This is a genomic window from Nonomuraea africana, assembly GCF_014873535.1.
GTDB classification, from domain to species: domain Bacteria; phylum Actinomycetota; class Actinomycetes; order Streptosporangiales; family Streptosporangiaceae; genus Nonomuraea; species Nonomuraea africana.
Window position 1 is genome coordinate 1,706,544 of the sequence record NZ_JADBEF010000001.1, and the last position, 445,022, is coordinate 2,151,565.

At 70.0% G+C, this 445,022-nt stretch carries 433 protein-coding genes, 2 tRNA genes, 13 pseudogenes and 4 riboswitches (2 of these 452 cut by a window edge); of the genes and pseudogenes, 242 read left to right on the plus strand and 206 right to left on the minus strand.

From position 1 onward, the window contains the following. The 7 genes from H4W81_RS07815 to H4W81_RS07845 all read left to right on the plus strand — a co-directional run. On the plus strand, positions 1-236 hold the final stretch of the coding sequence (locus H4W81_RS07815) for an ArsR/SmtB family transcription factor (protein ID WP_192774168.1). 340 nt of this gene lie to the left of the window's left edge; 236 of the gene's 576 nt are visible here — the last part of the coding sequence; its start codon lies beyond the left edge, outside the window; its stop codon occupies positions 234-236. Between the two features lie 54 nt (positions 237-290). Next, positions 291-680: a DUF4180 domain-containing protein gene (locus tag H4W81_RS07820; RefSeq protein WP_225958503.1), complete on the plus strand. Its 390-nt coding sequence runs from the start codon at positions 291-293 to the stop codon at positions 678-680. A gap of 10 nt (positions 681-690) precedes the next feature. Next, on the plus strand, positions 691-1,359 hold the full coding sequence (locus H4W81_RS07825) for a formylglycine-generating enzyme family protein (RefSeq protein ID WP_225958504.1): 669 nt from the start codon (positions 691-693) through the stop codon (positions 1,357-1,359). Positions 1,360-1,495: 136 nt separating this feature from the next. Then, positions 1,496-2,404 carry a Bug family tripartite tricarboxylate transporter substrate binding protein gene (locus tag H4W81_RS07830; RefSeq protein ID WP_192774169.1) on the plus strand — a complete coding sequence of 303 codons (909 nt, stop codon included), beginning with the start codon at positions 1,496-1,498 and terminating at the stop codon, positions 2,402-2,404. Between the two features lie 4 nt (positions 2,405-2,408). Further along, a riboswitch (cobalamin riboswitch) is annotated at positions 2,409-2,592 on the plus strand. Between the two features lie 85 nt (positions 2,593-2,677). Next, a complete protein-coding gene (locus tag H4W81_RS07835) occupies positions 2,678-4,846 on the plus strand; it encodes a ribonucleoside-diphosphate reductase subunit alpha (RefSeq protein WP_318781595.1) in 2,169 nt (722 codons plus the stop codon). Beyond that, the gene (locus H4W81_RS07840) at positions 4,846-5,841 is read left to right on the plus strand and encodes a ribonucleotide-diphosphate reductase subunit beta (protein ID WP_192774171.1); all 996 of its coding nucleotides are present in this window, start codon (positions 4,846-4,848) and stop codon (positions 5,839-5,841) included. Before H4W81_RS07835 ends, H4W81_RS07840 begins: the two co-directional genes overlap by 1 nt. Before the next feature lie 13 nt (positions 5,842-5,854). Then, positions 5,855-6,967 carry a mechanosensitive ion channel family protein gene (locus tag H4W81_RS07845; protein WP_192774172.1) on the plus strand — a complete coding sequence of 371 codons (1,113 nt, stop codon included), beginning with the start codon at positions 5,855-5,857 and terminating at the stop codon, positions 6,965-6,967. Here the strand turns inward: H4W81_RS07845 and H4W81_RS07850 are convergent. The 5 genes from H4W81_RS07850 to glgC form a co-directional block, all read right to left on the minus strand. Then, on the minus strand, positions 6,896-8,419 hold the full coding sequence (locus H4W81_RS07850; protein ID WP_192774173.1) for a pentapeptide repeat-containing protein: 1,524 nt from the start codon (positions 8,417-8,419) through the stop codon (positions 6,896-6,898). The two genes, H4W81_RS07845 and H4W81_RS07850, sit on opposite strands and share 72 nt — an antisense overlap. Before the next feature lie 172 nt (positions 8,420-8,591). Further along, complete coding sequence (locus H4W81_RS07855) at positions 8,592-9,728, minus strand: DegT/DnrJ/EryC1/StrS family aminotransferase (RefSeq protein ID WP_192774174.1); 1,137 nt, start codon at positions 9,726-9,728, stop codon at positions 8,592-8,594. Further along, the gene (locus H4W81_RS07860; RefSeq protein ID WP_192774175.1) at positions 9,725-10,822 is read right to left on the minus strand and encodes a GNAT family N-acetyltransferase; all 1,098 of its coding nucleotides are present in this window, start codon (positions 10,820-10,822) and stop codon (positions 9,725-9,727) included. Before H4W81_RS07860 ends, H4W81_RS07855 begins: the two co-directional genes overlap by 4 nt. 11 nt (positions 10,823-10,833) lie before the next feature. Then, entirely contained in the window at positions 10,834-12,132 is a 1,299-nt protein-coding gene (locus H4W81_RS07865; protein ID WP_192774176.1) for a lipopolysaccharide biosynthesis protein, read from the minus strand. 177 nt (positions 12,133-12,309) lie between these two features. Beyond that, complete coding sequence (gene glgC, locus H4W81_RS07870) at positions 12,310-13,545, minus strand: glucose-1-phosphate adenylyltransferase (protein ID WP_192774177.1); 1,236 nt, start codon at positions 13,543-13,545, stop codon at positions 12,310-12,312. A gap of 56 nt (positions 13,546-13,601) precedes the next feature. Here glgC and glgA point away from each other — a divergent pair, with 56 nt between their 5' ends. The 3 genes from glgA (at position 13,602) to pgeF (ending at position 15,916) form a co-directional block, all read left to right on the plus strand. Further along, complete coding sequence (glgA, locus tag H4W81_RS07875) at positions 13,602-14,774, plus strand: glycogen synthase (protein ID WP_192774178.1); 1,173 nt, start codon at positions 13,602-13,604, stop codon at positions 14,772-14,774. A 68-nt stretch (positions 14,775-14,842) separates the two neighbouring features. After that, positions 14,843-15,157 carry a CU044_2847 family protein gene (locus H4W81_RS07880; protein ID WP_192774179.1) on the plus strand — a complete coding sequence of 105 codons (315 nt, stop codon included), beginning with the start codon at positions 14,843-14,845 and terminating at the stop codon, positions 15,155-15,157. 51 nt (positions 15,158-15,208) lie between these two features. Beyond that, positions 15,209-15,916, plus strand: coding sequence for a peptidoglycan editing factor PgeF (gene pgeF, locus H4W81_RS07885; protein WP_192774180.1), 708 nt, complete (start codon positions 15,209-15,211; stop codon positions 15,914-15,916). A gap of 102 nt (positions 15,917-16,018) precedes the next feature. On the opposite strand, the gene H4W81_RS07890 is transcribed toward pgeF, so the two are convergent. Continuing rightward, positions 16,019-16,339 (minus strand): hypothetical protein, encoded by a 321-nt coding sequence (locus H4W81_RS07890; RefSeq protein WP_192774181.1) that lies wholly within the window; start codon positions 16,337-16,339, stop codon positions 16,019-16,021. 45 nt (positions 16,340-16,384) lie between these two features. Here H4W81_RS07890 and H4W81_RS07895 point away from each other — a divergent pair, with 45 nt between their 5' ends. Both H4W81_RS07895 and H4W81_RS07900 read left to right on the plus strand, forming a co-directional pair. Then, on the plus strand, positions 16,385-17,878 hold the full coding sequence (locus H4W81_RS07895) for an Nramp family divalent metal transporter (RefSeq protein ID WP_192774182.1): 1,494 nt from the start codon (positions 16,385-16,387) through the stop codon (positions 17,876-17,878). Position 17,879: 1 nt separating this feature from the next. After that, positions 17,880-18,461, plus strand: a complete 582-nt coding sequence (locus H4W81_RS07900) for a GNAT family N-acetyltransferase (RefSeq protein WP_192774183.1) — start codon at positions 17,880-17,882, stop codon at positions 18,459-18,461. On the opposite strand, the gene H4W81_RS07905 is transcribed toward H4W81_RS07900, so the two are convergent. Beyond that, a complete protein-coding gene (locus H4W81_RS07905) occupies positions 18,454-18,858 on the minus strand; it encodes a nitroreductase family deazaflavin-dependent oxidoreductase (RefSeq protein WP_192774184.1) in 405 nt (134 codons plus the stop codon). The two genes, H4W81_RS07900 and H4W81_RS07905, sit on opposite strands and share 8 nt — an antisense overlap. 194 nt (positions 18,859-19,052) lie before the next feature. Between H4W81_RS07905 and H4W81_RS07910 the strand changes: the two genes are divergently transcribed. Further along, positions 19,053-20,243 (plus strand): MFS transporter, encoded by a 1,191-nt coding sequence (locus tag H4W81_RS07910; RefSeq protein WP_192774185.1) that lies wholly within the window; start codon positions 19,053-19,055, stop codon positions 20,241-20,243. Positions 20,244-20,434: 191 nt separating this feature from the next. On the opposite strand, the gene H4W81_RS07915 is transcribed toward H4W81_RS07910, so the two are convergent. Then, the gene (locus H4W81_RS07915) at positions 20,435-20,884 is read right to left on the minus strand and encodes a hypothetical protein (RefSeq protein WP_192774186.1); all 450 of its coding nucleotides are present in this window, start codon (positions 20,882-20,884) and stop codon (positions 20,435-20,437) included. A 75-nt stretch (positions 20,885-20,959) separates the two neighbouring features. Between H4W81_RS07915 and H4W81_RS07920 the strand changes: the two genes are divergently transcribed. After that, positions 20,960-21,286, plus strand: a complete 327-nt coding sequence (locus H4W81_RS07920; protein WP_192774187.1) for a hypothetical protein — start codon at positions 20,960-20,962, stop codon at positions 21,284-21,286. Positions 21,287-21,369: 83 nt separating this feature from the next. Here H4W81_RS07920 and H4W81_RS07925 read toward each other — a convergent pair whose 3' ends face one another. Then, the gene (locus H4W81_RS07925; RefSeq protein ID WP_192774188.1) at positions 21,370-21,792 is read right to left on the minus strand and encodes a DUF6223 family protein; all 423 of its coding nucleotides are present in this window, start codon (positions 21,790-21,792) and stop codon (positions 21,370-21,372) included. A gap of 218 nt (positions 21,793-22,010) precedes the next feature. Here H4W81_RS07925 and H4W81_RS07930 point away from each other — a divergent pair, with 218 nt between their 5' ends. The 4 genes and pseudogenes from H4W81_RS07930 (at position 22,011) to H4W81_RS07945 (ending at position 24,791) form a co-directional block, all read left to right on the plus strand. After that, entirely contained in the window at positions 22,011-23,138 is a 1,128-nt protein-coding gene (locus tag H4W81_RS07930) for a sensor histidine kinase (protein WP_192774189.1), read from the plus strand. Next, positions 23,135-23,797, plus strand: coding sequence for a response regulator (locus tag H4W81_RS07935; protein ID WP_192774190.1), 663 nt, complete (start codon positions 23,135-23,137; stop codon positions 23,795-23,797). The genes H4W81_RS07930 and H4W81_RS07935 overlap by 4 nt, the downstream gene beginning before the upstream one ends. A gap of 273 nt (positions 23,798-24,070) precedes the next feature. Next, positions 24,071-24,340 (plus strand): annotated as a pseudogene (locus H4W81_RS07940) (VOC family protein); the annotation flags it as partial. 196 nt (positions 24,341-24,536) lie between these two features. Beyond that, positions 24,537-24,791: a hypothetical protein gene (locus tag H4W81_RS07945; protein ID WP_192781460.1), complete on the plus strand. Its 255-nt coding sequence runs from the start codon at positions 24,537-24,539 to the stop codon at positions 24,789-24,791. Positions 24,792-24,882: 91 nt separating this feature from the next. On the opposite strand, the gene H4W81_RS07950 is transcribed toward H4W81_RS07945, so the two are convergent. Next, positions 24,883-26,193, minus strand: coding sequence for an alpha/beta fold hydrolase (locus tag H4W81_RS07950; RefSeq protein ID WP_192774191.1), 1,311 nt, complete (start codon positions 26,191-26,193; stop codon positions 24,883-24,885). Positions 26,194-26,608: 415 nt separating this feature from the next. On the opposite strand from H4W81_RS07950, the pseudogene H4W81_RS49930 reads away from it, so the two are divergent. The 3 genes and pseudogenes from H4W81_RS49930 to H4W81_RS07965 all read left to right on the plus strand — a co-directional run. After that, a pseudogene (locus tag H4W81_RS49930) lies at positions 26,609-27,004 on the plus strand (sensor domain-containing protein); the annotation flags it as partial. Between the two features lie 34 nt (positions 27,005-27,038). After that, positions 27,039-27,779 carry a sensor histidine kinase gene (locus H4W81_RS07960; protein WP_318781596.1) on the plus strand — a complete coding sequence of 247 codons (741 nt, stop codon included), beginning with the start codon at positions 27,039-27,041 and terminating at the stop codon, positions 27,777-27,779. Positions 27,780-27,790: 11 nt separating this feature from the next. Beyond that, positions 27,791-28,435 (plus strand): response regulator, encoded by a 645-nt coding sequence (locus tag H4W81_RS07965; protein WP_192774194.1) that lies wholly within the window; start codon positions 27,791-27,793, stop codon positions 28,433-28,435. Between the two features lie 203 nt (positions 28,436-28,638). Here H4W81_RS07965 and H4W81_RS07970 read toward each other — a convergent pair whose 3' ends face one another. Next, positions 28,639-29,433 carry a YwqG family protein gene (locus tag H4W81_RS07970; RefSeq protein WP_192774195.1) on the minus strand — a complete coding sequence of 265 codons (795 nt, stop codon included), beginning with the start codon at positions 29,431-29,433 and terminating at the stop codon, positions 28,639-28,641. A gap of 331 nt (positions 29,434-29,764) precedes the next feature. Here H4W81_RS07970 and H4W81_RS49935 point away from each other — a divergent pair, with 331 nt between their 5' ends. The 3 genes from H4W81_RS49935 (at position 29,765) to H4W81_RS07985 (ending at position 32,914) form a co-directional block, all read left to right on the plus strand. Continuing rightward, positions 29,765-29,953, plus strand: coding sequence for a transposase family protein (locus tag H4W81_RS49935; protein ID WP_420538747.1), 189 nt, complete (start codon positions 29,765-29,767; stop codon positions 29,951-29,953). An 86-nt stretch (positions 29,954-30,039) separates the two neighbouring features. Beyond that, a complete protein-coding gene (locus H4W81_RS07980) occupies positions 30,040-30,312 on the plus strand; it encodes a transposase (protein WP_192774197.1) in 273 nt (90 codons plus the stop codon). A gap of 862 nt (positions 30,313-31,174) precedes the next feature. After that, positions 31,175-32,914 carry a LamG domain-containing protein gene (locus H4W81_RS07985; protein WP_192774198.1) on the plus strand — a complete coding sequence of 580 codons (1,740 nt, stop codon included), beginning with the start codon at positions 31,175-31,177 and terminating at the stop codon, positions 32,912-32,914. Here the strand turns inward: H4W81_RS07985 and H4W81_RS07990 are convergent. Continuing rightward, positions 32,890-34,080, minus strand: a complete 1,191-nt coding sequence (locus H4W81_RS07990) for an ISAs1 family transposase (RefSeq protein WP_192774199.1) — start codon at positions 34,078-34,080, stop codon at positions 32,890-32,892. The two genes, H4W81_RS07985 and H4W81_RS07990, sit on opposite strands and share 25 nt — an antisense overlap. A gap of 19 nt (positions 34,081-34,099) precedes the next feature. Between H4W81_RS07990 and H4W81_RS07995 the strand changes: the two genes are divergently transcribed. The 8 genes from H4W81_RS07995 to H4W81_RS08030 all read left to right on the plus strand — a co-directional run bounded on the left by H4W81_RS07995 (position 34,100) and on the right by H4W81_RS08030 (position 40,727). Then, positions 34,100-34,513 carry a hypothetical protein gene (locus H4W81_RS07995; RefSeq protein ID WP_192774200.1) on the plus strand — a complete coding sequence of 138 codons (414 nt, stop codon included), beginning with the start codon at positions 34,100-34,102 and terminating at the stop codon, positions 34,511-34,513. A 576-nt stretch (positions 34,514-35,089) separates the two neighbouring features. Further along, complete coding sequence (locus H4W81_RS46820) at positions 35,090-35,545, plus strand: DUF6461 domain-containing protein (protein WP_420538748.1); 456 nt, start codon at positions 35,090-35,092, stop codon at positions 35,543-35,545. 257 nt (positions 35,546-35,802) lie between these two features. Continuing rightward, a complete protein-coding gene (locus H4W81_RS08005; protein ID WP_192781461.1) occupies positions 35,803-36,123 on the plus strand; it encodes an imine reductase family protein in 321 nt (106 codons plus the stop codon). Further along, a complete protein-coding gene (locus H4W81_RS08010) occupies positions 36,110-36,796 on the plus strand; it encodes an outer membrane protein assembly factor BamB family protein (protein WP_192774202.1) in 687 nt (228 codons plus the stop codon). Before H4W81_RS08005 ends, H4W81_RS08010 begins: the two co-directional genes overlap by 14 nt. 406 nt (positions 36,797-37,202) lie before the next feature. Continuing rightward, a complete protein-coding gene (locus tag H4W81_RS08015) occupies positions 37,203-38,087 on the plus strand; it encodes a DUF2268 domain-containing putative Zn-dependent protease (protein WP_192774203.1) in 885 nt (294 codons plus the stop codon). Between the two features lie 10 nt (positions 38,088-38,097). After that, positions 38,098-38,856 (plus strand): MerR family transcriptional regulator, encoded by a 759-nt coding sequence (locus H4W81_RS08020; RefSeq protein ID WP_192774204.1) that lies wholly within the window; start codon positions 38,098-38,100, stop codon positions 38,854-38,856. A gap of 309 nt (positions 38,857-39,165) precedes the next feature. After that, positions 39,166-39,906: a VOC family protein gene (locus H4W81_RS08025; protein WP_192774205.1), complete on the plus strand. Its 741-nt coding sequence runs from the start codon at positions 39,166-39,168 to the stop codon at positions 39,904-39,906. A gap of 311 nt (positions 39,907-40,217) precedes the next feature. Further along, positions 40,218-40,727: an STM3941 family protein gene (locus tag H4W81_RS08030; protein ID WP_192774206.1), complete on the plus strand. Its 510-nt coding sequence runs from the start codon at positions 40,218-40,220 to the stop codon at positions 40,725-40,727. Between the two features lie 121 nt (positions 40,728-40,848). Here the strand turns inward: H4W81_RS08030 and H4W81_RS08035 are convergent, their stop codons facing one another. Then, the gene (locus H4W81_RS08035) at positions 40,849-41,226 is read right to left on the minus strand and encodes a winged helix-turn-helix transcriptional regulator (protein ID WP_192774207.1); all 378 of its coding nucleotides are present in this window, start codon (positions 41,224-41,226) and stop codon (positions 40,849-40,851) included. Positions 41,227-41,345: 119 nt separating this feature from the next. Between H4W81_RS08035 and H4W81_RS08040 the strand changes: the two genes are divergently transcribed. The 3 genes from H4W81_RS08040 to H4W81_RS08050 all read left to right on the plus strand — a co-directional run bounded on the left by H4W81_RS08040 (position 41,346) and on the right by H4W81_RS08050 (position 44,235). Beyond that, the gene (locus H4W81_RS08040; protein WP_192774208.1) at positions 41,346-42,221 is read left to right on the plus strand and encodes an NAD(P)-dependent oxidoreductase; all 876 of its coding nucleotides are present in this window, start codon (positions 41,346-41,348) and stop codon (positions 42,219-42,221) included. Positions 42,222-42,793: 572 nt separating this feature from the next. Continuing rightward, complete coding sequence (locus tag H4W81_RS49940; protein WP_358530429.1) at positions 42,794-43,675, plus strand: hypothetical protein; 882 nt, start codon at positions 42,794-42,796, stop codon at positions 43,673-43,675. Then, the gene (locus tag H4W81_RS08050; RefSeq protein WP_192774209.1) at positions 43,672-44,235 is read left to right on the plus strand and encodes a hypothetical protein; all 564 of its coding nucleotides are present in this window, start codon (positions 43,672-43,674) and stop codon (positions 44,233-44,235) included. The genes H4W81_RS49940 and H4W81_RS08050 overlap by 4 nt, the downstream gene beginning before the upstream one ends. Before the next feature lie 268 nt (positions 44,236-44,503). Here H4W81_RS08050 and H4W81_RS08055 read toward each other — a convergent pair whose 3' ends face one another. Beyond that, the gene (locus H4W81_RS08055; RefSeq protein ID WP_264083138.1) at positions 44,504-44,854 is read right to left on the minus strand and encodes a single-stranded DNA-binding protein; all 351 of its coding nucleotides are present in this window, start codon (positions 44,852-44,854) and stop codon (positions 44,504-44,506) included. A 68-nt stretch (positions 44,855-44,922) separates the two neighbouring features. Next, positions 44,923-44,997: pseudogene (locus H4W81_RS49945) on the minus strand (single-stranded DNA-binding protein); the annotation flags it as partial. Between H4W81_RS49945 and H4W81_RS49950 the strand changes: the two are divergent. The 4 genes and pseudogenes from H4W81_RS49950 to H4W81_RS08070 all read left to right on the plus strand — a co-directional run bounded on the left by H4W81_RS49950 (position 44,990) and on the right by H4W81_RS08070 (position 46,694). Beyond that, positions 44,990-45,151, plus strand: coding sequence for a hypothetical protein (locus H4W81_RS49950; protein WP_358530426.1), 162 nt, complete (start codon positions 44,990-44,992; stop codon positions 45,149-45,151). The pseudogene H4W81_RS49945 and the gene H4W81_RS49950 overlap by 8 nt on opposite strands. Positions 45,152-45,272: 121 nt before the next feature. Continuing rightward, positions 45,273-45,410 (plus strand): annotated as a pseudogene (locus H4W81_RS46830) (IS5/IS1182 family transposase); the annotation flags it as partial. A gap of 259 nt (positions 45,411-45,669) precedes the next feature. Continuing rightward, positions 45,670-46,236, plus strand: coding sequence for a hypothetical protein (locus tag H4W81_RS08065; RefSeq protein WP_192774210.1), 567 nt, complete (start codon positions 45,670-45,672; stop codon positions 46,234-46,236). Between the two features lie 53 nt (positions 46,237-46,289). Beyond that, entirely contained in the window at positions 46,290-46,694 is a 405-nt protein-coding gene (locus H4W81_RS08070; protein WP_192774211.1) for a hypothetical protein, read from the plus strand. 293 nt (positions 46,695-46,987) lie between these two features. On the opposite strand, the gene H4W81_RS08075 is transcribed toward H4W81_RS08070, so the two are convergent. The 5 genes from H4W81_RS08075 to H4W81_RS08100 form a co-directional block, all read right to left on the minus strand. Beyond that, entirely contained in the window at positions 46,988-48,538 is a 1,551-nt protein-coding gene (locus tag H4W81_RS08075; RefSeq protein WP_192774212.1) for an alpha/beta fold hydrolase, read from the minus strand. A 427-nt stretch (positions 48,539-48,965) separates the two neighbouring features. Next, entirely contained in the window at positions 48,966-49,289 is a 324-nt protein-coding gene (locus H4W81_RS08085) for a hypothetical protein (RefSeq protein ID WP_192774213.1), read from the minus strand. Between the two features lie 586 nt (positions 49,290-49,875). After that, positions 49,876-50,328 (minus strand): hypothetical protein, encoded by a 453-nt coding sequence (locus H4W81_RS08090; RefSeq protein WP_192774214.1) that lies wholly within the window; start codon positions 50,326-50,328, stop codon positions 49,876-49,878. A gap of 590 nt (positions 50,329-50,918) precedes the next feature. Beyond that, positions 50,919-51,476, minus strand: coding sequence for a GNAT family N-acetyltransferase (locus tag H4W81_RS08095; protein WP_192774215.1), 558 nt, complete (start codon positions 51,474-51,476; stop codon positions 50,919-50,921). 42 nt (positions 51,477-51,518) lie between these two features. Continuing rightward, positions 51,519-52,286, minus strand: a complete 768-nt coding sequence (locus H4W81_RS08100; protein ID WP_318781598.1) for a sirohydrochlorin chelatase — start codon at positions 52,284-52,286, stop codon at positions 51,519-51,521. A 213-nt stretch (positions 52,287-52,499) separates the two neighbouring features. Here H4W81_RS08100 and H4W81_RS08105 point away from each other — a divergent pair, with 213 nt between their 5' ends. From H4W81_RS08105 to rbsD, 7 genes are all read left to right on the plus strand, one after another. Further along, positions 52,500-53,789, plus strand: coding sequence for an MFS transporter (locus H4W81_RS08105; protein ID WP_192774216.1), 1,290 nt, complete (start codon positions 52,500-52,502; stop codon positions 53,787-53,789). Between the two features lie 97 nt (positions 53,790-53,886). After that, a complete protein-coding gene (locus H4W81_RS08110; RefSeq protein ID WP_192774217.1) occupies positions 53,887-54,885 on the plus strand; it encodes a LacI family DNA-binding transcriptional regulator in 999 nt (332 codons plus the stop codon). A gap of 1 nt (position 54,886) precedes the next feature. Beyond that, positions 54,887-56,389 (plus strand): sugar ABC transporter ATP-binding protein, encoded by a 1,503-nt coding sequence (locus H4W81_RS08115; protein ID WP_192774218.1) that lies wholly within the window; start codon positions 54,887-54,889, stop codon positions 56,387-56,389. Beyond that, positions 56,379-57,320 carry an ABC transporter permease gene (locus H4W81_RS49190; protein ID WP_318781599.1) on the plus strand — a complete coding sequence of 314 codons (942 nt, stop codon included), beginning with the start codon at positions 56,379-56,381 and terminating at the stop codon, positions 57,318-57,320. The genes H4W81_RS08115 and H4W81_RS49190 overlap by 11 nt, the downstream gene beginning before the upstream one ends. A gap of 15 nt (positions 57,321-57,335) precedes the next feature. Then, positions 57,336-58,277, plus strand: a complete 942-nt coding sequence (locus tag H4W81_RS49195) for a D-ribose ABC transporter substrate-binding protein (RefSeq protein ID WP_318781600.1) — start codon at positions 57,336-57,338, stop codon at positions 58,275-58,277. 2 nt (positions 58,278-58,279) lie between these two features. Continuing rightward, positions 58,280-59,308 carry a ribokinase gene (locus H4W81_RS08125; RefSeq protein WP_225958507.1) on the plus strand — a complete coding sequence of 343 codons (1,029 nt, stop codon included), beginning with the start codon at positions 58,280-58,282 and terminating at the stop codon, positions 59,306-59,308. Beyond that, a complete protein-coding gene (rbsD, locus tag H4W81_RS08130; protein WP_192774219.1) occupies positions 59,305-59,694 on the plus strand; it encodes a D-ribose pyranase in 390 nt (129 codons plus the stop codon). Before H4W81_RS08125 ends, rbsD begins: the two co-directional genes overlap by 4 nt. Before the next feature lie 76 nt (positions 59,695-59,770). Here the strand turns inward: rbsD and H4W81_RS08135 are convergent, their stop codons facing one another. Together H4W81_RS08135 and H4W81_RS08140 are read right to left on the minus strand one after the other, a co-directional pair. Continuing rightward, positions 59,771-60,691, minus strand: a complete 921-nt coding sequence (locus H4W81_RS08135; RefSeq protein ID WP_192774220.1) for an SPFH domain-containing protein — start codon at positions 60,689-60,691, stop codon at positions 59,771-59,773. Between the two features lie 52 nt (positions 60,692-60,743). Continuing rightward, positions 60,744-62,027: an MFS transporter gene (locus H4W81_RS08140; RefSeq protein ID WP_192774221.1), complete on the minus strand. Its 1,284-nt coding sequence runs from the start codon at positions 62,025-62,027 to the stop codon at positions 60,744-60,746. A gap of 107 nt (positions 62,028-62,134) precedes the next feature. Here H4W81_RS08140 and H4W81_RS08145 point away from each other — a divergent pair, with 107 nt between their 5' ends. The 4 genes from H4W81_RS08145 (at position 62,135) to H4W81_RS08160 (ending at position 65,808) form a co-directional block, all read left to right on the plus strand. Next, positions 62,135-62,809, plus strand: coding sequence for a GntR family transcriptional regulator (locus tag H4W81_RS08145; protein ID WP_318781601.1), 675 nt, complete (start codon positions 62,135-62,137; stop codon positions 62,807-62,809). Positions 62,810-62,971: 162 nt separating this feature from the next. Further along, positions 62,972-64,000, plus strand: coding sequence for a hypothetical protein (locus H4W81_RS08150; RefSeq protein WP_192774223.1), 1,029 nt, complete (start codon positions 62,972-62,974; stop codon positions 63,998-64,000). 4 nt (positions 64,001-64,004) lie between these two features. After that, complete coding sequence (locus tag H4W81_RS08155; protein WP_192774224.1) at positions 64,005-64,955, plus strand: WD40 repeat domain-containing protein; 951 nt, start codon at positions 64,005-64,007, stop codon at positions 64,953-64,955. A 313-nt stretch (positions 64,956-65,268) separates the two neighbouring features. Further along, positions 65,269-65,808: an RNA 2'-phosphotransferase gene (locus H4W81_RS08160; RefSeq protein ID WP_192774225.1), complete on the plus strand. Its 540-nt coding sequence runs from the start codon at positions 65,269-65,271 to the stop codon at positions 65,806-65,808. 282 nt (positions 65,809-66,090) lie between these two features. Here the strand turns inward: H4W81_RS08160 and H4W81_RS08165 are convergent, their stop codons facing one another. Next, positions 66,091-66,795, minus strand: a complete 705-nt coding sequence (locus tag H4W81_RS08165; protein WP_192774226.1) for a CHAP domain-containing protein — start codon at positions 66,793-66,795, stop codon at positions 66,091-66,093. A 17-nt stretch (positions 66,796-66,812) separates the two neighbouring features. Continuing rightward, positions 66,813-66,947: riboswitch (cyclic di-AMP (ydaO/yuaA leader) on the minus strand. A gap of 135 nt (positions 66,948-67,082) precedes the next feature. Between H4W81_RS08165 and H4W81_RS08170 the strand changes: the two genes are divergently transcribed. Further along, the gene (locus tag H4W81_RS08170) at positions 67,083-67,544 is read left to right on the plus strand and encodes an SEL1-like repeat protein (protein WP_192774227.1); all 462 of its coding nucleotides are present in this window, start codon (positions 67,083-67,085) and stop codon (positions 67,542-67,544) included. Here the strand turns inward: H4W81_RS08170 and H4W81_RS08175 are convergent. Both H4W81_RS08175 and H4W81_RS08180 read right to left on the minus strand, forming a co-directional pair. Further along, complete coding sequence (locus H4W81_RS08175) at positions 67,525-68,484, minus strand: Gfo/Idh/MocA family protein (protein WP_192774228.1); 960 nt, start codon at positions 68,482-68,484, stop codon at positions 67,525-67,527. The genes H4W81_RS08170 and H4W81_RS08175 overlap by 20 nt on opposite strands. An 85-nt stretch (positions 68,485-68,569) precedes the next feature. Then, positions 68,570-69,394: an aldo/keto reductase gene (locus tag H4W81_RS08180; RefSeq protein WP_192774229.1), complete on the minus strand. Its 825-nt coding sequence runs from the start codon at positions 69,392-69,394 to the stop codon at positions 68,570-68,572. A 69-nt stretch (positions 69,395-69,463) separates the two neighbouring features. Here H4W81_RS08180 and H4W81_RS08185 point away from each other — a divergent pair, with 69 nt between their 5' ends. Both H4W81_RS08185 and H4W81_RS08190 read left to right on the plus strand, forming a co-directional pair. Continuing rightward, positions 69,464-70,432, plus strand: coding sequence for a hypothetical protein (locus tag H4W81_RS08185; protein ID WP_318781602.1), 969 nt, complete (start codon positions 69,464-69,466; stop codon positions 70,430-70,432). Continuing rightward, positions 70,429-71,598: a DUF6716 putative glycosyltransferase gene (locus H4W81_RS08190; RefSeq protein WP_192774231.1), complete on the plus strand. Its 1,170-nt coding sequence runs from the start codon at positions 70,429-70,431 to the stop codon at positions 71,596-71,598. The genes H4W81_RS08185 and H4W81_RS08190 overlap by 4 nt, the downstream gene beginning before the upstream one ends. On the opposite strand, the gene H4W81_RS08195 is transcribed toward H4W81_RS08190, so the two are convergent. The 6 genes from H4W81_RS08195 to H4W81_RS46835 form a co-directional block, all read right to left on the minus strand. Continuing rightward, positions 71,591-72,949, minus strand: a complete 1,359-nt coding sequence (locus tag H4W81_RS08195) for an 8-oxoguanine deaminase (protein WP_192774232.1) — start codon at positions 72,947-72,949, stop codon at positions 71,591-71,593. The two genes, H4W81_RS08190 and H4W81_RS08195, sit on opposite strands and share 8 nt — an antisense overlap. A 78-nt stretch (positions 72,950-73,027) precedes the next feature. Then, positions 73,028-74,305 (minus strand): alpha-2,8-polysialyltransferase family protein, encoded by a 1,278-nt coding sequence (locus tag H4W81_RS08200; RefSeq protein WP_192774233.1) that lies wholly within the window; start codon positions 74,303-74,305, stop codon positions 73,028-73,030. Continuing rightward, complete coding sequence (locus tag H4W81_RS08205) at positions 74,302-75,264, minus strand: glycosyltransferase family 2 protein (RefSeq protein WP_192774234.1); 963 nt, start codon at positions 75,262-75,264, stop codon at positions 74,302-74,304. Before H4W81_RS08205 ends, H4W81_RS08200 begins: the two co-directional genes overlap by 4 nt. Next, a complete protein-coding gene (locus tag H4W81_RS08210; RefSeq protein WP_225958508.1) occupies positions 75,261-77,309 on the minus strand; it encodes an N-acetylneuraminate synthase family protein in 2,049 nt (682 codons plus the stop codon). Before H4W81_RS08210 ends, H4W81_RS08205 begins: the two co-directional genes overlap by 4 nt. An 82-nt stretch (positions 77,310-77,391) precedes the next feature. Next, on the minus strand, positions 77,392-78,051 hold the full coding sequence (locus tag H4W81_RS08215) for a response regulator (protein WP_192774236.1): 660 nt from the start codon (positions 78,049-78,051) through the stop codon (positions 77,392-77,394). Continuing rightward, positions 78,048-79,670 (minus strand): ATP-binding protein, encoded by a 1,623-nt coding sequence (locus H4W81_RS46835; protein ID WP_318781604.1) that lies wholly within the window; start codon positions 79,668-79,670, stop codon positions 78,048-78,050. The genes H4W81_RS08215 and H4W81_RS46835 overlap by 4 nt, the downstream gene beginning before the upstream one ends. A 107-nt stretch (positions 79,671-79,777) precedes the next feature. Between H4W81_RS46835 and H4W81_RS08225 the strand changes: the two genes are divergently transcribed. After that, positions 79,778-81,097 (plus strand): cation:dicarboxylate symporter family transporter, encoded by a 1,320-nt coding sequence (locus H4W81_RS08225; RefSeq protein ID WP_192774237.1) that lies wholly within the window; start codon positions 79,778-79,780, stop codon positions 81,095-81,097. A gap of 4 nt (positions 81,098-81,101) precedes the next feature. Here the strand turns inward: H4W81_RS08225 and H4W81_RS49200 are convergent, their stop codons facing one another. Both H4W81_RS49200 and H4W81_RS08235 read right to left on the minus strand, forming a co-directional pair. Further along, positions 81,102-82,439, minus strand: coding sequence for a sensor histidine kinase (locus H4W81_RS49200; protein WP_192774238.1), 1,338 nt, complete (start codon positions 82,437-82,439; stop codon positions 81,102-81,104). Between the two features lie 57 nt (positions 82,440-82,496). Further along, complete coding sequence (locus H4W81_RS08235; protein WP_192774239.1) at positions 82,497-83,987, minus strand: glycoside hydrolase family 13 protein; 1,491 nt, start codon at positions 83,985-83,987, stop codon at positions 82,497-82,499. A gap of 277 nt (positions 83,988-84,264) precedes the next feature. Here H4W81_RS08235 and H4W81_RS08240 point away from each other — a divergent pair, with 277 nt between their 5' ends. The 5 genes from H4W81_RS08240 to H4W81_RS08260 are packed head-to-tail and all read left to right on the plus strand — an operon-like array spanning position 84,265 to position 91,053. Beyond that, positions 84,265-85,548: a sugar ABC transporter substrate-binding protein gene (locus tag H4W81_RS08240; protein ID WP_192774240.1), complete on the plus strand. Its 1,284-nt coding sequence runs from the start codon at positions 84,265-84,267 to the stop codon at positions 85,546-85,548. A gap of 4 nt (positions 85,549-85,552) precedes the next feature. After that, a complete protein-coding gene (locus H4W81_RS08245; protein ID WP_192774241.1) occupies positions 85,553-87,121 on the plus strand; it encodes an ABC transporter permease subunit in 1,569 nt (522 codons plus the stop codon). Beyond that, positions 87,118-87,957, plus strand: a complete 840-nt coding sequence (locus H4W81_RS08250; RefSeq protein ID WP_192774242.1) for a sugar ABC transporter permease — start codon at positions 87,118-87,120, stop codon at positions 87,955-87,957. Before H4W81_RS08245 ends, H4W81_RS08250 begins: the two co-directional genes overlap by 4 nt. A 10-nt stretch (positions 87,958-87,967) precedes the next feature. Continuing rightward, complete coding sequence (locus H4W81_RS08255) at positions 87,968-89,755, plus strand: glycoside hydrolase family 13 protein (RefSeq protein ID WP_192774243.1); 1,788 nt, start codon at positions 87,968-87,970, stop codon at positions 89,753-89,755. Between the two features lie 56 nt (positions 89,756-89,811). After that, a complete protein-coding gene (locus tag H4W81_RS08260; RefSeq protein WP_192774244.1) occupies positions 89,812-91,053 on the plus strand; it encodes a right-handed parallel beta-helix repeat-containing protein in 1,242 nt (413 codons plus the stop codon). A 7-nt stretch (positions 91,054-91,060) separates the two neighbouring features. Here the strand turns inward: H4W81_RS08260 and H4W81_RS08265 are convergent, their stop codons facing one another. Then, complete coding sequence (locus H4W81_RS08265) at positions 91,061-91,711, minus strand: SDR family oxidoreductase (RefSeq protein ID WP_192774245.1); 651 nt, start codon at positions 91,709-91,711, stop codon at positions 91,061-91,063. Further along, positions 91,708-92,868: a thiolase family protein gene (locus tag H4W81_RS08270; RefSeq protein WP_192774246.1), complete on the minus strand. Its 1,161-nt coding sequence runs from the start codon at positions 92,866-92,868 to the stop codon at positions 91,708-91,710. Before H4W81_RS08270 ends, H4W81_RS08265 begins: the two co-directional genes overlap by 4 nt. A 179-nt stretch (positions 92,869-93,047) precedes the next feature. On the opposite strand from H4W81_RS08270, the gene H4W81_RS08275 reads away from it, so the two are divergent. Next, the gene (locus tag H4W81_RS08275) at positions 93,048-93,665 is read left to right on the plus strand and encodes an ACT domain-containing protein (protein ID WP_192774247.1); all 618 of its coding nucleotides are present in this window, start codon (positions 93,048-93,050) and stop codon (positions 93,663-93,665) included. Positions 93,666-93,684: 19 nt separating this feature from the next. On the opposite strand, the gene H4W81_RS08280 is transcribed toward H4W81_RS08275, so the two are convergent. Further along, positions 93,685-94,968, minus strand: a complete 1,284-nt coding sequence (locus H4W81_RS08280) for an ABC transporter ATP-binding protein (RefSeq protein ID WP_192774248.1) — start codon at positions 94,966-94,968, stop codon at positions 93,685-93,687. A gap of 384 nt (positions 94,969-95,352) precedes the next feature. Between H4W81_RS08280 and H4W81_RS08285 the strand changes: the two genes are divergently transcribed. The 3 genes from H4W81_RS08285 to H4W81_RS08295 are packed head-to-tail and all read left to right on the plus strand — an operon-like array spanning position 95,353 to position 98,806. Beyond that, positions 95,353-96,858 (plus strand): glycoside hydrolase family 13 protein, encoded by a 1,506-nt coding sequence (locus tag H4W81_RS08285; protein ID WP_192774249.1) that lies wholly within the window; start codon positions 95,353-95,355, stop codon positions 96,856-96,858. Between the two features lie 10 nt (positions 96,859-96,868). Then, on the plus strand, positions 96,869-97,891 hold the full coding sequence (locus H4W81_RS08290) for a LacI family DNA-binding transcriptional regulator (protein ID WP_192774250.1): 1,023 nt from the start codon (positions 96,869-96,871) through the stop codon (positions 97,889-97,891). Between the two features lie 21 nt (positions 97,892-97,912). Next, positions 97,913-98,806 (plus strand): adenosine kinase, encoded by an 894-nt coding sequence (locus H4W81_RS08295; RefSeq protein WP_192774251.1) that lies wholly within the window; start codon positions 97,913-97,915, stop codon positions 98,804-98,806. Between the two features lie 6 nt (positions 98,807-98,812). Here the strand turns inward: H4W81_RS08295 and H4W81_RS08300 are convergent, their stop codons facing one another. Together H4W81_RS08300 and H4W81_RS08305 are read right to left on the minus strand one after the other, a co-directional pair. Beyond that, positions 98,813-100,519: a serine/threonine-protein kinase gene (locus tag H4W81_RS08300; RefSeq protein ID WP_192774252.1), complete on the minus strand. Its 1,707-nt coding sequence runs from the start codon at positions 100,517-100,519 to the stop codon at positions 98,813-98,815. Positions 100,520-100,672: 153 nt separating this feature from the next. After that, positions 100,673-102,634 carry a beta-galactosidase gene (locus tag H4W81_RS08305; protein WP_192774253.1) on the minus strand — a complete coding sequence of 654 codons (1,962 nt, stop codon included), beginning with the start codon at positions 102,632-102,634 and terminating at the stop codon, positions 100,673-100,675. A gap of 191 nt (positions 102,635-102,825) precedes the next feature. Between H4W81_RS08305 and H4W81_RS08310 the strand changes: the two genes are divergently transcribed. Genes H4W81_RS08310 through H4W81_RS08330 form a run of 5 tightly spaced genes read left to right on the plus strand, consistent with a single transcriptional unit; the run spans position 102,826 to position 107,294 of the window. Then, positions 102,826-104,142 (plus strand): ABC transporter substrate-binding protein, encoded by a 1,317-nt coding sequence (locus H4W81_RS08310; protein ID WP_192774254.1) that lies wholly within the window; start codon positions 102,826-102,828, stop codon positions 104,140-104,142. Beyond that, positions 104,139-105,011: a carbohydrate ABC transporter permease gene (locus H4W81_RS08315; RefSeq protein WP_192774255.1), complete on the plus strand. Its 873-nt coding sequence runs from the start codon at positions 104,139-104,141 to the stop codon at positions 105,009-105,011. The genes H4W81_RS08310 and H4W81_RS08315 overlap by 4 nt, the downstream gene beginning before the upstream one ends. Next, positions 105,008-105,832: a carbohydrate ABC transporter permease gene (locus H4W81_RS08320; RefSeq protein WP_192774256.1), complete on the plus strand. Its 825-nt coding sequence runs from the start codon at positions 105,008-105,010 to the stop codon at positions 105,830-105,832. The genes H4W81_RS08315 and H4W81_RS08320 overlap by 4 nt, the downstream gene beginning before the upstream one ends. Then, positions 105,829-106,824 (plus strand): LacI family DNA-binding transcriptional regulator, encoded by a 996-nt coding sequence (locus tag H4W81_RS08325; protein WP_318781606.1) that lies wholly within the window; start codon positions 105,829-105,831, stop codon positions 106,822-106,824. Before H4W81_RS08320 ends, H4W81_RS08325 begins: the two co-directional genes overlap by 4 nt. Before the next feature lie 29 nt (positions 106,825-106,853). Beyond that, positions 106,854-107,294, plus strand: a complete 441-nt coding sequence (locus H4W81_RS08330; protein ID WP_225958510.1) for an aminoglycoside 6-adenylyltransferase — start codon at positions 106,854-106,856, stop codon at positions 107,292-107,294. Positions 107,295-107,316: 22 nt separating this feature from the next. On the opposite strand, the gene H4W81_RS08335 is transcribed toward H4W81_RS08330, so the two are convergent. Next, a complete protein-coding gene (locus H4W81_RS08335; RefSeq protein ID WP_192774257.1) occupies positions 107,317-108,681 on the minus strand; it encodes a Cpe/LpqF family protein in 1,365 nt (454 codons plus the stop codon). Between the two features lie 110 nt (positions 108,682-108,791). On the opposite strand from H4W81_RS08335, the gene H4W81_RS08340 reads away from it, so the two are divergent. Next, the gene (locus tag H4W81_RS08340; protein WP_192774258.1) at positions 108,792-110,516 is read left to right on the plus strand and encodes a sensor histidine kinase; all 1,725 of its coding nucleotides are present in this window, start codon (positions 108,792-108,794) and stop codon (positions 110,514-110,516) included. Further along, positions 110,509-111,177, plus strand: a complete 669-nt coding sequence (locus tag H4W81_RS08345; RefSeq protein WP_192774259.1) for a response regulator transcription factor — start codon at positions 110,509-110,511, stop codon at positions 111,175-111,177. Before H4W81_RS08340 ends, H4W81_RS08345 begins: the two co-directional genes overlap by 8 nt. A gap of 7 nt (positions 111,178-111,184) precedes the next feature. Here the strand turns inward: H4W81_RS08345 and lepB are convergent, their stop codons facing one another. From lepB to zwf, 5 genes are all read right to left on the minus strand, one after another. Further along, positions 111,185-111,907: a signal peptidase I gene (gene lepB / locus H4W81_RS08350; RefSeq protein ID WP_192774260.1), complete on the minus strand. Its 723-nt coding sequence runs from the start codon at positions 111,905-111,907 to the stop codon at positions 111,185-111,187. A 466-nt stretch (positions 111,908-112,373) separates the two neighbouring features. Then, complete coding sequence (eda, locus tag H4W81_RS08355) at positions 112,374-112,985, minus strand: bifunctional 4-hydroxy-2-oxoglutarate aldolase/2-dehydro-3-deoxy-phosphogluconate aldolase (protein ID WP_192774261.1); 612 nt, start codon at positions 112,983-112,985, stop codon at positions 112,374-112,376. Next, positions 112,982-113,947, minus strand: coding sequence for a glucokinase (locus H4W81_RS08360; RefSeq protein WP_192774262.1), 966 nt, complete (start codon positions 113,945-113,947; stop codon positions 112,982-112,984). Before H4W81_RS08360 ends, eda begins: the two co-directional genes overlap by 4 nt. Positions 113,948-114,077: 130 nt before the next feature. Continuing rightward, the gene (edd, locus tag H4W81_RS08365) at positions 114,078-115,979 is read right to left on the minus strand and encodes a phosphogluconate dehydratase (protein WP_192774263.1); all 1,902 of its coding nucleotides are present in this window, start codon (positions 115,977-115,979) and stop codon (positions 114,078-114,080) included. 4 nt (positions 115,980-115,983) lie between these two features. Continuing rightward, positions 115,984-117,444 carry a glucose-6-phosphate dehydrogenase gene (zwf, locus tag H4W81_RS08370; protein ID WP_192774264.1) on the minus strand — a complete coding sequence of 487 codons (1,461 nt, stop codon included), beginning with the start codon at positions 117,442-117,444 and terminating at the stop codon, positions 115,984-115,986. 140 nt (positions 117,445-117,584) lie between these two features. Here zwf and H4W81_RS08375 point away from each other — a divergent pair, with 140 nt between their 5' ends. The 3 genes from H4W81_RS08375 (at position 117,585) to H4W81_RS08385 (ending at position 120,698) form a co-directional block, all read left to right on the plus strand. Continuing rightward, positions 117,585-118,775 carry an ROK family transcriptional regulator gene (locus H4W81_RS08375; protein WP_192774265.1) on the plus strand — a complete coding sequence of 397 codons (1,191 nt, stop codon included), beginning with the start codon at positions 117,585-117,587 and terminating at the stop codon, positions 118,773-118,775. A gap of 98 nt (positions 118,776-118,873) precedes the next feature. After that, positions 118,874-120,385, plus strand: coding sequence for an OmpA family protein (locus tag H4W81_RS49205; RefSeq protein ID WP_192774266.1), 1,512 nt, complete (start codon positions 118,874-118,876; stop codon positions 120,383-120,385). Positions 120,386-120,407: 22 nt separating this feature from the next. Then, positions 120,408-120,698 (plus strand): hypothetical protein, encoded by a 291-nt coding sequence (locus tag H4W81_RS08385; protein WP_192774267.1) that lies wholly within the window; start codon positions 120,408-120,410, stop codon positions 120,696-120,698. A gap of 192 nt (positions 120,699-120,890) precedes the next feature. Here H4W81_RS08385 and H4W81_RS08390 read toward each other — a convergent pair whose 3' ends face one another. After that, positions 120,891-121,613: a DUF2470 domain-containing protein gene (locus H4W81_RS08390; RefSeq protein WP_192774268.1), complete on the minus strand. Its 723-nt coding sequence runs from the start codon at positions 121,611-121,613 to the stop codon at positions 120,891-120,893. A 77-nt stretch (positions 121,614-121,690) separates the two neighbouring features. Between H4W81_RS08390 and rpsD the strand changes: the two genes are divergently transcribed. Next, positions 121,691-122,305 (plus strand): 30S ribosomal protein S4, encoded by a 615-nt coding sequence (gene rpsD, locus H4W81_RS08395; RefSeq protein WP_192780689.1) that lies wholly within the window; start codon positions 121,691-121,693, stop codon positions 122,303-122,305. Here rpsD and H4W81_RS08400 read toward each other — a convergent pair. Together H4W81_RS08400 and H4W81_RS08405 are read right to left on the minus strand one after the other, a co-directional pair. Beyond that, complete coding sequence (locus tag H4W81_RS08400; RefSeq protein ID WP_318781608.1) at positions 122,302-122,793, minus strand: nitroreductase family deazaflavin-dependent oxidoreductase; 492 nt, start codon at positions 122,791-122,793, stop codon at positions 122,302-122,304. The genes rpsD and H4W81_RS08400 overlap by 4 nt on opposite strands. Continuing rightward, positions 122,790-123,425 (minus strand): TetR/AcrR family transcriptional regulator, encoded by a 636-nt coding sequence (locus H4W81_RS08405; protein WP_192774269.1) that lies wholly within the window; start codon positions 123,423-123,425, stop codon positions 122,790-122,792. Before H4W81_RS08405 ends, H4W81_RS08400 begins: the two co-directional genes overlap by 4 nt. Before the next feature lie 53 nt (positions 123,426-123,478). On the opposite strand from H4W81_RS08405, the gene H4W81_RS08410 reads away from it, so the two are divergent. The 3 genes from H4W81_RS08410 to H4W81_RS08420 all read left to right on the plus strand — a co-directional run bounded on the left by H4W81_RS08410 (position 123,479) and on the right by H4W81_RS08420 (position 125,897). Further along, positions 123,479-124,186, plus strand: coding sequence for an ABC transporter ATP-binding protein (locus H4W81_RS08410; RefSeq protein WP_192774270.1), 708 nt, complete (start codon positions 123,479-123,481; stop codon positions 124,184-124,186). Then, positions 124,183-124,905 carry an ABC transporter permease gene (locus tag H4W81_RS08415; protein ID WP_192774271.1) on the plus strand — a complete coding sequence of 241 codons (723 nt, stop codon included), beginning with the start codon at positions 124,183-124,185 and terminating at the stop codon, positions 124,903-124,905. Before H4W81_RS08410 ends, H4W81_RS08415 begins: the two co-directional genes overlap by 4 nt. A gap of 89 nt (positions 124,906-124,994) precedes the next feature. Beyond that, the gene (locus H4W81_RS08420; RefSeq protein ID WP_192774272.1) at positions 124,995-125,897 is read left to right on the plus strand and encodes an arginase family protein; all 903 of its coding nucleotides are present in this window, start codon (positions 124,995-124,997) and stop codon (positions 125,895-125,897) included. Here the strand turns inward: H4W81_RS08420 and H4W81_RS08425 are convergent. Both H4W81_RS08425 and H4W81_RS08430 read right to left on the minus strand, forming a co-directional pair. Continuing rightward, entirely contained in the window at positions 125,894-126,109 is a 216-nt protein-coding gene (locus H4W81_RS08425) for a hypothetical protein (RefSeq protein ID WP_192774273.1), read from the minus strand. The two genes, H4W81_RS08420 and H4W81_RS08425, sit on opposite strands and share 4 nt — an antisense overlap. A gap of 4 nt (positions 126,110-126,113) precedes the next feature. After that, positions 126,114-127,472 (minus strand): S8 family serine peptidase, encoded by a 1,359-nt coding sequence (locus H4W81_RS08430; protein WP_192774274.1) that lies wholly within the window; start codon positions 127,470-127,472, stop codon positions 126,114-126,116. A 175-nt stretch (positions 127,473-127,647) separates the two neighbouring features. On the opposite strand from H4W81_RS08430, the gene H4W81_RS08435 reads away from it, so the two are divergent. Both H4W81_RS08435 and H4W81_RS08440 read left to right on the plus strand, forming a co-directional pair. Next, positions 127,648-129,681: a spermidine synthase gene (locus tag H4W81_RS08435; protein WP_192774275.1), complete on the plus strand. Its 2,034-nt coding sequence runs from the start codon at positions 127,648-127,650 to the stop codon at positions 129,679-129,681. Positions 129,682-129,739: 58 nt separating this feature from the next. Further along, entirely contained in the window at positions 129,740-130,498 is a 759-nt protein-coding gene (locus H4W81_RS08440) for a maleylpyruvate isomerase family mycothiol-dependent enzyme (RefSeq protein WP_192774276.1), read from the plus strand. A 28-nt stretch (positions 130,499-130,526) separates the two neighbouring features. On the opposite strand, the gene H4W81_RS08445 is transcribed toward H4W81_RS08440, so the two are convergent. Then, positions 130,527-132,188: an LCP family protein gene (locus tag H4W81_RS08445; RefSeq protein WP_318781609.1), complete on the minus strand. Its 1,662-nt coding sequence runs from the start codon at positions 132,186-132,188 to the stop codon at positions 130,527-130,529. Positions 132,189-132,323: 135 nt separating this feature from the next. After that, positions 132,324-133,319 carry a neutral zinc metallopeptidase gene (locus H4W81_RS08450; protein WP_318781610.1) on the minus strand — a complete coding sequence of 332 codons (996 nt, stop codon included), beginning with the start codon at positions 133,317-133,319 and terminating at the stop codon, positions 132,324-132,326. Between the two features lie 717 nt (positions 133,320-134,036). On the opposite strand from H4W81_RS08450, the gene H4W81_RS08455 reads away from it, so the two are divergent. After that, entirely contained in the window at positions 134,037-134,909 is an 873-nt protein-coding gene (locus H4W81_RS08455) for a LysR family transcriptional regulator (RefSeq protein ID WP_192774277.1), read from the plus strand. A gap of 221 nt (positions 134,910-135,130) precedes the next feature. After that, positions 135,131-135,973: a dihydropteroate synthase gene (gene folP, locus H4W81_RS08460; protein WP_192774278.1), complete on the plus strand. Its 843-nt coding sequence runs from the start codon at positions 135,131-135,133 to the stop codon at positions 135,971-135,973. A gap of 58 nt (positions 135,974-136,031) precedes the next feature. On the opposite strand, the gene H4W81_RS08465 is transcribed toward folP, so the two are convergent. Together H4W81_RS08465 and H4W81_RS08470 are read right to left on the minus strand one after the other, a co-directional pair. Then, a complete protein-coding gene (locus H4W81_RS08465; protein WP_318781611.1) occupies positions 136,032-137,378 on the minus strand; it encodes a sensor histidine kinase in 1,347 nt (448 codons plus the stop codon). Beyond that, positions 137,371-138,045: a response regulator transcription factor gene (locus H4W81_RS08470; RefSeq protein WP_192774279.1), complete on the minus strand. Its 675-nt coding sequence runs from the start codon at positions 138,043-138,045 to the stop codon at positions 137,371-137,373. Before H4W81_RS08470 ends, H4W81_RS08465 begins: the two co-directional genes overlap by 8 nt. 109 nt (positions 138,046-138,154) lie before the next feature. Here H4W81_RS08470 and H4W81_RS08475 point away from each other — a divergent pair, with 109 nt between their 5' ends. Genes H4W81_RS08475 through H4W81_RS08485 form a run of 3 tightly spaced genes read left to right on the plus strand, consistent with a single transcriptional unit; the run spans position 138,155 to position 141,244 of the window. Further along, positions 138,155-139,249 (plus strand): LolA family protein, encoded by a 1,095-nt coding sequence (locus H4W81_RS08475; RefSeq protein WP_192774280.1) that lies wholly within the window; start codon positions 138,155-138,157, stop codon positions 139,247-139,249. Then, complete coding sequence (locus tag H4W81_RS08480) at positions 139,246-140,199, plus strand: ABC transporter ATP-binding protein (protein WP_192774281.1); 954 nt, start codon at positions 139,246-139,248, stop codon at positions 140,197-140,199. Before H4W81_RS08475 ends, H4W81_RS08480 begins: the two co-directional genes overlap by 4 nt. Further along, on the plus strand, positions 140,186-141,244 hold the full coding sequence (locus tag H4W81_RS08485) for an ABC transporter permease (RefSeq protein ID WP_192774282.1): 1,059 nt from the start codon (positions 140,186-140,188) through the stop codon (positions 141,242-141,244). The genes H4W81_RS08480 and H4W81_RS08485 overlap by 14 nt, the downstream gene beginning before the upstream one ends. Before the next feature lie 143 nt (positions 141,245-141,387). On the opposite strand, the gene H4W81_RS08490 is transcribed toward H4W81_RS08485, so the two are convergent. Both H4W81_RS08490 and H4W81_RS08495 read right to left on the minus strand, forming a co-directional pair. Next, entirely contained in the window at positions 141,388-142,125 is a 738-nt protein-coding gene (locus tag H4W81_RS08490) for a YcnI family copper-binding membrane protein (RefSeq protein ID WP_192774283.1), read from the minus strand. Between the two features lie 43 nt (positions 142,126-142,168). After that, complete coding sequence (locus H4W81_RS08495; RefSeq protein ID WP_192774284.1) at positions 142,169-142,717, minus strand: MFS transporter; 549 nt, start codon at positions 142,715-142,717, stop codon at positions 142,169-142,171. Between the two features lie 86 nt (positions 142,718-142,803). Here H4W81_RS08495 and H4W81_RS08500 point away from each other — a divergent pair, with 86 nt between their 5' ends. Continuing rightward, positions 142,804-143,292, plus strand: a complete 489-nt coding sequence (locus tag H4W81_RS08500) for a hypothetical protein (protein WP_318781613.1) — start codon at positions 142,804-142,806, stop codon at positions 143,290-143,292. A gap of 47 nt (positions 143,293-143,339) precedes the next feature. On the opposite strand, the pseudogene H4W81_RS08505 reads toward H4W81_RS08500, so the two are convergent. The 3 genes and pseudogenes from H4W81_RS08505 to H4W81_RS08515 all read right to left on the minus strand — a co-directional run. Then, a pseudogene (locus H4W81_RS08505) lies at positions 143,340-144,029 on the minus strand (ABC transporter ATP-binding protein); the annotation flags it as partial. A 2-nt stretch (positions 144,030-144,031) separates the two neighbouring features. Further along, positions 144,032-144,820: an ABC transporter permease gene (locus H4W81_RS08510; protein WP_192774286.1), complete on the minus strand. Its 789-nt coding sequence runs from the start codon at positions 144,818-144,820 to the stop codon at positions 144,032-144,034. Further along, on the minus strand, positions 144,813-145,544 hold the full coding sequence (locus tag H4W81_RS08515; RefSeq protein ID WP_318781614.1) for an ABC transporter permease: 732 nt from the start codon (positions 145,542-145,544) through the stop codon (positions 144,813-144,815). Before H4W81_RS08515 ends, H4W81_RS08510 begins: the two co-directional genes overlap by 8 nt. A gap of 330 nt (positions 145,545-145,874) precedes the next feature. On the opposite strand from H4W81_RS08515, the gene H4W81_RS08520 reads away from it, so the two are divergent. The 4 genes from H4W81_RS08520 to H4W81_RS08535 all read left to right on the plus strand — a co-directional run bounded on the left by H4W81_RS08520 (position 145,875) and on the right by H4W81_RS08535 (position 151,056). Beyond that, a complete protein-coding gene (locus H4W81_RS08520) occupies positions 145,875-146,840 on the plus strand; it encodes an alpha/beta hydrolase (protein ID WP_192774287.1) in 966 nt (321 codons plus the stop codon). 48 nt (positions 146,841-146,888) lie between these two features. Further along, a complete protein-coding gene (locus H4W81_RS08525) occupies positions 146,889-147,698 on the plus strand; it encodes a siderophore-interacting protein (RefSeq protein WP_192774288.1) in 810 nt (269 codons plus the stop codon). Positions 147,699-147,905: 207 nt separating this feature from the next. Next, the gene (locus tag H4W81_RS08530) at positions 147,906-149,420 is read left to right on the plus strand and encodes a serine/threonine-protein kinase (protein ID WP_192774289.1); all 1,515 of its coding nucleotides are present in this window, start codon (positions 147,906-147,908) and stop codon (positions 149,418-149,420) included. 97 nt (positions 149,421-149,517) lie between these two features. Beyond that, on the plus strand, positions 149,518-151,056 hold the full coding sequence (locus tag H4W81_RS08535; RefSeq protein WP_192774290.1) for a zinc metalloprotease: 1,539 nt from the start codon (positions 149,518-149,520) through the stop codon (positions 151,054-151,056). Here the strand turns inward: H4W81_RS08535 and H4W81_RS08540 are convergent. The 3 genes from H4W81_RS08540 to aceA form a co-directional block, all read right to left on the minus strand. Next, positions 151,047-152,111, minus strand: a complete 1,065-nt coding sequence (locus tag H4W81_RS08540; protein ID WP_192774291.1) for an MFS transporter — start codon at positions 152,109-152,111, stop codon at positions 151,047-151,049. The two genes, H4W81_RS08535 and H4W81_RS08540, sit on opposite strands and share 10 nt — an antisense overlap. A gap of 8 nt (positions 152,112-152,119) precedes the next feature. Continuing rightward, positions 152,120-152,251, minus strand: coding sequence for a hypothetical protein (locus H4W81_RS48405; RefSeq protein WP_264083139.1), 132 nt, complete (start codon positions 152,249-152,251; stop codon positions 152,120-152,122). A 147-nt stretch (positions 152,252-152,398) separates the two neighbouring features. Continuing rightward, entirely contained in the window at positions 152,399-153,682 is a 1,284-nt protein-coding gene (gene aceA / locus H4W81_RS08545) for an isocitrate lyase (protein WP_192774292.1), read from the minus strand. A gap of 216 nt (positions 153,683-153,898) precedes the next feature. Between aceA and H4W81_RS08550 the strand changes: the two genes are divergently transcribed. From H4W81_RS08550 to H4W81_RS08560, 3 genes are all read left to right on the plus strand, one after another. Then, the gene (locus H4W81_RS08550) at positions 153,899-155,371 is read left to right on the plus strand and encodes a helix-turn-helix domain-containing protein (RefSeq protein ID WP_397126918.1); all 1,473 of its coding nucleotides are present in this window, start codon (positions 153,899-153,901) and stop codon (positions 155,369-155,371) included. A 92-nt stretch (positions 155,372-155,463) separates the two neighbouring features. Further along, positions 155,464-156,399, plus strand: a complete 936-nt coding sequence (locus tag H4W81_RS08555; protein ID WP_318781615.1) for a glucosyl-3-phosphoglycerate synthase — start codon at positions 155,464-155,466, stop codon at positions 156,397-156,399. Next, on the plus strand, positions 156,400-157,005 hold the full coding sequence (locus tag H4W81_RS08560; RefSeq protein ID WP_192774294.1) for a class I SAM-dependent methyltransferase: 606 nt from the start codon (positions 156,400-156,402) through the stop codon (positions 157,003-157,005). Here the strand turns inward: H4W81_RS08560 and H4W81_RS08565 are convergent. Next, a complete protein-coding gene (locus H4W81_RS08565; RefSeq protein WP_192774295.1) occupies positions 157,002-157,595 on the minus strand; it encodes a TetR/AcrR family transcriptional regulator in 594 nt (197 codons plus the stop codon). The genes H4W81_RS08560 and H4W81_RS08565 overlap by 4 nt on opposite strands. A 69-nt stretch (positions 157,596-157,664) precedes the next feature. Between H4W81_RS08565 and H4W81_RS08570 the strand changes: the two genes are divergently transcribed. From H4W81_RS08570 to H4W81_RS08580, 3 genes are all read left to right on the plus strand, one after another. Then, positions 157,665-158,870: an MFS transporter gene (locus H4W81_RS08570; protein ID WP_192774296.1), complete on the plus strand. Its 1,206-nt coding sequence runs from the start codon at positions 157,665-157,667 to the stop codon at positions 158,868-158,870. A 110-nt stretch (positions 158,871-158,980) separates the two neighbouring features. Further along, complete coding sequence (locus H4W81_RS08575) at positions 158,981-160,192, plus strand: acyl-CoA dehydrogenase family protein (RefSeq protein WP_192774297.1); 1,212 nt, start codon at positions 158,981-158,983, stop codon at positions 160,190-160,192. Between the two features lie 126 nt (positions 160,193-160,318). Further along, entirely contained in the window at positions 160,319-160,801 is a 483-nt protein-coding gene (locus tag H4W81_RS08580; protein ID WP_192774298.1) for a hypothetical protein, read from the plus strand. 127 nt (positions 160,802-160,928) lie between these two features. Here H4W81_RS08580 and H4W81_RS08585 read toward each other — a convergent pair whose 3' ends face one another. The 5 genes from H4W81_RS08585 to H4W81_RS08610 form a co-directional block, all read right to left on the minus strand. Further along, positions 160,929-162,986: a DUF4132 domain-containing protein gene (locus H4W81_RS08585; RefSeq protein WP_192774299.1), complete on the minus strand. Its 2,058-nt coding sequence runs from the start codon at positions 162,984-162,986 to the stop codon at positions 160,929-160,931. Positions 162,987-163,000: 14 nt separating this feature from the next. Beyond that, positions 163,001-165,409, minus strand: coding sequence for a DUF4132 domain-containing protein (locus tag H4W81_RS08590; RefSeq protein WP_192774300.1), 2,409 nt, complete (start codon positions 165,407-165,409; stop codon positions 163,001-163,003). A 1-nt stretch (position 165,410) separates the two neighbouring features. Beyond that, positions 165,411-165,758, minus strand: coding sequence for a hypothetical protein (locus H4W81_RS08595; RefSeq protein ID WP_225958513.1), 348 nt, complete (start codon positions 165,756-165,758; stop codon positions 165,411-165,413). A 329-nt stretch (positions 165,759-166,087) separates the two neighbouring features. Beyond that, positions 166,088-166,627 (minus strand): transposase, encoded by a 540-nt coding sequence (locus H4W81_RS46850; protein WP_318781616.1) that lies wholly within the window; start codon positions 166,625-166,627, stop codon positions 166,088-166,090. Between the two features lie 551 nt (positions 166,628-167,178). Next, positions 167,179-168,117 carry a cyclase family protein gene (locus H4W81_RS08610; protein ID WP_192774303.1) on the minus strand — a complete coding sequence of 313 codons (939 nt, stop codon included), beginning with the start codon at positions 168,115-168,117 and terminating at the stop codon, positions 167,179-167,181. A 263-nt stretch (positions 168,118-168,380) separates the two neighbouring features. On the opposite strand from H4W81_RS08610, the pseudogene H4W81_RS46855 reads away from it, so the two are divergent. Next, positions 168,381-168,582, plus strand: a pseudogene (locus H4W81_RS46855) (IS5/IS1182 family transposase); the annotation flags it as partial. A 114-nt stretch (positions 168,583-168,696) separates the two neighbouring features. On the opposite strand, the gene H4W81_RS08615 reads toward H4W81_RS46855, so the two are convergent. Both H4W81_RS08615 and H4W81_RS08620 read right to left on the minus strand, forming a co-directional pair. Continuing rightward, on the minus strand, positions 168,697-172,746 hold the full coding sequence (locus tag H4W81_RS08615; protein WP_318781617.1) for a glycoside hydrolase family 38 N-terminal domain-containing protein: 4,050 nt from the start codon (positions 172,744-172,746) through the stop codon (positions 168,697-168,699). Between the two features lie 126 nt (positions 172,747-172,872). Continuing rightward, the gene (locus H4W81_RS08620) at positions 172,873-174,282 is read right to left on the minus strand and encodes an extracellular solute-binding protein (protein WP_192774305.1); all 1,410 of its coding nucleotides are present in this window, start codon (positions 174,280-174,282) and stop codon (positions 172,873-172,875) included. Positions 174,283-174,362: 80 nt separating this feature from the next. Between H4W81_RS08620 and H4W81_RS08625 the strand changes: the two genes are divergently transcribed. The 13 genes and pseudogenes from H4W81_RS08625 to H4W81_RS46860 form a co-directional block, all read left to right on the plus strand. After that, complete coding sequence (locus H4W81_RS08625; protein WP_192774306.1) at positions 174,363-176,015, plus strand: ABC transporter substrate-binding protein; 1,653 nt, start codon at positions 174,363-174,365, stop codon at positions 176,013-176,015. A 4-nt stretch (positions 176,016-176,019) separates the two neighbouring features. Continuing rightward, positions 176,020-177,015 carry an ABC transporter permease gene (locus H4W81_RS08630; protein ID WP_192774307.1) on the plus strand — a complete coding sequence of 332 codons (996 nt, stop codon included), beginning with the start codon at positions 176,020-176,022 and terminating at the stop codon, positions 177,013-177,015. Then, the gene (locus H4W81_RS08635; RefSeq protein WP_318781618.1) at positions 177,012-177,890 is read left to right on the plus strand and encodes an ABC transporter permease; all 879 of its coding nucleotides are present in this window, start codon (positions 177,012-177,014) and stop codon (positions 177,888-177,890) included. The genes H4W81_RS08630 and H4W81_RS08635 overlap by 4 nt, the downstream gene beginning before the upstream one ends. Continuing rightward, positions 177,883-178,872, plus strand: a complete 990-nt coding sequence (locus H4W81_RS08640; protein ID WP_192774308.1) for an ABC transporter ATP-binding protein — start codon at positions 177,883-177,885, stop codon at positions 178,870-178,872. The genes H4W81_RS08635 and H4W81_RS08640 overlap by 8 nt, the downstream gene beginning before the upstream one ends. Further along, the gene (locus tag H4W81_RS08645; protein WP_192774309.1) at positions 178,865-179,830 is read left to right on the plus strand and encodes an ABC transporter ATP-binding protein; all 966 of its coding nucleotides are present in this window, start codon (positions 178,865-178,867) and stop codon (positions 179,828-179,830) included. The genes H4W81_RS08640 and H4W81_RS08645 overlap by 8 nt, the downstream gene beginning before the upstream one ends. 1 nt (position 179,831) lies before the next feature. Further along, positions 179,832-180,959 carry a glycoside hydrolase 5 family protein gene (locus H4W81_RS08650; protein WP_192774310.1) on the plus strand — a complete coding sequence of 376 codons (1,128 nt, stop codon included), beginning with the start codon at positions 179,832-179,834 and terminating at the stop codon, positions 180,957-180,959. A 2-nt stretch (positions 180,960-180,961) separates the two neighbouring features. Further along, positions 180,962-182,176, plus strand: a complete 1,215-nt coding sequence (locus H4W81_RS08655; protein ID WP_225959466.1) for an alpha-L-fucosidase — start codon at positions 180,962-180,964, stop codon at positions 182,174-182,176. Next, a complete protein-coding gene (locus H4W81_RS08660; RefSeq protein WP_192774312.1) occupies positions 182,169-183,449 on the plus strand; it encodes an alpha-L-fucosidase in 1,281 nt (426 codons plus the stop codon). The genes H4W81_RS08655 and H4W81_RS08660 overlap by 8 nt, the downstream gene beginning before the upstream one ends. Before the next feature lie 371 nt (positions 183,450-183,820). Next, positions 183,821-184,186, plus strand: a complete 366-nt coding sequence (locus H4W81_RS08665) for a VOC family protein (protein WP_192774313.1) — start codon at positions 183,821-183,823, stop codon at positions 184,184-184,186. Next, the gene (locus H4W81_RS08670) at positions 184,186-184,452 is read left to right on the plus strand and encodes a DUF1905 domain-containing protein (RefSeq protein ID WP_192774314.1); all 267 of its coding nucleotides are present in this window, start codon (positions 184,186-184,188) and stop codon (positions 184,450-184,452) included. Before H4W81_RS08665 ends, H4W81_RS08670 begins: the two co-directional genes overlap by 1 nt. Positions 184,453-184,503: 51 nt before the next feature. After that, positions 184,504-184,857, plus strand: coding sequence for a YciI family protein (locus H4W81_RS08675; RefSeq protein ID WP_192774315.1), 354 nt, complete (start codon positions 184,504-184,506; stop codon positions 184,855-184,857). A gap of 3 nt (positions 184,858-184,860) precedes the next feature. Further along, positions 184,861-186,081, plus strand: a complete 1,221-nt coding sequence (locus H4W81_RS08680) for an RNA polymerase sigma factor (protein WP_192774316.1) — start codon at positions 184,861-184,863, stop codon at positions 186,079-186,081. Continuing rightward, positions 186,032-186,268 (plus strand): annotated as a pseudogene (locus H4W81_RS46860) (bifunctional DNA primase/polymerase); the annotation flags it as partial. The gene H4W81_RS08680 and the pseudogene H4W81_RS46860, both read left to right, overlap by 50 nt. Positions 186,269-186,292: 24 nt before the next feature. Here the strand turns inward: H4W81_RS46860 and H4W81_RS46865 are convergent. Beyond that, positions 186,293-186,445 carry a hypothetical protein gene (locus tag H4W81_RS46865; protein WP_225958514.1) on the minus strand — a complete coding sequence of 51 codons (153 nt, stop codon included), beginning with the start codon at positions 186,443-186,445 and terminating at the stop codon, positions 186,293-186,295. A gap of 65 nt (positions 186,446-186,510) precedes the next feature. Here H4W81_RS46865 and H4W81_RS08690 point away from each other — a divergent pair, with 65 nt between their 5' ends. Genes H4W81_RS08690 through mhpA form a run of 5 tightly spaced genes read left to right on the plus strand, consistent with a single transcriptional unit; the run spans position 186,511 to position 192,341 of the window. Further along, on the plus strand, positions 186,511-187,644 hold the full coding sequence (locus tag H4W81_RS08690) for a VOC family protein (protein ID WP_192774317.1): 1,134 nt from the start codon (positions 186,511-186,513) through the stop codon (positions 187,642-187,644). Beyond that, complete coding sequence (locus H4W81_RS08695) at positions 187,641-188,579, plus strand: fumarylacetoacetate hydrolase family protein (RefSeq protein WP_192774318.1); 939 nt, start codon at positions 187,641-187,643, stop codon at positions 188,577-188,579. The genes H4W81_RS08690 and H4W81_RS08695 overlap by 4 nt, the downstream gene beginning before the upstream one ends. Next, positions 188,576-190,405 carry an acyl-CoA synthetase gene (locus tag H4W81_RS08700; protein ID WP_192774319.1) on the plus strand — a complete coding sequence of 610 codons (1,830 nt, stop codon included), beginning with the start codon at positions 188,576-188,578 and terminating at the stop codon, positions 190,403-190,405. The genes H4W81_RS08695 and H4W81_RS08700 overlap by 4 nt, the downstream gene beginning before the upstream one ends. Continuing rightward, the gene (locus tag H4W81_RS08705; protein ID WP_192774320.1) at positions 190,402-190,815 is read left to right on the plus strand and encodes a PPOX class F420-dependent oxidoreductase; all 414 of its coding nucleotides are present in this window, start codon (positions 190,402-190,404) and stop codon (positions 190,813-190,815) included. The genes H4W81_RS08700 and H4W81_RS08705 overlap by 4 nt, the downstream gene beginning before the upstream one ends. Continuing rightward, positions 190,812-192,341 carry a bifunctional 3-(3-hydroxy-phenyl)propionate/3-hydroxycinnamic acid hydroxylase MhpA gene (gene mhpA, locus H4W81_RS08710; RefSeq protein ID WP_192774321.1) on the plus strand — a complete coding sequence of 510 codons (1,530 nt, stop codon included), beginning with the start codon at positions 190,812-190,814 and terminating at the stop codon, positions 192,339-192,341. The genes H4W81_RS08705 and mhpA overlap by 4 nt, the downstream gene beginning before the upstream one ends. A 254-nt stretch (positions 192,342-192,595) precedes the next feature. Here the strand turns inward: mhpA and H4W81_RS08715 are convergent. Together H4W81_RS08715 and H4W81_RS08720 are read right to left on the minus strand one after the other, a co-directional pair. Further along, positions 192,596-192,817: pseudogene (locus H4W81_RS08715) on the minus strand (helix-turn-helix domain-containing protein); the annotation flags it as partial. 477 nt (positions 192,818-193,294) lie between these two features. After that, a complete protein-coding gene (locus tag H4W81_RS08720) occupies positions 193,295-193,945 on the minus strand; it encodes a TetR/AcrR family transcriptional regulator (RefSeq protein WP_192774323.1) in 651 nt (216 codons plus the stop codon). Between the two features lie 164 nt (positions 193,946-194,109). On the opposite strand from H4W81_RS08720, the gene H4W81_RS08725 reads away from it, so the two are divergent. Next, positions 194,110-194,691 (plus strand): hypothetical protein, encoded by a 582-nt coding sequence (locus H4W81_RS08725; protein WP_192774324.1) that lies wholly within the window; start codon positions 194,110-194,112, stop codon positions 194,689-194,691. A gap of 131 nt (positions 194,692-194,822) precedes the next feature. Here H4W81_RS08725 and H4W81_RS08730 read toward each other — a convergent pair whose 3' ends face one another. After that, positions 194,823-198,266 carry a S8 family serine peptidase gene (locus tag H4W81_RS08730; RefSeq protein ID WP_318781620.1) on the minus strand — a complete coding sequence of 1,148 codons (3,444 nt, stop codon included), beginning with the start codon at positions 198,264-198,266 and terminating at the stop codon, positions 194,823-194,825. A gap of 454 nt (positions 198,267-198,720) precedes the next feature. Here H4W81_RS08730 and H4W81_RS08735 point away from each other — a divergent pair, with 454 nt between their 5' ends. Further along, positions 198,721-202,446 (plus strand): S8 family peptidase, encoded by a 3,726-nt coding sequence (locus tag H4W81_RS08735; RefSeq protein ID WP_192774326.1) that lies wholly within the window; start codon positions 198,721-198,723, stop codon positions 202,444-202,446. Between the two features lie 178 nt (positions 202,447-202,624). On the opposite strand, the gene H4W81_RS08740 is transcribed toward H4W81_RS08735, so the two are convergent. From H4W81_RS08740 to H4W81_RS08770, 7 genes are all read right to left on the minus strand, one after another. Further along, complete coding sequence (locus H4W81_RS08740) at positions 202,625-203,614, minus strand: ABC transporter ATP-binding protein (RefSeq protein WP_192774327.1); 990 nt, start codon at positions 203,612-203,614, stop codon at positions 202,625-202,627. Then, positions 203,611-204,612 carry an ABC transporter ATP-binding protein gene (locus H4W81_RS08745; RefSeq protein WP_192774328.1) on the minus strand — a complete coding sequence of 334 codons (1,002 nt, stop codon included), beginning with the start codon at positions 204,610-204,612 and terminating at the stop codon, positions 203,611-203,613. The genes H4W81_RS08740 and H4W81_RS08745 overlap by 4 nt, the downstream gene beginning before the upstream one ends. A gap of 14 nt (positions 204,613-204,626) precedes the next feature. After that, positions 204,627-205,520, minus strand: a complete 894-nt coding sequence (locus tag H4W81_RS08750) for an ABC transporter permease (protein ID WP_192774329.1) — start codon at positions 205,518-205,520, stop codon at positions 204,627-204,629. Then, a complete protein-coding gene (locus H4W81_RS08755) occupies positions 205,486-206,415 on the minus strand; it encodes an ABC transporter permease (protein ID WP_192774330.1) in 930 nt (309 codons plus the stop codon). The genes H4W81_RS08750 and H4W81_RS08755 overlap by 35 nt, the downstream gene beginning before the upstream one ends. 9 nt (positions 206,416-206,424) lie before the next feature. After that, positions 206,425-208,044: a peptide ABC transporter substrate-binding protein gene (locus H4W81_RS08760; protein ID WP_192774331.1), complete on the minus strand. Its 1,620-nt coding sequence runs from the start codon at positions 208,042-208,044 to the stop codon at positions 206,425-206,427. Positions 208,045-208,282: 238 nt separating this feature from the next. Beyond that, complete coding sequence (locus H4W81_RS08765; RefSeq protein ID WP_192774332.1) at positions 208,283-209,719, minus strand: amidohydrolase; 1,437 nt, start codon at positions 209,717-209,719, stop codon at positions 208,283-208,285. Positions 209,720-209,882: 163 nt separating this feature from the next. Continuing rightward, on the minus strand, positions 209,883-211,520 hold the full coding sequence (locus tag H4W81_RS08770) for a PucR family transcriptional regulator (RefSeq protein ID WP_192774333.1): 1,638 nt from the start codon (positions 211,518-211,520) through the stop codon (positions 209,883-209,885). 128 nt (positions 211,521-211,648) lie between these two features. Between H4W81_RS08770 and H4W81_RS08775 the strand changes: the two genes are divergently transcribed. Then, positions 211,649-213,028: a M14 family zinc carboxypeptidase gene (locus H4W81_RS08775; RefSeq protein WP_192774334.1), complete on the plus strand. Its 1,380-nt coding sequence runs from the start codon at positions 211,649-211,651 to the stop codon at positions 213,026-213,028. Here H4W81_RS08775 and H4W81_RS08780 read toward each other — a convergent pair. Continuing rightward, complete coding sequence (locus H4W81_RS08780) at positions 213,025-213,609, minus strand: FMN-binding negative transcriptional regulator (protein ID WP_192774335.1); 585 nt, start codon at positions 213,607-213,609, stop codon at positions 213,025-213,027. The two genes, H4W81_RS08775 and H4W81_RS08780, sit on opposite strands and share 4 nt — an antisense overlap. Positions 213,610-213,744: 135 nt before the next feature. On the opposite strand from H4W81_RS08780, the gene H4W81_RS08785 reads away from it, so the two are divergent. The 11 genes from H4W81_RS08785 (at position 213,745) to H4W81_RS08835 (ending at position 220,853) form a co-directional block, all read left to right on the plus strand. After that, positions 213,745-214,134, plus strand: a complete 390-nt coding sequence (locus tag H4W81_RS08785) for a hypothetical protein (RefSeq protein WP_192774336.1) — start codon at positions 213,745-213,747, stop codon at positions 214,132-214,134. Between the two features lie 222 nt (positions 214,135-214,356). Beyond that, complete coding sequence (locus H4W81_RS08790; RefSeq protein WP_192774337.1) at positions 214,357-214,620, plus strand: hypothetical protein; 264 nt, start codon at positions 214,357-214,359, stop codon at positions 214,618-214,620. Positions 214,621-215,161: 541 nt separating this feature from the next. Then, positions 215,162-215,395 carry an RICIN domain-containing protein gene (locus H4W81_RS08795; RefSeq protein WP_192774338.1) on the plus strand — a complete coding sequence of 78 codons (234 nt, stop codon included), beginning with the start codon at positions 215,162-215,164 and terminating at the stop codon, positions 215,393-215,395. 461 nt (positions 215,396-215,856) lie between these two features. Continuing rightward, positions 215,857-216,501: a LysE family translocator gene (locus tag H4W81_RS08800; RefSeq protein ID WP_192774339.1), complete on the plus strand. Its 645-nt coding sequence runs from the start codon at positions 215,857-215,859 to the stop codon at positions 216,499-216,501. Between the two features lie 225 nt (positions 216,502-216,726). Continuing rightward, positions 216,727-217,779 carry a cytochrome P450 gene (locus H4W81_RS08805; protein WP_192774340.1) on the plus strand — a complete coding sequence of 351 codons (1,053 nt, stop codon included), beginning with the start codon at positions 216,727-216,729 and terminating at the stop codon, positions 217,777-217,779. Continuing rightward, the gene (locus H4W81_RS08810; RefSeq protein ID WP_192774341.1) at positions 217,776-218,228 is read left to right on the plus strand and encodes a cupin domain-containing protein; all 453 of its coding nucleotides are present in this window, start codon (positions 217,776-217,778) and stop codon (positions 218,226-218,228) included. Before H4W81_RS08805 ends, H4W81_RS08810 begins: the two co-directional genes overlap by 4 nt. Further along, entirely contained in the window at positions 218,201-218,752 is a 552-nt protein-coding gene (locus H4W81_RS08815; protein ID WP_192774342.1) for a hypothetical protein, read from the plus strand. The genes H4W81_RS08810 and H4W81_RS08815 overlap by 28 nt, the downstream gene beginning before the upstream one ends. Continuing rightward, positions 218,725-218,952, plus strand: coding sequence for a hypothetical protein (locus tag H4W81_RS08820; RefSeq protein ID WP_192774343.1), 228 nt, complete (start codon positions 218,725-218,727; stop codon positions 218,950-218,952). Before H4W81_RS08815 ends, H4W81_RS08820 begins: the two co-directional genes overlap by 28 nt. Before the next feature lie 294 nt (positions 218,953-219,246). Then, positions 219,247-219,690 (plus strand): hypothetical protein, encoded by a 444-nt coding sequence (locus tag H4W81_RS08825; protein WP_192774344.1) that lies wholly within the window; start codon positions 219,247-219,249, stop codon positions 219,688-219,690. Next, positions 219,687-220,013, plus strand: a complete 327-nt coding sequence (locus H4W81_RS08830) for a hypothetical protein (RefSeq protein ID WP_192774345.1) — start codon at positions 219,687-219,689, stop codon at positions 220,011-220,013. Before H4W81_RS08825 ends, H4W81_RS08830 begins: the two co-directional genes overlap by 4 nt. 93 nt (positions 220,014-220,106) lie before the next feature. Continuing rightward, the gene (locus H4W81_RS08835; protein WP_318781621.1) at positions 220,107-220,853 is read left to right on the plus strand and encodes a ubiquinone/menaquinone biosynthesis methyltransferase; all 747 of its coding nucleotides are present in this window, start codon (positions 220,107-220,109) and stop codon (positions 220,851-220,853) included. Positions 220,854-221,519: 666 nt separating this feature from the next. Here H4W81_RS08835 and H4W81_RS08840 read toward each other — a convergent pair. The 4 genes and pseudogenes from H4W81_RS08840 to H4W81_RS08860 all read right to left on the minus strand — a co-directional run bounded on the left by H4W81_RS08840 (position 221,520) and on the right by H4W81_RS08860 (position 225,825). Beyond that, entirely contained in the window at positions 221,520-221,726 is a 207-nt protein-coding gene (locus tag H4W81_RS08840; protein ID WP_192774346.1) for a hypothetical protein, read from the minus strand. Between the two features lie 675 nt (positions 221,727-222,401). Further along, entirely contained in the window at positions 222,402-224,384 is a 1,983-nt protein-coding gene (locus H4W81_RS08845; protein ID WP_192774347.1) for a serine/threonine protein kinase, read from the minus strand. A 200-nt stretch (positions 224,385-224,584) separates the two neighbouring features. Next, positions 224,585-224,872: pseudogene (locus H4W81_RS08850) on the minus strand (AAA family ATPase); the annotation flags it as partial. Between the two features lie 206 nt (positions 224,873-225,078). Further along, positions 225,079-225,825 (minus strand): TetR/AcrR family transcriptional regulator, encoded by a 747-nt coding sequence (locus tag H4W81_RS08860; RefSeq protein WP_192774348.1) that lies wholly within the window; start codon positions 225,823-225,825, stop codon positions 225,079-225,081. Between the two features lie 100 nt (positions 225,826-225,925). Between H4W81_RS08860 and H4W81_RS08865 the strand changes: the two genes are divergently transcribed. Further along, positions 225,926-226,663 carry an SDR family oxidoreductase gene (locus tag H4W81_RS08865; RefSeq protein ID WP_192774349.1) on the plus strand — a complete coding sequence of 246 codons (738 nt, stop codon included), beginning with the start codon at positions 225,926-225,928 and terminating at the stop codon, positions 226,661-226,663. Positions 226,664-226,676: 13 nt separating this feature from the next. Continuing rightward, positions 226,677-227,345, plus strand: a pseudogene (locus tag H4W81_RS08870) (SDR family NAD(P)-dependent oxidoreductase); the annotation flags it as partial. Here H4W81_RS08870 and H4W81_RS08875 read toward each other — a convergent pair. Then, positions 227,311-228,153 (minus strand): alpha/beta fold hydrolase, encoded by an 843-nt coding sequence (locus H4W81_RS08875; protein WP_192774351.1) that lies wholly within the window; start codon positions 228,151-228,153, stop codon positions 227,311-227,313. The pseudogene H4W81_RS08870 and the gene H4W81_RS08875 overlap by 35 nt on opposite strands. Before the next feature lie 91 nt (positions 228,154-228,244). Here H4W81_RS08875 and H4W81_RS08880 point away from each other — a divergent pair, with 91 nt between their 5' ends. Further along, complete coding sequence (locus H4W81_RS08880) at positions 228,245-228,829, plus strand: TetR/AcrR family transcriptional regulator (protein WP_318781622.1); 585 nt, start codon at positions 228,245-228,247, stop codon at positions 228,827-228,829. A gap of 689 nt (positions 228,830-229,518) precedes the next feature. On the opposite strand, the gene H4W81_RS08885 is transcribed toward H4W81_RS08880, so the two are convergent. From H4W81_RS08885 to H4W81_RS08895, 3 genes are read right to left on the minus strand one after another with little or no spacing between them, the layout of a single operon-like run. Next, positions 229,519-230,325 carry a methyltransferase domain-containing protein gene (locus H4W81_RS08885; protein WP_192774353.1) on the minus strand — a complete coding sequence of 269 codons (807 nt, stop codon included), beginning with the start codon at positions 230,323-230,325 and terminating at the stop codon, positions 229,519-229,521. Then, positions 230,322-230,552, minus strand: coding sequence for a zf-HC2 domain-containing protein (locus H4W81_RS08890; RefSeq protein WP_192774354.1), 231 nt, complete (start codon positions 230,550-230,552; stop codon positions 230,322-230,324). Before H4W81_RS08890 ends, H4W81_RS08885 begins: the two co-directional genes overlap by 4 nt. Further along, positions 230,549-231,139 carry an RNA polymerase sigma factor gene (locus H4W81_RS08895; RefSeq protein WP_192774355.1) on the minus strand — a complete coding sequence of 197 codons (591 nt, stop codon included), beginning with the start codon at positions 231,137-231,139 and terminating at the stop codon, positions 230,549-230,551. Before H4W81_RS08895 ends, H4W81_RS08890 begins: the two co-directional genes overlap by 4 nt. Before the next feature lie 129 nt (positions 231,140-231,268). Between H4W81_RS08895 and H4W81_RS08900 the strand changes: the two genes are divergently transcribed. After that, on the plus strand, positions 231,269-231,766 hold the full coding sequence (locus tag H4W81_RS08900) for a hypothetical protein (RefSeq protein ID WP_225958517.1): 498 nt from the start codon (positions 231,269-231,271) through the stop codon (positions 231,764-231,766). A 151-nt stretch (positions 231,767-231,917) separates the two neighbouring features. Here the strand turns inward: H4W81_RS08900 and H4W81_RS08905 are convergent, their stop codons facing one another. The 4 genes from H4W81_RS08905 to H4W81_RS08920 all read right to left on the minus strand — a co-directional run bounded on the left by H4W81_RS08905 (position 231,918) and on the right by H4W81_RS08920 (position 234,990). Then, complete coding sequence (locus tag H4W81_RS08905; protein WP_318782494.1) at positions 231,918-232,487, minus strand: RNA polymerase sigma factor; 570 nt, start codon at positions 232,485-232,487, stop codon at positions 231,918-231,920. A 175-nt stretch (positions 232,488-232,662) separates the two neighbouring features. Next, positions 232,663-233,154 carry an aspartate carbamoyltransferase gene (locus H4W81_RS08910; protein ID WP_192774357.1) on the minus strand — a complete coding sequence of 164 codons (492 nt, stop codon included), beginning with the start codon at positions 233,152-233,154 and terminating at the stop codon, positions 232,663-232,665. Beyond that, on the minus strand, positions 233,144-233,575 hold the full coding sequence (locus tag H4W81_RS08915) for a MarR family winged helix-turn-helix transcriptional regulator (RefSeq protein ID WP_192774358.1): 432 nt from the start codon (positions 233,573-233,575) through the stop codon (positions 233,144-233,146). Before H4W81_RS08915 ends, H4W81_RS08910 begins: the two co-directional genes overlap by 11 nt. Before the next feature lie 86 nt (positions 233,576-233,661). Continuing rightward, on the minus strand, positions 233,662-234,990 hold the full coding sequence (locus H4W81_RS08920; protein ID WP_192774359.1) for an MFS transporter: 1,329 nt from the start codon (positions 234,988-234,990) through the stop codon (positions 233,662-233,664). 290 nt (positions 234,991-235,280) lie between these two features. On the opposite strand from H4W81_RS08920, the gene H4W81_RS08925 reads away from it, so the two are divergent. The 6 genes from H4W81_RS08925 (at position 235,281) to H4W81_RS08950 (ending at position 241,457) form a co-directional block, all read left to right on the plus strand. Further along, on the plus strand, positions 235,281-236,702 hold the full coding sequence (locus tag H4W81_RS08925) for an MFS transporter (protein ID WP_192774360.1): 1,422 nt from the start codon (positions 235,281-235,283) through the stop codon (positions 236,700-236,702). Positions 236,703-236,797: 95 nt separating this feature from the next. Next, positions 236,798-237,079 carry a metal-sensitive transcriptional regulator gene (locus H4W81_RS08930; RefSeq protein WP_192780702.1) on the plus strand — a complete coding sequence of 94 codons (282 nt, stop codon included), beginning with the start codon at positions 236,798-236,800 and terminating at the stop codon, positions 237,077-237,079. A 21-nt stretch (positions 237,080-237,100) separates the two neighbouring features. Beyond that, positions 237,101-237,313: a heavy-metal-associated domain-containing protein gene (locus tag H4W81_RS08935; RefSeq protein WP_192774361.1), complete on the plus strand. Its 213-nt coding sequence runs from the start codon at positions 237,101-237,103 to the stop codon at positions 237,311-237,313. After that, complete coding sequence (locus H4W81_RS08940) at positions 237,310-238,335, plus strand: hypothetical protein (protein ID WP_192774362.1); 1,026 nt, start codon at positions 237,310-237,312, stop codon at positions 238,333-238,335. The genes H4W81_RS08935 and H4W81_RS08940 overlap by 4 nt, the downstream gene beginning before the upstream one ends. Positions 238,336-238,367: 32 nt before the next feature. Continuing rightward, entirely contained in the window at positions 238,368-240,608 is a 2,241-nt protein-coding gene (locus tag H4W81_RS08945; RefSeq protein ID WP_192774363.1) for a heavy metal translocating P-type ATPase, read from the plus strand. A gap of 237 nt (positions 240,609-240,845) precedes the next feature. Then, a complete protein-coding gene (locus tag H4W81_RS08950) occupies positions 240,846-241,457 on the plus strand; it encodes a MarC family protein (protein WP_192774364.1) in 612 nt (203 codons plus the stop codon). A 16-nt stretch (positions 241,458-241,473) separates the two neighbouring features. Here H4W81_RS08950 and H4W81_RS08955 read toward each other — a convergent pair whose 3' ends face one another. After that, complete coding sequence (locus H4W81_RS08955; protein WP_192774365.1) at positions 241,474-242,460, minus strand: helix-turn-helix transcriptional regulator; 987 nt, start codon at positions 242,458-242,460, stop codon at positions 241,474-241,476. A gap of 147 nt (positions 242,461-242,607) precedes the next feature. Here H4W81_RS08955 and H4W81_RS08960 point away from each other — a divergent pair, with 147 nt between their 5' ends. Further along, positions 242,608-242,841 (plus strand): heavy-metal-associated domain-containing protein, encoded by a 234-nt coding sequence (locus H4W81_RS08960; protein WP_192774366.1) that lies wholly within the window; start codon positions 242,608-242,610, stop codon positions 242,839-242,841. 130 nt (positions 242,842-242,971) lie between these two features. On the opposite strand, the gene H4W81_RS08965 is transcribed toward H4W81_RS08960, so the two are convergent. Further along, complete coding sequence (locus H4W81_RS08965; RefSeq protein ID WP_192774367.1) at positions 242,972-243,946, minus strand: C40 family peptidase; 975 nt, start codon at positions 243,944-243,946, stop codon at positions 242,972-242,974. Between the two features lie 356 nt (positions 243,947-244,302). Between H4W81_RS08965 and H4W81_RS08970 the strand changes: the two genes are divergently transcribed. Then, positions 244,303-246,228: an LVIVD repeat-containing protein gene (locus tag H4W81_RS08970; RefSeq protein WP_192774368.1), complete on the plus strand. Its 1,926-nt coding sequence runs from the start codon at positions 244,303-244,305 to the stop codon at positions 246,226-246,228. A gap of 199 nt (positions 246,229-246,427) precedes the next feature. After that, positions 246,428-246,835 carry a four-helix bundle copper-binding protein gene (locus tag H4W81_RS08975; protein ID WP_192774369.1) on the plus strand — a complete coding sequence of 136 codons (408 nt, stop codon included), beginning with the start codon at positions 246,428-246,430 and terminating at the stop codon, positions 246,833-246,835. Between the two features lie 94 nt (positions 246,836-246,929). Here the strand turns inward: H4W81_RS08975 and H4W81_RS08980 are convergent, their stop codons facing one another. Then, positions 246,930-247,913, minus strand: a complete 984-nt coding sequence (locus H4W81_RS08980; RefSeq protein ID WP_192774370.1) for a YncE family protein — start codon at positions 247,911-247,913, stop codon at positions 246,930-246,932. Positions 247,914-248,061: 148 nt separating this feature from the next. Next, the gene (locus H4W81_RS08985; protein WP_192774371.1) at positions 248,062-248,718 is read right to left on the minus strand and encodes a CHAP domain-containing protein; all 657 of its coding nucleotides are present in this window, start codon (positions 248,716-248,718) and stop codon (positions 248,062-248,064) included. A gap of 15 nt (positions 248,719-248,733) precedes the next feature. Continuing rightward, positions 248,734-248,867: riboswitch (cyclic di-AMP (ydaO/yuaA leader) on the minus strand. Between the two features lie 344 nt (positions 248,868-249,211). On the opposite strand from H4W81_RS08985, the gene H4W81_RS08990 reads away from it, so the two are divergent. From H4W81_RS08990 to H4W81_RS09000, 3 genes are all read left to right on the plus strand, one after another. Then, positions 249,212-249,601, plus strand: coding sequence for a BlaI/MecI/CopY family transcriptional regulator (locus tag H4W81_RS08990; protein ID WP_192780703.1), 390 nt, complete (start codon positions 249,212-249,214; stop codon positions 249,599-249,601). 2 nt (positions 249,602-249,603) lie between these two features. Then, complete coding sequence (locus tag H4W81_RS08995; RefSeq protein WP_225959474.1) at positions 249,604-250,518, plus strand: M56 family metallopeptidase; 915 nt, start codon at positions 249,604-249,606, stop codon at positions 250,516-250,518. A 129-nt stretch (positions 250,519-250,647) separates the two neighbouring features. Beyond that, positions 250,648-250,816, plus strand: a riboswitch (cyclic di-AMP (ydaO/yuaA leader). A gap of 27 nt (positions 250,817-250,843) precedes the next feature. After that, positions 250,844-251,617 carry a CHAP domain-containing protein gene (locus H4W81_RS09000; protein WP_318781623.1) on the plus strand — a complete coding sequence of 258 codons (774 nt, stop codon included), beginning with the start codon at positions 250,844-250,846 and terminating at the stop codon, positions 251,615-251,617. A 93-nt stretch (positions 251,618-251,710) separates the two neighbouring features. Here H4W81_RS09000 and H4W81_RS09005 read toward each other — a convergent pair whose 3' ends face one another. Beyond that, on the minus strand, positions 251,711-252,310 hold the full coding sequence (locus H4W81_RS09005; protein ID WP_192774374.1) for a TetR/AcrR family transcriptional regulator: 600 nt from the start codon (positions 252,308-252,310) through the stop codon (positions 251,711-251,713). Between the two features lie 89 nt (positions 252,311-252,399). Here H4W81_RS09005 and H4W81_RS09010 point away from each other — a divergent pair, with 89 nt between their 5' ends. From H4W81_RS09010 to H4W81_RS09020, 3 genes are all read left to right on the plus strand, one after another. Next, positions 252,400-253,854, plus strand: a complete 1,455-nt coding sequence (locus H4W81_RS09010) for an MFS transporter (RefSeq protein ID WP_192774375.1) — start codon at positions 252,400-252,402, stop codon at positions 253,852-253,854. Between the two features lie 81 nt (positions 253,855-253,935). Next, positions 253,936-254,139 carry a hypothetical protein gene (locus H4W81_RS48410; RefSeq protein WP_264083140.1) on the plus strand — a complete coding sequence of 68 codons (204 nt, stop codon included), beginning with the start codon at positions 253,936-253,938 and terminating at the stop codon, positions 254,137-254,139. 129 nt (positions 254,140-254,268) lie between these two features. Further along, positions 254,269-254,481, plus strand: a complete 213-nt coding sequence (locus H4W81_RS09020) for an oxidoreductase C-terminal domain-containing protein (protein WP_192774376.1) — start codon at positions 254,269-254,271, stop codon at positions 254,479-254,481. A 12-nt stretch (positions 254,482-254,493) separates the two neighbouring features. Here H4W81_RS09020 and H4W81_RS09025 read toward each other — a convergent pair whose 3' ends face one another. The 9 genes from H4W81_RS09025 to H4W81_RS09065 form a co-directional block, all read right to left on the minus strand. Continuing rightward, a complete protein-coding gene (locus H4W81_RS09025) occupies positions 254,494-255,888 on the minus strand; it encodes an NADH-quinone oxidoreductase subunit N (protein ID WP_225958518.1) in 1,395 nt (464 codons plus the stop codon). Between the two features lie 5 nt (positions 255,889-255,893). Continuing rightward, positions 255,894-257,360 carry a complex I subunit 4 family protein gene (locus H4W81_RS09030; RefSeq protein WP_192774378.1) on the minus strand — a complete coding sequence of 489 codons (1,467 nt, stop codon included), beginning with the start codon at positions 257,358-257,360 and terminating at the stop codon, positions 255,894-255,896. Between the two features lies 1 nt (position 257,361). Further along, positions 257,362-259,185, minus strand: a complete 1,824-nt coding sequence (locus H4W81_RS09035; protein WP_192774379.1) for an NADH-quinone oxidoreductase subunit 5 family protein — start codon at positions 259,183-259,185, stop codon at positions 257,362-257,364. Continuing rightward, positions 259,182-259,487, minus strand: a complete 306-nt coding sequence (gene nuoK / locus H4W81_RS09040; protein ID WP_192774380.1) for an NADH-quinone oxidoreductase subunit NuoK — start codon at positions 259,485-259,487, stop codon at positions 259,182-259,184. Before nuoK ends, H4W81_RS09035 begins: the two co-directional genes overlap by 4 nt. Continuing rightward, entirely contained in the window at positions 259,484-260,104 is a 621-nt protein-coding gene (locus H4W81_RS09045) for an NADH-quinone oxidoreductase subunit J (protein WP_192774381.1), read from the minus strand. Before H4W81_RS09045 ends, nuoK begins: the two co-directional genes overlap by 4 nt. Continuing rightward, positions 260,104-261,000 (minus strand): complex I subunit 1 family protein, encoded by an 897-nt coding sequence (locus tag H4W81_RS09050; RefSeq protein WP_192774382.1) that lies wholly within the window; start codon positions 260,998-261,000, stop codon positions 260,104-260,106. Before H4W81_RS09050 ends, H4W81_RS09045 begins: the two co-directional genes overlap by 1 nt. Continuing rightward, positions 260,993-262,222: a hypothetical protein gene (locus H4W81_RS09055; protein WP_192774383.1), complete on the minus strand. Its 1,230-nt coding sequence runs from the start codon at positions 262,220-262,222 to the stop codon at positions 260,993-260,995. The genes H4W81_RS09050 and H4W81_RS09055 overlap by 8 nt, the downstream gene beginning before the upstream one ends. Continuing rightward, the gene (locus H4W81_RS09060) at positions 262,213-262,560 is read right to left on the minus strand and encodes an NADH-quinone oxidoreductase subunit A (RefSeq protein ID WP_192774384.1); all 348 of its coding nucleotides are present in this window, start codon (positions 262,558-262,560) and stop codon (positions 262,213-262,215) included. Before H4W81_RS09060 ends, H4W81_RS09055 begins: the two co-directional genes overlap by 10 nt. 88 nt (positions 262,561-262,648) lie before the next feature. Next, the gene (locus H4W81_RS09065) at positions 262,649-263,227 is read right to left on the minus strand and encodes a TetR/AcrR family transcriptional regulator (protein WP_192774385.1); all 579 of its coding nucleotides are present in this window, start codon (positions 263,225-263,227) and stop codon (positions 262,649-262,651) included. A 98-nt stretch (positions 263,228-263,325) separates the two neighbouring features. On the opposite strand from H4W81_RS09065, the gene H4W81_RS09070 reads away from it, so the two are divergent. From H4W81_RS09070 to H4W81_RS09080, 3 genes are all read left to right on the plus strand, one after another. Further along, on the plus strand, positions 263,326-263,517 hold the full coding sequence (locus H4W81_RS09070) for a hypothetical protein (RefSeq protein WP_192774386.1): 192 nt from the start codon (positions 263,326-263,328) through the stop codon (positions 263,515-263,517). 5 nt (positions 263,518-263,522) lie between these two features. Next, the gene (locus H4W81_RS09075) at positions 263,523-264,017 is read left to right on the plus strand and encodes a DUF2269 domain-containing protein (protein ID WP_192774387.1); all 495 of its coding nucleotides are present in this window, start codon (positions 263,523-263,525) and stop codon (positions 264,015-264,017) included. A gap of 176 nt (positions 264,018-264,193) precedes the next feature. Continuing rightward, a complete protein-coding gene (locus tag H4W81_RS09080) occupies positions 264,194-264,811 on the plus strand; it encodes a DUF305 domain-containing protein (RefSeq protein ID WP_192774388.1) in 618 nt (205 codons plus the stop codon). Between the two features lie 58 nt (positions 264,812-264,869). Here the strand turns inward: H4W81_RS09080 and H4W81_RS09085 are convergent, their stop codons facing one another. Genes H4W81_RS09085 through H4W81_RS09095 form a run of 3 tightly spaced genes read right to left on the minus strand, consistent with a single transcriptional unit; the run spans position 264,870 to position 267,690 of the window. Next, on the minus strand, positions 264,870-265,721 hold the full coding sequence (locus tag H4W81_RS09085) for a F510_1955 family glycosylhydrolase (RefSeq protein WP_192774389.1): 852 nt from the start codon (positions 265,719-265,721) through the stop codon (positions 264,870-264,872). A 1-nt stretch (position 265,722) separates the two neighbouring features. Further along, entirely contained in the window at positions 265,723-267,252 is a 1,530-nt protein-coding gene (locus tag H4W81_RS09090; RefSeq protein ID WP_192774390.1) for a multicopper oxidase family protein, read from the minus strand. A gap of 48 nt (positions 267,253-267,300) precedes the next feature. Then, complete coding sequence (locus H4W81_RS09095) at positions 267,301-267,690, minus strand: hypothetical protein (RefSeq protein ID WP_192774391.1); 390 nt, start codon at positions 267,688-267,690, stop codon at positions 267,301-267,303. A 322-nt stretch (positions 267,691-268,012) separates the two neighbouring features. On the opposite strand from H4W81_RS09095, the gene H4W81_RS09100 reads away from it, so the two are divergent. Next, positions 268,013-269,488 carry a tetratricopeptide repeat protein gene (locus tag H4W81_RS09100; protein ID WP_192774392.1) on the plus strand — a complete coding sequence of 492 codons (1,476 nt, stop codon included), beginning with the start codon at positions 268,013-268,015 and terminating at the stop codon, positions 269,486-269,488. Between the two features lie 68 nt (positions 269,489-269,556). On the opposite strand, the gene H4W81_RS09105 is transcribed toward H4W81_RS09100, so the two are convergent. From H4W81_RS09105 to H4W81_RS09115, 4 genes are all read right to left on the minus strand, one after another. Continuing rightward, positions 269,557-270,753, minus strand: coding sequence for an MFS transporter (locus H4W81_RS09105; RefSeq protein ID WP_192774393.1), 1,197 nt, complete (start codon positions 270,751-270,753; stop codon positions 269,557-269,559). A 56-nt stretch (positions 270,754-270,809) separates the two neighbouring features. Continuing rightward, the gene (locus tag H4W81_RS09110) at positions 270,810-271,355 is read right to left on the minus strand and encodes a TetR/AcrR family transcriptional regulator (protein WP_264083141.1); all 546 of its coding nucleotides are present in this window, start codon (positions 271,353-271,355) and stop codon (positions 270,810-270,812) included. A gap of 75 nt (positions 271,356-271,430) precedes the next feature. Beyond that, positions 271,431-271,607: a hypothetical protein gene (locus H4W81_RS46870; protein ID WP_225958519.1), complete on the minus strand. Its 177-nt coding sequence runs from the start codon at positions 271,605-271,607 to the stop codon at positions 271,431-271,433. 187 nt (positions 271,608-271,794) lie between these two features. After that, entirely contained in the window at positions 271,795-272,343 is a 549-nt protein-coding gene (locus H4W81_RS09115) for an RICIN domain-containing protein (RefSeq protein WP_192774395.1), read from the minus strand. Between the two features lie 176 nt (positions 272,344-272,519). On the opposite strand from H4W81_RS09115, the gene H4W81_RS48415 reads away from it, so the two are divergent. Further along, positions 272,520-275,132 carry a LuxR C-terminal-related transcriptional regulator gene (locus H4W81_RS48415; RefSeq protein WP_192774396.1) on the plus strand — a complete coding sequence of 871 codons (2,613 nt, stop codon included), beginning with the start codon at positions 272,520-272,522 and terminating at the stop codon, positions 275,130-275,132. Positions 275,133-275,214: 82 nt separating this feature from the next. Here the strand turns inward: H4W81_RS48415 and H4W81_RS49955 are convergent. Continuing rightward, positions 275,215-275,424: pseudogene (locus tag H4W81_RS49955) on the minus strand (NAD(P)H-binding protein); the annotation flags it as partial. Positions 275,425-275,471: 47 nt separating this feature from the next. After that, positions 275,472-276,455, minus strand: coding sequence for a BtrH N-terminal domain-containing protein (locus tag H4W81_RS09130; protein ID WP_192774397.1), 984 nt, complete (start codon positions 276,453-276,455; stop codon positions 275,472-275,474). 249 nt (positions 276,456-276,704) lie between these two features. On the opposite strand from H4W81_RS09130, the pseudogene H4W81_RS09135 reads away from it, so the two are divergent. The 4 genes and pseudogenes from H4W81_RS09135 to H4W81_RS09150 form a co-directional block, all read left to right on the plus strand. After that, positions 276,705-276,806: pseudogene (locus H4W81_RS09135) on the plus strand (IS5/IS1182 family transposase); the annotation flags it as partial. A gap of 311 nt (positions 276,807-277,117) precedes the next feature. Then, a complete protein-coding gene (locus H4W81_RS09140; protein ID WP_312895326.1) occupies positions 277,118-277,423 on the plus strand; it encodes a PadR family transcriptional regulator in 306 nt (101 codons plus the stop codon). Then, on the plus strand, positions 277,420-278,298 hold the full coding sequence (locus H4W81_RS09145; protein ID WP_192774398.1) for a hypothetical protein: 879 nt from the start codon (positions 277,420-277,422) through the stop codon (positions 278,296-278,298). The genes H4W81_RS09140 and H4W81_RS09145 overlap by 4 nt, the downstream gene beginning before the upstream one ends. Positions 278,299-278,329: 31 nt before the next feature. After that, positions 278,330-279,160 carry a hypothetical protein gene (locus tag H4W81_RS09150; protein ID WP_192774399.1) on the plus strand — a complete coding sequence of 277 codons (831 nt, stop codon included), beginning with the start codon at positions 278,330-278,332 and terminating at the stop codon, positions 279,158-279,160. A 519-nt stretch (positions 279,161-279,679) separates the two neighbouring features. Here the strand turns inward: H4W81_RS09150 and H4W81_RS09155 are convergent. Beyond that, on the minus strand, positions 279,680-281,212 hold the full coding sequence (locus tag H4W81_RS09155; RefSeq protein WP_192774400.1) for a M28 family metallopeptidase: 1,533 nt from the start codon (positions 281,210-281,212) through the stop codon (positions 279,680-279,682). Positions 281,213-281,525: 313 nt separating this feature from the next. Here H4W81_RS09155 and H4W81_RS09160 point away from each other — a divergent pair, with 313 nt between their 5' ends. After that, positions 281,526-282,317, plus strand: coding sequence for a DUF4352 domain-containing protein (locus tag H4W81_RS09160; protein WP_192774401.1), 792 nt, complete (start codon positions 281,526-281,528; stop codon positions 282,315-282,317). 418 nt (positions 282,318-282,735) lie between these two features. After that, on the plus strand, positions 282,736-283,053 hold the full coding sequence (locus H4W81_RS09165) for a hypothetical protein (protein WP_192774402.1): 318 nt from the start codon (positions 282,736-282,738) through the stop codon (positions 283,051-283,053). A gap of 201 nt (positions 283,054-283,254) precedes the next feature. Here H4W81_RS09165 and H4W81_RS09170 read toward each other — a convergent pair whose 3' ends face one another. The 5 genes from H4W81_RS09170 to H4W81_RS09190 form a co-directional block, all read right to left on the minus strand. Then, positions 283,255-283,944 carry a nucleoside/nucleotide kinase family protein gene (locus H4W81_RS09170; protein WP_192774403.1) on the minus strand — a complete coding sequence of 230 codons (690 nt, stop codon included), beginning with the start codon at positions 283,942-283,944 and terminating at the stop codon, positions 283,255-283,257. Next, a complete protein-coding gene (locus H4W81_RS09175; RefSeq protein WP_192774404.1) occupies positions 283,941-284,822 on the minus strand; it encodes a sugar phosphate isomerase/epimerase family protein in 882 nt (293 codons plus the stop codon). The genes H4W81_RS09170 and H4W81_RS09175 overlap by 4 nt, the downstream gene beginning before the upstream one ends. 36 nt (positions 284,823-284,858) lie before the next feature. Further along, the gene (locus H4W81_RS09180) at positions 284,859-285,635 is read right to left on the minus strand and encodes an ATP-binding cassette domain-containing protein (protein ID WP_192774405.1); all 777 of its coding nucleotides are present in this window, start codon (positions 285,633-285,635) and stop codon (positions 284,859-284,861) included. After that, entirely contained in the window at positions 285,632-286,606 is a 975-nt protein-coding gene (locus tag H4W81_RS09185; RefSeq protein ID WP_192774406.1) for an ABC transporter permease, read from the minus strand. Before H4W81_RS09185 ends, H4W81_RS09180 begins: the two co-directional genes overlap by 4 nt. A 63-nt stretch (positions 286,607-286,669) precedes the next feature. After that, the gene (locus H4W81_RS09190) at positions 286,670-287,728 is read right to left on the minus strand and encodes a sugar ABC transporter substrate-binding protein (RefSeq protein ID WP_192774407.1); all 1,059 of its coding nucleotides are present in this window, start codon (positions 287,726-287,728) and stop codon (positions 286,670-286,672) included. Between the two features lie 137 nt (positions 287,729-287,865). Here H4W81_RS09190 and H4W81_RS09195 point away from each other — a divergent pair, with 137 nt between their 5' ends. Continuing rightward, a complete protein-coding gene (locus H4W81_RS09195; RefSeq protein ID WP_192774408.1) occupies positions 287,866-289,074 on the plus strand; it encodes an ROK family protein in 1,209 nt (402 codons plus the stop codon). Positions 289,075-289,403: 329 nt separating this feature from the next. Here H4W81_RS09195 and H4W81_RS09200 read toward each other — a convergent pair whose 3' ends face one another. The 4 genes from H4W81_RS09200 to H4W81_RS09215 all read right to left on the minus strand — a co-directional run bounded on the left by H4W81_RS09200 (position 289,404) and on the right by H4W81_RS09215 (position 293,172). Next, positions 289,404-290,147 (minus strand): amino acid ABC transporter ATP-binding protein, encoded by a 744-nt coding sequence (locus H4W81_RS09200; RefSeq protein ID WP_192774409.1) that lies wholly within the window; start codon positions 290,145-290,147, stop codon positions 289,404-289,406. Continuing rightward, positions 290,144-290,881 (minus strand): amino acid ABC transporter permease, encoded by a 738-nt coding sequence (locus tag H4W81_RS09205; protein WP_318781624.1) that lies wholly within the window; start codon positions 290,879-290,881, stop codon positions 290,144-290,146. The genes H4W81_RS09200 and H4W81_RS09205 overlap by 4 nt, the downstream gene beginning before the upstream one ends. A 93-nt stretch (positions 290,882-290,974) precedes the next feature. Next, complete coding sequence (locus H4W81_RS09210; protein ID WP_192774411.1) at positions 290,975-291,832, minus strand: ABC transporter substrate-binding protein; 858 nt, start codon at positions 291,830-291,832, stop codon at positions 290,975-290,977. A gap of 470 nt (positions 291,833-292,302) precedes the next feature. Beyond that, entirely contained in the window at positions 292,303-293,172 is an 870-nt protein-coding gene (locus H4W81_RS09215) for an endo alpha-1,4 polygalactosaminidase (protein ID WP_192774412.1), read from the minus strand. Positions 293,173-293,832: 660 nt separating this feature from the next. Between H4W81_RS09215 and H4W81_RS09220 the strand changes: the two genes are divergently transcribed. From H4W81_RS09220 to H4W81_RS09230, 3 genes are all read left to right on the plus strand, one after another. Next, positions 293,833-294,060, plus strand: a complete 228-nt coding sequence (locus H4W81_RS09220; RefSeq protein WP_192774413.1) for a hypothetical protein — start codon at positions 293,833-293,835, stop codon at positions 294,058-294,060. Next, complete coding sequence (locus tag H4W81_RS09225; protein WP_192774414.1) at positions 294,029-294,298, plus strand: hypothetical protein; 270 nt, start codon at positions 294,029-294,031, stop codon at positions 294,296-294,298. Before H4W81_RS09220 ends, H4W81_RS09225 begins: the two co-directional genes overlap by 32 nt. A 1,395-nt stretch (positions 294,299-295,693) precedes the next feature. Beyond that, on the plus strand, positions 295,694-296,641 hold the full coding sequence (locus H4W81_RS09230) for a VWA domain-containing protein (protein WP_192774415.1): 948 nt from the start codon (positions 295,694-295,696) through the stop codon (positions 296,639-296,641). A gap of 283 nt (positions 296,642-296,924) precedes the next feature. On the opposite strand, the gene H4W81_RS46890 is transcribed toward H4W81_RS09230, so the two are convergent. The 4 genes from H4W81_RS46890 to H4W81_RS09250 form a co-directional block, all read right to left on the minus strand. Beyond that, positions 296,925-297,119, minus strand: a complete 195-nt coding sequence (locus tag H4W81_RS46890; protein WP_420538749.1) for a transposase — start codon at positions 297,117-297,119, stop codon at positions 296,925-296,927. Between the two features lie 62 nt (positions 297,120-297,181). After that, complete coding sequence (locus H4W81_RS09240; protein WP_192774416.1) at positions 297,182-297,838, minus strand: hypothetical protein; 657 nt, start codon at positions 297,836-297,838, stop codon at positions 297,182-297,184. Continuing rightward, complete coding sequence (locus H4W81_RS09245; RefSeq protein WP_192774417.1) at positions 297,835-298,155, minus strand: GYD domain-containing protein; 321 nt, start codon at positions 298,153-298,155, stop codon at positions 297,835-297,837. The genes H4W81_RS09240 and H4W81_RS09245 overlap by 4 nt, the downstream gene beginning before the upstream one ends. A 110-nt stretch (positions 298,156-298,265) precedes the next feature. Further along, positions 298,266-298,445, minus strand: a complete 180-nt coding sequence (locus H4W81_RS09250; RefSeq protein WP_192774418.1) for a hypothetical protein — start codon at positions 298,443-298,445, stop codon at positions 298,266-298,268. Between the two features lie 120 nt (positions 298,446-298,565). Here H4W81_RS09250 and fdh point away from each other — a divergent pair, with 120 nt between their 5' ends. The 3 genes from fdh to nrfD are packed head-to-tail and all read left to right on the plus strand — an operon-like array spanning position 298,566 to position 303,476. Continuing rightward, entirely contained in the window at positions 298,566-301,745 is a 3,180-nt protein-coding gene (gene fdh, locus H4W81_RS09260) for a formate dehydrogenase (protein WP_318781625.1), read from the plus strand. Continuing rightward, positions 301,738-302,562 (plus strand): 4Fe-4S dicluster domain-containing protein, encoded by an 825-nt coding sequence (locus tag H4W81_RS09265; RefSeq protein WP_192774420.1) that lies wholly within the window; start codon positions 301,738-301,740, stop codon positions 302,560-302,562. Before fdh ends, H4W81_RS09265 begins: the two co-directional genes overlap by 8 nt. Then, on the plus strand, positions 302,559-303,476 hold the full coding sequence (gene nrfD, locus H4W81_RS09270) for an NrfD/PsrC family molybdoenzyme membrane anchor subunit (protein WP_318781626.1): 918 nt from the start codon (positions 302,559-302,561) through the stop codon (positions 303,474-303,476). The genes H4W81_RS09265 and nrfD overlap by 4 nt, the downstream gene beginning before the upstream one ends. An 18-nt stretch (positions 303,477-303,494) precedes the next feature. Here the strand turns inward: nrfD and selD (H4W81_RS09275) are convergent, their stop codons facing one another. Beyond that, positions 303,495-304,514: a selenide, water dikinase SelD gene (gene selD, locus H4W81_RS09275; RefSeq protein WP_192774421.1), complete on the minus strand. Its 1,020-nt coding sequence runs from the start codon at positions 304,512-304,514 to the stop codon at positions 303,495-303,497. A gap of 68 nt (positions 304,515-304,582) precedes the next feature. Here selD (H4W81_RS09275) and H4W81_RS09280 point away from each other — a divergent pair. The 3 genes from H4W81_RS09280 to selB (H4W81_RS09290) all read left to right on the plus strand — a co-directional run bounded on the left by H4W81_RS09280 (position 304,583) and on the right by selB (H4W81_RS09290) (position 307,821). Continuing rightward, a tRNA-Sec gene (locus H4W81_RS09280) sits at positions 304,583-304,675 on the plus strand. A 15-nt stretch (positions 304,676-304,690) separates the two neighbouring features. After that, on the plus strand, positions 304,691-305,980 hold the full coding sequence (gene selA, locus H4W81_RS09285; protein ID WP_192774422.1) for an L-seryl-tRNA(Sec) selenium transferase: 1,290 nt from the start codon (positions 304,691-304,693) through the stop codon (positions 305,978-305,980). Beyond that, the gene (selB, locus tag H4W81_RS09290) at positions 305,980-307,821 is read left to right on the plus strand and encodes a selenocysteine-specific translation elongation factor (RefSeq protein ID WP_192774423.1); all 1,842 of its coding nucleotides are present in this window, start codon (positions 305,980-305,982) and stop codon (positions 307,819-307,821) included. Before selA (H4W81_RS09285) ends, selB (H4W81_RS09290) begins: the two co-directional genes overlap by 1 nt. A gap of 85 nt (positions 307,822-307,906) precedes the next feature. Here selB (H4W81_RS09290) and H4W81_RS48420 read toward each other — a convergent pair whose 3' ends face one another. The 5 genes from H4W81_RS48420 to H4W81_RS09310 form a co-directional block, all read right to left on the minus strand. Next, positions 307,907-308,035 (minus strand): hypothetical protein, encoded by a 129-nt coding sequence (locus H4W81_RS48420; protein WP_264083142.1) that lies wholly within the window; start codon positions 308,033-308,035, stop codon positions 307,907-307,909. 91 nt (positions 308,036-308,126) lie between these two features. Then, positions 308,127-308,555, minus strand: coding sequence for a hypothetical protein (locus H4W81_RS09295; RefSeq protein WP_192774424.1), 429 nt, complete (start codon positions 308,553-308,555; stop codon positions 308,127-308,129). 378 nt (positions 308,556-308,933) lie between these two features. Further along, a complete protein-coding gene (gene fmdA, locus H4W81_RS09300) occupies positions 308,934-310,181 on the minus strand; it encodes a formamidase (protein WP_192774425.1) in 1,248 nt (415 codons plus the stop codon). Positions 310,182-310,265: 84 nt separating this feature from the next. Then, a complete protein-coding gene (locus H4W81_RS09305; protein WP_318781627.1) occupies positions 310,266-311,090 on the minus strand; it encodes an AmiS/UreI family transporter in 825 nt (274 codons plus the stop codon). A 21-nt stretch (positions 311,091-311,111) separates the two neighbouring features. Beyond that, a complete protein-coding gene (locus H4W81_RS09310; protein ID WP_192774426.1) occupies positions 311,112-311,387 on the minus strand; it encodes an FmdB family zinc ribbon protein in 276 nt (91 codons plus the stop codon). A 286-nt stretch (positions 311,388-311,673) separates the two neighbouring features. Between H4W81_RS09310 and H4W81_RS09315 the strand changes: the two genes are divergently transcribed. From H4W81_RS09315 to H4W81_RS09335, 5 genes are all read left to right on the plus strand, one after another. Continuing rightward, entirely contained in the window at positions 311,674-311,877 is a 204-nt protein-coding gene (locus H4W81_RS09315; protein WP_225958520.1) for a hypothetical protein, read from the plus strand. Between the two features lie 186 nt (positions 311,878-312,063). After that, positions 312,064-312,537, plus strand: a complete 474-nt coding sequence (locus H4W81_RS09320) for a fluoride efflux transporter FluC (protein WP_192774427.1) — start codon at positions 312,064-312,066, stop codon at positions 312,535-312,537. Next, positions 312,534-312,878 carry a DUF190 domain-containing protein gene (locus tag H4W81_RS09325; protein WP_192774428.1) on the plus strand — a complete coding sequence of 115 codons (345 nt, stop codon included), beginning with the start codon at positions 312,534-312,536 and terminating at the stop codon, positions 312,876-312,878. The genes H4W81_RS09320 and H4W81_RS09325 overlap by 4 nt, the downstream gene beginning before the upstream one ends. Continuing rightward, on the plus strand, positions 312,875-313,249 hold the full coding sequence (gene crcB, locus H4W81_RS09330) for a fluoride efflux transporter CrcB (protein WP_192774429.1): 375 nt from the start codon (positions 312,875-312,877) through the stop codon (positions 313,247-313,249). Before H4W81_RS09325 ends, crcB begins: the two co-directional genes overlap by 4 nt. A gap of 28 nt (positions 313,250-313,277) precedes the next feature. After that, positions 313,278-314,510: a cysteine desulfurase family protein gene (locus H4W81_RS09335; RefSeq protein WP_192774430.1), complete on the plus strand. Its 1,233-nt coding sequence runs from the start codon at positions 313,278-313,280 to the stop codon at positions 314,508-314,510. A 406-nt stretch (positions 314,511-314,916) separates the two neighbouring features. On the opposite strand, the gene H4W81_RS09340 is transcribed toward H4W81_RS09335, so the two are convergent. The 4 genes from H4W81_RS09340 to H4W81_RS09355 all read right to left on the minus strand — a co-directional run bounded on the left by H4W81_RS09340 (position 314,917) and on the right by H4W81_RS09355 (position 318,661). Next, complete coding sequence (locus H4W81_RS09340) at positions 314,917-315,756, minus strand: IS5 family transposase (protein WP_192774431.1); 840 nt, start codon at positions 315,754-315,756, stop codon at positions 314,917-314,919. Between the two features lie 278 nt (positions 315,757-316,034). Then, complete coding sequence (locus H4W81_RS09345) at positions 316,035-316,874, minus strand: IS5 family transposase (RefSeq protein WP_192774431.1); 840 nt, start codon at positions 316,872-316,874, stop codon at positions 316,035-316,037. Positions 316,875-317,225: 351 nt separating this feature from the next. Continuing rightward, positions 317,226-317,759, minus strand: coding sequence for a hypothetical protein (locus H4W81_RS09350; protein WP_192774432.1), 534 nt, complete (start codon positions 317,757-317,759; stop codon positions 317,226-317,228). Between the two features lie 78 nt (positions 317,760-317,837). Beyond that, positions 317,838-318,661, minus strand: a protein-coding gene (locus H4W81_RS09355) for an IS5 family transposase (protein WP_225958521.1) whose coding sequence is annotated in 2 segments (ribosomal slippage) — positions 317,838-318,490 and positions 318,490-318,661 — 825 coding nt in all. Because the reading frame shifts where the segments join, the coding sequence is not laid out codon by codon here. Positions 318,662-318,975: 314 nt separating this feature from the next. On the opposite strand from H4W81_RS09355, the gene H4W81_RS09360 reads away from it, so the two are divergent. The 3 genes from H4W81_RS09360 (at position 318,976) to rox (ending at position 321,942) form a co-directional block, all read left to right on the plus strand. Continuing rightward, positions 318,976-319,815, plus strand: a complete 840-nt coding sequence (locus H4W81_RS09360) for an IS5 family transposase (RefSeq protein WP_192774431.1) — start codon at positions 318,976-318,978, stop codon at positions 319,813-319,815. Between the two features lie 53 nt (positions 319,816-319,868). Then, complete coding sequence (locus tag H4W81_RS09365) at positions 319,869-320,048, plus strand: hypothetical protein (RefSeq protein WP_192774433.1); 180 nt, start codon at positions 319,869-319,871, stop codon at positions 320,046-320,048. Between the two features lie 469 nt (positions 320,049-320,517). Continuing rightward, positions 320,518-321,942: a rifampin monooxygenase gene (gene rox / locus H4W81_RS09370; RefSeq protein ID WP_225959485.1), complete on the plus strand. Its 1,425-nt coding sequence runs from the start codon at positions 320,518-320,520 to the stop codon at positions 321,940-321,942. Between the two features lie 170 nt (positions 321,943-322,112). On the opposite strand, the gene H4W81_RS49960 is transcribed toward rox, so the two are convergent. Beyond that, entirely contained in the window at positions 322,113-322,394 is a 282-nt protein-coding gene (locus tag H4W81_RS49960) for an agmatine deiminase family protein (protein WP_420538715.1), read from the minus strand. Positions 322,395-322,477: 83 nt separating this feature from the next. Here H4W81_RS49960 and H4W81_RS09380 point away from each other — a divergent pair, with 83 nt between their 5' ends. Beyond that, a complete protein-coding gene (locus tag H4W81_RS09380; protein ID WP_225958522.1) occupies positions 322,478-323,404 on the plus strand; it encodes an aminoglycoside phosphotransferase family protein in 927 nt (308 codons plus the stop codon). A gap of 38 nt (positions 323,405-323,442) precedes the next feature. On the opposite strand, the gene H4W81_RS09385 is transcribed toward H4W81_RS09380, so the two are convergent. Next, positions 323,443-323,631 (minus strand): hypothetical protein, encoded by a 189-nt coding sequence (locus tag H4W81_RS09385; protein WP_192774435.1) that lies wholly within the window; start codon positions 323,629-323,631, stop codon positions 323,443-323,445. Positions 323,632-323,642: 11 nt separating this feature from the next. Beyond that, on the minus strand, positions 323,643-324,242 hold the full coding sequence (locus tag H4W81_RS09390; protein WP_192774436.1) for a helix-turn-helix domain-containing protein: 600 nt from the start codon (positions 324,240-324,242) through the stop codon (positions 323,643-323,645). A gap of 92 nt (positions 324,243-324,334) precedes the next feature. Here H4W81_RS09390 and H4W81_RS09395 point away from each other — a divergent pair, with 92 nt between their 5' ends. Then, positions 324,335-325,324 (plus strand): NAD(P)/FAD-dependent oxidoreductase, encoded by a 990-nt coding sequence (locus tag H4W81_RS09395; protein ID WP_192774437.1) that lies wholly within the window; start codon positions 324,335-324,337, stop codon positions 325,322-325,324. Positions 325,325-325,330: 6 nt separating this feature from the next. Beyond that, positions 325,331-326,557, plus strand: coding sequence for a Cmx/CmrA family chloramphenicol efflux MFS transporter (locus H4W81_RS09400; RefSeq protein WP_192774438.1), 1,227 nt, complete (start codon positions 325,331-325,333; stop codon positions 326,555-326,557). A gap of 44 nt (positions 326,558-326,601) precedes the next feature. Here the strand turns inward: H4W81_RS09400 and H4W81_RS09405 are convergent, their stop codons facing one another. Together H4W81_RS09405 and H4W81_RS09410 are read right to left on the minus strand one after the other, a co-directional pair. Beyond that, positions 326,602-327,063, minus strand: a complete 462-nt coding sequence (locus H4W81_RS09405; protein ID WP_192774439.1) for a VOC family protein — start codon at positions 327,061-327,063, stop codon at positions 326,602-326,604. After that, entirely contained in the window at positions 327,060-327,647 is a 588-nt protein-coding gene (locus H4W81_RS09410) for a DinB family protein (protein ID WP_192774440.1), read from the minus strand. The genes H4W81_RS09405 and H4W81_RS09410 overlap by 4 nt, the downstream gene beginning before the upstream one ends. 60 nt (positions 327,648-327,707) lie before the next feature. Between H4W81_RS09410 and H4W81_RS09415 the strand changes: the two genes are divergently transcribed. Together H4W81_RS09415 and H4W81_RS09420 are read left to right on the plus strand one after the other, a co-directional pair. After that, on the plus strand, positions 327,708-328,706 hold the full coding sequence (locus H4W81_RS09415; protein WP_192774441.1) for a helix-turn-helix transcriptional regulator: 999 nt from the start codon (positions 327,708-327,710) through the stop codon (positions 328,704-328,706). 590 nt (positions 328,707-329,296) lie between these two features. Beyond that, positions 329,297-330,037: an SDR family oxidoreductase gene (locus tag H4W81_RS09420; RefSeq protein WP_192774442.1), complete on the plus strand. Its 741-nt coding sequence runs from the start codon at positions 329,297-329,299 to the stop codon at positions 330,035-330,037. A gap of 129 nt (positions 330,038-330,166) precedes the next feature. Here the strand turns inward: H4W81_RS09420 and H4W81_RS09425 are convergent, their stop codons facing one another. Next, positions 330,167-331,105: a threonine ammonia-lyase gene (locus H4W81_RS09425; RefSeq protein WP_192774443.1), complete on the minus strand. Its 939-nt coding sequence runs from the start codon at positions 331,103-331,105 to the stop codon at positions 330,167-330,169. A 97-nt stretch (positions 331,106-331,202) separates the two neighbouring features. Between H4W81_RS09425 and H4W81_RS09430 the strand changes: the two genes are divergently transcribed. The 4 genes from H4W81_RS09430 to H4W81_RS09445 all read left to right on the plus strand — a co-directional run bounded on the left by H4W81_RS09430 (position 331,203) and on the right by H4W81_RS09445 (position 334,270). Then, the gene (locus H4W81_RS09430; RefSeq protein WP_192774444.1) at positions 331,203-331,664 is read left to right on the plus strand and encodes an Lrp/AsnC family transcriptional regulator; all 462 of its coding nucleotides are present in this window, start codon (positions 331,203-331,205) and stop codon (positions 331,662-331,664) included. 208 nt (positions 331,665-331,872) lie between these two features. After that, on the plus strand, positions 331,873-332,844 hold the full coding sequence (locus tag H4W81_RS09435; RefSeq protein ID WP_192774445.1) for an alpha/beta fold hydrolase: 972 nt from the start codon (positions 331,873-331,875) through the stop codon (positions 332,842-332,844). Positions 332,845-332,932: 88 nt separating this feature from the next. Then, positions 332,933-333,169 (plus strand): hypothetical protein, encoded by a 237-nt coding sequence (locus H4W81_RS09440; RefSeq protein WP_192774446.1) that lies wholly within the window; start codon positions 332,933-332,935, stop codon positions 333,167-333,169. Positions 333,170-333,349: 180 nt separating this feature from the next. Next, complete coding sequence (locus tag H4W81_RS09445; protein WP_192774447.1) at positions 333,350-334,270, plus strand: NADP-dependent oxidoreductase; 921 nt, start codon at positions 333,350-333,352, stop codon at positions 334,268-334,270. A gap of 208 nt (positions 334,271-334,478) precedes the next feature. Here the strand turns inward: H4W81_RS09445 and H4W81_RS09450 are convergent, their stop codons facing one another. Beyond that, entirely contained in the window at positions 334,479-335,672 is a 1,194-nt protein-coding gene (locus H4W81_RS09450; RefSeq protein WP_192774448.1) for an FAD-dependent monooxygenase, read from the minus strand. Beyond that, complete coding sequence (locus tag H4W81_RS09455; RefSeq protein ID WP_225958523.1) at positions 335,672-335,809, minus strand: hypothetical protein; 138 nt, start codon at positions 335,807-335,809, stop codon at positions 335,672-335,674. The genes H4W81_RS09450 and H4W81_RS09455 overlap by 1 nt, the downstream gene beginning before the upstream one ends. Before the next feature lie 184 nt (positions 335,810-335,993). Here H4W81_RS09455 and H4W81_RS09460 point away from each other — a divergent pair, with 184 nt between their 5' ends. Together H4W81_RS09460 and H4W81_RS09465 are read left to right on the plus strand one after the other, a co-directional pair. Beyond that, positions 335,994-336,758: a PIG-L family deacetylase gene (locus tag H4W81_RS09460; protein WP_192774449.1), complete on the plus strand. Its 765-nt coding sequence runs from the start codon at positions 335,994-335,996 to the stop codon at positions 336,756-336,758. 514 nt (positions 336,759-337,272) lie between these two features. Beyond that, entirely contained in the window at positions 337,273-337,587 is a 315-nt protein-coding gene (locus H4W81_RS09465) for a hypothetical protein (protein WP_192774450.1), read from the plus strand. 426 nt (positions 337,588-338,013) lie between these two features. On the opposite strand, the gene H4W81_RS09470 is transcribed toward H4W81_RS09465, so the two are convergent. From H4W81_RS09470 to H4W81_RS09480, 3 genes are all read right to left on the minus strand, one after another. Further along, positions 338,014-339,000 (minus strand): MBL fold metallo-hydrolase, encoded by a 987-nt coding sequence (locus tag H4W81_RS09470; protein ID WP_192774451.1) that lies wholly within the window; start codon positions 338,998-339,000, stop codon positions 338,014-338,016. Further along, positions 338,997-339,713, minus strand: coding sequence for a hypothetical protein (locus tag H4W81_RS09475; protein ID WP_192774452.1), 717 nt, complete (start codon positions 339,711-339,713; stop codon positions 338,997-338,999). Before H4W81_RS09475 ends, H4W81_RS09470 begins: the two co-directional genes overlap by 4 nt. Before the next feature lie 108 nt (positions 339,714-339,821). Continuing rightward, entirely contained in the window at positions 339,822-340,229 is a 408-nt protein-coding gene (locus H4W81_RS09480) for a hypothetical protein (protein ID WP_192774453.1), read from the minus strand. A 152-nt stretch (positions 340,230-340,381) separates the two neighbouring features. Between H4W81_RS09480 and H4W81_RS09485 the strand changes: the two genes are divergently transcribed. The 3 genes from H4W81_RS09485 to H4W81_RS09495 all read left to right on the plus strand — a co-directional run bounded on the left by H4W81_RS09485 (position 340,382) and on the right by H4W81_RS09495 (position 342,902). After that, complete coding sequence (locus H4W81_RS09485; protein ID WP_192774454.1) at positions 340,382-340,879, plus strand: hypothetical protein; 498 nt, start codon at positions 340,382-340,384, stop codon at positions 340,877-340,879. 263 nt (positions 340,880-341,142) lie between these two features. After that, the gene (locus tag H4W81_RS09490) at positions 341,143-342,207 is read left to right on the plus strand and encodes a tyrosine-type recombinase/integrase (protein WP_192774455.1); all 1,065 of its coding nucleotides are present in this window, start codon (positions 341,143-341,145) and stop codon (positions 342,205-342,207) included. Positions 342,208-342,320: 113 nt separating this feature from the next. Continuing rightward, positions 342,321-342,902: a carbonic anhydrase gene (locus H4W81_RS09495; protein ID WP_225958524.1), complete on the plus strand. Its 582-nt coding sequence runs from the start codon at positions 342,321-342,323 to the stop codon at positions 342,900-342,902. Positions 342,903-343,108: 206 nt separating this feature from the next. Here the strand turns inward: H4W81_RS09495 and H4W81_RS09500 are convergent, their stop codons facing one another. Continuing rightward, positions 343,109-343,732: a TetR/AcrR family transcriptional regulator gene (locus H4W81_RS09500; protein WP_192774456.1), complete on the minus strand. Its 624-nt coding sequence runs from the start codon at positions 343,730-343,732 to the stop codon at positions 343,109-343,111. A gap of 75 nt (positions 343,733-343,807) precedes the next feature. On the opposite strand from H4W81_RS09500, the gene H4W81_RS09505 reads away from it, so the two are divergent. Then, positions 343,808-344,215 (plus strand): RidA family protein, encoded by a 408-nt coding sequence (locus tag H4W81_RS09505; protein WP_192774457.1) that lies wholly within the window; start codon positions 343,808-343,810, stop codon positions 344,213-344,215. Positions 344,216-344,482: 267 nt separating this feature from the next. Here the strand turns inward: H4W81_RS09505 and H4W81_RS09510 are convergent, their stop codons facing one another. Next, positions 344,483-345,052, minus strand: coding sequence for a TetR/AcrR family transcriptional regulator (locus tag H4W81_RS09510; RefSeq protein WP_192774458.1), 570 nt, complete (start codon positions 345,050-345,052; stop codon positions 344,483-344,485). Between the two features lie 61 nt (positions 345,053-345,113). Here H4W81_RS09510 and surE point away from each other — a divergent pair, with 61 nt between their 5' ends. Further along, on the plus strand, positions 345,114-345,989 hold the full coding sequence (gene surE, locus H4W81_RS09515; protein WP_192774459.1) for a 5'/3'-nucleotidase SurE: 876 nt from the start codon (positions 345,114-345,116) through the stop codon (positions 345,987-345,989). 6 nt (positions 345,990-345,995) lie between these two features. On the opposite strand, the gene H4W81_RS09520 is transcribed toward surE, so the two are convergent. From H4W81_RS09520 to H4W81_RS09540, 5 genes are all read right to left on the minus strand, one after another. Then, positions 345,996-346,808, minus strand: coding sequence for a Rossmann-fold NAD(P)-binding domain-containing protein (locus H4W81_RS09520; protein ID WP_192774460.1), 813 nt, complete (start codon positions 346,806-346,808; stop codon positions 345,996-345,998). Positions 346,809-347,103: 295 nt separating this feature from the next. Further along, a complete protein-coding gene (locus H4W81_RS09525) occupies positions 347,104-347,910 on the minus strand; it encodes a carbohydrate ABC transporter permease (RefSeq protein ID WP_192774461.1) in 807 nt (268 codons plus the stop codon). Beyond that, entirely contained in the window at positions 347,900-348,868 is a 969-nt protein-coding gene (locus tag H4W81_RS09530) for a carbohydrate ABC transporter permease (protein ID WP_318781628.1), read from the minus strand. Before H4W81_RS09530 ends, H4W81_RS09525 begins: the two co-directional genes overlap by 11 nt. A 69-nt stretch (positions 348,869-348,937) precedes the next feature. Beyond that, on the minus strand, positions 348,938-350,197 hold the full coding sequence (locus H4W81_RS09535) for an ABC transporter substrate-binding protein (protein WP_192774462.1): 1,260 nt from the start codon (positions 350,195-350,197) through the stop codon (positions 348,938-348,940). Beyond that, a complete protein-coding gene (locus H4W81_RS09540) occupies positions 350,187-351,428 on the minus strand; it encodes a Gfo/Idh/MocA family protein (RefSeq protein WP_225958525.1) in 1,242 nt (413 codons plus the stop codon). The genes H4W81_RS09535 and H4W81_RS09540 overlap by 11 nt, the downstream gene beginning before the upstream one ends. A gap of 95 nt (positions 351,429-351,523) precedes the next feature. Between H4W81_RS09540 and H4W81_RS09545 the strand changes: the two genes are divergently transcribed. Then, the gene (locus tag H4W81_RS09545; protein WP_192774463.1) at positions 351,524-352,609 is read left to right on the plus strand and encodes an ROK family transcriptional regulator; all 1,086 of its coding nucleotides are present in this window, start codon (positions 351,524-351,526) and stop codon (positions 352,607-352,609) included. Here the strand turns inward: H4W81_RS09545 and H4W81_RS09550 are convergent. After that, on the minus strand, positions 352,503-353,168 hold the full coding sequence (locus H4W81_RS09550) for a hypothetical protein (protein WP_192774464.1): 666 nt from the start codon (positions 353,166-353,168) through the stop codon (positions 352,503-352,505). The two genes, H4W81_RS09545 and H4W81_RS09550, sit on opposite strands and share 107 nt — an antisense overlap. Positions 353,169-353,466: 298 nt before the next feature. Here H4W81_RS09550 and H4W81_RS09555 point away from each other — a divergent pair, with 298 nt between their 5' ends. From H4W81_RS09555 to H4W81_RS09575, 5 genes are all read left to right on the plus strand, one after another. Beyond that, on the plus strand, positions 353,467-354,504 hold the full coding sequence (locus H4W81_RS09555) for a hypothetical protein (protein WP_192774465.1): 1,038 nt from the start codon (positions 353,467-353,469) through the stop codon (positions 354,502-354,504). Positions 354,505-354,685: 181 nt separating this feature from the next. After that, positions 354,686-355,153, plus strand: coding sequence for a hypothetical protein (locus H4W81_RS09560; RefSeq protein ID WP_318781629.1), 468 nt, complete (start codon positions 354,686-354,688; stop codon positions 355,151-355,153). Positions 355,154-355,262: 109 nt separating this feature from the next. Continuing rightward, on the plus strand, positions 355,263-355,808 hold the full coding sequence (locus H4W81_RS09565) for an alpha/beta hydrolase (protein WP_192774467.1): 546 nt from the start codon (positions 355,263-355,265) through the stop codon (positions 355,806-355,808). A 76-nt stretch (positions 355,809-355,884) separates the two neighbouring features. After that, the gene (locus H4W81_RS09570) at positions 355,885-356,700 is read left to right on the plus strand and encodes a DUF429 domain-containing protein (protein WP_192774468.1); all 816 of its coding nucleotides are present in this window, start codon (positions 355,885-355,887) and stop codon (positions 356,698-356,700) included. 14 nt (positions 356,701-356,714) lie between these two features. Next, positions 356,715-356,888: a hypothetical protein gene (locus H4W81_RS09575; RefSeq protein ID WP_192774469.1), complete on the plus strand. Its 174-nt coding sequence runs from the start codon at positions 356,715-356,717 to the stop codon at positions 356,886-356,888. Here the strand turns inward: H4W81_RS09575 and H4W81_RS09580 are convergent. Genes H4W81_RS09580 through H4W81_RS09610 form a run of 7 tightly spaced genes read right to left on the minus strand, consistent with a single transcriptional unit; the run spans position 356,877 to position 363,344 of the window. Then, positions 356,877-358,028, minus strand: coding sequence for a CaiB/BaiF CoA transferase family protein (locus H4W81_RS09580; protein WP_192774470.1), 1,152 nt, complete (start codon positions 358,026-358,028; stop codon positions 356,877-356,879). The two genes, H4W81_RS09575 and H4W81_RS09580, sit on opposite strands and share 12 nt — an antisense overlap. Continuing rightward, on the minus strand, positions 358,013-358,783 hold the full coding sequence (locus H4W81_RS09585) for an enoyl-CoA hydratase/isomerase family protein (RefSeq protein WP_192774471.1): 771 nt from the start codon (positions 358,781-358,783) through the stop codon (positions 358,013-358,015). The genes H4W81_RS09580 and H4W81_RS09585 overlap by 16 nt, the downstream gene beginning before the upstream one ends. Beyond that, entirely contained in the window at positions 358,780-360,264 is a 1,485-nt protein-coding gene (locus tag H4W81_RS09590; RefSeq protein WP_192774472.1) for a tripartite tricarboxylate transporter permease, read from the minus strand. The genes H4W81_RS09585 and H4W81_RS09590 overlap by 4 nt, the downstream gene beginning before the upstream one ends. Continuing rightward, positions 360,264-360,770: a tripartite tricarboxylate transporter TctB family protein gene (locus tag H4W81_RS09595; protein ID WP_192774473.1), complete on the minus strand. Its 507-nt coding sequence runs from the start codon at positions 360,768-360,770 to the stop codon at positions 360,264-360,266. The genes H4W81_RS09590 and H4W81_RS09595 overlap by 1 nt, the downstream gene beginning before the upstream one ends. Then, positions 360,767-361,735: a tripartite tricarboxylate transporter substrate binding protein gene (locus H4W81_RS09600; RefSeq protein WP_192774474.1), complete on the minus strand. Its 969-nt coding sequence runs from the start codon at positions 361,733-361,735 to the stop codon at positions 360,767-360,769. The genes H4W81_RS09595 and H4W81_RS09600 overlap by 4 nt, the downstream gene beginning before the upstream one ends. Further along, complete coding sequence (locus tag H4W81_RS09605) at positions 361,732-362,118, minus strand: thioesterase family protein (RefSeq protein ID WP_192774475.1); 387 nt, start codon at positions 362,116-362,118, stop codon at positions 361,732-361,734. Before H4W81_RS09605 ends, H4W81_RS09600 begins: the two co-directional genes overlap by 4 nt. Continuing rightward, entirely contained in the window at positions 362,103-363,344 is a 1,242-nt protein-coding gene (locus H4W81_RS09610) for a CaiB/BaiF CoA transferase family protein (protein ID WP_192774476.1), read from the minus strand. The genes H4W81_RS09605 and H4W81_RS09610 overlap by 16 nt, the downstream gene beginning before the upstream one ends. A gap of 162 nt (positions 363,345-363,506) precedes the next feature. Here H4W81_RS09610 and H4W81_RS09615 point away from each other — a divergent pair, with 162 nt between their 5' ends. The 4 genes from H4W81_RS09615 to H4W81_RS09630 are packed head-to-tail and all read left to right on the plus strand — an operon-like array spanning position 363,507 to position 365,930. Further along, positions 363,507-364,226: a GntR family transcriptional regulator gene (locus H4W81_RS09615; RefSeq protein ID WP_192774477.1), complete on the plus strand. Its 720-nt coding sequence runs from the start codon at positions 363,507-363,509 to the stop codon at positions 364,224-364,226. Then, positions 364,223-364,615, plus strand: coding sequence for an FAS1-like dehydratase domain-containing protein (locus H4W81_RS09620; RefSeq protein ID WP_192774478.1), 393 nt, complete (start codon positions 364,223-364,225; stop codon positions 364,613-364,615). Before H4W81_RS09615 ends, H4W81_RS09620 begins: the two co-directional genes overlap by 4 nt. Beyond that, the gene (locus H4W81_RS09625; protein ID WP_192774479.1) at positions 364,612-364,998 is read left to right on the plus strand and encodes a MaoC/PaaZ C-terminal domain-containing protein; all 387 of its coding nucleotides are present in this window, start codon (positions 364,612-364,614) and stop codon (positions 364,996-364,998) included. Before H4W81_RS09620 ends, H4W81_RS09625 begins: the two co-directional genes overlap by 4 nt. Then, a complete protein-coding gene (locus tag H4W81_RS09630) occupies positions 364,998-365,930 on the plus strand; it encodes a U32 family peptidase (RefSeq protein WP_192774480.1) in 933 nt (310 codons plus the stop codon). Before H4W81_RS09625 ends, H4W81_RS09630 begins: the two co-directional genes overlap by 1 nt. A gap of 97 nt (positions 365,931-366,027) precedes the next feature. Here H4W81_RS09630 and H4W81_RS09635 read toward each other — a convergent pair whose 3' ends face one another. Continuing rightward, entirely contained in the window at positions 366,028-367,173 is a 1,146-nt protein-coding gene (locus H4W81_RS09635) for a serine hydrolase domain-containing protein (RefSeq protein WP_192774481.1), read from the minus strand. Positions 367,174-367,199: 26 nt separating this feature from the next. Then, a complete protein-coding gene (wrbA, locus tag H4W81_RS09640) occupies positions 367,200-367,820 on the minus strand; it encodes an NAD(P)H:quinone oxidoreductase (protein ID WP_192774482.1) in 621 nt (206 codons plus the stop codon). A 107-nt stretch (positions 367,821-367,927) separates the two neighbouring features. Here wrbA and H4W81_RS09645 point away from each other — a divergent pair, with 107 nt between their 5' ends. The 3 genes from H4W81_RS09645 (at position 367,928) to H4W81_RS09655 (ending at position 370,435) form a co-directional block, all read left to right on the plus strand. Then, positions 367,928-368,833, plus strand: coding sequence for a LysR family transcriptional regulator (locus H4W81_RS09645; RefSeq protein WP_225958526.1), 906 nt, complete (start codon positions 367,928-367,930; stop codon positions 368,831-368,833). Positions 368,834-369,134: 301 nt separating this feature from the next. After that, the gene (locus H4W81_RS09650) at positions 369,135-369,734 is read left to right on the plus strand and encodes a dihydrofolate reductase family protein (protein ID WP_192774483.1); all 600 of its coding nucleotides are present in this window, start codon (positions 369,135-369,137) and stop codon (positions 369,732-369,734) included. A 311-nt stretch (positions 369,735-370,045) separates the two neighbouring features. Beyond that, positions 370,046-370,435 (plus strand): DUF2267 domain-containing protein, encoded by a 390-nt coding sequence (locus tag H4W81_RS09655; protein WP_192774484.1) that lies wholly within the window; start codon positions 370,046-370,048, stop codon positions 370,433-370,435. Between the two features lie 347 nt (positions 370,436-370,782). On the opposite strand, the gene H4W81_RS09660 is transcribed toward H4W81_RS09655, so the two are convergent. From H4W81_RS09660 to H4W81_RS09690, 7 genes are read right to left on the minus strand one after another with little or no spacing between them, the layout of a single operon-like run. Then, positions 370,783-371,961, minus strand: a complete 1,179-nt coding sequence (locus tag H4W81_RS09660) for a M6 family metalloprotease domain-containing protein (protein ID WP_192774485.1) — start codon at positions 371,959-371,961, stop codon at positions 370,783-370,785. Positions 371,962-371,974: 13 nt separating this feature from the next. After that, positions 371,975-373,210: an alpha/beta fold hydrolase gene (locus H4W81_RS09665; protein WP_192774486.1), complete on the minus strand. Its 1,236-nt coding sequence runs from the start codon at positions 373,208-373,210 to the stop codon at positions 371,975-371,977. Then, positions 373,207-374,199, minus strand: a complete 993-nt coding sequence (locus H4W81_RS09670; RefSeq protein WP_192774487.1) for an ABC transporter ATP-binding protein — start codon at positions 374,197-374,199, stop codon at positions 373,207-373,209. Before H4W81_RS09670 ends, H4W81_RS09665 begins: the two co-directional genes overlap by 4 nt. After that, positions 374,196-374,993, minus strand: a complete 798-nt coding sequence (locus H4W81_RS09675) for an ABC transporter ATP-binding protein (protein WP_192774488.1) — start codon at positions 374,991-374,993, stop codon at positions 374,196-374,198. The genes H4W81_RS09670 and H4W81_RS09675 overlap by 4 nt, the downstream gene beginning before the upstream one ends. Continuing rightward, entirely contained in the window at positions 374,990-375,985 is a 996-nt protein-coding gene (locus H4W81_RS09680) for an ABC transporter permease (RefSeq protein WP_192774489.1), read from the minus strand. Before H4W81_RS09680 ends, H4W81_RS09675 begins: the two co-directional genes overlap by 4 nt. Then, on the minus strand, positions 375,982-376,905 hold the full coding sequence (locus tag H4W81_RS09685) for an ABC transporter permease (protein ID WP_192774490.1): 924 nt from the start codon (positions 376,903-376,905) through the stop codon (positions 375,982-375,984). The genes H4W81_RS09680 and H4W81_RS09685 overlap by 4 nt, the downstream gene beginning before the upstream one ends. Further along, the gene (locus H4W81_RS09690) at positions 376,902-378,575 is read right to left on the minus strand and encodes an ABC transporter substrate-binding protein (protein ID WP_192774491.1); all 1,674 of its coding nucleotides are present in this window, start codon (positions 378,573-378,575) and stop codon (positions 376,902-376,904) included. Before H4W81_RS09690 ends, H4W81_RS09685 begins: the two co-directional genes overlap by 4 nt. Before the next feature lie 131 nt (positions 378,576-378,706). Between H4W81_RS09690 and H4W81_RS09695 the strand changes: the two genes are divergently transcribed. Then, positions 378,707-379,663: a LysR family transcriptional regulator gene (locus tag H4W81_RS09695; protein WP_192774492.1), complete on the plus strand. Its 957-nt coding sequence runs from the start codon at positions 378,707-378,709 to the stop codon at positions 379,661-379,663. A gap of 70 nt (positions 379,664-379,733) precedes the next feature. On the opposite strand, the gene selD (H4W81_RS09700) is transcribed toward H4W81_RS09695, so the two are convergent. Further along, positions 379,734-380,732 carry a selenide, water dikinase SelD gene (selD, locus tag H4W81_RS09700; RefSeq protein ID WP_192774493.1) on the minus strand — a complete coding sequence of 333 codons (999 nt, stop codon included), beginning with the start codon at positions 380,730-380,732 and terminating at the stop codon, positions 379,734-379,736. Between the two features lie 18 nt (positions 380,733-380,750). On the opposite strand from selD (H4W81_RS09700), the gene H4W81_RS09705 reads away from it, so the two are divergent. The 6 genes from H4W81_RS09705 (at position 380,751) to H4W81_RS09730 (ending at position 385,754) form a co-directional block, all read left to right on the plus strand. Beyond that, positions 380,751-380,844 (plus strand) — tRNA-Sec (locus H4W81_RS09705). A gap of 46 nt (positions 380,845-380,890) precedes the next feature. Beyond that, on the plus strand, positions 380,891-382,153 hold the full coding sequence (gene selA, locus H4W81_RS09710) for an L-seryl-tRNA(Sec) selenium transferase (protein WP_318781630.1): 1,263 nt from the start codon (positions 380,891-380,893) through the stop codon (positions 382,151-382,153). Next, positions 382,144-383,877 carry a selenocysteine-specific translation elongation factor gene (gene selB, locus H4W81_RS49210; RefSeq protein ID WP_192774495.1) on the plus strand — a complete coding sequence of 578 codons (1,734 nt, stop codon included), beginning with the start codon at positions 382,144-382,146 and terminating at the stop codon, positions 383,875-383,877. Before selA (H4W81_RS09710) ends, selB (H4W81_RS49210) begins: the two co-directional genes overlap by 10 nt. Continuing rightward, positions 383,870-384,322: a rhodanese-like domain-containing protein gene (locus H4W81_RS09720; RefSeq protein ID WP_192774496.1), complete on the plus strand. Its 453-nt coding sequence runs from the start codon at positions 383,870-383,872 to the stop codon at positions 384,320-384,322. Before selB (H4W81_RS49210) ends, H4W81_RS09720 begins: the two co-directional genes overlap by 8 nt. Before the next feature lie 237 nt (positions 384,323-384,559). Next, positions 384,560-385,129, plus strand: coding sequence for a TetR/AcrR family transcriptional regulator (locus H4W81_RS09725; RefSeq protein ID WP_225958527.1), 570 nt, complete (start codon positions 384,560-384,562; stop codon positions 385,127-385,129). Further along, positions 385,119-385,754: a hypothetical protein gene (locus tag H4W81_RS09730; protein WP_192774498.1), complete on the plus strand. Its 636-nt coding sequence runs from the start codon at positions 385,119-385,121 to the stop codon at positions 385,752-385,754. Before H4W81_RS09725 ends, H4W81_RS09730 begins: the two co-directional genes overlap by 11 nt. Here the strand turns inward: H4W81_RS09730 and H4W81_RS09735 are convergent. Beyond that, positions 385,748-387,151: a GAF domain-containing protein gene (locus H4W81_RS09735; RefSeq protein ID WP_192774499.1), complete on the minus strand. Its 1,404-nt coding sequence runs from the start codon at positions 387,149-387,151 to the stop codon at positions 385,748-385,750. The two genes, H4W81_RS09730 and H4W81_RS09735, sit on opposite strands and share 7 nt — an antisense overlap. A gap of 127 nt (positions 387,152-387,278) precedes the next feature. On the opposite strand from H4W81_RS09735, the gene H4W81_RS09740 reads away from it, so the two are divergent. The 14 genes and pseudogenes from H4W81_RS09740 (at position 387,279) to H4W81_RS46895 (ending at position 399,634) form a co-directional block, all read left to right on the plus strand. Then, positions 387,279-388,088: an alpha/beta fold hydrolase gene (locus H4W81_RS09740; protein WP_192774500.1), complete on the plus strand. Its 810-nt coding sequence runs from the start codon at positions 387,279-387,281 to the stop codon at positions 388,086-388,088. Between the two features lie 48 nt (positions 388,089-388,136). Next, on the plus strand, positions 388,137-388,442 hold the full coding sequence (locus H4W81_RS09745) for a hypothetical protein (protein ID WP_192774501.1): 306 nt from the start codon (positions 388,137-388,139) through the stop codon (positions 388,440-388,442). Between the two features lie 236 nt (positions 388,443-388,678). Beyond that, positions 388,679-389,290, plus strand: coding sequence for a hypothetical protein (locus tag H4W81_RS09750; RefSeq protein WP_192774502.1), 612 nt, complete (start codon positions 388,679-388,681; stop codon positions 389,288-389,290). 43 nt (positions 389,291-389,333) lie between these two features. Beyond that, positions 389,334-389,465 carry a hypothetical protein gene (locus H4W81_RS48435; RefSeq protein ID WP_264083143.1) on the plus strand — a complete coding sequence of 44 codons (132 nt, stop codon included), beginning with the start codon at positions 389,334-389,336 and terminating at the stop codon, positions 389,463-389,465. Between the two features lie 260 nt (positions 389,466-389,725). Continuing rightward, a complete protein-coding gene (dnaK, locus tag H4W81_RS09755; protein WP_192774503.1) occupies positions 389,726-391,609 on the plus strand; it encodes a molecular chaperone DnaK in 1,884 nt (627 codons plus the stop codon). After that, positions 391,578-392,153, plus strand: coding sequence for a nucleotide exchange factor GrpE (locus H4W81_RS09760; protein ID WP_192774504.1), 576 nt, complete (start codon positions 391,578-391,580; stop codon positions 392,151-392,153). Before dnaK ends, H4W81_RS09760 begins: the two co-directional genes overlap by 32 nt. After that, positions 392,153-393,091 carry a DnaJ C-terminal domain-containing protein gene (locus H4W81_RS09765; RefSeq protein ID WP_192774505.1) on the plus strand — a complete coding sequence of 313 codons (939 nt, stop codon included), beginning with the start codon at positions 392,153-392,155 and terminating at the stop codon, positions 393,089-393,091. The genes H4W81_RS09760 and H4W81_RS09765 overlap by 1 nt, the downstream gene beginning before the upstream one ends. Further along, positions 393,091-393,420 carry a chaperone modulator CbpM gene (locus H4W81_RS09770; RefSeq protein ID WP_192774506.1) on the plus strand — a complete coding sequence of 110 codons (330 nt, stop codon included), beginning with the start codon at positions 393,091-393,093 and terminating at the stop codon, positions 393,418-393,420. The genes H4W81_RS09765 and H4W81_RS09770 overlap by 1 nt, the downstream gene beginning before the upstream one ends. A 14-nt stretch (positions 393,421-393,434) precedes the next feature. After that, positions 393,435-396,048 (plus strand): annotated as a pseudogene (gene clpB / locus H4W81_RS09775) (ATP-dependent chaperone ClpB). A gap of 41 nt (positions 396,049-396,089) precedes the next feature. Continuing rightward, positions 396,090-396,836, plus strand: a complete 747-nt coding sequence (locus H4W81_RS09780; protein WP_192774507.1) for a class I SAM-dependent DNA methyltransferase — start codon at positions 396,090-396,092, stop codon at positions 396,834-396,836. Between the two features lie 107 nt (positions 396,837-396,943). After that, positions 396,944-397,423, plus strand: a complete 480-nt coding sequence (locus tag H4W81_RS09785) for a cation:proton antiporter regulatory subunit (RefSeq protein ID WP_192774508.1) — start codon at positions 396,944-396,946, stop codon at positions 397,421-397,423. Positions 397,424-397,427: 4 nt separating this feature from the next. Next, positions 397,428-398,585, plus strand: coding sequence for a cation:proton antiporter (locus H4W81_RS09790; RefSeq protein ID WP_192774509.1), 1,158 nt, complete (start codon positions 397,428-397,430; stop codon positions 398,583-398,585). A 229-nt stretch (positions 398,586-398,814) separates the two neighbouring features. Then, positions 398,815-399,213 (plus strand): STAS domain-containing protein, encoded by a 399-nt coding sequence (locus H4W81_RS09795; RefSeq protein ID WP_225958528.1) that lies wholly within the window; start codon positions 398,815-398,817, stop codon positions 399,211-399,213. 115 nt (positions 399,214-399,328) lie between these two features. Beyond that, on the plus strand, positions 399,329-399,634 hold the full coding sequence (locus H4W81_RS46895; protein WP_264083144.1) for an alpha/beta hydrolase: 306 nt from the start codon (positions 399,329-399,331) through the stop codon (positions 399,632-399,634). A 1-nt stretch (position 399,635) separates the two neighbouring features. Here H4W81_RS46895 and H4W81_RS09805 read toward each other — a convergent pair whose 3' ends face one another. The 5 genes from H4W81_RS09805 to H4W81_RS09825 form a co-directional block, all read right to left on the minus strand. Further along, complete coding sequence (locus tag H4W81_RS09805; RefSeq protein WP_192774510.1) at positions 399,636-401,912, minus strand: catalase; 2,277 nt, start codon at positions 401,910-401,912, stop codon at positions 399,636-399,638. A 168-nt stretch (positions 401,913-402,080) separates the two neighbouring features. Next, on the minus strand, positions 402,081-402,452 hold the full coding sequence (locus tag H4W81_RS09810) for a hypothetical protein (RefSeq protein ID WP_192774511.1): 372 nt from the start codon (positions 402,450-402,452) through the stop codon (positions 402,081-402,083). Positions 402,453-402,459: 7 nt separating this feature from the next. Then, on the minus strand, positions 402,460-403,476 hold the full coding sequence (locus H4W81_RS09815) for an MBL fold metallo-hydrolase (protein ID WP_192774512.1): 1,017 nt from the start codon (positions 403,474-403,476) through the stop codon (positions 402,460-402,462). A gap of 161 nt (positions 403,477-403,637) precedes the next feature. After that, the gene (locus H4W81_RS09820; protein WP_192774513.1) at positions 403,638-404,375 is read right to left on the minus strand and encodes a Long-chain-fatty-acid--CoA ligase; all 738 of its coding nucleotides are present in this window, start codon (positions 404,373-404,375) and stop codon (positions 403,638-403,640) included. A 57-nt stretch (positions 404,376-404,432) separates the two neighbouring features. Further along, a complete protein-coding gene (locus tag H4W81_RS09825) occupies positions 404,433-405,008 on the minus strand; it encodes a CGNR zinc finger domain-containing protein (protein WP_192774514.1) in 576 nt (191 codons plus the stop codon). A 25-nt stretch (positions 405,009-405,033) separates the two neighbouring features. Here H4W81_RS09825 and H4W81_RS09830 point away from each other — a divergent pair, with 25 nt between their 5' ends. Both H4W81_RS09830 and H4W81_RS09835 read left to right on the plus strand, forming a co-directional pair. Further along, entirely contained in the window at positions 405,034-405,498 is a 465-nt protein-coding gene (locus tag H4W81_RS09830; protein ID WP_192774515.1) for a GNAT family N-acetyltransferase, read from the plus strand. Continuing rightward, the gene (locus H4W81_RS09835; RefSeq protein WP_318781631.1) at positions 405,495-406,778 is read left to right on the plus strand and encodes an MFS transporter; all 1,284 of its coding nucleotides are present in this window, start codon (positions 405,495-405,497) and stop codon (positions 406,776-406,778) included. The genes H4W81_RS09830 and H4W81_RS09835 overlap by 4 nt, the downstream gene beginning before the upstream one ends. Positions 406,779-407,066: 288 nt before the next feature. Here H4W81_RS09835 and H4W81_RS09840 read toward each other — a convergent pair whose 3' ends face one another. The 4 genes from H4W81_RS09840 to H4W81_RS09855 all read right to left on the minus strand — a co-directional run bounded on the left by H4W81_RS09840 (position 407,067) and on the right by H4W81_RS09855 (position 411,406). Beyond that, positions 407,067-408,311: a PP2C family protein-serine/threonine phosphatase gene (locus H4W81_RS09840; RefSeq protein WP_318781632.1), complete on the minus strand. Its 1,245-nt coding sequence runs from the start codon at positions 408,309-408,311 to the stop codon at positions 407,067-407,069. 430 nt (positions 408,312-408,741) lie between these two features. Then, entirely contained in the window at positions 408,742-409,137 is a 396-nt protein-coding gene (locus H4W81_RS09845; protein WP_318782495.1) for a CBS domain-containing protein, read from the minus strand. 151 nt (positions 409,138-409,288) lie between these two features. Continuing rightward, a complete protein-coding gene (locus tag H4W81_RS09850) occupies positions 409,289-410,140 on the minus strand; it encodes a universal stress protein (protein ID WP_192774517.1) in 852 nt (283 codons plus the stop codon). A gap of 276 nt (positions 410,141-410,416) precedes the next feature. Beyond that, positions 410,417-411,406, minus strand: a complete 990-nt coding sequence (locus tag H4W81_RS09855; protein WP_192774518.1) for a GlxA family transcriptional regulator — start codon at positions 411,404-411,406, stop codon at positions 410,417-410,419. A gap of 174 nt (positions 411,407-411,580) precedes the next feature. On the opposite strand from H4W81_RS09855, the gene H4W81_RS09860 reads away from it, so the two are divergent. Together H4W81_RS09860 and H4W81_RS09865 are read left to right on the plus strand one after the other, a co-directional pair. Next, entirely contained in the window at positions 411,581-412,168 is a 588-nt protein-coding gene (locus H4W81_RS09860; protein WP_192774519.1) for an HD domain-containing protein, read from the plus strand. A gap of 200 nt (positions 412,169-412,368) precedes the next feature. Further along, positions 412,369-413,265: a glycosyltransferase family 2 protein gene (locus tag H4W81_RS09865; protein ID WP_192774520.1), complete on the plus strand. Its 897-nt coding sequence runs from the start codon at positions 412,369-412,371 to the stop codon at positions 413,263-413,265. A gap of 276 nt (positions 413,266-413,541) precedes the next feature. Here the strand turns inward: H4W81_RS09865 and H4W81_RS09870 are convergent, their stop codons facing one another. The 3 genes from H4W81_RS09870 to H4W81_RS09880 form a co-directional block, all read right to left on the minus strand. Further along, complete coding sequence (locus tag H4W81_RS09870; RefSeq protein ID WP_192774521.1) at positions 413,542-415,935, minus strand: ATP-binding cassette domain-containing protein; 2,394 nt, start codon at positions 415,933-415,935, stop codon at positions 413,542-413,544. A gap of 259 nt (positions 415,936-416,194) precedes the next feature. Beyond that, complete coding sequence (locus H4W81_RS49965) at positions 416,195-416,311, minus strand: VOC family protein (protein ID WP_397126817.1); 117 nt, start codon at positions 416,309-416,311, stop codon at positions 416,195-416,197. Positions 416,312-416,755: 444 nt separating this feature from the next. After that, positions 416,756-417,115 carry a hypothetical protein gene (locus tag H4W81_RS09880; RefSeq protein ID WP_192774522.1) on the minus strand — a complete coding sequence of 120 codons (360 nt, stop codon included), beginning with the start codon at positions 417,113-417,115 and terminating at the stop codon, positions 416,756-416,758. Positions 417,116-417,431: 316 nt separating this feature from the next. Here H4W81_RS09880 and H4W81_RS09885 point away from each other — a divergent pair, with 316 nt between their 5' ends. From H4W81_RS09885 to H4W81_RS09910, 6 genes are all read left to right on the plus strand, one after another. Further along, the gene (locus H4W81_RS09885; protein WP_192774523.1) at positions 417,432-417,785 is read left to right on the plus strand and encodes an isoamylase early set domain-containing protein; all 354 of its coding nucleotides are present in this window, start codon (positions 417,432-417,434) and stop codon (positions 417,783-417,785) included. Between the two features lie 38 nt (positions 417,786-417,823). After that, positions 417,824-418,387, plus strand: a complete 564-nt coding sequence (locus H4W81_RS09890) for a hemerythrin domain-containing protein (RefSeq protein WP_192774524.1) — start codon at positions 417,824-417,826, stop codon at positions 418,385-418,387. Positions 418,388-418,776: 389 nt separating this feature from the next. Further along, positions 418,777-419,169 (plus strand): hypothetical protein, encoded by a 393-nt coding sequence (locus H4W81_RS09895; protein WP_192774525.1) that lies wholly within the window; start codon positions 418,777-418,779, stop codon positions 419,167-419,169. After that, positions 419,166-420,089 carry an NAD-dependent epimerase/dehydratase family protein gene (locus tag H4W81_RS09900; protein WP_192774526.1) on the plus strand — a complete coding sequence of 308 codons (924 nt, stop codon included), beginning with the start codon at positions 419,166-419,168 and terminating at the stop codon, positions 420,087-420,089. The genes H4W81_RS09895 and H4W81_RS09900 overlap by 4 nt, the downstream gene beginning before the upstream one ends. Before the next feature lie 401 nt (positions 420,090-420,490). Continuing rightward, positions 420,491-421,417 (plus strand): NADP-dependent oxidoreductase, encoded by a 927-nt coding sequence (locus H4W81_RS09905; protein ID WP_192774527.1) that lies wholly within the window; start codon positions 420,491-420,493, stop codon positions 421,415-421,417. Positions 421,418-421,421: 4 nt separating this feature from the next. Further along, the gene (locus H4W81_RS09910; RefSeq protein ID WP_192774528.1) at positions 421,422-422,360 is read left to right on the plus strand and encodes an AraC family transcriptional regulator; all 939 of its coding nucleotides are present in this window, start codon (positions 421,422-421,424) and stop codon (positions 422,358-422,360) included. A gap of 32 nt (positions 422,361-422,392) precedes the next feature. On the opposite strand, the gene H4W81_RS09915 is transcribed toward H4W81_RS09910, so the two are convergent. The 7 genes from H4W81_RS09915 to H4W81_RS09945 are packed head-to-tail and all read right to left on the minus strand — an operon-like array spanning position 422,393 to position 431,208. Next, on the minus strand, positions 422,393-423,493 hold the full coding sequence (locus H4W81_RS09915) for an alcohol dehydrogenase catalytic domain-containing protein (RefSeq protein ID WP_192774529.1): 1,101 nt from the start codon (positions 423,491-423,493) through the stop codon (positions 422,393-422,395). Beyond that, complete coding sequence (locus tag H4W81_RS09920) at positions 423,493-424,386, minus strand: DMT family transporter (RefSeq protein ID WP_192774530.1); 894 nt, start codon at positions 424,384-424,386, stop codon at positions 423,493-423,495. Before H4W81_RS09920 ends, H4W81_RS09915 begins: the two co-directional genes overlap by 1 nt. A gap of 23 nt (positions 424,387-424,409) precedes the next feature. Beyond that, positions 424,410-425,021 carry a glycerol-3-phosphate responsive antiterminator gene (locus H4W81_RS09925; protein WP_318781634.1) on the minus strand — a complete coding sequence of 204 codons (612 nt, stop codon included), beginning with the start codon at positions 425,019-425,021 and terminating at the stop codon, positions 424,410-424,412. 10 nt (positions 425,022-425,031) lie between these two features. Next, positions 425,032-426,585 (minus strand): FAD-binding oxidoreductase, encoded by a 1,554-nt coding sequence (locus tag H4W81_RS09930; RefSeq protein ID WP_192774531.1) that lies wholly within the window; start codon positions 426,583-426,585, stop codon positions 425,032-425,034. Next, positions 426,582-428,255, minus strand: coding sequence for a glycerol-3-phosphate dehydrogenase/oxidase (locus tag H4W81_RS09935; protein ID WP_192774532.1), 1,674 nt, complete (start codon positions 428,253-428,255; stop codon positions 426,582-426,584). The genes H4W81_RS09930 and H4W81_RS09935 overlap by 4 nt, the downstream gene beginning before the upstream one ends. Continuing rightward, entirely contained in the window at positions 428,252-429,778 is a 1,527-nt protein-coding gene (locus H4W81_RS09940; RefSeq protein ID WP_192774533.1) for an FGGY family carbohydrate kinase, read from the minus strand. The genes H4W81_RS09935 and H4W81_RS09940 overlap by 4 nt, the downstream gene beginning before the upstream one ends. After that, positions 429,775-431,208, minus strand: coding sequence for an MFS transporter (locus H4W81_RS09945; RefSeq protein WP_192774534.1), 1,434 nt, complete (start codon positions 431,206-431,208; stop codon positions 429,775-429,777). The genes H4W81_RS09940 and H4W81_RS09945 overlap by 4 nt, the downstream gene beginning before the upstream one ends. Before the next feature lie 188 nt (positions 431,209-431,396). On the opposite strand from H4W81_RS09945, the gene H4W81_RS09950 reads away from it, so the two are divergent. Next, complete coding sequence (locus tag H4W81_RS09950) at positions 431,397-431,591, plus strand: hypothetical protein (protein ID WP_192774535.1); 195 nt, start codon at positions 431,397-431,399, stop codon at positions 431,589-431,591. A 7-nt stretch (positions 431,592-431,598) separates the two neighbouring features. On the opposite strand, the gene H4W81_RS09955 is transcribed toward H4W81_RS09950, so the two are convergent. After that, a complete protein-coding gene (locus tag H4W81_RS09955; protein ID WP_225958530.1) occupies positions 431,599-432,123 on the minus strand; it encodes a TetR/AcrR family transcriptional regulator in 525 nt (174 codons plus the stop codon). A 114-nt stretch (positions 432,124-432,237) separates the two neighbouring features. On the opposite strand from H4W81_RS09955, the gene H4W81_RS09960 reads away from it, so the two are divergent. Further along, the gene (locus tag H4W81_RS09960; RefSeq protein ID WP_192774537.1) at positions 432,238-432,681 is read left to right on the plus strand and encodes a DUF6463 family protein; all 444 of its coding nucleotides are present in this window, start codon (positions 432,238-432,240) and stop codon (positions 432,679-432,681) included. 80 nt (positions 432,682-432,761) lie between these two features. Here the strand turns inward: H4W81_RS09960 and H4W81_RS09965 are convergent, their stop codons facing one another. Together H4W81_RS09965 and H4W81_RS09970 are read right to left on the minus strand one after the other, a co-directional pair. After that, positions 432,762-434,036 (minus strand): MFS transporter, encoded by a 1,275-nt coding sequence (locus H4W81_RS09965; protein ID WP_192774538.1) that lies wholly within the window; start codon positions 434,034-434,036, stop codon positions 432,762-432,764. A 364-nt stretch (positions 434,037-434,400) separates the two neighbouring features. Further along, complete coding sequence (locus tag H4W81_RS09970) at positions 434,401-434,877, minus strand: MarR family winged helix-turn-helix transcriptional regulator (RefSeq protein WP_192774539.1); 477 nt, start codon at positions 434,875-434,877, stop codon at positions 434,401-434,403. A 57-nt stretch (positions 434,878-434,934) separates the two neighbouring features. Here H4W81_RS09970 and H4W81_RS09975 point away from each other — a divergent pair, with 57 nt between their 5' ends. Next, positions 434,935-435,711: an alpha/beta fold hydrolase gene (locus H4W81_RS09975; protein ID WP_192774540.1), complete on the plus strand. Its 777-nt coding sequence runs from the start codon at positions 434,935-434,937 to the stop codon at positions 435,709-435,711. Positions 435,712-435,774: 63 nt separating this feature from the next. Here the strand turns inward: H4W81_RS09975 and H4W81_RS09980 are convergent, their stop codons facing one another. From H4W81_RS09980 to H4W81_RS09990, 3 genes are read right to left on the minus strand one after another with little or no spacing between them, the layout of a single operon-like run. Beyond that, positions 435,775-436,866: an ABC transporter permease gene (locus tag H4W81_RS09980; RefSeq protein WP_192774541.1), complete on the minus strand. Its 1,092-nt coding sequence runs from the start codon at positions 436,864-436,866 to the stop codon at positions 435,775-435,777. After that, on the minus strand, positions 436,859-438,457 hold the full coding sequence (locus H4W81_RS09985) for a sugar ABC transporter ATP-binding protein (protein ID WP_192774542.1): 1,599 nt from the start codon (positions 438,455-438,457) through the stop codon (positions 436,859-436,861). The genes H4W81_RS09980 and H4W81_RS09985 overlap by 8 nt, the downstream gene beginning before the upstream one ends. After that, positions 438,457-439,494: an ABC transporter substrate-binding protein gene (locus tag H4W81_RS09990; protein WP_192774543.1), complete on the minus strand. Its 1,038-nt coding sequence runs from the start codon at positions 439,492-439,494 to the stop codon at positions 438,457-438,459. The genes H4W81_RS09985 and H4W81_RS09990 overlap by 1 nt, the downstream gene beginning before the upstream one ends. A gap of 364 nt (positions 439,495-439,858) precedes the next feature. On the opposite strand from H4W81_RS09990, the gene H4W81_RS09995 reads away from it, so the two are divergent. Both H4W81_RS09995 and H4W81_RS10000 read left to right on the plus strand, forming a co-directional pair. Then, entirely contained in the window at positions 439,859-440,227 is a 369-nt protein-coding gene (locus H4W81_RS09995; protein WP_192774544.1) for a VOC family protein, read from the plus strand. Positions 440,228-440,350: 123 nt separating this feature from the next. After that, a complete protein-coding gene (locus H4W81_RS10000; RefSeq protein WP_192774545.1) occupies positions 440,351-441,718 on the plus strand; it encodes a hypothetical protein in 1,368 nt (455 codons plus the stop codon). Positions 441,719-441,782: 64 nt separating this feature from the next. On the opposite strand, the gene H4W81_RS10005 is transcribed toward H4W81_RS10000, so the two are convergent. Beyond that, positions 441,783-442,259, minus strand: coding sequence for a general stress protein (locus H4W81_RS10005; RefSeq protein ID WP_225958531.1), 477 nt, complete (start codon positions 442,257-442,259; stop codon positions 441,783-441,785). Positions 442,260-442,301: 42 nt separating this feature from the next. Then, the gene (locus tag H4W81_RS10010; RefSeq protein ID WP_192774547.1) at positions 442,302-442,481 is read right to left on the minus strand and encodes an Hsp20/alpha crystallin family protein; all 180 of its coding nucleotides are present in this window, start codon (positions 442,479-442,481) and stop codon (positions 442,302-442,304) included. 155 nt (positions 442,482-442,636) lie between these two features. Here H4W81_RS10010 and H4W81_RS10015 point away from each other — a divergent pair, with 155 nt between their 5' ends. Beyond that, positions 442,637-443,029, plus strand: a complete 393-nt coding sequence (locus H4W81_RS10015; RefSeq protein WP_192774548.1) for a VOC family protein — start codon at positions 442,637-442,639, stop codon at positions 443,027-443,029. Between the two features lie 7 nt (positions 443,030-443,036). On the opposite strand, the gene H4W81_RS10020 is transcribed toward H4W81_RS10015, so the two are convergent. Together H4W81_RS10020 and H4W81_RS10025 are read right to left on the minus strand one after the other, a co-directional pair. Further along, positions 443,037-444,161: a glycosyltransferase family 4 protein gene (locus H4W81_RS10020; protein WP_192774549.1), complete on the minus strand. Its 1,125-nt coding sequence runs from the start codon at positions 444,159-444,161 to the stop codon at positions 443,037-443,039. 12 nt (positions 444,162-444,173) lie between these two features. Then, on the minus strand, positions 444,174-445,022 hold the 3' portion of the coding sequence (locus H4W81_RS10025; protein ID WP_192774550.1) for an amylo-alpha-1,6-glucosidase. The gene runs 1,323 nt beyond the window's last position; only the last 849 of its 2,172 coding nucleotides appear in the window; the start codon falls outside the window, past its right edge; its stop codon occupies positions 444,174-444,176.

Below are 445,022 nucleotides of genomic sequence, written 5' to 3' on the forward strand. Positions count from 1 at the left end.
ACAAGGGGATCCTGCTCGACCTGCTGCCCGCCGCCTACGCGGCGGATCCGGCCTGGGTGAAGGTCTCCAGGGGCCTCGGCCGGATGCGCCTCGGCGAGCTGGAGGAGTTCTTCGAGGAGTACCTGGCGCTGCTGAAGAAGTACAGCCATCGGGCCGCCGACGCTCCGCCCGACGCCAGGCCGCTGTACGTGCGCCTGCTGGCCCTGCCCGCCGACCTGCCCGCGCAGGGGGAATGAGACAGAAGCTTCCCTATCACTCCCTTTATGCCCTAGGTTAGGGAGCGATGCAGGATGAAAGGGAAGATTGTGCCTGACGTGATGCAGGAGCGGGGCGGGGTGCCGGTGCTGATGTGCGACCCGGCCGGGCCGCCGGTGGCGACCATGCAGGACGTGCTCGACCTGATCGCCGCGGCCTTCGCCGGCGCCGGGGTGGTGGCCGTGCCCGCGAGCCGCCTGGACGCGCGCTTCTTCTCTCTGGGCACCCGCTTCGCCGGTGAGGTCATGCAGAAGTTCGTCAACTACCGGCTGCGACTGGCGATCGTGGGCGACATCTCCGGGCATCTGGCGGCCGGCTCGGCCCTGCGCGCCCTCGTCCACGAGTCGAACCAGGCGGACCAGGTGTGGTTCCTCCCCGACCTCGAGTCGCTCGACGCCCGGCTGCGCACCGCCGCGATCTCGTGACCACGGGGCGATGAACCTCGCCGAGCGCATGATCGAGATCCCCGCCGGGGAGATCGTCCTGCGTGACGAGGGTGCGAAGACGACCTGGAAGGTCGAGGTCGGGGCCTTCCTGCTGGCGCCGTGTCCGGTGACCCGCGAGCGGTACCGCGCCGTTCGCGGCGAGGGGCCGGCGAGTACGGCCGGCCCGCGCACGCCGGTGACCGACGTCTCCTGGACGGACGCCGTCCGGTTCTGCAACCTGCTCTCGCGGGCGACGGGGCTCGAACCCTGCTACTCGATCGGCGACGACCCCGACGGGCAGGACGTGCTCTGCGACTGGCGGGCCGACGGCTATCGCCTGCCGTCCGAGGCGGAGTGGGAGTACGCGTGCCGGGCCGGGACCGCCGGTGTGCGCTACGGGGAGCTGGACGAGATCGCCTGGTACCGCGGGAACTCCGGCGGCGAGGTGCACGACGTCGCCACCAGGGCGCCGAACGCGTGGGGCCTGCACGACATGATCGGCAACGTGTGGGAGTGGTGCTGGGACGTCTATGATCCCAGGGTCTACGGCCCGTACCGCGTGTTCCGTGGCGGAAGCTGGTTCGACCATCCGCGAGGATGCCGGGCGTCGTGCCGCCGCAAGAGCCACCCGGCCTTCCGTGTCGACGACCTCGGCTTCCGGCTCGCCCGATCGCTGTGACGCGCGATCTCTGCGGAGCGCCGCAGATCCACGGTCACGAGAATACCCCGATATGCCACTAAAGGTGTAACTCGCTGTGATGTGTACATAACTTTATGTATTGGGGGATCTGGGCGGGGATCGGGGAGGGGCGCGCATGCGCCGTCGGGACTTCGTGGCGGGGGCACTGGGCGCGCTGGCGTGCCTGGCCGGATGCGGCACCGAGCCCGGGCGTCCCGTGCCGAGGTTCGCCGTCGTGCCCGCGGGCGCCTCGTGGGAGCCCATCGCCGAGACCCTCTCCGGCCTGCTCGACCCCGCCGACCTGGCGCGGGGCGGCACCCGGTTGACCGTCACGGGCCTGCCCGCCCTGGCCGCGGCCGAGATGGCCAGGACGAGCGCGCGCGGCACGCCGATCGCCCGGCTGGTCGGGGACGTCGAGGTGCTGGTCGTCGCGAGGAAGTCCCGCTTCCCGGACTTCGACGCCTTCGCCGCGCACCTGGTGGCCTCTCCAGGGGAGACCGTCCTGGCGGGCAGGAAGCAGGGGGAGTCGGACCATCTGCTGTTCGGGCTGGTCGCGCGAGGGCTGGGCGCCGACGCCCGCGTGCTCGACTACGCGGGCTACCCGACCTGTGAGGACGCCGCCGAGGCGCTGCTGACCGGCAGAGTGGGGGTGGCGGCGGGCCCGCTGGGTCAGTGGCGGGAGCGGATCGCCGGGGGCCGGGTGCGTGTGCTGGCGGTCTCGTCGGCCGAGCGGGTCGAGGGGATCGACGCGCCGACCCTGCTGGAGTCGGGGGCGCGCGTCGACTTCGCCGACTGGAGCGCGGTGCTCGGTCCCGACGAGATGGGCGACGGCGAGCGGGCCAGGGCCGTGGACCTGCTCGACGAGGTCGCCAGGTCCGAGCGGTGGCTGCGGGCGTGCAGGGACAAGGGGTGGACGCCGCTCCCGCTCCTCGGCGACGACTTCAGGGTGTGGCTCGGCTCGGAGACCGCCAGGACCCGCGCGGTCCTGGGCGAGCTGGGACTGCTCGACACAACCTGTGGGCGCAGTTGCGCCCGCGGCCACTAGATGTAGGATCCTGGTCGTCGCTGGTTCGCCCCCGTCGCAAAGGGGCGGAGCAAAAGGGAACCTGGTGCGAGACCAGGACTGCCCCGCAGCGGTGAGCGGGAACGACCGCCGTCATGGAAGCGACGGCCAGTAGGAAGCTGACGAACGCCCGCGAGTCCGAAGACCTGCCAGCGGTATGACCTGTCCAGGGCCTCGAGGGAGGGCCCGGGGGTGTCGCGGCCTGCCCGCGTGCTCTCGCCTGCCCTCACGAGGATGAGCTCGCGAGGAGAGAGCGTGACACAGATCGTTGAGGTCGACCGCAGGCTGGCCATCGAGGAGGCCGCCGCCCGGGTGATCGCCGACCCGGAGAACTCCAGGGTCGCGGCCAGGCTCCTGGCCGAGGAGATCGCCGACGAGGCCGCCACGCACGGGGTGCGGGCCTTCTCGGAGTCGGTCGCGGCCACCCACGCCGCGGGGCTGGTCCAGGACGGCCTGGCCGCGTTCGTGAGCGCTCACTCACCCGAGCTGGACGCGCTGGTCGACGAGAGCGCCGACGAGCGGTTCGAGTACTTCGGGCTGCGCACCGTCTACGACCGCTACCTGCTGCGCCACCCCGAGACCAGGCGGGTGCTGGAGCGGCCGCAGCACTTCATGCTGCGCGTGGCGTGCGGCCTGTCCTCCTCCGTCGCCGAGGCCGCCGAGCTGTACGCGCTCATGTCCACGCTGTCGTACCTGCCCAGCTCGCCCACCCTGTTCAACTCCGGCTCGCGCCGCCCGCAGCTGTCGTCCTGCTTCCTGCTCGACTCGCCGCGCGACGAGCTCGAGGGCATCTACGAGAGGTACGGCCAGGTGGCCAGGCTCTCGAAGTACGCGGGCGGCATCGGCATCGCCTGGACCAGGGTGCGCTCCCGCGGCTCCCTGATCAGGGGCACGAACGGCCACTCCAACGGCATCGTGCCGTGGCTGCGCACCCTCGACTCCAGCGTCGCCGCCGTCAACCAGGGCGGCCGCCGCAAGGGCGCCGCGTGCGTCTACCTGGAGACCTGGCACGCCGACATCGAGGAGTTCCTCGAACTGCGTGACAACACCGGCGAGGACGCCCGCCGCACCCACAACCTCAACCTGGCCAACTGGGTGCCCGACGAGTTCATGCGCCGCGTCGAGGCCGACGCGATGTGGTCGCTGTTCGACCCGAAGGTGGTGCCGCACCTCACCGACCTGTACGGCGAGGCGTTCGACACCGCCTACCGCGCCGCCGAGGCCGAGGGGCTGCAGACCCGGCAGATCCCCGCGCGCACCCTCTACGGCCGGATGATGCGCACGCTCGCCCAGACCGGCAACGGCTGGATGACCTTCAAGGACGCCGCCAACCGCGCCTCCAACCAGACCGCCCGCCCCGAGAACGTCATCCACCTGTCCAACCTGTGCACCGAGATCCTCGAGGTCACCAGCGACGGCGAGACCGCCGTCTGCAACCTCGGCTCCATCAACCTCGCCGCCCACCTGGCGGGCGGCTCGATGGACTGGGCGCGGCTGCGGGCCACGGTCAGGACCGCGGTGCGCTTCCTGGACAAGACCATCGACCTGGGCTTCTACCCGACGCCCGAGGCCGAGGCGGCCAACCTGCGGTGGCGGCCGATCGGCCTGGGCGTGATGGGCCTGGCGGACGTGTTCTTCTCGCTGCGCCTGCCGTTCGACTCTCCCGAGGCTCTCGCGCTGTCCACGCGGATCGCCGAGGAGATCGCGCTGGCCGCCTACGACACCTCCGCCGACCTGGCGGCCGAGCGGGGGCGGCACCCCTCGTACGGCGACACGCGGGCCGCGGCCGGCGTGCTGCACCCCGACCACTACGGCGCCGGCGCCTCGCCCGCCTGGACGGCCCTGCGCGAGAAGATCGACAGGACCGGCCTGCGGAACTCCCTCATGGTCGCCATCGCGCCGACCGCGACGATCGCCTCGATCGCGGGCTGCTACGAGTGCATCGAGCCGCAGGTGTCGAACGTCTTCAAGCGCGAGACGCTGTCGGGTGAGTTCCTGCAGGTCAACCGGTATCTCGTGGCCGACCTCCAGCGCCTCGGGCGCTGGACCCAGGAGATGCGCGACGCGGTCAAGCGCGCCGACGGCTCGATCCAGGAGATCCCCGGCATCCCCGCCGAGCTGAAGACGCTCTACCGGACCGCGTGGGAGCTGCCGCAGAAGGCGCTCATCGACCTGGCGGCGGCGCGGACGCCGTACATCGACCAGTCGCAGTCGCTGAACCTCTTCATGGCGACGCCCACGATCGGGAAGCTGTCGTCGATGTACGCCTACGCGTGGAAGCAGGGGCTGAAGACGACGTACTACCTGCGCTCGCGCCCGGCCACCCGCATCGCCCAGACCACCGTGCAGGCCCTGGTGCCCGCCGAGGCCGAGGCCGTCGCCTGCTCCCTTGAGAACCCCGAGATCTGTGAGGCTTGCCAGTAATGCTGCTCGACCCCGGCATGGACCTGACTCTGCGCCCGATGCGCTACCCCGACTTCTACGAGCGCTACCGGGCCGCGATCCGCAACACCTGGACGGTCGAGGAGGTGGACCTGCACAGCGACCTGGCCGACCTGGCCAGGATGACGCCGCAGGAGCGCCACCTCATCAACCGCCTGGTCGCCTTCTTCGCCACCGGCGACTCCATCGTCGCCAACAACCTGGTGCTCAACCTCTACCAGCACGTCAACGCCCCCGAGGCCCGCCTGTACCTCTCGAGGCAGCTGTTCGAGGAGGCGGTGCACGTGCAGTTCTACCTGACGCTGCTCGACACCTACCTGCCCGACCCCGACGAGCGCGTCAAGGCGTTCGCCGCCGTCGACAACATCCCCTCCATCCGCGACAAGGCGGAGTTCTGCTTCCGCTGGATCGACTCCCTCGCCGACCTGCGCAGCCTCCAGACGACGGCGGACCGCAGGGCGTTCCTGCTCAACCTGATCTGCTTCGCCGCCTGCATCGAAGGCCTGTTCTTCTACGGCGCCTTCGCCTACGTCTACTGGTTCCGCTCCCGCGGCCTGCTGAGCGGCCTGGCCACCGGCACCAACTGGGTCTTCCGCGACGAGTCGATGCACATGGAGTTCGCCTTCAGCGTCGTGGACACCGTCAGGGCCGAGGAGCCGGACCTGTTCGACGACCGGCTCGGCGAGCAGGTCACCCGGATGATCGAGGAGGCGGTCGCGGCCGAGCTGGCCTTCGCCCGCGACCTGTGCGGCGACGGCATGTCGGGAATGACCGTCGACCAGATGCGCGAGTACCTTGAGTACGTCGCCGACCAGCGGCTGCGACGCCTTTCCATGCCGGTGAGGTACGGCACCGCCAACCCCTTCGCGTTCATGGAGTTGCAGGACGTGCAGGAGCTGGCGAACTTCTTCGAACGCAGGGTCTCGGCATACCAAGTGGCGGTTGAGGGCAATGTGACCTTCGACGAGACATTCTGAGACATTAGGGGGCATGACTGTGTCGTCGACGGACTGGCTCCTCCTCATCGGCTCTGTCTTCGCAGCCATCGTGGGAGTCGAACTGGTCCGGCGGCTGTTGCTGAAGGCCGGCCGCACGTGGGATTTCATCGGGCACCTGGTGCGCAGGTGCACCTGGCCCGGCTTCGCGGTCGCCGCGGTGGTGGCCTTCAACGCCGCCTTCACCCCCAACATGGTCAGCAAGTCGGCCGAGCCGGTGGTCGAGCGCCTCATGGGCGTCGTCACCATCGCGGTGGTCACGTGGCTGGTGATCCAGGCCGCCTACGCGGTCACCGACCTCGTCCTCGACCAGCTGGAGCGGGTCGATGAGGACAACCGCAGGGCCAGGCGGACCAGGACGCAGATCGCGCTGGTCCGCAGGGTCGCCGCCGCGGTGATCATCGTGATCGCCTTCGGCGCGGCGCTGTTCACCTTCCCCGAGGTGCGGGCGCTCGGCGCGGGCCTGCTGGCCTCGGCTGGCATCCTGGGCGCCATCGTCGGCATCGCGGCCCAGCCCACGATCGGCAACATGCTCGCCGGGCTGCAGCTCGTCTTCAGCGACGCGCTGCGGCTCGACGACGTGGTCGTGGTCAACGGCGAGTGGGGCAGGGTCGAGGAGCTCACGCTCACCTACGTCGTGGTCCGCTCGTGGGACGAGCGCAGGCTGGTCTTCCCCGTCTCCTTCTTCACCCAGAACCCGTTCGAGAACTGGACCAGGCACGGCAGCAGGGTCATCGGCCACGTCTACTTCAGGGTCGACTGGTCGGTGCCGGTGCCCGAGCTGCGCGAGGAGCTGCACCGCTTCATCAAGGACCACCCGCTGTGGGATCAGAAGGACTGGACCCTCCAGGTCACCGACATCCTGCCCAACGGCCTGGTGGAGCTGCGCGCGCTGATGAGCGCCGCCGACTCCGCCTCCGTGTGGGATCTGAAGGCCGACGCCCGCGAGCACCTGGTGGCCTACCTCAAGGCCAATCACCCGCAGGCGCTGCCCCGCTTCAGGGTGGAGAGCTCCTCCTACGGCGCGTTCGCCGACTCAGGCCCCGGGGGCTGGCCGAAGGACCCGCGTGGCCCCCGCGATCAGCGCGGTGGCCAGAACCCAGCCTGACACCACCAGTGTCCAGGCCACCCACGCCGTCCACCCGGCCGGCTCGTAGGCGCCGCGCACCTCGAACACGCTGACCGGCACCAGAAGGTCGAGGCAGTAGACGAAGGCGTTGAACGTGCGCACCTCGTCGGGGTCCACCTGGATCGGCGGAACTCTGTTGAAGATCACCGTGCCCGCGGCCAGCAGCAGCGCCGCCCACACTCCCGCCAGCCAGGAGCGGTAGCCGTAGCCGACCATGAGGTCGAGCAGCCGCCCCCAGAACCTGCCCGGCGCGCGCAGCGTGCCGCGCCGCTCGCGCTGCTTGGCCAGCAGCACCCGCCGCGCGTCGGGCTCGTGCCCGATGCGCCGGTACCACGAGGCCAGTTGCTCGTACGGCTGCGGCCGGTATCCACCGGGATCGCGGCGCAGCCAGTCGAGCCGCTCGGCGACGCTCCAGTGGCCGCGCAGCGTCTCGTAGCTCAGCCCGGTGAGCTGCACCCGTTCCGGATAGGCGTCGGGCGCGTCGAGCAGCACCCCGATGCGGGAGTAGCCCAGGTTGACCTCGCCCACGACCTCGTCGGGGCGCATGATCACCTCGTCGGCCTGCATGTGGCTGAGGTGCAGCGCCCGCCCCTCGGCCCGCACCGAGGCGTGGTGCAGCGAGAGCACCCCGTCGATCCGCGCGCCGCGCATCCTGACCGTGCCCTCCGCCGTGAAGCCACGGCTGAGCTCGACCGTGCCCGCCGTCACGAAGTCGGCGTTGATCGCGCCCACGTGGGCGCCCTCCAGATAGAGGCCGCCGGGGAAGTCGCCGCCGATCAGCCGCAGCCCGCCGTGGGCGCGCAGCCCGCGCAGGAACGTGCCGCCGCCCACCGACAGCCCTCCGGCCCACAGCGCCCACTCATGCATGGTGGTGCCGGCGCCGCCCTCGGGCTCGCGCACGTCGCCGAAGGCCGACTCCGACGTCGTACGGCGCGGCGGCGGCGCGGTCAGCACCGTCCTGGACAGCCGGCACTGCCCCTCGACGCGCGCGTTGTCGAGGCGCACCCCCGCGTGCACCGTGGAGCCGTCGAGCTCGAACAGGCCGCCCACCGTCATCCGCGAGCCCTTGAACCTGGCCAGCTCGCACCCGCGCAGCCGGACGCCCCTGGTCGTGGCGTCGGTCAGGTCGACCGTCCCGGCCAGGTGGCAGTTGAGCAGGTACAGGGTGGCGTCGATCGCCGCGTCGGACAGATCGAGGGTGCCGACCACGCGGGCGCCGGCCAGGCGCACGCCCGGCACCTGCCCGGGGACGCGGTCGACCGCGCCGAGGAGCAGGGCGGCGATCACCTCGGCGCGCACCTCCCGCTCGCGCCCCCATCGCCCGGCCTGCGCGGGATCGTCGCGCTCCTTGTCGCCCTCCCGCAGGTCGACCCAAGCCCCGGTCGGGAAGGCCCGCCAGAGGCGGCGTTCGGCGGGAGATAATCTGCGCACGGGTGAACTTTAATATGTGGCGCTTTCCTGAATTGCGCTATTACCTTGGGGGTGTTCGCGAGAGAGAAAGGTCCATTTCTTTCTCAGGTCTGACCGGCGGGAATGGCGCCCCCCGGATGGATGCGAACTCCTTTGCGCCCCGGGCCTGGACCCACGCCAGCCGAGCCCGGGGTCAGACGTCGGGTGGAACGGCGGGCCGGACCTTGAGGTCGGCGAGGAGTCCGGCCAGCCGCCGGGCGCGCAGCGGGTCGACGGGCAGGACATGACTCGTCCACCAGCGGGCGACCTCGGGGTTCGGCCCCTGCGCGACCAGGTCGAGATAGTCGCTCAGCGGCGGGTCGTAGACGAATCCCGGCACGATGCCGCGCCGTTCCAGCTGGGCGACGACGGCGTCCCTGTCCTCCACCACGAGCGGCACCCGAAGCAGCGGCTGGGGTTCGGCGTGCCGTACCCCTTCGGCCGCCCACGGGGTGTCGCGCAGCAGCCTGACCCCCGCCAGCCGAGGCTCCCGCTCGCGGTCGATGACCCTGAAGCGCGAGCGCTGGTAGCGGCGCAGGAGCGGGCCCTGCCGCATCCGCCAGTCCGCCAGGTCGATGGACAGCCAGTAGTCGAGCGCCGTGAGCACCTGCTCCGGCTCGCCGCGACCGGATAGCGCCGCCTGGAGCTCGGGCTCGCGGGCGGGCAGGCGATGGCCGGTCCACCGCATGAGCCCGAGCCGCCGCAGCGCGTTCCACACCGGCCTGACCAGCCCGGTCCGGTAGATCGTCTCCCTGATGACGGGCCGCAGGATCGCGGGCAGCTGGCGGCCGGGAACCAGCAGCTCGTCGCGCGCGGCCGCCAGCGCCCGCAGCTCGGCGGGATCGGCGCAGGTCAGGTAGCCGCCCGACATCGCCCTGCCGTGCTTGGCGAGGCTGAAGACCCCCGCCGCCCCGAACGTGCCCGCGGGACGCCCCTCCACCGTCGTCAGCATCGCGTGGGCGGCGTCGTCGATGATCGTCACGCCGTGCCGCGAGCAGGCCGCCGTGAGCGCGGCGATCCGGTCGGGCTGGCCGTACAGGTGGGTGGTGAGGACGCCCGCGACGCCGCTCCAGTCGACGGCCTCGACGTCGAGGTTGCCGTCGCGCCACGAGACCGGCGCCATCACCGGGGTGAGCCCCGCCGCCAGCGCCACGAACAGCACGCTCTCGCAGTTGGTCGGCGCGATCAGCACCCGGTCGCCGGGCCGGAACCAGTGGCGCAGCGCGAGGAAGAGGCCGAGCCTGGCCGACGGGACGTGGACGCAGTCCTGTCCGATCCTGTCGCGCATCATCGGCGCCTGCCGTACGCGCGAAGGAGCCGGTCGGCGGCTCGGTAGAGCACGGGGGTGTCGAGCACGAGCCTGCGCGCGAGCCTGACCGGCTCGTGGCGCGCGCGGTGCACGGCCGCGCCGAGGGTACGGCGGCGCACGACGCCCTCGGCGACGGGTGCGCCGTGGCTGCGCAGCGCCTCCTTGTACTCCGAGCCCGTGCCGATGCCCAGGTCCATGGCGCGCAGCCCGGCGCCGGCGGCCGCCTCGGCCATGCGCAGGTGCTGGATGAGACCGGGGGAGTACTTGGCGAACGCGGGATCGTAGGCGGGGAACCAGCCCACGAGGACCGAGTCGGAGCGCAGGCCGAAGTGTCCGGCGACGGGCCGGCCGCCGACGTACATCATGGACAGCGGGCCCGCGAAGGACGGCGTGTCGATCGCGTGCAGCCGCTCGGCCAGCTCCACCACCCACGGCTTGCCGAACCGGTCGGCCCGGCCCATGCGGCGGTACTGCGCGGACTTCCACTCCCGTAACGCGCGGAAGTCGCCCGGATCGCGCGAGGCGAAGTCGAAGGTGATCTCGCCGGCGTCCCTGCCGAGCTTGCGCTCCTTGTACAGGGTGCTCTTGTAGAACTTGGGCGAGCGCTTGGCCAGCGCCTCCGCGTAGGCGCCGTATCCCGCCGACAGGTCGAGCACCACGCTCTGCTGCGACAGCGTCTCGTACGGCTGGAACCACGGCTGCCGTTCGACCAGGCAGCCGAACTCCCAGACGTGCAACCCCAGCCCCTTCAGCAGCGCCTGGGCGTCGAAGGCGGCGCCGGGCCGATGGATCACCCCCTGGCACAGCGAGACCCACGCGCCGATCGCCGACCCCATTCCGCCCGTGCGGACCTCGAACGGGAAGAAGCCGGCCAGCCCCTCCTCGTCGCTCAGGATCCCGACCCGCGCGGCCGCGCTCACCTCGCCCATGGCCAGGGCGAACTCGGGGCTGAGAAAGGGGTTGGCGAGGTGTGGCTGCGCGGCCTGCATGCCGCGCCAGGCCGTGAGCTCGCTGGTGCCGAGCTCGCCGGGTCGAACAACTGATACGGACTGGTATTTCCTGTCAAGTTGCTGCATGACCCACCCTGCTAGGGAACTACGGCGACCTTTCGTAGATGTGGCACGACGGCGAGGGCCACGACGGCGTTGGCCGCCAGGACCGCGTAGCCGACGCCGGTGATCCCCGCGATCGGGAAGAGCACCGCGATGAGGCCCAGCATGATGACGGCGAGCCCGATCTGCACGACCGCCAGCCGCCGGGCCTGGCTCAGCGCCCTCAGCGTGCTGAGGTGGATCTCGATCAGCATGCCGGGCAGGACCGACAGCGCCATCAGCCGCAGCAGCGGCGAGGTCGCCTCGGCCAACTCCGCGCTGAAGACCGTCAGGATCAGCGGCGCCGCCAGTGTCGCGACCGCCACGATCGGCACGATGATCAGCACCGTGCGGCGCAGCGCGGTGCGCACGCTGCGCGCCAGCTCGGACGCGCGGAAGGCGCCCTCCACGGTGAGCGAGACCGCCATGTTGGCCGCCAGCAGCCCGATCATGCAGCCCAGCGTGTGGGTGACGGAGAAGTAGCCGAAGGTGGTGGCGTCGTTGAGCCAGGCCGCCACCAGCACGGGCACGAGGTAGAGGGTCAGCAGTAACGACAGCGCGCCGGGGAAGTCGCCGGCCAGGAAGCGGCCGATCTCCCGCAGCCGCGGCGGGGCACCCTCGTTCTCCGCCACGTGCCGGGGGATGGCGTGCCGGAAGATGAACCAGTTGATCGGGATCAGCGCCATCGCGGTCGGGATGATCCACGACAGGAAGATGCCGCCGAACAGCCCGCCCTCGGGCAGCGCGAACGCCAGACCGGCCAGCAGCGCCATCTTCACCAGCCCGAAGGCCAGGCTGTTGGCCGGGACCCAGACCGCCTTGCGCAGCCCCGCCAGCGTCACGTCCTGCAGCGTGAAGATCGTCCAGACCAGCACGGAGGCCAGGAAGAACAGGCCGGGGCCGAACCCGCCGAGCTCGGCGTAGGCGGGACCCCACAGCGGCAGCGTCAGCAGGAACCCCAGCGCCGCCACCACGCCCGTCGCTCCCGCCACGGTGTAACCGCGCAGCACGAACTCGGAGGTGCGCCGGCCCGCGACCGGGATGAACCGCGCCATCGCGCCCACGAACGCCAGCCCCGTGAGAGAGGAGAACAGGCGCATCGCGCTGATCATCGTCTGGCCCTCGCCGAACGCGGCGGGGGAGTAGAGCCTGGTGGCCAGGAACCAGTAGCCGAGGCCGAGCACGGCGGTGATCGCCGTGTTGATCATCAGCGCGTAGGCCTGGAGGAACAGCGGGTTGCGCAGGTCTCTGCGCAGGCGATCGGCCAGGGTGGGGGGCGCGCCGGCGGTGGGCATGGTCTCATCGTCGCCCGGACCGCTTGCGGATCCCTTACCGAAGACTGTCACGCCCACCTCCCACCGCTCATCATGTCCGAAGATCGGCGGTAGGTCGCGGATCGTAAGTCAGTCGTTATCCAGCGTGAACCGGCGTCGCGGCGCGGGCTCGGGTGCTCCCCGCGCCGCGGTCTCGCGCTACCGATCCACGATCTCGTTCTTGCCGATCACCACGACGCCGCCCTTGGTGACGGCGAAGCGGGTGCGGTCGTAGTCGAGGTCGAAGCCGATGCGGGCGCCGTCGGGGATGACGACGTTCTTGTCCACGATGGCCTTGCGGACGATGGCGCCCCTGCCGATCTTCACGTTGTCCATCAGCACGGAGTCCTCGACCAGGGAGTGGGAGTGCAGGACCACGCGGGGCGACAGGATCGAGCGCCTGGCGGTGCCGCCCGAGATGATGACACCGGGGGAGACCAGCGAGTCGATCGCGTGGCCCACCCTGTCGCCCTCGTCGTGCACGAACTTGGCCGGCGGCAGCGGGTCGTGCCCCGTGTAGATCGGCCAGCGGTCGTTGTACAGGTTGAAGACCGGGTGCGCGGAGATCAGGTCCATGTGCGCCTCGTAGTAGGCGTCGAGGGTACCGACGTCGCGCCAGTAGCCGCGGTCGCGCTCGGTCGAGCCCGGCACGAGGTTGTTGGCGAAGTCGTAGACCTCGGCCACGCCCGACTTGACCAGCATCGGAATGATGTTCCCGCCGAGATCGTGCTTGCTGGTCGGGTCGAGCGCGTCCTCCCGCACGGCGTCGATCATCGCCTGCGTCCTGAAGACGTAGTTGCCCATCGAGGCGTAGACCTCGTCGGGGGAGTCGGGCAGGCCGACCGCGTCCTTCGGCTTCTCCCTGAACGCCACGATCCTGCGGCCCTCGGGGTCGGTCTCGATCACGCCGAACTGGTCGGCGAGCGACAGCGGCTGCCTGATCGCGGCCACCGTCACCTCCGCGCCCGAGTCGACGTGCTGGTTCACCATCTGCCGGGGATCCATCCGGTAGATGTGGTCGGCGCCGAAGACGATGACGTGCTCCGGCATCTCGTCGTAGATGAGGTTGAGGTTCTGGAAGAGCGCGTCGGCCGAGCCGGAGAACCACCGGGGGCCCAGGCGCTGCTGCGCGGGCACGGGGGTCACGTAGTTGCCCAGCATCGCCGACAGCCGCCAGGTGCGCGACACGTGCCGGTCGAGACTGTGGTTCTTGTACTGCGTCAGCACCACGATCTTCAGGTAGTGTCCGTTGGCGAGATTCGACAGCACGAAGTCGATCAGCCGGTACATCCCGCCGAACGGCACGGCCGGTTTGGCGCGGTCCGCCGTGAGCGGCATCAGTCTCTTTCCTTCTCCACCGGCGAGCACGACTGCGAGGACCCTGGGCGACGTCATGGCGTGACGCTACCCCGAAACGGGCTGTCAACGCAGGGGTGCGTTAGGGTCGCGGTGTGCGCGTCGATCTGCTGAGTCGTGAATATCCGCCCGAGGTGTACGGCGGCGCCGGAGTGCACGTGGAATACCTCGCCAGAGAGCTGAGACGCCTGGCCGACGTGCGGGTGCGCTGCTTCGGCGCGGCCAGGGACGAGCCGGGCGTGTCCGCCTACCGGGTGCCGGGCGGCCTCGAGACCGCCAACGCCGCGCTGCAGGTGCTCGGCATCGACCTGGAGATGGCCGCCGCCTGTGAGGGCGCCGACCTGGTCCACAGCCACACGTGGTACGCCAACTTCGCCGGGCACGTCGCCAAGATGCTGTACGGCACGCCGCACGTCGTCACCACCCACAGCCTCGAGCCGCTGCGCCCGTGGAAGGCCGAGCAGCTGGGCGGCGGCTACACGCTGTCGTCCTGGGCCGAGCGCACCGCCCTGGCCGCGGCCGACGCGATCGTCGCGGTGTCGGAGGGCATGCGACGCGACGTGCTCGCCGCCTACCCCGAGATCGCGCCCGACCGGGTCAGCGTCATCCACAACGGCATCGACACCGTCGAGTACGCCCCCGACCACGGGCTCGAGGTGCTGAAGAAGCACGGCATCGACCCGGGCCGGCCGTACGTCGTCTTCGTCGGGCGGATCACCAGGCAGAAGGGCCTCGTGCACCTGCTCAGGGCGGTCCGCTCCATCGATCAGGGGGCGCAGCTCGTGCTGTGCGCCGGCGCGCCCGACACGCCCGAGATCGCGGTCGAGGTGCGCGGGCTGGTCGAGGGGCTGGAGCGCGACGGGGTGTTCTGGATCTCCGAGATGCTGCCCAAGCCCGAGGTCATCCAGCTGCTCACGCACGCGACGGTGTTCGTCTGCCCCTCGGTGTACGAGCCGATGGGAATCGTCAACCTGGAGGCGATGGCCTGCGAGACCGCCGTCGTCGCCACCGCGACGGGCGGCATCCCCGAGGTGGTGGCCGACGGCGAGACGGGCCTGCTGGTGCCCATCGAGCAGGGGCGCGACGGCACGCCGCACCAGCCTGAGAGGTTCGAGGCCGACCTCGCCGAGCGGGTCAACGCGCTGCTCGGCGACCCCGCCAGAGCCAGGGCGCTGGGCCAGGCCGGCAGGGCGCGCGCCGTCGAGCACTTCTCGTGGGAGCGCATCGCCACGCGCACCATGGAGCTCTACGCCACGCTCGGCGGCTGACTGGACATCACGATCATCCGGGTATGTGATCGTAGCGGCAGACCGTCTCCCCACCCCCAGGAGTAGCCGTGACCGAGATCATGCGAATGCCCCTGGACGGCGGCGGCGCCCTCTACGTCGAGGTGCCCGACCGCAGCGCGGGAACGCGCAAGGTCTCCCGCACCGGCGAGGTGATCGAGGCCTCCGTCGAGTCGCTGCAGGTGGCCCTGCGTCCCGTCAGAGAGGCGGCCACGGCGGCGCTCGACGCCTTCCGCGAGTCGTCGCCCGACGAGGTCGAGCTCGAGTTCTCGGTCAAGCTCAACGCCGAGGCCGGCGCGGTGATCGCGAAGACCTGTGTCGAGGGGCACATCCAGGTGCGGCTGTCCTGGCGGAGCGGCGCGTAGCCGGCCCGCGTTACGCTTCACACGCCGAGCCGACGACCGGAGGGGAAGCCCGTGCTGCTGGCCGAAGGCGTGCACGCCGTCATCACCGACAGGAGCGGGGGAGGCAGCGCTCCGCCGTACGACAGCAGGAACCTGGGCGGCGCGGTGGGCGACGCCCCCGGCAGCGTGGCGGCCAACCGCCGCGACACCGCGGTGGAGCTGGGGCTCGACCCCGGCAAGGTGGTCTTCATGCGCCAGGTCCACAGCGCGGACGTCGCCCGCGTGACCGAGCCGTTCGGCGACGACCCGCCCGAGCTCGACGCGATCTTCACCGACCGGCCGGGGCTCGGGCTGGCGGTGCTGGTGGCCGACTGCGTGCCCGTGGTCGTCGCCGATCCGGTCGCCGGGCTGGTCGGCGTGGCGCACTCGGGGCGCGAGGGCACGTTCAAGGGCGTGGTGCCCGCCCTGGTGGCGGCGATGGCGGAGGAGGGCGCGCGGACGGAGCGGATGGTGGCGCTGGTGGGCCCGTCGGCCTGCGGCGCCTGCTACGAGGTCTCGGCCGAGCTGCGCGACGCGGCGCCGTCCGAGATGCGCTCGACGACGCGCCAGGGCACCCCGGCGCTCGACGTCCGCGCGGGCGTGTCCGCGCAGCTGGCGGCGGCGGGCCTGCGGCGGGTACGGCACGACGCCCGCTGCACGATCGAGTCGCCCGAGCTGTTCTCCTACCGCCGCGAGCGGGTCACGGGACGTTTCGCCGCCTACGCCTGGCTGGCCGGCTGACCCGCCTCACCGGAACCGGCTGCAGTGGCGCACCACATGAGAGTGCGGTGGGTCGCGGTCGAACACGTGAGTGATAACCAAGCTCGCAGGTTTGATCGTTACTCACCGCCGGGAGGGCGGAGTCTGCGTCACCCAAAACGGGATCGCAGGCTGGGGCGTGGAAACCCGCACTGTGGGGCCGGAAGGTGAACCGCCAAGCAACAGCGTCGCGACCGTGCGCGTAGCCGCACGGTTGGGACGGCTGGAATCCCCCGTATTCGTCCGTGGGGAGCGCTTCAAGTAGTGCAGGATCACGTTGTGCACCGCTATGACCTGCTCGCCGGGGAGCAACCCGCTCTGGATCTGCTGAAGTTGCTCTTGACGGTCGAAAGCGATGTCCATATTTGAGAAATGGGGCTTGCCGACCACTTTGTTGCAGATCACGCTGGAACGAAGGGGGGTGTGAAACAGCACACCAGGAGGCGCAGCATGACTGACGTCACGCGGTCCCGACCACTCGGAGTCAGCCGCCCCGAGCTCGTCGTCACCGATCTGCCGCAGCCCGAGGAGGTCTTCGGCGTCCAGCGCATCGGCCCGAAGGAACTGTTCAAGTACGCCGTCGGCCCCAGCCTCATCGCGCTCGGCATCTCGGTCGGCAGCGGTGAGTGGCTGCTGGGCCCCCAGGCCGTCGGGCAGTACGGCTTCGTGGGCGTCGGCTGGATCATCACGATCTCCGCGCTGCTGCAGACCTTCTACAACGTCGAGTGCTCGCGCTACGTCGTGGCCACGGGCGAGGTGCCGGTCGTGGGCTGGGGCAGGGTGCCGCCCGGCTTCAAGTTCTGGGTGCCGATCTCGGTCTTCGTGGTGATCTTCGCCTTCATCGCGGGCGGGTGGGCCGCCTCGGCCGGGCAGGGCGTCTACGCGCTCGTCCACGGCACGCCGCCTCCCCGGGGAGCCGAGGAGCCCAGGCTGTGGGCCATCGCCCTGCTCGTGCTCGTCTTCGTCATCACCGCGCTCGCGCGCCGCATCAGCAGGGTGCTGGAGCTGGCCAACTGGGTGATGGTCGGGGCCATCCTGGTCACACTGCTGGTCATCGACCTGTTCGTGGTGCCCTTCGAGCAGTGGTGGGAGGCCATCAGGGGCTTCGTCACCCCCGCCGCCCCACCGGCAGGGATCACCGCCACGCAGCTGGGCGGCCTGGCCGGATTCACCGCGCTGGCCTCGGGCCTGAACTGGTACGTCATGGGCCACTACCGCGACAAGGGCTACGGCATGGGCTACCGCACCGGCTTCATCTCCGGCATGCGCGGCACTCGCCACGAGCTGCTGGCCAGTGGCGTCACCTTCCCCGACGACGCGAAGAACGCCGCCCTCTGGAAGCGGTGGTACCGCCTGCTGCTCGTCGACATGTGGGGCGTCTTCTTCGTCGGCGCCCTGCTCGGCATGCTGCTGCCGACCATGCTGATGGCCCGCGCCGTCGAGATGTCGGGGCAGCGGCCGACCATCGCCAACGTGCCCACCTTCGTCGCGAGCGTGCTCAACACGGAGTACGGCCGGCCGATGTTCATCCTGGTGCTGATCATCGGCGTGCTGATCCTCTTCTCCACGCAGCTCGGCATCTTCGAGGCGATGGTCCGCGTCACCACCGACGCCGCCCACGCCACCAGCCCCCGCCTGCGCGCGCTCGTGGAGGGCGACCCGCGGCGCTTCTACTACCCGTTCATGCTCGGACTGCTGGTGATCATCGGCATCGTGCTGCACCTGGCGGTCCCCGTCGAGCTGGTGCAGTGGTCGGCGAACATGTCCAACCTCGGCGCGCTGATCTACCCGTTCCTGCTCATGTACCTCAACAGCAGGCTCCCGAAGGCCGCCAGGCCCCGCTGGTGGCACTACGTGATCCTGGTGCTGAACTTCCTGTTCTTCGGCTTCTTCTTCGTCAACTTCATCGCCGACTTCGTCGGAGAGCCGCTGGTAACGTTCTGAGATGATCATTCGCCCGGCCGACAAGAAGAAGGACGCCACCCGCGTCGGCGACGTCCTCAGCCGCGCCTTCCACGACGACCCCGTCGTCCGCTGGCTGCTGCCCTCCGGCAGGGGCATGCACAGGATGTTCGTGACGCTCACCCGCCACGTCCACGCCCTCGGCGACCTGGCGATCGACGGCGATCGGGTCGTCGGCGCCGCGCTGTGGGACCCACCGGGCATTCGCCAGCCGCCGCTCGACGCGCTGCGTTCGGCGCCCGGGTTCCTCGCGGCCATGGGACGCCGCGTCTCCTACGGCCAGCTCCTGCAGACGCAGTTCCACCGGCGGCGGCCCGAGCGGCCGCACTGGTACCTGGCGGAGATCGGCACCGACCCCGCGGCGCAGGGCCGCGGGGTGGGTGGCGCTCTGCTCGGCGCCAGGCTCGGCCACTGCGACGGCGAGGGTCTGGCGGCCTACCTGGAAAGCAGCAAGGAGACCAACATCCCCTTCTACGAGAAGCACGGTTTCCGGGTCACCGGGGAGATCCGCCTGCCGAAGGACGGCCCCATGGTCTGGACCATGCTGAGGGAGCCGGTCAGCTGAGTCGCTCCAGGACGACCACGGGGATCTCGCGGTCGGTCTTGGTCTGGTAGGTGTCGTAGTCGGGCCAGACCCTGATCATCATCTTCCACATCTCCGGCTTCTCCTCGGGCAGGGCGGTGTGCGCCCTGGCCCGGAACTTCTGGTCCTTGACCTGCACCTCGACCTCGGGATTGGCCTGCAGGTTGAGGTACCACTCGGGGTGGCGGGGATCGCCGCCCTTGGAGGCGACGACCAGATACGAGTCGCCGTGCCGCTGGTAGATCAGCGGGGTGGTGTACTTCTTACCCGACTTGCGGCCGGTCGTGGTCAGGAGCAGCGTCGTGGTGCCGTTCCAGTCGTGACCCTCGGCGCCGTCGGTCTCCTGATAGCGCTGCACGTGTTCTTTACCGAAGAGCATGTGGTGCCCCTACCCGGTATCAGGTCAGCGCAGAGTCAGCTTTGTGGATGGTCCTGGCCTGGCGGGTTTAGACTCCACGCATGACCTGGCGACATTGATCCACCACCAGAGGTCGACGAGGGGCGCGCGAGCGCGGACCCCCGGGCGGTCGCGTCCAGCCCGACGTCCGCTCCTCCCCTCGTCAGGAAGACCTCATGCCACTGAAGCTGTACGCCTACGCGTTCCTGGGCGACTTCATCCTGCTCTACCCGGTCTACACGCTGCTGTTCTCCGACAGCGGGCTGACCGTTCCCGAGATCACCTCGCTGCTCGTCATCTGGGCGGTGACCGGCCTGCTGCTGGAGGTGCCCTCCGGCGCGCTGGCCGACGCGCTGTCCCGCAAGGCGCTGCTCGTCGCGGCCCCGCTGCTCGGCGCCGCGGGCTTCGCGCTGTGGACGGCGGTGCCCGCCTACTGGGCGTTCGCGGCCGGGTTCGTGCTGTGGGGCGCCCGCGAGGCGCTGGAGTCGGGCGCGCTCGAGGCGCTCGTCTACGACCACCTCGACCACGACGGCGCCGCCGAGGAGTACGCCAAGGTCATGGGCCGGGCCCGGGCCATCGGCCTGGTCGCCGTCGCACTCTCGATGGCCGTGGCGAGCCCCGTCTTCGCCTGGGGCGGCTACGCCGTGGCCGGCGTCGCCAGCGTGCTGGCCTGCCTGGCCTGCGCGGCCGTCGCCCTCACCTTCACCGAGCGGCGCGCCGCCGCACCCGACGACGATTCCGCCGGCTACCTCGACACCCTGCGGGCCGGGCTGGCCGAGGCGCGGACCTCGCCTAAGGTGCGGCACGCGCTGCTGCTGGTCCCGGCCGTCACCGCGATCTGGGGCGAGCTCGAGGAGTACGTCCCGCTGCTGGCCAGGGAGGGCGGCGCGACGACGCAGGCCGTCCCCCTGCTGGTGCTGCTGGTCTGGGTGGGGGCCACCTCCGGTGGCCTGCTCGCGAAGTACGGCGGTCGCCTGCGGGCCCGCGGCTTCGCCGCCATCCTCGCCGTGGGCGGCCTCGCCCTCGGCCTGGGCGCGATCACCGGGCACCCCGCGGGGTTCGCCGGCATCGCGCTGGCCTTCGCGATGTTCCAGCTCGGCGGGGTGCTGGCCGACGCCAGGCTGCAGGAGCGCATCACCGGCCCGAGCCGCGCGACCGTGACCTCGCTGGCGGGACTGGCCACCGACGTGTGCACCATCGTGGCCCTCGTCATGTACGGCGCGGCGTCGCTCGTGCTGCCGCACAGCGTGCTGTTCGCCCTGTTCAGCGTGCCATACCTGGTGATCGCCCTGGTGATGTCGAAATCCGCGCGTCCGCTCCGGCCACGTGGGGGAAGTACACCAGACCATGAGGGATTGATTACATGACGGTTCCACGCATCGGCTTCAGCCTTCCGACGTTCGGCGCCGACCCGGGCCCCGACGCCATCGTGACCGTGGCCACCGCCGTCGAACGCCTCGGCTTCGACAGCGTGTCGGCCAGCGAGCGGCTCCTGTTGCCATGGAGGCCCTGGCCGCCACACTCTGACCGCGCTGCCTTCAGCGTCCGTCCGGGGTGGTCAGGTGTAGGGCTTGGTGACGGCCACCAGTTCGGGGAGGGCGTCGGACGTCTCGACGAACAGGGCGGGGGAGGGCGTGCGCTCCCGCACGTCCTTCACCCTGATCGCCATCACCGCCGGAGTCGCCGCGCCCACGTCGCCGTAGCGGGCGTCGACCGCGGCGCTGATCGCCCTGCGGGCGTCGGCCACCACCTCCCTGGCGACGTGCTCGGACCCCGAGGCGGCCAGATAGCCGATCAGCGCCGCGAACCGCAGGTCGCCGCCCTTCGCCTCGGCCGAGCCCGGTCTGTCGAGCCAGAACACCTTGCCCGCCAGGAACGCCGCGTAGCTCGACCCTTCACGCTCGAGGGTCCGCGTGGCGCCGGTGACCAGCTCACCGAACTCGGCCAGATCCGCCTCGGGCGGCAGGTCGGTGGTGACCAGAAGCGGCACGATCAACGAGTCGAGCATCTGTGAACATCCCTCCGTGAGGTCGCTCATGCTAGACGGCGCCACCGACAATTCGCGGCCTGATGCCACCGTGTCGTGACCGACTGCCGCGCAAGCCTGGCGGCGGACGCCCTGCTGCCCCACCTGCTTGAGGGACGCCACACCGGACCCGTCTTCCTCACCGGCCGCCGCGCCCGCGTCGAGCTACCCCCGGGTGCCCTCGACCCGGGCAGCGGCCGGGCCCAGCTGTCCTACCGGCGGGCCGCCGAGCTGTTCGAGACCCCACCGCCGACCTACCCGGCGGCCCGTGGACTCTGCACCAGCTGCGCCACAGCGCGCTCGCTGGCCCGCTGTGCTCGCGTCTCGCAAGAGGCGCTGGCGCGTCGGCAGCAGGCGCGCGCCCTGGCCGCTCGGCGCCGGTGAGCGTGCGATTTCGAGTAGGGCATGCATGCAGCCCCGGTAGCCGCGTCAGTTCTGTGGCCACACCCGACCAGCCCGCATCTGGGTCAGCCGGTGCGGCGGGCGCGGGTCAGCGCCAGCCCGCCGAGGGCCATGGCGATCAGCCCTACCACGAGGGCCAGGAAGCCCCCGACTATTCCGTAGCCGGTGCCGGGACCACCCTCGGCGGCGGCGACAATCAGCCCGCCGATGACCGCGCCGGCCAGCCCCGCCACCAGCGCCATCATGGCCCCGCTTCGCCCGGTGCCAGTGCCGATACGACTGGCGGGGCGGGCCAGAGCCAGCCCGCCGATGACTGCGCCGGCCAGCCCCAGCAGCGCGGCCACCAAGGACCAGAGACGCCCCGCGGTCAAGGTGTAAGCACTGGCGGGGTCCGGCTGGGCCAAGACGTGCGCGGCCGCCGGTGCGGCAAGCCCGAAACCACCGATCAGGGCGGCCCCGGCCACGACAAGCAACAATCGAACTGGCATGAGGTGCTCCCTCTCCTTCTACGACTGGACGTCGCCTGATCATGTCCGCCGGACCGCCTGCCGGTCGTCCAGCGGACGCAGGCAATGTGCGCTGACGCCGATGCCGTAGCCGGCTACTGCGGACGCCGCAGGAGCCGCGAAAGTACCGCGTGTGCGGTAGCCGGCTGATCATCCGCGCGCAGGAGTCGCCCGCGCAGACATCCGGCTAAAGTGCGCGCATGCGTACAGGACGGTCCGGTGTCCGGGCCTGGGTCACAGACTGGGTGATCGCCATCTGCGTGGCGGCGGCGCTGCTGGTCACCGGGCTGTCCGGGCCGCACTCCGCCACGGACCTCGCCCTGTTCGGCTACGCATTGCTGGGGGCCGGCGGCCTGGCGCTGGTCGCGCGCCGCCGGGCTCCGGTTCCCGTCCTGACTGTCACCGGACTGTGCGCGGTGGGTTATCACGCGGCCGGTTTCGATGTGCCTGCCGTCGCCTACCTGTTCGCGGTGTACGCCGCCGTACGGGCGGGACACCGCACGATCACGGTGGTGGCGAGCGTGACCATGCTGGCCGCTCTCCCCCTCGCGGCCCTGGCCTCGGGCCTGCACGACACGGGCGAGGCGTTCGCGCAGGCCCGAGGCGCGCTCGAGCTGGCCTGGCTGGTCGCGGCCGGTGCCGCGGGTGAAGCGGTACGGCAGGCCGAGCGGCGGGCGGAGGAAGCCGAGCGCACCCGGGAGGAGATCGCGCGGCGCCGCGCCGACGAGGAGCGGCTGCACATCGCGCGGGAGCTGCACGATTCGCTCACCCACCAGATCTCGATCATCAAGGTGCAGGCCGAAGTCGCCGTCCACGTGGCCCGCAGGCGTGGTGAAAAGGTGCCGGAGTCCCTGCTGGCGATCCAGGAGGCCGGACGTGAGGCCACCCGGGAGCTGCGCGCGACCCTGCAGGCGCTGCGCGATGACGACACGACCCCGCCGCGTGGGCTCGACCACGTCCCGGAGCTGGTGGAACGGGCCCGCAGCATCGGCTTGGACGCGACACTGACGATCGAAGGGCAACGAGATGACGTGCCGGCCGCAGTGAGCCGGACCGTCTACCGGATCGTTCAGGAGTCGCTCACCAACATCGCCCGGCATGCCGCCGCCGCTACCGCGTCGGTCCGGATCGACTGCCGTCCGGACGCCCTCGCGATACGCATCGATGACGACGGCAAGGCCACACCGGACACCGCCCCGGTGCCCGGCGTCGGGCTGCTCGGGATGCGCGAACGAGTCACCGCCCTGGGCGGTTGCCTGCGCGCGGAGCCGCGCAGCGAAGGAGGCTTCACCGTCGAGGCTGAACTGCCTGTGGGCCAGACGTCATGATCCGTGTCCTGCTGGTCGACGACCAGCCCCTCATCCGCAGCGGATTCCGCGCGCTCCTCGACCTGGAAGACGACATCGAGGTGGTGGCCGAGGCCGGCGACGGGATGGAGGGCCTGGCCCTGGCCAAGGAACATCTGCCCGACATCGCTCTCATCGACATCCAGATGCCGGTCGTCGATGGCATCGAGGCGACCCGGCGCATCGCCGCTGACCCCACCCTGGCCAGAGTGCACGTCGTCATCCTGACCAACTACGGCTTTGACGAATACGTCTTCAACGCGCTGCGCGCCGGCGCGGCCGGATTCCTCGTCAAAGACATCGTGCCCGAAGACCTCCTTCACGCCGTGCGCGTCGCCGCGCGCGGCGACGCGCTGCTCGCCCCGTCGATCACCCGCAAGCTCATCAACAGGTACATCACCCAGCCGCTCAACACCAGCGCCGCCACGGGGCTGAAGGAACTGACCAACCGCGAACGCGAGGCCGTCGCCCTGGTCGCGCAGGGCCTGTCCAACGACCAGATCGCCGACCGCATGGTGATCAGCCCGATGACCGCGAAGACCCACATCAACCGGGCCATGGTCAAGCTCCACGCCCGCGACCGCGCTCAGCTCGTCGTCCTCGCCTACGAATCCGGCCTGGTAGCCCCGGGCAGCTCCTGACATCTCCTCCCTGTCACCGAAATACGTCCGCGGCACCTGGACACCGTGGCCGGCCGCCGGTTCGACTACGTGATCAGCCTGTGCGACAAAGGTCCGCGAGGTCTGCCCCGACTTCGGCGGCCATCCCCGGCGCCTGCACTGGAGCATCCCCGACCCGGCCACGGCCGACCGCGCTGAGGGGGCCGGCTACCCCACCTTCGCCCGCACCGTGGCAGAGATCGACACCCGCGTCCATTACCTGCTGCCTGTCCTCACGCCACAGGAGGTCCCGTCATGACCGCGCCCGATCAGCTTGCCAGCGTCCGCTACCTCGTCGACGACGTGGCCGCCGCCGTCGACTTCTACACCACCCACCTCGGCTTCACCGTGGGCACCAACGCCGCGCCCGCTTTCGCCGACGTGGTACACGGACCGCTGCGGCTGCTGCTGTCCGGACCGGCCAGCTCCGGCGCCCGCGCCACCCCTCAGGGCACCACCGCCGGACGCAACCGCATCCACCTCATCGTCGACGACCTCGACGCCGAGATCGACCGGCTCCGCAGCGCCGGAGTGTCGTCCTTCTCCAGCGACGTGGTCACCGGCCCCGGCGGACGCCAGATCCCGAGCACTCGATCACCTCGATCGCCAAACTGCTCGGCGTCAGCGTCGGCACCCTGTACAACCACATCCCCGAACTGCAGCAGCTGCGCGCCAGCCGCGTCGCAGGCACTCGCGAGCTCACCACCTCGGGGACGACCTCATGATCGCCTGGCTGGGGCCGGAGGACTTCCCCGACCACCGTCGCGCCACCCTCCTGCACAGGCTTGCCTGGCAGACCGAAACCGACGATCCTGCGGCCCTTGCGGCGCTGGTGGTCGAGCGCGCCGCTCAACCGTGCCGGGTGCCCACGTGGCCCGTCGTTGTCACCTGGTCGGTCGCGGTGCTCGGCGACGACGGCCGCTATCACCTGCTCATGGGCGAGCAGTATCGAGCAGTCGCGCACGACAGGCCATGAAGGAGGCAACCTTGTCGATATGCATGTCCGCCATCTTGCCCCAGCCCCGACCTGCGGACTTGTACATATCAGCCACCTGGGGTGGCCCTGTTCACTCAACGGGGCAGACGGTGCCTGGTCCAGGCAGCCTCAGCGTGGTGAGGTACCTGGTGGCGTGCTCGATGGGGCACTTCTTGCCCGACAGGTACATCACATGCCCGGGGCCGTCGTAGCCGACGGTGACCGAGCCGGGGATCACCGCGGTGAAGCTCTCGGTCCACGCGTAGTCGCCCCAGGTGCTGCCCATCCCCAGGAACGGCGGCAGGCCGCGAACCGGCAGCGGGCGCGACGGGTTGGCCACCCGCAGCGGCCACCCTGTGCAGCCCAGCGCGTCGAACGTGGCTCCTCCGAAGTTCGGCGAGATCTTCCTCGCCTGCCGACGGGCCTCCCGGAACTGGGCGTATCCGGTGTAGCCGCGTTCGTCCCCGCACGTCATCGCGAGCACCCCCGGCATGGTCCAGACCCGCGCGTTGCCGAGAGCGAAGTCGGCGAAGCCGGAGCCGTCCCCACGCCTGGCCTTGTCCACCGCGTCGGCGAAGGCCAGCCACCGGGAGTTCCCCTGCCCGGGGTCCCCGACGAAGCCGAAGCTCCTCAGGTGCCATCCGGTCAGCTTCCCCTTCCCGAACTCCGAGGACCTGACCGGGATCGGCCCGCGATCGGCGTCTCGGACGAGCTCGCGCCAGACCGCTCCAGCGTCCTCGCCGTGCAGCGCGCAGGCGGGGGTGTCCGCGCACCAGCCGGTGAATCTGCTGAACACCTGCTCCATGCGACGCAAGGCCAGCAGTCCCTGCTTGGGCCAGCCCGTGGTCTGGTTGATCACGCCATCGAGGTACATGGCCCGGATGCGCTGCGGGAACAGCCGGGCATAGGCGGCCGCGGGCACCCCGCCGTAGGAGTTGGCCATGAAGCTCAGCCGCTCCTCGCCCAGAGCCTTGCGGACCGCCTCCATGTCCCTGGCCACCGACAGGGAGTCCATGTGGGCGAACAACCCGCTCTTGTCCTCGTTCGCGCACGCCTTGAAGGCCTTGGCCATCGTCGTGGCCAGCGCTTCGTACTGCCTGCGGTTCCTGGGCTCGTGCAGTGAGACCCCTGGCCGCCTGCATACCTGGGGCAGCTGATCCCTCCACACGGCGTTGCGGGGGTTGTAGGCGACGAGGTCGAACCGTCGGCCCAGCTCGGTGAGGTCGCCCGCCGCATGCTTCAAGTCCTCGATGCCCTTGGCGCCGGGGCCGCCGGGGACACCGAGCACGCTGCCGATCCTGCGCGTCGGCTCGGTGGCGGGCAGCCGGGCCAGATCCAGCTTGATCCGCCGTCCTGCTGGTTCGGCCCAGTCCACGGGCACCTCGATGGCGGCGCATTCCATGCCCGCGGGCAGGTTGTGGCCTGTGCACGCCTGCCATCTCGGCCGGCCGTTCCCTGACGCCTCCCCCTGAGCGGCGGAGGCAGCTGATGGCGTCATCCCTGCCAGCGCCGCCATGGTTACACCAACGACCAGCCATCCGGTCCTGCAGGGCATGAGCGACTCCTCCGTCTCGATGGCGATCCCTTCGCCGTGTCCTAGCCACGCTCGCGAAACCGATCGGCCGATACCACCGGGACGCCCGCCGTACCTGTTTCGGGATGTCCCCCAGGGGCTCACCGGCTGGTCTCCCCGGCCTGGGGTCGACCAAGCTGTACGCGTGGACAGGCGAGCGTTAGGCGGCTTCGAGCCATGGCGGGTGCTGATCACCGCTCCTGTGCGGGTACGCGCGGGGCGCGAGCTGGCGTACGCGCTGCTGATGCCGCTGATGGCAGGTCTCGGCCTCGTCTACCTGATCGTCGTGCTGCTGAGCGTCATCGCGACGGCCAACATCGTCGGGGTGCCGTTGCTCGCGCTGTGCGTGGTGGGGGCGAGGGGGCTGGGCGCAGCCAACCGCGGGCTGGCGCGCGCGCTGGCAGGGGCACAGGTGCCGGCTCCCGCTCCTTTCCGCTCCCGGCCGGGACCGCTCAACCGGCTCGCGGCGGCACTGGGTGACGTTGTGGGATGGCGCGCCGTCATCCACTGCCTGGTCCGGCTGCCGACGGCGGTCCTCGCCTTCGGAGTCGCCGCGGGGCTGTGGGGGTACGGCCTGCTCCTGCTCAGCTGCCCGCTGTGGTGGCGGACCGCTGCTCTTCCCGCCATCGCCCCCCACCACCTGGCCGGATGCGCTGCTCCTGAGCGCGGCGGGAGTGGCGCTGCTACTCCTCGCCCCCTGGGGCGTTCGCCTGGCGCTGGTTCCCGAGCGGTGGCTTGCGAGGACACTGCTCGGGCCTGCCCCTGGCGCCGCTCGGATCCGCACGCTGGAGCAGACCCGCGCGCTGGCGGTGGACGACGCCGCCGCCGCGCTCCGCCGGATCGAGCGCGACCTGCACGACGGGACGGCGGCGCGCCTGGTGGCGCTGGCGATGCGCCTGGGCATGGCGCAGGAGGAGCTGGCGGAAGCGGACCACCCTGAGCGGCTTCAACGCGCTCGCAGCCTCGTCGACGGCGCGCATCGCGAGGCCAAGGAGACGCTGGCCGAGCTGCGCGTCCTGACCCGCGGCATCCACCCGCCTGCCCTGGACAAGGGGCTCGAGATCGCCCTGGCCACACTCGCCGCGCGCAGCCCGATCCCCGTGGCCCTCGAAGCCGACCTGCCCGAGCGGCCGTCACCCGCCGTCGAGAGCATCGCCTTCTTCTGCACGGCCGAACTGCTGGCCAACGTGGCCAAGCACAGCGGCGCCCGGCGGGCCGCGGTCGAGTTACGGACACGAGTCGGCCTGCTCGCCCTGCTCGTCCGCGACGACGGCACGGGCGGCGCGATGATGGACGCCGGATCCGGTCTGCGTGGCCTCGCCGACCGGGTACGGATGGTGGACGGCAGGCTCGACATCCGCAGCCCGGCCGGAGGACCTACGACGGTCACCGTCGAGCTGCCCCTGCACATCTGAACGGAAGCCGCATGCGCATCGTGATCGCCGAGGACGCCGTGGTGCTCAGAGACGGCCTCTGCCTGCTGCTCGCCTCTCGGGGTCACGAGGTGGTCGCCGCCGTGGGCGACGGCGAGGCGCTGAGGGCCTGCGTGCACGAGCACCGTCCCGACATCGCGGTGGTCGACGTGCGCATGCCGCCCTCCCACACCGACGAAGGACTGCGCGCCGCCATCCAGATCCGCAGGGACCATCCTGACCTGGGTGTGATGGTGTTCTCCCAGTACATCGAGACGCGCTACGCCGCGCAGCTGCTCGCGGGCGGCGCCCGCGGGGTGGGTTATCTGCTGAAGGAGCGCGTGGCCGATGTCAGGGACTTCCTCGCCGCCCTCGACAGGATCGCGGCGGGGGAGACCGTCCTCGACCCGGAGGTCGTCACCCAGCTCATGGGCGCCAGCAGGCGCGGCGACGCCCTGGGCGCGCTCACCGCCAGGGAACGCGAGGTATTGGCCCTGATGGCGGAGGGCCGCTCCAACAGTGCCATCGCCGATGCGTTGTTCCTCACCTATGGCTCGGTGGAGAAGCACGTCACGCAGATCTTCAACAAACTCGGCCTGCCTCCCTCGGACGGCGACCACCGCAGGGTGCTCGCCGTCCTGCACTACCTGCAGGCCTGACCGCGCCACGCCCGCACCCGCCTGTCGTAGCGTGGGCGGCGGCGGGAAGCCGGCCTGGACCAAGGACGCGGACGGAGGGCGGTCGGTTGGGCGCGGGGGATGCCGAGGACTGAGATTAAGTCCGCGCCTCCACTGACATCTTCGGGCTCTGGCTCACTCTCGATGATCGGTTACTTAGGGTGATGCTGAGCGTGGGCGGGATGTCAGTGGCCTTGGACGTCGAAGACGGTCCTGGAGAAGTCGCGGGCGGCGAGGTGGTCGCGGCGTATTCCCCAGGTGATGTGCGCCCCGTCGCCCCAGATCATGTGCGGCGTCTCGTCCAGCTGAAGGAGCAGCACCCACTGGCGGGCTTCGGCATAGAACGATTCCTCGTCGTACCAGCCCGCGCCTTGACGTTCGGCGGCTACGGCCTCGAACGGTGACTGCAGGACCATGGCGTGGCCGCCGACCTGGTGCCGTGAGCCGTGGTGGCGGTGCCCATACTCGCCGACCACTTCCATGAACTCGCGTCCGGCTGCCACATGGTGCCACACCGCCGGAATCACCGCCGAGCCGCCGCCGAAGGCTTGGGCGAGCTCCGGCTGGACGTTGTCCGGCCAGGTGAGCACGGTCTGCGCGGTAAGCAGTTCTTCCGGGTGGACCCAGCCTTCGGACTGTCGAAGCGTGGGCGTCCCGGCAGGCACGTAGATCACGGCATCGCCGTCCCCGCCGAACGCGACGAAGAACAGCAATGTGCCATCCTCAGGCAGCTCGATGTCGACCTCATAGGCGGCCAGCTGTGCACAGTCGAGAGTGGCGACCAGCGACAGCGGACGCGAGTCCGGACCGACCGGCCAGGACAAGCCGTCCGGCAGGTCCGCGGCTCCGCCCAGCCGCCCGACCACCGGCTGGGCATCCTGAGCAATCGATAGCTGGATTGTCGGGCGCAGCAGCGCGAGCAGCCGGTCGGCGGTGTCAGCGGGGAGATGGGCTCGGGCAAGATCGGCGAAGTTCGTCATGCTCGGGGAGCATGCCATCGCGCACCGACATTCAGACCGCGTGAGGATCTTCCGTCCGCCCCTACATCAGGGTGAGGCCAGTGAGGGACTCTAGCGCGCTTCCCTGTTGGGTCGCGATCTTGTTACGAGGGCCACACGGAGGCAGCCGCTCGTCAACGATCTGGCTTGTCGAGAACCCGATCATCAACGAGCGGCCGTGAGGTTCATTGTGCTGCATGCGCCGGCGGGTGAGGATGCCTGCTGACTTCGTTTGTTCTGCCCTGCTCTCAGGGAGGCGGATGTCCTGGAGGTTGAGGACGTCGGTGACACCGTGCTGATCGCGGCGCGCACCGTGGCCGCCAAGGCCTCGTGCCCGGAGTGTGGTCTGCCCTCGGCCCGGGTGCACAGCCGGTATCGCCGGACCGTGTGGGATCTGGCGACGTGCGGGCGGCCGGTCAAGGTCGAGTTGGAGGTGCGCCGCTTCTCTGCGGCGAGCCCTCCTGTGATCGGGAGATCTTCGCCGAGCAGGTCGATGGGCTGACCCAGCGGCATGCCCGTCGCAGCAACGCGTTACGCGCTCTTCTTACCTCGATCGCGATAGCGCTGGCCGGGCGAGCTGGTGCCCGTATGGCCGGCCTGGTCGGCGCGCCGGTCAGCCGATCCACGCTGCTACGGATACTGCGGGCGTTGCCCGATCCTGAGATAGGGCAGGTCACGGTGTTGGATGTCGACGACTTCGCGAAGAAGCGCGGGAACTCCTACGGCACCGTGCTGGTGGACATGGACACCCACCGTCCTATCGATCTGCTGTACGGCCGGACCGCTGATGACTTGGCCACGTGGCTGAAGAACCACGTGGCTGAAGAACCATCCCGGAGTGCAGGTGATCTGCCGAGATAGGGCTGGCTCCTACGCCGACGGCGCCCCGCGCTGGCGCCCTCGAGGCCACGCAAGTCGCCGATCCCTTCCATTTGTGGCAAAACCTCGCTACGGCACTGGAGAAGACGATCCGCGCGCACCGATCCTGCCTGCAGGAAGTCCCCGATCAAGACGCCACGATCAAGGACGACATCGGCAGCGAGACCGAACCCGTCCAGCGGCCCAAGACCCTGGATTCCTACGGCAACGAACGACCGATGATGGCGCGGACGCACGAACGCTATGCCCAGGTCCAGGCGCTGAGGGCCAAGGGCCTGTCGCTGAACGCCATCAGCCGCGAACTCGGCTTGGCCTTTCGCACCGTCCGCAAGTACACCAACCCACCAGCGTGGACGAACTCCTGGCTCCGACTCTCGAGCGCTCCAGCAAGCTTGATGAGTTCAAGCCCTACCTCACCCGCCGATGGAACGAAGGCTGCAGCAACGCCGTCCAGCTCCATGCCGAGATCAAGGCCCAAGGATTCACCGGCAGCCGCCGCGCCGTCCAGGGCTGGCTCCAACCACTACGCGGGCACCAGGAAGTACGGCAGGAGCCATGTCCACCACCCAAACCCCCGCCGCGTCACCGGCTGGCTCATGACTCATCCCGACCGTCTGGGCACCGAGGAGGAAGCTGGACTGGAGCAGATCCCTGCCCGCTGCCCCGAGCTCGTCGACGCCGCCGGGCTGGTCCGCAGCTTCGCCACGATGATGACCAACCGCGACGGCCATCTCCTCGACGACTGGATCGCCGCCGCTGAAGCCGGAGCCTCGCCCTGCCTGGCCACCTTTGCCACCGGACTCCGACGCGACCACGCCGCAGTGCAAGCCGGGCTGACCCGCCGGTGCGGGCGGAGTTCGAGGTCGAGCATGACCCGGCCGCGACCGGTCAGGGCACCGGCCAGCACAAGCTGGCCGACGGGTGGAGGGTGCGCTGGCGAGCTCGCGCGGTCTCATCCACCGCCAGCTCCGCTTGGTCGGACTGGCAGTCCTTCACTGTCAGGCTGCCCAAGCCCACTGCCACTGGCCTGACCATCGCCCCGTCGAAGGTGGTGGACGGCGTGACAGTGACCGACACACTTACGCCCACGCTGCAGGCCACCCTCACCCACCCGACCGGCCAGATCCTGCGCGCCGAGGCCGAGATCGAGCACGACCCGGCCGCGACCGGGCAGGGCAGCGGCCAGATCTGGACCGGCGCCGCAGACAACGTCGCCTCCGGCACCCAGGCGAGCATCGCCGTCCCGGCGAACACACTCACTGACGGGTGGAAGGTGCGCTGGCGTCTGCGCGCGGTCGCCGGCGACACCTCCTCGGCCTGGTCAGACTGGCAGCAGACAACCGTCGACGTCATCCAGCCGGGAGAGGAGCCCCTGGCCCAGACCACCGGACCGGTGATCCGCACCGACCGAAGCTTCACCGCCGCCGCCTGGCTGCGCTGGAGCAACAAGGACGGCGACTACATCGCCGCCGAGCAGAGAGGAACCCACCAGGCGCCCTTCAGACTCGGCAATACCGCAGACCACGGTCTGATCTTCACCATGACCAGCGCCGACACCGCCGATGCGACGACGCAAGGCGTTCTATCCGGGGTCGAGCCGCCGGTCGGCGAATGGTTCCACCTCGCCGGTGTATACGACGCGACGGCCAGGACTGTGACCCTCTACCTCAACGGCACGCCGCTGAAGGCGGAGACCATCAGCTTCGCAGCCTGGAACGCCGACCGGCCCATGTGGCTCGGTAGCGCAATGCAGGGCGCGATTGATGACGTCCGCGTCTATCAGCACCCATTGACCGCCGCTGAGATCACCGCACTCTCGGGAGGGTCGACGGTTCCCGCTGCGGAAAGCGCGAAGGATGCGGACGGCACCCCCTCGGCGTCCCCTACGTTGACGGAGAAGTCGCCTGACGTTCAACCGCGGTCGGGGGCGAATGCAGACCCATTCGATGTCGATTACGAGCACTTCACCCTCGACACCTGCCGGGCGAAGGGGCCGAAGAGGTTCAAGTTCGGAGCATGGACCTCCGCACAGGTGTACAGCGGCTGCTCGGTCCGCTGGCACGCCATAGCCGTGTTCGTGTACAACCCCAACATCGGCACTTGGAAGCGGCAAGAGAAACCCGACGGTGGCACAGTCCTTGAGCTGTCATGGCGATCGACGTTCGTCATCAACACGTATCTCGGTACCCGTGACGGCCACAGCGTGCGCAACCCTGGTGACGACGGGGTGACCGGTCACAAGCCGCAGGACATCTCAATGTGGGTCGCCTTCGATCAGATTCGGTGGGACGACTCCCATCCGACCGCATGGCACACACCGCTCAAACTGCACGTGACAGCGCGAGGAGATGGCGCGACCTGCCGTAAGAAGGTCAACGGCGACCTCGAAGCCCCAGCGCACCAGTGGCGCGGCAGAATCCAGTACTACCGCTTCACATCCGACGTCGGCCCGCGTCAACTCACTAGGTGCAGCATCTTCCCATGGGCGCAATTCCTAGACTCTGACCAAAACTATGGCGACCAACATGTTCCCCTCTGGGACCCAGGGCTGAAGCGTTCTCATGTGGCGAGACCGAGTAGCTGAAGCCCGTCGCCTGGGTGGCTGCGGTAGTGGTCAGTGGCGGCGCTGATGTTGGTCCAGCCGATCAGGCGGGCCAGGCCGATGGCCAGGTTGCGCAGGCTCGCCAGGATGCGTGGAGCGGCGCCTTTCCGCACTCTGCAGGCGTCTTCGTGGTAGGTGACGTCGCGGATGTGGTGCAGGGCCTCGATGCTCCAGTGGCCGCGGATGAGGGTGGCGAGGTGGGCGTGGATGACCCGGCCCGGCGGGAGACTGGTGACGGCGTAGATCGTGACGATGGTGGTCTTGCCGCTCTTGTGGTCGGTGCGGCGGCGCTTGACCTGGATGGCCTGCAGGGCGTGCGGGAAGGGCAGGCCCGGGCGGGCGGTGCAGATCTTCATGCGGCGGATCTCGCGGCGGCCATGCCCGGTCTCGTCGGTGCGGTCATTGAGGATGGCCTCGCGCCAGGGCAGGGCCTTGAGTCGGCGGTGCAGGGTGGGCTGGTTGCCCTTGACGACGAGCAGGTAGTGGCCGCCGGCGGCGACGATCTGGCGGGCATGTTCGTGCTGGGTGTGCAGGGCGTCGGCGGTGATCACCACGCCGGACAGATTCAGGTCGGCCAGCAGCGGCGTGAACGCGGGGATCTCGTTGCTCTTGGCCTGGATCTGGGCTTGGGCCACGACGGTCTGGGTGTCGTGGCGGACGGCGGCCAGCAGGTGGGTTACGCCGTCACCGGTGCGGCTGCCGCGCAGCGTCTTGCCGTCCACGGCCAGGCCGAGTAGCGGTTGTCGGGTGCTGGGGGTGGGCGGTGCGGCGCAGGCGGCCAGCTTGGTCAGATAGGCGCAGGTCGCGGTGTCGAAGGCGTCGCCGTCCAGGCGGGCCAGCAGCCGTCCCAGGGTGCTGGCGGCCAGCCGCGTCGCGGCGGGCAGGCCGAGCTGGACGCGTAGTTCAGGGTCGCATCCGGTGATGAATCTGGTGATCTTCGCCAGGGAGGTGGCGCCGCCGAGTACGGCGAGCAAGGCTAAGGCCAGCAGCGGTCCGAGTTGGTAGCGGCGCCCGCGACGGTTACGTGGGTCGGGTACGGCATCCAGGACATCGGCCAACGCGGGCAGGTCGGTCAGGTCCGTCATCGGGTCGGTGGTGGTGACGTGCTCCAGGTGGCGGGAGAGCACGTCGATCGGGGAAGATGGCACGCGAACGCGGCCCCTGTTCTTGATCGACTGGCTAGACACCGACGATCATCAGGGGTCGCGTTTGTCATCTCCGCACCGGGGCGCCCTCAACCACCTGCCCGTCTACAGGGCTACGACCGTCTCACCAGCCGAGAACGCTTCAGCCCTGCTCTGGGACCGGCCGGAGGAGGACGTGAACGGCAATTGGTTGCCGCCGACGGTTCGCTGTGACAACGAACCCATGGGCCCGGGAAGCCTCCCCTCGTTCCCCGAGCACATGCGTGTCAGGTATCACGGAGCGTGTATCTTCCCGGATGTCAGCCGCATCTACCAGACTGACGTGAACCACGTAAAGCGCGGGCCTGTTGCCGCGCACATCTGGAAAGCATTCAACAAACCGGACGAGACCATTCCCCTGAAGCCGCCAGGAACGAAGATCATTCCCGGCAACTAGGAAGGAAAGACCAAGGAGACCCGGGCACCGTTGACCCGAATCGAGCCTAGCGATCGTTTTCCTTTGGATCCTTTGGGTCGGACGTGGGAAGGTGTCCACAGGGCTTCCATATCGGCCGCCTGCGTCGGCCAGGTCGGCGACTGCGACGAGTATCCGTTCAATTCGGTGGGGAAGGCCCGGGCTGGAAAGACAACAACTTCTCCGTCCAAGGCATCCCGGAAGCCAACAACAGCAGTGACGGCTGGTACCTGACCGTCTTCTACGCTCGATACCGCGTCCACAAGCCCAGTGGATCGACACGTCCGATCGGCGACCGGTTCTGGGTTCAGGTGCTGGGAACACCATCGTCATAGCAAACACGAACATGTAACTGGCCGCCCAGTCTTGCTGGGCGGCCAGTCTTACCTTGCGAAGGGGATCACAGTGAGGGAATCTGAGCGGCTTTATCATCTACTCCGGTCATACGACGACAGTGATCAGTCCTTGTCCGAATTCAACGCCGTCTGGTGCGAAGGGCTCAGCACCACCGAAGTGGCTCGCCGGCTCCATGCCGACGTGGCTACCGCAAGGCCTGCGATGTTCCGGAACTGGGGTCCGGGTTCAGATGGGAGCGGAGAGTGGGACAGTGGAATACTAGTTGGGTCAAGCGGGACCTGGATCGTCGTCTTCGGCGACCATCGATGCGTGAGCGATACGGCGCTGACTGCCTTGTCGCGAGGCGGCGGACGCGCCGTAGCCATCCGCTGGAATGGCGCTGAGCTTCTCAAGTACGCCGTCGACGGCGAGATGAAGGTAACCATCAACATCGTCGCAACCCAATACCGCACCGGCAGTGACCCCACGCTTCTCGACCGTCACATGGGCGGTCTCCGATTTGATATCGGCGGTCCTGACAATGCCGATCCGGTAGATCCTCGGGAGAGCTTCACCTCCGCTCTTGTCGTGATCGGACGAATCACTGGCCAAGAGATCAACAAAGAATGGTTGGATGAACCGCATGTCGGCTACATCGTTCCCGCAGACCCTCGATGATCGGGCGAACACTGAACCAGCCCTCCGCGCGGTGCGCCAGCCAGATCCCGGCCGCGGCCGCAGAAGCCGTAAGGAGCAATAGCACGGTTACGTGGCGCAACGTCTAACGGGAGGAGACCTGATTGTCCCTCAGCTTGTTCTTTATCCTTTGAATTGTGGTGCTGAGCGGAGGTTTGATCGTTTCGTGGACAGCGAGACGGCCTTGAAGTGATCATGTGCGGTGCTGAGTCGCTGCTGATCACTACAAGGCCGTGAGGGTGAGTGTTCTGAACGATGCCGCCTGTGTCGAGTCCTCGAGGGTGTTGTCCCGGTTCCGGAACGATGTCTACGCCTGTCTCAAGGCGCGTGCCGATGCGTTGTTCGAGCTGACCGACGCGCTGTTGTGCGACGCCACCGTTGCCGTCCACATGGGCGGGATGGAGCACCTCGTTCAGGAGTCCGAGACGCTCGGCGTCAACACCGAGCTGCCAAGCCTCTTCCTGGAACTCGCCAAACGTGCCGCAGCCGACGGCCACACCGACGACAGTTACGCAGCGATGATCAAACAGTTCCGCAAGCCTACTGATGATCGTGCATGACGGTCGCGTCGACGTGCTGGACATCCGCACCGGCGCCGCCCGCTGTACGTTCCTGTTCGCCACATGCTCCACCGTCGGCGGACTCGGGAGGCTGAGCGTTCGCGGAATCCAGGACATGGGCGAGGTTGTTCTGATCGACCACGGTCGCGAGGGAGACGCGATCAAGGGCGTCGCGCTGGACGCCGAGGACGGCACGCAACGGTGGACGTACGCCGGCGGGTTGACGTACAACACCCGTGACCTCGGCCAGGGCCGAATGGTGACCATAGATCACGCAGGAGGAGAGCTCATCGTCCGCAAAGCGGCCGATGGGAAGATCCTCTGGCGCGCTGAACTCAAAGGGCTGGACACCAACGACCCGACCATTCTGGGCGTTTCGGACGACCTGCTGACGGTGGACACCCCGGCAGAAGTCATCGCCTACCGCATCGCCGACGGCGGCGTCGCCTGGCGCACATCGTTCGAAGGAGCGCCCAGACGGCCCGGCAGTGTACTGACGAACGGCCAGGTCACCTACGTCCGGGGAGACGAGCGGACGCTCATCAAGCTTGACGCCCGCACCGGCGACGTGCTCGACCGGCGCCGCTTCACCGAAAAGATCGAACTGGAGGTCATGCGCGACGACCTGGCCAAGGTCTCCGTGGGACTCAAGCACCATCTCGTGATCGCCTGATTGCGGCGCCCGCGGCTATGACCGCGATGGTGCGCGCAGTGCTGCCGTGAGTCGCTTGACCTGGTGTTTCATAGGCGATCGCCTGTGAAACAGCCGCCGACGCCCAGCCCGTGCGGCTTCCTCTGCTTCATAGGTCGATACAAACGGCTGGATGGGTGAAAACGCACCCATGAAACGATCTCGAAGTGAGCGACGAGGACTTCGCGCGCGTGGAGGCCCACGCTTGCCCCATGTCCACGGCCCCCCACTCGGGTCGGCGTCACCACGGGCAAGGTAGCTCCGTGTGACGGGTGCAGCGGCGAACCGCCGGTCATGACGGGACTGGGTGACGGCATGCCGGCCGTATCCCGGTGAAGAGCGGCGCTGGTTTGACCTTGACGCTGCGTCAACTTCTAGCATCGGGGCCATGTCCATCACCGTTCTTGACACCTACTCCGCCATGAGGCGGATCCTGCTGGCCCCGGTCGCGGACCGCGTTGACCTGCTGCGTTCGATGCTGGAGGCCAACAGGGGCATGTACCGCTACAACCCCGGCGAGGTCGACCTGGTGGCCGTGCACCTCGAAACGTCCGGGTTCCCCATCGACCGCGACGAGGAGCGTTGCCTCGACGCGCTCGAAGCCCTGGCGGCGGCCGGGGCCTGGGAGCGGATGCAACGCGCGCTCGACGACGCTCTCGCCGTACTGCTGGAGGCGACGCCGGGGCTGGAGGCCCCGGACATCACCGTGCTGTTCGTCCTCGGCGATCCGGGTGACGAACACTTCATGGGTCCCTGCAAAGGATTGACCGGGTTCGGCGGCATCTCGGGCCACATCGCCATCACGTTCTGGCCCTTTCCCGAGAACGTGGAGCGGCTGGAGGCCACCGCCGTGCACGAACTGCACCACAACCTGCGGTGGGGCCCGGGCGGGGTTGTGTGGAACCCGATGACCGTCACGGTCGGCGAGCACATCGTCGGCGAGGGCCTGGCCGACGCCTTCGCCCGCCAGCTCTACGGCGACGAGCTCGGCCCCGCCCGCATCGGCGTGCCGCACCTGCACGACGACGAGGTCTTCGCCAAGGTGCTCACCGGGCTCGACGTGACAGGCATGCAGAACTTCACTGCCTGGGTGCACGGCGACCCCAGCGCCGAGCGCTTCGGCCTCACCCCGGTGGGACTGCCGATGGGCGCCGGGTACGCCGCGGGCAACCGGCTGGTCGACACCTACCTGGCGGCGACCGGGCAGACGGCGGCGCAGGCCCTGCACGCCGACAGCTCGGAGATCATCGCCGCCACGCTCCGCCGCGGGTAACACTGGAACGATGGAGTGGACGATCCAGGAACTCGCGGCGAGGGCCGGCATCAGCAGTCGCACCCTGCGTCACTACGACCGCGTCGGGCTCTTGGCCCCGTCCCGGGTCGGCGCGAACGGGTACCGCTACTACGACCCGGGCGCGGTCGCCCGGCTCCAGCGGATCCTGCTCATGCGCCGGCTCGGCATGGGCTTGCCGGCCATCGCCGAGGTCCTGGCCGACGAGGTGGACACGTGCGACGGGCTGCGCGCCCACATCGCCGCACTGGAAGAGGAACGGGACCGCATCGAACGGCAGATCCGGTCTGTGCGTCACACGCTCGAGGCCCTGCAGGCGGGGGCGGAACCGCGGATGGACGTGATGTTGGCGGGGTTCAACGACCGCTACAAGGACGAGGTGATTTCACGCTGGGGCGAGCGCGCGTTCCAAGTGAGCAACGACTGGTGGCACGGCAAGACCCTTGACCAGCAGCTTGCCTGGAAGCAGGCCGTCGAGGACCTCGTCGCCGCATGGGTGGCCGCGGCGAAGGCCGGGGTTTGCCCGACATCGGAGCACGCTCAGTCACTGGCTGCCCGGCACGTCCAGTGGCTGAGCCAGATCCCGGGTACCCCCACGGCCGAGGGCGACCGGGAGTGCTCGATCGAGATGGTGAAAGGCCTGGGCGACATGTACGTCGACGACCCCCGCTTCGCCGGCATGTACGACGACGCCGCGGGGGCGACGTTCGTCCGCGACGCACTGCAAGCGTACGCGCGGACCCGGATGTAGCTCGTGTGATTCGCAGAAATGTCCAACTCTGCGAGACTGCCGAACGGCGGAGGGCGGCCGCGGGCCCCTGGTGACGCCGACCCGAGTGGAGGGCCTTCCGGCTCGTTGTGCCGACTCGTCACACTCGGCCACCTCGTCTGCGCCGACCAGTGTAGGGGCGTCTCTCGTTACGTGTTGATCACTTCGTGGCTGGCACCCGCCCAAAGCCTTCGGCCGCTCGGCGAAGTCCCCGACCCGCCCGTTACCGCCAGTTGAACCGAAGGTGCGTGGTTCATCCCGGTTCATCCGTTGGGCATAGGGTAAGGCGGCATGGCACTGCATCTTGTTCAGGTGAATTTCAAAGCTCGGGATGACTCGGCGCTCGGCCGGTTCTGGGCGGAGGCGCTCGGCTGGGGTGTTTCCAGCGAGGGACCCGGCGTGACCAACCTCGAGCCCGAGGGCTTCGTCTGGCCGGACCCCGCCGCCTTCTACATCGATGTCGTCACCGTCCCGGACCCCGAAACGGTGAAGTACCGCGTGCACCTCGAGCTCGCCACCACCTCTGCGGCCCATCAGGCCGAGTTGGTCGCGCGTCTGAAGGAGCTCGGTGCGACGCCCGCCGATGTGGGCCAGGGCGACGTTCCGTGGACGGTTCTGGCCGACCCGGAGGGCAACGTGTTCTGCGTGCTGGAGCCTCGGGAGATCTACCGGGATATCGGCCCGATCGCCGCGGTGGTGGTCGACTGCGCGGACCCGCGGGCCATGGCCCGGTTCTGGGGCGAGGCGGTGGACTGGACCCTGCATGAGGTGACCGACGATCATGCGATGCTGGGCTCCGCCAAGGGTGTCGGGCCGTATCTTGAGTTCCGCCGCACAACGCCCGGCGTGAAGACCGTGTGGAACCGCGTCCATCTCGACCTGCTGCCGTATCCCGTTGACGATCAAGCCGCGGAGGTGGCCCGGCTGCAGGCCCTCGGCGCGACGCTCGCCGACGTCGGCCAGGGCGACGTCCCGTGGATCGTCCTCGCCGACCCGGAGGGCAACGAGTTCTGCGTCCTCGGTCGGGCCTGACGCGGAGCCTCCCCCGCCCGACGCCGCCGCGACCGCCGCTGACCCGCCCCAACCCCAAGATCAATCTCAGCGCCGACGATTATCCGCAGGTTCCTCAACCCCGGTCACCGTGAAGGACTGCAGGACTGTGTGCTAGCTAGCGAGCGTCGCTGGTCCGCGCTGGCGGGGTGGCCATCCACTCGCTGTAGGCGTCCATAGCCCGTCTCGTCGCCTCGACCCGCTCCTCGGGCGTCTGGTCTCGGTCGGCGCCGAGCACGCGAGACAATCAGAAAAGAGGCATGGATGGTTGCACCTGCGGGGGGTGTGCAGCTATGGAATGGCGGCAGTCGGTGTCCAAGACCCTTCTGCTCGTACTGGGCAGCGTATGCATCGTGATAGTCGGGATTGCCATGGCGCTCGGCTGGCTGGAGGAATCCGGACATGGCCCGACCTGGTTTGCCGTGGCCAACGGATGTGCGGTGGTGGTGATCTTCTCGGTCGCCACGGTGGTATACACGCGCCGCCTGCTCCACGGTAAAGCCGTCGTCATCCGGATCGACGAGCACGGCATTCACGACCACCGCCTGTCGCGCGAGCCGATCCCCTGGAAGTGCATTCGCGGAGTGCGCGTCGTGCACGTGTCCGGCTGGCGCTACCTGAAGCTCCGCATGACGGACGCCGACCAGGAACGGTACCTGACAGAGCTGGCCCGGTGGAGCACCCTGCTGCCACCACACGGGATCACCATCAGGACGGTGGGGCTCAAGCCCTCGTTCGATGAACTCCTGGCCGCCGTGGAGCGCTCACGTCCCTCCCTCAAGAAGCGCAAGCACTCCTTCTAGTTTGCCGAACCACGCGGCGACCGCAGGGCCGCATAGTGGCCGGCGGCCTCATCACCGTCTGGCGCGCCTTCTCCGGCTGGTGCTGCCACAGCGCCCGATCTACGATCCGCCCCATTCGCTGCTATCGCCGAATCGTCGCGGCAACGTTAACGGAGACCTTTTCGGCCCCGATTCGCTGCATGCGTTCGGTGCCCCATCTTCCCAAGGGGGCCAGGGCAGCGTTGAGCGAGACGCCGTGCTCCGTCAGGGAGTACTCGACCTTCGGTGGCACCTCGCGGTACACCTCACGATGCACGAGCCCGTCTTCTTCCATCTCCCGCAGATGTTGAATCAGCATCTTCTCGCTGACGCCCGGCAGACCGCGTCGGAGCTCGGCGAACCGACGGGTCCCGTAGTTGTGCAGCTCCCAGAGAATCAGCGACTTCCACTTGCCGGCGACTACGTCCATCGCCGCGTCGATGCCGCAGAAGTAGGGACCTCGTCGTGCTGATGTCGCCATCCGCCCCTCCAAGACGCACTTACCCATGAGTGAGTACCTGACTAAATAGTCCGTACTGGTCAACTCTACCGGCTGCGGAAAGGATTGGCCGAACGATGAATTCGAGGGGGAGCCCAAAAATGACAAACAACAACAGCGTCCAGGTGAGCCTTCTCGGGCTGGGGGCGATGGGTAGCGCTCTGGCAGACGCCCTGGTGAAGGCCGGATACGCGACAACAGTCTGGAACCGCTCACTAGGCAAGGCGGACGACCTCGTTGCGCAGGGCGCGCAGGCCGCTGCCACGGCCGGTGACGCGGTCCGGGCCAGCCGACTGGTGATCGCATGCCTGCTGGACCACGCATCGGTCCATGAGGTGCTTGATCCGCTCTCCAATGAGCTGGCTGGCCGAACCTTGATCAACCTAACCACGACGACGCCGGCTCAGTCACGGGAGTTGGCCGCCTGGGCTGCCCATGCTGGGGTTACGTATCTGGACGGCGGCATCATGGCCGTACCGCAGATGATCGGCCAGCCTGGGGCATCGATCCTCTACAGCGGATCGGCCGATGTCTTCAACGAGTGCAAGCCGCTGCTCGACCTGTGGGCAACCAGTACCTACTTCGGTGAGGATGCCGGGCTGGCGTCCCTGTACGACCTCGCCCTACTCGCGGGCATGTACGTCATGTTCGCCGGATTCATGCACGGCGCGGCCATGGTTGCGCCGGCCGGTGTGACGGCGGGCCAGTTCGCTGCCATGGCCACACCTTGGCTGACCGCCATGACCGGTGCCTTCCAAGGGTTCGCCGCAGTCATCGACGGCGGGGACTACACCGTCGAAGGGCAGCAGAGCCTTGAGTTCTCCAACCTCAGTGACCTCTTGGCTTCCAGTTCCGACCAGGGCATCAGCACCGAGGTAGTCGCCATGGTCCAGGGGCTCATCCAACGCCAGATTGATGCAGGCCACGGAGAGGAAGGCTTCGCCCGAATCATCGAGAGCATCAAGCAGCCGGGCTAAAGCTCGCGCGACGGGCGTGGGGTCATGTTCGCCTGGTTCACCGGGGCTACCTTCTCAGGCGACGCCCGGTTCAACTATGCGACGTTCTCGCGCGACGCCCATTTCGTCCCGCAGAGGCGCTGGCCAGCGCATGGTTGGATGAGATGCGTGTGGAGTCTCGGCCTCTGGGTGTGGAGCGGTGGTGGCCACCAGGCTGGCGGCTGATAGAGAGCGAGGACGGGTGGGGGTGCTACGGCGCGAGGAGTCTGCAGCCGCGCCGGAAGGCATGGACATGGAGACCAAGGGCGAGGCCGAGGACGGCGCGACATGAAGGTACGGATCTGCCGCCTTCCGGCTGTGTCTCATGGGGCGTCGACGATGAAAGCCTCCAGCCCCTCGAACTCTTCCCGCGTCTGCGCCGTCAGCAAGTACTGATCCCACGACGGGCGCCGTGTCCTCTCCTTATCTTCCGCGCGCCGGCCGCGCCGGGCGCATCCTAGACGTGCAGGCAGCCGGGCGGCCTGACCGACGAGCACGGCCGGGCCATCAAGGTCACCGCCCACCAGTTCCGGCACACTCTTGGGACGCGGCTGATCAACGCCAACGTCCCCCGGCACATCGTCCAGCAGCTCCTCGATCGCATGTCGCCCCAGATGACCGCGGTCTATGCCCGGCTGCACAACACCACGCTCCGGCGGCACTGGGAGAACGCCGTCAAGATCAACGCGGAAGCGGAGCCGGTCGTGCTGCCCAACGGGCACCACCTGGCCGACGCCGAGTGGATGAAGATCAGCATGGTGCGGGCCAAGGTGACCCTGCCCAACGGCTACTGCGGAGCCCCGATCCAGACCGACAGCGAGTTCGCCAACCCCTGCTTGGACTGCCACTTCTTCCTGACCATCCGCGACTTCCTCGACCAGCACCGGCGCCAGCGCGACGAGACGCACCGCCTCATCGGCGACGCCGAGCATCAAGGGCTGACGCGGCTGGTGGAGCGAAACACCCCGCACGCTGGGCAAGCTCGACCGCATCATCGAGGCCCTGGAGCAGACCGGGCCCGAGCAAGCCGTCGCCGGCGAAAAGGTGGTCGACCTCGATGCCACCGGCTGACAACACCCGCTTCCTCGTCGCGGCCTCCAAGCAGCGCAGCCACGACGCTCGCGCTCGCGCAGGCCCTGGTCGATGCCGAGCGCTCCGGCAAACGCCCGACCGTTGTCGGCATCGCCGCGGCCGCAGGAGTCTCCCGCTCATGGCTCAACGCATTGTTTGCCTGCCCGAGGAGGGCTGCCGAACAATCTTGCCGCCACGATCCTGGTGGCGCAGGGCCTCGGCGGGCACGCGGTCACGGGGACCGCTTCCTGCTCGGAACCCCTGAGAGCCGGGCACACGGGCGCGGAATCTGTCCCGCCCTGCTTGCAGGCCAGGCTCAGCGCGATCAGTCATTTCATCCCCTGCAGAAATCGGAGGACAGATGAACGACAGAGCAACGGCCATGCCACCCGTGGCCGTCCCGACTCATCGCGAAAGGCAGGTACCCCTGCATCTCGCAAGCATCTCCCTCACCCTCGCCCTCGCCACCACAGCCTCCGGTTTGGCCCTGGCGACGGCCGCACCGGCCGTCGCGGCCCCGGTCGCGCAGACCACCGCGGCCCCCGCCCAACCGGCACCGGCCGCGCACAGCGAGGTCTCGACCCACGCGAGCGCAGCGGCAAGGGCCAAGTGGTACACCCAACGGCACGAGGCTTTGGGCCCACGCAAGGGGTACTTCACGACCTCGGACTGGAAGCGGCTCTCGGGTGTCCGCGTGATGCAGGTCAAGGCCCGCTGCTGGGGCAACGACTCGCAGATAGTGGTCAGACTCCATTACGTGCGCCGCTACGGCGCCGGCGAGAAGGTCGCCAAGTCCGGCAAGTGGGCCTGCAACGGCAGGTACGGCATCGTCCGCATCCACAACGCCGGGCACGGGAAGTACTATGCGTCCTTCAGCCTCGACAAGAAGCACACCGTCGAGTACTGGGTGCAGTACTACAAGTAACCCGCTACAAGCAGGCTCGCGAGGAGTAGCTTGCTGTGCCGGGACTTGGCCATAGGCATCAACTGGCTCGTCCCGGCCTCGCCCAGGCGCCGGGGTGGACGGACACAGCTGGCCGGCATGCCGCCATCCCTTGACGGATGCCATCGGTCGGCTCGCCCCGGGCGTCTCAGCCCGGGGCTCCCACAGAACCGTGCTTTCAGATCAAGGACCCGAGGAGCATCGTTGACCCGGAGGTCTGGGCCCGCGAGGCGGGCCCAGACCTAGCCGGTCAGAACGGGGCCTCCTGCCCACCGAAACCGGCACCGGCCATTGCGAGCTCGTGCTCCTGGCCCTCGCCGCCCCACGGGTTGGACGTGTTCTCCCAGGACTCGGCCGGGTGCGGGACCTTCTCCCGCGAGACCTTGTTGACCTTGGCGGTCGCGAACCTCAAAGAGACACCGGCGTCCTCGATGATGACCTCGATGACCCACCGCTTGATGTCCTGCTTGTCCTCATAGCTGCGCTGCTGAAGTCGACCCGTGACCACCACGCGGGTCCCCCTGGAGGCCGACTCGGCGATGTGCTCCGCCAGCTCGCGGAAGGCCGAGCACCGCATGAACACGGAGACCCCGTCGACCATCTTGCCAGCGGCGCCTTGTCGAACACCCGGCGGGTGGACGCCACGGTGAAGGCCGCGATCGCGACGCCGGTCTCGGTGAACTTGAGCTCGGGGTCGTCGGTGAGGTTGCCGACGATGGTGATGGTGGTGTCGCCGATGGACATGCTGAAGCTCCTTCGTGAGCTGAAGATGGATGGAAATCGAAAGATCGGGAAACCGGAGAAAGAGGGAACGGGCAGAAAGACCCTGGCGGAAGGAAGCTGCGCCCACCCGCGTCGAAGACATGTCCGCGACGCATCGCCGCAGGACAGTGCATGATCAGTTCAGAGAACTCCGCATAAGCAGGCGGTCTGGACGCCCTGACCCGCCACCCAGGCCATGACCTCGCTGTGCGGGATCTCGCGCAGCCGCGCGGCGAACTCGGAGGTGCGCAGGTGAGCACGTACGCGTGCCGTACAAGGGCAAGAAACCGCCGGCCTCACAGAAGAGCACCAACTCCGCCCACGCCAAGCTCCGCGGTCCCGGCGAGCGCGCCGAACTCAGCTGCTGCCCCCTTCGCGCAGGCCAACTCGTCAGGCGATCCTCGTCTCCGACTCCGCGGGGCCCGCTGAAATGGGCTACAGGCTGGCGCCGATTTCGCGCCCCATCCAGCACCGCCACCCATTGTTGCCCTGACGGAATGCTGTCAGAGCCACTCGTCGGAAGGCATGTGCCGTTCTACGATCCTTTCGGATTCGGCGCTTGAGGGGCTCAGCCCACTCAGAGGTGTGAATAGGGAGCTGAGTCTGGAACACGCGCATGTCACGCCGTAGGTTCCGCGGAAGAGGTGTTCGCACATGGCCACCCAGCCAGCCTGGACGCACCACGACGCCGTTCAACCATCGCAGCTCAACGGTCGATATCACAGGACCGCCCTCGGCTTCTTTCTGGTCATCGTAGTGGCCCACTGGGCCGAGCACCTGGCCCAGGCGGTCCAGATCTATGTCCTTGACTGGCCGATCCCGGAAGCCCGCGGCGTACTCGGCGTGCCGTTCCCGTGGCTGGTCAAGTCGGAGTGGATGCACTACGGCTACGCGCTGGTGATGCTCGCCGGCTTTCTCCTGCTGCGCCAGGGCTTCACCGGGCGCGCGCGCACCTGGTGGAACATCGCGATGGGTATCCAGATCTGGCACCACCTGGAGCACTTCCTTCTGCTCATGCAGGCGCTGACCGGCAACAACCTGCTGGGCAAGCCGGTGCCCACCAGCATCATCCAGATTGTGGTCCCCCGGGTGGAGCTGCACCTCTTCTACAACGCTGTCGTCTTCGCGCCCATGGTGGTGGCGATGATCCTGCACCGGCGCCCCCGCGAGTCCGAGCGTACCGGGATGAACTGTAGCTGCGCGCTCGCCTACGGGCGATGACGATGACGGGCGGACGGTCCGCAAGCAAACGGTCTCCGGCCTTCACCGTGGCGATGACCCTCGTCGCGGTCTTCCTGCTGTACCTCGCCACCCCGAACGTCGGTCTCGTCATACGGGCCGCCCGGGCTGACGGTTTTCCGGGCACGTTCACCGCGGAACGCCTCTACTGCGTCCAGCACCCCGGACACGAGAGCTGCAGCTGGATCGGGACATTCCGCTCCGACGACGGCACCGTGCGTCGGGCTGAGGTGGCCATGCACGACAGCGGCCGGGAATCATACCGTGCCGGTACGGAGACCAGGGCCATCGATGTCGGGCGGCCCAACCGAGTCTACGGACCGGAGGGCTCGCAGGAGTGGATGTTCACGGCGCTGCTGCTGCTGGGCGGCGTGGCGATCCTGGCATACCTATACGTTCCGCCGCTGATGCGGCTGGTCTCCCCGCACGCCGTCCGCTGATTCGAGCCCTCCACCGCGAAGCCCGGAAAGCCACCGCCCGACGCTGGGGCAACTACCTCGAAGAGGGCTTCGCGCGGCTGGTGCTCGCGGGGGTGGTGGAGTCGCGCGAGGAGCGCGCGGGCTACCTCGCCTGGCAGGCTGGCTCCCCGCGACCTGACTTGACCGGCCGGGGTTGCCACCGGACGCCGCCCCGGCCCTGAACCTGGCCGGGGCGGCGCCGTGCGGCAGAGGCCGCCGGTGTGGTCACGGCGGCCTCGGGCCCTGCCGGATTCCGACGGACCCCTCGGGGTGAATCAGAAGCGGACGCCCCAGTGGAGCGAGTCCGTCGGCCACAGCTCGGACTGCCGCTTGAGCATGGTCTTGGCTCCGCCACCCACGGGGCAGCGAGTGCCGGGTGCGGGCACGTCCAGCGAGATCAGGTACTTGTCGAAGGGCACGGTGGCGCACTCCTCCTTGCCGTAGATGCGGTGCCCCCAGCCCTCGTACGTGAGCAGCACCGCCTTGGGGCCGAGCTGGCGGGCCACGTTGGCAGACCAGCCGTACGGGGTGGAGGGGTCGTGCAACGAGCTCCCCAGCATGATCGGAGCGCTGCCCTTGTACCGCAGCCGGTGCTGCGGGTTGTTGGTGGTGTGGTTGAGGCAGACGGGCAGGTCCTCGATCGGCATCGGGTTGTAACGCATGTCGGGGGCGTGGCGGTTGGAGCTGCGCATGAGCGCGGCGTACTGCTTGTAGTTGCGCACCCGCAGGCTGTAGTCCTCACAGAGGACCACGGTCGGCAGGTGGGCGAGTTCGCCTTCCACCGGCTGACGGCCGGGCAGCGGCGGGACCCACGGCGGCAGCGGGCCGCCGCCGTCCAGGGCGCGGAGCATCTCGCTCAGCAGCTGCCAGGCGGGGCCTTCGGTGCCCAGCACGCCCTGCCACAGGACCTGCAGCTCGGTCATCGGGCGGTCGGGGACGCCGGGGTAGTACAGCTTTCCGCTGCGCGCCTTGGCGAGGAGCCTCTCCCACAGCGCCCGGACGTCCTGGCCGTGCAGGGCGCAGCTGGCGGTGTGCTCGCACCAGCCGACGAACTCGTCGAAGGCGTCCTCGACGGCGGCGGCCTCGGTGTCGAGGAACGCCTTGACGCCGAGGCTGTGGTCCATGTTGCTGTCGAGGGCCATGGCCCTGATCCGGTGGGGGAACAGCTCGGCGTACATCTGCCCGATGAGCGTGCCGTACGAGATGCCGTAGTAGGTGAGCTTCTCCTCGCCGAGGGCGGCGCGGAGGGCGTCCATGTCGCGCGCGACGTTGGCCGAGTCGACGTGGTCGTACAGGGGGCCGGTGCGGGCCCGGCAGTCCTGGTGCAGCCTCTTGGCGTAGGCGGTCCACTTGTCGAAGTCGGCCTGGCTGGTCATGACCGCGTGCGGCATCTGGTTGTACACCGCCGCCGAGCAGACCACCGGATGGCTGCGGCCCACACCTCGGGGGTCGAAGCCGACGATGTCGAACCGCCGCTGGAGCTCCTCGGTGAAGAAGCCGGGGGCGCCGTAGGCGGCCTCCACGCCCGAGCCGCCCGGGCCGCCCGGGTTGATCACCAGGGATCCGACGCGGGCCGCGGGGTCGGTGGCCTTGCGGCGGGCGATGGCCAGGTCGATGGTGGGCCCGTCCGGACGGGACCAGTCGATCGGGACGGCCAGCTTGCCGCACTCGGCGGCGGGCTCCTCCTCGCAGGGGACCCAGGCGATGCCGCCCTTCCCCGGGGGAGCGGGGCTTCCGTTTCCAGCGGCCGCCCCGGCCGTCGGAACGGGCAGCACCGCCGCCACCACGACGAAGGCGGCGGCGACTAGGGAGAATCTTCTTCGCACATTGCTCCAATCATCGGTCGGCCGGCCGAATCGCACGGCACTCGACCGGTCTAGATCATTCCTGGTCGGCGACGTGCACGGAGCAAAGATGAGAAATTTCGCAAAACGACCAACTGGGGCAACAGGCCGAGAGCCCCTCTCAGGGGGCGGACCACTCGTCGGCGAGGGCGGAGTGGACGATGGAGTCGCGCCAGCCCGACGGTGTGGGCACGTGGTGGCGGATGCGTCCGGCCATGGAGGTGTTTCACGACGGGGGATGCGGCGGTGCTCCCCCTTGCAGGCCATCGCTGTGCGCAAGGACTGTTGTCCGCTGGGTGGCTTTTCGCGCACACAGGAGGGCGGCCGACGCAGTTCGCGTCGGCCGCCCATTCCCCAGAACCACTAATCGCCTTTGATCGCCGGCTGCACGATCGAGCATGTGGTGACGTCAGTTGTTGCCGACGTTGATGTTGCCGCCGTTGTTGTTGCCGCCGTTGCCGCCGAAGCCGCCCGGGGCGCCGTTGGCGTTGCCGCCGTTGCCATTGCCGATGTTGCCGCCCCTGTTGTCAATGTTGATCTTCTTGACCTTCTTGATCTTCTTGATGACGCGGGGCTTGCAACCGCCGGTCAGGGTGGCCTGTGTGGAGGCGGACGTCTCGACCTGGGTCGCGCTGGTGGTCGCGGTCGTGGGCTGGGCCGACATCGTCACGGGGACGACGAGGGCGGAGGCGGCGATCGTGGCGGCGGCGAAGGTCTTCTTGAAGTCGAGCATGAGAGGTTCTCCTTAAGTAGGGGCTCCGGGGAGCTATATGGATATTTGTACCTAAGGCGACTTGCGTATCCCTTTCATGCCGATAGCAGATGATATGAGCGATATGCCGGAATGTCGTTTTCGCGGGGGAAGCATCGATCCGCTGCTCGTGGGCCACGCCCCGGGACAGGTCGGGGGGCTCTTCCATTGGTTCGTGTATCCAGCCTGAGAAGGGGCTGACGGGGGGTGATTCCCTCTCGACGGTGGGCGGCCGGCCGGTCGTATCGAGTGGCGATATCCGCACCGCGACCGACACGATCGTCGACCTCGTCGCACGAACCACGGATCGATCATCGAATGTGGCGATGGCGATTGATCGCACGCCGGCCGTGGCCGCGCAGCGGCCACCTCCGAGAGAATTCGCCGGCGGACGTCTGGTGAACGTCCATGTCATGGGCGACATCGGTTCTCGCGACGCTCGCCCTTGCCCGCTTGACACTTCCCGCGCACACAGGTGGGCGGCCGACGCTGATCGCGTCGGCCGCCCATGTTGGTGGCCGCTAATCGGTTTTGCTCACTGGCTGTGCGGCTGATCAACAAGGGAATGTCAGTCGTTGCCGATGTTGATGTCGCCCTTGTTGCCGCTACCACCGTCACCGCCGACGCCGCCGAAGCCGTTGGCGTTGCCGCCGTTGCCGTTGCCGATGGTGCCGCCCTCGTTGTCGACCTCGACCTCCTTGTCACCACCGCCGCCGCCGTTGCCGATGCCGATGTTGCCCTCGTTGTTGTCGCCGCCGAAGCCGCCGGCGCCGAAGTCGCCGTTGGCGTTGCCGCCGTTGCCGTTGCCGATGGTGCCGCCCTTGTTGTTGACCTTGACCCTCTTGCCCTTCTTCTTGTCGTCGTTGTGGTGCCCGGGCGTCATGGTTGTCTGTACGCCAGCGGTCGTTCCCACTTCGGTCACGGTGGCGGCGCTGGCGGGCTGGGCCGACAGGATCATGGGGGCCACCACGGCGGAGGCTGCGATCGTGGCGGCTGCGAGGGTCTTCTTGATGTCGAACATGTGGTTCTCCTTAGTGTGTGTAGATCTATGTGGTGGTACGAGCCCCGTTGGGCTATGTGGACATTTCTAGGCGAAGTGACTTGCATATCCCTTTCATGGCAATAGCGGAGGATTTGCGTGATATGTCGGAATAGCTTGCCTGTCGGGGATGACGTCGATCCGCTGTTCGTGCAGAAGTCCCCTTGGGGGCCGCTGGGCATACCCGTAGCGACTGGCCGTGGGCTGTTCGTACATGCCAAAAAGGCCGCGCCGGCTCTCGACGCGGTTGCGGGCGAGGCATGGCGCCCTCCCGGCGGATCCGTCACGGTCGCGGCTTACGCGGAGGCTTGGCGCACCGTCGCCGGTGACGAAAGGGGCGGGCGCGCGAGTGAGGGTGCCCTGGTTCAGGTGTCGCCCGTAGCAGGCGCCCGGCCCCATCAGTGGTGCAGGAGGCGTTCCGCCGTGAGCGCGGGGAAACCGGCCACGTGTTTGGAGAGGGCTACCACGACGCGGCGGTCAACCACTTCTCACATCAGCGGTGCGGGTCTACGCCGCGCTCACGGGGGGTGGCCGGAGCGTCTTGCCGTACGGTCGGATGGGCGAAGGGCTGGTCACAGGGCGCGGTCGGCGGGCCACTCGTCGGCGAGGGCGGAGTGGACGATGGAGTCGCGCCAGCCCGACGGTGTGGGTACGTGGTGGCGGATGCGTCCCTCCTCCATCATCCCCGCGACCAGCATCGCCAGCTGCGCCGCCGTGTTGGCGGGGGAGCGGGCGCCCCACAGGCGGTGCAGCCCCAGCCCCTTGAAGCCGAACCGCAGCAGCAGCCGGATCAGGTCGGTCCCCATCCCGCGTCCCCACAGGTCGGGGCGGAGGCCGAGGCCGATCTCGGCGCTGTGCGGGTGGTCGGCCTCGATGTGCAGGCGGGCCACGCCGATGACCTCGCGGGTCTCGAGGTCGGTGACGGCCAGCACGTACAGGCGGCGAGGGGTGGCGGTGGCCGCCGCGATCGCCTCGGCGACGATCTCGACGACCTCGGCCCGGCTTCGCGGGTCGAACGGCAGGTGCTGGGTGGCCGCCGGGTCGCCGTAGACGGCGTGCAACGCGTCGACGTCGTCGGCGGTGACCTCACGCAGGCCCAGTCGCTCGCCGGTGACGTGGACGCTGCGCATGCGCAGACGGTAACGCGTCCCCCGCGATCTTCACAAGAGCTGTCAAGTCGCCAGTTGACTGCCGTAAGCTCGCGCGACAAGTTCGGCGACGGCGCCGTGCGCGCCCAGCGGGTCGGCGTATCCGGCGCCGATGCTCGCCGCCGCCGACTCCAGGACGGAGGCGTCGGCCTCGTGCCCGATGAGGCAGGGGGAGATCGCCAGGCGCTCGGCGCCCGCGGCGCGAAGGCGCTCGGCGGCCACGCCGACACCGGGATCGCTGTCGAGGGAGGCGGCCACGACGGGCAGGGTGAGCCGCGAGGCGAGCAGCACGGCCGTCGCCTGGGCGGCGTGGACGGCGTGCTCGCCGCCGACGGTGCCGAGGATGACCGCGTCGACCGGGCTGGAGACGCTGAGCAGGCGCATCCGGTCGGCCCTCGCGAGCTGCTTCTCCGCCAGCTTGATGTGCAGGGCCTCGGCCAGCAGCGGGTGCGGGCCGAGCGCGTCGGTGACCGTGGCCTCCGCGCCGGTGGCGGCGACGGCCTTGGTGATCTCCTCGGTGACCACGGGGTCGGGCCAGAGGGTCAGTGGCACCACGATCGCGGCGCGGTCCTGCGGGAGCGTGTCTGCGAGATCTTCGAACGTGGCCAGACGCACCTCGATGTGCGGGTTGTCGACCCGGACCAGCCCGGCGATCTCCTCGGCGTACCCGCCGGGGTCGGCGGGGCACGCCAGCACGAGGGCCGGGGCGTCCGGCGGCAGGGACGTGGGAACGGGCCGCCGATGGCGGCCGCCACCGGGCCGGGGGGAACGTTCACGTACAGGCAGGCTCACGGCGCGGAGTTTATGACTATTTGGAAATCCGCGTGCCCGAAAACGGCGGCGATTCCATTACAACCTCACGAGTCTCACCAGTCAGACAGGTATCGGCTGTGAGCGAGATCACATCGTGACGTACTGAAACGTTGACGTCACGCGCGGGGCGGCGAGACTTTGAGAAATCTAGAAGCGCGTTCTAGAGCAACCTTCCACCCCCCGGAGGTTGGAATGAAGCCGTTCTACGTCCGCGAGCTCACCGTCTATCCCGTCGGCACCCGGCGCATCCGCCTGCTGGCGGTGGCCGTGCTGGCGAGCCTGGTGGCCAACTTCGAGACCACACTGGCCACGATCCTCCCGCTGCTGCGCGCCGACCTCGACATGTCGCTGGAGGTCTACGGCCTCATCGCGGCCGTCTCCGTGCTGGTGGGCGGGCTGTCGGCCGGATTCGGCGGGATCCTGTCCGACCGGTGGGGCAGGGTGACGATCCTGGTGCCCACCCTGACCGTCACCGCCGCCTGCAACTTCCTGCTGGCCACTGTCGACACCGTGGGCGGGCTGTTCTTCGTGCGGTGCCTGATGCTGTTCATCGAGGGCGCGGCCATCACGATCACCGCCAGCCTGGTGCGAGACTTCTCCCCGCGTGTGGGCAGGGCCCAGGCGTTCGGGTTCTGGACCTGGGGCCCGGTGGGCGCCTCCTTCCTGGCCTCGGCGATCGCGAGCCTGACGCTGCCGATGTTCGGCAACGCCTGGCAGTCGCAGGCCGTCATCATGGGCGTGGTCTCGCTGGTGCTCTGCGGCGTCATCATCTGGCAGATCGCCGAGCCGTCGGCCGCGCTCAGAGCGCAGGTGATGTCCGCCGAGGCCGCGGTGGCGACCGAGGAGAAGATCGACCCCGGTAAGGTCCGCGAGCTGCTCAGGCATCCCCATCTGTGGGCCCACGTCTTCGGCAACACCGGGTGGCAGGTGCTCTACTGGACCTTCGCGATCTTCGGCCAGACCATCCTGGTCGACTCCTTCGGGATGAGCGCCGCGCAGGCCAACGGGGTCGTCGCGCTCGGGATCGTGCTCAACGCCGTCGCGGTGATCGCGGTCGGGCGGGTGTCGGACCGGCTGCAGCTGCGCAAGCCGTTCACGCTCGTGGGCACCGTGCTCACCATCGCGGCGCTCGGCGGGTTCGTCGCCCTCATCGGCTCGGGGGCCGGCGGTCCCGTGGTCGTCATGGTCTACGCCGCCCTCTTCCTGGTGCTCGGCGTGGCGTACGTGCCGTGGATGGCGAACTTCTCGGAGGACGCCGAGGACGTGGAGCCGCGGCTGCAGGGCGCCGCGCTCGGCATCTGGGGCATGGTCGTGCGCATCATGATCGTGGTGCTGCTCCTGGTGTCGCCGCAGGTCGTGGCGGCCGGCGGGTGGAGCGCGTGGCTGCTGGTCGGCCTCGGCGGCCAGGTGGTCTTCCTGATCTCCATGGCCGCCTTCAGGGGCAGATGGCGTACGGCGAAGCCGGCTTCCGCGGCCGTCTGATCACCCGGAGGGCACTGTGACCTGAATCACAGTGCCCGCTGTTTACATCCATGTAATCGATTACCTATGGTGATGTAATCGATTACATGGAGGACGCATGGCACGCATCAAGGACGTCGCGGCACGCGCGGGCGTCTCCGTCGCCACGGTCTCCCGCGTGCTGAACGACAACCCGTCGGTCACGGAGGAGACCCGCGACCGCGTCTACGCGGCCATGAAGGAGCTCCGCTACGTCCCGAACGCCGTCGCGCGCTCCCTGCGCACCGAGGCCACCCGGACGATCGGCCTGATCATCGGCGACATCCTCAACCCCTTCTTCACCGAACTGGCGAGGGGCGTCGAGGACGAGGCCAGGCAGGCCGGTTACACCGTCGTCATCGGCAACGCCGACGAGCGGGCGGAGGAGCAGGACCACTACGTGCGCACCCTGGTGGAGCAGCGCGTCGACGGGCTGCTGATCTGCCCCACCGCCGAGGTCACCCCGCTGGTGGAGGAGCTGGTCCGCACCGGCAGGCCGCTCGTCTTCCTCGACCGCACGATCAGCGGCCTCGACGTGCCGTCCGTGCGCGCGGACGGGGCCACGGCCATCGCCGCGCTGGTCGCGCACCTGAAGTCCAGAGGGCACCGCAGGATCGCCTTCGCCTCGGGGCCGGCCACGCTGTCGACGGGCCGCGAGCGGACCGAGGCCTTCGCCGCGGCGATGAACGAGGCGGGTCTCGACCTCAGGACCGAGTACTTGGCGACGGGCGACTTCCGCGAAGGCAGCGGCCGGGCCATCACGGCGCGCCTCCTGGATCTGCCGGAGCCGCCTGAGGTGATCTTCTTCGGGGACAACCTGATGACACTCGGCGGGCTGGACGAGATCAGGGCCAGGGGGCTGCGCATTCCCGACGACGTGGCGGTCGCCTCGTTCGACGACGTGACGTGGTTCGTCCACGTCGATCCACCGATCACCGCGATCGCCCAGCCCACCGCCGAGATGGGGCGCACGGCCGTACGGCTGCTGCTGCAGGGCGTCGCGGGACGCAGCGGGGAGTCGGTGGTGCTCCCCGCCGAGCTGGTCGTCCGCAGGTCCTGCGAGAGGAAGGGTGCATGAGATGAGCCAGGAGATCCTCAGGGTCGAGGGCCTGCGCAAGCGCTTCCCCGGCGTCCTCGCACTGGACGGGGTGGACCTCTCCCTGCGCACCGGCGAGGTGCACGTGCTGCTCGGCGAGAACGGCGCGGGCAAGAGCACTCTGATCAAGATGCTCTCCGGCGCCTACCACCCCGACGAGGGCCGCGTCCTGCTCGACGGCCGCCCCGTGGAGATCCGTACGGCAGGCGACGCCCAGCGCCTCGGCATCGCCACCATCTACCAGGAGTTCAACCTGGTCCCCGAGCTGACCGTGGGGGAGAACCTCGCCCTCGGCCGCCCGCCGCGCAGGTTCGGCTTCGTCGACGTCAAGGCCATGCACCGCCAGGCCCGCGAGCTGCTCGACCGGGTCGGCCTCGACATCGACCCGCGCAGGAAGCTCGGCACGCTCGGCATCGCGCGCATGCAGATGGTCGAGATCGCCAAGGCGCTGGCGCTGGAGGCCCGCGTGCTGATCATGGACGAGCCCACCGCGGTGCTGACCACCGGCGAGGTGGACAGGCTCTTCTCCATCGTCAGGCAGCTTCGCGACCAGGGCGTGGCGATCGTCTTCATCACCCACCACCTCGAGGAGATCGCCCAGGTCGGCGACAGGGTGACCGTACTGCGTGACGGGCGCTCGGTGGCCGAGGTGCCGGCGGACACGCCCGAGGACGAGCTCGTCAGGCTCATGGTCGGCCGTCCCATCGACCAGCAGTACCCCCGCGAGTCCGAGCGGCCGGGCCGGGCGCTGCTGAAGGTGAGCGGGCTGGGCAGGCGCGGCCACTTCGACGAGGTCTCCTTCGAGGTGCGCGCCGGCGAGGTCGTCGGCCTCGCGGGGCTGGTGGGCGCGGGCCGTACCGAGGTGGCCAGGGCGATCTTCGGCGCCGATCACTACGACGAGGGCGAGGTCACGGTGGACGGCAGGCCGCTGCCCGCCGGAGACATCCACGCGGCGATGGCCATGGGCCTCGGCTTGGTCCCCGAGGACCGCAAGGGGCAGGGGCTGGTGCTCGGCGCGGACGTCGCGGAGAACCTCGGCCTGGTGACGCTCGGCAGGGCGACCCGCGCCGGATTCGTGGACCGTCAGGGCCAGCGCAAGGTGGCCGCCGAGGTCGCGGGCCGGCTCGGAGTCCGGATGAGCGGGCTCGGCCAGGAGGTCCGCACGCTCTCCGGAGGAAACCAGCAGAAGATCGTCATCGGCAAGTGGCTGCTGGCCGACGTCAGCGTGCTCATCCTCGACGAACCGACCCGCGGCATCGACGTCGGCGCCAAGGTCGAGATCTACCAACTGATCAACACACTGACCGCCTCGGGTCACGCCGTCCTCATGATCTCCAGTGATCTCCCCGAGGTGATCGGCATGAGCGACAGGGTGCTCGTCATGGCCAGAGGCAGGCTCGTCGGCGAACTCCCCGCGGACGAGGCGACACAGGACGCGGTGATGGCGCTGGCCGTCACCGAGGTGGAGGGTAGTCGTGTCCAGTAGAACGAAGGTCTTGCTCTCGGAGAACGGCGCGCTCGTCGCGCTCGTGGTCCTGGCCGTCGCGCTGTCGCTGCTGTCCAGCGACTTCCTGAGCGTGAGCAACCTGCTCAACGTCGGTGTGCAGGCGGCCGTCACCGCGATCCTCGCCTTCGGCGCCACGTTCGTCATCATCACCGCGGGCATCGACCTGTCCGTCGGCTCCGTGGCCGCGCTGTCGGCGATCACGCTGGCGTACCTCTCCACGACCTCGGGCCTGCCGTGGCCGCTGGCCACGGTGATCGCGCTGGCCGTCGGCGTGGTGTGCGGGCTGGCCAACGCCGCACTCATCGCGTACGGCAAGCTGCCCCCGTTCATCGCCACCCTGGCCATGCTCGGCATCGCCCGTGGCCTGGCGCTGGTCGTCTCCCAGGGCAGCCCGATCGCCATGCCCGACGCGGTCTCCCACGTGGGCGACACCATCGGCGGCTACCTGCCGATTCCGGTGATCGTCATGGTCGTCATGGGCCTCATCGCCGCCGTCATCCTCAACCGCACCTATCCCGGCCGCGCCATGTACGCGATCGGCGGCAACGAGGAGGCGGCCAGGCTCTCCGGCATCAAGGTCAACAGGCAGAAGCTCGTCACCTACGCCCTGTCGGGCGGCTTCGCGGCCGTCGCGGGCATCGTGCTGGCCAGCCGCCTCGCCTCCGCCCAGCCGCAGGCCGCCGCCGGCTACGAGCTGGACGCCATCGCCGCCGTCGTCATCGGAGGCGCCAGCCTGTCCGGCGGCAAGGGCCGCGCCTTCGGCACTTTCGTCGGCGCCCTCATCCTCGCCGTTCTGCGCAACGGCCTGAATCTCCTGTCCGTCTCCGCCTTCTGGCAGCAGGTGGTGATCGGCGTCGTGATCGCGCTCGCGGTCCTCGTCGACACCCTGCGTCGCAGGTCAAGCAATTAAGGGAAGAGAACTGTCATGAAGCTGAGGATCATCGCGGCCGGCGCCGCGCTCGCGCTCGGCCTGACCGCCTGCGGTTCGGCCGACACCACGGGGACGTCCCCCACGGGCGGCTCCGGCGATATCAAGATCGGCATGTCGGTCTCCACGCTCAACAACCCCTACTTCGTCCAGCTGCGCTCGGGCGCGGAGGAGGAGGCCAAGAAGCTCGGCGTCTCGCTGACCGTCACCGACGCCCAGAACGACGCCTCCCAGCAGGTGAACCAGGTCCAGAACTTCACCAGCCAGAACATGAAGGCGATCGTCATCAACCCGGTCGACTCCGACGCGGCCGCGCCGGCCGTCAAGGCGGCCGAGCGGAGCAACATCCCGGTGATCGCCGCCGACCGCGGCGTCAACGGCGCCCAGGTCAAGCAGACCGTCGCCTCCGACAACGTCCAGGGCGGCAAGCTGGCCGCGCAGGAACTGGCCAAGCAGATGGGTGAGAAGGGCAAGGTCGTGGTGCTCCAGGGCGTCGCGGGCACCTCCGCCTCGCGCGACCGCGGACAGGGCTTCACCGAGGGCATCAAGGCCTACCCGGGCATCCAGGTCGTCGCCGCGCAGCCCGCGGACTTCGACCGCACCAAGGGCCTCGACGTCATGAGCAACCTCCTGCAGTCCCACCCCGACATCACCGGTGTCTTCGCCGAGAACGACGAGATGGCGCTCGGCGCGATCAAGGCGCTCGGCGCCAAGGCGGGCTCGGCGGTGAAGGTCGTCGGCTTCGACGGCACGCCCGACGGCCTGAAGGCCGTCCAGGACGGCACGCTGGCCGCGACCGTCGCCCAGCAGCCCAAGGTCCTCGGTCAGCAGGCCATCGCCAGCGCGGTGAAGGCCGCCAAGGGCGAGAGCATTCAGCAGACCGTGGCCGTGCCGGTGAAGGTCGCGACCAAGGACAACGTCTCCGAGTTCGCGGGCTGACCATGGACGTGGTCGTCGTGGGGTCGGTCAACGCCGACCTCGTGGTCAAGGTCGAGCGCAGGCCGGCGCCCGGCGAGACCGTGATGGGCTCCGACCTCGACACCTTTCCCGGCGGCAAGGGCGCGAACCAGGCCGTCGCCGCCGCCAGGCTCGGCGCGGACGTGGCCCTGCTCGCCAGGACCGGCACCGACCAGTACGGCACGCGCCTGGTGGCGGGACTCGCCGCCGAGGGCGTGTCCGTGGAGCACGTGGTGGAGAGCGAGGGGGCCAGCGGCGTCGCGCTCATCACCGTCGACGCCGACGGCGACAACAGCATCATCGTCTCGCCGGGCGCCAACGCGCGCCTCACCCCCGCCGACGTGGCCGCCGCCGCCGACCTGCTGGGCGGGGCCGCGGTGGTCTCGCTGATGCTGGAGATCCCGCTCGAGACCGTCACGGCGGCGGCCCGCGCCGCCCGGCGCGCGGTGCTGAACGCCTCACCGCCTCGGCCGTTGCCCAGGGAACTGCTGGCTTTGGCCGACCCGCTGGTGGTCAACGAGCACGAGGCGGCGTTCCTGCTGGGCTCGGAGGGAGATCCGGCGGGGATGGCCCGCGCCCTGCTCGCCCTCGGACCGAGGTCCGTGGTGATCACGCTGGGGGCGGAGGGCGCGGTGGTGGCGGAGTCCTCGGACGCCGCGCGCCCGGTTCACGTGGACGGTTCGCCGGATCGGGTTTCCTCGGGCGACCTGCCGGACCACGCTTCTTTGGGTCCGAGGGGCGCTTCCTCGGATTCCGCCTCGTCGGATCTCGCGAGTGGCGCGCGTGGTCCTTCGGGGCGGGCTGACGGGGTTGTCGTCACGGTGGTGCCGAGCCCCGTCGTGGACGCCGTGGACACCACGGGCGCGGGCGACGCCTTCACCGGCGCGCTGGCCTGGCGGCTGGCCCTCGGCGACACCCTGCCCGAGGCGGCGGCCCTCGCGGTGAAGGTCGGCGCGGCCGCCGTCCGCCGGGAGGGCGCGCAGAGCTCGTATCCGCGCATGGAGGAGCTGTGAAGCGCTCAGGGATACTCAACGCGGCGCTGGCCGGGCAGCTGGCCAGGCTAGGTCACACCGACCAGGTGCTGGTCTGCGACAGCGGGATGCCGATCCCGCCCGGTGTCGACGTGGTCGACCTGGCCTTCGTGCCCGGCGTGCCGTCCTTCGCCGACGTGCTGGACGGCCTGCTGAACGAACTCGTCGTGGAGGGAGCGGTGGCGGCGGGCGAGGTCGCGGAGGCCAACCCCGCATGCGCCGTCCTGCTGGAGGAACGGCTGCCGGGCCTGGAACACGTCCCGCACGAGGAGCTGAAGCGCCTGTCGCGAGAGGTCAAGCTGGCCGTACGGACGGGAGAGGCCCGCCCCTACGCCAACGTGATCCTGCGCTGCGGCGTCTACTTCTAACCGCCAGCCCCAACCCGGCAAGGCCAAGCCCCGGTCCCGGTCTTCTCGCGGGCGCGACAACGCTGGGCCCCAGGCGCTAACGGGATGGGATCACCACCGCCTGCGGGTTGCCCGGCGCGTAGACCGTGATGCCCTGTGGAAGCGACCTCAGTTTCTCGATCTCCGCGCAGGCGGGGCACTTGTCGTATCCGTCCTGCCGCGCCCTGTTCGCCTCCGCCTCCGCCTTCGCCTGGGCCACCTTCGCCTGCGCCTCCGAGACCGCCGCGTTGGCCGCCAGCGAGCGGTCCACCGCCTGCTGCACCGGCGCCGGCAGCGTCACCCTGGCCAGCGTGAACCGCAGCCCTGTCAGGTACTCGCCGCCGAGCGTGGCGGGCAGGTCGCGGGCCAGCGTCCGGTTGACGCCGTCCTGCACCTTGGCGATGGTCGCGTTGCTGTCCTGCGCCCGAAGCGTGGAACTGCCCAGCAGCGCGCAGGACGGCACCAGCTCCGCGCAGCGCATGCCCCCGATCTGGATGCGCAGCGCGTTGTCGATGACCGGCCGTACGGCCTGGCCGAAGAAGGCGGACCAGCCCGCGTCGCCCTCCCACGCGTACAGATCGCCCTTGTAAGTGCGGGTGCCGTATTTGTCGTCGAAGGTCTTCAGCGTCGCGGGGTCGAGAGTGAGGGTGAAGTACAGCGTGCCCTCGATGCCCAGGTTCACCCCGTCGCTGCTGGGCACCGTCACGACGTCCACACCGAGGGCGGTGGCGCGCCTGGCGTCGGCGGTGATGGTGTAGAAGCGCTGCTGGGCGGGGTAGGTGTGGACGGCCGACCACCAGCCGGTCCAGGTCAGGCCCGATCCTGGCTGGATGACCTGGCGCACCTTGTTGTCGTCCAGCGGGCCGCCGTCGCGCACGACGGCGACCTCGCCGCCACTCGTGCTCTCCCACCCGCCGACCGCGCCGATCAGGACGGGCAGCGCGAGCAGGGCGGCGATGATGACCACGGTGATTCTCACGAGGACCTCCGAGTGGGCGGCGGTGGCAGCCGCCGCCCACGTCCCTTCGCGGCTACCTCATGGCCTGGACGGCCTGGGCCTCCGCCTCCGCGTTCTTGGGCGCGATGGCGAGGCCGAAAGCGGTGATCGCCAGCGCGACCACCACGTAGATGGACACGGCGGTGGTCGTGCCGTAGGCGGAGTGGAGCTGCAGGGCGATGATCGGGGCGATCGCGCCGCCGACGATGCCCGCCACCTGGTAGCCCATGGACGCGCCGCTGTAGCGCAGGCGGGTGCTGAACAGCTCGGCGATGAAGGAGGCCTGCGGGCCGTACATCGCCGCGTGGGTCACCAGGGCGACCACGGCGGCCACCACGATGAGCGGGAAGGACTTCGTGTCGAGCAGCGGGAAGAAGAAGAACACCCAGACTGCGGCGCCGACCACGCCGGCCAGGTAGACCGTGCGCCTGCCGTACCTGTCGGAAAGAGCACCGAACAGCGGGATCAGCAGCAGCTGGCAGGCCGAGCCGATGAGCACCGCGTTGAGCCCGACCGAGCGCTCCAGCTTCAGCACGGTGGTGACGTAGAGCAGGATGTAGATCGTGAAGGTGTAGAAGGCCACGTCCACGCCGATGCGGGCGGTGAAGGCCGACAGCAGCGCGCGGGGGTGCGTGCGCAGCACCTCGATCAGCGGCATCCGGGCCTTGGCGCCCTTCTGCTCGATCTCGGCGAACAGCGGCGACTCGGTGATCTTCACCCGGACCCAGAGGCCGACCAGGACCAGCACCCCTGACAGAAGGAACGGCACCCGCCAGCCCCACGACAGGAACGCGGCCTCGGACAGGGAGGCGTTCAGGATGCCGAGCAGCGCGGTGGCCATGATGAAGCCCGCGGGGACGCCCACCTGCGGCCAGCTGGCGTTGAAGCCGCGCCGCCGCGGGTCGCCGTGCTCGATCGACATGATCACTGCGCCGCCCCACTCGCCGCCCAGGCCGAGGCCCTGGACGAACCTGAGCACACCCAGCAGGATCGGCGCGGCCACGCCGATGGCGTCGTAACCGGGCAGCAGGCCGATGAGGAACGTCGAGACGCCCATGACGAGCAGCGTCACCACCAGGACGGTCTTGCGGCCGACCCGGTCGCCGAAGTGGCCGAACACGATGCCGCCGAGCGGGCGGGCGACGAAGGCGACGGCGTTGGTGACCAGGGCGAGCAGGGTGGCGCTGAGCGGGTCGAAGGTCGGGAAGAACAGCTTGCCGAACACCAGCGACGCCGCCGTGCTGTAGAGGAAGAAGTCGTACCACTCCAGCGACGTGCCGATCAGGCTGGCGAGGATCACCCGCCGCGTCTGGTGCATGTCATCGCTCCTGCCTGCGTGGGGGGTATTACGGTTGAATCTAAGGATCGTTCAACAATTCGACAAGAGTTTTGTTCGATGATTCTCTGTGAACTGTGGATAACGCGGTGGCAGCGCTGGAGCACGACAGGTCCCGCCTGGGGCGTAGCAGTACGGCCGAGCGGGTGGCCGACATCCTGCGCGAGCACATCATCGAGGGGCTGTTCGCGCCCGGGCAGCGGCTGTCGGAGGAGGCGATCGGCAGCGCGCTCGGCGTCTCGCGCAACACCCTCCGCGAGGCCTTCCGGCTGCTGGGACACGAGCGCCTGCTCGACCACAAGCTGAACCGCGGGGTGTTCGTCCGCGTGCTGTCGGCCGCCGACGTCGCCGACCTCTACCAGATGCGCAGGGTCCTGGAGGGCGCCGCCGTACGGCGTTGCGCCAAGGCCACGCCCGAGGCGCTGCGGGCGATCAGGGAGACGGTGGAGGAGGCCGAGCGTTCGGCCTCGGACGACCGATGGCAGGACGTCGGCACCGCCAACAGCCGCTTCCACCAGGCGCTCGTGGCACTCAACGAAAGCCCGCGCCTGGACGAGGTGATGCGGCAACTGCTGGCGGAGTTGCGGCTGGTCTTCCACGTGATGAGCAATCCGCGGGCGCTGCACGAGCCGTTCGTCGAGCGCAACCGGCTGCTGCTGGGGCTGATGGAGGCGAGGCGGGCGGCGGACGCGGCGGCGTACCTGGAGATCTACCTGGACGACGCCGAACGACTCCTCCTCCAGGCCTACGAACCCATCGGCTGACCTCCGCCCGGCTGACTTCCGCCCGGCTGGCCCATGCCCGCGGGACCTGCCCGTTCTGCATGAACCCTCCGAAGCCGGGCGGCCGGACGGCAGCTGTGGCTGAGCTGTGACCAACCGATGTCTCTTCTCGGGAGTCCAAACGGGTGGAGAAGGAGAGGGGTCATGAAATACAGGCTTTTGGGGGCGGCGGCCGTGGTGCTGGCCGTCGGCGGGACGATCGTCCCGGCTCACGCGGACACCACCGCGACGAACGTCACCAAGTCCACAGTCAACAAGTCGACGATCGAAGGATCCGGCGCCGTCACCGCCCGCGTGGCGTGGGTGGGCTCCTGTGAGGACGCGGACGGCATCAGCGTCCCGTGCGGCAAATGGCGCGTCAGGCTCCGCGCCGGGGGCACGGTCACCGTCGCCGACGCCGCGGCCACGGCGGTGGACGCCCGCGGGCGCAAGGCCGACTCCGTCGGCAAGTTCGCCATCAGCGGCGACGGCCAGTGGATCCTCTACGAGCGGGCCAAGGACCACCGCCTGGTCGTGCGCAAGGTCGCGGGCGGCAGGGGAACCGTCCTGCCGGCGTCGCTGTCCAGGAAGGGCACCGAGCCCATGCGCGTCTGGCTGTCGCCCGCGGGCGACAGGGTGCTGGTGGAGTACGACGAGGGACGCGAGCCGGGCAAGATCGTCACGGTGGCCACGGGGAAGATCGTGAAGTTGCCCGCCGCCGACGACCTCGAGGGTCTCAGCGGCGACGGGGACGAGGCGCTGGCCATGCGCTACAACAACGACAACACGACGACGCTGGTCGCCCACGGCATGGACGGCCACAGCGTCGCCAAGGTCCCGCCGCAGGTGGTGGTCAACGCCGCCACGCGGGCCCTGTCGGCCGACGGCCACACCGTCGCCGTGCTCATCAGCGGCAACACCGAGACGCGCCAGCCGCCCAAGCTGCGCCTGTACGACCTGGCCACCGACCGGCTGTCGGCGTCCATGACGCTGCCGCTCAAGCCGGACGCGTCGGTCTACCTCGCCCACTGGAGCGGCGACGGCCGCCTCACGGTGAAGGCGCAGACGGGCGGGGACGAGAAGCCGACGGTGGTACGGGTGCTCACCGTCGACACCACGACGGGCGCGGCCAAGCCCGTCGACACGTTCACGGTCACCGCCAGGAACTACACCTGGCTGACGGCGGGAGAGTGACGTGATGAAGATCAGAATCCTGGCGGCGATCACCGTCGCGCTGGCGATGCTCGGGCTGCCGGGCCCGGCGCAGGCCGACCCTGACCACGGCGCGATCCGCTACGCCTCGGCGAAGGGCTGCGTGAAGAAGGACGGCAGCACCGTCCCCTGCGGCACCTGGCGGCTGGTCACCCACGACGGGAAGGTCAGCCTGCTCAAGGACGCCCAGCTGCGCGCGGTCGGCGCGGACGGCAAGGAGGTCGACTACGCCGTCGCGCCGCTGGCCGTCTCGGGGGACGGCCAGAAGGTCGCCTACTTCAGGAAGGACGGCAGGCTGGCCGTCCGCACCATGCATGGGAGCGTCAAGCTGCTGCAGAAGGACGCGCTGCCGGCCAGGACCAACCAGTACGAGGTGGTCCTCCAGCTCTCCGACGACGGCGCGCGGCTCGCGGTCATCGCCTCCAGGGTGCAGCTGTTCGACACCGCGACGGGGAACAGGCTCGGGGTGCTGCCCAAGCACCAGTCCTTCATCGGCTTCAGCGGCGATGGTCAGAAGGTGCTGACCAGCACCGACGGTGACGAGTCTGTGCTGGAGATGCACGTCTTCGACCTGGCGGGCAGGCGGCTGCTGGACGGCACGCCGCCGCAGCTGGTCGCGAGCAACGGCCCCTACGCGCTCAACTCCGACGGCAAGACCCTCGCGGTGCTGGTGGCGGGGAAGAAGGTCGCGCTGTACGACCTGTCGTCCGACCAGATGGTCGGTGACCACCGGATCAAGCTGCCCAAGGAGGGGACGGTCCACAAGATCGACTGGACCGGCGACAGCCAGGTGACGCTGCACGTCTCGCAGTACCCGGAGGGCAAGCCGACCAGGATGACGGTCATGCAGCACGACGTGACCTCGGGGGCGACGCGCGTGCGCGACAGCTACTCCATGCTGAAGGACACGTTCGTCTTCGCCGCCTGCGGCGGCTGACCCACCCACCCCGGCCCGCGGCGCCCCGACTCGTGGCGGCCGCGGGCCGGTGTCGTTCGCGGGCGGTAGGTGGGGATGGTGGGTGGCTCAGGATGGCCCCGCACTCGGGAGGTGCTCACCAGCTATGAGGTACGGCCTGCGGGGTCGCATCTCGGGAGGAGGTTCACCCCTCCGCGGCGGGTGCCACCTGCCGTCGGGGCCGCGTTCGAAGGGAGGCACCAGGGACCGGTGCCGTTGGGGGACGGCTCGGGGTGTGCGGATCGGGGAGGCGCGGGACTCCCCGTCGGCCGGCGAGGTAGGAAACAATGCCCGCATGACGGACCGGACCGTGCGGATCTCGAAGTACCTCGCCAAACACCTGCGCCATGACCCCGGCGCCATCGGGATCACGCTCGACGCGCAGGGCTGGGTCCCGATCGACGAGTTGCTGGACGCCGCGGCCAGGGACGGCTTCCCCATCACCAGGGACGAGCTCTCCCGGGCGGTCTCCGACAACGACAAGCAGCGGTACGCCATCGCGGGCGACCTGATCAGAGCGAGCCAGGGTCACTCGGTCGCCGTGGATCTCGGTTTGCCGCCCGTCGAGCCTCCCGCGATCCTTTACCACGGGACCGCTCCCCGCAGCCTGGCGGCCATCAAGGCGTCGGGGTTGCTGCCGATGTCGAGGCAGTACGTCCACCTCTCGGCCGACCGCGCCACGGCCGAGCGGGTCGGCGCTCGCCGGGGGACTCCGGTGATGCTGGTCGTCGCCTCGGGGGAGATGCACGCGGGTGGACACGAGTTCAGGGTCAGCGCCAACGGGGTGTGGCTGGCCGACGCCGTCCCGCCGGAGTTCCTCCGCTTTCCCGGCTGACGGATCAGGCCTGCGGGGTTCCTGGGAGTCAGAGGGGGTGCCCCGGATGACGGCCGGGGGTGGAGGTTCCCAGGCCGCAGATCCCCAAGGCGTTCGCCGGGGTGAGAAGTGGGGTGCGGCAGTGCGGCCCCGATGATCCGTGGCCGTCTCGCTCGCCAAGGTCATGCAATCCCGGAGCGGCCGGGAACACCCTTACCGACTCAGGCAAAACCCCGGCCGCCGGGGACGCCCCTCAGCTGGAGAGGTGCCCCCGGCGGCCGGGGCAGGGGAGTCGCGAGCGGACTACGCGCCCGAGTACTGCGGGTAGCCGTACCCTACGACCTGCGACTTCGGACGCACCCGCTGCTCGACGGCACCGTTACCGGTGTTGCCCTCGATCGTGGTGATCGTGCCGTTGCCGTTGTCCTTCTCGACGAACCCGACGTGGTTGATGGAGCTGATGCTCTTGCCGCCGCTCCACGAGAAGAAGACGACCGCGCCGGGCTTGGGGGTGGTGCCCCAGCGCTTGTTGGCCTTGAACCACTTGGCGTGGGTCACGGTGTAGGCGTCCCATCCGACCTGGGGACGGGCGCCGGTCATCTCGCCGACCCACGAGACGAACATCGCGCACCACGCGGCGTTGGCGTAGGCACGGGGGCTGCCGCCGTCACGAGCGACGGTCTCCCTGGCGCGGGGGGAGTTGACGTACCAGTCCTGGAACTTGGTGCCACCGCCGGAGGCGTTCTCCTTGATGCCGATCTGCTTCTTAGCCGCGGCGAGGACGGCAGAGGCGGTGGGCATGGCGGGGATGCGCTGCTTGACGGCGGCCTGCTTGCCGTCGGTCTTCTGTGCGGCCATTGCGGCCACGTGGGACTTGTCCTGGGGGGCGGGAGCGGTGTCGGCCTGGGCGGCCTGCGTGGGAACCAGCGAACCTGCGACCACCGCTGCGCCGAGGGCGGCGTGGGCGTAGGACAGCTTGGGGGCACGGCTACGACGGTGCTTGGCCATGAAAGGGGGACTCTCCTTGCTTAGCTTCATGCCGCTTACCGGGTTAGCTGACGGGTTCGGACGTGAAGCTGCCCTACGGCACGGTGTGCCGATTCACCCCAGAAGGATTGGGTCCCCGGTTCCGCATGGTGCGGATTCAGCGGTCACAGGCAGGGGGCCTGTGATGATCTGCAATGTCAGGCAATGTCCGGTTAGTCCGGGTTTATGCCTCGAGTGACCCCAAGGTAATACATGAGGCAAGTTGGATACAAATTGATAAAGGTCCCGCGATCATCTACGGTCAGGTCATGTCGCCCCAGGACCTGTTCAACCACGGCCTGCAGGAGGACGGACGCCGTCCACGCGAAGCACGCAGATGGTATCTCCTGGCGATCGAATCAGGGCACCAGGAGGCCGCCCGCAGGGCGGCCTTCAACCTCGCCCTCATCGAGGATGAGGACGGCCGTGTCGACGAGGCCCGCCACTGGTACGGCAGGGCCGGCACCCCCCGGGCGATGTTCAATCTGGGCGTCCTGGAAGAGGGCTGCGGCAACGCCGAGGCGGCACGTCACTGGTACGCAAAGGCCGTGGAAAGTGGCCACGCCGAGGCCGCGCCCCGGGCGATGTTCAACCTGGGACTCCTGGAGGACCGGGCCGGCGACCGCACGAGGGCCCGCGGCCACTACCTGATGGCGGTCGGCTCGGGCCACGAGGAGGCCGCCGCGCGGGCCCGCGCGAACCTCGAGGCGCTCAGCGAGCACCCAGCCTGACCCGCGCCTCCTCCAGCATCCGCATCATCGCCAGGCTCTCGTCCAGCGGCATGATCGCGCTCTCCGTCCTGCCCTCCCGCAGCGCCTCGCGCACCTCGCGGATCTCGCCCGCGTAGCCGTTCGACGAAGGGTCAAGAACGCGTTCCTCGGTCTCGAAGCCGGGACCCGACAGCGTGACGCGCTGCGGCGCCCAGAACGGCGCGGCGATGTCGGCGCGCAGCCCCGTGCCCACCACGGTCGCGGTGTTGGCCAGCGGACTGATCAACGAGGTGTCGAGCAGCGCGCGAGCCCCGCCCTCGTAGGTCAGCAGCGCCCCCACCTCGGCGTCGACACCAGAGGGACCGAGCGATCCTGTGAGATGCGTCTCAGCCGGCTCGCCGAGCAGCAGATGCGCCAGCCCGAACGGATAGATGCCCAGGTCGAGCAGGACCCCGCCGCCCAGCGCAGGGTTCCAGAGGCGGTGCTTCTCCTCGTACGGCAGGACGAACCCGAACGACGCCTGGACCGAGCGCAGCGCGCCGAACCGCTCCTCGGTCAGCAGCCCCCTGATCAGGGGGTTGAACCGCATCCACATCGCTTCCATCAGGAACACGCCGGCCTGCCTGGCCAGCTTCACCATGCGCTCCGCGTCGGCCAGCGAGGCGGCCAGCGGCTTCTCGCACAGCACCGCCTTGCCCGCCGCGATCGCCGCCTCGGCCACCTCCAGGTGCTGGGCGTGCGGGGTGGCCACGTAGACCACGTCCACCGCCGGATCGGCGCACAGGTCGGCGTAGGAGCCGTAGGCCGAGTCCGCGCCCAGGGTCGCGGCCAGCTCCGTCGCCCTGCCCAGATCGCGCGAGCCGACCGCGGCCACCCGCATCCCGGGCTCGGCGGCGATCACCGCGCCGACCGTCCTGGCGATCCCACCGGTCGCCGCGATTCCCCAAGCCAGATCAGCCATGAGAGTCCTCCTTCATCGATCAATCATGAAGGATCGCGGGACGGCGCACGCCGGGCGGGCGCGAGCCGTCCCGGGAGCGGAGCCCTCAGCCCATCCAGTCGAAGGTGGCAGGGTCGGGACCGATGCGCCTGCCGGTGCTCATCGCGCCGATCGCGGCCATGTCCTCGGCGTCGAGTGTGAAATCGAACACATCGATGTTCTCCCTGATCCGCTCGGGCGTCGCCGACTTGGGGATCACCACGTTGCCGAGCTGGATGTGCCAGCGCAGCACGATCTGGGCGGGCGTCTTGGCGTGCTTCATGCCGAGCTTGACCAGCCCGGGATCGTCGAGCAGGCCCTTGCCCTGGCCCAGTGGGCTCCACGCCTCGGTCAGGATGCCGTTGGCCTCGTGGAAGGCGCGCAGCTCCTTCTGCTGGAACTGCGGGTGCAGCTCGATCTGGTTGATCGAGGGCACGATCTCGCACTCGTTCATGAGCCGCTCGAGGGTGGGGATGGTGAAGTTCGACACACCGATCGCGCGGACCCTGCCGTCCTTGTAGAGCCGCTCGAGCGACTTCCACGCCTGGACGTACTTGTCCTGCGAGGGCGCCGGCCAGTGGATCAGATAGAGGTCGAGGTAGTCGAGGCCCAGCTTGCGGAGGCTGGTCTCGAAGGCCGCCTCCGCCCTGTCGTGGTCGTCGTTCCAGAGCTTCGTGGTGATGAACAGCTTCTCGCGCGGCACCCCCGACCTGGCGACCGCGCGGCCCACCCCCTCCTCGTTGAAGTAGAGCTTCGCGGTGTCGATGCTGGTGTAGCCCGCCTCGATGGCGAGGCCCACCGCCTGCTCCGCCTCGTCGTCCGGCACCTGCCAGACGCCGAAGCCGAGTTGCGGTATCTGAACACCGTCGGTGTTGAGGAGCAGTGAGTTCATGTTCATATCTCCATTGTTCACGCTGAGTTAGCTGACGCTTCGGGTGGGCGTCCTACCGTGGCGCGTGTCGTGAGAGAACAGGAATCCGTGGCCTGGGTGGAGTCGCCACTACAGATGCTGTGCGCGGTCGAGGCCCACCACGCCGGGCTGCTGGGTGACCGCACGCTGGTGGTGCCGCGAGCGGGTCTGCGTCCGCTCGCCGCGACCCGGCGCGAGCTGGCCAGGCTCGCCCTGCCCGAAGGGCTGGAGCTGGTCAAGCCGCAGGAGCGCATGCCACGCAGGCTCAACGCCGTCGGCGACGCGTTCTCCGGCCGGGTGCAGCTGCGCTGGATCACCTCCCGCACCGGCCGCGTCGTGATCGTCGACGACGGCCTGGCCACGATCAGGCTGCTCGAGCTGCTGTCCGCCAGGCCCGCCAAGCCGCTGCTGCGCGCCCGCGCCGCTCCCAGCGCGTGGCGCGGCACGCTCGGCCTGCTGGCGGCGCTGCGGCTGCGCGCCGCGGCCGGGCGCGGCGCGCTGTCGGTCTTCACCGCCCTGCCGGTGCCCGGCGAGCTGGCCGATGCCGTACGGCAGGCGGGGGTCGACCTGGCGGGCCACGACTTCGGCTGGCTGAGCGCGCAGCCGCTCAGCGTGCCAGGACCGGCCGAACGGACCGTCGTGCTGGGCACCTCCCTGATCAGGAACGGCCTGGTGCACCGCGAGCGCTACCTGCGCTGGCTGGCGGAGCTGGCCGAGCGCGAGCCGCTCGCCTACTTCCCGCACCGCCGCGAGGACCCCGTCGACCTGGCCCTGATCCGCGAAAGGCCCGGCATCACCGTCCACGCCGCGGGGGTCCCCGCCGAGCTGACGCTGCGCGGCCTGTCGGCGGGGCAGCGGGTGCTGAGCCTTCCCTCGACCGCGATCAGCTCGCTGCGGGTGCTGCTCAGCCCGCGCGGCGTCGCCGTCGAGCCCGTGCACGTGCCGGACGACTGGTGGACCAGCCGGGCGGCGCCTTCCCTCCGTTCGCACCTGCAGATGTTCTCGGGAGCTCCCAGTTGAAGGTTCTGGCTCTGGCCGACTCCGACTCGTACCTGAAGTGGGCGGCCAGCCTGCTGGACGACCTGCCGCCCGACTGCGTGACGGAGCTGGCGGTCGTGCGCACCCCGATCACCCCGTCGGCCGAGCAGATCGCCGCCGCCGTCGCGGGCACCCGCTCCGCCACCGTCCCCGTGCTGTCGGCGAGGGCGCTGCGGCGGACGGCCGATCGCCTGCGCCCTGACGCGATCCTGGTGGCCTGCACGGGCCCGGTCGTGGACGTGCTGGTCGCCGAGGTCTTCGACGGCCTGCGCCCGCGCCCGGTCTTCGTCACGGGCCTGCCGGGCATCTCCGTGCCCGCGACCGAGAAGGCCTGGCTCTACCGCAGCGGCTGCGACCTGTTCGTCGTGCACAGCGGACGCGAGGTCGCCGAGTTCGGCGAGCTGGCCACAGAACTCGGCGGGGGAGGGGCGGTCGGCCTGGCCAGGTTGCCGTTCCTGCGTGACGTCCCCGCGGTCGAGGGCGGCGACCGGGTGGTCTTCGCCACCCAGGCCAAGGTGCCGAAGCGCCGCGAGGACAGGGAGTCGATCCTGCGCGCGCTGGACCGGCTCGCCGTCGCCCGTCCCGACCTCGACGTCGTGGTCAAGCTGCGGGCGCTGGAGGACGAGCGGCAGACCCACAACGAGCGCTACCACTACGAGCGGCTCTGGCGGGAGCTCGGGCTGCGGGGGCCCGTGCGCTTCGCCGCCGGTCCGATGCACGAGCACCTGGCCGGCGCCGCCGGGTTCGTCACCGTCAGCTCCACCGCCGCGCTCGAGGCGATCGCCCAGGACGTGCCGCTGCTGGTGCTGTCCGACTTCGGGGTGAGCGCTGAGATGATCAACCTGGCGTTCGAGGGCAGCGGCGTCCTCGGCACGCTGGACGACCTGGCGGACGGCGCGTTCATGACGCCCTCGCCCGAGTGGTGCGCGGAGAACTACTTCCACCCGCCGGGCCGCAGCGACTGGGTCGGGCTGCTCACCGCGCTGGTCATCGGCCCGCGCACGCCCGCGCGCTCCCTGCTCGACGGACCCGAGCACGTCGCGGCCCGCCGCAGGGCCCGCCTGCGGGTGGAGATCCCGCCGAAGATGCTGCGGGCGGGCTACCGGGCCAAGCGCAGGGTCCGCCGCTACATCAGGGCGCTCACCTGACACCTTGGAGGCGCGCGGCCGCCGCCCGGTGCCGTACCAGGATGTCCTCCAGGCCAGGAGCCATCAGCTCGCCGTCCTTGACGAGGGCACGGCCGGCGATGACCGTGTGCCTGGCCGCGGCCGGGCCGCAGCGCAGCCACGCCTCCACCGGGTCGGTCAGCGCGCCCGCGTAGGCCGGCCCCTCCAGCGGCCAGCACACCAGGTCGCCCGCCGCGCCCTCGGTCAGCGTGCCGAGCTCGCCCGCCCGGCCCAGGCAGGCCGCGCCGCCGCGGGTGCCCATGTCGAGCACGTCGCGGGCGGTCATCCCGGTGGGGCCAAGCCGCTGGCGGCCGAGCAGCAGCGCCGTTCGAGACTCGAGCCAGAGGGAGGCGGAGTCGGTGGAGGCCGATCCGTCGCAGCCCAGCCCGACGGGCACCCCTGCCGCCCTGAACTCGCGCACGGGCGCGAAGCCGCCGCCACCGATCAGCATGTTCGACGAGGGGCAGTGCGCGACTCCCACGCCCGCGGCCCCCAGCCTGGCGATCTCCTCCCGCGACGGGTAGATGCAGTGCGCCACCCACGACCGGCCGGTCAGCCACCCGACCTCCTCGAACTGCTCGACGGGGCGCCTGCCGAAGCGCTCCATGCAGTAGGCGTCCTCGTCGGGATCCTCGGCCAGGTGGGTGTGCAGCCGCACGTCGAGGCGCTCGGCCAGCTCGGCCGCGCGCCGCATCAGCGACGGGCTGACGCTGAACGGCGAGCACGGCGCGATGGCCACCCGCACCATCGCGCCGTGGGAGGGATCGTGGTGGCGCTTCACCAGCCGTTCGCTGTCGGCCAGGATCTCCTCCTCGTCCTGGACGACGGAGTCGGGCGGCAGGCCGCCGTCCTTCTCCGACAGACTCATCGATCCCCGCGTCGGGTGGAACCTGAACCCCAGCTCCCGCGCCGCCTCGATCTCCGCCGACCACAGATCGCCGCGGCCGGCGACGTAGAGATGGTCGGTGGAGGTGGTGCAGCCGCCCAGCGCGAGCTCGGCCAGCCCCACCCAGGCCGACAGGTAGGACGCCTCCTCGTCGAGCCCAGCCCACAGCGGGTAGAGGCCGGTCAGCCACTTGAACAGAGAGCCGTTCACGACGGGCGCGTAGGACCTGGTGAGGTTCTGGTAGATGTGGTGGTGCGTGTTGACCAGCCCCGGCGTCACCAGGCAGCCCGAGGCGTCGAGCACCTCGGCGGCCTGCGGCTGTGCGCCGTTCCCCACCCCGCTGACCAGGCCGCCGGTGACCGCCACCCAGCCGCCCGCCAGCTCTCTGCGCTCCTCGTCGCAGGCCGCCACCAGCACGGCGTTCCTGACCAGCAGATCGTGAACCATCTCCGGCGCCCCTTCCTCGCGTGACGCCGATGGTCGTACCCCGCCGGGGAGCGCCTCAGCGGGGGGACCCGGGAGAGGTCAGCCGAGCGAGCGGGCCAGCCGGCGGCGCAGGCGGGCCAGCGCGCCGGACTGCCCGCCCGCGGCCCCCGCCGGCGCCAGGCCGAGCGCGCCGAGACGCTGCCTCTTGAAGTACCGGCCCGCGCCGTGCTCTGCGAGGAAGGCCTCGGCGACGGGACGCAGCTCGGGATAGGCCTCGCTCTGCATGCAGTACCCCACCGCCCCCGCCAGCTCGCACAGCTCCACGGGCGGCGGCGGCTCCAGCTCCCCGGTCTCCGCCAGCCTGGGCAGCAGCGCGTCGATGATGGTGGCCGGGATCCTGTTGCTGTTCTCGTACGGCGTGAGCCGCTCGAGCACCAGCGGCGTGCCGTGCGAGGCGACGCGCAGGCCGAAGTAGCGCGAGGCGGTGACCAGCCCGGTCGAGAAGCACCCCACGACCAGCTCGGGGCGCAGCGCCGCGAAGCACACTTCGGCGGGCACGCTGTCGCCCGCGACGACCAGCCGTACCCCCAGCTCCTCCGCGCCGGCCCGCAGCAGCCGCGTGTGGCGGCCGCCCGCCGCGGGATGCGGCTTGAACACCACGCTCCTGTGCCCCCTGGCGACCAGGGCGCGCAGCATCGCCATGTGCAGCTCGTGCTCCTGCTCGGGGGTGACGATGTCCAGCGACGACAGGTACTGCCCGAGGATCATCGCCTCGCCCGCCAGCATGTCGGGCGCGGTCGCGGCCACCTGGCCGACCACCTCGAGGAAGGCCTCCGAGCCGATCAGCTCGGGCCGCACGCCGTACTCGGACAGCAACAGGGGCGTCAGCCCCGGCACCAGGTCCAGGTGGAGCAGGCGGGTGACGCGGCGGAAGATCTCGGCGGGCAGCGGGTCGCGGGTGGGGCCGTAGCTCATGAGCCCGTCGGAGTAGACGGTGATCGGGCAGTCGCGCACCAGCCCCGCGATCGTCCGCGCCGGCGGCACCGCGATCGACTCGACGACCAGCTCGTCGACCCGCTCCAGGCGCAGCGCCTCGGCGACGAGCCGGCTGATCATCGGCACCTCGATGACGCGCGCCTTCCAGTCCGAGGGGTGCAGCGGCGCGATGAGCTCGTTCCACGAGCGCACCTCGTCGAAGCGGGAGCGCAGCGCGGCGAAGCCCGGGGTCTGGTCCAGCGGCGTGGACACCTCGGGGACCGCCGTGTTGGTGGAGACGATCAGCACCCTGCGGCCGCCCTCGCCGAAGTGGCCCGCGTCGATCGCCGCCGCCAGGGACATCGCCCCGAAGAGCGTCGAGGCGTAGAAGACCCGCGTCACGCTTCCTCCCTCCGCACCCGCGCGCCGGCGGGGATCTCAGGGAGCAGGGCACGCAGCGCCTGCTCGCGCTCGACCGACATGCGTGGCACGGCCGCGGCGACCAGGTCGGCGGGCAGCGCCCGCACCATCGCCGCGCCCCGCGCCTCGAACCGCGCCCGCAGCTCGGGAGTGAACCGGTCGGCCAGCTCCAGGTGATGGGCGAACAGCGCGCAGAAGTTGCGCACCGCCTTCGGCATGAACTCCGGCTCCAGGTCCTCGAAGACGAGGTCGAAGGCGTCGAAGAAGTGGAGCTGCCGCTCGTCGCCGATCTGCGTCAGCGAGCCCTGCACGCCCCGCCGGTAGAACAGGCCCGCCATCGACACCACCGCGAAGGAGGCGGCCTGCCGGTGCAGCCGCCAGATCCACGGCCGGTCCTCGGCCGTGTGCAGCGAGCCGGGGAAGCGCAGGAGGTCGCCCAGCGTGCGGCGGTAGATCCCCGCCCACGCGTAGGGGTAGTCGACCATCGTCCTGACGTCCGCGGGCAGGATCGCGTCGCGCGGATCGAGCACCAGGCCCCGGCGCGCCTCCGGGGCCCGGTGCACCACCCGCTTGCGCCCCTCGACCTGCACATGGTCGGCACGGACGAAGTCGCAGCCGAGCCCGTCGATCGCGGCGACGAGCCCGGCGAGGTAGCCGGGGGCGAGCCAGTCGTCCCCGTCCATGAACGTGACGTACGTGCCGGAGGCCAGCTTCAGCCCGACGTTGCGGGCGTCGGCCAGCCCCACCGGCGCGGGATTGCGCGCCAGCGACAGACCCGGCACCTCCGACTCGGCGACGATCGCGGCGGTGTCGTCCACCGAACCGTCGTCCACCACGATGAACTCGAAGTCGCGCCTGGCGTTGCGGGCCAGCGAGGCGAGCGCGTCGGAGATGAAGCGCTCGCCGTCGCGGACCGGGACGACGACCGAGAGTGTGATCACACCGTGACCCTGCGGAGCCTGGCCTTCGGCGCCTCCTCACCGGGGAAGACACGCTTGACGCCGTCGCCCATGGCCTGCTCGATGATCCTGATGTCGCGCACCAGGTGCTCGAGGCCGGCCGGCTCCAGGGAGGCGGCGTGGTCGGAGCCCCACATCGTGCGGTCGAGCGTGATGTGCCGCTCGACGGTGACCGCGCCGAGCGTGACCGCCGCCAGCGAGATCTGCAGGCCGCGCTCGTGGCCCGAGTAGCCGACGGGCACGCCGTACCGCTCCTTGAGCGTGGTGATGGTGCGCAGGTTGGCCTCCTCCGGCGGCAGCGGGTAGGTGGAGGTGGCGTGCATCATGATCAGCTTGTCGGTGCCGAGGATCTCGACGGCCTGGTCGATCTCGCTCAGCGTGGACATGCCGGTCGACAGGATCAGCGGCTTGCCGGTCGCGGCGAGGGCGCGCAGCAGCTCGTGGTCGGCGACGCTGGCCGAGGCGATCTTGTGGACGAGGACGTCCATCTCCTCGAGGAACTCCACCGAGGGCACGTCCCACGGCGAGGCGAACCAGTGCAGGCCGCGCTCGTCGCAGTACTTGGCGATCTGGGTGTACTCGTCGCGGCCGAACTCGGTGCGCTCCTTGTACTCCAGATAGGTCATCTCGCCCCACGGCGTCTGCCTGATCTGCGAGCGCTGCTCCAGCGGCACGCAGATCTCGGGCGTGCGCTTCTGGAACTTCACCGCCTGGCAGCCGGCGTCGGCCGCCACGTCGATGAGCTGCCTGGCGAGGTCGAGGTCGCCGTTGTGGTTGATGCCGATCTCGCCGATCACGTAGACCGGCTCGCCGTCGCCGACCAGCACGTCACCGATCGCGACGGGCTTGGGGCTGCCCAGCCTGAGCGCGGCCTTGGGAGCGGCGGGCTCGGGGAGCTCGGGCCTGGCCGCCAGCACCCGCTCGCACAGCTCCCTGACGGCGCCGTCGCCGCCGCGCCTGGTCAGCACGACGCGGGCCGCCGCCCGCACGCTGGGATGCGCGTCGGGCACCGCGACCGGCCAGCCGACCAGCGACATCGGCCCCAGGTCGTTGACGTCGTTGCCCACGTACGCCACGCGGGCGGGGTCGAGGCCCTCGATGGTCAGCCAGTCGCGCAGCACGGTCCGCTTCTCGGCGAGGCCCTGCAGCACGGGCACGCCCAGCTTGCGGGCGCGGGCGGCCACCACCGGGTTCTGCTCGGTGGACATCACCAGCAGCTTCACCCCCGAGCGGCGAAGCAGTGAGACGCCCATGCCGTCGGAGCGGCTGACCAGCACCATCTCGCGGCCCTCCGAGTCCACGTAGGCGCGGTCGTCGGTGTGCACGCCGTCGAAGTCGGTGATGACGGCGTCGACGTCGATCGGCTCGGGCAGGTCGACCAGCGGCGCCAGCGCCCTGACGATCTCCAGGTCCTCGGGGTCGTCGATCTCGATCGCGTGCCGCGTGGGGACCGGCTGGATGCCGACGTCGCCGAAGAAGCGGTGGCCGTGCTCGCGCAGGCCGGCCGTCGTCATGACGTAGAAGGCGCCGGTCTCGCGGAACTCCGGCGCGCGGTCCTGCCGCATCTGCCGCTCGCCGCGATCGTGGTTGATCCCCTCGCCCCCCGGCGTCCAGAGGAAGGCGTGGGCGGCCGCGCCCGACAGCACCACGTCGGCCTCACCTTCGAGCACCTTGCGCACGGCCTCCGACAGGTCGGCGGGGTCGATGAAGGCGCTGGTGCACTGGACGAGCACGACGACCTCGGGCTCGACGGCGAGCGTGTCGAGGGCGTGCAGCAGCGCGGACTCGCTGGAGGCGGTCGCGCCCGACAGCTCTGCGGGCCGCTCGACGACCGTGGCGCCCGCCTCGCGGGCGGCCTGCGCGATCCCCGCGTGGTCGGTGCTGACCACGACCTGGTCGATCAGCTCGGCGCGCAGGGCCGCTTTCACGGCGCGCGCGACCAGCGGAACGCCGCCCACCTGGGCGAGGTTCTTCAGGGGAATGCCCGCCGAACCTCCGCGGGCGGGAATGACGGCGAGGACTCGCAACGTGGCTCCTTGAATTGCTTGGGGTGCCATGGAAGCTAGCCACGCCATCCGACCGGGCCGGGGATCGGAGCTGAACTCCCTGTTAACGTTGCGTGCGGATCCGGTAGAGGAGCTCGGGACGGCCCACCCCGCCGTACTGCGGCACCCGGTCGGCGCTCCCGGTGTCCACCAGGTGTTCCAGGTACCGCCGCGCGGTCACCCGCGACACCCCGATCGCGGCGCCCACGGCCTGCGCGCTCATCGGCGATCTGCGCAGCTCGGCGCAGACGGCGTCGAGGGTGTCCTGCGTCATCCCCTTCGGCAGCGCCGAGGGGCCGCGCAGCGTCGCCAGCGCCCTGTCGACGTCGCCCTGCCCCGTCACCTCGCCCTCGCTGGCCCTGAACGCCGCGTAGCGGTTCAGCTTCTCCCGCAACGTCGCGAACGTGAACGGCTTGAGCAGGTACTGCGCCACGCCCAGCGCCACCGCGTTGCGCACCACGGCCAGATCGCGGGCCGAGGTCACCGCGATCACGTCGCAGGACAGCCCCGCCGCGCGTACGGCCCTGCACACCTCGAGCCCGTGCATGTCGGGCAGGTAGAGGTCGAGCAGGATCAGGTCGACCTCGGTACGGCGCAGGAAGCGCAGGGCCTCGCCGCCCGACCTGGCCACGCCCGCCACCGTGAAGCCCTCGACCCGCTCCACGAAGACGCGGTTGGCCTCGGCGGTGAACTCCTCGTCCTCGACGACCAGCACCCTGATCACAGCGGCAGCCTCACCGTGAAGGCCGAGCCCGCCACCTCGATCGTGCCGCCGAGCTGCCGCACGGCCTGACCGACGAGGGCGAGCCCGAGGCCCCTGCCGTCGCCCTTCGAGGTCCAGCCCTTGCCGAACGCCGCGGGGTCGGAGAGGCCGGGCCCGTCGTCGGCCACCCTGATCACGAAGGTGTCCGCGTCGGCCCGCAGGCACACCTCCACCCTGCCCGCGGCCTCGATCGCGTTGTCGATGAGGTTGCCCACGATCGTCACTACCTTCCGCGGATCGAGATCCAGGTCGTCCAGCTCGCTGTCGGGGGTGATGACCAGCTCGGTGCCGCGCTCGGCGGCCTCGGCCGTCTTGCCGAGCAGCAGGGCGGCGAGGAACGGCTCGCGGATGGAGCCGACCACTCTGTCCGTCAGCTCCTGGGCGGCTCTGAGCTCGGCGGTGCCGAAGGCCACGGCCTGCTCGGTCCGGCCCAGCTCTACCAGGGAGATCACGGTGTGCAGCCGGTTGGCCGCCTCGTGCGCGGCCGCCCTGAGGGAGTCGGCGAAGCCCCGTTCGGCGTCGAGCTGGCCGGTGAGGGCCTGCAGCTCGGTGCGGTCGCGCAGGGTGACGACGGCGCCGAGGCGGCTGGGCGCCACGTCGACGACCAGCACGCGGTCGCCGACGATGTGGATCCGCTCCTCCACGGCCTTCGGTTCCGGCTCACCGGAGGGCGCGGGTGGGGACTTCGGTTCCGTTTCTCGGGGGAGCGCGGGTGGGGACTTCGGCTCGGGTTCTCCAGGGGACGGGGACGCCGTCGGGGGCGGGGTGACGCTTTCGCGGGGGAGGGGTTGGACGAGGTCGGCGATGCCGAGGTCGGCGACGTGGCGGCCCTCGGCGTCGGGCGGCAGGCCGAGCAGGGTGCGGGCGCCGTCGTTGCACAGGGTGAGCGTGCCGTCCCTGGCCACCAGCAGCAGCCCTTCCCTGACCGCGTGCAGAATGGCGTCGTGGTGCTCGTGGATGCGCCCCAGCTCCACCGGGCCGAGGCCGTGCGTCTGGCGGCGGAGTCTCGCTCCCACCAGCCACGTGCCGCCGGTCCCGACCCCGAGGCCCACCCCGCCGATCAGAGCGGCCCAGGCGATCTGCTCGCGCAGCCGCGCGTCGATCCGCTCGACCGTGATGCCCGCGCTGACCAGGCCCCGGACGGCGCCGCTCGAATCCTTCACCGGAGCCACCGCGCGGGTGGAGGGGCCGAGCGTGCCGGTGTAGGTCTCGGTGAACGTCTCGCCCAGCAGCGCGCGGTCGATGTGCCCGAGGAACCGGCCGCCGATCTGCGCGGGGTTGGGATGGGTGTAACGGCGTCCCGAGGTGTCCATGATGGTGACGAAGTCGACGCCCGTGGCGGTGCGCACCCGCTCGGCGTACGGCTGCAGCCGTACCGAGGGGTGGGGCCGCGCCAGCGCGGACAGCACGTCCGGCGAGCTCGCCACGCTCACCGCCACGGCCCGCACTCTGCCCTCGGCCTCCTCGACGAGCAGCTCGTGCGTCTGCACCAGCGTGAGCGTCACGGCCCCCGCCAGTGTCACGACCACGACGGCCAGTTGGAGGACCAGCATCTGCTTGGCCAGGCTCCAGTCGCGCACAGACGCCTCCCCTCTCCGGTGAACGAAACTTACGCAATAGTGACCTAAATCACTTCTGCCCGCATATTCGCATGTCAAGAGGCATTCAGTATGCGAGGAGTGAGCCCATGCGTGACCGCACCCGGTACCTGTACCTGGCGGTGATCCTGGCGGTCGTCGCCGGGGTCGTCGTCGGCTTCGTCTCACCCGATCTCGGCAAGGACCTGAAACCGCTCGGCACCGCCTTCGTCGCGCTCATCAAGATGATGATCAGCCCGATCATCTTCTGCACGATCGTCCTCGGCGTCGGCTCGGTCACCAAGGCGGCAAAGGTCGGCAGGGTGGGCGGCCTGGCGCTCGGCTACTTCCTCGTCATGTCGACGGTCGCGCTGGCCATCGGCCTGGTCGTCGGCAACCTGCTCGACCCGGGAGCCGGGCTCCAGCTGACCGGCGCGGCCAAGCAGGCCGCCGTGGCGGAGGCGGCCAAGGGCGGGGAGTCCTCCACCGTCGACTTCCTGCTCGGCATCATCCCCACCACGCTGGTGTCGGCCTTCACCGAGGGCCAGGTGCTGCAGACGCTGCTCGTCGCGCTCATGACCGGGTTCGCGCTCCAGGCGATGGGCGCCAAGGGGGCGCCGATCCTGCGGGGCGTCGAGCACATCCAGCGGCTCGTCTTCCGCATCCTCGCCATGGTCATGTGGGCGGCGCCCGTCGGCGCGTTCGGCGCGATCGCGGCGGTCGTCGGCTCGACCGGCATCAAGGCGCTGGAGTCGCTCGCGGTCATCATGATCGGCTTCTACGCCACCTGCGCGCTCTTCGTCGGCCTGGTGCTCGGCCCGCTGCTGTGGCTGGTGGCCAGGGTCGGCCTCTGGTCGCTGCTGCGCTACCTCGGCAGGGAGTTCCTGCTGATCCTGTCCACGTCCTCGTCCGAGTCCGCGCTGCCCAGGCTCATCGCCAAGATGGAGCACCTCGGCGTCTCCAAGCCCGTCGTGGGCATCACGGTGCCGACCGGCTACTCCTTCAACCTCGACGGCACCGCCATCTACCTGACCATGGCCACGCTCTTCGTCGCCTCCGCGACGGGCGCGCCCCTGTCGTTGGGCGAGCAGATCTCGCTGCTGCTCTTCATGATCATCGCGTCGAAGGGCGCGGCAGGCGTGACGGGCGCGGGCCTGGCGACGCTCGCCGGCGGCCTGCAGTCGCACCGGCCCGACCTGGTGGACGGCGTCGGCCTCATCGTCGGCATCGACAGGTTCATGTCGGAGGCCCGCGCGCTGACCAACTTCGCGGGCAACGCGGTGGCCACCGTGCTCGTGGGCACCTGGACGGGCGAGTTCGACCGGGCGCGGGCCGCCGAGGTGCTGACGGGCAGGCTGCCCTTCGACGAGGCGACCCTCCTCGACGAGGAGGAGCCGCCCGTCAAGGAGGTGGAGATGACGAGCGTCTGAGCAGTCAGGCGAGCGGCAGGCGCAGCACGAAACGCGCGCCGCGGGGGCTGTCGGCCACGCTGATGACCCCGCGGTGCGCGATCGCCACGTCCCTGGCGATCGCCAGGCCGAGCCCGGTGCCGCCCGCGTCCCTGCTGCGGGCGGCGTCGAGCCTGGTGAAGCGCTCGAAGACACGTTCCCTGTCGGCGGGCGCGATCCCCGCCCCGTCGTCCTGGACGGCGAGCACCGCCGTGCCGTCCTCGGCGTGCACCGACACCATGACCAGTCCGTCGGCGTGCCGCTGGGCGTTGTCGAGCAGGTTGCCCACCACGCGCCGCAGTTGCATGACGACACCCTCGATCACGACGCCCTCGGCCAGGTCGCGCTGTACGGGGAGTTTGTCCTGGCGGCAGGACAGCTCCTCGCGCACCAGCCGGGCCAGGTCCACCCGCTCCTTGACCACGTCCACCCTCGAGCCGATCCGCGCCAGCAGCAGCAGGTCGGTGATGATGGCCTCCAGCCGGTCGGTGTCGTTCAGGGCGCCGTCCACCAGCGTCTCGAGGTCGGTGTCCTCGGGGTAGAGCTGGGCGCTCTCCAGCTGCGCCCGCAGCCCCGCGATCGGGGTGCGCAGCTCGTGGGAGGCGTCGGAGGCGAACTGCCGCTGCTGCTCGGCCGAGCGTTCGAGGCGGTCGAGCGTGCCGTTGACCGACCGGGCCAGCTGCGCCACCTCGTCCTCACCTCGCGGTACGGTCACCCGCCTGCTCAGGTCGGTGGCGTTGACCGCGTCGAGCTCGCTGCGCATCGCGCGCACGGGGCTCAGCGTGCGGCCCGTGACCATCCAGGTCACCCAGGCCACCAGGGCGAGCACCAGCGCCATCTGCGCGGCGATGGCGACCTCCAGCACGCGGGTGGCGAGCACGCCGGGAGTCGGCCTGGCCGCGTAGACCACGGGGGAGTCGGCCGCGCTCGACACCCTGGCCGCCGTGAGGTGGAGGCAGCCGTCGCTCCCGCACGTGGTGGTGCTGACGATCCGGTCGTCGGGCGTGGGCCAGATGTTGGTGAGCGGCGGCAGCAGCGCGGCGGCGTTGCTGGAGGCGATCACCCTGCGGTCGGGCGTGACGACCTGCAGGAGGTCGACCTCATCGATGGCCAGCGGGATCCGGCCCGACACCGTACGGCCGTCGCGCACCACCTGGGTGGCCGCGGCGGCGGCGTCCCTGGTGTCCTTCCAGACGCTGGCGGTCACCACGGTCCTGGTGACCGCTACGCCACCGATCCCCGCCGGGATCAGCACGAAGGCCGCGACGGCAGTCGCGATGAGCGTGACCCGTCCGCGGAGGGATCTCGCCCATATCCGTGACACGTGCCGAGACTATTCACGGCAGACTTAGTCAAAGGTCGCGCCCAGGGAAAAATTAGGTCATCCTTCCTCGGTCGCCACCCAGACCGCGGTGTCCCCGGGAACCGAGCCGTCGGCCGCCAGCGGGCCGCTGGACAGCAGCACCCGGCCGGGGCAGGCGACGGGCGTCTCGCCGAAGTTGACCAGCACGACCAGGCCGGGCTCGCGCCTGAAGGCCAGCACGTCCTTGGGGGAGTCGAGCCAGGTCAGCTCGCCGCCGCCGAGCGCGGGGTGCTCCTTGCGCAGCCTCAGCGCGGCCCGGTAGAAGGCCAGCGTCGAGGCGGGGTCGTCCTCCTGCGCCTCCCTGCTCAGCGGCCCCCAGGTCGAGGGGATCGGCAGCCAGGGTGAGTGCCAGCCGAAGCCGTCGGAGGAGGTCCAGGGCAGCGGCACCCTGCAGCCGTCGCGGCTCTCTCCGGAGCGCAGGAACGCGGGGTCCTGCCTCAGCTCGTCGGGCAGGTCGAGAACCTCGGGCAGGCCGAGCTCCTCGCCGTTGTAGAGGTAGGCCGAGCCGGGCAGCGACAGCATGAGCTGGGTGGCGGCGCGGGCGCGGGCCAGGCCGCCGTGACGGGTGACGTGGCGCGGCTTGTCGTGGTTGGACAGCACCCAGGTCGTGGGCGCGCCGACCAGCTCGGCCTCGGCCAGTGACTTGTCGATGACGTCGCGGAAGGACTTGGCGCCGTACGCGGCCATCATGAACTCGAAGTTGAAGGCCTGGTGCAGCTCGTCGGGGCCGACGTAGCGGGCCAGGCGAGCGGGGGAGGAGACCCACGCCTCCGCCACCGCCATCCGGCCGCCCGGATAGGAGTCGAGGATGGGCCGCCACTCGCGGTAGATCTCGTGCACGCCGTCCTGGTCGAAGTACGGCACGCTGTCGTGGCCGAGCATCTCCACGTGCAGGTCGTCGCCGACGTCCGGCAGGCCGGCCGCCTTGATCATGCCGTGCGCCACGTCGATCCTGAACCCGTCGACGCCCCTGTCGAGCCAGAAGCGCAGGATGTCGCGGAACTCCGCGCGGACCGCGGGGTGCTCCCAGTTGAGGTCGGGCTGGGTGGGGTCGAACAGGTGCAGGTACCACTGGCCGTCCTCGACCTGCGTCCAGGCCGGGCCGCCGAAGATCGACTCCCAGTCGTTCGGCTGGTCGCGAAAGATGTAGCGGTCGCGTAGTCCCGCCTTGAACCAGGGGTGCTCGGAGGAGGTGTGGTTCGGCACGATGTCGACGATCACCCTGATGCCGAGCGCGTGCGCGTCGGCGATCATCGCGTCGAAGTCGGCCAGGGTGCCGAAGCGTGAATCCACGTCGCGGTAGTCGGCCACGTCGTAGCCGCCGTCGTTGAGCGGGGAGGTGTAGAAGGGGCTCAGCCAGATCGCGTCGACGCCCAGCTCCGACAGGTAGCCCAGGCGTTCGCGAAGCCCGACGAGGTCGCCGGTTCCGTCCCCGTTGCCGTCGGCGAAGCTTCGGGGGTACACCTGGTACACGACGGCGTCGCGCCACCAGTCGTCGTTGCCGCGCATTGGTCAGTCCTTCCCCGATGTCCACGATGTCCACGGAAGGATCCCGCGCGAAGATGGTCAAGCGCAAGTTGCGGAAAGTTGCAACCAAGTGAAGGGCGCGTCAAGCCCTCCCCATAGGGTCCCAGGGCAGGTAGCGGTGAGGTAACTCTCCTTCGCAAGTTCTTCCAAATTTTGCAAAGAGCCGCTAACGTCCCCGAAACATAAGCCGCAATGGCGGCTATTTCAGGATCTTTCAGTGGCGCACCGCACTCGCGCCGCTTGACCTCAGGAGGGTCCCATGCGCATCCGAGCACTGGGCGTGGCCGCGGCGGCCACCGTGGCGTTCGGCGCCACCGCTTGCGGTGGCTCAGCGCCGACGTCGTCGGCCGCGCCGAGCAGCTCCGCGCCCTCGGCCGGCGCCTCAGCCACCGCCGACAAGGGCAGCGGCAAGCTCGTGATCTGGGCCGACCCCAACCGCACGAAGGCGCTCAAGCCCTTCGCCGACCAGTTCGGCACCGAGAACGGTGTCACGGTGGAGGTGAAGGAGATCAGCAAGGACAACCAGCAGACCTTCCTCACCGCCTCGCAGCAGGGCAGCGGGCCCGACATCACGGTCGGCGCCCACGACTGGATCGGCAACCTGGTGCAGAACGGCGCCATCGACCCGGTCAACCTGACCGAGGAGCAGAAGGCCGCCTTCTCCCCGATCGCGCTCAAGGCCGTCACCTTCAACGGCCAGGTGTACGGCGCGCCGTACGCGATGGAGAACGTCGCGCTGATCCGCAACACCAAGCTCGCCCCCGACGCCCCGGCCACCTTCGACGACGTGATCGCCAAGGGCAAGGAGCTGAAGAAGGCCGGCAAGGTCAAGGAGGTGCTCTGCCTGCCCGTCACCGCCAAGGGCGACGCCTACCACGTCTACCCGCTCTTCTCCTCCGCGGGCGGCGCCATCTTCGGCACCACCTCCGCCGGCGACCCCGACCCGAAGCAGGTCCTGGTCGGCTCCAAGGAGTCGCAGGCCGCCTTCGAGAAGCTCGCCACGATCGGTGAGAAGGGCGACGCGGCGCTGAAGACCTCGCTCACCAACGAGAACAGCATCCCCACCTTCGCCGGCGGCAAGTGCGCCTTCCTGGTCTCGGGCCCGTGGGCGATGGCCGACGTCAAGAAGAGCGGCGTCGCCTACGACATCACCGCCGTGCCCGCCTTCAAGGACGGCAAGCCCGCCACCCCGTTCGTGGGCGTCCAGGCCTTCTTCGTCGCCTCCAAGGGCGCCAGCAAGACCCTCGCCCAGGAGTTCGTCACCAACTACGTGACCAACGCCGACGTCGCCAAGGCCCTCTACGACGCCGACCCGCGTCCCCCGGCCCTGACCGCCGCGCTCGACGCGGTCAAGGCGGCCGACCCCGACGCCGGCAAGTTCATCGAGGCGGGCGCGGGCGGCATCCCGATGCCCGCCATCCCCGAGATGTCGGCCATCTGGGAGCCGTTCGGCATCGCCGAGGCCGCCGTCGTCAAGGGCAGCGACCCGGTCAAGGCCGCCGAGTCGGCGCAGAAGACCATCGACGGCTCGCTGAAGAACTAGCCCCATGTCCCTGGACGTGCGTGAGGCCGCGGAGGTCACGACCCCTCCGCGGCCCCGTCGCGAGCTGACCACCGCCTTCGTGGTGAGCAGGATCGCCGTGCTGGCCGTGGCCGCCGCCATCCTGCTCTACGCCGTGCCGCCGCTGGTCGCGGCCGAGTCGTGGATCTCGCTGACCCTGCTCCTCGTGGCGAGCGCGGTCATCGGCTACCTCTACCTGACCCGCCGCTTCGTCCCCGCGAAGTACCTCGTGCCCGGCACGGTCTTCCTGATCGCCTTCCAGGTCTTCCCCGTGCTCTACACGGTGAGCACCGCCTTCACCAACTTCGGCGACGGCCACCGGGGCGACAAGGCGGCCGCGATCTCCGCGATCGAGACGGGGTCCGTACGGCAGGCCCCCGGCTCGCCCGAGTACGGCCTGAGCGCCGCGCTCAAGGGCGACTCCCTGGTCTTCCTGCTGGTCGACCCGAAGACCAAGCAGGTGCAGGAGGGCTCGCCCGACGGCCTGGCCGCCGTCCAGGGAGCCAGGCTGGGCGTCACGGGCAAGGTGCTGGAGGCGCCCGGCTACACGGTGCTCAAGGCGCCCGAGGCCGCGGCCCGCGCCAAGCAGATCGCCGAGCTGGCCGTGCCGACCCAGGGCGGGCTGATCAAGGCCAACGGCCTGAGCAGGGCGGTCGAGGGCAGGGCGACGCTGACCTACGACGCGGTCTGCGACTGCGTCAAGGGCGGCGGCGACACCTGGACGGCCGACGAGTCGCAGGGCTACTTCGTCAACGCCAAGGGCGAGCACCTGGCGCAGGGTTGGCAGGTCAACGTCGGCTTCGCCAACTTCGCCCGCGTGCTGACCGACCCGACGCTCTCGGCCCACTTCCTCGGCATGTTCACCTGGAACATGGCCTTCGCGCTGCTGTCGGTGCTGACCACCTTCGCCCTCGGCATGGGCGTGGCGCTGGCGCTGCACCATCCGAAGATGCGCGGCACGCGGTTCTACCGGATCGCGCTGATCCTGCCGTACGCGATGCCGGCCTTCGCGATGCTGCTGGTCTGGCGCGACCTGTTCAACCGCGACTTCGGCCTGATCAACCAGCTGTTCGGGCTCGACGTCGACTGGATGGGCGGGATGGTCTCGGCCAAGTTCGCCGTCATCCTGGTCAACCTCTGGCTGGGCTTCCCCTACATGTTCCTGGTCACCACCGGCGCGCTCCAGGCGATCCCGCGCGAGCTGACCGAGGCCGCCTCCATAGACGGGGCGCCGCCCTGGTACGCCTTCCGCAAGGTGACGCTGCCGCTGCTGCTGGTCGCGCTCACCCCGCTGCTGATCTCGTCGTTCGCGTTCAACTTCAACAACTACAACGCGATCGCGCTGACCACCGACGGCGGCCCCTTCCCTGCGGAGAGCCCGACGGTGGGCGGCACCGACCTGCTGATCAGCTACACCGTCAGGCTGGCGTTCGGCACCGGCTCGGCGCAGTTCGGCCTGGCCGCGACGATGTCGGTGTTCATCTTCGCGATCGTCGCGACGATCTCGGCGATCACCTTCAGGCGGACCCGCAAGCAGGAGGACGTGTACGCATGAAGCTGGCTCTCAGGCACGCCTTCGTGCTGCTGGTATGCGCCTTCGCGCTGTTCCCGATCCTGTTCGTGGTGTCGGCGGCCGTCAACCCGCTCGGCACGCTCGCCTCCTCCGATCTGGTGCCGAACGGGGCGAGCCTCGACAACTTCGCCAAGCTCTTCTCCTCCGACACCTATCCCTTCGCCCGCTGGGTGTTCAACTCGGTCTTCATCGCGCTGGCGGCCTCCACGGCGAGCCTGCTGCTGTCGATGTTCGCCGCCTACGCCTTCAGCCGCATGCGCTTCGCGGGCCGCCGGGTGGGCCTGCTCGCGCTGCTGCTGATCCAGATGTTCCCGCAGTTCCTGGCCATCGTGACGATCTTCATGATCTTCACCAGGGTCACCGAGCTGTACCCCGCGTTCGGCTTCAACACCACCTGGGGCATCCTGCTGCTCTACCTGGGCGGCGCGCTCGGTGTGAACACCTGGCTGATGAAGGGCTTCCTCGACACCATCCCCAAGGAGCTCGACGAGTCGGCCACGGTCGACGGCGCCACCCACGCGCAGATCTTCTGGAAGATCATCCTGCCGCTGGTCACGCCCATCCTGGCGGTCACCGCCCTGCTGGCCTTCATCGGCACGATGAGCGAGTTCCTGATGGCCAACATCTTCCTGCGCGACGCCGAGAGCAAGACGCTCGCGGTCGGCATGTACGGCATGATCGCCGGCGACGGGCGCAACGCCAACTTCGGCATGTTCGCCGCCGCCACGCTCATTACCGCGATTCCGACCGTCAGTGTGTTCCTCTGGTTGCAGAAGTTCATCGTTTCCGGTCTGACCGCGGGCGCGGTCAAGGGGTAAGGACCTTTTCTTGCGCTACCTCGACCAGCCGCACCACGACGGCTCGTCCCTGTACGTCTCCACGCTCACCCCCTCACTCGGGGAGGAGGTGAGCGTGTGGCTGCGCGTGCCGCAGGGCTTCGCCCTGGACGCCGTGCACGTCCGCATCGTCTACGACGGAGAGCCGCGCTACACCGCGGCCGCGCCCGACCCCTCGAGGAAGGGGCTCGGCGGGTACGGCGCGGCCGACACCTGGTGGAAGGCGACCATCACGGCGGTCAACCCCGTCGTGCCGTACCGGTTCCTGCTGATCGCGGCGGACGGCCAGCGGTGGCTGAACGCCGCGGGCCTCACCGGGCACGACGTGACCGACTCCACCGACTTCAGGCTCGTCTCCCACCCCGCGCCGCCGGAGTGGATGGCCGACGCGATCGTCTACCAGATCTTCCCCGACCGGTTCGCCGGCGCCCGTCCCAAGGCCGACCTGCCGCCGTGGGCGCTGCCCGCCTCCTGGGACGACGACCCGGTCATCGGCGAGGGCCCCGGCACGCCCGAGCAGTTCTACGGCGGCGACCTCGACGGCATCACCGAGCACCTGGACCACATCCAGGCCCTCGGCGCCGACACCGTCTACCTCACGCCGTTCTTCCCCTCGCGCTCCAACCACCGCTACGACGCGGCGAGCTTCGACCACGTCGACCCGCTGCTCGGCGGCGACGAGGCGCTCCGGCGGCTGTCGGACGCGCTGCACGCGCGCGGCATGCGGCTGCTCGGCGACATCACGACCAACCACACCGGCGACTCCCACGAGTGGTTCACCGCCGCGATCTCGGACGTCAACGCCCCCGAACGGGAGATGTTCTACTTCGACCCCGACACGGGCGACTACGAGTCCTGGTGGGGCGTCAAGACGCTGCCCAAGCTCAACTGGGGCAGCGAGCTGGTCCGCACCCGCATGCCCGCCGTCCTCCGCAGGTGGCTCGGCGTGCTCGACGGCTGGCGCGTCGACGTGGCCAACATGACCGGCAGGCTCGGCGCCGACGACCGCAACCACGAGGTGGCCGCGCTGCTGCGCCCCGACGGTGCGGCCTTCATCGCCGAGCACAACCACGACGCCTCCGCCGATCTCGACAGGAACGGCTGGCACGGCACCATGAACTACGGCGGCTTCACCCGCCCGGTCTGGACGTGGCTGCGCGGCGACTCACTGGAGCTGACGCACTTCCTCGGCGTGCCGGGCGGGGTGCCGCGGCGCGACGGCGAGGCGACCGTGGCGACCTTCAAGGAGTTCGCCGCGCACATGTCGTGGCGCTCGCTGGTCCACTCCTGGCAGCTGCTCGACTCCCACGACTCGCCGCGCATCCGCACCGTCACGGGGTCGCGCGAGCTCCAGGAGGTGGCGGTCGGCCTGCAGGCGACGCTGCCCGGGACGCCGATGGTGTTCGCGGGCAGCGAGTTCGGGCTGACCGGCACCAATGGTGAGTACTCACGCACCCCCATGCCGTGGAACAGGCCCGCCGACCGCGACGAGCGGACGCACGCCGCCTACCGGGCGCTGCTCGGGCTGCGCAGGGCCGAGCCCGCGCTGCGCAGGGGCGGCCTGCGGTGGCTGCACGCCTCCGCCGACTGCCTGGTCTTCCTGCGCGAGACGGCGGCGGAGTCGCTGCTGGTGTGCGCCCGAAGGGCGCCGGGCGAGCCGCTCGAGCTGCCGCTGGCGGGCGCGGCCCGCGGCGTCTACAACGCCGGTGACCTCTCGCCGCTGGTGCTGCCCGGCGACGGTCCTTCTCTGCGCATCTGGCGGCTGTCCGTCGGGGGCTGATCACGCTACGGTATGCACCTGACGGTTCGTCTTTCAACTAGATGAGTGGTGTGCCGATGAAGTCGCTGGCCGTGGCCGTTCTGCTGTTTCCCGCATTCTCCCTGGTGGAGGGGGCGGCAGGCACGACCTACTACGTCGATTCCAAGGCCGGTGACGACTCGGCCGCGGGCACCAGCGCGGCGACGGCGTGGAAGAGCCTTTCCACGGTCAACGCCGCCTCGCTGGGCCCCGGCGACACCGTCAACCTCAAGAGGGGCAGCAGCTGGAGCGAGCCGCTGGAGCTCACCGCCAAGGGCACCGCGGCCCGGCCGATCGTGGTCCAGCCGTACGGCAAGGGCGCCGCCCCGAAGCTCAGCGGCCAGGACTCCCACTGCGTCGTGATCAGCGGCAACTACTGGCGCGTGACGGGACTGCGGGCCAGCAACTGCCAGTGGGCCGGCTTCGAGATCTCGGGCGACGGCAACGAGCTCGTCGGGGTGGCGGCCGACCGCAACATCGCAGGCGTCCACATCACCCCCGACGGCGCCCGCAACACCGTCAGGAACAGCTGGCTGACCGGCAACAACAGGATGAGCGTCAACGACGACGGCGGCGACAACGACTCCGGCGCCTTCGGCGTGCTGGTCAACGGCGACGACAACCTGATCACCGGCAACACCATCACCGGCAGCCACGCCACGAGCAAGGACTACGGCCTGGACGGCGCCGCGGTCGAGATCTTCAGCGGCGACCGCAACAGGGTCACGCACAACCTCTCCCGCGACAACCACACGTTCACCGAGCTGGGCGCCAAGAAGGGCACGACGGCGACGGGCAACGTGTTCGCCTTCAACGTGGTGACTTCCACGCGCAAGCTCGGCTCCTTCCTGGTGACCCGCGGCTCCCGGCACATCGTCGGCCCGGTCAAGGGCACGATCGCCGCGCACAACTCGGTCCACCTGTCCGGCTCGAAGACCGTTGGCTGGTCCTGCCACGACGGCTGCGCCCCCGACATCCTCAAGCTGCGCAACAACGTGATCGTGGTCGGCGGGGAGATGGGCTGGGAGGACGGCAAGGGCGCCGACGAGGGCGGCAGCGTCTACCAGGGCCGCACCAAGCGCTTCAAGGCGGGCCCCAAGACGGTGATCGCCGACCCGCGCTTCGTCTCCGGCACCGACCTGCGCCTGCGTCCAGGCTCGCCCGCCCTGGACAGAGGGCTGCCGCTCGGCCCGGCCTGGTACGGCGGCGCGGCGCTGGCCAAGGACTTCACCGGCAAGGCCCTCGGCGCCGCTCCCGACGCCGGGGCCTACCAGCAGTGACGCTGTCCTAGGCCGGGACTGCCGACAGCCCCGCCTTGGCGCCGCGGCTGAGCTCGTCGACCAGCACCTCCGTCAGGCCCGCCGCGACGCCGTCCAGCGTCATGGCCGCCACCAGCTCGGGGCTCACCTTGGGCGCGGTCACGCGCGCCGCCATCTCTGTGTCGATGTATCCGGCGTGCACGCCCACCACGAGCGTCCCCTGCTCGCGCAGCTCCTGGCGCAGCGCGTTGGTCAGCGACCATGCCGCCGCCTTCGACGCGGCGTAGGTGGCGACCTGCGGAAAGGTGATGAACGACAGCACCGAGAGCATGTTGACCAGCACGCCCCCGCCGTTGCGGGCCAGCACGGGGGCGAAGGCGCGGCTCATCGCCAGCGTGCCGTGATAGTTGGTCGCCATCTCCCGCTCGGCCTCGCCCAGCACTCCCGCGTTGTTGATCAGCAGGTCGACGTCGCCGCACCGCTCGGCCGCGGCGGCCACCTGGGCCGGGTCGGTAACGTCGAGGCGCACGGGGACCAGACGCGGGTCCCGCACCGAGGCGGGATCGCGGACGCCCGCGTAGACGGTCTTCGCGCCCCGCTCGACCAGGGCGCGGGCGAAGGCCGCGCCCAGCCCGCGGTTGGCGCCGGTCACGAGCGCGACGCCGCCCTCGAGCCTCATCGGAGGTTCTCCAGCACGGTCGCGTTGGCCAGGCCGCCCGCCTCGCACATCGTCTGCAGCGCGTAGCGCGCGCCGCGCTGCCCCATGGCGTGGACGAGCGTGGTCATGATGCGCGCGCCGCTGGCCCCGAGCGGGTGGCCGAGCGCGATGGCGCCGCCGTTCACGTTGACCTTGGCGGGATCGGCGCCCGTCTCCTGCAGCCAGGCCAGCACCACGCTCGCGAACGCCTCGTTGACCTCGAACACGTCGATGTCGGACAGCGCGAGGCCAGCGCGTCTGAGGACCTTCTCGGTGGCGGGGATGACGCCGGTGAGCATGAGCAGCGGGTCGGAGCCCGTGACCGCGAAGGAGTGCAGCCTGGCCAGCGGGCGCAGGCCGAGCCTGGCCGCGTTCTCGCTCGTGGTGATCAGCACGGCGGCGGCGCCGTCGTTCGTCGGGCTGGTGTTGCCCGCCGTAACCGACCAGGTGATCTGCGGGAACCGCTCGGCGTAGCCGGGGTCGGTGAAGGCCGGCCTGAGCCCGGCGAGCACCTCCATCGTGGTGCCCGGGCGCACCGACTCGTCCGTGTCGCGGCCGTCGATCGGCGCGATCTCCGCGGAGAGGTCGGCGGCGGCCGCCTTGAGGTGCGAGCCCATCGCGAAGGCGTCCATGGCCTCCCTCGTCAGCCCCCACTTGGCGGCGATCAGCTCCGCGCTGATGCCCTGCGGCACGAGGCCCTCGGGAAAGCGCGCCGCGAGGCCGGGGCCGAAGGGATCGGCGCCCTGGGGCACGTTCGACCACATCGGCACCCTGCTCATCGACTCCACGCCGCAGGCCACGACGAGGTCGTAGGCGCCCGACAGCACGCCTTGGGCGGCGAAGTGGACGGCCTGCTGCGAGGAGCCGCACTGCCTGTCCACGGTCACCGCGGGGACCTCGTCGGGGAAGCCCGCGGCCAGCCATGCGTAGCGGGTGGTGTTCATCGCCTGCTCGCCCACCTGGTCGACGCAGCCGCCGATCACGTCGTCGACCTGGGCGGGGTCGACGCCGCTGCGGGCGACCAGCTCGCGCAGGGTATGGGCGAGGAGGTCGACGGGGTGGATGTGGGCCAGGGCGCCTTGCGGCTTGCCCTTGCCGATGGGAGTTCGTACGGCCTGCACGATCACGGCGTCACGCATCGGATCCGTCCTGGTTAGTTGGAAAACTGGATGCACTGTATCGCGAGTGAGTCCGGTTTTCCAACGCTCCTGGTGTCCGCTGTCGACAAAACGGGTAAGTGGGCAGCATGCTGGACATAGCCCAGAAACGCCCTGGAAATCTCGCTGCGGCACTGTGTGAGCCCTGAAAGGGGGATGCGATGTTGCTGCGACTGAGGGTGTCGCTACCGGACCGCCCAGGAGGCCTCGGCCAGGTGGCGCGCGTACTTGGCGCGCTCGGCGCCGACATCCTGCAGGTCACCGTGCTCGAACGGGAGTCCGGCAGGGCCGTTGACGACTTCACGGTCTCCTGGCCCGGCAAGACCACCCCGGCCGCGGTGCTCGAGCGCCTGTCGGCGGTTCCGGGCGTGCGGGTCGAAGGCGTATGGCCGACCAGGGAGGTTCCGGGCTCCGCGCCGGACTACGACCTCCTGCTGCACGTGGCGGGCGAGCCGGCGCGCGGCTTCGCCACGCTGGTGGACGCGCTGCCCGGGCTGTGCGGGGGCGAGTGGGCGCTGGCGCTGGCCGACGGCGTCGTCCGGCACGCGAGCCTGGCCGCGCCGCTGATCTTCGAGCTGGCCGCGCTGCCGCCGCGCCCAGCCTCTCACGTGGACGGCGAGCGCCGCCTGATGGTGCTGCCCGTCTCGGGAACGGCCATGAACCTCGTCGTCGCCCGGTCCGAGGGGCCGCCGTTCCATCGCGCCGAGCTCGACCGCGCGGCCCGCATCGTCGAGGTCGTCGCCCGCCTGGCCGCCCGCTACGAGCCGGTCAGCGACTGACGGGGGCGCGTCGGGGGAGTCAGCGGCGGGGCGGGTCGATACGGCTGCCGTCCGGCTTGAACAGCATGAGCCTCGTGACGTCCACGCCGATCTTGGCCGCGTCGCCCGTGCGCCATGCCGGCCGTACGCCGAGCCTGACGATCAGGTCCGCCCTGCGGTGGTGGCCATCGCGCAGGTTGTGGCCGACCTGCTCCTGCTGCGCGTGCTCCGCCGGCGCGGAGGCGAACATCCTGCGCACCTTCCCGCGCAGGCCGCCGCCCTCGCCCCCGCGGCCGCCCGTGTTCCTGCGGGGGTCGGGCGGCTCGGGGACGGCGACCGCGGGCACGCCGCACTCCACGTAGGCCAGCCACTCGTGCCCGTGGTACTCCAGCGCCCTGACCCGCCCGAAGAAACTGGGCCCTTCGTAGGACTCCTGCACGGGGGCGAGGCCGTCCGGCCTGATGCCGACGATGATCTGGCCGCCGGTGTGCTGCGAGACCGCGTACGCCCTGGGGTCGCTCCACGGCATCACCAGCTGGTGCGGGCCGAAGTCGAGCAGCACGTACTGGTTCTGCGGGGTCCGCACGGTGGCGGGCAGCAGGTTGAGCTGCTGTGAGCTGAGGAAGGCGGCGACGAAGGCGGTGGCGGGATCGTTGTAGATCTGGCCGGGCGTGCCGACGTCCTGGAGCACGCCGCGGTTCATGATGGCGATGCGGTCGGCCAGGGTGAGCGCCTCGACCTGGTCGTGCGTGACGTAGACGGTGGTGACGCCGAGCGAGCGGACCAGCGAGGAGATCTCCATCCGCAGCTCGGTGCGCATGCCGGCGTCCAGGTTCGACAGCGGCTCGTCCATGAGGAAGATCTTCGGCTGGCGGACGATCGCCCTGCCCATGGCCACGCGCTGTCGCTGGCCGCCCGACAGGGTGCCCGGCCTGCGGTCGAGGGTCTCGTCGATGTGCAGGGCCTTGGACAGCTCCGTCACGCGCTCCCTCACCAGCGCGGGATCGGCCTTGGCGATCTCCAGCGGGAAGGCCATGTTGCCGCGCACCGTGCGGTGCGGATATAACGCGCCGTTCTGGAACACCATCGCGACGTCGCGGTCGCGGGGGGCGAGGTGGTTGGCGAGCTGGCCGTCGAGCCACAGGTCGCCGTCGGTGACCTCTTCGAGGCCCGCGATCATCCGCAGCAGGGTGGACTTCCCGCAGCCCGAGGGGCCGAGCAGCACGAGGAACTCCCCGTCCTCGGCGCGCAGGCTCAACCTGTCGACCGCCAGGTATCCCCCGGGGTAGACCTTGGTTACCTTGTCCAGGACGACGGTGCTCATGAGTCCGCTCCACCCTCGTAGATACGCACCAGACTCCCGTGCTTGGGGGAGTCACCGCTGCTTGGCGGGCGTGAGACGTCACTTGTGACGGGGCTGATTGATGAGGTAGTACATCGCGTGTTCACCCCGGTGTCCAGACTTGACATGAAAATCCCGGCAACCGTCGCGTTTTGGGTCCAAGGTCAACTCTGTGAGGCCAGGCCGTGGGCTTCTTTGGATCCCCTGCTGGGCAAGGTTTGGGCATGACCGTAAGCTGCCCTGCCCTGCCTTGCTTTATTGCGAAAAATCCCACTTTGGAAAGGCTTGCGTAAACTTGCGGCAAGCTCTTTCATATGAGGTGGTTCCGTCACAAGGAGGAACCTGTAGCTCGGGGGACACGTTTTCATGACCCACACTTCGGCAGCCACCTGCTGGTGGCGCGACGCCGTGATCTACCAGGTGTACGTCCGCAGCTTCGCCGACGGCAACGGCGACGGCGTCGGTGACCTGATCGGCGCCCGCGACCGCCTGGGTTACCTGTCCGATCTCGGCGTCGACGCCATCTGGCTCACGCCCTTCTATACCTCGCCGATGGCCGATTTCGGCTACGACGTGGCCGACTACCGCGACGTCGACCCGCTGTTCGGCACGCTCGGCGACGCCAAGGCGCTCATCGACGAGGCGCACGACCTGGGCATCAGGGTGATCGTGGACGTCGTTCCCAACCACACCTCCTCGGCCCACCCCTGGTTCCAGGAGGCGCTGCGCGGCGTCAACCGCGACCGCTACATCTTCCGCGACCAGCCGAACGACTGGGAGTCGATCTTCGGCGGCCCGGCCTGGACGCAGGTCGAGGACGGCCAGTGGTATCTCCACCTGTTCGACTCGAGCCAGCCCGACCTCAACTGGGACCACCCCGAGGTGCGCGCCGAGTTCGAGTCGATCCTGCGCTTCTGGCTCGACCTGGGCGTGGACGGCTTCCGCGTCGACGTCGCGCACGGCATGGTCAAGCCCGAGGGCCTGCCCGACATCGGCCACGCCGACCAGGTCCGCATGATCGGCACCGACGTCGTGCCCTACTTCGACAACGACGCCGTCCACGAGATCCACCGCTCCTGGCGCAAGATCCTCGACTCCTACCCAGGCGAGCGCATCGGCGTCGCCGAGGCGTGGGCGCCGACGCCGGAGCGGCTGGCCCGCTACGTCCGCCACGACGAGCTCCACCAGGCTTTCAACTTCCACTACCTGGGCACGCGGTGGGAGGCGGGCGCGCTGCGCCACGTGATCACCGAGTCGCTGGAGACCGCCGCCTCCGTCGGCGCCCCCTCCACGTGGGTGCTGTCGAACCACGACGTCAAGCGGCACGTCACCCGCTTCGGCAGCCTCGAGAGGGCCCGTGCGGCCGCGCTGCTCATGCTCGCGCTGCCCGGCTCCGCCTACGTCTACAACGGCGAGGAGCTCGGCCTGCCCGAGGTGCTCGACCTGCCCGAGGAGGTCTGCCTCGACCCCCAGCGGCTGCGCGACCCCGACAGCGGGCGCGACGGCTGCAGGGTGCCGCTGCCGTGGACCTCCGTTGACGGATACGGCTGGCGGCGCCCGTGGCTGCCCATGCCGGACGGATGGGGCCCGCTCAGCGTCGAGGCCCAGAGCGGCGACCCCGGCTCGATGCTCGCGCTCTACCGCGAGGCGCTGCGCCTGCGCCGTGCGGTGTCGGGCGAGCTGCGCTGGGCGGACTCGCCCGAGGGCACGCTGGTCTTCTGCCGCGACGACGGCTTCGTCTGCACGGTCAACCTCACCGGCACGGAGATCGCCTTCCCCGCTCCCGGCGAGCCGGTCCTGTCCAGCGGGCCGGTGCGCCCGGGCACGCTCGCCCCGGACTCCACCACGTGGTGGAGAGCCAAGGTTGCGTAAAGTGTCCACCATGAACGGTCACACCCGACTTTCCGACATCGCCGCCCAGGCAGGGGTGAGCGAGGCCACGGTCAGCCGGGTGCTCAACGGCAAGCCGGGCGTCTCCTCCTCCACCCGGCAGGCCGTGATGACCGCGCTCGACCTCATGGGCTACGAACGGCCGCAGCGGCTGCGCCAGCGCAGCAACGGGCTGATCGGGCTGGTGACACCCGAGCTGGACAACCCGATCTTCCCGGCCTTCGCGCAGGCCATCGAGAAGGCGCTGACGCACAACGGCTACACGCCCGTCCTGTGCACGCAGCTGCCCGGCGGGGCGCCCGAGGACGAGTTCACCGAGCTGCTGGTCGACAGGGGCGTCAGCGGCATCGTCTTCGTCTCGGGCCTGCACGCCGACACCACCGCGCGGATGGACCGCTACACCAGGCTGACCGACCGCGGCCTGCCGATCGTGCTGGTCGACGGCTACAACGCGGACATCGACGCGCCCTTCATCTCGCCCGACGACCGGCTGGCCTCGCGCCTGGCCGTCCAGCACCTGGTCGACCTCGGCCACGAGCGCATCGGGCTGGCCACCGGCCCGCGCAGGTTCGTGCCGGTGATCAGGAAGATCGAGGGCTTCCAGCAGGCGATGACGCAACTGCTGGGGACGAACGCCGGCGACCTGGTCGCGCACTCGCTGTTCTCCGTCGAGGGCGGCCAGGCGGCCGCGGCGCAGCTGCTGGCCAGTGGCTGCACCGGCATCGTCTGCGCCAGCGACCTGATGGCCCTCGGCGCGATCAGGGCGTGCAGGGAACGCGGGCTCGCGGTGCCCGGCGACGTGTCGGTGGTCGGCTTCGACGACTCCCCGCTGATCGCCTTCACCGACCCGCCGCTGACCACGGTCCGCAAGCCGATCGGCGCCATGGCCTCGGCGGCCGTCGCCACGCTGCTGGAGGAGGTCAACGGGGCGCCGGCGCGGCACGTCGAGCTGATCTTCCAGCCCGAGCTCGTGGTACGCGGCTCCACCGGCTCGGGGCCGCTCGTCAACCGCTGACCCACCTCCAGGAGACGACGAATGTACGACGTGCTGGTCATCGGCGGCGCGGGGGTCGACACCACGGTCTACGTGCCCGAGCTGCCCCTGCCCTACGCCGACACCTACGCCGTTCCCCCTGTCGTCGACCGCATCGGCAACACGGGCGCGGGTGTCGCGCTGGGCTGCGCCGCGCTCGGCCTCAGGACCCGCTTCGCCGACCTCATCGGCGACGACCCGCAGGGCAGGCTGGTCAGGGAGCACCTCGACGCCCACGGCGTCGACTTCGCCTGGGCGCCGTCGGCCGCGGGCACCCGCCGCAGCGTGCTGCTGGTCGGCCCCGACGGCCGCAGGACCTCCCTGTTCGACCCCCGCGGCGTGCCGGGCGAGGTGCTGCCGCGCGAGCTGTACCTGCAGGGCGCCCGCCACGTGCACGTCTCGATCACGGACTTCGCGCGGCACGTCTACGCCGACCTGCCGGACGTGCCGATCTCCACCGACCTGCACGACTGGGACGGCGCCGCCGACTACCACAAGGACTTCGCCTACCGCTCCGACCTGGTGTTCCTGTCGGCCACCGCGCTGGCCGACCCCGCCGCGACGATGCGCCACATCCTCCGCCACGGGCGCGCCCACACCGTCGTGTGCACCGACGGGCCGCGCGGGTGCCTGGTCCTCACCCGCGACGCCGCCGACGCCGACCCGCGCGCCTTCCCCGCCGCGCCGCTGCCCGGACCGATCGTCGACTCCAACGGCGCGGGTGACGCCTTCGTCTCCGGCTTCCTGTACGGCCTGCTGCGTGGCGAGCCGGTCGCGGAGTGCGCCCGCCTCGGCTCGATAGCGGGGGCCCACGCCTGCGTCTCCGAAGGCACCCACGAGAACCCCATCACCGAGGCCGCTCTGCTGGCCCGCTTCGGCCGCGCGGTGGCGGGCTGACCCGCCTCAGCCCGGCCCGTCCGCCTCGGCCCCTCCGCCGAGGACGACCCTGATGCCCCTGCTCAGGCCCGAGTCGTGCAGCTCCACCTCGGCCGCGTCGGCGTCCTTGGGCAGCTCGAAGACCAGCCCGCCGGTGAACGACTCGCCGGGCCCGATCCTGATCGGCTGGATCTCCTTGCCCGACCGGTCCAGCAGCTTGGCCGCGCTGTGCCTGATGTCGTCCTCGTCGAGCAGCTTCTGCTGGCCGGGGTAGAGCACCCTGCCCTCCTGGCCGATGTTGCTGACCTTGAGCGACACCTTGCACGTGCGCACCTCGGCGGCGCGTGCCGGCTTGGCGCACTTGTGCCCCGTCACCGTGAAGCGCAGCTTGCCGTCCTGCACGGGACCCTCCGCCCCGACGGCGGCCGGCTTGAAGATCCACGCGACGGCGGCGATCAGCAGCAGCACCAGCACGACCACCACGGCGGCCGTGACCAGGCACCCGGTGAGCACCCCGCCCATGCGCGACCGCCTGGGCGGCAGCTGCCCCTGCCCGGTCATCTGGTACGGCGGGCGCGGCGGCAGCGGTCCCTGCCCCGTGGCGTGGAAGGGGATCGGCCCGCCGCCCGTCGTCTCCGCCGGGTTCGCGCCGTGCGGCACGGGGCCGCGCCTGGTGGCCGTCGGCGGGATCGTCATCTCCGCGGGCGGCACGAACGGGCCGGGCCTCGGCGGGATCGTCGTCTCGGTGGGCGGCGCGTGGGGAACCGGTGGCGCGGGCGGCCGTTCCCTTGACGTGGGCGGCCGTTCCCTGCCGGGAGGCGGCGGCGACCAGCCCTGAGCCGGGGGCGCCTGCCGTACGCCGAGGTCGGCGGGGTTCCACGAGTTCGTGAGGTGACGGGTGGCGGCCAGCTGCGCCCCCGCCATGTCGGGCGCGCCCACCAGCTCCAGCAGCAGCTCCCGCGCCTGCGGACGCCGCGCGGGATCGGGGTGGATGGCGGCCGCCACGAGCCGGTCCAGCGGCGCGGGCAGCCCGCGCAGGTCGGGGGGAGCGGTGCGGGCGCGCGCGGCCATGACGTAGGCGTCACCCGAGCCGAACGGGTGCCCGCCGAGCCCCGCGTAGGCGATCAGCGACCCCCAGGCGAACACGTCGGCGGCGGGGCTGGTGCGCCCCTCGAAGACCTGCTCGGGAGCGATCCACCCCGGGGTGCCCATCACCAGGCCGACGTTGGTGTGCCGCGAGCCCACCTGTGTGGAGCGCGCGAGCCCAAAGTCGATCACCCTGGGCCCGGCGAGCGTGAGCATCACGTTGGCCGGCTTCAGGTCGCGGTGGACCAGGCCCGCGGCGTGGATCGCGGTGAGCGCCGCGGCCACCCCCACGGCCGCCGAGTGCAGCACCGAAGGCTGCAGCGCGCCGTGCTCGATGAGGTGGTCCTCCAGCGAGACGCCGTCGATGAACTCGGTGACCAGGTAGAGCAGGCCGCCGTCGTCGCCGTGGTCGAGCACGCGGGCGGTGCAGAAGGAGGCCACCCGCCGGGCGTTGGACACCTCTTCGTGGAAGCGCGCCCGGTAGACGGGATCGGCGGCGAAGTCGCGCCTGATCGCCTTCACCGCGACCTTGGCCCCGTCGGGGGCCAGCGCGAGGTAGACCGTGCCCATGCCGCCCGAGCCCAGCCGGCTCTCGAGCCGGTACGGCCCGATCGAGGCGGGGTCGTCAGAGGTCAGCGGCGTTCCCACCGTCGCCGCTCCCTCGCCTTCGTGATCCCGCCGTCCCAACCGACCGTCCTCCGCCCGGATGACCGTATTCACCCGGAACTCTAACCGAGGAACGGCCCGCGGGTGGCGCGTCTCCCGCGCGGGCCGCGGTCCGGCGAGGGCAGGGGAGGGGGGTCAGCTCTCCCGGACGACCGCCACGGCTCCCGCGGGGACGGTGCAGGATCCGTCGTGGACGCCGCCGTCGAGCAGGTTCACGCCGCTCACCCCCGCAACGGTGACGGGGGAGTCGCCGTGGTTGATCAGGAAGACGTGCCCGCCCCGCCGTACCAGCTCCAGGTCGTCGGGCAGGTCGCGGGGGCGGGCGACGCGCGCGTGGTCCAGGACCTCGGCCAGCAGCTCGCGCAGCCCGGTGACCGGCGCGGTGGCCAGGTACCAGGCGCTGCCCGCGCCGAGGTCGTGGCGGGTGAGCGCGGGATGCCCCGCGTCGGGGCCGTCGGCGAAGACGCGAAGGGGACGCGCCCCGGCGGGCCTGACCCGCTCCGACCAGATCCTTCCCGGCAGGCCGCAGGACAGGGCCACGCGCTCGTCCTCGCGCAGCGGGTGGAACTCCTCCACCGACAGGCCGAGGACCTCGCGCAGCGCGCCGGGGAAGGCGCCGGGGTGGATGGTGTCGCGGGCGTCCACGATGCCGGAGAAGAACGAGGCCAGCAGGTGCCCGCCCGACTCGACGTAGCGGTGCAGGTTCTTCGCCGACGCCTCGGTCAGCAGATAGGAGCTGGGCGCCACCACGAGCCGGTAGCCCGACAGGTCGGCGGCCGGGTGGACGAAGTCCACGGTGACGTGCTCACGCCACAGCGCCTCGTAGAAGGCGTCGACCCGCTCGCGGAAGGTCACGTCGACCGAGGGCCGCCAGTCGAGCTCCAGCGCCCACCACGACTCCCAGTCCCACACCACGGCAACCTCGGCGGCGACCCCGCTGCCCGCGACCTCCGCCAGCGCCCGGACCTCGGCGCCCAGGGCGACCACGTCGCGCCACTGCCGCGTGTCGGTGCCCGCGTGCGGGATCACCGCCGAGTGGAACTTCTCCGCGCCGAACCGCGAGGCCCTGATCTGGAAGAACATGACGCTGTCCGACCCGCGCGCCACGTGCGCCAGGCTGTTGCGCCGCATCTCGCCGGGGCGCTTGGCGATGTTGCGGGGCTGCCAGTTGACCGCCGCGGTGGAGTGCTCCATCAGCAGCCACGGCCTGCCGCCCGCCACCGACCTGGCGAGGTCGGCCGACATGGCCAGCTCGATGTGGTTGTCCGGCTTCTCGGCCGACAGGTAGTGGTCGTTGGCGACCACGTCGACCTCGCGCGCCCACTGCCAGAGGTCGGTCGACTTGCAGTTGACGGTCCCGGCGAAGTTCGTCGTCACCGGCAGGTCCGACACCTGGCGGATGAGGTCGCGCTGCAGGGCGTAGTGCGCGCGGTGCTGCTCGTCGCTGAAGCGCGCGTAGTCGAGGCGCTGGGCCGGGTTGACCGCCGTGTGGTTGGCCCTGGGCGCGTCGATCTCCTCCCAGTCGGTGTACCGCTGCCCCCAGAACGTGGTCCCCCAGGCGTCGTTCAACCCCGACAAATCCCGATATGTACGGCGAAGCCACTCGCGCCAGGCGCGCACGCTGTGCTCGCAGTAGCACTCGCCGAGCGGCGCGCCGTACTCGTTGTGCACGTGCCACATCACCACCGCCGGATGATCCTTGTAGTGGCCCGCGAGCGCGGTGACCAGCCGCGACGTGGCCGCGATGAAGTCGGGGGAGCTCGAGCAGGCGCTCTGCCGGCCGCCGAACCCGATGCGCACGCCCTCGCGGTTCACCGGCAGGGCGTCCGGATGCCTCCTGACGAACCACGCGGGCGGCACGGCCGTCGGCGTCGCCAGATTCACCGCGATGCCCGCCGCGTGCAGCCGGTCGACGATCTCGTCCAGCCAGCCGAACTCGAAGCGGCCCTCGCCCGGCTCCATCAACACCCAGGAGAACATCCCGAGACTGACCAGGTTCACCCCGGCCTCGCGCATGAGGGCGATGTCCTCCTCCTGCACCTCTCGCGGCCACTGCTCGGGGTTGTAGTCGCCCCCGAACGCAATCCCGTCACGCATCAACGTCTCCCTCTTCTGTGAACGTGCACAGTAGCGGCACTCCGCTCGATTGGGGAATCCACCTGGACTTTAACGAGAACGTAACAGCCTCTTGACGGTTCGTTCTGCGGCAACCAGTCTGTGCACGTTCACAGAGTCTGCGGCACGCCGCCGACAGCTTAGAGTTCTCATCTCGGTGCTCGGAGGGACAAATGCGTACAAAACTCCTCGGTGTGGCCGCGCTCGTGGTCACCCTGGCGGCGGCGGGCTGCGCCGCGCCCGAAGCCGCCCCCCAAGCTGCTCCTGCCTCGGACGCGGCCCAGGCGACCCCTCAGGGCCCGGTGAAGCTCACCTACTGGACCTGGGCCCCCAACATGGACAAGATCGTCGCGGTCTGGAACCAGGAGCACCCCGACATCCAGGTCACCGTCAGCAAGCAGGCCGGCGGCGACGACGCGGCCGCCAAGTTCCTCACCGCCGCCAAGGCGGGCAACCCGCCCGACCTGGTGCAGGCCGAGTACCAGCACCTGCCCTCGTTCATCGCCGCCGACGCGGTCGCCGATCTCAAGGCGGCGGCCGGAGCGGCCCAGCCGGAGTTCTCCGAGGGCGTGTGGGGGCAGGTCACGCTCGGCACCGCCGCCGTCTACGCGATTCCGCAGGACAGCGGCCCGATGATGCTCTTCTACCGCAAGGACCTGTTCGAGAAGTACGGCATCGCCGTGCCGAAGACCTGGCAGGAGTACGCCGAGGCCGCGCGCAAGGTGCGCAAGCAGGACCCGGACGTCTTCCTCGGCACCTTCTCCAGCAAGGACCCCGGCGCCTTCACCGGCCTGGCCCAGCAGGCGGGCGCGCGGTGGTGGGCGATCGAGGGCGAGGCATGGCGGGTGAACGTCGCCGACGAGCCCACCACGAGGGTCGCCGACTTCTGGGGCGGCCTGGTGAAGGAGGGCGTCATCGACGGCATGCCGTACTTCACCCCCGAATGGAACAAGGCGCTCAACGACGGCAAGCTGCTCACCTGGCCGTCGGCGATCTGGGCGCCGGGCGCGCTGTCGAGCAACGCGCCCAAGGCCAAGGGCAAGTGGGCCGCCGCGCCGCTGCCGCAGTGGAGGGCGGGCGAGAACCACAGCGGTTTCTGGGGCGGCTCGTCGGTCGCCGTCGCGGCCTCGTCGAAGCACCAGGCCGCCGCCGCGCGGTTCGCCGTCTGGCTCAACACCGACCCCAAGGCCGTCGAGCTGCTCGTCAAGGAGGCCGCGATCTACCCCGCGTCCGCCAAGGGGCAGCAGGCGCTGACCGAGGCGCCCGACTACTTCTCCACCCAGCCCGACTTCTGGCAGCAGGCCGCCACTGTCGCCGCCGGAGCCCGCGGCTTCACCTTCGGCCCGAACGTCGGCGTCACCTACAACGCCTTCAAGGACTCCTTCGACAAGGCCGTGCAGGCCAGGTCGTCCTTCTCCGACGCCGTGCGCGCCATGCAGGAGACGACGGTCGCCGACATGCGCAAGTCCGGTTTCCAGATCGCGCCATGAACCGACGCGTCAAGGCCGCGCCGTACCTCTTCCTGACACCCGCGATCGTCCTGTTCACGCTCTTCCTCGCGGTGCCCATCGGCTACACCGTGTACCTGTCCATGCGCCGGGTGAAGGTCTCGGGGCTCGGGCTCGGGAAGGGGGCGCGCCAGGAGATCTTCGTCGGCCTGGACAACCTGGCCGCCGCCGTCACCGACGGCGAGCTCTGGGCGGGCTGGCTGCGCGTGCTGGGGTACGGCGCGCTGGTGCTGGTCGTGATGCTGGGCCTGGCCCTGCTGTTCGCGCTCCTGCTCGACTCCGCCCACGTACGGCTGGCCAGGTTCTCGCGGATCGCGATCTTCCTTCCCTACGCGGTTCCCGGCGTGGCCGCCACCCTGCTGTGGGGCTTCCTCTACCTGCCCTCGCTCAGCCCCTTCGGGCTCGGCTTCCTCAGCGCGTCGGCCGTGACCTTCTCCATGGCCAACATCGCCGTATGGGGCGGGGTCGGCTTCAACATGCTCGTCCTCTACACCACGCTGCGCGCCATCCCGCGCGAGCTGTACGAGGCGGCCCGGATCGACGGCGCCACCGAGACGCAGATCGCGCTCCGGGTCAAGATCCCCATCCTGGTCCCCGCGATCATCCTGACCACGGTCTTCTCGGTCATCGCGACCATCCAGGTCTTCACCGAGCCGACCACGCTGCGGCCGCTCACCAACGCCATCAGCTCGACCTGGAGCCCGCTCATGAAGGTCTACCGCGACGCGTTCGTCACCGGCGACCTCTACTCGGCCGCCGCCACCTCGATCGTCATCGCGGCCGTCTCGCTCGTGCTGTCGTTCGGCTTCCTGCGCGTGGTGCGCGGGCACGCCTTCGGGGAGGAGTCATGACCAGGCGCCTGGCGCCGACAGGGCTGCTGCTCCTGGGCGCGATCTACTGCCTGTTCCCGGTGAGCTGGGTCCTGGTGGCGGCCACCAAGTCGCCCGCCGAGCTGTTCACCACCTCCACCCTGACGCCCGGCACGGGGCTGCTGTCGAACATCGAGGAGCTCTTCGCCTACCGCGAAGGGGTGTTCTGGCTGTGGATGGCCAATACCCTGCTCTACGCGGGCGGCGGCGCGCTGCTGTCGACCGCGGTCAGCGCGGTCTCCGGATTCGCCCTGGCGAAGTACCGCTTCCCGGGCCGCAACGCGATCTTCAACCTGCTCATCGGCGGCATCCTGGTCCCCGCCGTCGTGCTGGCGATCCCGCAGTACCTGCTCTTCTCCCGGGTCGGCCTGGCCGACACCTACTGGGCGGTGCTGCTACCGCAGATCCTGCACCCTTACAGCATCTACCTGGCCCGCATCTACGCCACCGCGGCCATCCCCGACTCGCTGCTGGAGGCGGGCAGGCTCGACGGCGCGGGGGAGTGGCGGCTGATGAGCAGGGTGGCGATCCCGCTCATGGTGCCCGGCATGGTGACCATCTTCCTGTTCCAGTTCGTGGCGATCTGGAACAACTTCCTGCTGCCGTTCATCATGCTCGGCGACGACGGCAAGTTCCCACTCACCGTCGGCCTCTACACCCTGCTCGCGGCGGGGGCCAACCAGCCCACCCTCTACAACCTGATCCTGACCGGCGCGCTGCTGTCGATCGTCCCCTTGATCGCGCTGTTCCTGACGATGCAGCGATACTGGAGGACCGACCTGTCCTCCGGAGCCGTCAAGTGAAGCGTCCCACCATCCACGACGTCGCCGCCGCCGCGGGAGTCTCCCGCGGCACGGTGTCGCGCGTGCTGAACGGCGACAAGTACGTCAGCGCGGCGGCCCGCGCGGCCACCGAGAGGGCGATCGCCGAGACCGGCTACGTCGTCAACCGCGCCGCGCGCAGCCTGGTCACGCAGAAGACCGGCTCGGTGGTCATGGTGCTGTCCGACCCGCACGAGAAGATCTTCGAGGACCCCAACTACAGCGTCCTCATCCGTACGGCGGTGCGCCGCCTGGCCGAACGCGACGTCTCGCTCGTCATGATGATGGCCGGAGACGACGGCGACAGGCAGCGGGTGATCCGCTACGTCAAGGGCGGTCACGCCGACGGGGTCTTCCTCGTCTCCACCCACGCGGGCGACCCCCTCGTCGGCGCGCTCGGCACGGACGTTCCCGTCGTGGCCCAGGGCGCGGTCATCGGCTGGGAGAACGTCATCCCCTACGCCGCGGCCGACGAGCGCCTCGGCGCCCGTCAGATGGCCTCCTACCTCGTCGAGCAGGGACGCAGGCGCATCGCGATGATCACCGGCCCCATGGACACCCCCGGCGGCACGCAACGCCTCGAGGGCTTCGCCGACGTGCTCGGCCGCAAGGCGTCCAAGCGGCTCATCGCCCACGGCGACTGGTCGCGCGCCAGCGGCGAGCGGGCGATGACCGAACTCCTCGAGCGCTCTCCCGATCTCGACGCCGTCTTCGTCGCCTCCGACCTGATGGCCGCCGGAGCCCTGGCGGCGCTGCGGGCGGCGGGGCGCCGGGTCCCCGACGACGTCGCGGTCGGCGGTTTCGACGACTCCTCCGTCGCCGTCTCCACCCACCCGCCTCTCACCACCATCCGCCAGCCGCTGGCCAGGGTGGCGGAGGAGACGGTCAGCCTGCTGCTGGCGCTGATCGACGGGGCGACGGACGTCGAGCCGGTGATACTGCCGACGGAGCTGGTCATCCGCGAGTCCGCCTGACCGCCTGACCGCCGTTAGGGTGGCTGACCGTGTTCACCGAAGATCGCCGCCGCCACGTCCGCGCCCTGCTCCTGGACCGGGCCCGCGCCGACCAGCGCGTCACGGGCGCCGCCCTGACCGGCTCGGCGGCCCGCGACGCCGAGGACCGCTGGTCGGACGTCGACCTCTTCCTCGGGGTGACCTCCGTGGAGGAGGTCCTGCGCGACTGGACCGCCTTCGTCTACGGGGAGCTGGGCGCGCTGCACCACTTCGACCTGCGCTCGGGCACCGCCACCTACCGCGCCTTCCTGCTGGCGGACCTGCTGGAGGTGGGTCCTTGGCCTGGCCACCGCCTACGCCAAGGGCGCGGACCGGCTGCCAGCCGAGGTCACCGACGTCCTCGGCGAGACGCTGGTGCGCGCCCTCGATCCGGCCGAGCTCAGGCGCGCCCTGCGCGCGGCCACCCGCGCCCTGCTCGGCGAGGTCCGTGACGAGGACCTCGCCAGGAGGCTCTCAGCCCTTGCCCATTAGCTCGAAGGCGCCCTTGGCCAGCGCGAGCGCCTCGGTGGCCACGTTGCCCTCGTCCAGCGGCGCCTTGGTGTCGGAGGCCATCGTGGTGACGAAGAAGGTGCGTCCGTCCTTCGTCGTGGCCGAGTGGCCCAGCGCCACCACGCCCGCCTCCGAGCCGCCCTTGAACCAGGCGGGACGCCACTTCTTGGCGTCGAGGCCGAGCCCCGCGTCGCTCTGCGACATGACCCTGCCGACGCGCTTGTCGTCCAGGACGCGCAGCCTGGCATGGGCCGCGCACACGTCGGCGGGGGTGCCGAACCACTCGATGGTGTCCAGCTCCCTCGGTGAGATCCACGGTTTGATCTCCCCGAGCGGGATCCTGGCGACCACCTTGTCCAGGTAGGCCCGCCGCTGCTTCTCGCCCAGCGACAGGTAGCGCTTGGCATGCTCGGGATAGGCGGTCCCCTTGAGCGCGAACATCTCGCGCGTGGTGAGGAAGGGGACGTTGCGCGACTGGGTGGCCTCGACCGCCTTCCTGCCGACCTTGTGGATGAGCAGGTCGCTGGCGGTGTTGTCGCTGATGCCGATCATCAGCATGGCCGCCTCTCGCACGGTCACCTCGCTGTTGTCGGGCCTGTCCTGCAGCTCGCCGCTCGGCAGGCTCTTGAGCGAGGGCTTGATCGTCAGCTTGGCGTCCCAGTTCGGGATCCTCTTGGCGACCGCCTCCAGCACATGGAGCTTGAACATCGAGCCCATCGGCCTGGCGGTGCGCGGGGCCAGTGCGCGCACGGGCACGCAGCGCCCGTCACGGGTGATCTCGGCGGCCATGAAGCTCACCCTCGGCGCCACCTTGCGAACCCGCTCGTCGATCTCCTTCCAGCTCGTGGGCGTGGGCTTCGGGGTGACGGGAGGCGTCAGCCGCAGCCCGGAGATCTTGCCCTCCGCATCGACCGTCAGCTCCATCCAGAGCGTCTTGCCGCCCGTCGTGACCTCGGTGACGAGCGCCCTGTCCGCCGAGTGGATGATCTTGAGGAGGCGCAGGTCCTTGGCGCTGACCAGGCTGGCGTTGAGCTGGGCCGGCGGTATGGCGGCGAGCATCAACGCGGAGAAGTGCTCGACGAGCTGCGGCTCAGGCACCGGCGCGTCGGGAAGGACGGACATCAGCCAGCTCAGCTGCCGGCCGGCGGGAGTGTCGGGGATGGGGACGTCGCGCGTGGCGGCGGACGGGGTGAAGGCGGTGGCGGTGACGGAGGTCGCGGTGAAGGGGGTGGCCGCCGACGGGGTCGGGGAGGCCAGTGCCGAGGGCGCGGCGGCGCACGCCGTCAGCAGCAGCGAGGAGGCGGTCACGGAGACGGCAACGGATCTCATGCCCCCATGCAAGCGAGCAGGGCCTCGCGCGCCCACCAGGCCAGCCGCATCGTCAAGTGTGCGGTTAACCTCATAGACTCCCCCCGGCTTTCTCACCACGATGGGTGCTCATGGGTTCGAGGTTGATGGCCGGGCTCCTCGCGGTGATCGCCGTCGCGAGCCTGACCGCCGGCGCGCTGCTGGAGTCGGGGCTGCCCCCGCCTCCGTCCCAGCTCGCCTTCATCCTGCTCGGCTTCGTCACTCCCGCACTCGGCTGGCTGCTGGCCGTCAGGCGGCCCTTCAGCCCCTACGGCTGGCTGCTGCTGGCCACCGCGGTGTCCCTGGGCCTCGGCTCGCTCGGCGTCGGCATCGCGCTCAGGGCCGGGCCGCCCGCGGGCGTGCCCGGCTGGCTGACGGCGCTGTTCGCCGTGTACTTCGGGTTGAACTCGATCTTCGTGCCGCTGCTGTTCCCCGAAGGGCGGCTGCCTTCCAGAAGGTGGCGGCCCGTCGCGTGGATCTCGGCGGGCACGATCGCCGCCCACGCGCTCGGCGTCGCGCTGGCGTGGCCGCTCTCGGGACCGTGGACCCCGCCCGTGTCGATACCGGCGGCCGTCGTGGGCGGGCTCGGGCAGGCCCTTTCGTGGGTCATGGCCCTCATCGTGCTGGTGGGACTGGTCGTACGCTGGCGGCGCAGCGCGGTCACCGAGCGCGGGCAGTACGCGTGGGTGGTCGCAGGCGCGATCGCCAACGCCGTGTCCTTCGTCTCGCTCACGGTCTTCATCGTGGGCGGCGATGCCGGATGGGGAGTGGCCGGGGTGGCCGGCACCCTCGGGTCGCTGCCCGCCGCGATCGGCGTCGCGGTCGTCCGCCACCGGCTCCTCGACATCAAGATCGGGATTCGGGGCTCCCGGCTGCTGTTCGTCTTCGACGTGCGGCCCTCGGTCGGCGAGGTGCTCTCCAGCCTGGGCTCGGCCATGGAGGAGCGCCCCGAGCCGGTGGCGCTGATCGGCAGGCTGGCGGCGGCCGTGCGCTCGGCGCTCGCCACCACCTGGGCGGCCGTACGGCTGGCCGACGGCACCCGCGTCGTCGCGGGAACGGAGGAGGGTCCCGCCGCGCTCGTCGTGCCGGTCAGGGGCGGGCTCGGCCAGCTGGAGTGCGGTCCAAGGGAGCGCGGCAGGCTCACCGCCGAGGACCGCCGCTTCCTCGAGGCGCTGGCCGTACCGGCGGGGCTGGCCATCCAGAGCGAAGGGCTGGCCGCGCGCCTGGTCAACGCCCAGGAGGCCGAGCGGCGGCGCATCGAACGCAACATCCACGACGGCGTGCAGCAGCAGCTCGTCGCCCTGATCGCCGGGCTCGAACTGGCCAGGGCCACGGGCGGCGGCGCCGAACTGCTCGCCGAGCTGCGCGAGCAGGCCCGCCAGACCCTCACCGACCTGCGCGAGCTCGCCGCCGGGATCCACCCCTCCGCGCTCGGGCAGGGCGGTCTGGTCGAGGCGGTCGAGGAGCGCTGCGCGAAGTTGCCGGTGCCCACCAAGGTGAGCGCGGGCGAGGGCCTGCGCGCCACCCGCTTCTCCGACGAGGTGGAGGGCGCGATGTACTTCACCGTCAGCGAGGCCGTGACCAACGCGCTCAAGCACGCCGCCGCCACGCGAATAGAGGTCAGGCTCGACCGAGAGGGCGGCCGTCTGCGCGCCCGCGTCGTCGACGACGGCAGGGGCTTCGACCCCGCCACCACCGCGCGGCGCGGCCTGGCCACGCTCGCCGACCGCCTCGACGCCCTTGGCGGAGGGCTGGACCTGCAGGCCGGTTCGGGAAGGGGAACGCGGATGACGGCGTGGGTGCCGGTCGATGGGTGAGCGGCTGCGCACGGTGGTGGCCGACGACCACTACCTGGTGCGGGAGGGGACCAGACGGCTGCTCGAGCTGTCGGGCGAGGTCAGCGTCGTGGGAGCGGTCGGCGACGCCGACGAGCTGCTCGACGCGGTGCGCAGGCTGGGCCCCGACGTCGTCGTCACCGACATCCGGATGCCTGGCGGCGCGTGGCGGGCCGGTTTCGAGGGCATCGACGCCGCCCACCGCGTCCACGCCGAGCATCCGGGTGTCGGCGTGGTGGTGCTGTCGCAGTACTCCGACGCGCTGTTCGCCTTCGAGCTGTTCAAGCACGGCACCGAGGGCTTCGCCTACCTGCTCAAGGACCGGGTGGGCGACCTGGAGGAGCTGCTCGGCGCGATCAGGGCGGTCGCCTCCGGCGGGTCGGTGATCGACCCCAAGGTCGTGGAGGGCCTGCTGGCCAGGCGGGCGGTGCGGGCCGAGCAGGAGGAGCTGACGCCGCGCGAGCGCGACGTGCTGCGCGAGATGGCCAGGGGGAGGTCGAACGGCGGGATCGCGCGGGCCCTGCACCTGTCGGTGTCGTCGGTGGAGAAGAACGTCAACGCCATCTTCACCAAGCTGGGCCTGGAGAACAGCGGCGACGTCCACCGTCGCGTCGCCGCCGTCCTCGCCTACCTGGGGCCGTGACCCCCGGTCACTTCTTCAGACCCGCCTGGCCGAAGGTCGCGGGGATGTCGAGAGAGCTCCACCGCGTCACCGGCCACATGATCACGAACGCTCTGCCCAGCACGTTGTCGACCGGGATCGTGCCGCCGCCAGGGTCGCCGATGTGGCCCCGCGAGTCGTAGGAGACCGAGCGGTGGTCGCCCATCACCCACAGCCTCCCCGCGGGCACCTTCACCTCGAACTGCCGGTCGGAGGCCTCGTCACCGGGGAAGAGGTAGCTCGACTCGTCCAGCGGCACGCCGTTGACGGTGATGCGGCCCTTGGAGTCGCAGCACTTGACGGTGTCGCCCGCCACGCCGATGACCCGCTTGATGTAGTCCTTCTCGCCCGGCACCAGGCCGAACAGCTCGCCCACCCAGCGCAGCGCGCCGGTGACCGGGTTGGTCGGCTCCTCGGTGACGACCTCGGGGTCCCACGAGTCTTCGCCGTTGAAGACGATGACGTCGCCGCGCTCGATGTCGCGCGTGTGGTAGACGAGCTTGTTCACCAGCACCCTGTCGTTGATCAGCAGGGTGTTCTCCATCGACTCCGACGGGATGTAGAACGGCTGGACGATGAACGTCTTGATCAGCAGAGCGAGGCCGAGAGCCACGACGACGAGGATCGGCAGCTCCTTCCACGAGGAGCCCTTCTTCTTGTTGCTCTTGCCGCCCTCGGCGCGTTGCTGCGCGTCTTCACCGATCACGTCCACCTCGTCCCCCCGGAAGGCGTTTCGTCGCCATGGTTGATGCTTCCATCATCGCTGATGGGACAGCTCAGCTTCCTGATCTCACGCCGAACAGTCAATTCGAATCCTCTCGTGCTCCGCGTCAAGTCGGCGTATGCCCGCCTTTGTGGAGCGCGGCCGTCCCGCGTGGACGGGGAGCCGCGCCGCGGCGGGCCACGGCGGCGGAACCGGGGGTGGGGTGGGCGGCCGCGGGCGGAAGGCTCGCGTGCGCGAGGCGGATGGCGGAGATCGCTTCACTCGGCACGCCCATCCCGCGATGATACCGCCGGGAGCCGCGTCCCAGCGGTTCACCCGCCCGCGGACAGCGGAAAGGCCCATGGGCGCGGGTTCGCGCCCATGGGCCTGTCCACGAGCCCTGCGCCGGGTCGCGGCGCGCCCATGGCCGGCGGCGGGCGAGGGAGGTTGTCCCGCCGACGAGTCTCGGTCGCTCTCAGCGCAGCGCGGCCGCCTCCGCGGCGAGCCTGCGCACGTGGTCCCAGTCACCGGCCGCCAGCGCGTCGGCGGGGGTGAGCCAGGTGCCGCCCACGCAGCCGACGTTCGGCAGCGCGAGGTAGTCGCGCGCGGTCTCGAGCCTGATGCCGCCCGTGGGACAGAACCTGACGTCGGGCAGCGGCCCCGCCAGCGACTTGAGGTACGGCAGGCCGCCCGCGGCCTCGGCGGGGAAGAACTTCAGCTCCGTGATGCCACGCTCGGCCAGGGCCATGACCTCCGAGGCGGTCGCGGCGCCAGGCAGGAAGGGTACTCCGCTCGCCAGCAGGCCGTCCACCAGTGAGGGGGTCGTCCCGGGAGACACCAGGAACTTCGCCCCGGCCCCGACGGACGCCGAGACGTCGGCGGACGTCCGGACCGTGCCCGCGCCGATCACCGCGTCGGGCACCTCGGCGGCGATGCGGGCGATGGCCTCCAGCGCGCCCTTGGTGCGCAGGGTGACCTCGATGACCGGCAGCCCGCCCGCGACCAGGGCACGCGCCAGCGGCACGGCGGTCTCCACATCGTCGATGACGACGACGGGCACCACGGGGGCGAGGTCGAGCAGACTCATGGGACGAGCTCCTTCAACGATTGCTGCGCCAGCCACGCGGCCGCGCCGGTGAGCGCCGGTTGCGGCGCGACGATCAGAGTGGTCGCGATGGCCGACAGGTAGTCGACGAGATGGGGCGTGGCCTCGAACCGGCGGCGGAAGTCGCTGGCGCGAACCCGCTCCACGATACGGGGCAGCACGCCGCCGCCGAGATAGACCCCGCCCCGGGCGCCGAGGGTCAGCGCCACGTTGCCGGCGAAGCTGCCGAGCATGCCGCAGAACACCTCGACCGTCTCCGCGCACAGCGAGTCGTCGAGCCTGGCGACGATGTCGGAGGCGGTCAGCCTGGGCGCGGAGACGCCGTTCACCACCGCGAGGGCGCCGTGCAGGCGTGACAGTCCAGGGCCCGAGAGCAGGTCCTCGGCCACCACGTGCGGCATGCCGCCCGCCCGCAGGACGCGGACCACCTCCAGGTCGCGGTCGTCCAGCACGGGCACGGTGACGTGCCCTCCCTCGCCGGGGACGGGCACCCAGCCGCGCTCGGACGGCACCAGCCCCGCCACCCCGAGCCCGGTGCCGGGCCCGAGGACGGCCTTGACCCCCCGCACGGGCGCGGGCCCGCCCAGCGCGAGCAGGTCGTCACCGGCCAGGTGCGGCAGCGACAGCGCCAGCGCCTCGAAGTCGTTGAGCAGCGTCGCGTACGGGATGCCGAGGTCGCGCACCGAACCCGTCCACGGCAGGTTGGTCAGCCGGTAGCCGTCGCCGTCGATCGGGCCCGCCACCGCCAGGCACGCCGCTCCCGGCCGCACTCCGCCCGCATGGTCTGCGAGATAGGCGGCTACGGCGTCGGGAAGCGTGGCGTGGTCGGCTCCGGCCAGGACGGCCACCTCGGTGGGCGGGGCGCCGGGCTCGGTGACGATCCCGAACCTGGCGTTGGTGCCCCCGATGTCGGCCACGAGCCAGGGCAGGTCGAAGCTCCTCACCCCGCACCCCCGAGGAGCACCCCGACCTTCCGGCGGGCCGGACGATGGGTGGTGGTGGAGGTCTTCCGGAGGAAAGGGTGGTGGGTGGTGGTGGGGGTCTTCCGGAGGGCCTGACCCTGGGGGGTGGGGCTCACTCGGCTACCTCGGAGTGCGCGAAGCCCGCGGGGGCGGCGAAGCCGAGGCCGGGACCGTGGGTGGGAGACTCGGCGCCGTTGACCCCGAAGACGCTCGCCCCGTGCTCGGCGTGCCCCGCCATCCGGCGGAAGGCGGAGAACAGCTCGCGGCCCGTGCCGACCCACTCCGCGTCGCTGAGCGCGCGCCCCTCGGGGGTACGGCCCGACAGGTCGGCCAGCACGTCCAGCGTCCCAGCGGCCGAGTCGAGCCTGATGAGGTCGCCCTCGCGCACCAGTGCGATGGGGCCGCCGTCGGCCGCCTCGGGCGACAAGTGGATGGCCGCGGGCACCTTGCCCGACGCGCCCGACATTCTGCCGTCGGTCACGATCGCCACCCGCTGCCCCCTGTCGAGCAGCACCGCCATCGGCGGCGTGAGCTTGTGCAGCTCGGGCATGCCGTTGGCCGAGGGGCCCTGGTAGCGGATGACCGCGACGAAGTCCTGCCCGTCCAGCTCTCCCGCCTCGAAGGCGCGCAGCAGCTGCAGCTGGTCGTCGAAGACCTTGGCGGGCGCCTCGACCACCAGGTGCTCGGGCTTGACCGCCGAGACCTTGCTGACCGCGCAGCCCAGGTTGCCCTCCAGCATGTGGATGCCGCCGTCGGCCGAGAACGGCTCGGCGACGGGGCGCAGCACGTCGAGGTCGGCGCTGCCGGAGGTGACCTCCTCCCACACCAGCGCGCCCTCCTTCAGCGAGGGTGCCGACCGGTAGTGGTCGAGACCGCGGCCTGCGATCGTCAGCACGTCGCCGTGCAGCAGGCCGTTGTCCAGCAGGTCGCCGATCAGCACCTGCATGCCGCCGGCGTCGCGGAAGTGGTTCACGTCCGCCTGGCCGTTGGGGTACATCTTCGTCAGCGAGGGCACGACTTTCGACAGCTCGGCCAGGTCGTCCCAGGTCAGCACGATGCCCGCGGCGGCCGCGATGGCGACCAGGTGCAGGGTGTGGTTGGTGGAGCCGCCGGTGGCCAGCAGCGCGACGCAGGCGTTGACGATCGCCTTCTCGTCGACGACCTCTCCGACGGGGGCGTACTCGGCGCCGTGCGCGGTGATCTCGACCGCCCGCGCGCCCGCCGCCTCGGTGAGGGCGTGGCGCAGCTCGGTGTGCGGGTTGACGAAGGTGGCGCCCGGCAGGTGCAGGCCCATCACCTCGATCATCACCTGGTTGGAGTTGGCGGTGCCGTAGAAGGTGCAGGTGCCGGGGGAGTGGTAGGACTTCGACTCGGCGTCGAGCAGCTCGTCCCTTCCGACCTTGCCTTCGGCGAACAGCTGGCGGGTGCGGGCCTTGACCTTGTTCGGCAGCCCCGAGGTCATCGGGCCGGCGGGCACGAACACCGCGGGCAGGTGCCCGAAGTGCAGCGCGCCGATCAGCAGCCCGGGCACGATCTTGTCGCAGACGCCGAGCATGAGGGAGGAGTCGAACATGTCGTGCGAGAGCGCGATCGCGGTCGACATGGCGATGACGTCACGGCTGTAGAGCGACAGCTCCATGCCCGCGCGGCCCTGCGTGATGCCGTCGCACATGGCGGGCACGCCGCCGGCGACCTGCGCGACGCCGCCCGCCTTCCGCACGGCCGTCTTGAGCTCGCCCGGGTAGGTCTCGTACGGCTGGTGCGCGCTCAGCATGTCGTTGTAGCTGGTCACGATCGCCACGCCGGGCTTGGCCGTCCCCCGGAGCAGGGGCTTGTCCTCGGCGGAGGCGGCGGCGAAGCCGTGCGCCAGGTTCGCGCACCCGAGGTGCGCGCGGGCCGGCCCGCGCTCGCGGGCCAGCGCGCCCTCGCGCCTGATCCGTTCCAGATAGACGGTACGGCTGGCACGGGAGCGCGCGGCCACCCGCTCGGTCACCTGCTGGATAGTCGGATTCACTGTTCTACGCCTCCTCTTCGTGCCAGGCACGGCCGCTGCGGCCGAGCAGTTCGTGCGCGCCCGCGGGACCGGTCGTCCCCGCGGGGTAGGGCTCGGGCAGGTCGGCCGACGACTCCCACGCGGCCAGGATGGGGTCGATCCAGCGCCATGCGGCCTCGACCTCGTCGCGCCGCATGAACAGCGTCGGGTTGCCCGCCAGCACGTCGGTCAGCAGCCGCTCGTAGGCCTCGGGCACCCTGGTGGTGAAGGTCTTGCCGAAGCTCAGCGACAGTGGCACCGGCTTCAGCAGGGTCTCGCCCGCGCCCGGCTCCTTGGCCATGATGTGCAGCTCGATGCCCTCCTCCGGCTGCAGCCGCAGCACGAGGCGGTTGGGCGTGCCGCCGGGGTATATGGAGTGCGGCACGTCCTTGAACTGCACCACGATCTCCGAGCGCCGGTACGGCATGCGCTTGCCGGTGCGCAGGTAGAACGGCACGCCCGCCCATCGCCAGTTCTTGATCTCGGCGCGGATCGCGGTGAACGTCTCGACCCTGCGCGAGGCCTCCGTGGTCGGCGTGGACGCGGGCTCGTCCAGGTAGGAGGGCATGTCGGCGGCGCCGGTGTACTGACCGCGCACGGTGAAGCGGTCCACCTCGGTGCCGACGATGGGCCGCAGCGACTGCAGCACCTTCACCTTCTCGTCGCGGATCGCCTCGCGGTCGTTGCGCGCGGGAGGCTCCATCGCGACCAGGGTGAGCAGCTGCAGCAGGTGGTTCTGCACCATGTCGCGCAGCGCGCCCGCGTGGTCGTAGTAGCCGCGGCGGCCGGGGGTGCCGACGGTCTCGGCGGCGGTGATCTGCACGTGGTCGATCCAGAGGGAGTTCCAGATCGGCTCGAGGAAGGCGTTGGCGAAGCGCAGGACCAGCAGGTTCTGCACCGTCTCCTTGCCGAGGTAGTGGTCGATGCGGAAGATCTGCCGCTCGTCGAAGATCTCACCGACCTCGTCGTTGATGCGCTGGGCGCTGACCAGGTCGCGGCCGAGCGGCTTCTCCAGCACCACCCGCGAGCGCGGGGTGACCAGGCCGGCCTCCTGCAGCTCCCTGCAGAACGGGCCGAACGTCATGGGCGGGCTGGCCAGGTAGAACACCCTGTCCCTGTCCTCGTGCCCGGCCAGCATCCGCACCACGGTCGACCAGCCGCTCTTGTCCTCGCCGCCCACGTCGACCGACACGTGGTGCAGCCGGCCGAGAAAGCGCTGCCAGGCCACCGCGTCATCGGGCACGGCCGCGCGCACCTCCGCGTCCACCTTGCCGCGGAAGTCGGCGTCGGTGAGCCCGCCGCGCGACATGGCGACGATCCGCGTCTCGGGGGCGAGCCGGCCCTCGAGGTCGGAGTGGAACAGGGCGGGAAGCAGCTTGCGCATGGACAGGTCGCCGGTGCCGCCGAAGACGACCAGGTCGGCGGTGTGAGAGGTGGGGGAGGACACGCCAGGGCTCCGATGATCTACCAAGGAAGGACAGAACGGACACTAGCCAGAGTTACGGACTTACACAAGCAGGCTTTTGCTATTTGAGATGAGAAAGTCGCGACTTTTCATTACGTAACCGTCTGTGATTCACTTGGCCGATGCCCAGACGTACCGCAGCCACGCTCGCCACCAGCGGGGAGGTTCTCGAGCTCATCCGCACCGGTGAAGCCGTCACGCGCGCGGACATCGGCAGGGTGACCGGCCTGTCGCGCCCCGCCGTCTCGCTGCGCGTCGGTGAGCTGCTCGAACGCGGTCTCGTCGTCGAGCGGACCGACGCCCCCTCCACCGGCGGCCGGCCTCCCGTGCGGCTGGAGTTCAACGCGGCAGGCGGCGTGGTGCTGGTCGCGGCGCTCGGCGCGAGCCGTACCAGGGTGGCGGTGTGCGACCTGGCGGGCGTGGAGCTCGAGGGCCGCGAGTTCGTGATCGACGTGGAGCAGGGCCCCGACGTGGTGCTGCCGCTGCTCATGGACACCTGGGACGAACTACTGGAGAGCCGCCCCGGCGTGCCCGTCAAGGGCGTCGGCATGGGTGTGCCCGCGACCGTCGAGTTCGCCGCGGGCCGCACCGAGTCGGCCAGGGTGATGGCCAGCTGGACGGGCGTGGTCATCCCGCCGCTGATCCGCGAGCGCTTCCCGGTGCCGGTCTTCGTCGACAACGACGTGAACGTCCTGGCGATCGGCGAGCACCGGGGCGCCTACGCCGAGGAGACCGGCGACCTGATGTACGTCAAGGTCTCCACCAGGATCGGCGCGGGCGTCATCGCCGGCGGCGAGATCCTGCGCGGCGCGCTCGGCGCGGCGGGCGAGATCGGGCACATCCCGGTACGCGACGGTGGCGGCGTGCTGTGCAGGTGCGGCAACGTCGACTGCGTCGACTCGGTGGCCAGCGGCACCGCGCTGCTGCGCGACCTGCGCGCGGCGGGCCGCGACGTCAAGACCATCGCGGACGTCACCGCGCTGGTCCGCTCGGGCGACGCCGAGACGATGGCGATCGTGCGCGAGGCGGGCCGCAGGATCGGCGAGGTGCTCGCGGGGGCGGTCAACATCCTCAACCCCGCCGTGGTCGTGCTCGGCGGCGACGTGGCCGAGGCGTTCGGCCCGCTGGTGTCGAGCATCCGCGAGGTGGTCTACCGGCGCTCGACCGCGCTGGCCACCAGGAGGCTCCGGATCGAGACCAGCCGCCTGGGCGCGGCCGCGGGCATCAGCGGCTGCGCGGTCATGGTGCTGGACCACGTGCTGTCACCGGACGCCGTGGACGAGACTCTGACGAATCGCCTGACGCGACAGTAGCCGCATGTGGCAGGATCTGCCGGATGTGGTCAAGGATTGTGCCGTTCGCCGCTTTTGTGATTCTGGTGGCCGGGTGTCGCCCCGTATCCTTCCTGCCCGTGGCGCAGCCCTCGGCGGCTCCCACCTCCGCCGCGTCCAGTTCCGCGGCGCCCACGTCCGCCGCGCCGTCCTCGGCGGCGCCGTCGCCCTCGTCGAGTTCCTCGGGAGGCGGCGACGACCGGCCCGCGCTGGCCGCCGCCGTCCACGGCGTGGAGACGACCATGCTCAAGGTGGAGCCCGTCGCGGTCAACAGGGTCGCCGGCAAGCACCTCGTCGTGCAGCTTCGGCTCTCCAACGCGGGCACCGAGAAGGACATCACCTGGACCGGCGAGCTGGGCGACAGCACCAGGCCGCTCGGCGAGATCAGGTGGGCCTCGGGCATCGGCGTGCTGGACGGCGCGGCGCACCGGCTGCTGCTGCCGTACAAACCGGTGGACGGGGTGTGCCTGTGCACCGACCAGGACAAGGACGGCCTGCCGTACTCCCTCGACCCCGGGGAGTCGATCACCGTCTACGGGGTGCTGCCCGCGCCCTCGGGCGACCCTGAGACGGTCACCATCGTCACCCCCGAGACCGCGCCCATGATCGGTGTGCCGGTCAGCGACGAGCCGCCGGTGCCCGCTCCCGGCATGGCGCTGCCCGATCCGGACGCCCAGCAGGTGACCACGCTCAGCCACCCGGTCCAGGTGCCCTCCGAATCCCTCGACAAGAGCGAGGAGACCGCCGACGACGGCAAGGACCTGCGAGTCAGCCTCTCCTCCGATGTCCTGTTCGCGGTGAACAAGGCGACGCTGACGCCAAAGGCGAGGACGGTGCTGGCCCGTACCGCCAAGCTCGTCGACGCCTCGGAAGGGGCCACCGTCACCGTCGAGGGGCACGCCGACTCCTCGGGCACCGACGCGATCAACGACCCGCTGTCGCTGCGCCGCGCCCAGGCGGTCAGGCAGGCGCTCTCCACGCTGGTCACCCGCGAGGGCGTCACCTTCGCGGCCAAGGGGTACGGCTCGGCCAAGCCGCTCTACGACAACGGCGACGAGGAGGGCCGCCGCCGCAACCGCAGGGTCACCGTCACCTTCCTCAAGCCCGAGCCCGCCGCCGGCACCTCCGCGCCCACGTCCACCTTGGCTCCCGGGACCGAGGGGCTGAAGGCCACCTCTCGCGCCGAGGGCCAGCCGTTCGGGCTGGAGGTGACGGGGCTGCGCGGGCTGCCGGGTGAACTGGCGGTGCTCACCTACCGCGTCACCAACAACGGCCAGGAGGAGGCGCACTACGACGAGCTGAGCGACTCCTCGGAGTGGATGTCGTACAGGTACCGCAGCGCCAGCAACGTCAGGCTGACCGACGTGGCCGCCCGCCGCGAGTACCTGCCCGGACGGATCATGGTCACCGTCGACGACGAAACCCACGCCTACTGCGCCTGCAGCGAGACCTCGGGCGTGCGGCTGAGCGCCGAGACCTTCGGGCCCGGCCAGACGCGGGAGTTCTGGACGCTGTTCGCGCTTCCCTCAGGAGCCGCCTCGCTCAAGGTCAAGGTCGGGGACTTCGCTGAGCTTCGGGTCGCGGTCGACTAGCCTCTTCGGCCGCTTCGGCTTCTTGGTGCGCCTCGGCGGCTCGGGGCTGGGCGGCGTGGCCTCCACCAGGCTCGGAAGAGGGGAGGGGGCCGCCGCGGAGACCTCGGGTGCCGTGCTCGGCTCGGCCGATGAGGAGACGGGGCGGGGGGTGCGCGCGGGCCTGAGCTTGGTCGGCCGCGACGGCTGGGTCCTGCCCGGCTCGGGCGTCACCGGCTGGGCGACGGGCCGCTCGGGCGCCCGCGAGGCGCGCGCCGTCTCCCCGATGTCCTGGACCGAGTGGTGGGCCGGCGAAGGCGGCTCCGCCTCGTCCTGAGCGCCCCATGGACCGGGCGAGGGAAGTGCGCCCCCGATGAGGATCGCCGAGAAGGCCAGCATCAACGTGCCGGCGAGAGCCGCGATGGTCATCAGGGCGCGCTCGCGCCGGCCGGTTGTGCTCACGACATGCATGGTAGGCGAGCCGGGCGGCGGATGGATCAAGCATGTCCCTTCGGACGCGCTCAGGGCCTCAGCAGGAGCACAGGATCGCGCGCAGCGACTCCTCCAGGCAGGGGCCGGTCCCCGCGGGGGCGGGCCAGGGGAAGCGCACGAGCGCGGGGTCGTCCTCGCCGATCCTGACGGTCGCGCCGTATCGGTCGAGCTCCCACAGCCAGGCGGACTCTGCGGGCAGGCCGAGCAGCCGCCCGACCCCCGAGGCGAGCTGGGCCCGGTGCGCCCCGTTGACGTGCGCGAGCACCCGCTCGGCCACCTCCGCCAGCGGGTCGGGAGCGGCGTCCAGATACTCGTCGGCGTCCAGCACGCCTGAGTCCTGCCCGGTCAGGTAGACCACCTGCCCGACGTCGAGCCGCAGCAGTCGCGGGGCGTCCGGCGCGCCGTACCCCTCGATGGCCTCGAAGAGGGCCTCGTCGGCGGTGTGCTCGGCGATCGCGACCGCGGCGGACCTCACCTCGCCCGCGGGCACGGCCTCGGCCCAGCCCTGCACCTCGATGATGCCCCTCGGGTGCTCCACCCCGCCCAGCACCCGGACGGAGGTCAGGCTCACCGACACCACCGCGTCGCCGCGCAGGGAGTGCAGCGGCTCGCCCGGCCTGACGAGCAGGACGGGACGCCCGGCGGCGTCGACCGCGCCGGTCACCGGGCAGCGGGCTCCGTCGACGACCAGCTGGCCGGCGCGGGACGTCGCGGCGAGGGTGCGGATCCGCTCGGGGAGCGGCGGGGCGGCCAGCGGCATGGCGTCTCCTTGAGGTCGGCGTCAAAAGTAGGTTAGGCTTCCCTTAGTAAGGATTACCTAACCACATTGAGGTGAACGTGCGCTACACCGGCCCGAAGGTGCGACTGTCCCGACGTGCGGGCGTCCCGCTGACCAGGAAAGCCGTCCGCTACTTCGAGCAGCGCCCCTATCCGCCGGGCGAGCACGGCCGCAAGACCAACCGCCGCACCACGGGCGACTACGGGCTGCGGCTGATGGAGAAGCAGAAGCTGCGCTGGTTCTACGACGTGTCCGAGCGGCAGCTGCGCCGCTACTGGGACCTGGCCGTCCGCAAGTCGGGCGCCTCGGGCGCCGAGCTGGTCGTGCTGCTGGAGAGCCGCCTGGCCTCCCTGGTGCTGCGGGCGGGCCTGGCTCCGTCCATCTACGCGGCCAGGCAGTACGTCACGCACGGCCACATCAGCGTCGACGGCCGCAAGGTCGACATCCCCAGCTATCTCGTGAAGCCGGGCCAGGTCGTCGCGGTCCGCGAGCGCTCGCGGCCGATGCAGCCCTTCGTCGCGGCGGCCGAGGGCGTCTACGCCGACGAGCGGATCGCCCCCTACCTGAGCGTGGACCACGCGAAGCTGACCTTCACGCTGGCCGCCAGGCCCGAGCGCGAGCAGATCGTCGTCCCCGTCGACGAGCAGCTCGTGGTGGAGTTCTACTCGCGCTAGGCCTCGTCCTCCGGGACCCGGGTGAGCCTGAAGACGCGCAGCTCGCGGCCCGACTTCGCCGTGTAACGGTCGTAGACGGGCCACTGCGCGACCAGGGCCGGCCAGGCCCGCTCGCGCGCCTCGCCGTCCAGGAGGCGCGCGACCACGGGGAAGCGCTCGCCCCTGAAGCTCACGGCCGCCTCCGGCGTCTTCAGCAGATTGCCGCTCCACGCCGGGTGCCTGTCCCTGCCGAAGTTGCTGCCCACGATCAGCAGCGTGCCTTCGGGCTCCGGCAGGCAGGCCAGCGGCGTCTCCCGCACCTGCCCGCTGACGGCGCCGGTCGTGAACAGGACGAGTGTGGGGATCATCCGGTCACTGATCGGGCGGCCTTTGGTGAGCCGGTGCGCGAGGCGGTCCATCGCGGGAACGATCTTCGGGCCCGCCTTCATGAAGGCGTCGGTGCCCGCGAGCCACTGGAAGAACGGCCGCAGCCGCTCGATGAGCGTCACATCCGCACACAGTAGTCCGAGATGCCCCGCTCCAGAAGATCGAACGCCTGCTCCGTCTGCCTGATGAGGAGCGGGCGGATCTCGGCCCAGCTCACCCCGGCCAGCTTGAGTGCCGTCGCGTGCCGCGACAGCCGCCGGGTGGTCTCCAGGATGTGGGCCGCGACCAGGTGGGGAGTCAGGTCGTCGGGCTCGGCGCCTGACTCCTCGGCCAGTGTCCTGGCCAGCCGCTGGGTCTGCGTGTGCTCGAGGTCCCTGAAGCGCGCCATCAGCGAGGGACTGTCGCCCACGATGCGGGCGAACACGTCGGAGCCGTCGTTGAGCCCGTAGCGCCAGTCGCGCTCCTCGATCGCCGCCATGAAGTCGCGGCGGAAGGCCGCCACGACGCTCTCGCCCTTCTCGCGCTCGTGCACCACCTTGCTCTGCAGGTCCTCGACCTCCTCCTCGCGGTCGAGGAAGAGGTCCTCCTTGGTGCCGAAGTAGTTGAAGACGGTGTTGACCGACACGTCGGCGGCCCGCGCCACCTCGGCCACGGTGACCTGCTCGAACCCGCGGGCCATGAACAGCCCCATCGCCATGTCCGCGATGCGTCGCCGGGTCTCCCGCTTCTTGCGCTCGCGCAGCCCCTCCTCCATGCGCCCATGGTACAAGTTTGCAGTCACTCCAAAGTTGTGGTTACTGTAAAAATGTGATTGAGGCATCCGGTCTGAGCAAGACCTTCAGGAACGGCGTCGAAGCCGTCCACGGGGTGGACTTCACCGTCGCCGCCGGCGAGATCGTCGGCTTCCTCGGCCCCAACGGGGCCGGCAAGACCACCACCATGCGCATGCTGACGACCCTGCTGCGGCCCACCTCGGGCGCGGCCACCATCGCCGGTCACGACCTGCTGTCCGACCCTAGGGGCGTACGGCGGAGCATCGGCTACGTCTCCCAGGCCGGGGGCGTCAACCCGGTCAACCCCGTCGGCGACGAACTCGAACTCCAGGCCATGCTGTACGGCATGAGCCGCGCCGAGGCCCGCTCGCGCATCGCCGACGTCCTGGCCACGCTCGAGCTGAGCGGACTGGAGAACATACCCGGCGGAGCCCTGTCCGGCGGCCAGCGCCGCCGCTTCGACATCGCCTTCGGCCTCCTGCACCGCCCCTCGGTGCTCTTCCTCGACGAGCCGACCACCGGGCTCGACCCGCAGAGCAGGGCCGCGCTGTGGGAGCACATCCGCTCGCTCGACCTGACGGTGTTCCTGTCGACGCACTACCTGGAGGAGGCTGAGGCGCTCTGCGACCGGCTCCTGATCATCGACCACGGCAGGATCGCCGCCGAGGGCACTCCCGAGCAGCTCAAGGGCGAGCGCACGCTGAACGAGGCGTTCCTGGAGATCGCCGGGAGGCCGGCATGAGGGACACCTGGCTGATCTTCCGCCACAACACCCGCATCACGCTGCGCAACAAGCTCGGCATCCTGATCACCGCCGCGCAACCGCTGTTCTTCCTGGTGCTGTTCGGCCCGATCTTCGCCACCTTCGGCACGTGGGAGACGCTCGTCCCCGGTCTGATCATCCAGCTCGGACTGCTCAGCGCGGGCATGGCGGGGTTCGGAGTGGTCTTCGATTGGCGCGCGGGCGTGCTGGAGCGGCTGCGCGTCACGCCGGCGAGCAGGCTGTCGCTGCTGCTGGGCCGGGTGCTCAACAACACCTTCACGCTGGTGGTGCAGACCGTGCTGCTGGTGGCGGTGGCCTACCTCATCGGCCTGCGCGCCCCGCTGCCCGGCGTGCTCGCCGCGATGGCGCTGGTGGTCGTGCTCGGCGTCAGCCTGGCCGCGCTGTCGTACGCGGCGGCGATGCGGCTGAACGAGCACCTGTTCGCGCCGGTCATGATGACCGCGGTCTGGCCGCTGATGCTGCTGTCCGGCACGTTCCTGCCGATGTCGATGGCGCCGCAGTGGCTGAGCACGCTGTCGTACGTCAGCCCGTTCCGCTACGTGCTCGAGGCGATGCGCGACCTGTTCGCGGGCACGTACGCCAGCGGGGTGGTCGGGTCGGGCGTGCTGGTGGTGGCGCTCTTCGCCACGATCAGCCTGACGGTGGGCACCAGGGTGTTCGGCGGAGACAACGCCTAGCGCCGGCCGTCGGGGCGCCGGAACACCGATCGAGCGGGCCACGTGCCCCCCGTCGTGGTGGAACAGGGGGCGCGCGGTTGACTGGAAGGGTGAGAATCGAGGTTCTGGGTGCCGGGTTCAACTCCGCGGGGCTGCGCGACGGGGTGGCTCGAGCGCCGGAGGCGTTGCGCCGAGCCGGTCTGATCGCCGGCGCGGCGGCCCATCACGAAGTCAGGGACGCCGGAGACGTCGACTTCAGCGAGCCGGTGCCGCGGCGCGGCGAGGTGTCGGCGCTGCTGGCCGAGGAGGCGCTGACGTCCATGGCCCGCGGTGTCCGGCAGAGGATCGAGACGATCCTGGCCGAAGGCGGCTTCCCGCTGCTGGTCGGCGGCGACTGCGCGGTGCTGCCGGGGGCGTTGCACGCCTGCCGGGCGGTGCACGGTGGCGTCGGCCTGGTGTTCGTGGACGGTCACGAGGACGCCTGGCCACCCGCGGACTCGACCACCGGCGAGGCCGCCGACTGCGAGCTGGGCCTGGCCCTCGGCGTCACCGCCGCCCACGTCGGGCCGGAGCTGTCGCCGGTGCTGCGGCCGGCGGCCACCGCGCTGCTGGGCCCGCGAGACGGCGCGGAACTCGCCGAGCACGGAGTCGCCTCGTTGCGCGGATCGCTGTGGTTCGCCACCGACCGGGAGCTCACCGGACGGATCGCGGCCGCGGTGGCCGACGCCGTCGCGACCGTCGAGAGGTCCGCGCCGCGGTGGTGGCTGCACGTCGATCTCGATGTGCTGGCCACCGACCAGCTGGCCGCCGTGGACTACCCCCAGCCAGGGGGACTGCGGTGGGAGGAGCTGACCGAACTCACCGCCATCGCGCTGCGGCGACCCGGCTGCGCCGGGTGGTCGCTCACCATCTACAACCCGGACCTCGACGAGGACGGGCACGAGGCGGCGCGCATCGTCCGCTACGTGGAAGATGCCCTGTCAGTCGTGCCGTCGGGGAGCGTGGCGACCTAGCCAGGGCCGTATGGCTCGATCCTGGGGTCGGAGAAGGGCGGGCCCGTGCGGTGGCCCGCCTCCTCCGTCACCCGCAAGCCGTACAACCCCTGGTCAGGGTCGATGAGCACCAGGCCGTAGCCGGTGTCCACGTCCTCCTCCGACAGCCCGAGCCGCTCCATCGCGTCGGCGAGCGTCGCGCCGGGCGGCAGCCGTACCGTGACCAGGACCATACGGTCAGGCTACGCGCTTGGCCCTTCGGCGCAGGGCGGCGATGACGCCCGCGGGGTCGACCACCCCGTAGCCGTAGTCGAAGTCGTAGCCGACGTCGCTGCGGTCGTCCGCGGTGCGCCGCAGCAGTGAGCGCAGCTGGCTGGGCGACAGGCGCGCGGCGGGCCACTGGGTGCGGATCGCCGCGACCAGGCCCGCGGCCACCGGGCAGGCGGCGGAGGTGCCCGAGTCGGGCTCGCCCTCGCCGAACGCCTTCGACCCCGAGAAGTGCGTGTACGCGCACAGGTCGGGCTTGCGGGCGGTCAGCCGTCCAGGGCCCTGTGAGGAGTAGCCGACGCGCTCGCCCTCGGTGTCGACGCCGCCGATCGACAGCACCCGGGGGTGCGAGTTGGCGCCGCCGATGGGCCGGTCGGGGTAGGCGCACCTGCCGTCCTTGCACTCGCGGCCGCAGTTGCCCGCCGCGAACAGCACGTCGGCGCCCGCGCGGTCGAGGGAGGCGACGACGAGGTTGAACGGGTGGGCGGCGTTGTCGGAGTAGTTGCCCGGGTGGCCGGGAGGGAAGTCCCAGCGGGGGGAGAAGGAGCCCCAGGAGTTGCTGATGACCAGCGACCTCGACTCGGCGGGCTGGGCCTCCAGCACCGTCCGCAGGTGCGCGAAGGCGGCCACCGCGTCGGAGAGCAGGCCGTCGAGGGCCGAGCCGCCCGTGCGGCTCGACAGCAGCACGGGGATGTCGATCAGCGACGCCTGTGGCGCGGCGATCAGGGTGTCGAAGGCGCACATCGTGCCGTGGTCGACCTCGAACTCCCCTGGACGGCCCGCCACCCCCGCGGGGTTCCAGCTGCGCTCGGCGTCGAGGTTGACGCCCCTGCCCAGGTGCCTGGCCACGTGCGCGGCGTTGATGCCGGTGTCGAGGACCGCCAGCGCCACCCCCGAGCCGTCGAGCCCCTCGGCGCGCAGGGCCGAGGTGCCGAGCAGCCGTTCGACGTCGTGCCAGTCGCCCACCGGGGCGTCGCCGCCGCAGGTGAGGTTCGACTCGATGACGGGATCGGCGAAGACGCCGACGACGTCGGGGCGCAGCGTGGGCAGCAGGGCCACCCTGGTGGCCGGCTCGTCGTCGGAGATCTCCCCCCGCACCAGCACGGAGGCGTCCTCGGCGGCCAGGGAGAAGTCGAGCGGCTGGTTGAGCGACAGCGGGTCGCCACCCGGCGAGGGGACGGGGCGGGGCACGGCCACGGGGGTGAAGGAGGGGTCGAGCGTCACCCCTGGAAGGCCGTCGGCCACGTCGGCGGTCGTGGCACTCCTGCCGGGGTCGGCGACCGCGGCGACCAGGTCGGGGGAGGGGCGGAGCTGGATGAGCACTCGCATGGGGGATCACCGAATTCTGAAGGAGGGATCGAACCACCCCACATTCCTTCAACATCACCCCCCGCGTCCAGCGACTCTCGAGGGTTGTGACCTGGGAAAACATGGCATTTCGCGCGTATCGGGACGCCGCGTGGGGGCTTCCCTGACGACGGCCGGTTCACTAGCGTGTGGCGGCATGACCGCACAGGTGCAGGCCGCCTCCTCCGACTCCACCCGGGATCACTGGATGGCCGTGCGGCCGCGGTTGATCCTGGCCAGTGGGTTCATGCTCTTCCTCGAACTGGCGCTGATCCGGTGGACCGGCTCGAACATCGTGCACCTGAGCTACTTCACCAACTTCGTGCTGCTCGGCTCCTTCCTCGGCATCGGGCTCGGCTTCCTGCGCGTCGGGCGGTCCAGGCGGCAGCCGTACTACTCGCCGGTCGTGCTGGCGGCGCTGGTGCTGGTCGTGCTGCGGTTCCCGGTGACGGTGAACAGGGAGACCGAGGGGGTCCTGTACTGGACCAGCCTGGCCACCACGGGACCGTCCGCCTGGGTGATCCTGCCGGTGATCTTCGCCGCCGCGGCGCTCGTCCTCATGGGCCCGGCCGAGCTGGTCGGGCGCTGCTTTCCCGAACTGCCGCGCCTCGAGGCCTACCGCTACGACCTCATCGGGTCGCTCAGCGGCATCGCGCTGTTCACGGCGCTGTCGTTCCTGAGCGCGCCGCCGGTGATCTGGGGCGTCCTGGCGGCCGTCGCGTACGGCGTGCTGCTGGTGCCCAGGCCGCGCGTGCCGTACGTGCTGCTGGTGGTCGTGCCCTCGCTGGTGGTCGTCGGCCTGCTGCTGGTCGAGACGCTCACGGCGGGCGCGCTGTGGTCGCCGTACTACAAGGTGACCTACAGGGAGCTCGACCGGCTCGGTGTGCGGGTCATGAACATCCAGGTGAACGGCATCCCGCACCAGGAGGCGGTGCCGGCGGCGGCGCGGCTGCAGTGGGAGGCGCAGTACGGCCTGCCGTACGCGCGGGCCGCCGCGCCGCCCAAGGACGTGCTGATCGTCGGCGCGGGCAGCGGCACCGACGTGGCGATCGCGCTGTCGAAGGGCGCGAAGCGGGTGGACGCCGTCGAGATCGACCCCAAGCTGCGCGAGCTGGGCGGCACCTACCACCCCGATCACCCCTACAGCGACCCGCGCGTCACCACCACCATCACCGACGGCCGCGCCTACCTGGAGCAGACCGACAGGAAGTACGACCTCATCCTCTTCGCCCTGCCCGACTCGCTCACGCTCGTGTCGGGGGCCAGCTCGCTGCGCCTGGAGAGCTACCTGTTCACCGAGGAGGCCATGCGGGCCGCCCGCGACCACCTCAAGCCCGGCGGGGCGTTCTCGATGTACAACTACTACCGCGAGAGCTGGCTGGTGGACCGGCTCGCCTCGACCATGCAGAACGCCTTCGGGCACAAGCCGTGCGTCGACGTCGTGAGCCAGTCGGGGCAGCAGGCCGTCATCACCGCGGGCCTGACCCCCGACGCCCAGCGCTGCGGGGCGGAGTGGGCGGGCGCGGCCCCCGGCACCCCCGAGCCGACCGGCGACGACCGGCCCTTCCTGTACCTCAAGGACTCGACGATCCCCTCGCTGTACATCATCACGCTCGGCCTCATCCTCATCGTCTCGCTCCTGGCGGTGCGCGTGGTCGCCGGGCCGTTCACCAGGATGCGGCCCTACGCCGACCTCTTCCTGCTCGGCGTGGGCTTCCTGCTGCTGGAGACCAAGAGCGTGACGGGGTTCGCGCTGCTGTTCGGCACGACGTGGGTGGTCAACGCGATCGTCTTCGCCGGAGTGCTGGTGGCCGTCCTCGCGGCCGTCGAGGTGACCCGCCGCTTCCGCACGCCACCCCTGCCGGTGATGTACGGCGTGCTGTTCGCCGGCCTGGTGCTCGCCTGGCTGGTGCCCAACACGTGGCTGCTCGGGCTGCCCGTGCCGGTACGGGTCGTGGCGGCGGTGACGGTGGCGTTCCTGCCGATCTTCGCGGCCAACGTGGTCTTCGCCAAGCGCTTCGCCGACAGCGCCGACGCGACGACCTCCTTCGGCGCCAACCTGCTCGGCGCGATGGTGGGCGGCTGCCTGGAGTACCTGGCGCTGGTGGTCGGCTACAAGGGGCTGCTGATCGTGGCGGCGGTGCTCTACCTGGGCGCCTTCGCGCTGCTCCCGCGCAAGGCGGTGGCCTGAGGCGGGCGGCGGTAAACCCCGGTGAAATAGCCGGGCTGATGTGGTTGGCTGCCTTTCCGTGAACCACTCCCGCCTGCTCGAGTGCCTGGCCGCCGACTACTCCCTGCTGAGAAGGGCGGCCAGCGCGAGCGACCCCGCCGCGCCCGTGCCGTCCTGTCCCGGATGGAGCGCCGCCGACCTGCTCACCCACATCACCGCCGTCTACCTGCACAAGACCGTCACCATGCGCACGGGCGCCTACCCCGACCCGTGGGATCCCGACCTGTCGGGCGAACCGCTGGCCGTCCTCGACGCGGCGTACGGCGCGCTGACCGCCGAGTTCGCCGCCAGGCCCGCCGACTCGCCCGCGCTGACCTGGTACGAACCCGACCAGAGCGTCGGCTTCTGGATCCGGCGGATGGCCCACGAGAGCGTCATCCACCGCGTCGACGCCGAGCTGGCGGCGGGGCTGCCGGTGACGCCGATCCCCGACGACCTGGCCGCCGACGGCGTCGACGAGGTGCTGACCGCGTTCCTGGCCTACGAGGCGGCGCAGTCGCCCAAGGAGTTCGCGGAGCTGGAGGGCGGCCACCTGGCGGGGCCCGGCGGTGAGGAGACGATCGTGGTCAGGGCGGGGGAGCGGGAGTGGACCGTCCGTCCGACGCCCACCTCGGTGCGGATCACCCAGGGCGGCGCGGGGAACCCGCGCGCGGTGGTCGCCGGGGAGCCCGCCGACGTGCTGCTGTGGATGTGGGGCAGGGGCGGGAGCGTCGCGGTCGAAGGCGACCCGGACTGGGCCGCCTACCTGCGCCGCATGCTCGTGCTCGTCACCCAGTAGGTCACGGCCCCGTAGTTCAGGGGACGGGTCAGAGGCCGCACAGCTCCGAAAGGCTCTTGGCCGAGCCGTTGTTGGCGGCCGACTGCCCGTTGCGGGTCGGCGTCTGCGACGGCGTGACCGTACGGCCGGCCGACGGCGTCGCCGTCGCGGCGGGGGAGGTCGTCGCGCCCGGCGAGGCGGTGACCCCGGCCGCCAGCGCCCGCTTGGCCGGCTTGAGCGAGTCGTTGATCGCCTTGAGCGTCGCTCTGCGGATCTTGGGCCAGTCCGGTGAGCCGGTGTAGAACTGCGGCGGCACGAACTGCAGGCTGGTGATGCGCGCGTCCTTCACCTCGAGCGCCAGGTTGGCCAGCGGCTCGAGCAACTCCTGCGGGATGTTCGTCTGCGCCATCCGCTTGGCCGTCCTGGCGATCTGGCCGAAGTTCGTGAGGATCTTGTCGGGCGTCGCCTGCTGGGCGAAGGCGCCGATGACGCAGCGCTGGCGGCCCATCCGGCCGAAGTCGTCGTCGACGACGCGGGAGCGCCCGTACCACAGCGCCTCCTCGCCGGACAGACGCTGGAGGCCCGCCTTGATCGTGCCCGCGGTGCCGTAGGTGCCGCCCCACGGGATGTCCTTCTCCACGCGCAGCCTGATGCCGCCGATCGCGTCGACCAGGCCGACGAAGCCGTACATGTTGATCAGCGCGTAGTAGTCGATGCGCAGGCCGAGCGTGTGGCCGATGGCGTCCATCAGCGCCCTCGGGCCCTTGTTCTTGCCGCCCATGATCTGCGGGTTGTCGTTGGCGTACTGCCAGACCTCGTTGAGCAGCCCGCCGTTGGGCAACTCGGCCATGAAGCCGTTGGGGAAGTGCTTGGCCAGCGGCGAGGAGGGCGGGAAGCGCACGTGCTGCAGGTTGCGGGGCAGGCTGAACAGCACGGTGTTGCCCGTCTTGATGTCGACGCTGGCCACGGTCATGCTGTCGGTCCGCACGCCGGTGCGGTTGCCCGCCGCGTCACCGCCGATGAGCAGGAAGTTGACCCGCTTCTTCCCGTTCCACGGGTCGGCCTCCTTGATGGGCTGGATATCGGGGTCGGAGGCCGAGCGGAAGATCGACTTCACCGTGTCGCGCAGGGTCAGCACGGTGTTGGCGGCCAGCGCGAAGGGCGCCATCACCGACACGCACAGCAGGCCGACCACGATGCCGGAAACGATCTGGCCCCGGCCGTTGAGACGGTCGGGGCCAAGGGCGACGTACGAGGTGAGCACGAGCGCGAACCAGCACAGCGCGCCGATCACCGCGGCGGCCGAGATGGTGATCATCGTGCTCTCCCGCGCCATCGCGCCGAGGTTGCCCAGGAAGGACAGTCCGTAGACCAGCCCCACGAGCAGCAGGAGGCCGAAGAGCCCGAGCAGGACGAAGCCGGTGCGGCGGCGCCCCGCCCGCAGGTGGGCGGCGCCGGGCACGATCACCGACAGGGCGGTCCAGCCGACGACCGAGCCGGTGGTCATCTTCCTGGCGAACCTCGGGCCACCGCGGGGCGCCAGGTTCGTCAGGAACTTGGGAGCGCGTGGCGCGCGAGGGGGCTTCGGCGCGCGGTTGCTCGGCTGGGTCTCGCGGTCCCTGGCGGGGGTGGCGGCGGCTGCGGCGGCGCGCCGAGGAGCCCGCCGTTTCCTGCCCCGCTCGGCGGCGTCTCCCCCAGGGCGCTTCGACACACCGGCTCCTTCATACGTCGCACCAGGCCAAACCCTGGGGTTTGCCCCCCGTTGGTCACGAGATTGCCAGGATTCTAGCCCCCATATTGGGACATCAATGACAGATGACCAATGTGGGATTAACGGGCCGTGAAACTACGACGTCGAGGAAGAGGAGGCCAGCCACGTGTTGCACTGGTAGGCCATGTTCCTCTCCCAGCCCTGGCGGAACCACCGGTGGTTGTTGGTGAGACTGCCGTGGTCACGCGGGTTTCCGGGGTGGTCGCCGACGCGTGAGTAGAACCAGAACAGGGTGTCGCGCTGGCGGGAGCTGATCGGATAGCTCGACGCGACGGCCCGCATGAACATGCCGCCGAAGCAGGTTGCCTGGAGCTCCAATCTTCTGCTCAGTGCCAGCCGTCCGCTCTCGCTGGAGGAGTCCATGTGCTTGCGCCAGTGGGAGTCGAGGATGCCGGTGATCTGCTGGAGGTGGTGACCGTACTCGTGGGCCATCATGCTGATCGTCGCGCCGTGCCAGGCGACGATCTCGCCGTACCCGATGGAGTTGCCGTTGCCGCGCGCGAGCGCGGAGGTGGAGGCGTAGATGGTGTTGTTGCGCGGGCAGTAGTACGGCACCATGCTGCCGGGCGAGGGGTAGTCGCCGCATGCGCCCCTGCCGCGCTTGGCGGCGATCGCGTAGTTCGGCGGGCTCCAGTCGATGCCCTGCTTGCGCAGGACCGGCGCCCAGGCCGCGTCCATGCATCTGCCGGTCTTCAGGATGAGCGCCTTGAGCTGGCTGTGGCTGAACAGGCTCACGTTGCCCGCCCGGCACGTCGTGCTGGGCAGCCTGCCCGCGTGGTAGAGCGTGTTGGCCTGCAGGCTGGTGTTCAGCGTGACCTTGGCGGGCGGCTTGACCGTCTGCTTCTGTGAGGGGCGGGTGGACGGCTCCCGCGTCGGACGCTCCGACGTCTGCTCGGTCGGGCTGCCGGTCGGCTCGACCGGCTCCTCGCTGCGGTCGGGGTCGGGCTCGAACGTCGGCGGCGTGAACGTCGGGATCGCCACCGGCGAGGTGGTGTCAGTGCGCGAGGTGCTCTTGAAGACGGCCGCGCCGATCACGAGCAGCACGAAGATCGCCGCGACCGAGCCGAACACCGCGCCGATGATCGCCCCCGCGTTCGACTTCGTGCGCTGCGGCGGACGCTGCCACGGCCCGTACGGCCCCTGAGGCGGCCCCCAGGGCCGCTGCGGCCCGCCGCCCCGCGGGTGCGGTGGAAAGGGGCCGCCCTGCCCGTGGGGAGGACCCTGTGGCGGCGGTCCGTACGGCGGGCGCTGGGGCCCGGGGTTGTGGGGCCCGGGGTTGTGAGGTGCCGGGTGCGGGCGAGGCGGGGCCTGGTGCGGTGGCGGCGCTCCCTGGGGCGGTCCGTACGGCGGGGCGGGCGGCTGCGGGGGATAGGGGGCGTGCGCGCCCGGCTGCGGCGCCCCGTAAGGCGGACCCTGGGGCGCGGGCGCCTGCTGCGGGGGCGACGGCCGGTACTGCCGGGTGGCGGGCTCCTGGTACGGCTGGCCGGGGCCACCCTGCTGGGGCGGCCAGGGGGGAAACGGCGGCTGCTGGGGCTGGCCTGAAGCGGGCTGCCCCTGATGCCCGGGAGGCGGGGGTGGATATTGCCCGTTGCCTGTCACGCTGTCCCCCTTGACGCGGTTGTCCGAAACGGGACCCGCACTTCCGACCTTTGCCAAATTTGGGGCAGAAGCATACTGATTTATCACCCGTCACGGATGTAGCAGTACTCGGTTACAGTCCGAAATCATTCGAGGTGATCTCCGCTATGTCGCCGTCCGAGGGGCGGCCGTTGTCCTAGCTTCAATGCCATGAATCTGCAGCAGCTCCGCTACGTGGTCGCGACTGCGGAGCACCGCACCATGACCGACGCGGCCAGGTCGCTCTACATCGCGCAGCCTGCGCTTTCGCGCGCGATCCGAGACCTGGAGCGCGAGTTGGGCATGACGCTCTTCGCCCGCTCGGGGCGCGGGGTGGTCGTCACCGCGCAGGGCCGCAGGGTCGTCAAGCTGGCCAGGGAGGCGCTCGACGCGGTCGGCGAGATCGAGGCGCTGTCCAACCACGGCGGCGCCTCCGAGGCCGAGCTTCGCATCGCCTCCACCGCCAACCTCGAACCAGGCCTGGCGGGACGGTTGCTGCCCGCCTACGCCGCCGAGCACCCGGGTGTCAGGGTGCACATCATCCGCTGCGACGGGCGCGACGCGGTCGTCAACGCGGTCAGGGACCAGCGGGCCGATCTCGGGCTCACCGACCTGCCGGTGCCCACCGACCTGATCACCCATCCCCTCGAACGCCAGGAGATCGTGCTCATCTCCCCTCCCGGGCTCGATCTGCCCGATCCCGTCCCGATGCGCAGGCTCGACGGGCTGCGCCTGGCCCTGCCCGCCAGGGGCAGCGTCCGCAGGAGGGAGCTGGACGCGATGTTCGGCAAGTACGCGGTCAGCCCGATCGTCGTGCTGGAGACCGACGAGCGGAACGGCTGGCTGAACGCGGTGCGGGCGGGGCAGGCCTCGCTGCTGTGGTACCGGGGCATGGCCGAGCAGGCGGCCAGGGCGGGGCTCGTGGTGCGCTCGCTGGAGCCCGCCGTGCGCCGCGTGATCGCCGTCGTCCACGCCCGCCGCCGGCTCCCCCTCATCGCCCAGGACTTCCTGGCGACGGCGGAGAAGGGCTCCTCAGCCGCCTGACCCCCGGCCTCCCGGGGTGCGGAGCACCGCACCCCGGGTTCCGCGGGTGTGCGGAGTGCCTGTGGTTGAGGAGTCCCCCTCTGGTGTGAGGAGTGCCCCTCGCCCCTGGGTTCGCGCCGGGGTGCGGAGCGCCCCTCACTCCCGCAGGTCGGCGGCCGAGTCGGACGGTCGAGCGCGCTGGCGGGACTGACCGGGCGTGCGGCTCTGTAGGCTCCGAAGTGATGAGCATCTTGCGCCTGCGCGGCAGGGAGTTCGGCCAGGGAGAGTACGCGGTCATGGCCGTGGTGAACCGTACTCCCGACTCCTTCTTCGACAAGGGGAGGACCTACGGCTTCGGGGCCGCGCTCGAGGCGGTCGACCAGGCCGTCGAGGGCGGTGCCGACATCGTCGACATCGGCGGCGTCAAGGCGGGCCCCGGCGAGACGGTGGACGCCCACGAGGAGATCAGGCGCGTCGCCGACCTGGTCTCCGCCGTACGGGAGCGCCACCCCGAGCTGATCATCAGCGTCGACACCTGGCGGGCCGAGGTGGGCGAGGTGGTCGCCAAGGCGGGCGCCGACCTGCTCAACGACACCTGGGGCGGCGTCGACCGCGCTCTGGCCGAGGTGGCGGCCAGGCACGGCGTGGGGCTGGTGTGCGCGCACGCCGGCAGGGTCGAGCCGCGCACCAGGCCGCACCGCATCGCGTACGCCGACGTGGTCGCCGACGTCGTCTCCTACACCGTGGACCTGGCCGAGCGGGCGGTGGCGGCGGGGGTGGCGAGGGAGTCGATCCTCATCGACCCCGCACACGACTTCGGCAAGAACACCTTCCACTCGCTGGAGGTCAGCCGCCGCCTGGACGAGATGGTGGCGACGGGCTGGCCGGTGCTGGTGGCGGTGTCGAACAAGGACTTCGTGGGGGAGGCGCTGGGCGGGCTGCCGGTGGAGGAACGGCACGCGGGCACGATCGCCACGCTGGCCGTCTCGGCGCTGCAGGGGGCGCGGGTCTTCCGCGTCCACGACGCTGCCTCGGCCAGGACGGCGCTCGCCGAGGTCACCCGCCTCACGCGAGCCGGCGACTGAGGGTTCGCCACCGATCAGGCGACCGCGGCGGCGCCATGCGCTGGACGAGAGAGCCGCTTCAGGCGGCGGGCGGCAGCCTGACCACCGCGCGCAGTCCAGGGTCGGCGTCCTCGAGGTGGACGGTGCCGCCGTGCGCCCTGACCGTCTCGCGGACGATCGCCAGGCCGAGGCCCGCGCCGCCCTCGTCCCTGCTGCGGCCGTCGTCGAGCCGGGTGAAGCGGTTGAAGACGCGCTCCCTGTCGTGCTCGGGGATGCCGGGCCCGTCGTCGGTGATCGTGAGCTCGCCGTCGGCCCTCAGCGCGACCTCGACCTTGCCGGTCGCGTGCCGTACCGCGTTGTCCATGAGGTTGGTGACCACCCTGCTCAGGTCAAGGGCGTCGCCGCGCACCACGACGGGTTCGCAGGCGGTCATGCGGGCCTCGCCGTACCTCTCCACGACCTGCCTGACCACCTCCTCCAGGTTGACCGGCTCGTTCCTGGCGAGCTTGCCGCCGCGCTCGTCCAGCCTGGCGAGTGCCAGCAGGTCCTCGGCCAGGCGCGACAGGCGCATGGTGTCCTCCAGCACGCCCTCGGCCGTCTCGCGCCAGTCCTGGCCCTCGGGGTGGCCGAGTGCCACCTCCAGCTGCAGCCTGATGCTGGCCAGCGGGCTGCGCAGCTCGTGCGCGGCGTCGGAGACGAGCGCGCGCTGGCGCGACTCGGCCCCCTCCAGGCGGGCCAGCATGTCGTTGAGCGTGACCGCCAGCGAGTGCACCTCGTCGCGCGCCTCGGGCACCGGCAGCCGTCTCGACCTGGCGGTGTGAGTGATCTCGGCGGCTCCCTTGCGCAACGCCGCGATCGGCCGCAGTGTCCTGCCGATGATCAGCCAGCTGGCCCCCGCCAGGAACGCCACCAACAGCGGCGTGCCCACCAGCAGCACCCTGCCCGCGACGATGAGGCTCTTCTCGATCTCGGCCACCGGGCGCGCGGCCAGGACGGTGATCCCCTCGTCGCCGCTGACGACCACCACGCGCAGCGGCCCCGGGATGCCGTACGGCTCGCCGCCGAGGAACCAGGCGCCGTCGTGGCTCAGCGCCCGCCTCCTGTCGCGGGCGTCGAGCAGCGGCACCAGGCGGTCGGCGCCGTACGTGCCGTGCGTGATCCGCCCGTTCGCCGCGATCACCTGCACGATCGTGCCGTCCTGCGTGGTGATCGGGTCGGTCAGCGTGCCGCTGTCGGCCTGCGCCCTGACGGCCTGCGCGTGCCGCCTGGTGGTCTCGTCCACGGTGTCCGTCAAAGACCTGCCCAGCACCGCCATCAGCGCCGACGCCGACACCGCGAACGCCAGCGCCAGCGCGACGGCGGCCAGGGCGGTGAGCCTGAACCGCAGGCTCTTGCGCCGCCACCTGGCGAGAGGGGAGTCAGCCACCGTCGCCGGCCAGCCGGTAACCCGCGCCGCGTACGGTCTGCAGCGCGTTCCTGCCGAACGGGGCGTCGATCTTGCGGCGCAGGTAGCCCACGTAGACCTCGACCACGTTCGGGTCGGTGTCGAAGGTGTCCCAGACGTGCTCCAGGATCTCCGACTTCGACACCACCTCGTCGTGGCGGCGCATCAGGTACTCCAGCAGCGCGAACTCCCTTGGGGTCAGCTCCACCGACTCGTCGCCCCGCTGCACCTTGCGCCTGGCGGGGTCCAGCGACAGGTCGCCCGCCGTCAGCACGGCCGGACGGCGGCCCGCGTCGCGCCGCAGCAGCGCCCGCAGTCTGGCCACCAGCACCACGTAGGAGAACGGCTTGGTGAGGTAGTCGTCGGCGCCCAGGTCGAGCCCGTCGGCCATGTCGTACTCGCCGTCCTTGGCCGACAGCATCAGGATCGGCACCCAGTTCTCCTCCGCGCGCAGCCGCTTGCACACGTTGTAGCCCGACAGCCTGGGCAGCATGATGTCGAGCACGACGACGTCGTAGTCGCCCTGCCTGGCCAGGTGCAGGCCCTCCTCGCCGTCGTGGGCCAGATCCACGGCGAACCCCTCGGCCTGCAGTCCCCGCTGGAGGGCCGCCGCCATCCGCCGCTCGTCCTCGACGACCAGAACTCTCATAGGCCACATAGTGCACCATCTGCGCTGAGAGCCCTCTCAGCTCGTCTCAGGGTCGCCACAGGACACGTCACGCACTGTTGGGAGGTAAGCAATACCGTGAAGGAGTGAGATGTCCAGAGGCAAGTTCGTGAGGTGGGGAGTCCCGATCGCGGCCGTGGCCGTGATCGGCGCCGCGATAGGCGCGGGCCCGGTGATCGCGGCGGTGAGCGGCGATCCGGTCCTGCCGGAGCGCTCGGCCCGGCAACTGCTGGCCGACGCGGCGGCGGCGGTGCGGAACGACGGCCTGCCCCCGATGTCGGGGACCGTCCTGAAGACCACCTCCCTCGGCCTTCCCGCGCTCCCGCAGGGCGCGTCGGCCGCTTCCCCGATCGCCCTGCTGTCCGGGTCCCACGAGGCCAAGGTCTGGTACGGCGCGCGCGACCAGTTCAGGCTGGCCGTCCCCGGCCAGATGAACGAGACCAACATCATCGTGAACGGCGACCAGACCTGGATGTGGGACAGCCAGTCCAACACCGCCACCCGCGTCAAGGTGGCGCCGGGCACGGAGCGGCCGCACACCCCGGCGCCGAGCACGCCGGCGATGACCCCGCAGCAGGCCGCGGAGCAGCTGCTGGCCAAGGTCGGCGAGCACAGCGTGGTCAGCGTCACCAGCAACACCCAGGTCGCCGGCCGCTCGGCCTACGAGCTGGTGCTTGCGCCCAAGGACGCCGGCTCGCTGGTGCGAGACGTGCGGCTGGCTCTCGACGGCGAGACCTACGTCCCGCTGCGCGTCCAGGTGCACGCCAAGGGGGCGGCCGAGCCCGCCTTCGAGGTCGGCTTCACCGAGGTCACCTTCTCGGCCCCCGCGCCGGAGAACTTCACCTTCACCCCGCCGGCCGGAGCCAAGGTCGAGGAGAAGACCCTCGGCTTCACCAAGGACAAGGAGAAGGAACACCTCTCCGAGGGCGAGATCAAGACCGTCGGCGAGGGCTGGACCACGGTCGCGGTCATGCCCACGCCGAAGGCCCCCGCCACCCAGGAGCAGGGACAGGAGGGCTTCTCCCTCGACACCCTCCTGCAGTCCGCCACCCCGGTGAGCGGCGCGTGGGGCAGCGGCAAGCTGATCAAGACCAAGCTGGTCAGCGCGCTGTTCACCGACGACGGCCGCCTGCTGGTCGGCGCGGTCACCCCCGAGGAGCTCACGAAGGCGGCAGGCGCCAAGTGAGCGTGACGCTGGAAGCAGGGGCGCCCTCAGGGGCGTCCCCGCCCGCCGGGGGCGACGCGATCGTCACCGACGGGCTCACCAAGCGCTTCAAGGGCGGCCAGGTCGCGGTCGACTCCCTTGACCTGGCCGTGCCGCGCGGCTCGGTCTACGGCTTCCTCGGCCCGAACGGGTCGGGCAAGACCACCACCATCCGCATGCTGCTCGGCCTGGTCACGCCCACCTCCGGCAGCTACACGGTGGTGCCGCTGCCCAGGGTCGGCGCCCTGGTCGAGGGACCCGCCTTCTACCCCTACCTGTCGGGCGAGGCCAACCTGCTGCGCTACGACGCCGCCGACCCCACCGCGCCCCGCCGTACGGCCCGCGCCAGGGTCGCGGCCGCGCTCGACAGGGTCGGACTGTCGGCCGCCGCCGCCAAGCGGTACCGGCACTACTCCCTCGGCATGCGGCAGCGCCTGGCCATCGCCGCCGCCCTGCTCGGCCCGCGCGAGCTGCTCATCCTCGACGAGCCGACCAACGGGCTCGACCCGCAGGGCACCAGGGAGGTGCGCTCGCTGGTGAAGGAGATCGCCGCCGACGGCACCACGGTGTTCGTCTCCTCGCACCTGCTGGCCGAGGTCGAGCACATGTGCACGCACGCGGCCATCATGCGCGCGGGCCGGCTCGTCGCGCAGGGCACCATCGCCTCGCTGAGCGGCGGGCGGGCCCCGCGCATCCGTGTCGAGACACCTGACGCGGCGGACGCGGCTCGGGTCCTGCGCGGGCTCGGCCTGTCGGCCGTCGTGCTGGACGGGGTGGAGGTGAGCGCCGAGCTCGGCGGTCACGCCCCCGAACGGCTCAACGCCTCGCTGGTGGAGGCGGGCGTGGCGGTCAGGGGCCTGTCGGTCGTACGGCCGAGCCTGGAAGAGGTGTTCGTCGGGCTGACCGGGGAGGGTTTCGATGTCGAAGGCTGAGCCCGAGGTCCGCGACCTGGAGGCCCACGAGGGCTCCTCGGCTCGCGACGGCTCCTTCGCTCGCGGCGGGTTCGAGGCTCGGAGCGGGTCCGAGGCCGGGGGTGCTGGGGTGCGGCGGACTCCTGGGCTGGTGCCGGTGGCCGAGTCGAGGCTCACCGCCGAGCACGGGCCGCGCGCCGATCTGCCCGCCCTGCCCGCCACACCCCAGGACGGCGGGACCGGCCCGGCGCGCGCCTTCCTCAGGATGCTCGGCTCCGAGCTGGGCCTGACCTTCCGCAGGCCGCGCAACGTGGCCATGCTCACCGTCCTCGCCGCCGTGCCCGTCGTCCTCGGCATCGTGCTGCGCCTGGTCGGCGGAGACATGTCGGACGGCCCGGGCGGCATCATCCAGCAGGTCACCGGCAACGGCTTCTTCCTGGCCTTCATCTCGCTGTCGGCGCTCGTCCCACTGCTGATGCCGGTCGCCATCGCCGTCGTGGCCGCCGACGCGGTGGCCGGTGAGGCCAGCGGCGGCACGCTGCGCTACCTGCTGGCCGCCCCTGCGGGACGCACGAGGCTGCTGGCGGTGAAGTACGTCAACGCGGTGCTGTTCTGCCTGGCCGTCGCCTCGGCCGTGTCGCTGGCGGCGCTGGTCACCGGCCTGATCCTGTTCCCCTCGGGGCCCGTGACGCTGCTGTCGGGCGTGGTGATCCCGCTCGGCGACGCGCTGCTGCGGATGCTGATCGTCGTCGGCTACGTCACGGCCGGGATGGCCGCGCTGGCCGCCGTCGCGCTGGCGCTGTCGACGCTGACCGAGGCGCCGATCGGCGCGATCGCCGCCACCGTCGTGATGGTCATCGTCACCCAGGTGCTCAGGGTGATCCCGGAGCTCGACGGGTTGCAGCCCTACCTGCTGCCGAACTGGTGGAGCGACTTCGACGCGGTACTGCGCGACCCGATCGCCTTCGACGACCTGCGTTCGGGGTTGCTGGCCTTCGGGGCGTACATCCTGCTGTTCGGTTCCTTCGCTTGGGCCCGCTTCACCAGCAAGGACATCACCTCCTAAGACCGCACCCCCGCTCCAGGAGAGCCTCGCCCCTCCGACTGGGGTCGAGGCTTTCCTGGAGCCGCGCGGCGGTCGTTCCGCGGGGCCCTGTGCGGGTCACCGGCCCCCGCAGGCCTCAGGCCGGTCACAGGCCCCGCGGAGCGTCAGGCGGAGCGGCGGCGCAGGCCCATGAAGCCGATCACCACGCCGATGAGGCCGACGACCAGCCCGGCCCCGCCCAGGAGTCTGGCCGTGCCGTCCGAGGAGCCGGCCGCGGCGGCCACCGGGGTCACCGACGGCACGGCGCCCGTGGCGGACGGCGCGGCGGAAGCCGAGGCCGAGGCGGAGCCCGACCCGTGGTGGCCGTCAGCCGAGGCGGGTGTGAGCTTCAGCAGCGGCGCGGGCTTCTCCGCCTCGCTGCCGTCCGACTTGGGCTCGTCGTCCCACTGGACGACCTCCCCGCCCGAGTACGTCTGCGACGTGGGGAAGAGCAGCTGCGTGGTGTCGGTCGGCAGCTGACCCATCGACACCTCGAACTCCTGGAACTGCCCGGGCTTGATCTCCCCGCCCGACCAGACGACCTTGGTGACCGCCTCGGTCAGCTCGCCGTACTCGGTCTTCACCGGCTTGGGCAGCTTGCCCTCGGTGACCTTGACCTCCCAGCCGGGCACTGGCTTCACCGAGACGAAGGCCAGCGGATGGTCGACGGGGAAGGAGACCTCGATCTTGGTGGTCGAGGCGTCGTCGCGCTCGTTCGGCACGCGGAAGGCGACCTTGGTGAACCCGCCCTGCTCGGCGGTGCCCGGGTTGATGGTGACGTGCGCGAAGGCGGGGACCGCCAGGCCGAGGGAGAGCGCGGTGGCGGCGGCGAGCACGCCGGCCGTACGACGGAACTTGGACATGCGGAAACTCCACTTGAAAGAAGAAAGGAAAGAAGAGAAGACGTCAGGCGACGGGAAGTGGAGGACCGCGTCTGCTGACGATGTGGCGAAGGACGGCGCCGCAGCCGGTGACGCGGCGGACCGCGCGGACCGGCGCCTGCCGTACGGAGATCGTGGGGGGCGGGGGGAGCAGCCCGATCAGCCGGTGGCCGAGGCGGCGCAGCAGCGACCACAGCGCGGCCTCGCCGCGCGCCAGCCACCAACCGGTGATCAGCGTCGCCGTCAGATGGGCGAGCAGCATGCCCAGACTCTCCCCGAGCCCGGAGCCGTGGCCGTGGGTCAGCGTGAGGACCGCGCCGCCGCCGCTTCCAAGGCCGAACAGCTCGTGCAGCCCGGCCTGCAGGCCGAGCAGGGTGAGGTTGATGGTGGCGGCCGAGCGCTCCCTGCCCGACAGCGCCAGCGCGAGCGCCATGACCGCGCCGCCGCCCAGCCCGAGCGCCCACAGCGGGGGCCCGTCACCGCCCGCCACCACGTGACCGAGGGCGGCCAGCAGCACGCAGACGGCCGAGAAGACGGCCGCTCGCGTGAGCCGGAGTGGAAGGTTGGCGCGCATGAGTGCCCATATGTTCTCACGGCCCCATACGGCTGTGTTCAAGGCCTGGAAGAAGTGTCGGCTTTGTGGCTAGGGTCGGGGCTGAGGTGAGGAACTTGCGGCATTTCGCTGGATTGCTTCTCGGCGTGATCGTGACCGGCGCCCTGCTGGTCGGGGGAGGCTGGGCAGCCCAGCAGGCGCTGGCCGTCGGGCCGGGGACGGCGGCGCCCGTCACAGGGACGCGCCTGTGGATCGCCCTCGCCGCCATGGCGGTGGTCGGCCTGGTGGTCGGGCTCGTCGTGGTGGGCAGGGTCTCGCCGCTGACCACGTTCGTGCCGTCGATGGTCCTGCTGGCCTGGACCGTCGTCTACGCGCTCGATGTGAACAGGGCGCTGTCGTTCATCCCCGACGAGCCCTCGATGCACCAGGTCGTGCTGGAGGCGGGCGCGGGCAACAGGACACTGCTCACCACGGGCGTCCACGCCCTGCTCGGCGTGGTGATGTTCCTGCCGGTCCTGATGCCCTCGCGCTGGTCGCGCAGGCACGACGACCTGGACGACGACTACGAGGAGGCCCAGGAGGGCGGCTACTACTGACCCGCGCGGGTGTAGAGCCTGGTCACCACCTCCTCGATCGTCTGCTCCGGAGCGGTGGCCATCAGCTCCTCCAGCGTGCCGTCGAACGCCAGCCGGCCGTGGTCGATGAGCATCACCCTCCGGCACAGCCGCTCGATGTCGCCCAGATCGTGCGTGGTGAGCAGGACGGTGGTGCCGCGCTCGGCGTTCACCCTCTGCAGGAACGCGCGGATGCTGTTCTTGCTGACCACGTCGAGCCCGATCGTCGGCTCGTCGAGCACCAGCACGTCGGGCGCGTGCAGCAGCGCCGCCGTCAGGTCGCCGCGCATCCGCTGGCCGAGGCTGAGCTGGCGCACCGGCGTGCGCAGGAACTCCGCCAGGTCGAGCGTCTCCACCAGCTCGTCGAGCCGCTCGCGGAAAAGCTTGCGATCTACTTTGTAAAGGAGTCGGACCAGTTCGAAGCTGTCCCTCAGCGGCAGGTCCCACCACAGCGTCGTCCGCTGCCCGAACACCACGCCGATCTTCCTCGCCAGCGTCGTTCGCTTCCTCGAAGGATCGAGCCCGGCCACGCGCACCGTCCCCGAGCTGGGGGTGAGGATGCCGCAGAGCATCTTGATCGTGGTCGACTTGCCCGCGCCGTTCGGGCCGAGGTAGCCGACGAACTCTCCGGGCTCCACCCGGAAGGACAGATCCCGTACGGCGTGCACCACCGTGCGCTTGACCTTGAACGAGCGTCCGGCCCGGTCCAGTTCGATCATCGTCAACTCCCCGTCGATCGGTAGCGGCGAATGCCCTGCCGCCAGGCGAGGGCGGCGAGCAGGGCGAGAAGCAGGGCGGCCGGCGGCCCGAGGAAACGCAGGAACTCCGGCGTGCCGAACGGGTCGTCCCGGCCCAGGACGTACAGGCCGGGCTGCCAGTTGATGAAGGCGAGCGGCAGCACGTACGTCGCGCCGCGCACCAGGTCGCGGCCGTAGACGCTGAAGGGGTACTGGCTGAGCTGGCCGCTGCCGTAGGTGAAGGCGCTGCCGATCTCGGGTGCGTCGGTGAGCGCGAACTGCAGCGCCCCCGCCAGCGTCCAGAGCGAGGCGAAGATGAGCATCGCGGTGGCGATCATGACGGGCACCATCCAGATCCGCTGCCAGGGGATCTGGAGCTCGGCCAGCGCCACGCACAGGACGGCCACGGCCTGCAGTACGCGGCCGATCCTGGTAGGGGTGAAGCGGTCGACGGCGGTCTGGACCCAGGCGGAGGCGGGCCTGATGAGGATGGCGTCGAAGGTTCCTGCCTTGATGTGCTGGCTGATCCTGTCGATGTTGCCGACGCACATGTCGACCACGGAGAAGGCCACGTTGGCCGCGCCGTACAGGAAGAGCACCTCGGCTCGGGTGAATCCGGCGAGGGAGGTGGTGTTGGCGAAGATGACGAGGATGACCGCGACGTCCACGGCCGCCATCGCGAAGCCGAAGACGATCATGAGGGTGAACGAGGCGGGATAGGCCGCCGCCGCGCGGGTCCAGGTCCAGGCGAGGAGGGCGTAGGTCCTAACCACCCTGGATCACCACCTTGTGCCTGATCGCCTGGGTGGCGAGCGTGCCCAGGGCGAGCAGGACGGCCGCCCACAGCGCCTGGAACGGCACCGCGTCGAGAAGGCCCGCCTTGCCGAGGAAGACGTCGGCGGGCGCCTGCGCCATCGCGGCCCAGGGGAGCGCGGAGGCGAGGTCGCCGAGCCAGCCGGGGAAGATGGACAGCGGCACCATGAGGCCGCTGAAGAACGTCGTCAGCACCAGCGACACGGTGGTGACGCCGCGGTCGTCGGTGAGCCAGCACACCGACAGCGCCACGAGGTAGCGCCAGGCGAAGCTGACCACGACGCCGAGCAGGACGCTGACCATGAAGACGGTCCACTGCCCGGCGTCCGCGGGGAAGACGATGCCGAACAGCAGTGCGCCGAGGAGTGTCGGCGGGATGCCGCGCACCAGGAACAGGTAGGCCGCCCTGCCGAGGTCCTCGGCGAGGGACCAGGCCTGCAGGGAGGCGGGACGGACGAGGTCGAGGGCGATGTCGCCGCTGCGGATGCGTTCGGGGATGGTCAGGCCGCCGCCGAAGAGTTGCATGGGGCCGATGAAGGCCTGGGTGATGAAGCAGAAGGTGACGGCGTCGATCACGTCGTAGCCGGCCAGGCCCGGGCGGGCCTGCCAGAGCGCGATCAGGACGTAGGCGCGCAGGATGCCGAAGACGCTGTTGGTGAACGCTCCGGCCACCGCGGCCCACACGTAGGTGGCGTGCTTGCGGAAGCCGTACCGGACGAGCCGGGCATAGAGGGAAATGGTGCGTCACCTCCGGAGAGTGATGGCATGGCTACAGCCCGTGCCCATGGAGGGGCACGGGTGTGTTCGGAGCGGTAATTATCCGCTCAGGGCTCGGCGGTCAGCAAGGCGATAAAGCGGCGCACCGCCGCCGCCCGAAGTGAAGTGCGGCGATCTCGGGGCAGAAGACCAATCCGGACAGGCGACATGGGTCTTCCTGCATCACCGACATATACCGGAAATATAGGAGTTACTTACTTGCCGGTAGAACGATCCTCTAGAGGGAATTCTTCAGTTGTGCGGTCCGAGATCGACCTGGATGTCTCTCCCGACTATCCGTTCAGCTGGCAGTGCCGGGCGCTCAACGGCCTGCTCCGCGGCACGCTGAAGCCCGCCTCCAGCCTGCTCCTGCGGCACCCGCTGGCCATCAGCGCCTGCGCCCGCCTGGGCGAGCTGATCAGGCTCGTCCCCATGCGCCAGCCCGGCCACGTGACCATCGTCCCGCATCGCTCCGGCGAGTGGGTCCGTGCGGGCCACGGGCTCGACGAGCGCAAGGTGCTCCTCTACTTCCACGGCGGCGGCTACTTCAGCGGCTCGCCCGCCACCCACCGGCCGATCACCTGGCGGCTGTCGGTGGTCGCCCGCCGGCCCGTCTTCGCCCTCGACTACCGGCAGGGCCCGATCCACTCGCTGGCCGAGTCGCTCAATGACGCGCTCGACGCCTACGGCGAGTTGATCGAGCGCGGCCACGTGCCGGGCGACATCCTGTTCGCGGGCGACTCGGCGGGCGGCCACCTCACGCTGGCGACCCTCCTCGCGCTGCGCGACCGCGGCCTGCCGCTGCCGGCGGCGGCCATCTGCCTGTCGCCGTGGGCCGACCTGAGCGACAACCCTCGAAGGGCCAACCGCTGGATGGACCCGATGCTGCCGGCCAGCCGGGTGGAGTGGCTGGCCAAGCGGTGGACGTCGGGCTTCGACCCGCGCGATCCGCTCGTCTCGCCCGTCTACGGCGACTACACGGGACTGCCGCCGCTGATGATCGTGACGGGCTCCACGGAGGTGCTGCGCGACGAGGACCGCAGGGTCGCGCTGCGGGCCCGCGAGGCGGGTGTGCCCGTGACCTACGAGGAGTGGCCGAGGATGCCGCACGTCTTCGCGATCCTGGCCGACGTGCTGCCCGAGGCCCGCCTGGTCTACCGGCACATGGCCCGCTTCCTGGCCGCGGTCGAGGCGAAGGGTGAGGAATCTTCGCTCGCGGCATGACGTTCCAGTTATAGGTTAGGCACGCCTAACTACGCTGGAGGGGTTTCGATGACGGAACATCGTGGTGTCGTGCTGCGGACGGAGCGGCTCACGCCGCACATGATCAGGGTGGTGTTCGGCGGCGACGGGCTGGCCGGTTTCGCCACCGAAGGGCTGACCGACCACTACGTGAAGCTGGTCTTCCCGTACGAGGGGGTGGCCTACCCGACGCCCTTCACCATGGCGGGTTGCAGGGAGAGCATGCCGCGCGAGCACTGGCCGAGGCTGCGCACCTACACCGTGCGCGCGTGGGACCCGGAGGCGGTCGAGCTGACGATCGACTTCGTGGTGCACGGCGACGAGGGCCTCGCGGGGCCGTGGGCCGAGGCGGCGCGTCCGGGTGACGAGCTGTACCTGATCGGCCCTGGCGGTGGCTACGCCCCGAGCCCCGAGGCCGACTGGCACCTGCTCGTCGGTGACGAGAGCGCGCTGCCCGCGATCGCCGCCTCGCTGGAGGCGCTGCCGAGGGGCGCGACCGCGCACGTCTTCATCGAGGTCGAGGGGCCCGAGGAGGAGCAGAAGCTGGACGCTCCCGTCGTCTACGTGCACAGGGAGGGGGCGGCCAGGGGCCACCGGCTCGTCGAGGCGGTGCGCGGCCTGCACTTCCCGTCCGGCAGGGTGCACGCCTTCGTCCATGGCGAGGCCGCGTGCGTCAAGGAGCTGCGCCGCTTCCTGCGGGTGGAGAAGGAGATCCCGCTCGACCGGCTGTCGATCTCGGGCTACTGGCGGCTGGGCGTCGACGACGAGGGCTGGCGTTCGGTCAAGAAGGACTGGAACCGGCAGGTCGAGGCGGAGGAGTCGGCCGCGCTCACCCACTGACTCTCACCGGTCACATAAGACCCCCCAAGCCCTCATAGCACAGCCTTTACTGGCCTCGGAGGAAGATTCGCCTTACCTTCGATACCCCTTGTGACACTCCCGGAGAAAAGCCGCGCCCTGCCCGGACACAGTGTGCTGTGACTGTGCCCCTATGCAGGAGAGGCGAGGTCCCGGATGGCACGTGGATCGAGCGGTATGCCGCCAGGCGTGCGGCCGCTGACGGTGGGCGACCCGGTGATCATCGGCAGGTACCTGCTGCTCGGCAGGCTCGGGACCGGCGGCATGGGCGTGGTCTATCTGGCCGAGCATCCCCGTGGCGGGCTGGTGGCGCTGAAGACGCCGCACGCCGTCCATCTCAATGACCCCACGCTGCGCGCGAGGTTCGCCGAGGAGGTGACGTTCTCTCGCCGCGTGGTGCCGTTCTGCACCGCGGCGGTGATCGAGGACGGCACCGACCGCGACCGTCCCTACCTGGTCTGCGAGTACATCCAGGGGCCCGCGCTGTCCCAGGTCGTGGTGGCCCGCGGCCCTCTCACCCCCGATCTCGCCTACGGCGTCGCCCTGGGGGTGGCCGCCGCGCTGGTCGCGGTGCACGACGCGGGGCTGGTCCACCGCGATCTCAAGCCGGGCAACGTGCTGCTGTCCCCTGACGGGCCGCGCGTCATCGACTTCGGCATCGCCCGCGACGTCGACGCCGTCGCCGCGCACACCCAGGCCGGACAGGTCATGGGCAGTCCCGGCTGGGTGGCGCCCGAACGGCTGACCGGCGGGCCCGCCGTACCGGGCTCCGACGTGTTCGCCTGGGGCTGCCTGGTCGCCTTCGCCGCCACCGGCCACCACCCGTTCGGCGCCGGTGAGCCCGACGTGCTGACCCGGCGCATCATGCTGGAGCCGCCGCGCGTCGACGGGGTGCCCGCGCTGCTGCGTCCGGCCGTGGAGGCGGCGCTGGCGAAGGATCCCGCCGAGCGGCCCAAGGCGGCCGACCTGCTGCGCGCGCTGCTGGCCGCCGGGGGCGTCGGCGACCCCTGGGACCTGCGCGCGGCGGTCGGCAGGGTGCTGGGCGAGATCTGGTCGCCGGTGCCGTACCCGCCCGGAGCGGGCAGGGTGCGCCTGGCGCAGGCGCCGCCCGAGCCGGAGGCGACCGAGCCGCGCCGCCGCCGGGCGAAGGCGGGCGCCCACGTGTCGCACGCCAGCTTCGCGGCCCTGGCGACCGTCTCGATCGCGGCGCTGACGGTGGCCGCGGCCGGCGGGGGCGGCGGGGTACGGCTGGACGGCGCCACCCAGACGCCCGAGAACGCCCCGTACGTCATGCCGAACGGCACGGCCAGGTCCACGATCAATCCGGGCCGGCCTGCCGAGCAGACGACGGTCCATCCGCCGCCCGCGGGTCCTTCGGTCACCCCGACCGTCGTCGTCACCCACACCAGGACGGTCAGCCCCTCCAGGCTGCGGCCGCCCAGGACCGAGACGCAGGGGGTCGCCTGGCCCGAGCACCTGAGCAGGCCGCCGGACCTGCCGGGCAACGGCGACCCGGGCGACTGCGTCAACCCGGCGGGAAAGAAGCGCGGTAAGCGCGACTGCCCGCGGCCCTCCTCCGGCATCACCACCATCCCGCAGGAGGGGCCCGGTGAGGAGCCGGTGCCGTCGCCCTCGGTCAGCGTCACGCCGACCGACCAGGGCTCCCCGGCTCCGACGGACACCCCTTCGGGCTCAGGAAAGTGAAGAAAGCACCACGAAGCATCTGATGTGACCGGAGTGATTACCGTGTCCATAGATGCCGGTGGGTTTCTGGCTTTTCCTGGCTGGTCAGCCTCTTTCTGTGAAACGTGCAGATCGCCGCCGCACGGTACGGCTGGCCATGGTGTTCTCGCTCGCCCTCGCCTGCGCGCTGCGTACGGGACCCGCGACCGCGGCCGCGGCGCCCACCGCGACCTGCGGCTTCCGCGGTGAGCACCTGACGCTCGAGAAGGGCGCGGCCGTCGCCCTCGACCTGAGCCTCACCAACACCGGCGCGGTCGACGCCACCTTCACCGCGGTGATGCTCCCCAACGACCTGTACGGCGAGCGGCACCCCGTCGCCACCCGCACGCTCGGGGCAGACCTGGGCGCGGGCGTCAACGCGCAGCTGACCACCACGTCGGCCGCCTTCGGCACCGACGAGGTCACCATCGAGATCACCTCGTCGGTCACGGGCGACACGGTGCTCGCCCGCTGCACGGCCACGCTCACGATCAGCCCCGACACCGACGCCGACGGCCTGCTCGACGCCTGGGAGTCGAGCGGGATCGACGTCGACGGCGACGCCGTCGCCGACCTCACGCTGCGGGGGGCCAACCCCAGGCGCAGGGACATCTACCTCGAGATCGACCACATGGCCGACCACCGGCTGCGTCCCGAGGCCCGCCAGGACGTCGTCGACGCCTTCGCCCGCGCGCCGCTGGCCAACCCGGACGGCAGCAGCGGCATCACCCTGCACGTCGAGGAGGACGAGGAGCTCGCCCACCAGGACAACCTGACCACCTGGAGCGGGTTCGACGCCATCAAGGCCGCCTCGTTCGGCACCGCCGCCCAGCGCGCGGACCCCGAGGCGCTGGCCGCCAAGAAGCTGGTCTACCACTACGTCGTCTTCGCCCACCAGCACGACAACGGCACCTCGTCGGGGCGGGCCGAGATCCACGGCGACGACATCCTGGTGACGCTGGGCGCCGACACCTGGGGGCTGAACGACGCGGGCACCCACCACGTGGGCACCAGGCGGCAGCAGGCGGGCACGCTCATGCACGAACTCGGCCACAACCTCGGCCTCCAGCACGGCGGTGACAGCGACGTCAACTGCAAGCCGAACTACATCAGCGTCATGAGCTACGCCTTCCAGACCGGCTACATCCCGCAGGCCGGCGGCGGACGCAAGCTCGACTACTCCACCCAGACCCTCAACCAGCTCGACGAGTCGCGGCTGCTGGAAAGGGACGGCGTCGGGGACGCCGGGCCGAACTTCACCTACTGGAGCTCGGACGGCGGCGTGGGCGGCTGGAGCAGTGACCAGGCCGACGCGGGGCTCGACTGGGACGAGGACGGCCGCGAGGACACCCTGCCCGTGGCCGTCGACGTCAACGACCTCGGCATCTCCGGCTGCGGGCCCAGCCCGGGCCAGACGCTGACGGGCCACGACGACTGGCAGCACCTCGACCTCAACTTCCGCGATGACGCCGACTTCGGCCAGGGCTCGCACTCGCCGACCCCCTCCGAGCTGACGGGGGAGAGCGCCAGGAGGATAGACGACCTGACGGCGGCCGCGCTGGCGCCCAAGGCGGCAGCCGCGACCCTCACGGTGACCGACTCCGGCGGTCAACGGTGACCGGGGTGGCCTTCGGGCTGCCTGCCGTACCGGAGGGAAAGGAGGCCGGCCGCGCCGAGCAGCAGCGCCCCCGACCCGATGATGGACGCGGCGACGCCGGTCACCTCGGCGACCAGGCTGCCGGCGACGACCCCCGCGATGGTGAAGTTGACCATCACGGCGTTGAGCAGGGCGACGCCGCGCCCGCGCAGGTCCTCGGGCAGGTCGCGCAGCAGCGTGTTGGCGACCGGCACCTGGAACAGCCCGGAGCCCAGCCCGGTCAGCAGGCACCACAGCCCGATCACCGCGAGATGGCCGCTCCACTGGGCGGGGGCGAGCGCCAGCAGGGACAGCCCGAACACCACGATCGAGGCGGCCAGCAGGCGGTCGGGATAGCGCCGCAGCAGCGCGGGGCCGAGCAGTGCGCCGAGGATGGAGCCGCCGCCGAACAGCGCCTGGGCCAGGCCGTAGGAGAGGGCGGGCAGCTGGAAGACGGTCAGCAGCTGCGCGTTGAAGTTCGTGGTGAACAGGCCGAGCACCAGCATCGCGGGCACCAGGAAGAGCGCCAGGTGCCGCAGCGAGGGCACCCCGAGCACGCCGCGCACCCCTGCCCGCAGCGCGCCCCAGTACGGCTCGCGCGGGCCCGAGGGCAGCTCGCGCAGCACGGCCATGCTGCCCAGCAGCGCGGCGGAGAGCAGAAAGGTGGCCGCGTCGATCATCAGCACCACCGGCACGCTGCCGACGGCGACCAGCAGGCCGCCGAGCGCGGGGCCGAGCAGGTTGATGGTGTGGCTGGTGCTCTGGAACAGCGCGACGGCCGAGGGGATGCTGTGCCGTCCGACGATCTTGGGGATGGCGGCGATGCGGGCGGTCTCGAAGAAGGCCTTGCCGACGCCCTCGAGGAAGATCAGAACGAGCAGCAGCCACGCCGAGCCGAGCGCGGGGATCATCGCCAGCACGATCAGCACCCTGGCCAGGTCGGAGCCGATCAGCAGCACCCGTTTGGGCAGCCGGTCGGCCACCGGTCCCACGAACGCGCCGAGCACCCCGGAAGGCAGCAGCTGGGCGACGATCACCAGTGCGATCAGGACGACGGGTCGGTCAGCGTCGCGGCGACGTAGATGAGGGTGACCCTGGTGATCGCGTCGCCCAGGAACGACACGACGACGGCCAGCCAGTATCTGAGGTAGACGCGATCCCTGAGAAGTTCGAGCACTCGTGGGAGCTTAGGCGGGGGAAGGGCGGCAACCGCCGGGGATCACCCAGAGCGGAAAAACGCCCCGGTTCCGCGGGCGCGCGGAACCGGGGCGATCGCCGGGGAACCCTCCCATGCCCTAGGAGGAATCGGCGAGTCTCAGCGATCTCAGTGGGCGAACTGCTCCTCCTCCGTGGACCCCTTGAGCGCGGTGGTCGAGGAGTCGGGCGCGATCGCGGTGCTGACCAGGTCGAAGTAGCCGGTGCCGACCTCGCGCTGGTGCCGGGTGGCGGTGTACCCGCGCGACTCGGCGGCGAACTCGGCCTCCTGCAGCTCGACGTAGGCGGTCATCCCGTCCGAGGCGTAGCCCTGGGCGAGGTTGAACATCGAGTAGTTCAGCGAGTGGAACCCGGCCAGCGTGATGAACTGGAACTTGTACCCCATGTGCCCGAGCTCGCGCTGGAACTTGGCGATCGTGGAGTCGTCCAGATGCTGCTTCCAGTTGAAGGAAGGCGAGCAGTTGTAGGCGAGCATCTGGTCGGGGTACTTCGCCTTGATGGCCTCGGCGAACTCACGCGCCACGTCCAGGTCGGGCGTGGAGGTCTCCATCCACAGCAGGTCGGAGTACGGGGCGTAGGACAGGCCGCGGTCGATGCAGGCCTCGACGCCGTTGCGGACCCGGTAGAAGCCCTCGGCGGTCCGGTCGCCGGTGGTGAAGCGCTGGTCGCGAGGGTCGACGTCACTGGTCAGGAGCGTCGCGGCCTGGGCGTCGGTCCGCGCGATGATCAGTGAGGGGACGCCCGCCACGTCGGCCGCCAGGCGGGCCGCGTTGAGGGTCTTGATGTGCTGGCCGGTCGGGATCAGCACCTTGCCGCCGAGGTGGCCGCACTTCTTCTCCGAGGCGAGCTGGTCCTCCCAGTGCACGCCCGCGGCACCGGCCGCGATCATGCCCTTCATCAGCTCGAAGGCGTTCAGCACGCCGCCGAAGCCGGCCTCGGCGTCGGCGACGATCGGGGCGAGCCAGTGGGTGTCGTCCGAGCCCTCGGACCAGGAGATCTGGTCGGCGCGCAGCAGCGCGTTGTTGATGCGGCGCACGACGGCCGGCACCGAGTTGGCCGGGTACAGCGACTGGTCGGGGTAGGTCTGCCCGCCGAGGTTGGCGTCGGCGGCCACCTGCCAGCCGGACAGGTAGATCGCCTTCAGTCCCGCCTTCACCTGCTGCACGGCCTGGTTGCCGGTCAGCGCGCCGAGGGCGTGGACGTAGTCCTCGGTGTGCAGCAGGTTCCACAGGCGCTCGGCGCCGAGGCGGGCAAGGGTGTGCTCCTCCTGGACGCTTCCGCGCAGCCGGATGACGTCTTCGGCGGTGTAGGTGCGCTCGGTGCCCTGCCAGCGCGGGTCGCGCTCCCACTCGCGCTGCAGCTGCTCAGCGGCTCCCTTGAGGCGATCGTTCATTTTTCACTCCTTTGTCGTCCCCTGGGTGCTTGCTCCGAGTCTGTGCCCGGAATCGAGGGGTCAACAGGCTTGATCTTGCAGAAGAATCGCGAAAATTCTGCTGAGGACGATACTCACCAGTATTCAAGGCAGAAGAAATTGCGAGTTTTCACTATGGACTAGACCAATCGAGCGGCGCTCTGGAAGAAGGATGGATTTTTCGTTTAGGATCCCGACATGGCCCCCTTGCTCGGCGAAGAACCGCTCTCTTTGACGCAGGAGCTCGATCTCATCGCCTTCGGTCAACGGCTGCGCCACCTGCGCAAGCAGCGCGGCCTGACCCTGTCCGACCTGGGGACCCGCGTCAGCAGGGCGCCCAGCCAGCTCTCCCTGCTGGAGAACGGCAAGCGCGAGCCCAAGCTGTCGCTGCTGAAGTCACTCGCCACCGCGCTCAACGTGCCGGTCGAGGAACTGCTGCGCCGCCAGCCCCCCAACCGGCGGGCCCAGCTGGAGATCGCGCTCGAGGAGGCCCAGCGCGACCCCATCTACAGCAGCCTCGGCCTGCCGCGGCTGAAGGTCTCCGCCCGCGTGCCCAACGACGTCCTCGAACACATCCTCGGCCTGTACGGCGAGCTGCGCGCCAGGCAGGCCCGCGGCACCGCCACACCGGAGGAGGCGAGGGCGGCCAACGCCGAGCTCCGCCGCAGGCAGCGCGAGCAGGGCAACTACTTCCCCGACATCGAGAAGGCCGCCGCCGAGGCACTGGCCGCCGTCGGCTACCGGACGGGCGCGCTGTCCCAGAGCACGGTCCAGGCCCTCGTGACCCACTTCGGCTACACCGTCCACACCGTGCAGGACCTGCCGCGCTCGGTCCGCTCCATCACCGACCTGCGCAACCGCCGCATCTACGTCAAGCACGAGCAACTCGGCATGCACTCCCCTCGCACGATCCTGCTCCAGACCCTCGGCCACCTCGCGCTCGGCCACGACAAGCCCCGCGACTTCGCCGACTTCCTGCGGCAACGCACCGAGGCGAACTACTTCGCCGCCGCCGTCCTGGTGCCCGAGCGCACCGCCACGCAGTTCCTCCAGGAGGCCAAGCAGGATCGCGCCCTGTCGGTGGAGGACCTGCGCGACGTCTACGCCGTCTCCTACGAGATGGCCGCCCACCGCTTCACCAACCTGGCCACCCACCACCTCGACCTGGTCTGCCACTTCGTCCGCAACGACGCCGGCGGCACCATCTACAAGGCCTACGAGAACGACGGCATCGTCTTCCCCGCCGACGAGCAGGGCGCCATCGAGGGGCAGCGGATGTGCCTGCAGTGGTCGGGGCGGCAGGTCTTCCTCTCACCCGACCGCTTCTCGGTCTTCTACCAGTACTCCGACTCGCCGACCGGCACGTACTTCTGCGTCGCGCACGTCGATCCCTCGCGCGAGCGGGACTTCGCGATCACGCTGGGCGTGCCGTACAGGGAGTCGCGGTGGTTCAGGGGCAGGGAGACGACGAACAGGACCCGTTCCAACTGCCCCACCGGCGACTGCTGCCGCCGCCCGCCGACCGAGCTGGCCCAGCGCTGGGAGGGGTACGCGTGGCCGTCGGCGCGGGCCAACTCCCACGTGCTCGCCGCGCTGCCGCCCGGCTCGTTCCCCGGCGTGGACGAGGCCGACGTCTACACCTTCCTCGAACGGCACGCCGCCCAGGCGTAGCGTTCGTTCCCGGCCGGGCCCGACCCCTCCGGCGGCCGAGTGTGCGGGCGACTCTAAGCTGATGAATGGTGAAATCGACAGGGGAGGGGTCCGTGCTGCCTGAGGTGGAGGCGTGGCTGCGCGGCCGTACGTCCTCGGTCGGTGACTGGCCCCTCCGTGCCCTGCTGGAACGCAAGGGCGGCACCACGGTCAGCGTCGTCCTGCCCGCCCGCGACGAGCGCGAGACCGTCGGCGTGATCATTCGCGAGATCAGGCGCGAGCTGGACGGCCTGGTCGACGAGATCGTCGTGATCGACTCCCGTTCCTCCGACGACACCGCCGCCGTGGCGGCGCGCGCGGGGGCGGTGGTCCACGCCCAGGACGAGATCCTGCCGGGGCTCAAGCCGTTCGACGGCAAGGGCGAGGCGCTGTGGAAGTCGCTGGCCGTCACCTCGGGCGAGCTGGTCGTCTTCGTCGACGCCGACATCCGCGACTTCCGCGCCTCCATGGTGAGCGGCCTGCTCGGCCCGCTCCTCGACGATCCCTCCATCGTGTACGTGAAGGGCTGCTACGACCGCCCGCTCCTCGGCGCGCCCACCGGCGGCGGCCGGGTGACCGAGCTCGTGGCCAGGCCGCTGATCAACCTGCACTGGCCCGAGCTGGCCGGGTTCGTCCAGCCGCTGGCGGGGGAGTACGCGGGCCGTCGCTCCGCCCTGGAGCGCGTCCCTTTCGTGACCGGTTACGGGGTCGAGATCGGCCTGCTGATCGACCTGCTCGACATGGCCGGGCTCGACGCGCTGGCCCAGGTCGACCTCGGCTCCCGCGAGCACTCGCCCCAGTCGACGGAGGCGCTCGGCGCGATGGCGGGGCAGATCATGCTCGCCGCGTGGTCCCGTCTCGAACGGCAGGGCAAGATGATCCCCCTGCACGAGCCGTCCGCCACGCTCTCGCAGTTCCGCCGGGGCGAGAGCGGCCATCTGGTGACGACGACGGACGTCTCGATCGCCGAGCGGCCGCCGATGATGACCATGGCGGGTAATCTCCGGTAGATGAGCAGATGGATCGACCTCACCGGCGGCACCGCGGGCAAGGAGTACGCCGGCAGGTTCGAGGCGCTGGCCGCCACCGGCCAGGACGTCCACGGCGAGGCCCGCTTCTGCGCCGCGCTCGTCCCGCCGGGATCGAGCGTCCTGGACGCGGGCTGCGGCACCGGCCGGGTCGCGATCTGGCTGGCCGAGCAGGGCTACGACGTGGCGGGCGTCGACCTCGACGCCTCCATGCTCGACGTCGCCCGTGCCAAGGCCCCTGACCTGACCTGGATCGAGTCGGACCTGGCCGCCCTCGACCTCGGCGCCTCCTTCGACCTCGTGGTCGCGGCGGGCAACGTGATCCCGCTCCTGGCCGAGGGCGCCGAGCCGGGCACCGTCGAGCGCCTGGCGCACGCGCTGAAGCCGGGCGGCCTGCTGGTCGCCGGGTTCGGGCTGGACGCCCAGCACCTGCCGGTGCCGCCGAGCGTCACCCTCGCCGACTACGACGCCTGGTGCGAGGCCGCGGGCCTGTGGCTGGAGCACCGCTTCGCCACCTGGGACGGCCGGCCGTACGAGGGCGGCGGCTACGCGGTCAGCGTGCACCGGCGTCCCGCTGACAACACCTAGCTCCGGCGGTCAGCGGGGCCTGCGTCGAGCGCAGCGGCGACGAAGGCGGCCACCTGGTCGCGCCCCGCCTCGGCGTTGTCGAAGTCGTCGCCCAGCATGATGCGCCCGAGCTGCGGCATCATCGACGGCCACAGGGCGAGCCCGGTGAGGGTGTAGAGGAGCCTGGCCACCTCGGGCGAGACCTCCCTGCCGAGCCCCTGCGCCAGTGCCTCGGTCTTCTTCCCGCACCGCTCCGCGCGCGCCTCGAAGCCGGGTAGTTGCTCGGGGCCGCGGAAGTTCAGCGCCTCCCACATCAGCAGCCGCACCAGCTGCGGGTGCTCGCGGTAGTAGTCGGTCAGTTTGGCGACGTACTCGACGGGGTCGCTCGGCATGGCGATCTGCTCGGTCAGGTCGTTGATCGCGTCGGTGACCACGGCGTCGAAGAGCATCTCCTTCGTGCCGAAGTGACCGTAGATGCGCTCCTTGTTGACGCCCGCCCGTTCGGCGATGCGGTCCACCCGTGCACCGGCCAGGCCGTACGCGGCGAACTCCGCCCCCGCGGCCTTCAACAGGGCGGCCCGGGTGGCGGCGGTCGAGTCCTTCGTTGCCATGGTCGGCATTGTATCTCGACCAACTGGTTGGTTGACGTCCAACTAGTTGGTTGGCTACTGTCCGATTTCATGAGTACTGCGACGTTGAGCCGTGCCGTCCCCGTGACACCCGCTTTCGCCCCCACCTTGACCGTGTTCGTGCTGACCGCGCTGCTCGTCAGCGGCCAGCTGTACGTCGTGATCCCGCTGTTGCCCGACATGGCGAACGGCTGGGGCGCCGATCCGGGCGCGCTCACCTGGCTGGTCACCGCCTTCGCCATCGGCTACGCGGTCGGGTTCCTGCTGTTCGGCCCGCTGTCCGACCGGATCGGCCGGCGCAGGCTCCTCATGGTCGGCATGCCCCTGGCCGCGGTGGCGACCGCGCTGGTGGCGATCAGTGCGGATCCGGCCATGGCCATCGCACTGCGCCTGGTCCAGGGGGTGGCGGTGGCCACCTTCCCGCCCGCCGGCATGGCCTACCTGGGCGAGAGCGTCGAGCCCCGCCGCAGGGTCGTCGCGATCAGCGCGATCACCGGCGCGTTCCTGGCCTCCGCCGTCCTGCTGCAGGTCGGCGGGCAGCTCCTGGTCGGCTCCGTCGGCTGGCGCGGCCTGTTCGTGCTGTCCGCGATCGGGCTCGCGCTGGCCTGGCTCGGACTGCGGGCCGTCATGGCGCCCGACCGGCCGCGCGAGCGCGACGGCTCGCTCATGGCGACCTACCGGGTGGTGCCGTCGTTGCTGGTGAAGCCCGCTCTCGCGCTGCGCTACCTGGCCGTGCTCGTCCTGCTCGGCGGCTTCGTGGCCGTCTACACGGGTCTGCAGCTGTCCGGCGTCGTGACCTCGCCCGGCGAGCTGCTCGGGCTGCGGGCCAGCGGGCTGCCGTCGATCCTGCTGATCCCGCTGCTCACGCCCTGGCTGGCGCGCCTCTCGGCGCCGGTCCGGGCGATCGCCTTCCTGCTCCTCGCCGCCGTCACCCTGGCCGTCACCGGCGCCACAGGCGCCGGCGCCGTCGGCCTCGCGCTGCTGCTCGCCGGCTACGTCGCCGCGATCACCGCGGGACTGCCCGCGCTGAACGAGTCCATCGCCTCGCTCGCCGAGGGTTCGCCCGGCACCGCGCTGGCGCTGTTCTCCTTCTTCCTGGCCGTCGGCAGCAGTCTCGGCCCGCTTGCCGCCGCCGCGTTCGCCGACTTCGATCTGCTGATGTACGGCCTGGCGGCCGTCATGGTCGTGGCCGCCCTGGCGGTGCTGGCGTCGGCCTGGCTGACGGCGAGGGCGGCGGCAGCAGGCCGCCGAGCGTGAGATCGGCCCGGGAGTGTGGTTCTCGGATCGGGGCGGGGTAGCGGGTGGGGGATGCCGGAGGGTAAAGTCAGCGGTGTTACCACCGGTAACGCCTACGAAGGAGTGGCGGCATGACCGGCTTCTGTCCGGAACCCAGCGACGACGTCGTCGACGTGCGGAACTGGGTCCACGAGTTCGCCCGCGACGTCATCCGTCCCGCAGGCGCCGAATGGGACGAACGCGAAGAGACGCCCTGGCCGGTCATCCAGGAGGCCGCCAAGATCGGCCTGTACTCCCTCGACTTCTTCGCCACCCAGTGGTTCGAGGAGAGCGGGCTGGCCCTGCCCGTGGCGTTCGAGGAGATCTTCTGGGGCGACGCCGGCATCGGCCTGTCCATCGTCGGCACCGGCCTGGCCGCGGCCGCCCTCTCCTCCGGCGGCACGCCCGAGCAGATGGGAGAGTGGCTGCCCCAGATGTTCGGCACCCCCGACGACGTCAAGCTCGGCGCCTTCTGCGCCTCCGAGCCCGACGCCGGCTCGGACGTCGGCGCCATCCGCACGCGTGCCGTACGGGACGCCTCCGGTGACTGGATCCTGAACGGCGTGAAGACCTGGGCCACCAACGGCGGCATCGCCAACGTGCACGTCGTCGTCGCCTCCGTCGACCCGGAGCTCGGCGCCCGCGGGCAGGCCTCGTTCGTCGTCCCACCGGGCACGCCGGGGCTGTCGATGGGGCAGAAGTTCCGCAAGCACGGCATTCGCGCCTCCCACACGGCGGAGGTCGTCCTCGACAACGTCAGGCTCCCCGCCTCCTGCCTGCTCGGCGGTCAGGACAAGCTCGACGCCCGGCTGGCCCGCGTGCGCAAGGGGGAGAAGGCGGGGGAGCAGGCCGCCATGCGCACCTTCGAGACCACCCGCCCGTCCGTGGCGTCCATGGCGGTGGGCATCGCCCGCGCGGGCTTCGAGTACGCCCGCGACTACGCCCGCGAACGCGAGCAGTTCGGCCGGAAGATCGGCGAGAACCAGGCGGTGGCGTTCCTGCTGGCCGACATGGCGACGCGGGTGGACATGGCCAGGTTGCTGACGTGGCGGGCGGCGTGGATGGCGCGGAACGGACGGAGGTTCGAGCAGGCGGAGGGGTCGATGTGCAAGCTGGTGGCGGGGGAGACGGCGGTGTGGGTGACGGAACAGGCGATCCAGATCTTGGGTGGGGCGGGGTACACCCGCGAACACCCGGTGGAACGCTTCCACCGCGACGCCAAGATCTACACCATCTTCGAGGGCACGTCTGAGATCCAGCGCTTGATCATCGGCCGAGCGGTCACTGGCCTGCCGGTGAGATGAGAATAAGCACGTCAGAGGGCTGGCGTGGCGCAGCGCAGTCGCTGCGCCACGCTGCCCCCTTACTGACAGACCATCGGCACTCAGATCGAGGCCTTCGGCACGCGCCTACCGCAGGACGACTACCTGGTGATGCTGCTCGAGGTAAGGCCGGTCCTGGTCGAGCCGGGAAGCCCGCAGGACTACTTCGCCGCTGAGCAGCCCCGGCTGTGGACCCAGGACCGTCTGGACGAACCGGAAGGCACAGAACCAGCCAACACCGCGTACTACCGGCTCGGGGATCAGCCGATCGGCGAACGGCATCGCCTGTTCCAGTTCGCCGTTCCGATGCAGCCCCTGGCCACGATGGAGCAGACCACCCTGGCCCGCTACGCGGACACCGGCGAAAGCGGCACAGCGGTCGCGCTCGGTGTGCTGGACATCAGCGGCCCCTACTTCTCCGACCGCGAGCACTGGGGGTTGTTCCATTTCCTGCTCGACGGGCACCACAAGCTGCTGGCCGCGGCGCGGGAAGGTCAAGCGGTGCGGCTGCTGTCGTTCGTCTCCACCGGCCATTCCCCCGCCACAGAGGACCAGCTCCGCCGCCTTCACGAGACCCTGGGAGGCGGCTGAAACCCGTTGGCCAACCACTCGGGTGAGCCGGGAGCCATTACCTTTCCCCTGGGATGATCCGCGCAGGGCGCTTGAGGCCACGCGCCCTGCGGTTGCGGAGTGAACGGCAGCGTCTCCCGTACGTGGCTCAGGCTCGGATCTGACGGGTGATCGAGGGGTCGGTGATGGCGGTGTCGTTCGCCAGCAGAAAGGCCTTGCTGAGGATGAGCGCCAACCGGCCGTCCTCCTCAAAGGGCAGGAACAGTCCGGCGTGGGGGTCGCGGGCGGAGACGATGCACAGGTAGGCGTCGTTGGGCTCCATCAGGATGTTCGCCGACCCCAGGTGGATCTTGTAGGTGCGCAGGTCGCCCCGGACCACCAGGAAGCGGTCGGTCAACGTGCAGCGGTCGGTGATGGCCAGGCGCGGCAGCAACCGGGACAACACGTCCCGGCGCACCTCGGCGGAAGGCGCAAGCGCAGCGAACGAGCCGGTCCGCCAATAGGTCTGCAGCTCGTCCGGCCCGATGTCGGCCCACCGGGGATCGGCCGTGATCGAACAGACCCCTACGAACAGGTCCACATCCCGCATCGCCTCGCTGAACACCAGCGCGGGGACCTCGGCCAGCGGCGCCAGGTGCCACCTGCCCTCGACCAGCCGCTGGAAGAGGACCTGCCCGGTGAGCGCGTAGCCCTCGTCGTAGAGGTTGTGTTCCAGCGTCGCCCGCCACTGCCCACCGGCCAGCAGCCTCCGTCCGTCGCCGCCGTCGAAGCCGCCGTCCCACGGCCCCAGGTAGTTCGATTTCCAGCCCCGTGCCTTGAACAGCGCGCGGAGCCTGCGGTAGTCCACCACATGCCCGGCGAACCGGTTCGAATGGTCGCGCGTCTCCTTCTCGGCGGGCGTGAGCAGGTAGACCTCGCGGAAAGCCTGCTTGTACGGCTGGCGCAGCTCCTTGTCCTGCACGACCTCGCGCCAGGCCCGCACCTCCTCCACCGACGCGCGGGCCGGATGCCACGGCCGCACCGGCACATCCGGCACGTTCAGCCCCAGTTCGCTGCGCCACACGCCGGGGGAGACCTCGAACTCCCAGATCAGCCGCTCGGCGATCGGGTGACCCTGCAGCTGCCGGTACGGCGGAGCCTTCTCGGCGGTGTAGCCCGCCTCCAGCGCCCTGGCCAGGGTCGTCTGCTGCTGTTGAACCAGTTTGACCTGCTCGCGCAGCCGCTTCACCTCCTCGGGATGCTCCCGCTTGACGGCCGCCGGGACAGATTTGAGCTTCTTGTCACCGTGCCACCATGACAGCTCGGGCTCGCCGTCGATCGAGATCACCGCCGCGTGCTCGCCGAACGCCTGCCGTACCCGCCCGTCTGGTAGCCGGAACGCCACCTCCAGCCGCTCGGCCAGCGCGGGCTCGATGCGCTTGAACATGCGGTCGAGCTGCTTGGGCACCCCGGCGTGCCGGGTGATCTGGCGGGCGGCGCGCAATGAGGAGATCGCCTCGGGGGTCGGGTGGTCCTCCACCGCGCGTGCGATCTCGAACAGCAAGGCCTGGGAGGGCAGGGTCTTGGCCTTGGTGGGCGCGACCGCGACGCCGTTCAGCAGCCGGTCCAGCAGGGCGGGCAGCCAGCGCTCGTCGCGGTAGAGCGCGAGCCGTACGGCACGCCCGAGAGTTCTCGTCTCCCAATTGTCGAACGCCTTGTCCGCCTGGTAAGGGATCTCGCCGGTCTGGATCGCCGCGACGCGGGCCTCGGCCTGCTCCAGGGCGACGCGGGCGAAGGCGGGATAGCCAGGCAGGCCGTCGAGCCATTCGGCCAAGCCGGTCGGCCGCGGTTCGTCGAGGACCGGTGCCCGGGCCGCCTCGGCGAACAGGGCGCGCAACTCCACGTCCCAGCCGAGCAGCAGGTCCACCTCCGCGATCGCGATGGGACCGAGCGCTTCGGCGAGCTGCGGTCTCACCTCCGGATCCATGCCTGCCAGCCCTGCAGCCACCAGCACGGCGAAGGGCAGGCGGTCGTCACGCAGCAGGTAGTCGGCGAGCTCGCGCGCTGGGGCGACCAGATTCCGCCAGGTCTGGTCGACGACCGCGCTGTCACCGGGCCTGCCACCCATCGCGGTGGTCAGCTGGGAGGTGACCGGCCAGTGGGTGGCGTCGGGCGCGGAACCGTTGAGCAGCTTGAGCAGGCGTTCCGCGAGGGGGGAGAGGTGCATGCTGATATTTCCTGTCACGGGTGGATCTGGCGGGTGATGGACGGGTCGGTGATCGTCGTGTCGGCGGCCAGGAGGAAGGCCTTGGAGATGATGATCGACAGCATGCCGCCGTCTTCTTCGAAGGGGAGGAAGACCTGGTCGCCGGTGCCACGGGGGACAATGCACAGGTAGGCGTCGTTGGGCTCCATGAGGATGTTGCCCGAGCCGAGATGGATCTTGTAGGTGCGCAGATCGCCGCGGACGCGCAGGAACCGGTCAAGCAGCTCGCAGCGGTCAGCGATGGCCAAGCGGGGAAGCAGCCGGGTCAGGGCGTCGCGGCGGATGCGGGCGGTCTCGGTCAGGTCGCCGAAACCGTAGGACTGCCAGTATTCGCCTTCACCGGAGGGGTCCAGGCCGGTGGAGGTGACACCAACGGCCAGGTCGGCGTCGCGCAGGGTCTCCGACAGCACCAGCGGGGAAACCTCGGCCAGTGGGACCCGGTGTCCGTCGTCGTCGGTGAACCACAGCTCCCCGCTGACGCAGACGGAGACGGTGCCGCCGTCGTCACGGTCGTAGGAGTGCTCGTCCAGGGCGAACTCCCAGTGCGCGACCATGCCGCCGGGTAGCTCGCGGCTGGCGTCGGCCTGGCCGGAGCCGTACACCCAGCCCCAATGGCCCAGCGACATCCCGGTCCAGCCGCGGCTGGTGAGCAGCGCCTTGGCCTGGCCGTACCGCAGCAGGTGGCCGGTGAAGCGCCGCGAGTGGTCGCGGGTCTGTTCCTCGGCCGGGGTGAGCAGGTAAACCTCGCGGAAGGCCTGCTTGAACGGCTGGCGCAGGCCGAGGCCGATCAGGTGGTCGCGCCAGGCGCGAACCTGGTCGGCGGTGTGGGAGATGGGGTGCCACAGGTGGACCGGGGTGTCGGGGCGGGGCTGGATGCGGCGCCCGGCCGGGTCGGTCAGCTCCCATAGGCCGTCCATGTGGACCGGGAGTCCGGCCGGGCCCTGGAGGACCTCCCAGATCAGGGTCCGGCCGAAAGCGCCGGTGACAGGGTGGTCAAGGTAGAACTCGCATACCTCGCTCCAGCGCCAGATCCGTTCGGTGGCCAGGGCGCGTTCGACGCGGAAGCGTTCGGCGGGGATCGCCTTCTTCAGCTCCTTGGCGGTGGCCTTGAGCTCGGCGAGTAGGTCCCGGTTGACGGTTTTGGGGATGGTCTTGCGCCCGTTGTAGGTGATCGCGCCGCTGAGATCGAGCCGCAGCTCGTCCTCGGTACGGGTACCGTCGCAGTCGAGGCCGAAGGCGGGCACGGTGCGCTCCAGCAGCTGCTCGGGCGACAGCCCGGTCTGCGCGGCGACCGCCTCCAGGATCCGGTCCGCCCTGCCCAGGATGTTCTTCTTACGCACCTTGGCCTGAACCCGGGCGAGCTGGGCGACCACCTCCAGGCCGCCGCGCCGGGCCAGGCCGCCCAGCGCGGCGTTGGCCACCAGTTCGCTGCGGGCGTTGGCGCCCGAGCCGCCGATCCCAGTGCCGGTGGCCACGGCGATGTCGCCGAGTAGTCCGGTAACCCAGGGGGCGGGGATGCGGTCGAGAGTCCAGATCATGCCGCGCAGCAGGATGGCGGTGCGCTCGTGGAAGTAGGTGACGACGGTCCGCGTGTAGTTGCCGTAGCGGTGCTGTTCGGACTGCTCGCGGTAGGCGGAGATCCGACCGAGGATGTCCCGGATCAGGATGACGGCTTCAGGGGTGAGCCGGAAGGCGATCTGCGCCGTCCACTTGAGGTCGGGGGAGGCGGCCGTGGCGGTGGTCCAGTGCCGCAGCAGGGGGATCATCGCCGGGTGGCCCAGTCGCCTGCCGTACTCGTCGAGCATCAGCCGGGCGAAGCCGTCGCCGTCGGGCAGCACAGAGCGTGCGGCGTCGGCCGGGTCGTCGGTGGGGTGCTCGGCGAGCAGGTTGTCCAGCACGCGCTTGGCCTTCCACGTGGAGGTGTACGGCTGCTGGTCGATCTCCTTCTGCGCCTGGCGCAGGTGGGGCAGGAGCGGTTCGCGCTCGGCGGGGGGCAGACGTTTGATCGCGGCGATCGGGATGCGGTAGAGAGTGTCGGTCATCCGGAGCTGCTCGGGCGGGGTGAGGGCGGTGCGCCACAGCAGGTCCAGCTCCCGGCCGGTCCATCGCAGCCTGCGTTGGGCCAGCGCGGTCGGCAGCGGTGTGGTGATCATGCTGCCGTCGGCGGCGCGCAGGATCATCTGCATCCAGAGTGCGGTGGCTCGCCACTCGGTGTCGCCCCACCCGCTGGTCAGCAGCTTCAGCTCGGCGTTGTCGGGATACCGGTACCTGCCGCTGGCATGGGTGAGGGTGGCGTCGAGCTTTCGGAACACCTCCAAGGTGGCCTGGTCGAGTTCGTCCAGCCAGCTGCGGTGTTCGGCAGGGAGCCCGTCGAGAGCCCCCATGTCAGCCTCCGACCAGGGGAACGAGCTTGACGAAGGACACCACCGGGTCGACGGTCAGGTCGATCGTCTCGTCCAGGTCCTCGATCTGCCGGTCGCCGATCAGCAGCAGGTAGCCGTTGCGGGCGAACGCGGCCTCGGCGGCGTCGGCCTGCTTCTCCCAGTCAAGCCTGCGGGCGGTGCGCATCCGGTAGCCGTTCAGCTCGGCCTCGGCGTCACTCGGCTTGACCAGGCCGCGGAAGTGGTGGGAAGGGGCGACGTTGTAGCGGGCCACCTCTTCGCGCACGCGCAGCCGTACCAGCTCACGGGCCGAGATCCGCTCCGGCAGATCGGGCAGGGAGAACTCCTCCAAGGCCCGGCCTGTCGCCGTCTCATCGCGAAACACTACCGATGCCATTGAAAGCCCTGTTTCTGTCGAATGTCAGGTGATGGCGCAATCTATAGCAGCGCCCGGCGACAAAACGTCGGTGACGGCGGGCATACCGCCGCACATGATCGACGATGGGTCTGCTGGACGGTGTGAGGTGCCCCAGATCTCCTGGATAGCCATCCCTCGACGGACCCAGTACATCTGTCGGTGCCCGGAAGGGTTGCGTCCACAGACGTGGTGTACGAGTTTCGCTGGTGACAGGCGTGGCGTCGTGAAATGAAGACGGCCATCGCGTGACGCTTCTATGTTTGTCAAGCCGCTTCCGGGACGGCGTGTGGCCCGGTTTCGAGCGCGCGATAGATCTTGCGGGCGAGGTAGCGCTTGAGGCAGCGGGTCGCTTCACGGCGTGTCTTGCCGTCACTGATGCGCTTGGCCACGTACTGACGGGTTTCAGGATCCCATCGCTGCAGGGTGAGGGCGATGTGGTGCAGGGCGCGGTTGAGCGCACGATCTCCGTGCGGGTTGAGGCGATGGCGGGTGTTCTTGCCGCTGCTGGCCTGGATGGGGCTGACGCCGGCCAGGGCGGCAAAGGCGGCCTCGTTGCGAAAGCGACCGGGACCGGACCACGACACCCAGCATTGGGCAGCGGTGATGACGCCGACACCGAGCCTGGCAGCGCTCCACCTCTCAGCGCCACTGTCAGACTCACAGATCCTTCGTGATTGCGAGTCAAGATCGAAGGAGAAGAAAGCGCTCGCATTGTTCGAACGGATGTTCCAGCTCCGGAGGGTCGTGGGTCGCCTCGGTGGACAGTCGCAGGGCTTGTCAGTCCCGGGGGCACTGTCACTCACGTTTGCCCAGGTCAGAGGCGGTTAAGTGACAGAGCCCTCGCGGCTGTCACTCACGCTGTCACCCCGGTTTTCCCAGGTCAGGTGCGGTGTCAGCAATCGGCCGCTACCGGGCGTGCGAACCGCACATCGAACCACTGCTCGGCGCCGTACTCCTCGAACATCCCCACCTCGGTGAAGGCCATCTTCGCCGCGAGACGCATCGAGCGGCCGTTCGCGGTCTGAGTACTTAACGACTATCGGCTCTCCTCACGCGGCCGAGCACCACCGACGTAGGCACCCGCCTCCGACGAGTCGAACAGCTCGACGAACGCCACACGATCCCGAGCCTGCGACTCGCGCAGCACGAGCCGCTCGGTCCTGATCGGGGCGGACGGCCAGACGGCGGATCCAACGTCAGTCCGGCCGGCAGCTATCGCACGCTGCAACACCCCGCCTTGAGGCGCTCGTGCCGCCTGGTTCCCGACCAGCACGGCGTGTCCTCACCGACCACGACCGCGTTCCAGGTGCGGGCCGGGTCCTTCATGGCGTCGCACCCCCCTCGTGAACCGCGGTCAGAATGTGGCGATCGGGTTTACCGGGCTGCCGGACGTACCGGCGAAGCGGACCGGCGCGACTGCGAGGTGGAAGTCCCACTGGCCGAGCTCGGCAGCCGTCGTCGCGCACACCTCCAGGTCGCAGTTGTCGAGCATCCACAGACCCATCGCGACGAGGCTCACGGCGTGAACCGGCATCAACACGTCTTCGTATCCCGACGGCTGAACGTCCTGGGGGGTGTCAGCGCCGATCAGCGCAACCTCCCGTTCATGCAGCCACGGCAGGCAGGACGCGTGCCAGCCGGCCTGCGTGAAACCGCTGGCCTCACCGGCCTCGTGCCGGACGCGGCCATAGCCGGTCCGCAGGAGTACCGCATCGCCGGATCGCACCCGCACACCCTGGCGACGCTCGGCCTCCTCGAGATCGTCGGGAAACACACCCTGCCCCGGTTCCAACCACGGCACATCGCGGACCCTCGCAATGTCCAGCAGGACACCACGCGTGATGATCCCGTTCGCCGCCGCCGTGACGGCCGCCCACGCCGATCCCGTTGCGGCGTCGACCAACGAGTGCGACCGCCCGTTGTACATCGTGCCGTCCCAGAAGATGTGGCACGGCGAGTCGACGTGGGTGAGGGTGTTGCCGTGGAACGTGATGCCGAGCCGCTCGGACGAAAAGCCCCAGCGTCGGTCGGCGTGGAATGCGGGTACCGGCATGTCCTCGGCACCCGGCATGTCGGCGGCGCACGGGCACGTCGTCGTCGACCGCTCCATGTCTTGCGGTACGGCAACCTCCCATGCGCACGACACGCTCCTGCCGTGGCGCACGGCCCGCGCCGCCGCCAGCCGGACGTCGTCGGTGATGTGGTTCAGAGTGCCGAGCTCGTCGTCGTCGCCCCACCGTCCCCAGTTCGACAGCGTGTTGAAGTACCCGAGCACGTCGTCCTGTGTGGGCATCGGTCGCCCTGCCGTCATCCCAGCATCGACTCCTCCGGTCACGTGGTTCGAGGCACCGCAGGCAGGGTATCCCGCCCTCTCCTTTGATATGACCTCGCCGGGGCCGGAGAGACGGTGTGAGCAACCTCGATCCAACCCCCGGCGAGGCCCATGTCAATCCCCATCCGCCTCGGCGATCTCACCACCCGTTACGCGCAGAACTTCTGGATAGGCGCTTAGAACTGGTCTTTGCAAAGAGATCACGTTCAAGCGAGAGGCTTCACTTGTCGTCCGGTATCACCTATACCGCCGTGCTCGACGTCCGCCGGGAGACCGTGCTGCACCTGTCGCACCTGCTGCGGCAGCGCCGCCAGAGGGTCGGCACGCGCAGGAACCGGCGAGCATCGGGGTGCTTCAAACAGGCCGTCATGGTGCTCCGCTGGGTTTCTGGATGGCACCCGCCTCAAGCAGCTGACCAGGGATAACAACCGACAGCCACCCTCGTCGCAGAAGGGCAGCAAAGCAGGTGGCTGCGAACACGGACTGGGTCAAGCGAGAAGGATGGCTCCAGCAGGGGGTCTCCACCGCCAGGGTCCACCGTCAGACGATCTCGATCGGGATCGCGCGGGTGTAGTGGAGGTGGCCGAAGCAGGCCACCTTCACCAGGGCCCACCAGTGACTTCCGCGGCGCGCCGATTCCGGCGCGTGGACGGGGTAACGCAGGATGACGGGCGCGTCAGGCCCCACGGCGAAGCCCTGGGTCCACGGGGAGGCGAGGTCCCAGGTCCCGTACGGCGAGAGGAGCTGGGCCTCGCCGCGCACCTCCCCATGGATCAGGCATTCCAGGCGGAGAACGAGTTCGCCTGACTCGCCCGGGCGCAGGCGTACCTCGCCGGGCTCGACGTCGGCCTTGATCGGGAGGGTGGCCGAGGCCCCGCCCACGATGACGGCGACGGTGTCCTCCACGGTCTGGGCGAGGTCGTCGTCGATTCTGGCGGCCAGGTGCCGGACCCCGTCGGTGCCGGAGACGCGCAGGGTGTACGAGGCGTGATCACCGGGCGCGAGGTGGTAGTCGAGCGGTGGAGCCTCGACGGTCAGTCCTGGCGGGAGGAGCAGTTCGACCTTTCCTGTGGCGGGGCGGGTGGAGCAGGCGACGGTGAGCGTGACGTCTGCGCTGTCGCCAGGGCCTGCCAGCCGTACCTGGGAGGGGGAGAGGTGGACGGCGACCGGCAGATAGCCCATGGGGGCGGGGCCCTTGTCGTGCAGCCAGTAGCGGCTGAACACCGGTTGCGCGGGCTCGGTGGTGGGACCGAGGGGCGGAGAGGGCAAGGGGCTCGGCGGGGAATCCGCGGTGGTGGCGGGCCGGGTGGGGAGAGGGGAGAGGGCCAGGGTGGCGATCTGGGCGGGGGCGAGGGTCACCTCGGCGGCGTCGTCCACGATCTCCAGCGAGGTCAGTGATCGAGCTTCCAGCACGTCGCTGACCTCACCGGAGCCAAGCCCGGTGAACACCCGCACGCGCGCCCGCGTCCCGCGTCCCTCCGACTCGTACGCCCGGAGGGTGAGCCCCGCCGCGAGGTCGATCTCGCCGGACCCGCCCGAGGCCATCGGGTTGCCCCGGGGCTTGAGCGCGGTCAGTACCACCGAGGCCGGCTCGACCGAGGCGAGGCTGAGCCGGGCGGGCAGCGTTCCCGGATGGGCGGGGGCGACGCGGGTGAGGAGTTCGTGGGTGTACTCCTGTCCGGCGCGGACGAAACCGGCCCCCCGCCAGTCGCCATGTCCGGAGACCAGGCTGAAGTGGAAGGTATGGCTCCAGTGCTGGAGCGTGAAGGCGGACCCGTCGGGGGCCTTGCGGTGGGGCTCGTTCAGCCACACGCCGCTCGGCCACGCGGTGGAGGCGCGCAGGAGGGAGAGATGGAGCGTGCCGTCGGTCTCGGCGACGAAGCTGGGCAGCCCCCTGTTCAGCAGCGCGACCGACGCTCCGTGGTACGGCTCCAGCACGCCGGGCACCCGCTGGTCCACCTCGATGACGCCCTCGCGCACGTGCAGCGCCGCTGTGGCGATGAGCGTGGGCAGGTCGCGGGGGCCGCGCACGTCGGCGCCCGGCACCCACGTGTCGGCCACCGTCCCGGCAGGGGGCACGAGCACGGCTCCGGTCCTGGCCAGCTCGGCGGCATAGGCCGGGTCCGCTGCGTCGAGCACGGCACGGGCGACCGCGTTGTCGCCGAGCACGACGCGCACGTCCGGCAGGTTCGAGTCGAGGTCGAGCGAGCCGTACCGCTGCCCCTCGGGCCTGGTCAGCGTGGCGGTGACGCCCTGCGCGGCCATGGCGGCGAGCAGGGCTCTCGCGGAGTCGTCCATGGACTCGTCGGCCACCACCTCCGCCACGCCGACGGCCTGCTCGAGGCCGCCCGCGACGATCCTGAGCGTGGCGCTCAGTCCCGCCCACGTCCTGGCGGGGCTGTCGAGGGTCCACAGGTGTTCGGCCGTGTCGGATGAGGGGAAGCCGAACGACCGCCCGACCGCCGCGTAGCCGACCTCCGCGACCGGCTTGGCGCCCGGCGCGTCGAGGCCGAAGCGGACACGGAGCAGATGGTTCTCTCCGATGGAGCCGTCGACGTGGGCGCGGAAGTCGATCCGGTCCACGCCCCGCCAGAGGAGGACCTCCTGGGTGATGCGGAGTCCGGCCAGCCGGGTGGTGATGAGGAGGCGCTCGCCGAGGGGAGAGCTCTCGGCCCGGACGGTGGCGCCGGACGCGGCCGTCATGCCGCCCTTGGGGAGCAGGTGCCAGGGGCCTTCACCCCAGACCGGATGGGTGGCGTGCTCCTCCTGCAGGACGAACTGGCCGCCCAGCGCTCCCGGGCGCAGGAGCTGACGGCCGGTCCTGCGGTCCACGATCGAGATGAGGGCGCCCTCGGCCGACGCCTCGACGGCGTAGGCGCTGTTGGCGGCCGTCGTCCCTTCCCGCGGTGTCCACGAGGAGCCGTTCGACGGCAGCACCCGGTACACGCGGAAGCCGAGCGAGGGCACCTCGGAGGCGAGGAAGGTCACCGTGCCGCCCTCGGTCAGCGAGGGCACCTCCGCCCCGCTGTCGTCGATCACCCGCCCGCCGCCCGGCACCCGGACCGCGGCCAGTCCCGACCTGGCCCACGACAGCGTGTTGGCGACGACCACGGCCGTCCCCTCGCCAGAGGTGTCGGCCTGGGCGGCCAGGTGGTCGAGCGCGGCCGTCCGCACCTGGTCGCCCAGCTCGTACGCCTCGCGGAACCCGCCCAGCACGTCCAGGTAGACCTGGTCGGAGCCGACCCCCGTCACGGCGTCGTGGTGGGCGTTGAAGGCAAGCTGCCGCCACGCCTTGTCCAGCGCCTCGCTCGGATACCGCCCGCCCAGCAGCGAGGCGAGCGTGGCCAGCCGCTCGCCGTCCAGCACGGCGATCTCGGCCGCCTGCTGCGCCTGCTTGAGGTCGATCGCGGACACGTCCTTGCCGGTGTAGACGGGGTTCATGTCGCGCGTCTGCGGGCGCGGCCGCCGTTCGCCGAGCTCCGCCCGGACGGCGGCGAAGAACTCGCGCGGCAGCCCCATGGTGAACCTGGGCCACACGTATCTGGCGGCCCACTCCCTGTGCACGCCCGTGCACCAGCGCGAGGGCACCACATGGTCGCCTCCCACCGGCAGGAAGACGTTCCTGGTGGCCGCCACCGGCTTCATCTCGGCGAACTGCTCGTGGGCGACCCGCAGCGCGTCGTCCAGGGTGGTGGCCTGGTGGTCGATGGCCCATCCCGCCGAGTAGTGGTTGGGCATGTAGTGGGTCAGCAGCCCCTTGCCGTCGGGCGAGATCCACTCGAACTCGGCGGGGAACTGCATCCGTCCGTTGTCGCCGACATGCTTGTTCGGCCCCCACATGTGGTACGGCCCGCGCGCCCAGGCGCTGGAGTCGAGCCCGGCGTCGGCCATCAGCCCGGGGTAGGAGGGGTCGTGCCCGAACACGTCGAGCATCCAGGCGCTGCGCGGATCGCCGCCGATCACGTCGCGCTGGTAGCCGATGCCGTAGACGGCGTTGCGGATCGTCGACTCGGGATGGGTGAGGTTGGTGCTGGGCTCGTTGTAGTTGCCGCCGACGATCTCGATCCGGCCCTCGGCCATGAGGCGCCGCAGGTCGGCCCGGTCCTCGGGGCAGGCGTCCCAGTGCGGTTTGAGGTAGTCGAGCTCGGCCAGCACGAACTTGTAGTCGTCGTCGCGCCTGGCCGCCTCGAGGTGCGCCCGGACGAGGTCGAAGGCGGTGAACACGGTCGTCTTCGGGCGCACCTCGTCGGCGGCGGGCACGTCGTACCAGCTCTGGGTGTAGGCGGCCTGGGTGTTCCACCACACGGGGTCGTAGTGGAAGTGGGAGATCATCCACATCGTCCACCCGGGCACCGCGGCGGTGATCGTCGCGTCCACCGCGATCCGGGCGTCACCCGACAGCGCGATCGCGGTCACCGGCCTCGGCGCGCCCTCGGTGACGGGGGCGGCGAGCGCGACCCCCACCTCCACGCGGCGCGACTCGCCCGCGTTCAGCCGTTCGACGGTGGCGGGGGAGGGGGTGCTCACCGAGGGCCCTTCGACGCGCAGGCGAATCTCGCCGTCGGAGGGCCCCTCGACGGTCACCGCCACGACCTGCAGGGGACGCTGGACAGAGCCGACAAAGAGATCCGATGATTCGACCCGGCTGATGCGCATGACGCTCCCGATGTTTTGTCACTCAACGAGTAACAAAATGGGCTGCCACGCGGCATGACGTCAAGACCCCTGAGGCAACCCGGTGATCGCGCTGATCATGTCGGCCGCCCTGGTGACCGCCGCGTCAGGCTCGAGCCGCCTGGTCAGCACCTCGGCGACCATGGCTTGCAGGCGGTTCGAGACCAGCGCGTAGACCGGGCTCGACGGCCGCAGGACCGCGTGTTCGAGCCTGGCGCCCGTCTCGGCGTGGAAGGGCGAGACGAGCGAGATCCGCTCGAGCGCGGAGCGGCGCGGCGGCAGCTGCCCCGTCTCCAGGCAGAGCGCGACCAGCGCGTCGGGCGCGACCGCGGCCTTCAGCAGCCGCATCGCCAGCTCGGGATGGCGGGCCTGGCGCGGGATCGTGTACGCCATGCCGCCGCACAGCACGGCCGAGCGTCCGTGCGGTCCCCTCGGCATGCGGACGAACCCGAACTCGTCGTAGAGCCGGTCGAGCCCGACGCCTGCCCATTCGGCCAGGTCGGCGGCCTGATAACTGGCTCCGACGCAGAGGTCGGCCTGCCCGGTCGCGAACAGCTGGGCGGGCCGGTCCATCGTGTGGTTGACCACCTCGGGCAGGATCACGCCGTCGTCCAGCATCCTGCGAAGGAACCTCAGCGTCTCCACGGTGGCGGGGCTGTCGAGGGTCACCGCGCTCTCCGACAGGACCGACGCCCCGTTGGCCGCCAGCAGTGTCACCAGCGCGTAGGTGGTGGTCTCCGCCGCGGCGTGCCCGCCGGGCAGCACGAGGACGTGACCGCCGGGCGGCCGGTCGGCGGCCAGGGCCCTGCCGAGCGAGTGCAGCTCCTCCCACGTCGAAGGCGGCGGAAGCCCTGCCCTGCGCAGCGCGGACCGCCGGTACCACAGCCCGGTCACGTCCGCGGGCGCCTGCACGGCCATCGTGTCCCCGCCCTGCCGGTAGGCCCCCGCGAAGGGCGGCAGGAAGTCCGCGTCGTGCTCGTCTGCCACCCAGTCGGGGTCGAGCTCGTTCAGCGGTGTCAAAAAGCCCGCCCTGGCGAACTCGGCCACCCACACCGAGTCGAGAACGGCCAGGTCGGGGCCGTTTCCTTCGGCCACCGACTTCAGGAATTTGTCATGCAGCTCCTGCAGGGGCGGCGTCCGGACGTCCAGCCGCATCCCCTGGCCGGCCGCCTGCCGCATCTGCGCCGCCCACGGCAGACCCGCGCCCATGACGACGAGCTCGGGCAGCGAGGTGTCGTTCAGCCATTCGGGGTTGACGAAGGTGCCGAGCTTCCTGCGCCTGATCACCACCCCTTCGTCGGCCAACTCCGACAACGCCCTGGTGACAGGGGTGCGGCTCACGCCGTACAGCTCGCAGAGCTCGTGCTCGGTGGGGAGTCGGCCGTCGGAGCCGTAGCGGCCCGATCGCACCTCCTCCAGCAGCCGCTCCTTGAGCTGACGGTAAAGCTCCATCACGTTCCCCTCTTGATGAGACGAGCATTTTGTCATTATTGTCGCCGCAACTCGGATGTCTAGGGCAGGAGTCACCCCCCATGAAGCTCCGAAAACTTCTCGCCGGCACATTTGCCCTGTCCTTGGCGGCGGCCGTGGCCGCCTGTAGCGGCGGAGGCGCCGTCGCCGGCAAGCCCGCGGGAGCGGCTGCCAAGAGCGACACGCTCGTCATCGACATGGGCTTCTCCGGAACCACGATCCAGCGCAACTTCAACCCGTTCTCGCCGACGGCGACCCAGGGAACCATGGGTTTCCAGTACGAGTCGCTATTCTCGTTCAACATCCTCAAGGGCGGGGAGTTCGTGCCGTGGCTCGCCACCAAGTACGACCTGACCGACGGGGGCAAGAAGCTCACGATCCATCTCGACCCCAGAGCCAACTGGAGTGACGGCTCCAAGCTCACCAGCGAGGACGTCGCGTTCACGCTCGACTTCGCCAGGAAGCACGATCTGGGCAGGTTCGAGTACGAGTCGGTGGCCACGCCCGACCCGCAGACCGTGGTGATCACCTTCGCCAAGCCCGCCTACACCCTCGTCAGCTCCGTGGGCGCGACCAGGCCGGTCCCGAAGAAGATCTGGGCCGACCAGGACCCTGCCAAGTGGACCAACCCCGATCCCGTCGGCAGCGGGCCCTACAAGCTGACCGGCTTCGCCGCGCAGCAGCTCACCTTCACCGCGCGCGACGATTACTGGAAGCAGAAGGTCCCCGTCAGGACGCTGAAGATGCCGGTCGTCTCCGGCGGCACGGGCACCCTGCCCAAGCTGCTGTCGGGCGAGATCGCCTGGAGCGGCGGCGCGGTGCCCAACGTCAAGAAGACCTACGTGGACGTGAACCCGAAGTTCCACCACGCCTGGTATCCCACGTACGGCGCGCTGTTCGTCTATTTCAACCTCACCCGTAAGCCGTTCGACAACGTGCACGTGCGCAAGGCGATCTCGCTCGCGCTCGACCGCCAGGAGATCGCCGACATCGGCAACCCCGGCATGTTCCACCCGATCAACGCCACCGGCCTCGACCAGGAGTCGATGAAGGACTGGATCGCCCCCGAGTACGCGAACCTGGTGCAGCCGAAGGCCGACCTGGCCGCCGCGATGGCCGAGCTCGAGCAGGCCGGATACAAGAAGGAAGGCGACAAGGTCGTCGGCCCCGACGGCGAGCCGTTCGCTTTCGACATCGTCGAGGTCTCCGACTTCGGTGACGCCGTGCAGCGTGACAAGATCATCGCACAGCAGCTCGGCAAGCTGGGCATCACGGTGAACGTTCGTCCGATCCCGATGGCGCAGCACAACGCGGCCAAGGAGAAGGCCGACTTCGACGTCATCACCGGCGGCGCGGTCTACGGCGGGCAGACGCCGTACAGCTTCTACTACGACATCCTCCAGAGCAAGAACGCCGGCAAGTGGGCCAACTTCGGTCACTACAAGGTGAAGGCGACCGACGACCTCCTCGCCGAGGTGGCCGGCACCGCGGACCCGGCCGAGGTCAAGTCCCTGATCAACAAGCTGCAGAAGATCATGGTGGACGAGGTGCCGATGGCGCCGCTGATCAACATCGGGGCCTCCGCCGAGTACAGCACCCGCGACTGGGAGGGCTGGCCCGACGCGTCCAACCCTTACGCCATCCCCGCGCCGTGGGCCGGACCGCCGGACATGATCCAGGTCGTCCTCGGCCTGCGTCCCGCGGGCACGAAGTAGCGCCATGCTCTGGCTGAGGTTTCTCGTCCGCCGGGTCGGCTTCTACCTGGCCGCCGCCTGGGTGGCGATCACGCTCAACTTCCTGCTGCCCCGGCTGATGCCAGGCGATCCCGCGGACGCGATCATCGCGCAGATGTCCAGGACCCAGCAGCTCACGCCCGATCAGGTCCGCAGCATCCAGCAGCTGTTCGGCGCGCCGGACGAGCCGCTCTGGCGGCAGTACCTCAGCTACCTGGGCCAGCTCACCCGAGGCGACCTCGGGGTGTCCACGGCCTACTACCCGACCCCGGTCTCCGAGGTCATCGGCAGCGGCATCTGGTGGACGCTCACGCTGGTCGGCACCACCACCGTGCTGGCCTTCCTGATCGGCACCGCGCTCGGCGTCGTGGCGGGGGCGAGGCCCGGGTCGATCTTCGACTCGGTCGCCTCGCCGCTGTCCACCTTCCTCGGCTCGCTGCCGTTCTTCTGGGTGGCGCTGCTGTCGGTGCTGTTCTTCAGCTCCACCCTCGGCTGGTTCCCGCTCGGGGGCGGCTGGGACAACGACATCCCGATCGGGCTGTCGGCGGAGTTCGTCGGCAGCGCCGTCGAGCATGCCGTCCTGCCCGCCGGCACGATTCTGCTGTCGTCGGTGGGCGGCTGGCTGTTCGGCATGCGCAACATGATGATCACCACGGCCGCCGAGGACTACGTGCTGCTCGGCACCGCCAAGGGCCTGTCGCCGCGCAGGGTGATGTTCGCCTATGCCGCCCGCAACGCGATCCTGCCGAGCGTCGCGGGTTTCGCCACGGCGATCGGCTTCGTGGTGAGCGGCTCGCTGCTCGCCGAGATCGTCTACACCTATCCGGGCGTGGGCTACCTGTTCTACCAGTCCGTCGCCAGCATGGACTATCCGCTGATGCAGGCGCTGTTCCTGGTCGTGGCGCTGTCAGTGCTGGCCGCCAACTTCGTGGCCGACTCGGTGTACGGCTGGCTCGACCCGAGAGCGAGGGAGACGGCGTGAGAAACGGCAAGGTACGCGCGGGCGTCGCGGTTTTCGCCTTCTTCGTGCTGGCCGCGCTGGTCGGCCCCTTCGTCACCGACGCCATGGGCCTGTCGCCCACGGCGATCGACGCCGCGGCCTCCCTTCAACCCCCCTCGGCGGCGCACCCGCTCGGCACCACCATGGCCGGAGAGGACGTGCTGGCCCAGCTCGTGGTCGGCGCGCGTACCTCACTGCTGGTCGGCCTGGTCGCGGGCACCATCGCCACGACGCTCTCGGTGCTGGCCGGCGTCACGGGGGCCTACCTGGGCGGCAAGGCCGACGCGCTGCTCACCGCCTTCACCAACGTCTTCCTCGTGCTCCCCGGACTGCCGCTGCTGATCATCATCGCCAGCTACGTCCAGGGGCGCGGCGGCTGGCTGCTGGTCGCGCTCATCATCGGGCTGACCGGCTGGCCGTGGGGCGCCAGGCAGAAGCGGGCGCAGACGCTCACGCTGCGCAGGCGCGACTTCGTGATGGCGGCCGAGCTGGCGGGGGAGAGCCGCTGGCGGATCATCGTGTTCGACCTGATCCCGAATCTGGCCCCGCTCATCTCCACGAGCCTGCTGGGCGCGGTCGTCGCCTCCGTCTTCGCCGACGCGGGGCTGGCGTTCATCGGCGTCGGCAACATCAACATCACCAGCTGGGGCTCGATGCTCTACTGGAGCCAGCAGCAGCAGGCCCTGCTGCAGGGCGCGTGGTGGTGGTTCGTGCCGCCGGGCGCGTGCATCGCGCTGCTCGGCACCGCCGCCGGTCTGATCAACTTCGGCGTCGACGAGATCTCCAACCCGAGGCTCCGCGCGGCCACCAGGTCGGTACGGCGCCGCGTCAGGAAGGCGGCGATGGCCGGTGAATGACGTCCTGCTCGACGTGTCGGGCCTCCACGTGGAGTACGCCGACCCCAAGGGTCCCGTGCGCGCCGTCACCGACGTGTCCTTCACCCTGCGCAGGGGCGAGGTCCTCGGCGTCGCGGGCGAGAGCGGCTGCGGCAAGTCCACGCTCATCACCGCGCTGCTCAGGCTCCAGCGCCCGCCCGCCGTCACGACCGCGGGTTCGGCGATCTTCCACCCGCGCGGCGGCGAGCCCGTCGATCTGGTGACCGTACCCGAGCCCGAGCTGCGCAGGCTGCGCTGGGAGCACCTGGCGATCGTCTTCCAGAGCGCGATGAACGCGCTCAACCCCGTCCACCGGCTCGGCGCGCAGTTCGTCGACGCCATCCGCGCCCACAGAGGCGGCGGCAGGGCCGCCGCCCTGGCACGGGCCGAGCACCTGCTCGGCCTGGTCGGCATCCCCGCCGACCGGGTGCGCGCCTATCCGCACGAGCTGTCGGGCGGCATGCGCCAGCGCGCCACGATCGCGCTGGCCATGGCCTGCGAGCCCGACCTGGTCGTCATGGACGAGCCCACGACCGCCGTCGACGTGGTGATGCAGCGCCAGATCCTGCGCCAGATCACCCGGCTGCGCGCCGAGCTGGGCTTCACGGTCGTGTTCGTCACCCACGACCTGTCGCTGCTCATCGAGATCGCCGACCGCATCGCCATCATGTACGGCGGCCGCATCGTCGAGCTCGCCCCAGCCAGGGCGATCTACGACTCGCCGCTGCACCCGTACGCCAGAGGCCTGCGCGACTCCTTCCCCCCGCTGCACGGCCCGCGCAGGGAGCTGCGCGGCATTCCCGGCTCTCCCCCCGACCTGCGCAGGCCGATCACCGGGTGCGCGTTCGCCCCGCGCTGCCCCGAGCGCATGCCGGAGTGCGAGCGCGTCCGGCCCGAGCTGCGCGAACACCACGGCCACGAGGTCGCATGCCTGCTCCATCACAAGGAGGCCGCCCATGCCTGACGAGCTGCTCCTGGAAGCGGACGACGTCTCCAAGCACTTCCCGCTGCGCGGCGGAAGGGCGGTCCGAGCGGTGGAGAACGCGACGATCCGGCTGCGCCGCGGGCACATCATCGCGCTGGTGGGGGAGAGCGGCAGCGGCAAGACGACCCTGGCCAGGCTGCTGGCCCGCTACTACCCGCCCACCTCGGGCGAGGTACGGCTGCGCGGCCGGAGCGACACGCCGACCAAGGAGTACCGCGGCCAGGTACAGATGATCTTCCAGGACCCGTTCGCCGCCCTCAACCCCGTGCACAGGGTGCGCTACATCCTGGGCAGGGTGCTGCGGGTGCACGGGCACGCCAGAACCAGGGCCGAGACGGCCGAGCAGGCCGCCGCGTTGCTGCGCAGGGTGAACCTCACCCCGCCCGAGGACTACCTGGACAAGTTCCCGCACGAGCTGTCCGGCGGCCAGCGCCAGCGGATCGTGATCGCGCGGGCGCTGGCAGTACGGCCCCAGGTGCTGCTGGGCGACGAGCCCGTCTCCATGCTGGACGTCTCGATCCGCCTGGACATCCTCAACCTGCTGGCCAGGCTGCGCGACGAGGACGGCGTGGCCCTGCTGTACATCACCCACGACATCGCCAGCGCCCGCTACTTCGCCGACGAGATCCACGTCATGTACGGCGGTCAGATGGTCGAGGGCGGACCCGCCGAGGCGATCACCGACCGCCCCCTGCACCCCTACACCAGGCTGCTGCTCGACTCGGCGCCCGACCCCGGCAGGACCGTGGCGGTCGATGAGGCAGGGGAGGCCGACGATCCGGGGGAGCCGCCCAGCCTGATCGACCCGCCGAGCGGATGCCGGTTCCATCCACGCTGCCCAGCGGCCAGAGCCGTCTGCGCGGAGGCGTTCCCGCCGCGCACCGAACGCCCCGGCGGCCACTGGACGCACTGCTGGCTACTGGAGAAGGGAGACTGACGTGCGCTTCGGCGCCAACTACACCCCGCCGAAAGGCTGGTTCCACCACTGGCTCGACCTCGATCTCGGGGCCGTCCGCGACGACTTCGACCGCCTGGCCGCGCTCGGTCTCGACCACGTGCGGGTGTTCACGCTGTGGCCGCTGCTCCAGCCGCACCGGGGGCTGATCAGGACCAGCGCCATCGACGACCTCGCCAAGGTCGTCGACACCGCCGCGCGGGCGGGGCTGGACGTGGCGGTCGACGTCCTGCAGGGACACCTGTCGAGCTTCGACTTCTATCCCGCCTGGACGCAGACCTGGCACCGGCGCAACATCTTCACCGACCGCGACGTGGTGGCGGCCCAGGCCGAGCTGCTGCGTACGGTGGCCGGCGCGCTCAAGGACCGGCCCAACCTGATCGGGCTGACCATCGGCAACGAGATGAACAACCTGGTCGAGCACAACCCGGTCACCGCCGAGGAGGTGGACACCTGGCTCGACACGCTGCTGGCCGCCTGCCACGAGGGCGACCCCGGGCACCCGCACGTCCACTCGGCCTACGACGCGGTGTGGTACGCCGACGGTCATCCCTTCACGCCCCGAGCCGCCGCGACCAAGGGCGCGATGACCACCGTCCACCCGTGGGTGTTCTCCGGCGACTGCGCCCGCCGTTACGGCCCGCTGGCGCCGCAGACCACCCACCTGGCCGAGTACGTGGTGGAGCTGGCCAAGGCTTACGCGGACGACCCCGACCGCCCGGTCTGGGTGCAGGAGCTGGGCGCGCCGGAGCCGCACGTCCCGGCCCGGGACGCGGCGCGGTTCGCGACCGCCAGCCTGCGCAATGCGCTTACCTGCGAGAACGTCTGGGGCTTCACCTGGTGGTGCTCGCATGACGTCGACCGGCGGCTGAAGGACTTCCCCGAGCTGGAGTACACGCTCGGCCTGCTCGCCAACGACGGCTCGGCCAAACCGCTGGCCGCCGCCTACGCCGAGATCGCCGCGGCCGAGCACACCCCCGTGCAGCGCGACACGGCGCTCGCCTTCGACGGCACCAGGTCGTCGGCCGCGCCGGGCGGCGCGTTCTTCGAGAAATGGATGCGGGCGGCGGCCGAAGGCGGCAGACCCGCGATCGTGCTGGAGGCAGCGTGAGCATGCAGCCGTGGTTTCCCGACGCGAAGCTCGGCATCTTCGTCCACTGGGGCATCTACGCCGTCGACGGCGTGGCCGAGTCGTGGTCGTTCTTCAACGGCCAGGTCTCCTACGCCGACTACATGAAGCAGCTCGACCGCTTCACCGCCGCGAAGTTCGACGCCGAGGCGTGGGCGGCGCTGTTCGCCGAGGCGGGCGCGCGCTACGCCGTGCTCACCACCAAGCACCACGACGGCGTGGCGCTGTGGGAGCTGCCGCTCGGGCGGGACGTCGTGGCGGAGTACGCCGACGCCCTTCGCCGTCACCGGCTCAAGGTGGGGCTCTACTTCTCGCACCTCGACTGGTCGCATCCCGACTACGCCACCGTCAGACCTGCCGAGGTGGAGAAGGAGAACCGCTTCGCCGTACCAGAGGAAGGCCGGGAGGATCCCGCGCGCTGGGAACGCTTCCTCGCCTTCCACCGCGGGCAGATCGCCGAGCTGCAGGAACGTTACGCCCCCGACCTGCTGTGGTTCGACGGCGACTGGGAACGCGATCCCGCGCAGTGGCGCATGGACGAGCTCAAGAAGGACATCCAGGCCCGTCAACCCGGCGTGATCGTCAACGGGCGCATGCTCGGGCACGGCGACTACGCCACGCCCGAGCAGGGGGTGCCGATCGAGCCGCCGGACGGTCCGTGGGAGCTGTGCCTGACCATCAACGACTCGTGGGGCTGGCAGGCGGGCGACGACAACCACAAGTCCGTGCGGCAACTCGTGCGGATCTTCGCCGAGACCATCGGCGGCGGCGGCAACCTGCTCCTCGACGTCGGCCCACGCGCGGACGGCACGATCACCGAGGAGCAGGCCGAGCGCCTGCGCGGGCTCGGCGCCTGGATCGCCCCCCACGCCGAGGCGGTGTACGGCACCCGGCGCGGCCTGCCGCCGGGCCACTTCAACGGGGCGACCACGGTGAGCGCGGACGGGCGCAGGCTCTACCTCTTCGTCTTCGACCGTCCCAACGAGTACGTCGTGGTGCGCGGCCTGCGCAACGCGGTCGTCGGCGCCCGCGTGCTCGGCGGCCCCGCCGTACGGCACGAGCGGGTCGGCGGCCTGGGGCACGTGCCCGGATGGGAGTACGTGTACCTCGGCGACGAGCACCTCGACCCGCTGTGCACGGTGATCGAGCTGGAACTCGACGGCGAGCTGGAGGTCTACCGGAGGCACACCCGTGACTAGCCCGTACGTGTGGCCGACGGACCAGGTCGTGCTGGCCAAGCTCGACTGGTGGCGCGACCAGAAGTTCGGCGTGATCATCCATTGGGGTCCCTACAGCCGCCTCGGCGTCGTCGAGAGCTGGACGCTCTGCCAGGAGGGCGAGGACTTCATGGCCCGCCCCGAGCCCTGGCAGGGCGACCCCGACGGGTACAGGGAGTTCTACGAGAAGCTGCCCGAGGGCTTCGACGCGCCCGCGTTCGAGCCGGAGAGGTGGGCCGAGGCCTGCGCGGCGGCCGGCATGCGGTACGTGGTGTTCACCACCAAGCACCACGACGGGTTCGCGATGTACGACACGAGGCTGTCGGACTACAAGTCCACCACCACCCCGCTCGGCCGCGACGTCGCAGCGGAGGTGTTCGACGCCTTCCGCGCCCACGGCCTGGGTGTCGGCGTCTACTTCTCCAAGGCCGACTGGCACCACCCCGACTACTGGACGCCTGGCCTGCCCACCCCCGACCGGCACGCCAACCACGCCGACCCGGGCAGATGGCGGCGGTTCACCGACTTCACCCACGGCCAGATCGAGGAACTGCTGACCGGCTACGGCCCCGTCGACGTGCTCTGGCTCGACGCGGGCTGGGTGAAGCCTCCGCGCGAGGACCTCGACCTGCCCCGGCTGGCCGCCCGCGCCCGCGAGCTGCAGCCGGGCCTCCTCGTCGTGGACCGCGAGGTGCACGGCCCGCAGGAGGACTACCGCACCCCCGAACAGACGGTCCCCGTGGAGCTCCAGCCCTTCCCCTGGGAGAGCTGCATCACGCTCGGCCCGTCCTGGTACACCGCGGGACCCGGCGAGACCTACAAGACCGCGGGCGAGATCGTGCGCCTGCTCTGCCGGATCGTCGCCCGCGGCGGCAACCTGCTGCTCGGCCTCGGCCCCGACCACACCGGCGCCCTTCCTGACACCATCTACGAGCGCCTGGCCGAGATCGGCGCGTGGCTCGGCACACATGGCGAGGCGATCTACGGCACCCGCCCGTGCGAACCGTACGAAACCGACGACCTGGTCTTCACCCGGCGCGCGGACACCATCTACGCGATCGGCCTGCGCGTCGATCTCGACGAGGTACGGGTGCCCCTGCCACAGCCACCCCAGGCCGTCCGGCTGCTCGGCCATGACGGACCCCTGGACTGGCAGACCGACGACGGCGAGGTGATCGTGCGCCTGCCCGGCAGCCATCGCGCCAGGCACGCCTTCGCCCTTTCCCTCACGATGCCCCCGGCTCCTAACCCCTGATGCGGCTTCCCGCCGGTGCCGGGGGTCAGTGGCTGTGGTCTTTGCGGGGGCGGTCGAGCAGCCCTGACACTGCGCACACCCGTCATCCCTGGCGGATCCACGAGATCGCCGGCGACTTCCGGCTCGAGGACGTGTGGGCGATCCACCCGGCTACTGAAAGCCCAGGGCGGCGACTCCCTCGGCGTCATCTCCGCCAAGACGGGCATCCCCAAGACCTCGCTGCACCGGTATCTCCGCGGAGCCGCCCCCACCACCGCGTCGGCCGAAACCTCTGAGATTGGTCGCGGCGGAGTGTCCATAACGGACAGGGCCTCTTCGTCCTTAAGGTGAAGGCCAGTGAGAAGCGCTGGCCCCGACCACAGGAGCGAGTCATGCCTGGAGCCCGCATCACCGGGGTAGCAACGGTAGGGATCCCCGTCACCGATCAGGAGCGAGCGGTCGACTTCTACGTCGGTACGCTCGGCTTTGAAAAGCGTCGGGACATGCCCTTTGGAGAAGCGCGCTGGATCGAGGTGGCCCCGCCCGGGACGGCGACGACCATCGCGCTCGTTCCCACCGGGGTGCCTACTGGCGTCCGCCTCACCGCCCAGGACGCCGACGCCGCTCATGTGGATCTCAAGGAGCGCGGCGTCGACATCGACCCCGAGGTCATGCGGATGGAAGGCGTGGCGCCGCCCATGTTCGCCCTGCGGGACCCGGACGGCAACAGCCTCATCATCGTGGAGCGCGCCCAGTGATGAACAAGCAGTTCACCGCCACCCTGCAGAAGAGCCCGAACAAGGGCGGACACACCTATCTCATCTGGCCTGAGTCGGTCGAGTACTTCGGAACGCGGGGTCTGGTGAAGGTCCGCGGCACGATCGACGGCCACCCGTTCCAGGGTTCGTTCATGGCCTTGGGGGACGGCCGGCACAAGCTGCCCGTCAGGGCCGACATCCGTAAGGTGATCGGCAAGGAAGCAGGAGACGCCGTGACCGTCCTCCTGGAGGAGCGGATCAAATGAACGAGGCGGTCACCGCTCTCGCCGATAGGCCAGAAGCCCGGGAGGAAAGCCATGCCCACCTACATCGCTCTCACCTACACCGCCGAGGTCGACTGGTCTCAGCCGGAGTACGCGGACGCTCTGCGGGAGTACGTCGCGTTCGATGAGGCGCACGAGGCCGTGCTGAGAGGCGGCCACGCGCTCTACCCCACTGCCACCGCCACGACTGTGCGCGTCCCCGACGGCAAGGGCGGGGAACCGATCATCAGCGACGGCCCGTACGCCGAGACCAAGGAGGCGCTGACCGGCTTCTACCTGCTGGAGTGCGCCGACCTCGACGAGGCGGTCGCGATCGCCACGAAGATCCCGGCGGCCTGGCACGGGACCGTCGAGGTCCGTCCGGTTCGCCCGTCCCTGGAGCCCTGACCCGTGGGGGCCGGTGACACGGTGGCGCGGCTGCTGCGCGAGGAGGGTGCGTGCGTGCTGGCCACGCTGATCCGTGTCACCGGCGACATCGACCTGGCCCAGGACGCCGTCCAGGACGCCGTCGTCCGCGCGCTGGAACGGTGGCCGCGCGACGGCGTCCCAGACAATCCGCGCGCCTGGCTCACGGTCACCGCCAAGCGGCGGGCGATCGACGTCATCCGCCGGGAGGCCCGGCGTGCCGACAAGGAGGCGGAGGCCGTGTCGTTGCTCGACCCCGTGCCGGAGCCCGCCGAGGTCGTCCGCGACGACCTCCTCCGGCTGGTGTTCACCTGCTGCCATCCAGCACTGTCCACCGAGGCCCAGGTCGCGATTGCGCTACGGACCCTCGGCGGGCTGTCGACCGCGGAGGTCGCCCGTGGCCTGATGGTGCCCGAGGCGACGATGGCCAAGCGACTCACCCGGGCCAAGCAGAAGATCGCGCAGGCCCGGATCCCCTACCGCGTGCCGGCCGCCGAGGAACTGCCGGGCCGGCTGAAGGGGGTCGCGGCCACGATCTATCTGATCTTCAATGAGGGGTACGCGGCGGGGGCCGGCGAGCACCTGGTCCGGGTCGCGCTGTCGGCGCAGGCGATCCGGCTGGCCCGGCTCCTGGCCGGGCTCATGCCCGACGAACCGACCGTGCTCGGCCTGCTCGCGCTCCTGCTGCTGAACGACGCCCGCCGCGGTGCCCGCCTCGACGACCGGGGCCGTCCGGTGCTGCTGCCCGACCAGGACCGAACGCGCTGGGACGCCGCCGCGATCAAAGAGGGCGTCGAGCTGGTCGGGACGGCCCTGCGCCGTACCCCTGACCGGCCCGACCCCTACGTGGTGCAGGCGGCGATCGCGGCCTGCCACGCACTCGCGCCCTCCTACGCCGACACCGACTGGGACGCGGTCATCTCCTGGTACGACGTGCTGCTCACCGTTCAGGACACCCCGGTCATCCGCCTCAATCGGGCGGTGGCCGTGGCCGAACGGGACGGTCCCGAGGCAGGTCTCGCCCTGGCCGAGGACATCGGCGATCTGACGGCCTACCCGTGGTGGCACGCCACCCGCGCCGAACTGCTGCACCGCATGGGCCGAGCATCCGAGGCGCGCGCGGCCTACGAACAGGCGCTCACCCTGGGGATGAACGATCCCCAGTCCGAGCACCTGCGCCGCCGCCTCACCGAACTCCCCACGTAACCGCGCCACGCCGTCCGGAGGCCTGCACCTGTACTTCCGCGCCCCCGCGGGCTGCACGATCGGCAGCACGTCCGGAGGCTGCACCGCGCTCGGGCCGGGGATCGACACCCGCGGCCCGGGTCGCGGCGGCCGCGGCGGCGGCTACCTCATCGGGCCGGGCTCGATCGTTGACGACCGGCCGTACGCGATCGAGCGTGACCTGCGCGGGAGATCAGCCCTCGAACGACACGGTGGCGAACCGGTACCAGGTCTTGCCGTTCTCGTCCCCGTAGTGGATACGACCCGTCATGACCTTGCCGTACCCCGCCTGCCAGCTGTGGCTACGGCGGCCGGACGCACCGCACGTCAGGAGTGACGAAATCATCAGCAAAATGTTGACGATACGCTCATAAATGACGATAGTGTCAGCGTTGTGGAAGGAGGTTGCGCATGATGGACCACCATGACCCGCACGCCGGCCTGCACAGTGAGCAGGGCTCCTTGAAGGGCGAGCACCCGGGCAGGGCGGCCAACCCGATCATCAAGGTGCACGATCTGGCCTGGCTGGAGTTCTGCAAGCCGGATCTGCAGCGCGCGGAATCGTTCGCGCACGCCTTCGGATTCACCACGGCGCTGCACACCGCGGACGAACTCCACCTGCGCGGCACCGACGCCGGTAGCCCGTGCGTGCTCATCCGCAAGGGGACCCGGTCGAGGTTGATCGGTCCGGCTTTCCAGGCGGCCGACCCCAGCGACGTGCTCCGGCTCGCGCAGGCCACCGGACGGAAGGCCGCGCCGCTGCCGGAGAGCCTGGGCGGGCTCGCCGTCGACCTGCCCGACCCGAGCGGCAACCGGGTGCGGGTGGTGTCGGGCACGCACGATCTGGCCGCGCTGCCCGCCCAGGTGCCGCTCACGTTCAACTTCGGGCATGCCGCAGCGCGGACGAACGGCACCCAGCGGCCGCCGCGCGCACCGGCCAAGGTGCAACGGCTCGGGCACGTGGTCATGCAGACGACCCGGTACATCGAAACGCTGAACTGGTATCTGCAGCACCTGGGCCTGATCGTCAGCGACTTCCTCTACTACCCGGGGCAGCGCGGACGCGGGCCGGTGATGAGCTTCATCCGCTGCGACCGCGGCATGACGCCCACTGACCATCACACGCTCGCGATGACCCTCGGCCCGGTCAACCGCTACGTGCACTCCGCCTATCAAGTCGCCGATCTCGACGCGCTGGCCGCCGGCGGCCAGCACCTGCTCGAGCTGGGCTACCGGCGTTCCTGGGGCATCGGCCGGCACATCCAGGGCAGCCAGATCTTCGACTACTGGCGCGACCCTGACGGCTTCCTGGTCGAGCACTTCAGTGACGGCGACCTGTTCGACTGCACGCTCGAACCCGGCTGGGCGCCCATGACCGCCTCCGGGCTGGCCCAATGGGGGCCTCCGGCGACCAAGGACTTCCTCGGCCTGGCACCCGGCCGGGAGCCGCTGCGCGAGCTGCGCGGGATCGTCCGCGCGCTGCGCGAGGACAACGAATTCGACCTGCACCGCCTGCGCGGCCTGCTGAAAGTAGCCAGCTCATGAGCACCTCCATCCTCCGCACCGCCGACGCCTGGTGGGTTGCCACACCTGCCGGCGCCGCCCAGGTGGACACCCAGGCCACCACCACCGGACAGCTGCTGGCCGACCGGCAGGCCATCGCCGCGGCCGCCACCAGCTCCGACACGGTGGCCCTCGACAGCCTCACCCTGCTGTCACCGGTCACGGCGTCCTGCCGGGTTGTCGCGCAAATGACGAACTTCGCCTCGCATGTCAAGGACGTGGGCATGAATCCCGCCACCGTCCCGCTGACCTTCTTCCGCAAGTCCTCCGGCTCGATCAGCGGACCCTACGACGAAGTCATCCGGCCCGCCCACGTGCGGCTGCTGGATTACGAGGTGGAGATCGGGCTCGTCATCGGCCGGCAGATGCCCGTCGGCACCACGGTCACCGCCGACAACCTCACCGACTACGTCGCGGGCCTGGTCGTCACCAACGACATCTCCGCCCGCGACCTGCAGCTGCTCAAGACCCAGTTCTACGAATCCAAGTCCTACCCCACCTTCACCCCGGTCGGCCCCACCCTGGTGCTTCTGGAACCCGGCGAGTTCAAGCGGTTCGCCGACCTGAGGCTGCGCCTGTCGGTCAACGGCGAGCTCCGGCAGAACATGACGGTCGCCGACATGATCTACCAGCCCGTCCAGGCACTGCAGGCGCTGACCCGCTTCCAGCGCCTGGACGCCGGTGACCTGCTGTTGACCGGCACCCCCGTCGGCACCGCGCTCACCGCGCCGCCCAAGCCGATCGGGGTCCTCGCGTCGCTGCTGCCGCCCGCGCTCAAGTGGAAACTCTTCTTCGACCGCCAGGCCGGCAACCCCAAGTACCTGCAGGACGGCGATGTCATCGAGGCCGCCGTGGCCACCGATGACCTCGGGATCGACCTGGGCACCCAGCGCACGGTGGTGAGGTACGCGCGATGACGCACCACACTCAGGGCGAGCGCCCCCTGATCCTGGCGCCGCAAGACCTCCCTCTGGTGGAGGCGGTGCCGCTGGACGAGCGCGACCTGCCCGCCTCCACCTACGAGTTGCTGCACCGTACGGCCACCGCCACACCGCAGGCGCCCGCCTTGCACCTGCTGGGCGAGGGACCGGAAGTGACCTGGAGCTACGGCGAACTGCTGACCCGCGTGCACCAGGCCGCCAACCTCTACACCAGCCTGGGGCTGGCGCCGGGCGGGACGGTAGGGCTGCTGCTGCCGAACACCGGTGACACCTACGCCGCACTGCTGGGTGCCCAGGCCGTCGGCATCGCCAACCCGGTCAACCCGATGCTGGCCGACAATCACATCATCGACATCTTCACCCTCACCCGGGCCGAGATCCTCGTCGTGGCGGGATCGGGCATGAACCGGGAACTGTGGGAGAAGGCGCTACGCGTGGCCAGGGGACTGCCGCACCTGCGCGCGCTGGTGGTGGTGGGCGACAACGCCGCCATCGACACCGGCTACGTCCCTCGTGGCGTCGGCGACTTCGAACGTCTCACGGCCGAGCAGCCAGGCGACCGGCTGATCGCTCACCATCGGCCCGGGCCGCAGGATCTGGCCGCCTACTTCCACACCGGCGGCACCACCGGCACGCCGAAGATCGCTCCGCACACGCACGCCATGGAGATCTACATGGCGTGGGCGCTCGGCTGCTCGGGAGCGTACGCGGGCGGCGACGTCGTGACCCTGGCCGGGCTGCCGCTGTTCCACGTCAACGCCCTGCACGTCACCGGGCTGGCGCCGTTCATGCACGGCGCGAGCGTGGCCAGCCTCGGCCCGCTCGGCTACCGCGACAAGACGCTCATGGCCGACTTCTGGCGCATCATCGAGCGCTACCGCGTCACCGCCTTCTCCGCTGTGCCGACCGTGTACGCGAACCTGCCACCGATCCCTGAGGAGGTGGACCTCTCCAGCCTCCGGGCCGGGGTCGTCGGCGCCGCGCCGCTGCCCAGCCGGGTGCGCGCCGCGTTCGAGGAGGCGGCCAAGGTGCCGATGCTGGAGGGGTATGGCCTCACCGAGGCGACCTGCGCCAGCGCCAGCACTCCCGCCCTCGCGCCGCGTCCGGGTTCGGTGGGGTTGCGCTTGCCGTACCAGCAGATCAAGGCCGTCACGGTGGATGTCGACGACCGGCCGACCGGCGACTGCCCGCCCGGCCGGACCGGGGTGCTGGCCATCAAAGGGCCGGCGGTCTTCCCCGGCTACCTCGGCCCGGACGGCCCCGATCCCACCGGCAAGATCTTCGACGGCTGGCTGGTCACCGGCGACCTCGGCCACGTGGACGCCGACGGCTACGTCTATCTGACCGGGCGAGCCAAAGACCTCATCATCCGCAGCGGCCACAACATCGACCCGCGCCCGATCGAGGAGTCGCTGCTGGCGCACCCCGTCGTGAGCGGCGCCGCCGTCGTGGGGCGCCCCGACCCGCACTCCGGCGAGGTCCCCGTCGCCTACGTGACCGTCTCCGCACAGGTCAGCGAGGACGACCTGCTGGCCTGGGCCCGGGCACACGCCCCCGAGCCGGCCGCCGCCCCCAAGGCCGTGCACATCGTCGCATCCTTGCCCACCACGACCGTCGGCAAGCTCTACAAACCCGAACTGGTCGCCGACTCCGTCCGCCGCATCATCGCCGACCTCGACCCCCACGGCACGGCCGAGGTCGCGTTGGAAAACGGGCGGCCGGTCGTCCTGATCGCCCCGGATACGGAGCTGGCCGCCGCGCTCGACCGTTACCCCATCAACTACCGGCTGGTGACCTCATGATCGACCCTGTTGTCCGCGACTTCCTCGCCCGGCATCCTGCGGGCGTGCTGGCCACCTCCCGACCCGACGGCGGGGTGCGACAGTCGGTCGTCTACTTCGCCCTGGACGGCGGCCGTCTGCTCATCTCCACCGAACCCGGCCGCGCCAAGGCCAGGGACGCGCAGCGCACCAGGCGCGCCTCCCTGTGCGTGATCGGGGCGGCTGCGCCGTACCCGTCAGTGACGCTGGAAGGCACCGCCACCATCCGGACCGCCGGCATCGGGTCGGACACCGCACGTGTCGTGTCCCGCATCGGCGGCCAGAGCATCGAGCCGATGAGCGATGCGGAGCTGGCCGCGATGAACCGCGTCATCCTCGAGATCATCGTCGAGCGCGTCTACGGCGCCAGCTACCTCCAGGGCACGTCATGAGCGAACACCGTGAGTCGCATACCGCTCGGGCGGTCGTCATCGTCGGCGCGGGGCCCACCGGACTGACCGCCGCGACCCTGCTCGGCCAGTACGGCGTCAAGTGCCAGGTGCTCGAGCGATGGGAGTCCGTCTATCAGGGGCCCCGCGCAGTCGCCCTCGACGACGAGGTCTACCGGATCCTGGCGCGCCTCGGCGTCCGGGACGAGTTCGCCGCGATCGCCTGGCCGCATCGCGGCCTGCGACTCGTCGACCCGACCTTGCGGGTACTGGCGGAGTTCCAACGCGACGGCCTCGGCAGGCACGGCTACCCCCAGGGGGTGATGTTCGACCAGCCGGAGCTGGAGGCGATCCTCCGCCGGAATCTGAAGCAGTACGGGAACGTCACCCTTCGCGGTGGCATCGAGGTCACCGGGCTAAGCCAGGACGGCAGCGGGGTCCGGGTCGACTTCACCAACCATGCAACGGGCAGCCGGGATTCGGTCCGCGCGGCGTACGTCCTGGGCTGCGACGGCGCCAACAGCGTGACCAGGGCGTCGACCGGCGCTGTCATGCACGACCTGAAGTTCACGCAACACTGGCTCGTCGTCGACGTGGACAGCGAGGCCGACCTCGGCCAATGGAACGGCGCGCACCAGGTCTGCGACCCGGCCCGCCCCACGACCTACATGCGCCTCGGAAAGACCCGGCACCGCTGGGAGTTCCGGCTGGCGCCCGGCGAAGCCGCTGACGACTACTGCGAGATGACCCGCTTGTATCCGTTGATCTCGCCGTGGACCAGGGGGATTCCTGTCGAGAAGCTGGAAATCGTCCGCGCGGCGGGCTATGTCTCTCGCGCGCAGGTCGCCGACCGGTGGCGCGAAGGCCGGGTGTTCCTCCTGGGCGACGCCGCCCACCTCACCCCGCCGTTCATCGGCCAGGGCATGGGAGCCGGGCTCCGCGATGCGATGAACCTCGCCTGGAAACTCGCCGGCGTGCTAGGCGGCAGCCTGCCCGAGGCCGTGCTCGACACCTACCAGATCGAACGAAAGCCACACGCCCGCACCATGATCGGGCTGGCGAGACTGCTCGGCACCGCGATGACGGCGGGCGGCGAGTTGGGCAACGTCATCCGCCGCGTCGTGGCTCCGCGTCTGCACCTCGTGCCCGGCCTCAATGAGCTGACTACGGACAGCCAGACACCTGCGCTGCGCCAGTCGGACCTGGTGGTGCGGCCACGCCTGCGCCGTACTCTTGCTGGCAGGCTGTGCCCGAACGCGATCCTCGACGACGGTCAGCGTTTCGACGACGTGGCCGCGGGCCGGTTCGCGATCGTCACGTCAACCGAGCCGTCCACCACGCAACGAGCCGAAATCGAGCGGCGCGGAGCAGTTCTCATCACTGCCCGGCCGGGCAGTGAACTCCACGGATGGCTGAGGAAAGGCCGCGCACACGCGGTCATTGTCCGCCCCGACGGCACAGTGCTGCGCACCGGGCGTGATCCGCTGGCGCTCGGCGCGAGCCTGCCCCGGGCCTCGGCGGCCGCCTGACAGCAGCTGGGCCGGTCGCCTCATCCGGTGTCCAGCACTCCACTCTGTGCGCATCGGCCGGGACCCTTCTCCGCCGACCGCACTGAAGACTCGGAAGCACCTTGGCCCGCACCGCAGCCGCTCCCGTCCGGTACGGCTCATCTGTGACGCTAGGAGCCATCCAGGCGGCGGATGTCCTTTTCCAGCGCGTGCACCGTCTTGTGGGTGGCGTAGTCGTCGCAGATCAGGTGGACTTCGAGCCCGGCTGGGACCTAAGCCCGCCAGACCCGGGACACCGTCGACTGCGACAGACCGACCTGCTGAGCCATCGACCGCGTCGATCAGTGCGTGGCGTTCTTGGGCTTGCTCTCCAGGGTCCGCGCGATCAGGTCCGCCACCTGCTCATCGCCCACCGGACGCGGCCGACCCGGACGCGGCTCGTCCGACAAGCCGCCAAGCCGGTCGGCCAGGAATCGCCGACGCCACTTCAAGACCGTCTCTCGCTCTTGATGTGGCAGTAGAGCTTGTCCTTGGCCAGATCGTAGGCGGTGGACAGGTGCCGGATCTCGCCGTAGCGGTGGTCGGCGAGCACCGGCACACGGCGCAGCCCATGCGAACGCCCTGCCTACGATCCCGGCCCAGAGGGAGACACCGCGGGTAGGTCATCGACAGCTGCCCCGCTGTACCACCGTGACCCCGCCGAGTGTGAGCGCGCGGGCCCGCCGGACCCTACCCCCATCAACGCGGTCGAGACCTTCTACAGCGGCTCCGGCATCACCGTGGCACTGTCGTCACTCCTGGCCGGGGTCCGCAACGACTCATGATGGGGCGAGTGGCGAGGTTCACGCCGCCTCGGTCTTCCCGCCGAGATCGAGATTGACCTCCACGTCGTCCAGCGGCGCGTCCAGGTCGTAGATGTGGTCGCCGAAGCCTCTGAGCTCATGACCGGGTTCACGTGCCATCGACGGGCACTGCTACGCGGTGCCGTTGGGGAGAAGCCGGTCGAGCTCGGGCAGGGGACGTTGGCAGATTTGGTGGGCCTCGTCGGCGGGGATGCCGAAGGTGCGCAGCAGGTCTTCGGTGATCTGGTCGGTGGCCTGGGCGTCGTCGCGGTCGGGCTGGGTGTGGAGCAGTTGGCCGAGGCATAGTGCGGCGCCTGCGGCCATCACCAAGGCGAGCTCCGGGTCGCCCACGGTGAAGCGCCCGGCTTGGATGCCGGCTTGGATGTCGCGTCGGGCGCGCGGGGCAATGCCGTGCGCCGAGGCGGCGATGGCCAGGCCGGTGTTGAGCAGGACTTTGCTGAGCTGGGGATGGCGGCGGTGCAGGCGTCCGGTCAGCCGGAAGCTGAAGGCGAACACCTCGGCCGGGTCGTCCATGCCGCGGGTCAGCTCATCCAGCGCCGCGCCGTGCCGGTCCAGGGCGTCTTCCACGGCCGCCTGGAAGAGTTCGTCCTTGCCGGAGAAGTGGTTGTAGAACGAGCCCATGCCCACGTCGGCGGCCTGGGTGAGTTCCAGGATCGCCACGTTGGTCTTGCCGTCGGCGATGAAGGTCTGAGCCGCCTGGACGAGCGCGGCGCGGGTGCGCGCCTTGCGCCGATCCAGGCGGCTCGGTACGGCCTCGGCCATCTGTTCTCACTCCTGTCGCAGCTGTCACCGTCCACTGTAGTGCGGTCCGTCAGGAATGACGGAATGCTCACTACTGTTTTGGCGAATCATTGCACAAGTGACGATACATTTCATAAATGACGAAATCGTCAGAAGGGTAGGAATCATCAGATATGAGAAGAATCATGCCCGCAATCACCGACACCGCCGCAGTAATTCCCGAGCACGCGGTCAAGGCGCTCATGAGCGAATACGACGCCCTGAAGGCGGAGGAGCGGCAGCGGATCGGCGCGCGCAGCCAATTGCTGTACGCCACGCTCACCGCGGTCGCCGGCATCATCACTGTCACCGCAACCATGGGCCGGCTCGAGTTGCTGTTGCTGCTGCCGCTGGCCACCACGGTGCTGGGCTGGGCCTACGTCACCAACGATCACAAGATCGCCGCTATTGGGCGGTACGTCCGCGGCAGGTTGGGGCCACGCCTGGTCGGCCTCGTCGAGGACGGCTCCAGTGACATCGACGTGTTCAAGTGGGAGAAATACCATCGCGAGGATCCACTCCGCCCCTCTCGCAAGCGGCTACAACTTGCGGTGGACCTGGCTGCGTTCTGCGTGCCCCCGCTGAGCGCCCTGATCGTGCTCTGGCTGCTGGGCCCGCACACTCCAATGGTCCTGATCGGCTCGGCCGCCGCACTGGCCACGGTTGTGGTCCTGGCCACCCAGATCGTTCGCTACGCGGACGTAGCCGGTCCCGTACAGCGGACATGATCGCACGGCCGCCTCCGTCCCCTGGGGGCCTGCGGTGCCGGCCCGCGAAACCGACGGGGCGCCGCCGGCCTGAAGCAGAAGGCCTGAAGCAGGGCCTCACCCCCTCCGGGCGGAGGGGGCGAGGGATGACGTCACGGCTTGTCGGGCCGCTCCGAGATGCGGACGAAGCTGACGATCGGCGCGCCCTTGCGCGCCGCGAAGCGCACGTTGAGCTGCCCATCGGTCACCTTCACCGTGTGCTGCCTGGTCATCGCGGTGTAGGTCCCGGCCTCAAGCGCCAGGTCGAGCGCCGGGATCGTCAGCTGGCCCTCGACGATCACGTCGAACACGCGCCTGCCCATCCCCATCGACCTGGTCTCCGCGAAGCCCAGCTCGACGGTGTACGTCCCGGAGGGGACGTTGTCGAAGCGGTATTCCAGCATGTTCTCCCTGACCCGCCTGAACAGCTCCTGCTCGGTCGTGCCCTGGATGGTCCTCGCCGTGGTGTGCGTCGAGGTGGAGTTGGCGACGTAGCCGTGAGCGCCCTGGGCGTACTTCCTGTCGGCTGTCCAGGCGTCGCCCTCGCCGTCCATCAGCGTCCTGGTACCGCCCGCGTCGACGGCCACCTGGAGCTTGGGCACCGCGACCGTCACCTTGATCTCGATGACCGGCTGGCGACCGCTGGCCGAGCGGACGGTCAGCGTGCCCGTCCGTACGCTGCCCGGATGGAGGCCGGTGCTGGACGTGTTGATCTCCAGCAAAGCCGACTGCCCCTTGGCCAGCTCGCCCGTGGCCGGGGCCACGGTGAGCCATGCCGCGTCGGCCGTCGCGGTGTAGGCGGTGGGCGAACCGAGGTTGGTGAGCTCCACCGTGCGGGTCCTGCTCGCCTCCGCGGGCATCACCACGGTCACCTCGGCCACCGAGGCGCTCACCCGGCCGGTGACGAGCGCGGTGTCGATCCTGGTGAGCGTGCCGGGCGCGATCGTCACCTGCTTGGCGAAGGTGCCGTAGTGCTGCCTGGAGACCTCCACCGTGTAGTCGCCTGACGGCACCTGCCCGTAGAAGGTGCCGTCCGCGCCGGTGGTGAACGTCGCCACGTCACCGATCTTCACCTGGGCCCCGGCGAGCGGGTCGCCGTCGTTGGCGTCGGTGACGGTGCCGATCGCCAGGCCGTGCCTGCTCGCCGTCACCGCCAGGCTCTGCCCGTTGGTCAGCGCCGCCGTGTTGTAGGAGTACAGCAGGCCGTCGGTGCCGCCCGCGTTCTCGATGCCGACGGTGGCGCTGGAGCCGCGTTCCCGCTCGCTCTCCACATCCTTGTAGCGGTAGCCGATCGAGCCGTCCTCGCCGAGCAGAACGGAGAACGACATCCGCTGCGTGGTGTCGGAGTAGAAGGTGACGTTCCGCCACTCGATCACGAAGGTCCTACGGGGCGCGGTGCCGCTCGTCGCGGTGTAGACGCCCGCCTGGGCGTCCACCACCAGGTCGTCCCAGAACGGGTAGACCGCCAGGTTGGGCGTGCCGGTCGCGGGAAGGGTGCCGTTGCTGCCCGTGGTCACCCGGTCGGCCGCGAAGGTGGCGAAGCCGTTGGTGGTCACCCATGCGCGCGACAGCCCCGTGCCGTAGTAGGGGACGGTGAACGGCAGCGTCACCTGCGTCGCCTCGTCGTCGCCGGTAAGCGCGAGCTTCTCGGTGCCCGCCACGTAGGCGTCGGAGCCGCTCCTGCAGGTGTAGCCGAAGTTGTCGCCGCGCAGCGGCAACTCCATGTCCTTGGTCACGTCGCCCGCGACGGTGACCTCCGCGGTGGCGGTGCTGGAGCAGCGGGAGGCGGGGGTGACGGTGAGCTCGTAGGTGCCGTGCGGCAGCGTCAGCCGGTACCTGCCCGAGGCGTCGGTGACCGCGCTGACCGGCGTGCCCCGCGCGGCCACCGTGGCGCCGACCTCAGGCGCGCCGGCGGTGGTGACCATGCCGGACACCACAGCAGAGGCGTTCGGCGTCAGCGTCACGTCCTTGGTCGTGCTCTGCTCGGCGACGACCGTGGCGGTCGAGGTGGCCTGGCCGTAGCCGAACTTGGTCACCGTGATCTGGTAGTCGCCCGGCACCAGGCGCGGCAGGCTGTAGGTACCGTCCTGCGCCGTGGTGACGGTACGGCTCAGCGGGCCCGTGACGGCGACCGTGGCCCCCGCGACCGGTGCCCCTTCCGCGGTGATCGTGCCCTTGAGCTCGCCGAGTCCCTCGCGCGGCGCGGCGTTGACCGCGGCGAAGGCGTCGAGGCGGCCCTCGCCCCACACGTTGTTGTCAGTCGCGGTGCCGCCGCAGCTGGTGTCGTTGACGTCGATCGCGGTGCTGTCGAGCAGCGGCCGCGTCGCCGCGATGTCCCCCTGCAGGCGCGGCGAGGCCGACCAGATCAGCGCCACCGTGGCCGCGACGTGCGGCGAGGCCATCGAGGTGCCGGTGAAGCTGTTGTAGCCGCCGCCCGGCACCGACGAGCGGACGTTCACGGCGGGAGCGGAGATGTTGGGCTTGATCTCGCCGTTCTCGCCCTCGCCCTTGCTGGAACGGTTGTAGACGACGTTGTTCACGTCGAACCCGCCGGTGCTGTAGCTGGCCACGTACTGCCCGGGCGAGCCGCTGGTACGGCAGGCCGGCCCCTCGTTGCCGTTGGCGAACATGGGGAAGATCCCGGCCGCGATCCACGCGTCGACCGTCGCCTTGTACCAGGGGTCGAAGCCCGCCCCGCCCCAGGAGTTGTTGACGATGTCGGGGGCCAGGTCCGGGCGCGGGTTGGCGCCGGTCAGGTCCGTCGGCGCGAGCACCCACTGGCCGGCCGCGAGTAGTGAGGCGTCCGTGCAGGTCTGGCCCTCGCAGCCCTTGGCCGCGATCCACGTGGCGCCGGGCGCGACGCCGATGCCGGAAGCGCCCACCATGGTGCCCATGACGTGGGTGCCGTGGCCGTTGTTGTCACAGGGGGCCGGGCTGGGGCAGACCCGTGCGGGGTCGAACCAGTTGTGGTTGTGGTCGTAGCCGCCCCCTGAGGTCCTGCCCCGGTACTGCGCGGCGATTTCCGGGTGGTCGAACTGGGCGCCGGTGTCGATGTGCGCGACGACGATCCCCTCGCCCCGGGTGCCCAGCTCGTTCCAGACTCGGGGCGCGTTGATCCGGTCCACGTTCCACTCGACCGCGTTGACCTTCGCCTCCGCCGTACCGGGGACGGGCTTGGGCACGGAGAGCGTCCTGACCGGCTCGATGGCCGTCACCTCGGGAAGCTCGGCGATCTCGGCGGCGAGCTTGGCGTCGGCCGTGACGGTGACCGCGTTGACGATCCAGAAAGGGGTGAACTCCGCCTTCCGCGCGTCGAGCAGCTTGCGGAGGTTCGCCTGGGAAGACCTGGCGTGCTGGGTCTTGGCCGTGTAGACCTGCTTGGCCTTGTCGTCCTTGGTGGTGGCCCGGTGCGCGGCGGTGAGGCTGGCCTCGCCCTTCAACCGCACCCAGAATGTGGCCTTGTCGTCCTGGGCCAGGTCGGCGCGGACGGCTTCGCTGATCTTTTGCGGTTCGGGGGCTGCGTGTGCGAGGCCATGAGGGAGGAGAAGGGAGAGCACGGCGAGGATCCCTAACAGGACCGCTCGCCGGTGCCGGGGGGTGTGGGTCACAGGCGCTCCTAGACGATCTTTACCTCCATGTGGACGAAGCGTGACTTCCGTTAGTTACCTTTTCAAGGGGCAAGTGCGGCATATGTGGGAATTGTGACCTACCGGAGCTCGGTGTCTCTTGTGGTGCGGACGGGGAGTGACGGCGGACGGTCGCCGCAGCGTCTATCGAACCGGGGCAACTCTTCTTCGCGGTCCCGACGATGGCCACCCCGTAAGTCCCTCGAACCGGCGTGGCCCCACGCGGGGCCTCGCCGTGGCCGTACACGCTCGACACCCGAGGTACACCAGGCTGTCGCATTCGCGACATGTCACATTTCGGCAGGCCGGAAATCGTGACGCGGGGGAGCGTTATCACCCACTCTCGTGATCGGCAGTACCGAATCACGGAAGGTCGCCCCCCCTCATGCACTGGCTTGCCCGCCTCACCGCCGCCGGAGTGGTGTTGGCCCTCCTCGCCCTGCCGGCGTCGCCGGCCGGGGCCGAGCCCGTCTCCACCCCAGCTCCGGCCACCGCCGTCCACCGGGTCACTTTGATCACCGGGGACGTGGTGACCATCCGTCAGGCCGCGGCAGGGAAGTGGGCCGTCACGGTCGATCCCGCCAAGGGCCGGGAGAAGGTGAAGTTCTCCACGCACGACATCGACGGGAAGCTGCAGGTGCTTCCCGACGACATGGTCCCTTATGTGGCCGACAACCTGATCGACAGGAGCCTTTTCGCGATCAGCGACCTGATCGAGCAGGGATACGACGACGCGAGCAGTCCCGCGCTGCCGTTGCTGCTCGCCTACGACAAGGGCACGCGGATCGCGGGCGTCCTGCCCGGCGCCAAGCCGGTGACCGAACTGGAGAGCATCAACGCGCGGGCGGTGGACGCCGGCAAGGGTGAACTGGCCGCGTTCTGGAAGGCCCTCGGCGAAGCGCCGGCGGTCCGCTCCAGCCGCCCCCGGCTCGCCTCGGGAATCAAGAAGATCTGGCTGGACGCCAAGGTCAAGGTGGACCTGGAGCACAGCGTTCCACAGATCGGCGCCCCCGACGCCTGGAAGAGCGGGTTCGACGGCAAGGGCGTCAAGGTGGCCGTCCTGGACACCGGCGCCGACGAGAACCACCCCGACCTCGCCGGAAAGATCGTCGACAGGCACAACTTCACCGCCGATCCCTCGACTCAGGACGGCAACGGCCACGGCACCCACGTCGCGGCCACGGTCGCGGGCCTCGGGGCGGCCTCCGAGGGCCGGCGCAAGGGCGTGGCCCCCGGCGCCGAGCTGCTCATCGGCAAGGTGCTGGACGACGGCGGCTCCGGCTCGTTCTCGACGATCATCGAGGGCATGGAGTGGGCCGCGACGTCCGGCGCCGACGTGATCAACATGAGTCTCGGCGGTGGCGCGACGGACGGCACCGACCCGGCCAGCGCCGCCCTGAACGCGCTGACCGAGCAGACTGGCGCCCTCTTCGTCGTCGCGGCGGGCAACGAGGGCCAGGAGTACTCCGTCGGCACCCCCGGCGCCGCGACGTCGGCGCTGACCGTCGGCGCCGTCGACGCCAACGAGGCCCTCGCCGGGTTCTCCAGCCGTGGCCCCCGCCTCGACGGAGGCGCCAAGCCGGACATCACCGCCCCGGGAGTGGGCATCGTGGCCGCGCGGGCCGAAGGCACCTCGATGGGCCTGCCCGCCGACGAGCGCCACACCGCCGCGTCCGGGACCTCGATGGCGACCCCGCACGTGGCGGGCACCGCGGCGATCCTCAAGCAGCGGCACCCGGAATGGAAGGCCGCCCAGCTCAAGGACGCCCTGATCTCGACCGCCAGGACCGCGCAGAACCTGACCTTCTACGAGCAGGGCGGCGGGCGGGTGGACATCGCCCGTGCCGTGAGCCAGGGCGTCACGGCCACCGGCGTGCTCGACCTGGGCTCGTTCGAGGACGGCGACTCCGCGCGTCCCGCCGGGAGCATCACCTACACCAACTCCACCCAGGCGCCCGTCTCCCTGACGCTCGCCGCCACCCTGCGCAACCCGGACGGCGACGCCCCCGCCGAGGGCGCGCTCACCCTGGGGTCGTCGTCGGTCACCGTCGACGCCGGCGCCACCGTCACGGTCCCGGTGACCGCGGACCTGGCGAAGATCGCGCACGGCCGGAACTCCGGCCACGTCACCGCGTCCACCGCGGACGGCGCGGTCTCCGCGCACACCACGCTGGCGATCTCCAAGGACCGTCGCACCCACAAGGTGCACGTCACCGCCATCGGCAAGGACGGCAAACCGTCGGACATGGCCAACATCTTCATGTTCGGCCCCGGCGCGCGGGACAACTTCCTGACCTACATCCTGCCGGACGAGGCGGAGGAGGGGAAAACCTTCGAGGTCTACGAGGGCACCTACTTCGCGCAGGGCCACTTCAGCGAGAGGCGGTCCGGCACCCACGTCATCGACATGAAGGTCGACATCCCCGAATTCCAGGTGAACGACGACGTGGAGCTGGTGTTCGACGCGCGGAAGACGCGGCCGATCGTGATCAAGCTGCCGCAGCCGGTGATCCAGGAGGGCATCTCCACGTTCGCCAGCTACCGGGACACCGGCTCCCGCACGATCTCCTCGGCGTACATGAACTTCCCCTCGGTCGAAGAGCTGCACGTGGCCGAGACGCAGCCGGTCCGCGAGGGCACGTTCGAGTTCACCTCGCGCTGGCAGTACGGCGCGCCGAGGCTGGTCTCGCGGGTGAACGACTTCAGGGGGGCGCTGGACCTCTCCCCGATGGTGAGATCGCCGGAGCTGAGCGGCACGTACAAGTGGCAGCTCGTCGACGGGGGTCGCGGCACCCCAGAGGAGCTCAAGGGTCTCAACCTACGCGGCCGGGCGGTCGTCCTGTCGAGCGCCTCGTCTGAGGGCCCCAGCTGGGACGAGATGATCACCACCGCCGCCGAGGCGGGCGCCGCGATGGCCGTCGTCGTGCCGGCCGGCGACAGCAGCCCGTGGCAGTACTGGTCGCCGGCCATCGGCAGACACGAGATCCCGGCCGCCACGATCCCCTACGACCAGGGCCAGAAGCTGCTGGAGCGGATCCGCAAGGGCAAGGCCGTCCTCGACGTGACCGCGAACATGGCCACTCCCTACGTCTACGACATCTCGCAGGTCTCCAAGGGCCGGATTCCCGAGCAGATCGTCTACGAGGCCAACTCCAAGAACCTGGCTCGCGTGGACGCCGGATACCACGAGACCGGAGGCTTCGGCTGGGCCAAGGAGCAGCGGTTCGGCTGGCGGCCGTGGCAGGTCTTCTCCAACGAGGGGCAGCGGTGGATCCGCACCGGGTCCGCGCGCGCCGAGTACATCACCGCGGATGACACCGAGTGGCAGCAGGTGGCGCAGCACATGTTCACCTGGGGGTCGTTCGGCCCGCTCACCCCAGGGTTCATCGCCCCGCTGCGCGGCTACACCCCCGGCGAGAAGGTCGTGGAGCGGTGGTTCGGCCCCGTCGTGCGGCCGGCGATCCCGGCGAACGTGCCCGACCTCGTCCCGACCCGGACCGAGGACACGCTGAGCATCGACGTTCCCGAGTTCGTCGACGCCGCCGGCCACTACAGCTACGCGTTCAGGTCCGACGAGCAGGACACGGTCTCCGCCCGGCTCTACCGCGACGGCAAGCTCGTCGAGGAGCCGAGGAGGGCCGTCGGAGACTTCCCCGCCGTGCCCGGGAAGGCCGCGTACCGGCTGGAGCTGTCCACGAAGCGTTCGTCGGAGGAGTGGACCTACGCCACCGAGACCGACACGGCGTGGACGTTCACCTCGGCCCGTCCGAAGTCCGGCACCGAGCCGCTGCCGTTGCTCGGCATCGACTACTCCGTGCCCGCCGACCTGAACGGCCAGGTCCGCCGGGCGCTGCCGGTCTCGCTGGACCTCTCCGTGCGCAGCACCGCGCCCGGCCTCGCCCTGCGGGAGGTCACGGCCGAGATCTCCTATGACGACGGCAAGAGCTGGAAACGCCTGGTGCTGCGCCCCCGCGGCAAGGCCCACTACTCCACCCTGGTCTCCCACCACCAGGCGGGCAAGGGCGGGCACGTGTCGCTGCGGGTCACCGCGAAGGACCAGGCCGGGAACGCGGTCGAGCAGACCGTGCTCCGCGCCTACGGCGTGAAGTAGCGAGTTCGGGCGCCTGGTACGGCGAGGCCGTACCAGGCGCCCGAAACCGTGTCTCAGAGCCGGCGTTCCCGGGCCACCCGCATGCCGCCACCGCTGAACCCCGGCCGTGCTGGTGGGGAGGACGGGGTTCGTCCAGATCGCAGCCGCTGAGGATGGCGAGCCGGGTAGGTTCGGCCGGCTATGCCGGCCTGTCCGCCAGATGGCAGGCGACCAGGTGTCCCGGCCGGGCTCCCGGCTCCAGCGGGGGCGGCAGCCGGGAGCAGCTGTCCGCGACCTTCCTGCAGCGCGGATGGAACGAGCAGCCGGACGGCGGGTCGACGGGGCTGGGCGGCTCGCCGTCGAGGAGGATCTCCTGGCGGGTGCCGCGCAGCGCCGGGTCGGGCTGGGGCGCCGCCGACAGCAGGGCCTGCGTGTACGGGTGCGCCGCGGCGCCGTACACGTCGGCCTCGGAGCCGGTCTCGACCACCCTGCCCAGGTACATGACCGCCACGCGGTCCGCGAGGTGCTGGACGACACCCAGGTCGTGCGCGATGAACACGTACGCCAGCCGGAACTCCTCGCGCAGCTGCTCCAGCAGGTTCACGATCTGCGCCTGGACCGAGACGTCGAGCGCCGACACCGGCTCGTCACAGACCAGGACATCCGGGCGCAGAGCCAGGGCCCGGGCGATGCCCACGCGCTGCCGCTGGCCGCCGGAGAGCTGGTGCGGGTAGCGGTCGCCGTGGTCGGGGTTGAGGCCCACCACCTCCAGCAGCTCGCGCACCCGCCGGACGCGCTCGCCCCGCGCGGCCAAGTCGGGGTTCACGTCGTACGGCTCGCGTACGGCGTCGGCGACGGTCATCCGCGGGTCGAGCGAGCCGTAGGGGTCCTGGAAGATCAGCTGGATATGGCGCCGGGACCTGCGCAGCTCCCGGCCGCGCAGGTCCCGCATGGACCGGCCGAGCACGGTCACCTCGCCCGACGTGGGCCGTTCGTGCGCGGTGAGCATCCTGGCCAGGGTGGACTTGCCGCATCCGGACTCCCCGACGATGCCGAGCGTTTCGCCCCTGCGCAGCTCGAGGCTCACCCCGTCGACCGCCTTGAGCACGCCCACGGTGCGCCGGAGGATCCCCCGCCTGATGGGGAAGTGCTTGACCAGGTCGCGCACCTCCAGCACCGTCTCGCTCACGATGACGTCACCCGCTCCCACTCATGGCAGGCGGTGAGCCTGCCGGAGGCGATCTGCCGCGCCGGTGGCGCCTGGCCGCACGCGGCGGTGCCGTACCCGCAGCGGGGCCTGAACCCGCAGCCGGGATCCGGCGCGGCCGGGTCGGGCGGCGCCCCCGGGATCACCGCCAGCCGCCGGCCCCGCAGGTGCGGCCTGGGGATCGCGCCGAGCAGAGCCTCGGTGTACGGATGGGCGGGCCGGGCGTACACCTGCGCCGCGCCGCCCTGCTCGACCACCCGCCCGGCGTACATGACGGCGACCCTGTCGGCGATGTCCGCGACGACACCCATGTCGTGGGTGATGAGCACCAGAGCGGTGCCGTGCTCGCGCTGGATCTCGCCGAGCAGCCTGATGATCTGCGCCTGGACGGTCACATCCAGAGCGGTCGTCGGCTCGTCCGCGATGATCACCTGCGGGTTCAGGGCGATGGCCAGCCCGATGCCCACACGCTGGCGCATGCCACCGGAGAACTGGTGCGGGTAGTCGCGCGCCCGCCGCTCGGCAGCGGGGATGCGCACCAGGTCGAGCACGTCGACGGCCCGCCTGCGCGCCTCCTTGCGGGACAGACCGCGGTGCGCGCGGAACAGCTCGGCTATCTGGTAGCCGACGCTCAGCACCGGGTTGAGCGCGGACAGCGCGTCCTGGAAGACCATCGCCATGGTGGTGGCGCGCAGCCGCCTCCGGCTCTCCTCCGGCAGTCGCAGCAGGTCGACACCGCGCAGCCGTACGGAGCCCGCGGTGATCGTGCCGGCCGGCGGCCTGACCAGCCCCATGGCCGCCCGAGCCGTCACGCTCTTGCCGCTGCCCGACTCGCCGAGCACGGCCAGGGTCTGGCCGCTCTCCACGGCGTAGTCGACGCCGTTGACCACTCTGGTCCGGCCGAAGCGCACATGCAGGCCGGAGACGGCGAGCAACGGCGCGGAGTCGTCGAAGCCGGGCAGGGTTTCGAGCGAGCTCATGAGATGGTCACCACCTAGCGCAGTCGGGGGTCGAAGGCGTCGCGCAGCGCGTCGCCGAGGAGCACGAAGCTGAGCACCGTCACGGTCAGGAAGATCGACGGGAAGATCAGCAGGTGCGGGGCCGAGGTGAAGTACTGCTGGGCGGTGTTGAGCTGCACGCCCCACGAGATCGCTGGGGTCCGCAGCCCCACGCCGAGGAAGGTGAGCGCCGACTCCGAGGCGATCACCCCGCCCACGCTGAGCCCAGTGAGCACCGCGACCGGCCCGAGGGAGTTGGGCAGCACGTGGCGCAGCAGGATCCGAGGGGTGCTCGCGCCCACGCCGCGCGCGGCGGCGATGTACTCGCTCCCGGCTGTGGCCAGCACGGAGCCGCGCATGACGCGGGCCAGGGCCGGCCAGCCGAACAGGATGAGCACGGTGGAGACGGTCAGCTCGTTGTGCACGTTCAGCGTCTGCAGGATGACGATCATCCCGACGAGCGCGGGGAAGCCGAAGAACACGTCCATGATCCGGCTGATCAGCGTGTCGACCCAGCCCCTGAAGTAGCCGGCCAGGCTGCCCAGCACGACGGCGACCAGGAGCATCCCCGCGGTGGCGAGCACCGCGATGAGGACCGACGAGCGGGCGCCGTACACGACGTTGCTGTAGAGGTCGCAGCCCTGGATGTCGAAGCCGAACGGGTGTCCCTGGGCAGGTGGCAGGCCGCTGTTCGCCAGGTCGCAGCGGCGCGGGTCGCCGCCACCGAACCAGCCGGCGAACGCCTGCGGCACTGCGGCCATGGCGCAGACGAGCAGCGCGAGCACGCTCGAGACGGCGAACGCCGGGCGGCGGCGCAGCTCCCGCCAGAGGCCGGAGCGGCGGGCCGGCCGCGGTTCAGTCGAGGCGGATACGAGGGTCGAGGATGCCATAGAGAAGATCCACCATGAGATTCACCAGCAGGAAGACGAGGACGAGCAGGGTCCCGACGCCCACGACGACCGGCCCGTCGTGTTGCGGGATCGCCGTGAAGATCTGGTAGCCGAGGCCTGGCAGGTTGAAGATGCCCTCGATGAGGACAGTGCCGCTGAGCAGGTACCCGAGGCTCACACCGAGTAGCGACACGACGGGGATCAGCGAGTTGCGCAGGACGTGCCGGATCACGACGGCCCGCCTCGGCAGGCCCTTGGCGGTGGCGGTGCCGACGTGGTCGGCGGCCAGGTTGTCGAGCACGCTCGTCCGGGTCAGCCTGGCGACCTGCGGCAGGCCGTACAGCGCGAGGACCAGGCCAGGCAGGACGTAGGCCAGCGGCCAGCCGGCCTCGGTGCCCGACACGGGCAGCCAGCCGAGGTTGACGCCCAGCACGATCTGCGCGACGTACGCGACCACGAAGAACGGCACACCCATGATCAGGGTGGTGCCGCCGAGCACGGCGACGTCCGCCGGCCCGCCGCGCCGCAGGCCGGCCGCGGCTCCGAGCAGCACGCCCATGACCGCCATGAACAGCCAGGCCGTCACGCCGAGCTGGACGGTGATCGGCCAGCTCGCCCCGATGATCTCCGAGACCGGCCGGCCGGTCAGGCTCGTCCCCAGGTCTCCGGTGAGCAGGCCGGCCAGGTAGAGGCCGTACCGGACGAGCAGCGGCTCGTCCAGGTGGTACTGCTCGCGCAGGGCCTGCTCGACCGACGGCGACAGCACCCGGTTCGGGCCGGCCAGCGCCTGGATCGGGTCTCCGGGCAGAGCGTAGACCGCCATGTAGATGATGAAGGTGGTGCCCAGGAGCACGGGCACCGCCACGAGCAACCGGCGCAGGACGTACCTGCCCATGGGCCCGCCTCAGCCGACCTTGACCGCGGCGAGCACCGCGCCGCCGAGGAACTCCGGTCTGACGCCGCTGACCCGGGTGGAGTGGGCCAGGCCGCCGACCGGCTGGAACAGCGGCGACAGCGGCAGCCCGTCGAGGGCGGTCCTGGTCGCCTCCCTGGTCAGGCCGAACGCCTCGTCCTGGCCCGCGCTCGCGGCCCGATCTCGCAGCGCGGCGAACTTCGGGTCGTCGTAGCCGGTCACGTTGGTGCCGGATCCCTTGGTGAACAGCTGGTCCGCCAGCGCGTACAGGTGGGGGTAGCCGGCGCCCATGTAAAGCAGGACGGGGCCGTCGATCTTCTTGGCCGTCAGGTTGGGGTAGAGCTGGTCGACGGGCTGGGCCTGCGTCGTCACCGTCTCGATGCCGAGGTTCGCGCGGAGCTGGTTGCCGACGGCCTCGAGGAGCACGGTGTTCAGGGGGTCCTGGTACGTCCAGAGCGTGAGCGGCCCCTTCCAGCCGCCGGCCTCGGCGAGCAGGGCCTTGGCCCTGGCCGGGTCGAAGGAGCAGGCGGCGCAGTCCGCGTCACCGCCGCCGGGGATGTTCGGCCCCGCCAGGCCCTTGGCGGGCTGGCCGAAGCCGCGGAGCAGCGACTTGACGATGGTGTCGCGGTCGACCGCCTGAGAGAACGCCTGCCTCACCCGCAGGTCGGAGAAGCGCTTGTCCCAGAGGGGGAAGCCGAGGTAGACGACCGCGGGGAAGGGCACCCGCACCAGCCGGTCCTTGAACTGGGTGGCGGCGTTGGTGAGGTTGTTGCCGGTCACCAACGTGACGTCGACGTTGCCGGCCTGCAGGTCCCGGTAGGCGGCGGCCTCGTCCTGGTACGACTTGGCCTCGATCCGGGCCGCGTTGCCCGGCTGCCCCTTGTAGCCCTCGAACTTCCGCAGTACGACCTTCGTGGCGCCCGCGGCGAGGCCGTCGCCCTCCAGCCGGTACGGCCCGTTGCCGATCGGCTTGCGGTCGAAGCCGTCGAGGTCGGAGAAGGCGGCCTTGGGCATGGGCGCGAACGTCGTCTGGGCCAGTACGTACGGCAGCAGCGAGAGCGGCTTGGTGAGCGTGACCTTCAACGTGCTCCGGTCGGCCACCTCGATCCCTGACAGGGTCTTCTTCGACGGCTTGCCGTCGGCGGGGTTCAGGTCGGCGTAGCCCTTGAAGGCGGCGAACATGTAGTTGTTGGTGAAGGCGTTCGGGCCGTAGGCGGTGGCGTTCCATGAGTCGGCGAACGACTGCGCGGTGACCTCCTCGCCGTTGTGGAACGTCCAGCCCGGCTTGAGCTTGATCGTCCACGTGGTGTTGTCGGCGGACTCGATCGACTCGGCCATGGCGTTCACGGCCTTGCCTGTCGCCGTGTCGACGCTGGTCAGCGGCGTGAAGAGGGCGTAGTCGAGGTTGCTGCCGATGGACTTGCCGGGCGTGAAGTGGGACAGGAAGTAGGAGGTCACGCCCACCGCGTAGGACTTCTCCGCCGCGGGCGCGGCAGCGCCGGACCCGCTGGAGCAGGCCGCTGCGGTGACGGCCAGCACGCTCGCGACGACGGCCCCGCCCAGCGTCTCCCCGGCGTTGTCGGTGGTCTCATGACAGACATCTGCGGGCACCTCCAAGGATGCTCGGCACGTAGGGGTGTGGGGATGGCAGCTGCCGGGATCGCGCCGGGATCGCCCGCGCTGGGTCGAGCGTGCCATAGCACTGGCCGGCGTTCATTGTCGGGAAGTTCAACCCTCAGCTGCGCCTTTGTCAGCTGGAACAGCGGGCCTCCGCCGGGTGAACTGCGCGTTTCAGCCGCGTTGCGGGTGCTCGGACACCGTGCCGGCTGCTGTGCCGGTCGCGGGTGCATCAGATGCGGTGCCGGTGCGTCCACCGGCCGCCGAGCAGCGTGCCGAGCACCTCGATGCCGCGTAGCTCAGCCGGGACCAGGCCGGCCGGGTCGGTCGCGGTGATCATCAGGTCGGCGGCGTCGCCGGGCCGGATACCGCGCCGCCCGCGGCACGCCGAGGACAGCACGACCTCCAGCGGGATCGCCTGTTCGGGGTGCCAGGCCGGGCGCTCGTCGTCGGTCCTGGCGATCGCCGAGGCCATGCCGTCCCACGGGTCGAGCGGCGCCACCGGGGCGTCGGAGCCGAGTTCGAGCACGGCGCCTGCGGCGAGCAGGTCGGCGTAGGCGAAGGCGCGGTGGGTCCTGCCCCGCCAGTGCAGGTCGGCCACCTCCCGGTCGTCGGGCGCGTGGGCGGGCTGCACGCCGGCGACCAGGCCGGGCCTGGCGAACCTCGCGAAGTCGGCGGGCCTGATGAGCTGCGCGTGCTCGATCCTGCCCGGACAGCCGACGCGCTCGAACGCGTCGAGGGCGATGCTCGCGGCCAGGTCCCCGATGGCGTGCACGGCGGGCTGGATGCCGTGCTCGCCGGCCAGGCTCATCGTGTCGTGGAGATCGTCGGGTGACGTCTCCAGCAGGCCGCGGGCGTCGGTGCCGGGGTACGGCTCGTCGCAGTAGGCGGTCCTGGTGTTGAGCGAGCCGTCGACGAACATCTTCACCGGGCCCACCTCCAGCAGCCCGCCGGATCCGGCGACGGGATCTCCCGTGCGCAGGCCGCGGCCGATGGCCTCCTCCAGCCGGTCCTTGGGTATCGAGCAGCTGACCCGTACGTCAACGCGCTGCTCGCCCACCCTGCGGCTCCAGTCGGCGACGTTGTCGGCGAACTCGAAGTCGAGCAGTCCGACCACGCCGCGCGCCGCCGCGGCGGTGGTGGCCTCGGCCACCCAGCGATCGAGCTCCTGTTGCGGCGGCTGGGGCAGCGCGGCCATCGCGGTGTAGCAGTCGCGCTCGCGCAGCACGCCGGTGGGATGCTCTGCCATCCCGACGGCCGCCAGGGCGGCCGGACTGAACCAGGCGGTGTGCAGGTCGTTGCTGACCATGACGATCTTCCGTCCCGGTGCCGCCGCGTGCAGCAGCGACTTGTGCGGGACGTCCGGCCACAGGCCGTCGCGGAAGCCGTACCCGACCGTGAAGCCGGAGTGCGGGAGGACCAGGTCGACCGCCTCCCGCGCGGAGCGGGCGCCGCTCAGGTCGACCCTGCGCCTGCCCTGCGCCCACTGCACCATGTGCACGTGCGCGTCCCACAGGCCGGGCAGGAGCGTGCCGCCCCGCACGTCGACGGATTCGTCAGCGGGAGGCGGCTCGGTGCTCACCTCCTCTATCCGGCCGTGAGCGATCAGGACATGGCGGATCGGGCCGCGCAGGCCGATCCGCGCGTTGCGCAGCAGTAGTGAGGGCATGCGACGACGCTAGGCGGCGACCCGCCGGGGACTCATCGTCGAGAGCGGACATCCCGCCCTGCCCGCCTTGTCGCCCGCCACATGCTCGCCGTGCGCCACAGCTCGCCCCCTGGGTCCGAGCTCGCCACCCGCCGCGGTCCCGTCGCTCTGGGCTGCCCGCCCGCTACAGCTCGCCCCGTAGCTCGAGCAGACGGAGCTGCAGCCAGATCACCAGCCGCTCGGCGGGGTCGCCGAGGTCGACGTCGAACAGCTCCTGCAGCCGGCGTACGCGATAGCGCAGCGTGTTCTCGTGGACCGACAGCACCGCGGCCGCCTTGGCCGCCTCGCCGAAGGCGTCGAGGTAGGCCAGCAAACTGACGCCGTGGGTGGTGGAGTGCGCCCTGTCGTGGTCGAGCATCCGCTGCACCGGCTCCAGCACCTGGTCGACCGCGACCCCGCCGCGCTCCACCAGCTCGAGCAGGGCGACCCGGCTGCGTACCCGCTCGTCGGTGACCAGCGCCACCGGCTCTCCGGCGGTCTCGGCGAGCACACGGATGACGCGCTCCGCCAGCCGCCTCGAGGACGGTACCCCGCCCAGCCCAGTGACCACGGGACCGACGCCCGCGCGCAGGCTGAGCCGCGCGGACTTGCGCACCGCGGTGACGGCGTCGATCGCCACGCGGGCCAGCCGCGAGGGGGGAGTGCTCGGCGGGACCGGCAGCAGGGCGTAGACCCTGCCCCAGCCGGTCGTGCAGACCGCCTGCGGCTGCCAGGACTCGCAGCACAGGCCGACCAGGTCGACGATGCTCGCCACTGCGGTGTCCGGCTCGGGCACCGGGTCGGACGGCGCGAAGGCGACGATCGCCACCTGCGATTCCACCGGCAGGCTCAGCCGCGCGGCCGCCACCGACTCCGACGTCGCGCCGTCGAGCAGGGCGCGCAGCGTCTCCGAGCGGTGCCAGCGCTGCGGGTCGCCGGGGTTGCGAGCGCGGAGCAGGTGCATCGCCGCGATCCTGCCCGCGTCCTCCAGCAGCCGCATGGCATCCGGCACCACTGGCGGGTCGCCGTCGAGCACCCAGATGAACCCGAGCAGCTGGGCGCCCACCCGGACCGCCGTCGCCAGGCGCGGCGTGTGCCCCGGCCCCAGGCTGTCGAACCGCACAGGACCGTCGGCCTTGAAGACGCGGCTGTACTCGGTGCGGTTGGTCGGCCGCTGCGGAGTCTTGCGCCCCAGGATGCCGAGCCTGCGGATCTCGTCGATCTCCTGGCCGGGGACGTTGGAGTAGCCGAGCACGTTTCCCTGCGGGTCCTCGATGCAGGTGGCTCCGCCGATCGTCGCGGCGACCGCGTTGGCGAGCGCGAACAGGTCTCCCGACCCGACCGAGAGGGAGGCCGTGGTGGCCGCGCCGGGTCCGGAGACGGCCGCGGTCAGCAACGCGTCGAGCTGCCGCCACGGGATCTGCCGGGGGGCGATGAGCAGCGCTATCCCGGAGGTCTTCGCCACCTCGATGAGAGGCCCGAGGTCCGCACCCCTGTCCTTGACGACTACGGCGTGGTACGCCAGTCCGGCTGCCTGCCGTACCAGGTCGCGAGTTTCCTGGCCGGACACCCGCGCGCCCACGGCGAGCAGGACACAGCCGGGTCGTTCGCCGAGGGGATCGTCCGGGTCGTGGACGACGGGCTCGCCCACGGTGATCGACCCGTCAGCAGGTAGGTAGGCGGCGGACAGCACGTGGCTCCCCATCGTCTCGAGCACCTGGCTCAGCGGGGGGCGGTAGGGCCGCCTCATCGAGCCGTCGGGCAAGAGGTCGGAAACCGACATTCGTCTCCCTCCCGTGGCGGAAAGGCCTCATTCAACAGCATTCCGCTTGACGGACGCCACAAGAGCCGAGCCGTGACCTTGGCAGCCGGCACGATGCACGCGCGCGAACACCGTGCGCATACTTGGGCGTGCTCGACCCAACGCTCATCTCAGAACTCGACTCCGTTCCCGACTTTGATCGCTTCGCCACCGTGGACGAGGTCCACGGAAGCCTCATCCGACTGGCGGACGACCATCCCGGCGTGGCGTCGCTGCGCCGCATCGGCACCTCCCGCCTCGGCGACCCGCTGCTCTGCCTGACCGTGGGCGACGGCCCCCGCCATGCGGTCGTCGCGGCCGGACCGCACCCCAACGAGCCCATCGGCGGGCTGACCGTGGCGCATCTGGCCGGGCGCCTGTGCGCCGACGCGGAACTGCGCCGCACCACCGGCTACACCTGGCACATCGTGGGCTGTCTCGATCCCGACGGGACCAGGCTCAACGAGGGCTGGTTCGCCGGGCCGTTCACCAAGGCGCACTACGGCAGGCACTTCTACCGGCCGGCCGTGGACGAGCAGGTGGAGTGGACCTTCCCGTTCTCCTACAAGCGGGCCTATTTCGACCGCGTGATGCCCGAGACCCTGGCGCTGATGCGCCTGATCGACGACACCCGCCCGGCGTTCCTGACCACCCTGCACAACGGCGAGACCGGAGGCGTCTTCTACTACCTGAACCGGCCGGAGCCCGAGCTGCAGGCGGTGCTCAAGGCCCTTCCCGGGCGATACGGCGTCCCCCTGCACGCGGGGGAGCCTGAGCATCCCTCCGTGAAGCAGCTGGAGCAGGCTTTCTACCTCGCTCCCTCCATGGAGAACGCCTACGACTACATCGAGGCCCTCGGGCAGGACCCCACCGAGCACATCAGCGGCGCCGCCAGCGACTCCTACATCAAGAAGTACGGCACGCTCGGGCTGACGGCCGAGGTGCCCTACTGGACGGACGCCACGGCCGGCGACACGACGCCGACCGGCCGGGTCTACCGCGACCTGGTGCTCGCTCAGGCCGCCGACCTCCGCGCCACCTTCTCCGTGCTCGACGAGACCCTGAGTGCGGCCGCCGGCGACCTGGTCACCGGGTCCCCGTTCATCCGGGCAAGCAGGAGCTTCATCCCGATGCTCGCCGGGATGGCGGCCACCGGCGAGAGCCGAGCCGCCGCCCCGGAGAACGACAGGCCCGCGACCGTCGCCGAGCTCTCCTCCTGCCGCGACCTGCTGCACAGCGTACGGCTCCGGTTCGGCGGCATGCTGCTGCGGGCGTTGGAAGGCGAGCTGGCAGTGGGCAATGGAACCCCGGCCATCCGGACGAGGGCCCGAGCGCTGTCGGAGACCTACGCCAAGTGGTGCGCGGAGGCGGAGTCGGGCGCGTCCGAGGAGACGATCCCGATCCGCCACCTCGTGGCCATCCAGTACGGCGGCATCTTGGCAGGCGCGAGACAGGCGGCGCGATCCTCGCCGGCCGCTGGGCGTGCCTAGCGGCGCATCACCTGGGCCAGCGCCGGGTTGGTGCCGTCGAACGCGCGGATCACCCGCTCGACGATCTCGGCGGGCTTGTCCTGGCTGAGCTTGGTCTTGCCCACCACCCGCGCGGGCACCAGGCGAAAGGCGGTCACAGCCGGAGCGAGCCTGCGAACGTACCCCTCCACCGTGCTCATCCGGAACGGCTCCGGCCGTCCGGCCTCGAAGTGGTCGACCGTGTCCGAGAGCACCTCGTAGGTCTCCTCCGGCCCGAGGACCTCGGGCGTGCCGTGCAGGTGCACGGTGACGAAATTCCAGGTGGGCACGTACGGCCCGGCCCCGTACACGGTCGGTGAGACGTAGCCGTGGGGGCCCTGCACGACGATCACCACGGGCTGCTTCCCCAGGCCGTGCAACTCGGCGTCCTCGCGGGCCAGGTGACCGACGACGGCGGCGCCAGGGTTGGCGGGATCCGGCATGATCGGCAGGTGCGAGACGACCGGCCCACCGTCGCTCACCAGCAGGGCCCACCCGTGAGCCGCGATCAGCGCGCGCAGCGCCAGCGGATCGTCCAGGGCATATATCGGTTGCTCCAGCATGAAGGAGATGGAACAGCGGTCACGGAGGCCCTGTCACGGTGGAGCGGCACAAGGTCGGCCGCCGGCTTTGCGACTCCCGACAAAGCCGGGCCTGTAGGTTCGAGGCGAACGGGTGAACACCCACTGGTGCTGCGGGTGCCTGTACCACCGCGCCGGGCGGGGCCGACGCTGCCCTTACCGTGGCCGCCACGAGCAAGACCGAGGCGCTGGCCAGGTTCTCTGTCCCTGTCCATCGCGCAGAACGGCAGCAAGGTCTTCCCCGAGCTGAGCAAGGCCGACACCCTCGCCAGGGCGTACAAGGTGCTCAACACCAAGTCGAAGATCGCCAAGGCGCTGCTCGACATGGAGTTGCTGGCCGCGTGGCTGAACTACGCGCACGGCGTGTACAACTCCTCGGCCAAGGTGCACGGCGACACCACGCTGAAGCAGGCGATCGAGACCGCTGAGAAGTACCGGACGGGCAAGGCGACCACGGCCCAGCTGAAGAAGTCGGCCGTGTTCCTCTACCAGCACGTCAACAAGTAACACCCGAACATAGCGCTCCCCGGACAGTCGCTCCGGGTAGCGCTATGTCGCTTTAGGTGTGATTCACGGATGCGGCAAGGCGACAGGCCGCTCCGCTTGCCCTACCCAACCCGGTCGAGGCCGATATCGAGGTCATCCGCCGCGATCGTCTCGGCGGGCTGATCCACGAGTATGCGCAGGTCACATGAGGTGACATGGTTTTCGGCACCCACACCCTGGACGATGCACGGCCCCGTCTCCCACCGCGTGCACGTCTGCGAGGGATGCGAGATGGCCGGGGAGCCGTGGGTGAGCGTCGGCCTGGTCCACCCGCCCCCCGACACCTTCACCGTGCCGACCAGCCGTACCGGCGCCGGCCTGGCTGGCACGCGCTGCGACGCGTTTCGGCCTACGGGCGCGCCGACGCCCCGCGCCTCGTACCTCTGGCTCGCCGGGCCGATCACCCCTGTCCTGTGGACACCGCCGAGCCGTGGTGGCCATAAGTGATCAGAGTGTGGGCTGGGTTATGAGCAGCCGCCGGTGCCACCGTGAGAGTGATCAACGCGCCCCCGGCAGGAGCGGGGCGCTGGTGAGCCCTTGGCGCGATGGTGAGCGACACGGCGGCGCGGGTTTCGACGAGACCAGCTGCCCTCGCCTTCGCTCACGCGGCCGGGGCGTCTTGACGTTGTGTCGAACGTATGTGGATGAGGAGAATCAGGTGCACCAATCAGAGCCCCGGGGCCTTACGCGATGGCTGCGACGGCTGCTCGTTTCCGCGGGCGTCGCCGCGCTTGCCGGCGGTGTTCTCGCGGTGCCGGCATCGGCTCAGGCGGAGACCCGGCAATCGGCATCCGTCCAGAACGCGGAGTCCAGTGGGCCGATCTACCAGCTCATCAATCGGCAGACCAGTCAATGCCTGTTCTACCACGCTTCGGGATTCGGGACGGAGCCGTGCTCGAACAGCAAATACCAGCGGTGGTATTGGGACAGCCCAGGCAAGAACTGGCACTCGGAGTGGGCTACCTGGTGCATGACGCCTTCCAAGGACTTGAACGGCAAGTCACGCCCCGCGATGTACCTCGGGCACCGGTGCGCCCCGCTCGCCGACACCAACCACGTCGAGCTCGGGGGAGGCTTGGCGATGATCAGCTGGCCGAAGTACAACCTGTGCCTCGACTCCAACGGAAAGCCGAACACGGGCAACACGTACGCGGCCGTGTTCCTGTCCGAATGCCACAAGGACGATCTCGGTCAGCAGTGGATCAGGAAGGTCGTGGGCTGAGCGGAGGCGTCTTCCCCGCTCGGCGAGCCGTTGCCCCCGTCTGACGCGGCAGCTCGAAGGCCTCGTCCGGGATTCGGACGGGGGCCGGCCTCCACATGCAGATTGAAGTGCGTGAATGGAGATCCGGCCGCGTCGAGCGGGCGCTACCCGCCGACCTCACCCCGGCGTACGCCAATAAGGCGACCGAGGCGCGGGTCCGGAACGTGACGCAGTCATCGGCACGATCGACCCTGCCCGGTCCCTGGCCGCGCAGCGCGCCTACCTCGCGTCGTTCTTCGATCTGCACCTGCGCCGCCGCGACAACCACCTGCTCGACGGCCCGTCCGCGACCTACCCCGAGATCAAATTCGTGAAGTAGGACGGACACCGGCTGTGAGGGCGCCGTCTTCGATGCCGAACCGCCCCGCACCAATTTGCGCCATCTTCGCCTATGAAATGGGATATTCCGGAATGGTGATCTCATGCTGATTGATCCCGGTGTGGCCGCCACCTTCTGTCTCGCGGCGTTGGTCATGGCTCTGGTTCCCGGGCCGGACCTGCTCTTCATCACCGCCACCGGCCTGGCCTCCGGACCACGTGCCGGAGTGCTCGCGGCGCTTGGCATGTCGGCCGGACTCGCCGTCCACACCACCGCGGCGGCGTTCGGGCTGGGCGCACTGCTCCAAACCTTCCCCACCGCCTTCACCGTGGTGCGGATCCTCGGCGCCGTGTATCTGGTCTACCTCGCCGTCGGCTCGTTCCTGGCCGCAGCTCGGAAGGACGACGCCGATCCCGCTCGAGCACGGGCCGAGCAGGAGCTCTCCGCCCGCCGTGTCTTCGGCAGGGCCTTGCTGACCAACCTCGCCAATCCCAAGGTGATCGCGTTCTATCTGGCGTTCTTCCCGCAGTTCGTCGATCCGGCACGGGGACATGTGATGGCGCAGTTCTTCGTCCTGGGCGCCCTTTTCATCCTCATCGGATTGAGCGTCGACGCGAGCGCCGGCCTTCTCGCGGGCCGGCTGGGTGACTTCGTCCGCGGCCGCTCGTCCGTTCAGCGGTGGCTGCACTGCTTGTCGGGCACTGTTTTCGGGGTCCTCGCCGTACGCCTGGCCACCGACACCCGATAGACACCGGTCTCCCGAGATCCCCCGGGAGAGGGAGGAGAACCCCTCTCGTGGGGGAACCTGCCAGATCGTTTCGCCAGGAATCGTAGGAGACAAGGAGGTCATCTGATGTACGAGTTCTCGTTCGACTGGCCGTCTCCGCTCGATCCCCCCGCGCTGCTCATCCGGGTGAACAGCGAGCCACCCGTGCTCCGGGTCCGCATGCCGTCCGGCGACGAGGGATACCTGGTGACGCGCCATGACGACGTCGTCAGGGTGCTGATGGATCCGGTGTTCAGCCGTGCCTGGCTGTTCCGTCCCGACGTGCCGCGATATTCCGACGGCCCGATCGGCCTGCCGGACAGCCTGCTCAACCTCGATCCTCCCGACCACACCCGGCTGCGCCGGGCAGTGTCGCGTGCTTTCGTGCCGCGGCGCGTGGAGTCGATGCGGGCCGGTGTCCAGAAGGTCGCCGAAGGCCTGCTCGATCGTATGGAGGCGGGTGGCGGACCGGCCGATCTGGTCGAGGCGTTCTGCTCCCCGCTGCCGATCTCGGTGATCTGCCAGCTGTTCGGCGTGCCGGAGCGGGACTGGCCGGCACTGCGCGGCTGGACCGACACGGCCCTGTCGCTGACGGCGCGCTCCACCCACGAAGTCACGCAGGCGCTGACCAGCCTGCACGACTACTTCGTGAAGCTCGTGGCGGACAAGCGCGCGGCTCCTTCTGACGACCTGCTGAGCACGTTGATCACCGACCGCCAGGACGAGCTGAGCGATGCTGAGATGGTGAGCGTGGCGGGTACGATCCTGGCGGCCGGCTTCGAGACCACGGTCAACCAGCTGGCGATCAGCGCGTACGTGCTGGTACGGAACCGCGAGCTGTATACCGGCCTGCACAAGGATCCGGCACGCGTGCCGGCCGCTGTCGAGGAACTCCTCCGCATGACGCCGACCAACCATGGCACCGCCCGCATCGCCACAGAAGACGTAGAGATCGGCGGCATGCTCATTCCTGCCGGCAGCATGGTCCTGGCCTGGACCGCCGCGGCCAACCGGGACGAGGACGCCTTCCCCGAGCCTGCGCGGATGGACCTCGATCGCGCAAAGAACGATCACCTCACGTTCGGCCGCGGAGCGCACTTCTGCTTGGGCGCCGGGATCGCCCGCGTGGAACTGCAGGCCGGTCTGCAGGCTCTGCTCCGCCGGTTCCCCGACCTCCAGCTGGCGGCTGATCCCTCGGAGCTGAGCTGGCGCAGCGGCATGGTCGCCTTCGGCCCGCATGAGCTTCCGGTCACCTGGTGACGGGCGATTTCCTGGAGCCCTACCTGCTGGCCGCAGGTGAGGGCGAGCCCGCCGCCACCCCGCAGCGCACGGGCATGGCGATCAAGGCGTCCAGCGAGCTCACGGGCGGTGCGATCGGCATGTTGGAGAGCGCGGATCCGCCTGGCTTCTCGACCGTGCTGCACACTCACGAGGTCGCGGAGCTGTGGTACATCCTGGACGGGCACTACGACTACCACGTGGCGGGGCGATGGCTGTCCGCCGAGGCGGGCGCGGTGGTCTTCGTGCCACCGCGGTGTCCGCACGGCCTGCGCGTGGGCCCCTCGGGTGGACGCAAGCTGACGATCTTCGTGCCCGGCGGCACCGAAGGGCTCTTCCGCGAGATCCACCGCCGAGCCGAGGTGGGTGAACTCACGGACGAGACCATGCGCGCCCTCGCGCGGTGTTCCTGGACAGCTCCATGGTCATAGAGCGCGACGGGTACGCGCGCTGGCAGTCCCGGTCCAAGCTCGGCTACCTCGATCTCGTCTGCGGGCGGTCGAAGGCGTGCGACGCGCTACCCGGCAGCGCCTCCGGCACCTGGACGCGGCTGGTGAACCGGCTGCGGGAACGGCCCGACCCGAAGGTGACGCTGTACAGGACCTACACGATGAGGGTCCCGGAAGAGCCGGTGCTCGGCCGGGAGGTCGTCGCGGCCGCGGACGCCTATCTGCGTGGCGACCCGGCCCCGCTGCACCGTCTGGCCCGGTTGATGCCCGAGACTTCTCCGCCGGGCAGCCACCCGAATCCTGCCGGGTATCTGGCCTATCGCTGCGGCGACGGCACCTTCCCGTTCGACCGGCTTGCGTCGGCGGCCGAGCGTGACCGGTGGCGCGTTCGGTGCGGGCCTTCCCGAACGCGACCGTCGTCCGTGTTCCGTTCGGGTGGCATGCGATGTCCAGTCGCCCGGGGCCGTTGGGTGATTGCGTGCGCGGCATGCTGCGCACCTTTCTGACCACCAAGCAGGTGACCGACCAGGGGTGCACCGGCGAGAACTACCACGCGATCGGCGCCTTCCCGCAACAGGTCAAGGACGTGCCGCCGTATCCGGCCCGCAAGCAACGGCGCCGGGAGCGCGATCTGGTACGTCAGCTCGAACGTCTCACCGGTAAGAGGGTCACTCTCGATCAGTCCAACCAGCACCCAGCCGCCTGAACACTCCTCGCGCTCGCAGCCTCATCCCGCGATCATCGGCTGAGGTTCGCTGCCGCCTGCCCAGCCAAGATCCTGCTTTCGAGTCAGATCAAGCTGAGCGCCCCTGCCCGGGGCCATGCCGCTGATACGGCGCTTTCCTTGCCGCCGTCATTCACCTCGAAGCCCGTGACACCTGTGTCGGGGCCGGCGCGCCCCTGTGCGGGTGAGATATCCCTCGCGAGAGGGAGAGTGACCCCCTGGCCGGGGGAAGCCGCCCGGTGGACGCCGCCGCATAGTGACAGCCGAGGAGGAATCATGAAGATCGCGTATGCGGCGATGGCGTGGACGGGACTCTACGTGGCGTCGAAGGTGTCCTTCGCCCTGGACGGGCGGCTCGGCTTCACGGGCGGGCCCCGCGTGTCGCCCGACAGTTACCAGGCGTACGGGCCCGGCGAGGTGGCGCTGGCGCAATGGGCCAACGCCGGGAGCGGACTGCTCATCATCGCGGTCCTGCTCCTCGGCCGGCTCGACCTGTCGGGCCGCTGGCCGCGCAGGATCCTGCTCACGCTGCATTGGCTGTTCACGGCGATGGCAGCCGTGGGCGGCGTCGGCATGCTGGGCACCGGGCTGTTCACCGACCGGGGCGGCGCGCTGTTCGGCGGCTACTGCGCGGTGTGGGCCGTCCTGCTGTTCCTGACCACGCGCGACCTGCACCGCCGTCCGGCACGCCAACGCGCGCTGCGGGCGGTGCGTGGATGACCACCGCACAGGACGGGCAGGCGCCGGCCTGGAACTCGTGGGCGCCGCGCGCGGTGCTGGCCTGGACATTGCTGTACGGCACGCTCCAGGCGTACTGGGCGTTCGTCGACAGCCCGCCCCAGATGTCTCCGGTGGGCGTCGACCTGATCGCTTTCTCCGGCTGGAAGGCGGTCGCGCTCTGTCTGGCCGCGGCGGCGGTCACGCTCGGACTCGGGCGGCTCCGGCAGTCGATCGTGGCCCGGCGCGTCCTGCTGGCTGGGGCGTGGACGGTGAGCGGGGCCTGGACGTGGTCGGCGGACTGCTGCCCGGCATCGGCGTTGTGACGCAACCGCGCGAGCCCGGTTATCCCCCGTGCGAGGTGTGTGATCCCCCGTGCGGGGGAGGAGGCCCGGCGATGACCCCGGCAGGATGGCAGGGTGACTGAGGAGCTGCGCACAGATGCCATGCATGATCCGCCGTCGTCCAAGGGCCAAGAGGTCCAGCGAACGTTCAACAAGATCACTGACTACTACGACCGGATGAATCGCCTCATGACGCTGGGGCGACATGCCGCCTGGTGCCGTGATGTCGCAGTGAGTACGAAAGTCCCTTCAGGAGGAAGCATGCTCGATGTCGCCACCGGAACCGGCGTCATCGCTCTTGCCGCACTGGAGAAGTATCCGAACTCAACCATCCATGCCGTCGATTTCTCGGAGCGGATGCTGACGGAAGCAGCGAGCAAACCGGGGGCCTCCGCCATCATGTGGCAGCACGCAGATGCGAACGATCTGCCCTTCGGTGACGAGTCCTTCGATGCCGTCACGCATGGTTATCTCCTCCGCAATGTCGATGATGTCGAGCGCGTGCTCGAAGAGCAGTACCGGGTACTCAAACCTGGAGGTCGGGTCGTCATTCTGGAGACATGCCCACCACGAGGACTGCTCCGTTACCCAGTGACTCTGGGTGTTCGAGTTTTGATTCCCCTTCTCGGCCAGATGGTCGCACGTGATCGTGAGTCATACGCATACCTGCAAAAATCCACACTCGGATTCATGACTCCACAGGAGGTCGTCGCGATCCTTCGTCGAGTCGGCTTCGCCTCCATAGCGTGGAAGAAGAAGTTCTTCGGCACTCACATGATCATCTCGGCCCAGAAAGCAGTAGCCTTCGGAGAGTCTCGCTGATCTTCCGCTCATCGCGAGGACCGGGTGAGACCAACGAATCCGTCACATCTCGCGATCACGTGCAAAGCGCGCGGCACGATTGGTACGAGCCGTGATCAACCGCGGCTCCGGCGTTGCGGCAGCTGTCGCCGCGATGCTGGTTCTCTTCTGACTGATCGTCGGCCTGGTGGCAGGCTTCAGCGAACAGTGGAACACCGTGCTGTGGTCGATCTCGGCGCCACCATGATCTGCTTGACCCGGGCACAGGACGCGCGGCTGGTGATCCGCAAGTCGACTTCGGGCTCGTGAGGTCGTAGCAGAGCTGTAGGTGCTGATTGAGCGTCGGGTCGTCCAGCGTGTGTCCGGCGAAGTCGATGGGGATGTTCGCGTTCGTCGATGAGGACGCCACGCCAATCTCGTCGCCGTCCGAGGCCTCGGGCCGCCTTCCGATCGATCCGCGCTGAGTGGGTTGTCTGTCGACTCGCCGAGCCCGGGTGATCATGTGGCTCCTCGGAATGCGCCCGCTTTCCCCGGAGCCTGCCGTACGAAAGCCCTTCCCCGGCTGTCCAGGGGACCCGGGGCCGGGAGGGCAGTTCTGTACGGGCGTTCGACGACGCTCCTCAGTGTCACTCGTCCGATGCCGCCACCGTCAGGACGCGTGATGTTGTCCTCGCCGAGTTCGTCGTCTCAACCGCCGGACTGTTCCCGGCATTTCTGCGGGTTCTTGTGCTTGGCGCAGGGGTCGTCCGCGGAAACGAGAACATGCGTGGTCGCGAAAGCAGTCCCGGCCACGGGTACGGCACTGGCGAGCTGGGCTGGCATCGTCACTGGGACGACGAAGAGGAACGAGGCCCCCATCACCCCGGCCGCGAGCGCGTACCTTATCTTGATCATGTCTGATGACTCCATGGTGAATCAGCTGCGCCCCGGGCGATGCCCGGGCCAGCAGAGCACCGGATCGGCAAACTCCATGCTAGTTAAGCGAGAACTCCGGCGGCCACCTCGGGAGTACAAAGCCCGGAGGCGGTCGGATTACCCTCTCGCCATGTAGAGCGATATAGGCATCACTTATTGTGACATTTCGCCACGCCGTGGCGCCGGAAACCCCTGTGCCGACTCGGGAAGGGTGTCGTCCGCAGATGGCAATGTCTTGGCAAGTCATCACGGCGCGAACAGCTCTTTCTCGGGCCAGCACACACCGGCGCGAGAAGGGTCAGGCCGACGCCGAATCCGATGCGACGGCCTGCCGGCGGGGCTGTCCCGAAGGCCGGTGTGCGCCCCAGTCGTCCGTCACCCAAACGCAGGGCGAGGCGAGCGCAGGGTCTCCTGGAGACCGGCTCCGGGTAAGAGTCAACCCCGACTGCTGGCCGGCCGACGACGTAGGCCCGAGCGATCGCCTGCGTCAGTGGGGTACCCGCGGTGTCGTTCACCGGGAACTCCGGTTGATCATGAAGCGAACCTAGACGACCCGTCCCCTTCGCTCCACCCGCATTACCGGTCACTACTACGAGACGACGCGCCGGTCAGCGCCTTCCTGGCGTAGTTGACCCGGCGCCCACGCGGAACGGTTCATGTGACCCTGATGAAGGTGGGACCGTAGTCCTCGTCGTCCGGGCTCTCGAGCAGCGTGCGGACCTCATCGCCGTCGAGGTCGACGACCTGGATGCGGTCCCTGGGGGCGTTGTCGAACTCCCAGCAGTAGAGGTGGGTCTCGTCGTACCAGCCGAGGAGCTTGTCGCAGGAGGAGGACACCTTGCGCACCCGGTCGCCCGAGGCGCTGTCCCAGATGCACAGCTCGCCCGCTTCGCCGTCGGGGCAGCGGGTGGCGAACGTCCTGCCCGAGGGGGAGAAGATGTCCAGCACGCCGTCGGGAACTTCGCCGATGTTGACGGCGTCGCGCACCTTGTTGCCCGCGGCGTCGAAGAAGCGCAGGTCAGAACCGTAGAGGTTGACCACGCCGTTGTTCTGGCCATCCCATCTGAAGGGGCGGTTGTTCTCGCTCACCACCATGACCACGCTCGCCTTGCCCGCCGCCACGTCGACGATGACGAAGCCGAGGTTGGGCGCGTTCTCGTCCTTCGCCTGCTCGACGTTGAGCAGGATCTTCGAGCTGTCCTTCGACCAGGCGATGAGGCTGCTTTCCAGCGGGGCCTTGACGGTTTTGACGGCGGTCTTCTGCCCGCCGGCTCTCGTCTCGGTGATCTCGATGGAGTCGTACTGGTCGGCGGTGTAGTTCTTGCCGCGGCGCGCGAGAAGGCTGCCGTCGGGGGAGATCTGGGTCTCCGCGGCACCGTCATAATGGCGGAATGGGCCCGTCAGCGTGTCCCTGGCGTAGTTTTCCCACGCATGGGTGCCCTTGCCCTTGAGGTCGTAGGACGCGAGCCTGATCGGATCGTCGGGGCGCTCGAAGAGGGTGGACCGCGTACCCGGCAGCTGCTTGGCCATGCCCTGTGTGGGCACTTCCGAGCGGGACAGGGCGACGGCCACCACCACGAGGAGCAGTGCGGTGAGCGCCGCCGCGAACCCGACGACCAGCCTTTTCCCGCGTTTCCTGGGCAGCCTCGGATAGCTCGTCCGGGGTTGGGCGGCGGTCGGCGCCCAGCCCTGCCCAGTCCCCTGTGACGGTTCGGCGGGACCTCGAGGCGGAGGGACGACCGCCTCTGGGCTCTGGCGACGCGGGGGGCCGCGGCCGGGGAAAACACGGGTGGACACCTTGGAGGCGGTGGGCTCCCGCGGCATGTCGCCGGAGGCCATCGGGTGCCGGATCAGCCGCTTGATGACCTCCTCGGCGGTGGGCCGCTGGGCGGGGTCCTTGGACAGGCAGGCGTGCACCACCCCGGCCAGCGGCTCGTCGAGATCCGAGACGTCGGGTCTCCCGTTGAGGATCCTGTTGATGACCGCGGGCATGGTGTCGCTGCCGAACGGCGCCCTGCCCGAGGCGGCGTAGGCGATGGTGCTGGCCCAGGCGAACAGGTCGGCCGCGGGCCCCACCTGGTGGCCGAGCAGCTGCTCGGGCGCTATGAACGACGGTGTCCCGACGGGCGAGGAACTGATCGTGGAGGTGGCATCGAGTGCTCTGGCGATGCCGAAGTCGATCACTCGGGGCCCGTCGGGGGCGATGATGACGTTGGCGGGCTTGAAGTCGCGGTGCACGATGCCCGCCTCATGGATCGCCGCCAGCGCGGTGGCGGTGCCGATCGCGAGGCGGTACAGGGCCGACCCGGTGCGCGGGCCCTGCTCCTGGACGACATGGTGCAGGGAAGGGCCTTCGATGTACTCGCTGACGATGTAGGGCCTGTCATGCTCGACACCCGTGGCGAGCACCTGTGCCGTGCAGAAGGGAGCGACCTGCTGGGCGACCCGGACCTCGCGCAGGAACCTCTCGGCGCTGACGGCATCGCCGAAACGCAGCCATTTGATCGCGACACGCGCGCCCGTGCGGTCGGTGGCGAGGTAGACGACACCCTGGCCGCCGTCGCCGAGCCTGCCGACGATCGTGTAGTCACCGAGACTGGCCGGGTCCCCTGACCTGGGCGGATCGTAGGGTCGCATACCTGAAATTCTCTCGCGCTTCACAACGGTTGAGCCACCGAATGTTCTTCCAGGCACGCCGTGCTCCTCGTCGTAGTGCTTGGCGGCAGTCGCCGAGACCTCGTCCGTGACACCACCGGCGGCCGATGTCAGGAGCTGGTGAGGATGACGAGTTGCTGGGTCGCTCGCGTCATCGCGACATAGCGGTCGACCGCTCCTTCGATCCGGTCGAGCCCGATCCGCTCGAGCCGTTCCTGCCACGACTCGGTGAACCCGTGCCTGGCCTGGGCACGGTCCCCGACGATGGTGAAGCTCCTGGACGGGCAGCGCAGCAGCAACATCTGCCACTCCGCGTCGGTCAGTTCCTGGGCCTCGTCCACGACGATGTGCGCGAACGGGCGGGCCAGCAGGTCCGGGTCGAGGGTGGGCAGTTCGGACTCGTCGACCAGATTTCGCTGGAGGTCCTCTCGGCGCAGCTGTGTCACGAGGCCTTCGCCGTCGTCGTCGGCCGGCCCTCATGCTCCTATCCGCTGGCGCAGGAAGAAACGCTCATCGGGACCGGGCCGGATGGAGGAGTGGATGCCATCACCCGCACCGAGGCCGGCTCCTCGCCGCGTTCGCGCGCGCTGCGAACCAGCGCGAGCGCGAAGCACGACGCGATGGACCCCAGCAGGTAGTCGGTGGGCTGGGGGCCGGTGTTGGGGCCTGTACGGAGTCAGATCTTCAGGCGGTTCGGAGGCTCCGGATCCACAAGTGGGCAGGCCTTCTGGCTGCCGGCAGTGGCGATCCTGTCGAGCCACTCGGCGAGCAGCGTGCGTTCGGCGTCGGTGAGTACGGTCACCTGGGGAAGGAGCGCTCGCAGCGCGACAGCCCTGTTGACCGGCTGCGCATCCGCCGGTGTCGACTGTGGGGCGCCGGTGGTGACCGCCGCAATGACGGCCTCGCGTGACATCGCTGACAGGCCGGGATCCCGCCGTTCCTCGGGGATGGCGATGAGGGTGAGGGTGGTGCCGCAGCCCGCCGAGTGGATCATGTGCGCGGCGCGCTCCTCGCTCACCCGCAGCCGGCCCGCCAAGGCGATGCGCCGTACCTGCTTGGCGAGCACCTCCGCGGCGGCGCGAGCGGCGGGCGACTCGATGCCGGGGCGTGGCTCGCCGTAGATGAGCGTGTAGAGGGCCGGGTTGGCCAGGCCGAAGCCGACGTGCAGGTCCCAGCCGTGCCGTAGGTCCTCGACGGGATCGTCGCTCTCGCCCAGCGACGTCTTGCTCCGCAGGTACTCCTGGAAGCCGTGGCCGGCGACCGCGTCGAGCAGGCCGCTCTTGTCGCCGAAGATCCGGTAGATGGTCGGGGCCTGGACGTTGGCCGCGGTGGAGACCGCCCGGGTGGAGATCGCCTCGCGTCCACCCTCCGCGAGCAGGGCGGAGGCGGCGGCGATGATGCGGTCCCTGGTGGTCTCAGCCATGCTATCGACGATAACAGATTCTAGTTAGCGACTTGACGTTAGCGTTGATGTCATGGTTTTGTTAGCGGCGTAAGCGCAACGGCTCAGCCGAGGAGTTCCCATGACCGACATCCAGCGCCGTGTCGCCGTCGTCACCGGCGGATCCCGAGGAATCGGCCGCGCCGCAGCCGAGCGGCTCGCTGCCGACGGCCAGGCCGTCGTCATCGCCTACGCCGGCAACGACGTCGCGGCCAAGGCAACGGTCGCGGCCATCGAAGCCCGTGGCGGCAACGCCATCGCGGTCAAGGCGGACGTCGCCGACGAGACAGCCGTCGCCCACCTCTTCGACACGGCCGAGACGACCTACGGCGGTGTCGATGTCGTCGTCCACGCCGCCGGCGTCATGGTGCTGTCGCCGGTCGCCGAGATCGATCTCGGCGCCCTCGACCGCATGCACCGCACCAACATCCGCGGCACGTTCGTCGTCAACCAGCAGGCCGCCCGCCGCATGAGGGATGGCGGCGCCGTCATCAACTTCTCCACCTCGGTGACCAGACTGGCTCTGCCCACCTACGCCGCCTACGCCGCCAGCAAGGCGGCCGTCGAGGCGATCAGCATGGTGCTCGCCAAAGAGCTGCGTGGCCGCGACATCACCGTCAACGCCGTCGCCCCCGGGCCGACCGCCACCGACCTGTTCCTGGACGGCAAGGACGAGGCGACCATCGAGCGGATGGCCAAGATGAACCCGCTCGAGCGGCTCGGCACTCCCACCGACATCGCCGAGGTCGTCTCCTTCCTCGCCGGACCGGCCCGCTGGATCAACGGCCAGACCCTCTACGCCAACGGCGGCGCCGCCTAGGACCGTCGAGCTCGACGTCGCCTCACAGGATTCGGTGGACGCCGCGATCGCCGCCGTCCTCAGCGAGCAAGGCGGCTTCGACGTCATCGTGCACAACGCCGGGCACATGGTCACAGGACCCACCGAGGCGTTCACCCCGGAGGAACTGGCCGCCGTCTACGACACCAACGTGCTCGGCACCCAGCGGGTCAACCGGGCCGCCCTGCCGTACCTGCGCCGACAGCGGCACGGCCTGCTCGTCTGGGTCGGCAGTACCAGCACCCGCGGCGGCACCTCGCCGTACCTCGCGCCCTACTTCGCCGCCAAGGCCGGTACGGACGCGCTCGCCGTCAGCTACGCCGCCGAGCTGGCCCGCTTCGGCATCGAGACCTCCATGGTGGTGCCCGGGGCTTTCACCTCCGGCACCAACCACTTCGCCAACGGCGGCCGCCCCGCCGACATCGGCACCGTCGCCGCGTACGACAAGCACTACGCAGGACTCATGGAGCAGGTCGGCCAGCGGCTGGCCGCCCTCACCCCGGCCGACGCCGACGTGTCGATGGTCGCCGACGCCATCGTCGCGATCGTCGACGCGCCTGCGGGCACCCGCCCGTTCCGCGTCCACGTCGACCCCGCCAACGACGGATCCGCCGGCCGGCGCTCTCGAGTCACTTGCCGACGAAGGCCAGCAGCGCCTCGTTGACCTCGGCGGCGTGCGTCCACAGCAGGCCGTGCGGCGCGCCCTCGATCTCGAGGTAGTCCGCCTCTGGGAAGGCCTGGTGGAAGGGGCGTCCGGTGGAGTCGATCGGGAGGATGTTGTCCTTGGTTCCGTGCAGGATCAGGGACGGCTTGCCGGCAGCACGCACCGCGGCCACGTCCTCGCGGAAGTCCTCGATCCAGGCGGACACCACCGCGTAGGCGGCGACCGGGGCGGAGGTGGTGGCGGTGTTCCAGTTGGCGGTGACGACCTCCTGGCTGATCCTGCCGCCCAGGTTCTCGTCCAGGTTGTAGAAGTCCTTGTAGAACTGGGTGAACCAGGCGTAGCGGTCGGTCCGGGCCGTGTCGGCGATGCCGTCGAACACCGACTGCGGCACTCCGGTGGGGTTGTCGTCGGCCGCCACCAGGAACGGCTCCAGCGACGCCAGGAACGCCAGCTTGGCCACCCGCTCGTGGCCGTGGTTCTTCACATAGCGGGCGAGTTCGCCGGTGCCCATGGAGAACCCGACGAGGATGACGTCGCGCAGATCCAGCGTCTCCAGGAGGGTGTTCAGGTCAGCGGCGAAGGTGTCGTAGTCGTAGCCGCTGCCGACCTTGCTGGACTGGCCGAAGCCGCGGCGGTCGTAGGTGATGACCCGGTAGCCGGCGGCGAGGAGCTCGCGGGTCTGGCGCTCCCAGCTGTGGCCGTTCAGGGGATAGCCGTGGATGAGGACGACCGGCTGACCGGACCCCTGGTCCTCGTAGTACAGCTCGATGCTGGTGCTGTTCTCGGCGCCGACCTTGATGTAGCCCATGACAGTACTCCTCCCACTGTGGAGAACGGCCGTTCTCCGCCTGTGTCGTCTACAGTAGAGAACGATGGTTCTCTGTGCAAGGAGAGTTCTCGTGATCGATGAGGCGACAGCGCGTGAACGGGTGGTGTCCACTGCCGACCGGCTGTTCTACGCCCACGGGGTCCAGGCCGTCGGCATGGACACCGTTCGCGCCGAGTCCGGCGTCTCGCTGAAGCGCATCTACGCGCTGTTCCCCTCCAAGGACGACCTGGTCCTCGCCGTGCTCCGACACCGCACGAACCAGTGGAACACCGGCATAGCCGGTGCCGTCGCCGATGCTGTAACACCGCGTGACAAGGTGTTAGCCATCTTCGACTTCCTGGCTGCCTGGTTCCGTGAGGACAGTTTCCGCGGCTGCGCCTTCATAAACGTGTTCGGCGAGTTGGGAGGCGGCAGCAACAGGGTCGCCGAGGCCGTCCGCGCGCAGAAGGCGTCCTTCCAGTGCCGCGTCGCCGAACTGGTCCGCGCAGCTGGCGGCCCCGGCTACCTCGCCCCGCAGCTGGTCCTCCTCGCCGAGGGGGCCCAGACCACGGCCGCTATCTCGCAGGATCCCGACACGGCGGCGCACGCCCGCGCCGCCGCCGAAACCCTCATCCGATGCGCACTTGGAGACTCCGAGAACGCGCCCACCGTGTGACATCCCACTGCCGCGGTCAGGGCCTGTCCCGCCGTCCTGGACCGCGCGGCGCTGGACGCGCCGCCCGAGGAGCAGGTGCTGGCGGACAAGCGCCGCGGCAGCCGCGCGCTCCACTTGCCGATGGTGGTGAGCCCGATCGTCATGGCCTGCAACCTGCTTCATCGGGACGTCGGAGCCTGCGAACGCGGTCACGCCCTGGATGAAGTCCCGCACCCCGGCCCCCCGAACCGTTGGCCCGGTAGTCGATGAATGATCAGAAGCAGTTCGGCAATGCCGGCCACAACTCGGTCTACCTCGCCGATCGACTGGGGCTCGTACCGAGCGGGTCGCTGCGGCGTATAGCGCGAGCACCTGAACGACGAGTGGATCAAGCCGGGTGTACACCTGCTCGCCGCGGAGGCGGACGTGCGGCCGCTGCTGCGCCTCCTCGCTCACCACGCCACGCAGGATCGGGTGCTGTGCGAGGTGAAGCGCGCCTTCCGCAAGAAGGACTGTTCACCGCACCCGACAGGCGGCGCAGCTCGGACGGGAGCTGACCGCACCCACGGGGCCGACCGGTGGCCCGGCGAGGGCCCTGCAGCCGGCCGCGTCGGGCGTCTGGGTGAAACTCGTGTAGTTCACCTCCCCAAGGCTGTGACGTACGAGAGCCTGGAGTCGGGTCTGACTGCCAGTGAAGCCATGCCGAGCGGTCAGTGTGCTGGAGCGCCCAGGGACGCGGTGATCACTATCGCGACCGCCACGGACTGGTGCCTGTCGGGAGGAATGAGCTCTTTCATCAGCCTGATCACGCCGGGAGTGAAGAGGGGGTAGAGGGCGCAGTCGTCGATGCTCATGGGCTGCCGGTGCGGTATCCGGATGTCCTGGAAACCGGCCCTTTCCAGCTTGGTGATGAAGTCGCCCTCGGCCAGCGCGCCGGCGACGCACCCGGCCCAGGCGGCAGGCTGGGTGAGGATCTCCGGCGGCAGGTCGTCCTGCCTGACGGTGAGGTCGGAGACGCACAACCCGCCGCCGGGCCGTAGCACCCGTGCGCACTCGGCCAGGACCCTGGCCTTCCTCGACGACAGGTTGATGACGCCGTTGGAAATGATCAGATCCACGCTGTCGTTCGACAGCGGGATGGCCTCCATCTCGCCCTCCAGCGGCTCCACGTTCTCGAGGCCGGCTTCGCGGGCCGCGCCGCTGGTGCGCGCCAGCATTTCGGGGAGGAAGTCGAGGGCGATCACGTGGCCGGACGGGCCGGTGCGCCTGGCGGCGAGTATCGTGTCGATGCCGCCGCCGCATCCCACGTCGAGGACGGTTTCGCCGGGCCGTACATCAGCGAAGCGCAGGTGGTCGGCCACGCCGAGCGCGCGCTGGACGGCCGACAGGGGTATCCCGGCCAGGTCCTCGGGGCGGTAGAGCTTGCGGGCCACGGCGGCCGTCGTCGGGGGCACGTTCCGATAGGCGTCGCGAACCAGTGCTTTCACCTCGGCGCCGTGCATCAGATCCCGGTTCATGGGCCCAATTCCTCTAGCGTGTCGTTCAGGCGGCGCAGGATGTCCGTGGGTATGACCTCGCCGCCCGCGCGAGCCAGGAAGCGCCGCAGTTCGACGGCGAACTCCAGTTCGCCGCAGCAGCGCCGGCAGCGTCGCAGGTGCTCCTCCACGGTCGTCCGGTCCACCTCGTCGAGAACGGCGTCGAGGTAGTCCCAGAGCTGCCGTACCGCTTCGGCGCAACTGATCATCGCGCGTCCTTCCTCAGCAGGCCGCTCTCCTCCGCGTACTCCCACATCTGCTTCTCGAACAGCTTGCGGCCGCGGTGGAGGCGGGCGAGCACGGTTCCAAGCGGTACGGCCAGCATGTTCGCGACCTCCTTGACGAGAAACCCCTCCATGTAGACCAGGACGAGCGGGGTGCGGTACAGCAGCGGCAGCCTCATCAGCACCGCCCGTACGTCCTCGCGCCCGAACTCCTGGAGGAAGTCCAGGTGGAGCGAGTCGGAGTAGGGAAACGGATCCTCATAGGCGATCTTGCGGTAGAGGGAGAACCGCTCGGCCTCGTCGAAGTCGACCTGGCTCGGCCGTCTCGCCTTCGCCCGGCCATGGTCGTAGCAGCAGTGGATGAGGATGCTCTTGAGCCACGCGGGCCCCGCTGCCACCTCGCTCAACTGGTCGAACCGCTGGAAGGCCTTCAGCATGCAGTCCTGTAGCGCGTCCTCGGCGTCATCGCCGACGAGGCTCCTGGCGATCGAGTAGAGACGGGGGAGCTGTCCTCTTACGAGTGTTCGGAAGCTTTCCGTCCGATCGGTCCGGGCGACGTGAACCGGCCCCATAGTGCTTGGACGCTCTCCGCGGCGCGTTTATTGCACCTGCGCCACCTGCCGTCCGCGTGCAATAACCGCGGGTGGTTCAGCGTCTTAGCTGGTCAGAAATGGTTTCGCCGAAGGCATAGGAGGGAAGCCGTGTCCAGAATCGCTCATCACCGCCCCGTGGCCTTCGCGGTGCCTGGTTCGCTGCGCCTTGGCGCGGCGCTCATGGCTCTGGCCGGCCTCGCGTTCGTCGGCTACGCGGTGATCTTCTTCGTCCGCAACTTCACCGGAGCGTTCCTGGAGCTGGGGATCGGGCCCGGCGAGGTGGACGTCGGCCGGAGCGAGATCCGCGCGTTCAGTCCCGACCTCTACAACTACGTCTCGCACCTGCACATCGCCGTCTCCGGGTTCATCGCCGCGGCAGGGCTGGCGACCGCGTCGCTCGCCTGGTTCGGGGTACGGCGCGGCGAGCTGTGGGCCTACGTCACCGCCATCGTCGTGCCCGTGGTCGGGCTGGTCGTAGCCCTACCCGCGCACTACCCGTACGGCTTCGCCACCTTGGGCCATCTCGGCCCCATCTACCTCGCCACCGCCATCTTCGTCGCCGGAGCGCTGGTCGCCCTCGGCCCGCTGCTGAAAGCACGGCGGTGAGCACGCCGGACCTCGTGGGTGCCCAAGGGTGATCCCCAAGGGCACCCGAACACAGATCGGCTCCTGCCAACGAGCGGCCAGGCCCCGGAAACGTGTACCGCACTGCTCGTGGCACATCTTCAGGTGTGGCATCACAATGGGAGACAAGCACCTACGAGGGAGCGCTTCCAGGAGATCGGGAGCGAGCGTACGGACGGCATGAGCCCGGGCTGGCAGGCCATGTTCGCACTCGTCCCCCTGGACAAGGGCGAGACGTCTGCGGGACCTTCTTGCGCGCCCGGTTGAGCCGGGAGCGGACGGTCCCGACCGGGACGTCCAGCCCCTCGGCCACCTCCTCGTACGTCAACCCCGCCCACGCCACCGGCAGCAGCGCGTCCCGTTCGCCGGTGCGTAACCCGGCCAGGGCCGCCACCAGCGGCCTGTTGACCGCGAGCGTGCTCACGCCGTCCTCCACCGGGCCGCCGGTGACCTCTGCCGGGCCCACGCCGCCGCGCGCGTACGCCCGGTAGCGGGCCACCTCGCGCCGCCGCCTCTTGCGGATCTCGTTCGAGGCGATGCCGTACAACCAGGGTCGGGCGTCGGCCTGGCCGGGCTGGTAGCGGTGCCGGTGCTCGAACGCGGCCAGGAACGTCTCGGACACCATGTCATCGGCCGCGTAGCGGTGCAGGGCCGGAGCATGCCGGCCGAACAGTACGGCGAACGCCTCCGGCTCCCGCAGCAGCTGTCGTCCCTCGAGAGGGTGGCCGCAAGCTGCTCATATCCAGCTAAGCAGTCGCGAAGCATCTACCGTGCTCGGGCAGCTGGCTAGGTGGGAGACACCAAGATGGCTGCGATGGTACGCCCTGTTGGAGGACCCACGGGGCAGGGTCTGCCGAGTTGATGGCGGGTGAGCCGAACTAGTGGGTGGCGTGCTTGCCGTGGTCGCTCACCTGGGCGCCGAACCAGGCGTGGAGGGCGGTTACCAGCGCCTTGTCCCCGGTGGTGTAGGTGAGGCGGGCCCCGTCCGGTGTTTCGGCGTACGCCAGGGTGATGTTCTTGTAGCCCTTGGACAGCTCCGCCAGCCCGGGCATCTGGCCGCCGTGAATCGTGGCAGGGTCGCCGAAGTCACCGCGGCCGAACTTGGCGGACTCCTCGGTCAGGTGCTCGCGGATCAGCCGGATCTGGGTGGCATCGGCGGGGTCGTCGGCGGTGACGGTTTGCACGCCGCCGGTCGTGTTCTTGGTGAACTGGTGGGTGGTGCGGTCGAGGTCGAACGGCATGACCTGGGCGCCTTTGGCGGCCACCTTCGCCTGTCGCGTCGATGACTGGCTCTGCGTGACTAAGACTGTTGCGCCGACCGCTACCAGTGCGGTGACGAGCAGGGCGAGCATGGATGCCTTACGTGTCATCGACAGCCTCCGTCAGTAATGCGAGCGCTCGCAGGACGGCGTCGCGTTCGTCTTCTGGGATCCGGGCCAGTGCGGCGTCGAAGCGCTCCTGGCGGGCGCGCGCCAGTTGGGCGGCGGCCGTACGGCCTTGTTCGGTGAGGCGTACCAATACGCCTCTGCCGTCGCCAGGTGCTGTGGTCCGTTCAGCCCACCCGCGTGCCACGAGCTGACCGACGATGCGGCTGGTCGTGCTCTTCTCCAGCCGCAGCCGGTGCACCAGGTCGAGCTGCCGCAACTCGCCCTCTCTGGCCAGTTCGCCGAGTGCGTGGGCTTCGGACACGGGAATCGGCCGCCCGCATGGCGTCTGGCCCGGTTGGTGCAGTCCGAAGGCTCGAACGAACCGGGCGACTGCTTCTTGCAGCTCGTGTGACTGCTCCGACATGGTTCGACCTTACAACCATCTAGTTCGACTATGCAACCATATGGGGATCTCCCCGCAGAACTGCGGGGAGATCCCCTGATGCCGTGTCAGTGATGGTGATGAAGGACGGGTTCGTGGTGATGAACCTCGGCCGGTTGGCGCCGGTCGAGTGCCGCCCAGGTGATCACCGCGGTCAGCAGGCCCGCGGTTGTCAGCAGGCCGCCGACCCAGTTGACCGAGGTGAGGCCGAGCCCGCCGTCGATCGCCGCTCCGCCGAGGTAGATGCCGATCGCGCTGCCGAGCGTGAACGCGGAGATGTTGGCGGCCGAGGCGACGTCCGGGGCGTGGCCCGCGGCCGTCATGACGCGCAGCTGCAGCGGTGCTACCACGGCGAAGGCCGCCGCGCCGAACAGCAGCATCATCACCACGGTCGCCACCTTGCTCTCGATGGCCAGGTTCATGGCGAACAGCGCGACCGCGAGAGCGCCAAGAGTGCCGATCACGGCGGGCATCAGGGTCTTGTCGGCCAGCTTGCCGCCGAGGCTGTTGCCGGCGAAGAGGCCGACCCCGAACAGCAGCAGGAGTGGCGTGACCCACCCGGCCTCGAAGCCCGTGACCTCGGTGAGCTGCGGAGCGATGTAGACGTAGCTGGTGAAGACACCGCCGTACCCCAGCATCGTGGTGAGAAGAGCGCCCCAGACGGCCGGCTTGCGGAGCGCCGCCACCTGCTCGCGCATGGACGGCCCCTGGCCGCCTCCGCCGAGGTGGGCGAGCGCGTGGGCGTCCAGCCCCTCGAACTCCGCGCCGGCAGGCGCGTGGTGGTCATGGTGGTCATGGTGCTCGTGCTGCGTCTCCTGCGTCTCCTGCGTCTCCTGCGGGGCCGCGGTGCGCGGCAAGGAGGCGAGGAGCCCCAGCAGCGCCAGTCCGCCGAAGATGACGAGGGTCCAGAAGGTGAACCGCCAGCCGAGCGCCTGGCCGACGGCCGCGCCGATCGGCGCGCCGAGAATCGTGGAGGCGGTCAGACCGGAGAACACGATCGCGACGGCGCGGCCCTTTCGGGCGGGGTCGACCAGCTCGGCCGCGAAGACGGCGGCGATGCCGAGGAACGCCCCGTGGGCCATGGCCGAGATGATCCGGCCGGCCATGATGGCCTCGTAGCTCGGACCGAGCGCCGAGATCAGGTTTCCGAGCAGGAACACGCCCGTGGTGAGCAGCAGCATGGGCCTGCGGCCGAAGCGGGTTCCCAGCGCCGTGAACACGGGGGCGCCGATGGCGACGCCGAGGGCGTAGACGCTTTCCAGGTGGCCCACGGCGCCGATGGTGACGTTCAGGGCTTCTGCTATCTCGCGGACGACTCCGGCGACGATGAACTCGTCGGCACCCATCGCGAAGGCGCCGAGCACCATCGCCCAGATCGCTAGTGGCAACTTTCTCATCACGAGCTCCTTGGAGCTGGACGGTACGGCCCTGCGTGGGCCCTGATGGCCGCCCTAAGCAACATACCTACCGGGGGTATTCCCGGGAGGGCAAACGAATTGTGGTCGAGCACGTATCGAGTCGCGTGCGCTGTCGTTGACCCTCCGTGCGTGATGGTGGCGAGCTCGCCGTCACAGGCTTACTTACCCCCTGGGGGTATGTCACGTTTCCTGGCGCAGAGACCCCAAGGGGGTATCGAGTGTGGACCTTCACCCCTCATTTCGCAGACGCGAGGAATCAGGAGAGCGGCATGAATGCCGTCAACCCACGCAGGTGGTGGGCGCTCGTCGTGCTCGCCGCCGCGCAGTTCATGGTCATCATGGACACGTCCATCATCGGAGTCGCGCTCCCCGACATGCAGCGCGACCTCGGCTTCACCCAAGGCAGCCTGCAGTGGGTGTTCAACGCCTACGTGGTCGCCTTCGGCGGGCTGCTCCTGCTCGGCGGCCGGTTGTCGGACCTGTTCGGCGCCCGCAAGGTCTTCACCACCGGCTGGGTCATCCTGACCGCCGGCTCGGTGGTGGCGGCCGCCGCGGGCAACGCCTGGGTCGAGATCCTCGGCCGCGCCGTCCAGGGCGTCGGCGGGGCGCTCATCGCGCCCGCCGCGATGACGCTGCTCATGATGCTGTTCGGGCACAACCCGCGCGAGCTGGGCAAGGCCATGGCGCTGTACGGCGCGGCGGCTCCCGCTGGTGGCACCGCGGGCGTGTTCCTCGGCGGCGTCATCACCCAGTACCTGAGCTGGCCCTGGGTCTTCATCATCTACATCCCGATCGGTCTGGTCACCCTGGCCGCGATCCCCGCACTGCTCCCGGCGACGCAGGGCAAGCGGGGCTCGGTCGACGTGCTCGGCGCCATCGCGGTCACGGCCGGCATCGCGCTGGCCGTCTACACCATCGTCAGCGCCCCTGAGCAGAGCATGACCGTCACGCTGATCGAGGGCGTGGGCGCCGCCGTCCTGCTCGGCCTGTTCCTGGTCATCCAGCGCAGCGTGCGCGAGCCGCTCATGCCGCTGAAGATCTGGAAGGCCCCCGGCCTGGCCACCGCCAACCTGGCGATGGCGCTGCTGGGCGCCGCCTGGATCCCGATGTGGTACTTCCTCAATCTCTACCTGCAGCAGGTGCTCGGCTACGGGGCCTTCGCCAGCGGCGCGGCGTTGCTGCCCATGACCGTGGCCATCTTGATCTTCATGATCGGCATCACCGCCCGGCTGCTCGGCAGGTTCGGTGCCAAGCCGCTCATCGTCCTGGGTCTGGCCGTCCTCGCGGCCGGCGTGCTGGGGCTGAGCCTGGTGCGTGCCGACGGCGCGTTCGCCTCCGACGTGCTTCCGGCGAGCCTGATCGCCGCGATAGGCATGTCGCTGGCCTACATCCCCGCGATGATGTCCGCGATGTCTGGAGCGCGGCCCGAGGAGAGCGGTCTGGCGTCGGGCATCGTCAACACCACCTACAACGTGGGGTCGGCGCTCGGCCTGGCCGTCATGACCGCCGTCGCGACCTCCCAGGGCGCTGCCGAACTGGGCAACCTGCTCAAGCTGACCGACGGCTTCCAGGCGGCGTTCGTCGGGGCCGGCGTGCTGGCGGCCGGGGGAGCGGTGCTCACGCTGGCGCTCATGCGGAGGCCCAGGCAGGCCGTCCAGGAGGGCCCCGTGACGGAGAAGATCGGAGCCTGAGTGGCCGGGGGCGTGCCCACGGGCACGCCCCCATTGCTCATACCCTAGGGGGGTATAGTATGTTGAAGACAGCGAAACCGGAGGGAGGCGTGGAGATGGCTGGATGCGGCGACAAGAAGCAGGATCTCGCGATGCGGCTGCGCCGGGTCGAGGGACAGATCCGCGGCCTGCAGCGCATGGTCGAAGACGACAAGTACTGCATCGACACCCTCACCCAGGTGTCGGCGGCCACCAGCGCGCTGCGCTCGTTCGCCCTCTCGCTGCTCGAAGACCACCTGGTCCAGTGCGTCGCCGCACCTGCCTCGAAGGGCGGCCCCGAGGCCACCGCCAGGGTCAGGGAAGCCGCAGATGCCATCGCCAGACTTGTCCGTTCCTGACCAGCTGAAGGAGAGATCGATATGAGCACCGCCACCTACACCGTGAAGGGCATGACCTGCGGACACTGCGTCAGCTCGGTCAAGGAGGAGGTCACCGAGGTGGCCGGCGTCACGAACGTCCAGGTCGACCTCGCCACCGGGCTGCTGACCGTTGAGAGCGACAACCCCATCGACGCGGCGGAGATCGCGGCCGCGGTCGAGGCCGCCGGATACGAAGTGGCGGACCAGTCATGAACACTCCCGCCAAGCTCGCCACCTACGTCGCGGGCCTCGCCCTTGTCTTCGGCGCGGCCCTCGGCGTGGGCAGCGCGGTCGGCGAGGTCGGCACCCCGCCCAAGACGACCACCCACAGCGAGAGCACCGCCCCGAGCGCAGGCCACGGCGACAGCGCGGGCCACGGCGACCAGGGCGACGCCACCACGACACCCGCACAAGCAGCTGCACAAGATACCCCCGGGGGGCTACAAGTGTCTGAGAACGGCTACACCCTGACCCCGCTCACCGCGACGATCAAGCCCGGCGAGCCCACCGATTTCCGCTTTACCGTGACGGGCGCCGACGGCAAGCCGGTCACCGACTACCAGGTCCAGCACGACAAGAAGCTCCACTTCATCGTCGTCTCCCGTGACCTGGGTAGCTTCCAGCACCTGCACCCGGTCGAGGCGGGCGGTGGCGTCTGGTCGGTCAAGCTCACCTTCCCTGCCGCGGGCACGTATCGTGCCTTCGCCGATTTTGCTCCCACCGGTGCGAGCGCGCTGACTCTGGGCGCGGACGTGCTCGTGGCAGGCGACTACGCGCCCAAGGCGCTGCCACAGGCAAGCCGTACGGCCAGCGTCGACGGCTACACGGTCACCCTCGACGGCGACCTGACCCCCGGCCAGGCGAGCAAGCTCACCCTCAAGGTCAGCAAGGACGGCAAGCCGGTCACCGACCTGCAGCCCTACCTCGGCGCCTACGGCCACCTGGTGGCCCTTCGCGCCAGGGACCTGGCCTACCTGCACGTGCACCCGGACGGCGCACCCGGCGACGGCAAGACCCAGGCCGGCCCCGAGATCGTCTTCTACGCCGAGGTGCCCAGCGCCGGCGACTACCGGCTGTTCCTCGACTTCCAGCACGAGGGCGAGGTCCGCACCGCCGACTTCACACTCGGCGCCGGCCAGGCGACGGCGGCGTCCACCGCCGGCCCGTCGGCCAGCCCGTCGAGCAGCCCGAGCAGCAAGGGCGCCGACCACGACTCCACCCCGCACGGCCACTGACGCAGGATCGCGACGTCAAGAAAGGAGAGGTGATGACTTCCGTCACCGATGACCTGCAGAACGCGGTCGAACTCTCGATCGGCGGGATGACCTGCGCCTCATGCGCCAACAGGATCGAGCGCAAGCTGAACAAGCTCGAGGGCGTGACCGCGATGGTCAACTACGCGACGGAGAAGGCGAAGGTCACCTTTCCCGAGGGAATCGACCCGCAGCAGCTGATCGCCACCGTGGAGTCGGCGGGCTACACCGCCGCGCTGCCGGCCCCGCCCAAGAGCGAGGCGGCCGCCGGTGAGCAGGAGCCGGAGGACGAGCTCCGTCCGCTGCGCAGCCGCCTGATCACCTCCGTGGTGCTGGCCGTGCCGGTGATCGCGATGGCGATGATCCCGCCGCTGCAGTTCACCAACTGGCAGTGGCTGTCGCTGACGCTGGCCGCCCCGGTGGTGGTCTACGCGGGCTGGCCGTTCCACAAGGCCGCCTGGACGAACCTGCGCCACGGCGCCGCCACGATGGACACGCTGATCTCGCTCGGCACCATCGCCGCGCTCGGCTGGTCGCTGTGGGCGCTGTTCTTCGGTACGGCGGGCACGCCCGGCATGACCCACCCGTTCGCCTTCACCATCGAGCGCACCGACGGCTCCGGCAACATCTATCTCGAGGCCGCGGCGGGCGTGACGGCGTTCATCCTGGCCGGACGCTACTTCGAGGCCAGGTCCAAGCGTCGCGCGGGCGCCGCGCTGCGTGCCCTGCTGGAGCTGGGCGCCAAGGACGTCGCGGTCCTGCGCGACGGCACCGAGGTCCGCATTCCCACCGACCAGCTCGCCGTCGGCGACCGGTTCGTCGTACGGCCCGGCGAGAAGATCGCCACCGACGGCGTCATCGAGGAGGGCTCGAGCGCGGTCGACGCCTCCATGCTGACCGGCGAGTCCGTGCCGGTAGAGGTGCGGCCGGGCGATGCCGTCACCGGCGCCACCGTGAACGCGGGCGGCCGCCTGGTCGTCCGCGCCACCCGGATCGGCTCCGACACCCAGCTGGCCCAGATGGCCAAGCTCGTGGAGGACGCGCAGACCGGCAAGGCGCAGGTCCAGCGGCTCGCCGACCGGATCTCCGGCATCTTCGTGCCGATCGTGATCGCGCTGGCCCTCGGCACGCTCGGCTTCTGGCTGGGCACCGGTGACGGCGTGGGCGCGGCCTTCACCGCCGCGGTGGCGGTGCTGATCATCGCCTGCCCCTGCGCGCTCGGACTGGCCACCCCGACCGCACTGCTGGTCGGCACGGGCAGGGGAGCGCAACTCGGCATCCTGATCAAGGGCCCCGAAGTACTGGAGTCCACCCGCCGGATCGACACCGTCGTGCTGGACAAGACCGGCACGGTCACCGAGGGCAGGATGACCCTCACCGACGTGCACCTGGCCGACGGCGAGGACGAGAACGAGGTCCTGCGCCTGGCGGGCGCCCTGGAGCACGCCTCCGAGCACCCGATCGCCCAGGCCATCGCCAAGGGAGCCAGCCAGCGGGTCGGCGAGCTGCCCACGCCGGAGGACTTCGCCAACGTCGAAGGGCTCGGCGTGCAGGGCATCGTCGACGGGCACGCGGTGCTGGTCGGCCGGCCCAAGCTGCTTGCCGAGTGGTCACAGCACCTCACGGCCGACCTGGAGCGCTCCCTGCACGAGGCTCAGGCGGCAGGCCGTACGGCTGTCGCGGTCGGCTGGGACGGCAAGGCTCGCGCCGTCCTCGTGGTCGCCGACACGGTCAAGCCCACCAGCAAGGAGGCCATCCAGCAGCTTCGCGCCCTCGGCCTCACGCCCGTCCTGCTGACCGGCGACAACGAGGCGGTGGCCAAGACCGTCGCGGCCGAGGTCGGCATCGACGAGGTGATCGCCGAGGTCCTGCCCGCCGACAAGGTGGACGTCGTCAAGGAGCTGCAGGCCGAGGGCAAGGTCGTGGCGATGGTCGGCGACGGGGTCAACGACGCCGCCGCGCTCGCCCAGGCCGACCTGGGCCTGGCCATGGGGACCGGCACCGACGCGGCGATCGAGGCCTCCGACCTCACGCTGGTGCGTGGCGACCTGCGGGTGGCGGCGGATGCCATCAGGCTCTCGCGCCGGACGCTCGCCACGATCAAGAGCAACCTGTTCTGGGCCTTCGCCTACAACGTGGCCGCCCTGCCGCTGGCGGCGATGGGCCTGCTCAACCCGATGATCGCCGGTGCCGCGATGGCGTTCTCGAGCGTCTTCGTGGTCAGCAACAGCCTGCGGCTGCGCCGCTTCAAGTAACCGATCCGACCGGCCCCGAGCACACCGTGCTCGGGGCCGCCGTTTCTTTCCGCAATGGACGGAATAGCCGAGCAGGACGCCGAGTTGGTGCGGCCAAGGAGGTAAGGGCATGAACAGCAACAGCGCGGTGTGGCTGCGCTGGACCGTGCCCTGCCACCCCACGGTCAGCCGGCCCAGCCCGTCCGCCTAGCCACAGCGCAGCCGGACGGGGTCAACCGTCCACCGTGGGGTAACACCATGTCTTCCACCCTCTTCGTCCAGGCCTTCGTCACGCTGCTCGTCATCTTCGATCCGCTCGCCGCCATTCCGGTCTTCCTGACGCTCACCCGGAGCCAGACCCCGGTCGTGCGCCGCCGTACCGCCAGAACATCGGTCCTCGTCGCGGCGGGCATCGTGTCCCTGTTCGCGGTCGCCGGCAACCGGCTGCTGGACGCGCTCGGCATCTCGCTGCAGGCCCTGCAGGTGGCGGGTGGAGTTCTGCTGGCGCTCATCGCGCTGGACCTGCTCAAGGCCGACTGCGCACGGGATCGGGCGAACGCCGCGAGTGGGGCGGTGGCCTTCGTCCCGTTGGGCACACCGTTGCTGGCGGGACCGGGGGCGATCGCGGCGACCATGCTCTACATCGAGCAGGCGGGCGACGGCCCGGCGGTGGCCGCGGTCGCGCTGGCTCTTGCCGCCGCGCTCCTGGTGACGTGGCTGACCCTGCGGTTCTCGCCCCTCATCGAACGGCTGCTGAAGGACAACGGCCTCAACCTCATGACCCGCATCATGGGGCTGCTCGCCGCGGCGATAGCCGTACAGCTCATCGCCGGAGCCCTCCAGCACTGGGTCACGTGGGGCGTGTCCTAGAGCGCGCAGTTCCGGTTCAGTCCAGCCAGCCCAGCCGGGCGGCGCGCACACCTGCTTGGAAACGGCTGCCCGCTCCGAGCATCGCAGACAGCTCGCCGACCACCCGTGTCACCGTACGAGTCGACACACCGAGGCTGCGCGCGATGGCGTCGTCCTTGGCCCCCTCCGCCAGCATGCGGAGCACCGCGCGTTGCTGCTCCGTCAGCGTGCTGCCGTCCGCCGAGCGGGGCACGTCGTCGAGCTCGGATGCCGTCATCCAGAGGTAGTCGTAGATCGCCGCCAGTGACCTGACCACGTTGGCGCTCCGGATCAGCACCGCTCCTGCGTTCAAGTCGTCCGGATCGGCCTGGATGATCGCCAGGTGCCGGTCGTAGATCAGCATCCTGGTGGGGATGACCGGGGCGAGCCTGATGTCAATCCCACGCGCCGCCCGCGCTCGCAGGAGCTCCCGCATGGGAGGATCGGCCAGCGCGATCTGCGCGTGCATCGACCGCACGCGGACGCCTTTGGTCACGTGGATCTTGTCGCGCTCGTGGATGATCCCCATTCTGCGGGGATCCCAGTTCGCCGGCGGGTGCAGGGCGACGACCTCGTGCCGTACGGTCGCGGCCAGATCGTCCAGCCGCTGGGCGAGCCGCGTCGCGTGCTCCTCGCGGGGGTAGAACTCCACGTGAATGTCGGCGCCGTCCCCGAGAGCCAGTCCCAGGTAGTTCCTGGCCACGGCCGCTCTCATGACGTGCTGTTCGACGAGCTGGTCCAGGGCTCGATGGCCGCGCTCCAGGCTGAGCATCAGGGCCGCCGTCGTCTCGACGGTCAGCTCCGACTCGGGGTTGAGCAGACCGAGCCGTACCAGCCGGTTCCGTGCGCGGGACTCCTCGACCGGGGTCAGATCGAGCGCGGCCGACGCGGCGGCGAGCGACTCGCCTCCGGCCTGCATGCGCTGGTACAGGGCCTGGGCGTAGCGATCGTCGTCCCCGTGGGAGGAGCCAGTCTGATCAGACATACGACCAACAGTAGGAGATGTCCTCTTCTCGCCATGGCGTGACCCCGAAGCCTTGGCGGCCCCGCAAAGCGCTCCGGCTCCGCGAAGATCTCTCATGAGGGCGGACTCGCCTGATCTTCGTACGCATGAAGCGCAAGGAGGAACGGGATGATCACCGTTGCCTACAGTCTGGTCACCTACATCGTCACGGGGCTGTCTCCGGACAGCTGCGGCCACTGTTTCGCCGGCATCAAAGGCGAGCTCATCCAGGTGCCGGGTGTCGTCGGCGTGGACATGAACCCGAGGGAGGCGAAGATCAGCATCCTGACCGACGGTCCCGTGGACGAGGAACTCGTCAGGGCGGCGATCGACGCCGCCGGATGCGATGTCGTCGGTTCCTGACACACCTGGTTCTGTCGGGCATCGCGGTCGCGATGCCCGACAGGCCGCCTTACTAGCGCGGATAGTAAAGTGGCTGTGAGGACGGCGACCACCTGGATCGGCACGCCAAGCGTGGAAGGCACTGTCGAGGTCAGGGGCGAACCGCTCCGAGCAGTCGACCTCGCCAGTAGTCGTCGAGGTCGACGACCTTGACGACGTCTCCGGTCTGGGGTGAGTGGACCATCTTCCCGTTGCCCGCGTACATCCCCATGTGCCCCAATCCCTTGCTGAAAAGCAGGTCACCGGGTTGCAGCGCGTCGAGGGACACGCGGCGGTCCGCGCCCCAGCTCCACTGGTCCCAGGTCGTGCGGGGCAGCTCGACTCCCGCGGTCCGCCAGCTGGCCTGGGTGAAGCCCGAGCAGTCGTAGGAACCGGGCCCGGTGCCGCCGTACTGGTATGGCTTGCCGATCTGCGCGTAGGCGAACTGCAGCGCCAGACGGGCGTTGCCCGAGGCGGGGCCGGTGTAGGCGATGCCGGTGCTCTGGGGGTTGCCGACCTTGAAGGCGCCCAGCCTGCGGAGGAGCTTGGTCTGTTCGCTCACCAGCTTGTCGACCTTCGACTTCTCCCCGCGAACCTGGTCCCGCGCGGCGTCGGCCTCGGACAGCACGGCCTTGGCGGCATTGCGCTGAACGCGCAGCTCCTTAGTGGCCGCTTCGAAAGCGGCGAGCTCCGCCGTGGTGGCCTGTGCCATCTGCTCGATCGAGGCCAGCGAGCCCAGCATCGCCTGGGGTTCGCCCTGGACGATCAGCCCCTCCCAACTGGACAGGTCGCCGTACTGGTAGCTGTTGACCGCCACCGCGACCAGGCTCTCGCGCAGGGTCTCGACGCGCGCTCCCTTGAGCTTGAGATCGGTGTTGAGGTCGTCGTACTTCTTCTTGGCCTTCCGGTACGCCTCGGTGGCCTGGTTGTACTTCTCGACCATCTGGTCGGCGCGCTCGTTGAGCTTGACGAGCTTGGCTCTGGCCTGCGGGATGGTGGGCGGCGGTTCGGCGAGGGCGCCCCCATGAACGGAGATCAAGGCGGCCAGAGCGAGCACCACGGCCGCGGACGTCCGTCCCAGCTTCATCACTACGACGCTCCCTCGTACTCACATCGACCTGGGGCGAAATGGTACAGAAGCGAAGCAGCTCTTTTGTTCCGATCGGCGCGTTCCGTGCGCCAAGACGGCGGCGCACGACGTACTATCCGCCGTCGTCTTTGAGCCCAACGTGTTGACTGACGCAGGTCGCACAGGCTTTCGCCTGGACCGGCCGACCGGTGGAGCCGGTTGGCAACTGATGCCGAAAATCTGCCGTATGTGGGCCTAACCCTTCCTCCTACAACCTGTAGGACGTATGTTCCAGGCGGCGTACGTTTCCAGCGGCCTGAGGCTGTGGACTCGTGCGCCGCACATGTCCTGGTCAACAAGACAAGAGGTCCGGCATGCGAAGAGGCTTACGGGTACTCCCTGTCGCCGTTCTACTGACATTCGCCGCCAGCGGCGTCGGCAACGCGAGCTCCGAACCGCCGCCTACTCCCACACCAAAGGCCAAGAGCAGCACGCTGGAGTTCAAGGACCCCGAGATCGCAGGCGGGCACGACCACCAGCACGGCGGGAACGAGGGGCACCTCCCCGGCACCAGCAAGAACATGGAACTGGTCGCGAAGCTCGATGTCAGCGGGGCGACCGGCGAGAACAGGGAAGGCCACATCGCCGACGTCGCCGTATTCGGACAGCATGCCTACCTGGCAGCCCGCCGGCTGAACACGAACCCCTGCGGCGCGGGCGGCTTCTACACAGTCGACATCTCCGACCCCAAGCAGCCGAAAGAGCTCTCCTTCACCGCATTCCCCGCCGGCTCCTACCCGGGCGAAGGCATGCAGGTAATCACGATCGACACCGCGTCGTTCAAGGGCGACATCCTCGTCACCAACAACGAGATCTGCTCCGATGCGCCCGAGGCCGTCGGCGGCATGTCCATCTACAGCGTGACCGACCCCAAGAACATCGTCCCGCTTGCGGTCGGCAAGGGCGACTTCAACGACGGCACGCAGACCGTCGCCAACCAGGAGCACAGCGTCTTCGCCTGGCAGGCGGGCGAGCGGGCATTCGCGATGATGTCCGACGACGAGGAGCAGTCCGTCGGCGACGTCGACATCATGGAGATCACCGATCCGGCCAATCCCACGCTGATCGCTGAGACCAGCATCGCCGACTGGCCGACCGCTGAAGTGGGCGCCAACGGCCAGACCGTCTTCCTGCACGACATGCAGATCAAGAAGGTCCGCGACCAGTGGCTGGGACTGCTGTCCTACTGGGACGCGGGGTGGGTGATCCTGAACCTCACCGACCCGGCCAAGCCGGTCTTCCTGGCCGATTCGAAGTATCCCGACCCGGACAAGCTTCTCGGGTTCACACCGCCGGAAGGCAACGGCCACCAGGCCGAATGGACACGTGACAACAAGTTCATCGTCGGCACCGACGAGGACTTCTCCCCGTCGCGGACCTCCTTCCAGGTCACGAGCGGGCCGAACGCCGGCACCTACGGAGCAGGCGAGTTCGACTGGACTGTCCCGATCAACACCCTGCCCGGCCAGACCTTCCAGGGTGCGAAGACCGTCTGGGGCGGAACGGGTTGCGAGGAGGACGTCAACGGAAACGGGATCAGCGACCGGGCCGAGGTCCCGACCAAGGCGGCCAGCGGCGCCGACGTCGTCGTCTTCACCCGGGGAGCCTGCTTCTTCTCCGTCAAGGTGGAGTCCGGCCAGCTGGCCGGATACGACAAGGTGATCGTCATTCAGAGCCACGTCGCCACCAGCAACGGAAGGTTCGCTGACGGGTTCTTCTGCGGCGCTCAGGGCCATGACTTCACGATCACCGCTTCGGCGATCTGCGTCGGTCACAGGGCAGGCCACCTGCTCTTCGAGGACGCCCCTGAATACACATCTGCACCCGAGGGCTCGGACATGCCGGCGCTCGGCACGATCGGTGCAGGGGTCAAGGCGACGACCACGTTCGACGGCTGGGGCACCGTGCACCTGCTCGACGGCAAGACCCTCAAGGAGATCGACAACTACGCGATCAGCGAGGCATTGGACCCGGCGTTCGCCTCGGGCTTCGGTGACCTCTCCGTACACGAGGTCGCCACCGATCCCGAGCGCAGTGACCTGGCCTACCTGTCCTACTACGCCGGTGGAATGCGAGTGATCAAGGTAGGTGCGAAGGGCATCGAGGAAGTCGGCCGGTACATCAACGAGGACGGCAACAACTTCTGGGGGGTCGAGGCTCAGCAGATAAGGGGCAAGACCTACGTCTTCGGCAGCGACCGCGACAGCGGTCTGTGGATCTTCCGCTACACGGGTCGCTGAGTTTCGTACGGCTTGCGCCGGACCGCCTTCCGGCGCAAGCCGTCCCACGACCTCCACCCACCTTCCGTAGCCGCGGGGCCGCGCGATGGAGAGCCGCTGACAGGAAGGGCCGCGCGCACGGAGTGCTGGCAGCCTGCCGTTCACCATGTCAGTCGACGGGTAGAGGTGCTGGACCAGCGACGGAAGGGGAGAAGAGACGATGACGCTCCAAGTCGCGGAGATGCTTTCCGCTTATCCCAAGGATCTGGGCAACGTGGATCGGCAGAAGCTGACCGCGTGCATCGAACAATGTCTGCGGTGCGGCCAGGCCTGTACCGCGTGCGCGGACGCCTGCCTGAGCGAGGACAATGTCGCCGACATGGCCACGTGCGTTCGGACCGATCTCGACTGCGCGGACATCTGCGAGACGACCGCACGAGTACTGTCGCGGCACACGGGGTACGACGCCAACCTGACCCGCGCCGTCCTCGAGGCGTGTGCGCAGGCGTGCAAGGCGTGCGGGGACGAGTGCGAGCGGCACAGCAAGCACGAACACTGCGCGGTCTGCGCCCGGGCCTGCCGCGACTGCGAGCGGGCGTGCCGGGAGCTGATCGCCGCTCTCGGCTGAGCGGTAAGCAGGCGGAAGGGGTTCCCTCCCGCGCCGGGTGTCGTCGTGACGTGCCGGCGCGCCGAGGCCTCGAGCGCGGGCGGCGGGCCGGTCGTCACCGCGACGGCACGATGGCCAGCCCATGCGGACCAGGGCCCACCTCGACGGATTTCTTCAGTCGGCCCGACGAGTCCACGAACGTCACACTGCCAGTGCCGTGCACCGCGACGGCCACGAGGTCCTCAAGGGCCACGACATGGTGCGGAGCCGCTCCGACACGCACCTCGCCGGAGGGTCTCCTGGTGGCCGCGTCGATTCGGCTGATGGTGCCCCGGTGGTTGTCCGACACCCACACGTCTTGTTCGGCGAAGGCGAAGTGGTGCGGCTCCTCGCCGACTCGCAGCCGCGCGACCACTCGAAGGGTGGTCGCGGAGGCCACCGTGAGCTGGGATGAAGACCAGTTGCTCAGCCAGACCTCGCGGCCGTCCCTGGTGAATGCCACATCGTGCGGCGCCCCTCCCAGGTCGGGTTCGGCCTCCAGCCGGCCGTCATGCGCGGATCTGACCTGGACGGTGGAGGCGCCGTCGATCGTCACCCACACCCGTTTCCCGTCCGGAGAGACGTCGAGGTCGTGGGGCTTACCGCTCGTCGGGATCCGACGTGTGATCTCGCCCTGGGGGACGGACACTGCCACAAGCCGGCGGCCCTGTTCGGCCGTGACCCACAGCGTCTCACCGTCCGGCGTGAAGGCGGCGTCGTGCGGATAGCCGGGCAACGGAGTCCTGGCGAGAATCCGGCCGTCGCGACCGTCCAGGAGGGTCACCCGGTCGGAGCGAGGGCTGGTGACGGCGACGTATCTACCGTCGGCGCTGGCGGTCACGTTGTGCGGGCCGGGAGGAACGCGCACGCGCCGGGTGACCCGCCACTCGGGGCCGGTGACGAGCACGACCTGGGCCGCGTCCTCCAACGCGACGAAGAGCCGATGCGCCGGCTGCGGGGAAGGTGTCGGCGCAACGCCTGCGCGCAGGTCGTTGCCGCTACCGATGTATGACGCAGCGGCCACTGCGATGGCGAGAACGCAGGTCAGGGCCGCCCGCATCGAACAGGCCATAGTCCACCCTCATCCCGCGACGGGGGTTTCTGTCAAGACGCGGCGAATGAGGGCGTGGTTCGCGTTGTTGGTCGTACGGCATGCGGCACAGGTGGCCCGGGGTTGGGCCGGGCCACCCGGAACGTCATCGCGGCCGTCAGGCGTAGATCGGGTATCCGTAGCCCACGACGTCGGACTTCGGCCTGATCCGCTGCTCCACCTTGCCGTTGCCGGTGTTGCCTTCGATCGTGGTGATCGTGCCGTCGCCGTTGTCCTTCTTCACCAGACCCATGTGGTCGATGGCGCTCAGGCTCTTGCTGTCGTCCCAGGCGAAGTACACGACGGCGCCGGGCTTGGCGGTGGTACCCCAGCGCTCGTTGGCCTTGAACCACTTGGCCCAGGTCACGGTGTAGGCGTCCCAGCCGACCAGGGGCCGGATGCCGGCCTTCTCGCCGACCCAGGAGACGAACATGGCGCACCAGGGCGCGTTGGCGTAGGCCCTGACGTTGCCGCCGTCGCGGGCGAGGGTCTCCTTGGCCCGGGGGCTGCTCATGTACCAGTTGTGGAACTCGGTGCCGCCGCCGCTGGCGTTCTCCGCGACACCGATCTTCTGCTCGGCCACCCTCAGCAGGTCTTCGGCCTTCACCTTGGGCAGTTTCTCCGCGGCGATCTCGAGGGAGGTCTTCTTGGGCAGCGAGACGGAGTGGTGACCGTCGGCGAAGGCGGGGGAGCCGGCGAGAACTCCACCGGCGAGCACGCTCGCTCCGAGGACGAGGCGTGACAGGCGGTTGAGCATGGGGGACTGCTTGGACATGCGGGGGTTGTGCTCCTCTGCTTCCATACCGCCTACCGGGTTAGCTGACGGGTTCGGGCGTGGAAGTGCCCTACGAGCGTGGTGCTCGATTCACCCCAGAAAGGTGGGTCCCCGGCTCCGCTGGATCGCGGACTCGGCGGCCGCGCCGTACTTGGAGGAAGAGATCGTCCAAGGACGTCGCGCGGTCTCGGCAAGATGGAGCGCCACGCACTGCGTGGCGCTTTCAGCTCCACAAACTACGTAAGAGGTACATAAAACGCAAAGGGTTCATCAACGTCGCCGACCGAAACCCCCTCGTGAGCTGCTGTTCGGCGATCCAAACTTTACCTTCGGCGGTACTCTCCACCGGCCCACGGGGTGCATCAGCCCGCTGTGATCGTTCGGAGGCGTTTCACGCCCCCATACGGACATATTTGTGGCGGCATGATTGCTTCTGAGACCCTCGGTAACAGTCATGAGGGCGCAGCGAAGGGCCATGGGAGAGTGACGGGTGATGGCGGAGTTCGGCCCGCTTGAGCAGGCAATCATGGAAGCACTGTGGACGGCGAACGGGCCGCTCCTGATCCGCGAACTGCTCGATCAGATCAACCGCGGAAGGGACAAACCTCTCGCCTACACCACGGTTCAGACAGTCACCGACAGGCTCGCCCGGAAGGGCTTCGTCACTCGCAGGCCCGTGGGGATCGCCATCGCCTACACGGCCGTGGCCAGCCGCGAGGAACATGTCGTGGCAGTCATGCTCGAGGCGCTGGCCAACCTGCCGGAGCGAGGGCCTGCTCTCGCCAGATTCGCCGAGAGCGTCGACCCTGACGACGCCCAACGACTTCTCGACGCCCTCACGTACCGCTCGTCGGACATCAACGAAAAGCGTGAGGCGCCGTGACGATGATCGTCGCCGGCCTGGTCGTCGCCCTATATTTGATCAGCCAGTGGGCGGGGCCGGTCCTCGCGCGTGCCACATGGCCCTCTCGTCGGCCGGCGACGGCTGTGGTTCTGTGGGTGAGCCTCCTCGCCGCCATGGCCGTTGTTTTGCTCACCTTGACGCTCATGATTCTCGCCTGGCCGCCGGGACCGCTGCACAGGTGGTTCGAGCACCTGCGTTCCTGTATGCCAGGTCACACTCATGTCGGAGAACTGGCCGCATTAGCCGTCGCGGTGGTGGGTGGTGGCTGGCTCCTGCTGGCCGCGTGGCGAGGGATGACCCGCGTCAGCCGTACGGTCACCGAACGACGGCGACACCACGAGATGGTTCAGCTGATCGCGCGGTATCCCGACAGCCCCAGGGACGTCTGCCTCATCGAGCATCCCTTCGCGCTCATCTACTGCCTGCCGAGGCGGGCGCGGCCGATCGTGATGACCACCGGTCTGCTGAAGCAACTGGACGGCGCGCAGGTGGAGGCTGTACTGGAGCACGAACGGTGCCATCTCCAGCACCGTCATCACCTGGTGCTCGCCGTCGCGGACGCCATGCGCACGGCACTTCCGTGGTCGGCGACCGTGAAGCACGCCGTGACCGAGCTCTCAACGCTGGTCGAGATGGTGGCGGACGACGCGGCCGTCCGGCGGTGCGGGGTGGCCCCGGTCGTCGACGCGCTCCACCGGCTCACTCCCGTGACGGGACCGACCGGGAGTCTGGGGGCGGGTGACGAGTCGGGGCGGCGGATGAAGCAACGAATCGCTCGACTTGAGGCAGGCCGTGGGCAGGCTCGCCACCCCGGCCCGAGAGCCGTGCTCCTGCTGTCCCTGGCAACTCTGTCCGGCGTCCTGCTCGCCGCCGTTGCCCTGCACCTTCCCTGTTGACAGCGAGTAAGCGGCCAAGCAGCGATTGGTAGATCTTTTGTGCCTATTGCTGCGGTTTGGTCAAGGAATCGCTACCTTCCTCCTACATCGCACGTACTGATCGGCGACTTGCCTTCACCCCCGAGGGCGGCCGGTCGGCCGCCGAATCCCAGCGGTGACGGGCACGCCCGTCACGGGAACCGGGGACCCACTTGGCGTGGAGCGATCCATGCCCGGGGTGAATCCACCATGCGTGGTGGTAGGGCGACTCCTGGCCCGAACCCGTCAGCTAACCCGGTAGGCGGTGAAGGAGAAAGGGCCATTCCCCCACCTCATGCCATCAATCGTGGAAGGGCTGCTTGAGGCTGCCCAAAAGGATCTCGGTTACCGGGAACAGAGCAACGGCTACACCAAGTTCGGCGACTGGTACTACGCCAACGTGGACCAGAGCGACTCCTACTTCAAGACCGCGCCTTGGTGCGACATGTTCATCACCTGGGCCGCCCATCAGGCCGGTGTCCAGGAGTACGTCGGAGAGTTCGCGTCCACCGTCGACCACGCGAAGTGGTTCAAGCAGCAGGGCGCGTGGAGCGACCAGCCCGAACCCGGGGCCCTCGTCTTCTATGACTGGTCCGGCTCGGACAGCGTCGAAGGCATCGACCATGTCGGAATCGTCGAGCGGGTGGACGGAGCCAAGATCTTCACGATCGAGGGCAACGTCGACCGGGTGTGGCTCAAGCGCAAGGAGCGCGATCAGAGCAAGGTCGTCGGCTACGGCCTGCCTCGGAAGGTGCAGGAGAACAGCGGCGCGCTCGACGAGGTCGTCGCCGAAGAAGGCGAGGGCGCTGCGGTCGGCGCAGCACCCTCACCCCCGGTGAAGGCCCCACCGGTGCAGAACGTGTCCGCATCGGCGCAACAAGCGTTCGTCAACGTGACGTCGGCGAGCTCCAGCGGGCTTCCGCAGATTCAGGACGCGACCGCGCCGGCCGCCGTGCTCGTCGCTCTGCTGTGCACCGCTGTGGTCGTCAAGCGCGTCCGGGACAGGCAATCGGCTCAGGTGGCGGCGGCGGTTGGCCGACACCGCCGACCAGCCGGGCGGCACCGGGGATTGCTCGCATAGGGTTCCTTCTCCGGTCGGGCCTCACGGCCCGGCCGGAGAAACCCTCGAAGGACAGGCCTGCTGTCTACGTGTCATGTTGCGCGAAGATCCGTCCTAGCCGCGTGGAGAGACGCCCTCGGTGAGGGCGGTGGCGACCTTGCGTATGCGCTCGCGGAGATCCGGGGCATGGGGACCGCGAGTGAGCAGGAGCTGGTGCGCCGCACCCACCAGCGCGAGCGCCAGCGACTCGGTGTCTGCCTCGGCCGCGATCCTGCCGTGCTCCTTCTCTGCCTTCAGGTAGGCGGCGAATGCGCGCTCGCTGGCGTCGATCTCGAGGGTTCCTTGGCTGAGCGCCTCGCCCAGGTGGCTGAGGATCGCCGGCCTGGCCATCGCCAGGCCGGCGAGGGCCAGCAGATTGCCCGTGAGCAGGGTCTCGATGGCTGACATCAGGTTGTCCACGACGTCGCCGGTGCCCGCGAGGGTCGTGAGAGCCGACAGGGCCGCCCCCGCCTTGCCTGCTCGGTCGAGAAACAGCTCGGCCAGGAACCCGTCCATGTCGGAGAAGTGGTTGTAGAGCAGACCGGTCGCGCAGCCGGCCTCCTTGGTGACCGCCCTGCCCGTCAGCTCTGAGGGGCCCGCGCGCAGCAGGATCCGCTCGGCGGCGTCGAAAAGCTGCTGCCGTACGTCGGGGATCGCAACGCCACGCGGTGACATGACCACCAAATCTACCCGGGTGCGAGCAGGGCCGCCTGACCTGCCGGGCTTGCAGGGAGAATGAGCATGTGCTCATACTCTATGAGCACATGCTCATTCTCAAGGGTGAGAGCAGGTTCATGGACACGCGAGACTTCGTCTGGACACCGCGACATGTAGGTGCCCTCGCCGTACTCTGCCTGGCTCAAGTACTGGACAGCGTCGACGTCACCGTGGTGAACGTCGCGCTACCTGCCATCCAGGACGACCTGGGTTTCTCCGCCGCAGACCTGTCATGGGTGATGAACGCCTACATGGTGGTGTTCGGGGGGTTCCTTCTGCTGGGTGGTCGCCTCGGCGACTCATACGGTCACCGTCGCGTCCTACTCGGCGGGATCACCCTGTTCACCGTGGCGTCCTTGGCCGCCGGCCTGGCACAGAACGCGAGCTCCCTCGTGGCCGCTCGCGCCGCGCAGGGCCTGGGCGCGGCTCTCATCGCGCCGATGACGCTGGCGCTGATCGCACTGATCTTTCCGGAGGGCAGGCCACGGAACAGGGCGTTCGCGATCTGGGGAGCGGCGACGGGAGCGAGCAGCACGCTCGGCCTGTTCGCGGGCGGACTGCTGGCCGACGGCCCAGGGTGGCGGTGGATCTTCTTCATCAACGTGCCCATCGGTGTGCTGCTGCTCATCGCGGCTCGGCAGCCGTACGCGGCCGAGCGGATCACCCGTGCGAGGCGCGGCTTCGACTTGGTCGGCGCCGCGGTCTCGACAGCGGGGGTGAGCTTGCTGGCCTACGCCGTCCTGCAGACCGCCGCCCATCCATGGGCGTCTCCCCACACGATCGGCCTGCTCGCCGCTGCTGCGGCACTGCTTGTCTACTTTGTCGTCCACGAGGCGCGGATCGCGAAAGAGCCGCTCGTGCCACTCCGGCTGTTCGGCAACAGGTCGGTAGCGGGTGCCAACCTCATCCAGGCGCTGCGGGGTGGCGCCATGTTCGCCGTCTTCTACTTCGCCACGTTGTTCCTGCAGGAAGTGCTGGGCTACTCCGCCTTGCAGACGGGCCTGGCGTATGTGCCGCTGACCCTGCTCCTCGTTGGGGCGGCCGGCCTCGGCCCGATGCTGGTGCGCCGATTCGGCACGCGTCTGGTGATCACTTTCGGCTCCCTGATCACCGCCGGCGGCCTGCTGCTGTTCACCGGGATCTCGCCCGATGGCGCGTTGTGGCCGCAGGTCATGCTGCCGCTGCTGGTCACCGGATTCGGATTCGGCCTCGTGGTGGTGCCGCTGACGGCCGCCGCGCTCGCCGGGGTGCCTCCCTCGTCCAGCGGCGTCGCCTCCTCACTGCTCAACGTCAGCGCCCAGCTCGGCGGCGCGCTCGGCCTCGCCGTGCTGTCGACCACCGCGACAGGCAGGACGGCTGATGCGCTGAAGGCCGGCGCCGCTCCCGCCGAGGCGCTCACCGACGGTTTCCGCCTTGGCTTCGCCGTTGCAGCGGCCCTGATGGCTGTGGTCGTGGCCATCGCGCTCGCCGCACTCACCAACAGAAAGGAATCCCCGGCATGAACCGAAGAGCGGTCGTCGTCGGAGCGGGTATCGCGGGGCTGGCCGCCGCGCTGAGGTTTGCACCAGATCGGATGGGAGCCGGTGGTGCTCGAGCGCGCTTCGGCACGCAGGCAGGACGGCTACGCCGTCACCTTCTTCGGCCTCGGCTATGACGAGGCCGAATGGCTCGAAGCCAGCGGCCTCACCGTCGAGGACGGTGTGGTGTGCGATGCGACGCTGTACGCGCGGGGCGCCGCCGACGTCGTGGCGGCGGGCGATGTGGTGCGCTGGCCGCACAGTCTGTAGGGCGACGCCCTGGTCAGGGTCGAGCACTGGTCCAACGCGAACGACCAGGGAGCGGTAGCCGCCGCCAACCTGCTGGCGGGCACCGAGAACGCCAAGCCGTTCGCGGACCTTCCCTCGTTCGCCACGCACGTGCACGGCGCTCGCATCCAGAGCGCCGGGCTCCCTCAGCTGGCTGACGAGGCCAGACTCGTCGCGGGTGCGTTCGAGGACGGCAGCTTCGCCGTCGGCCTGGCCAGGAGCGGCGTGCTGGTCGGCGCGGTGGCGGTCAATTCCCCCAAGGACCTGATCAAGCTCAAGCGCGGCATCACGGCGGGCAGCTCCCTCGATGCGGTCACGGCATGAATTGAGCTCTTGTCAGGAGACGGTGAAGCCGGCCGTGAGCACTGCGCCCGCGCCCACGCCGAGCAGCAGGGAGGCGAGAGCCGCCGCGTAGGCGATCCACCTCGCGCCTCCCTCGGCGAGGGCTGCATCGGTTTCGACGTGCCGGAAGGCGGGCCTGATCCAACGGAGGTAGTAGAAGACGCTGGCCACGGTGTTGACCACCGCGACCACGGCCAGCCATGCGTAGCCGCCGTCCCACGCGGCGGTGAAGACGAGTACCTTGCCCACGAAGACGGCCGCGGGCGGGGTGCCGACCAGCCCGAGCAGGCAGATGACGAGGGCCAGCAGCAGGCCGGGAGCGCGCCTGGCCAGCCCGGCGTAGTCGGTCACCAGGTCTTCGCCGACGGCGAGGACCACGGCGAAGGCGCCGATGTTGGTGAGGGCGTAGGCGGCCACGTAGAACAGGAGCGCGGGCTCGGCGAGCTCGCTGCGCCCGGCCACGGCGATCGGCATCAGCAGGTACCCGGCCTGGCTGATGGTCGAGTAGGCCAGCAGTCGGCGCACGTTGTCCTGGTAGAACGCCGCCAGGTTGCCGAGCGTCATCGTGGCGGCGGCGATGACCGCGATCAGCGGGCGCCACCCGGTGTCGGCGCCGTCGAAGACCTCGGTGGACAGGCGGAGCAGGGCGACGAAGGCGCCGACCTTCGGGATGGTGGTGACGAACGCCGCCACCGGGCGGGAGGCGCCCTCGGTCACATCGGGCACCCAGAACTGCGCGGGCGCGCCTCCCGCTTTGAACAGCACGCCTGCCAGCAGGAGCACGATGCCGAGGCCGACGGCACCTCCGGGAGCCGTGGTCAGCCGTTCTCCCAGTTCCTCGTAGGCGGTCGCTCCCGACAACCCGTAGAGCAGGGTGACCCCGGCGAGCATGAGCACGCCGAGGAAGGCGCCCATCAGGTAGTACTTCAGCGCGGCCTCGGTGCCCGCGGCGTCCTTGGCGAAGCCCGCCAGCCCATAGGCGGGGATGCTGGCCAGCAGGTAGGCGGCGACGAGAACGAGCAGGTCGTCGGCGCCCGCCAGAAGAATGGTGCCGAGGGAGGCGAGCATGATCAGCACGTACACCTCGGCCTCGCGGCTGCTGCCGCGCGCCCAGCCGGCCGCCAGGACGATCAGGAGCAGCGTCGCGACGATGACCGTCGCCCTGGCCACGTGGGTGAGCAGGTCGAGCGAGTAGGACTCGAAGGCCGTCATGTCCGGTCGCACGGCCGCGATCGCCGTGGCGCCCAGTGCCGCCACGAGCGCGGCCGCGCAGATCCAGGCGACGAGCCGCTGCCGCTCTCGTCGGAGGAACAGCCCGGCGAGCAACCCGATCACCGCTCCTGCCAGGACGAGCAACTCGGGCAGGAGGTCGAGGGGATTCTCGTTCATGCCGGTCATCGGCCCACCCATGCCACGAGGGCCGCCGAAAACGGCTCGATGAGGTCGAGCAGCCAGCGCGGCAGGATGCCGATGATCAGGGAGAGGACGAGCAGCGGGGCGACCGAGGCCACCTCGCGTGGCTGCGTCTCAGAGACAGGGAGCTCGCCCGGCGGGCCGAGGAAGGCCTTCTGCAGGACCCTGAGCAGCAGTGCTGCGGTGATCAGGATGCCGATGATGCTGAGCCCGCCGGCCACGACAGCACCGGGCAGGCCCGTGCCGATCACGCCGGCGAAGATCTGGAACTCCGCGATGAACCCCGACAGGCCGGGCAGTCCGAGCGAGGCGAAGGCCGCGACGGCGGTCATCAGGGTGAACGTTCGCGCGCCGGCGGCGATCCCGCCGAAGCGGCCGAGGTCGTAGCTGCGCGCGCGGTCCCACAGCACGCCGGTGAGCAGGAACAGCGCGCCGGTGATCAGCCCATGGCTGACCATCTGGGTGACCGCGCCGGTGATCGCCATCTGCCTGGCCTGGGCGTTGCCTGCCGCGAGTCCTGCTGCGCCGAAGGCCAGGACGATGTAGCCCATGTGGTTGACCGAGGTGTAGGCGATCAGCCGTTTGATGTTCTCCTGCGCCAGGGCGACCAGGGCGCCGTAGAGCACGCTGACCACCCCGACGATGACGATCAGCCAGGCGTACTGCCGCCATGGGCCGGGCAGCAGCGGCATCGCGATCCTGGCGAAGCCGTACGTGCCCATCTTCAGTAGCACCCCCGCCAGGATGGCAGAACCGGCGGCGGGGGCGTCGGTGTGCGCGGGCGGCAGCCAGGTGTGGAACGGCACGGTGGGCGTCTTGACCGCCAGCCCGACCGCTACCGCCAGCAGCACCAGCGCACCGGCCTGCGGCGGGTTCCGGGTGAGTTCGACGATGTCGAACGTGCGTGGATCGCCGCCCAGGTAGAGGCCGATGAATCCCAGCAGCAGGGCCAGCGAGCCGAGGAAGGTGTAGAGGAAGAACTTCAGCGCCGAGCGGGCCCTGTCGCCGTGGCCCCAGCCGACGATCACGAAGTACATCCCCACGATCGACAGGTCGAAGAAGACGAAGAACAGCAGCAGGTCGAGAGCGGCGAACAGGCCGGTGGAGACGGTCTGCAGGAACAGGAAGAGCGCCGCGTACGACCGCGGGCGCTGCTTCTCGTTCAGGGGGTAGATCGCGCACGCGAGGAACAGCACTGCCGTCAGGGCGATGAGCGGGAGCGACAGGCCGTCGACGCCGACGTGGTAGCCCGCGCCCACCGAGGGGATCCAGCGCAGCCGCTCCTCGTAGCCGATCCCGCCGCCGTAGCCCAGCCACATCACCACGACCAGTGCCAGATCGGCGGCGGCCGCGCTCACCCAGATCCACCTCGCGGTCCGCCCGCCCAGCTGCGGCAGGGCCAGGAGCGCGGCCGCCAGCAGGGGCAGGAAGATCGTTGTCGAGAGCACGTCACCTCACCAGCACGATCACGAGCGCGAGCAGGACGAGTGCCACCATCGCCTGGGCGAGGTAGGTGTGCACCTGACCGGTCTGCGGACGCCGGGCCAGTGTGCCGAGCCGCCCGACGGACGAGGCCGTGCCGCGGACCACTCCGTCGACCCCCGCCTCGAACGGCGAGCGCGCCCGGCGGGCGAGCGCCATGCCCATGCAAGGTACGGCCCGCACCACGCCATCGACCACGCGGTCGTCGAATCGGGCCAGCGCCCGCGCCGCCGCCAGCAGCGGACGCCACGCCACGGTGACGGCGATCGGCTCCAACCGCAGCCAGCCGGACAGGAACGACCGGCTTTCGACGCTTGCCGTCAGACGACGCCGTGCCAGGGACACACCAGCGACGACCACCACCGCCAGCAGGCCCGACAGTGCCAGCTCACCCGGCTCCGGTCCGGGTCCTGGCGCGCCCAGCAGGCGAGTCCACGCGTCGAACAGCGGGGGAAAGCCGACCACGCCCAGCGCCGCGGCGAGCACGGCGAGCGGGGGAAGAGGCACCCGATGGAGCGGCCCGACGCGTTCTCCGCTGCAATGCTCCACGTCGGCCGGGCCCCATACGGCCATCAACGCTTTGGCGGCGTAGGCGGCGGCCAGCAAACCTCCCGCCAGCGCCACGGCGTACAACGCGCGATCCTCCACGACGGCGAGGACCGCGCCTTTGGTCACCCAGAGCGACAGCGGCGACAGCCCGGCCAGCGCCACGGCGCCGATTCCGAAGGTGGCGCCTACCAGGGGATACCGCCGCGCCGCGCCACGCAGTTCAGCTAGTTGCTTGGTCCCCAGCGCGGTCAGCCAGGCGCCCGCGCCAAGGAAGAGCAGGCTCTTGACCGCCGCGTGCGCGACCAGGTGCGCGGCTCCGCCCGCTACGTTCGACACGCCTGCGGCCAGGACCATGAAGCCGATCTGCGCGCAGGTGGAGGCGGCCAATAGTTGCTTGAGGTCGCGTTGGGCGAAGGCGACCGCGCCGAGCAGCAACGCGGTCAGGGCGCCGATCCAGGCGACCAGGGGAGCGGCCCAGCCGGTCGCCGTGAGGAGAGGAACCACCCGCAGCAGCAGGTACGCGCCTGCGGCGACCATGGTGGCCGAGTGCAGCAGGGCCGACACGGGACTCGGGCCCGCCATCGCTCGCGACAGCCAGAAGGAGAACGGGAGCTGGGCCGACTTGCCGAGCGCGGCCGCGACGAGACCCGCCGTGACCAGATCACGCCACGGCGCGCTCGCTGAGGGCAGGCTCGCGAGAGCGAGCGACTGTGTGCCCGCGATGGCGCAGCCCGCCGCCAGGTAGAGCCCCAGGTCACCGGCGCGGGTGGTGAGGAAGGCGAGCGTGCCCGACCGCACCCGTTCGCGCTCCTGCCACCAGAAACCGATCAGCGCGTAGGACATCGCACCCATGACCTCCCACGCCATGAGCAGCAGCGCGAGATCGGTGGCCGTGACCGTGAGGAGCATTGCGCCGACGAAGATCAGCATCAGGCCGAAGAACCGGCCTCGCGCTTCGCGGATCTCGCCGGCCGCGAAGACGAGAACCGCCAGCGCGATCATCGACACCGTGACCACCATGACCGCCGACAACCCGTCGACCGCGAGCCCCGCCTCGAACCCCGCGAACAGCTCGAAGGTCAGGGCGGGGCGGGTGATCGCGGCCATGACCGCGACGAGCACCGTCACCATGGCGACGAGGACACCGGCGGCAGGCGCGCCTCGCTCGGCGCGACGGGCGAGGAGCAGCATCGCACCGGATGCGATCGGCAGGCCAGGTAGCAGCCAGAGGAGAGAACTCATCCGCTGAGGTCTCCCGCGTCGTCCGTCATGTCGACCTCGCGCGCTCTGAAGATCGCGGTGACCACGGCGAAGCCCATGGCCATCTCCAGAGCCATCACGGTGACGGCCACGAGCACGAGGACCTGGCCGTCAGCGGTGCCGGGCGCCAGGAAGTACCAGAAGGCGCCACCGGCCACGATCAGCCCGTTGATCATCAGCTCCAGCCCCATCATGAGCATGACGATCGACTGCTGGGACAGCGCGCCGTACAGGCCGACCGCGAAGAGCGCGGCGGCCAGCAGAAGGAAGGCTTCGAGCGTCATGTCCGCTCCTCGCCGGGGTTTGGAGCGCCGCACGCGTGGTGATGCTCGACCGGGGGCTGCGGGCTGTGGGCGTGACCCGGTCCCGGATCGTCCGGGGGGCGACGCGTCAGATCGTCTCCGTACCTGTCGTAGCGGCCACGATGGGTGGCGAGCACCACAGTTGAGATCATCGTCGCCAGGATGGCCACACCGATGACCATCATCACGAGCATCTTCGGCCCCATGATCGACAGGCCGAGGGCATGGGTGGGATCAGCGGGAGGCTCCCCCCTGCGCCGAGGCCACGGGGTGAGGAAGATGCCGACGGCGAGAAGGGCGAAGACGGCACCGGCGACGAGCGCGGCGACGCGATTGTTGTGGACCATCTTCATCGGCATGAGCCCCGCCGGGTTCATCATGTACATGATCATGAACACCGCCATGATCAGCATCTCCATGACCATCATCAGGATGATCAGCACGCCGAGGTACTGGAGGTCGATCAGCAGGAACGCCAGCCCGACCGCCAGCAGGGAGGCGAGCAGGGCGAACGTCGCCCGTGCCATCGAGTCGACGACGAACACGGCGATCCCCGCCGCCACGGAGACGGCCGCCAGGATCCAGAACGCGACGGCCATCACAGCACCACGACTCCGACGACGAGCAGTTGCAGCAGCGAGACCGGGATCAGCACCAGCCAGGAGCACTGGGTGAAGCGGTCCATCCTGACGACGGGCACGCGGTGCCGTACCCAGACCAGCAGCCCGAGCACCGCCGCGGTCTTGATCAGCGCCCAGAGCCAGCTCGGCAGGAGCGGACCCGCGCCACCCCCCAGAAACAGGGGGACGGCCGCCGCCGCGGCCACGACGAGGAGCACATAGCGCCCCGACTGGAAGAGCAGACGGTCGGGGCCCGACAGCTCGGCCCGGCTGCCACCGGCGATGTCACCGCCGAGAGGCGCGCCCATCGGCCCCCAGAAGGCCATCGCCAGCGCCGAGATCAGGTAGACGAGGAAGGCGAGCGGCATCCACACCACGAACCACAGCTCCTGCTGCGCCCGCACCGCGTCGCTCATCCGCAGGGACCCCGCCCCGAGTCCCACGGTGATCAGCGCGAACATGTGCGGCAGCTCGTACGCCAGCCCCTGCGCCACGAACCGATAGGCGCCGACCAGTGGATACACCGAGTTCACCGACCAGCCGGTGAGCCACAGCGATCCCCAGACGCACACCTCCATCGCGTTGAACCACACGATGCCCACAGCCAGGTCCGCGACTGCGATGTCGCCCAAGGGGATCACGATCCCGGCGAGCACCGGGGCGACGACCAGGCTGACGACGCCGATCCGCAGGAGAAGGGTGTCGGGAAGAAGGGTGCGCCGCCGCTGCTGGACGAGGAGCCGTGCCACCTCTCCGAGCGGGCTGCTCGCCCGGAACCCGCCGAGCACCGCGTCGAGGACGGCCGCCGCGAGTGCGAGCGCGGCCAGCACGGCGGGGAGCGCGATGACCGACCACACCGGTGTCTGTTCAGACATGGGCGACCTGATTCCGGTCCAGATCCGGATCGAGGCTGGCGACGATCAGCCTCGCGGTGGCCAGTTCCGCACCGATGAGCAGGTGGGGGAGTAGGCCTTCGGGTTCGTGTCTGCTCGGCGGCTGCTCCTCGAGCGGCGTGTTGTCATCGAGAGCTGCGATCGCCGCCGACGTCGCGGCGAGCCACCTTTCGAGCCTGGACAGCGCGTCGCCTTCCCCGATCGCTCCGACGTTCCGCAGCATCCAGCGCAGGGTCCGCGAGCGGCGCACCCGTCGGGCGAAGCGGGTGTACGGCGGCGCCAGCTCGGCGGGCGGCGCGTCCGCGAGGAGTCGATCCCTCAGGCTTCTGCCCTGACCCGCCGCAGAGGCCCAGCCGGCCACGGCGAGAAGCCGCCCCAGGCCGTCGAGGCGCGCTGCGGCCCGTCGCCGTGCGGCCTCGGCCCGGGATACGGGGTGTCCTTCTGCCGCCATGATCCACGGCTCGTCCCAGAACGAGCCTCCCGTCCCTATTCCAGGCATCACCTTGACGGTGGCCTCCTGGATCACGTCGCCCTGCAGAACGGTCTCCACGACCAAACCGCTCGGCCAGTCGGCCAGGATCGGTCCCAGAGGTACGTGGAGCCGATCCAGGCTCAGCCCGTCACGGTCGGGACCGCGCTCGGCCATGGGCAGCCCACCCGGACTGCCCATGTGGTGTTCGTGATGGCCGCCTCCATGTCCACCGTGAGCGCCATGCTCAGCCTCGCCACCTGCTTGCTCCTGATTGAGGTGACCGCCACCCTCATGCTCATGCTCGTCAGAGGTGCCATGCCCTCCTTCGTGCATGGCGGCCTGGTCGCCGGCATCTGACGAACCCGGCACCCACGGCGCAGCGACCCGGGCTGCGGCGTCCTGCCACTGAGCCTGCGCATCCCCCAGTTGCTCGGTGGCGTGCTCCAACGCTTGCGTCACCTGATGCGGCGAGGCTTCAGAGGGAACGTCGACCCGGGCGCGGGGGCCCGACATGTCGCTCCACACCGTTCGGACGGCCTCGTCGAGTTCATGACTGGCGTGTCCGCACACGATGAGCAGATTCGCTTCACCTGGCGCGTCGGCGGGTACCCAGGACCGCCGGGCAAGCTCCGCTTCGGTCAGTAGCCGTGCTCGCGTGCCGTACACCGCTGTGACCACCAGCGGACGGGGGTGCATGGCCGCCTGCCTGAGCAGCCAGCGTGTCAGGCCCATCGGAAGGCCCCCTCCCGCCAGGCATAGATCACGCCGACCATCAGCAGGCCGAGGAAGATGAACATCTCCACCAGAGCGACAGTGCCCACCTCGGCGACCACGAGTGCCCAGGGGTACATGAAGACCATTTCCATGTCGAACGCCAGGAAGACCAAGGTCACCGCGTACCAGCGCACGTGGTAGCGAGAAAGAGCGTGCTCGTGCGGCCGAGCACCGGACAGGAAGGGCCCCACGCCAACCGGGCCGCGCGGAGCGATGATCAACGAGACCGCGTAGACGGCGACGACGCCTACGGTGAGCAGGACGAGCAGGGCGAGAACGGCCGCCCAGGGCTCCATGGATCTTCTCCCAGCAAGCTACTAAGATCCGTAGTTCCCTGTCTGGGCAACAGCAATCACCTCGTTGTGATTGCCTTCACCAAAGTTCTCAGCTCGCTGGACGCAGTCCCGCCAGGATGACCGTCACCAGCCGACGGACCGCCTCTTTGGAAGATAGACCGCTTGCTGCGGAAATGGCGTGCAGGCAATAGCTCGCCAGTTCGTCCGGCGAGAGGTCGTCGCGCATGACTCCGGTCGCGCTGCCCTCCGCCAGGAGGTCACGAATCAGGTCGCGGAGTTGCTGGTGCGCTCGCGTGACGTGCTCGCCCTGGTGCAGGAACGCTGTCAGTACCGGGTCGTGGCGGCCACGTGACTCGTGCGAGAGGAGCGCGTAGGCCTCCAGCACGGCCGCAAGCCGTTCGCCGGCGCCGCCCGCCTGGGCCTGGACGTGAAGCAGATGGCCAAGGTGGCCGGTGATCTGACGTTCGTGCCAGGCGGACAGGATCGCCTCGATATCGGGGAAGTACTTGTACAGGGTCGCCCTGCCGATGCCGGTCTTCTCGGCGATCTGCGACATCGTCACCGACCGCAGCCCGTGTTCCGCCACGAGCGCCGCGGTGCTGTCCAGGATCGCGTCGCGCACCTCACGGCGATGCGCCTCGATCGTCTCATTCCACAGCCTGGGCACGTGGGCAGCATACGCGACGCCGAAGTCGATACATTGTGTATTGACGGAGACATAGTGTTTCGTAAAAATGAGCACCCAGGATGCGGGAGGACGTTCACATGGCAGATCCAGCTGGTTCCGACGACACCGGCACGCCGCGTTGGGTGAAGATCGCGGGAGTCGTCACCGCCGTTCTCGTCCTGCTGTTCATCGTTCTGCTGCTCATAGGCGGTGACCACGGCCCTGGCCGGCACTGGTCCTATGGCGGTGGGGAAGGAGTCCTGGTCACCGCGGAAGCCGTTGCCCGATGAGGACCATGTCGCCGCCCCTGCGCAAGCTCGTGCTCACCACGCACGTCACGTCCTCGGTCGGGTGGCTCGGCGCGGTCGTCGTCTTCCTCGCGCTCGCGCTCATCGGACTGACCGCCCAGGACGCGCGGACCGTGCGGGCCGCCTACCTCGTCATGGAGCCCGCCGCCTGGTTCACCCTCGTGCCGTTGTCTGTGGCGTCGCTGCTCACCGGGATCGTCCAGTCCCTGGGCAGCGTGTGGGGACTGTTCCGGCACTACTGGGTCGTCTTCAAGCTGCTGATCAACCTGGGCGCCATCGTCGTCCTGCTGATGTACACGCAGACGCTGGGCTACCTGGCCCGCGTGGCGGCGGAGCCGACGTCGTCCGGAGACGCGCTGCGGAGCCCATCTGTCGTGCTCCACACCGTGCTGGCACTGCTTCTCCTGCTCGCGGCCACGGTGCTGGCGGTGTACAAGCCGCGCGGCCGGACCCGGTACGGGCGCGCCGAGCGCCCTGGATGATCGCAGACAAGCATGTGGGCGTGTCCTCGCGGCGACAGCCGCCGCGCCATGCCTACTATCGCGGTAGAGCCGGTGCAGCGCCCAGGTGCTCCCGGCGGGTGTCGCGGTTCTCTCATGGGCGTCCTCGGCCTGCGACTGCGGCCATACACGAACCCATTAACAGGAGTCACTCAGCCATGTCCACCAACCGAGCGATCATCCGACGCCTCGCGTTCACCGTGGCCGCAGGGTCCGGGGCACTCGCGCTGCTCACGGCCTGTGGCGGCACCGACAACGCGAGAGCGGGGCATGAGATCGCCATCACCACGCACGGCGCTCCGGCCAGCCCTCAGCCAGGGGCGTCCTTCAACGAGGCCGACGTGACGTTCGCGCAGAACATGATCCCGCATCACCAGCAGGCCGTGGAGATGGCCGACCTGGCCGAGACCCGCGCCGCCGATGCCGAGGTCAAAAAGCTGGCGGCGAAGATCAAGGCCGCCCAGGACCCGGAGATCCAGACCCTGGAGGGCTGGCTCGAGGCGTGGGACAAGCCCATGCCCTCCGGCGGCATGCATCATGGCATGCCCGGCATGATGTCGGCGGAGGACATGAAGAAGCTCGAGGCGGCCCAGGGTGCCGCGTTCGACAGGCAGTTCCTGCGCATGATGATCGCCCATCACGAGGGCGCGATCGAGATGGCGAAGACCGAGCAGGCGAAGGGCGCCAACGACGGGGTCAAGGTGTTCGCCAAGACCATCGAGTCGTCGCAGCAGGCTGAGGTGGAGCAGATGCGGAAGCTCCTCGACCGGCTCTGATCCTCCGGCGCCGGGTGCCTGTTCCGGGCACCCGGCGTTCTTCGGAGCGCGAGATGTATCAGGGCTGGTAGACGGTGCTGAAGCCCTTGCCGGCGTTCGTGGACTCGTAGACCGTCCCGTCCATGGCGGCGGCCAGGAGACGGTCGGCGGACACGGCGGTGAAGGCGACGGCCTGCATGGGCAGGCGCCCCCCAGGCCGCCAGGTCGAGCCGCCGTCGGTGCTGGTGTGTACCTGGCCGTCGGGAGCCACGCCGACGAGGTGATCCTTGCCGGCCACGTCAAGGAAGGACAGCAGCGGGGCACCCTTCAGCGCCTCGAAGCTCTTGCCGGCGTCGCCGCTGACCTTCACCCCATCGGGGGTGGTGGCATAGAGGCGCTCGGGCGCGTCGGCGCCCGCGGCCAGGTCCAGCAGGTCGAGCCGGGCGGCGGGCTTGAGGTCTGCTCCCTTGCCGCGCCAGATCTGGCCGGTCTGGCTGTCGTAGCCGTAGACGGTCGTCCCGACGACCTGCAGGGCGTGGAAGTCGGCCTTGCCGGCCAGCGCCACCTGTTCCCACGTGAGGCCGGAGTCGGAGGAGCGGATCAGGCCCAGGTGCGGCGGCCGACCCGCGGCGATGTCCGCCTCGGCGGGGTGCCCGCTGGCGTAGAAGGTCTTCGGCCCCGCGACCGTGAAGCCCATGTGGTCGGCGTCCCTGTCACCCACTCTGACCAGCTTCTTGTTCTCCAGAGTGAACAGTCCGAAGTGGCCCGCCACGTAGGTCTTTCCGGTGGCGGGATCGACACCCAGCCCGTGGACGTGCCCGACTCCCGGATCCGAGGAGGGCTGGGCGGCAGGCTCGGGCGCCTGGACGTCCGAGCCGCACGCCGTCAGGCCGATGGCGAGGACGAGCGCCGTTGCGAATTTCTTGATCATCTTATGCCTCGTAACCGAGGAGGCTCATCATCCCGGCCTCCGCGTGGTAGACGTTGTGGCAGTGGATCATCCACAAACCGGGGTTGTCGGCGTCGAAGTCGACGTGGAGCGTCTTTCCGGGCAGCACGATCGCCGTGTCCTTGCGCAGGCCGCTGCCGGCCAGGGCGAAGGTGTGGCCGTGCAGGTGCATGGGATGCCACATCAGGCTCTGGTTGACGAAGGACAACCTGACGCGCTCGCCGGACCTGATCGCTTCGATGACCTTCGGGTCGTACGTCCTGCCGTTGATGGCCCAGTCGTACTTCGCCATGGTGCCGGTGAGCTTGAGAGTGATCGTCCGGTCGGGTGTCCGCGCTGCCAGCCGTACGGCCTGCGCGGGTTGGAGCTGGTCGTAACCGGCGAGCCGGCCGTCCAGCTCGGCGGGGCGCACGTCCGCCCGCGGCGCTCTGGCGCTCCTGGTCGTACGGATCACGGCGCGGGCCATACCGCGCTTGCCCTCGGCGAGCGCGACCAACGGGAAGGCGCCGTCCTTGAGCGTGACCAGGACGTCGTAGCGCTCGCCCATGCCGAGCAGCAACGCGTCGGTCTCCACGGGCTCCACGGGGAAGCCGTCGGCGTGGGTGACGGTCAGCCTGTGGCCGCCCAGCGCGACCCGGAACGCGGTGTCGCCGCCCGCGTTGATCAGCCTGATCCGCAGCCGGGCTCCCGGTTTGGCGGTGAACGTCTCCGGGGCGTCCGCCACCCGGCCGTTGACGAGGAAGTGCGGGTAGTAGACGTCGCCGGCGTCGCCGCCGAGCAGGTCGCTCTCGGCGTTCATCATCATGTGCGGCCACTTCGCCGACGCGGACGGCGTGGGCGTGGGCATTGGCATGGCGCCGTGGCCCTCGTGGCCCCCCTCGCCCATCATGCCCGCCATCGCGGTCAGCTCGGTGAGCACCTCGTCGGGGGTTCCCGTCACGCCGTCCATCCAGTCGTCGAGGACGACGACCCACTCGTGGTCGTAGGCGAGCGGCTCGTCTGGGTCCTCGACGATCAGCGGCGCGTGCAGGCCGCGGTCGAGTTGGGTGCCGTGGTGCGGATGGAACCAGTAGGTCCCCGGATGCGGAGCGGTGAACTCGTAGAGGTGCTCGCCGCCGGCGGGGATGGTCGGCTGCGTCACGCCGGGCACGCCGTCGGCGTCGTTGCGCAGCGCGAGGCCGTGCCAGTGCACGGTCGTCTCCTGCGGCAGCCGGTTGACCAGCCGGGCTCGGACCACCTCCCCGGCCTGGACGCGGATCGGCCTGCCGGGCAGGCGCTCGCCGTACAGCCAGGTGTTGACAGTCGGCCCGCCGAGGTCGGCCTGACCCTCACGGGCCAGGAGCCGGAACTCCCTGGCTCGGCCCGGACGGCGGGCGGTCTCGGTGGCGCGCACCTGCGCGCCACCGGGCTGGACGAAGGTCGTGCTCTCGCTCGTCGAGCACGCGGAAAGGAGGGCTCCTCCTGCTGCGGTCAGGCCGGCGCGCAGGAAGAAGCGTCGATCGATGGATGTCATGAATCGCTCACGGTTCGAAACGGATAGGCGGTCCCTTGAACCGGGCTCCTATATCCGCAGGACCGCCACACGTCTCAGCGTGAGTGCGATCGGCAGAGGCGAGCCGCGAACGGCGGGTAGGGCTGTCGGGCGCTTGCGGTCCGCGCCCGCGATGGGCACCGCGCGACCGAGGCCCAACAGGGTCAGCACGATCACGACGAGGGTCGCGGCGACCGCGGCCAGGCACAGCACGACAGGGCTGGGACCGGGGTCGACCGGCTCATGCGTCATGCTCATGCCGGGATGGTCCGCCCCTGCCGTGTGGGCGCAGACGCCGACGGGGGTGTGGGAGGCCACGCAGAAATGCGCGGTGGCGTAGCTGAGTCCGAGGCCCAGCAGCACGGACGCGACCAGCACGAGCTTCGGCAGCAAGGCGGAGAACGCGCTCCTACGATTCACCGCTCCTCCCATCGGACAGCTACGAACCGACCCTACCTTCGGCGCTATTCGCCCCTGATAAGACCCTTGGCCAAGATCGCGCTACACCGTCTCTTGGCCTGTGGGAGGTGGTGTCGTTGAGCACTTGAGAGATACTGGACATGTTGTTTGAGAGGGGTTGCCCGGTGTGCTCGGACACTCGGTGACGGTCGCCCCGCCACGGCGCCTGCGAGCGCGCCGCCAACGTCGACCCCGTTTTTCGATACTCCACGTTGATGCGGCAGGACTCGCGAAGCGCGTGGGCGGTTGGAGCTCTGGTTCTGTCGCAAGGAGGGAGCTCGTAATGAGGCGTCTCGCAGTGCCCGGAGTGGCGGTCGGCCTCGTGCTGATGGGCGTGCCCACAGCACAGGCCCATGAGCATCCCAGCGGCATCACCGACCTGGTCACCCCCGCCGTGGTCAGGGTGGAGGCCAAGGCCCTGATCGATATCACGCTGCTTGACCACGTCGGCGAGTTGGTACACGTCCAGCGCAGCTACGAGGTGCCGATCGGCACCGGTACCGGCACCGTGGTCAATCCCGACGGCACGCTCGTCTCAGTCACTCAGGTGGTCAGTACCGACAACGACCTGAGGGCCTACGCCGCCAACAGCGTTTTCGCCGATCATCACAAGGCGAACATCCCCATCGACTTCGCCAGACACACGCTGGACGACGAGCGGCTCAATCGGCGCCTGCAGCTCTGCTACGACGTCACGAGCCCGAGGTCGACCTGCCTCGTCGACATCAAGCAGGACATCACGATCTTCCCCAACGTCGCTCCCTTTGACGGGCAGGGATTCAAGGCCGAGGTCGTCAAGCTGGGAAACAGCCCAGGCGACCCGGCCGTCCTACGGCCGACCTCACGGATCGGCGGCGGCGTCGGGCTGCCCACCGCACCGCTGGCCGACAAGGAGCCTGACAAGGCCGGATCGCCCGTCTCGGTCGCCGGATTCCTCGGCAGGCCGGCTCCGGACCAGCTGCTCAAACTCGACATCGCCCATCTGGGTCCTGCGGTGGCAGGTGGGGCCGCTCGCGGCTTCACCGACCCGCAGAAGAAGGTCAACGAGCCCGTCAAACTCGGCAAGCTGGTCGACCAGGGCATGCTCGGCGCGCCCGTCATCGGCAACAAGGACGGACACGTCATCGGCCTGCTGGTCGTAGGCGGTAACACGGCGAAGATGATCGGCGTTCGGGAGATCACCTCGGCGCTCGCCGATGCCAAGGCGTCCGCCCGCAGGGGACCGGCCGACGCCGCCTTCGAGGCGGCGCTGTCCCGCTTCCACACCAAGAACTACACCGACGCCGCACCCGCCTTCCAGCGTGTGCTCGACCTGTACCCCGGCCAGCCCGTGGCCGCGGCGCACCTGAAGGAGTCGCTGGCCAAGAAGGGCACCTCGGCCGATGTGGGAGCCGGCAAGACCGCGTCGCCCCAGAGCACCACGATCCCGCTGTGGCCGTTCATCGCCGGAGCGGCGGTCGTCCTCGCCCTGACCGTGGGCCTGGGGCTGTTGTGGTGGCGGCGACGGCGCGCCTCGTACGAGGAATGGGGGCAGGCGCCACCACAGGAGCCGCACCTCGCCACACGTTCCCGCGCTGACGACCCCAACCCGACCCTGATCGTCAGGCGACCCCAGGCCTTCCCTGGCGGTACATCACAACCACCGCAACCGGTGATGGCCGCACCGCACCGGGTCAGGTTCTGCGTATCGTGCGGTACAAGACTGGGTCCGATCGGCCGGTTCTGTGGCAATTGCGGCCACCCCACAGAGCACATCTGACCGCATGGCGGTGTGTGCGAGCGTACCGACGATCGTCGGTAGGTGGTGGTTTCGGTTCGTGCGGCGCGTCAGTGGGTGGTGGCGGCTTCGACGCGCTCCTGAGCGAGACTCTCCGTCGTTGACTGCGCCCTGGTACGGCCGAGCTCGGGCAGGAGGGACCCGATCCCGAGTACGGCCAGCCCGACGCCCAGCCAGAGGGGAGCCCGCAGCCCGAAGCCGTCGATGGCCAGCCCGCCGACCGAGGAGCCGACGATCACCCCGAGGGTGATGAAGGAGGCGTGGACGGTGTTGACCAGTGGCCCCGGGTTGCCGACGCGCTGGATGCGAACGGCCATCGCGGGGTTCATGGTCACTCCGACCAGCCCGACGCCCAGCATGGTGATCACCGCGGGGACGCTGAGGTGGGCGAACAGCGCGAAACCGGCCAGGAAGATCGTGTTGAGGATCAGCCCGGACAGCAGGACGCTGATGGTGTGCTTGTCGGCCAGGCGCCCGACGACGTAGTTCCCGATCACGGTGGCTGCGCCGTACGCGACGAGCAGCAGGGGAACGGCCCCCGAGGGGAACCCGGTGACCTGGGTGAGGATCGGGCTGAGATAGCTGAAGGCGGCGAAGGTCGCGCCGATGATGAGGGTGCTGGTCGACAGCGCCAGCCACAGCCTGCCGTTCCTGAAGACCGCCACCTCCTGCCTGAAGTTGCCGTTGCCGCCGTCAGCACGCCCGAGCCTGGGAACGCCCATCATCGTGGCGAGCGCGGCGATGACGGTCAGGGCGCCGACGACCCAGAAGGCGGCACGCCAGCCAAGCGGCCCGCCGATCAGCGTGGACAGCGGCAGCCCGAGCAGGGTGCCGAGCATCAATCCGTTCAGGACGATGGCGAGGGCGCGGCCGCGTACCTCTGGGCGGCTCAGCTGGACCGCCACCGAGATGGCGACTCCGAAGAATGCCTGGGAGGCGACTCCGGTGATGACTCGCGCGACCATCATGATCGGGTAGGAGGGCGCGAGCGCCGCGAGCACATTGCCCACCAGAAAGATTGCGAACAGCAGCATGAGTGCGGGTTTCGGGCGTATCCGTACCAGCGCGACGGTCATCAGCGGCCCGCCCGCCGACATGGCCACCGCGAAGGCGGTGATCAGATAGCCGATTTGGGAGATGGTCACGCCGAGTCCGCCTGCCATCTCGGGCATCAGGCCTCCGACGGCGAACTCGCTGGTCACCATGGCGAAAATGCCTATGGCCAGGACGTAGACGGCTCTGGGCAAGGGGGACTCCTTTTTGCATCAATCGGTGTAGAACTTGGGCATGAAAAAAGCAGACGTCAGGCCAGGGCGTCCATGGCCGTGGCCGCGATGGCCTCGAGTGTGGCGTCGGTGGCGCCGCCCTGAGCGGCCACCCGGATCCCGGCGATCACGGCGTTGACGAACCTGGCGAGCTCGGCGGGATCGCGGGTGGAGCCGATGGTGCCGTCGCGCTGCCCGCTCTCGATGACGGCGCTCAGGTTGGCGACTCGGAACTCGGTGTTGCGATCGAGCATCAGGGCGATCTCCGGGTCGCGGCCGGCGAGCTCCATCGTGGTGTTGACGGTCAGGCAGCCGAGGCCGTAGCCGTCGCGCCTGTTCTCCGCCTCCGTCTGGAGGATCTTGGCGAACAGCGCGCGGATCCGCTCGATCGCCGGCAGCTCGTGACTGTCAAGGATCCGCAGTTGGTCGGCGGTGGTGGCGTCCATGTAGCGGGTCAACGCGCGTTTGAACAGCTCGCGCTTGTTGGTGAAGGCGTTGTACACGCTGCTGCGGTCCAGGCCGAGCGCCTCGCACAGGTCCCTGGTCGAGGTCGACTCGTAGCCGTTCGCCCAGAACGTGCGCATCGCAGTGTCCAGGACCCGGTCCTCATCGAATGATCTCGGCCTCGCCATACGAGCACGTTACTTGTTTTACACCGATCAGTGCAATACGAGATTGCCGGTCCACAGCAGCGCGCTCGTGGTCACCTCCTGTTCTTCATCCTGGGGGCCCTTTTCATCCTCATCGGATTGAGCGTCGACGCGAGCGCCGGCCTTCTCGCGGGCCGGCTGGGTGACTTCGTCCGCGGCCGCTCGTCCGTTCAGCGGTGGCTGCACTGCTTGTCGGGCACTGTTGGCGCACCGGGATGGTCGCCTTCGGCCCGCATGAGCTTCCGGTCACCTGGTGGCGGGCGATCTCCTGGAGCCCTACCTGCCGGCCGCAGGTGAGGGCGAGCCCGCCGCTGTTCAAAGGGGGCGTGGCCGGGTGTGGTGCAAGCAGCGGTAGAAGTAGGACGCTGGTCGCTCAGGCAGCGACCAGCACCCACTGCTGCTCACCACCGCCGTGGCAACCCCACTGGTAGAGGCTGGTCCACGCCTGGTGAACGCGGACGTCCAGGCATCGCACACTCGCCTCGTTGCGGAACTCCCACCAGCCGCCGCCGTCCCAGCGCAGCCGCCAGGTCTGGTTCGCGCCGTCGTGGCAGGTCCAGGTGAGCGCGGCAGCCGCGTCGTAGTTCGCCCAGCCGCCGATCTCCAGGCAGAGGTTGGTGCCCTGCCGCTTGATCCGGTACAGGCCGGCGGTGCCGCTGATGGGGCTGGCGGTCCAGGTCTGGGTGCCGGCCATCCAGCCACCGCAGAAATCCAACAGCACCACGCTGCCGTTGGCCTGGCCGGTGCCCGAGGTGGGGTGGGCTGGAGCCTTCACGCACAGGCCGGTCGCGGCCTTGGGGCGGACGGTGAAGGACGCGGGGATTGCCGGGGCCGCGGACGCGGGCGGCGCGGTGGAGCCGAAGACGGCGAACGCGGCCAGGATGGGCAGCGACAGCCGGGCGAGGGTGCGGCGGAATGGCATGAATCCTCCAGATCTCGTGATGAGCCTCTCCCTGGCGGCGATCGCCATGGGGGCCTGCGACACAGCATCGGGCGGGATGTCCTGACGGGGATGAGTAAAACGGTGCCTATTCCGGCAGCGACGGTTACTTACCGGGAACCGCTTGTGTCCGCCGAGCCCGTCAGCAAACTGGGCGTATGGCGAGCACATGGCCGTTTGCCGGCCGTTCCGGAGACATCCAGGCAGCCGGGACTCATCTGGGCGACCCGGCCAGCGCGGGAGTGCTCATCGCGGGCCCCATGGGCGCGGGCAAGACCCGCCTGATGGCCGAGCTGCTGCGGCAGCACCATTCCCGCGCCGCCTTCGTGGCGAGGGCCGGCGCCTGCGCGGCCGCCGCGGCACTGCCGTTCGGCGCTCTGGCCCACCTGATCCCGCCTGAGGTCCCGCCTTCCGCCGAGGCCAATCTGATCGGCTGGGCGGCGCGCATCCTGCTGCGCGCCGCCGGCCGCCGCCGCCTGCTGCTGGCGGTCGACGACGCCCACCTGCTCGACTCCGCCTCCGCCGCTCTGATCCAGCACCTGGTCTCCTTGCACGCCGCGCGGCTGCTGGCCACGCTCCGCGAGGGCGAGGCCGTACCGTCCGCGATCACTGGGCTGTGGACGCGGGGCCTGCTGCGGCGGCTCGACCTCGGCCCCCTGCCCCAGGAAGCGGTCCACGAGATCCTGGAGGCGGCGCTCGGCGGGCAGGTGGACACCGCCGCGAGCAGTCGGCTCCACCGACTCGCTGCCGGTAACCCGCTGTACCTGCGCGAACTGGTCGAGGCCGGCGCCCTCGCCAAGGCGAACGGCGTCTGGCGCTGGATCGGACGCCTCCCTCCTGCCGTTCGGCTGGGGGAGCTGGTCGAAGCCAGGATCGGGGCCCTCACCTCGGACGAGCAGGCAGTCGTGGAGCTGGTCGCGCTCGGCGAACCGCTCGGCGCCGAGCTCGTGGCCGGCCTCGTCAGCGCAGAGGCGCTCGAGTCCGCAGAGGCCAAAGGGCTCGTCGAGGCCGGCCACGACGGGCGGCGCGTGCTCGTTCGCCTCGCCCACCCCCTCTACGGCGAGGTGGTCCGTGCCCGCTTGCCCGCCCTGCGCCGTCGCCGCCGCCTACGCGAGCTGGCCGACGCCACCGAGAGGTACGGCACGCGCCGCGGTCAGGACGTCCTGCAGGTGGCCGCCTGGCGGCTGGACAGCGGCGGCGGACACGACGCGCGGACCCTGGTGACCGCCTGCCGGCTGGCCCAGGCGGCACACGAGGTGGAGCTCGCCATCCGGTTCGGCCAGGCCGCCCTCGACGCCGGCGCCGGCGCCGAGGCCGCCGCGCCGCTCGCCCGGGGGCTCATCATGGCGGGGCGGGCCGAGGAGGCAGCCCACGCGCTCGCCTCCGTCGCGGAACCATCCGGCGACGAGCTGCTCCGTGCCCGGGTCGCCCAGCTGCGGCTGATGACCGTGAACTTCGGGCTGGACCGTCCCGACGAGGCGGACCGGATGTTCGCACCGGCGCTGGCGGGCATCTCCGACGTCGAGCTACGGGCCGAGGTCATCGGGCAGCAGACCTACAACCTGGCCATGCGCGGATCCTGCACGCAGGCCATGGAGCTGCTGCGACTGACCGAGTCAACACCGGCAGGCCCGAGGCCCCCAGGCCCGGCGCCCCATTCCTCCGGACTGGGCGAGGTGCTCCTCCTGGAGGCCAAGGCCACCGCGCTGGGACAGCTGGGGCGCTGCGCTGAGGCGGTCGAGGCCTGCCGCCGCCTGCTGGACGCGACGGACCTGTGGCGTGCCGACGCGCCCGAGCTCATGCTCACCCTCACCTACACCCGGCACCTGGCTCGGGTACTCGACGGTGACCTGGCGTCCGAGGAGATCGGAGCCGCGCTGGCGCAGGCGGCGGAGGCCGACGGCTGGGGGGTGGCACACGCCGTGCTCACCGCCTGCCTGGCGCAGCTGCACCGCCTGTCGGGCAAGGTCAAGACGGCCAGGCGTCTGGCGCACGAGGCGTACGCCAGGCTGGCGGCCACGCCGTACGCCATCCTCTGCCTCGGCGAAGTCGCCCATGCCGCCGCTCTGAGCGGCGAGCCCGAGGCGGCGAGGGCGGCGCTGGAGTCCCCGGCTGCGGCCTCGCTCGGCTTGATGGGGTTGTGGCGGGAGCCGGCCCGCGCCTGGCTGGCGGCCCTGGAGGGCGGCCCGGCCGCCGATCTCGCCGCGGAACTGGCGGCTGAGGCCCGCGGCCGCGGCCTCCTGGGCCTGGAGATGGTGACGTTGCACGACGTGGTACGGCTGGCGCCGCCCGGCTCGCCCCCGGTGGTGGCGGCTGCGGCCCGGCTGGCCGAGGTGGCCGCGCGGCACAGCGGCCGGCTGGCCCCGATCGCCGCCGAGCACGCGCACGCCAGCGCGGCTACCGACGGTCCCGCCTTGGTCGCGGTGGGGGAACGATTCGCCGGTCTCGGCCTGCTCCTGCACGCGGCGGAGGCCATGGCCCAGGCCGGGCGGGTTCTGGCGGCCAAGCCGGTGGAGGCACGGGCGTGGGCGCTGGCCGCCCGCTGCGAGGCGGCAGGCACGCCCGCCCTGGCCGGCCTGCGGGCGCCGGGCCTCACCGACCGGGAGCGGGACATCGCCCTGCTGGCGGCCTCGGGCCTGCGCAACAAGGAGATCGCTGAACGCCTGTCGGTGTCACCGCGCACGGTCGCCAATCATCTGCAGTCGGCCTATGCAAAGCTGGGCATCGGCCGCCGGACGGAGATCGCCGCAGCGCTCGACCTGACAGGCTAGGTGTAGGGGCCCGCAGCGTTGTCGACACGGCGGATCGGAGGGTCGCCTCCTCTGCGGTACGGCAGCTGGGGAGGATGTCCAGCAGCGTCGTTGCCACGTCAGCGCGGGTCGTGCCGGTGGGCTTGGGAAGCAGAGCAGGGCTGACGCGGGTGCCGCCGGTGGCGGGTCCGTCGAGGAGCCGGTTGAGGCGAACGATCGTCCAATCCAAGTCGCTCGCGCGGACGATTTCCTCCATGCGCCGTTGGTCGGCATAGGGTTGGGCGAGCAGAAGTCGCAGGATCGCGATCGGCACTCTGGGTTCGACGGCGACGAGCGGGTAGGGACAGCTTTCCCGTTGAGCTACAACTGACGCAGCAGCTGCATGGCGTCCTTCTCGATGCGCGAAAGATCGTGGAGGATGACGCCGGCCTGCTCGAGGTGCCCCGCGTCGCCGCTCTCTCCAGCCTTCGCGATCAAGGTGGACACGTCCGTCCACAGGACGGCGGCCTCGGCGTACAGCCTGTGACCGGCGCGGAGGTTGCCGTCGTCGATCAGCCGGGTGCACTCGTCGAGGAAGTCGCGATAGAGGGCGCGAAACAGGGCACCGCCGGTGCCGCCCTTCTCCATGAGAAGGGCGGCCTGCGGCAGGTCCTGCTGCGGCTCTTCGGCGCGTAGCAGCCATCTGGGCACCTGCTTGCCGGCTTTCTCGATGCCGCGGTGGCCCAGGTTCGCGATGGGAGCGGCGAGGAAGGCGTCGGCGCAGTCTTTGATGGCGGGGATGATCTGGTCCTGCCAGGAAAGCGGGTGAGCCGGCAGGGTGATGGTGAAGGATCGGTTCCTGGCGGTCATCGGGCCTCGTTCGGCCCGCGCCATGGCGAGGCTGGCCCGGCTGGTGCGCACCGCTCCTCCCTGCTGGTCGGTGTCCACAAGGTAGACGTCGTGCTCGTCGTAGCCGTACATGGCGACGACATGACCGCCGAAGTGCACCTTGGAGCGGAAATAGTCCAGGTGGTAGCAGTCGAGCTGGAGGCCGACCGGCCGACCGGCGTCGATGGGGGCGGCCACGTTCTCCCACGCCTTGCGCGGTGAGGTGGTCTCTTCGGCCGTTAACGTCAGCCCCAGCCTGGCGGCCAGGTTCCTGGTGAGGTCGAAAGGCTTGACGCGGCCTCCGAGAAAGGGGAACGCCATGCCCTTGCTGTCCCAATAGATGAAGGACAGGCCCGAGCCCAGCCCGAACAACATGGGCTCGGACAGATCAAGTCCCTCATGCCGCAACAGCACCCCCAACGCCGTCGTCTCGCAGTGGTGCATGCCGCGGGCCTCGATGTCCTTCACGATGGTCATGCGTCGCTCTCCTCATGCTGCCGCGGCGAACGGTCACACCGTCCCCGTCACTGATGCCTTCATGATCAACCACTGGGGCCGCTGGGAGTAGCATGAGGCCTCCCACAGTGGGAGAGTCCAGCCGAGACCGGACTCACCCTCGACACTCTGGCAAACCCATGACCACGCTGGTCGGCACCTTTGGTGCCATGATTCGGTCGACGCCGTCGAGGGCGACCGACGGGGATCGCGCCGGCTGACGCTGAGTAGCCCTACTACTTCGGCAGACATCACCGGCACGGGATGAACGTGCAGGTCCTGGGCGATCCGGTAGGCCGACTGATATGGACCTCGCCCGCACTGCCCGGGGCCACATCAGGCTGGCGTCTGAGCCATTCGTGCGTAACAGGTCGATCTTGGGGCTGTTCGACCCGATCGGTGGCTCCTACGTTCTGGTGCCATGCCAGTTGAGTTCTTAAGCGCGACTTTTCGTTCGGATGCTCGCCAACCCCCGATCATCCCACTGACCACTCCCGAGGCGTGGCCCATCTCTGCCGTATTCCGGCGGCACCCGTACATCGTGGGCACGCTGATCTGACGCCCACGCCCGCGGCGGTGGCGAAGTCTTGCGATACTCTGTTCAACAGAGTATGTTGGCGATCGTGCCGAGAAGATCATCAGAAGTGAGCGAGCCGATGTACTTCGTGCTCACCGCGCTGCTCGACGGTCCGCTGCACGGCCACGCGATCCTCAAGCGGATCGGCGAGCTGTCGGCAGGCCGGGTCCGGCCGACGGTCGGCACCCTCTACGCCATCCTCGAACGCCTCGCCGCCCGCGGGGTGCTCGCCGTCGACCATGAGGAGACGGTCAACGGCCGGGTCCGCCGCTACTTCCGGATCACCGACGAAGGGACGGCGATCGTCAGGAGCGAGGCCAGGCGCATGAACGAGGCGGCGGCCCTGGTCCTCAACCGCGAGGCCCTCGCGTGACGCGGCTCGAGCGGCGTTACCGCAGGTTCCTCCTGGCCTATCCCGCGGGCTACCGCAAGGCGCACGGCGACGAGCTCATCGACATCCTGCTCGACACGGCCGAGCCAGGGCGGCGTACGCCCGAGATCAGGGAGGCCCTGGGGCTGCTGATGGGCGGGCTGCGCACCCGCGTCGAGCACGCGGCGGCAGGGCCCGCCTGGCGCGACGGCCTGCACCTGGGGGTCGCCGCGCTGACCGTCGCCAACCTGGCCGCGTTACTCCCCTTCGTCACCGCGATCCCGCTGTGGACCGCCCTGTCCGCCCTCACCGTGCTGGCCGTCCTGCGGGGGCGGGTACGGCTGGCGCTCCCTCTCCTGCTTCTCACCGGAGCGAAGGCCACGGCGATCGCGTCAGGGGTGCCCCTGTTCGACCACGTGCTGATGCCCATCACGTCGGGCCCGCGGTCGGTCGATGGGCTGTTCGCCACCACCGGCCCCCAGGTCGTCGCCCTGTCCTACGCGCTCGCCTTCGCCGGGTCGCTCGTGCTGGCGGCGGGCGCCCACCCGCTGAAGGCGCGCTCCTGGTGGTGGCTCGCGGTCGCGCCCGCAATCTGCGTGGGTCCCGCCCTGATGGGTGAGTCGGCTTTCCCTGTCGGCGTGGTCCGGGCAGTCATCGAGCTGGGGCTGCTGGCAGTGGCGGTCTGCGCGGCCCGCATGGCGAGAGACCCGCGCTGGGGCGTGGCGGCGCTGGTCTACCTGCTCTCGGTCACCGTCGCGATTGCCGAGCACGGGCCGTACCTCACCGTGCGGCATCTGGCCTACTGGGCCCTGCTCGCCCTTCCCGCCGTCACCGCGCTCTTGGTGGCGCGCGAGCACCGCAGAACCGCCCTGCGCTGATCCCTCGGCGCGTCATTTCATTGGAGACCTCATGAGAGCGTTCGTCACGGCGGCCCTGGCGCTTGCCGTACTGACCGGGTGCGCCACCGACGCGCCCGAGCCTGCCGCTCCGAGCGCCACCGGCGCGGGACAGGAGGCGAAGTGGAAGATGGAACGGTTCAAGGCCGACTGCATGAAGCAGAAGGGCTTCAAGTACACCCCGTTCGTCATGTCCGGGCCCAAGGAGACGGAGGCGCAGAAGAAGATGGCGACCGGTGACTACGCCGCGGCCAAGGAGGTCAGGACGAAGTACGGCTACCGGATCTTCGCCCAGTTCGTCTACCCCGACGACTCCGCCTCGGGCGCGCTGGTCATCGAGGAGTACGGGCAGAACCCCAACCCCGGGGCCCGCCTGAACGAGACGCAGTCCAACGCCTACAAGACGGCGGAGAACGCCTGCATGGCCAAGGCATTCAAGGCGGTTCTGAACAAGGACGTGAAGAACCGGAGGGACGTGTTCAAGATGCACTTCGACCTCAAGAAGCAGCTCACCACCCGGCGGCTCGACGGCGACGCCGAACTGGTGCGCCTGGCCGCGACGTTCGGCGACTGCCTCAAGGGCAAGGGCTACGCGATCACCTCGCTCAAGCCGAGCGACCTGGCCGGCAGAGGAGAGAAGGCCATGGTGGCGCAGGTCGACAAGATAGGGAAGGAACAGGGAAAGTTCTGGCCGGACATCACGGCCGCGCAGGCCAGACCGTACCTCGCCAAGGAGATCAAGGACGCCCTCGACGACCTCGAGTGCGGCAAGGAGTTCTACGCGCGCTACTCACCCATGAGCACGGCCGTGGACCAGGAGGTGGAGGCGCAACTCCCGTTGTGAGCCTGTTTCACTTCACCGCACGACAGGCCGCCGCTGAGCCCTCCCCCTTCGCCCGCAGGCTGCACGGCGCAGATGACATTATCGGTAGGCGCAGTCTCATGAACACCGACGACGGCGGGACACAGGCAGACAGCCGATACTGCCTCGATCGGGCCGCTCGTTGTCGCCGCCTCGACGGCCGCGCTGACCGTGGCACGTCTGGCGGAGTGATTGGCCACCGGCGATCAGCCGCCGCGCGTCGAGGTGGTCATCGCGATCGCATGAGGCGGTGGTGCTGTACTCCGCTGCCACACGTCACCACAGCCGGCCGTGTACCCCGGTCATCCGATGGCTCTTGGCACGTTGGTGAGAAGAGGACGCCCGCGAGGCTCGCGCTCAGGTCCCGTCAAGCCCGTGCGGAGTACGATCTTGGTCGATCGGGTGTTCCGCACGGGCTTCGCCGTCATGGCAGCCGCTCCGAGCACGGTCACCAGCGCCTGTGGTTCACAGCCGCCGGGCCGTACTTCCTCGGAGGGAGCGTTACTCGCTCACCACATGGTCGTGGTCGTGGTCGTCACCGCCGCCGCCGGTGCCGGGAGTGGTGGAGCCGGGGGTTCCGCCTCCGGGCAGTTCCTTGCTGTAGGCGTAGACCACCGCGGCGGTGGCGACGGCGCCGGAGTTGATCGCCAGGGCCTCGTCGTTGATGTTGGCGATGGTGTCGCACTCCTGGTGGTAGCACTTGTCGTAGGCCACCCCTGCCTGGCCGCCGAACTTCGCGGCCTCGGCCTCGGTCTTGATGCCTTCGGCGCCGGTGAACAGGCCGCCGGCCGGGATGCCGACCTCGATGAAGGGGCCGTAGTCGGAGCGGCCGGTGAAGTCGGTGCCGACGAACGGCTTGCCGATCGTGGTGTAGTACTTCTCGAAGAGCTTCTCGATCTTGTCCGAACCGGGCGGGCCGGCCGGGGCGCCGACACCGTCGGAGTTGTCGCCGTCGTAGATGCCGAAGGTGTAGTTCGGCGACGCGATCATGTCGAAGTTGAGGTACAGCTTGATCTTGGCCTTCTCCTCGGCGGAGAGGTTGGCCACGTAGTGTTCGGAGCCGAGAAGGCCGAGCTCCTCGGCGCCCCAGAAGTAGAAGCGGAGCTTGTTCTTGGTGGGCAGCGGGGCCAGCCTCAGCGCGGTCTCCAGGATCGCCGCGCTGCCGGAGCCGTTGTCGTTGATGCCGGGGCCGGCGACCACGCTGTCGAGGTGCGCGCCGAGGGCGACGACCTTGTTGGGGTCGCCGGAGCGGTGCTCGGCGATGATGTTGCGGGTCTTGCGGTGCAGGTCGCTTTCCGTCCTGGTCTTGACCTGGGCGACGGTTCCTGCCGCGGCGAGTTCGTTACCCGCGGCGAAGGTCGTTCCCACGACCGGGATGGTGAAGGGGATGCCGGCGGTGCCGTTCAGCAACCCGTCGCGGCCGGGCTGGCCCTCATTGAAGATGATCACCGCGCTGGCGCCCGCGGCCTGTGCGTTCTCCGCCTTGACCTGGAAGGTGCAGGTGCCGCGCTGCATCAGGGCGATGTTGCCCGCGGTGAACCCGGCGAAGTCGCTCGCCTCGCATCCGGAGGTGGAGCTCGGCGCAGGCGTCGGCGGCAGGACCAGGTCCACACCCTGCACGGTGCCGGTGACATCGCCCGAGCCGGAGTACGTCATGGTCGCGAAGTCCGTCGCGGGGATGTAAGTCTTGGGAGCGGGAGAGGTCCTTGCCAGGGCCGGCTTCTCTAACTCGCGGAAGAATGGGAACTCGAACTCCTGGAGCGTGACCTGGTAACCGGCCTTGCGGAGCCTGCCGGCGACGTAGTCCACCGACTGGTCGAAGCCCGGGGTGCCCGAAGCGCGGGTGCCGCCGTTGGCGTCGGCGATCTCCTGCAGTTTCTCCAGGTGCCGCTTCACCATGGGTGCGGTGATGCTCTTGCTGAGCGCCGCGGGGTCGGGGTCCGCGCTGGCCGGGGCGGCCGAGACGAGGGGAAGAGTGATGGCCGAGACCGCGGTGACGGCGGCCAGCACACTCCGGTACGCGCGTTTGCGCATGCGAAACTCCTGTATCACCAGTAGAGCCGGACAACCCCCGTAATCGCGATAAATGGAACATAGTGGTACTAATGCGATCTTGAAAGGCCCGCTTCGGATTCGTTATCGAGCGGAGTCAATTCGTTCGCCATGGGCGGCGAAGGGGCCGAAGGGTCGACCAGGGCAATGTCGACGCTGTCGGGACGCTTGGTCGGAGGGTTCCCTTCGTGTTCTTCGCACGTTCCACAAACCCACGTGAAGATCAACCGACCGTGTGAACCTGCTGCCGATCACAGGCGTCCCAACAGCACCAACCGACCAACTTGGAGATGCCATGTCTTACCCACAGGACCCCTACGGTCAGCAGCCGCCTCATGGCCAGCAGCGGTACGGGTATGGCCCTCCGCAGCGGCCGCCCGGATACGGCTACCAGCCGCCCACTCAGCCGCCACCGCCGCAGCGCAACATCGGCGTGATCGTGCTGTTGGCCGTCGGCCTGCCGCTGCTGCTGTTAGCGGGCTGCGCCGCTGTGGTCATCACCATCGGCGGCAACGTCGATCAGGTCGTGACCACAGCAGATGAGCCGAACGCCCGAGTGAATCTGAACACCCCCAGCCAGCCGCCGACCGTAGCCACGCAAGCCGCTCCCGAGACGGGTGCAACCGATCCGGCCGGCGCCCCGAGCTCTTCGGCGCAGAGCCGAGCCGCGGCGGCCAGGGTCGGCGAGGCCATCACTCTGGCGGGCAACGACCCGGGGCTGCAGGTGGCGGTCACCGTCAACCAGGTGTTCGCAGCCGCCACCTCGGCCAACGCCTATATGAAGCCGAAGACGGGCTACCGCTACGTCGGCGTCCAGGTGACGCTGAACTCGACGGGTCAGGCCGTGTACAGCGATGCGCCCTCCAATGGTGCCGTCCTCATCGACAGCGAAGGTCAGCAGTACAGGTCGACGATCGGCCAGATCAGCGAGGGCCAGTCCTTCGAGGGATCGGTGTCGATGAATCCTGGCGACAGTCGCAAGGGCGTGATCGTGTTCGAGGTGCCTGAGAAGGCGGTGCTGACGAGGTTCCAGTTTGGGCTGAACAGCGGCTTTGCCACTGAAAAGGGCGAATGGCTGCTCAACTGAGCGCTGGCTGCCTACACCGACTTCTAGCAGTAGGGACCGGTGACGTCGCGCAGGTCGACGTAGTGTCGATCGCGAGGGAGTCGCATGTGCTGGTGGAGAGGGCTGGATCGAGACGGAGTGGATTCCGCACCCCGAGCTGCCGGTTGACCGCGATATCGCCTTTGCCGAGACAGTGTCGATGTTGCTCCAGGAGAAGCTGGGGTCGCAGCCGTACCAGCTGGGCGTCCTGGCCGCGTAACGCCCTGGCATGGTCGGGTCGAAGCCGAGGATCTGCTCGAAAAGCTAGCGGAGCACGTGCTGGCGTTGGCGGGCGGGGTTTCCAGGCGTCGATGGCTGGCATGATCGACAACCGCGAGGGGCTCAGGCCGGCAGGCCCGTCGATGGCCGGACGCGCGTGTGGGTGGCAGGGGGGACGTCGGTGCTGCTGGGTGACCCCGACACCGGCATCTGGGTTGATCGCATCGAGGTGGCCGGGACTACCGACGACTGGGACGACGCGGGCGTCCGTTGCATGGACGTCGGCGTCGTAGGCGGCCGGCCGGTCGCGGTAACCGGCGCGAACGACGGCATAGTGTGTTTGTGGGACCTGCAGGAGCGCCGCCTTGTCGGGGATCCGATCATCGACCACCAGGGCGAGGTCTTCGCCGTTCACCTCACCGAAATCGGCGACCGCGCCGTCGCGCTCACGGCCGGACGGGACTGCCGGATGCGCGTCTGGGATCTCGGCCGGCGATGAAATCGCCGCATAGGGGGGTGATCTTCTGGAACCCTTCCCAGACGGCCGACCCGTCCCCATGCTCACTGAGACCTCGGGACTCGGGTTTCGTGGACATGACCAGTCGGCCACGGCCAGGCTGACGACGCGAGGGCGACATGGCATCGTCTGTACCATTCCAAACAGGCCCGAGTCCGATGTCAGCGCAGGAGGGCGCGGTCGTCAGTCGATCAACGCCCGCTCCCGGTAGTCGATCGAGCGCAGGAGGGTGTCGGGGACGACGAGGTCGGCGCGGGCGCGGGTGGTGGCGACGAGGTCGGCGTTCCGCTGGTCGGTGCCCAGCACCCACGCCACGGCCGCGTCATGATCCTTGCCGAACCGCTCGTGGCGGGCCACGAGGCGGCGCACGCGCTCGTCCGAGCCGAGATCGCAGTACCAGACCTCGTGCAGCCGGGGCCGCACGCGCGCCCAGTCGCCCTGGTCGAGCAGCAGGTAGTTGCCCTCGGTGACGACCAGCCTGGCCGACCGCTCGACCGGGATGCTCCCGGCGATCGGCTGCTCCAGGTCGCGTTCGAACGCGGGCGCGTAGACCACGTCGTCCTCGTCCTGCCGGAGGCGCCCGAGCAGCGCCGCGTAGCCGGCGGCGTCGAAGGTGTCAGGCGCTCCCTTGCGATCGCGCCGCCCGAGCCGGTCGAGTTCGACGTCCGCCAGGTGGAAGCCGTCCATCGGCACGTACGCCACCCATTCCACCGGCGGCAGGCCGACGGGCGGCGTCCGTCGCAGCAGCGCGACCAGGTTCTCGGCGAGCGTGGTCTTGCCGGAACCGGGTTCGCCCGCTATCCCCAGCAGGGCGCGGTGACCGCCACGGACAAGGGAGCGGGCCCGGTCCGCCAGTTCGTCGAGGGTCGTCATCGTGATCGGCTCGTGTGGAGGTGGTCGGTGATGAAGGCGTGGGCATGACGTGCCAGATCCTCGCCGTCGGACCACAGGTTGCGCCAGATGGCCAGATCGTTGGAGAGACCCCGCATGACGACCGCCGAGGAGAAGGACTCGAAGGTGATCGGCCCGCGGTAGTCGATGTCGGCCAGCGCGTGGAAGAAGGAGGTGAAGTCCAGGTGCCCGGAGCCGAGGTATCCACGATGGTTCTCGCCGATGTGAACGTAGCCGAGCCGGTCTCCGACCTCGTGCACGGGCCGTACGAGATCGTCCTCCTCGATGTTCATGTGGTAGGTGTCGAGGTGGATGAGCACGTTGTCCTCGCCGATGTCGTCGGCGAGGACGAGCGCGTCGCGTGCGGTGTTGATGACGTTGGTCTCGTAGCGGTTGCAGATCTCCAGGCCGAGCGTCATGACTTGCCGCTGGGCCTCCTGGGCCAGCCCGCGCAGGACCGACACCACGTTGCGGCGCCCGGTGGTGGTGAGCGGGTGGTCGTACTTGCCCAGGGCGCTGTAGAGGGCGCCGGTGAAGTGGGTGCCCCCGAGCGCGCCGGTCACGGCGAGAGAATCGTGCAGCAGCTTTTCGCCGCGCTCCACCACGGACGGATCGTCGCTGGAGACGTCGGCGTCGAAGGCGAGACCTCGCGAGCACGCCACGCCGAGGTCGGCGGCGCGCAGGGCGTCGCGCGCGGCGCCGACGTCGAGGTTCGCCGAGTCGTGCAGGGAGATCTCGAGCAGGTCGAACCCGGTGGCCTTGGTCTTCTCGATCGCGGACGCCAGCGAGGACGGACTCGTGTCGCCGGCCCACACCAGGGCGTGCACGCCGATCGGGTTGGTCTGGATGTCAGTGGTCATGAGATGGGTGCTTTCTCGTGTTCCTTGGGGTCGTGTTCATTGGCCGGCGGCGCCGGTGACGAGGGCGACGATCTCCTCGCCGGTCGTCTCGGACGTACGGCGCCCGCCGACGCAGCGGCCGGCACGCATGACCCACACCTGGTCGCTGAGCCGCATGACCTGGACGAAGTTGTGGCTGATGAGCAGGACGGAGTGCCCCTCCTCGCGCATCCTGGAGATGAGTTCCTCGACGCGGGCGGTCTCCTGGACGCCGAGGGCCGCGGTGGGCTCGTCCATGATGACGAGCTTGGAGCTGAAACCCGCGGCGCGGCAGATGGCGACGGCCTGGCGCTGGCCGCCGGAGAGCCGCCGGACACGTGAGCGCACCGCGGGCACGTTGACCGCCAGCGTGGAGACCATCTCCCTTGAGCGGGACTGCATGGCCCGCCGGTCGAGGAGGGCGAAGGGGCCCAGTCGGCGGACGATCTCGCGGTTGAGGAAGAGGTTCTGCCACACCGTGAGGTCCTCGACGAGGGCCAGGTTCTGGTGGACGGTCTCGATGCCTGCCTCCCGAGCGTCCTCGGGGGAGTCGAAGTCGATCTCGTCGCCGTCGAAGACGATGCGTCCGCTCTGCGGCCGGTGGATCCCGGCGACGCAGCGCACCAGCGTGGACTTGCCCGCGCCGTTGTCGCCGACGAGGGCGGTGATCTCGCCCCGTCTCAGCGTCAGCGAGACCTCGACGAGGGCGCGGACGTTGCCGAAGGACAGGGAGACGTTCTCGCAGCGCAGCAGTGTGTCGCCGGTCGAGGTGTCGGGCTCGGGCTGGACGGTCATCGCTGGAACCTCGTCAGGAGTGCGGCCAGCACCACGACGATGCCGACGGCCAGGGGTTGGTAGAACTGCGAGACGCCGAGCAGGGTCAGGCCGTTGACCAGCGCCACCAGCAGCAGGGCGCCGATGACGGGGCCGATGATGGTTCCCCGCCCGCCGAAGAGGCTGACGCCGCCGAGCACGACCGCGGCCACGGAGTTGAGCAGGAAGGAGGTGTTGGCGGCGGGCTCGGCGGCACCGATGCGCGCGACCAGGAGGATCGCCCCGAGACCCGCGAGCGTGCCGCTGATCGTGTAGACGGCGATCTTGATGCGTTCGGTACTGATCCCCATGGCGGTCGCGGACTCCGGCGCCCCGCCGGTGGCCAGCAGGTGGGTGCCGAACCGGGTGTGGAAGAGCGTCACGTGCGCCACCAGCGCGACCACGACCGCGATGACGAACGACCAGCCGAAGATTCCGAGGCCGCCGGTCGACAGGCCCAGCAGAACCGGGTCGATGATCGTCACGGGCTTGCCGTCGGCCAGGATGAGCGCGAGTCCCGAGGCCGCCGACAGCGTTCCGAGCGTCACGATGAAGTCGGTGATCCTGCCCCGGGCGATGATCACCCCGTTGGCCACACCGACCAGGGCCGCGGCGACGATCCCCAGCAGGCACGACAGCGGCAGCCCCCACCCCGCCGCGAAGGCCTGGCCGAAGGCGACCGCGCCCAGCGTCATGGTGGAGGCGATCGACAGGTCGATGCCCGCCGTGGCGATGACGAAGGTCTGGCCCACCGCCAGGATGATCAGGATCGCCGCGGCGACCAGCATCGAGGCGATGTTTCCCGCGCTCAGGAACGTCGGGTTCAGCACCTGGAAGACGATCACGAGGACGACCAGCCCGACGAGGGCCGCCCACTCGGCCCAGAAGCCCAGATCCTTCAGCCGGGCTGACCAGGCTTCTCGATCGCGTGCCGCGAGCGTTGCGTTTGCCATGTCTGTCCCTTCGTCGCGGTGCGCCCGGCATGCGCCGGCGGCTCGCCGCGACGGTGGTAGCTGCTACTGGATGAGGGCCTTGAACGGGTCGTCGTAGGTCCCGAACGGCTTGGGCGTGGATGCCAGCGCCTGGTCGGCGTTGTCCTTGGTGATCATCTCGACCGGTGCCTTCACGTTGGGCGGGAGCGTCTTGCCCGCCGCGGCGGCCTGGCATGCCTCGACGCCCATGTGGCCGATCGCGTACGGGTACTGGGAGACGGTGCCGTCGAGCGTGCCGGCCTTGACCGCTTCCAGCGCGTCCTTGTTGCCGTCGACGCTGATGACCTTCACCTTGCCCGTCTTGCCGCTGTTGGCGATGGCACGTGCCACCCCGAGTCCCATGTCGTCGTTGGCGACGAAGAACCCGACCAGGTCCGGGTTCGCTCGCATGACGTCGGTCGCGGCGGTGAGCGCGGTCTGACGCTCCCAGTTGGCCGCGACGGTCTGGACGACCTTGAGGTTGGGGCCGATGCCCTGCTGGAATCCCTCCACCCTGGCGCCGCTGGTGACGTCGCCCGCGATGCCGCCGATCACCGCGACGTCGCCACCCGAGGGCAGCAGTTCGGTCATCCGCCGGCCGGCCATCTTGCCCGCCTCGACGTTGTCGGTGCCGATGTAGGTGGCCAGCTTGACGTTGGCGCTCTTGGCCGCGGCCGGGTCGACGGGGCTGTCGATGTTGACGACGGTCTTGTTCAGCGCGGAGAGCCTGGCGAGGCCCTGGATGAGGTTGGTACCGGAGATCGGATTGACCACGTAGCAGGAGAAGTCCTGCCCCGCGAGACCGTTGAGCTTGTCGGCCTGGCCCGTGGTGTCGGTGATGGAGTTGGCCGCCTGGACCGTGACCGGCACGCCGCCCGCGCGGGCCTGGTCGTCGATGCCCTGCTTCATGGCCTGGAAGAACGGGTTGTCCAGCCCCTTGATCACAGCGGCGATCCTTGGTTGACCGGCCGGGCCGCTGCCCGCGGCCGCCTCGACGCGGGTGCCGGAGCCGGCCGGCTCGCCGGAAGCGCATGCTCCCAGCACGAGCGCCTGCAGGGCCACCACCGCGCCCACTGCCGCAGCGCGCCGATTCTTGCTGTTCATGTGCATCAGATGCCCCTTTCAGCGTCGATGGAACGACCGTAAGGTTCGCTTCTGAAATATGACAACCCATCTTTTGTCGTTAAAAATCGAAAGTTTCTTGACTTACGCCCACTGTCTGGCATATCTATAGTGGTCGAGTGGACATAAACAGTGTCGTCACCCCACGGATGGGAGTCAGTGCGGGCGAGATCCTCGGCCTGTTCCGCGGCGTGTCCGACGGCCTCACGAAGGCGGACGTGATGCGCAGGACCGGCCTCTCACGTACCACGGTCAACCAGCGGCTCGACGGGTTGCTCGCCGCGGGGCTGCTGATCCCCGCGCCCGAGGACGCGCGTACCCGCGGCCGGCCCGCGGGCCAGTTCGTCGTCAACCACGACCGCGGGGTGCTGCTGGTGGCCGACATCGGCGCCACCGGCCTGCGCACCGCGCTGTGCGACCTGAGCGGGCGGGTGCGGTCCGAGCGCGAGGCCTCCGCCGACGTGACGGCGGGCCCGCAGACCATCCTCGGCATCGTCGACGAGCTGTTCACCGAGATTCTCGAGGAAGAACATCAGCGGCCGAGTGCGGTGCTCGGCGTGGGGATCGACGTGCCCGGGCCTGTCGACTTCGCCAGCGGACGGGTGGTCAGCCCGCCGATCATGACGGGATGGGACCGCTTCGACATCCCGGGCTGGTTCGCCTCCCGATACGACTGTCCCGTCCTGGTCGACAAGGACGTCAACGCGATGGCCTTCGGCGAGCAGCGCCTGCGATACCCGGACGTCCCGCACCTGTTGATGGTCAAGGTCGGCACGGGGGTCGGCACCGGCCTCGTCGCCGGGGGCCAGGTGCACCGCGGCGCCGACGGTGCGGCCGGCGACGTCGGCCACACCCAGGTGACCGTCGAGGACACGGCGGAACCCCCTGTCTGCCGGTGCGGGAACGCCGGCTGCGTGGAGGCGTACGCCGGCGGGTGGGCCCTCGTGCGGGACCTCCGGGAGGCGGGGCGCGAGGTGGTCACCGTGGACGACGCCGTCCGCCTGATCCGCGGCGGCGACCCGGTCGCGGTACGGCTCGCCCGGCGCGCGGCCCGCATCCTCGGCGGCGCTATCGCCGACACGGTCAACCTGTTCAACCCCCGCGTCATCGCGATCGGCGGTCAGCTGGCCCACACCGACGAGCTGCTCTTCGCCGGGATCCGGGAGATCGTCTACCGGCGTTCCCTGCCGCTGGCGACCCGCAACCTGCAGATCGTCCGCAGCGACCTGGACCCGCATGCGGGGATCCTCGGGCTCGCGCAGCTTCTCGTGGACGGCATCTACGCTCCCCAGCGGATCCAGGAACTCGTCGATGGCGCGGTGGTGTAGGAGCGAGCCGCCACAGCCGACCGGATCACCACCCGACCCACCGACCGGTACGCCCAGCCGTTCGAGGCCGCCACCGGCGCCGGCCCGCACCAGTGGCGCCGCCAGCCAGCCGGCAACCGTCAGTCAGCAACCGGCCAGGTCACTGACGCTCAGCGCCCGCTGGCAAGCGCGCGTGCTGGCCTCCAGAGTGCAGGGCGAGCATGGACACTTCGGCGATACCCGCGGGTTGCATGACGTCCGGGCATGGCTCGCCTTCGGGAACGGTCGGCCTGATACAGCACTCGCGCGATCAGGGAAAGGACCGGCCACGAGAGGCGAGCTTCCCGTACTCAGCCTTCCGGATGCAGCACGCGCTTGAGGAACGAGCGGGTGCGTTCGTGCTTGGGGTCGCCGATCACCTGGGCGGGCGGGCCGTCCTCGACGATGACGCCGCCGTCCATGAACACCACCCGGTCGGCCACCTCGCGGGCGAAGCCCATCTCGTGCGTGACCACGAGCATGGTCATGCCCTCCTCCGCCAGCTTGCGCATGACGGCGAGCACGTCGCCGACCAGCTCGGGGTCGAGCGCGGAGGTGGGCTCGTCGAACAGCATCAGGTCGGGGTCCATGGCCAGCGCCCTGGCGATGGCCACCCGCTGCTGCTGCCCACCGGAGAGCTGGGCGGGGTAGGCGTCGCACTTTTCTGAGACGCCGACCTTGTTCAGGTTGTCCCTGGCGACGATCTCGGCCTCTTTGCTGCTCCGCTTCAGTACCCGACGCTGCGAGATCATGACGTTCTGCAGCGCGGTCATGTGGGGGAACAGGTTGAACTGCTGGAACACCATCCCGATGCGGCGCCTGACCGAGTCGATGTCCACGTCGGGGTCGGTGATCTCGATTCCCTCGACGTGCACGGTGCCCTTGGTCGGCTGCTCCAGCAGGTTCACGCAGCGCAGCAACGTGGACTTGCCCGAGCCCGAGGGGCCGACGACGCAGACGACCTGGCCCGGTTCGACCGTGACGTCGATGCCCTTGAGCACCTCGTTCGCGCCGAAGTACTTGTGCAGCCCTTTGATCTCGATGGCGGGCGTCATCGGCCACTCCCCTTACGCTTCTCCAGCCGGGCTGCAAGATAGCCGAGCGGGACGGTGACGATCAGGTACGTCAGTCCCGAGACCATGATGGGCGTGGCGTTGGCGTACTGGGAAGCCAGATCGTTGCCGAACTTGGCCAGCTCGACGTACTGCCCTGAGACTCCGAGGAAGAGCACCAGTGAGGAGTCCTTGAGCAGACTGACGAACTGGTTCGTGGTAGGCGGGATCACGATCCTGATCGCCTGGGGGATCACCACGGTGAACTGCGCCCTGGCCGCCGACATGCCCAGCGACCTGGCCGCCTCGGTCTGTCCCTTCGGTACGGCCTGCAGCCCGGCACGGAAGACCTCGGCCTGGTAGGCCGCGCCGACGAGGCCGAGCCCCAGGATGCCCTGGCCGTAGGTGCCGCCGGGCACCTCGAAGCCGGGCAGCGCCAGGGGCAGGAAGGTGATCAACAGGAAGATCAGGAGGGCCGGTAGGCCACGGAAGATCTCGATGTATACGGTCGCGATCCACCGGTAGGGACGCACCGGTGAGATTCGCATGAGAGCGAAGATCAGCCCAAGCACGAAGGCGAGGACGAAGCCGCCGATCGTGTAGATGAGCGTGTTCCGCAGCGCGATCGTGAACAGCTCAGGCAGCGCCTTGTCGGCCACGTCGCCCTTGGCGAAGTTCTGGGCAAGGCTCGTCCAGTCCACATACAGGACCAGCGCGACAAGGGCGACACCCAGCACGATGTACTGGGTGCCACGAACGATCTTCTGTTTCTTACGAGGGCTGAGCCGGGCACGGCCCGGCGCAGCCGCCACAGGCTGATCCGGCATGGGCTAGCCCAGCTCGCCGGGCTTTTTGCCGAACCACTTCATGAAGATCTGGTCGTAGGTGCCATCGGCCTTGGCCTGGGTGATCGTGTCGTTGATCGTCTTGAGCAGGACCGGGTCGGCGCCCTTCTTGAGGCCGATGCCGTACTGCTCGCCGGTGTCGAGGCTGGCCACCAGCTCGAACTTGGCGGCGATCTCCGGCTTCTTCAGCCAGGTGAGGACCACGGGCAGGTCCTGGATGATCACGTCGGCCTGCCCGGACTGCAGAGCCAGCAGTTCCTTGGGCGAGTCGGCGTACTCGGTCGGGTCGAACCCGTTCTTCTTGACGTAGTCGAGGCCGGTGGTGCTGGCCTGCGCGCCCAGTTTGAGACCCTTGGCCTTGACGTCCTCCAGGGACTTGGCGCCGGTGCCCTTCTTGGCCATCAGCGCCTGCGTGGCGTCGAAGTACGGCACGGAGAAGTCGATGTTCTGCTTGCGCTCGTCGGTGATCGTCATACCGGCGGCGGCCACGTCACACTTCTTCGCGGCCATGGCGGCGCCGCTCTTGATCACCGCGAAGTCGATGTCGACGATCTCCTGCGTCACCCCGAGCTTCTTGGCTGCCAGATCGACGATGTCGACATCGAAGCCGACGATCTTGCCGCTCGCGTCCTTGAACTGGAACGGCTCGTAAGGGATGTTCGTGCAAGTCGTGAGCTTGCCCGGGTTGACGAGCTGCGCGCCGGCCGCGCCCGCGCCGCCAGGGCTGGCGGTCGCGGTGGTGGCGCCGTCTCCTGAGCCGCCGCAGGCGGACAGACCCAGGATGGCGGTCAAGGCGAGCACGCTGATGGTGTCCCTGCGGCGGCTTTTTGACCAGAGGGCCATGTCAGGCCTCCTCGAAGAGGTATGTCATGAATGTTGCATTTTGTGAATCCTAGTTCGCCGCGTGCGACGATCCGTCCACAGAGCGCGTTCAGATCATGCGGTGGGGCGTTGGACAGCGTAGAACACCTTGATGCCGGCCGTCTGCGGGCGGGGTCAACGCCATGACCATAGGCGCTGGCGAGGGGTTTCCAGTCCGGGCCGAACGCCACCGACCAGGCTCCGGCGTCACCTTGGCCGGACAGGAACAGCCGTCGCCAGCCGCCCACCCTCACCGGGCTCTCCACGCTACCGACCATTGAGCAAGATCTGTGACCTGTGCATCTGGAGGTCTCCAGCGACGGGGCGCGGTGAGGTCGACGACCTCGATCGCACCGGTCTCCGCAAGATCGACGTCTTCCTTGAAGATGGCTGCTGAAATCCTCCACCAGGCCGGGCATGTGCGGCGGCGCCCGGGACGCCGCCTCACGGGGTTACGCGCCGCGGCAGGGGACGCGCCACGCCTGCAGGTCGAGTTTCTTCTTCAGCGAGTTGAAGTTCTGCTTGTTGGACTTGGCGCAGAACCTTGCGGTGCCCAGGTCGTACTCGACCTGGAAGACGGCCTTGCCCGCCTTGACGAACTGGTCGTAGCCGAAGTCGCCGTTCTGGGCGGTGGTGCACTCGTCGTACTGCCAGCACTGCTCGTTGACGGCGAAGTCGAAGTACGGCAGGAGCTGCGGGATCTGCTCCAGGTCGTTCTTCAGCCCGATGGACAGGCCGCGCTTGTGCGCCTCGTTGGCCAGCCAGGTGTTGTACGCGAGCTGGTCGGCGGCCGTGAGCGGGAAACCGGTCTCCGACTTGTAGCCGTCGACCAGGTCGGCCTCCACGCCGTCGAACCCGGCCTTCTTGCACATGTCGAGCCTGGCCTTCATGATCTCGCCGAGCTTGCCCTGGTACTGGCGGATGTCCAGCCAGCGCTCCTCGGGCCAGCCGTCCACCTGCTTGCCAAGCACGGACTTGGGGAACTGGGCGGCGTCGGGGCGGAAGTTCTCGTACGAGCCCGCGCTGATGTAGCAGATAACGCCGCGGCCGGGTTTGTCGGCCTTGAGCGCCTTGACGATGGCGCCGTCCTTGGCCAGGAAACCGTCGATGTCGAACATCTGGACGTTCGGGAAGGGCTTCTTGGGCAGCGTCGAGAGCTGCCACTGCCAGCTGGTGTTGAGCGCGGGTTTCCAGCAGCCGTCGCACGGCGCGGGTGCGGGCAGCGGGGCCGCTTCGTGGGCCTGCACCGCCGCCTGGGCCGGGGCGCTCACGAGTGCGGCAGCCGCCAGCACGGCCGCGGAAATGATCGTCTTCAAACGCATGACGGCAAGGTCTATAGGTTCGCGGGGCCCGGCTTACCGGAAATGTGATCACGAAAAGGTTGCGGTCTTACCGTCCGGGGAAGTAGCGGGCGGCCATCCAGATGGTGAGCTCGGGAGATCCGGCCGGCACCAGGCAGGGGAGCGGGCGCCGACCCGTGCATCCACCTCAACGAGATCCACGACGTGCAGTTCACCTGTGCACCCCTCGACGGCTGGTGGTGGACGGGCGACAACCGGTCGACCGAACTTCTCCTTCCACACCCCTCGTGAGGGGGAGGAGACACACGCAGGCGGTGGAGAACACCCCCGAGAGGGGCGTCGGCTACATCGACGGACAGGTGGGTTCAGGTACTGGTTCCCCGGCGAGGCCAGCCCGGGCGAGGCGTGGATGGAGGTAGACCGGCTGCGCATCTACTCCCTGACATGGCGCTTGCCGTACAGGTCGGCCGATCTCGCGGGAGGCGATCTCGGGGGGCGATTCGGCTAGCCTGCCCGGCATGCCACGCGCCCGCCAGATCGTCGCCGACGCCGCCGACCATCCGGCGGTACGGCGGCCGGCCGTCCAGGCCGCGCTGAAGCGCTGCGCCGCCGCTCGTGGCCACGCGCACCTCGCCCCGCCCCCTCGCCGTCGAGGGCCGCAGCGAGGACCACTCTCGCACGGTGGCCGCCGAGCTGACCGGCGCGCTGAAGGCGGCAGGGCTCGGCAGTGCGGAGATCGCGGGCGGGAACTCCCGTCACGAACCGGACGGGCGGTTCGTCGACGTGTCGGTCTCGGTCGACGTGCTGGTGCGCGACGACCTGGCCCGAGGGGTGTCGCTTCTTTCCGGCGCGAGGTGGGTTCGGACAGGATGCGAGGATGCAGGAGCAACTGATCCGGATGCTTGTTGAGCTGGTCGTGGACCTGGCGATGTTCTTCGACTCTTGCGATGACTCGGTGCTGGACCCCGATGACGCGGTGAAGCAACTGGAGTGGATCGGATACAAGTTCGCAGGCCTTTCTCCTGAGGCTCGACAAGAGGTGATCGCGGTTATGCGGGACATCGCGGCGCGCGATAGAGAGACGTATGGCGCCTTCCTGGCGACCTGGATCGATGAGCTGGGTGCCTGGGACGAACCGCAGGAATGAAGCAGACTGGCGGCGGTGCGGCCCACACGCGGCGGGTCGGATGGGTACGGCGGGGCTGGTGTGCGATGCGAGCACGGTTGAGGAGTTCCCAGCACTCGCGGAGACGATGCGGCGCTGCAGAAGGTCGCCGGAGGGTGGGAAGTCGATCCGCTACCGGGATATCCCGCCTTCGGAGACCGGGGACTGATCGGTTCAGATACAAGGGCACGAAGCGCTTGACCTGAAGCTGAGAAAATGTCCGATTCTGACCGTACGCTGGCTGCGTGACAGAGATCATCGACTATGGGCGGTTCGGCGGCGGCGGTGCGCGCAGGCCCCGCTACCTGAGCGGCAGCGAGGCCTGGGAGCTGGAACCCTACTTCGGGTCGTTGTTGTTCACGGGGTCGGTGTCTACTCCTGGGGGACACGAGACAAGTTTAGACATGGGATTTCCGGCGGGCCCGGGGTCGTAGGTGATTACGTGCTTACACCCCTTGGCGTCATAGTAAGTTTTGCCGACTTGGCTCTTGTAACCGCCGTCTTTATTGTTGGCTTTTTTGTGCCGCAAACAGTGCGATCTTGATGTGGAATTATCACAGTGGCTCGTTTCGGAGAGAATTGGGGCGGACGCTGCGGCGCCTTCGGTCGCACTGGCGCTGGCGGATTGAGTCGACATGGTCACGGGGACGCCGAGGGCGACGGTCGCGATGGCGGCTGCGGTGAGAGTGTTCCTGAGACTACGCATGAGATATTCCTCCGATATCCGTTTTGTGGCGCTTAGGCATCTTTATAGCTGTTACTGCTTACAAACCCCTTTCATGCCGGTTGTGGTAGGCATGCATGCATGACTGTCGTGCCGATCCCGATGGGGGTGGACGTGCCCCAGTCGCGGTCTGGATGTGACGGCGTGCCTCTGCCGCTGTCATCGATGCCTCTCTGGCGCGGCCGTGGGGGCACGTGCGGCTCGGCGTCCATCCATGGGGGCGGCCCTGGCGTGCGCCGCGTTCGAGCAAGGCGAGCGGCGTTGCGCCAGTTGGCGGTGGCGGTCACCTTTTCGGTCTGGCCTATTGCGTCAAGAGGGGGAGTATTGATCAGGAGCTCTGGCGGACCGCTGAGCGTTGTGCCTCGCCGCGCCCGGTGTTCGCTCGCCGACATCCGACGTCTCCCACTCGTACATGCCACGATCTCGGCCGAGAACGATCAGCTCCGCGCTGCGTAGGGCGGCCGCGGGCGGCTCGCTGAAACTCGAGCACCTCGCGAGACAGTCCGTTCGTCGCCGCAGCAGGTGTCCTGCTGCCGCCGGCGGCAGCAGGGCGAGCGTGATCACCCCGAGGAACCGGGCGATCGCGGAGAAATGGGGAGAAGTAGACTGAGTCCCTTCCCCCGTGCTCCAGGGTGACGCCGGAGGGAGGGCACATGACCTTTCAAGCCGTTGGCTGGCTGTGGTTGTTCGGGCTTCTGGCCCTGGCCGTAGCTGCTTACATCGGCTTGCAGATCAGGCGCTCTCACTATTCTTCGCGTTTCGCCACCCCGGCACTGTTCGGCTTGATCGCTCCTCGTCGGCCTGGTTGGCTGCGGCACATCCCGGCTGTCTTGTTCGCAGTGACGATGATCCTGCTCATCGTGGCGGCCGCACGCCCAGCCGCTTCCGTCCAGGTTCCCCGTGAACGAGCCACGGTCATCGTGGCCATCGACGTCTCGCTATCCATGATCGCGACTGACATCCCACCGTCCAGAATGGAGGCCGCCAAAGCCTCGGCGAAGAAGTTCGTCACAAGCTTGCCCGAGCGATTCAACGTCGGGTTGGTCTCCTTCGCCAGATCCGCAGCGGTTGTGTTGTCGCCCACGGTTGATCACGCCGCAGCGATCCGAGCGATTCATACGTTGAGAACCGCGCGCGGAACCGCCATCGGCGAAGCGGTCTTCTCCAGCCTGGATGCGATCCGTTCCTTTGATCAGCAAGCGGCCAGTGATCCGCCTCCGGCAGCCATCGTGCTGCTCTCCGACGGGGAAAACACCGCGGGACGACCGGTGGCCGAGGCGGCGCAGGCCGCGGCGAGGAACAAGGTACCTGTCTCCACCATCGCGTTCGGCACACCCGACGGCACGGTCGAGGTCGACGGCCGGCAGATTCCCGTTCCGCCGAACGAGGAGGCTTTGCGCATGCTCGCTGAAACCAGCGGCGGACGCGCCTACGACGCCGAGAGCAGTACCTCTCTGGATGAGGTCTACAGGAACATCGGCACGTCCCTGGGCACGATGACCGTCACGCAGGAGCTGGGCTACCTGTTTCTCCGTTGGGCTCTGGTGCCGACGTTCGCGCTGGCCGCCTGGTCGTTGCTCACGACGATCAAGGCGCCTTGACCTTGCCCTGTTGGCCGGCGGCGGTAGTCGCTGGATGGCGCCCAAGATCGGGCCGATCACGCCTGAGCAACTGACCGTCGTACCGCGCGAACGAGGCGCCATGGCGTGACCTCACGGCGCCTCGTAGCTGATGGTTTCATCGCGAAGGCGGTGCGCGGCGCGACCTGCTTGATGGCTCCGAATGATCCGACACCGGCCATCCGTACCATCCAGCGACGCCCCGATCAGTCCCAGATCAGCGTGAAGCCTCCCCAGCGGTTGACTAGTCGATCATGTAGTGGCGCTAAAGAGGCCGACGGCTGGTGCCCGAACCCGTCAGCTGCCAGGAGCCATACCGTTCGGGCACATCCCGCCATGCTGTGCCGGTGCGGATCTTCCACACGATCCCCTGCGGTACCCGCCGGTCGTCTTCCCGAGGACGGCGCATCCGACCTGGTGGGAGTAGCTCACGCGGCTTCTCGCACTCCTGAGCCGTCAGTTAATGACGGCGAATCACCTGACGATGATCCCGCACGATCTAGATCATTTGGAAGACGGGTCTCAGTACGGGCCTACTCCGGAGAGCAAGGGCATCACGGGAACGATGAGGTGGACGATCGCGATCAGCAGGATCGAGGCGATGACCAGCGTGGTGTGGTTCTCCGGTTGGTCACCGGCTGTGCCGAAGCCGAGGCGGGCGGCGATCGGAAGGGTGACGAAGACGAGGATCACCGCGGCCAGGACGGAAGGATGGTGCTGAAGTCCCGGGTCGAGGGGTACTTCCACCACGCGCGTCCAGGACTCCAGATTTGATACCAGAAAGGAGGAGATTGTCGCCCAGGAGGCGGCCAGTTGGACCAGCCCCAGGATGGCGCCTGCCAGGTAGGCCGTGAGGGGACGCGGAGTGCGCCAGCGGGCGGCCACGCGACCTGCGATGATCGCGCAGATGTAGCCGACCGTGCTGCCCGAGGTGTAGGCGAGAGCGGCGGCAGTGCGCCATGACCCCAGGATCTGATCAAGGGGTTGGGGGTCAACCCACAAACTGCGCCCCACGTATGCGTTGTGGGAGGCCAGGAGGATCGACGCAGTTGCCGAGACCACGATCAGGGCCGCGTAGGTGACTTTGGGGAAGCGAGTGATTCGCCGCTCCGGACGACCCCACGGAATGACAACCCATGGATGAGCTGATCGCTTACCTCCGCGGGCGACCAATCTCATGTTCCGGGAGCCCGGTACTCCACCTCCTGCCTCACGGCATCGTCGATCTCCTCCGACGTCAAGAGGACAACCGTCTTCGTTCGTGCTCCGCCGGCTGCCGACACCCTGAGGCCCAAGGCGGCCGAGGCGACGTTGCTGGGCAAGTCGACGATGACGTAGACGTCGTTCTCACCGAATGCGAAGTACATCTGCTCGACCCGGCCCCCGAGGCTCTCCGCCATGCGCTCCACCGCTTGGCGCCGTCCGGTGCCTCCTTCTCGAAGCACCCCCTTGAGGCCGTCCACGGTGTAGCTCGCCTGAATGAGGTATTTGGGCATGATTGAACCCCTTCCCGAACCGCCGCCCCTGCAGGAACGGCCATGAACGCAGTCACATGGACGAAGTTCTCAGCTTCGGTTGACGGTAAGCCCACCCGGCGCACAGATTTTCACCTGGAGGCGGCCAGCACCTTGTCGATCACGATGCTGTCGCCGTACGCCACCGGCAGGGCGGCCCGGTCACTGCCGAGATTCAGCCGTACCCGAGGAGTAGACGCATGGAGCGTGCTGTGGACGGCTTCTTCGCGAAGTACGGGCGCCGTAGGCGGAAGCTGGAACGCATCTGGCACACGGCCGACGTTGGAGAGCGCGAGTCGTAGATCATGCTCCCGGCGGACCTCTCCCACCTCGCCGAATGAGGCGGAGGTACCAGGTGGTTAAGCCGGGCAGACCCGGGCAGGATTCGCATTGTGGCAGGTGGGGGATGGTTCTCCCGGTGGCCGGTGCTCCGGCAGCTCAAGGGAGAGGACGGTAGGAGCGACGCCGCCCGCTCGGCGCGCACCGACGCCCTGAGGCCGCGCACCGAGGAGGCGGACAGGGTCGCCCGCTCGGTCTGCCCCTACTGCGCGGTCGGCTGCGGCCAACTCGTCTACGTCAAGGGCGGTCAGGTCAGCCAGATCGAGGGCGATCCCGACTCGCCCATCTCGCGCGGGCGGCTGTGCCCCAAGGGGTCGGCCAGCAAGCAGCTCGTCACCCATCCGGGCCGCCAGACCCGCGTGCTGTACCGCAGGCCGTACGGCACGGAGTGGGAGCGGCTCGACCTCGGCACCGCGATGGAGATGATCGCCGACCGGGTGCTGAGGACGCGAAGGGACACCTGGCAGCAGACCCATGAGGGCAAGGTCGTGCGCCGCACGCTGGGCATCGCCGGCCTGGGCGGGGCGACGCTCGACAACGAAGAGAACTACCTGATGAAGAAGCTTTACACCGCCCTCGGCGCGATCCAGGTGGAGAACCAGGCGCGCATTTGACACTCCTCCACCGTCCCCGGTCTGGGGACCAGCTTCGGGCGTGGCGGCGCGACGACCTTCCAGCAGGACCTGGCTGGTGCGGACTGCATCGTCATCCAGGGTTCCAACATGGCCGAATGCCATCCGGTGGGCTTCCAGTGGGTGGTGGAGGCCAGGGCGCGGGGAGCGAAGGTGTTCCATGTGGACCCGCGATTCACCCGGACCAGCGCGCTGGCCGACCGCCACCTGCCGATCCGCGCGGGTAGCGACATCGTGCTGCTCGGCGCCCTGATCAACCACGTCCTCGGCAACGAGCTGGACTTCCGCGAGTACGTGCTGGCCTACACCAACGCCGCCACCCTCGTGTCCGAGGACTTCCAGGACACCGAGGATCTCGACGGGCTGTTCTCCGGCTTCGACCCCGAGACGCGTACATACGACCCGAAGAGCTGGTCGTACGAGGGCACGGGCGAGCAGGCTCCGGGCGAGACCCTGGAGGGCGGCCTGCACCACGCCCAGGCCGCGGGGGCGGATCGCTACGGCTCCGGTGGCGCCGCCGCGCACCCCAGCCCGCCGACGGACCCGACGCTGCGCCACCCGCGCTGCGTCTACCAGATCCTCAGGCGGCACTTCGCCCGATACACCCCAGAGCTGGTGGAGCAGCTCTGCGGCATCTCGCCGGAGGACTTCGCCGAGCTCGCCGACGCGATCACCGCCAACTCCGGCCGGGAGCGAACCACCGCATGGGTGTACTCCGTCGGCTGGACCCAGCACACGGTGGGCGCGCAGTACATCCGCACCGCCGCGATCCTCCAGCTGCTGCTGGGCAACATGGGCCGTCCCGGCGGCGGCATCCTGGCGCTGCGCGGCCACGCGAGCATTCAGGGCTCGACCGACATCCCGACGCTGTTCAACATCCTGCCGGGCTACCTGGCCATGCCCCACGCCCACCGACACGAGAACCTGGACGACTACCTGGAGCGCGAGGGAGGCGGGACCGGCTTCTGGGGCAACCGGCGCTCCTACCTGGTGAGCCTGCTCAAGGCCTGGTGGGGAGAGGCGGCCACCGAGGAGAACGACTTCTGCTTCGACCACCTGCCGCGCCTGACCGGCGACCACGGCCACTACACCACCGTGATGGGCCAGATCGACGGGACGGTGAAGGGCTACTTCGTGGTGGGGGAGAACCCCGCGGTCGGCTCCTCCGGCGGCCGCGCCCAGCGCCTCGGCCTGGCCGGCCTCGACTGGCTGGTGGTGCGCGACCTGACGCTGGTGGAGACTGCCACGTTCTGGCGGGACGGGCCGGAGCTCGAGACCGGGGAGATGCGCACCGAGGACATCGCCACCGAGGTGTTCTTCCTGCCCGCCGCGAGCCACGTGGAGAAGGAGGGCACCTTCACCAACACGCAGCGGCTCCTGCAGTGGCGGGAGAAGGCGCTCGACCCGCCCGGCGACTGCCGCAGCGAGCTGTGGTTCTACTACCACCTCGGCAGGCTCCTCAGGGAGCGGCTGACCGGGGACGAGACCGACCGGCCGCTGCGCGAGCTGACATGGGACTACCCCGAGCACGGCGAGCACCGGGAGCCCTCGGCGGCGGCCGTGCTCCGCGAGATCAACGGTGTCGGCCCGGACGGGCGGGCGCTGTCGTCCTCCGCCCAGCTCAAACCCGACGGGTCGACCTCGTGCGGCTGCTGGATCTACTGCGGTGTCTACGCCGGCGAGGTCAACCAGGCTGCCCGGCGCAGGCCCGGGCGGGAGCAGACGCCCGTGGCGCCCGAATGGGGCTGGGCCTGGCCGGCCAACAGGCGAATTCTCTACAACCGGGCCTCCGCCGACCCCGAGGGCCGCCCGTGGAGCGAGCGCAAGGCGTACATCTGGTGGGATGCGGAGCGCGGCGAGTGGACCGGGCACGACGTGCCCGACTTCGAGCGGAACAAGCCGCCGGACTACGTGCCGCCCGAAGGCGCAAGAGCCGAGGCCGCGCTGGCCGGGACCGACCCGTTCATCATGCAGACCGACGGGAAGGGCTGGCTGTACGTGCCGGCGGGTCTGGTCGACGGGCCGCTGCCCGCCCACTACGAGCCGCACGAGTCGCCGGTCCGCAACCCGCTGTACGGCCAGCAGGCCAACCCCGCGCGCCGGATCTACGCACGCCCGGAAAGCCCCTACAACCCGCCGGAGTCGCCTCGCTTCCCGTACGTGCTGACCACGTACCGGCTCACCGAGCACCACACGGCGGGCGCCATGAGCCGGCCGCTGGCCTACCTCGCCGAGCTGCAGCCCGAGCTGTTCTGCGAGGTGTCCCCCCAGCTCGCCGCCGAGCTCGGGCTGGTCAACGGCGACTGGGCCACGATCGTGACCAGCCGCGCTGTGATCGAGGCCCGGGTGCTGGTCACCGGGCGGGTCCGGCCGCTGCGGATCCAGGGCAGGGTGATCCATCAGATCGGCCTGCCCTACCACTGGGGATGGGGCGGCGGCGGCCTGGTGACCGGCGACGTCACCAACGACCTGCTGCCGCTGGTGCTCGACCCGAACGTCTACATCCAGGAGAGCAAGGCCGTGACCTGCGACGTGCGTCCCGGCAGGCGGCCGAGGGGCCGGGCGGCGCTCGACCTGCTGGAGGTGTACCGCCATGACTGAGCGGATGGGCTTCTTCACCGACACCAGCGTCTGCATCGGCTGCAAGGCCTGCGAAGTGGCCTGCAAGGAGTGGAACCAGCTGCCCGACGACGGGTTCGTGTTCGAGGCGACCTCCTACGACAACACCGGGCAGCTCGGGGCGAGCACCTGGCGCCACGTGGCCTTCATCGAGCAGACGCGCACCGTGCGGATGAAGGGAGACGAGGACGCCGGTGTGGACCGCTGGCTGATGTCGTCGGACGTGTGCAAGCACTGCACCCACGCCGCGTGCCTGGACGTGTGCCCGACCGGTGCGCTGTTCCGGACCGAGTTCGGCACGGTGGTGGTGCAGGAGGACATCTGCAACGGCTGCGGCTACTGCGTGCCGGCCTGCCCGTTCGGCGTGATCGACCGCAGGGAGGGCGACGGGCGGGCCTGGAAGTGCACGATGTGCTACGACCGGCAGCGTGGAGGCCTCGAACCGGCGTGCGCCAAGGCCTGCCCGACCGACTCGATCCAGTTCGGCCCGCTCGACGAGCTCAGGGAGCGGGCCGAGGACCGGCTGGAGCGCCTGCACGCCGACGGGCGACCCGAGGCCCGGCTGTACGGCGAGAGCCCGGACGACGGAGTGGGCGGCGCGGGGGCGTTCTTCCTGCTGCTGGACGAGCCGGAGGTGTACGGCCTGCCGCCGGATCCGGTGGTGACCACCCGCGACCTGCCGTCCATGTGGCGCTGGGCGGGGGCCGCGGCGCTGTCCGTGGCAGGGGTGGTGGCGGTGGCCTTCTCGGGGTCCTTCGCGGGAGGCATCGCGGGATTCCGTAACGGGGGGCGGCGGTGACGCGGGAGCGGTCGATGGTGCCGGAGGCCGAGTTCCGGTCGTACTACGGACGGCCGGTCATCAAGGCTCCGATCTGGCACGAACCCCACATGCCGACATATCTCTATCTAGGAGGTCTGTCCGGGGTTTCGTCGATGATGGCCGTGGTGGCGGGGTTCACCGGGCACCACCGGCTCGCGCGCACCGCCCGGATCGCGGCGGCGCTCGGGGCGGCCACCGGCGCCGGCCTCCTCGCCGCCGAGCTGGGCAGGCCCGAACGCTTCCTCAACATGCTGCGCGTGTTCAAACCGACCTCGCCGATGAGCGTGGGCTCATGGATCCTCGCCGCCCAGGGCGGGCTGTCGGCGGTCGCCGCCTCGTCCGAGCTGACCGGGATCCTGCCCGTCGTGGGCGACGCGGCGGTCCTCGCCACGGGCGTGACCGGTCCGCTGACCGCCACCTACACCGCCGTCCTGGTCGCCGACACCGCCGTGCCCGCCTGGCACGAGGCGTACAGGGAGCTGCCGTTCCTGTTCGCCGGGAGCGCGCTGGCCAGCGCGGGGGCACTGGGCATGCTGGCGACGCCCCGGGCGGAGGCGGGGCCCGCCCGCGCGGTGGCGATGATCGGGGCCGCCATGGAGACCGTCTCGGGCGTGGTGATGGAGCGCAGGCTGGGGCCGGCCGGCGAGCCGTACCGGCTGGGGAGGGCGGGCTACCTGATGCGTTCGGCCCGCGCGCTGACGGCCGGCGGCGGCCTGCTCGCCGCGGTCGCCGGGCGCAGCCGTACGCTCACCGCCCTGTCCGGCCTCGCTCTCACGGCCGGAGCCCTGTGCACCCGCTTCGGCGTACTGGCGGCGGGCAGAGCCTCGGCCGCCGACCCGAAGTACACGGTCGTACCCCAGAGACAGCGCCTCGACGGCGAGCGACCCGGCTGACCCTCCGCCCCCTGGCGTTCAGCGGAGTCGCAGGTGAGGGCCGGAGAACGGGATGAGCTCTCCGATGACCGGCGCGCCGGGGATCTCGCCGGCCACCAGGAGGCCGCCGGAGGTCTGGGCGTCGGCGAGCAGCAGCAGGTCCTCCTCGCCGAAGCCGCCGGGGTCGAGGCAGGGACGCACCCAGTCGAGGTTGCGGCGGGTGCCGCCGCTCACGTAGCCGCCGCGCGCCGCCTCGCGGGCCCCTTCCAGGTACGGCACGGCCGCCACATCGACCACGGCCGTGACGCCGCTGGCCCGGGCCAGCTTGTAGAGGTGGCCCAGCAGGCCGAACCCGGTCACGTCCGTGGCGCACACCGCTCCGGCGGCCAGCGCGGCCCTGGAGGCGTCGCGGTTCAGCGCGCTCATCGCGGCGACCGCGTGCGGGAACACCTCGCCGGTCGCCTTGTGCCGGGTGTTCAGCACCCCGATGCCAAGCGGCTTGGTGAGGGTGATCGGCAGCCCAGGCCGGCCGCCGCCGATGCGCAACAGCCGCCCGGGATCGGCCAGGCCGGTAACGGCCATGCCGTACTTCGGCTCCGGGTCGTCGACGCTGTGGCCGCCCGAGACGTGGCAGCCCGCGGCCCGAGCCGCGTCCAGGCCGCCGCGCAGCACCTCTTTCGCCAGCTCCAGCGGCAGCGTCTCCCTGGGCCAGCCGAGCAGGTTGACCGCCACCAGCGGCTCCCCGCCCACCGCGTAGACATCCGACAGGGCATTGGCCCCCGCGATGCGGCCCCAGTCGTAGGGCTCGTCCACCACGGGCGTGAAGAAATCGGCGGTGGCCACGATCGCCCGGCCGCCGTCGAGGCGGACCACGGCGGCGTCGTCCCCGTCGTCGAGACCGATGAGCAACTCGCCGGCGGGGGAGTCCACGGGCTGGCTGAGAAGTCCCGCCACGACGGCTTCCAGCTCGCCGGGCGGGATCTTGCACGCGCAGCCGCCTCCGTGCGCGTACTGCGTCAGCCGGACCGGGCCCTGTCCCGGCCAGGTGCTGAGTGTCATGGCGCCCTCAGGTGGATCGCGGCGGTGTGTCGCTCCAGCCCTACCCGCCTGCGAGTAGATTCTCCCTCGGAGGCGTGTGGGCGCCTGGTGGCCCCCGCGGTCTTCAAAACCGACGAGGCCGAGGTTCTCGGCCTGGCGGGTTCGATTCCCGTCCGCCTCCGCTCTATTTTCGAAGGGTGGACCCACGAAGGCACGTGCCACGTACCGACGCCGTGCTCGCCGATCCGCGGCTGGTCGCGGCTGGCGGTCGGCTGGGCCGGTCGGTCGTCAAGGACGCGGTGGTGCGGGCCCAGCAGCGGGCGCGACTCGGCGAGATCGCCCCTGAGGACGTCGCGGACGCGGCCGTGGCGGCGCTCCCACCACAGGCCGCGAGCCTGCGCGCGGTGATCAACGCGACCGGCGTGCTGATCCACACCAACCTCGGCCGGGCGCCGCTGTCGCTCGCGGCGGTCGAGGCGATGGCGGCCGCGGCCGGTGCCGCCGACGTGGAGTTCGACCTGGAGACCGGCGCCCGGGCCCGTCGCGGGCGGGGCGCGCTGGACGCGCTCGCGCGCGCCGTGCCCGCCGCCGAGGACGTGCACGTCGTCAACAACAACGCCGCCGCGCTCGTCCTGGTGGCCACCGTGCTCGCCGCGGGCCGGGAGATCGTGATCAGCCGCAGCGAGCTGGTGGAGATCGGCGACGGGTTCCGCATCCCCGACCTGCTCGTCTCCACGGGGGCGCGGCTGCGCGAGGTGGGCACCACCAACCGCACCTCCTGCCGCGACTACGCGGCGGCCGTGGGACCGGAGACCGGATGCGTGCTCAAGGTGCACCCGTCGAACTTCCGGATCGAGGGTTTCACCGGCTCCGCCGAGGTGTCGGAGCTGACCGGGCTCGGCGTGCCCGTCGTGGCCGACATCGGCTCCGGCCTCCTCTCCCGCGAGCCGCTGCTGCCCGCCGAGCCGGACGCGACGACCGTGCTCGAGGCCGGGGCGGATCTCGTGACCGCCAGCGGCGACAAGCTGCTCGGCGGGCCGCAGGCGGGGCTCCTCCTCGGCCGCCGCGACCTGGTCGAACGGTGCAGACGGCACCCGCTCGCCCGCGCGCTGCGGGTCGACAAGCTGACGCTGGCGGCACTGGAGGCCACGCTCAGGGGTCCTGTCGTCCCGGTCCGCCAGGCGCTGCAGGCGGATCCGGCGGCGCTCGGCGACCGGGCCGCGGCGCTCGCCGACAAGCTGGCCGGTGCCGGGGTCGACGCGCGAGCCGTACCGAGCGAGGCCGCTGTGGGAGGAGGGGGAGCGCCCGGCGTCATGCTGCCGAGCGCCGCCGTGAGCCTGCCCGAGCGGCTCGCCGCGCCGCTGCGAACCGGCGATCCCCCGGTCGTCGGCCGGATCGAGGGCGGGCGGCTGCTGCTCGACCTGCGCACCGTTCCCGGCGACCGGGACGGCGATGTGGCGCGCGCGATCCTCGAGGTGAGCGGCTGATGCACGTCGTCGCCACGGCGGGTCACGTCGATCATGGCAAGTCCACGCTGGTGCGGGCGCTCACCGGGATGGAGCCCGACCGGCTGGAGGAGGAGCGGCGGCGGGGGCTGACGATCGAGCTGGGTTACGCCTGGACGACTCTGCCCTCGGGGCGGCGCCTCGCCTTCGTGGACGTTCCCGGCCACGAGCGGTTTCTCAGCACGATGCTGGCCGGGGTCGGTCCCGTGCCGGCCGTCATGTTCGTGGTGGCCGCCGACGAGGGCTGGATGCCGCAGTCCGAGGAGCACCTGGTGGCGCTGGAGGCCCTCGGCGTACGGCACTGCCTGCTCGCGGTGACGCGGGCTGACCTCGCCGATCCGGGCCCGGCGATCGAGCAGGCACGGACCCGTCTGGCCGCCGCCGGGCTGGGTGGCGTCGAGGCGGTGGGGGCGAGCGGGCGTACCGGTCAGGGACTCGGCGAGCTGCGGGAGGCGCTGGACCGGCTGGTCGCCAGGCTTCCCGTGCCCGATCCGGAGGCGCCGGTCCGGCTGTGGATCGACAGGGTTTTCACCGTGACCGGCAGCGGCACGGTCGTGACCGGGACCCTGCCCGAGGGCACGATCTCGGTGGGTGACGAGCTGGCGCTCGGCGGCGAGCCGGTACGGGTGCGGGCGCTGGAGTCCCTCAAGGAGCCACTGGCCGCGGTGACCGGCGTCGCCAGGGTGGCGGTGAACCTGCGGGGCCGCGGCCTTCCCGAGCGAGGCCGGGCCCTGGTCACACCCGGCCGATGGACGTCCACGGACCTGGTCGACGTTCGGATCTCACCTGTCGGAGCCCTCCGGGGATCCGGCCGCGGACCGGGCGACCGAGGCGATGGCGGCACGTGCGGCGGCCTCTCGGGGTGCGGGCCGGTCGGGCAGGGAGGCGGGGGAGAGCGGCGCCTGCCCAGGCGGCTCACCGCGCACATCGGGTCGGCGGCGGTGGCGTGCGAGGTGCGGCCGCTCGGTGGCCGCATCGTGCGGCTGCGCCTGGCCGGCCCGCTCCCGCTCCACCTCGGAGACGTACTGCTGTTGCGCGACCCCGGCCGCGACCGCACCGAGGTGCGGGTGCTGGCCGGGGCGAGCGTGCTCGACGTGCGCCCGCCGGCGCTCGGCCGCCGGGGCGCGGCGCGGGCGCGCGCCGCGCGGCTGGAGCCGGCCGCGCCGGACGCGGCCTCCGCCCTGCGCACCCATCGGCTGCTGCGAGCGGCCGACCTGACCGCCATGGTGGGGAAGCCCGACGGGCGCCCGGTCTGCGACGACTGGTACGCCCACCCCGAGCACTGGGAGGAGCTGGCCAGGCGACTGACCGAGGCGGCCCTGCGGTACGCGGCCGAGCACCCGCTGGATCCCGGCATGCCGCTCGAAGCGGCCCGGCGCGAGCTCGCCCTGCCCGACCGGCGGCTGGTCGCCGCGCTGGTACGGCCGCCGCTCACAGTCGCCGAGGGCCGGATCCTCACCCGGCCTTCCGGCCTGCCCACGCCGGTGGCCCGGGCTGTCGAGCGGCTGAGGGCGGAGCTGTCCGCGCATCCCTTCCAGGCGCTGGAGGCCTGGCGGCTGAGCCAGCTGGGGCTGGGCGTCCGGGAGGTGGCGGCGGCCGTACGGGCGGGGAGCCTGCTGCGCGTGGCCGAAGGCGTCGTGCTGCTGCCCGGCGCGGACGCCAGGGCGGCGGAGCTGCTGAGGCGGCTGCCGCAGCCCTTCACGGTCAGCGAGGCGAGGCGCGCCCTCGACACCAGCCGAAGGGTCGCGGTGCCGCTGCTGGAACACCTCGATCGGAGCGGGATCACCGTACGGGTGGACGAGGTCCACCGCCGCTGCCGTTGACCTGCTCAGCGGGGCGTCATGGACAGGACATCGTCATCGGCTGATCGCGGTGACGAGCGGCGAAGCGTCCGTCCGGCCGCGGCGATCAGCGTCGTCGTCCGATCCTCGGGAACGAACTCACCCTGGCTGCGGCTGTGGTGAGGTTTTCGGCAGGCGCAGCGCCGGTCAGGCCCGCGATCGCGGCGAGCATCATCAGGGAGGTGTTCGTTCGCATGGGAGGAACGTAGAGATCCGGGCCGTTCGGCACGGACCACCCCTGACTATCGTCAGGGGCCGCCGGGCGGGACGCCCGGCGGCGGTTCACCTCACGGCGTTCCGGCGATGGCGCATGCCCGGCACGGGGGACGCCCGCAAATGCACTGCATGATGGCGTCGAGAACGTTGTGGTCGTGATACAGGCACCGGTCGTTGCAGGTGTGGCGCGGAACGAAACCTGCCTGGATCTCGTCGGGCCACGGCTCTTCGCCTTCACGGCAGCGGACGAACTGGTCAGGGTCCGCCGAGTGGAGACCATGCATGCGTGCCCGGGCCTGGGTCTCCAACGTCCGGGTCTCCGCCACCATGGTCTTGAGCTGGGCGGCGAGGTCGGAGTACCGGTCGTCGCCGGTTCGTACGTGCGCGGCCCGCAGAGCCATCACCGCATTGCCGAGGAATCGGCTGGCGTCCTGGAGGTCCGTGGTGTGGTGCAGTTGGATGCCCGTCACGCTTCGGACCCACACGGCGTCGTTGTTCATTGATCAACCCTTCGAAGTGGCAGGCTCGCACACCCGTTCGGGAGTTGCCCCAAACTCGGGGGGACATACCAGGGATTGCAGTTACACGTAGGGTAACCGGATTTTTGCGTGTTTTTCGTACTCGGCGAATTGTGTTGACCATTGGCGGAGTCGCGGCGGCACGCCTGATAACCCACGTGGAGTCTGCCGAACGGCCTCCAGCCTGGTGTGATAGGAGCGCATGTCGATCGACTCGAACCGCGGCGCAGTGGAGAACCTTGCCGATAAATAGACCAAAATTTTAACCGGAGGACAAAGAAACCGGCCACCGCGCGATCGGGCACGGTGGCCGGTTTTGTCTTCGGACGGCCTCTCGAACCAGGCGTTATGCCGTGGCGATCAGCTCGTCACTGCGCACTGCCCGCGCTCCTTCTTGACCGGCCCCTCCATGGTCGGACGTACGTCGAAGTCGAAGATCGCGGTGGGCAGGTAGAGCGAGCAGCATGCGTTGGGGATGTCGACGATCCCGCTGACACGCCCTTCGATCGGGGCCGAGCCGAGGAGCAGGTAGGCCTGTTCGCCGGTGTAGCCCCACTTCTTGAGGTACTCGACGGCGTTGAGGCAGGCCCTGCGGTAGGCCACCGTCGCGTCGAGGTAGTAGTTGGTGTCGGTGTCGTGGTCGACCGAGATCCCGATGAACGAAAGGAACTCGGAGTAGCGCGGCTCGACGTTGCCGGGCATGAAGATCGGGTTGGTGGTGACACCGTACTTCTCCATGCCGCCCTTGATGAGGTCGACGTGGAAGTCGATGTAACCGCCCATCTCGATCGCGCCGCAGAAGGTAATCTCGCCGTCGCCCTGGCTGAAGTGCAGGTCACCTCCGGAAAGCTTGGCGTCCTTCACATGAACCGGGTAGAAGACCCTGGCTCCGCGGGTGAAGTTCTTGATGTCGTGGTTGCCGCCGTTCTCCCGCGCGGGAACCGTACGGGCGCCCTCGCTGGCGATCCGCTGCGCCACCTCGCCGCTTGCCGTGCCGGAGATGGCGTTCTCGGCCAGCGGTGGCAGGCCGAGCGGCGGGACCCGCTGCGGATCTGTGTCGATGAGAGCCTGCTCCCTGCGGTTCCAGGACGCGAGCAGATCCGCTGATGGCGCGGTGCCGAACAGGCCGGGGTGGGTGATGCCGGTGTAGCGCACCCCCGGCAGGTGGCGGGATGTGGCGATCTGACCGTGGAAGTCCCAGATCGCCTTGTAGGCGTCAGGGAAGTAGTCGGTCAGGAATCCACCGCCGTTGGCCTTGGCGAATACGCCGGTGTACCCCCATCCCTGGCCTGGCGCTCCCCCGACCTGTTGTGGAACCGGGCCGAGATCAAGGATGTCGACGACCAGGAGGTCGCCTGGCTCGGCTCCGTCCACCCCGATGGGCCCGCTCAGGACATGCGTGACACTGAGGTCGACGTCCCGTACGTCGTTCGCGGAATCGTTGTTGCCGATCTGGGCGTCGGTCCATTCCCTGCATTCGACTCGAAACTCATCCCCAGGGCGAACCATGTCAGCCACAGGAATGTCTGGGTGCCACCGGTTATGCCCTGGTATTTTCTGATCTCGCATTGACATCGACTGATCGATGCTGAATACGACGTTCGGCATGATGAGTGCCCTTCTTTGAAGCGTGCTGACTCTCAGGCATGACCGCGTCGCATCACCGCCTCTCCAGCTCTGTGGGTCTCTGTGTCAGGTCCAGCGGGGGCGGTGCCTGCGGTCCCGGGCTCCCACCGCCTCGTCACCCGGGCTCGGTGCCGCGGCTGCGGGTTCCCGTCCTCGTGTCAGCGGCCAGAGCCCGATGAACACCACCAGGCCGAACACGGCGAGGATGATCGCGATGAGGTTCGTGTTCTCCCAGTAGCCGGTCAGGATCATGAAAGCCGGAATCGCCGCCGTGACCCACCCCTGGATGGCTGTGACCCAGCCCGTGTACCTGGTGATCTGTTCGTGTTTCAATCCCAGCAACACGAAGAAGAGGAACCACAGGTAGGACCAGTAGAGCCAGATGACGCCGAACGCGGGGTCGCCGAGGAGTTGAAAGTTCGCGTACGCGTATCCGATCGCCATGATGGCCACGAACAGGGAGAAGTAGCCAACTCCTGTGGAGTCGAAACCGCCGAGCAGATTGATCCCGACGTAAAGGTAGGTGAAACCGAAGAGATAGATCCCCGACGCGCCGAGGATCTCGGCCGGCCTGCTCAGGTTAGCGATGATCAGCACGGTGGGCGTGACCACCTGCAGGGCCCCGACGAAGAGGTTGAAGATAGCGGTCGCGCGTGGCTCGACCTTCCCCAGGAGCATCATCCCGTTAAGGAAGAGCACCGCGCCGACGTAAAGTAGTCCGACAGCTCCCATCAGCGACGCGCCTCCTAGTGCCTGTGATGGGTGGTTTCCGATTGGCGGCATCGTCCACGGGCGCCATGAGGCCAGGCGATCCGGCCCGCGGCGGGAAGCGCATACCCGTCGCCGCATCCAGACCCTGCGGATGTCCGTGCGTGGCCAGTCCGAGCGCACGTGGACACGCTGTTCTGTTGATCAAGGCCGGGGCAGGCGTGACATCGCCGGATGCGGTGGCCGTTGGCGCTGCTTGGGAGGCAGGCTCGTGACGACCTCGGGTGCTTCCTGGCTCTGCTCCTCCCGGCTGAGCGCGGCGGACAGCGTCGAGGGCACCCTGGTCAGATACGGCGAAGAGAAAACACGACGGGCCGCCCGGTGACATTCGGGGCAGTCACTCACCGCCGGAGCACTGCCTATCGGCAGGTGCACCTCGAATTGCCCGCAATCGGCGCAGCGGTACTCGTAGGTTGCCATGGGCATCCCCCCACCGGCGATCGAGCCTCGTCTCCCGGCCGGCACCGCGGACCCATCGCCGGTCCACGGCGATCTAGGCGTCTACCCCAGGTAACCTCCGCCTTAACCGCATGTCAACGTCGCAGACAAGGCCGACGATGGCGTCGAGGAAACCCACTCTGAGCTGAAAATCGGCGCACTTTAGCAGGAGGGCGGCCTCAGGCGCCGCTAAAATGGCCGTGTTTTTTAAGACAGGGCGCCGCGCTGTCCTGAAGGCCCCGGAGAATTTGCCGGACGTTTGAAGGCCTTGACGGCCACCGCGCCGCTGCCCGCGCGCACCCGGTTGATCGGCCTCTTCCTGCCGGCCATGGTCATCTGGCGGCGCTGCCGTCCTCCCGCGGCGCAGGGTTTCGGTTCGGCCCTGGTCGGCTCCGTCGGGGTCGCGTCGTTCTTCCTCGCCCGCGGCCTGGCCTGTGGCGCCTACATCGGCACCGAGGCGGTGTGGCGTTAAGGTGAAGGGGTGTGAGGGCACCGCGCCAGCAGGCGGGCGCCCGCGGCGGTGGGGCCCGCCGTGCCCGAACCGCGGTACTTTCGCTGCCGCCAACGGTCCCTGCTCGTGACAGCTCGTGCCCGCTTTGGCGGGCGCACGCCACGTGTGGGGAGAGGTATGCGTTCGGATCAGGTGAGGTTCGCGGCAATGACCGAGCCCGTCGACCCCGATGTCGATCTCGCCGAGGCGCGTCAGCGCCGGGAGTCGCGGCGCGCGCACTACGGTGGGCTGGCGGTGATCGCCGCCGGTGGCGCGATCGGCGCGGGCGCCCGCTACGGGGCGGCCCTGTTGTGGCCGACCGCGGCCGGTTCCTTCCCGTGGACCACGCTGGGCGTCAACGCGTCCGGCTCCCTGCTGATCGGGATCTTTCTGGTGGCCTTGACCGAGGCGTGGACCGCGCCGGCCTGGGTGCGGCCGTTCTTCGCCACCGGTGTGCTGGGCGGCTTCACCACCTTCTCCACCTACTGCCTGGACATCGAACGCCTGGTGACCGGCGGTCGGGCCGACCTGGCGCTGGGTTACCTGGTGGCAACGCCCGCGGCGGCCCTCGCCGCGGTGGCGGCCGGCGCCTGGGCCACCCGCCGGCTCCTGGCGGCGACCACGGCGAGGAGGACGCGATGACTCTGTCCGGACGGGCCCTGCGGTTGACGGTCTTCGTCGACGACACCGACACCTGGCATCACCGCCCCATGTACACCGAGATCGTGCATCGCGCCCACGCCGCCGGGCTGGCCGGGGCGTCGGTCTTCCGCGGCATGGAGGGCTTCGGCGCCGGCAACGTCGTGCACACCACCCGGCTGCTGTCGATGGCCGACGACCTGCCGGTGACCGTCGTCATCGTCGATGCCGAAGAGAAGATCCGCGCCTTCCTGCCCCAGCTGGACGAGCTGCTCATCGAGGGCCTGGCCGTCGTGGACGAGGTCGAGGTCGTCGCCTACCGCGGTCGACAGGTGACGACGTGAACTGGCTGCTGGTACTGCTCGGCGGCGCGGTCGGCGCACTGTTGCGCTATCTGACCGACCGGGCCGTCCAAGCCCGCCACGACACGGTCTTCCCGTGGGGCACCTTCGCCGTCAACGTGGCCGGCTCGATGATCCTGGGCCTGCTGGCCGGGGCGGGACTGGCCGGGGCGGGGAGCACCGACGTGCAGCTGCTGCTGGGCACCGGTTTCTGCGGAGCGCTGACCACGTACTCGACGTTCTCCTACGAGACGCTGCGACTGGCCGAGACCGGCGCGGCCTTCCTCGCCGCCGTCAACGTGGTCGCCTCGATCGTCGCCGGCATGGGCGCGGTGTTCATCGGCCTCACGTTCGCCCAGGTCATCTTCGGATGAAGCGTCAGACCCATTCCAAGGAGCGCAGATGAGCATTGTCGGCCCCGAGACCCGGCTCGGCTCCCTGCCGGGTGCGCAGCAGCTCGAACCTCATCCCGGGCTGGCCGGTGGGCCGATCTATCTTGACTACAACGCCACCACGCCCGTCGACCCGCGCGCCCTGGACGCGGCCCTGCCGTACCTGACCACGCATTTCGGCAACCCTTCCAGCAGCCACCACTACGCCGAGCGGCCGCGCCAAGCGGTGGCTCGCGCCCGCGAGCAGCTGGCCGCGCTGCTCGCCGCCCGACCGCAGGAGATCGTCTTCACCGGCGGCGGATCCGAGGCGGACACGCTGGCCATCCGCGGCGCCGCCCTGGCCCAGCCGCGCAGGCAGATCATCACGCAGCCGTCGGAACACCCTGCCGTACTGCAGGCGTGCGCCAGCCTGGAAGCCGACGGGTTCGCCGTCACCCACCTGCCGCTGGATCGCCACGGCCGCGTCCGCCCCGCCGACCTGCAGGCGGTGATCAGCGAACGCACGGCGCTGGTGTCGATCGCCTACGGCAACAGCGAGACCGGCACCCTGCAGCCGATCGCCGAGCTGGCCGCCATCGCCCACGCCCACGGAGCGCTGCTGCACACCGACGCCGCCCAGGCGGTCGCCAAGGTACCCGTCGACGTGACCCGGCTCGGCGTGGACCTGCTGACCGTGGTCGGTCACAAGATGTATGCCCCCAAGGGTGTCGGCGCCCTGTACGTCCGCTCCGGGGTCGAGCTTGCCCCACTCATCCACGGCGGCGGCCAGGAGTCCGGGCTGCGGGCGGGCACCGAGAACGTCGCGTTCATCGCCGCGCTGGGCGCGGCCGCCGAGATCGCCCGCCAGGAACTCCCCGACAGCGCCGTACGGCTCGCGGGCCTGCGCGACCTGCTCCAGCACGAGCTGGAACGGCTCCTGCCCGGCCTGATCACCCTCAACGGCCCTCCCGGCGAGCGGCTGCCCGGCACCTTGAACGTCAGCATCGACGGCATCGCCCACCTCGGCGCCCGTCGCCTGCTGGCGGCCATCCCGGGGGTCGCCGCCGCGACCGGCTCGGCCTGCCATGAAGGCGTCGACGCGCCCTCGCCTGTGCTGCTGGCCATGGGGCTGCCCGCCGAGCGGGCGATCTCGGCACTGCGCCTGACCCTCGGCCGATGGAGCACCGAGCCGGAGATACGGCACGCGGCCCAGTTGATCGCCGCCCAGGTGACACGGCTGCACGCCGGCGACGTCGCGCCCTAGCAGAGGTGCGACCGGCCTACGGCAGAAACGGGCCGCGCGTCACTCCCCTCCTGGAGGCTTCTCGCACGGCGTCGCGGGCACGTCACCATCGGCGTCACCGGGGACTCACCCTGGCTCTTCCCCGGCGCCCTCGCCGGAGGGCACCTCAGTGACTTCCACCTGGGGACCCGGCTGAAGCGCCTGGGCATCTACTCGCGCCCCGGCCAGGCATCCGCCCTCATGAGCCTCTCCACCCAGCTACCGGCCGCAGTCCTCACCGAACTGCTGGGGATCAGCCCCGAGACCGCAACCGCATGGACACAGGCCGGCGGCAACTGGGCTCGCTAGGCGGCTCAACTCCCTGACCGCCCCAACCCCAGAACCTTAAGTGGGCGTTTGATCCTGTGAGTTCCGTCTGATCGGTGTTTCAGGTGCCTCGCCAGGTTGGGGTGGATTCGCGGGCGAGGCGGCGGGTCATCAGATCGATCATGGCGATGTGAATCATGGCTTCGGATCGAGCGGGCAGGGCCTCGTAGTCGCGGACCAGTCGGCGGTGGAGCATGAGCCAGCCGAGGGTCCGTTCGGCGACCCAGCGGCGGGGCAGGGCGGTGAAGCCCCTGGTGGCAGGGTCGCGGCGGACGACTTCGACGTCGATGCCGAGGGCGGCGCCGCCTTCGATGACCTTGGTGCGGTAGGCGCTGTCGGCCCAGGCCTTGGTGATGGTCGGGTGGTCTTCGGCGACCTGGGTCAGCAGGGGCAGTCCGGCGGCGCCGTCGGAGACGCCGGCGGCGGTGACCAGCACGGCGAGTAGCAGGCCGAGGGTGTCGGTGACGATGCTGCGTTTGCGGCCGGCGATCTTCTTGCCGGCGTCGTAGCCCTGGCTGGCCGCGGGCGCGTTGGCGGAGGTCTTGACGCTCTGAGCGTCGATGATGCAGGCGCTCGGTTCGGGATCGCGGCCTTCGGCGGTGCGCACTAATCGCCGGAGCAGGCCGGTGAGCTGGGTGAAGACCCCGTCTTTCTGCCAGTGGGCGAAGTAGCCGTAGACGGTCTGCCAGGGTGGGTACTCGTGCGGCAGGTAGCGCCAGGGGATGCCGGTGCGGTCGACGTAGAGGATGGCGTTCAGGATGGCGCGCAGGTCGTGCTCGCAGGGGCGGCCGATGTCGAGGCCTGTGCCGCGGCGGTCGGCGCGCCAGGCGCTCAGCACTGGTTCGATGAGCGCCCATCGTGCGTCGGACAGGTCGCTGGGGTACGGTCGCTGCTCGGCCATGCTTCTGGCGTATCGCAGATTGCATGTGCCGCCCAGTCCTGAGTGTCAGCTTTCAATCACATACCGTGACATGCTCGGCATCTTGGGATGAGACAGGACTTTCCTGGATGAGGTCGGCGCTCTGCGAGCTTCTCATCGACATCGCCACGCCGACATGCGCCGAAAGCGCGCAAATTGGGCGGTCAGACGGAGGGACGTACTGGGACCTACATCACCTCCCAGGATTAAACGCCCACTAAGTGGGCGTTTGATCCTGTGAGTTCCGTCTGATCGGTGTTTCAGGTGCCTCGCCAGGTTGGGGTGGATTCGCGGGCGAGGCGGCGGGTCATCAGATCGATCATGGCGATGTGAATCATGGCTTCGGATCGAGCGGGCAGGGCCTCGTAGTCGCGGACCAGTCGGCGGTGGAGCATGAGCCAGCCGAGGGTCCGTTCGGCGACCCAGCGGCGGGGCAGGGCGGTGAAGCCCCTGGTGGCAGGGTCGCGGCGGACGACTTCGACGTCGATGCCGAGGGCGGCGCCGCCTTCGATGACCTTGGTGCGGTAGGCGCTGTCGGCCCAGGCCTTGGTGATGGTCGGGTGGTCTTCGGCGACCTGGGTCAGCAGGGGCAGTCCGGCGGCGCCGTCGGAGACGCCGGCGGCGGTGACCAGCACGGCGAGTAGCAGGCCGAGGGTGTCGGTGACGATGCTGCGTTTGCGGCCGGCGATCTTCTTGCCGGCGTCGTAGCCCTGGCTGGCCGCGGGCGCGTTGGCGGAGGTCTTGACGCTCTGAGCGTCGATGATGCAGGCGCTCGGTTCGGGATCGCGGCCTTCGGCGGTGCGCACTAATCGCCGGAGCAGGCCGGTGAGCTGGGTGAAGACCCCGTCTTTCTGCCAGTGGGCGAAGTAGCCGTAGACGGTCTGCCAGGGTGGGTACTCGTGCGGCAGGTAGCGCCAGGGGATGCCGGTGCGGTCGACGTAGAGGATGGCGTTCAGGATGGCGCGCAGGTCGTGCTCGCAGGGGCGGCCGATGTCGAGGCCTGTGCCGCGGCGGTCGGCGCGCCAGGCGCTCAGCACTGGTTCGATGAGCGCCCATCGTGCGTCGGACAGGTCGCTGGGGTACGGTCGCTGCTCGGCCATGCTTCTGGCGTATCGCAGATTGCATGTGCCGCCCAGTCCTGAGTGTCAGCTTTCAATCACATACCGTGACATGCTCGGCATCTTGGGATGAGACAGGACTTTCCTGGATGAGGTCGGCGCTCTGCGAGCTTCTCATCGACATCGCCACGCCGACATGCGCCGAAAGCGCGCAAATTGGGCGGTCAGACGGAGGGACGTACTGGGACCTACATCACCTCCCAGGATTAAACGCCCACTAAGAGCGTGTTTGAGAAGGTCAGCTTGAGGGGTGGAGTTGCGCCACTTCAAGGAGTCGCATCAGCCCACGGAGCCGGTTGGCAGGCTGCGGACATGTTCGGGGAGCGCGGCATGTCACGTATGCGGCCGCCGTGGCCGCAGCGTCGACGATCGGGAGGCTGAGGCCTCCCTGACCGCGGCGGACAGCCAGACGGTCAGCGCGGTGAGGGTCACGACGGCGATGACGATCAGTGTAGGAAAGTACCAATCTGGGAAAAGATCCCCGAGATCGAAATCGCCATTGGGATATAGCACGAACGCGTGAGTGCCCAATATGGCCAGGGCGAGAGTGAACAGGTAGACCATGCTGGCGGCCGTGCACGGCACGAGGCCGCTGACGGTGGATCGACGATTCAGCGAGCCACCCAGCGCGGCGAGTACGGCCGCCTCGACGGCGAGGATGAGAGTGATGCTGAGCGTCACCGTCCGCGCCCACGTGATCGCGTTGTCCAGCCGGCTTGGCAGCAGGTCGTTCCAGGGCTCGTGCCAGGAGTTGAGCCCCGTCTGGACAGCCAACTGGAGCGCGATCAGGGTCACTCCGGCGTACAGCAACGGCGCTGCCAGAGCGCACAGCAGAGCGGGCGAGCGTTTCAGGTGTCGCAGGTCCATGATCGATTAGACGGCCGACTCAAACTGAGCGTTCCGCGACGGATCACCTCTAGGTGCTTGAGATGATGATCATCTCTGTCAGTTGCAGATGTAACGGGCCTGGCGTTGGGCGGGTCCGCCGCGAGTAAGGCGACGGGCAATACCGGCGATGGCGGCCCAGCGGATGATCGCCGCGGACACCGCGGGATCGCGTTCGTAGTCGCGAGCCAGACGGCGGCAGGCGGTCAGCCAGGCCAATGTCCGCTCGACCACCCACCTGCGTGAGATGACGTTGAACCCACGCTGGGCAGCGGGCTTGCGCACGATCTCCAGGGTGGTGCGCAGCGTGTCATGAGTCCAGTCCACCAGCCGTCCGGCGAAGCCCTGGTCGGCGAAGACATGCCGGATCGGGGTGGTCAGGTACGTCGACAGCAAGGTGGTCTTGGCGCCGTCACGGTCTTGCCAGCTTGCGGCCATCACTGCGACCGTGACCAGCAGGCCGCTGGTGTCGGTGACGATGAACCGCTTGCGGCCGTTGACCTTCTTGTTCGCGTCGTAGCCGCGGCTGTCGCGGCCGACTGTGTCGGCGCCCTTGACGCTTTGCGAGTCGATGATCCCCGCCGACGGCTCATCGGCGCGGCCGGCCTGCCGGCGGGCCGACATGCGCAGTTCGGTCAGCAGCATCTCGGGGACGCCGGCTTCTTCCCACTGCTGGAAGTACCAGTACACGGTCTGCCATGGCGGCAAGTCGGTGGGAGGTACCGCCATGGACAGCCGGAGCGCACCACGTACAGGATGGCGTTGACGATCTCCCTGCGTGGATGCTTCTCCGGACGTCCGCCGGTGTTTGGCTCGGGCAGTAAGGGCTCGATCAGCTCCCACTGCGCGTCGGTCAGGTCCGAGGGGTAACGAGCAGGGGACATCTAGCCACCCTGGCGGCCCCAGCACCCGTCGTCACGCCGCCACACCGAGCATGAAGGATCTTCTCAAACACGCTCTAAGTGGGCGTTTAATCCTGGGAGGTGATGTAGGTCCCAGTACGTCCCTCCGTCTGACCGCCCAATTTGCGCGCTTTCGGCGCATGTCGGCGTGGCGATGTCGATGAGAAGCTCGCAGAGCGCCGACCTCATCCAGGAAAGTCCTGTCTCATCCCAAGATGCCGAGCATGTCACGGTATGTGATTGAAAGCTGACACTCAGGACTGGGCGGCACATGCAATCTGCGATACGCCAGAAGCATGGCCGAGCAGCGACCGTACCCCAGCGACCTGTCCGACGCACGATGGGCGCTCATCGAACCAGTGCTGAGCGCCTGGCGCGCCGACCGCCGCGGCACAGGCCTCGACATCGGCCGCCCCTGCGAGCACGACCTGCGCGCCATCCTGAACGCCATCCTCTACGTCGACCGCACCGGCATCCCCTGGCGCTACCTGCCGCACGAGTACCCACCCTGGCAGACCGTCTACGGCTACTTCGCCCACTGGCAGAAAGACGGGGTCTTCACCCAGCTCACCGGCCTGCTCCGGCGATTAGTGCGCACCGCCGAAGGCCGCGATCCCGAACCGAGCGCCTGCATCATCGACGCTCAGAGCGTCAAGACCTCCGCCAACGCGCCCGCGGCCAGCCAGGGCTACGACGCCGGCAAGAAGATCGCCGGCCGCAAACGCAGCATCGTCACCGACACCCTCGGCCTGCTACTCGCCGTGCTGGTCACCGCCGCCGGCGTCTCCGACGGCGCCGCCGGACTGCCCCTGCTGACCCAGGTCGCCGAAGACCACCCGACCATCACCAAGGCCTGGGCCGACAGCGCCTACCGCACCAAGGTCATCGAAGGCGGCGCCGCCCTCGGCATCGACGTCGAAGTCGTCCGCCGCGACCCTGCCACCAGGGGCTTCACCGCCCTGCCCCGCCGCTGGGTCGCCGAACGGACCCTCGGCTGGCTCATGCTCCACCGCCGACTGGTCCGCGACTACGAGGCCCTGCCCGCTCGATCCGAAGCCATGATTCACATCGCCATGATCGATCTGATGACCCGCCGCCTCGCCCGCGAATCCACCCCAACCTGGCGAGGCACCTGAAACACCGATCAGACGGAACTCACAGGATCAAACGCCCACTAAGAGGACGGTTGTTGGCCGCGGAGGGCAAAGTCCTGTGGCTGCTCGGGCTCGGTATGGCCGCATGCAACCTCACGGGTGCCCGACTTGGCGTCCACTTCGCGCTCAAACGCGGAAGTCGATTCATTCGGGTCGTCTTGCTGTGCGTCGTCATCGCGCTGGTCGTCAAGCTCGCCTACGACCAGTTCGCGTAGTGGCCACGAGCGAACCTCATCAAGGCAGCGCCTACCGAGATCCGGGTCCGCCTCGGGTGCAGCCAGGATCAGACCGTCGACCGTGACCGGGACCAGCCGGGCCGCCACGCCGGATTCGCCCGGCAACCGCACGGACCCGTTTGGAGTCGTGATCACGTGGCTGGGAAAGGATTGGACGGGATGATGCTCGGGCTTGTAGCTTGCAGCTGACTGTGACACCGCCTGAGGAGGTGAGACCCATGAACGCTGTATCGATGTGGGTGCTCCCCCTTCCCGTCACGGTCGGGCGATTGACGTAGGTGTCGCCGGGAGCGCCTCGACAACAAGGCACTCCCGAAAGGCAACACCTATGCACTCTCAGCAGTTCACCGCCGAGCCGTCGTCGAACGGTACGGTCGAGCGCGACTTCACCGTGGGCGACGTCCCCGAACTCTGGTCGCCGGCCTCCGGCGCCGATCGCGCGCCCCTCATGTTCGATGTGATCATCGCGGGGTGCGGGCCGACTGGCGCGATGCTGGCCGCCGAACTGCGGCTGCACGACGTGCGGGTACTCGTTCTGGAGAAGGAAACCGAGCCCAAGTCGTTCGTCCGCATAGTCGGTCTGCATATTCGCAGTCTCGAGCTGATGGCAATGCGCGGACTGCTGGATCGCATTCTCGAACACGGAAGACAGCGTCCGGTCGGCGGTATCTTCGCCGCCATCACCAAACCCGCGCCCGAGGGCCTGGATTCCGCGTACGCCTATCTGCTGGGCATCCCGCAGCCGGTCATCGATCATCTGCTCGAAGAACATGCGATCGAACTGGGTGCGCAGGTCCGGCGCGGTTGTTCGGTCGCCGGTTTCGAGCAGGACGACGAGGGTGTGACCGTCGAGCTGTCCGACGGGGAACAGCTGCGTTCGCGCTATCTCGTCGGCTGTGACGGCGCGCGCAGTACGGTGCGCAAACTGCTCGGCGTCGGCTTCCCCGGCGAGCCCTCACGGACCGACACGCTCATGGGCGAGATGAAAGTGGGTGTACCGCAGGAGGAGATCGCCGCCAAGATAACCGAAATCAGCGAGACCCATAAGCGATTCTGGCTCAGGCCCTTCGGCGAAGGAGTCTATAGCGTCGTAGTCCCCGCCGCGGGAGTCAGCGACCGCGCGGAACCGCCCACCCTCGAAGATTTCAGACAACAGTTGCGCACCATCGCCGGAACCGATTTCGGCGTGCACTCCCCGCGCTGGTTGTCCCGCTTCGGGGATGCCACCCGGCTGGCCGAACGTTATCGCGTCGGGCGGGTGCTACTGGCCGGCGATGCGGCGCACATCCATCCACCCGCCGGCGGTCAAGGCCTCAACCTGGGCGTTCAGGACGCATTCAACCTCGGCTGGAAACTAGCCGCGCAGATCCGCGGCTGGGCGCCGGAAACACTGCTGGACACCTACCAGGCCGAACGTCATCCGGTCGCCGAGGACGTGCTGGACAACACCCGCGCCCAGATGGAACTGATGTCCACCGAACCAGGCCCGCAGGCCGTGCGCAGGCTGCTCACCGAACTGATGGACTTCGACGAGGTGAACCGCCATCTGATCGAGAAGATCACCGCGATCGGCATCCGCTACGACTTCGGCGAAGGCCCCGACCTGCTCGGCCGCCGCCTGCGCGACATCGACGTGAAACAGGGCCACCTCTACAGTCTGCTGCATCGCGGCCGCGGTCTGCTGCTGGACCGCACCGAACGCCTGACCGTCGGCGGCTGGTCAGACCGGGTCGATTACCTCGCGGATCCCACTGCGGTACTGGATGTTCCGTGCGTCCTGCTACGCCCCGACGGCCACGTCGCCTGGATCGGCGACGATCAGCAGGACCTGGACGACCACCTCTCCCGCTGGTTCGGCAAGCCCGCCAACTGATTTCGCCTGAGCAGTGGTCATCCCGCATATACGTGGCGAGATGGCGGGCAGATCTGCGGCGCTGTCGGCCAGGAGCTGGGAGTGGTCGGCGTTCTCGTCGGACATCCACCGCCCGCTGGCATGGCGGAAAATGGCCATGCCAGCCGACCGTGCAGGCGGGGTCTCCTGTCTCAGGAGAGGGCAGGCTGCTGTTGGGTGGCGCAGTGGATGCTTCCGCCTCCGGCGGACAGCAGATCGACGTTGAGGTGCACGACCGTGCGGCCGGGGAAGTGGTCCTCAAGCACCGCCTTGGCCGGGCGGTCGGCACGACTACTCCTCCGTTCGCGATGTAGAAGTTCACGTAGCCGATCTCGCGGGCTGCCCGGCCACGTCCACCGTCTGCTGCGGCGGCACCTCGAAGATCTCCAGCGTCCACCCCCCGGCCGGCTGAGCAGACCAGAAGCCGCGCTCACGGGCCGATGGCGCCGCCGGCGTCAGGGCCCGGCACTTCGGCCGTCATGATCCGACGCATGAGGCTTGCGCGGCCGAAAACACGTTGCAGTTCAAGATCGAGGCGCGGGACGCTCCCCCTGTGAAAATGCATGCTAACCAGCTGACGGTGTCACCTGAGATGGTGCGCACGTTGGTAGATGAGCAGTTTCCCGAGTGGCGGAGCCTGCCCGTCAGGGGCATCACCGCCCAGGGGACGGTCAACGCCATCTTCCGCATCGGCGACCTGTTCGCGGCTCGTTTCCCGCTACAGCCCAGGGACGTCGAGTCGACGCGGTGCCGGCTGCAGTCGGAGGCGCAAGCAGCCCGTGAGCTGGTAGGTCGCACGCGGTTTCGCACGCCCGAGCCGGTCGCGCTCGGGGAGCCCGGGGCGGGCTACCCGCTTCCGTGGTCGGTGCAGACGTGGCTGCCTGGCGTCGTGGCCACGGACGAGGACCCGGGCGAATCGGTCGCCTTCGCGCACGACCTGGCCGACCTCATCAACGAGCTGCGCGCCATGGACACGCGTGGCCGCACGTTCGGCGGCGAAGGCCGAGGAGGCGACCTGCAGTCCCATGACGGGTGGATGGAAACCTGTTTCAGGCGCAGCGAGCGACTCCTGGACGTCCCCCGGCTTCGCCGAATGTGGGCCTTCATGCGGAGTCTGCCGCGCACCGCCGTCGACGTGATGACCCACGGTGATCTGATCCCCGGCAACGTGCTCGTGTCCGCCGGGCGACTGGCCGGGATCCTTGACGTCGGCGGCTTCGGACCGGCCGACCCTGCTCTGGATCTCGTGAGTGCGTGGCATCTGCTTGAGGCGGGGCCGCGGCAGGCGCTCCGCGACGAGCTCGGCTGCGACGACCTCGAATGGGAACGCGGCAAGGCGTGGGCCTTCGAGCAGGCGATGGGAGTGGTCTGGTACTACGTCGAAAGCAACCCGGCCATGAGCCGGATGGGCCAACGCACCCTGGAACGCATCCTGGCGGACTGAACCATCCCGGACGGGCACAGGCCTCACCAGGCCGTTGATCATTGAGCCTTTTGATCGTGATGATGCTGGTTCGGCGCGCAGAGAACGTCGGCAATCCCGAAGGCGCTCTGCTGCCGCCCGCCGGCCGCACCCACCACCACCACCACATCGGCCGCGGCGGCCGCAGCTCCGGCGGGCGGGCGGCCGCGGAGACCCGGGTTGGATCGCGTACCGAACCGGATATCCAAGACACCCCCCTTCAGGATGCCGGCTCCTCCCGGGAGCGTGGCCTGGCGCGGATGTGCATGCGTTCTCCCTGGCGGCCGAACAGGTTGAGGACCTCCACCGGAGACTCGCCCGTGGGGCCGAACCAGTGCGGCAGGCGGGTGTCGAACTCGGCGGCCTCACCCGGTCCCATGATCAGGTCTTTGTCGGCCACGATGAGCCGCATACGCCCGGACAGGACGTACAGCCACTCGTAGCCCTCGTGCGTGACCGGCTCGGGCCGGTTCTGCTCGGCCGGGATGATCGATTTCCAGGCCTGCAGGGGCCCCGGCTGCGCGGTCAGGGAGATCACCGTGCGGCCGTTGCGGACCCGGGGTTTGCAGCGGATCCGCGGGTCGCCGACCTCCGGCGCCCCGACCAGTTCGTCCAGCGGCACTTGGTGGGCCTGCGCGATGGGCAGCAGGAGTTCCAGGCTTGGGCGGCGCTGGCCCGTCTCCAGCCTCGACAGTGTGCTCTTGGATATGCCGGTGGACTCGGCCAGCGCCGACAGGCTGACGCCGCGCTGGGTGCGGATGCGCTTGAGGCGGGAGCCGACCTGGGCCAGCGTGGCGGCGATGGGGGATTGCTCTTCCATGCCCTCATTCCACCTCCCGCGTCCCAGAAATGGCAACGGAAGTTGTCGATTGGTCGCCAGGCGACGCACCATCGGGCGCGGAGGTGATCGCCATGCTGAAGGCGATGAACGACAAGGGTGAGGGCGCGCAGCAGCGGGCCGCCATCGACGAGGTCCACGACGTGGTGGTGGTCGGCGCCGGAGCGGCCGGCCTGAACGCCGCCCTGTTTCTCGGACGGGCCCGCCGCAAGGTAGCGGTGATAGACGCCGGAGAGCCGCGCAACGCGCCCGCCTCGCACATGCACGGCTTCTTGTCCCGCGACGGCCTGCCCCCGGCGACGCTGCTCGAACTCGGCCGCGCCGAGATCACCCGGTACGGCGTCCGGCTCATCCAGGGCCGGGTGGAGCAGATCGACCACGGCTACAACGTTCGCATGGTCGGCGGGCAGGTGATCAAGGCCCGCCGCGTCTTGGTCGCGACCGGGCTGCGCGACGAACTGCCCGACATCCCGGGCGTGCGTGAACGATGGGGCAAGGATCTCCTGCACTGCCCCTACTGCCACGCCTACGAAGTCCGTGACCAGCCTCTCGCCGTTCTCGGCACCCATCCGGGTGCTGTGCACCAGGCCCTGCTCCTGCGCGCCTGGAGCGACGACGTCGTCTTCTTCCCGCACACCCTTGAGCTGACCGCGCAAGACCGGGAACGGCTGGAGGCGCGCGGCCTGCGCGTCGTCGAGGGCGAAATCGAGCGGCTGGTCGTCGACGGCGACCGGCTGCGAGGCATCGAGCTCACCGACGGCCGCGACGTCCCGCGTGCCGCCGCTTTTCTCTTCCCCCGCATGGTGCCGCGCGACGAACTGCTGACCCACCTGGGCTGCGCCAAGGACGACAACGGCTGGGTCGCCACCGACCGCACCGGTCGGACCAGCGTCGCCGGCGTCTGGGCCGCCGGTAACGTCATCGACCCACGAGCCCAGGTCGTCACCGCCGCCGGCATGGGGTCTGCCGCCGCCTTCGCCATGAACACCGACCTGCTGGACGAGGACGTCGACCGCGCCGTCGAACAGCGCCGCGCCGCAGCCTCGACCACGGTGCGGGGGTGATGGCCGGTGAGCGTCGAAACCGCACAGCAGCAGGCGTCGGTGTCGCGCGGGAGGCTGCCGTTCGGTGTCTACCTGCTGGCGTTCAGCCTGTTCGCGATGGGCAGCGCGGAGTTCTTGCTGGCTGGGGTACTGCCGGCGGTCGCGGACGACCTCCAGATCAGGTTGTCCGCCGCCGGCGCGCTGATCTCGGCGTTTGCCATCGGTGTCGTCGTCGGCGGGCCGCCGTTCGCCATCATGACGCTGCGCTGGCCGCGACGGGCCACACTGGTGACCACTCAGGCCGTCTTCGCCGCCTCGGTGACGATCGGCCTCCTGACCGACGATTACCCGGTGCTGCTGGCCACCCGCTTCGTCTGCGGCCTCGCCTACGCGGGGTACTGGGCGATCGCAGCCGTCACCGCGATCAGCCTTGTCCCGCCCGACCGCACCGCACGCGCCTCCGGAGTCGTCGTCAGCGGGCTCAGCCTCGCGATGATCGCCGGTGGCCCGGCAGGGGCGTTGCTCAGCTACTTCACGGGATGGCGGGGCGGGTTCTGGGGCGTGGCCGCCCTGACCGCCGCCGGCGCGATCGTGAGCCTGCTCGCGATGCCTGCGACAAGCGCGGGGGAGGAGCCCAGCGTGAGGCGTGAGCTTCGCACCATGAGGCAACCGCAACTGTGGGCCGTGTACGCCGCCACCATCCTGAGCACCGCCGCCTACATGATCTCGTTCAACTACCTCGCGCCGCTCCTCACCGATGTCACCGGCATTCCCGGCGTCTGGGTTCCCTCGATCCTCGCGTTGTTCGGCGTCGGCGCCTTCATCGGTCTGTCCGTCGGAGGCAGGATCGCCGACCGGCGGCCCTTTCATGCACTCCTGATTGGGGCGATGGGGATTCTTGCCAGTTCTGCCCTGCTTGCCGTCCTCGCCCGGCATGCCCTGGCCGTGATCCCTCTCGTGCTGCTCCTCGGGATCGCCGGATTCGTGCTGAACCCGGCCATCTACGCGCGAGTGTTCACCATCGCATCAAAGGCGCCGACACTCGCCGGGGCCACCACGGTCTCCGCGTTCCAGCTCGGCATCAGCCTCGTCCCAGCGCTCGCCGGGGCGGCACTCAACGCCGGCGCCGGCATCACCTCCGTCGCCTGGATCGGTGCCGGCCTGGCGGCGGCCGTCGTGCCGGCCGTCCTTCTCGACCGGACGATCTCACGTCACCGGTCGAGAAGAACCGATGGTCGGCGTGACGCAGGCTGAGCACCAGGTGCCGGGTTGCCGAGTGGCAGGGCACGGTGGAGCCGTCAGTCCAGGCAGAACTCGTTGCCCTCGGGGTCGGTCATCACGATGAAGCCGGCACTCATCGGGGGATCGGGCTCGTGGCGACGTACCCGCGTCGCTCCCAGCGCGACGAGCCGGTCGCACTCGACCTCCAGCGCCGCCATCCGCTCCTCTCCCTGCAGTCCGGGAGCCGCACGGACGTCGAGGTGGACGCGGTTCTTGGCGACCTTGTCCTCCGGCACCTGCTGGAAGAACAGCCGTGGGCCGTGCCCGTCCGGGTCCTCGACGGCCGAACTCGTGTTGCGCTGCTCCTCCGGTACGCCGACCCGCGCGAGGAAGTCGTCCCACGCGGCTAGCGGGTCGGCGTCCTCGGGCAGGTCGACTCCGGGCGGGGCCGGGTGGACGTAGCCCAGGACGTCGCGCCAGAAGGACGACAGCGCCCGCGGGTCGTGGGCGTCGAAGGTGACCTGGATGTGGCGGCTCATCGGGTTGCTCCGTTCGTAGCGGGTTTCGTGTGCAGGTAGAGGTCGCGCAGCAGGCAGACCTCGGACAGGTGGTGGATCAGCTCGCGGTGGATGTGCAGCACCAGATCGGCCATGGGCGCCTCGGGGAAGGGCTCCTTCGCGCCGATCGGGACCCGGAGCCCGGCCTCGCCGAGGCCGCGAACCCCGGCCAGCCAGACGTCGAGCTGGGCCTCGAGCTGGTCGAGCGCGGTGGCCGCGCTGCCGGCGTACTCCCAGGTCTCGTACGACGCCGCCGGCGCGCCGAAGTGCGCCGCGTTGCGCGCGGCGAGCACGCCGACGATGACGTGACCGAGTCGCCAGGCGATCGTGGTGAACGCCGCGGGGACCGGCGGGGGGAAGGCGTAGTCAATCGTGAAGTCCCCGGCACCGACCTGCGCGGGCGCCGCCGAGCTGCCGCGCGGCCGCACGCTCCAGGCGTCCGGCACCGGCGACCAGAAGTACTCGTCGTCGGTGAGGCCGTCGAGCCGGGCTCGGAGCTGATGGGTCCGGTGGAACTCCCATTGCTCGCGCAGCGTCCGGTTCCAGTCGAGTTCGTCTGCGTCCATGGAGCCACCCTGACACCTCTGGCGGACAGAATCGGTCCGCTATCTGGCAGGGTGGGCGACATGACAGGGGCAAGCGGTGACGAGCGGGGTACGACGGAGCGGGTGCTCACCCTGCTCGGGCTGCTGCAGCAGCGCCAGGTCTGGACCGGCCCCGAGCTCGCCGACCGGCTCGGGGTCACGCCACGCACGGTACGGCGTGATGTCGAGCGGCTGCGCACGCTCGGCTATCGGGTGCATGCCAGCCAGGGTGTCGGCGGCGGCTACCAGCTGGGCCCGGGGCAGGACCTGCCGCCGCTGCTTCTCGACGACGAGGAGGCGATCGCCACCGCGGTCTCGCTGCTCGCCGGCGCGGGTGACGCGGTCGCCGGCGCCGGCGACGCCGCACTCCGGGCGCTGACCAAGCTCGACCGGGTGCTGCCCACCCGGCTGCGGCACGAGGTGCGCGCGCTCTCCGGCTCGGTGGAGTCCTTCGGCGGAGGCCGCACGCCGGTCGACCCCGAGGTGCTCATGACGCTGGCCAGAGCCTGCCGCGACGAGGTCGAGGCCGGCTTCGACTACCCGTCCGGGAGCGAGGTGCGACGGCGGCGGGTCGAGCCGTACCGCCTGGTCGCCTCCGACCGGCGCTGGTACCTCCTCGCCTACGACCTCGATCGCGACGACTGGCGCAGCTTCCGCGTCGACCGGATGACCGATGTGTCTGCACGGACCTGGCGCTTCCGCCCGCGCGCGGCGCCCGACGCGGCGACGTACGTGCAGGAAGGTGTGGCGAGCCGGGTCTACCCGCACCAGGCGCGCTTCCTCGTGCACGCGTCGGCCGACACGGTGCGCGCGCAGATTCCGGCGTCGGCGGCCGTCGTACGACGGCGAGGGAGCGAGCTCTGTGAGGTGCTCAGTGGCGCCGGCAGCCTCGACTTCGTGCTCATGCACGTGCTCCTGCTGGGGCACGACTTCGAGGTACTCGACCCTCCGGAGCTCGGGAGGCGCTGTCGCGAGCTGGCGGAGAGACTGCTGTCGGCGGGTGCGACGATCTCACCGGTGCCGGACATGGAGGAGTCATGAGCCGCGACCACGCCCGCACCGAGGAGCGCGGCGGCCGACACAGGGCGTCCCACAGATGCCCCATCCGCGAGGAAGCGATCTCCAACGGCCCAGCACCCGGATCCTGCGGTACCGCCGCCTTGGCCGGCACCACACCATCTGACAGCCCCACACGACGAATATGCTCGGCCACCACCGCCGGGACGTCCGCCGCTTCGGGAAGTTGCCACCCGAACACCGCCAGGGAGGCCCCGCATCATCTCGATGCGGGGCCTCCTCTGGTTCAGGCGCGTCGTTGCCGATCGAACGCCCGACGAAACAAGGAGGTGGGGTGCTGCTCCGGCGGGTCGGGTCAGCCGCAGAAGTCCGTGACTCCACCGCGGTCACCTTGTGGGACGTGATCCCCGGATCGGTCATCGGGCGCGTGGAGCCCCTGCCCGCGATGTCCTCCCGATCGCTGCGACGGCAACCGTGCTGAGGCGGGGGCGACGTCTCGGGTGACCCCTGCCGCCGTGCCACAGGGGAGACTCACGTCACATTCGTTCCCGTCACATCTCGCCCAGCTATTCCGTCGAAGGTGTGTACCACCAGGAACGGCGGAGGAGCTCACCATGGCAGAATCCATGATCGCGCTGGTCACGGGCGCCAACAAGGGAATCGGATTGGAGATCGTCAGGTCGCTGGCCGGGCACGGGGTGACAGTGCTGCTCGGTGCGAGGGACTCGGAACGGCGCGACAAGGCGACGGCGGCATTGCGGGCGGACGGCCTCGACGTGCACCCGATCGCGCTCGACGTCACTGACCCGGCCACGATCCGGGCCGCCACAGCGCACATCGACGAGCGGTTCGGACATCTCGACGTCCTGGTCAACAACGCCGGCACGTCGGGGGGCGTCCACCATCCGCCCAGCGAGGCCAACCTCGACATCGTCCGCGAGGTCTTCGACACCAACGTGTTCGGCGTGATCAGGGTCACCAACGCCATGCTGCCCTTGCTCAAACGATCCGCGGCGGGCCGCGTCATCAACGTCTCCAGCGGTTTGGGGTCGATGACGCAGATGACCGATGCCGATCATTACGTGTCCCGGCTGCCCGCGCAGGTCGACTATCCGGCGTCCAAGGCGGCGCTGAACGCCCTCACCGTTCAGTATGCGAGGGAGCTGCGGGAGCACGGCATCGCGGTCAACGCGGTCGCCCCGGGACTCTGCGCCACGGACTTCAACAAAGAACTCGGTTTCCCGATCGCCCGGACCGCGGCCGAGGGCGCGGCGATCGCCGTGCGGCTGGCGACCCTCGAAGGGGACGGGCCGACCGGCGGCTTCTTCGACGACAACGGTGAGGTGCCCTGGTAGCCGTCAGACTGACGTGCGGAAGCCACGGCGATGCTGGTTCAAGCGAGCCGATCACGCAGGTGCGGCGGCCGCCGCCCGGTTCCACCCAGCCGCACGAGGACACGAGGGCGCTGTGGCGCCTTCTGGCCGTCAGTGCGCAAGCCGGGTGACGAGCTCTCTGAGCTGCTCGGGCCGGGGGTTCGCGCCGGTCAGGACGGTGGCCAGCCGCTCGCCCGCGACCTGGCCCGTGGCGATCGCGGCCAGCCCTGCCGCACCCGCAGGCTCGAGGAGCACTCCCAAGGTCCGCGCCACTCGCTCCATGGCAGCGGCGATGGCCTCGTCCGTCACCAGCACCATCTCGTCGACGAGTTTCCGCGCCCGCTGCACGGACTCCTCGATGGGAGTGCGCACCGAGATCCCTTCGGCGAAGGTGTGGATCTTGTCGATGGCGACCGCGTGCCCTGCCTCCAGGCTGCGCAGCATCGAGGGCGCGCCCGCGGCATTGACCCCCACGATGCGGGTGGTGGGCGAGTGCGCCTTGATCCAGCGTGCCACGCCGCTGATGAGGGCGCCGTCTCCGACAGGAAGCACGATGGCATCGAACGTCTGGCCCGCGGCCAACTCCACGCCGATGGTGCCGGCCCCCTCGGCGACCGCCGGTTGCAAGCCGTCCCTGATGAAGACGACGTCGGAATGATCAGCGGCGTACGCCGCCGCGGCGGCGCGGGCGGCCGAGCCGTCCGCACCGGCCAGGGTGACGCAGGCGCCGAAGGCCTCCATCCTGGCCTGCTTGCCGGGGTTGATCGTCTGCGGGACGAACACCTGGACCCGCATGCCGCGAGCTCGCCCCGCGTAGGCGACGGCCTGCCCGAAATTCCCCGATGACGCGCAGATCACCTGTGTGCCCCGTTCAAGGGTGCTCAGCATGAAGTCGGCGCCTCTGCCCTTGAAGCTGCGTATGGGGTTGGCGGTCTCCAGTTTCACCGTCACGGTGCGGTCCAGTAGCTCGTCGACATATTGCGGGGTGTTGAGGAACTGCGGGTCGATCGACCGCGCGGCCTCGTCGATTCGAGCCAGGTCGAGATCCATGGTGGTCACCTTTCGTCAGGGGGATCAGCCTCCGACGCTAAGCGAACAGGTGATCGATGCGATTGAGAATTTTCGCGTTCAGGCGCAATAATTTTGCATGGATGAGATCGATCACCGCCTGCTCGATCTTCTGCAGGACGACGCAGGCCGTACCTTGTTCGAGCTCGGCGAGTTGATCGGCCTCTCGCCGAGTGCCGTGCAACGTCGCATCGCCCGTTACCGCGCCGACAGAGTGCTGCTCAAGGAGGTAGCCGTCCTGGATCCTCGGCGTCTCGGGCCCGTGGTCCTGGCCACCGTCCTGGTGACGCTGGTCCACGAGACGTTCGAGCACCACCGCGCCTTCGCCGACAGGATGAGGGAGACGCCGCAGGTGCAACAGTGCTACAACGTCGCAGGCCCCTGGGACTATGTCGTCATCCTGGCGGCTCCGAGCATCCACGAGTGCGGAATGCTGGGGAACCGGCTGTTCAAGAGCGACGACAACATCCAGCGGTACGAGACGCTGATCGTGTTCGACACGGTGAAGACCGGCCTCGCGATCCCGTTGGCCAACGCGTAGCCGTCACGGGTCGGGCATACCTGCCGGCAACGGGGGACGAGGCCGCGGCCGCGCGGGTGTGTACAGACTGGGGAGCCGGCGGGGTGGCGCGCTGCCCTTTCGTCATTCTGATGGAGGAGGAAAGGGCGGCGGCTGGGGCGCTGGCCCTACCACGGGTGCCGTTCGCGCGGAGGAGGAAACGGGCGGATCCCAACCCTAGATTCAAGGCATGACGCATGGGGATGCGCGGCCCGGCCGATGGTCGCGGCGGCTGTTGCGGAGGATCGCCGTCTGGGGCGCAGGCCTGCTCGTGCTGGCGGCGAGCGCGGGGTTCCTCTACGAGACGATCGCCAGGCAGGGCGACTCCGAAGACCATGGGGCACCGGGGCGGCTGGTCGATGTGGGCGGCCACCGCCTGCACCTGCACTGCACTGGGGTCGGCGCCCCCACCGTTGTGCTGGAAGCGGGACTGGCGGAATCGAGCGCGAGCTGGGAGGTGATCCAGCGGCGGCTCTCCACGGGCAACCGGGTGTGCTCCTACGACCGGGCCGGATACGCCTGGAGCGAGGATAGCCCCTCGCCGGGTACGGCGGAGCGCGCCGCGGGTGACCTGCGCACGCTGCTGGCCGTTGCAGGGGAGGCAGGGCCGTACGTCCTCGTCGGGCACTCCTACGGCGGCAACACCATCCGCGTGTTCGCCGATCGCTGGCGGAACCTGACCGCCGGGCTGGTGCTGGTCGACGTCACCGACGAGACGGCCGTCGGGGCGCTTGCGATCTCCCGGCCACTGATGGCCGCCCATTTCACCGCCTACCAGGTCGCCGCCCGCCTCGGCCTTGTCCGGCTGATGGGCGACGCCCTCGTGCCTCCTGAGGCCACCGCAGCGGCTCGCCGCCATGCCGTCGTCGTCTACGGGGCCGGCAGCATGGCGGCCGCTCGAGCCGAGGCCTGGGCCGGAGTGGACAGCGCCGCCCAGGTCCGCGCGACGGTCCGCCCGCGAGCGTGGGGTGACCTGCCTGTCGTGGTGATCTCCGCTGCCGGCCAGCCTGCGGCCGTCACGGAACAGGCCAGGGGTCTGGCCGCGCTGTCGACCCGTGGTCGCCTGGTGATCGCGACCACGACGGACCACTACGTGCAGCACGCTCAGCCCGACCTCGTCCTCGACACGATCCGGGAGGTCGTTTCCGCACGCGAACGGTAGTGACCGTGCTCGTCGATCGCACCGCGCGGGCGTGACGGCGAGGACCGTCGGAACGACAGACTTGGCGCAACGGTGAACCGTTGGCCGGGTGCGCAAGCTCTATGCGATGGGTATTGAAGCGGTACATATGCACTCACGACTCTGTAATGCCGTATTTATTAGTGAGTCCGACGACCTGTCCGACCTGCTCGCCCAGCACGGCCTCAGGGTGACCGAGCACGTACGGCAAGCGGACAGCATCGCCCCCGCACTCTGGCGCCGCTCCGACAGCCTGCGCCCGGCCGACCTGTGCCGCCTGGCTCGCGCAACCGTGCGCCCGGAATGACGGTGCACGCCCTCTCCCGGTCGTCACCAGGACGAGATGGGCACCGCCGCCCGGCTCTGATCGGTTGCCACCGGCTTGAGGCGGCAAAGGGTTAGCGAAAACCTGCCCCCGGTGAGAACAGCGTGAGGGCGGCCACCGTCCGGACCCGGGCCTGCCGCGCTCGCGGAAGGAGATCAGCTCATGCGTGCCGTCACCTACGACGCCTACGCCGCCGACAACTCGCGGCTGAAGGTCGGCGAGATCCCCGATCCCAAGCTCGGGCCGAGCGAGGTGCTCATCGAGGTTCGCGCGGCCGGGGTCAATCCGGTGGACTGGAAGATCATGGCCGGTCTGCTGGACGGGATGATGCAGACGGTGTTCCCGGTCGTGCCCGGCTGGGACGTCGCCGGGGTGGTGCGGGCGGTCGGGCCCGACACCCCGGAGTTCGCGCCCGGCGACCAGGTCATGGCATACGCCCGCAAGACCGTCGTGCAGGGCGGGACGTTCGCCGAGTACGTCACGGTGCCGGCCCCAGCGGTCGCCCGCAAGCCGTCCGCTCTCGACTGGAACCAGGCCGGAGGGCTGCCGCTGGCGGGGCTGACCGCGCAGCGCAGCCTCGACCGGCTCGAGATCGGTCCTGGCGAGATCCTGCTGGTGCACGGGGCATCGGGCGGGGTCGGCGGTTTCGGGGTGCAGATCGCCCGCGACAGGGGTGCCCGCGTCATCGGCACCGCCTCCGAACGCAACCACGCCCACCTGCGCGAGCTGGGCGTCGAACCGGTGGCCTATGGGGAGGGCCTGGCCGACCGTGTCCGCGAGCTGGCCCCGGACGGCGTGACGGCGGTGGCCGACTTCGTCGGCGGCCAGCTCGAGACGACCCTCGCCGTGCTGGCTCAGGGTGGCCGGCACGTTTCGGTCGCCGACAACACCGTGGAGCAGCACGGCGGCCACTGGGTCTGGGTCCGGCCGGACGGCGCCAAGCTCGCCGAGCTGGCCGAGCTGGCCGACCGCGGGGCGCTGAAGGCCGAGGTGGGGCAGACCTTCCCGCTGGAGCAGGTCGGCGCGGCCTTCGACATCAGCCGTGGGGGCCACGTCCGCGGCAAGCTGGTGATCACGCCCTGACCTCGGCAGGCCACTCGCCCGGGTCGTTGACACCTCCTTGCCTGGCGTGCGAGGAGGTGTCCTGGGGTCTTTCCCACCTCATCGGCGTCATGGCGTCAGCAGGAAATCCCGTGCCCGTTCACCCCCGGGCGTCGGTCGTGGGCTTCTACCCGCCAGGCGCCAGCGATCACGGACGCGATCGGAGCGGCGGCGGGCGTGATCGTGCGGGTCAGGTGCGGAAGGACGCGACGTGGGACGTGTGGTGGTAGGCGGCGGTGACGGTGGCCAGCTCGTCGGGGGACAGCACGTCGGCGATGTCGCTGAAGCCGTCGGGCGCACGGGCCGCCACGAGGGCGAGGATGTCGTCGGCCGGCATGGCCCGGCAGGCGGCGACGACGGCGTTGGTCAGGGGAAGCCGGACGGCCTCGTAGGAGCGCAACCCTTCGGTGGGCTCGGACGCCTCCGACAGCGCGGCGGCGAGGGCCCGCGCGTCGAGGATCGCCTGGGACGCGCCGTTCGACCCGATCGGGTACATCGGGTGGGCGGCGTCCCCGAGCAGGGTGACGGGGCCGAAGCCCCACGCGGGCAGCGGATCCCTGTCGGTCATGGGCAATTCGAGCACGTCTGGCGCGGCCGCGAAGAGGGCGGCGACGTCCAGCTCGGGGAGCGACCAGTCGGCGAAACGCGCGGCGAGATCGGCGCGGATGTCGCGCAGTGGGCGGCCCGGAGCAGGCGCGGGCCCGCGCACCTCGGCCACCCAGTTGAGCTGGACGAGGCCCCCGTCCGCACGTGAGATCGGGTACACGACGAGCTTGGCATGGGCGTTGCACCCGTAGACGGCGACGGTGTGCCCCGTCAGGAACGGCGCACCCCGGCTGATGCCGCGCCACATCGTGATCCCGTTGGTGAGGGGCTCCCCCTCGTCCGGGTGGAGGCGGCGGCGCACGGTCGAGCGCAGTCCGTCCGCGCCGATCAGCGCGGCGGCGCTGAGCGTCACCTCCCGCCCCGACACCCGGTCGCGGCAGGTGACCGCTACGCCCTGCGGGCCGTCCGCGAACTCCTCGACGGCGAGCCCGAACCGCACGGCGCCGGCGCCGAGCCGGTCCCGCACGGCCCGCAGCAGCAGCATCTGCAGCTCACCCCTGTGCACCGAGTACTGGCCCTCGCGCGGCTCCCGCCAGATGAGGTTGCCGTGCCTGTCGAAGTGGGCCATCTCCGCGACGGGAACGCCGAGCGCGGCCAGCTCCGCGCCGAGGCCGAGCCGGGTCAGCTCCTCAACCGCCGCGGGCAGCAGGTTGATCCCGACGCCGAGCGGCTCGCACCGCCTGGTCGCCTCGACGAGCTCGGGGGTGAGGCCCGCTGCGTGCAGGTGGAGCGCGGCCGTCAGACCGCCGATCCCAGCACCCGCGATCAGTATCCGCATCAGTCCGCGACCGCCTCCAGCAGATGGACGTCGAGCGGCAGGCACGCGTCGGAGGTGAGCGAGAACCCGACCGCGCGCAGCAGCTCCCGGTACTCAGCCAGGGTACGTTCCCGCCCCCCGACGTTGTTGACCATCATGTGAACGTCCCAGGCGGTGGCGAGCGATGGCTCCTCGGGTCGATCGGGCAGCTGGCGGCGGTGGTTGGGAATCGGTCAGCTTGCCGGCGTCGGTGACAGAGCACTCCCGTCACTGCGAACCTCGAACGGCAATGGGTGCACAGCGCTACGATGACCGGCCATTGATCACTTAGGAGGTGTTCGCATGGATTTCGGGGTGCTGGCTGTGCATGCGCATCCGGACGACGAGGCGATCTGGACCGGCGGGACCCTGGCCAGGTACGCCGACGAGGGCGCCAGGACCGCGGTCGTCACGTGCACGTGGGCAGAGGGGACCCAGCGGGCCGGCGAACTGGAGCGCTCTCTGGACATCCTCGGCGCGGGCAAACCGAGGCTGCTCGGTTACGCCGACGCCCGCAAGCCCGAATCCGCGCCCGGCAGCCCGCGCTTTCTGGACGTGCCGTTCGACGAGGCGGTGAAACGGGTCGTCGAGCACATCAGGGAGTTCAGGCCCGATGTGGTGCTCACGTATGACGGGTACGGCTCGTACGGACATCAGGATCACGTGCACGTGCACCGGGTGACCATGGCCGCGGTCGAAGCGGCCGGGTACGACCAGCTCTACCGAGACGCAGGCGATCCCTGGAGGCCGCGCGCCCTCTACCTGGCGACCATCCCGCGATCCGTCGTGGCGTCACACTGGCAGGCGGTGTTCGGAACGCCTCCCGAACCGGACCAGAAGCTGCCGGGCGTCCCCGACGAGCAGGTCGCCACCCACCTGGATGTCGGGCAGTGGGCCGAGCGCAAGTGGGCGGCCATGCATGCGCACGAGTCCGAGGTCGGGCGTGGCGCGTCGATGACCTTGCTCACCTCACTGCCGGAGCAGGCCCGCGCGCAGATGCTGGCGAACGAGTGGTACCGGCGCGTCTCCTACACCGGTGCCCCGGAGACCACCCTTTCGGGGCCTTGATCTCGAGTCTTTGAGGCGTCGGGACCCGACTGCCCGCGCCGACCCACACACCAGGACCCCGTCAGCTCAGGCTGCCGGGGTCTTCTCGCATCATCTTGAACGTCCGGCGCACCGGGTCCGGCCGAGCTGGGGTCTGGGAGGGGTTGTCCTCTGGAGAGAACGACACGGGCGACATCGACGAGTTCCTGGGCCGGGATGTCGGCGGTGAGATGTGTGGCGAATGACAGCACGAATCCTTTCATGGTGTTCGCGCCTCTTATCTGTGTCCCAGCGACCCGCGCTGGGACGGGACCTGGAGGTCGTCATGATCGTTGGTGTCATCATCGCCGTCGCGGCCGTGCTCATCTGCACATGCAGCGTTGTCGTGCTACGCCGCCGGAGCCGTTCGCGTGGCTGAGTTGATGTGGATGGTCGCTGACACGCTCGGCCCTCAGCACCGCCATGAAGTCGCGGACCGCGCTTCGGAACACGCCACCGGGAACACCCGATTCGCCCCGAGGAGGCGACCATGACTATGACTGACGAGCGCACCTTCGCGAGCAGCTCACTGCCCCGGCACCTGATGCGCGGTGCGGTGGGCTTCGGCGCACTGATCGGCTCGGTCCTGCTCATTCCGGTGGCCGGGCTGGGCAGCTTGCTGCTCGCGCCTGTTGGCCTCCTGGCGCTGCGCGGGTGTCCAGCCTGCTGGGCGATTGGGCTGATACAGACCATCTCCATGGGCCGATTGCGCCGTTCGTGCGTGGACGGCCGCTGTGAGCTGACCACCGCCGACCGCCCCCGGGCACATCAACACGAGGACGGACGCCATAGCGAATCGGTCGGGGCGTAGCGGACCTGTACTCCCGGCTGCGGAAGTGCAGGACCCTCCGCAGGTCTGCCATCCATCGCCAGACCGGGACCCGGACAAGGAGGCTGTCGGGCTCTGAGGTCCGGCGCCGCGCTCGCCCGTGTACGCCGGCCGTACCCGGCTTGGCCCGGATGCACGGCCACAACACCGGCAGCGGCCGGCGTACAGGACTCGATCTGCTGACCGGCGAGCCGATCTGGTGAACGCCTTGCGATAGGCGCTCACCAGATCGGCTCGCCGTGGTATGAGGGCGAGGAGGCGGTCGAGGCTGTCCAGCCCGCCTGCTCGGCTACTATTTGGCAGAGCCCGTGCAGGCGCTGTGCAGGGCCGGTTACCGGGTCGGGCCGGATCCCGACGACGATCAGACGCTGCAGGCACGGACGCGATCCAGGCACGTGCTGCATACAGTCAGGGCGTGCGGTGCTGGTGTTGCTCGGGCAGGTGGCTGGCCGGGTGGACCCACAGGAGGACGTTGTCCGGCCGCGCGGTCCCCGCTTGCTCCCACTGCTGTCGGAAGAACTCAAGGACCTGCCGGTCGGAGTGGCGCAGGCTGAAGTGGGTCAGGACGAACAACGTCTGCGGATGGGCCTCGACCACGGGTCGCAGCTGGCTCCAGACCGTGTGCCCGATCCGGTTCGCGCGCTCCAGTTCGGCGTCCTCGAGAAAGGTGCATTCGGTGATGATCACCGGGTATTCGAACAGCCACTGATTGCGGGCGAACACGTTCACATGCGTGTCGCCGAGGAAGGCGAACAGCGGTCGCCGGATCTCGGTGTCGACCTCGACCTCCTCTTCCCGTTTCCGCGCCATGATGCGGCCGAACTCGCCACCCCTGCCCTGCCGTATCAGGGACTGCCGCAGCTGTTCGAACTCCGGCCGCAGTGTCTTGCTCCGCTGCGAGAAGGCGTATCCCACACAGGGCACCTTGTGCTCGCACTCCACCACACGCACGTGGTGTCCCCGCCGTCCGAAGCTGAACTCGTCGTCGCGCCGTACCCCGTGCAGGCGGTGGCCCGTCGCCAGGGCGGGATCGAACCCCGCTCCGTGGTTCAGTTCCGCGGATGCGCGCAGGTAGGACTCCACGTACGGCACCGCCTCGGCGGGCAGGTAGATGTCCGTTCCGGAGGGATTGGCGGCCAGGTAGTCAAGGTCCTTGGAGTGGTCGTGGTGGGTGTGGGTCAGGAAGACCGTGTCCACCTGCCGTCCTTCGCACAGCCCCGCGTCGAGGCAGCACCGCAGCTCGGGGATGTGGAAGAACGTCTTGTCGTTCGCGCGGGAGTAGCCGGTCAGGGTCAGCTCGGTGCCGGGTATCCGCCACGTCTTCCACTGCCGGAACGGGTGTCCCCGCTCCAGGCGCGCGGGGTGGTCGGCCGCGGTCATGTCCGGTTGGGTCATTTCTCGGTCGGCCTCGTGCGGTCACCCAGGCGGCGCCGGAGCGCTTCGATCTTCGCCACGGACTCGCGGGACTCCTCGACCTCCATGTCGTCGATGGAGCCCGCACCCCGGTTCCACGGTTGCATGATCTCCCATTCGTTCAAGCGGTGCCGCGCGGAGAGGTACTCGTGCACGACCGCGAGGAGGGACTGGCCGCAGGGCTTGACGGACAGTTCGCCGCCTTCGGCGGCTCGGCGCCACGGGACGGCGGTCACGGTACTCCGGCCGCCGGCGAGCTCACTCAGGCGGTAACAGTGGATCAGGTCGCCGTGCGGCACCCACGGCTGCGGGGACCGGTGCAGGTGGTACCTCCACGTTCCCCGGTCCGGCAACACGCCGGCCCCTTCCTTGATCTGCACCCGCAGCCTCAGCCGCACCGGGTCCTTCCACGCCTTGTCCACCATCAGATTCGCGCCGCCTCCGGCCGGGTACCGCCGGAGCACACCCATCCAGTTCCAGATCGCGCCCGGTGGGCTGAGCACCCGGGGCATGTGCCAGCGCAGCAGGTCGGGGGCCAGATGGCGCAGGTCGTCCGCGATCAGGTCGGCGATCTCCTGGCCGCATGCCCGCGCCACCGTGGCAAGATCGATATCCAGGTCGATACCCGCCGCCGCGCAGGCGCCCTCCACATCACCGGCCAGCCGCCGCCCGGTCGCGGCCTCGATCATCCACATGGGACCGCGTACCGGCGCACCCGCTGGTACATCGCCAACACCGCCCGGCGTCCCTTGGGAAGCTCATCTGCCCGGATCGGGACCTCGTCGCTCACCGCGGCGCTCCTCTTAGACGCTCGCGGCATCGTCCACGATGGACGAGACCCGACCGACCTGTGCCCGTTCCACATCGAACTCCCCGGTGCGCCTGATCTTCTGCAAGATCTTCGCACAGGCCGGTGTTCGGGTGGCCGTATTGATCGACCGCCCTACTGCTTGGCTCCTTACATGGTGCCGGGGAAGTGGGGCGTAATAGCCGCCTACCTCGTCGCGGTAGCTCTTGTCCTCGTAGGCGGCCTCGTTGAATTCCGGCGCGTCTTTGATCTCCTGCTTGCTGCGGGAGACGAAGACGGTGCGCTTTTCCCGATCGATGCCGGCCACCGTACTGGCGGGCGGCAGGACCTTCTTTCCGAAGATCCAGGGGCCGGTGTCGACGACGATGTAGCTGTCGCCTACCGCATTGTTGGCCTCGTCCACAGACCCGATTGTGCCGTCGGTGGCCTCCACGTGGACGCGTAGCGCTTGAGCTGGGGTAACGCACGTGCGCGGAACGTTATCATGCAAGATCATCTGTTAGGGTCGGAGATCTATTGGAATCGAAGATCACCGGCCAGGAAGCGAGTCCCCTTATGTCCGACCTCCCCCCGACGGACGAAGGTTCCCGCAGCTTCACCTTCCCCGGCGACCACACGGACACCGTCCCGTCGCTTCACCTGCTCGCCCTGGAGGGCACCCCCGGCTTCTCGTACGAGACGATCCGCCCGCAGCTGCGCGACACCGACACGCTGGCCTTCTGGCCGATGGTCGTGAACGACGTCGACGTGGTCGCGGTCGGGATGAACGCGAAGGTGTTCCCGCTCGACCGTGAGAACGTCACCCGGCTCGTCGACCTGCTGGGCCTCGCGGACGACGCCCCGCACCAGTTCGTGGTGCAGATCGACTGCGACCCCGCCAATCCCGACTTCCTGAGCGTCGAGGTCGGCCTCGGCTGGGTCGAGCTCCGGCTGTACCAGGAGCGTATGTACACCGGCGTCCGTGTGATCATCCCCGCTGACCGTCGCGACGAGGTGCGCGAGGCGCTCACCGCGCTGACCGAGCTGCTCGCGCCCGCCCAGCCCGTGGCCTGACGGCACCGCGCATACCGGACTGCCCCCTTACCCGATCCTGCGCCCATGTCCACACGCCGCCAAGAACCCGATCCTGCGCCACACCGACGCACCCAGCCGAACGCGAAAAGGGAGGCACACCATGACCGACGAGATTGAGTGCCGGCCGTACTCGCACACCACCAACGACCGCCGACTTCGTCACACGTCGGCCTGTGCCCACCTCGACGGGCCGGGGGAGCGTTCACGCTGATGCTGGAACTGCTGCCGGAACGGATGCGCGGGTGACCGAGCTGGACGTCCGCGGAGGCGAGCAGATCACACTGCGCGGTACGGCTCCCGCTCAGAACGAGTTCGAGCTGGCCGATCTCATGCGCGCGATCGGCTTGGACCCGCTCATGGTGGCCGCGACGGAGGGGTGGCTGGCCGGCGAGAAGCGCACCTCGGCGGCGACGCGGCGCGGCTACTCCATGGACCTGTCGTGGTGGCTCGTCTACTGCGCGTCCCGCGGCCTGGACCCGGCGGACGTGCATCCGCTGGAGGCCGGCCGATACATGGCCGCGCTACGCGAGCATGGCCTGTCGCCTGCGACGCGGGCGCGCCGGAAGTCGGCGGCGTCATCCTGGTATGCGTACATCCTCCGGGCCGGCGCCGTGGTGAGGGACCCGTTCGCTGGTATGGAGTCGCCATCGGTCACGCAGGAGTCGAAGACGCGCGGCCTGTCGAAGGCCCAGCTCGACCGGATGCTCGCGTGGGCGCACCAGGACGCCGAGAAGCGACGGAGCGCGTACGAGGGGCGGCGCGGGTCGTTCTCCCGGGCCCGCGACGGGGCGCGGACGTACGCGCTGCTGTGCCTGATGGTCGTCACCGGCTGCCGGGTCGGCGGCGTGATCGGCGCGCAGCTGTCCGGCCTCGGCCAGGACCGCGAGCACCCCGTGGTCGACCTGCCGGTGACCGGCCAGACCGGGAAAACGCGGCGCTTCCCCCTCCCCGCCTACGCCGCCGCGGCGTTGAACGCCTACCTAGAGTTCCGCGGCGACGACGACGGGCCGCTGTTCCGCACGGACGCGGGCAAGCCAATGGCGCAGTCGGCGATCTTCCGGCAGATCCGGTGGGTGGGCGGCAAGGCCAAGGTGCCGCACGCGGTCCAGCTCTCGCCGCGCTCGCTGCGGCACGCGGTGGCCACCTACCGGCCGGGCACGCCGGGAGCGCAGCCGCACAGGGTGCAGGAGCCGCTCGGCCACGCCGACCCGCGAACCGCGATGGAACCACAGCTCAGAGCCATGGCGACAGATTCGGTAGACCCCCATAAAGGACCGACTAATGCATACTCCATACTGAATCCATGAACGAGAAGATCGTTAACCGTCGCACCGTTCTGAGTATCGCCGGCCTGATGGCAGGCGGAATGCTGTTAGACGCCGGAGCGGCGCACGCGCGCCCTCGGTCCTCCGAGCCGGCGATGAGCCCGCCCACCCCGGACGAGGCCTGGGCGAGGCTCAGGGAAGGCAACCGCCGCTGGGCCTCCGACACCGCGATCCATCCCCACCAGGATCGCGCCCGACGTGCCGAGGCTGCCCGCAAGCAGGAGCCCTACGCTGTCGTCGTCTCGTGCATCGACTCCCGGGTGGCTCCGGAGCTCGTCTTCGACACGGGAGTCGGCGATCTGCTCAGTGTGCGCAGCGCCGCCCAGACGATAGACCCGCTCGTGTCCGGAGCCATCGAGTACGGCCCTGCCGAACTGGGCACCCCCTTGATCGTGGTGCTCGGCCACCAGCGCTGCGGAGCGGTGGCGGCCGCCGCGCACGCGTTGCACGAGCAAACCACGCTCCCCGGTCACCTCCAGGACATCGTCGAGGCCCTCCGCCCCGCCTACCGGCGCGCCCACGGGAACGTGGACAAGATGATCAGAATCAACACCGCCGACGTCGTGTCCAAGCTGAAGTCCGACAAACTGCTCGCCGCGCGCATCGCCCGCAAGCAACTCAAGATCGTGGGCGGCTACTACTCCCTCGACACCGGCCAGGTCACCCGAGTCGTCTAGCTGCGATTGTTCACCTGACGACCCACCGCGCTCGCTCAAGAGGCGGCGGTACGGCAGGCAGGCCGCTGACCGGGTGCGGGTGTTCCCGCTCAGCGGCCCGCCGAGCGCTCGATCTGGCCCGCTTGAACACCCGCACCCGCATGGACGCGGTCCGCATCGCCACCCAGGCCGGCTGGCTCTGACCTCCCTGCGGGCATGAGCCGTGATCATTGTCGCGTGGAAGTCCCGGGTCTCCAGCCGAGCTCGACCGACTGACGGCATCTATCGTGATCGTCGCCTGAGCTGGTGAACAGGGCGGTCAGCATGGGCACGCCATGGGCGAGCGCTCGGTGTGGCAACGGACCCGTGACCACAAGGGACGCCAGGCCGTGACCGATGGCCCAGCTCTGTGTCGCCAGTTCCAGCGGATCGACGTCGCTGCGGAACCGACCGGCGGCCTTGGCCCGTTCGACGGCGACTACCAGACAGTGCAACGTCTCATCCGCGGCCGCGGCATCCTCCAGCTCGAACCCGGCATCGAACATGACCCGGTAGAGATCGGGGGCGGCCAGGGCGTTGGACAGATACGCGGCACCCAGGGCGGCCAGGTCCCGCACCGGATCCGCGGACATCGAGACCGCCTTGAGCTTGGCGGCCAGGCGGGTGAACCCTTCCTGCCGCATGGCCTTCCACAGGCCGTCCATTCCGCCGAAGTAGGTGTAGACCGCCATCGTCGATACGCCGGTTCCGGCAACCAGCGAGCGGAGGGTGACCGGCTCCCGCATTCGAAGCATCTGCGCAGCTCGTTCTATCAGCAGGGAGCGGATCGCGGGATCTTTCGTGCGCGCCATAGCGCCACAATACATAGCATTGCTATGGTTTTGCTGGAGTGCTGATCTTGTGTGCGCCGAAACCGAGGAGCGGTCATGACCGTGAAGCTGTTCAACCCCGACGGGCTGCCGAAACCCGATGTCTACCGCCAGCTCTCGATCGCCACGGGATCGAAACTGGTGTTCCTCGCCGGTCAGGTCGCCCGCGATGCTGAAGGCCGAAGAGTCGGCGAAGGCGACCTCGCCGCCCAGGTCGAGCAGTCCTACCTCAACATCGGCATCGCTCTGGCCGAGATCGGCGGATCCTTCGACGATGTGGCGAAGCTGACCATCTACGTCGTCGACTGGAAACCCGAGAAGATGCCGCTGCTGGGAGAGGGCGTCGCTCGGGCGGCTGCGAAGCTGGGAGTCGACCCGATCAAACCGATCACCCTCCTGGGCGTCGCGGCACTGGGAGAGCCCGATCTCCTGGTCGAAGTCGAAGCCACCGCGGTCATCGACTGAGCCGGCTCAGTCGTCCTCGTCGTCCCACAGGTCGCTGGGCGGCATCGGGTGCTCGTCGTCGATGAGGGAGCTGTCCACCGAGCGCCGCCAGGCGCTGCTCTCGCCGGGGTCGGCCCACTGCTCCTCCAGGCCAGGCTCGTCGCCGATTAGGGGAGCGTCCGATCGCTTGCGCAGGAGTTTCCTGACGCTCAGAGCTCCCGCCCGACGGCGCCCAGCCGCAGCAGTATGGCCTGAGCGTGCACGCCTCGCCGGCGCGGATGACGGAGGTCAAGTGCCCACGACGGCGTGGTACAGCAGCTCGGTCAGCTCGTCGGCGTATGCGGGCTCGCTCACATCCCGCCCGGTGGCCACGCGCAGGAAGACCGCGCCCACCAGCATCTCGAGGAAGACCTGCTGGTCCACCCCCGGCCGTACGCCAGGCTGCGCCAGCGTCCCGGCCAGGTGCGCACGGCGGGGCCGTACCAGCTCGAGGCCGAAGCGCCGCTTGTCCGGCAGGTCGGCCATCAGCCCCAGGAATGCCTGGACCACCTCCGGCCGGCCGAAACGGGCCACCACGGCGTCCACCCACGCCCGCAGGTCACGTCGCAGATCCCCCGACACCCGCGGCGCCGTGCGCTCCGACTGGCCGAACAGCGCCTGCGCGACGATGTCCGCCTTGGAGCGCCACCGCCGGTACACCGCGGGCCGGCTCACGCCAGCCCGCCGCGCGATGGCGTCGATCGAGGCCTGCTGGTAGCCCACCTCGGCCAGCAGCTCCAGCGTCGCCTCCAGCACCCGCGCCTCCACGGCGGGGTCCCTCGGCCGCCCCTTGACAGGGGCGCTGTCCGGTTTCACCATTACGTTCCAAACCGTAACGTAAATCACACCTCAGGCGCAAAAGGTAGGACGGGAGCACCCCATGGTCCAACGCGCCCTCATCGCCCTGCTGTTACTCCTGACAGCCTTCCTCCCCGGATCGTCCCCCGCGCAGGCCCACGCGCGGCAAGGGCTCAGGATCCTCCTCACCAACGACGACGGCTACGGCTTCCCGTTCATCCAGGGGCTACGGCGGGCCCTCACCACGGCCGGGCACGAGGTGATCATCGTCGCCCCGGCAGCCGATTCCAGCGGGAGCGGCACCGCGTTCAACGCCAAGTTCGGCACCACCATCGAGGCGGCGGAGAAGTCGCCGGGCGTCTGGTCGGTCAGCGGCAGCCCCGGCGACGCGGTGGCGTTCGGCCTGCGGGTCGTCTTCGCCGGCGACCCGCCGGACCTCGTGGTCTCCGGGCCCAACGCGGGGCAGAACGTCGCGGCCGTCGTCAACCACTCCGGCACCGTCGGCGCCACCATCGCCGCGCTGGACAACGGCGTGCCCGCGGTCGCCTTCAGCACGGCCGTGGACCTCACCACCAACCCGCCGTCCTTCCCCAGCGCCCAGCAGTCCATCGCCTTCGCCGTCAAGGTCGTCGACCGGCTGGCGAGCTCGCGCCAGATCCTGCCGCCGCGGACGGCGCTCAACGTCAACTACCCGGTCAAGCCCAACGGCACGGTGAGCTTCGCCCGGCTGGGCACCTCGTCGTTCATCTCCACCGGGTACGCTCCCGCGCCCGAGGCCTGCGCGGCCTGCTATCGCATCCAGCCGGTGGTGGCCACCGAGCCGGACCCGGTCCGCGACGCCGATCGCACCCTGCTGGACGCCGGGCACGTCACCATCACGCCCCTCGACGGCAGCTGGGAGGCCGCGCCGGCCGTCACGGCGCTCCTGCGCATACGGCTGGCGGGCTTGACCCCGTGAGGCCCGTCAGGCGCGCCAGGCGTCGGCAGCGTCCTTGGCGTACTGGGTGAAGTCGCGCGCCGGCCGGCCCAGCGCCTGCCGTACCCCGTCGGCGAGGTTCTCGTTGCGGCCGTCGAGCACCTCGGCGAACAGCGCGTTGAGGCCGACGATCTCGTCCTCGGGCAGGCCCGCCGCGCGTGCGCCGTCGGCGAACTCCTCGGGGGTGACCGGCACGTAGGTGACCTCGCGGCCGCTGGCGGCGGAGATCTCCGCCGCGGCCTCGGCGAAGGAGAGCAGGCGCGGCCCCGTGAGCTCGTACACCTTCCCGGCGTGCCCGTCCTCGGTGAGGGCGGCGGTGGCCACGTCGGCGATGTCCTCGACGTCCACGAAGGGCTCGGTCACGTCCCCGGCGGGTAGCGCGATCGTGCCGCTCAGCACCGGGTCGAGCAGCCAGCCCTCGCTGAAGTTCTGCATGAACCAGCTGCAGCGCACGACGGTGGCCTCGACGCCGGAGCTCAGCACGGCCTGCTCGGCCTGCTGGGCCAGTTCCTCGTTGCGGCCCGACAGCAGCACCAGGCGGCGTACTCCGGACTGTACGGCCAGCGCGGTGAACTGGCGGATGCGGTCGAGGGCGCCGGGGAAGGCCAGATCGGGATAGTAGGTGATGTAGACGGCATGGACGTCGCGGACGATCGGCGCCCAGGTGCTGCTGTCCTCCCAGTCGAAGTCGGGGCGGGAGCCGGCGCGCACGTCGCGCCCCATCGCCTTCAGCCGGTCCGCCACGCGGCGGCCGGTCTTGCCGGTAGATCCGAGAACCAGGATGGTGGTGTTGTTCGTCATGGCTCTAGTCCACCAGCCTGCGATGAGACTGAACATCGTCGAGACGCTCAGGCCCATAAGCGATCGTCTCAGACATCGTCCGCAAGCCGTCATCCCGTCCGGCAAGAACAAGGGCGAGTACCCGCCGGTCGCCACCGTCGGCCACGACGACACTGCTCTCGAGCGTGCCGAGCTGTCCTCGATCCGGCGCACGCCGTCCTCAACGCGCAGGCTGGTGCCGTGGCTCTCCCGCGCCCACGATGGAGCCGACCAAGGCCCCAAGGTCGCGCATGCCCGGGCGCCCTTCCCGCCCTCGCTACTTCAGCGCGCCCGCCGTCAGTCCCGTGACGATGCGGCGCTGGAAGAACAGGACCAGCAGCACCAGGGGGATCGTGACGAGGACGCCCGCCGCCATCTGCGTCCCGAACGGGGTGTCGAACTTGGCCGCGCCGGTGAACTGCGCGATGCGTACCGTCGCCGTCTGCCGCCCCGGATCGTTGATCATGGTGACCGCGATGATGAACTCGTTCCACGTCGCGATGAACGCCAGGATCGCGGTGGTGAAGATCCCGGGCGCGGCCAGGGGGAGCATCACCCGCCGGAAGGCCGCGAACGGCGTGCAGCCGTCGATCATCGCCGCCTGCTCCAGCTCGTACGGCAGCTGCCGGAAGAACGTGGTGAGGTTCCACACGGTCAGCGGCAGCGCGAACGACATCGACGGCGCGATCATCGCCTGGTAGGTGTTGATCCACCCGATCGCGGTGAACAGCTTCAGCAACGGCACGATCAGCAGCGCCCCGGGGAACATGGAGACCGCGATGATCAGCGCCAGGATGAGGTTCTTGAAGCGGAACGTCAGCCTGGCCAGGGCGTAGGCCGCCATCGTGCCGATCAGCAGCGTGACCGCGGTCGTCACCCCCGCGACGATGAGGCTGTTGCCGAGCGACTGGCCGAACCCGACCCCCTCCTCGAAGACCGCCTGGTAGGACTCGAGAGACCATGGCGCAGGGATGGGGGACTTGTCGTATATGTCGGCGGTGCGGCGGAAGCTCGACACCACCATCCAGTAGAACGGCACCAGGCAGTAGAGCGCGATGCCGATCATGCCGGTCCTACGCAGCATCGGCGGTCTCCTTCTCGCGGGCGCGCACGTCGCTCAGCAGGTCCGCGCCCAGCAGCTTGACGAACACGAAGGCGATCAGCGCGATGTACACGAACAGCGCCGTGCCGTACGCCGAAGCGGGCCCGTAGTGAACCCTGGTCGCCTCGTCCCAGATCAGCCCGGACAGCGTCTCCACCGAGTGCTTGCGCGGCCCGATGAGCACGTACGGCAGGTCGAAGATGCGCAACGCGTCCATCAACCGGAACAGCACCGCCACCAGCAGGGCGGGCTTGACCAGTGGCAGCGTGATGCGCCAGAACGTCTGCCTGGGCGAGGCCCCGTCCACCCTGGCCGCCTCGTAGACCTCACGCGGGATGATCTGCAGCCCGGCCAGCACGAGCAGGCCCACGAACGGGGCCGTCTTCCAGGTGTCCGCGACGATCACGGCCAGCTTGGCGTAGACGCCCTCGGCGGTCCACAGGATCTCCGTGCCGAGGAGCGTGTTCGCCACCCCGTCCGCCTGGAAGATCCACTTCCACATGAGCCCCGACACCGCGGTCGGCACCGCCCACGGGATGAGGATGCTGGCCCGCAGGACCGCCCGCCCCCGGAAGGCCCTGTTCATGACCAGCGCCATCGCCACCCCGAGCACGACCTCGAGCAGGACGGTGACCACCGTGAACAGCGTGGTGTTGAAGGCGGCGTTCAGGAACCGCTCGCTCACCACGCCCGCGTAGTTGGCCAGTCCGGAGAACCGCTCACCCTCCACCACGAAGCCGTCGGCGTCCAGCGTCTCGCCGCTGGTGTAGAACGACTCGCGCAGCGCCGCCACCAGCGGGTAGAACACCACCAGCGCGAGCACGACCAGCGTGGGCGAGAGCATGGCCGCCGCCAGCCACGACTGCCCGCGCGCGACCTCCCGCCGTCGCCTGCCCGGCCCGGTCGCGACCGGGCGCCGCTCCTCGGTCAGCGTGACCACCGTCCTGCTACCTCCCTCGGTCCGTACGGCATGCCGTACCGGATGACCATGCCCGAACAGCGTGCCCGGCTACTTGAGCAGCGGGCCGAGCGCGGACTGCAGCTCGGTCAGCGCCTGGTCGGCGGGCTTGGTCCCGGAGACGATCGCGTAGGCGGACTCCTGGATGGCCGCGGTCACGTCGCCGTACTTCACCGCGGCGGGTCGCGGCTTGGCCGCCAGGATGGCGTCCTTGAGCGCGGGCAGGTACGGGTACTTCTTGATCAGCTCGGGGTCCTCGTACAGCGAGGCGCGGGCCAGCGGGGTGGAGTTGATCAGCGCGAACGCCTTCTCCTGCTCGGCCGAGGTGACGAAGGCGATGAAGTCCTTGGCGGTCTCCTTGTGCTTGGAGAAGGACGAGACCGCCAGGTTGTTGCCGCCGAGCGTGCCCGCGCCCGGACCGGTCAGCCCGGGGATCGGCGCCACGTCGAACTTGCCGTTGACCTTGCTGGAGCCGTCGGTCTTGCTGGCGTTCTCGTACATGTAGGCCCAGTTGCGGTAGAAGAGCAGCTTGCCCTCCTGGAAGGCGACTCTGCCCTCCTCCTCCTTGTAGGTGATGGCCTCCTTGGGGATCAGCCCGCTCTTGAAGCCGTCGGCGAGGAACCTGGCGCCCTGCTTGGCCGCGTCGCTGGTGAGTTGCGGCCGGCCGGAGTCGTCAAGGAACCGGCCGCCCGCGGAGTTGATCACCTCGGCGAAGTTGACGGTCAGGCCCTCGTACTTGTCGAACTGGCCGCCGTAGCAGCTCATGCCCTTCTGCTTCGGCAGCACCTCGGCGCAGATCTTCTTCATCTCGTCCCAGGTCCTGGGCGGCTGCTCGACCAGGTCCTTGCGGTAGTACAGCAGGCCCGTGCCGGTGAACAGCGGCATCGCATAGAGCTTGCCGCGATACTTGCCGGTCTCGATGGAAGGAGGCAGGAAGCCGGTCACGTCGAAGCGCTGCCCGGTCAGCTCGTCGGCCCACCGGTTGGCGGCGAACTCGCTGGTCCACACCGCGTCGATGAGGATCACGTCGAACGAGTCGGACTTGGTCTGGGCGTTCTGGATGAGCTTGCGCCGCTGCTCGTCCGCGCTCTCGGGCAGCAGGACGGAGGTGACCTTCTGGTCGGGGTGTGCGGCGTTCCAGGCGTCGACGATCTTCTGGGTTGCCTCGGCCTCGAACTTGCCGCTGGCGAAGGTGATCGGCCCGCGGTCGCCGCCGCCGGACTCGGCGGCCTTCTCCGCGGTGGGGGTGGAGCCGCAGGCCACCAGGCTCGCGCCCAGGGCCAGGACGGCCGCGATCTGCTTACCGTGCATGGGGGGTGGTTCCTTCCAGAGTGACGATCTCGCCCTCGAGGCGGGACCTCTCGGCCGCCCAGGCGATCAGATGGCTGTGCAGGCTCTCGCCGGGCGAGGAGAGAATGGGGGAGCGGTCCCTGGTGGCGACCGCGGTGAGGAAGGCGTCCACGAGCCCCTGGTCGCCGCCGCCGTGCCCGCCGGCGGCGCCGGCGTCTCCCATGGGCCGGGTGTCGACCGTCTCCACCTCGCGGGTGACGAAGTCGTGGACGGTCAGGCGCTCCCCGTCGCCCTCGATCGAGCCGCGGGTGCCGAAGATCCGAGTCTGCCGGTGGCCGGCCGGGGTGAAGCCGGTCATCGTGAACGACGCGGTGGCGCCGCCCTCGAACTCCATGTTCACGACCTGGTGGTCCACCACGTCGTTGTCGCAGTCGTAGACGCACCTGCCGTACGGGCCGGTCCTGAGCGCCTCCAGCAGTCCCCGCTCGGAGACGTCGTCGGAGAGCACCGACGCCGGCCACACGTCCTGCCCGGCCAGCGGCAGGTAGATGCGCTGGGCGGCGTACGGGCAGTCCGCCGCGACCGCGCAGTCCAGGCAGCGGTCCGCCGCACCCGCGGGCTTGTTCTCCGGGCGGAAGTGGTGCAGCCCGCCGAACGACGACACCCTGGTGACCCGCTTGCCGGTGATGTGCACCAGCCAGTCGAGGTCGTGGCTGGACTTGGCGAGCAGCATGAACGTCGACTCGTCCGTCCTGCGCCAGTTGCCGCGGACGTAGGAGTGCGCCTGGTGCCACCAGCCGACCGGCTCCAGGTGCTGGACGCTGACGATCTCGCCGATCCATCCCGCGTCGAGCAGCGCCTTCAGCGCGCTGGTGTACGGGGTGTAACGCAGCACGTGGCAGACGGCGAAGATCGCGTCGTGCCGGTCGGCGGCGGCCACGATCCGGTGGCAGTCCTTCTCCGTGACCGCCATCGGCTTCTCCAGCAGGATGTCGTAGCCGAGCGCGGCGAAGCGCTCGGCGGGCTCGACGTGGTCGGCGTCCTGCGTGGCGATGACCACCGCGTCCGCCTGGCGGGGGAGCGCGGCCAGCTCGCGCCAGTCGGCGTACGGCGTCGCGCCGGGGAACCTGCCGCGCCGTACGGGGAGCGGGTCGGCCACCGCGACCACCTGGGCGCGGCCGGACTCGACGGCGTGGCGGGCGTAGGAGGTCCCCCGAGAACCCGCGCCGACGACGGCGAGAGTCACCATCATGCCTCCACTTATGTAACCGGATTACGTATGTCGGCTGATGCTAGGATCCTGGCGGTTGGTCGTCAATGGGGTAATTACGAAAGCGGGTCTCATAAGTGCTGGGGGACGCGTCTCTGGTGCGCAAGGTCAACACCCAGGCCACGCTGCGGGCGCTGCGGAGCGAGGGCGTGACCACGCTGACCCGGCTCGGCCGCATCACCGGGCTGTCCAGGCAGACCGTCGAGGCGGTGCTCGACGAGCTCGGCGAGCGCGGCTGGGTCAGGGAGGTCCCGCCCGACGGCGGCGCGATGGGCAGGCCCGCCAGGCGGTTCGCCTTTCGCGCGGACGCCGGTTACGTGCTGGGCGTCGACGTCGGCGCCAACAAGATCCTCGTGTCCCTCGCCGACCTCAACGGTCAGGTGGTCGCCTCCGAGCGGGCGCTCGTCGAGGAGGCGGCCTCCGCGCCCGAACGGCTGGCGGCGGCCGAGCGCACCGCCCTGGCGTGCGCCGACAGGTTCGGCATCGCCAGATCGCGCGTCTGGGCCGTCGCGGCGGGCACCGTCGGCATCGTCGACAGGTCGGGCCGCGTCACGCTCTCCCTGGTGCTGCCCGGCTGGACGGGCGTCGACCTGGCCGCGCACGCGGGCCGCTGGTTCGGCTGCAAGGGCCTGGCCGACAACGACGCGAACCTGGCCGCGCTGGCCGAGCACTGGTGCGGCAGCGCCCAGCACACCCAGGACATCGTCTACGTGCTGGCCGGCCGCCGGGCCGGTGCGGGCATCCTCATCGGCGGCAGGCTGCACAGGGGGCGCAGTGGCGGCGCGGGCGAGATCGGCGCCCTGCGGCAGGTCGGCTGGGAGGACGCGGGCCGCGCGCTGACCGAGAAGGGCAGCCCCGACGAGGTGTTCGCCGCGGCCGGCGCGGGCGAGCAGCCCGCGGTGGACGCGGTCGACAGCTTCGCGTGGAACCTCGCGGTGGGCACCTCGGCGCTCATCCTCGCCATTGATCCCGACCTGGTGGTGATCGGCGGCGGCTACGCCCGCGCGGGCGAGGTGCTGCTCGCTCCGCTCCGCCGCCACCTGGACGACCTGTGCCTCAGCGTGCCCGAGGTGGTGATCTCCACGTTCGGGGACGAGAGCGTCGCGCTGGGCGGGGTACGGCTGGCGCTGGACCACGTGGAGCGCGAGGTGCTCGGACTCTGATCGCGGGCCGCCGGTCGATCCGTCCCGCCCAGACCGCGCCCGCCAGCGTCACGACCTCGGCCGCGATCCTGACCAGGACGACCGGGTCGGGAGCGTCGAGCGCCATCCGCGCGGGGTCGGCCGTCGCCAGCAGAGGTACGGCCGCCAGCCACCACAGCGACCGCCGCCTTGGCTGTACCCGGCGCACGGCAAGGATCGTCAGGCCGGCACAGGCCAGCAGCGGCCCGGTGACCGCTCCGACGGGACCGCTGCCGGCGTAGAGCGGGTCGCTCGTCAGGAACGCCGGCTCGACGGGGAGGGTCGTGGCATCGGCGAAGACGACGCCGGTGCCGAGCGCCCAGGCCTTGATCCCGGTCGGCAGCGCGAGCGGCAACGCGAGCCGTACCCGGCCCATGACGGTGAGGGCCAGGGCGAGCGCGGACAGCGCGCACCACACGGGGATCGACGTGACATAGGGCAGCGACGCGGCAAGGTTGGCCGTACCGAGCGCGGTGACGCCGAGGTGCAGCCCATCAGCCCACAGCGGCGCCGTGGTGGCATGCCAGACCCGCTCCCGCACGCCGTTGGCGAGCGGTCCCGCCGCCAGGCAACACCGAGCCTCTCTGAGTGGGCCGCCGGTTCCCCGACGTTGCTTCTGGCCTGCGCCTATAGGCGCATGGAACCGACGTTGACCTGTTGCCCTCCCCGACAGGAAGGCCCTTCCCCGCAAGGGGGATCGCTTTCTCACAGGTTCTTGTTGACCATTCGGCGTACAAGGGGGCCACCGCCCGGCAGGATGGCTTGGCGGCTTTCCGGCATGGACCGGAAATCGGCGCTCGTGCACAGTCGGCGAAGTCCGTCAATGATCGGGAGGCTTCATGCGCGCGGTTCCCTCCATCGCGGCAGCGGTCCTTACCTTGCTTCTCAGCTTCACCATCGCCCCTTCCCCGCCGGCTGCCGCCTCCGCCGCGGCCTTGCCGGGCGGCAAGGCCACCTATGTCGTCTCGCAAGGACACCTGAAGGCCGCATCCAGGCAGAACTGGGTAAGACTCGGCAGCTACCGCTTCGCCGCCGACGGCACGGTGACCGCGGCTCTGCATCTGTGGTGGCAGCGCCATCCCGAAGCCAGGCAGGGCACCGGCACCACCCCCGACTCAGGCTGCACCACCAAGGCAGGCGGATCCGGATCGCGTCCCCGTACCTGCGAGGTGCTCACCGCCGGCGGCTTCACCGGCGCCCCCGATGAGAACCGCACCGGGACGTACACCGTGTCCGGCGACGTGGTGAGCATCCGGTGGAAGATCGCCCAGACGTGGACCGAGCAGTGGTACGTGCGGCCCTCCTCCGACGGCACGCTTGCTCGTCTGGACCTCAAGCAGAGCACGCTGGCCACCCACGGCTACGGATACGGCAGCAACGCGGCGCTCGGCACCCGGCGCGCGATGAGTTCGGTGAAGGCGTTCGCCGGCACGCTCAGGCAGGATCTGGCGAGCTGGGCGGGCGGCAAGATCGTCACCTCCAGCGGTCAGAGGTTCGCCCATTCCTCCTTCCGCACCTGCGCCAGCACCACCTGGTGCCTGACCTACCTCCAGCCGTCGTCCACGGGCGCCTGCCAGAAGTCGGGCGGCTGCCCCAAGTACGGGGGCGGAACGAGCGCGAACGTGAGTTCCATCCAGTACTACCTCACGAAGATCTCCAATACCGATCGCCGTGACACGTTGTGGCACTGGTGCACCTGTCTGGCGATGGAGCGCGGCGAGTTCTGCTACACCGGCAACTCCCACGTCAAACCGCTCATGCAGATCATCGACGACAAGGGCGCCTTCCGCGGGTGGGTCGGTGCCGAAGCCTCCTTCTCACCCGGTTCCAGGGCCGCGGACATGATGGCGGTGTTCCGCATCACCGACTTCCGCTGACCGGCCGCCCTGCCAGAGCATCTCGGGGGTCGCGACTGCCACATGACAGCTCGGCACGGTGTTGGATGGGCGCATGCCCCAGACTGCTGTCACACGACTTCGTCAGGCCATCTCCCGAACCCATGGCGTCACTCGCGACCGTACCGCCACGGGACGGTGCCCAGAGGACGCCGACGACCTCGTGGGCACCTTCGCTACGGACGGGGCACTCGGTTTCGATCCGTTCCCCTTCCTCCATGCCCTGCACAAGGCCGGCTCACATGCCATTGTCGTCGGCCAGGTCGCCGGCATCATGCACGGTTCCACCGAACTGACCGGCGACCTCGATCTCCTGTGGGACGGCACGCCTGCGGAGGCCCGCGCCCTGCGCGACGCCCTCGTCATCGCCGGGTGCACCGAGCCGCCCGACCTCGACCACGCGCAGGTGGCTTATCGGGTGACCGGTGCCAGCGGAGACTTGTGCACGCCGGCCCTGTCCTGGGGCGGCCTCGACGTCACCGCATGCCTGACCCGAGCCGCGTATGCGGACGACCCTTCCGGCTTCACGGTCCGCTATGCCGCGCTCGACGACCTCATCCGCATGCGGCGGGCCATCGGGCGGCCGAAGGACCACCGCCGCGCCGACGAACTCGAACGCCTGCGCACCTGACCGCCCCGTCGCATAGGTGCTGCCGACAGCGGAACAGCACGCCGACCACCGATCACCCTAGACACTCGGCGGCATCATGCACTCCAGCCAAGGGCGATACCTTCCAGCAATGAGCGAAGGGGCATCGAGCCGGAACGCCGTCATCATTCCCGGCGGGATGTACGGACCGCAGGCAGGACTGCTCGCCTACGCCGGCGAAGCAGCCGCCCGCCGTGGCGCCAACCTCGAACTGATCTCGTGGACACCGCCGAAGGGCCGCCCCCTGGTGGAGAGGCATTCCTGGGTCTACGAGCAGGTGACGTCCGTCGTGGAGAAGCTGGCGACACCGCTGCTGATCGGCAAGTCACTCGGCTCGTACGGCGCCGCCGTGGCCGCAGATCGCGGCCTGCCAGGTATCTGGTTGACGCCGTTGCTCACGATGCCCGCATGCGTGGAGCCGTTGCGTCGGGCCACCCGGCCATTCCTGCTCGTCGGCGGCACCGCGGACGACTTCTGGGATGGCGCGCTGGCGCGGGAGTTGACGCCGCACGTCCTCGAGGTCACCGGCGCCGATCACGGGATGAAGGTGCCGGGGCCGCTGCACAGGTCCGCCGAGGTGCTCGGTCAGGTGACGACGACCATGGAAGCCTTTCTCGACAGCGTCGTCTGGCGTTAGCGGAAGTCCCACGCCGCCCAGCTTGCACGGACAGCTCGGGACAGAAAGCTGACGCTCAACAGGATGGGCTCCGGGCGTGAGCACGACGGGCGGGTATGCGCGGCGCGGGGCCGGCGTGAGAAGCGGCCGGCCGGATCAGCGCCACCAGGACGGCCATCCCGACAGGCATGCGGCGCTCCGCGGTCTCAAGCGGGTGGAGCATGGCCTCATGCGAGTGCTCGGCATCGACGGATGCAGGCAGGGATGGATCGCGATCGCCCTCAGCGGAGAGCAGGTCCACGCGTACTTCGGACCGCGGATCGGCGAGTTGGTCTCAGCGGTCACGAAGGACGGCGAGCTGGACGCTGTGGCCGTCGACATGCCGATCGGGCTGCCTGATCGGGGACGGCGGGAAGCCGACGTGCTCGCGCGGCAAGCGGTCGGCGCGCGCTGGCCATCGGTGTTCATGACGCCGACCCGTGAGGCGCTCGAAGCCGAGAACCACGCGGCGGCGGCGGCGATCAATCAGCGGCTGGCCGGTGAAGGGGTCTCGCGGCAGGCGTTCGCTTTGAAGGACAAGCTGCTGCAGGTCGACCGGTGGATCCGCGAGACGAGCCTGAGGGTCGTCGAGGTCCATCCGGAAGTGAGCTTCGCGCGGTTGGCGGGGGCGCCGCTGCCGGTCCGCAAGACCACCTGGGCCGGTGTCGAGCGCCGTCGTGCTCTCCTCGAAGGCGCGGGCATCGCGGTCCCGCGAGAGCTCGGTCATGCGGGCGTGATGGCAGCCGTCGATGACGTCCTTGACGCGGCGGTAGCGGCCTGGTCGGCGCGACGGGTCGCCACGGGTCAGGCCCGTCCCATGCCGTCGCCGCCGCAGATCTTCAGCGACGGACTCGCCTGCGCGATCTGGGTTTGAGTCTCGGGTGGACAGTGTCAGATCCGCGGTGCCGTACGGCGCGACACCTGCGCACCGACCAGGCGTTCCCCGTCGCCGTGCGCGACGTCATGGCGAAGGAGATCAGCTTGGAGCCGGTGAAAGGGGTAGGCCGCGTCTCCTCGGCGACCGCCTCGCGCCGTTCGCCGGTGCGGGCGTCACGCGAGTAGACCTTCGTCGAGTTCCCTCCTTATCGTCTCGTCGTGCTCGCCGAGCAGCGGCGGCGGCAGGTGTCGCGTCCTGGTGACCGAGGTGCCGTCGGCGCGCTCCACGCGCAGTGGAGGTCCTGGCAGCCGTACGCGACCTGTGGCGGGATGGTCCACCTCGATCACCAGCCCCTGGGAGAGCGTCTGCTCCCAGGTGTAGACCTCCTCGATCGTCCTGATCGCGCCCGCGGGGACGCCTTCGGCCGCCAGCAGGTCCAGCCAGTGCCGCCTGGGCCGGGTGCGCAGGACCGATTCGAGCCGCTCGACCAGCGCGCGATGCCTGGCGATGCGGTCGGCATTGCCGGGGAACTCCTCGGGATCGATGTCGAGGAGCTTCGCGAAGCGCCGCCAGTGCTCCTCGGTGCCGCAGGCGACCTGGATCATCCCGTCGGCGCAGCCGAACGCGCCGTACGGGGCGATGGAGGGGTGGTGGTTCCCGGTCAGGCCGGGATTCTGGCCTGCGACGGTGTGGCGGGTGCCCTGGAAGGCGTGTACTCCGACGAGCGCGGCCAGCAGCGAGGTGCGCACCACGACGCCCTGGCCGGTCCGCTCCCGTGCCGCCAGGGCGGAGGCGACGCCGTACGCGCCGTAGACGCCGGCCAGCAGGTCGCCGATCGGCACCCCCGTCCTGGTGGGCTCGGTCAGGCCGGTCAGGCTCATCAGCCCCGCCTCACCCTGGGCGATCTGGTCGTATCCGGCGCGCCCGCCCTCGGGCCCGTCGTGGCCGAAGCCGGTGATGGACAGGACCACCAGTCCTGGGTTGAGCTCGTGCAGCCTGGTCACCGGGAAGCCGAGCCGGTCGAGCACGCCGGGCCTGAAGTTCTCGATGAGCACGTCGGCCCGGCCGACCAGCCGTTCGAGCGTCTCCCTGCCTTCGGCCGACTTCAGGTCCAGGACGACGGATTCCTTGTTGCGGTTGCAGGAGAAGAAGTAGGTGGATTCGCCGGACACGAACGGCGGTCCCCACCGGCGCGAGTCGTCGCCGCCGGGCGACTCCACCTTGATCACCCGGGCGCCCATGTCGCCGAGCATCATGGCCGCGTGCGGCCCGGCCAGCGCCCGCGACAGGTCCAGCACCAGAGTGCCTGCTAGCGGCCCTGCCATGTCACCTTCTCCTTGGCGAGGAAGGCCGGTACGGCGGCGCGGAAGTCCTCGCTGCCGAAGACCTCGGCCACGATGTCGTCCCCTTCGGGCAGTCGTGCCACCCGCAACCGGCGCAGCGCCTCCCTGGCCGCCCACATCGACAGCGGGGCGTGGGCGAGCAGGCGCCGTTCGACCTCGTCCTGCCGTGCCTGCAGCTCCTCGGGGGAGCAGAGCTCGGCCACGAACCCCGCGGCGGCCGCCTCCGCGCCGGAGAACATGCGGGCGCGCAGGAGCATGTCGAGCGTGCGGCCCGGGCCGAGGTGGTGGACCAGGAGCGAGTAGGTGTTCATGGACAGGCAGTTGCCCAGGGTCTTGGCGATGGGCGCGCCGAACCGGGCCTCGGGCGTCGCGATGCGCAGGTCGCAGGCGGCGGCGACGACCAGGCCGCCGCCGACGCAGTAGCCGTCCACGACGGCCAGGGTGGGGACGCGGACCCGTTCGAGCCGGTCGATGATCCGCTGTACCCTGCGCTCGTAGGCGATGCCGTCCTCTCCGCCGGAGAACGCGGTGAACTGGGAGATGTCGGTGCCGGCGACGAACGCCCTGCCACCCGCGCCGGACAGCGCCAGCAGCCTGACGTCGGGGTCGGCGTCGGCGCGCTCGCACGCGTCGTACAGGCCGTCCCACATCGCCCACGTCAGCGCGTTGTGCTGGTCGGGCCGGTTGAACACGACCCGCAGCACCGGCCCGTCCGCCGAGACGATGAGCTCGGTCATACGGTGATCCTTTCCTTCTTGAACGGCTTGATGAGCGCGGGCCCCGCCAGCAGCAGCACCGCGAGCGCCAGCACCACCAGGGCGATCGGCCGGGTGAAGAGGATGGTGAGGTCGCCGTCGCCCATCGCCGAGGTCTGCGCGAGCGCCTTCTCGAACAGCGGGCCGAGCACCAGGCCGAGCACGAGCGGCGCCATCGGCAGGTCGAACCTCTTCATGAAGTAGCCGACCAGGCCGAAGACGAACACCACCCAGACGCTGAACATGTTGTTGTCGATGGAGTAGGCGCCCACGAAGCTGGTGAGCAGGATGAGCGGATACATGTAGCCGTAGGGAATCCGCAGCATCTGGGCGAACAGCGGCGCCAGCGGCAGGTTCAGGATCAGCAGCATCACGTTGCCGACGAAGAACGAGGCCAGCAGTCCCCACACCAGCTCGGGCTGCTCCTCGAAGAGCAACGGGCCGGGCTGGATGCCGTACATGAGGAACGCGCCCAGCAGCACGGCGGTCGTCGCGCCGCCGGGGATGCCCAGCGCCAGCGTGGGTACGAAGTTGGCGTTGGCGGCCGCGTTGTTGGCGCTCTCCGGCGCGGCCACCCCCTCGATCGCGCCGTGGCCGAACTCGGCCCTGTTCCTGGAGACGCGTTTCTCCACGCCGTAGGCCAGGAACGAGGCGAGGGTGGAGCCCGCGCCCGGCAGGCAGCCCAGCAGGTAGCCGATGACGCTGCCGCGGGCGATCGCGCCCTTCGACCTGGACAGCTCCGACCGGGTGATCATCAGGTCGCGGAAGCGGGCGTGGATCGGTTTGGCCGCGCCCTCCCTGATCTGGTACAGCACCTCGCCGACCGCGAACAGGCCGATCATGACCTGCACGAACGGCAGCCCGGACAGCAGGTTGACGTCGTCGAAGGTGTAGCGCGGCACGCCGGTGGCCGCGTCCACGCCGACCGTGGCCAGCAGCATGCCGAGGGTCGCCATGGCCAGGCCGCGCAGCCGCGCCCCGCCGGAGAAGCTGACGATCGTGGCCAGGCCGAGCACCATCACCGCCAGGTTCTCCGGCGGCCCGAAGTTGATCGCGAGCGCGGCGAACGGCGGCGCCATCGCCACGAGCAGGACGAGCGAGATGATCGCGGCGACGAACGAGCCGATGGCGGCGATGGACAGCGCCGCGCCGGCCCGGCCCTTGCGCGCCATCTGGTAGCCGTCGATCGCCGTCACCACGCTGGCCGCCTCGCCGGGCGTGGAGATGAGCACGGAGGTGATGGTCCCGCCGTACTGCGCGCCATAGTAGATGCCGGCCAGCATGATCAGCGCGGTCAGCGGCTCGAACGACAGGGTCAGCGGCAGCAGCACCGCCACACCCGTGGTCGACCCCAGACCGGGCAGCAGCCCGATGATCGTGCCCGCGAGCACGCCGACGAAGCACCAGATCAGGTTGGCGGGGGTCAACGCGGCGCCGAAGCCCATCAGCAGGTTGTCGAGCATCAGCTCTCCCCTCCGATGCCGAGCAGGCCGCCGGGCAGCGGGACGCCGAGGAACAGGACGAAGATCGCATAGATCGCCAGGACTGCGACCGCCGAGACGGTCAGCGCGGGCACCGGCCGCCGCCGCTCCACGAACGCGGAGACGGCGAAGACCAGCAGCCCGAACGCGACCAGGAAGCCGGTGACCGGCACCAGCAGGAGCGCGCCGAGCAGCATCGCGAAGACCGTCCAGAGGATCCTGACGCGCTGCGGCTCGGTCCTGCCCTGCTCGTCGCTCTCCGTCCGCGCGGGCGCGGCCTCCTCCGGTTCCGTATGGCGCAGCGTCTCCGCCAGCGCCGTGCCGGCCAGCACGGCCAGCAGCACCCCGGCCACGAACGGCAGGAAGCCTGGCCCGATCTGGCCGCCTTCCTTGGTGATGCCGTAGCCGAGCGCGCCGGTCGCCATGGCCGCCGCCAGGAGGGTGAGGCCGGCCCAGACGGCGGCCTCACCCTGTCGCCTGCGGCTCATGACGACTTCTTCAGCACCGGGGCGAGCGCCGTGTCGAGCTGCTCCAGATAGGCGCCGAACTCGGCGCCGTACAGCTCGGCCTGCTGAAGGTAGTTGTCCTTGAGCCACTTCTGGAACTCGGCGGTCCTGGGGATGCCCCTGGCCGCCTCCTCCCAGTAGGCGCGCTCCCGCTCGTCCAGGCCGCCGGGGGCGAGGAAGCCGCGGAACTGCACGTAGGAGACGTCGATGCCCTGCTCCTTCGCCGTGCCGAGCGCGGCGAACTCCGGGTAGGTGTAGCGCTTGTCCGTGGTGACGCACAGGCCCTTGAGGTCGCCGGACCTGAGCTGCCCGATGACCTCACCGGGGTTGAGCAGGGCCACCTGGATCTGCCCGCCGAGCACCGCGGGCACCAGCTCGCCACCGGACTCGAACGGCACGCGCTGGAACTTCACCCCGGTCTTCTGCTCGATCATCGTGAAGATGACGCTGTCGACGCCGAAGGCGCCGGACATGCCCACACTGACCCGGCCGCTCTTGGCCGCGTCGATCACGTCCGAGCAGGTCGTGAACGGCGCGTCCTTCTTGACCACCATCACCGCGCCGTCCTCGGCCAGCTTGGCGACGGGCGTGAAGTCCTTGCGGGTGAAGGAGGCCTGGCCGCTGAGCGGCAGGGAGAGTATGGCGTTCTCGGTGGCGAGCAGGTAGTTGCCGTCGCCCTTCTTGGCCAGCAGCGCCGAGTACCCGACGGCGCCCGAGCCGCCCTCGCGGTTCTCCACGTTGACCTTGAGACCGGGCTTGGACTTCTCCAGTGCCGTGGCCATCGCGCGCCCGGCCAGGTCGCTGCCGCCGCCGGCGCCGAACGGCACGATCATGCGCACGTCGCCGCGCGGCTTCCACGACCCGCCGCCGTCCGAGGCGGCCTGCCCGGAGCAGGCGGCCGTCAGCGTGAGCAGGACGGCCGCGCCCGCCAGCACGATCCCTTTCATGATCCCAGCTCCGCGAGCTTGGCGGCGAACTTGTCCAGGTTGATGATGAAACGCTCGTGCGTCCCCTCGGCGATCCTGCCGTTGTGGTCGTGCGCGACCACGTCGAACGTGACGCGGCGGCGGTCGACCTCGGTGACGGTGGCGGTGGCGGTCACGGAGGCGCCTTTCAGCGTCGGCGCGACGTGCGCGATCTCGACCCTGCTGCCGACGCTGCCCTCCTCTTCCTTCAGGTACGGCGCGAGCGCCTCGATCGCCGCGTCCTCGAGCAGGTGCACGAGGTTGGGCGTGGAGAAGATGTCGTGGTCGCCGCGGCGGGTGCAGTGCCGTTCGTCGACGATCCAGGTGAGGCTGCCGCTCACACCGATGGTCAGCTGGTCTCCCATGAACTCTCCAATGGTGGGATGGGGGGTTGGGCCGCGACGCCGTCGGCGAGCAGCCGGTCGATCTCGCTGTCGGTCAGCCCGCATTCGCGCAGCACCTGGACGGTGTCCGCGCCGAGCAGCGGGCCCGCCGACTCGCGACGGGTGGGGGTGGCGGAGAACCGCATGGCCGAGCCGAGCTGGCGCACGGCGCCCATGACGGGGTGGTCGGCGTCCCAGAAGTAGTTCCGCCGTTCGAGGTGCTCGTCGTTGAACACCTGGTCGTAGGTGGAGATCGGGGCACAGGGGACGCCGTGCGCCTCGAGCGCGGCGACGACCTCGGCCGTGGTCCTGGTCGTGGTCACCTCCTCGATGGCGGGCACGAGCTCGTGGCGCAGGCCGTGCCGGTCGTGGGCGTCGTCGTACCTGGCGTCTTCGAGAAGGCCGGCCAGGCCGAGCGCCGTGCAGAAGCCGTGCCAGGTCTTCGGGGTCACCGCGCCGACCGTGCACCAGCCGTCCGCGGTGCGGATCGCCTGGTACGGGGCCGTGCTCTGGTGCGCCGAGCCGAGCGGCCTGCCGACCTCGCCGGTGGCGAAGTACTTGCCCGCCTCCCATACGGCGAACGAGACGGCCGACTCCAGCAGGGAGACGTCCACGTGCTGGCCCTCGCCGGTCAGGTCGCGGGCGCGCAGTGCGGCGACGGCGGCGAGCGCGCCGTACAGGCCGCACACCAGGTCGGCGATCGGCACGCCGACCTTGACGGGATCGCCGTCAGGAGGGCCTGTCACGCTCATCAGGCCGCCGCGGGCCTGCGCCATGATGTCGAGTCCCGGCAGGTCGGCCAGTGGCCCGTCCTGACCCCAGCCCGAGGCCGAGACGTAGATCAACCGGGGATTGATCAGCCGCAGCTCCTCGTAGCCGAGACCGAGCCTGCGCATCGCACCCGGCCTGAGGTTCTCCACCAGCACGTCGGCCGTCTCCACCAGGCGGCGCAGCGCGGCCACGCCGTCCTCGCTCTTCAGGTCCAGGGCGACGGAGCGCTTGTTGCGGTTGAGCCTGGCGAACGGCGAGCTGTGCCCTGCCACGAACGGGCCGATGGCGCGGACCTGGTCGCCGCCCAGGGGATTCTCGACCTTGACGACGGCGGCGCCCAGGTCGGCAAGCTGCATGGTCGCGAAGGGGGCGGCCATGAACGCCCCCACCTCGATCACGCGGACGCCGATGAGCGGCGCGACGTCGGAAGAATCCATTGCATCCCCTATGTGTCAGAAAAATGAAGAAAACCGCACTTCGCCGGGATATGTTGCCTATTGTCTACAGAAGACAAGTGCGCTAGACAAGGTTCTGCGGCAACTTTCTTCGACAGGCACCATGGGGAGGACATTCACTCCTCGCTACACAGAGAGACCAGGATGCGCATCGAGTCACCCCCCAGCATGGTCCAGCTCGCCACCGAGGCGCTGATGCGCATGCTGCTCAGCGGCGCGCTGAAGCCAGGCGATCGGGTCGTGGAGAACCAGCTCACCCAGGAGCTCGGTGTCAGCAGGCCGCCGCTGCGCGAGGCGATGCGGGTGCTGGAGCAGCAGGGCCTGATCACCCAGCTGCCCAGGCGCGGCGCCTTCGTCACCGAGCTCACCCTGCATGACATCTACGAGATCTCCACGCTCCGCAGAGAACTGGAGCGGATGGCGGTGGACCTCGGCGTCCCCGTGCGCGACCAGGCCCGCCTGGAGCGCTGCCGTACCGCCCTGGCCAAGCAGGGCGAGGCCGCGCGAGCAGGCGACCAGGTCGGCGTGATCCAGCACGCCTACGAGTTCCACAGCTCCGTCATCGGACTGTCCGGACACCGGCGGGTCGAGGAGGCCTACCGTTCGATCCAGCTGCAGATGCTGGTCTGCATGCGGATGAACAGGCAGGCCAGAGCCGACAGCGAGTCGCTGGTCGAGGACTGGCGCCGGCATCAGAGGCTGCTCGAGGTGATCGAGACGGGAGATCGCGAGGCGGTCCACCACGAGCTGGCCACTCACGGCGCCACCGCGTTCACCGAGGGCCTCGAGGACAGGGTGGGCGGCCACTCGCCCGAGTCGCTGGCGTGGCTGGAGCGGACGCGCGCCGAGAAGGGACGGACATGATCGAGGAACTGGAGGCCGCCCTCGGCTGGGCGGGGCCGCGCAGACAGGACACCGTCGAACGACGGCACCTACGCGCCTTTCTCCACGCCATCGGGGAGGATCCCGACGGTGAGGTGCCGCCCACCTTCACGGCGTGCTTCCTCGACGAGCCGCCCTCGCTACCCGCCGCCGAGTCCTACGGCTCGGGCTGGCTCAACGGCGGCGACCGGTTCGAGTACCACGCGCCGCTGCGCGTGGGTGACGAGCTCTGCTCCCAGCCCCGCTTCACCGCCGTGACGGAGAAGCAGGGCTCGTCGGGGCGCATGGCGCTGCTCACCTTCGAGACCGAGTTCCGCCGCCCGGACGGCGAGCTCGTGGTCCGGCACATCGGCACCAGGATCAGGAAATGACCGAGCTGCCCCCGCTCACCGAGACCACGACCCTGCGCAGGCTCGTGGAGTACGCCGGAGCGTCGGGCGACTTCTACGACATGCACTACGACCTGGACTTCGCGCGCGCCCTCGGCCACCCAGAGCTGGCCGTGCACGGCCTGCTCAAAGCGGCCTACCTGGGGCGGACGGTCACCTCCTGGCTGGCGGGCCGCGGCCGGCTGACCACGCTGGAGGTCAGCTACCGCGGCATGGACTTTCGCGACCGCCCCCACACCTGCCGCGGCCGGGTGGTCACCACCGACGGACGGCGCGCCGAGCTGGAGCTGTGGGGCGAGGACGACACCGGCCGCCGCACCACGTTGGGCCGCGCAGAAGTGATCTTTGACAAGGAGAATCCCTGATGCCCACCCTCACCGAACTCCACGCCCTCACCGCCCGCCTCGGCCACCCGGTGCTGCGGGCGCCGTCCGACTCCACTGCCAGGTTCTCCGACGGCTCGGCCTACCGGTTCGAGATCCCCAGCGTCGAGGGGCCCGAGGTGCTGCTGGCCGTACTGGAAGAGGCGGACCGGCGCGAGGTGCGCGTGGACCGCACCTCCCAGGGCAGCGGCGTGATGATGCTGACCGACGCCGAGATCAGCACCATGGCGAAGCTCGGCGCCGAGCGCGGCATCGAGATCAACCTGTTCCTCGGCCCGCGGGCCGCGTGGGACACCGGCGGCCAGGCCAAGCTCACCCAGGCCGTCGGCGCGGCGGCGCGCGGCAACGCGATGGTGGCGGCCTGCGTGGCCGACGCGCTGCGGGCCTGTGATCTCGGCATCCGCAGCCTGCTCGTCGGCGACCTGGGCGTGCTCGAGATCCTCGACCGGCTCAAGAGGGACGGCACGCTCCCCGCCGGCCTCGTCCTGAAGACCTCGGTGCTGATGCCGCTGACCAACGGGCCGACCGCCGGCGTCCTGAGCCGCCTCGGTGCCTCCACGCTGAACGTCGCCACCGACCTCAGCCCTGCCCACCTCGGCGAGATCCGCGCCGCCACCGACCTGCCGATCGACCTCTACCTCGAAGTGCCGGACGATCAGGGGGGATTCATCCGCTTCTACGAGACCGCCGAGATCATCAAGGCGGCCGCGCCGGTCTACCTGAAGATGGGACTGCGTAACGCGCCCAACATCTATCCCTCGGGTGGGCACCTGGGCGCGGTGCCGAAGGAACTGGGCAGGGAGCGGGTGCGGCGCGCGGCGCTCGTCCAGCGGCTGCTGGGCGAGCTGGCCCCGGAGCTCGCCACCCGCTCCGCGCCCTCGCGCCCGAAGGACCTCGGCATCCCCGAGGTCTGACATCCCGCCACACCGGGAAACCCCGGCCTGCGCACAAGGACGCAGTGGTGGGAGCGGCTCGTCATTCGAATGGCTCGGTCACCACCGAGGACGCTCTCTACGGCCTGGCGTCGGCCGCCGCGCGCAGGACGGCGGGAACCAGGCGGCGGTTCTCCGGGGCTCCGCCGCCTCCGCCGAACGAGAAGCGGCGGCGGGTGTAGGCATAGGCGATGCCGCTGCGGGGGTCGGCGAAGGACTGGGCGCCGACCGCGCCGCTGTGGCCGAAGGCGTCCGCGCCCAGGTCGGGATAGCGGACGGCCTGCGCCTCGAAACCGAGCAGGAAGTGGTCGCGCTCACCCGTGACCAGGTCGGGGCCCGTGGAGTGCGGCCTGGTGAACTCGGCGAGGGTGCCGGGGTCGAGGAGCGGCGGCCTGCCGTCGATCTCGCTGATGGCCGCGGCGTACATCCCGGCCAGGCCACGGGCGTTGCCCACGCTGCCGGACGAGGCGGGGCCGAGCGCCCGTACCGCGCGGGTGTTGGCGAAGTCGGTGAGGTCGGTGGGCGGCGTGGCGTTGAGGTTGAACGCGATGCCCGTCAGGCTGTCGGGGGCCGGCGCGTTCGCCTCCGCCATGGCGCGTTCGTGCGGCAGCAGCGGCTGGACCGCCACGTATCGGGGTTCGAGCGCTTCGGGGAGACCGAGGTAGAAGTCCAGGCCGTACGGCGCGCGCACGCGCTCCTCGTACACCTGCTGGAGCGTCCGCCCGGTGGCGCGGCGGATCACCTCGCCGACCAGCGCCCCGATCACGAACGCGTGGTAGCCGTAACCGGCTCCGGGCCGCCAGTGGGGCCGCCGGCCGGCGAGCCGAGCGGCGAGGAGGCGGTCGTCGGCCAGTTCGGCCGTGCTGAAGCCGCCCTCCACGCCGATCAGCCCGGCGCGGTGCGCGAGCAGGTCCCGCAGGGTGAGGTCGCCCTTGCCCTCGGCGGCGAACTCGGGCCAGTAGGAGGCGACGGTCGCGTCCAGCTTCAGCACGCCGTCCTGCACCAGCAGGGCCGCGACGAGGTGCGCCGCGCCCTTGGCGGAGGAGTAGAGGGCGTGCAGCGAGTCACCCGTGACGCCGTCGCCGGTCCAGAGGTCGACGACCTGCCTGCCGTACAGGTAGACCGCCAGCTGGGCGCCGAGACCCGCCTCGGCGGCGGCCGCGGCGGCGAACTCGGTCCTGACCTCTTCGAACCCTGCCGACACGGTCCCGTAGATCTTGGTCATGTCGGTCTCCTGGCGGTCGTCGAAGGTCAGACGAGGACGGGGGCGGCGCTGATGGCGCGGGCGAACCTCACGACGCGCTCGGCCTGGATCCTAGCGGCGGCGCGGGTGGTGTCACCGACAGGGGCGGTGCCTCCGGCGTCGCAGTGCGAGGTGCCGTACGGGTTGCCGTCGGCGAACTTGTCGGGGTGGGTGTAGCCGGGGGCCACGACGATGCCGCCGAAGTGGTGGAAGGTGTTGCTGAGAGCCAGCAGGGTCGACTCGTGCCCGCCGTGCTGGGTGCCGGTGGAGGTGAAGCCGCTGTAGACCTTGTCGGCCAGCAGTCCCTGCTGCCAGACGCCGCCCAGCGTGTCCAGGAACTGCTTGAGCTGCGAGGAGATGTTCCCGAACCGGGTCGGGGAGCCGAAGATCACGGCGTCGGCCCAGATCAGGTCATCGGCGGTGGCCACGGCGACGTCGGCGGTCGCGGCGTGGTTCGCGGCCCAGGCGGGGTTGGCGTCGATGGCCTCCTGCGGGGCGAGTTCGGCGACCTTGCGCAGCCGGACCTCGGCATCGGCCTTCCAGGCGGCCGCCGCCATCTCCTGGGCGATCTGCGCGATGTTGCCGGTAGCGGAGTAGTAGATGATCGCAAGCTTGACGGTGGTGCTCATATCGAACTTCTCCCAAGAAGAGGGCTCATGTGGTGCGTCAAGCATCGAAGAGCCACCAGTCCCGAACAATGCCGATGTGTGGAACCATTGGTGAGCGAAGTTCACCAATGAAAGCGGCGACGTTGGACCAGCACGAGATAGAGACGTTCCTGACGCTCGCCGAGGAGCTTCACTTCCGGCGTACGGCCGAGCGCCTCGGCCTCTCCCAGGGCCGGACCAGCCAGATCATCAGCAAGCTCGAACGACGCATCGGCGCCGCCCTGTTCGAGCGCACCAGCCGCAGGGTCAGCCTGACCCCGCTCGGCCGTCAGCTCCGCGACGGCATCGAGCCCGCCTACCGGCAGATCCAGCAGGAGATCGCCAAGGCGGTGGACACCGGGCGCAAGGTCAGCGGGACACTGCGCCTCGGCTTCCTCGGCCCCGCGACCGCGGAGGCGCTCACCCAGGTGATCGACGCCTTCCGCGGCCTCCATCCCGACTGCGAGGTCCAGCTGACCATGGAGACGCAGCTCGACGACCACCTGGCGCCGCTGCGCGACGGCACCGTCGACATGCTGGCGACGCTGTTCCCCGTGCGGGAACCCGACATCACCGTGGGGCCCGCGCTCCTGCGCGAGAGCTACGTGCTGGCCGTCTCCGCCCGACACCCCTTCGCCCGCCGCGACAGCGTCGTCCTGGACGACCTCGCCAGGGACACGGTCCTGTCCATCGACGGCGCCCCCGCGTACTGGCTGGACAGCCACAGCCCGCAACGGACCAGCACCGGCGAGCCGATCCGGCGCGGACCGCTGGTGAAGACCTTCCAGGCGGTGCTGGCGCTGGTCGCGGCGGGGACGGCCATGACCCCGCTGACCAGTCAGGCCACCCGCTACTACGCCAGGCCGGACGTCGCCTACATCCCCATCGCCGACGCGCCGCAGGCCGTCTACGGGCTCGTCTGGAGAAGCGCGGCGGAGAACGCCAGGATCCGCGCCTTCGCCGACCTCGCGGCCCGCACCGCTCCCGCCGCGTAGCCCGCCCATGTGGCCATCCGGGATGAAGGGTCAGCGCAGGCCGACGCGTGTCGGAGCGGTTGTGCGCGAGCAGATGGTCCAGCCGCGCGTCCAGTGTCGCGGCGTGGCGGCCGGCCGAGACGAGGACCGGCCGCCGGGGGTCGTACCTGCGGCTGACACTCGCGTCGGCATCCGCGCCGGTGATCGGGAGGACCCGCGTCCTGAAAAAAATCCGGCCAGCCATGTAGAGAACAGGCGGACGGCTCCGACCTCCCCCTGAAGGCGGCGCCGGACGAGCGCCGGGAACGCAGGAGGCAGTGAGATGAGCAAGGTCACTTGTGACATGGCGATGTCCCTCGACGGCTTCGTGGCAGGTCCGAACCAGAGCCTGGACGAGCCGTTCGGCGAGGGCGTGGGCGAGCGCCTGCACCGATGGATGTTCGACGAGCCCGAGCGGCACGCCACGGTGATCGAGGGCATCACCGCGGCCGGAGCCTTCATCATGGGCCGCAACATGTTCGGCCCCGGCCGCGGCGCCTGGGACCTGGACTGGAACGGCTGGTGGGGCGACGAGCCGCCGTACCACGCGCCGGTCTTCGTCCTCACTCACCACCCGCGCGAGCAGTTGACGATGAAGGGTGGCACGACGTTCACCTTCGTCAGCGACGGGATCGAGGCGGCGATGGCCCAGGCGCGCGAGGCCGCCGGCGACCGCGACGTCGCCATCGCCGGTGGCGCGGAGACGGTGAACCAGTACCTGGCGGCAGGGCTCATCGATGAGCTGCGCCTGCACGTCGCGCCCGTGATCCTCGGCAGAGGCGAGCGGCTGCTCGACAACGTCGGGGACATCACCCTTGAACCCCTCGGCGACCCCTCGGGCACCAGCCTCGTCACCCACCTGACGTACCGGGTGATCCGGTAGAAGGCTGTGGTCCGGTCAACCAGGCGATTCCGGCGACGGTTCGCCTTCACCCGCAACCGGTTCTCGGCCCAGCACGGCCACGCCGGTGTCCCCGTCCCCGCGATCCGCCACTTCAAGGCCGTGTCGGCTGTCCCTGGGGTGCTTCCTCTTCAGGACCGTCGATCGAGGGCGGCCGACAGGCCCCTTTGACGGCAAGAATATGCAGGTCAAACCGCATCGTGGGTTCCTCGGCGATACGCTGGAGGTCGAGCCTGACTCCGGCGCCCGACCGGACGGCCGGCACCGGACGGCCGGGCCGAAGGGAGGCATCGATGCACTACGAAGAGTTCCTTGCCAAGGTCCGTGAACGCGGCGAGTACGCCGACACGCAGGAGGCCGAACAGGTCACCCGCGTGGTGCTCGGCGCGCTGGCCCGCCGACTCAACCCCGGCGAAGTGGACGACCTCGCCGCCCAACTACCCCACCAGCTCGCAACGGCCCTGCCCACGGATCACGATCGGGCCGAGTCATTCCGGGTCCAGGAGTTCCTGCGACGGGTCGCCGCGGCCACCGGAGCCACCGAACGCACCGCCGAGTGGGATGCCAGCGCGGTGTTGTGCACCGTGGCCGAGGCGGTCTCCGGCGGTGAGCTCAACGATGTGCTGACCCAGCTGCCGTCCGGGTTCGCGGTGCTGTTCGGTAAACCCAGCCTCAGCGGCTGACCTGCGGGCACCGGCTCGGACGAAGCGCCGTTCTCTGGGAGGTCGCCCCCCGCCCGAACATCCGAGTCACGTGACGCAGCGAGCAGTGCCACAGCGGAGCTCGGTCGGCGCATCTGTCATGCTCGTCGGCGTGGCTCAATGATCGCCTTCCGTTTTCCTCGATGGGGCCGCGCCGCGTGCTGATTTGGAACAGCAGTACTGCGCGTGCGGCCCCGAGGGTCACTGACCACGGCCGCGTGATCGGGCTGGTCGACCACGTGCGAGCCGCGCACGGTCACGCCCGTGTCGAAGGGGCTCCACGTCCTGCCCTCGGCCGTACAGGAGTCGCCCTTACGCGGATAACGGGGTCAGGTGCGAAGCCGCTCGACGTGTACGACGTCTCCTTCGACCTTGACGCGCACCTTCGCCGACTCGTCGGTGAAGACCTCGCCCGAGCCGTAGGCGCCGTCGTCGAGGGCGTGGCAGCCGGCCGGTGGGACGGCGTCGGGCTTGGCGTCCATCACGCGGATGGGCCCCTCACCCGTCGCCACCGCCGAGTCGACCCGGTAGATCACCATCCCGCCCGAGCACGCGCTTCCCGTCCGCGACTCGATGGCGTAGGCGCTCGTCTCGCCGGTTCTGACCACGACGAGCTTGCGCCCGCCAGACCGTTCGACGGGGGTGAGCCGGTAGGTTCCGCCGGAGGCGGGCGCACACGCCACCTGGCCGTCGGAGATCCAGCCGAGCTTCCACGCGTGCCACGCGAAGGGCTGCGGCGACGGGCCGCTGATCAGCCCCATCACGTCCCAGCCGCCGACGAAGCGGTGGTGATCGGGTCCGGTGAAGGAGTAGAGGTCGGGCAGGCCGAAGATGTGGCCGGTCTCGTGGGCGAGCACCTTGTGCCCCCAGCGCCACATGTCCTGGCCGAACGTGACGCCCCACTTCACCTCGGCGCCGTCGGCGACCACGCCGCTCTGGGCCGGGTCCCACAGGTAGGTAGGCGAGAACCTCACCGCCGCCGCGTTCCTCGACGGGACGATGTAGACGACGTCGTAGGGGGAGAAGTCCACCTCGGCGTCGGCCGCGGCCACCGCCTGCCGGACGTAGAGCCGGTGCTGTTCGTAGCTGATACCCCTGTCGAAGCCGTAGGTGGTGCTGGCCTGCGGCATCCTGAACCACTTGTGCACCGGGGTGATGCTCAGCCGCGCCCTGCCGTACGACGCGGCGGCGAGCCACTGCCGGGCGGGCGCGAAGTGATCGGCGTACGGCGCGGTGCCGCCCTCGGCGGCCGCGTCGGGGAAGTCGACGAACAGCATGACGGCCCTGATCCGGCCGGTCGCGGCGCGGAACTGCCGGTGGTCGGTGTCGTGGCCCTCGTCGGTCCAGCCGGTACGGCCGGGCAGCGCGCACTCGGCGGCGCGAGCCTTGGCGGCGGGCGGCTCGGCGGCGGGCGGCTCGGCGGAGTGCGGTTCCAAGGCGTGGGCGGCCGTGGGGACTGCGAGGACGGACGCGGCGAGCGCGGTCGCCAGCACTAATCGACGCAACATCGGAGGGTTCCTTTCAGATCGCCAGTTCCATGAGCCGGGCGAGCACCCGCTCGCCCGAAGCGGTGACCCCGTCGTGCTCCCACTCGTTGGTGACCCAGGCGCGCACGTTGCCGACGGCCTGAACGGTCTCCAGTGAGAGGCCCGCGTCGACGTACATGTCGTCGTGGTAGACCACGGCCGCGACCGGCACCTGGTTGGCGGCCAGGCGGTCGAGGTCGTAGAGCGCGGGCCAGTCCGCCACGCGGGCGAGCTCGTCGGCGGCGTCGGCGAAGGGCCGCAGCGCCGCGACCTCCTCGAACATCCAGGGGTAGATCATCTCTCCGGTGAACAGCAGGGAGTCGGCGTCACGGCCGAAGTGGGGGAAGTCGGCGAGGGCCCGCTCGGCCGCCCAGGCGGTGGGCTTGGCCCCCTGGCCGTAGATGCTCTCCTGCAGCACCGCGAAGAGCGGGTTGCCGGTGAAGCCGGTGAGCTGCATGACCTGGTAGAGGAAGTCGTGTGACAGCTCGTCGCCGTCGAAGGCATCCTCGATCAGCCAGTGCACCCGATCGAACCCGTTTCCCATGCCGAAGGCCAGGCCGAGCGTCCTGAACCGGTGCGGGGTGAGCAGGTCACCGTCGGGCAACCTGACCCCGCCCTCGTGCAGCCGGTCGAGGATGCGCCCGACCCTGCCGGTGTCGGCGGGATAGCGGGAGTAGTACTGCCTGACCTTGGCGGCGACCCTCGGGTAGGTACGGGCGTAGACCTCGTCGGCGGTGGCGGTAAGGCCGGGCAGCCCGCCCGTGACGTAGCAGGCCTTCAGCGCCTCGGGCGCCGTCGACAGGTACGTCATCGTCAGGAAGCCGCCGTAGCTCTGGCCCAGCGTCTCCCACCGCTCGACGCCGAGCCGCCGGCGGATCAGCTCGCAGTCGGCCACGATCGAGTCGGCCCTGAACTGCCGCAGGTACCCGGCCAGGTCGGCGACCCGCTCAGGGGTGCGCGGGGTGACAGGGGTACTGCGGCCGGTGCCGCGCTGGTCGAGAAGCAGCACCCGGTGCGTCCTGAGCGCGTGACGGAGCCAGCCGTCCGCGCCCAGCGGTCTGGGCGAGCGACCACCGGGACCGCCCTGCAGGTAGAGCAGCCAGGGCAGGTCCTCCCCGGCCCGCGCGGCGTCGGCCACCTCACGGGCGAACACCTCGATCGAGGGGCCGCCGGGATCGGCGTGGTCGAGCGGGACGGGGAAGAGGTGATCGGCCAGGTGCAGCCTGGTCACGGGGCTCCTTCGCGAGAGAGTGAGGTGTCGAGGGGGAAGTGGCAGGCGACCCGATGGCCGGGCGCGCCCTCCGCAAGGGCGGGCCGCTCCAGCGCGCACCTCTCGGCCGCTCTCGGGCACCGGGTGCGGAAAGGGCAGCCGCTGGGTGGGTTCGCGGGGCTGGGCAGGTCGCCGGAGAGTACGACGCGGGGCCTGGCCCGCTCGATCCTGGGGTCGGGGATCGGCACTGCGGCCAGCAGCGCAGCGGTGTACGGGTGGGCCGGACGGGCGAACAGCTCGTCACGGTCGGCGATCTCCACGATCGTGCCGAGGTACATCACCGCGATCCTGCCGCACACCTGGCGCACCGCGCCGAGGTCGTGGGCGATGAACACGTAGCTGAGCTCGAACTCCTCCTGCAGGTCGCGCAGCAGGTTGAGGATCTGCGCCTGGACCGAGACGTCGAGTGCGGACACCGGCTCGTCGCAGACGACCAGCTTCGGATGGAGGGCCAGTGCGCGGGCGATGCCGATCCGCTGGGCCTGACCACCGGAGAACTGGTGCGGCAGCCGTTCGGCGTGCTCCGGACGCAGCCCCACCCGGCGCAGCAACTCGGCGATCTGGCCTGGCTCGGGCTTGAGGCCCTGGTAGCGGAAGGGCGCCGACAGGATCGCCTCGATGGTCATGCGCGGGTTCAGCGAGGAGAACGGATCCTGAAAGATCATCTGTAGGTCGCGGCGGACCGGGCGCAGGGCGGCCTCGCCCATCGTGGTGATGTCGCGCCCGTCGAAGCGGATCGTGCCCCCGGTCGGCTCGGCCAGCCGGGTGATCAGTCTGGCCGTGCTCGACTTGCCGCAGCCTGACTCGCCGACCAGGCCGAGCGTCTCGCCCCGCCGTACGGTCAGGGAGACGCCGTCGACCGCGGTCAGGTGGCCGGTGACGCGGCGGGTCAGCGGATGGCGTACGGGGAAGCGCTTGACCAGGCTTTCCGCTTCCAGCAGGGGGGTCACAGGGTCTCCAGACGGTCGGGCACGGGCCGGTCGATCCTGGGGACGGCGGCCAGCAGGCGGCGGGTGTAGGGCTCACGCGGGTCCTCGAACAGCGCGTGCACCTCGCCCCGCTCGACGGCCCGCCCGCCGTACATGACGACGACCTCGTCGGCCGTCCCCGCGACCACGCCGAGGTCGTGCGTGATCAGCAGGACGGCGGTGCCGTACTCCTCGCGCAGCGTGTCGAGCAGGGCGAGGATCTGCGCCTGTACGGTCACGTCGAGCGCGGTGGTCGGCTCGTCGGCGATGATGAGCTCGGGTTCCAGGCAGAGCGCCATCGCGATCATCACGCGCTGCCGCATGCCACCGGAGAACTGGTGCGGGTAGTCGCGGGCGCGCCGCTCCGCCTCGGGGATCCCGACGCGTTCCAGCATCCGGACCACGATCGCCCGGGCCTGTTTCCTGCTGGTACGGCGGTGCGCCCGGTAGGCCTCGGCGATCTGGAAACCGACCGGGTAGTAGGGGTTGAGCGACGACAGCGGATCCTGGAAGATCATCGCCAGGCGGTCGCCGCGCAGCCTGCGGACGGCCCGCCGGTCGCTCGTGAGCAGTTCGTGGCCGTCGAACCAGACTTCGCCGCTGGTCGTGGCGCCGTTGAGCAGGCCCATGACGGCGAGGCTGGTCACCGACTTGCCGCAGCCCGACTCGCCGACCAGGCCGAGCACGCGTCCGGATTCCAGGCTGAAGGACAGACCGTCGACGGCCCTGGTGTCTCCGAAGGAGACCGTGAGGTTCCTGACGTCGAGCAGTGTCATGCGGCACCGAGCCTGATCCGCGGGTCGAGCACCGCGTAGAGAAGGTCCACGATCACGTTGGCGAAGACGATGAAGGTCGCGGCGAACAGCGTCACACCGAGGATCACCGGCTGGTCCGAGCTGTTGATCGCGTCGGCGGCCAGCTTGCCCACGCCGGGCAGGCCGAACACCGACTCGGTGATCAGCGCGCCACCGAGGAGCGCGCCGAGGTCCATGCCGAAGACGGTCACGATCGGGGTGAGCGTGGGCCGCAGCGCGTGCCGCCGTACGACGGTGCGTTCGGGCAGGCCCTTGGCCCTGGCGGTGCGGACGAAGTTCTGGTTCAGCGCGCCGATCAGCTCGGTGCGCGTCAGCCGGGCGTACATGCCCGCGTAGAGCGCGGCCAGCGCGATCCATGGCATCAGCATCGAGGCGAACCAACCGCCCGGATCCTCCAGCAGGCCGACCGCCCTCGGATACGGCAGGACCTCGAGCACGACGACGAGGACGTACTGCAGGACGAGCGCGGTCAGGTAGATCGGCAGCGAGATCCCGCCGAGCGCCGCCCCCATCGCCGTCCTGTCCCACCACGAGCCCTTGCGCAGCGCGGCGACCACTCCGGCGCCGACGCCGACGAGCAGCCACAGCGCGGCGGCGCCGATCGCGATCGAGGCGCTCACCGGCAACCTGCTGACCAGCAGCTCCTGCACCGGCACGTTGGTCTGGAAGCTGAAGCCGAGACAGGGGAAGGGACACTCGACCGCGGTCGGTCCCGTGCCGTAGGTGCGCCCGGCGAAGATGCCCCGCACGTAGACGGCGAACTGCTCGGGGATCGGCGCGTCGAGGCCGAGTTGGCCGCGGATCTGCTCGATCCGCTCGGGGCTGCAGGCCTTGCCGCACGCCTTCTGCGCGGGGTCGTCCGGCGCGATATAGAAGACCGCGAAGGTGAGCGCGCAGATGACCAGCAGGATCGCGGCGGCCGCGCCGAGCCGTTTGAGGAGGTAGACGATCAACGGAAGTCTCCGAGGGCGTCGCCGACCAGGTTGAACGCAAGCACGGTGGCCAGCAGGAACAGGCCGGGGACGAGGAAGTAGACGGGATCGGCCGCGTACCAGGGCACGGCCGAGGCGATCATCTGGCCCCACGAGGGGGTCGGCGGGCGCACTCCGACACCCAGGAAGGACAGGCCCGCCTCGGTGGCGATGTAACCGGGGATCGACAGCGTCGCCACGACCAGGATCGGCCCGGTGAGGTTGGGCAGGATCTCCCTGAACAGGATCGTCCTCCTGCTCGCGCCCAGCACCCTGGCCGCCTCGACGAACTCCCTGCCTGCCAGCGCCATGGCCTGGCCGCGGACGATCCTGCCGATGTACGGCCAGCCGAACAGGCCGAGCACGGCGACCAGCATCAGCTCCCGATCACCGTCGGGCGCGACGGACATGAGCGCGATCATGAAGATCAGGCTGGGAAAGGACATCAGCAGGTCCATCAGGCGGCCGATCACCATGTCGGCCCACCCGCCCCGGAATCCGGCGACGAGGCCGAGCACGGTGCCGAGAGCGGTGGAGAGCAGAGTGGCCAGCAGCGAGATCAGCAGCGAGACGCGGGCGCCCCAGACGACACGGGCGAGCACGTCACGGCCGGTGGTGGGTTCGACGCCGAGCGGATGCTCGGCGCTGATGCCGCCCCATGAGCCCTTCGGCAGGCCGCCGAGGGCGGGGTCGATCGCCTCCGGGTGGAACTCGTTGGGCGACTGGCCGGTGATGGCGGTGATCAGGGGCGCGCCGACGGCCATGAGCACCAGGAGCGCGATGACCGTGGCACCGGCGGTGGCGGCGCGGTCGGACAGGATGCGCCGAGCGAGCTGGCGCGCCGATGAGCCGGCGGTGGCGGGCGGGGCCGCCGGTGCCTCGGCGAGCTGGGCGAGCGTCATCGGGCGCTCTTGAGGCCGACCGTGGCGAGGTCGACCCGCCCGACGAAGGCGACGTGCCCGTAGGCTCCGGTCACGTTCGACCCGGTCAGGAAGGCTGACTTGTCCCAGAGGAACGGCACGACCGGTGCGTCCTTCATGATCCGCGTGGCCAGCTCGCCGTAGGCGGTCGCGGCGGCAGCGGCGTCCGTCATCGCGGCGATCTCGTCGAAGCGCTTGTTGACCTCGGCCGAGTCGTAGCGCGCCCGGTTCTGGTTGCCCTGCTTGACGATGAACCGCCCGTCCAGGATGTTGGGCAGGTACGTCGAGGCTCCCGTCCAGTCCGGTGTCCAGCCGTCGATGACCAGGTCGTGCTGCTGGCTGGTGTTGCCCACCGTGCTCCAGAACGCCGACGAGCTGATCTCGTTGATCTTCACCCGGATGCCCGCGCGGCCGAGCGACGCCTGGATCGCCTCGCCCTGCGCCTTGCCGCTCGGCGTGGCAGGAGTGTCGAGCGTGAGGTCGATGCCGGAGGCGAACCCCGCCTCGGCCAGCAGCGCCTTGGCCTTGGCCACGTCGACCGGGTACGGATCCTCCTTGCGGTGGCCGGGAATCGCCGGCGGCAGGAGAGTGGTCGCGATGTCACCCGCGATGGGCCCGCCGCGCACCGTCCGCAGCGCCTCCTTGTCCAGCGCGTAGGCGATCGCCTGCCGTACTTTCACCTGGTCGAGCGGCTTCCTGCTGGTGTTGAGCGAGAGGAACCTCGTGTTGATCGACTCTCCCGTGACCAGGCGCTCCTTGAGCGCCGGATTGGTGAGCACCTGGGCGACGGAGGCGGCGCCGATCGGCTCGAACTGCACGGCGTTGGCGTCCTCGCCCTGTCCCGCGATCATCCGCTGGTCGATCACGGCGGGATCGAGGTTGAGGTCGATGACGACGCGGTCGGGCAGTCCCTTGCGCACGGTGTCGGTGGCGCGGTTCCAGTGTTCGTTGCGGACGAGCTCGATCCGCTTCTTCGGCTCGAATTTCTCGATCTTGTAGGGCCCGGAGGAGAACGGCCGGTTGTCGTAGGCGACCCCGGCCTCCTTGTCCTTGGGCACGGGCGAGAAGAACGGCATCGAGACGGCCGAGCCGAAGTCGGCGACCGGCCTGTTCAGCCGGAACACGATCGTCCGGTCGTCGGGCGTCTCGATCGCCTTCAGATCCTCGCCGGCGAGGGGACCCTTGTACGTGTCACCGCCCCGCAGCCACATCCGTGCGTACGGCGGGCCCTCGGGGAACTCGGGGGCGAAGGTTCGCTCGACGCCGTACTTGACGTCCTTGCTGGTGATCGGGCGGCCGTCCTCGAACTTCACCCCTTCCTTGAGGGTGAAGGTCCAGGTCCGGGCCCCGTCGGTGGGGGTGCCGAGATCCGTGGCCAGGTCGGGGACGATCTCGCCGCCCGCGGGACCGGGCGCCGCGGCGTTGGTGGTGAGCGTGCGGTAGATCAGCCTGCCGACGTCCATCGACGAGGTGACGTAGTTGCGGGCCGGATCCAGGTGCTCGAGGTCGATGCTGGCCAGGACGTGCAGCACCCCGCCCTTGGCGCTCGCCGTGCCCTGCGGAGCCGCAGTCGTTCCGCCACCCTGACCGCAGCCGCTCGCGACACCGGCGAGACCGATCACGAGGGCGACCAGGCCACGTTTCTTGGACATGTCGCTCCACCTTCCGTTACGCACCATTGCCATATGAAATGGCACACATCGTTATGGGCCTCCCGAGTGGCTTGATAGTCGTCCATCCGTTCACCAGCACGAAAGCTCCTATTTCCCTATAACATCGGGTTATGGAGGTAGAGATCCGGCATCTGCGCATCATCTGCGCCATCGCCGAGTCCGGCAGCCTGACCAGGGCCGCCAAGACGCTACGCCTGTCGCAGCCGGGCCTCACCGCCCAGCTGCGCCGCATCGAGACCATGCTCGGCGGCACGCTGTTCGAGCGGGCCCCGCAGGGCGTGCGGCCCACCGCGTTCGGCGAACTCGTGCTGGCCAGGTCGCGAGCCGTCCTGCCCGCCATCGACGATCTGGTCTTCGGGCTGCGCGCGCCCGCGCAGAACAGGACGCTGCGGATCGGCACGGTGAACGCGCCACTCCTGACCGGACTCTTGACGTGGCTCGACGCCGCCCACCCCGAGGCCCTGGTGACCACCGTCACCCGCGGAGCGGCGACCCGGCTCGTCGAGCTGGTCGAGGCCGCCCAGCTCGAGCTCGCGGTCGTGGGCGACTGCCCCGGCTACGAGCTCGCGGCCGGCCCCAGCGTCGTCCTGCGGCCGGTGGCGACCGAGCCCGTCTTCGCGATGATGGCCGTCGGCCACCCGCTCGCGGCCAAGACCGAGGTCACCCTCACGGAGCTGGCCGCCGAGGACTGGATCGCGCCACCGCCCGACGACGACCGGATCAGGGAGTACTGGACGACGATCTTCCACGACGCGGGCCTGGCCATGCGGGTGCGGCACGAGGCGGAGGGGACGGTCCTGCTCGACCTCGTGCTCGCGAGGCGGGGAGTCAGCCTGTGCCAGGCGACCTTCCGCCAGGTGCCGGGTCTGGCGATCAGGCCGATCGCCGGCGACCCGCTCTGGTACCGGCACCTGCTGGCCTGGCATCGGGACGCCCCCTTCGCCGCGGCGGCCGCCGAGGTCGTCGAGCACGCCCGGCACGCCTACGACGAGGCGAGCAGGCGCAACGACGCCTACCCGGCGTGGCTGGCCGGCCACACGGCGGCCGGCGGTATGCGCCGCGAGTAGGCGGTGCGGGCCCAAAGCCGCCGATCTCGTCGTCGGACCGGCCGTGGACCGCCCACCCGCGACGGCCTCCTCACTTCAGGATCAGCACGTCCTCCCGTCGCGGGACGAGCTCGCCGATCACGGGGAAGCCGGGGATCTCACCGGCGACGAGCAGGCCGCCCGAGGTCTGCGCGTCGGCGAGCAGGAGGCGTTCGGTCTCCGGCAGGTCGCCGAAGTCGCAGTGGGGCGCGATCCAGTCGAGGTTGCGGCGGGAGCCGCCGCTGACGTATCCGTCGCGGACGGCCTCGCGGGCGCCCTCCACGTACTGGACGGCGGCGCTGTCGACGACGGCCGAGACGCCGCTGGCCCTGGCCAGCTTGTAGAGATGGCCGAGCAGGCCGAAGCCGGTGACGTCGGTGGCGCAGCGCGCCCCCGCGGCCAGCGCCGCCCGGGAGGCGTCGCGGTTCAGCGTGGTCATCGCCGCGATCGCCTCGGGGAAGACCTCGCCGGTGGCCTTGTGCCGGGTGTTGAGCACGCCGATGCCGAGCGGCTTGGTCAGGGTGAGGGGAAGGCCCGGCTCGCCCGCGTCGACGCGCAGCAGGCGGTCGGGGTCGGCGACGCCGGTGACGGCCAGCCCGTACTTGGGATGCGGGTCGTCGATGCTGTGGCCGCCCGCCAGGTGGCAGCCGGCCGCCTGCGTCACCGCCGATCCGCCGCGCAGCACCTCGCGGGCGAGCTCGAGGGGCAGGACGTCGCGCGGCCAGCCGAGCAGGTTCAGGGCGATGACGGGCTCGCCGCCCACGGCGTAGACGTCGGAGAGGGCGTTGGTGGCGGCGATCCGCCCGAAGTCGTAGGGGTCGTCGACGACCGGGGTGAAGAAGTCCGTCGTCGCGACGATGGCCTGGGTGTCGCGCTCTCCCACCTGGAGCACCGCGGCGTCGTCGCCGTGCTCGATCCCGACCAGCAACCTGCCGGGCGCGCCCGACGGGGTGCGGGGGAGCCCGGCCACCAGATCCTCCAGCTCGCCTGGGGGGATCTTGCAGCTGCAGCCGCCTCCATTGCCGTATTGCGTGAGCCTGATGTTGTTCATGGGGCTATGATCCACTTCGGAGGCGTTTAGGTGTCTGGTGGCCCTCCTGGTCTTCAAAACCAGTGGCGCCGAGCAGCTCGGCGCGGCGGGTTCGATTCCCGTCCGCCTCCGCTGATCACCGAGTCGGGGGTTGGTCGCGAGTGGATCGACGCAGTTCCGTGCCGCGGACCGATGTCATGCTGGCCGACCACCGGCTGGCCGCCGCGCAGGAGTCGCTCGGCCGCGGCCTGGTCAAGGCCGCCGTCGTGGCCGCCCAGCAGCGCGTCCGTGACGGCCTGGCCCTCCCCGATGAGGCCGTGGAGGCCGCGCTCGCCCTGCTGCCCGGCACCGCCTGCGGCCTCCAGCCGGTCGTCAACGCCACCGGCGTGCTCGTGCACACCAACCTGGGCAGGGCTCCGCTCTCACCCGCCGCCGTCGCGGCGGTCACCGCGGCCGCCGACTACACCGACGTCGAGTTCGACCTGGCCGGCGGCCGGCGGGCCCGCCGTGGCCGTACGGCTCTCGCCGCCCTGGCCGAGGCCGTCCCGCGGGCGCGGGCCGTCCACCTCGTCAACAACAACGCGGCGGCCCTCGTGCTGGCGGCGACGGCGCTCGCGCGGGGCAAGGAGATCGTGATCAGCCGCGGCGAGCTGGTGGAGATCGGGGACGGCTTCCGCCTGCCCGACCTGCTGGAGTCGACAGGGGCCCGGCTGCGCGAGGTGGGCACGACCAACAGGACCACGCTGGACGACTACGCGAAGGCGTGCGGGCCTGAGACGGGTTTCCTCCTCAAGGTGCATCCGTCCAACTTCCGGATCGAGGGGTTCACCTCCGAGGTCTCCGTCGAGCAGCTCGCCACGCTCGGGCCGCCCGTGGTCGCCGACATCGGCTCGGGGCTGCTGCGGCCCGAGCCGCTGCTGCCCGGCGAGCCGGACGCGGACACCGCGCTGCGCCAGGGGGCGGCGCTCGTGACCGCCAGCGGCGACAAGCTCCTCGGCGGCCCGCAGGCGGGGCTGCTGCTCGGCGACGCCGACATCGTGGAACGGCTGCGCCGCCATCCCCTCGCCCGCGCGCTGCGGGTGGACAAGCTCACCCTGGCCGCGATCGAGGCGACCCTGCGCGGCCCTCGCCCGCCGCTGCACCGTTCGCTGCACACGAGCGTCGCCGAGCTCAGGGAGCGCGCGGAGCGCCTCGCGCGGCGCCTCGGCACCCGCGCGGAGGCGGTGGCGACGACCGCGAGGGTCGGCGGCGGCGGCGCGCCGGGGGTGGAGCTGCCCAGTGCGGGCATCGCCGTGGACCAGGAGCTGGCCGTACGGCTGCGCGCCAACGACCCGCCCGTGGTCGGCAGAGTCACCGACGGGCGGCTGGTGCTCGACCTGCGCGCGGTCGATCCCGCTCAGGACGAGGTCATCCTCGCCGCGGTGGAGCGCGCGTGCAGGTGATCGCCACGGCCGGCCACGTGGACCACGGCAAGTCGACGCTGGTCAGGGCGCTGACCGGGATGGAGCCTGACCGGTGGGCCGAGGAACGCCGCCGCGGCATGACCATCGACCTCGGGTTCGCGTGGACCACGCTCGGGTCGGGTGAGCGGATCGCGTTCGTCGACGTTCCCGGGCACGAGCGCTTCGTCACCAACATGCTGGCCGGGGTGGGGCCGTGCCCGGCGGTGATGGTCGTCGTCGCGGCCGACGAGGGCTGGCAGGCCCAGTCGGCCGAGCACCTGGCCGCCCTCGACGCCCTCGGCGTACGGCACGGGCTGCTGGTCGTCACCAGAGCCGACCTCGCCGACCCCGAACCCGCCCTGGTCCAGGCCCGCAACCACCTCGAGAAGACCGGCCTGGCCGGGATCGACTCCGTCGTCGTCAGCGGGCGGACCGGGCAGGGGCTGGCCGAGCTGGAGGCCGCCCTGGCGCGTCTTGCCGCCGCGATTCCCGAGCCGGACACGGAGGGAGCGGTCCGGCTGTGGATCGACCGGGTGTTCACCATCACGGGCGCGGGGACCGTCGTCACCGGAACCCTGTCAGGTGGCAGCCTGCGCGTCGGCGACGAGCTGGACGCCGGCGGGCACCTGGTCAGGGTCCGCGGGCTCCAGACGCTCGGCGAGAAGGCGGAGCAGGTCTCGGCGACCGCGCGCGTCGCGGTCAACCTCCGGGGCGTCGACCGTGACGACCTGTCGCGCGGCACGGCACTGCTGACGCCGGGCGCCTGGATGCCGGCCCAGGTCATCGACGTACGGCTGGATCCGGACGGCAACCAGCGGCGGGAAGCGGTCCTCCACGTCGGCTCGGCCGCCGTTCCCGTGAGGCTGCGTGCTCTCGGCGCCGGCACCGCCAGGCTCACCCTCGCCCGTCCCCTGCCGCTCAGGACTGGTGATCGGGGCCTGCTGCGCGACCCTGGCCGCCGCGAGATCGTCACCGGACTGCGTGTGCTGGACATCCGTCCCGCTCCGCTGCGCCGACGGGGCGCCGCGGCCGCCAGGGCCGCCGCACTCGACGAGGTGGACCTGCCCGACTCCGCGGCCCTGCTGCGCTGGCACGGCCTGCTGACGGGAGCCGAGCTCGCCGCGATGGGCTGCCCACCCGGCGGCGCCCCTGTGGTCGGTGACTGGTACGCCGATCCCGCGCACTGGTCGTCCCTGGGCGGCCGTCTCGCCGACCAGGTCTCGCGGCGGCCTCCGCTCGATCCCGGGATCACCGTGGACGCCGCCGCCCAGCTGCTCGGCCTGCCCGACCGCAGGCTCGCCGAGGCGCTCGTCGCGCCACCCCTGGTGCTCGAAGCCGGACGGATCCTTCCCGCGGGACGGTCGCTGCCTCCCCCGATCGCCGAGGCGGTCGCCGAGCTGGCCGCCGAGCTGGCCGAACGCCCCTTCCACGCGCCCACAGCCGAGCGCCTGGCCGAGCTCGGCCTGACGGGCAAGGCGCTGGCGGCCGCGTTGCGGGCGGGCGCCCTGACGTCGATCGGGAAGAACGTCGTCCTGCTGCCCGACGCGCTGGACAGGGCGGCCGAGATGCTGGCTCGACTGCCATCGCCCTTCACCGTCAGCGACGCGCGGGTCGCCCTGGACACCAGCCGCCGCGTCGCCGTACCCCTCTTGGAGTCCCTCGATGCCCGAGGAATCACCCGGCGTACCGACAACGAGCTCCGGACCTGCCGTCCCCATGACTGACGTCGACCGGCTGCTGGCGGAGGCCCGCGCGGACCTGTGCCGCCTGCGCCCCGCCGAGGCGTGGGCGGCGGTGAGCCGCGGTGCGGTGATCGTCGACACCAGGCCCGAGTTCCAGCGCCGGGCCGCAGGGGAGATCCCCGGCGCCATCGTCATCGAACGCAACCATCTGGAGTGGCGGCTCGACCCCACCTGCGACTCCCGCATCCCCGAGGCCACCTCCCACGACATCCCCTGGATCGTGATCTGCGCCGAGGGTTACTCCTCCTCTCTGGCGGCGGCGGAGCTGCGCCGGCTCGGCCTGCGCCACGCCACCGATGTCATCGGCGGACTCGACGCGTGGATTCAGGATGGCCTGCCGGTGGTTCACCCCGCCCGGCCCACGGCGCCACGCGGCCCGGGCGACGGGGCGGCCGCGGACCCATGGTTGTCGACGGCGCTGGGTTAGCGGCGGCCGAGGCGTGACACGGACGCCAGGTCATTCGGAAAGCCAGTGACTCTCAGGGTCCGGCTGAGGGCCGGGGGCCCGGCTGGGTGGGCGCGGACAGACGATGACCTGCCAAGGTGGTGCGGTGCGCATCGAGTGAAGGCCGGGCGGAGAAGTCACGTCTCCGAACTGCTCGCCCTGCAGCGGCGTTGACACCACTCCGGATCTCTCTAGACCGGTGGGGTGTACCATCGGTACATGCCGCTTCCGCGTTTCTACCGGCTGCCCGCCGATCGGCGGGAGTCGATCCTGCGGGTGGCCCGTGCGCACTTCGCCCGGGACGGCCTCGACCGCGCCTCCTATAACAAGATCATCGCGGAGCTCGGGATCTCCAAAACCTCCGCCTACCAGTACTTCGACGGCAAGGAGGACCTGTTCGCGGGGGTGATCGAGGATGTGCACGCGCGGGTGCTCCAAGCGCTCGGGGACTGGCGGAACGCGAGCTCGGCCGAGCAGTTCTGGCAGCGGCTGCGCGAGGCGTCCGACCGGCTGGTGGCGCACGGGCTGGCGCATCCCGAGGACCTGGCACTGCTCAACGCGAGCACGGCCCAGGACCCCGCACCCTGGCTGGCCCCCGTGCTCGACAACGGGCGGGCACTCGGCGTGATCAGGGCCGACGTGGACCGCGAGCTCATGCTCGCCGCGACCGCCGCCGTCCTGCGCGCCGCCGACGTCTGGCTGGCCGTACGGCTCCGCGAAGGCGCAAGTGTCCCTGACGTGACGTGGAGTCTGATCGAAGGACTGTGGAGGAAGCCCGATGAGAGCTGAGATCGACTGGGACATCCCGGCCACGCCGCCGGGGTGGAGAGGCGCGCTGGAGCGGTTCATGGGCCCGGGCAAGACCAGGGCCGAGCTGCAGATGGAGATCGCCGGATCGCTCGCGTGCATGGCGTTACTCGGCTGGCACCTGCTCGCGGCGCCGGTTCAGGGGGGATGGCTGCCGTGGGCGGTCACGTTGGTCATCGGCCTCGACCTTGTCGGCGGCGTGATGACCAACGCGACCAACGCCGCGAAGAGGTGGTATCACCGCAAGCCATCCCGCTCACGGCTGGGGTTCGTCGCGGCGCACGTGATCTATCTGGCGGCGATCGCATTCGTGGTGCTGGACGCGGCATGGGGGTGGTTCCTGGTCAACACCGTGCTCCTGCTGGCGGGAGCCCTGCTGATCGAGACGGCCAGGCTGGAGGCCAGACGGCCCGCCGCCATGGCGGCCTACATGGCGGCGGTGCTGGTCAACCTGACGCTCGTGCCGGTGCCCGAGACCCTGGCGTGGTTCACCGCCTTCTTCTTCCTCAAGCTCCTGGTCTGCTACCTGGTTCCGGAGGCGCCCATGCGCTCGGTGGCCGAGCCGCCTGAAGCGCCGCATGGACAACGGGAGCATCGCGTTCAGTAGGCGCGGTCGGCGGACCCCGCTCGCTCCAGCGCCTGCCGTACCAGCACGTCGTCTCGCCCGTGCGGGGCGGTGGTCCAGCGGGTCAGCGCGTCGGGGTCGCCGTGGGACAGCACCCTGACGCGCAGCCGCTGGTGCAGCCGGTCGCGCAGCGCCTCGACGCCTTCCGCGCGCGACGAGGGCAGCAGCGGCCCCCGGTAGCGGTCGAGCAGCGCGCCGACGCTCTCGGTGGCCAGGTCGTCGTCCAGGGTGAGGAAGTCGGCCGCCGTCTGCCCGACCAGCCGGTACGGATCGGAGGCCAGGCGGTAGCCCAGGATGCGGCGCAGCCGGGTCATCTCCGCGCGGACGGTGACCGTCTTGCCGTCCTGCCCATACGTCAGGCGCGCCAGCGCGTCGGCGGTCAGCCCGGCCGGATGGGCCGCCAGGAGCACGACGAGCTCGCTGTGCCTGGCACTGAGCTCGTGGGCGACGCCGTCCAGGCGGATCCACGCGCGGTCGCGGCCGAGCGCGTGCAGCACCAGGGCCTCGCTGGTGCTGTCGGCGCCGTCGACGCAGTGCACGGCGAAGGGCCCGGTCGCCGACAGCCGTTCGAACACCACCCTGCGGCCGTCGGGGAGCTTCGCGGGACCCTCGCGGGGCGGTGTCGGCCACCGCTTCGGCAGCCAGCCGCCCGGCGACGCGTGCAACACCCGGCCGTCGGCGCCGACCAGCGCGCTGTGAATCCCCTTGTGGCGCATGACGTGTTCGAGATAGCGCATGCGCAGCCGCTCGTCCTGCTGCCTGGTCTGCTCGCCCAGCTGCGCCTCGGCCAGCCGCGCGGCCGCGACGACCAGGGACAGCGACAGCGAGTTCGCGGCCGGCGTGGGACAGGTCACGTCGATCGCGCCGAGCAGCTCGCCGGTGACCGGGTTCCTGATGGGGGCGGCCGAGCAGGTGAAGTCCACGGCGACCGAGAGGAAGTGCTCGGGGCCGCGCACGCGGAACGGCCGGCCCAGCGCGAGCGCGGTACCCACGCCGCTGGTGCCCGCCTTGCCCTCGCTCCACAGCGCACCGGGCACCAGATGTACGCCCTCGGCGAGCCTGCGCGCCGACCGGTCGCCCATGACCCAGAGGAGGTGCCCCGCCGAGTCGCTGGCGAAGATCAGATGACCGGGCTGGGTGGCCGCGTCGCGCAGCGTGCCGAGCAGCGTGGGCCAGACCGAGGCCATCGGGTGATCGCGTTGCAGCCCGCGCACCCGGTCCTCCGGCAGCTCGATGGGCGGCAGCGAGCGGTCGGGGTGGACGCCCTGGAGGCGGGCACGGTCCCACGACGCCCGTACCTCCGGGCGTACCTGCGCAGCTCGTTGGCCGCTCAGCGCGCTCTCGCGAGCACGGGCCAGCCGTCGCGTCGAGTCGTCCATGATCTCCTGTCGAGAAAGTTAGTACCGAATGCAACCCCTATGCAACGCGGCCGCAACTCTTGGGCGGCCAAGGCGCATAGCGGATAGTCGTTACGGCCCAGACATTTCCACCTGTGGGAGAGACAAGATGTCATACCTGGAGTTGCCAGACGGTGTGCCGCTTTACTACGAAGACCACGGTTCTGGGCCCGCCGTGCTGCTCATCCATGGGTGGACGATGAACAGCACGTTCTGGGGACAGAACGTCGGCGCGCTCAGCGAGTCGAATCGGGTCATCACTGTAGACCTGCGCGGGCATGGTTTGTCCGGGAAAACAGATGACGGCCACACGTTGTCGCAATACGCCCGCGATGTACGCATCCTGCTGGAGCACCTCCAGGTGAGCGACGTCTCCATGGTCGGCTGGTCCATGGGCACGGCGGTCATCCTGTCCTACGTCCAGCAGTTCGGCTGCGACCTGCTGCGCTCGGCGGTCTTCGTCGACCAGTCGCCGCGCTTCCTTGACGGGGAGGGCTGGGAGTTCCCGCTCCTCGGCGGCTACTCCACGACCGACCTCGCGGTCTTCGCACAGGGTGTCAGGTACGCCAGGCCGAGCGTGATCAAGCCGTTCATCGCCGCGTGCTTCGCCGAGACCCCGCCGGACGAGGTGATCGACGCGGTCTACGCCGAGACCACGAAGATGGCCACGTCGGCGGCGCTGGCCATCTGGTACGACATGGCCTACGCCGACCTGCGTCCCGTCCTGCCCGCGCTCACCGTGCCGACCCTGCTGGTGTACGGCGCGCGCAGCAAGATCTTCCCTGGCGACCTCGACGAATGGCTGGCGGGCCGGTTGCCGAAGGCGCAGGTGGCCAGGTTCGACAACAGCGGCCACGCCCCGTTCAGCGAGGAGCCCGACAAGTTCAACGAGACCCTGGGCGCCTTCCTGCGTTCGTGACGAAGAGTACTCACAAGGGGGAGAGGACGTGTCTCGACCGACCAGCGGATGGCCGAGCCGAAGGAGCGCGAGGTGATCAGGATCGCGCCCGCAGGCGCCGTCGACCTGGCTCAGCTCGACCAGGAACACCAGCTCGTCCGGCTGCGCGACCAGCTCGTCCTGCTCGGCGTCAACGCCGAGCTCCGGGACAACAACACCGCTCTCATGGTGCACAGGCCCGCGCCTGGCCTGCCGGTATGGGTCTTCGTCGGCTACGGCGGGGCCAGCTACTCCTGGCAGAACGCCAACAAGCGGCACCCGGTCGGCGATCCGCAGGGGGCGGCCGCGGTGCTGGCCGAGTACGTCGCGCGCTAGGCGCGACGCCATGACGTGACGGCCATCCCGCGCACCGCAGCGCGCGGGGTGGCCGTCACCGTTTAAATCCGGATGGCCTACCAGAAACCGGATATTTGATCATAAAATAGGGCACGGAATCCTTGTTCGGAACACACGGCCTCGCGAAGTATTGGAAGGCGAAGGGCGCTTGCGGGCGCTGGTCACGCCGGAGCGCGCAAGAGAGGCGTCCGACGTCCCCGAGTGGGGGAGGAATCATGGCCGTTGCCCAGCCCGGAGCGCGCACGACCAAAGGGCTCACGCTCGATCTGCCGCTTCTCACCATCCAGGTCCGCCGCCCCGACCTGCGGATGCCGAACATCCCGAAGCCGCACCTCGAGATGCCGGACATCCCGCTCCCGCGCCTGTCCCGGCAGGAGGTCGGGCATGCCGTGGACATCGCCAGGACCTTCCTTCCCCCGCCCGACCGCATCGCCTACTACGGCGCGCTGGGCGCGCTTGCGGCCTTCGGTGTGCTGGAGTGGCCGGTGGCCGCGGCCATCGGCGCGGGCGCGATGATCGCGCAACGCGGTCGGCAAGGGGAGGGCGGACCCCCGGAGCGCACGGCGCAGGAGTCCCCGTCCGCCGCCGAGCGCAGCCGCGCCGCGACCACTGTCACGCCGAAGAGCACCGTCACGCCGAAGAGCACCGTCACGCCGAAGAGCACCGCCGCGTCCAAGGGCACCCCCAAGACCGCCGCCGTGTCCAAGGGCACCTCGTCAAAGAGCACCGCCGCTTCGACGGACACCTCTCCAGGTAAGCCCGCCTCCGCCGCCACGTCACGCGGCGCCCGGAGGAGCACCGCCGGGCGCCCGCGGTCGGGCGGGTGAGCTCGGGGCTCGCCTCGTTCAGACATCGTTCGGGGAGCGGTCGGTGCGCAGGAGTGCCTCGCCTACTGCCAGGGGGCCGGCGGGGGAATTCTGCGTGGCGTCGCAGGCTGAGGAGTACGCCCGCCTGGGCGGCGCGGGCGACTGCGCGTTCGAACAGCCCGGCCGCGTCACCTGACTCGGCGCGGTGCCACTCGGTGGTAGAGAGCTCGAAGCGGTAGCCGCGGCCTTGGCCGTCGGTCATGTGGCCCCCGTCGGGTGCCGCCACCGACTGCACGAGAAGGTGCTACCGGCCCTAAAGAGTACGACTGGCCATAAATGCGACAAAGAGTTATATAAGTCGTATAGCCCTCATGGTGCGGGGTAAGGCGGGCGTGTCGGAGGCGCTGTCCCACGTCTGCCAGCCGATCTGCGGCGATCCTCTGGGGGAGGAAAGCGATGTCCAGGGCAGTCGGAATCGACCTGGGTACCACGAACTCTGTCATCGCGGTGATGGAGGGCGGCAAGCCGACCGTCATCGCCAACGCGGAGGGTTCGCGCACCACCCCTTCGGTGGTGGCCTTCACCGACCAGGGAGAGCGACTGGTCGGTCAGATGGCCCGCCGTCAGGCGATCCTGAATCCGAAGGGCACGATCTCGTCCGCGAAACGGTTCATCGGCCGCCGCCACGGCGAGGTCACCAGCGAGATGAACGCGGTCTCCTTCGACGTGGTCCAAGGCCCGGACGGTGCGGTGCGCTTCGACGTGCGCGGCCGGCAGTACGCGCCGGAGGAGATCTCCGCGCAGGTCCTGCGCAAGCCGGCCGACGACGCCGCCAAGTTCCTCGGCGAGAAGGTGACCGAGGCGGTGATCACCGTACCGGCCTACTTCAACGACGCCCAGCGGCAGGCCACCAAGGACGCCGGCCGGATCGCGGGTCTGACGGTGCTGCGCATCATCAACGAGCCCACGGCGGCGGCGCTCGCCTACGGGCTGAACAAGCGGGCGAACGAGACCGTCCTGGTATTCGACCTGGGTGGCGGCACGTTCGATGTCAGCATTCTGAGCATCGGCGACGACGTCGTCGAGGTGCGGGCCACCGCCGGTGACGGCCACCTGGGTGGCGACGACTTCGACCGCAGGATCGTCGACCATCTGGCCGAGCAGTTCCAGCGCGAGAACGGGATCGATCTGCGCGCGGATCCGCAGGCCCTGCAACGCCTCTTCGAGGCGGCCGAGAAGGCCAAGGTCGAGCTGTCGTCGGTGAGTCAGACACAGGTGAGCCTGCCGTTCGTCACCGCCGACGCGACCGGGCCCAAGCACCTCAACACGACCCTGATGCGGTCGACCTTCGAACAGATCACCACGGATCTGGTCGAACGCTGCACCGGCCCGGTGCAGCGGGCGATGGCGGATGCGAAGATCACCTCGAGTGACATCGACGAGGTGATCCTGGTCGGCGGCTCCACCCGGATCCCTGCCGTCCAGAACCTGGTCCGCCGGCTGACTGGCGGCAAGGACCCCAACATGTCCGTCAACCCCGACGAGGTCGTGGCGATGGGCGCGGCGATCCAGTCCGCCGTGCTCAAGGGCGAGGCGAAGGACGTGCTGCTGCTGGACGTCACGCCGCTGTCCCTGGGCGTGGAGACGCTCGGCGGCGTGATGACCAAGGTGATCGAGCGCAACACCACCATCCCGGCCCGGCGTACCGAGACGTTCAGCACCGCCGAGGACAACCAGAGCGCGGTCGATGTGGTGGTGCTGCAGGGCGAGCGGGAACGGGCCGCCGACAACCGGGTACTGGGCCGGTTCCGGCTGGAGAACATCCGGCCCGCTCCGCGCGGCGTCCCGCAGATCGAGGTGACCTACGACATCGACGCCAACGGAATCCTCAACGTCTCCGCCAGGGACAAGGACACCGGCGCCGAGCAACGGATCACCATCAGCGAGAGCTCCAACCTGGACCAGAGCGAGATCGAGCGGATGATCGCCGAGGCCGAGCAGCACCGCGGCGAGGACGCCAGGCTGCGTGAGCAGATCGACGCGCGCAACGAGCTCGACTCGGTGGCCTACCAGGTCGAGCGCCGCCTGCGGGAGCTGGGCGAGGCGGTGCCCGTCCACGAGAAGGCGCGGGCCGAGATGCTCGTGAACGACGCCCGGCAGGCGGTCAAGAGCGAGGCGCCGCTGGAGCGGCTCCGCACGCTCACCTCCGAGCTGCAACAGATCTTCCACGGTCTGGCCGCGGCCACCGGCCCGGCGGGCGGGCCGGGAGCCGGACCGGGCACGGGCACGACGGGAGGGCCGGACGACGATGTCATCGACGCCGACTACACCACCTCCTGACGAGCCTGACGAGCCTGACGGCGAGCTGCGGGAGGCGGCGGAGTCCCCGCCCGGTCCCCAGCCCGAGGCTTCGTCCGAGGAGGATCCCGCCGCGCTGGCCGAGCGGCTCAAGGCGCAGGTGGCCGAGCTGGAGGACGTCGGGCGGCGGGCGCTGGCGGACGCGGACAACCTGCGCAAGCGCTTCGAGCGGGAGGCCGACCGGGAACGGCGACGCGAGCGGGCCCGTGTCGCCGCCCGGTGGCTTCCGGTGCTGGACAACCTCGAGCGCGCGCTGCAGCACGCCGAGGCCGACCCCGGCCTCATCCTCGACGGTGTACGGGCGGTGCGCGACCAGGCGGTGGAGGTGCTGGCCGAACTCGGCTACCCGCGGCGGGACGAGGTGGGGGTGCCGTTCGACCCTGCCCTGCACGAGGCGGTGAGCGTCATGATGGACACCGACGCCATCCCCGGAACGGTGGTGCGGGTCCTTCAGCCAGGTTACGGCGACGGCGAACACCAGCTGCGGCCCGCGCTGGTCTCGGTGGCGGCGAAGGCAGGACAGTGATGGCGGTCCGTGACCCGTACAAGGTGCTGGGAGTGGCGCGCGACGCGAGCCAGGACGAGATCCAGCGCGCCTACCGCAAACTCGCGCGCGCCTTTCATCCCGACATCAACAAGGGCCCTGAGGCCGAGGAGAAGTTCAAGGACGTCGCCGAGGCGTACGCGATCCTGTCGGATCCCGAGCAGCGCCGCCGCTACGACACCTTCGGCGCGGACTTCCGCCAGGTCCCGCCGGACGTCGACCCGGCGATGTGGGCCAGGACCAGGCGCGGCGCCGGGGCCGGCGCCACCTCCTGGGCCGGCGCCGGACGGGGCCCCGGCGGGGGCTTCGAGACGAGGTTCGGAGAGGACATCGATCTCGACGCGCTCTTCGGCGGCGGCTTCTTCGGGCGGCGCGGGCCCGGCGGCTGGGGACCGGTCCCCGGCGCGGACCAGGAGGCCGAGCTCGAGGTGTCGGTCGAGGAGGCCTATCACGGAGGTCGCCGCTCGATCACCTTCGACGGCGGACGGACCATCCAGGTCACCCTGCCCCCAGGCGTCACGGAGGGGCAGCGCATCCGCGTGGCCGGACAGGGCGGCCGCGGTGTCGGCGGGCCGCCCGGCGACCTGTATCTCGTCGTGCGCATCGCACCGCATCCGCGCTTCCGCGTTCGGGGTCGTGACCTGCATGTCGATCTGCGGCTGACACCGTGGGAGGCGGCGCTGGGCACGTCCGTGCCCGTGCGGACCCCCGGCGGGGAGGCTCAGGTGCGGGTCCCGCCCGGCAGCTCCAGCGGGCGGCGGCTACGGCTGCGCGGCCGCGGGCTGCCCAACCCGCGCGGCTCGCCGGGAGACCTCTACGCGGAGGTGCGGATCATGATCCCGGCGACACTCACCGACCAGGAGCGGCGACTGTACGAGCAGCTCGCCGCCACGTCATCGTTCGATCCGAGGAAAGCGTGATGCGGCCAAACGAACACTTCGCCGACAGCCATGCTCTGGTCCGCGTCGGCCGTCCGGCCCGGCTGGACCTGGAGGCCTTCGCCCGAGCCGCCGACACCCACCCGGAGCTGGTGCGCCGCCTGGTCTGCCTCGGCGTGCTGGAGGCGGAGCAGACGTCCACCGGACAGCTGTGGTTCTCCTCGGCCGAGCTGGCCTCGCTGGCGCGGATCCAGCGCCTGCGCGCGGCCTTCTCCCTCAACTACGCGGCCTTGGGCCTGGTGTGCGATCTGCTCGACCGCATCGCCGCGCTGGAGGCGGCGCTGCACAGTGACCCTCGACAGACCCGCTAGACCGGAGGCGGACGGTGGACGCCAACAGACTGACCCAGAAATCCCAGGAGGCGCTGCACGACGCGCAGACCAGGGCGCTGCGCTTCGGGCACACCGAGGTGGACGGCGAGCACCTGCTGCTGGCGCTGCTCGACCAGGCCGAGGGGCTCATCCCCCGGGTGCTCGAAGACGGCGGCGCGCACCCGGACCGGCTGCGCGCCGACCTCGAGGCCGAGCTGTCCAGGCGGCCCAGGGCGACCGGGCCCGGAGCGGCGCCGGGACAGGTCTACCTGACCCAGCGACTGTCCCGGCTCCTGGATGCCGCCGAACGCGAGGCGGGACGGCTGAAGGACGAGTACGTGTCGGTCGAGCACCTGCTGATCGCCCTGCTGGACGAGGGCCCGCAGACCGCGGCCGGCCGCCTGCTGCGCAGGCACAGGGCCTCACCCGCGACCGCTTCCTGCAGGCCCTCAGCACGATCCGCGGCAGCCAGCGCGTCACCTCGGCCACGCCCGAGGCCGCCTACGAGGCGCTGGAGAAGTACGGCAGGGACCTGGTCGCCGACGCCGCGAACGGCAGGCTGGAGCCGGTGATCGGCCGCGACACCGAGATCCGCCGCGTCGTCCAGATCCTGTCGCGCAAGACCAAGAACAACCCGGTGCTCGTCGGCGACCCCGGCGTCGGCAAGACCGCCATCGTGGAAGGCCTGGCCCAGCGCAGCGACCACGGCGATGTCCCCGAGGGCCTCAAGGACAAGACGATCTTCGCGCTCGACATGGGCGCGCTGCTGGCGGGGGCGAAGTACAGGGGCGAGTTCGAGGAGCGGCTCAAGGCGGTGCTGGGCGAGGTCAAGGCCGCCGAAGGGCGCATCCTGATGTTCGTCGACGAGCTGCACACCGTCGTCGGGGCCGGCGCCGCCGAAGGGGCGATGGACGCGGGCAACATGCTCAAGCCCATGCTGGCCCGCGGCGAGCTGCATCTGATCGGCGCCACGACTCTCCAGGAGTACCGCAAGCACATCGAGAAGGACGCCGCGCTCGAGCGCCGCTTCCAGCCCGTCCTGGTCGACGAGCCGTCCGTGGAGGACGCCGTGTCCATCCTGCGCGGCCTGCGCGAGCGGCTGGAGGTCTTCCACGGCGTCAAGATCCAGGACGGCGCCCTGGTGGCGGCCGTCGTCCTGAGCCACCGCTACATTTCCGACCGCTTCCTGCCGGACAAGGCGATCGATCTGGTGGACGAGGCGTGCGCGATGCTCCGTACCGAGATCGACTCGATGCCCGCGGAGCTGGACGAGCTGACCCGAAGGGTGATGCGCCTGGAGATCGAGGAAGCCGCGCTGTCCAAGGAGAGCGACCCGGGTTCCCGGGCGCGGCTGCGGGAGCTCAGCGGGGAGCTGGCCGATCTGCGCGCCGAGGCCGGCGCGATGCGCGCCCAGTGGGAGGCTGAGCGGCAGTCGCTGCGCAAGGTCCAGGAGCTGCGCCTGCAGATGGAGAGCATCCGCCACCAGGCCGAGCAGGCCGAGCGCGACTACGACCTCAACCGCGCCGCCGAACTGCGGCACGGCAGGCTCCCCGACCTGGAACGGCGGCTGAGCGCGGAGGAGGAGCGGCTGACCGCCAAACAGGACGGACGCGGGCTGCTTCGCGAGGTGGTGACCGAGGAGGAGGTCGCCGGCATCGTGTCGCGGTGGACCGGGATCCCGGTCAGCCGGCTCCAGGAGGGCGAGCGGGACAAGCTCCTGCGCCTGGACGAGATCCTCCACGAACGCGTCATCGGCCAGGACGAGGCGGTGCGGCTGGTGGCGGACGCCATCATCAGGGCCCGCTCGGGCATCAAGGATCCGCGCCGGCCGATCGGCTCGTTCGTCTTCCTCGGGCCCACCGGCGTCGGCAAGACCGAGCTGGCCCGATCGCTGGCCGAGGCGCTCTTCGACACCGAGGACAACATGGTCCGCCTGGACATGAGCGAGTACCAGGAGCGGCACACGGTCAGCCGGCTGGTCGGCGCGCCGCCGGGGTACGTGGGGTACGAGGAGGGCGGCCAGCTCACCGAGGCGGTACGGCGCAAGCCGTACTCCGTGGTGCTGTTCGACGAGATCGAGAAGGCGCACGCGGACGTCTTCAACACGCTGCTGCAGGTACTGGACGACGGGCGGCTGACCGACGCGCAGGGCCGGACCGTCGACTTCCGCAACACGGTGATCATCATGACGTCGAACATCGGCTCGGAGCACCCGCTCGAGGGGGTGACCCCGGGCGGCGAGCTCAAGCCCGAAGGACGGGAGCGCGTCATGGCGGCGCTGCGCCGGCACTTCCGGCCCGAGTTCCTCAACCGGATCGACGACATCGTGCTGTTCAAGCCGCTGACCCAGCAGGAGATCGAGCGCATCGTCGACCTCATGCTCGCCGATATCGGGAACCGGCTGGCCGATCGCCGGCTGACGCTGGAGGTGTCCGAGGCGGCCCGCGCCTTCATCGCCCGGCAGGGCTTCGACCCCGTCTACGGCGCGCGTCCGTTGCGCAGGTTCATCGCTCGTGAGCTGGAGACCCGCGTCGCCCGGGCCCTGCTGACCTGACCGGGCAGGTCGACGACGGCTCGACGATCCACGTCGATGTGAAGAAGGGTGAGCTGGTCGTCGGCGGTCACTAAATCGTTGGACAACGCGTGCACCCACGGCCATCGTTGGCGGCATGCGACAGGAGGAGATCTGGGACATCGAGACCGCCCAGCGCTATGACACGCCGGGCACCGGCATGTTCGCGCCCGAGGTCTTGGAGCCGACCGTGGACCGCCTCGCCGGACTCGCGGGCGACGGAGCGGCGCTCGAGTTCGCCATCGGGACCGGCCGCGTGGCCGTGCCGCTCGCCGCGCGAGGGGTGCCCGTCACCGGCATCGAGCTGTCACCTCCGATGATCGACCAGCTGCGCACGAAGGTGGACGAAGCGACGATCCCGGTGATCGTCGGCGACATGGCGACTGCCGTCGCTCCGGGGAAGTACACGCTCGTCTACCTCGTCTTCAACACGATCTCCAACCTGCTCACCCAGGCCGAGCAGGTCGCGTGCTTCCGCAACGCCGCCCGCCACCTCACGCCCGGCGGCCGCTTCGTGATCGAGCTCTGGGTGCCCGAGCTGCGCAAGCTCCCACCGGGTCAGCAGGCCACGGTCTTCCATTGCGAGCCTGGCTACATCGGCCTGGACACCTACGACGCGCTGCGCCAGCACGTCGTCTCGCACCATTTCAGGTTCGATGAGAGCAGACAGGCTCGGCTGTTCCGTAGCCCGCACCGCTACATCTGGCCGGCCGAACTCGACCTCATGGCTCAGCTGGCCGGGTTCGAGCTGGAGACCAGGCATGCCGACTGGACAGGAGCCGACTTCACCGCCGAGTCGCGTTCCCACGTGTCCGTCTACCGCATCCCACCGGACCGCCACTAGTTGCGCACGGGTTCCACGTCCGTCAGTGGCACATCGCCGACGGCCTTGGCCCGTCGGCCCGGCAAGCCCTCCCACGTTCGTGCAGGTCACCGCACGATGATGGGTTCATGGACGTGAACGAGGTGCTCCTTCCAGGCGTGGGGCTGCGGTATGAGTTCACCAACCATGACGGCGACCGGATCGGTGTCGTGGCGCGGCGGACTGGCGAGTTCGAGTTGGTCGTCTACGCGAACGACGATCCTGACGAGGGCCGGCCCATGTTCCGGCTCAACATCGAGGAGGCCGACGCGCTCGCCGAGATCCTCGGTGCGCCTCGCATCGCGGAGCGGTTCGCGGACCTCACCAAGGAGGTGCCAGGGCTGAGCGCCGGACAGACGGAGGTGCGGCCCGGCTCTCCTTACGTGGATCGCCCGCTGGGGCACACCAGGGCGCGCAGCCGTACGGGGGCGTCCATCGTGGCGATCGTCCGCGGTGAGGACGTGATCGCGTCACCGACACCTGATCAGGTGCTCCGAGCGGGTGATGTCCTGGTGGTCATCGGCACCCGCAGCGGCATCGCCGGCGTGGAACAGATCATCCGGGGCTGAGCGCGTGCAGACCTCCGTCGCGCTGCTGCTGGAGCTGGGTGTCATCCTGGCCGCCCTCAGCGTGCTCGGGGCGTTGGCCCGGCGCTTCGCCCTGTCGCCCATCCCGCTCTACCTTTTCGCCGGCCTGTCGCTGGGCGAGGGAGGCATCGCTCCCGTGCCCGCCGCCGGCGAGTTCGTCCAGATCGGCGCGGCCATCGGGCTCGTCCTGCTGCTGCTCGCTCTCGGCCTGCAGTTCTCCATCAACGAGTTCTCCGCCAGCCTGCGCCGCCACGTGCCCTCCGCAGCGGTCGACCTCGTGCTGAACGCCGTCCCCGGCGCGCTGGCCGGCTGGTTTCTCGGGCTGGACGGCGTCGGCATCCTGGCCCTTGCCGGCGTCACCTATATCTCCTCCTCCGGCATCATCGCCCGGCTCCTCGACGACCTTCGGCGCCTGGGCAATCGGGAAACCCCGGCCGTGCTGTCGGTGCTGGTGCTGGAGGACTTCGCCATGGCCGCCTACCTGCCGCTGCTCGTCGTTCTCGCCTCCGGCGGCACGTGGTTGCAGGCGACGCTCGGTGTGCTCGTCGCGGTCGGCGCGGTGCTGGCCGCCTTCGTCGTGTCCTATCGCTGGGGCCACCACCTCGGCCGGCTGCTGTCCGATCCGGATCCTGAACAGCTCATGCTCCGAGTGCTGGGCATCACGCTGATCGTGGCGGCGCTGGCCGAACTGGTCCACGCCTCGGCCGCGGTCGGGGCCTTTCTGGTCGGGCTCACGCTCACCGGTGAGGCCGCCAGGCGGGCTCGCAGTGTGCTCACTCCTTTGCGCGACCTGTTCGCCGCGGTCTTCTTTCTGGCGATCGGTCTGTCGGTCAGCTTGCGGGATCTGGTCCCTGTGCTCCCGGTGGCTCTCGTCCTCGCCGTGGTCACAGCCGCGACCAAAGTGGCCACCGGCCAGTACGCGGCTTTCCGGGAGGGAGCGGGAGCGCGAGGACGCCTGCGCGCGGGAACGGCGCTCATCGCCCGCGGCGAGTTCTCCATAGTGATCATCGGTTTGGTCGGCGCACAGCACGACAAGCTCGGTCCCTTGGTGGCCGCCTATGTCCTCGTCCTGGCGATAGCCGGGCCACTCGCCACGCGGCTGGGCGGCGCGCCGACCTACCAACCACGAACGACCAGGCACTGACGCCGCAGTCCCACGACGGATTCGAAGACCGGGAAGGCGTGGCGGCTCCGGCAATGCGCGCGGGCCGCCTCGTCGCCCGGCTGATGCCACGCCGAACCCGGTGAGCGGTCGGGCCTACCCGGCGAGGACCGGGTTTCAAGGACAACGATCGATCCAGAAATGCCCGAGGGCATGCGTCGGTTTGAGAGTTCTTCCCAGGTCGAGCGGGAAGTCCTCGGTAGGGGTGGTCATGATGGGGTTGCCGGGGACGCAGACTTCGATGGGGCGGCTGCGTATCAAGGTGCATCGCGGTTCCACGGCTGTCGTGCTCGGCCTGCAGGGGCAGCTGGACCTGTACACCAAGCCGTTCTTGCGGGACAGGCTGAACGAGGTGTTGACCGCGTCGGCGCCGCATCCGCCCGGCGTGGTCGTGGATCTGTCGGAGTTGGAATTCTGTGACTCCTCCGGGGTCAGCATGTTGATCGCCGCTCGGTATCGCCTGAAGGATGCCGGCCGGCCGTTGGCGCTGGCCGGCGCGCATGGCATCTGCGATCAGGTCCTGCATCGCACCGGGCTGCACCGGGTCTTCCACTGCTATCCCACGGTGGCCGAGGCCGAGATCGCCCTGGCGGAGCAGGCCCACCCCTAGCTAGTGCCACCTCGGCGGCCCTACCGCCCCTTCCCCGCGCCGATCGTCGCGCGAATCGCCGGCAATCGCCACGGCGGAGTTCGACCCGCTCCGCGACGAGGGCATCGCCTACGCCTTGCGCCTGCTGCAGGCGGGCGTCTCGGTCGAGCTGCACCAGTGGCCGGGCACCTTCCACGGGTCACAGGCCATCATCACCGCCGGTGTCCCAGAGGCAGAACGCCGAGCTGGCCACCGCACTGCGCCGCGCGCTGGCCGGATAGGAGGGCGGAGCGGATGCCGCAGGTGGCGACGGGACTGCCCGAGCTGCTGCGGCCCGCGCGGAAGGCTGGCCCTGGCCCGTGACCGCGGTGTCTCAGCCGGACGCCCCGTCTGCTCCTGGGAGACGGGGCGTCCAATGAGGCGGGCCCCTCGGCGCCGGTAGGTCAGCTCAAAGCCGCGGCGGCGGGGAAGCGTTCCCAGACGCGGTGCCGGCCGAGGAGTCTGACGATCTCCGTCAGCACCTCGTCGCCACGGTCGCCGAGCAGCACGCCAGGGGCTCCCGTGGGGATGGCCGCCAGGGCGAGGGCCTCCATGGCGCCGTCCCAGCCGCCGATCGGCTTCCCGTGACGGTAGGCCTCGGCCAGCATGAGCAGCACCCGCGGGTCGATCGCGCCGCCGAGGTCGCCGGCCTTGGCGTCCCGTGCGCCGTAGGCGTCCGCGCCGGGCGCGGGAGCGCCCGCGACCAGCAGGGCGTCGAACTCGACGGACCTGGCCGTGGCGAACGTGCGCTGCGCGACGAGCGGCTCCCCGCCGCCGGTGAGCGCGTCGAGCACGCCGCGCACGCCGTTGCGCGATTCGCCATCGGGCGGGCCGCCGGTGGGCGCGATGATCAGCGGCACCATGCCGCCGTCGAGGATCGCCTGCCGCACGGACTTGACCGTCTCCAGATCGGCGCCGTCACCGGTGATGATGCCGATGACCCGTCCGGCCGTCGGCCATTCCTTGCCGACCTGCGAGAGCGCCGGGCTCGGCTGTACAGACGGCAGCGGCTGCGCCGCTTTGGGCGCGGGCAGTCCGAGGCCCGCGGCCACCTGCTCGCACAGGACCGGGTCGATCTCCGCGAGCACCTGCAGGGTGCGCTCCTTGATCGCCTGCTCGTAGACCTTGCCGAGCTCGAAGGTGTAGGCGGCGATCACGTGCTCGCGCTCCACCGGGGTCAGGCTCAGCCAGAACAGCCGGGGCTGGGTGAAGTGGTCGGCGAACGTCGCGGGCGCCTCGCGCACCCGCGGCGCCGACGCCACCTCCACCGGCACCTCGACGTAGCCGCGCTCCTGCCCGTCGGCGAAGAACGGGCAGCCGCCGTCCAGAGAGTTCGGCTTGTACGGCGCGGCGCCGCTGTGCACGGCCGTCTGGTGCATGCCGTCCCTCAGCATGTCGTTGACGACGGCGTGCGGCCTGTTGATGGGCAGTTGCGTGAAGTTCGGCCCGCCCAGCCTGGTGATCTGGGTGTCCAGGTAGGAGAACAGCCGCCCGGCCAGCAACGGGTCGTCGGTGACGTCGATGCCGGGCACGAGGTTGCCCACGTGGAAGGCGACCTGCTCGGTCTCGGCGAAGAAGTTCGACGGGTTGGCGTTGAGCGTCAGCAACCCGATCGGCTGGACCGGCGCCAGCTCCTCGGGAACGATCTTCGTGGGGTCCAGCAGGTCGATGCCCTCGAACAACTGCTCCGGGGTGTCGGGGAAGACCTGGATGCCCAGCTCCCACTGCGGGAAGGCGCCCGCCTCGATCGCGTCGGCGAGGTCGCGGCGGTGGAAGTCGGGGTCCACTCCATTGATGAGCTGCGCCTCCTCCCAGACCAGGGAGTGCACGCCCGCCTTGGGCTTCCAGTGGAACTTCACCAGTGTGGTCGCGCCCGCGGCGTCCACCAGCCTGAAGGTGTGGACGCCGAAGCCCTCCATCGTCCGGAACGAGCGCGGGATGCCACGGTCGGACATGTTCCACAACGTGTGGTGGGTAGCCTCGGTGTGCAGGGAGACGAAGTCCCAGAACGTGTCGTGCGCGCTCTGCGCCTGCGGGATCTCCCTGTCGGGATGCGGCTTGCCCGCGTGGATGATGTCGGGGAACTTGATGGCGTCCTGGATGAAGAACACCGGGATGTTGTTGCCCACCAGGTCGAAGATGCCCTCGCTGGTGTAGAACTTCGTCGCGAAGCCGCGCGTGTCACGGACGGTGTCGGCCGAGCCCCGCGAACCCAGGACCGTCGAGAAGCGGACGAAGACCGGCGTCTCGGCGCCCTCCGCGAGGAAGGCGGCCTTCGTCACCTTGCCGGCCGTGCCGTACGAACGGAAGATCCCGTGCGCGGCGGCGCCGCGGGCGTGCACGACACGCTCCGGAATACGCTCGTGATCGAAGTGGGTGATCTTCTCCCTCAGGTGCTGGTCGCGCAGCAGCACGGGTCCGCGCGGGCCCGCCTTCAGCGAGTGGTCGCTGTCGGGCAGCCGGGTCCCCTGTGCCGTCGTCAGGTACGCCCCGCCCTGCGCCAGCGCCTCCTGGGACACGCCGTCCGGCTGGCCCGTCGGGGTGAAGGGCTCGGGACCCCGCTGGTCCTGCTTGGGCGGCAGCGGGCCTCTCGGCTCGGTCGGCTCGGCGACAGGCGGCGGCTCGCTGCCGGGGCGGCCGGGGATCGCTCCGGTCGCGTTGGTCGGATGGGACTCTTCCATGCGTTACCCCCAGAGAAGCGCGCCGTGACGTCGTTCGACACGGCGCTGATCCATGGGCGGCCCTACCCGGATTCCCCGGGTCAAAGCGAGCGTTTCCGGAGATGAGGGGAAAACCGGGCCGGAGTCCGACCTTCGCCCCCTTGAACCGGCTCGCACTCTCGAGCTGGCTCAAGGGCTCCTTGTGCGCTTGTGAACCGTCCAGCGGTGGACGATCCAGGCGCAGGCGCAGAGGAGGAAGAGCAGGGCGCAGACCGCGATGACCGGGAAGATCCATCCCGGAGGACCGTCGCAGACGGCCGCCACGTCGCCGGGCTCCCAGGGGCAGGGGTCGTCGGAGTCGAGCTTGAAGAAGCTGTCGTCGGCCTCCAGCGCGTACCCGAAGGCCGAGGCGGTGGCCAGGGCGAAGGCCGAGGTCAGCCTGCCCCACGGAGCGGGCTTCCTGGCCACCGCCGTCCAGATCGCGATCGCGAGGGCGAGGACGGCGGTCAGCGGCCATGTCAGGGCGAGGGTGATCAGGGTGATCAGGGCGAGCGCGGCCATGCGGCCGTCAGCAGCAGGCGCGGGTCGAGAGCACGGGTGAGGCGGCCCCGCCCGCCGGAGGGGTGGCGGTGCTCGTCTTCTGGTCCGAGGCGATACGGCCGCGCATCATGGTCTCCATGACCTTCATGAAGCGCTGCGCCCTGGCGTGGCCGACGATGAACGGGTTCCCGGACCCGGCGGACCCGCTGCGCAGTTCCTCCATGCGGCCGAGGCCGTGATCGCAGAGCCCGTGGTTGTTCAGCTCGACGTCCACACCTGCCCGCCGCATCTGGGAGGCGAAGGCGAGCACGGAGGAGAGATAGGTCCGCTTGCCCGCGGTCACGGTGGGCGGGTTGGTCCCACCCCACAACATCGCGGTGTGCCGCCGTCCCTTCCACCACACCGGGAAGATCGGCGAGACGGTGCCCGGCGTGTGTCCGGGCGTGTGATGGAACGTGACCGTCGTGTCGCCGAGGGTCAGCCGCTGGCCGTCGGAGATCTCCAGGTCTCGGGCGGGAGCGTTGGCGGGGGAGCCGGCGGCGACGAGGTCCCAGTCGGCTCGGCTCATCATGACCCGGGCACCGTACCGGTCGGCGAGGTACTGGGCGCCGCCGAAATGATCGCCGTGACCGTGGGCGGCCACCACATACCTGATCTTCGCCGGGTCCACTCCCACAGAGCGCAGCTCCGGAACGAGGATCTTCTCGGCCTCGGCCGGGGATCCCAGCGCGTCGACGAGAATGACGCCCTGGGAGGTCAGGAGCGCCGTGGCCGAGACGAAGCCGGTGCTCACCACCGCCACGTTGTCGAAGATCCTCAGCGGCTTGGGGGCCTTCACCGGTGCCATCGCGGAGCCTGGGGTGAGCGCCTTGACGAGGGCCAGCAGGACCGGATCGTCACCGGCCAGCCGGGCTGCGCGGTCGTAGTAGTCCTGCGCGTTCCTGGGCGGGGCGGTCGATGCCGCGGCCTCGCGTCCCGCCAGCGGCAGGAGAGCGGCGGCGGCCAGGAATGCCCGGCGGGACGTTCTGGACTGCGCAAAGGACATGCAACGGCACCTGCTTTCACTCGCCCGGGGCCTGACGCGATCAGGCCCGCGGTGGACGTCGGCGCCGCCCAGCAGACCAGAGCCGCTCAGGTGGTGTCCAATATCGATATCACCTGCGAGTAGATAGCGGGATCAGTATCGAAGCAGGTCAAAGCCGCCTGTCACGACAGCGGGTGCTCCAGCCACACGTTGGCCTCGACGTACACGCCGAGGTTCTGCTCGGGCGAGGCCAGCACGGGGGCGATGCCGCCCTCGACCGCGTTGGGGCCCGGCTTCAGGGCGGAGCCCGTCCACTCGTGCCACTGCTCGAGCGTCCCCGTGATGGTCATGGCGAACGGCGCCACCTTGACGAAGCGGGCGCCGAGCCGTTCGTGCGTGCGCAGCCACGGGTCCTCGGACAGGCCGTCCTCGCGCCGCCTGGACAGGTAGTCGTCCATGGACAGCATGGCGTGGCGCGCCTTCCCCGTCGGGCGGACGGGAACCACCAGCCGGTCCAGGCCGCTGTCCCTGGCCCGCTCACGCAGCCCGTTCAGCGCGACGGCGGCGATGCCCTCTCCCCTGCGGTCCGCGGCGACCTGGACGTCCAGCGCGCTCAGCGCGGTCGGGGGCCTGCCGTCGAGGGCGTCCTCCACGGCCCAGATGATCGCGCCGTCCCAGCCGTGGTCGGGCAGGTGCTCACGCTCGGGCGCGGGGAAGGTCAGCGGCACGCTGACCGCCCTCGCCACCGGGACGTCGCCGTCGAGCACGACCAGGAAGAACTCGGGCCACCGCTCGACCAGGCGCCTGGCCCTGGTCAGGATCGCGACAGGGTCGTGCTGCATGAACTCGCTGCCGATGTCGCCGAGGCGCAGCGCCGGCTCGAGCAGGTCCGGCCGTGTCGAGAGATTCTGGACGTGCACGGGTCCCGCCTTCCTCGTGGGCAACGATCAAGAAGGAACCCTAGCGCCTGAAACTGGTCACCACCCTTCGCATGCCTGCCCCTCAGCCCGCCGAACCGCTCCGCAAGCCTGTCCGGGCCCGGCGCGGCTCGCGCGGTGCCGGCGTACCGCGTCGCGGTTGGCGCACCGCTGGGAGCAGTAGCGCTGCCGCCCCGTGCGGGAGGTGTCGGCGAAGATCGTGCTGCACTCGGTCACGGCGCACCGCCTGAGCCGGTGCATGCCCCGTCCCACCAGGTGCAACGCGGTGCCAACGGAGATCAGCGAGAACAGCACGGAGCCGAGCGTCCGGTCGTCGCGGTAGTGCAGGTGCCAGCCGCTGCCCGCGTGGTCGGTCAGCCGCGGGTACGCGGCGGCCGCCGCCAGCATCCGATTCAGCAGCTCGGCGCGCCGGTGCTCGTCGGCGGCGTCGACGACCTGCTCCCACTCGTCCAGTACGGCCTGCGTGCGGTCCAGGTCCTGCGGCGTGACCGGGCTCTCCAGCACCAGTCCGGCGGCGCGGCAGCGGTCCGCGAGTTCCTCGGCGCTCGCCGGGCGCCGGTTGGCCAGGTCCGCGGCCAGGTTCACGGCACCCTCGCCGTAAGGGTTGAGATGCATAAGCCCATTACACCAGGCTGGGCGCATGAGACACCACACGGATGTACGGCAGGCAGTGGACGGCGATGTCGCGGAGCTCATCCGCCTGCGGGCGTTGCTGTTCGAGACCCTCGGCAACCCCTCATCAGATGACCAATGGCGCGACAACCTTGCCGTGGTGCTGAAGGAACAGCTGGCGGCGGACACCATGCGGATCCTCGTCGTGGACGGCGGCACCGGGCTCGCCGCCTGCGGCATCGGCATCGTCGAGCAGCGGCTGCCCAGCCCGCGGCTGCGCAACGGCCGCCTCGGACAGGTGATCGGCGTGGTCACCGACCCGGCCCACCGGCGGCGTGGGCACAGCCGCGCGATCATGAACGGCCTGCTCGACTGGTTCAGGGAACGTGACGTCGCCCGCGTGGACCTGCACGCCTCCCACGACGCCGAACCGCTCTACCGCGAGCTCGGCTTCGTCGACCACCCCGAGCCGGCACTGTACTGGCGTCCGTGAAAGTCAACCCGGCCCGCACCGGCGGGTTCACCCGCAGCACACCGCGATACCGGTGGATCGTCCTCGGTATCGCCACCTTCGCCCAGGCCGCCGCCGGCTTCTTCATGCAGGGGATGGGGGCGATGGGCATCCACCTCCAACGTGACCTTTCCCTGAGTACGGCCCAGCTGGGTCTCCTGTTCTCGGCGGCTGGGGCGGTTCCGTTGATCGGGTTGCTGGTGGCGGGGGAACTGCTGGACCGCTACAACGAACGCTGGGTCCTCGGGATCGGTGCCTGCGTGGTCGCCGCGGCTCTGATCGTGGGAAGCACGGCACCGGGCTACGTGTCCCTGCTCCTTGTCCTGCTGGTCGTCGGCGCGGGATACTGCACCGTTCAGCCCGGCGGGAGCAAATCGGTGGCCTCCTGGTTCGACGCGTCCCAGCGCGGGTTCGCGATGGGCGTCCGCCAGGCGGGCCTGCCGCTGGGCGGCGCGCTCGCGGCAGCCGTCCTGCCCTTCCTCGCCGGCGCCTTCGGCTGGCGGTCGACATTCGTGGTCGGCGGTCTCGTCGCGCTCCTGGGAGCCGGCGTCTTCATGGGCTTCTACCGCAGGCCGCCCGCCCAAGCCGGCCCCCAGGACGGCCGGCCCCGTGCCTCGCTCGAGTCACAGCTGCGCGCCCGGCTGGGGATGCTCCGCGAGCCGTCCACGGTGAAGATCATGCTGTCCGGGACGAGCCTGATCTCGGTGCAGTACGGCGTGCTCGTCCTGACCGTGCTGTATCTGCATGACACGACGGCTCTCGGAGCAGGACCGGCGGCCCTCGTCCTGGTGGCGGCCCAGGGAGCGGGGGTTGCCGGCCGCGTTTGCCTGGCGGCCTGGAGCGACCGCGCCCGGTTCGGCCGCTACGGCTGCGTCATGACCTGCATGGCCGCCGTGATCGCAGGGATGACGGCGTTGATGACGCCCCTGGGGCAGTCGCCCGCGGCGGCCTGCATCCTGTTCATATGGCTGGGGTTCTTTGGATTCGGCTGGTACGGCCCATGGGTCACCTATGTGACCGAATCGGCTCCACCGGGCAAGACGGGATTCGCTCTCGGCCTGGCCATGGCCGTCAACCAGATCGCCATCGTTCTGGCGCCGCCCGTCGTCGGCCTGCTCAAGGATCTCACCCACAGCTTCACACCGGCCTGGGGCCTCCTGGTCGTGCTGACCGCCGTTGCCCTCGCGGTCACGGCTCGCGGAGAACGCCGGGGAATCGGCCGCGGCGCTCACGGCGCTAGTCCGGCGAGCCGGGGACGATGAGGCCTGACTCGTAGGCGGCGATTCGGCGATGACGGCCGATTGTCGTAGGTGACCGCCGTGCCCGGCGGATGCTTGCGCTCCGGCTTGGTCGCGGCGAGGATCCGGCCAAGCGGCTCGATGTCGCGAGGATCGGCGCTGCCAGTGCCGATCATGTCATCCTCGTCGAACCCCGCGTGTGCGTCAGCAGGTGCCGCAGAGTGACCGGCCTTCCTGGACAGGTGTCCTTGATCTTGAAGGTCTTGAGGTAGGTGTTGATTGCATCGAGTACAGGCTGACGGGCCCCGTCCGTCACAAGGTGAGCTGGTGTTGGCGCTGGGCGCGCCACTCGACCGTCAGCACGGTGGCGTCGTCCTGCAGCCGGTCGTGCTGGTGCTCCAGGATGGTCTGGATCAGCCGGCGCAAGGTCTCCGGAGCCGACACCCCGTCGGCTTCGCGGCGGATGATGAAATCGATGAAGCGCTCCAGCCCGAACAGCTCGCCGTCCGGGTTCTGGGCTTCGATGACGCCGTCGGTGTAGAACAGCAACCGGTCCCCGGGTTGCAGCCGATAGTGAAGCAGGCCGGTGGAGGGCTCCATCCGGAAGCCCATCGGGGGATCGGGGAGGCTGTCGAGGGTGGCGACCCAGCGGCCCTCGCGGATGACCAGCGGCGGGTGATGTCCGCGGTTCACCCAGCTCAGCACGCCGCTCTGGAAGTCGAGGGCGGCCAGGATGCCGGTGGCGAACCGGCCGGTGAACTGCTCGGCGATCTCCGTGTCGATCGCCTCGCTGGTCGCGAGCAGATCCGCGCCCTGACGGCGGTTGTTACGGCTGGTCCCCACGGCGACGGTGGCCGTCAGCCCGGCGGCGGTGTCGTGCCCCATGGCATCGAAGATCGACAGATACAGCGTGTCGCCGTCGACGGCGTAGTCGAAGGCGTCCCCGCCGACGGCGTACGCCGGCTCCAGCGCGGCGCCGACCACCACCTCGTCGTTGGCCAAGGTTCCCGGAGGCAGCAGGTTCCACAGAACCTCGGCCGACAGGGACATCGGGCTGGTGCGCACCAGCCGCGCGAAGGAGTCGCTGTGGGGGCGCTTGCTGACCACCAGCACGGAGATCAGCGCCGCCAGCTGGGTGGCCAGCCATTGGACGTGCTCGCCACCTCCGGGGACGGTCACCCCGAGCACCCCGACTCTGTCGGTTCCGTCCAGCAACGGCACCCACAACCGCATCGGGCCCTCACCCGCGGGCGCCTGCGCCAGGTCAGCGGAGTGGGGGTCGGAAACGGGCCGGGCCTGGACGATCTCCACGTTGCGGAAGGCCCGACCGGCCATGGTGACGTCGATGCGGATGGGTTCGAGCGGGCGGCCCAGAACGTCGCGCTGGCCGGACAGCGGCACGAGCAACTGCTGCTGCAGGTCGGCCACGTAGATCAGCGTCTGGGAGAAGCCGACCAGCGCCGCGTGCTCGGCGACCAGGGCCGGCAGGTCCTCCATCGCGGCCAGATGATGGGCCTGCAGCAGGCCGCCCAGCATCCGCTCCCCATCGCTCCCCACATGCCTGCCCTTCTGGCCGTCTTCCTGGCGCCTATGGTGGGGTCCTACCCTCTATCGCCGCTCAGCCTCCCTGCCGCGATGGAACAGGTCAGATGGCGTTGTACCTCGGTCTCGGGGCCGCTGCCCTCGCCGGGACACGAAGTGGCCGGGGCGGCACCGTGCCAGTGACACTCGCCAGGGGGTGGGTGGACGGTGTCGCCGGGCCGCACATGACGACCTCGCCCCCGCGCGGTTGCACCCGCCCCACTCCCTCGGTGACATGCAGGGTCTGCCCCACGGCGTGGCGGTGCCAGGCGGTGCGGGAGTACGGCGCGCGCGCCTGCCTCCGGTGGCACATGAGCGGACCGGGCGCCGTGATGCAGGGGAGCGCTCCTGAACTGTATGTTCGGGACACGCTCCCCTACTGATCACGGATGGCGGATGGTTCGCGTCAGGCGGACGCGTAGACGCGATGGACGAACTCGGCGAGCTTGTTGTCGGGCAGTTCCTTGGCCAGGTCGGCCTCGCTGATCATGCCCACGATCCGGTGGTTCTCGATCACGGGCAGCCGCTTGATCTGGTGCTGCTCCATCTTCTCCAGGGCCTCTTCGACGCTGCTGCTGCCGTCCACCCACACCAGCCCGCGGGCGAGTTCGCCTGCCGTGGCCTGGTCGAGGTCCTTGCCCTCGGCACAGCACTTGACCACGATGTCGCGGTCGGTGATGATCCCCTTGAGCCGGTCGTCGTCCCCGCAGATGGGCAACGCGCCGACCGACAGGTCACGCATCATCTGCGTGGCCCTGCGCAGGCTTTCGTGCTCGCCGATGCACTCCGCTCCTTGGTGCATCACGTCTTGTACTCGCTTCCCGACTCCCGATGTGGTCATCGCTGCCTCCCCCGAGAAGGTTCGACGGACTCTTCCATGGTGCCCCTACCCATGAAGCAGCACATCAGCGGACTGTTCGCACCTTCTCCTCTCCCTAGGAGCGGACGACTTCTTAGGATCGGACGACGGCGACGGCGCAGCGGGCGTGGTGCAGAACGCCGCGGCTGACCGACCCCAGCACGGCGGAGGTCATCGCGCCCCTGCCATGAGATCCCACCACCACCAGGTCGGCCGTGGCCGACGCGTCGGTGAGCGCGTCGACCGGGTGCGCGTGCCGAATCTGCTCGACCGCCGTCACCTGCGGATAGCTCGTCTCGAAAGCCGCGATCCGGTCGATCAGCAGCTTTCGATGGGCCGCCCGGGCCTGGTCGGTGTAGGCCAGGCTCTCCGTCGCGAAGGCCAGTCGCGGGGTGCGCCACGCGTAGAGCACGCGCAGCAGGCAGTCCCGCAGCCGCGCCTGCTCGAAGGCGTACGCCAGGGCGGGCTCGCACTCCCTCGATTCGTCGACGCCGACGACGATCTCACCATGTACCTCGACCTGTCCGGGGCGTACCACGACCACCGGACAGCGCGCGTGCCCTGCCACGTGCATGCTCACCGAGCCCAGCAGCGCTCCGGCGAAGCCCCCCAGCCCCCGGCTGCCGACCACGATCTCCGCGGCGTCCCTTCCCTGCTCGCGCAGCACCGCGGCGGGCGGACCGTCGATGATCTCGGTCGCCACCTCGACGTCCGGCCACCGGGCCCGAGCCCAGACCACCGCCATCTCCAGGACTTTCTCCGAGTTGCGTGTCACCGTGTCCGGCCCTTCCACGGGCGGGAACCCGGCGATCTGATACGGCCAACGGTCCACGGCGTGGACGACGCGCAACGACGCCCCCGTACGCCGCGCGTCATCGGCCGCCCACTCCACCGCCGCCCGCGCCGCCTCGGAGCCGTCCGTACCCACAAGGATCACGGCAGACATGATTGCCCCCTTCCCCCTCTCTCCATCACACCCCAGCGGACGGCGATCCGCCACCATCGAGGGCCCGCCACACCCCCGTCCCGGCAGACAGGGTGAGAGTGGCGACCCCTCCAAAGGGCGCGGCATTCCGTCCTCATCCGCTGGAGCCCGATCAGCTCACAGCTCAGGCTCGCGAAGGTGCTCAGCGGCAGGAGAGCGCGGTAGCGGTGCCCGATCGACCGTGAGCGTCTGACTGCTCCTGACTCGTCTCCCGGGGCGCTCCCCGGGACCGCCAGGTCATGCTCCGTGCATCGTGAAACGCTCCCGATAGGCGGCAGGCGTGACGCCGAAGCGTTGCTTGAACACCCTGTGGAGCGTCTCGACCGAGCCGAGACCGACCGAGTTCGCGATGGTCTGCAGGCCGTTCCCGGTGTGGATGAGCTGCCGCGCCACGGCGTCGACACGGACTGACTCCACGTAGTGCGCAGGCGTCACCCCGACCTGCTGGCGGAAGAGTCGTGAGAAGTGACGGACGCTGAGGCTCGTCCGGCGGGCGAGCGCTTCGTTGCCGAGATCCTCGGTGAGGTGGCCAGGAATCCACGCCTGCAGGCGGGCGATCTCGGCGTCAGCGGCCGAGGGGTGCGCGAGGAGTTCGCTGAACTGGCTCTGACTACCTGGTCGCCGCATGTACATGACAAGCCACCGGGCGACTCGACGGGCCAGCTCGGCATCGTGGTCGTCGGCGACCAGGGCAAGCGCGAGGTCTATTCCCGTGGACACGCCGGCCGACGTCCAGACGTGCTCGTCGCGCAGGAAGATGGCGTCGGACTCCACGATCACCTCGGGGTGATCGGCGGCGAGCTGTCTCGCCGTCGCCCAGTGCGTCGTCGCCCGTCGCCCGTCGAGCAGCCCCGCGGCCGCCAGCATGTGAGCCCCGGCGCAGACCGACGCGATGCGGGGTGCACCCCGACCGACGAACGTGGCGAGCCACTCGACGAGCGACTCGTCCTGCAGCGCCTTCACCTCGGTCTCACCGGGCGCGAGACCGCCTGGCACGATCAGCGTCCCGATCCCGCCACGCAGCTCCGCCCAGGAGACATCGGCGGCTATGGAGGTGCCCCCGGCACACCGGACGAGCCCTGGCTCCGGACCGGCGACCAGTGTCTTGTATCCGGGCGCGTCCTTGTTCACCAGGCGATCGGCAGCGGAGAACACCTCGAGCGGTCCGGCGACGTCGAGCAGCTCGACGCCGTCGAACACGGTCATCACGACGAGATGAGGCGTCATGCCGCCAACTGTGCAGGATCACCGAGATGTCTGCAAGGACAGGTACATGTCATATCCGGACGTGCCCGGCGACGCGGGTCGTGGCCGAATCTGACATATCCCGGTCCTTGCCGACATTCGTGATCCGGCACAGCATGGTGATCGCCCACTTCCCGGCGACAAATGGAGCCATCCGTGATCCCGTCGATCCCTCACTCGCCCACGGCCCAGGCAGCCGCGGACCTCGCTGCCGAGGCCGCACCTGCCTACCTGCTCAACCACAGCTACCGCACCTACCTTTTCGGCCGGTGCGTCGTCGCGAAGCCCGAGGTCGACGAGGAGGCGGCCTTCGTGGCGGCGATGATCCACGATCTCGGCCTCACCGACACCTACGCAGGCGAGAGCGAGTTCGCGCGCATCGGGGCCGACCTCGCGTGCCGCTTCCTTGAAGCGCGCGGATGGGACCTGGACCGCATCCACCTGGTCGAGGAGGCGATCCTGCGGCACACCAACCTCGTCGCCGAGGAGGTGCCCGTGTGGCGGCTGGTCCAAGCGGGAGCCGCCGTGGACGTGGCCGGACTCGGCCACGAAGAACTCGAACCTGACCACCTCGCCGGCATCCTGAAGACCTACCCGCGTCTCGACTTCGCCTCCAGTATGCGGAGCCGCTTCCTCGAAGAGGCCCGCAAGCACCCGGAGGGCGCCTTCGCCCATCTCGAACGGGTTGTCACGCTGTCCGACCACTTCGGCACCAACCCGATCGACGGCTCGCACCCCTCATAAGAAGACGGTTCGGTGCGCGCGTGGCGGTCCCGCCGTGTGGTGTCATCAGGTTTTCGTCCTGTTGTGAGGGAACCAAGCATGGTGAAGGGGGCCTGCGGCTGAGGGGGCAGGACGCGTGAGCACACGGATGGCAGGACAGGTGGCTCTTCGCGAGCGGCGCCGTACGGAGACCGCCGCCGGACGAGACCATGGACCGGCCCATGGGTGACCCGCGGGTCGGCGCCGTCGTCATCACCTGGAACCGCAAGCGGGAGGCGCTCGCCTCCGTGAGCCGGCTGCTGGCCCTGCCCGAGCGACCGCGCGTCGTGCTGGTGGACAACGGCTCGAGCGACGGCACGGCCGAGGCCGTACGGAACGTCCATCCCGACGCCGAAGTGATCGCCCTGCGCGAGAACCTGGGCGCGGTCGGCCGCAACATCGGCGTCAAGCACCTCGACACCCCGTACGTGGCCTTCTGCGACGACGACACCTGGTGGGCCCCCGGCTCCCTGACCAGAGCGGCCGACGTGCTGGACGCCTGCCCTGGCCTGGCAGCCGTCACTGCCCGCATCCTGGTGGTGCCGGGCGGACATGAGGACCCCATCGTCGCCGAGCTGCGCGACTCTCCTGTGCCCGGCCCTGACTGGCTGCCCGGTCCGGCGTTGGGCAGTTTCCTGGCCGGGGCGTCCGTGTTGCGCCGGGACGCCTTCCTGAGCTGCGGAGGCTTCAATCCACACCTCTGGCTGGGCGGCGAGGAGGAACTCCTGGCGGTCGACCTGGCCGCCGCCGGATGGGAGCTGTGCTACCTGGAGGGGCTCACGGTCTATCACCAGGCCTCGCCGCTGCGCGATCCACACGAGCGCCGCCGCCTCGGACTGCGGAACACGCTCTGGTTCGCCTGGCTACGCCGTCCGGTCCGGCCGGCACTGCGGCGGATGCTGCACCTGGCCAGGACAGTGCCCCGCGACCGGGTCACCGCGCTGGCCGTCCTGGACGCGCTGCGCGGGCTGGGATGGGTGCTGGCCGAGCGCCGGACCCTGCCGCCGCGGGTGGAGGCTCGCCTGCTCAGCCTGGAGGAGGCGCAATCGCGATCGGTGGCCCGCCGCTACATCAGCTAGCGTCGCCCAGGAGGATGGAGCGATCGCAGATCCTGTTGGTGGAGAGGTCGTAGGCGGCAAGCAGGTGACGCTCCCCGTGGGGGCGCTTGTAGGTGGCCCAACGGCGGCGCCTCGGACCTGCATCGCCGCGCCAACGGCACGTGGCTAGGAAAAGTCCGCCCGATGCACACCTACGGGTGGCGACAGCCGCGAGCATCGCTCGAGCTGTCCCCACCCGGCAAACGCCACCTTCGCGGTGCACTGGGACGAGTCTCACGGTGTCAGCGAGGGCCCCGGTCAGGTGCCGACGTAGGCAGCGAGGTGCTCGCCGGTGAGGGTGGAGCGGGCGGCGACGAGGTCGGCGGGTGTGCCCTCGAAGACGATCCGGCCGCCGTCGTGGCCGGCGCCGGGGCCGAGGTCGATGATCCAGTCGGCGTGCGCCATGACCGCCTGGTGGTGCTCGATGACGATGACCGACTTGCCGGAGTCGACGAGCCGGTCGAGCAGGCCGAGCAGGTGCTCGACGTCGGCGAGGTGCAGGCCGGTGGTCGGCTCGTCGAGGACGTAGACCCCGCCCTTGTCGGCCATGTGGGTGGCCAGCTTGAGCCGCTGCCGCTCGCCGCCGGACAGCGTGGTGAGCGGCTGGCCGAGGCTGAGGTAGCCGAGCCCGACGTCGGCGAGCCGCTCGAGGACGGCGTGCGCGGCCGGCGTGCGCGCCTCACCGGCGCCGAAGAACTCCTGGGCCTCGGTCACCGACATCGCGAGCACCTCGCTGATGTCGCGGCCGCCCAGGTGGTATTCCAGCACCGCTGCCTGGAACCGCTTGCCCTCGCACTCCTCGCAGGGGGTCTCCACGCCGGCCATCATCCCCAGGTCGACGTAGATGACGCCGGCGCCGTTGCAGTTGGGGCAGGCGCCCTCGGAGTTGGCGCTGAACAGCGCCGGCTTGACGCCGTTGGCCTTCGCGAACGCCTTGCGGATCGGGTCGAGCAGTCCGGTGTACGTCGCCGGGTTGCTCCGTCGCGAGCCCTTGATCGCTCCCTGGTCGACCGAGACGACACCCGCGCCGGCGGGGATCGAACCGTGGATCAGCGAGCTCTTGCCGGAGCCGGCGACGCCGGTGACGACGCAGAGCACCCCGAGCGGGATGTCGACGTCGACGTTCTGGAGGTTGTGGCGGGTGGCGCCGCGGATCTCCAGCGTGCCCTTGGGGGTGCGCACCGTCTCCTTGAGGACGGCCCGGTCGTCGAGGTGGCGGCCGGTGATGGTGCCGCTGGCGCGCAGGCCCTCGAGAGTCCCCTCGTAGCAGATGGTGCCGCCTGCCGTACCGGCGCCGGGTCCGAGGTCGACGACGTGGTCGGCGATCGCGATCGCCTCCGGCTTGTGCTCGACGACGAGCACCGTGTTGCCCTTGTCCCGCAGCCGCAGCAGCAGGTCGTTCATCCGCTGGATGTCGTGGGGGTGCAGCCCGATGGTGGGCTCGTCGAAGACGTAGGTGACGTCGGTGAGCGCGGAGCCGAGGTGGCGGATCATCTTGGTGCGCTGCGCCTCGCCGCCCGACAGCGTGCCGGCCGGCCGTTCGAGCGAGAGGTAGCCCAGCCCGATCTCCACGAACGAGTCGAGGGTGTGCAGCAGCTTGGCGAGCAGCGGCGCGACCGACGGCTCGTCGAGGCCGCGGACCCACTCGGCCAGGTCGCGGATCTCCATCGCGCAGGCGTCGGCGATGCTGATGCCCGCGATCTTCGAGGAGCGGGCCGCCTCGGTGAGCCGGGTGCCGTCGCATTCGGGACAGGTGGCGAAGGTGACCGCCCGGTCCACGAACTCCCGGATGTGCGGCTGCATCGCCTCCCGGTCCTTGGAGAGGAACGACTTCTGGATCTTGGGGATCAGGCCCTCGTAGGTGAGGTTGACGCCCTCGACCTTGACCTTGGTCGGCTCCTTGTAGAGGAAGGCCTGCATCTCCTTCTTGGTGAACTCGCGGATCGGCTTGTTCGGGTCGACGAAGCCCGACTCGGCGTAGACCCGCACCGTCCAGAAGCTGTCCGACTTCCAGCCGGGGATCGTGAACGCGCCCTCGGAGAGCGACTTGGAGTCATCGTAGAGCTGGGCGAGGTCGATGTCGGAGACCTTGCCGCGGCCTTCGCAGCGCGGGCACATACCGCCGGTGATGCTGAAGTCGCGACGTTCCTTCACCGTCTGTCCGGCGCGCTCCAGGCGGACCGCACCCGCTCCACTGATGGAGGCGACGTTGAAGGAGAAGGCCTGGGGCGAGCCGATGTGCGGCTGCCCGAGCCGGCTGAAGAGGATGCGGAGCATCGCGTTGGCGTCGGTGGCGGTGCCGACCGTGGAGCGGGGGTCGGCGCCCATCCGCTGCTGGTCGACGATGATCGCGGTCGTCAGCCCGTCGAGCACGTCGACCTCGGGCCGCGCCATCGTCGGCATGAAGCCCTGCACGAAGGCGCTGTAGGTCTCGTTGATCAGCCGCTGCGACTCCGCGGCGATCGTGCTGAACACCAGCGAGCTCTTGCCCGAGCCGGACACGCCGGTGAACACCGTCAGCCGGCGCTTCGGGATCTCGATGCTGACGTCCTTGAGGTTGTTCACGCGCGCGCCGTGCACGCGGATCAGATCGTGGCTGTCGGCAGCGTGCAGCGCAGGCGACTGCGTGTCCGTACCCGTGGCCATGCTCATCGTGTCTCCATCTGTTGGGCGCGTTCTCCGTCGGCGTCGCCTGGCTCGATCTGCCAGCTTAGAGGTACGTCTGGTTCTCCTTCGCTTCGGCCCGTGGAGCCTCTGGGCCCCGTGCGGGTCGAAGCCGGTGCGACGAACCGGTCACCCGCTCCTGCGGCAGCGCGTCGATCTTGAGAACCTCCACTTCGCCCTCGATCATGGACGCGTCGCGGGGGGTGGCCCAGCGCCAGCCGAACGATGCGGGCGGCAGGGACGGCACTCATCGGTCCTGAAGCAGCCCGAGGACGTTGCCATCGGGATCGATGACGGTGGCCACCAGGCGGCCGTCACCGACGTCGTGCGCGGGCTCCTTCACTGTGGCACCCGCGGCGGTCACCTCAGCCAGGCTTCGCCTCGATGTCCGCCACGTGCCAGTAGGCCACCGGCGAGGTCATGCCCTGCCGTCCACCGCCCGGCACCAGCCCGATGTGCTGGCCCGCGGCCTCGAAGCCGACGTAGTAGGACTCGCGGGCCCAGCCCGCAAGAGCAGGAGGACCAACCGGACCACCTCCGGGCGGTCGCGGTTGTGCGGGAGGAAGCTCGCGGAATGGTGAGGTCCATGGCAGTCACGCTAGCTGCGGCTCGAGGACCGGCGCTTCTCGATTCCTGACCGATCTGGTCCCGCCGTTTCGAATGCTGCGTGAGATGGTCAAGCGCGCAAACGTCGCCTGACGCGGCACCAGCCACCCGAGCCGGCCCGGAGCCCCGCCAGAGCGGGCCGATGGGCAGGCCGACGCAGCCGACAGGGCGCTTGCGCGGGTCGACGCCGGGCACCCGCGTCTCAGTGCAGTCGATAGACCTGCGCTTCGAGCCAGGCCACACACCGTTCGATCTGCTCGCGCCTCAGCCCGGTGACTTCCTCCAGCTGCTCAGCCGTCAGCGCTTCAGACCTGTCCAAAGCTCTGGCGATCTTCCCCGCCCACAGCTCCTCCTCGATGAAGGGACGGCGGCGGTAGTGCTCTTGCAGCGCGGCCAGATGCTCGCGGCTACAGGTGGTCAGGAAGCGCTGGCCGTCGCATGCGGGGTCGCTGGCATGCGTCACCGAAGAGTCCGGCACCACGCCGTGGACCTCCGTCCCGTCCTGGATCGCCATGCCGCACCAGCCGCACAGCTGAGGTACGTCCGGCTTCTCGCTCTCCATGCCAGCCGTCTACCCGCACGCCTGTACGGCAGCAGCCGCCTTCTTCCCTGTCAGGCAAAGTCTTGAGGGAGACATGCGTGAACCGCAGGGCGTCCCGAGACCGACCATGAGCCGGAAACCATGACGGGTCGGTCAGGCAAGGCGGACGGCAAGCGAGGATCAAGATGCCGTTGCCCGCCGTCGTGGTGAATTGCCCCCCTCTCAGCCGAGCGCTGCAATGTCCGAAAGCGCATTTGGCGCCGGTCCGCTATGACCCGGCGCGATGCCGTCACTGTCCAGGCGCCGTCCGAACGGACGCGACAGGAGGACTCGTTCCATGATCAGAAAAGACATGCCGACCGAGGACGGGCTGGCCAATCTCACCTTCACGCTGCCCGCCGACATTCCCGGACGGATCTCGGTGGTGGGTGACTTCAACCACTGGGACCCTTACGCCCATCCCATGACGCGGACCGAGCAGGGCGCGCACACCGCCGTCGTGCCGCTGCCCCAGGGCACCAGCATCTGCTTCCGCTACCTGGCCGAGGGAGGTGTCTGGCTGGACGAGCCGGACGCCGACGACCGCGACGAGCGCGGCTCGATCGTGCACGTCCCTGCCACCGACAGCCGTGACCGGCAGCCCACGTCCGACGGCGCCCCGATCAACGCTTCGGTCAAGACGCCGGCGTAACCCGCGTGTCCGACTCTTCGGCAAAGGAAAGCCCTGACATGGACGAACAGCAGGATGTGGTCGCGGTCCTGGTCACCGACCACCGCGAGGTCGAGCAGATGTTCACCCAGCTGCAGCAGATGGTGGGCGACATCGGCGAGCGGGCCCAGATGCTGGCCGAAAAGGTGGTCATCGAACTGGTTCGCCACTCGGTCGCCGAGGAGGAGTACCTCTACCCCGCGGTGCGTGAGCACGTGCCGGGCGGCGATCAACTGGCCGATACCGAACTCGCCGAGCACGCCGAGGCCGAGCAGACGATGAAGCGACTGGAAGGGCTGGAGCCGTCCGACGCCGAGTTCTGGCCCACGCTGGAGCAGTTGATGGCGCAGATCCGCCACCACATCCAGGGGGAAGAGGACGACCTGTTCCCCCGGTTGCGGGAGTCCTGCTCGCAGGAGCAGCTCATCGAGCTGGGCGGCAAGATTCAGCAGGCCAAGAAGATGGCACCTACCCGGCCGCATCCCGCCGCACCCGACACCCCGCCCGGTAACAAGCTGCTCGCGCCGGGGACCGGCCTGGTCGACCGGATGCGCGATGCGCTCACCGGCCGGGGGCGGTCCTGACCCCTCGGTTCGCGGCCTTCTGGAAGGCCTTCCGGCAGGCGCCCCCGGCCGCTTGGATCGCCGCAAAGGAGCGGGCGGGGCGCTACCGCACTGGCTGTCGGTAGCGCCCCGCCTCCCCATACGGACCTGCCAAGAGGCGCAGCTCCGCGACCCCGCATCGGCGGAGTGAGCCCCACCAGCGCCAGCAGGACCGTCAGCGCACGTTTGATCAATCGGAGCTCCTTTTCGGATCTCGCCATCCGGACGAGCCGCCACCGCCTGATGTGGCAGTGATCTATGCCACCCGCCGCGAACGCTCGGGGCGCGTGCAATCCGATGTGCGGCCTTCTGTCACACCCGCGCCGGCTGTCTCGTCCTTGTGGTGCGTTCAATCGAGACAGGAGGTCGTCATGGCACAGGCCGTCACGAGAGTGGTCGTGGCCTTGAGTGCGCTCTACACGCTGGTCTTCGGCGTCTGGATGTGGGGGTGGCCGCAGTCGTTCGCCGAATACGTCAACTTTCCCCATCATGAGCACTTCCTGCATGACCTGGGCGCGTTCCACCTCGGCATCGGGATCGCCCTGGTGGCGGCGCTGGTGTGGCGGGACGCCGTCCTGGTCGCACTTGTCGGGCTCGCCGCGGCCAGCCTGATACACACGGTGAACCACGCGATGGACTCCCATCTCGGCGGCGCCGCGAGCGATCCCTACGTGATCGGCGCGCAGACCCTCGTCGCGGTGGTCGGCATCGTGTTCCGCGCACGCCATCTGCGTATGCGCCAGGCGAAGGAGCAGGCGCGATGAGGGTGCTGCTCGCCGGCGCGACCGGTGCGATCGGGCTGCCGCTGCTGTCGGCGCTGGCCGCGTCGGGGCACGAGGTGATCGCGCTCATCCGTCATCCGGCCAAGCGGCAGCTCGTCGCGGATCGCGGCGCGCTCCCTGTGATCGCGGATGTGATGGATCGTGACGGGTTGCTGCGCGCGGTCGAAGGGCAGGCCGCCGACGTGGTCATGCACCAGGCCACGGCGCTGCGGGAGGCCGGGCGCAGGCTGCGCCCCGACGACCCCACCATCGCCCTCCGTGACAGGGGCACCGCGCACCTCCTCGAGGCCGCGCGGGTGGTGGGCGCGCGTCGCTTCGTCACCCAGTCACTGATCACCGGGTACGGCTACCGCGATCACGGCACCAGGGTCTTGACCGAGAACGACGTCTTCGGACTGCACGTCGGCAACCTGGGCGACCTGGTGACGGACTCCAGCGTGGCCACCGAGCGGCAGGTGTTCAACGCGGACGGCATCGAGGGCATCGCCCTGCGGTACGGGATGTTCTACGGAAAGAACGCGTTCAGCGACATGTTCGCGGACCTGATGCGTAAGCGGGCTCCCGTACTGCCGCGAGGGAAGACGGGGACCACGTCCTTCATCCACGTGGAGGACGCGGCGGCGGCCGCGGTCGCGGCCATGGAACGCGGGCGGGCCGGGGAGGCGTACAACATCGTGGACGACCAGCCGAGGAGCTGGCGCGCCTTCCTGACCGCGGTCGCCCGAGCACACGGCACCCCGCGTCCCGTTGCGACGCCGAGGTGGCTGATCCGGCTGGCCGTGCCCTATCTGGGTTGTCTGATGATCGACACGACGATGCGGATCTCCCATGCCAAGGCCACCAGAGAGCTCGGCTGGACCCCGGTGTACCGGAACCTGCACGAAGGTCTGGAGTCTTCCTGAGAGCCGGATGTACGCGGGGGACTGCGACAGCGCCCTGCTTGTCCCTCGAAAGCCGCCACAGCTCCTGCTCCGGCCACCTCCGCCACCGGTACTCCTTCCTCGACCGAGCTCGTGCCCGTGCGAGGACCGGTGCCGGTTCCGGCCTTCCCCCAGGACAGTCCGTGGCGGCTCGATTCCGTCGGGTCCGTGCCCGACGCGCGGCTGTACGACCTGACCGCGTCCGGGCCGAGTGTATGTCTGAAAGTGCCGGCGGCCCGCAGGCCGACCCCCGGCCGCTCGCGGGCTGAGAGCGGCCGGAGGGAAGACGATGGGACATGTTTCCAAGACGGAAGGCCATTACGCCGCTCATCCGACCTCCCTAACGTTGACGGCATCAACCCGAACGACAAGGGAGAGTTCCCGTGCGTGCTGTTGTCCAGAAGTCCTTCGGCGGTCCAGAGGTCCTCGAGATCGCCGACATTGACCAGCCCCAGCCCCTCGGTGGCGAGGTGCTCATCCGGGTCCGGGCGAGTGGCGTGAACCCCGTGGACGTCGCCGTCAGATCGGGGGCCTATCCGTTGCTGGGCGAGCCCAGTTTCGGGGTGGGATGGGACATTTCCGGCGTCGTGGAGGAGGCCGGTCCCGGAGCCCGGTTCAAGGTGGGCGACGAGGTCTTCGGAATGCCGTTCTTCCCCCGTGCCGCGACCGGATATGCCGAGTATGTCGCCGCCCCCTCGCGGCAGGTCGCCCGTAAGCCCGCCTCGATCGACCACGTGGAGGCCGCCGCGGTGCCGCTGGCCGCGCTGACGGCATGGCAGGGCCTGGTGGACGCGGCGCGGGTGAAGGCCGGCGACCGGGTGCTGATCCACCGCGCTGCCGGGGGAGTGGGGCACTTCGCCGTGCAGATCGCCAAGGCGCGCGGCGCGCACGTGATCGCGTTGGCGAGTGAGGCGCGGCATGAGTTCGTACGAAGCCTCGGCGCGGACGAGGTGATCGACTACCGGGTCACCGACGTCGAGGACGCGGTGCGCGATCTCGATGTCGTCTTCGACTCGAACGCCCGGGGGTCGCGTTCACTCAGCGTCTTGCGGCGGGGCGGCACGCTCGTGAGCATCATGGAGCACTGGAACCGGGAGCTGGAGGCGGAAGTCGAGGCGGCCGGGCGGCACTTCGCGGGGGTGTCGGTCGAGCCTGACTACGCGTCGCTGGAGGCCATCGCCGAGCTGATCGACGCGGGACGAATCCGGCCCCATGTACAGGAGACGTTCCCGCTCGAAGAGGCGGGCAAGGCTCATGAACTGGTCGGTTCCGGGCGGGTCCAGGGAAAGGTCGTCCTGACCGTAGGGTGATGGCGTGGACATCCTGACCGAGGCGCTGAGCTCGATGCGGACCGGGCGGCCGACGTCCGTCCGCACCGACGGCCGTGCCCCCTGGGGGCTTCGGCTTCCGTCTGTCGCAGGGGCCGGCTTCCATGTGGTGCTGTACGGGACGTGCTGGCTGGTGCCGCTGGAGGACGCTCCCGGCCATGTGCAGCCGATCGCCCTGAGCCAGGGGGACGTGGTCTTCCTGCGCGACGGCCGTGGCCATATCCTCGCCGACCATCCGTCCACCCCGGCCGAGGTGGAAAGGCCCGAGCAGTTCCACCCGGGCTCGCCGATCGGCACCGTGCGGCTGGGCGGCGACGGCGCGCTGACCAGCCTGCTGTGCGGCAACTACCACCTTGACCAGGCGCGGCCGCATCCGCTGGTACGGCAGTTGCCCGAGGTGATCCATCTGCGGACGCGGCACGGCCGCCACCCCGAGCTGAGCGCCGCCGTCCAGCTGCTCGGCGCGGAGCTGGAGAACCCGCGGATCGGATCGGACGGCATCGTCCCCACGCTGATCGACTCGCTGCTGCTCTACCTCCTGCGGGCCTGGTTGGAGGCCCAGCCCCCGGCGGCGGCGAAGGGCTGGGCCGCCGCGCTCGGCGACTCGGCGATCGCGCCGGCGCTGGCGGCCATCCATGAGAACCCGTCGGCGCAGTGGACCGTCGAGTCGCTGGCCGAGCGGGCCGGGCTCTCCCGCGCGGCCTTCGCCCGGCGGTTCACGGCACTGGTCGGGGAGCCGCCCATGGCCTACCTGACCCGGTGGCGCATGACGACCGCGGCCCGGCTGCTGCGCGAGTCCGATGCTCCCCTGACCGCTGTCGCGGCGCAGGCCGGATACGGCTCGGAGTTCGCCTTCGCGAAAGCCTTCAAACGCGAGTACAGCTTGGCCCCCGGTGGATACCGCCGCCAGGCCCGAACGGCCTGACGACAGAACGGCCTGCTCCAGCACCTGCCGGCCTATCGGTCGAAGACGATCACCTGGCGCAGCGCGGTGCCGTCGGCCAGCTGGTCCATGGCCGCGTTGATCTCCGACAGTCCGATCCTGGCCGAGACCAGCTTCTCCACCGGTAGCCTGCCCTCGCGCCACATCCGCGCGAACGCCGGGATGTCCCTGGCGGGCAGCGCCGAGCCCAGGTAGCTGCCGACGATGCTGCGTCCCTCTGCCACCAGCGCGAGCGGCGAGATCGAGGCCCGGGCGTGGGGCGCGGGCAGTCCCACGCTGACCGTGCGGCCGCCGGGAGCGGTCGCGGTCACCGCCGTCTCGAACGCCGGGGCACTGCCCGCGGCCTCCACCACGATCTCGGCCTGCTCCGGCAGGTCGGCCGGGCCGTACACCTCGTGCGCGCCCAGCTCGCGTGCGACGGCGAGCTTGTCCGGGTTGGCGTCCACGCCGACGACCCTGACGCCGTCGAGGGCGAGCGCGGTGAGCAGCGCCGCCATGCCGACGCCGCCGAGCCCGACGACCATGACGGTCTGCCCGGCGCGGGGCCTGCCGACGTTGAGCACCGCGCCGCCGCCGGTCAGTACGGCGCAGCCGAGCAGCGCGGCCACCTCGGGCGGTACGTCGTCGTCGACCGGGACGGCCGAGCGATGGTCGACGACCGCGTGCGTGGCGAACGCCGACACCCCGAGGTGGTGCAGCACCCGCGCGCCGTCCCTGTGCGGGCGGACGGCGCCACTCAGCAGGGTGCCGCTGTTGTTGGCGGCGCTGCCGGGAACGCAGGGCGTGACGCCGTCGGTGGCGCAGCCGGCGCAGCCGCCGCACCTGGGCAGGAAGGTCATGACGACGCGTCGCCCCGGGGTGAGGCCGGCCACTCCGGGGCCGATCCGCTCCACCACGCCTGCCGCCTCGTGCCCGAGGAGCATGGGCACCGGGCGCACCCTGTTGCCGTCGACCACCGACAGGTCCGAGTGGCACACGCCCGCCGCCTCCACTCTGACCAGCAGCTCGCCAGGCCCTGGCGGGTCCAGCTCCAGGTCGCAGACCGACAGCGGCCGCGACTCGGTGTAGGGCCGGGCGCGGCCGATCTCCTCCAGGACCGCTCCGCGAATCCGCATCAGATCACCCTTCTTCGTGTCGAGAGGTTGGCCAGCAACACCCCGCAGCCGCCCAGGACCAGCCCGGCGATCGCGAGCGGGTGCAGCGGCTGCCCGGCGAGCAGCCAGGCCAGCACGGCGGTCACCGCGGGGGTCAGGAAGAACACCGTGCTGACCCGGCTGGCGGCAGCACGCAGCAGCATCCGGTTGAGCAGGATGAACGCCGCGATGGAGTTGACCAGCGCCATCCACGCCACCGACAGCCCGAACGCCGTCCAGTCCGACACCCGTACCGGCCCGGTCAGCAGGCAGGCGAGCCCGACCGCGGGGCCGCTGACCAGCAGCTGCACGGCGGTGCCGGTCAGCGTGTGCATGCGGGGCACGAACCGCTGCTGGTAGAGGGTGCCCGCGCTGAGCCCCGCCAGCCCGGCCAGGCAGAGCACCACTCCGAGGGGGGACAGGCTGACCCGGTCGGCCACCGCCAGCACCACCCCGGCCGCGCCGAGCGTGAAGCCGGCCCACTGCCCGGCGCCGACCCGCTCGCCCAGCGCCCGCGAGGCCAGCACGATGACGACCGGGTTCAGTCCCTGAACCAGGGAGACGACCGCGGCGGGCAGTCCTGCGCCGAGCGCGCTGTAGAAGGCGCCGAACTGCACGGCCTGGATCAGCAGCCCGGAGATCGCCACGTGCGCCAGCGTCCGCCCGCGCGGCCACGGCGCCCGTCTGGCGAGCGCGTACCCGGTGAGCAGCACCCCGGCCACGGCGAACCGGGCGAACATCAGCAGCAGCGGCGCCGCGGCCCGCACCCCCGGAATGCCGGCGATGAACGCGCTGCTCCACAGCACGACGAACACCGCGGGCGCCGGCGACCACCGGGCGGGCGCGGCACGAGCGGACTCCCGCACCTGCGGCATCGAAGCATCCTTCCGCGTGCGGATCAGGAGGCGCGCAGGGCGGAGCGGCGCAGCTCCCAGAGCCGCTCCTCGGAGGTGCACACCCCGGCGGCGCCGTGACCCAGCGCCTCCACCACGTCGTCCTCTCCCTGGACGAACCCCGCCGCCAGGTACGGCACGCCGACCTCCCTGGCCTGCCGCTCGACGTACCGCAGCACCACGGCCGGCATCAGCTGCACCAGGTCGGGCTGCGACCTGGCGATGGACTGCATGCTCCGCCGCAGGTTGGACCGGTCCGTCACGAACACCTTCTGCATGGTCAGCAGCCCGAGCCCGGCGGCCCGCTCGATCATCGCCTGCCGGGTGGAGCAGATCCCGACCGCTCCGATCCCCTGGAGGTAGGCCAGCGCGCCGGGGTCGTGGCCCAGCCCGGGGGTGGAGTCGATGTTGACGAACCCGATCTTCCCGGCGGCCAGGGTCCGCTCGACGGTCGCCGCCAGGTCGCCGAGCGGGATCGAGGCGAGGATGCCGAGCGGGGCCGCGGTGGTGGTGAAGCGCTCGACCGTCTCCACGCCCACTAGCGACGCCACGACGGGGTGCTCGGCCAGCGCGGAGAGCAGTCGCCGGTCAATGGGGCGCTTGTGACGAGAATTCACCGCGTTCACCTTAATGAGGGACGGATCCGAAAGGGCTGGGCAGGCCCAGCTTGCCGGGGTTCATGATGCCGTGCGGGTCGAGGGCCTGCTTGACCGCCACCAGGGTGGGGTAGCCGCTGCCGAGCGCCTGCTCCACGTACGGCGAGCGCAGCAGGCCGACCCCGTGGTGGTGGCTGATCGCGGCGCCGTGCTTGATGAGCACCTGCGCGGCGGCGTCCCAGGCGGCCCGGTACCACGCGCGCCGGTGGTCGCGCTCGACGTCGCCGCGCAGCGAGAAGTACAGGCAGGCGCCGTCGGTGTAGGCGTGCGACTGGTGCGCGGAGGCGCGCAGTGTCCCCGGCACGCCCTCGATGGCGGCCACCACCTCGTGGTAGATGTCCGGCAACGCCGCCCACGGCGCGGCGATCTCGCAGGTGTCGGCGACGAAACCGGGCCCCTTGGCGAAGCCGTCGCCTGCCTTGCCGACGATCATCCGTTCGTCCAGCCACCTCGCGAACACCGCATCGCCGTCCAGCGTCACCGACGCGCGCTCCCCGCACGCCTCGGCGGCCACGGCCATGGTGGCGTCGACCAGCCCTGGCTCTCCCTCGTCGGCGATGAGCAGGAGGTTGGTGCCCGGCTCGCCGAAGTGGGTGCCGCTCTCCTGCCTGTCGTACAGCCGCAGCACGGCCGGGGTCGCGCCGCGCTGCAGGATCTCCCTGCACGCCTCCAGCCCTGCGGCGAAGGTGTCGAACCCGTAGGCCCGCCCCACGGCGTACGACGGCAGCCGATGGGTGCGCAGCCGCAGCCGGGTGATCACCCCGAGCGTGCCCTCCGAGCCGATGAACAGCTGCCGCAGGTCCGGCCCGACGGCGGCGCGCGGGTAGGCGCCGTAGGTGGCGGTGGTCCCGTCGGGCAGCACCACGTCCAGCCCGACGACCATGTCCTCGATCTTGCCGTACCGGGTGGACAGCTGGCCTGCGCCGCGGCAGGCCGCCCAGCCGCCGACGGTGGAGATGGCGAAGGCGGAGGGCCAGTGCCCGGTCGTGGCGGCGTGCACCTCCTGCAACTCCTTCTCGAACAGGTCGCCGAACATGCCCGCCTGCACCTCGACGATCATCGACTCCGCGTCGTAGGAGAGGATCCGGTTGAGCCGGCACACGTCCAGCACAACCCCGCCGAACACCGGCAGCGCCGCACCGAGCACGTTGCTGCGCCCCGCCGAGACGGTGAGCGGGATGCGGTGGCGATGGCAGATCCGCACCACGGCCGCCACCTGCTCCTCGTCGGCCGCCTCGACGACCACCGCCTCGGGGGTGGCCGGATGGCCGTCGGTCTCGCCGATGGAGGTGCCCGCCCACCAGTCGCGGGTGCGCAGGATCACCTCGTCCCTGCCGGTGTGCACCGCGGCGCAGACCGCGCGAAGCTCGGCGACCACCCCCTCGGGAACGCGCACCACCTCGCCCTGCAGGCTGGCCGCGCCCGTCCCCGGCGGGCAGTCGGCGGCCCAGCGCGGCGGGGTGGGCGCGCCGACGACGTAGTCGCCCCGGTTGAACGGATGGGTGATGGTCTGCCTGCTGATCATGAAAGTCCCTCCATCAGAACGCTCTTCTCGCGGTCCACGCCGCGCACGTAGTCCTCGACCTGCCTGGCCACCTCGTCGTCGGAGAGCCCCAGCTCGCGCTGGAGCAGCCGGCCCACCTCGGGGGCGGCCTTGACCGACAGTTCACGGGCGAACAGCCGCATGCGGGTGCGCCGCGACAGCACGTCGTCGACGTTCCTGGCCAGCTCGCACCTGGCCGCGTAGACCACTTCGGCCCGCAGGTGCTCGCTGCCCTCGATGACCGGCTCGGCCAGCGCCGGGTCCTCGGCGATGAGGTCGGCGACGAAGCGGGTCTCGGTCCCGTACCGCTCGCCCAGGTGGGCGCCGAGCCCGCCGGTGGCGGTGGTCGCCTCCGCGTCGTAGCCGGCGCCGCCGAGCAGGGGCAGGCGTGCCGTACGGCAGCGCGCCCGGCGGCCGAGCACCTTCAGCGCCTCGTCGATCACCAGCTCGCCCATGTGCCTGCTGGTGGTGAGCTTGCCGCCGGTGACGGTGACCAGGCCGTGGGCGTCGGTGGAGATGCGGTGGTCGCGGCTCATGTCCAGGGTGGCGCCCTCCTTGGACCCCACCAGGGGCCGCAGCCCGGCGATCGAGCCGACCACGTCGTCGGGGGTGAGCGCGGCGTCGAAGGCGGTGTTGGCGCCGTCGAGCAGGTACTGCATCTCCTCGCGGGTGCACAGCACCTCGTCCAGCGAGCCGTCGTAGTCGGTGTCGGTGGTGCCGACCACGACCACGTCGCCCCAGCGGGTGCAGGTGGCGCGACGCGCCCGGCCGGGCACGGGCACGGTCACGGTGCCGTCGACGGGCAGCCGGGTCCACGGCACCACGATGTGCACCCCCTTGGCGGGGCGAACGCGCGGCCGGTGGCCGGCGTCGGAGAACGCGTCGAGGGTGTCGGACCAGACGCCGGTCGCGTTGACGACCACCCCGGCGCGCACCTCGATGCTCCGCCCGTCCACCTCGACGCGCGCCCCGCGCACCCGGCCGCCCTCCTTGACGAGCTCGCGGCAGGCCGCGCCGTTCAGCACGGTCGCGCCGAAGTGGGCGGCGGTCCTGGCGATGGTCAGGGTCAGCCGGGCGTCGTCGGCGCGGCTGTCGTAGTAGAGCAGCCCGCCCTTGAGCCGGTCGGCGCGCAGCCGCGGCGCCCTGGCCAGCACCTCCGCGACGCTGAGTCGCTGATGCAGCCGGCCGATGCGCCAGCCGCCCGCCAGGTCGTAGGTCCACAACAGTCCTTCGAAGGCCTTGGCGATGCGGGCGTCGAACACGCCGTCCTGGGTGAGGATGGGCAGCACGAACGGCAGCCGCCGTACCAGATGGGGCGCGTTGCGGCGGAACCGCTGCCGCTCCAGCAGCGAGCGCCGCACCAGCGGCAGGTTGCCCTGCTCGATGTAGCGCAGCCCGCCGTGCACCATCTTGGAGGACCTGGAGGAGGTGCCCGAGGCGAAGTCGTCCCGCTCCACCAGCGCCACGCTCAGGCCTCTGGCGGCGGCGTCCAACGCGGTGTAGCAGCCGGTCACGCCGCCGCCGACGACGAGGACGTCGACCGACCGTGTGGCCAGCCGCTCGATCTGTGCCTGGCGGTCCAGCCGCAGCGGGGTGCGCCGGATGGCGCTCCTGGTCTCCGATCTGGGTCTGCGTTCGGGAAGCCGGATCACGAGGGGGTTTCCTCCTGTGCGTGGGCAAGGTGCCGGGTGAGCAGGTCGCGCCACTCGGCGCGGGCCTGCTTGCGCGCGGCGTCGGGAAGCGCGGGCTCGAAGACGGGGACGTCGCCGAGGCCGGCGACGACGGTGGAGAGATCCGGCCACAGCCCGGCGCGCACGCCGCCGAGGTAGGCGGCGCCGCGCAGGCTGGCGCTCTCGTTGGCGCCGGCGCGGCGCACGGGCCGGCCGATGAGGTCGGCCTGGCTCGCCATCAGCTCGTCGCTGCTGGCCAGGCCGCCGCCGCAGAACAGGTCGGTCACCGGCGCGCCCATCGCCTCCTCCACGCCGTCGAGCAGGTCGCACACCGAGTGGGCGATGCCTTCGAGCACGCCGCGGGCCAGCTCGGCCCTGGTGGTGGACAGGCTGAGGCCGGTGAGGACGCCGGTGGCCTCGGGCGACCAGACGGGGGTGCGCAGCCCGGCCAGCGCGGGCACGAAGCGCACCCGGCTGGGTCCTGGGTGCTCGCGGGCGAGCGCGGCCAGCTGGGCGGGCGACTCGAACAGCCCGAGCTCCTCGCACAACCACCGCACGGCCGAACCTGTCGTGGCGGCGTAGCCCTCCAGGCTGTACACCGCCGAGCCGCGCGAACGCCAGCCGACGAGCGTGAGCACTCCTGGCACCTGTCGCCGATGGACGGGCGGCCGGTCGCCGGCGACGGCGTCGAGGAAGGTGCCGGTGCCGTGCACGCACATGGCCTGGCCGGCCCGGTGCGCGCCGAGCGCGATCAGCGCCGCGTGCTGGTCGCCCATCACCGACAGCACGGGCAGCCGCGCGCCCAGGACCGACGGCTCGGTGACCCCGTAGTCGCCGTCCTCGTCGAGGATCTGCGGCAGCACGTCGCGCGGGCAGCCGAGGAAGTCCACCCAAGGCTCGTGCCAGCCGCCGGTGCGCAGGTCGTAGCCGCCGGCGGCGACGGCGTTGGTGGCCGACATGGCGTGCCTGGCGCCGCCGGTCAGCTTCCACACCAGCCAGGTGTCGATCGACCCGAAGGCCAGCCTGCCCGCCGCGTGCGCCCGGCGGGCCGCCGGGTTGGCGCCGATCTCCCGCGCGGCCCACAACAACGGCGCGCGCGAGCCGACCGGCCGGCCGGTGTGCTCGATCAGGTGGGCATCCCAGTCGGGCTCCCACGCGCGCAGCCGGGCGGCGTACCGGCGGTCCTGCCACACCACGGCCGGGGTCAGCGGCTCCCCGGTGGCGGTGTCCCACAGCAGCACCGTGGCGCGCTGGGTGGCGATCGACACGCCAGTGACCTCCACGCCGTGCGCCCGCGCCCACTCCAGCGCCTCCCGGCAGACCTGGGAGGTCTTGGCCCAGATCTCCGCCGCGTCCTGCTCCACCCGCAGGTGGTCGGGGGAGTGGACGGAGATGGGCCGGTAGGCGGGCGGAGTGGCGCGGCCGTCGTCCAGGACGATGGCCGCGCGCGTGCCCGTGGTGCCCTCGTCGATGCTGAGTACGCCCCTGCGGCGGTCTGCCGTCATCCTCGCGGCCCTCCCGTCGGCAGCGCGATGTCCTCCTGTTCCAGGTTGACCGTGACGCGAGTGGGATCCCACCTGATCGCCAGGCAGGTGAACAGGCCGACCAGCGGCACCACCGACAGCACCATGAGGCTGGCGCCCACCCCGATGCCCGCCTGCAGCTGCGGGAACAGGTACAGGCCCGCGACCGAGCCGAGGCTGCCGAGCATGCCGGTCACGCCGGTGCCCAGGGTGCGGATGTCGCTGCGGTAGGACAGCGCGGCGATCGACTTCCCGTTCGGGCCGGGTCCGGCCGAGTGGAAGAAGATGAACAGCGCCGGTAGCAGCGCGGCCAGTGCGACCGGCAGCTCCTTGAACGTGGCGCCCATCACCAGCAGCGCGGCGAACACCACCGCGTAGCCGGTCATCGAGCTGACCCGCAGCCCCAGCCGGCGGCCCGCGTAGGCCGACAGGCAGCCGCCCACGATGCCGACCGCGTTGAAGGCCATCGAGCCGAGCGTGGCCTGCTCGAACTCCCTGCCGAACAGCTCCAGGCTGATCACCGGCAGGTACCAGCCGACCGCGAAGTACTGCATGGCCTGGGTGAGCGAGATGACCGTCGACAGCACCGTTCTCGGCAGGTACGGCGCGCGAAACAGCACGCCGGCGTCGCGCATCCCGACCTGCCGGGCGGGCTCGCCCTCGGGCCCGCCCTCCTGAGGCCCTTCCTGGACGGCGAAGCCGTACATCCGGCGCAGAGCCGCGGCGGATTCGCGCAGGCGGCCCTTGGCGGCCAGCCAGGTCGGGCTCTCCACCAGGAAGGTCAGCTGGAGCAGGAACAGCGCGAGCGCGAAGGCGGCCGAGGAGGCCACGGACCAGCGCCAGATGTCGGCGCCCACGTCGAAGCGGTAGAACACCAGCGTGAGCAGCAGGTTCGTGGTGGTGGCGGTGTACCAGACGCCCTGCCAGAAGTTGAGCCTGCCCTTGAGCGCGGCCGGGGTGTATTCGGCGAGCAGTGCCATGGCCACCGCGAAGTCGATGCCGTACGCGATGCCGACCAGGGCCCGCCCGGCGAAGACGGTCTGGAAGTCAGAGCCGGCCGCGGTCAGCAGCGCGCCGAGCGCGAACACGACCTTGGTCATGAGCAGCGGCTTGACCCGGCCGATCCGCGCGGCCAGCCAGCCGCCGAAGGGATTGGAGACGATGGCGATGGCCGGCGCCATCGCGGTGAGCAAGCCGACCTGGGTGGGCGAGAGGCTCAGCTGCTTGACCATGGGAGACAGGCCGGCGCCCAGCGCCGCGTTGGAGTAGGCGTCGAGGAACAGACCCGCCAGGGCGAGGAACCAGATCCAGCTGGCCCTGCCGGACAGGCTCGTGAGGGTGTCGATGAGGCCGGCCGCGTCTCCGGCGTTGCGGATGCGGGTCGTACGGATGGCCACGGGGGCGTCGCTCATGCCCAGCCGCCTTTCGGGGGGTTTCAGGTCCCTTGCCAGCGGTCCGGGAATGACAAAAGCACAGACGAAGACCACTGACAGGGATGTCTTCGTCTGTGCCTGTCGATTGACGGGACGTTATGCCTCGGTCGTCCGGAATGTCAAGCAAGAGCCGTTCGTCACCGCGTTGGGGTCAAGGTCACCTTGGCGTGAGGCGCCTCAGCACCGGCGGCATCATCCCCTCGGTAAGATGGTCGAGGCGCCCGATCGGCGATCTTCCCCGGGCGAGGGACACGCAGCACAAGTGCGTGATCCTCCGGCTGTCCTTCAGCTCCTACCGCCCTGACGACATCACCGAAGGCATGCGCCGCCTCGGCAAGGCCCTGGCCGAGGCAACGGCCTGATCCGGCGTCATGAGCGGAGGCCTGCGGTGACCGTCGTCGCGATCGCTTCGAGCACCGCGTCGTCCACCGAGATGCGGTAGCCGGACACGGCGAAGAAGATCGGGCCGCTCACCAGCAGGTGGACCACTGCCGGGTCGGCGGGGCGGGCGAGCTCTCCCCTCGCCGTGGCGCGGTCCAGGACCGTCGCGTAGAGCTGTCGTTCGGCGGCCAAGGGGCCCTGCTGGAACTTCTCGGTCAGCTCCGAACTGCGGGACAGCTCTGCGATGACGGCCGGTCCGATCTGGCGGGCGGCAGGGGTGTTCATCCGGGCATGGACGCGGTGGGCGATCGCCAGCAGATCACCGTGCAGTGATCCGGTATCCGCGGGGGGCGGAAGGTCGTCGTCGTGCAGGGTGGCCGCGAAGACCATCTCCACCTTCGAGGCGTACCGCCGGTAGATGGCCGCCTTGCCCACCCCGGCCCGGGCCGCGACGGCGTCGACGGTGAGCCGCTCGTAGCCCGTTTCGGCCAGCAGCTGCCGTACTGCTGCCAAGACGATGTGATCTATCCGACTGTCGCGAGGCCGCCCTTGCCGGTTCACTGGCATGCGAGCAGTATATGGAACCGTAGTTTCGAAACTACAGTTCCATATCTCAGGGAGGCACCCATGTCCGCACGAGCCGGCAGTCCGGCCCCAGTTCCACGACGTCGCGCCGCACGCGAGTCCGGTCTCAATCGCTGGGTCCCCTGGCTGGCGATCGGCGCGGCCGCGCTGCACTTCGTCGTCGCCTTCACGCTCGCCGACTGGAGCGGCATCGCCGGCGACGGCTTCGTCAACGCGGTCGGCGACGAGGCCGTCCCGGACAACGCCGAGCGCATGGCGACGCTCTGGTTCTTCATGGCGGGGATCGGTTTCCTGGCTTTCGGCACGTTCGCCCGCTGGGCCGTCGAGGCGACCGGTCGCATGCCCGGTCAGATCGGCGGCTACCTGCTGCTGGCAGGGGTGCCGATGGCCATCATGCAGCCGGTGTCCGGAGGGGTGCTCTTGACCGTCATCGGCATCCTCGCCCTGATCGCCGCCAGGCACAGCCCGTCCCCCCGTGAGCAGTGAAGCAGGCACTCCAGAACACCACCGGACACCTTGGGGAACTCCCCGACATACCGGGAGTGACGGCCTGCCCCTCGAGCTGATCAGCCGTCGGGCTCACCCACCGTACCGGGCAGGTCCCTCCCCAGGCGGGCGAGGGGGGACAGGGCCATGAACAGCGGAGACAGCGCCAGCGTGACGGCGGTCAGCAACAGACTCGTGCGCAGGCCCAGCGCGCCGGCCAGACAGCCACCGAGGAGGGAGCCGAGCGGGGTCAGGCCCATGCCGACGAAGTTGATCGTCGCGACGACTCGGCCCTGGATCGAGATGGGGGTGACGGCCTGGCGTACCGTCACGACAATGACGTCGACCAGCTGGCTGAAGACACCGAACAGGAAGTTGACCGCCATGAGCGCGGCGATCGTGCCGGTGGAGGAGCCGCGCAGCGCGGGGACGCCCAGCATCACGCCATCGGCGAGGACCGCGGCGGACACGAGCACGACGCCGTAGCCGTACCGCTTCGGCAGCCTGGCCGACAGCAGCGAGCCCACCAGCGCACCCGGGCCCATCGCCGCCAGCACGAGCCCGACCGCGGCGCCCGACAGGTGCAGCGTGCGCGGCAGGAAGAGCAGGTAGACCGTCATCAGGGCGGCGAAGGAGAACTGGAACAGGGCCGAGGAGATCCCCACCGCGCGCAACAAGGCGTCGCGGACGATGAGGCGCAGACCCTGGCGGATCTGCCGCCCCACGCGGGCCTGCCGTACGGCGGGTGCGGGCATCGGCTCGGGACGGCGGATCCGCCGGATCGACAGGAAGGACAGGGTGAAGAAGAACGCGCTCGCCACGATGGCGACCGGCGCGGTGAGGAGCGACACCAGCGCGCCGCCGAGCGCGGGGCCGGCGATCTGCGCGGCGGATCTGCTGCCTTCGAGCGCGCTGTTGCCCTGGGCGAGCCGGCCGCGGCTCACCAGCCGGACGAGGGAGGTCTGGTAGGCCACGTCGAAGTACACGGTGAGAGCGCCGACGAGGAAGGCGACCAGGACGAGCAGCGGAATGTCGAGGATGCCGAGGAGGTAGGCGACGGGGACGACGGCCAGCACCACGGTCCGCCCGAAGTCGGCCAGCACCATCACGTTGCGGGAGCGCCGGCGGTCCACCCAGGCGCCGACGAAGAGCGAGAGCAGCAGGATCGGCGCCTGCTGGACGGCGCGCAGGACGCCGATCTGCTGGGTGTCGGCGCTGAGCGCGACCACGGCGATGAGCGGCAGGATGACCTGGCCGGCCTGCGCCCCCAGGTGGGAGGCGGTCTGGCCGATCCAGAGCCGGCGGAAGTCAGCGTCCCGCCACAGGCTCGGCGGCGGCGGGTCGGAGGCCTTCATCGACGGCCTGGCACTGGTGGGCGCGCGAGCACGGCAGGAGAGACGAACGGCACAGGGAGTCCTTGAGTCGCTGAGAGGATGCCCGTCCGGGCAGGGGAAGGTGCGCTGTGCCGCAGTTCGGATGCAGCACGCGGTGACAGGTCAGGAGTGACCTAGAACGTCAGCGCGTGCTCGGTTGGCCGGGCATCTCAGCTCCTCAGGAGTCATGTGCTGTCCGAAGACTAACCGTCGGCCAGCGATCGCGAAAAGGAATAAAGCCGTCGCCCAGTCGGTGCGTTCGGCGAGGAAGCGCCCGCCAGATTCGCCACGACGCGGGCCGAGCTGCCCGGCAGGCTGCCGACCGGCGGCCACACGGTCAGTGCGGTCAAGCATCCACGTCGACGTTGTCGAGGAGTCTAAGGAGGCGCGAGAGGACGCGGATGCAGGCGGTGATCTCGGCGTCGGTCAGGTCGCCGCCGATCTGGCGTAGCACCGCGCGCTCGCGATCGACCACGGCGGCGATGGCGGCTCGGCCCTGCTCGGTCAACCGGATGAGCGAAGACCTCTTGTGCGCCGGGTTGGGGACGAACTCCACCAGGTGCCGCTCTGCCGCCTCGTTGATCATGCGCTGGACGAACTGGCGGCTCAACGCCTGGGCCCGGCCCATCTGAGGGACGGTCATGTCCCCGTGCTCGCGGAGCATGACGAGCACGGCGCGGACCCCGACCGACAGCCCCTCGATGGGCGCGTCCTGCTCCACCTTGCGCTGGGCGCGCCGGTACAGCGGTCCCACCAGGTCGAACACCTCGGTGAGCCGGTCGGTCAGCGCTTCGGGCACCGGGCCACGGTCTGTCTCGGTCACCTCACCATGATGACACCTGAGTTGCCATCTTGGGCCAATAATGACACCTTAGTTGTCATGAAAGATCTGTTCTGGCTCGACACGGGCACCGGCCGACCTCTCGTCCTGCTGCACGGCGGCTTCCTGGATCACCACATGTGGGACGACCAGATCCCGGCCTTCGCCTCGCGATACCGCGTCATCGCGCCCGACGCCCGCGGGCACGGCCGCTCCGCCAACGCCACCGAGCCGTACCGGCTCACCGACGACCTCGCCGCGCTGCTGCGCCACCTGGACACCGGCCCCGCGATCCTGGTGGGCGTCTCCATGGGCGCGAGCACGGCGGTCGACACCGCGCTGGAGCATCCGGAACTGGTCAGCGCGGTGGTGGTCACCGGCGCGGGCACCAGCGAGCCGTACTACACCGACCCCTGGACCAACCAGGTCTGGGCCACCTGGCACGCGGCGATGGCCGCCGGGGACCTGGACGCCTCGGTCGAGGCGTTCACGCTCTTCACCGCGGGCCCGCACCGCACCCTCGACGATCTCGATCCGGAGGTGGTCAGCCGCGAGCGCCAGATGGCCAGGGGCACCATGTCCAAGCACACCAGGGACGAACCCAACCTGCTCGTCCCGGTGAGCGACACCTGGGAGCGCGTCGCCACGATCGACGTTCCTGTGCTCGCCATCAACGGCGCCGTCGATTCACCCGACCACATCGGCATGGCCGAACGCCTCACCCGCACCGTCGCCGACGGCCGTGCGGTCTCGATCGACGGGACCGCCCACTACCCCAACATGGAGCGTCCGGACGTCTACAACAAGATCCTCGAAGACTTCCTGAACACCTTGTGACCAGCCACCGAGCGTGACCTCGGCGGCCAGACGACATCCTGCGAACTGGCCGCCGAGCCGAGGTCAACCGCCGCTGCTGGCCGACCGTCTGGTGTTCAGCTGGTCGAACCCGACCGCGACGAGGATGAGCACGCCGATGGCGATCTGGAGGTAGAAGGCGTTGATCGCCAGGAGGTTGCCGCCGTTGTTGAGGACACCCATGATCAGCGCTCCGGTGGCGGCCCCGATCGCGCTTCCCTTCGCGCCGAAGAGGCTCGCGCCACCGATGACACAGGCGGCGATCGCGCTGAGCTCGAAGCCCGTGCCGGCGGTGGGGATGCCCGCCCCCAGCCGGGAGGCCAGCAGCACCCCGCCGAGGCCGGCGAGCAAGCCCGAGATCATGTAGACCGAGATCGTCACCATCCGGACGGGCACGCCCGCGAGGCGGGCCGACTCAGGGTTCGAGCCGACGGCGTAGATGTAGCGGCCGAAGACCGTCCTGGTGAGCACGAACCACATCACGCCGGTGACCACCGCGGCGATGATGAGAAGGTTGGGAATGCCGAGGATCGTGCCGTTGGCGATGACCTGGAACGCCTCCGGCACGCCCTGAATGGTCTGGGCGTCGGTGCTGAGCAGGACCATCCCGCGGGCGATGCCGAGCATGCCCAGGGTCGCGATGAACGGCGGGAGCAAGGCCTTGGTCACCAGCAGGCCGTTGACGATCCCGAGCGCGGTGCCGATCCCCACCCCGAGCAGGATCGACGGCAGGATCGGCATGCCGGCGACCAGGAGCTGCGCGGTGGAGGCGCCGGACAGGCCGAGGATCGACCCGACCGACAGGTCGATCCCGGCGGTCAGGATGACCAGGAGCTGGCCGACCGCGATGATTCCGAAGATCGCGACCTGCCGGGCGAGGTTGGACAGGTTGTTGCCGGTGAGGAACTCGTCGCTGGCGAGCGTGAGGGCGCCGATGGCCACGAGCAGGACGACGAGCCCGCCGCTTTCCCGTCCCGCGATGTCTCCCAGCGTGATGACGCGCCGCCGGGGCTCGGCCGCCGCCTCGGGCGCCACCCTCGCCTTCGGCACCGTTCCCAGCGCCGCTCCTTCGGCGCTCGGCGGCCTGTTGGTGATCGTCGTGGTCTCGATCGGCTCACGCCAGATCAGCTTAGGCATCTCCGCTCACCCTTCCTGGGTCGCCTGGCGTCGGTGGAGTCGTGCTCCGAGGGGTCCGGACCTCGTCCGGGGCCGATGGAGTCTCGCCCGGGGTTTCTGCGCCTCCGCTGCCGCTCGCCAGGCGGAGCACGTCCTCCTCGCTGGCGGATCCGGGAAGCTCACCCGCGACCGCCCCGTCGCGCAGCACGAGGATGCGATCGGCGAGACCCAGCAGCTCAGGGAGATACGACGAGACCACGATGATCCCCAGCCCTTTCGCGGCCAGGTCGCCGATGACGGTGTAGAGCTCTCCCTTGGCCCCGACATCGATGCCCTTCGTGGGCTCGTCGAACATCAGCACCTTCGGCTTGGTCAGCAGCCATCGGGCGAGCAGGACCTTCTGCTGGTTGCCGCCGGACAGCGTCGACACCGGCTGGTCGTAGGAACCGGCCCGCAGTCGCAGGCTGTCGAGCAGCCGGTCAGCCTCCTCGACCTGCTCGCGGCCGGGCAGGAGACCGCGGCGGGAGCCGCGGCGCAGGCTGGCGATGGTGACGTTCTCCCTGATCGAAAGCTCCGGCAACAGCCCGAGCACCTTGCGGTCCTCGGTGAGCAGTCCCACCCCGGCGTTCATCATCGTGCGCGGGCCGGACGGTTTCACCGGCCTGCCCTCGACCTCCAGCTCACCGGCCACGACGGGAGCGGCGCCGAAGACGGACAGCAGCAACCCGCTCCGCCCCGACCCCAGCAGCCCTCCGATGCCGAGGATCTCTCCGGCTCCGACGTGGAGGTCGATGCTCGGCGAGCCCTCGAACCGGCGCAGTCCCCGGACCCGCAGCGCGGGCGTTCCCGCCTGCCGGTGGGTCTCCGGATAGAGAGAACTGATCTCCCTGCCGACCATCGCGGTGATGAGCCGGTCCTCGTCGTAGTTGCTGATCGGCCCGGTCTCGGACAGGCTCCCGTCCCGCAGGACGGTCACCCAGTCGCCGATCTCGAACATCTCCTCGAGCCGGTGGGTCACGTAGAGCATCGCTATCCCGCGCTCGCGCAGCCGCAGGATGTGTTCGAGGAGTCGCGCCGACTCCGCCTCGGTGAGCGCCGTGGTCGGCTCGTCGAACACGATCACCTTGACGGAGTCCGCGGTCAGCACCTTGGCGATCTCCACGAGCTGGCGCGTGGCCGCCGGGAGCCGTTCCACGATCGCGTCCGGGCTGAGATCCGTCAGGCCGACCTCGTCGAGGGCCTCCCTGGCCCGGGTCCGCAGCCGGCTCCTGGCGATGATCCCGGTGCGCGCGGGAAGGCGGCCCATGAACAGGTTCTCCGCGACCGACAGGTGGGGGAGCAGGCTGAGCTCCTGGTAGACGGCCTGGACGCCGGCGGCGCGCACCGACGCGGGGGTCGGCGCGGTGACCGGCCGTCCCTCGATCTCGTAGCTGCCGCTGTCCCGGCGCAGCGCCCCCGTCAGCACCCGGATCAGGGTGGACTTCCCCGCGCCGTTCTCTCCCGCGAGGCAGTTGACCTGACCGGGCACCAGGCTGAGCGAGACGTCGCTCAGCGCCTGGACGGGGCCGAAGGCTTTGGAGACGCCCTGGAGTTCGACGACAGGCTGGACCATCACTCCGCCTTCATCGTCGGCGGGTTGAGCAGCTGCTTCACATCGGGCTCGCCCATGTTCTTCTTGTCCGCGACGACCGCTCCCGGATCGATGTCACGTGGCGGGATGCGGTTGACGGTGGCCATCCCGGCGGCCAGGACGCCCTGGTAACCGAAGAAGTAGGGGTTCTGCACCACCAGCGCGTCGATGGTGCCCGCGGCGAGCGCGGCGTTCTCCTGCGGGTCGGAGTCGAACGCCACGACCGGGACGGTGTCGCTGGCCTTGTTGTCCTGGATCGCCCGCGCCGCGCCGACCCCTGAGGTGTTGTTGTCCGCGAACACCCCTGCCAGGTCGGGGTTGGCCGTCAGCGCGTCGTTGACCTGCGATGCCGCGGTGTTGATGTCGTTGTTGTTGAAGCGCTGCAGCGTCACCTTGACCTGCGGGCAGTTCAGCGCGAGGCCCTGCTTGAAGCCGGCGTCCCTGTCGACCAGTGACTGGATGCCGGCCACGGACGACTCGATCATGACACTTCCGCTCGTCTTGTTCTGCGCCTTGAGCAGCTCGCACATCCGCTTGCCGGCCTGCATCCCGGCCTTGAGGTTGTCGGTGCCGATGAACCCCTCCGAGTCGGTGGTCACGCGGCTGTCCACGGTGATGACCTTGAGACCCGCCTTGCGCGCCCGGTCGATCGCCGAGTTCAGGGCGCTGGAGGAGTTGGGCGCGATGACGATCCCGTCGACGCCCCGGGAGATGGAGTTCTCCACCAGCTGCACCTGCTGGTCGATGTTCGTCTCGGACGTGGGGCCGAAGGTGCTCACGGTGATGCCGAAGTCGCCGCCCGCGTGCTTCGCCCCAGCGATCATGGTCTGCCAGAACGAGGAGTCACTCGCCTTGATGATCACGTCGATCTTCTTGCCGCTGGCCGCGCCGCCCGCGCCGCCGCCGGTCGCCTGGCTGGCCGTGCTCGTCGCGCGGCCGCCCACCACTCCGAGCACCAGTGCCACCAGCGCGATGGCCGCGACGAGCGACAGCGAGAAGACGATACGTGAGCGAGCCATGACGGCCTCCTGAACTGTCCTCTCGACAGGCGCCTCAGGCGGCTTTCACGCTCGGCCGCGAATCTGGATGACGGACAAGCGCCAACAGCGGTCAGGTGCACCCATGGAGAACTTTTCATTCAACAAGGACTCATAACCATCGAACGCTTCCAGCAAAGCCCTGGAAGTGTCTCGGTGGAAACAAGGGAAAAGAAAAAAAGTCATTACTCGCGTCGCCGCCGGTGGCAGGCCGTCGCGTGCCGACCTGCTCGTCGACGGCAGCGCCGAAGTGTCGGGCGAAGATCCCGAGCCCGGCTGGGTGATACTGAATTTCGACGTGGCATCGGGTCGGCGATGAGCACGACACAGCAGTGGGGGAGAACTGATGTTCCGTGACACGAAGGCGTTCAGCGGGTTCTCGGTGGACGACATCGAGGCGGCCAAGGCCTTCTACGGCGACACACTAGGCATTCGGGTCTCGGAGGAGAACGGCATGTTGACGCTGCACCTCGCCGGTGACCGCGACACGCTCGTCTATCCGAAGCCCGACCACACGCCGGCGACGTTCACCATCCTCAACTTCCCGGTCGACGACATCGACACCGCCGTCGACCAGCTGACCGAGCTCGGGGTGCGGATGGAACGCTACCCGCAGATGAAGCAGGACGAGAGGGGCATCATGCGCGGGGAGGGCCCGCCCATCGCCTGGTTCACCGATCCGGCGGGCAACGTGCTGTCGGTCATCCAACTCTGAGGCGCCTTGCCCGGTCGTCGTCCCAGGGGCCCTGCCTGGAGGTCTGAAACCGGCCGCCTTGTGATGATGCCGGGCCGTGTCTTTGTCTTTCTCTTGGGCGGCCACCAGTCATGGTCGTGAAGCGTGAGCATCAGAGTCGCAGCGCCGCCGCAAGTCCACGCGCCTTCCACGGACGACGGCCGCCTGGCCGCCAGAGTCGAGACAGGCCTGATCATCGCCGGGTTCGCCGGCATGCTCTTTCTCCTGCCCCGCCTGGATTGGGGTGACGGCTCGATCCGCTACTTCCAGCTGACGGCCCTGCTCTCGCAGGGGACGGTGCCGGACGGGAAGTACTCGATGATCGGGCCGCTGTTCTCGACGCCGCTCTGGCTGATCGGGGACAGCGTGGGGTCGCCGGTGTGGTGGACGCTGCGCTACAACCCCCTGCTGCTCGCGGGGGGAGTGGCGTTCGTCTGGTTCGCGCTGCGTGACCGGCTGCCCAGGCCGATCCTCCGGCGGTTCGTCATGCTGCTGGTCTTCGCGTCGATGTTCGCCCACCACCAGCTGGGATACAACGGCGAGGTCTTCACCGCGATCCTCGTTCTCGTCGGGACCGTCGCGCTGGTCGGGCGCAAGGCGTGGCCGGGATGGCTGACGGTCGCCGTCGGGGTCGCCGGCACGCCCGCCGCCCTGCCCGCGATGGCGCTGATGACCTCCAAGTGGATCTGGGACGTCCGGCGGCTGCGCTGGGGGCTCGCGGTGTGCGCGGCGGTGGCGCTGGTGATGGCGGAGGCGTGGCTGCGGCGTGGCGGTCCGCTCACGACCGGCTACGAGACGGACAGCGGGCCCCGCACGATCATGCCGTACTCGGGCGTGCCGGGCTTGAGCTATCCGATCTTCTTCGGGCTGCTGTCGCTGATCTTCTCCTTCGGCAAGGGCCTGCTCTTCTTCGCGCCGGGCCTGTTCCTGCCCGTGCGGCAGCGGCTGGGCGACCTGGCCGTCGGGCGGCAGCTCTACGATCTGTGGCTGGCGTTCGTGGTCGGTCTGCTGCTGATATACGCGATGTACTGGTCGTGGAGCGGTTCGTCGTTCTGGGGGCCGCGGTATCTGCTGTTCGCCGCGGTTCCCGCGGCGTTCGCGCTGGCCGTACGGTGCTGCCGGCCGGGTGACTCGGTCCTGGCGGACGTGATCACAGTCCTGGCGCTCGGGCTGTCGATCTGGGCCGGGCTCAACGGGGCGGTGTTCGGGGACGTCGACGTTCCCAAGGTGTGCTGGCCCGACGGGTCCGGCCAGTACGAGGCTCCGATCTGCTTCTACACACCGGAGTTCAGCGCGCTGTGGCACCCGTTCGTGGCGGGTGCCGAGCCGCTGACCACAGGTCAGTGGATCTACCTCGGTTACGGCATCGCCGTCGGCTCCTATCTGATGGCCGGGCCGTTGCTGCGGCTCGCCGGGCACCTGCGCACCTGGATGAGCCCGACGGCAGCCCGGGTCAGGGCCATGCGGTGGTGAGCCGGTCCACCACTCTCCGGAGCCGGTCGCCTGAGCTGCTCGGGCCCCCTCTCGTACGGCGGGCTCAGCTGGTGCGCCAGTCGTGTTTGATCAGGAGGTTGCGGGCGTCGTCCGCCACGGCGTGATCCACGAGGATGTCGTAGCGGTCGGCGATGATCGCGCTGTGGGAGAAGAAGTCGCGACGTCCTCCTGTCGCCAGATGGGTCACCAGGCCGAACGCCGCGCCGAACAGCGCGCCGTAGATGAGCCCGGCTGTCGTGAACGCGAGGATGGAGCCGCGGTCGGCCGCGAAGACGGCGAGCAGGAGGCTGGCCAGGAAGCCGAACCAGGCGCCCGTGGCCGCACCGGTCGCGGCGGCGCGGGCGTTGCTCATCCGGCCGAGCACGGTCTCCACCATCTTCAGGTCGGAGCCGACAATGCAGGCCCTGTGCACGGGAAAGGCGTTGTCGGACAGGAAGTCCATGGCGTGCTGTGCCTGCTCGTAGGTCGGGTAGGAGCTCACCACGGCCTTGGTGTCCACGTTCACCTGAGGTCTGTTCAAGGGGTTGACGAGAAGCATCGTTGGCCGTCCTTTCGGAAAGGGTCAGACCTGCCAGATCGGCACCTCGATGGAGGAGGGGTCGACGCCCGGCACGTCGAAGCGCAGGATCACCTCGTCGTCACGGCGCATGCCGTCCATGGGCATGCCCAGCCCCTCGCCGGCCATGCGACCGAACTGCCGCTCGACTTCCTGGAGGAACGGATCGATCGACGTCAGCAGCATCGCCATCACCTCCGAGCGCCCGAGTAGTGAACTCTGACGTCATCACTACTTATATCACCACTCAAAGGAAACCTCAAACTCAGTTTGCAGGTTTATGGCGGCCGGGTCCGATACGGTGTCCGATGTACCGGGGCCATCCGAAATGGGGTGCGAGCGTGGAGCGAGTCACGGGCATCGGCGGCGTGTTCTTCCGAGCGAGCGATTCCGGCGCGCTGAGCAGGTGGTACGAACACCACCTCGGCGTCGGCGGGCCTCCGCCGACCTACGAGCACCGCTCCTGGGAGCAGGAGGCGGGACCGACGGTGTTCGCTCCGTTCCCCGGCGGCTCCGAGCACTTCCAGCGGCCCGAGCAGCAGTGGGCGATCAACTTCAGGGTGCGCGACCTGGACGCCATGGTCGCCCAGCTTCGCGACGCGGGGATCGCGGTCGAGGTGCACGCGGAGACCTACCCCAACGGCCGGTTCGCCGACCTGGCCGACCCCGAAGGCAATCCCGTCCAGCTCTGGGAGCCGGCCGGCGCGGACGCCGTCCGGCCCCCGGACGAGTGAACGCGACCTAGAAGCGGTGCCGGTGCCTGTTCTCCGCGGGGACGGAGGCAGGCGGCGGCAGGATCCGGTGGTAGACGCGCTCGTATCCTCGTGCCATGACGCCCAGGTCGAAGTCGCGCTCGACCGACTGACGGCAGGCCCGCGGGTCGAGCGTTCCCGCGGCCTCGATCGCGGCCGGCAGTTCTTCGGTGGTCTTGCACACGAACCCGGTCACCCCGTCGCACACGACCTCGGGCACCGCGCCCCGGCCGATCGCGACCACCGGCGTGCCGCACGCCATGGCCTCGATCATGACCATGCCGAACGGCTCCTCCCACTGAATGGGGAAGACCAGGCAGCGGGCGGCGGCCAGCAGCTCTCGCTTCCGAGTCGCGTCGGCCTCCCCGACGTAGGTGGCGTCCGGACCGAGGCGAGGCCGGACGTACTCCTCGAAATAGGCCCGCTCCAGCGCCTCGGTGAGTTTCCCGGCGAGCACGATGCGCCGTCCGGCCGCCCGGGCGGCGTCGATCGCGAGGTGCGCCCCCTTGTCGAGGTGGAATCGCCCGAGCCAGAGCACCCACTCCTCCTTCCGATCCCGAAAGGGGAAGGTGGCGGCGTCCAGCCCGTTGTGCACGGTGCCTACCCAGTTGAGGTATGGCGCGAGCGCCCGCTGGTTGTCCGAGATCGCGACGAGCGAGACCTCCTCGCCGAGCGCCCGGTAGTAGTCACCGAAGTCGCCGTCGGACGGGCCGTGGCAGGTGACCACCGTGGGCACGCCGTGGGCGGCGGCGCACAGCGGCCCGGCCAGGGAGTGGTCGTGCACGATATCGACGTCGAGACCGCAGATGAGGCGATGGGTGCGCGCCGCGTGCACCATCTCCGGCAGCGGCTCACCGATCCGTTCGGACGGCGCCCGCTCGTAGGTCTGGAGAAAACGGCCGGGCACGACGCTGTGGCCGGCCCCGATGAGCATCACGTCGTGGCCCCGCCTGGCGAGGCCCGTGATCAGGTCGGCCAGCACCGCCTCGATACCGCCGTATCCCTTCGGCGGCACGTCGTGCCACGGCGGCGCCACCATGGCGATCCGGAGCCCTTCCATCCGGCCGGCCCGCCACCGCAGGTGTAGTGGGGGCAGATCAACCAGAGAGTCCATGCGACACCCCTCCTACGGGCGCTTCAGGCTGCGGGCGCAGGGGAGACGTTCGCAAGCGTTGGTGATCGCGGGGCGGGGCTCGGTGACCAGCTCGATCCCGTCGGGCAGATCGGAGACGATCGCGGATCGGCCGTCCGCCGGCACGTCGATGGTGATGCGGGCGCCGGCGACCGGCAGGTCTTTGATCCGCAGCTCCCCGAAGCCATGGGGAAGGGTGGGAGCGATCCAGAGCTGCCCGTACGGCACCCACGGATCCATCCGCAGCAGGCACCTGAGCAGATGGACGGGGGCCGCGGCGGCCCACGCCTGCGGTGAACAGGAGGTCGGGAAGGGGATCGGCTGCGGGAACTCCGCCCGGTCGAAGCCGCAGAACAGCTCGGGCAGCCGTCCGCCGAACGCCCGGGCGGCGTCCAGCAGGCCGAGGGCGAGTCGCTGGGCCTCCTCGACGAAGCCGTACCTCATCAGCCCGGCGGCGACGATCGCGTTGTCGTGCGGCCAGACCGAGCCGTTGTGGTAGCTCATCGGGTTGTAGGCGCCCATCGAGGTGGCCAGGGTGCGCACGCCGTACCCGGTGAACATCTCCGGCGACATCAGGTGCGCCGCCACGGCGGTGGCGCGCTCCTCGTCCACGATCCCGGTCCACAGGCAGTGGCCCATGTTGGAGCCGAAGCCGTCGATGGGCCGGCCGGCGCCGTCGAGGCCCATGGCGTAGTAGCCCTTGTCGGGCAGCCAGAACCGCTCGTTGAAGGCCTTCCTGATCGCCGTGGCCCTGGTCAGGCAGCGTCGCTCGGTCTCGGCGTCGGCGACGTTGTTGGCGAAGTGGGCGCGCGCGAGGTAGGCGGCGTAAACGTACCCCTGCAC

What these genes read in the sequence shown, in the direction of transcription:
- H4W81_RS07820 (WP_225958503.1), top strand. Translation starts at nt 291, where the DNA reads ATGAAAGGGAAGATTGTGCCTGACGTGATGCAGGAGCGGGGCGGGGTG.
- H4W81_RS07825 (WP_225958504.1), top strand. Translation starts at nt 691, where the DNA reads ATGAACCTCGCCGAGCGCATGATCGAGATCCCCGCCGGGGAGATCGTC.
- H4W81_RS07830 (WP_192774169.1), top strand. Translation starts at nt 1,496, where the DNA reads ATGCGCCGTCGGGACTTCGTGGCGGGGGCACTGGGCGCGCTGGCGTGC.
- H4W81_RS07840 (WP_192774171.1), top strand. Translation starts at nt 4,846, where the DNA reads ATGCTGCTCGACCCCGGCATGGACCTGACTCTGCGCCCGATGCGCTAC.
- H4W81_RS07845 (WP_192774172.1), top strand. Translation starts at nt 5,855, where the DNA reads ATGACTGTGTCGTCGACGGACTGGCTCCTCCTCATCGGCTCTGTCTTC.
- H4W81_RS07855 (WP_192774174.1), bottom strand. Translation starts at nt 9,728, where the DNA reads ATGATGCGCGACAGGATCGGACAGGACTGCGTCCACGTCCCGTCGGCC.
- H4W81_RS07860 (WP_192774175.1), bottom strand. Translation starts at nt 10,822, where the DNA reads ATGCAGCAACTTGACAGGAAATACCAGTCCGTATCAGTTGTTCGACCC.
- H4W81_RS07865 (WP_192774176.1), bottom strand. Translation starts at nt 12,132, where the DNA reads ATGCCCACCGCCGGCGCGCCCCCCACCCTGGCCGATCGCCTGCGCAGA.
- glgC (WP_192774177.1), bottom strand. Translation starts at nt 13,545, where the DNA reads ATGACGTCGCCCAGGGTCCTCGCAGTCGTGCTCGCCGGTGGAGAAGGA.
- H4W81_RS07895 (WP_192774182.1), top strand. Translation starts at nt 16,385, where the DNA reads ATGACTGACGTCACGCGGTCCCGACCACTCGGAGTCAGCCGCCCCGAG.
- H4W81_RS07900 (WP_192774183.1), top strand. Translation starts at nt 17,880, where the DNA reads ATGATCATTCGCCCGGCCGACAAGAAGAAGGACGCCACCCGCGTCGGC.
- H4W81_RS07905 (WP_192774184.1), bottom strand. Translation starts at nt 18,858, where the DNA reads ATGCTCTTCGGTAAAGAACACGTGCAGCGCTATCAGGAGACCGACGGC.
- H4W81_RS07910 (WP_192774185.1), top strand. Translation starts at nt 19,053, where the DNA reads ATGCCACTGAAGCTGTACGCCTACGCGTTCCTGGGCGACTTCATCCTG.
- H4W81_RS07915 (WP_192774186.1), bottom strand. Translation starts at nt 20,884, where the DNA reads ATGCTCGACTCGTTGATCGTGCCGCTTCTGGTCACCACCGACCTGCCG.
- H4W81_RS07925 (WP_192774188.1), bottom strand. Translation starts at nt 21,792, where the DNA reads ATGCCAGTTCGATTGTTGCTTGTCGTGGCCGGGGCCGCCCTGATCGGT.
- H4W81_RS07930 (WP_192774189.1), top strand. Translation starts at nt 22,011, where the DNA reads ATGCGTACAGGACGGTCCGGTGTCCGGGCCTGGGTCACAGACTGGGTG.
- H4W81_RS07935 (WP_192774190.1), top strand. Translation starts at nt 23,135, where the DNA reads ATGATCCGTGTCCTGCTGGTCGACGACCAGCCCCTCATCCGCAGCGGA.
- H4W81_RS07945 (WP_192781460.1), top strand. Translation starts at nt 24,537, where the DNA reads ATGATCGCCTGGCTGGGGCCGGAGGACTTCCCCGACCACCGTCGCGCC.
- H4W81_RS07950 (WP_192774191.1), bottom strand. Translation starts at nt 26,193, where the DNA reads ATGGAATGCGCCGCCATCGAGGTGCCCGTGGACTGGGCCGAACCAGCA.
- H4W81_RS07965 (WP_192774194.1), top strand. Translation starts at nt 27,791, where the DNA reads ATGCGCATCGTGATCGCCGAGGACGCCGTGGTGCTCAGAGACGGCCTC.
- H4W81_RS07970 (WP_192774195.1), bottom strand. Translation starts at nt 29,433, where the DNA reads ATGACGAACTTCGCCGATCTTGCCCGAGCCCATCTCCCCGCTGACACC.
- H4W81_RS07980 (WP_192774197.1), top strand. Translation starts at nt 30,040, where the DNA reads ATGGCCGGCCTGGTCGGCGCGCCGGTCAGCCGATCCACGCTGCTACGG.
- H4W81_RS46820 (WP_420538748.1), top strand. Translation starts at nt 35,090, where the DNA reads ATGTTCCGGAACTGGGGTCCGGGTTCAGATGGGAGCGGAGAGTGGGAC.
- H4W81_RS08010 (WP_192774202.1), top strand. Translation starts at nt 36,110, where the DNA reads ATGATCGTGCATGACGGTCGCGTCGACGTGCTGGACATCCGCACCGGC.
- H4W81_RS08015 (WP_192774203.1), top strand. Translation starts at nt 37,203, where the DNA reads ATGTCCATCACCGTTCTTGACACCTACTCCGCCATGAGGCGGATCCTG.
- H4W81_RS08020 (WP_192774204.1), top strand. Translation starts at nt 38,098, where the DNA reads ATGGAGTGGACGATCCAGGAACTCGCGGCGAGGGCCGGCATCAGCAGT.
- H4W81_RS08025 (WP_192774205.1), top strand. Translation starts at nt 39,166, where the DNA reads ATGGCACTGCATCTTGTTCAGGTGAATTTCAAAGCTCGGGATGACTCG.
- H4W81_RS08030 (WP_192774206.1), top strand. Translation starts at nt 40,218, where the DNA reads ATGGAATGGCGGCAGTCGGTGTCCAAGACCCTTCTGCTCGTACTGGGC.
- H4W81_RS08035 (WP_192774207.1), bottom strand. Translation starts at nt 41,226, where the DNA reads ATGGCGACATCAGCACGACGAGGTCCCTACTTCTGCGGCATCGACGCG.
- H4W81_RS08040 (WP_192774208.1), top strand. Translation starts at nt 41,346, where the DNA reads ATGACAAACAACAACAGCGTCCAGGTGAGCCTTCTCGGGCTGGGGGCG.
- H4W81_RS08050 (WP_192774209.1), top strand. Translation starts at nt 43,672, where the DNA reads ATGAACGACAGAGCAACGGCCATGCCACCCGTGGCCGTCCCGACTCAT.
- H4W81_RS08055 (WP_264083138.1), bottom strand. Translation starts at nt 44,854, where the DNA reads ATGGTCGACGGGGTCTCCGTGTTCATGCGGTGCTCGGCCTTCCGCGAG.
- H4W81_RS49950 (WP_358530426.1), top strand. Translation starts at nt 44,990, where the DNA reads ATGGACATGCTGAAGCTCCTTCGTGAGCTGAAGATGGATGGAAATCGA.
- H4W81_RS08065 (WP_192774210.1), top strand. Translation starts at nt 45,670, where the DNA reads ATGGCCACCCAGCCAGCCTGGACGCACCACGACGCCGTTCAACCATCG.
- H4W81_RS08070 (WP_192774211.1), top strand. Translation starts at nt 46,290, where the DNA reads ATGACCCTCGTCGCGGTCTTCCTGCTGTACCTCGCCACCCCGAACGTC.
- H4W81_RS08085 (WP_192774213.1), bottom strand. Translation starts at nt 49,289, where the DNA reads ATGCTCGACTTCAAGAAGACCTTCGCCGCCGCCACGATCGCCGCCTCC.
- H4W81_RS08090 (WP_192774214.1), bottom strand. Translation starts at nt 50,328, where the DNA reads ATGTTCGACATCAAGAAGACCCTCGCAGCCGCCACGATCGCAGCCTCC.
- H4W81_RS08095 (WP_192774215.1), bottom strand. Translation starts at nt 51,476, where the DNA reads ATGCGCAGCGTCCACGTCACCGGCGAGCGACTGGGCCTGCGTGAGGTC.
- H4W81_RS08105 (WP_192774216.1), top strand. Translation starts at nt 52,500, where the DNA reads ATGAAGCCGTTCTACGTCCGCGAGCTCACCGTCTATCCCGTCGGCACC.
- H4W81_RS08110 (WP_192774217.1), top strand. Translation starts at nt 53,887, where the DNA reads ATGGCACGCATCAAGGACGTCGCGGCACGCGCGGGCGTCTCCGTCGCC.
- H4W81_RS08115 (WP_192774218.1), top strand. Translation starts at nt 54,887, where the DNA reads ATGAGCCAGGAGATCCTCAGGGTCGAGGGCCTGCGCAAGCGCTTCCCC.
- H4W81_RS49195 (WP_318781600.1), top strand. Translation starts at nt 57,336, where the DNA reads ATGAAGCTGAGGATCATCGCGGCCGGCGCCGCGCTCGCGCTCGGCCTG.
- H4W81_RS08125 (WP_225958507.1), top strand. Translation starts at nt 58,280, where the DNA reads ATGGACGTGGTCGTCGTGGGGTCGGTCAACGCCGACCTCGTGGTCAAG.
- H4W81_RS08140 (WP_192774221.1), bottom strand. Translation starts at nt 62,027, where the DNA reads ATGCACCAGACGCGGCGGGTGATCCTCGCCAGCCTGATCGGCACGTCG.
- H4W81_RS08150 (WP_192774223.1), top strand. Translation starts at nt 62,972, where the DNA reads ATGAAATACAGGCTTTTGGGGGCGGCGGCCGTGGTGCTGGCCGTCGGC.
- H4W81_RS08155 (WP_192774224.1), top strand. Translation starts at nt 64,005, where the DNA reads ATGAAGATCAGAATCCTGGCGGCGATCACCGTCGCGCTGGCGATGCTC.
- H4W81_RS08160 (WP_192774225.1), top strand. Translation starts at nt 65,269, where the DNA reads ATGACGGACCGGACCGTGCGGATCTCGAAGTACCTCGCCAAACACCTG.
- H4W81_RS08165 (WP_192774226.1), bottom strand. Translation starts at nt 66,795, where the DNA reads ATGGCCAAGCACCGTCGTAGCCGTGCCCCCAAGCTGTCCTACGCCCAC.
- H4W81_RS08170 (WP_192774227.1), top strand. Translation starts at nt 67,083, where the DNA reads ATGTCGCCCCAGGACCTGTTCAACCACGGCCTGCAGGAGGACGGACGC.
- H4W81_RS08175 (WP_192774228.1), bottom strand. Translation starts at nt 68,484, where the DNA reads ATGGCTGATCTGGCTTGGGGAATCGCGGCGACCGGTGGGATCGCCAGG.
- H4W81_RS08180 (WP_192774229.1), bottom strand. Translation starts at nt 69,394, where the DNA reads ATGAACTCACTGCTCCTCAACACCGACGGTGTTCAGATACCGCAACTC.
- H4W81_RS08195 (WP_192774232.1), bottom strand. Translation starts at nt 72,949, where the DNA reads ATGGTTCACGATCTGCTGGTCAGGAACGCCGTGCTGGTGGCGGCCTGC.
- H4W81_RS08225 (WP_192774237.1), top strand. Translation starts at nt 79,778, where the DNA reads ATGCGTGACCGCACCCGGTACCTGTACCTGGCGGTGATCCTGGCGGTC.
- H4W81_RS08235 (WP_192774239.1), bottom strand. Translation starts at nt 83,987, where the DNA reads ATGCGCGGCAACGACGACTGGTGGCGCGACGCCGTCGTGTACCAGGTG.
- H4W81_RS08240 (WP_192774240.1), top strand. Translation starts at nt 84,265, where the DNA reads ATGCGCATCCGAGCACTGGGCGTGGCCGCGGCGGCCACCGTGGCGTTC.
- H4W81_RS08245 (WP_192774241.1), top strand. Translation starts at nt 85,553, where the DNA reads ATGTCCCTGGACGTGCGTGAGGCCGCGGAGGTCACGACCCCTCCGCGG.
- H4W81_RS08250 (WP_192774242.1), top strand. Translation starts at nt 87,118, where the DNA reads ATGAAGCTGGCTCTCAGGCACGCCTTCGTGCTGCTGGTATGCGCCTTC.
- H4W81_RS08260 (WP_192774244.1), top strand. Translation starts at nt 89,812, where the DNA reads ATGAAGTCGCTGGCCGTGGCCGTTCTGCTGTTTCCCGCATTCTCCCTG.
- H4W81_RS08265 (WP_192774245.1), bottom strand. Translation starts at nt 91,711, where the DNA reads ATGAGGCTCGAGGGCGGCGTCGCGCTCGTGACCGGCGCCAACCGCGGG.
- H4W81_RS08270 (WP_192774246.1), bottom strand. Translation starts at nt 92,868, where the DNA reads ATGCGTGACGCCGTGATCGTGCAGGCCGTACGAACTCCCATCGGCAAG.
- H4W81_RS08275 (WP_192774247.1), top strand. Translation starts at nt 93,048, where the DNA reads ATGTTGCTGCGACTGAGGGTGTCGCTACCGGACCGCCCAGGAGGCCTC.
- H4W81_RS08280 (WP_192774248.1), bottom strand. Translation starts at nt 94,968, where the DNA reads ATGAGCACCGTCGTCCTGGACAAGGTAACCAAGGTCTACCCCGGGGGA.
- H4W81_RS08285 (WP_192774249.1), top strand. Translation starts at nt 95,353, where the DNA reads ATGACCCACACTTCGGCAGCCACCTGCTGGTGGCGCGACGCCGTGATC.
- H4W81_RS08290 (WP_192774250.1), top strand. Translation starts at nt 96,869, where the DNA reads ATGAACGGTCACACCCGACTTTCCGACATCGCCGCCCAGGCAGGGGTG.
- H4W81_RS08295 (WP_192774251.1), top strand. Translation starts at nt 97,913, where the DNA reads ATGTACGACGTGCTGGTCATCGGCGGCGCGGGGGTCGACACCACGGTC.
- H4W81_RS08305 (WP_192774253.1), bottom strand. Translation starts at nt 102,634, where the DNA reads ATGCGTGACGGGATTGCGTTCGGGGGCGACTACAACCCCGAGCAGTGG.
- H4W81_RS08310 (WP_192774254.1), top strand. Translation starts at nt 102,826, where the DNA reads ATGCGTACAAAACTCCTCGGTGTGGCCGCGCTCGTGGTCACCCTGGCG.
- H4W81_RS08315 (WP_192774255.1), top strand. Translation starts at nt 104,139, where the DNA reads ATGAACCGACGCGTCAAGGCCGCGCCGTACCTCTTCCTGACACCCGCG.
- H4W81_RS08320 (WP_192774256.1), top strand. Translation starts at nt 105,008, where the DNA reads ATGACCAGGCGCCTGGCGCCGACAGGGCTGCTGCTCCTGGGCGCGATC.
- H4W81_RS08335 (WP_192774257.1), bottom strand. Translation starts at nt 108,681, where the DNA reads ATGAGATCCGTTGCCGTCTCCGTGACCGCCTCCTCGCTGCTGCTGACG.
- H4W81_RS08340 (WP_192774258.1), top strand. Translation starts at nt 108,792, where the DNA reads ATGGGTTCGAGGTTGATGGCCGGGCTCCTCGCGGTGATCGCCGTCGCG.
- H4W81_RS08345 (WP_192774259.1), top strand. Translation starts at nt 110,509, where the DNA reads ATGGGTGAGCGGCTGCGCACGGTGGTGGCCGACGACCACTACCTGGTG.
- eda (WP_192774261.1), bottom strand. Translation starts at nt 112,985, where the DNA reads ATGAGTCTGCTCGACCTCGCCCCCGTGGTGCCCGTCGTCGTCATCGAC.
- H4W81_RS08375 (WP_192774265.1), top strand. Translation starts at nt 117,585, where the DNA reads ATGCCCAGACGTACCGCAGCCACGCTCGCCACCAGCGGGGAGGTTCTC.
- H4W81_RS08390 (WP_192774268.1), bottom strand. Translation starts at nt 121,613, where the DNA reads ATGCCGCTGGCCGCCCCGCCGCTCCCCGAGCGGATCCGCACCCTCGCC.
- H4W81_RS08405 (WP_192774269.1), bottom strand. Translation starts at nt 123,425, where the DNA reads ATGGAGGAGGGGCTGCGCGAGCGCAAGAAGCGGGAGACCCGGCGACGC.
- H4W81_RS08415 (WP_192774271.1), top strand. Translation starts at nt 124,183, where the DNA reads ATGAGGGACACCTGGCTGATCTTCCGCCACAACACCCGCATCACGCTG.
- H4W81_RS08425 (WP_192774273.1), bottom strand. Translation starts at nt 126,109, where the DNA reads ATGGTCCTGGTCACGGTACGGCTGCCGCCCGGCGCGACGCTCGCCGAC.
- H4W81_RS08430 (WP_192774274.1), bottom strand. Translation starts at nt 127,472, where the DNA reads ATGCGAGTGCTCATCCAGCTCCGCCCCTCCCCCGACCTGGTCGCCGCG.
- H4W81_RS08435 (WP_192774275.1), top strand. Translation starts at nt 127,648, where the DNA reads ATGACCGCACAGGTGCAGGCCGCCTCCTCCGACTCCACCCGGGATCAC.
- H4W81_RS08455 (WP_192774277.1), top strand. Translation starts at nt 134,037, where the DNA reads ATGAATCTGCAGCAGCTCCGCTACGTGGTCGCGACTGCGGAGCACCGC.
- folP (WP_192774278.1), top strand. Translation starts at nt 135,131, where the DNA reads ATGAGCATCTTGCGCCTGCGCGGCAGGGAGTTCGGCCAGGGAGAGTAC.
- H4W81_RS08470 (WP_192774279.1), bottom strand. Translation starts at nt 138,045, where the DNA reads ATGAGAGTTCTGGTCGTCGAGGACGAGCGGCGGATGGCGGCGGCCCTC.
- H4W81_RS08475 (WP_192774280.1), top strand. Translation starts at nt 138,155, where the DNA reads ATGTCCAGAGGCAAGTTCGTGAGGTGGGGAGTCCCGATCGCGGCCGTG.
- H4W81_RS08485 (WP_192774282.1), top strand. Translation starts at nt 140,186, where the DNA reads ATGTCGAAGGCTGAGCCCGAGGTCCGCGACCTGGAGGCCCACGAGGGC.
- H4W81_RS08490 (WP_192774283.1), bottom strand. Translation starts at nt 142,125, where the DNA reads ATGTCCAAGTTCCGTCGTACGGCCGGCGTGCTCGCCGCCGCCACCGCG.
- H4W81_RS08495 (WP_192774284.1), bottom strand. Translation starts at nt 142,717, where the DNA reads ATGCGCGCCAACCTTCCACTCCGGCTCACGCGAGCGGCCGTCTTCTCG.
- H4W81_RS08525 (WP_192774288.1), top strand. Translation starts at nt 146,889, where the DNA reads ATGACGGAACATCGTGGTGTCGTGCTGCGGACGGAGCGGCTCACGCCG.
- aceA (WP_192774292.1), bottom strand. Translation starts at nt 153,682, where the DNA reads ATGAACGATCGCCTCAAGGGAGCCGCTGAGCAGCTGCAGCGCGAGTGG.
- H4W81_RS08550 (WP_397126918.1), top strand. Translation starts at nt 153,899, where the DNA reads ATGGCCCCCTTGCTCGGCGAAGAACCGCTCTCTTTGACGCAGGAGCTC.
- H4W81_RS08560 (WP_192774294.1), top strand. Translation starts at nt 156,400, where the DNA reads ATGAGCAGATGGATCGACCTCACCGGCGGCACCGCGGGCAAGGAGTAC.
- H4W81_RS08565 (WP_192774295.1), bottom strand. Translation starts at nt 157,595, where the DNA reads ATGGCAACGAAGGACTCGACCGCCGCCACCCGGGCCGCCCTGTTGAAG.
- H4W81_RS08570 (WP_192774296.1), top strand. Translation starts at nt 157,665, where the DNA reads ATGAGTACTGCGACGTTGAGCCGTGCCGTCCCCGTGACACCCGCTTTC.
- H4W81_RS08575 (WP_192774297.1), top strand. Translation starts at nt 158,981, where the DNA reads ATGACCGGCTTCTGTCCGGAACCCAGCGACGACGTCGTCGACGTGCGG.
- H4W81_RS08585 (WP_192774299.1), bottom strand. Translation starts at nt 162,986, where the DNA reads ATGCACCTCTCCCCCCTCGCGGAACGCCTGCTCAAGCTGCTCAACGGT.
- H4W81_RS08590 (WP_192774300.1), bottom strand. Translation starts at nt 165,409, where the DNA reads ATGGGGGCTCTCGACGGGCTCCCTGCCGAACACCGCAGCTGGCTGGAC.
- H4W81_RS08610 (WP_192774303.1), bottom strand. Translation starts at nt 168,117, where the DNA reads ATGCCCACACAGGACGACGTGCTCGGGTACTTCAACACGCTGTCGAAC.
- H4W81_RS08620 (WP_192774305.1), bottom strand. Translation starts at nt 174,282, where the DNA reads ATGGAGCTTTACCGTCAGCTCAAGGAGCGGCTGCTGGAGGAGGTGCGA.
- H4W81_RS08625 (WP_192774306.1), top strand. Translation starts at nt 174,363, where the DNA reads ATGAAGCTCCGAAAACTTCTCGCCGGCACATTTGCCCTGTCCTTGGCG.
- H4W81_RS08630 (WP_192774307.1), top strand. Translation starts at nt 176,020, where the DNA reads ATGCTCTGGCTGAGGTTTCTCGTCCGCCGGGTCGGCTTCTACCTGGCC.
- H4W81_RS08645 (WP_192774309.1), top strand. Translation starts at nt 178,865, where the DNA reads ATGCCTGACGAGCTGCTCCTGGAAGCGGACGACGTCTCCAAGCACTTC.
- H4W81_RS08655 (WP_225959466.1), top strand. Translation starts at nt 180,962, where the DNA reads ATGCAGCCGTGGTTTCCCGACGCGAAGCTCGGCATCTTCGTCCACTGG.
- H4W81_RS08665 (WP_192774313.1), top strand. Translation starts at nt 183,821, where the DNA reads ATGCCTGGAGCCCGCATCACCGGGGTAGCAACGGTAGGGATCCCCGTC.
- H4W81_RS08670 (WP_192774314.1), top strand. Translation starts at nt 184,186, where the DNA reads ATGAACAAGCAGTTCACCGCCACCCTGCAGAAGAGCCCGAACAAGGGC.
- H4W81_RS08675 (WP_192774315.1), top strand. Translation starts at nt 184,504, where the DNA reads ATGCCCACCTACATCGCTCTCACCTACACCGCCGAGGTCGACTGGTCT.
- H4W81_RS46865 (WP_225958514.1), bottom strand. Translation starts at nt 186,445, where the DNA reads ATGATTTCGTCACTCCTGACGTGCGGTGCGTCCGGCCGCCGTAGCCAC.
- H4W81_RS08690 (WP_192774317.1), top strand. Translation starts at nt 186,511, where the DNA reads ATGATGGACCACCATGACCCGCACGCCGGCCTGCACAGTGAGCAGGGC.
- H4W81_RS08695 (WP_192774318.1), top strand. Translation starts at nt 187,641, where the DNA reads ATGAGCACCTCCATCCTCCGCACCGCCGACGCCTGGTGGGTTGCCACA.
- H4W81_RS08700 (WP_192774319.1), top strand. Translation starts at nt 188,576, where the DNA reads ATGACGCACCACACTCAGGGCGAGCGCCCCCTGATCCTGGCGCCGCAA.
- H4W81_RS08705 (WP_192774320.1), top strand. Translation starts at nt 190,402, where the DNA reads ATGATCGACCCTGTTGTCCGCGACTTCCTCGCCCGGCATCCTGCGGGC.
- mhpA (WP_192774321.1), top strand. Translation starts at nt 190,812, where the DNA reads ATGAGCGAACACCGTGAGTCGCATACCGCTCGGGCGGTCGTCATCGTC.
- H4W81_RS08720 (WP_192774323.1), bottom strand. Translation starts at nt 193,945, where the DNA reads ATGGCCGAGGCCGTACCGAGCCGCCTGGATCGGCGCAAGGCGCGCACC.
- H4W81_RS08725 (WP_192774324.1), top strand. Translation starts at nt 194,110, where the DNA reads ATGCCCGCAATCACCGACACCGCCGCAGTAATTCCCGAGCACGCGGTC.
- H4W81_RS08735 (WP_192774326.1), top strand. Translation starts at nt 198,721, where the DNA reads ATGCACTGGCTTGCCCGCCTCACCGCCGCCGGAGTGGTGTTGGCCCTC.
- H4W81_RS08745 (WP_192774328.1), bottom strand. Translation starts at nt 204,612, where the DNA reads ATGAGCTCGCTCGAAACCCTGCCCGGCTTCGACGACTCCGCGCCGTTG.
- H4W81_RS08750 (WP_192774329.1), bottom strand. Translation starts at nt 205,520, where the DNA reads ATGGCATCCTCGACCCTCGTATCCGCCTCGACTGAACCGCGGCCGGCC.
- H4W81_RS08755 (WP_192774330.1), bottom strand. Translation starts at nt 206,415, where the DNA reads ATGGGCAGGTACGTCCTGCGCCGGTTGCTCGTGGCGGTGCCCGTGCTC.
- H4W81_RS08765 (WP_192774332.1), bottom strand. Translation starts at nt 209,719, where the DNA reads ATGCCCTCACTACTGCTGCGCAACGCGCGGATCGGCCTGCGCGGCCCG.
- H4W81_RS08770 (WP_192774333.1), bottom strand. Translation starts at nt 211,520, where the DNA reads ATGTCGGTTTCCGACCTCTTGCCCGACGGCTCGATGAGGCGGCCCTAC.
- H4W81_RS08780 (WP_192774335.1), bottom strand. Translation starts at nt 213,609, where the DNA reads ATGCTGGAGCAACCGATATATGCCCTGGACGATCCGCTGGCGCTGCGC.
- H4W81_RS08790 (WP_192774337.1), top strand. Translation starts at nt 214,357, where the DNA reads ATGCACGGCCCCGTCTCCCACCGCGTGCACGTCTGCGAGGGATGCGAG.
- H4W81_RS08800 (WP_192774339.1), top strand. Translation starts at nt 215,857, where the DNA reads ATGCTGATTGATCCCGGTGTGGCCGCCACCTTCTGTCTCGCGGCGTTG.
- H4W81_RS08825 (WP_192774344.1), top strand. Translation starts at nt 219,247, where the DNA reads ATGAAGATCGCGTATGCGGCGATGGCGTGGACGGGACTCTACGTGGCG.
- H4W81_RS08830 (WP_192774345.1), top strand. Translation starts at nt 219,687, where the DNA reads ATGACCACCGCACAGGACGGGCAGGCGCCGGCCTGGAACTCGTGGGCG.
- H4W81_RS08840 (WP_192774346.1), bottom strand. Translation starts at nt 221,726, where the DNA reads ATGATCAAGATAAGGTACGCGCTCGCGGCCGGGGTGATGGGGGCCTCG.
- H4W81_RS08845 (WP_192774347.1), bottom strand. Translation starts at nt 224,384, where the DNA reads ATGCGACCCTACGATCCGCCCAGGTCAGGGGACCCGGCCAGTCTCGGT.
- H4W81_RS08860 (WP_192774348.1), bottom strand. Translation starts at nt 225,825, where the DNA reads ATGGCTGAGACCACCAGGGACCGCATCATCGCCGCCGCCTCCGCCCTG.
- H4W81_RS08865 (WP_192774349.1), top strand. Translation starts at nt 225,926, where the DNA reads ATGACCGACATCCAGCGCCGTGTCGCCGTCGTCACCGGCGGATCCCGA.
- H4W81_RS08875 (WP_192774351.1), bottom strand. Translation starts at nt 228,153, where the DNA reads ATGGGCTACATCAAGGTCGGCGCCGAGAACAGCACCAGCATCGAGCTG.
- H4W81_RS08885 (WP_192774353.1), bottom strand. Translation starts at nt 230,325, where the DNA reads ATGAACCGGGATCTGATGCACGGCGCCGAGGTGAAAGCACTGGTTCGC.
- H4W81_RS08890 (WP_192774354.1), bottom strand. Translation starts at nt 230,552, where the DNA reads ATGATCAGTTGCGCCGAAGCGGTACGGCAGCTCTGGGACTACCTCGAC.
- H4W81_RS08895 (WP_192774355.1), bottom strand. Translation starts at nt 231,139, where the DNA reads ATGGGGCCGGTTCACGTCGCCCGGACCGATCGGACGGAAAGCTTCCGA.
- H4W81_RS08910 (WP_192774357.1), bottom strand. Translation starts at nt 233,154, where the DNA reads ATGACACGTAAGGCATCCATGCTCGCCCTGCTCGTCACCGCACTGGTA.
- H4W81_RS08915 (WP_192774358.1), bottom strand. Translation starts at nt 233,575, where the DNA reads ATGTCGGAGCAGTCACACGAGCTGCAAGAAGCAGTCGCCCGGTTCGTT.
- H4W81_RS08920 (WP_192774359.1), bottom strand. Translation starts at nt 234,990, where the DNA reads ATGAGAAAGTTGCCACTAGCGATCTGGGCGATGGTGCTCGGCGCCTTC.
- H4W81_RS08925 (WP_192774360.1), top strand. Translation starts at nt 235,281, where the DNA reads ATGAATGCCGTCAACCCACGCAGGTGGTGGGCGCTCGTCGTGCTCGCC.
- H4W81_RS08930 (WP_192780702.1), top strand. Translation starts at nt 236,798, where the DNA reads ATGGCTGGATGCGGCGACAAGAAGCAGGATCTCGCGATGCGGCTGCGC.
- H4W81_RS08935 (WP_192774361.1), top strand. Translation starts at nt 237,101, where the DNA reads ATGAGCACCGCCACCTACACCGTGAAGGGCATGACCTGCGGACACTGC.
- H4W81_RS08940 (WP_192774362.1), top strand. Translation starts at nt 237,310, where the DNA reads ATGAACACTCCCGCCAAGCTCGCCACCTACGTCGCGGGCCTCGCCCTT.
- H4W81_RS08945 (WP_192774363.1), top strand. Translation starts at nt 238,368, where the DNA reads ATGACTTCCGTCACCGATGACCTGCAGAACGCGGTCGAACTCTCGATC.
- H4W81_RS08950 (WP_192774364.1), top strand. Translation starts at nt 240,846, where the DNA reads ATGTCTTCCACCCTCTTCGTCCAGGCCTTCGTCACGCTGCTCGTCATC.
- H4W81_RS08955 (WP_192774365.1), bottom strand. Translation starts at nt 242,460, where the DNA reads ATGTCTGATCAGACTGGCTCCTCCCACGGGGACGACGATCGCTACGCC.
- H4W81_RS08960 (WP_192774366.1), top strand. Translation starts at nt 242,608, where the DNA reads ATGATCACCGTTGCCTACAGTCTGGTCACCTACATCGTCACGGGGCTG.
- H4W81_RS08965 (WP_192774367.1), bottom strand. Translation starts at nt 243,946, where the DNA reads ATGAAGCTGGGACGGACGTCCGCGGCCGTGGTGCTCGCTCTGGCCGCC.
- H4W81_RS08970 (WP_192774368.1), top strand. Translation starts at nt 244,303, where the DNA reads ATGCGAAGAGGCTTACGGGTACTCCCTGTCGCCGTTCTACTGACATTC.
- H4W81_RS08975 (WP_192774369.1), top strand. Translation starts at nt 246,428, where the DNA reads ATGACGCTCCAAGTCGCGGAGATGCTTTCCGCTTATCCCAAGGATCTG.
- H4W81_RS08980 (WP_192774370.1), bottom strand. Translation starts at nt 247,913, where the DNA reads ATGCGGGCGGCCCTGACCTGCGTTCTCGCCATCGCAGTGGCCGCTGCG.
- H4W81_RS08985 (WP_192774371.1), bottom strand. Translation starts at nt 248,718, where the DNA reads ATGTCCAAGCAGTCCCCCATGCTCAACCGCCTGTCACGCCTCGTCCTC.
- H4W81_RS08990 (WP_192780703.1), top strand. Translation starts at nt 249,212, where the DNA reads ATGGCGGAGTTCGGCCCGCTTGAGCAGGCAATCATGGAAGCACTGTGG.
- H4W81_RS08995 (WP_225959474.1), top strand. Translation starts at nt 249,604, where the DNA reads ATGATCGTCGCCGGCCTGGTCGTCGCCCTATATTTGATCAGCCAGTGG.
- H4W81_RS09005 (WP_192774374.1), bottom strand. Translation starts at nt 252,310, where the DNA reads ATGTCACCGCGTGGCGTTGCGATCCCCGACGTACGGCAGCAGCTTTTC.
- H4W81_RS09010 (WP_192774375.1), top strand. Translation starts at nt 252,400, where the DNA reads ATGCTCATTCTCAAGGGTGAGAGCAGGTTCATGGACACGCGAGACTTC.
- H4W81_RS09025 (WP_225958518.1), bottom strand. Translation starts at nt 255,888, where the DNA reads ATGAACGAGAATCCCCTCGACCTCCTGCCCGAGTTGCTCGTCCTGGCA.
- H4W81_RS09035 (WP_192774379.1), bottom strand. Translation starts at nt 259,185, where the DNA reads ATGAGTTCTCTCCTCTGGCTGCTACCTGGCCTGCCGATCGCATCCGGT.
- nuoK (WP_192774380.1), bottom strand. Translation starts at nt 259,487, where the DNA reads ATGACGCTCGAAGCCTTCCTTCTGCTGGCCGCCGCGCTCTTCGCGGTC.
- H4W81_RS09045 (WP_192774381.1), bottom strand. Translation starts at nt 260,104, where the DNA reads ATGGCCGTCGCGTTCTGGATCCTGGCGGCCGTCTCCGTGGCGGCGGGG.
- H4W81_RS09050 (WP_192774382.1), bottom strand. Translation starts at nt 261,000, where the DNA reads ATGTCTGAACAGACACCGGTGTGGTCGGTCATCGCGCTCCCCGCCGTG.
- H4W81_RS09055 (WP_192774383.1), bottom strand. Translation starts at nt 262,222, where the DNA reads ATGGGCCTGACACGCTGGCTGCTCAGGCAGGCGGCCATGCACCCCCGT.
- H4W81_RS09060 (WP_192774384.1), bottom strand. Translation starts at nt 262,560, where the DNA reads ATGGAGCCCTGGGCGGCCGTTCTCGCCCTGCTCGTCCTGCTCACCGTA.
- H4W81_RS09070 (WP_192774386.1), top strand. Translation starts at nt 263,326, where the DNA reads ATGGCAGATCCAGCTGGTTCCGACGACACCGGCACGCCGCGTTGGGTG.
- H4W81_RS09075 (WP_192774387.1), top strand. Translation starts at nt 263,523, where the DNA reads ATGTCGCCGCCCCTGCGCAAGCTCGTGCTCACCACGCACGTCACGTCC.
- H4W81_RS09080 (WP_192774388.1), top strand. Translation starts at nt 264,194, where the DNA reads ATGTCCACCAACCGAGCGATCATCCGACGCCTCGCGTTCACCGTGGCC.
- H4W81_RS09085 (WP_192774389.1), bottom strand. Translation starts at nt 265,721, where the DNA reads ATGATCAAGAAATTCGCAACGGCGCTCGTCCTCGCCATCGGCCTGACG.
- H4W81_RS09090 (WP_192774390.1), bottom strand. Translation starts at nt 267,252, where the DNA reads ATGACATCCATCGATCGACGCTTCTTCCTGCGCGCCGGCCTGACCGCA.
- H4W81_RS09100 (WP_192774392.1), top strand. Translation starts at nt 268,013, where the DNA reads ATGAGGCGTCTCGCAGTGCCCGGAGTGGCGGTCGGCCTCGTGCTGATG.
- H4W81_RS09110 (WP_264083141.1), bottom strand. Translation starts at nt 271,355, where the DNA reads ATGCGCACGTTCTGGGCGAACGGCTACGAGTCGACCTCGACCAGGGAC.
- H4W81_RS09115 (WP_192774395.1), bottom strand. Translation starts at nt 272,343, where the DNA reads ATGCCATTCCGCCGCACCCTCGCCCGGCTGTCGCTGCCCATCCTGGCC.
- H4W81_RS48415 (WP_192774396.1), top strand. Translation starts at nt 272,520, where the DNA reads ATGGCGAGCACATGGCCGTTTGCCGGCCGTTCCGGAGACATCCAGGCA.
- H4W81_RS09130 (WP_192774397.1), bottom strand. Translation starts at nt 276,455, where the DNA reads ATGACCATCGTGAAGGACATCGAGGCCCGCGGCATGCACCACTGCGAG.
- H4W81_RS09150 (WP_192774399.1), top strand. Translation starts at nt 278,330, where the DNA reads ATGAGAGCGTTCGTCACGGCGGCCCTGGCGCTTGCCGTACTGACCGGG.
- H4W81_RS09155 (WP_192774400.1), bottom strand. Translation starts at nt 281,212, where the DNA reads ATGCGCAAACGCGCGTACCGGAGTGTGCTGGCCGCCGTCACCGCGGTC.
- H4W81_RS09160 (WP_192774401.1), top strand. Translation starts at nt 281,526, where the DNA reads ATGTCTTACCCACAGGACCCCTACGGTCAGCAGCCGCCTCATGGCCAG.
- H4W81_RS09170 (WP_192774403.1), bottom strand. Translation starts at nt 283,944, where the DNA reads ATGACGACCCTCGACGAACTGGCGGACCGGGCCCGCTCCCTTGTCCGT.
- H4W81_RS09175 (WP_192774404.1), bottom strand. Translation starts at nt 284,822, where the DNA reads ATGACCACTGACATCCAGACCAACCCGATCGGCGTGCACGCCCTGGTG.
- H4W81_RS09180 (WP_192774405.1), bottom strand. Translation starts at nt 285,635, where the DNA reads ATGACCGTCCAGCCCGAGCCCGACACCTCGACCGGCGACACACTGCTG.
- H4W81_RS09185 (WP_192774406.1), bottom strand. Translation starts at nt 286,606, where the DNA reads ATGGCAAACGCAACGCTCGCGGCACGCGATCGAGAAGCCTGGTCAGCC.
- H4W81_RS09190 (WP_192774407.1), bottom strand. Translation starts at nt 287,728, where the DNA reads ATGAACAGCAAGAATCGGCGCGCTGCGGCAGTGGGCGCGGTGGTGGCC.
- H4W81_RS09200 (WP_192774409.1), bottom strand. Translation starts at nt 290,147, where the DNA reads ATGACGCCCGCCATCGAGATCAAAGGGCTGCACAAGTACTTCGGCGCG.
- H4W81_RS09210 (WP_192774411.1), bottom strand. Translation starts at nt 291,832, where the DNA reads ATGGCCCTCTGGTCAAAAAGCCGCCGCAGGGACACCATCAGCGTGCTC.
- H4W81_RS09215 (WP_192774412.1), bottom strand. Translation starts at nt 293,172, where the DNA reads ATGCGTTTGAAGACGATCATTTCCGCGGCCGTGCTGGCGGCTGCCGCA.
- H4W81_RS09225 (WP_192774414.1), top strand. Translation starts at nt 294,029, where the DNA reads ATGCAGGAGCAACTGATCCGGATGCTTGTTGAGCTGGTCGTGGACCTG.
- H4W81_RS09230 (WP_192774415.1), top strand. Translation starts at nt 295,694, where the DNA reads ATGACCTTTCAAGCCGTTGGCTGGCTGTGGTTGTTCGGGCTTCTGGCC.
- H4W81_RS09240 (WP_192774416.1), bottom strand. Translation starts at nt 297,838, where the DNA reads ATGAGATTGGTCGCCCGCGGAGGTAAGCGATCAGCTCATCCATGGGTT.
- H4W81_RS09245 (WP_192774417.1), bottom strand. Translation starts at nt 298,155, where the DNA reads ATGCCCAAATACCTCATTCAGGCGAGCTACACCGTGGACGGCCTCAAG.
- H4W81_RS09265 (WP_192774420.1), top strand. Translation starts at nt 301,738, where the DNA reads ATGACTGAGCGGATGGGCTTCTTCACCGACACCAGCGTCTGCATCGGC.
- selD (WP_192774421.1), bottom strand. Translation starts at nt 304,514, where the DNA reads ATGACACTCAGCACCTGGCCGGGACAGGGCCCGGTCCGGCTGACGCAG.
- selB (WP_192774423.1), top strand. Translation starts at nt 305,980, where the DNA reads ATGCACGTCGTCGCCACGGCGGGTCACGTCGATCATGGCAAGTCCACG.
- H4W81_RS48420 (WP_264083142.1), bottom strand. Translation starts at nt 308,035, where the DNA reads ATGCGAACGAACACCTCCCTGATGATGCTCGCCGCGATCGCGGGCCTG.
- H4W81_RS09295 (WP_192774424.1), bottom strand. Translation starts at nt 308,555, where the DNA reads ATGAACAACGACGCCGTGTGGGTCCGAAGCGTGACGGGCATCCAACTG.
- fmdA (WP_192774425.1), bottom strand. Translation starts at nt 310,181, where the DNA reads ATGCCGAACGTCGTATTCAGCATCGATCAGTCGATGTCAATGCGAGAT.
- H4W81_RS09310 (WP_192774426.1), bottom strand. Translation starts at nt 311,387, where the DNA reads ATGGCAACCTACGAGTACCGCTGCGCCGATTGCGGGCAATTCGAGGTG.
- H4W81_RS09320 (WP_192774427.1), top strand. Translation starts at nt 312,064, where the DNA reads ATGACCGAGCCCGTCGACCCCGATGTCGATCTCGCCGAGGCGCGTCAG.
- H4W81_RS09325 (WP_192774428.1), top strand. Translation starts at nt 312,534, where the DNA reads ATGACTCTGTCCGGACGGGCCCTGCGGTTGACGGTCTTCGTCGACGAC.
- H4W81_RS09335 (WP_192774430.1), top strand. Translation starts at nt 313,278, where the DNA reads ATGAGCATTGTCGGCCCCGAGACCCGGCTCGGCTCCCTGCCGGGTGCG.
- H4W81_RS09340 (WP_192774431.1), bottom strand. Translation starts at nt 315,756, where the DNA reads ATGGCCGAGCAGCGACCGTACCCCAGCGACCTGTCCGACGCACGATGG.
- H4W81_RS09345 (WP_192774431.1), bottom strand. Translation starts at nt 316,874, where the DNA reads ATGGCCGAGCAGCGACCGTACCCCAGCGACCTGTCCGACGCACGATGG.
- H4W81_RS09350 (WP_192774432.1), bottom strand. Translation starts at nt 317,759, where the DNA reads ATGGACCTGCGACACCTGAAACGCTCGCCCGCTCTGCTGTGCGCTCTG.
- H4W81_RS09360 (WP_192774431.1), top strand. Translation starts at nt 318,976, where the DNA reads ATGGCCGAGCAGCGACCGTACCCCAGCGACCTGTCCGACGCACGATGG.
- rox (WP_225959485.1), top strand. Translation starts at nt 320,518, where the DNA reads ATGTTCGATGTGATCATCGCGGGGTGCGGGCCGACTGGCGCGATGCTG.
- H4W81_RS09390 (WP_192774436.1), bottom strand. Translation starts at nt 324,242, where the DNA reads ATGGAAGAGCAATCCCCCATCGCCGCCACGCTGGCCCAGGTCGGCTCC.
- H4W81_RS09395 (WP_192774437.1), top strand. Translation starts at nt 324,335, where the DNA reads ATGCTGAAGGCGATGAACGACAAGGGTGAGGGCGCGCAGCAGCGGGCC.
- H4W81_RS09405 (WP_192774439.1), bottom strand. Translation starts at nt 327,063, where the DNA reads ATGAGCCGCCACATCCAGGTCACCTTCGACGCCCACGACCCGCGGGCG.
- H4W81_RS09410 (WP_192774440.1), bottom strand. Translation starts at nt 327,647, where the DNA reads ATGGACGCAGACGAACTCGACTGGAACCGGACGCTGCGCGAGCAATGG.
- H4W81_RS09415 (WP_192774441.1), top strand. Translation starts at nt 327,708, where the DNA reads ATGACAGGGGCAAGCGGTGACGAGCGGGGTACGACGGAGCGGGTGCTC.
- H4W81_RS09420 (WP_192774442.1), top strand. Translation starts at nt 329,297, where the DNA reads ATGGCAGAATCCATGATCGCGCTGGTCACGGGCGCCAACAAGGGAATC.
- H4W81_RS09425 (WP_192774443.1), bottom strand. Translation starts at nt 331,105, where the DNA reads ATGGATCTCGACCTGGCTCGAATCGACGAGGCCGCGCGGTCGATCGAC.
- H4W81_RS09430 (WP_192774444.1), top strand. Translation starts at nt 331,203, where the DNA reads ATGGATGAGATCGATCACCGCCTGCTCGATCTTCTGCAGGACGACGCA.
- H4W81_RS09435 (WP_192774445.1), top strand. Translation starts at nt 331,873, where the DNA reads ATGACGCATGGGGATGCGCGGCCCGGCCGATGGTCGCGGCGGCTGTTG.
- H4W81_RS09445 (WP_192774447.1), top strand. Translation starts at nt 333,350, where the DNA reads ATGCGTGCCGTCACCTACGACGCCTACGCCGCCGACAACTCGCGGCTG.
- H4W81_RS09450 (WP_192774448.1), bottom strand. Translation starts at nt 335,672, where the DNA reads ATGCGGATACTGATCGCGGGTGCTGGGATCGGCGGTCTGACGGCCGCG.
- H4W81_RS09455 (WP_225958523.1), bottom strand. Translation starts at nt 335,809, where the DNA reads ATGATGGTCAACAACGTCGGGGGGCGGGAACGTACCCTGGCTGAGTAC.
- H4W81_RS09460 (WP_192774449.1), top strand. Translation starts at nt 335,994, where the DNA reads ATGGATTTCGGGGTGCTGGCTGTGCATGCGCATCCGGACGACGAGGCG.
- H4W81_RS09465 (WP_192774450.1), top strand. Translation starts at nt 337,273, where the DNA reads ATGACTGACGAGCGCACCTTCGCGAGCAGCTCACTGCCCCGGCACCTG.
- H4W81_RS09470 (WP_192774451.1), bottom strand. Translation starts at nt 339,000, where the DNA reads ATGACCCAACCGGACATGACCGCGGCCGACCACCCCGCGCGCCTGGAG.
- H4W81_RS09475 (WP_192774452.1), bottom strand. Translation starts at nt 339,713, where the DNA reads ATGTGGATGATCGAGGCCGCGACCGGGCGGCGGCTGGCCGGTGATGTG.
- H4W81_RS09485 (WP_192774454.1), top strand. Translation starts at nt 340,382, where the DNA reads ATGTCCGACCTCCCCCCGACGGACGAAGGTTCCCGCAGCTTCACCTTC.
- H4W81_RS09495 (WP_225958524.1), top strand. Translation starts at nt 342,321, where the DNA reads ATGAGCCCGCCCACCCCGGACGAGGCCTGGGCGAGGCTCAGGGAAGGC.
- H4W81_RS09500 (WP_192774456.1), bottom strand. Translation starts at nt 343,732, where the DNA reads ATGGCGCGCACGAAAGATCCCGCGATCCGCTCCCTGCTGATAGAACGA.
- H4W81_RS09505 (WP_192774457.1), top strand. Translation starts at nt 343,808, where the DNA reads ATGACCGTGAAGCTGTTCAACCCCGACGGGCTGCCGAAACCCGATGTC.
- H4W81_RS09510 (WP_192774458.1), bottom strand. Translation starts at nt 345,052, where the DNA reads ATGGTGAAACCGGACAGCGCCCCTGTCAAGGGGCGGCCGAGGGACCCC.
- surE (WP_192774459.1), top strand. Translation starts at nt 345,114, where the DNA reads ATGGTCCAACGCGCCCTCATCGCCCTGCTGTTACTCCTGACAGCCTTC.
- H4W81_RS09520 (WP_192774460.1), bottom strand. Translation starts at nt 346,808, where the DNA reads ATGACGAACAACACCACCATCCTGGTTCTCGGATCTACCGGCAAGACC.
- H4W81_RS09525 (WP_192774461.1), bottom strand. Translation starts at nt 347,910, where the DNA reads ATGCTGCGTAGGACCGGCATGATCGGCATCGCGCTCTACTGCCTGGTG.
- H4W81_RS09535 (WP_192774462.1), bottom strand. Translation starts at nt 350,197, where the DNA reads ATGCACGGTAAGCAGATCGCGGCCGTCCTGGCCCTGGGCGCGAGCCTG.
- H4W81_RS09540 (WP_225958525.1), bottom strand. Translation starts at nt 351,428, where the DNA reads ATGATGGTGACTCTCGCCGTCGTCGGCGCGGGTTCTCGGGGGACCTCC.
- H4W81_RS09555 (WP_192774465.1), top strand. Translation starts at nt 353,467, where the DNA reads ATGCGCGCGGTTCCCTCCATCGCGGCAGCGGTCCTTACCTTGCTTCTC.
- H4W81_RS09565 (WP_192774467.1), top strand. Translation starts at nt 355,263, where the DNA reads ATGAGCGAAGGGGCATCGAGCCGGAACGCCGTCATCATTCCCGGCGGG.
- H4W81_RS09580 (WP_192774470.1), bottom strand. Translation starts at nt 358,028, where the DNA reads ATGGCAGGGCCGCTAGCAGGCACTCTGGTGCTGGACCTGTCGCGGGCG.
- H4W81_RS09585 (WP_192774471.1), bottom strand. Translation starts at nt 358,783, where the DNA reads ATGACCGAGCTCATCGTCTCGGCGGACGGGCCGGTGCTGCGGGTCGTG.
- H4W81_RS09590 (WP_192774472.1), bottom strand. Translation starts at nt 360,264, where the DNA reads ATGCTCGACAACCTGCTGATGGGCTTCGGCGCCGCGTTGACCCCCGCC.
- H4W81_RS09595 (WP_192774473.1), bottom strand. Translation starts at nt 360,770, where the DNA reads ATGAGCCGCAGGCGACAGGGTGAGGCCGCCGTCTGGGCCGGCCTCACC.
- H4W81_RS09600 (WP_192774474.1), bottom strand. Translation starts at nt 361,735, where the DNA reads ATGAAAGGGATCGTGCTGGCGGGCGCGGCCGTCCTGCTCACGCTGACG.
- H4W81_RS09605 (WP_192774475.1), bottom strand. Translation starts at nt 362,118, where the DNA reads ATGGGAGACCAGCTGACCATCGGTGTGAGCGGCAGCCTCACCTGGATC.
- H4W81_RS09610 (WP_192774476.1), bottom strand. Translation starts at nt 363,344, where the DNA reads ATGGATTCTTCCGACGTCGCGCCGCTCATCGGCGTCCGCGTGATCGAG.
- H4W81_RS09615 (WP_192774477.1), top strand. Translation starts at nt 363,507, where the DNA reads ATGCGCATCGAGTCACCCCCCAGCATGGTCCAGCTCGCCACCGAGGCG.
- H4W81_RS09620 (WP_192774478.1), top strand. Translation starts at nt 364,223, where the DNA reads ATGATCGAGGAACTGGAGGCCGCCCTCGGCTGGGCGGGGCCGCGCAGA.
- H4W81_RS09625 (WP_192774479.1), top strand. Translation starts at nt 364,612, where the DNA reads ATGACCGAGCTGCCCCCGCTCACCGAGACCACGACCCTGCGCAGGCTC.
- H4W81_RS09630 (WP_192774480.1), top strand. Translation starts at nt 364,998, where the DNA reads ATGCCCACCCTCACCGAACTCCACGCCCTCACCGCCCGCCTCGGCCAC.
- H4W81_RS09635 (WP_192774481.1), bottom strand. Translation starts at nt 367,173, where the DNA reads ATGACCAAGATCTACGGGACCGTGTCGGCAGGGTTCGAAGAGGTCAGG.
- wrbA (WP_192774482.1), bottom strand. Translation starts at nt 367,820, where the DNA reads ATGAGCACCACCGTCAAGCTTGCGATCATCTACTACTCCGCTACCGGC.
- H4W81_RS09645 (WP_225958526.1), top strand. Translation starts at nt 367,928, where the DNA reads ATGAAAGCGGCGACGTTGGACCAGCACGAGATAGAGACGTTCCTGACG.
- H4W81_RS09650 (WP_192774483.1), top strand. Translation starts at nt 369,135, where the DNA reads ATGAGCAAGGTCACTTGTGACATGGCGATGTCCCTCGACGGCTTCGTG.
- H4W81_RS09655 (WP_192774484.1), top strand. Translation starts at nt 370,046, where the DNA reads ATGCACTACGAAGAGTTCCTTGCCAAGGTCCGTGAACGCGGCGAGTAC.
- H4W81_RS09660 (WP_192774485.1), bottom strand. Translation starts at nt 371,961, where the DNA reads ATGTTGCGTCGATTAGTGCTGGCGACCGCGCTCGCCGCGTCCGTCCTC.
- H4W81_RS09675 (WP_192774488.1), bottom strand. Translation starts at nt 374,993, where the DNA reads ATGACACTGCTCGACGTCAGGAACCTCACGGTCTCCTTCGGAGACACC.
- H4W81_RS09685 (WP_192774490.1), bottom strand. Translation starts at nt 376,905, where the DNA reads ATGACGCTCGCCCAGCTCGCCGAGGCACCGGCGGCCCCGCCCGCCACC.
- H4W81_RS09690 (WP_192774491.1), bottom strand. Translation starts at nt 378,575, where the DNA reads ATGTCCAAGAAACGTGGCCTGGTCGCCCTCGTGATCGGTCTCGCCGGT.
- H4W81_RS09695 (WP_192774492.1), top strand. Translation starts at nt 378,707, where the DNA reads ATGGAGGTAGAGATCCGGCATCTGCGCATCATCTGCGCCATCGCCGAG.
- selD (WP_192774493.1), bottom strand. Translation starts at nt 380,732, where the DNA reads ATGAACAACATCAGGCTCACGCAATACGGCAATGGAGGCGGCTGCAGC.
- H4W81_RS09720 (WP_192774496.1), top strand. Translation starts at nt 383,870, where the DNA reads ATGACTGACGTCGACCGGCTGCTGGCGGAGGCCCGCGCGGACCTGTGC.
- H4W81_RS09725 (WP_225958527.1), top strand. Translation starts at nt 384,560, where the DNA reads ATGCCGCTTCCGCGTTTCTACCGGCTGCCCGCCGATCGGCGGGAGTCG.
- H4W81_RS09730 (WP_192774498.1), top strand. Translation starts at nt 385,119, where the DNA reads ATGAGAGCTGAGATCGACTGGGACATCCCGGCCACGCCGCCGGGGTGG.
- H4W81_RS09735 (WP_192774499.1), bottom strand. Translation starts at nt 387,151, where the DNA reads ATGGACGACTCGACGCGACGGCTGGCCCGTGCTCGCGAGAGCGCGCTG.
- H4W81_RS09740 (WP_192774500.1), top strand. Translation starts at nt 387,279, where the DNA reads ATGTCATACCTGGAGTTGCCAGACGGTGTGCCGCTTTACTACGAAGAC.
- H4W81_RS09745 (WP_192774501.1), top strand. Translation starts at nt 388,137, where the DNA reads ATGGCCGAGCCGAAGGAGCGCGAGGTGATCAGGATCGCGCCCGCAGGC.
- H4W81_RS09750 (WP_192774502.1), top strand. Translation starts at nt 388,679, where the DNA reads ATGGCCGTTGCCCAGCCCGGAGCGCGCACGACCAAAGGGCTCACGCTC.
- dnaK (WP_192774503.1), top strand. Translation starts at nt 389,726, where the DNA reads ATGTCCAGGGCAGTCGGAATCGACCTGGGTACCACGAACTCTGTCATC.
- H4W81_RS09760 (WP_192774504.1), top strand. Translation starts at nt 391,578, where the DNA reads ATGTCATCGACGCCGACTACACCACCTCCTGACGAGCCTGACGAGCCT.
- H4W81_RS09765 (WP_192774505.1), top strand. Translation starts at nt 392,153, where the DNA reads ATGGCGGTCCGTGACCCGTACAAGGTGCTGGGAGTGGCGCGCGACGCG.
- H4W81_RS09770 (WP_192774506.1), top strand. Translation starts at nt 393,091, where the DNA reads ATGCGGCCAAACGAACACTTCGCCGACAGCCATGCTCTGGTCCGCGTC.
- H4W81_RS09780 (WP_192774507.1), top strand. Translation starts at nt 396,090, where the DNA reads ATGCGACAGGAGGAGATCTGGGACATCGAGACCGCCCAGCGCTATGAC.
- H4W81_RS09785 (WP_192774508.1), top strand. Translation starts at nt 396,944, where the DNA reads ATGGACGTGAACGAGGTGCTCCTTCCAGGCGTGGGGCTGCGGTATGAG.
- H4W81_RS09795 (WP_225958528.1), top strand. Translation starts at nt 398,815, where the DNA reads ATGATGGGGTTGCCGGGGACGCAGACTTCGATGGGGCGGCTGCGTATC.
- H4W81_RS09805 (WP_192774510.1), bottom strand. Translation starts at nt 401,912, where the DNA reads ATGGAAGAGTCCCATCCGACCAACGCGACCGGAGCGATCCCCGGCCGC.
- H4W81_RS09810 (WP_192774511.1), bottom strand. Translation starts at nt 402,452, where the DNA reads ATGGCCGCGCTCGCCCTGATCACCCTGATCACCCTCGCCCTGACATGG.
- H4W81_RS09815 (WP_192774512.1), bottom strand. Translation starts at nt 403,476, where the DNA reads ATGTCCTTTGCGCAGTCCAGAACGTCCCGCCGGGCATTCCTGGCCGCC.
- H4W81_RS09825 (WP_192774514.1), bottom strand. Translation starts at nt 405,008, where the DNA reads ATGCATCTCAACCCTTACGGCGAGGGTGCCGTGAACCTGGCCGCGGAC.
- H4W81_RS09830 (WP_192774515.1), top strand. Translation starts at nt 405,034, where the DNA reads ATGAGACACCACACGGATGTACGGCAGGCAGTGGACGGCGATGTCGCG.
- H4W81_RS09845 (WP_318782495.1), bottom strand. Translation starts at nt 409,137, where the DNA reads ATGCACCAAGGAGCGGAGTGCATCGGCGAGCACGAAAGCCTGCGCAGG.
- H4W81_RS09850 (WP_192774517.1), bottom strand. Translation starts at nt 410,140, where the DNA reads ATGTCTGCCGTGATCCTTGTGGGTACGGACGGCTCCGAGGCGGCGCGG.
- H4W81_RS09855 (WP_192774518.1), bottom strand. Translation starts at nt 411,406, where the DNA reads ATGACGCCTCATCTCGTCGTGATGACCGTGTTCGACGGCGTCGAGCTG.
- H4W81_RS09865 (WP_192774520.1), top strand. Translation starts at nt 412,369, where the DNA reads ATGGGTGACCCGCGGGTCGGCGCCGTCGTCATCACCTGGAACCGCAAG.
- H4W81_RS09870 (WP_192774521.1), bottom strand. Translation starts at nt 415,935, where the DNA reads ATGAGCATGGCCACGGGTACGGACACGCAGTCGCCTGCGCTGCACGCT.
- H4W81_RS09880 (WP_192774522.1), bottom strand. Translation starts at nt 417,115, where the DNA reads ATGGAGAGCGAGAAGCCGGACGTACCTCAGCTGTGCGGCTGGTGCGGC.
- H4W81_RS09885 (WP_192774523.1), top strand. Translation starts at nt 417,432, where the DNA reads ATGATCAGAAAAGACATGCCGACCGAGGACGGGCTGGCCAATCTCACC.
- H4W81_RS09890 (WP_192774524.1), top strand. Translation starts at nt 417,824, where the DNA reads ATGGACGAACAGCAGGATGTGGTCGCGGTCCTGGTCACCGACCACCGC.
- H4W81_RS09895 (WP_192774525.1), top strand. Translation starts at nt 418,777, where the DNA reads ATGGCACAGGCCGTCACGAGAGTGGTCGTGGCCTTGAGTGCGCTCTAC.
- H4W81_RS09900 (WP_192774526.1), top strand. Translation starts at nt 419,166, where the DNA reads ATGAGGGTGCTGCTCGCCGGCGCGACCGGTGCGATCGGGCTGCCGCTG.
- H4W81_RS09915 (WP_192774529.1), bottom strand. Translation starts at nt 423,493, where the DNA reads ATGCGGATTCGCGGAGCGGTCCTGGAGGAGATCGGCCGCGCCCGGCCC.
- H4W81_RS09920 (WP_192774530.1), bottom strand. Translation starts at nt 424,386, where the DNA reads ATGCCGCAGGTGCGGGAGTCCGCTCGTGCCGCGCCCGCCCGGTGGTCG.
- H4W81_RS09930 (WP_192774531.1), bottom strand. Translation starts at nt 426,585, where the DNA reads ATGATCAGCAGGCAGACCATCACCCATCCGTTCAACCGGGGCGACTAC.
- H4W81_RS09940 (WP_192774533.1), bottom strand. Translation starts at nt 429,778, where the DNA reads ATGACGGCAGACCGCCGCAGGGGCGTACTCAGCATCGACGAGGGCACC.
- H4W81_RS09945 (WP_192774534.1), bottom strand. Translation starts at nt 431,208, where the DNA reads ATGAGCGACGCCCCCGTGGCCATCCGTACGACCCGCATCCGCAACGCC.
- H4W81_RS09960 (WP_192774537.1), top strand. Translation starts at nt 432,238, where the DNA reads ATGTCCGCACGAGCCGGCAGTCCGGCCCCAGTTCCACGACGTCGCGCC.
- H4W81_RS09965 (WP_192774538.1), bottom strand. Translation starts at nt 434,036, where the DNA reads ATGAAGGCCTCCGACCCGCCGCCGCCGAGCCTGTGGCGGGACGCTGAC.
- H4W81_RS09975 (WP_192774540.1), top strand. Translation starts at nt 434,935, where the DNA reads ATGAAAGATCTGTTCTGGCTCGACACGGGCACCGGCCGACCTCTCGTC.
- H4W81_RS09980 (WP_192774541.1), bottom strand. Translation starts at nt 436,866, where the DNA reads ATGCCTAAGCTGATCTGGCGTGAGCCGATCGAGACCACGACGATCACC.
- H4W81_RS09985 (WP_192774542.1), bottom strand. Translation starts at nt 438,457, where the DNA reads ATGGTCCAGCCTGTCGTCGAACTCCAGGGCGTCTCCAAAGCCTTCGGC.
- H4W81_RS09990 (WP_192774543.1), bottom strand. Translation starts at nt 439,494, where the DNA reads ATGGCTCGCTCACGTATCGTCTTCTCGCTGTCGCTCGTCGCGGCCATC.
- H4W81_RS09995 (WP_192774544.1), top strand. Translation starts at nt 439,859, where the DNA reads ATGTTCCGTGACACGAAGGCGTTCAGCGGGTTCTCGGTGGACGACATC.
- H4W81_RS10010 (WP_192774547.1), bottom strand. Translation starts at nt 442,481, where the DNA reads ATGCTGCTGACGTCGATCGATCCGTTCCTCCAGGAAGTCGAGCGGCAG.
- H4W81_RS10020 (WP_192774549.1), bottom strand. Translation starts at nt 444,161, where the DNA reads ATGGACTCTCTGGTTGATCTGCCCCCACTACACCTGCGGTGGCGGGCC.